The following is a 454127-nucleotide window of genomic DNA, read 5'->3' as shown; positions in this document are numbered from 1 at the left end:
AGATCCAAGGAGGTGACAAACAGCGAAATTCCGACGGTCGGTCCGGCTCCCCCGCCGTGCCGGCCGTCTCGCCCACGCCTCTTTACGAGGTGAGCCAGTCCCGCAGCCGCCTCTCGCAGTGCGTGATCCGCTCGACGGCCACGTGCTCGTCGCGCTTGTGGGCCAGCAGCGCGTCCCCCGGGCCGTAGTTCACCGCGGGCACCCCGAGCGCGCCGAAGCGCGAGACGTCCGTCCAGCCGAACTTGGGCTGCGCGGTGCCGCCCACGGCCGCCATGAACGCGGCTGCGGCGGGGTGCGAGAGGCCGGGCAGGGCCGCGCCCGAGTGATCGTCCACGACGAACTCCCGGATCCCGCAGTCGGCGAACACCTCACGCACGTGCGCCACCGCCTCCGCCTCGCTGCGGTCCGGCGCGTAGCGGTAGTTGACCACCACGGTGCACGCGTCGGGGATGACGTTGGTCGCCACGCCCCCTTCGATCGCCACCGCGTTCAGACCCTCCCGGTACTCCAGCCCGTCGATCACCGGGCGGCGCGGCTCGTACGCGGCGAGGCGGGCAAGGATCGGCGCCGCGGCGTGGATGGCGTTGGACCCCATCCAGCTGCGCGCCGAGTGCGCCCGCTCGCCCTCCGTACGGAGGTGGATCCGCAGCGTCCCCTGGCAGCCGCCCTCGACCTGCGCGTCGGAGGGTTCGAGCAGGACGGCGAAGTCCGCCTCCAGGAGGTCGGGGCGGGCGGCGGCCACGTGCCCCAGGCCGTTGAGGTCGGCGGCGACCTCCTCGTTGTCGTAGAAGACGAAGGTGAGGTCGCGGTTGGGGGCGGGGACGGTCGCGGCGATGCGCAGCTGGACGGCGACCCCCGACTTCATGTCGGTGGTGCCGCAGCCCCAGAGGATGCCGTTCTCGTCCAGCCTGGAGGGCACGTTGTCCGCGATGGGGACGGTGTCGATGTGTCCGGCCAGGATGACGCGCTCGGCCCGCCCGAGGTCCGTCCGCGCCACGACGTTGTTGCCGTAGCGCTCGACGGTGAGGTGCGGCAGTGCGCGCAGCGCCTCCTCGACGGCGTCGGCGAGGGGCTTCTCGGTGCCGCTGACGGACGGGATGTCGACGAGCCGGGCGGTGAGCTCGGCGGCGTCCAGCGTGAGGTCCAGCACGGTTCCAGGCTTCGTTTCGGGCATGACCAGACCCTACGACGTGGCCGGTGTCGGCCGAGCGGGGCAGAGGGCGGCCGGGCCGGTGCTGGCCGCCCGGTCGGGCCGGTACGGTGTGCGCGTGTCCGAGACCGCCTCCCCTCCCCGTCGCGGCCGATTCCTTCGCCTCACGGCCGCCTTCACCGTGCTCCTCGCGCTGGCCGGCTACCTCGTGGTGAGGTACGTCTCCGGCGACGGCGGCCCGCCGCGCTGCACGGCCCGCGCCGCCGGGCCGTCGGACGGCGACGTCCCCACGTACGAGATGAGCCCGGAGCAGGCGGCGAACGCCGCCACGATCTCCGCGGTGGGCACCACCCGCGGCATGCCCGAGCGGGCCGTCACGATCGCTCTGGCGACCGCTCTCCAGGAGTCGGCGCTGCGCAACATCGACTACGGCGACCGGGACTCCGTCGGCCTCTTCCAGCAGCGCCCGTCGAAGGGCTGGGGCACGGTCGAGCAGATCCTCGACCCCGTCTACTCGGCGGGGAAGTTCTACGAAGAGCTGGCCGAGGTGCCCGGCTACTCGCGGCTTCCTCTTACGGAGGCGGCGCAGCGCGTCCAGCGCAGCGCCTTCCCGCAGGCGTACGCGAAGCACGAGCCGGACGCGACGCTGCTGTCCGCCGCGCTCACCGGCAAGGCCGCCGCGACCCTCACCTGCACGGGCGGCGGCGGGAGCGACGGCGAACCGGGCGACCCGGCGAAGGTACGCGCGGCCCTGACCCGCGCCTTCGGCCCCGAGGTGCTGCCGAGCACCGCCGGCGCCGACGCGGCGGCGAACGGCGCGGCCGAGGGCGGGCAGGCGGGCGGCGAGAAAGCCGACTCCAAGGGGCCGGCCGAGGTCGCCGTGCCGGTCAACTCCTCCGAAGGGGCCCGCGGCTGGGAGCTGGCCCACTGGGCGGTGGCGCGCTCCGCCGATCTGCGGATCGACGAGGTCTCCGTAGGAGACCGGGTGTGGAGCGCGGAAAGGTCCGACGAGGGCTGGCGCAAGACCGACGGTGAATCCGGCCCTGCGGGTTCCGGCGTAAAAGACGTTCGAATGCGTATCGCGCAGTAGTCCGGCGGGGTCACCCGAACGGGCTAGTCATGGCATATCCGGTCGGCATTTCACCGCCGGACCGAGCCGTTCACTCGGTTGGCGCCAAATCCCCTGCCACGAAAGGGAAGTGACGGTTCGCCAGGTCTCCGCACCGAGGATCCTTTGACCGTTTTTATCCGCACCGGATAATGCGACGCATTACCAATTCTTTACTCTTGTGCACCGCAACCTCCGGTGCCCTTCGAGGGGTTGTCACAGCGTCTGATCGCTGGACACGACAATTTCCTCTCCCCGCCAAAGGAGCATCATGTCCCTCCCCCTGACCCGTCGGATCGCCCGTGCCGCGCTGCTTATCGCGGCGGGCGCAGCCCCCGTGGTCGGTGCGGCCGGCTCCGCCAACGCAGCAGCCCTGCCGCAGGCCACCGACCTCGGCAGCGTTTCCCAGCTGGACGGCGCCGCCCTCGGTGACACGCTCGACAGCGGCGCCCGGCAGGCGACCGGTCTGGCGGGCGAGGTCGGTGCCGAGACGGTCGCCACCTCCGTCCCGGCGGCCGGTGAGACCCTCGGCGACGTCGCCAAGGCCGCGACCCCCGTCGCGCAGCGGGCGGCCGGTGAAGCCGCCGGCGGCGCCGGTCAGACGCTCGGCGACGCGGCCACGTCCGTCACCGAGAACGGTCTGCCGACCGATTCCCTCGGAGAGGGCCTGCCCACCGACAAGCTCCCGGTCAACACCCTGCCGCTCGGCTGATCCGAGCCGGTCCACAGGGACGTTCACACGCAAAGGGGTCCGGGGAGTACACGCCCCCCGGACCCCTTCGCGCTGTTCCCACGGGTCTGACTCGATCAGCCGAGCCGCTTGACCGCGGCCTCCACGCGCTCGTCGGTCGCCGTGAGCGCCACCCGTACGAAGCTCCCGCCCGCGGGCCCGTAGAAGTCCCCCGGCGCCACCAGGATCCCCAGCTCCGCCAGATGCGCCACCGTCTGCCAGCACGGCTCGTCTCGCGTCGCCCAGAGGTACAGGCTCGCCTCGCTGTGCTCGATCCGGAAGCCGTGGCCCACCAGGGCCGCCCGAAGGGCGGTACGGCGGGCCCCGTACCGCGCGCGCTGCTCGGCCACATGGGTGTCGTCGCCCAGCGCCGCGACGGTCGCCGCCTGCACCGGCGCCGGCGTCATCATGCCGCCGTGCTTGCGGATCTGCAGCAGCTCGCCGAGGACGGCGGCGTCACCCGCGAGGAAGGCCGCGCGGTAGCCGGCCAGGTTGGAGCGCTTGGAGAGCGAGTGGACGGCCACCACGCCCTCGTACGAGCCGCCGCAGACGTCCGGGTGGAGTACGGAGACGGGCTCGGCCTCCCAGCCCAGCTCCAGGTAGCACTCGTCGCTGAAGAGCAGCACATCGTGCTCACGGGCCCAGGCGACGATCCGGGTCAGCTCGGCCTTGTCCAGGACCCGGCCGGTCGGGTTCGACGGCGAGTTCAGCCAGAGCAGCTTCAGGCCCGCCGGGTCGAGCTCGGCCGGGTCTTCGTAGGAGACGGGCTCCGCGCCGCACAGCCGGGCGCCCACCTCGTACGTCGGGTAGGCCAGCCGCGGATACGCGACCCGGTCACCGGCGCCGAGTCCGAGCTGGGTCGGCAGCCAGGCCACCAACTCCTTCGAGCCGACCACCGGAAGGACGTTGGTGTGCGCGACGTCGCGCGCGCCGAGCCGCCGTTCGACCCAGCCCGTCAGCGCGTCACGCAGCTCGGCCGTGCCCCACACCGTGGGATAGCCGGGCGAGTTCGCCGCGGCGATCAGGGCGCGCTGGATCAGGTCGGGAACCGGGTCGACCGGGGTCCCGACGGACAGGTCCACGATGCCGTCCGGATGGGCCGCCGCTGTCGCCTTGTAGGGCTCCAGCTTGTCCCAGGGGAAGACCGGAAGGCGCGAAGAGACTGCGGACACGGTGCTCACTTTCTCGACAGTGCTCACTTTTCGGCACAACGGGGGAAACACCTCGGTCCCGTACGGCGAGGTTGCCGTACGGGACCGGGTGCGCGCGCCTGTCAGTCGTTCTGAGGCTGCGGCGGCAGTGCGGCGATGAAGGGGTGGTCACGCTCGATCAGACCGAGCTTGGACGCACCACCGGGGGAACCGAGTTCGTCGAAGAACTCCACGTTCGCCTTGTAGTAGTCCTTCCACTCCTCCGGGGTGTCGTCCTCGTAGAAGATCGCCTCGACCGGGCAGACCGGCTCACAGGCGCCACAGTCGACGCATTCGTCCGGGTGGATGTACAAGGACCGGGAGCCCTCGTAGATGCAGTCGACCGGGCACTCTTCGATGCACGCCTTGTCCTTGAGATCCACACAAGGCTGCGCGATGACGTAGGTCACGCTGTCGTTCCTCCTCGATAGGGCGCGGCGGGCCATATGCGGCTCCGTCCACGGGCGCGCGGGAGCGCGGCGTCGTCGATGCCCGCACCTAGTATCTCCGTTCCCGGGCATGATCCGCACAGGAGGGGCGCGCAGAGCTGTGGAATTCACAACCGGAGGACGGCTGGAGGTCCGGATCACCCCCGCCGACGTGGGAAAACGCGTGTCTGTCCGGCGTCTGACCGGCGCCGTCGACGGCACGGAGAAGTTCACCGACACGGTCGGAACTCTCACATCTTGGGACGATGATGTGGTCCTCATCACACGTCGCACCGGTGAGACCGTCCGGATCGCGGCGTCCTCGCTCGTCGCGGGCAAGGTCGTTCCGGCCGCCCCCGCCCGGCGCCGGGGTCCTGCCGCCTCCTTCCGGGAGCTGGCCGGGGTGGCGGCGCGGGCGTGGCAGCCGGTGGAGCGGGAGGCGCTCGGCGAGTGGGAGCTGCGGGCGTCCGCCGGTTTCACCCGGCGCGCCAACTCGGTACTGCCGCTGGGCGATCCGGGAATGCCCCTGGACGAGGCGCTGGGGCGCGTACGGCGCTGGTACGACCTGCGGAGCCTGCCCGCGTACATCCAGACGGCCACGGGCGCCGAGGGGACGCAGGAACTGCTCTGTGCGGAGCTCGATGCGCGGGGCTGGCGGCGGGAGGTGACGGCGGAGCTGCGCGTGGGGGCGCTCGCGCCGCTGGCGGACGGCGGGCGGGACGCGGACGGGGACGCGGACGCGGATGTGGCACCGGTACGGCTCGACCGCGTCTGCGACGAGGCGTGGCTCCGCCGCTACCAGCGCTTCGCGGAGCCGGGTCCGCACGTGCTGAAGGTGCTCGGCAGCGGGCCGTCGGTGTGGTTCGCGTCGGTCGCCGGCGACGACGCCGGGGTGCCGGCCGCGATCGGACGGTGTGTGGTCGACGGGCGCTGGGCGGGCTTCATGGCCGTCGAGGTCGATCCGGCGCGGCGGCGGCAGGGCCTGGCGAGCGCCGTGATGCGCGCGCTCGCCCGCCGCGCGCTGGACGAGGGCGCGAGCGCCGGGTGGCTCCAGGTCGAGTCGGACAACGCGGCGGCGGGCGCGCTGTACGACGGCATGGGCTTCGCCACGCATCACCTGTACCACCACTTCCGAGCCGCGTGAGGAGCGACGGACCGGCCATGGAACCTCAACCGCCCTCGCCGGACCGGCGCAGCCGGTTCGCCGCCGAGGCCCGCGCCGAACGGCCCGATGTCGCACTGCTCTGCCTCCTCATCGGTATGGAGGCGGACTCCGCGCTGGACGAGGCCGGGCTCGACGCGGCCCAGATCGAACTCGACCGGCTGGCCGGGATGCTGCCCTTCGGCCTCACCGGCCCGCGCGCCTGGGCCACCGCGCTGGCGGACCTGCTGGGCACGCGCCTCGGCTTCCGCGGCACGCCGGGCGAGTACGGGCGTCTGGAGGCCTCCCTGCTGCACGAGGTCCTGCGGCGCAGGCGCGGATTGCCGATCCTGCTGTCCGTCCTGTGGACGGAGGTCGCGCGCCGTGCGGGGGCGCCGGTGTACGGCGTGGCCCTGCCCGGTCACTTCGTCGTCGGCCTCGGCGCGCCCGAGGAGCCCGAGGAGGGGGTCCTGGTCGACCCGTACGCGGGCGGCAGGCTCCTGACCCGCCAGGACACCGAGACGCTGGTGACGGGGGCTACAGGCGCCCCTCTGGAGCCGTCGATGCTGACCCCCGCCGAACCTCTCCACGTCGTGATCCGCATCCTGAACAACATCCGCGCATGGGCGTCGACCCGCCCGGAACGCGGCGATGTCGCCCTGTGGGCCGTCGACCTGAGCCTCCTGCTCCCGTCCCACCCGGCCCGCCTGCGGTACGAACGCGCCCAAGTGCTGGTGCGGCGCGGGGAGTTCCTGGCCGGGGCCGCGGAGATGGACGAGTACGCGGAGGTGGTGTCGGCGGTGGAACCGTCAACGGCGGACGCGATCCGCGACAAGGCGCGGGCGGCGCGGGCGATGCTGAACTGAGCGGGGCGGGGCGGGACCGGCTGGCGCGCCACCGGGCGACCGGTGGGGCGTGGCCCGGACCGGCCGCCGACCGCCCGTAGGGCGGGGCGGGGCGACTGGTGCGCGCGAGCACCCGCCGGACGCCGCCCTCGGCCGGCATGCACCCAGCAGCCCCGTGCCAGGGTCGAACCAGGTCCAGACGGCGCACACCATGTCGGTACATGCGAAAACGAGGCGGAGGACCGCCCTCGTGCCGGACGCGAAGCCGGGCCGCATCCGGCCACGCCACCCCACGCCGCCCGGTCACCTCACCCGCGAGCGGGGCTCACGGCGTCCGGCACGGGCTCGGGCAGCTCCGACGCCGAGCGCGCACCCGGCGGGCGCCGGCCTGCCCGGTCGTACCCACGCGCGCGCCGAAGTGCCCCGGGGGCACTTCGGCAACGCGGCGAGGAGCTAGCCCTGCGGGTTGAGGTCGATTTCCGCCGTGCGTTCCGACGGGGTTTTGCCCAGGAGGGGCTTCTGCATCGCCTGGGCCACGTCCGCCGCCGACAAGGGGTGTTCCTTGCCGTCGGCCTTGGTGATCGTCAGGCCGTCGAAGACGCCGTCCAGCAGCTCCTCGATCGCCGCCCTGTCGTAGACCTCGACCAGCTTTCCGTCGATCGCCTTCATGGAGAGGATCTGCGGCAGCGACCGGTCGGGGCCGAACTGGATCTGCCTGCCGCCCGCCTTTATCGTGATCAGGCCGGACATCGCGGGTTCCGCGAAGTCCTTCATCGCGCGGTCGAGTTCGGCCTGGTCGATCGTCGGTTCGCGGCTGCTGACGGGGAGTTCGACGATGTTCGGCTTGCCCGTCTCGACCTGGGCGCGGTAGGCGTCCTTCACCGAGATCATCGAGCGTTCGACGTCAAGTGCCTTGCCCGCCTTGCCCGGTACGGGAACGGCCTTGCCCGGCTCGAACTTGATCGTGCCGTCCGCCGCCGAGCCCGAGTCGCCCGCGAGGTCCGTGAGCGCGACCCGCAGTTTCTCCTCGTCGACCGGGAGCACCGGTTCGGTGACGCGTTCGCCGCCGAAGAGCGAGCCGATCACGGAGACCGGGTTGTAGTCGCTGCCCGCCGCGTTGCGGACCGTCGCCTGGCTGTCGAGGCTGAGTCCCGCCTTGTCCGGTCCCAGCTCCTCCTCCTTGCCGCCGACGGACAGTTGGAGCGGCGTGGTCGAGCGCTTGCCGAGCGTCGCGTCGAGCTTGTCCACCGCGTCGTCGCGGGTGCCGCCGCCGATGTCCACCCCGAGGACGGTGGTGCCTTTCGGTACGTCGGAGTGGTTCAGGAGCAGCCCTGCGCCGTAGGCGATCACGACCAGCGTGACGATGCCCGCACCGGCGCCCACCAGCTTGGAGCGGCCCTTCTTCTTAGGAGGCGGGCTCGTCGTCCGCGCGGGCGCGGGACCCGAGCCGGGGCCCGCGGGCGTGGCGGACGCCGGTCCCGGCGGGCCGGGGAAGTCCGGCGACGAGAAGTCGGGGTTGCCGCCGCCGTGGGACGAGGGCCCCGCCGACATGGCGCCGCCGGCCGACGGGCCGGGAGGCGCGGGCAGCTGGCCGTCCTGGAACCGGCCACCGGACAGGTCGGCGCGCGGCGCCGCGCCCGTCTGGGAACCGGCGGGCGGGTACGGCGAGCGGCTCTCGGAGGGCACCACCGGGATACCGCTGCTGAGCGTGTCGCCCGAGACATGGCTGCCGGGCCCGCCGGGGGGCTCGGGGGCGGGCTGCTGCGGGGTCAGTATCGCGGTGTCGTCCGACATGCGCGGCCGTCCGCCGCGGTCGTCCCGGTCGTCACGACCGGCCGGTCCCGTGGGGCCTCCCGGTTCCGTGGGGCCGCTCGTCGCTCCCAGGTCGGCGCCCGGCGGCAGGTCCAGGAAGGCGAGCGAGGACATACCGCTCGCGGGGCCCGAGGTCGGTCCGTCGGGCGCACCGACTCCGAACGCCGGTGTGCTGCCGCTGCCGGGCGGCACGCTACCCGGAGGCACGCTGCCGGGCGGCATGAAGGCGTTGCCCGCGGGTGCCTGCGGGCGCGGCACGCCCGCCCCGCCTCGGGTGTCCGGCCCGGTGTCGGAGCCGTACGGAAGGTCGGAACGGCCGCCGGTGCCGGGTCCGGCACCAGGACCGGGGACCGTCGGGCCGGGCGCCGTCGCGGCGGCGCCGGCGCCCATCGCACCGGTCGACGTGCCCCCGCTCGGGGGCTTGCGCGGCGCGAACCAGTCACTCGTCGCAGGCTTGTCCTCCGCCGGCGCGTCCTCGTCGGCCGCTGCCGAACCCGTGTCGGGTCCGGCGGCGGTACGCGGCGCGCCGCCCGTGTCGTCGGCGCCCCGGCCCGCCCCCGCGGGCGGACCCGCGGGTCCGCCGGGGGAGGACGGGCCACTGTCCCTGTCGCTCATGGGCGTACGCATGACGACCGGCGGAATCGGCCGCGAACCCGGAATATTGATCCGGATACGCGTGGTCAGCGTGGTCTCGGTCTTCGGCTCGCCCGGCTGGGCCGGGGCCTCGGCTGTCTCCTCCGGAGCGTCCTGCTCAGGGTGCAGCGACGGATACTGGCGGGATCCGTACGGCGGTGTCCCCGAGGGGTACGCGGCTCCGCCGCGCCCCTGGGGCCCGGAGGACGAACTGTCAGTTTCACGACTCAAAGCAGGTTCTCCCGGGTTGGCTCCGCCGCCCGTTCTTACTGGCTCACTGGTACTCAACTGTGTGGGTCCCCCAAGCCTGAGGCCAGGGGACGGCCCGGAGCGCGCACCACCATACTGTCCTGCGCCGGACCACACCCGACGACCGGGGGAAGCGTTTATTCCACCGACCGTACGGACGGGGTCAATTCGGGCCGACAGCTACGGACGGGTGGCGTCACTTTCCAAGTCGGCCGGACTCGGTGCCCGGTTGCGGTGACCGCGACATGGTGGCACACATCACAGCGACAAGCGCACCGCCGAGCAGATAGACGATCGGTCCCAGGCCCGCGGCGAAGACGCCGTCGCCCTCCGGGCGGCCGAGACTCAGCACGATGACGGCGATCAGCCAGCCCGCCGCGGGGGCCCCGACGCCGAACGAGGTCCCGGTGGCGGTCAGACCTCCGTAGAAGAGGCCCGCGGAGGCGACCAGCGCGAGGATCAGGCCGCCGGGGAACCAGCCGCCCTGGACGAGCGCGCCCGCCGTGCCGACCACCGCCCCGAGGACCAGAAGACCGAGGTACGCGGCGATGCGCCCGGGTCTCGGCGGGGACGCGAGCCACCCGCCGGGCTCACCACGCCCCCCGGCGCCCGCGCGGGCTCCCATGCCCGCGCCCGCACGCGCCCTTGACTCCGCGCGCTCGCGCCCGCTCACTCGCCCACCCCCGCGAAGAGATCCGTCTCGCGCACGCCGGCGTCCGCGCCGGAGGCGCCCCGTACCAACTGGTAGTACTCCGTGCTGAAAAGCGGCTGTCCGAGGCCGTTGGAGAGCGCGAAGAAGGGCCCGTCCACGACGATCTGGGTCTCGTGGGCGCGCATCGCCGCGGCCTTGTGCGCCGCGTACGCCGTCCCGTCGATCTCCGCCGTGATCTCGCCTTCCTCCACCACACCGGGTACGTCGGCGATGTCCGCCACGCCCGCGAAATCGGCCCCGGAGGCGCGCAGTCGGGCGAAACCCTCCTCGGCCGCCGAGCGCGGTACCCGGTTCCAGTAGATCTTCGCGATCGTGTGCGGGGCGCCGAGTCCGGGCCGGACGTCGCCGTCGGCGGCCAGTTCGGCGGCGCGCGTGGCAACGCGGTGGGTCTGGATGTGGTCGGGGTGGCCGTAGCCGCCGTGGGGGTCGTAGGTGACGAGCACCTGCGGCCGTACGGAGCGGATCACCTCCACGAGGTACGTGGCGGCGCCGTCCACGTCCGCGCCCCAGAAGGCGCCGTCACGGCCGTTCTGCGGGAAGCCCATCATTCCTGAGTCCCTGAACCGCCCCCGGCCGCCCAGCAGCCGGTGGTCGCCGACGCCCAGCTCTCTCATCGCGGCGGCCAGTTCGCCCTCGCGGTGGGCCCCGAGAGCGCTGAAGGCGCCCGTCGACTCGTCGCCGGGCGCCAGATGGGCGAGGGAAGGCGGAATGACCTCGCCCTCCTCACCGAGTGTGCAGGTCACCAAGGTGACCTGAGCGCCCTCGGCCGCGTACCTGGCCATCGTGGCGCCGTTGTTGATCGACTCGTCATCGGGATGGGCGTGGACCAGGAGCAGACGACGGCCGGGGAGATCGGTCATGCCCACAGCGTACGAGGCGGGTCCCCCGACGAGATGTCCGCACTAGAACTGGAGGTCGCCGATCATGCCCGCCACGTTCGTGGTGAGGTCACTGATCGTGGGAGCCACCGAGGAGCTGGCAAGGTAGAAACCGAGTAATACGCAGACCAACGCGTGTCCACCCTTGAGCCCGGATTTCCGGATCAGGAGGACGACAACGATCGCCAGCAGCACCACCGCCGAAATCGAGAGTGCCACGGCGGTTCACCTCCACAGATGGTCGGCGGATATTCGATCGGGACAGGCAACACGCATGTGCCGGCGGGTACATACCCACTTGGCGCTATGGATCATAACTATCCGCCGGAACGCATCGATCGGTGCACAGCAGCACATGGGGGCGCACGAACGAGCGGCACGGACGCTAGGTTCGGTCGTATGACCTCGAGGCAACAACTCTCCTTCCCTCGCCAGTACGCAAGGACCCAGCGCTTCACGCTCGGCGCTCCGCGGGCCTTCACCGTGTCCCCCGACGGTTCGCGGGTGACCTTCCTCCGATCCGCCTCAGGAACGGACCGGACGAACCGTCTCTGGGTGCTCGATCTCGACGACGGGGCGGGTACGGCGCGCGAGCGGATCGCCGCCGACCCGGAAGCCCTGCTGGCGGGCACACCGGAGGAGCTGTCGGCCGAGGAGCGCGCCCGCCGGGAGCGGAGCCGCGAGGGGTCGTCGGGCATCGTCGGCTACGCGGTCGACGGCGCCGCCGAGTTGGCGGCCTTCGCCCTGTCGGGGCGGCTGTTCACGGCCGAGCTGCGCGCCGGGACGGCACGCGAACTGCCCGTACCGGGGCCGGTGATCGACCCGCGCCCGTCGCCCGACGGGCAGCACATCGCATACGTGGCCGGGGGCGCGCTGCGGGTGACGGGGGCCGAGGGGGACGGCGACCGTGAACTGGCGGCGCCGGAGGACGGGCGGACCACCTACGGCCTGGCCGAATTCATCGCTGCCGAGGAGATGGGGCGCTCCCGCGGTTTCTGGTGGTCGCCGGAGTCGGACCGGCTGCTGGTCGCGCGGGCCGACGCGGCCGACGTACAGCGTTGGTGGATCGCCGACCCCGCGCACCCGGACCGCGAGCCGGCGACGATCTCCTATCCCGCGGCCGGCACCCCCAATGCTGACGTGCGGCTTTTTCTGATCGGCCTCGACGGCTCACGTACGGAGGTGGTCTGGGACCGGACCGAGTCGCCGTATCTCGGGGCCGTCCACTGGTCGTCGGCGGGTGAGCCGGTGCTGCTGGTGCAGGCGCGGAACCAGCGCTCTCAGCGCTACCTGACGGTCGACACGGCGAGCGGCGAGACACGGCGCGTGTGCGAGGAGACGGACCCCGCATGGCTTGAACTGTTCGCCGGTGTACCGGCCTTGACGCCCGGCGGCGAGCTGGTGCGGATAGTGGACATTCCTGGCGGCGAGCACGGTGCGGACGTGGTGGCGCCCGAGGACGGCGCGCGCGTGCTCTTCGTCGGTGACCGGGCGCTGACGGGGCCGGAGTTGCAGGTCCGCGGGGTGCTCGACATCGGCGAACGCGATGTGCTGGTGTCCGCTGCGGCGGGCGAGGCCGCCGAGACGCCAGAGATCGGTGAGATCCATGTCTACCGGGTGCCCTACGGGACTCCCGGCGATGTACCGGGCGTGCCGGAGCGCGTCTCGGAGGGCGTGGGCGTGCACAGCGCCGTACGCGCGGGCGGTGTCATGGTGCTCGCGTCGTCCCGGCCCGACGTGAGCGGAACCATGGTGCAGGTGGTGCGGGAGGGCAAACAGCTCGCCGTCGTCACGTCGTACGCGCAGCAGCCGAATCTCACCCCGCGCGTGCAGCTCACGGAGGGGGGCGCACACCGAATTCCGTGCGCCGTTCTGCTCCCCACGGACTACCAGGAGGCGGACGGCCCGCTTCCGGTGCTGCTGGATCCCTACGCGGGCCCGCACGCCCAGCGCGTGGTGGCGGCGCACAATCCGTACCTCACGTCCCAGTGGTTCGCCGACCAGGGTTTCGCCGTCGTCGTCGCGGACGGCCGGGGCAGTCCGGGCCGCTCTCCCGGCTGGGAGAAGGCGGTGAAGGACAATCTGCCGCTCACCCTGGACGACCAGATCGAAGCGCTCCAGGCGCTCGCCGAGCGGTTCCCGCTGGACCGGTCGCGGGTGGCCATCCGCGGCTGGTCGTACGGGGGTTACCTCGCCGGACTCGCGGCGCTGCGCCGTCCCGACGTGTTCCACGCGGCGATCGCGGGCGCCCCGGTGACCGACTGGCGGCTGTACGACACCCACTACACGGAGCGGTATCTGGGTGATCCGGCACAGGCGCCCGAGGTCTACGCGGTCAACTCGCTGGTCACCGACGACGGGCTCACGGAGCCCGCGACTCCGGTGCGGCCGATGATGATCATCCATGGTCTGGCCGACGACAACGTCGTGATGACGCACACGCTGCGGCTGTCGTCGGCGCTGCTGTCGGCGGGCCGGCCGCACGAGGTGCTGCCGCTCACCGGGGTGACGCACATGACGCCGCAGGAGCAGATCGCGGAGAACCTGCTGCTGCTCCAGGTGGACTTCCTGAAGCGTTCGCTCGGGATGCCGTAGTGCCGGTGGTGACCGCAGTGCCCGCAGTGCCGGTAGCGCCGTGGTGAAGCCCTCACCAGCCGGACGGTGGTGACGAAGGCGGTAGCGGCCCAGAGGGTGGCGGCGGCCCGGAGGGCGTGGGCGGCCATGTGGGCGGCGGCGGGGGGAACCCACCGCCGCCGCCCTGCCCGTCGTACACCGGCGCGTACGGCCCGGCCATCGTCATGTCCTCCTCGCCCTTGCGGGCGAGCGCCAACAGCGCCAGGCAGCCCGCGCCGAGCCCGAACAGCGAGCTGATGAGCAGAAGTTGCACGGGCGTCCGCGACTCCTCGAAGTGGGCGAACGCATCGCTGCGCAGAGCCGTCACCAGCGTCGGGCCGCCGACGCCCACGAGGAGCGCGGTGGCCACCATGCCGAACGGCCGTGAGAACGGCGTGCGGTAGAGCGCCCCGACGGCCGCCGTGAGGCAGAGCAGCGCGATCGACACGTTCAGCCAGCCGTAGGGCATGCCGAGAAGTGGCGTCACTCCCGCCTCCCCGGTGACGTGGTCGAGATAGGCGTCGAGGCCCAGCTCCTGCCCCCAATAGACCTCCCAGGCCGCCCAGATGCCCGCCACGGCGCCCAGCAGCAGGAAGGCGGTCACGGAGACGCCCTGCGTGGGCCGTGTCGGCGTCAGCCCGTACGCGGAGTCCGGCGCTCTGCGTCCGACAGCGGCCGTGACGAGCAGCGCGACGCCGACCTGCACAGCGACGAAGGCACAGAGCAGCGCACGGCCGCGCAGCTCGTCCGGGACACGTTCCCCCAGCCACGACGAGCTGAGCACCCAGAGCGCCGGCAGCCGGACGGCGAGTGTGAGGACGCCGGTGGCGACGAGCGCGGACGCGGCGACCGCCGAGCGCGCGACGGTGACGGCCACGACGACGTACACGACCAGCAGCACGGGATCCAGCACGGAGGTCGTGAGCGGGGCGAGGGTGCGAACGCCGTCACCGTCCACCCAGTGCCACCACAGATCGACGGGCCGGTCCGTCACCCGCAGATCCCGCACGATCCACCCGGCGGCGACGACGGCGAGCACGGCGCACAGCACCGCGCCGGTGATCCTGGCCCCGCGGGTGAATATCACACGGCGATGGTCCCGGCTGAACGCTCCGGGAACAAGGGCGCCGACCGTCCCCCGGCGCGTGGCTCCAGCCGCCTCGGGCGACCGGCCGGGACCTCAGGATCCCGGCCGGTCCAACGGCACCCGCACGGCCGTACGTCGACCAATGTGACGCGTCCGTATATCGGCGAGGCGTCGGCCAAGTTTCCTGCGTGTCAACGGACCTGACGTCTCAATCACGTCTCCTTGTCCGGATCCGGACCCTGCTCCCCGTACGCGCCACCCTCCCCGCGCGCCTCTTCGGCCCCGGCCCCGGCGGCCACCACCTGGCGTTCCTCGGCGAAGTGACACGCCGAGTCGTGCTCCGCGGGGCCCTGTGTTCCCCGGAAGACCGGGGGCACGGCGAGCAGCGGCACCTCAAGCCTGCACCGCTCCTGCGCCTTCCAGCAGCGGGTACGGAACCGGCAGCCGGACGGCGGATGCGCCGGTGAGGGCACCTCGCCGGTCAGGATGATCCGTTCGCGGCCGGCGCGGACCGCGGGGTCGGGCACCGGCACCGCGGAGAGCAGCGCCTGCGTGTAGGGATGGGTGGGGTGGTCGTAGATCTGGGTGTCCGTGCCGATCTCGATGATCCGCCCCAGATACATCACCCCGACCCGGTCGGAGATGTGCCGGACGATCGACAGGTCGTGCGCGATGAAGACGTAGCTCAGGTCGAACTCGTCCTGGAGCTTCTCCATCAGATTGATGACCTGCGCCTGCACGGACACGTCCAGCGCCGAGACCGGCTCGTCGGCGACGATGACCTCCGGCCGCAGCGCCAGCCCGCGCGCGATGCCGATGCGCTGGCGCTGGCCGCCGGAGAACTGGTGCGGATAGCGGTTGATGTACTCCGGGTTGAGCCCCACCACGTCGAGCAGGTCCTGCACCCTCCGCCGCCGGTCGCCCTTGGGGGCGACCTCGGGGTGGATGTCGAAGGGCTCACCGATGATGTCGCCGACGGTCATACGCGGGTTGAGCGAGGTGTACGGATCCTGGAAGACCATCTGGATGTTGCGCCGTACGGCCTTCAGCGCGCGGCCCGACAGCCGGGTGATGTCCTCGCCCTTGTAGCGGATCTCGCCCGCCGTGGGCCGTTCCAGATTGACCAGCATCCGCGCCACGGTCGACTTCCCGCAGCCGGACTCGCCCACGACGCCCAGCGTCTCGCCGGCCGCCAGGTCGAAGGAGACGCCGTCGACCGCCTTGACCGCGCCGATCTGCCTCTTGAAGAGGATGCCCCGGGTGAGCGGGAAGTGCTTGACCAGGTCGCGTACTTCCAGAATCGGTTCAGCAGGCGCGGCGGGCTCAGCAGGCTCGGCGCGCTCAGCCATCGACGTCATCGAGAGTCTCCCTCCAGAAGAAGCAGGCGCTTCGCCGGTTCTCGTCGACCTCGAAGAGCGGCGGCACATCCGTACGGCAGATGTCCTGCGCCCGCGGACAGCGCGGGTTGAAGGCGCAACCGGCCGGGATGCGCTGGAGGTTGGGCGGCAGGCCCTTGATCGCGTACAGGTCCCGGCCCTTCTGGTCGAGCCGGGGGATGGAGTCGAGCAGGCCGCGGGTGTAGGGGTGGGCGGGGGCCTTGTAGATGTCGTGGACGGGGGCGGACTCGACGATCCGGCCCGCGTACATGACCGCGATCTTGTCCGCGACGTCGGCGACGACACCGAGGTCGTGGGTGATCAGGATCAGCCCCATGTTCAGCTCGCGTTGCAGATCCGCCAGCAGCTCCATGACCTGGGCCTGCACGGTCACGTCGAGCGCGGTCGTCGGCTCGTCGGCGATAATCAGCGAGGGTTCGAGGGCCATCGCCATGGCGATCATGATGCGCTGGCGCATACCGCCGGAGAACTGGTGCGGGTAGTCGTTCACCCGCTCCTTGGCCGCCGGGATCCGTACCCGGTCCATGAGTTCGACGGCCTTCGCCCGCGCCTCCTTCCGGGACGTCCCCCGGTGCACGACGAACATCTCGCCGAGCTGGGCGCCCACGCTCAGCACGGGGTTGAGCGAGGAGAGGGCGTCCTGGAAGATCATCGCCATGTCGGCACCGCGGATCTTCCGCCGCCGGTCCTCCTTGGTCGTGAGCAGGTCCTGCCCCTTGAACAGCACCTCGCCACCGGTGATCCGGCCGGGCGGGACGTCCAGGATGCCCATGATCGCCTGGGCGGTGACGGACTTGCCGGAGCCCGACTCGCCGAGCACGGCGAGGGTTTCGCCCGCGTCGACCGAGTAGCTGACCCCGTTGACCGCCTTCGTGACGCCGTCGCGGGTGTGGAACTCCACCTGAAGATCGCGCACGTCGAGCAACATGGACCGGCTCCTCAGCGCAGCTTGGGGTCGAGGGCGTCGCGCACCGCGTCGCCGAGCATGATGAAGGCGAGCACGGTGATGGCGAGGGCGCCGGCCGGCCAAAGCAGCATGTGCGGGGCGTTGCGGATGAACTTCGACGCGTCGGAGATGTCGATGCCCCAGGACACGGAGGGCGGTTTGAGGCCCACGCCGAGGTAGGAGAGCGTCGCCTCCAGCGCGATGTACGTGCCGAGCGCGATGGTCGCCACCACGATGACCGGGGCGATCGCGTTGGGCAGGATATGGCGCAGCATCATCCGTGAGTTGGAGGCGCCGAGGGCGCGCGCCGCCTGGACGAAGTCGTTCTGCTTGATGGTGATGACGGAGCCGCGGGCGATCCGGGAGATCTGCGGCCAGCCGAGCAGCACCATGAAGCCGACCACGGGCCAGACGCTGGAGCTGGTGACCACGGAGAGCAGGACGAGCCCGCCGAGCACCACCGGGATACCGAAGAAGATGTCGGTGAGGCGGGAGAGGATCGCGTCCCCGGAGCCGCCGAAGAAGCCGGCCAGCCCGCCGAGCGCGGTCCCGACGAGCGCGACACCGAGGGTGGCGCAGACGCCGACGGTGACCGAGGCGCGGGCGCCGTAGACGGTACGGGTGTAGACGTCGCAGCCCTGCGAGGTGAAGCCGAAGGGGTGGCCGGGCTGGGAGCCCTCCTGGGCCTTGGAGAGGTTGCAGGAGAGCGGGTTGCCCGAGGCGATCAGCTGGGGCCAGATCGCGATGATCACCAGGAAGACGATGACGAGGCCGGAGATGATGAAGACCGGGTTGCGGCGCAGGTCGCGCCAGGCGTCCGACCAGAGGCTGCGGGGCTTCTCCTCGGGCCCCTCGCCGTCGCCCTGGTCGAGCCCTTCGAGCTCGGCGCCGTCGCCGGTGGCGAGGTCCATGGAGCCGCCGAAGCCGGTCGGGGCGATGGCTCCTTCGTCCTGCGGGTTCGGGGACTCTGGCTCAGGCATAGCGGATCCTCGGGTCGAGTACGGCGTAGAGCAGGTCGACCAGCAGATTCGCGAGCAGGAAGATGATGACGAGGATCGTCACGAAGCCGACGACGGTCTGGGTGTTCTGGCGCAGGATGCCCTGGTAGAGCTGGTAGCCGACGCCGTGGATGTTGAAGATCCGCTCGGTCACGATCGCGCCGCCCATCAGGGCGCCGATGTCGGTGCCGATGAAGGTGATCACCGAGATCAGCGAGTTGCGCAGCAGATGGCGGGTGATCACGCGGTGTCTGGGCAGGCCCTTGGCGATGGCGGTACGGACGTAGTCGGAGCGGTTGTTCTCGGCGATGGAGGTCCGGGTCAGCCGGGTGACGTACGCCAGGGACACCGAGGCCAGTACGAGGCCCGGCACGATCAGTTCGCCGAGCGGGGCCGCCGTCGAGACCGACGGGGAGATGATGTTCCACTTCACGCCGAGGAGCAGCTGCACGATCAGGCCGGTCACGAACGTCGGTACGGAGATGACGACCAGGGTCAGCAGCAGGACGCCGCTGTCCACCGGCCGGCCGCGGCGCAGTCCGGTGATCACGCCGAGCGTGATGCCGATGATGATCTCGAAGACGATGGCGACGATCGTCAGCCGGATGGTGATCGGGAAGGCCGTGCCCATCAGCTCGGTGACCTTCTGGCCGTTGAAGGCCGTACCGAAGTCACCGGTGAAGACGTGCCCCATGTAGGTGAGGTACTGCTGCCACACCGGCTTGTCGAGGCCGAACTGGCTGCGCAGTTGCGCGGCGGTCGCCGGGTCGCACTGCCGCTCGCCGCAGAGCCCCGCGATGGGGTCGCCCATCACGTTGACCATGAGGAAGATCAGCAGCGTGGCACCGATGAAGACGGGGATCATCTGGAGCAGACGCCGGATCACATAACGTCCCATGAAGGGCTCCGGGTGTCGTGGTCGGGTCCTGGGGCCTTCGGGGCCTCCAGGGCCTGAGGCGTCAGCTGACCTTGATCTCGTTGTAGACGGGGACGCTGAAGGGGTTCAGAGCGACGTTGCTCAGCCGCTCCGAGTAGCCGGCGCTGCCGTTCTGGTACCAGAGCGGGATGGCGGCCATGTTGTCCCGTACGACGCCCTCGGCCTGCTGGAACTTCTTGATCGCGGTCTGGGTGTCGGTCTCGGCGTTCGCCTGGTTGACGAGCTTGTCGAACTCGGCGTTGGTCCACTTGCCGTCGTTGGACGAGGCGTTGGTGAAGTAGAGCGGCTGGAGGAAGTTCTGGATCAGCGGGTAGTCCATCTGCCAGCCGGCCCGGAACGGACCGGGCATCTTCTGCTGGGTGATCTGGCTGCGGAAGTCCGCGAAGGTGCCGATCGGCCGGCCCACGCACGCCCGGTCGTTGCCGAGGGTGTTGTTGATGCTGTTACAGACGGCGTCGATCCAGTCCTTGTGGGAGCCGGTGTCCGCGTTGTACGTGAGCTGGATCCGGCCGCCGGGCAGCCCGCCCCCGTCGGTGATCATCTTCTTCGCGGCGGCGGGGTCGAAGTCACAGGCCTTGCCGCAGAGGCCGGCCTGGTAGCCGCCCGACGTGCCGAGCACCGGGGAGGTCCAGTCGGTGGCCGGGGTACGGGTCTTCTGGAAGATCGTCTCGGTGATCTGCTTGCGGTTGATCGCCATCGAGAGACCGGTGCGGACCTTCTGGGCGTCCGGGGTGTTCCACGCCTTGTCGTAGTACGGGAAGGCGAGGGTCTGGATGATGCCGGCGGGGGTGTTGATGTAGCGCGATCCGAGGTCGGCGGGCGCGTTCTTGAGCTGGGAGGCCGGGACGTCGTCGACGAGGTCCAGATTGCCGGCCGTCAGATCGGTGTAGGCGGTGTTGTTGTCGGTGTAGACCTTCAGGTCCACGCCGCCGTTCTGTGCCTTGTCCGAGCCGGGATACTTGTCCCACTTGCGCAGGGACATCTGCGAGCCCTTGGTGTACGAGTCGATGGAGTACGGCCCGTTGCCGACCGGCTTGGCGAGCCAGCCCGCGTGGTCGGTGAAGAACGAGGAGGGCAGGGGCGCGAACGCGGCGTACCCGAGGGTGTCCGGCCAGGTGGAGAACTTCTGGGAGAGCTTGACGGTGAAGGTCTGGGGGCCGGTGACCTTGAGGCCGGAGAGCGTGGCGGCGGTGGGCTTGCCGGAGTCGGGGTGGACGGCCGTATAGCCGTCGATCTGGCCGAAGAAGTAGGCGTTGCGCTGGTTGTTCTTCAGGTTCGCGCCGTAGTTCCAGGCGTCCACGAAGGACTTCGCGGTGACCTTCTCGCCGTTGCTGAACGTCCAGCCGCTCTTGACGGTGATGGTGAAGTTCGTGGAGTCCGTGGTGTCGATCTTCTCGGCGAGCATGTTCTCGGCCTTGGCGGTCTTCGGGTTGTACCGCTTCAGCCCCCGGAAGACCATGTCGAGGACCTTGCCGCCCTGGACCTCGTTGGTGTTGGCGGGCTCCAGCGGGTTCTGCGGGTCGCCCCAGGACGAGCTGAGCACTCCGTCGGTGCCACCACTGCCGCTCCCACCGCCGCCGCAGGCGGTCGCCGCGAGTGCGACGGCGAGCGCACCTGCGGCCCACTTGGCGTGCGTGGCTCGGCGCATGGAGTTCCTCCTGAGTCCCGAATGTCACTTAGGCCCAAATATCACTCCCTTTCAGATGTCCCGCACGTCTTGGGCACCCGTGCGGGGAAACAGGGCCGGGCGGTCACGGACCCGGACCGCCGGACATGACGAGGCCCGGACCGCGTACGGACACTGTCGGCGAATCCCCTCGGCCGGGACACGAGGGCGAGTTGGCTGAAAGCTTCCGGCGTGTTACATCTCCCGCAGCCCATTGATACCCCCTCCCCGTATCTATATGTTGATCGCACTCTGAAGCGGAGCACGTACCTCCAGGAGGTCGATCGTGCATATCACTGCTTGTCGCGCCACCAGAAAGACCATTACTTCCCGATCTGTGATCGTCACACTCACTCTCGCTGCGAGCCTGGCGCTCGGCGCCTGTTCCGGTTCCGGCGCACCCGGCGGGGCCGACGGCTCGTCAGGGCCCGAGCGGGCCAAGGAAATCACCATCGGAATCGCAAGCGACGAGGGAAGCCTCACCCCGTACACCCAGGTGACCGGTTATCCGGGTGCCAATCTCGTCGCACTCGTCTACGACAAGCTGCTGGAGCGGGACGCCAAGAACCAGCCACGTCCGCTGCTCGCGGAAAAGGTGACGGCGAACGCCGACAGCACCGTGTTCACCCTGCCGCTGCGCAGCGGCGTGAAGTGGCACGACGGCAAGCCGTTCACCGCCGACGACGTGGTGTTCAGCGTCGATTACTACAAGAAGTACAACATCAGCGACAGCGCCCCCCAGCTCGACGGGGTCAAGGGCGTCACCGCCCGCGGCAACAGCGTGGAGTTCCAACTCGCGGCCGCTGACCCGGAGTTCGCCCTCCGGGTGCTGGCGGACATGCGGATCCTGCCCCAGCACATCTGGTCGTCGGTGAGGAAGCCCGACGCCGTCGGCGCCGCACAGGCCATCGGCACCGGCCCGTACCGGCTCGTGTCCTACAAGAAGAACCAGGGCTACGTGCTCCGGGCGAACCCTGACTACGCCATGGGCACGCCGAAGGCCGACGAGATCAAGATATCCGTCATTCCCGAGCAGCAGACCGCCCTCGCGGGCCTGCGCACCGGTGAGGTGAGCGTCTCCACGCGTGCTGTCCCGGCGGAGCAGGCGAAGGGACTGGCCAGACAGCGGGGCGTGAAGATCACCGAGGGACCGGACTTCAGCAGCACGCTGCTCGCTTTCAACAACCGGCGAAAGCCGTTCGACGACCCCCGGGTCCGCACCGCGATCTCCCTCGCCATCGACACGGACAAGCTCGTCTCCACCGTGATGCAGGGCAAGGCAAAGCCCGGCAGTCCCGGCTGGCTGCACCCCGACGCCCCCGGGTCCAGCACCTCCCCCAAACACACCTACGACCCCGCGCAGGCCAAGACGCTCCTTGACCGGGCCGGGGCTGAACCGGCGGCGGGCGGCGTCCGGGCGATCGACGGCAAGCCGATGAAGTTCTCGCTGCTCGTGCAGTCCGTCACCCCGCAGCGCATCCGGGCCGCCGAGTTGATCCGGGACATGCTCAAGCCGGTCGGCATCGCCGTCACCGTGAACTCGATGGATCCCGACTCCCTCGACGCCAAGGTATGGCCGAACTACGACGTGAACCGCCGCCGCGACTACGACATGACCATGTGGGGCTGGTCGGCTCCCACCCAGCTCGACACCATCTCGTTCGGCAGGGTGGTGAGCTCCGACACCTCCCTCGGCAAGCTCAACATCACCGGCACCAAAGACGCCCAAATGGACCGTCTGGTCGGCCAGTTGGGCAAGGCCGAGACCCTCGACGAGCGGTACCGGATCCGCGCGGCGCTGCAGCGGCGCACTGTGGAGATCACCCCGTTCGTCACGCTGTACTACCCGACCGGCGTCTACGGCTACCGCAAGGACGTCTTCGACGGCTGGGTCTACCAAGCCGGCACCGGCATCCTTAACAAGGCGTCCTTCGTGGAGGCGAAGTCATGACCGCGGTGGCCGCTCCACCGGCTGCCGCGGCCGACCCGCCGCAGAAGGCGCCGCGCCGCCGCTCCCGGCGGGCCACCGCACGGTGGATCGCCGGCAGGTTCGCCGAGTACGGCATCGTTGTCGCGCTCGCCCTGGTCATCAACTTCGCGCTGCCCAGGGCCCTGCCCGGCGGACCGCTGCGCACCCTCGGCGGTGTGGGCCAGACGGGCGTCCTCAGTCCCGAGGACCGCAGGCGGGTGCTCTCCGAATACGGGCTCGACCAGCCGCTGTGGCAGCAGTTCCTCACCTATCTGCGCAATGTGGCCACGCTGGACCTGGGCACCTCGTTCGCCGACGGACAGCCGGTGAGCGACGCGATCGGGCAGGCTCTGCCCTGGACGCTGCTGCTGGTGGGCACCAGCCTCGTGCTCATCGCGCTCGCCGGGATCGCGCTCGGGGCGGTCGCGGCGGTTCGCCGCCGCCGCGGAAAGGGCAACGGGCTGCTCGCCATGTCCCTGCTGCTGGAGTCCATCCCGTCGTTCTGGCTGGGCATGCTCTTCATCGCGTTCTTCGGGGTGAACCTCGGCATCCTGCCGGTCTTCGGCGTCGGCGACGGCTGGGACGACCCGGCGGGCTTGGCCAAGTACCTGGTCCTGCCCGTGCTCGTCCTGACCCTGACCGGGCTCGGCCAACTCTTTCTGATCACGCGCTCGTCGATGCTGTCGGTGCTCGCCGCCGACCACATCGAGCACGCTCGGGCCCGCGGCGTCCCTCGCGCCCGGCTGATCCGCCGGCATGCGCTGCGGCCCGCGCTGCTGCCCGTGCACACCGCGCTGCTCATGGAGGTGGGCTTCCTGGTCGGCGGCGCATTGGTGGTGGAGACGGTGTTCGCCTATCCGGGACTCGGCCGGGTCACGTTCGACGCGATCCAGGCCAAGGACTTCCCCGTCATGCAGGGCACGTTCCTGGTCCTCACCTGCGCGGTGGTGGCGATGAACGCGCTCGCCGACGCCACCTATGCCTGGATCGACCCGCGAGTCCGCACGGGAGGCGCCGCATGACCGCCACGGAAATCGGTGCACAGCAGGCTGCCGCCGCGCCGGAGGCCCCCGGCAGGCGCCGGGCACGCGAACTCCTCGGCCTGCCGGGGCTGTTGGGCCTGTCCATCCTGACCACCCTGGTCGCGGTCGCGGCCATCGGCCCGCTGTTGATCTCCAACACCGGGCTGTCCCCCGTCGCCGAGCCGTGGGCCGCCCCGCGCTCCGGGCTGTGGCTCGGCGGCGACGACGTCGGCAAGGACATCTTCGCCCAGCTCGTCATGGGCACCGGTAACTCGCTGCTGCTCGCGGGCGCGGTCGCCTCCATGGTCACCGTGGTGGCCGCGGTGGTGGGAGGCACCGCCGCCGTCGCCCCGCGGTGGGTGTCGGCCGCCCTCATGCGGTTCGCCGACGTGATGCTCATCCTGCCGCTGCTGCCGCTGCTGATCGTCGCTGCGGCGTTCCTCGGGCGCGGGATGGACGTACGGATCGTGCTGATGGCCGCGCTGTACTGGGCTGGTCCCGCCCGGGTGGTACGGGCCGGGGTGCTCGGCGCCTGGTCGTCGGCGCACCTGGAGGTGGCGCGGGCCATGGGCGCGCCTCTGCGGCACCTGCTGCTGCGGCACGCGTCGTACGCCGTCGGCCCGCTCCTGATCCCGGTGTTCGTACGTGCCGCGATGTACGCGATCGTCGCCGACGCCAGCCTGTCCTTCCTCGGCCTCGGCGACCCGACCCGCGCCAGCTGGGGCACCGTCCTGTTCTGGGCCAACACAAACAGCGCGTTCCTCACCGACGCGTGGGCGCGCTGGCCGCTGCCCGCGGGCCTGGCGATCACCGTGACCGTCATCGCGCTCGGGCTGATCGGCACCGCGGTCGAGGAACGTATCAATCCCGTGCTGCGAAAGGCCTCGTGACATGCTGCGCATCGAGAACCTGAGCATCGGCTACCGGCCCGGTCTTCCGGCGGTACACGGTGTGGACCTGGACGTGGCGGCCGACGAGGTCCTTGGCCTGGTCGGCGAGAGCGGCTCGGGCAAGACCACACTCGGGCGGGTCCTCCTTGGCCTGCTGCCCGAGGACGCCTGGGCGACCGGTTCGGCCCGGTTCGACGGCCTCGAACTGGTCGGCCGGGCCGAGCGGGACTGGAGCGACCTGCGGGGGCGGCGCGTCGGCGTCGTCCCGCAGGGCGCGATGAGCGGCCTCGGCCCCGTCAACCGCGTCCAGACCCAGCTCGTCGAGGCGATCCGCCTGCACACCCGGGCGTCCCGGCAGGCGGCCCAGGCCCGCGCGGCCGAGCTGCTCGCCCTGGTGCGCCTCGACACGTCGATGCTGCGCGCCTACCCGCACCAGCTCTCCGGCGGCCAGCGACAGCGTGTCGCCGTCGCCCTGGCACTGGCCGGCGAGCCGGACCTGGTGGTCGCCGACGAACCCACCACCGGCCTCGACCTGATCACCCAGGAGCACGTGCTCGAACTCCTCGGCGAAGTACGCGACCGCGAGAACGTCGCGATGCTGATCATCTCCCACGACCTGCCGGGCATCCTGGCCGTCGCCGATCGGGTAGCCGTCATGTACGCGGGCCGCGTGGTGGAACTGCGCGACGGTGAGAAGCTCGGCAAGCACTGCGTCCACCCATACACCAAGGGGCTGCTGGCGGCGAGCGCCTCCGTGGTACCCGGGACGGTGTGGTCGGCGATCCCGGGCCAGGCCCGGCCGCCGGGCGCCGGGCAGAGCGGCTGTGGGTTCGCGGAGCGCTGCCCCGTAGCCGAGCCGCGCTGCCGGGAAAGCGAACCGGAGCTGGTGCGCCTCGGTGAGGCGGACGTCGCCTGCCACCGGGCAGGCGACACGACGGCCGTGGAATTCCCCGCGGTTCCCGGCGCCGGAGCCATCCCCGCTGAAACCGGCGCCGGAGCCGTTCCCCCCGAACCCGACACCGGACCCGTCGTCGTCGCCAACAGCCTTCGCCAGTCCTTCCCCGGCCGTCGGCGCACCGTGCACGCCCTGCGCGGAGTGGACCTGGAGATCTCCCGCGGGGAGATCCTCGGCCTGGTCGGCGAGAGCGGCTCGGGCAAGACCACGCTGGGCCGCATCCTCCTCGGCCTGCAGCAGCCCTCGGCGGGGAAGGTCTGGCTCGACGGGATACAGCTGACCGGCCTGAGCGGGCGGGCCCTGCGGGAACAGCAGCGCCGCACCGGCTTCGTACACCAGGACCCGTACGGCTCGCTGCACCCGGCGATGACCGTCCAGGCACTGGTCGCCGAACCGCTCGCGCTGGCGAAGGTGGCGGGCGTCGAACGACTGCCGAAGATCCGCGAAGCCCTTTCCGCCGCAGGCCTCCCGAAGGACGAGGAGTTTCTCGGCCGACTGCCCTCAAGCCTCTCCGGCGGGCAGCGGCAGCGCGTGGCCATCGCACGCGCCCTGGTCACCGATCCGGTGCTGCTGGTCGCCGACGAGGCGACCTCCATGCTGGACGTGTCCACCCGGGCGGGAATCGCGACGACATTGCGCGGACTGGCCGGGCAGCGCGGCTTGGCCGTGCTGTTCGTCACCCATGACCTTGGCGAGGCGATGCACGCCTGCGACCGCGTGCTGGTGCTGCGGGCCGGTGAACTCGTCGAAGCCGGACCGCCCCATCAACTCGCCGCGGCCCCGGCGCACGCGTACACGGCGGAGCTGGTCGCGGCCGGACGGCGCCGTTCGGTGTGACGGGGTGTCAGCAGGCGGCCGACCGCGGGGCGCCGCCTGGGCGTCATTGGACAGGGGGCAACAGTCATGCCGGGTCCGTGTGCGCGATGCGGGGTCCGTAGGCCGGCGGCCCACTCGCAGGACCGCGAAGAGCACAGTGGCGGAGTGAGTGTCAGGCCGCTGGTGCCTTGCGCCGGTCCCGGGCCGGGCTCAAGCGGTGCTCCCGCAACGACGCCGGCTGCTCGGCCAGGCCCGGCCCGCCCGCGTTCACCCAGTCCACCACGGCCTGGGTGAGCTCGGGCGTGAGGATGTGCCGCAACCAGCTGGGCCGGCCGCCGACGGCCCGACCGCGCTCGGAGGGCTGCACCACCATGGTGTTGGAGAAATCGCAGGAGCTCAGGCAGCCGGTCACCTTGAGTCGGCCGGCCGCTCCCATCCCGTCCGCCAACTGCGCCAACTGCGCCGGGCCGTCCGACTCCGGATGCTTGTCCGTGCCGCAGCAGCAGCCGCGGCACACCGTCACCGTGCAGATCTGAGCGTCGACCGTCTCGTTCGCCACGCGCATTCCTCTCGTAACATACCCTGCAGGGGTATATTTTACAGTCTTTGGGTATGCGCACAATGCCGGCTCCACCCCATGAGGCCGACGCCCCGATTCGCTGGTGCCGACACTCGAGGCGCGATGCGGACCGCGACGCCGGTCAGCCCAGTCCGCGCCCGAACACACAACAGCGGCCACCCGAGGATGACCCCTGTACTGCGACAACGCGGAATTCCGCTGTCGGGAGGACAGGACTTCGCAGCACTTCGCCCCGCCGAACAAGTCGACGGGGCGAAGCAACAGTGCCCGAATCAACCAACAGCGTCCGCGTACGGTCCGGGCCTCGCCGTCGGTTCACCGACACCTCATACGGCGTGGACGACGTCCTTCTCCTCGGCGAAGTGGCAGGCCGATTCGTGCGCCGCCGGGGTGGTCGAGGTGACGAAGCGCTCGGGGATCGCCAGCAGCGGGACCTCCTGGGCGCACCGGTCCTCGGCCTTCCAGCAGCGGGTACGGAAGCGGCAGCCGGACGGCGGGTTCGCCGGGGACGGCACGTCGCCGGAGAGGATGATCCGCTCGCGGCCGGTACGGGCCTCCGGGTCGGGGACCGGGACCGCGGAGAGCAGCGCCTGGGTGTAGGGGTGCGTCGGGTGGTCGTAGATCTGGGTGTCCGTACCGATCTCGGCCATCTTGCCGAGGTACATGACACCGACCCGGTCGGAGATGTGCCGGACGATCGACAGGTCGTGCGCGATGAAGATGTAGGAGAGGTTGAACTCCTCCTGGAGCTTCTCCATCAGGTTGATGACCTGCGCCTGCACGGACACGTCCAGCGCCGAGACCGGCTCGTCGCAGATGATGATCTCGGGGTTGAGCGCGAGACCGCGTGCGATGCCGATGCGCTGGCGCTGGCCGCCGGAGAACTGGTGCGGGTACCGGTTGATGTACTCCGGGTTCAGTCCCACCACGTCGAGCAGGTCCTGGACCTTGCCCCGGCGGTCCCCCTTCGGCGCCACCTCGGGGTGGATGTCGAAGGGCTCACCGATGATGTCACCGACGGTCATACGCGGGTTGAGCGAGGTGTACGGGTCCTGGAAGACCATCTGGATGTTCCGGCGGACCGCCTTGAGCGCCCGCCCGGACAGCCGGGTGATGTCCTGGCCCTTGTAGAAGACCTCGCCCGCGGTCGCCGTCTCCAGCGTCATCAGCAGCCGGGCGACCGTGGACTTGCCACAGCCCGACTCGCCGACGATGCCCAGCGTCTCGCCCTGGTAGAGGTCGAAGGAGACCCCGTCCACGGCCTTCACGGCGCCGACCTGGCGCTTGAAGAGGATGCCCTGGGTCAGCGGGAAGTGCTTGACCAGGTTCCGGACCTGGAGGATCGGCTCCCCGCGCTCGACCGGCGCCTCGATGGCGGCGACCGCCGCCGACTCGGTGGCGGCTTCGACCTCCTCCACCTCGGTGACGTTGGGGGTGACGTCCGCGGACGTGACGTCCGCGGATCCGGCCGGGTTCCCCTCCGTCTTCCTGGGCTCAGCCATGGATCGTCTCCTTCCAGAAGTGGCACGCGCTGCCGCGGCCGGGCAGCTCGGTGCCGTCCTGCTCGGTCACCGGGTCGAGGGTCGGGACATCCGTACGGCAGATGTCCTGCGCCTTCGGGCAGCGCGGGTTGAACGCGCAGCCGGCCGGGATCTTGAGCAGGTTGGGCGGCAGGCCCTTGATCGCGTAGAGCTCCTGCCCCTTCTGGTCGAGCCGCGGGATGGAGTCGAGCAGACCACGGGTGTACGGGTGCGCCGGGCGCTTGTACAGCTCGTGCACCGGCGCGGTCTCCACGATCCGACCCGCGTACATGACCGCGATCTTGTCCGCGACGTCGGCGACGACGCCGAGGTCGTGGGTGATCAGGATCAGACCCATGTTGAACTCGCGCTGAAGATCCGCGAGCAGGTCCATCACCTGGGCCTGCACGGTCACGTCGAGCGCGGTCGTCGGCTCGTCCGCGATGATCAGGTCGGGCTCCAGGGCGAGCGCCATGGCGATCATGATGCGCTGGCGCATACCGCCGGAGAACTGGTGCGGGTAGTCGTTGACCCGCGCCTTCGCCGCCGGGATCTTGACCCGTTCCATCAGCTCGATGGACTTGGCCTTGGCGGCCTTGCGGGACAGACCCTCGTGGACCCGGAACATCTCGCCGAGCTGGTAGCCCACGGAGAGCACGGGGTTGAGCGAGGAGAGCGCGTCCTGGAAGATCATCGCGATCTTCCGGCCGCGGATCTTCCGCCGCTCCTCGTAGCTCATGGTGAGCATGTCCTGCCCGCGGTACAGGATCTGGCCCTGCGGGATGGAGCCGGGCGGCATGTCGAGGATGCCCATGATCGCCTGCGCGGTCACGGACTTGCCGGAGCCGGACTCACCGAGCACGGCCAGGGTCTCGCCCGACGCGACGCTGTAGTTCACGCCGTTGACGGCCCTGGCGACACCGTCGCGGGTGTGGAACTCCACGTGGAGATCGCGTACTTCGAGCAGCGGGGTGCTGTCCGAGCCGCCCGATCGGGGCGTCGGGACACTTGAGGTTTCTTCGATGATGGTCACGTACGCCCTCCTCAGCGCAGCTTCGGGTCGAGGGCGTCGCGGACGGCGTCACCCAGCATGATGAACGCGAAGACCGTGAGGCTCAGCATTCCGGCCGGGAAGAACAGGGCGTGCGGGTTGTCCCTGATGTCCTTGCTGCCCTGGGCGATGTCGATGCCCCAGGAGATGGTCGGGTCGGCGAGGCCGAGACCCAGGAACGACAGGGTCGCCTCGGCCGAGATGTAGCCGCCGAGCGCGATCGTGGCGACGACGATCGTCGGTGCCATGGCGTTCGGCAGGACATGCCGGAAGAGGATCCGCCGGGTGCCCGCGCCGAGGGCGCGCGCCGCCGTCACGTAGTCCGCCTGCTTCGCGGTGATCACCGACGAGCGCATCACACGGCAGATCGACGTCCAGCCCAGGAAGGCCAGGGCGAAGATGACGACATAGACCTTGCGGTCGGTGAAGGCGTTCAGGACGACCATCGAGCCGAGCAGGAAGGGGATGCCGAAGAAGATGTCGGTGATACGGGAGATGATCGAGTCGATCCAGCCGCCGAAGTAGCCGGCCAGCATGCCGAGCAGACCACCGAGCAGGGTGACGGCCGCCGTGACGCCGACGCCCACCAGGATCGAGGCGCGGGTGCCGTAGATGACACGCGCGTAGATCGAACGCCCCTGGCCGTCGTAGCCGAACCATTCGGGCTGGAAGAACCTGCCCAGCTCCGGCTTGGTCAGGAAGTTGTTGACCAGGTCGCCGTCGCGCGGGTCCGCGCTGGTGAACAGGCCGGGGAACGCCGCGACTATCAGCAGCAGGAGCAGCAGGATCGAGGAGACCCAGAACATCGGGCGGTGCCGCAGGTCGTACCAGGCGTCGCCCCACAGGCTGCGCGGCTTGCCCTGCGACTTGTGGCCGTCGGCCGCGGTCCCGGGGGCTCCGGCGGCCGGCGGCGCGATGGCGTCGGTGGTCACGTCGGTCGTGGTCTTGTTCGTGGTCTTGGTCTTGGTCACGTCAGGCATACCGGATCCTCGGGTCCAGGACCGCGTACAGCAGGTCGACAAGAAGGTTGATCAGCAGGATGACGAGGACGAACACCGTCACCACACCGACGATCGTCGAACCTTCCCGCTGCTGGAGCCCGGTGAAGAGAAGGTTGCCGACACCTTGGACGTTGAAGATGCCCTCGGTGATGACGGCGCCGCCGATGAAGGCACCGACGTCCGTCCCGAGGAAGGTGACGACCGGAATGAGGGAGTTGCGCAGCAGATGGACGCCGACGATCCGGCGTCGGGGCAGGCCCTTGGCCATCGCGGTACGCATGTAGTCGGCGCGCAGGTTCTCGGCGAACGTCGTACGGGTCAGCCTGGCCACGTACGCCATGGAGAGCATCGCCAGGACGAAGCCTGGCAGGAATAGCTGCGAGAAGCTCGTGGAGTCCTGCACATTGGGCGCGACCCACCCCAGCTCGTCCGCGAGGATGAAGCGCGCGAGGTAGCCGAGCACGAACACCGGGATCGAGATGACGACCAGCGTGAAGATCAGTACGCCGGTGTCGACGGCCTTGCCGGCCTTCAGGCCCGCCCAGGCGCCGAGGCCGATACCGATGATGATCTCGATGACCAGCGCCACGGCCGTGAGCCGGAGGGTCACCGGGAATGCCTCGCCCATCACCTCGGCGACGGGACGGCGGCCGAAGGTCTCGCCGAAGTCACCCTGGAACAGGTTGAGCATGTAGTCGATGTACCGCTGCCACAGAGGCTTGTCGTACCCGAATTCGGCCCGCAGTGCGGCGAGCTGGGCGGGGTCGGCCGCCTTCTCGCCCCACATCGCCCGGATCGGGTCTCCGGGCAGGATGTTGACCATAAGGAAAATAATCAGAGTGGTCCCGATGAACACCGGGATCATCTGGAGCAGTCGCCTGGCGACGTAACGCCCCATCATGCCTCCATGCCGTGAGGGGTCGGCGATGGCCTACGTAGTTTTCTCCGCCACGGGGTATGGGGTGGAGTCTCCCGGGGCCTCGGCCTTGGCCGGGCCGATGCCGCCGCTCCTTGTGGAGCGGCGGCATCGGCTTACGGGTCCCGCTTGCCTACTTCTTCGCCTTCACCTGAACGTCGGTGAAGATGGGGTCGCCGTCCTGGCCGTAGACGATCTTGCCGAATACGTTCCGGGACTGACCTGAGTTGTTCTTGTAGAACCACAGCGGGATGCTGGGCATGTCAGCCTTCAGGATCTGCTCGGCGTCCTGGTACAGCTTCACCGTCTCCTCCAGCGTCGGCGCCTTGTCCGCCTTGGCGGACAGCTCGTCGAACTCCTTGTTGGAGTAGCCCGAGGTGTTACCGGCGGCGGTGGTGCCGTACAGGTCGCGCATGAAGTTCGAGTTGACCGGGTAGTCGAGCACCCAGCCACTGCGGTACATGGACTTGACCTGCTTGTTGTCACGCGCGTTCAGGTCCGCCTGGAAGTCCGGCTTCGAGTCGCCGGTGCACTCGACACCGACGCTCTTGCGGATGCTGTTGCAGACCGCGTCGACCCAGGGCTTGTGGTCCTGGTCGGCGTTGAACTGGATCGAGATCTTGTTGCCCGGGACGCCGCCGCCCTCTTCGATGAGCTTCTTGGCCGCGGCCGGGTCGAACTTCGTGATGTCACCGAGGGCGCCGGCCTTGTAGCCGAGCACACCGCGGGCGACGTACGAGTCGGCCGGGGTCCGGGTGCCGTGCAGCACGGTCTTGGTGATCGTGTCACGGTCGATCGCCATGGACAGGCCCTGGACGACCTTGGGGTCGATGTCCTTGAACTGGTCCGTGTAGAACGCCGGGTTGATCGCCTGGATCGCCGAGTACTCCTGGTCGATCGCGCGGTCGCCCAGGTCGTCCTTGTAGCTCGTGAGAGCCGTGGTCGGGACCTGCTCGATCCAGTCGAGGTTGTCCGACCGCAGGTCCGAGTAGGCGGCGTCGGCCGTGGTGTAGTTCTTGAAGTCGATGCCACCGTTCTTGGCCTTGTTCGGCCCGGTGTAGTCCTCGAACTTGCGGACCTTGATCAGCTTCTTGTGGTCCCAGGAGACGAACTTGTAGGGGCCGTTGCCGATCGGCTTCTCGCCGGCGGCCTTCGGGTCCTTGAAGAACGACTCGGGGAGCGGGGCCCACACGTCGTAACCCAGCTTGTACGCGAAGTACGAGACCGAGCTGGTCAGCGTGATCGTGAAGGTGTTCTCGTCGACCACCTTCAGGCCGGACATCTTGTCGGCCTTCGGGTCACCCTTCTCGGGGTGGACGTCCGTGTAGCCCTTGATGTCCTGGAACCAGCTGGAGTTGGTCTGGTTGTTCTTGACGTTGGCCGACCAGTTCCACGAGTCCACGTAGGACGCGGCGGTGACCGGGGTGCCGTCGTGGAACTTCCAGCCCGGCTTGAGCTTGACGGTCCAGACGGACGAGTCGTCGTTCGGGGTGACCGACTCCGCGTTGACGTTCGTGAGCTCGCCGGTGCCGGGCTCGTAGTCGACGAGACCGGAGAAGACCGCCCTCAGGACACGGCTGCCCTGGCTCTCCTTGGCGTTGGCCGGCTGCAGCGGGTTCTGCGGCTCGCCGAGCTGTGCGGTCAGAATGCCATTCGGGTCGGCCTTCCCCGCCTTCATGTCGTCGCCGCTGTCGCTGTCTCCGCCGCCACAGGCGGTCGCAGCCAGGGCGATAACTATCGCGCCCGCGACCCACTTGGCGCTCTTGGCACCGCGCATGGGTTCCTCCTCATGAGTCCGTTAGTCACAAACAAGAGGGGCTTGTCTACGCGCGCTGACACCCCTGACAGCGGGCTCGACAGATACCCCGAGTGCGCTCGTGAGTCGGCGCCCCCCATCGCGCATGACCCATTGACCCGAGCTCAATGGAGCCAACTATTAAGTACACCCGACCGGTTAACCACACTTACAGCGTCTCGTTTTGACAACATCGACCTGCCATCTACGCCCGAAATCCGGACAAAGTAAGCCCAGACAGACACCCGCGAAACGGACTGTTAACGCAACTTCCGGTGAGCGGTACCCGCTATCCGGACGTTTTGGCGTGGGAAACGGCTTGACAGGACAGCTCGCCTCGGGCAAAGACCCTACAGTCCGCTCAGACCTCCGGCCCGGACCTCACGGGCCGGGCCGGGGACACGTACCTCATGCCGGTGGTTCAGCGCTTGGCGCGGGATGCCGCGCGGCCACGCTCCTTCTGGTCCAGAACGACCTTGCGGATACGGACCGTCTCCGGGGTCACCTCGATGCACTCGTCGTCGCGGCAGAACTCCAGGGACTGCTCCAGCGAGAGCCTGCGCGGCGGCACCACGTTCTCCGTGGTGTCGGCGGACGCGGCGCGCATGTTGGTGAGCTTCTTCTCCTTGGTGATGTTCACGTCCATGTCGTCGGCGCGTGAGTTCTCGCCGATGATCATGCCCTCGTACACCTCGGTGCCCGGCTCGGTGAAGATGACACCGCGCTCCTGGAGGTTGACCATCGCGAACGGGGTCACCGAACCCGAACGGTCGGCGACCAGCGAGCCGTTGTTACGGGTCCGCAGCTCGCCGAACCACGGCTCGTGACCCTCGAAGATCGAGTGCGCGATGCCGGTGCCGCGGGTCTGGGTCAGGAACTCCGTACGGAAGCCGATGAGCCCGCGGGACGGCACGATCCACTCCATCCGGATCCAGCCGGACCCATGGTTGGTCATGGTCTCCATACGGCCCTTGCGGGTCGCCATCAGCTGCGTGATCGCGCCCAGGTGCTCCTCGGGGCTGTCGATCGTCATGCGCTCGATCGGCTCGTGCACCTTGCCGTCGACCTCCTTGGTGACGACCTCGGGCTTGCCGACCGTCAGCTCGAAGCCCTCGCGGCGCATCTGCTCGACCAGGATGGCCAGCGCCAGCTCACCGCGGCCCTGCACCTCCCAGGCGTCGGGGCGCTCGGTGTCCAGGACCCGCAGCGAGACGTTACCGATCAGCTCGCGGTCCAGGCGGTCCTTCACCTGCCGGGCGGTGACCTTGTGGCCCTTGCCGCCCTTGCCGACGAGCGGCGAGGTGTTCGTACCGATGGTCATCGAGATGGCCGGCTCGTCCACCGTGATCAGCGGCAGCGCGATCGGGTTCTCCAGGTCGGCCAGGGTCTCGCCGATCATGATGTCCGGGATACCGGCGATGGCGCAGATGTCTCCGGGGCCGGCCTTCTCGGCCGGCTTGCGCGTCAGCGCCTCGGTCATCAGCAGCTCGGTGATGCGGACGTTGGACATCGTGCCGTCACGCTTGATCCAGGTGACGGTCTGGCCCTTCTTCAGCTCACCCTGCTCAACGCGGCACAGCGCGATACGGCCGAGGAAGTTGTCGGCGTCCAGGTTGGTGACATGGGCCTGGAGCGGCGCCGCCTCGTCGTACACCGGAGCAGGGACGCTGCCCAGGATCGTGCTGAAGAACGGCTCCAGGTTGGTGCTGTCGGCCGGGACCGTGCCGTCCTCCGGCTTGGTCAGCGAGGCGACGCCGTCCCGTGCGCAGGCGTAGACGATCGGGAACTCGATCTGGTCCTCGTCCGCGTCCAGGTCGAGGAAGAGGTCGTACGTCTCGTCGACGACCTCGGCGATACGGGCGTCGGGCCGGTCCGTCTTGTTGATGCACAGGATCACCGGCAGCTTGGCCGACAGGGCCTTGCGCAGCACGAAGCGGGTCTGCGGCAGCGGGCCCTCGGAGGCGTCGACGAGGAGGACGACCGCGTCGACCATCGACAGGCCCCGCTCGACCTCGCCGCCGAAGTCGGCGTGGCCGGGGGTGTCGATGATGTTGATCGTGACCAGGTTGGGGATGTCACCCGTACCGCCCTCCTTGGGGTGGTACTTCACCGCCGTGTTCTTGGCGAGGATCGTGATGCCCTTCTCACGCTCCAGGTCGTTCGAGTCCATCATCCGGTCGTCGAGCTGCTCGGCGGCGTGCGCGGCGAAGGCACCGGCCTGCTTCAGCATGGCGTCGACCAGAGTGGTCTTGCCATGGTCGACGTGGGCGACGATGGCGACGTTACGGATGTCGTGGCGCGTGGGCATGCTGGCTGGCGCTTCTCTCGATCGTGGGATGCGGCGTTGTTTTCCTCGTACGCCTGCCGGGCGGACACGCCACGGCCGTACCCATCGTACGGGGCTGGCGCTGCCGGGGCTTCCGGGCCCGATCCGATAAGAGGCGGGGGCTACTGCGGGGGTGTGGAACCGCCCGGGTCAGGGGGTCGGCACGATCTTGCCCGCCGGTGGGCCCGGCGGGCAAGTGAATCGTCCGGCTTTTAGGGTCTGACCTGCTGGTTCTCTCCGTTTCTTCTTCTGTGCTGCCGCTGTCCTTCTACTCGTTGTCGCTTTCCTTGGCGGTTTCGTCGGCGCTTGCCTTGGCGCTTGCCTTGGCGCTTGGCGTTGCGCTCGGCGAGATGCCTGGCGTGGAGCCTTCCTTCGGGCCCTGGGACTCCTCCGGCTGCTCCGGGCCGCTCTTGGCGGGGTCCTTGAAGCCGATGTCCTCGTAGCGGGGGGCGGCGAAGGCGAAGGCACCGGCGTTCGCGACGGCCGGCTTGGCGGCCACGAGCTGCGGGCGCTGGTAGAGGGGGATGGACCCGGCCGCCGCCCAGATGCGGGCGTCGGCCTGCCGCAGCAGATCGCGGGCCGCCTTCTCGTCCAGTTCGGAGGCCGCCTGGTCGAACAGCTGGTTGATGTGGTCCGTACCGACGCGGGTGTAGTTCTGCTCCACCATCAGCGTGCCGTCGGAGGCGGGGACGGGCTTGGCGTAGATCGGCCGGCCGTCGGTCGCCGGGTAGGCGGTCGCGGGCCACGAGTACAGGGCGAGGTCGTAGTCGCCGGACGCGATGTGGTCCTTGAAGTAGCTGGCGTCGGCGACCTTGATGACCTCCGTACGGATGCCGATGCGGTCCAGCATGCGCGCGATCTTCTCGCCGACGGTCCGCAGCTGCTCGGAGCCGGCGCCGGAGGGCAGGACGAAGCGGAGGGTGAGGGGCTTGCCGTTCTTGGCGAGCGGGCCGGGCAGGGGCGAGGCGGCGGAGACCGACGCGGACGGGGAGGCGGAGACCGACGCGGAGGTGGAGGGGGAGACCGAGGGGGACGCGGAGTCGGAGGCGGGCGCCTCCGTGCCCTGCGGGGCGTACGCACCGGCCTTGCCGCCCGGCCGCCGGTCCTGGGCGTTGACGTCGGCGTCGTCCAGCGCCCCGGCCCGGCGGTCCGCGGCGGGGGCGGGGGCCATGACGTGGGTGCCGCTCTCGGCGCCGCGTCCGGGCTTGTTGTCACCACCGACGATGTACGAGCCCTCGTCGGACACGGAATCGGAGTCCGTCTTCTTCTTCTCCTCGCCGTCCTCGGCGTCCTGGCCGCTCTTCTTGGCCTTGTCGGTGCCCTTGGAGGTGGCGGAGGCGGTGGCGGTGGCCTCCTTCTCGCTGTCGTTGCTGTCCTTGCTGCTCTTGTCCTTCTTCTTGCCGGCGTCGGCCTCGCTCCCGGCCTTCGTACCGTCGTCCTTCTTCAGCACGCCACCGGGCTTCCAGCCCGCGTCGGCCAGCAGCGCCTGAGCCTCCTGCGTGTCCTGCTTCCCGAGCGCGTCGCTGCTGTCGGCGTACGCGTGCTGTCCGGCCAGCGCCAGATGGCTGCCGGGCGGGTGCGCCGGCAGGCCGAGCGGCTTCAGTACGGCCTCGGCCAGCTTCTTCCGGTCGAGCGCGCGGGCCACGGCACGCCGTACCCGCTCGTCGGCGAGCGGTCCCGTCTCCCCGTTGAGCGCCAGCTGGGTGAAGGCGGGCTCCAGGGACTTCCGTACGACATAGCCCCGCAGGCCCTGCTGCTCCTTGGAGTACTTCGCCATCGCCTTCGTCGTCTTCGCCTTCGTCGTCTTCGCGCGGGACTCCCGCGCGGCCTCGGCCTTCTCCTCGTCCGAGGCGTTCGCCAGGGCCCGGGAGGGCGTCGCCGACGCGGCGGTGGTCTCGGCGCCGGGCACGTGCACGCCGGAGTGCGGTCCCGCTCCGGCACCTCCCTTGCCTTCGCGCGCCTGCTCGATCCGCTCCGCCACCGGGCTGTCGATCTCGGCGAGATCGAGGGTGCCGGCGGCGAGTGCCGAGGCGCGCTTGCCGCGCGGCACGGCGCTCAGGACGATCGTGTCGAGCTTCGGCCGCGCACCCCACCAGCGGGGATTGCGTACGAGGGTGACCTCGCGGTCCGCGCGGTCCAGCTTCTTGATCTGGAAGGGCCCGGCCGTGGCGTTGAGCTTGGCGCGCGCGCCGTCGTTGAAGGAGTTCGGCGCCCCCATCACACCCTTCGGGTACAGCGGGCTGAAGAGCCCCTTCCAGTCGGCGTACGGCTTGTTGAAGGTGACCCGGACCTCAAGGTCGTTCGCGCCGCGCTCGATCTTCTGGATCCGCTCGTACCCGGCGTTGCGCGCGGTCCAGTACGCGGAGTCCTTGCCGCTCAGCGCCCGCCACTGGGCCACGAAGTCGGCGGCGCCCAGCTCGCGTCCATCGCTCCACACCGCCTGCTGGTTGAGCTTGTAGAGCACGACCTGCTTGGGCTCGCTCTCGACGATCTTCGCGGACTCCAGATAGTCGGGGTTGCGCTGCGGACGGCCGCTCTTGTCGAGCGTGAAGAGGGAGGGCAGTACGGCTCCGGCGATGCGCGACGTCGTGGCGTCGGCGTCCGCCTGGAAGGAGTTGAGGGTCGTGGGCACGGTGTCCACCGCCCAGCGCAGCCTCCCGCCGTCGGCGATCCGGTCCCGTGCCGCCGCCCCGACGTCCTGGGCGGCGGCCGGGACCTTGCTCCGCTCCTCGTCGTCCGAGCTGCACCCGGCGAGCGCGGGCAGGGCGAGCACACCGGTGGTGAGTAGCGCGACGGAGCGGATGGTCCGGGAGCATGTCCTCCCGCGTGGGGCGCCGACCTGGGACATGACTTCTACCTCTTCGTCCTGTTTGTGGAATTTAGAGATGATCACACCTATTGCCCTCCCACTGAAGAGGACCGATTCCCGCCAATCACGGCGACACGGCCGCCCGGTGCGCGAAACCCACCCGTACGGGCCAACGAGGAACGGGACACAGGCCCGTTGAAAGAGCGAAAATGGAGCTGCGCGACATCAACGACGCGGAGCGCACGGCTCTGGTATGCGCCGAAATCCCTGCACGTCCCTTCACAAGCGGGGATGTGAGGAGCGACACTCGCAGGCGCGTTACCGATGGCATCGCTCCCCTGCGGAAGTGAGGCACGTCATGTCCCAGCCGGAAGATCTGACAGCAGTCCACCGTCGTATCGATGAGCTCGTCCAACGCGTCACGGACCTGGAGCGGACGGTCGACCGGCTGAACGAAGCCGTACCGGCAGCTCCGTCCAGGCCCGCGCCCAAGAACCGCCCGGAGGTGGTGACCATCCCCGACGCGCCGTACAACGCGGCGCTGTGGACGGACTCCGACGACGAGGGCCTCGGCCTACGGGACCGGCGCGCCCCCTAGTGCACCCACCACCGTCCATCGCCCCGGCCCTACGACCCCCCACCTGATCCCACTCCATCTCCATACGGAGTTTTCGTTGGCAACAGGCACGGAACGACCCCAACTGAATACCGGCGTGCACGACGCATCGCGTGCCGCCATCTCCGCCCGCCATCTGCGGACCGACCGCTGGTGGCTGGCGCCCGCCGCCACCGCGGCCGGGCTGCTCGCCTTCATCGTCTACTCGACGTGGCGGGCTTTCGGGAACGCCCACTACTACGAGGCGCCCTACGTCTCACCGTTCTACTCGCCCTGTCTGGCAGAGAATTGCGTGCCCATGCGGGGCGGCCCCAATCTGGAGATCTTCGGCAGCTGGTGGGGCCTCTCCCCCGCGCTGCTCATCCTGATCTTCCCGCTGGGCTTCCGGATGACCTGCTACTACTACCGCAAGGCCTATTACCGGGGCTTCTGGGCGTCGCCGCCCGCCTGCGCCGTCGCCGAGCCGCACAAGAAGTACACCGGCGAGACGCGCTTCCCGCTGATCCTCCAGAACATCCACCGGTACTTCTTCTACGCGGCAGTCCCGGTGGCGGTCATCCTCACGTACGACACGGCGCTCGCCTTCCGGAACTCGGACTACGAGTGGGGCCACATGGGCCTCGGCACGATCATCATGGTCGTCAACATCGCGCTGATCTGGGCGTACACCCTCTCCTGCCACTCCTGCCGCCATGTCATCGGCGGCAAGCTGAAGCACTTCTCCAAGCATCCGGTGCGCTACCGGCTGTGGGGCTGGGTCGGGAAGCTGAATCACCGCCATATGCAGCTCGCCTGGGCCTCCTTGATCAGCGTCGCCCTCGCCGACTTCTATGTGTATCTGCTCGCCAGCGGGGTCTTCGACGATCCGCGCCTCTTTTAGTGCTAGGGAGAGCCTTCAGCAATGACGCAACTCGAACGCGAGCAGTGGGACGTCGTGGTGGTGGGCGCGGGCGGAGCGGGTCTGCGGGCCGCCATCGAGGCGCGTGAGCGTGGCGCCCGTACCGCTGTCATCTGCAAGTCACTCTTCGGCAAGGCCCATACGGTGATGGCCGAGGGCGGCATCGCCGCCTCCATGGGCAATGTGAACTCCGGAGACAACTGGCAGGTCCACTTCCGCGACACCATGCGCGGCGGGAAATTCCTCAACCAGTGGCGGATGGCGGAGCTGCACGCACAGGAAGCGCCCGACCGGGTCTGGGAACTGGAGACCTGGGGCGCGCTCTTCGACCGCACGGCGGACGGAAAGATCTCCCAGCGCAACTTCGGCGGGCACGAGTATCCACGTCTCGCGCACGTCGGCGACCGGACCGGCCTGGAGCTGATCCGTACGCTCCAGCAGAAGATCGTCGCCCTCCAGCAGGAGGACTTCCGTGAATTCGGTGACTACGAAGCCCGGTTGAAGGTCTTCCAGGAGTGCACCGTCACCTCCGTACTGAAGGAGGACGACCGGGTCTCGGGCACGTTCTGCTACGAGCGCGAGTCCGGCCGCTTCTTCGTCCTGGAGGCGCCCGCCGTCGTCCTCGCGACCGGCGGCATCGGCAAGTCCTTCAAGGTGACGTCGAACTCGTGGGAGTACACGGGTGACGGGCACGCGCTGGCGCTGCTCGCCGGTGCCCCGCTGCTCAACATGGAGTTCGTGCAGTTCCACCCGACCGGCATGGTCTGGCCGCCGTCGGTGAAGGGGATCCTTGTCACCGAGTCGGTGCGCGGCGACGGAGGGGTGCTGCGCAACTCCGACGGCAAGCGGTTCATGTTCGACTACGTACCGGACGTCTTCAAGGAGAAGTACGCGGAGTCCGAGGAAGAGGGCGACCGCTGGTACGAGGACCCGGACAACAACCGGCGCCCGCCCGAGCTGCTCCCTCGTGACGAGGTGGCCCGTGCCATCAACTCCGAGGTCAAGGCCGGCCGGGGCTCACCGCACGGCGGGGTGTACCTGGACGTGTCCACGCGGATGACGCCCGAGGTCATCCAGCGCCGGCTGCCGTCGATGTACCACCAGTTCAAGGAGCTGGCGGACGTCGACATCACGGCGGAGGCGATGGAGGTCGGCCCCACCTGTCACTACGTGATGGGCGGCATCGCCGTCGACTCGGACACCGCCGCCACGCCGGGGGTCCCCGGTCTGTACGCGGCCGGTGAGGTCGCGGGCGGGATGCACGGCTCCAACCGGCTGGGCGGCAACTCGCTCTCCGACCTGCTGGTCTTCGGCCGGCGGGCCGGGCTGCACGCGGCCGAGTACGCGGCTGGGCTCACGGAGCGACCGGTTCTCGACGAGGGCCAGATCGACGCGGCGGCCACCGAGGCGCTGCGGCCGTTCGGCGCCGAGGAAGCGGAGGGCGGCGGCGCGCCCGAGAACCCGTACAGCGTCCACCAGGAGCTCCAGCAGACGATGAACGACCTCGTCGGCATCATCAGGCGCGAGGGCGAGATGGAGCAGGCGCTGGAGAAGCTGGGCGAGTTGCGCGGGCGCGCGGCACGCGCCGGGGTGGAGGGCCACCGGCAGTTCAACCCCGGCTGGCACCTCGCGATCGACCTGCGGAACATGCTGCTGGTCAGCGAGTGCATCGCGCTGTCGGCGCTGGAGCGCACGGAGAGCCGTGGCGGTCACACCCGCGAGGACTGGCCCGGCATGGCTCTCGACTGGCGGCCGGTCAATCTGCACTGCCGGCTGAGCGATTCGGCGCGGGACCCGTCGGCGGATCCCAGCGCCGGCCGGATCAGCCTCTCCAGGAAGAAGACCGAGCCCATCCGTCCCGACCTGCTCGACCTGTTCGACAAGGAAGAGCTGGTCAAGTACCTCGCCGAAGAGGAGCTCCACGAGTGAGTGCCAGCACGACTCCGACCCAGAGCACATCTGACTCGTCCGCCGTGTCCGTCCCGTCCCCTTCGCCTGCCACGTCGGCCCCATCCCCCTCGTCGGCCTCGTACGAAGCGAAGTTCAGGGTCTGGCGGGGCGATGAGGAGGGCGGCGAGCTGAAGGACTTCGCCGTCGAGGTGAACGAGGGCGAGGTCGTCCTCGACATCATCCACCGCCTCCAGGCGACACAGGCGTCCGACCTGGCGGTGCGGTGGAACTGCAAGGCGGGCAAGTGCGGTTCGTGCAGTGCGGAGATCAACGGCCGGCCACGGCTGCTCTGCATGACGCGGATGTCCACCTTCACCCGCGAGGAGACGATCACCGTCACCCCGCTGCGCGCCTTCCCCGTCGTCCGGGACCTGGTGACGAACGTGTCCTTCAACTACCAGAAGGCACGTGAGGTACCGGCGTTCGTACCGCCGCCGGGCGTCGCGGCGGGTGAGTACCGGATGCAGCAGGTGGACGTGGAGCGCTCGCAGGAGTTCCGCAAGTGCATCGAGTGCTTCCTGTGCCAGGACACCTGCCATGTGGTGCGGGACCACGAGGAGAACAAGACCGCGTTCGCCGGGCCGCGCTTCCTGATGCGGGTCGCGGAGCTGGACATGCACCCGCTGGACGCGGCCGAGGAGACCGGCCTGGACCGGAAGCAGACGGCGCAGGACGAGCACGGGCTCGGCTACTGCAACATCACCAAGTGCTGCACCGAGGTCTGTCCCGAGAGCATCAAGATCACGGACAACGCCCTGATCCCGCTGAAGGAGCGGGTGGCGGACAAGAAGTACGACCCGCTGGTCTGGCTCGGCAACAAGATCAGGCGCCGTACGAGCAGTTGAGCGCCGGGCGCCGGACGGGCACTGCGTTCCGTCCGGCGCCTGCGTTCCGGCAGCCCCGTCCGGTCCTACCGCTGGGAGGACCGCTCGATCAGCGACTCGATGCCGTCCATCATGCGTTCCAGCCCGAACTCGAAGAGCGCGCCGAGTTCGAGGTCGAACTCCCCGTCCCCGAAAAGCGTCGACAGCACCGGGTACGCCCCGGTGAGCTGGATCGAATCCATGCGGTTCTCGTTGGCCGCCAGCCACTCGTCGGCCGTCATCCCCGTGTCCTGCCGGGCCTGCGACTCCAACTCGACCGCCATCGCGACGCCTTGGGTGTAGCCGAGCAGAGCGAGATGGGTGTGGATCATTCCGTACGGCGTGAGACCGAGACCGCGCAGAGTGCCCAGCGTCCGCTCCGTGTAACTCATCGCATGCGGTGAGGCCAGCGGCCGGGTAAGCCCCGCCATGGCTCGGGCCAGCCACGGATGACGCTCGTACTGGCTCCACAACCACCGGACCTCGCGCGTCAGTCGCGGACGCCAGCCGGCCGGTTCGGGGCCCGTGGGGCCGCCGCTGAATACCGCTTCGGACATCAGGCGCACCAGCTCGCCCTTGCTGGGGACATGGCGGTACAGCGCCATCGTGGACGTACCGAACTCCGCCGCCACGCGCCGCATCGAGAGCGCGGCCAGCCCCTCGGCGTCCGCGAGCGCGATGGCGGCGCGCACGACGCGCTCACGGCTCAGGCCCTCGCCGGGGGCCGCGCCCCGGCCGCGGGCGCGGTCGGGCTCGGCGACCACGGTGCCGACGCCGGGCACCGCCCGTACCAGACCTTCCTGGTTGAGCGTGGCGAGCGCCTTGGTCGCGGTCGCCATCGCGACGCCCCACTCCTGGGTGATACGGCGGGTGGAGGGCACGCGGTCGCCCGGCGCGAGGTCACCGGAGGAGATACGGCGGCGCAGCTCGGCGGCGATACGGAGGTAGGGCGGATCCACTGGCATACCCCTACCGTACTAGTGCACCAGGAGGGCCAAGTCCCCATACCAGCGGGGTTTTGGGGCCGGTGCACTAGGCAGCTGTTTGCCGCGTACGCGCGGAGTCGGTTACGTACCGGTCATGGAGAAATCACACACACCCGGTCTCGCGGGCCGCAAGGAATGGATCGCCCTCGGCGTCCTGATGCTGCCGCTGCTCCTTGTCTCGATGGACATCTCGATCCTCTACTTCGCGATCCCCTTCGTCAGCCAGGATCTGGAGCCCAGCGCCACCCAGCAGTTGTGGATCCTCGACATGTACGGCTTCGTACTCGCCGGGCTCCTCATCACCATGGGCGCGCTCGGCGACCGCATCGGCCGGCGCAAGCTGGTGCTCGTGGGCGCGGCGGTTTTCGGGGCGGCCTCGGTCGCCGCCGCGTACGCGCACTCGGCCGACACGCTCATCGGCGTGCGCGCGCTGCTCGGACTCGGCGGCGCCGCCCTCATGCCGTCGACGCTGGCGCTGATCCGCAACCTCTTCCACGACGCGCGACAGCGCGGCCGGGCCGTGACGATCTGGACCGGTGTGATGACCACCGGCATCTCGCTCGGGCCGGTGGTCAGCGGGCTGCTGCTGGAACACTTCTGGTGGGGTTCGGTCTTTCTGATCAACCTGCCGGCGATGGCGCTGCTGCTGGTGCTGGTGCCGTTCCTGGTACCGGAGTCGAGGTCGGGCGCCGACCCGGAGGGGACACGTGAGCCGTTCGACCTGGTGAGCGCGGCTCTCTCGCTGACCGCCCTGCTCACGTTCATCTACGGCGTCAAGGAGTGGGCCCGGCACGGGTTCGCGCCGGTGCCCGCCCTGGCCCTCGTCGTGGGACTGGTGCTCGGCTCTGTCTTCGTACGCCGCCAGAAGCGCCTCGCCCAGCCGATGATCGACCTCGAACTGCTGGGGCGGCGGGCCTTCGGGGGGCCGGTGTTCGCGAACGTGCTCGCGATGTTCGCGACGGTGGGCATGGCGGTCTTCCTCACCCAGTACCTCCAGTCCGTGTACGGGCTGCGCCCGTTCGAGGCCGCGCTGTGGAGCCTCGTACCGGCTTCGAGTGTGATCGTGGCGGCTCCGGCGGCGGCGCTCCTCACGCAGCGCACCGACCGCGCGTACGTCATGGGCGGCGGCTTCCTCTTCGCGGCGGCCGGCTTCTTCTGGATGACACGGATCGATACGGACTCGGCCCTCTGGTTCTGTCTGACGGCCGCCGCCATCTATGTGGGCGGTCTCGTCGCCGCCATGACCCTGGCCAATGAGCTCGCCCTCGGCGCCGCCCCGCCGGAGCGCGCGGGCTCGGCCGCCGCCGTGCTGGAATCCGGGCAGGAGCTGGGCGGGGCGCTGGGCATGGCCGTTCTCGGCTCGGTCGGGGCGGCGATCTACAGCCGGGAGATGGCCGACGAGCTGCCGGCTGATGTCACGGCGGCACTGCCGGGCGGCGTGGCCGACGCCGTGCGGGAGACCCTGGGCGGTGCGGCGGCTGCCGCGGCGCGGCTTCCGGAGGAGGACGGCGCCGGCGTGCTGGCGGTGGCGCGGGACGCCTTCACGCACGGGATGGGGCTGGCGTCGCTCGGCGCGGGGGTCGTCATGGTGGGGGCCGCGGTCTTCTCGTTCGTGGTGCTGAGGGGCACGGCGGGGCGCACGGCGAGCAGGGGCGACGCTGGCGGCGAGGGGGGTGGCGGTGCCGAGGGGGGCGACCTTGCTCCCGTACAGACCGGCGTCCTAGAGTGAATGCGCTTACACAGTGGGTTTCGTCCGGTGGACCGGGCGGCTCCACGGAAGCGTGGTCAGAAATCAGCGCGGCGAGAGCGGACGGTCGGATCGGTTGAGTGCCCCCACGGTGTACGACGTCGCCGAGCGGTCCGGCGTCTCCATTGCGACGGTTTCGCGGGTCTACCGGAATCCCGACTCCGTACGCGCCCAGACCCGTGACCGCGTGCTGGAGGCGGCCCGCGCCCTCGGGTACGTACCCAGCGGCAACGCCCGCGGTCTGGCCAGCCGGACCACCGGCGTCCTCGGCCTCTGCTTCCCCGACTACGCGGACCCGGACGCCGAGACCGACGCGGAGGCCGAGGCCGAGGCCGACGACTCCGCCGTCATGCTCTACTCCGACCAGATCATCCGCGGCATGGAGCGGGCGGCGCGGCGGCACGGGTACGCGCTGCTGATCGCCGCCTCGCTGGTGGGCGGCCCCGAGAGCCTGGTCGCCAAGGTGGCGGGACGGGTGGACGGGTTCGCCGTCCTGGCGAAGACCGTGCCCACCGAGGACCTTGAGGTCATCTCGCGTCGCCTGCCGGTGGTGATGCTCGCCGGGCCGCGCGAGATCGACCACCTCGACCACATCGAGGTGGCGAACTCCGACGGGGAACGGGAGCTGGCCCGCCATCTCATCCGTGACCACGGACTGCGCAGACTCGCCTTCGTGGGCGTCGCCGCCGAGTCGCCGGACGCGCAGGCGCGGTTCCGCGGCTATCGGGAAGCCTGCCGGGAGGCGGGGCTTCCGGTGGCCGACGAGCCGGATCTGCGCGCCGAGATGATGACGCAGGCGGAGGGCGAACGGACAACCGACGCGCTCATGGACCGTGCCACCGGGCGCGAACGGCCGCAGGCGATCCTCTTCGCCAACGACCAGATGGCGATCGGCGCGCTGCACGCGCTGGAACGGCGTGGGGTGCGGGTGCCCGACGACATCGCGGTGACCGGCTTCGACGGCATCCCGATGAGCCGTATGGTCCGGCCGTCCCTGACCACGGTCCGTCAGCCGATGCGGCGCCTGGGCGAGGAAGCGGTGGAACTCCTGATCCACCGCCTGGCCGACCCCGCGCGCGACCCGGTCTCCCTGATGCTTCCGGTCTCGGTGGCCCGCCGCGCGAGCTGCGGGTGCGGCTGACGGCTCGTCGGCGCGGGTCAGCCCAGCCGGGCGGCGAAGAAGCCCCGGCGGGCCTCCGTCAGCGCCTCCATGTCGGCGCTCCCAGCCGCGTACTCGAAATGCCCGGCCCCCAGAACATGCAGTTCGCGCGGCTCGGGCAGGGCGTTGTAGACGGCGAACTGTCCCGGCGGCGGCACCGCCGGATCGAACAGCGCGGGCGCGACCATCATCGGTACCTCGATGCGGCTCGCCGCGGTCGCGGCGTCGAAGTACGCGAGGACGTCCATGACTTCGGGATGCTCCTCGCGGTACTCCCGTACGGCTTCGCCGCTCCCCACGCTCGGCAGCGTCACCCGCAGCGGATGATTCCCGAACGTCGGGACCGTCAGCTGCCCGCAGGCGAACCGGTCGTCCCACGGCAGCGCCAGCGCCCCGAGCCCGCCGCCGAAGCTCTCACCGACATACCCGAGCCGCGCGCCGCCTCCCGGGGCGGGGGCGGGGGCCGCTCCTGGCCCAGGTCCGGGGCCTGGTCCGGGGCCGGGTCCGGGGCCGGGTCCGCGGCCGGGTCCGGGGCCCGTGCTCAACTCCGGCACCAGCTCCAGCAGTGCGGACGCCGCGCACCACAGGTCGGCCACGCAGTCGCCGATCACATACGTCTCGCGAGACTCGATGCCGTACAGCACGTGCCCATCGGCCTCACCGGGGATACCGGGGCGCCGGCTGCGCGAGCCCATCCCCCGCACACACGGCAGGACAGCGGCGCTACGGGGCAGCGGAAGCGGCACGTCGGCGCCCGGCTCCTGGCGCCCGCCGTAACCGTGTCCGATCACGAAACCGTGCTCGGCGGGCCCCTCTGCGGGCAGCACCAGCCAGCCGCCGAGGCGCAGTCCGCCGACCGAGGTGTAGGTCACCCCGAAGATCCGGCAGCCGTCCCGCTCGTCCTCCTGCGGCCCGACGGCCGGCGCGGTCGCGACCCCGGCCGCCGCCGCGAAACGGTCCTGCCAGTACGCGTCGAACCCGTCCGGAGGGGCAGGCGCCGGGATGTCGAGCAACTCGCCGAGGGTCCGGCCGTACGCCGGGTCGAAGGGATAGCCGTGCTCGTACTCAGACATGGGCGCGACATTAACCAGGCCCCACCCCGATAACTACAACCGACCACAACCGGAATCTCCTCAACCACTTCCACAACACAAACAGCCCACCTAGCCTGCGGAGGCAGGGCCTCCAGATGTCCCACATGTTGCACGAGTGTGACCAAAGCACCTCTTGCGGTTCCCGGAATGCCTGCACCAGAGTGATGTATGCGCTTACAGGCAGCGCATACATCGTGGAGCTCAAGGAGGAGCCGTCCATGCATCGCACCGCCAGAACCGCCTCTGCCGCCATCGCCCTCACGATGGCCGCCGGAATCACCGCATGCGGCAGCTCGGGAGGCGAAGGGGTCGCCGCCGACAAGAAGCAGACCCTCACCGTGTGGGCCATGGGCGCCGAGGGCGAGAAGCTCGCCGAAGTGGCCAAGGTGTACAAGGACGCCAACCCCAACGTCACCGTCAAGGTCACCCCCATCGGCTGGGACGTCGCCCACCAGAAGCTGGTCTCCGCCGCTGCCGCCGGCACCCTGCCGGACGTGACCCAGATGGGCAGCAGCTACATGGGAGAGTTCGCCGAACTCGGCGTCCTGGAACCGGTCGACACCAAGACCTTCAAGAAGGACACTTTCTTCCCCGCCGCCTGGGAACAGGGCGTGGCGGACGGCGAGGTCTACGGCCTCCCCTGGTACGTGGAGACCCGCGTCCTCTACTACCGCACGGACCTGGCGAAGAAGGCCGGCATCACCAAGCCCCCGGCCACCTGGCCGGAACTCAAGCAGGCGGCCACCGACTTCCAGGACAAGGCCGGCACGCAGTGGGGTCTCCACCTCCAGCCGAGCGGCCTGGACGCCGTGCAGAGCTGGTCCCCCTTCCTGTACTCGGCCGGCGGCTCGATCGTCGCCGACGGCAAGGCCACCATGGACAGCCCGGCGACCATCAAGGCGCTCAAGGAGTACGGCACGTACTTCGAGAAGGGTCTCTCCAAGAAGAGCTTCCAGCCCGGCTACGAGGTCCTGACGGACTTCAACTCGGGCGATGTCCCGATGTTCTACTCCGGCCCCTGGACCATGGCGGGCATCAACGACAACTACCCGGACCTCAAGGGCAAGTGGGCCATCGCCCCGGTCCCGGCCGACCAGGTCTCCGCCTCCATGGCCGGCGGCTCCAGCCTCGTCATCTCCAAGGACAGCAAGCACAAGGAAGCCGCCAAGAAGTTCCTCAGCTACCTCACGGACACCGAGGGGCAGAAGGACTGGTTCAAGCGCACGGGCGACCTGCCGGCCAACACCAGCGCCTGGGACTCCGGCGACCTCGCCGACGACGCCAACTTCAAGATATTCCGTCAGCAGATGGAGACCGCCCAGTCCTGGCCGGTCCTGCCGCAGTGGACGGAGATCTCCTCCAAGGCCGACGAGGCCATCTCGCAGGTGACCCAGGGCAAGGCCTCACCCGAGGACGCCGCCAAGAAGGCACAGTCCGAAATCGAAGGGCTCGTGGAGTAGTCGACATGGGCACCACGACCGAACCGGCCGCCGGAGCGGCCCCGGTGAAGACCGGGCCGGGGCCACACTCCCCGCCCGGTGGCCGGAACCGCCGCAACCGGCAGCCCGTCGCCGTCCAGCACATGGCCGGCTGGCTGTTCTCGACCCCCTTCCTGGTGCTCTTCGCTGTCTTCATGGCTCTGCCGATCCTCGCGACGCTCGCCATGAGCTTCACGGACTTCGGCCTGCGCAATGTCACCGATCCCTTCTCGGCGGAGTTCATCGGCCTTGCGAACTACACGAAGCTGTTCGAGGACGAGAAGTTCCTCAAGGCCCTGTTCAACACCGCCTATTTCGTGGTCGTGGGCGTACCGCTGACCGTCGGCCTCGGTCTCTTCGTCGCCGTCCTGCTCAACAACGGCATCGACCGGGCCCGCACCTTCTTCCGGGTCGGTTTCTACGCCCCGGTCGTGACCAGCATCGTCGCGATCGCCGTCGTCTGGCGCTTCGTCCTCGACCCGTCCGACGGACTGATCGCGGGTCTCGCCTCCGAAGTCGGCCTGACGTCACCGGACTTCCTCGGCTCCGAGGCGCTCGCCATGCCCTCGCTGATCGCGATGGCCGTGTGGCGCAACCTCGGCACGGTCATGGTGCTGTTCATCGCGGGCCTCCAGGCCATCCCGCCCGATGTACGGGAGGCGGCGCGGCTGGACGGCGCGAGCACCTGGCAGGAGTTCCGCCGTATCACCGTGCCGCTGCTGCGGCCCACGATGCTCTACACCTCGGTCATCACCACGATCGGCTATCTCAATGTCTTCGAGGAGCCGTTCGTGATGACCCAGGGCGGGCCCTCGAACAGCACGCTCACCGTGTCGCTGTCCATGTACCGCGAGGGATTCAACTTCTTCCACATGGGCTACGCGAGCGCGATGGCGTATGTGCTCTTCGTCGTGATCATGGCCATCACGGTGCTCCAGCTCCGTCTGCTGAAGGACAACACGAAATGAGCGCCGCGCGCACCACCACGCCACCACCGCCCCCGCCCTCCGTACCGGTCGGCCCGCAGGACCCCAAGGGCCCGGGACGGTCCGGCTCCCGGCCCCGCGACGGCGCCCCGAAGCCGGCCGGCGGACGGGCGAAGAAGGCCGGCGTCTACGTCCTGCTCTCGGTCGGCCTGCTCGCCATGGTGGCGCCGTTCCTGTGGATGGGTCTGTCGGCCTTCAAGACGGACCGTGACCTGACGGCCCGTCCACCGGTGTGGATTCCCACCGAATGGACTCTGGAGCACTTCGGGGAACTGCTCGACACCCTCGACGTACCGCTCTACTTCTTCAACTCCCTCACCGTGGCCGTCCTGGTGACCCTCTCCAATCTGGTGTTCTGCTCGATGCTGGGCTACGCCCTGGCCAAACTGCGGTTCGGCGGCCGGAACAAGATCTTCGCGCTGGTCCTCGGCGCCCTGATGGTGCCCGGCAATCTGATGCTGCTGCCGCTCTTCGTCCTGATGAGCAAGCTCCAGCTGATCGACTCCTACGCGGGGCTGATGCTGCCGTTCGCCGCCCAGGCCTTCGGGGTCTTCCTGATGCGGCAGTTCATGCAGTCGATCCCCGACGAACTGCTGGAAGCGGCCCGGATCGACGGCGCCCGCGAGTGGTACATCTTCTGGCGGATCGCGATGCCGCTCGTCAAACCGGCGCTGGCGACGCTCTCGATCCTTATCTTCCTGGGCTCGTGGAACAACTTCGTCTGGCCGCTGATCGCGACGAACGACCCGGAGAAGTACACGCTCCCGGTGGCCCTCGCCACCTTCGCCACCGACCCCAACCAATCGGACGGCTCCAACGGCATGTTGATGGTCGGCTCACTCCTGATCATCCTGCCGGTGCTGCTCGTCTTCATTGTCCTGCAACGGCACTTCACCCAGGGCCTCGCCACCACCGGCATGAAGTAGCCGCCGCCCACGGCCTTCCCGACGCGTACCGCGGCTCCGACGCCGCCGCTCTACCGCCGCGCACTCATCGACGAAAAGGTTTGCACCGACATGACCGAGAAGTCCACCGCTCGCTCCGACTGGGAGACCCGTATCGGGAAGCCCAGCGATCAGCGGCTCACCGGCATCGGGGAACTCCCCGCCCCCGGCGGCCTGTCCGCCGAGGACGGCACCGGCCATGTGCGGCTGACCTGGCAGCCGGTGGCGGGCGCGCTCGGATATCTCGTACACCGCGCCGACTCCGTCGACGGCCCCTATGAACCGCTCGACCACCTCGGCGGCGATGTGCTCGCCGTGCCCCATCCCCCGTACGCCGACACGCTCGCCGAGCCCGGCCGCGGCTACTTCTACAAGGTCGCCACCTGGTCCGACAGCGGGGCGGGCGCCCTCTCGGAAGCGGCCCGCGGCTGCGCCAGGGCCGCCGGCTCCAGCCCTGCCCCGGTCACCGTCACGGTGGACGCGGCGGCGACCGCCACTCCCCTGCCCGGGGTCTGGAACAGGATGATCGGCGCCGAGCACTTCTCCCTGCTGACCTGGGACAAGCCGGGTGCGGGCGGTTCGGACGTCGCGAAGGAGTACGCCCAGGCCCTGGGGATCGTCCGTGACGAGATCGGCGTCCGCTCCGTCCGGGCGCACGGCACCTTCCTCCCCGAGACACTGGCTGTCCGGCCGGACGGCTCCTTCGACTTCTCCGGACTGGACGAGGTCTACGACCGCTTCCTGGCCACCGGACTCCAGCCCGTCGTCGAACTCTCCTTCATGCCCAAGGAACTCGCCGCCGATCCGCACTACACGGTCTTCGACTACCGGGCCCTGGTCTCCAAGCCCGCCGTGTGGGAGCACTGGGGCGACCTCTGCCGCGAGTTGACCGTCCACCTCCAGGACCGCTACGGCAGGGACACCGTCGCCGGGTGGGAGTTCGAGGTCTGGAACGAGGCCAATCTGGAGGTCTTCTGGAACGGCACCCAGGACGACTATCACCGGCTCTACGAAGTCGCCGTCCGCGCCGTGAAGGCCGTCGACGAGCGGATCAAGGTCGGCGGCCCGTCCTCGGCCGCGGCCGGCTGGGTCGGCGCCCTCCTTGAGTACTGCCAGGAGCGCGACGTGCCGGTCGACTTCGTCTCCACCCACACCTACGGCAACGCCCCGCTGGACTTCCGTCCGATGACCCGCGCGTTCGCCGAGGCGACCGGCCGGCCCGAGCCGGAGATCCTGTGGACCGAGTGGGGTGTCACCCCCACCCACTTCCACCGGGTCAGCGACTCCGTCTTCGCCGCTCCGTTCGTCCTGCGCGGTATGAAGAGCGCCCTGTCCTCCACCGACGCGCTCGCCTACTGGGTCGCCTCCGACCAGTTCGAGGAGTTGGGCTGGCCGCCCCGTCTCTTCCACGGCGGATTCGGTCTGCTCACGGTCGGCAATCTGCGCAAGCCGCGCTTCTGGGCGCTGTATCTCCTCTCCCAGCTGGCCGGTGGGCGTATTCCCGCCGCCGTGAGCGGCGACGGCGCCGAGGCGCTCGTGGAATCCCTGGCCACCCGCGCCGACGACGGCTCCACCGTCGACGTCCTGGTCTGGAACGGCACGCTCGACCAGTCCAAGATCGACGGCTCCGCGGCGCTGAACCGCACGGCGACCGTGCGAATCACCGGACTTGAGCCGGGCGCCGACTACACCGCTCTCTCCCGCCAGGTCGACGAGCAGCACTCCAACATCCAGGCCGTCTGGAACGACCTCGGCGGCGGCGACTGGCCCGACGCGCTCCAGTGGGCGAAACTGCGCGCCGCCGACGAGCTGCCGGTGGAGCCCCTCGCGCCCGTGGTCGCCGACGACACGGGCACGGCGACGCTGACCGTCGCGCTGCCCAATCCGGGCATCCGCTTCCTGCGCCTCACCCGCGCCTGATCGCCCCCCACAGTCCCGGGGGCCGGCGGCACCTGACCGCCGTCGGCCCCCGCACCAGCACCGCCGCCATGGCCGGACCTCCGGTCAATCTTCCGGCCATGGCGGCGGGCCAAAGACCCGGCCCAGGCACCGGTCCTGGCCACAACTCCACATCTGCCAGCCGCCCAAGGGGAGCTGGACTCTCGTGACTCCGCTCCCCCACCTGAAGGAGGGGGGCTTCCAACCCGAGGGTTGCGGTCCAGCCCGAACCGATCCCTTATCGGGACGAACGGAAAATACCACAGGCCAGGGAAGCGATTCCCCCACCGGCTGAAGCCGGTGGTCCCCTCGCTAGGAGACCAATGGACCGTCGTACATTTCTCGCCGCCGCGGGAACAGGAGCCACCGCCCTGTCCCTCGGCGCCTTCGCCACACCCGCCGTGTCCGCGCCGGCCTCGGCCGCGTCGCGTGCTCGTGCCGCTCACGCCTCAGATACATCGGAGCTGCTCCGCTGGTTCCGGGACACGTATCACTCGATCGAGGCGATGACGACCGACATCGGTCTCGCCGCCGACAAGATCAACCTCGACGCACCGGGCGGGCCGGTCCCCTCCCAGAACACCTCGCCGACCAACATCGGCTGCGGGCTCTGGTCCACGGTCGCCGCCGCCGGACTCGGCGTCATCGACGAGGACACCATGCACCGCCGCCTCGACCGGGCCCTCACGGCCGTCGAGAAGCTCGAACGTCACCACGGCTTCTGGCTCAACTGGTACGACGCCCATGACGGCTCGGTGCTCACCAACTGGCCGGGCACCGGCGACCCGGTCCGTCCCTTCCTCTCCTCGGTCGACAACGCCTGGCTCGTGACCGGCCTGCTCATCGCCGCCGACGCCGACAGCCGACTGCGCCGCCGGGTCGACAAGCTGCTGGCCACGGCCGACTGGTCGTACTACTACACGCCGTACGACGCCGCCGACCCGGTCGCCAACCCCGGCCAGCTCCGGGGCGGTTTCTGGACCGACACCGGCGAGCCGACGGGCCACCACTACGGAGCGCTCAACACCGAGCCCCGCATGGCCAGTTACCTGGGGATCGCCGACGGCAGCCTTCCCTCGGACCACTACTGGCACATGTTCCGCACGCTGCTTCCCGAGCACGGTCAGGAGCAGCCGCCCGGCGGGGCGTACGACACCATCGACGGCGTCCGGCTCTTCCAGGGGCACTACACCTACCGGGGCCGCAAGCTGGTTCCGACCTGGGGCGGCTCGATGTTCGAAGCCCTGATGGTGCCGCTGTTCGTGCCCGAGCCGGAGTGGTCCCCCCGCTCGTGGGGCACCACGCACCGGCGCTTCGTCCGCTCCCAGATCGAGCACGGCCTGGAAGAGGCGGAGTACGGGTACTGGGGGTTCTCGCCCTCCGAGGTGCCCGAAGGCGGTTACCAGGAGTACGGCGTGGACGCGATCGGCATGAACCTCGACGGGTACGCCTCGAACACCGACCGCACCTTTGTCAAGCACGGTGAGTCGCTGCCGCCCGCGTCCGCGTACACCAACGGGGTCGTGACCCCGCACGCCTCGTTCCTCGCCCTTCCCTACGCACGGTCGGAAGCCCTCGCCAACCTCAAGGCGATCGCGGACGACTTCGGCGCGTACGACGACGGCTACGGGTTCCGGGACTCGGTCAATGTGGGGACCGGACACGTCAGCAGCTCCGCACTCGCCCTGGACCAGGGCATGATCGCCGCCGCTCTCGCACAGGAGCTGCGCCCCGGACTGCTCCAGAGCCCCTTCCGCACCGGCGGCTTCGCTTCGCGCATCCGTCCGATGCTGGCCAAGGAGCGGTTCAGCATCTGATTCCCGCCCCGGATCCCGAGGCTCGACCGGCGCCGCCCCGTGTGCGGCGCCGGTCGAAACGGGGCTGAGTCCGGCGCTTCACCCTGCGCTCCAGGCCGAGCTCCAGGTCGCGCGGGGTCCGGTCGCGGACGGCCGGGGCCGGACATAGCCTCCGAAATGTGACGCGGACCGTAAGCCGTAACCGGACTCGTGCGGGCCGGAGCCTCCTGGCCCTGCTGGTGACGGCTGGATGGCTGCTGATGTCCGCTCTCTCACCGGTCGCCGGCGCCGACGCCCGCGCCGAGGATCCCCTCACTCTTTCGCGTCAGGGGCAGATCACCGACAAGGTCGGTGCCCTCGAAGACCGGGAGAGCGCGGTGAACGCGTCCCCCGACCGGCTGTACGCGTACTCCGTCGCGTCCGCTGCTCCTCTTACCGAGGGCGGGCAGACCGAGGAGGCGCGGACGGCCGCCTCCTCCAACACGTCGGGCAGCGCCCTCGTCCTGCCTGTCGCCCTGGTGGGCTGTGCGGCAGCCCTCGCCGCGTACTCCTCCGTCAAACGCAAGCACCGTGCGTCGACGCGGACGACACCGAAAGACGGTCCGGAGGGCCGGCACGGGCCGGGGGAGTCGCCGCGTACTCCGCTGCCGGAACTCGACCGGCGGGCGGGACTGGCCCTCGTCGACACGGACGACGCCGTGCGTACCAGCCAGGAGGAACTCGGCTTCGCCACGGCACAGTTCGGTGAGGGCGCGACGCGACCGTTCCAGGACACCGTGACGTACGCGAAGGGCGAGCTGGCGACGGCCTTCCGGCTGCGCCGGCAGCTCGACGACGCGAACCCGGCGGACGACCGCACCCGGCGGCGCACGCTGGACGAGATCATCGCCCGATGTACGGACGCCAACAGCCGGTTGGACGCCGAGTCAGCGGCCTTCGGCCGGCTGCGCGCCGGGGGGCGCGACGCGCCGGAGGCGCTGGCCGCCGCCGAGGCCGCGTTCCGGGAGCTGACCGGCAGGAACGTCACGGCCGCCGCCACGCTCGCCGCGATGCGCGAGCGGTACGCGGGATCGGCTTCGGCCCCGGTCGGGAGTGCGGTCGAGCAGGCCGACGACCGGTTGGTGTTCGCGGCGAAGAACCTGGACGACGCGCGGCGGGCGATCGGGGCGGGCGACAACGGGCGCGCGGCGGTGCGTGTACGGGCGGTGGAGAGCGCCGTGGGTCAGGCGACGACACTGGTCGAGGGGGTGGAACGGCGCGCGCTCGAACTCGCGGAGGCCGCCGGCAGACTCCCCGGCGCGCTGATGGACACGGAGACCGACCTGGCGGACGCGCGCGGCCTGCTCGAAGACACGGCAGAAGGCACGGAGGAAGGCACGGAGGAGCGCACGGCGGAAAGTACGGCGGAAAGTACGGCGACGGCCGATCTGGAGGGGCGGATCGCGCGTGCCGAGGCCGTGGTCGCCGACGTGCGGCAGGAGCAGTCAGCCGGGCCGTACGACCCGATCGACGCCCTGCGCAGGGTCGAGGAAGCGGACGCGGTGCTGGACGAAGCTCTCGCGGGCGCGCGCGAGCGCGAGGTGAGGGAAGGCCGGGCGCGGGCGCTGCTGGACCACGCGCTGCTCGGCGCCCGCTCGGCGGTCGGGGCGGCGGCCGACTACATCTCGACTCGTCGCGGTGCGGTGGGCGGCGAGGCCCGCACCCGGCTGGCGGAGGGGCAACGGCGACTCGACCAGGCCGGGACGCTGACGGAGCTGGGTGATACGCGGGGTGCGCTGGCCGAGGCCCAGCACGCGGACGGGCTGGCCAGGCAGGCGCAGAGCCTCGCCGAGCAGGATGTCCGGTCGCTCGGGCACCGGTCCGGGCCCGGCGGCCTGTTCGGCGGCGGTGGCACGCGCGGTTGACCCAATCCGGCCGGCCCCTTCTGGTGAGCCGGCCGGAGAGGACGGTCCGGAGTCAGAACATGCTGAGGAGTTGTTCGACGGTGGGTTCCGCCGTCGAGTCCCCGTCGGGCAGGGCGAGTTCGAACCAGACCGTTTTGCCGCGCGGGGTGCGGCGCGATCCCCAGGCCGCGCTGAGCAGCCCGACCAGCTGGAGTCCGCGACCGCCCTCGTCCGTGTCGCGCGCCCGCCGTCTGCGGGGCTGTACGAGGCCCGCGTCCCACACCTCGCAGACCAGTGTGCGGTCACGGAGCAGCCGCAGCCTGATCTCGCCCTCGCCGTAGCGCATCGCGTTGGTGACCAACTCGCTGACGAGCAGTTCGACGGTGTCCACCAGCGGTTCGAGGCCCCAGGCGTGGAGCTGGGCACGGGCGACCTCCCGGGCGCGGCCGACGGAGCGCGGCTCGCGCGGCAGTTGCCAGTCCCCGACGGCGTCGAGGGGCAACCCCTGTATGCGGGCCATCAGCAGCGCGATGTCGTCCTCACCGTGCCGGGTGTCGAGCGTGTTGAGTACGTGGTCGCAGACGTCTTCCAGGGGCCGCACGGGATTGGTGAGCGCCCGGCGGAAGGCCGTCAGCCCTTCGTCGATCGGATGGTCGCGGGATTCGACGAGACCGTCCGTGTAGAGCGCGAGCAGTGCCTCTTCGGGAAGTTCGACCTCGACCTGCTCGAACGGCTCTCCGCCGACGCCCAGGGGCATTCCTGGCGGTACGTCGAGGAGCAGCGCCTCCTCGCCGGGTTCGACGAGCACCGGAGGAGGGTGTCCGGCGTTGGCAAAGGTGCAGCGCCGGGTGACCGGGTCGTAGACGGCGTAGACGCAGGTCGCGAGATACACCTCGGAGAGGTCGGCGTCCCGCGACTTGTGGGCGACGCGCGAGGCCTGCTGGGCGCCGCTCGGTGTGCCGAGGCCGCGGGCGATCTCGTCCAGCGCGGACAGGACCTCGGCCGGCTCCAGGTCGAGCAGTGCCAGGGTGCGTACGGCGGTGCGCAGTTCGCCCATGGCGACGGCGGCGCGCAGCCCCCGCCCCATGACGTCGCCGACGACCAGCGCGGTCCGGTGACCCGGCAGCTCGATGACGTCGAACCAGTCGCCGCCGACCTCGGTGGCGGTGTTCCCCGGCAGATAGCGGCAGGCGATGTCCAGCCCGGCCGCCTCGGGGTCGCCCGGTGGGAGCAGACTGCGCTGGAGTATCAGCGCGCGTTCGTGCTCCCTGCGATAGAGGCGGGCGTTGTCGATACAGACGGCGGCGCGTGCCGCGAGTTCCACGGCGAGGGCGCGGTCCCGTTCCCCGAAGGGCTCGCTGCCCTTGGTCCTGGAGAACTGGGCGAGTCCGACGACGGTGTCGTGCGCGACCATCGGCACGGCGAAGGTGGACTGGATGAGGCTGCCGGGTGCGCCGGGGACCGTCTGGACCCTGGCGGTGCGCAAGGCGTTCGCACAGGGCGAGTTGAAGGGGTATCGGTGGACGGCACCGGCCGCGGGCGGCTCGACCGCGCCTTCACCTGTCAGGTCGGATCCGAGGAGGGGCGCGTCGGCGACCGCGCTGGCGTAGGCGACGCGCCGCAGGGTGGCGCTGCCGCCGCCGGACTCGGAGCCGGAGGAGCCGCCGCGTCCGGGCGGGGCCTCGTCGCCGGTCAGCAGTCCCTGGTAGAGATCGACGGACGCGAGGTCGCAGAAGCCGGGGACGGCGACGTCGAGGAGTTCCTTGGCGGTGGTCTCCAGGTCGAGGGAGTTGCCTATTCGGGCGCTCGCCTCGTTGAGGATCGCGAGGTTGCGCTGGGCGCTCGCGGCCTCACGTGCGGCGATCTGACGTCGTGTGACATCGCTGCCGATCCCGGCGACCCCGATCGTGCGGCCGGCTCCGCCGAGCACGCGGTACAGGTTGATCGACCAGTGCCGGCGTTCGTTGCCGCCGGGGGCGACGCCGACTATCTGGATGTCGGTGGCGGATTCGCCGGTCTCCAGGACCCGCTTCAGAGAGGCGGTCAACCGATCTGCCTCGGGACGGGAGAGATAGTCGTGGATCGTGCGTCCGCGGTGGTCGTCCGCCGTGCCACCGAAGACCGCGGCGAAGCGCTGGTTGGCGCGCCGGACGGTGAGGTCGGTGCCGAACAGCACGAAGCCAAAGGGAGATTGGCCGAAAATGGCCTGCGACGAGGCGAGTTCCGTCTCGATCTGGCGCAGTGCGCGGACGTCCACGACGACGCAGAGCGCGGCCCGTTCGCCGTTCTCCGTCTCACTGGGCATCACATAGACCTCGGCGAGGCCGTTGATTCCACGTTCGCCGGGCACCTGGAACGGGACGAGCCCGGTCCACTCCTTGCCGTCAAGAATCTCGGCGACCTTGCTCTGCCCTCGCCTGCGCAGATCCGCAGGCATGAACACCTCGACCGGGTCCTTGCCCCTGACCTCGTCAGGGGTGATCCCGAACAGCTCAGCGGCTCGCAGACTCCACTGGTCGACCAGCCCGTCGGGGCCGATCGAGAAGGAAGCAACTTTTATGTAGTCATAGATCGAGCCGGGCGGACTGCTCTGCCACACGACGTCGTCCGCCGTTCCAGGTATCTCGCTCACGCGACCGTCCCCTCCAGCTCACGCACCGGACCGGTCATCTCCGCAGTATTCAGCACTACGGCCCTGACAGGCACGCCGTTCACGATCACAGCACAGTCTCGTTCTTTTTGAGCCGAGGCACACGTGATCGTCGTCCCTCCACACTCCTAACCAGGGAGCGGCAGCTCGAACCACACCGTCTTACCCGTCTTCCCCCGGCGTGTACCCCAGCGCCGAGCCGAGCAAGCGACGAGCTGGAGCCCACGCCCCCCTTCGTCGTCAAGGCCGGGGGATCGTGCGGTCGGCGGATCGGGGAGCGGATCGGACACCTCCACCAGCAGCGCGGTACCGGTGAGGTCCGCTTGGCTTACGGGCACTACAGCCAGCCTGACACCGATCGGCCCCGGCGCGTACTGCTGGGAATTGGTCACGAGTTCGCTGACCAACAGAACGGCCGTATCGCGAACGTGGTGGTCGAGACGCCAGACGCCGAGGGTGTCGCGTACCGCGTGGCGTGCGGCACGTACGGCATTGGGCTCGGCAGGGAAGGTCCACTCGGCGTAGGTGCTCTCCGCCTCGATCAAGCCGACCACTTCCCCGGACAGACAGCGGGCCCATGCCCTTTTTAGGGGGGTTGATCAGCACATACCCGTAATCCAAGAAGAACTATCTTGACGGAGGCTCATGTCAGCTCGCCCGATGCCCGGAGGTCGTCGAAGAGGAGTTGGTCGACGGGGGCCACACGGCCCCGGTCGTCGTAGGAGAGCCAGCGGATCTCCTCGATCTCGTTGCTGGCGGCCGGCGTGCCCCGATAGTCGCCGGAGTAACAACTCATCCGGACGAGCACGCCGTCGGGCTGACCGTGGGCCTGGGCCTCGTACGTACCCAGATGGGCCGTCGTGGCCGGAAGGACGGCCACAGCCAGTTCCTCCTCGACCTCGCGCAGCAGGGTCTCCAGATCGCTCTCCGCGCCTTCGCGCTTGCCGCCCGGGATGTAGAAGACATCCTTCCCGCGGGAGCGCGCGCAGAGGATCCGGCCCTGCTCCACGCGAACCCATGCGACTGTGTCGATCAAGACCGTTGCAGCTCCGCCGTCACTCATGCGCCGGAGCGTAACCCGGCCGAGGGCGCGCTCCACGAAGGGGGCACGGTCCGGAGCCGACGAGGCCCGGAGCCGGCGAGGTCAGCGGCTGGTCTGCTGCAGGCGCTCGACCCAGTAGAGCTGCTTGTGACCCTTGACGCCGAGGCTGTCGGCGGTCTTCTGCGCCTCGTCCTTCGTCGCGTACCTGCCCACGCGGTACCGGTTACCGTTGTCGTCCTGACGTATGACCAGCCAGGGCAGCACAGCACCACTGTCGGTCATCGCGCCCCTCCCACCAACGGCCCGCACCACTTGGACGATCTCCTGGAAACCCCGATCCGCATATGCCCGAGCCTACGCCTGACCTTCACTCAGCGGATGCGGGTTTACACAAAGAGGTACACATCTGGCCAAGAAGTTTCGGAGCCGCGAGGGCACACAGGTGCAAACACCCACCATCTCCCCACGCCCGAAGCCCTGTTGATGCGGCACGTGGCCGGCCCGTACGGATGACGGCGGCGCCTCGGTCAGCCGGTCCTCAACGGATCGTCATCTGACCGGAAGGTGATAGGCGATGCGGTAGCGGTCCGCCGGGACGACCATGTCCGCCGTTTCGACCGCGCGGCCGGACGCGTAGTACGTCCGCTCCAGAACCATCACGACATGGCCGGGCACACCGCCGAGCGACAGGAACTCCTCCGCCAGCCCCGGTCGCGCGCCGACCTCCTCGACCACGTTGTCCACGACGACGCCGATGGCCGCCATCCGCTCCACGACCCCGCACCCGCCAAGTGGCCCCTCCTCGGGGAGCATCACGGGGGTGCGCCCCGTGACCTCCAGGGGCTCCCAGGATGTCGACAGCATCATCGGCTCCCCCGCGTCCCGGAAGACGTAGCGCGTACGCATCGCGGGGTCGCCCGGCCGTATCCCGAGCCGCGTGGCGATCTCCGGCGCCACCTCGTCCCGCTCGCTGCTCGACTCCCACGTACCGTGCACCCCGTCCTCGGTCTGCTCCTGCCGGAAGGGGTTCGCACCGGACGGCGGCCGGTAGCCGGAACGGGCGATACGGCGCGGGACGGGCTTCTCCCGAACATAGGTCCCCGACCCGGAACGGCCCTCGACGAGCCCTTCCGCCATCAGCACCTTGCGGGCTTCGAGAGCGACCGTGTCCGAGACGCCGTACTCCTCTCGGATACGGGCCTGCGACGGCAGTCGGGTGTGCGGGGGCAGAGCACCATCGACGATCCTCCGCCGAAGATCACTCGCGACACGCAGGTAGGCCGGCTGCTCACCGAAAGCCACAGGGCCACTCCCAACAGGTTGACAGACAGCAACACCCTGGCAACCGTTGGTTGTTGACCGCAAGCATGGGCCATGGATTGACCTGTAGTAACAAAGGAGGGCGTACGCAGGGACTTTGCCGCGCACACGGCTTGCCGTCAGTCCACCCAGTAGGTGTCGTGCTTGAGGAAGAACGCCGTGCGCTCCTCGTCCGTCATCTGCCCGACCGTGGAGACCTTCTCGAAGTACTCCTCACGCGGTGCTCCAGGCGCGAACAGGATGAGCATCGACGCGGACGCGTCCGAGTCGTTGCGGAAACCGTGCAGCCCGCCGGGCGGCACGTACAGGAAGTCGCCCTTCTCCGCATCGATCCAGCGCTCACCGTCGTACAGCCGGACCGTGCCCTCCAGCACGTAGAACGACTCCGAGATCGTCTTGTGGAAATGAGTGCTCGGCCCACCGCCCCTGGCCACCATGTCCATCCGGTAGAGCCCGAACTCACCACCGGTCGAGACACTGGACGCCACGAAGTGCGTCTCGGTACCCGACGGGGACCGCACGTCGGCGGGGGTACCCACGGGCCGGAACACCGCGTTGACCTCGCCCTTGTCCCCGTGGTGGCGGGGCTCCGGATACGACATGTGCCGCACTCCCTCCGAATGACGCAGAACGCGCGGCCGACCGGTCACGCCATCGGCCATCATGCTCCGCGCGCGTCCTTCACGCTCGTTCACCAGGACTCACCACGCGTGAACCGATCGGTCCGCAACTCCAGCCACTCTCCGCACCCCCAGGCGACAACGGCCAGCGTCAGCAGCACGGCCACAGCCGCCATCCAGTCACGCCCCCGCAACACACCACCCACCAAGGCCCAGACCCCCAGCGCGAGAGCGGGCACCCCGAACACGATCACCGGACCGTCCAGATAGAGCAGACTCCAGTCCCGCTCCCCCTCGAACGCCCCACGCAGCCCGGGCGCCGCACCAACCCCCCATACGCCAACCCCGGTCGCAAACCCGACGACAACGGCCAGACACCCCGCCCACCCGCTCGCCTCCCGCGCCGTCCCTGTACGTGCCCTCACACCGACGACGGACGCGGAACACCGTCCTTCCGGTTCCAGGGGGGGCTGTCCGGCGACTACCGGGGCTGCCATGCCCGCACAAGATCCTCCGGCCCCCAGTGAGCGGAAAGGGGCAGGCCACTCGCCACCCCGCAGCGAGAGACCGCGACCAGTGGAGTATCCGGGGCGGCGCCGGGCACAGCCAGCAGGTCACGCACCAAGGCGTCGTACTCGTGACGGCCAAAGGGCTGGGTCTCCAGCCACTTGACCGACCCGACGAAGTGCACCTGCCGGGCCACCGGCTCGCGGTCCGCCCCAACGAGATCGATTTCGGGGTTGTTCTGTCGGTTCCACCAACCGCCGATGGCCTCGGTCTCGGGCCAATCGTCGTTGGGCATCAGACGCAGCAGGGACTCGCGGATCAGCGGCTCGACCGCTCGTCCTCGCCAAGTGGTCCACGACCGCTCGATACGTTCCATCGCCAAGTCACCGCGACCCCGCTCGATGAGCGGGATCGCACGCTCCAAGAACGCCAGCCAGAACCGCAGATACGGGTCGGCGATCCGGTAACGCTTGTTCTTGGTGTCCGGCTTGGCGGACAGCGGGAGATCAGCGGCCAGGACTCGCTTGGCCTGCAGCGTGGCCAGTAGCGGGGAGAGCGTGCCGGACGGTAGCGCGTTGGCGCCGCCGGCCTGGGCTGCGATCGCACTGAACGTACGCTCACCGCTGCCAACCGCTTCCAGTACGGCCCGTGAGTGCGAAGCCTCGGGAAACTCGCCCAGCAGGGACAGCTCACCAGCCACCAACAGAGGCGAGAGCGGGTTGGAGACCGAAGCCTGCAAGAAGTCCGAACGTCCCATGCCCGGCCGCCATGACTGCACGATCTCGGGGAATCCACCGGTGATCAACTGAGCGTCGACTGCCCCCGCGGCATCGAGCTGGGTCATGGCCTGCACATCTGCCGGATTCAGGGGGTGGACGGTCATTTTCGCCGCCCGGCCGAAGAAGGGGCGCCCGTAGGACTGCAGTGCTTCCATCACCGACGTGTCGCTGCCAACCAGCAGCAGAAGTACGGGCTTGGAAGACAGATGGCGATCCCAGACAGTTTGGAGTGCGCCCTCGAATTCCTGGTCCTGCTCGACCAGCCAGGGCACCTCGTCGATCACCGCGATACTGGGTGCGTCATCCGGTACCGCGAGCGCCAGTGAGCGCAGGGCCTGGTTCCAGTCCTGCGCCTGGAAGCCCGCGACAAGCTCGACCCCCGGCAGTAGCGACTGCTCGAGAGTCGCGGCGAAGTCTGCGCGCTCCGTCACGGGGTTACGCCCCCGGGTGGCCTGGAAGACCACGTACGGCGCTCCCGAGCGGTCACAGAACTCCTGGACCAGTCGCGACTTCCCCACTCGGCGCCGTCCGGTCATGATCACGGCCCGCCCACGAGTGGCTCCAGCGCCCTCGGCCACTGTCCGGTGCTGCTCGGCCAGCAGTTCAAGATCCCCGACCCGACCGTGAAATTCCACGTCACACCTCAAGACCATCAACGTAGATAGATTATTACGTAGATTGAATCTTACTTAATGCTGGCCGCTTGAGCGGGCCGAGCGCCATCCCAGCACGGGAAACAACAAGGGCCCTCGCAACCTCCACCGCGAGCAGCCTGGGAGCGTCCGTCCACTACACGGACGTCGATGGGAACGCCGTCAACAATCTCGTGTTCCGCACCAGCCCCGGCCAGCCCTACAGCACCACACACCCGTATACCCACGCCGTGATGGAGTTCGACCGCGCCCCGGCTCTGGAGGTGCATCTCGGAGTCCAGGTTCAGGGGAATTCCGGCGTCTGCACGAGTGTGACGTCCTGATCCTGCCCGCCGACGAGGCGGCGCTCTCACGGCAGATCCGTATGGCACCGCGGGGCAACAAGTGCCTGCCGGCCATCGAGTGCAAGTACTACACCGCCAGCCGGGTCGGCATCGGCCACGCACGCAACTTCGAAGGGCTGCACAGCGATCCGAGGACCGCCCGGAACCTGTTCGTCTTTCAACACGGGAGCGTCGAGCCTGGTCAAGTACCTTTCCGCCCGCAAGCGCGGATACGAGCGGGAGGTCGTGCCGGCCAACGTCAACACGGTCGACTACACGCGTGGCCAGATCCGCGAGGCGTTCAAGATCTACCTCGGCAAGACCGCTCCTTCCACGGTGATCTAATCCAGGCACGCACACTTGACTTGATGACACAATTATCATGTCATGGGGCCATGCTGTACGCGACTCCCTCTCTTGACGCCGACGACCGGCTGGCCCTCGACGAGATCGAGAGCATGCGCCGCCCCCTGCGCCACATGCTGCGGGCCACCCCCCGCTGGACCCGCCAGCTTCGCCGCAACCTCACCGCCCGCGCGATCGCCGGATCGAACACCATCGAGGGGTACGCCGCAACAGTCGACGACGTGGAAGCCCTCATGTCCGGTGAGGAACCGCTGGACACCGGAGAGAAGACGCGTGCCGAGCTGGAGGGCTACCAGCGCGGCATGGCCTACATCCAGGCCCTCGCCGACTCCGGTGACGACTTCCGGTACGACGCGGGCCTGCTCAACGGCCTGCACTTCATGCTGCAGGGCCACCACCTCGACAAACGCCCCGGCCGCTGGCGCGACGGGCCCGTCTACGTCACCAGCCCCGACGACCCCCTGATCCCCGCCTACACCGCTCCGGACCAGGCGGACGTTCCCGCTCTGATGTCGGAGTTCATCGACTGGCTCAACGAAGGCGACCTCGACGCGCCCGTCCACGTCCGCGCCTCCATGGCCCACCTCAACCTCGTCAAGATCCACCCGTGGAAAGACGGGAACGGGCGAATGTCCCGCGCCCTGTCCACCCTGGTGTTCTCCCGCGAGGCGCTGATGCCGCCCGAGTTCTCCTCCATCGAGGAGTGGCTCGGCCGGGGACAGAACACGTACGCCTACTACCAGGTCCTGGAGGACGTCGGTGGCCCGCGCTGGAGCCCGGAGCGGGACACCCGGCCCTGGATCCGGTTCTGTCTGACCGCACACCACCGCCAGGCTCAACAGGCCCAGCGCCGCTTCGATGTGATGTCGCGGGCTTGGACCCGCTTGGTCGAAGGCGTCGAGGCAGCCGGTCTGGACGAGCGGGTCGTCTATGCCCTGCTGCCCGCGTTTTCGGACGCGAAGGTCCGCCGCACCGTCTACCAGCAGGACGCCGACCTCAGCGACCAACAAGCAATCCGCGACATCCGGGAACTCGTCGCCCGCGGCTGGCTCGTCCCCCACGGCAAGGCCCGGGCCCGCTACTACGCACCGGGTCCCCTCATGGACCCGGTGCGGGAAGAGGTCCGCCAGTCCATGGAGCCGTACACGGATCCCTACCGGCGCAAGCGCTGACCCACCCGCACTTCCTGCCGCCGCCAGGCTCTGGACAGTGCTCGCCCCAGCATGTGCGCTCTCATCCAGCACGAATCCAGCACGGTACGGATAAGAGGGGTGATAACAGATGACGGGAGGTCAGAACATCCAGCACCTATCCAGCACCGTAAAGATCAAGGGCCTTGGCCCCGGAGAACCAGACCCCATCTCACCTGCATGTTTGCCAGATCGGCGAAGTGATGCTAGGTCAGCCGCTACACATTGAAGCGGAACTCCACCACGTCGCCGTCCTGCATCACGTAATCCTTGCCCTCCATGCGGGCCTTGCCCTTGGCGCGGGATTCCGTGACCGAGCCCGCCTCCACCAGGTCGGCGAAAGAGATGACCTCCGCCTTGATGAAGCCCTTCTGGAAGTCGGTGTGGATCACGCCGGCCGCCTCAGGGGCCGTGGCGCCCTTCTTGATCGTCCAGGCGCGGGTCTCCTTCGGGCCTGCCGTGAGGTACGTCTGGAGGCCCAGGGTCGCGAAGCCGACGCGGCCCAGGGTGGCGAGGCCCGGCTCGTCCTGGCCCATGGACTGGAGCAGTTCCAGTGCCTCGTCGTCGGCCAGTTCGATCAGTTCCGACTCGATCTTGGCGTTCAGGAAGATCGCCTCGGCCGGGGCGACGAGGGCGCGCTGTTCGTTCTTGAAGTCCTCGTCGACCAGTTCGTCCTCGTCGACGTTGAAGACGTACAGGAAGGGCTTCGTGGTGAGCAGGTGCAGCTCGTGGAGGAGTCTGCCCTTCTCCGTGCCCGCCGAGATGCCCGCGGCGAAGAGTGTCGTACCGGCTTCGAGGATCTTCCGGGCCTCCTCGACCGCCGCCAGGACGGCGACCTTCTCCTTCTGGAGGCGGGATTCCTTCGTCAGCCGCGGGACGGCCTTCTCGACCGACTGGAGGTCGGCGAGGATCAGCTCGGTGTTGATCGTCTCGATGTCGTCCTTCGGCGAGACCTTGCCGTCGACATGCACGACGTTCTCGTCCTTGAAGGCCCTGATGACCTGGCAGATCGCGTCGGACTCACGGATGCTCGCGAGGAACTTGTTGCCCAGGCCCTCACCCTCCGACGCGCCGCGCACGATACCCGCGATGTCGACGAAGTCGACCGTCGCGGGGAGGATCTTCTGCGAGTCGAAGATCTCGGCGAGGACGGCGAGGCGCGGGTCGGGGACGCCGACGACGCCGACGTTGGGCTCGATCGTGGCGAACGGGTAGTTGGCCGCCAGCACGTCGTTCTTGGTCAGGGCGTTGAAAAGGGTCGACTTGCCGACATTCGGCAGTCCGACGATTCCGATCGTGAGCGACACGTTGGCGACTTCCTGAAGTGAGGACCGGCTGAGCTGTACGGCCCGGATGCGGGCCGATCCCCCAGTTTACGGGCGGGCCGCCCCGGCGGCCGACGGCAGTCGGTACGGCAGATGGCGGCATCCCCCGGCGCGACACGCCCAGCGTCCGTCGAACGCAACGCCAAGGTCGCCCAAAGGGCGTGTCCATCGCCTGAATCCGACACCTATGCGACCTAGGTTGTTCCGGTGGAGCAGCACAGGACACGTCCCCTCCGGCGCCGGCCGCGGCCGGCGCAGAGCCCTCTCCGTCCGCGAGGCACCGTCGCCGGGGCCGCCGGCGTCTATCGGGTTCCCGCGCCGACCACGCGCCGGGTGCCGCCCGTCGTGCTCACCTTGCGCAGACTCCCGAATCCCCGGCTGACCGGGCTGGGCGCCGGGCTGTTCGCCGCCGCCACGATGTTTCTGATCGGATGCCTGGACGAGCTGCTGTTCGGCGGTGAGCCCCTGGTGTACGGGGTGCTGTTCCTGCCGGTCAGCGCGTTGACCGCGCTCTGGGTACGGAGCGCCGACCTGGTGACCGCCCCGATCAGCGTTCCCATCGCCTTCGCCCTCGGCACCCTCCCGATCTCCGGCGGGACGGGCAGCTTCGGCGGGCAGACGATGGCCGTCGTGACCGCGCTCGCCGTGCAGGCGGGCTGGCTGTACGGCGGCACGCTCGTCGCCGGGGTCATCGCCTCCGTACGGAAGGTGCGCCAGATGGGCCGCCGCCGGCGCGCACGCGACCTGGCGACACGCGGCGGCGGGGCGAAGGCGGGGACGAAAACGAAGGCGATGACCAAGACGACCAAGACGGGGGCAAAGGTCGGGAGCGGTGGGACCGTGGTCCGCCGCGGCTGACGCCGCGGTTCAGCCCTCCGCGGCCATCATGGCCGCTCCCACGATGCCCGCGTTGTTCTGCAGCTGGGCGGGGACGATCTCCGCCTTGATGTCCTCGATGAGCGGGATGAACTTGTCCGCCTTGCGGCTGACCCCGCCGCCGATGATGAACAGCTCCGGCGAGAACAGCATCTCCAGATGCGCCAGATACTTCTGCACCCGGTGCGCCCAGTGGTGCCAGCTCAGGTCGTGGTCGTCCTTGGCCTTCGTCGACGCGTGCTTCTCCGCGTCGTGGCCGTTCAGCTCCAGATGACCCAGCTCGGTGTTCGGGACGAGCCTGCCGTCGATGAAGAGCGCGCTGCCGATGCCCGTACCGAAGGTCAGCAGGAAGACGGTCCCCTGCCGCCCCTTGCCCGCGCCGAAGGTCATCTCCGCGACGCCCGCCGCGTCCCCGTCGTTGAGGATCGTGACGGGCAGACTCAGCCGGTCGCCGAGCAGTGCGCCGGCGTCCGTGTCGATCCAGCGCTTGTCGACATTCGCCGCTGTACGGACGACCGACCCCGTGACCACTCCCGGAAAGGTGATGCCGACGGGGCCGGACCAGTTGAAGTGCTCGACCACCTCGGCGACGCAGCCGGCCACCTCGTCAGGTGCGGCCGGCTGCGGTGTGAGCACTTTGTGGCGCGGCTCTGCCAGTTCGCCGCGCTCCAGGTCCACGGGCGCGCCCTTGATGCCCGAACCGCCGATGTCCACTCCGAAGACGTTCATGGACGCAACGTTACGGGGAGATGACCACGCCGCCCTACTTCTCGGCCAGGCTCGCGGCCTCCGCGCGCAGGTCACGGCGGAGTTCCTTGGGCAGCGAGAAGACGATCGACTCCTCGGCCGCCTTGACGATCTCGACATCCTCGAAGCCGTGGCCCGTGAGCCATTCCAGGACACCCTCGACCAGGATCTCGGGGACGGACGCGCCGGAGGTGACACCGACCGTGCTGACGCCCTCCAGCCAGGCCTCGTCGATCTCGTCGGCGGAGTCCACCAGGTGGGCGGCGCGGGAGCCCGCGCCGAGGGCGACCTCGACCAGCCGTACCGAGTTGGACGAGTTCCTCGACCCGACCACGATGACCAGGTCCGCTTCGGCGCCCATCTGCTTGACCGCGATCTGCCGGTTCTGTGTGGCGTAGCAGATGTCGTCGCTCGGCGGTGCGATGAGCAGCGGGAACTTCTCCTTGAGCTTGTCGACCGTCTCCATCGTCTCGTCGACCGAGAGGGTCGTCTGGGAGAGCCAGACGACCTTGGACTCGTCGCGCACCTCGACGTTGGCCACGTCGTCGGGTCCGTCGACCAGGGTGATGTGGTCGGGGGCCTCGCCGGAGGTGCCGATGACCTCTTCATGGCCGTCGTGGCCGATCAGCAGGATGTCGTAGTCCTCGTTGGCGAAGCGGACGGCTTCCTTGTGGACCTTGGTGACCAGGGGGCAGGTGGCGTCGATGGTCGCGAGCTTGCGGTCGGCGGCCTCTTCGTGGACGACGGGGGCCACGCCGTGTGCGGAGAACATGACGATCGACCCCTCGGGGACCTCCGCCGTCTCCTCGACGAAAATCGCCCCCTTTCGCTCAAGGGTCTGCACGACATACTTGTTGTGGACGATTTCGTGGCGGACATAGATGGGCGCCCCGTACTGCTCCAGGGCCTTCTCCACGGCGATCACGGCACGGTCGACTCCCGCGCAGTAACCACGAGGCGCGGCGAGCAGGACGCGTTTGCCGGCGCGGCGCGTGGCGTCTCCACTCGGGGTGGCGGCGGGCGGCGGGCTGGGCGTAGCAGTCATGCCCACCATCGTAAGGCCGCCCAGAAGAGGCGGGAGATCGGCTGTCGGGCCGAGACTGGGCCTACGTGATCGACGGAGGAACGCGATGGCCGACAGCAGTGCGGGCGATGCGGACGGTACGGAAGGTGTGAGCGGCGGGGATCCGCGTACGGGCGGTGCGGATCCGCGTTCGGGCGCATCCGCCGACGGGCATCCCGACGGGCTGCGGCGGACTCTCGGGTTCCGCGATCTCGTCGTCTACGGGCTCCTGTTCATCGCGCCCATGGCACCCGTCGGCGTGTACGGCACGCTCGACGCCAAGTCGCACGGGGCCGTGGCCCTCGTCTATGTCTTCGCCACCATCGCCATGGCGTTCACGGCCTTCAGTTACGCGCAGATGATCCGCGTCGCGCCGCAGGCCGGTTCGGTCTTCGCGTACGCCCGCAAGGGCCTCGGTGAGGGGCCGGGGTTCATCGCCGGGTGGATGGCGATGCTCGACTATCTGCTGATCCCGGCCGTCGCCTATCTCTTCGCCGGCATCGCGATGGAGGCGCTGGTGCCCTCCGTCGACCGGTGGATCTGGACCGGGATCGCCGTCGTGATCACCACGCTGCTCAATCTCTGGGGGGTACGGGCCGCCGCGCGTGTCGGCTTCTTCGTGCTCGCGTTGGAGATCGTGGTGCTGATGGTGTTCGTGGTGTCGGCGATCGTGGTGCTCGTACAGGACGGGGCGACACGCGGCTGGCTGTCACCGTTCACCGGGGACCTGAGTTTCTCGATGACGGCGGTGCTCAGCGCGGTGTCGGTCGCCGTGCTGTCGTATCTGGGCTTCGACGCGATCGCCTCGTTCGCCGAGGAGGTGACGGGCGGCTCGCGGAAGGTGGCGCGGGCCGTGCTCTTCTGTCTGGCGCTCGCCGGTGTCCTGTTCGTGGCGCAGACGTATCTCGTCGCGCTCCTCGAACCGCTCAGCTCGGCCGAACTGGCCGCCGACCCGGCCAAGCAGGGGACGGCCTTCTACGACGCCGTGGACGCCTCCGTAGGAACGTGGCTGCACGACCTGGTCGCGGTGAGCAAGGCGATCGGCGCCGCGTTCGCCGCGCTGGCGGGACAGGCCGCCGCCGGCCGGCTGCTCTTCGCGATGGGGCGCGAGCGGCGGTTGCCGCGGCTGCTGTCCCGTACGGACGGGGGGACGCCGCGCGTGGCGCTGCTGCTCGCGGCGGTGGTGACCCTGATCGCCGCCGTGTGGGCGGCCAGGAACGCCAACGGGCTGGACCATCTGGTGTCGGTGGTCGACATCGGGGCGCTGACGGCGTTCATCCTGCTGCACGCGTCGGTCGTCGGTTGGTTCGCGGTACGGCGCATGGAGGGCCCGCCGCGGATCATGGCGCATGTGGTGCTGCCGGTGATCGGTGCCGGGGTGCTGGTCGCGGTGATCGTGGAGGCGTCGGACACGGCGCAGGTGGTGGGCGCGATCTGGCTGGCGGTGGGACTGGTGGTGTACGCGATCCAGTGGCGGCTCCGCAGCTCGGCCACGCCGAAGGCGCCGTAGGGTCCGGACGTCCCCCGGAGTGGGCCGCGTTGTCGGAGGCGGCCGATACGCTCGACCGCATGGCTCTCCACACGTCTCCGGACACCCCGCTGCCCGTCGGCGAGGTGTCGCGCCTCATCGGCGGCTGGATCGACCGGCTCGGCGCCGTCTGGGTCGAGGGACAGATCACGCAGCTGTCGCGCAGGCCCGGTGCCGGGGTCGTGTTCCTGACGCTGCGCGACCCGTCGTACGACATCTCCGTGAGCGTCACCTGTTACCGGCAGGTGTTCGACGCGATCGCCGACGTCGTCTCCGAGGGCGCGCGGGTCGTGGTGCACGCGAAGCCGGAGTGGTACGCGCCGAGGGGGCAGCTGTCGCTGCGGGCCACCGAGATAAAGCCGGTGGGGATCGGCGAACTGCTCGTCAGGCTGGAGCAGTTGAAGAAGTCCCTGGGTGCCGAGGGGCTGTTCGCCGCCGACCGCAAGCGGCCACTGCCCTTTCTGCCGCAGCTGATCGGGCTCGTCTGCGGACGGGCGTCGGCGGCCGAGAGGGACGTGCTGGAGAACGCGCGGCGGCGCTGGCCCGCCGTCCGCTTCGACGTGCGCAACACCGCCGTGCAGGGCGTCAACGCGGTGAGTCAGGTCGTCCAGGCGGTCAAGGAGCTGGACGACCTGCCGGAGGTCGACGTGATCGTCGTGGCGCGCGGCGGAGGCAGCGTGGAGGATCTGCTGCCGTTCTCCGACGAGCAGTTGGTACGTGCGGTGGCCGCCTGCCGTACGCCCGTCGTGTCGGCGATCGGCCATGAGCCCGACTCCCCGCTGCTGGACCTGGTCGCCGACGTACGGGCGTCGACACCCACGGACGCGGCGAAGAGGGTCGTGCCGGACGTCGGTGAGGAGCTGGACCGGGTGCAGGCGCTGCGGGACCGGGCGCTGCGGACAGTACAGGGGCTGCTCGACCGGGAGGAGCGGGGGCTCGCCCACGCGCTGGCCCGGCCGGTGATGGAGCGGCCCCAGCGGATGGTGGACGAGCGCGAGAGCGAGATCGACGCGCTGGCGGACCGCAGCCGGCGGGTGCTGCGGCATCTGCTGGACCGCGCGGACTCGGAGCTGTCGCACACGCGGGCGCGGGTGGTCTCGCTGTCGCCGGCGGCGACGCTGGAGCGTGGATACGCCGTGCTCCAGCGGCCGGACGGGGCGGTCGTGCGGTCCGCGGCGGAGGTCTCGGCGGACCAGGAGCTGCGGGCCAGGGTGGCGGAGGGCGGGTTCACAGTGCGGGTCACCGAATGAGCCGCGGGCGCGGGGCAGTCGGGTTCGGACCGCGTTCGGGCACGCGTTTCTTCAGGTATTTCGTTGTCGTAGACCGCACATAGGGTGGATCACATGGCCAAGACGGACAGCGGGACAGCAACGGCCGCCGGCGCGGACGCGCCCGGCTACGAGGAGGCACGGGACGAGCTGATCGACGTCGTACGGCGCCTGGAGACCGGCGGTACGACGCTGGAGGAGTCGCTGGCCCTGTGGGAGCGCGGCGAGGAGCTGGCCAAGGTCTGCCGCCGCTGGCTGGACGGTGCGCGCGCCCGCCTGGACGCCTCGCTGGCGGACCCGGCGCCCGCACCCGGCCCCGAGGACTGAACTAGGTCCTGTCCGGCGGACAGGACCTAGTCGTGAGGCCCGAAGCCTGAGGCCTCGGGCCTGATCGGGCAGCGATCACCGGCGGCCGTCCGAGACCCCTTCTGTCAACATCATGTGAAGCGAGTCACGACAGCCCCGGTTTTAGTTGAAAGTTAATACATCCAGGCGTACGTTGGCGGCGTCGCTTGATCGCTCTGCCTGTTCGGAAGGTACGCCCAGATGTCCCTCGTTCTTGACCCCGCAGCCCAGGACCTCCTCTTCCGCGAGGCCCGTACCGCCAACACCTTCACCGACGAGCCGGTGACCGAAGAGCAGATCCAGGCCATCTACGACCTCGTGAAGTTCGGCCCCACCGCCTTCAACCAGACGCCGCTGCGCGTCGTCCTGGTCCGCTCCCCCGAGGCCCGCGGGCGACTCGTCCAGCACATGAGCGACGGCAACAAGCCCAAGACGTCCACCGCCCCGCTGGTCGCGATCTTCGCCGCCGACAACGAGTTCCACGAGGAGCTCCCCGAGCTCTTCCCGGCCTTCCCCGCGGCCAAGGACGCCTTCTTCTCCGAGCGTCCGGTGCGCGAGCAGAACGCCGGTATGAACGCGGCGCTCCAGGCCGCCTACTTCATCGTCGGCATCCGCGCCGCCGGTCTGGCCGCGGGCCCGATGACGGGCTTCGACCACGCCGGCGTCCAGAAGGAGTTCCTGGACGGCGACCACGTGCCCCTGATGGTCGTGAACATCGGCAAGCCCGGCGACAACGCCTGGCACGCCCGTTCCCCGCGCCGGTCCTACGACGAGGTCGTCACGACCGTCTGAGGAACCGGGTCCCTCCCACGCGCCACGACGGGGCCGCCGCCCCTCCCCGGGACGGCGGCCCCGTCGTGCTCTCAAAGACTGTCGTCGCTCTCGAACCGCTCAGGCCTCGCCGGAGCCGGAATCCTCCGCCGCCTTGTCGGCCTCCAGCGCCTCCGCCATCTCGACCAGCCGCTCGTACGGCGCCGTACCCGTCACGACCGTCGTCGCCCCGTCAGCCGTGCGTACCAGGGCGTCGTACTTGGGGCCCTCCCACCGCTGCCATGTCTCGCCGCCCACCCGCGCGCTCTTGCCGGTGTCCTCGGCGTCGTGCGTGACATCGGCGATGTACTTCACCGCCGGGGCCGTCGACTGCTCCACGGCCACGTACTCACGGTCGGGGTCCAGGAAGCCGAGGTGCCAGGCGTTGGCCTCCTGCCGGGCGTACGACACCGACGTCGGCTTCCAGGTCTTCGGGAGGCCCCGCGGCGCCATCACCGGATACGGCGCCACGCGCTGCGCCGTCGTCAACTCGACCCGGTAGTCGACCGCCTTGAGCGGATCCGCGTTCTCGTCGCGCGGGTTGGCCATGTAGATCACCCCGGCGACGGCGACGATGACCGCCATCGACAGGAACATGTCCCGCACCGGTTTCATACTTCCCTTACCTGCCACTTCCCCATAGTCGCATCAAGGGGTTCACGCTCATAAGTGGGCCCCTCTGCTCGTTTTGTCGACCTACCGATAGAGTCGCAGCACCCTCATTCCGGCCGTCGCCGTACAGAAAGGTGCGTTCCGATGACCGAGCATCAACTCCCGTCCCCGCTGGAGGTCTCTCCCGAGGCCCCCGACCGCAACCTCGCCCTCGAACTCGTACGGGTCACCGAGGCCGCCGCCATGGCGGCCGGACGCTGGGTCGGACGCGGCGACAAGATCGGCGCGGACGGCGCGGCCGTGAACGCCATGCGCACCCTCGTCTCGACCGTCTCGATGAACGGCGTCGTCGTCATCGGCGAGGGCGAGAAGGACGAAGCTCCGATGCTCTTCAACGGGGAGCGGGTCGGCGACGGCACCGGCGCCGAGGTCGACATCGCCGTGGACCCGATCGACGGCACCACGCTCAACGCCAAGGGCATGCCCAACGCCATCGCGGTGCTCGCGGCGGCCGACCGGGGCGCGATGTTCGACCCCTCGGCGGTCTTCTACATGGACAAGCTGGTCACGGGCCCCGAGGCCGCGGACTTCGTCGACATCAACGCCCCCGTCTCGGTCAACATCCGACGCGTCGCCAGGGCCAAGAGCTCGTCGCCCCAGGACGTCACGGTGGTCATCCTCGACCGCCCCCGCCACGAGGGCATCGTCAAGGAGATCCGCGAGACGGGCGCGCGGATCAAGTTCATCTCGGACGGCGACGTGGCCGGCTCGATCATGGCCGTACGCGAGGGCACGGGCGTCGACCTGCTGATGGGCATCGGCGGCACCCCCGAGGGCATCATCTCGGCGTGCGCGATCAAGTGCCTCGGCGGCACCATCCAGGGCAAGCTCTGGCCGAAGGACGCCGCCGAGCGGCAGCGGGCGCTCGACGCCGGGCACGATCTGGACCGTGTGCTGTCGACGGACGACCTGGTCAGTGGCGACAACGTGTTCTTCGCCGCTACAGGCATCACGGACGGCGAGTTGCTGCGCGGGGTGCGATACCGCTCCGAGACCGCGACCACCCAGTCGATGGTGACGCGCTCCAAGTCCGGCACGATCCGGCAGATCGACTCGACGCACCGGCTGTCGAAGCTGCGCGCCTACAGCACGATCGATTTCGACCGCGCGAAGTAGCGGCCACCCGGCACGCGGTAGGCCGGCACGCGGGCACGCGTGAGACCGGGGCGCCCCTCATGTACGGCAGGGGCGCCCCGGTCACCACCGATCGGGTGGGCGGGCCGTCAGCCCGCCGCGGCGATCCGGCCCGCGGCCGACGCCGCGTTCCGCAGCTCGACCTCGCGCCGCCTGCGGCGCGCGAGGGCCACACGGCGTTCGGCGGCGGTGAGACCGCCCCACACCCCGTACGGCTCGGGCTGGAGCAGTGCGTGTTCCCGGCAGTCGACCATCACCGGGCAGCGGGCGCAGACCCGCTTGGCGGCCTCCTCACGGGCCAGCCTCGCGGCCGTCGGCTCCTTGGAGGGGGCGAAGAACAATCCGGCTTCGTCCCGGCGGCACACCGCCTCCGAATGCCAGGGTCCGGCCTGATCCTCCCGAGCGGAACTCCGCTGGGGCGGTACGGCGGCGACCTGCAGGGGCTGATGCGGCAATGGCAGCACGGTCCACTCCTGACGACGGCTTCGCGAGCGAGAGGCGATGCAGCAGTCCCTACCCGCTGTACGCACGCCTAAGCACTGAGTGGCACTGGGATACGACCTCTGGAACCCCGTACGGAACGACAACCGCCCGCGCGCGAACGGGCCGGAAGGCCGTGCTGAACGCGGCCCCAACTCGCCCCGGCCGCAGTCCAATCGGAACCGGAAACGGAACGGATCGACCGGCCCGTTCAGTGGCCCAGGTGCTTGCGCAGCCGCCTGTTGAGGTCCGCGATGAACTTGCCGCGCTTCGGCTTGGCCTCGATGCTGGCGAAGACCGAGTAGCCGTTGACGACCACGACCGGGGCATCCGACTGCGCGCCCTCCAACGTCCGGACCTCGAAGTTGCCGAAGATGCCGGTGCCGCCGCCGCGCAGCGAGATGTTCTCCGGGACCCGTACCTCGATGGAGCCGAAGACGGCGGTCGCGTTGATCACGGTCGTCCGCTGGCCGAACAGCGCCTCGGTCAGATCGATCTCGATGTTGCCGAACAGCGCGAAGGCGTTCGTGCGACGGCCCACGCGCCAACGGCCCTTGCGGGTCGTGCTGCTGAAGATCGCGATCAGATTCTCGGCGGGCTCGGTCTCGTCGTCGGGGCCGTACGTGTGCGGCGAAGTGGCAGTGCGGTCGCCGGTGGGCGTCGCCGGCAAGTCCCTGACCAGCGGCTCCAGTTCGCCCATGGTTTTGGCGCGGTAGACGGCGTCGATCCGCTCGGAGTGCTCCTCGGCATCCAGCCGACCGAGCGCGAGGGCTTCCCTGAGGATGTCGGCGATCCGGTCTCGGTCGGCGTCGGAGGCCCGGATACCGCCGTCGGGCTCCGCCGGCGCGACCGGCTTCTGGGAGTGCTTTTCGAGGTCCACCGCACCAGAGTAGCGAAACGCGATAGATCGCGACTAGTGGCGACGCCGCCCGGCTTCGCCGCGCCCGAACCGCGCCCCGCCCTTCACCGCCGCCCCCACTCCGCCTCCTACTGAGTCTCACCTCACCCCGACCACCCCCGCGCCACGTCTTACGCTGAGAGGCGCGCTGCCCGACGAAGGTCAGCCGCCGCCTGTCGAGTGAGGAATGGCCGAAATGGCAGAGTTTGCGTACTCCGATCTGCTCCCTCTGGGAGAGGACACCACGCCGTACCGCCTGGTGACCGCCGACGGTGTCTCCACCGTCGAGGCCGACGGCCGTACGTTCCTCAAGGTCGCCCCGGAGGCGCTGCGCACGCTCGCCGCCGAGGCGATGCACGACATCTCGCACTATCTGCGCCCGGCCCACCTCGCCCAGCTGCGCAGGATCGTGGACGATCCGGACGCCTCGTCCAACGACAAGTTCGTGGCGCTCGACCTTCTCAAGAACGCGAACATCTCCGCCGCCGGCGTGCTCCCCATGTGCCAGGACACCGGCACGGCGATCGTGATGGGCAAGCGCGGACAGAACGTCCTTACGGAGGGCGGCGACGAGGCGGCCCTGTCGCACGGTATCTACGACGCGTACACCAAGCTCAACCTGCGCTACTCGCAGATGGCCCCGCTGACCATGTGGGAGGAGAAGAACACCGGCTCGAACCTGCCCGCGCAGATCGAGCTGTACGCGACCGACGGCGGCGCGTACAAGTTCCTCTTCATGGCCAAGGGCGGCGGCTCGGCCAACAAGTCGTTCCTCTACCAGGAGACGAAGGCCGTCCTCAACGAGGCGTCCATGATGAAGTTCCTGGAGGAGAAGATCCGTTCACTCGGTACGGCCGCCTGTCCGCCGTACCACCTGGCGATCGTAGTCGGCGGCACGTCCGCCGAGTTCGCGCTCAAGACCGCGAAGTACGCCTCCGCGCACTACCTGGACGAGCTGCCCGCCGAGGGCTCCCCCGCCGGCCACGGCTTCCGTGACAAGGAGCTGGAGGAGAAGGTCTTCGAGCTGACGCAGAAGATCGGCATCGGCGCGCAGTTCGGCGGCAAGTACTTCTGCCACGACGTGCGGGTCGTACGGCTCCCCCGGCACGGCGCCTCACTGCCGGTCGCGATCGCCGTGTCCTGCTCGGCGGACCGCCAGGCGGTCGCGAAGATCACCGCCGAGGGTGTCTTCCTGGAGCAGCTGGAGACCGACCCGGCGCGCTTCCTGCCCGACACCACCGACGAGCACCTGGAGCAGAGCGGTGAGGGCGGCGAGAGCGACGTCGTACGGATCGACCTCGGCCGGCCGATGGACGACATCCTGGCCGAGCTGACCCGGCACCCCGTCAAGACCCGCCTCTCGCTGACCGGAACGCTGGTCGTGGCGCGCGACATCGCGCACGCCAAGATCAAGGAGCGGCTGGACGCGGGCGAGGAGATGCCGCAGTACCTGAAGGACCACCCGGTGTACTACGCGGGGCCCGCCAAGACGCCCGAGGGGTACGCCTCCGGGTCGTTCGGCCCGACGACGGCGGGGCGGATGGACAGCTACGTGGAGCAGTTCCAGGCGGCGGGCGGCTCGAAGGTCATGCTCGCCAAGGGCAACCGCTCGAAGCAGGTGACCGACGCCTGCGGCGCGCACGGCGGCTTCTACCTGGGCTCGATCGGCGGCCCGGCCGCGCGGCTCGCGCAGGACTGCATCAGGAAGGTCGAGGTCCTGGAGTACGAGGAGCTGGGCATGGAGGCGGTCTGGAAGATCGAGGTCGAGGACTTCCCGGCGTTCATCGTCGTGGACGACAAGGGCAACGACTTCTTCACCGAGCCCGCGCCGGCGCCGACGTTCACCAGCATCCCGGTGCGGGGCCCCGGCCTCGGATAAGCGGCGGACGCGGTGAGGCCCCCCGCCGGGGACCTCACCGCGTATGGATCAGACGAACCGCTGGTTCGCCGACCCGTCGCAGTTCTGGAGCCGCAGCGGGTCCTGCGCCGAAGCCACCGTCAGGCAGAGCGTGGCGGCCGACGCCGGGCGGATGGTGCCCGCCTCGCGTACGAACTTCTGGTTCGCGCCACCGTGGCAGTCCCAGAGGGTGACCGCGGTGCCCGCGCTGTACGCGCCGGAGGGGACGTCGAGGCAGCGGTCGTGGCTCAGCTCGCTGTGCAGCGACCGGGCGCCCGCGCCCGTACCGGTGTCGTACCACCAGCCCTGGTTACGGCCGCCGTGGCAGCCGTAGCCGGTGACCTTGGAGCCGTTGCGGGTCTTCGACGCCGTCACGTCGACGCACGTGCCGGTCCCCTCGTTCTTCAATGGCCGAAAAGCGTCGTCCCAGCCACCCGGCTGGAGAACGGGCCGCCCGGTGCTCGCCGGGTCGGCACAACTCGCCTCGCGCAGCCCCGAGTCGTACAGCTGGGTCAGGCACGACGCGAACGCGACGTGTCCGGCGGCGTTCGGATGGAACGACTGCCGGACCGAATTCTCGCTCGGCGGGAAGGGGTTGGTGATGTCGATGAACAGTCCCCGCGCCCAGTCGTCGTCCGTGCACACCTCATGGCCGTGGAAGAGCCGTGAGTTGTCCAGATACACCGCGCCCGAGTTGGCGGCGGCCTTCCGCACCCCGCTCTGGAAGACGGGGACGGCGCCGTCACGGGCCCAGGCGGCGTCCTCGTCGTAACCGGTGCAGCCGCCGGGGATCTTGCCCGGGAAGTTCGGGTTGTCGCCGTAGTCGGGGGTGAGCGGGCCCGGATAGCCCATCACGACGAGCTTGTAGTCGCCGTCGGCGTAACCGGCGCCGCGCATGACACCCCTCAGGTCGGCCACGGTCGACTCGACCTTGGGTACGAGTCCGTCGACCCGCGCCTGCCAGCCGTCCTGGTACTTGTCGGCGCACGGCCCTTGAAAGGTGAACCAGCGCAGCACGCAGTCGGTGATCACCGGACCGAACTGGAGATCGTCGTTCGCGCCCGCCACCAGCACGACCATCTTGATCCTGGTGTTGCGCGCCTTGATGGCCAGGCTGTCGCTCTGCACGAGTTCGTCGGCGTACTGCGCGGTGCCGCCGACCCGGATGTTGACGGTCGAGGCGCCGGAGCAGGAGACGTTGTACGTGACGTCCGCCGCGATCCCGGTGCGGTGGATCGCCGAGTCGGGCGAACGGTGACACCAGTTGTCGGGCCCGTTGGTGCCCGGCTCGTAGGTGCCGACGCCCTCACCGGAGATCTCGCTGTCGCCGAGCGCGATCAGCCCGGTCTTGCGCTCGTCGAGCGGGCGCTCCGCGGCGTCGCCGTACAGGCGCGTGGCCTCGGCCGCGCGGATCTCCTCCAGGGCGGGCGGCAGCGGGGCGGACGCGCGGGCGGCGACGGGCGCGCCGGCGGGGGCCGCCGCCTGGGCCGTGGGCGTAAGGGCGAGGAGTCCGCCGACGACGGTCGCGAATGCGGCGAGCGTGGCGACGGTACTTCGGAACGTGGGTCTCGTACGTTGCATGGCCTCCCCGATCTCAGTGTTACCAGAGGTTTTTACTGGCGGGTAAGGAGCTTGGGAACACTCCGAACAAGACAATTGCTCACCTTCTGTAGGAGGTACGACCACGATGACGAGCGACGCGAACTACCGCACCGAGCACGACTCCATGGGCGAGATCCAGGTCCCGGCACACGCCAAATGGCGCGCCCAGACCCAGCGGGCCGTACAGAACTTCCCCATCTCCGGCCGGCCCATCGAGCGCGCCCATATCGAGGCCCTGGCCCGTATCAAGGCCGCAGCCGCCACCGTCAACGCCGAACTCGGCGTGCTGGACCGGGACATCGCGGACGCGGTACGGAGCGCGGCGGACGAGGTCGCCGACGGCGGCTGGGACGAGCACTTCCCGGTGGACGTCTTCCAGACCGGCTCGGGCACCTCGTCCAACATGAACGCCAACGAGGTCATCGCCACCCTCGCCACCGAGCGACTGGGCCGCGACGTGCACCCCAACGACCACGTCAACGCCTCGCAGAGCTCCAACGACGTGTTCCCCTCCAGCATCCACATCGCCGCGACGGCAGCCGTCACCGCCGACCTGATCCCGGCGCTCGGCCATCTCGCCGCCTCACTGGAGCGCAAGGCCGAGGAGTTCGCGGACGTCGTGAAGTCGGGCCGTACGCATCTGATGGACGCCACGCCCGTCACGCTGGGCCAGGAGTTCGGCGGCTACGCGGCGGCCGTCCGGTACGGCATCGAGCGGCTGGAGTCGGCCCTGCCCCGGCTGGCCGAACTGCCGCTGGGCGGTACGGCGGTCGGCACCGGCATCAACACCCCGCCCGGCTTCCCTGCCGCCGTCATCGCCGAGGTGGCCCGCACGACCGGGCTTCCGCTGACCGAGGCCCGGGACCACTTCGAGGCGCAGGGCGCGCGCGACGGGCTGGTGGAGACCTCGGGCCAGCTCCGTACCGTCGCCGTCTCGCTCACGAAGATCGCCAACGATCTGCGCTGGATGGCGTCGGGACCGCGCACGGGGCTGGCCGAGATCAATCTGCCCGATCTCCAGCCCGGCTCGTCGATCATGCCCGGCAAGGTCAACCCGGTGATCCCGGAGGCCGTCCTGATGGTCGCCGCGCAGGTGACGGGCAACGACGCGACCGTCGCCACGGCCGGCGCGGCCGGGAACTTCGAGCTGAACGTGATGCTGCCGGTGATCGCCAGGAACCTCCTGGAGTCCGTACGGCTGCTCGCGGCCGTCTCCCGGCTGCTGGCGGACCGGACCGTCGACGGCATCACGGCGAACGTGGAGCGCGCCCGGCGGTACGCGGAGTCGTCGCCGTCCGTCGTCACCCCGCTGAACAAGTACATCGGCTACGAGGAGGCGGCGAAGGTCGCCAAGAAGTCGCTGGCCGAGCAGCGCACGATCCGCGAGGTGGTGCTGGAGTCCGGCTATGTGGCGCGCGGGGATCTGACGCTGGAACAGTTGGACGAGGCGCTGGACGTCCTGCGGATGACACGTCCTTGATCGGGACCGACAAGATCGAGCCGTCCCGGCGCACCTCACGGCGCCTGCGGGGCCTCCGCTCTAAGATCTGCGCATGACAGGTGCGGACGGCATTCGACACTGGGACCGGGGCGAGCGGATTCTCTGGCGCTACCGGGACAACGGCTCCGCGCAGGTGCACATCTGCCGCCCGGTGACCGTCGTCCAGGACACCGACGACCTGCTCGCCGTGTGGATGGCGCCGGGCACCGAGTGCGTCAAGCCGGTGCTCGCCGACGGCACCCCCGTGCACAGTGAACCGCTCGCCACCCGGTACACGGCGCCGCGCACCACCGTCCGCGCCCACTGGGAGGGCACGGGCGTGCTGAAGCTGGCCAGGCCGCTGGAGCCGTGGTCGGTGTGGCTGTTCTGGGAGCAGGGCTGGGAGTTCCGCAGCTGGTACGTGAACCTGGAGGAACCGCGGCTGCGTTGGGCGGGCGGCATCGACTCCGAGGACCACTTCCTCGACATCTCGGTCTATCCGGACCGCAGCTGGCTCTGGCGGGACGAGGACGAGTTCGCCGAGGCCCAGCGGGTCGGGCTGCTGGACGCCGGTCAGGCGCTGCGCGTCCGGGAGGCGGGGCAGGCGGCGGTAGAGATGATCAGGGCGTGGGGCCCGCCGTTCTCCGCGGGCTGGGAGAACTGGCGGCCCGATCCGCAGTGGTCGGTGCCCCCATTGCCGGAGGGCTGGGACCGGGCACCCGAACCGGCAAAGGTCCGGACCAGGTGAGGAAAAAGGGCAGGTGGTGCTACGTACCTGGTGATCACCAGGACGGGTTCGCCGACGTCGTGAGACCCTTGATGCGCCCCTGGGGTTCAAACGTAGGATCGTCCTCCGCAAGGCTGCGCCGGATCAACGCGTGGTCGGGGCAACGGAGCTGACCTAGAGTCATATCGCTGGACCATCGAGCCGTACCACGTACCACGTAGGACGTACGCGAGAACGATTCGCAGGACGCACGCGCCGCAGACAGCCGTACATCAGCCGCTGGACATCGACACACCGACGAGGGGGGTAGAGCCGTGCAGGACACGTGCCGCCCCGTCATTCGCGCTCGTGGGGCCCTTGAGGGCCGTTTCCGGCGCAAGGTCCCGACGTCCGGCTGCGAGGGCCCCTGCGGCCACAGACGCGGGACGCCCTGGACCAGGGTGGCATCGCCAGTCGAATCGGTTGTCTCGCACCACCGGCCCGGACGGACGGAATCCCACGCGTGACGGAGCATCCCACCTCCCATGAAGGCCGGCAGCCCGTGGCTGCCCGGTCCCAGGAACGCACCCGGCCACGGCAGGAGGCGTCCGCCGCCGCCGTACCGCAGCCGTCGGTGCCTCAGGTACCCACGCCCGCGCCCGTGCCCGCGCAGGCCACCGTTCCGTCGGCCGCGCCGCCGCAGGACCCGGTCGGGGCCGCGCGGCGCGAGGGCGACCGGCTGCGCTTCGTGGGGGCCGCCACCCGTCGCATCGCGCGGGGCATCGACCTGGACGAGATCGTGCTCGGTCTGTGCCGGGCGACCGTGCCGACCTTCTCCGACGCCATACTCGTCTACCTCCGCGACCCGCTGCCCGTCGGCGACGAGCGCCCGGTCGCGCCCTTCGTACTGAGGCTGCGCCGTACGGACCGGCTGCGGCTCACCGACGAGGACGGCGACAGCACCGGCATGGCCGGTGCGGGCATCCAGCTGCCGGAGTCCGAGGCCGGCCGGGTGCCGGTCCTGGACCCGCAGACCGATGTGATGCCCGCCGCGCAACTGTGCGAGGTGCCACCCGGCGGCGCGCTCTCCGAGGTCCTGCGCGGCGTCCGGCCGGTCTTCGGCGACTCCGCCGCCGCCCGCGCGGCGCTGCCCGAACTCCTCGGCGACGAGATGGGCCTGCCCGGCGGCCGGCGCGCGATCCTGGCCCCGCTGCGCGGCAGACGGCGCGTCATCGGTGCCGCCGTCTTCCTACGGAGGCCGGACCGCCCCGCCTTCGAGCCCAACGACCTGCTGGTGGCGGCGCAACTCGCGACGCACACCGCACTCGGCCTCGACAAGGCGGTGCTGTACGGCCGCGAGGCGTACATCGCGGACGAGTTGCAGCGCACGATGCTCCCGGAGGGGCTGCCGCAGCCCACGGGCGTGCGGCTCGCCTCCCGGTATCTGCCCGCCGCCGAGACCGCCCGTGTCGGCGGCGACTGGTACGACGCGATCCCGCTGCCCGGCAGCCGCGTCGCCCTGGTCGTCGGTGATGTCATGGGGCACTCCATGACATCGGCGGCGATCATGGGCCAGCTGCGGACGACGGCGCAGACGCTCGCCGGTCTCGACCTGCCTCCCCAGGAGGTCCTGCACCACCTCGACGAGCAGGCGCAGCGGCTGGGCACCGACCGGATGGCCACCTGTCTGTACGCGGTGTACGACCCGGTCTCGCACCGCATCACCATCGCCAACGCCGGTCATCCGCCGCCCATACTGCTGCACCTGGGCGGCCGGGCCGAGGTGCTTCGGGTGCCGCCCGGCGCCCCGATCGGCGTCGGCGGGGTGGACTTCGAGGCCGTCGAGCTGGACGCGCCGGCCGGGGCCACGCTGCTCCTCTACACGGACGGGCTCGTGGAGTCGCGGCTGCGTGACGTGTGGACGGGGATCGAGCAGCTGCGGGAGCGCCTTGCCGCGACCGCCCAGCTCACCGGCCCCGACCACTCACCTCCTTTGGAGGCGCTGTGCGACGACGTGCTGGACGTGCTCGGCCCCGGTGACCGCGACGACGACATCGCGCTGCTGGCCGCCCGTTTCGACGGGATCGCGCCGAGCGATGTCGCGTACTGGTTCCTGGAGCCGGAGGACGCGGCGCCGGGGCGGGCCAGACGGCTCGCCAGGCGCGCGCTGTCCCGCTGGGGTCTTGAGGAGCTGAGTGATTCGGTCGAGCTGCTGATCAGCGAGGTCGTGACGAACGCCGTCCGGTACGCGGAGCGGCCCGTCACGCTGCGGCTGCTGCGGACCGACGTCCTGCGCTGCGAGGTCGGCGACGACTCGCCGCAGCTGCCGCGCCAGCGCCGGGCGCGCGACACGGACGAGGGCGGCCGGGGGCTGTTCCTGGTCAACCGGCTGGCCAGGCGCTGGGGCGCGACGCGGCTGTCCACCGGCAAGATCGTCTGGTTCGAGATCTCGACCCGCCCGTAGGCCGGCCCGGACCCGGCTTCGGACCGGGTCCGGGACTGGTTCCGGGCCGGGGTTCCGGGCACCGTACAAATGTTGCCGACCCTGTGTCGGCGGGTTTCACTGAGGCAGGCGGTCGATACGACCACTACGCCCCGTGGTGCCCGATTCCAGCCACGGGATCCCCCATCCACGGGAGGACTCGTGACCGGGTCGGCGCCCCACGTCCCTTACACGACCGACAACGCCGGTATCCCGGTGGAGAGCGACGAGAACTCGCTCTCCGTCGGGCGCGACGGTCCGATCCTCCTCCAGGACCACTACCTCATCGAGAAGATGGCCCAGTTCAACCGGGAACGGGTCCCCGAGCGGGTCGTCCACGCCAAGGGCTCGGGCGCGTACGGCGTCTTCGAAGTGACCAACGACGTCAGCCAGTTCACCAAGGCCCACCTCTTCCAGCCGGGCAGGCGCACCGAGATGCTGGCCCGCTTCTCGACGGTCGCCGGTGAGTTCGGCTCCCCCGACACCTGGCGCGACCCGCGTGGCTTCGCCCTGAAGTTCTATACGGAGCAGGGCAATTACGACCTGGTGGGCAACAACACGCCGGTCTTCTTCGTCCGCGACGCCATCAAGTTCCAGGACTTCATCCGCTCGCAGAAGCGCCACCCCGCCACGGGGCTGCGCAGCAACGACATGCAGTGGGACTTCTGGACCCTGTCCCCCGAGTCCGCGCACCAGGTGACCTGGCTGATGGGCGACCGGGGCATCCCGAAGTCCTTCCGCCATATGAACGGCTACGGCTCGCACACGTACATGTGGGTCAGCGCCGCCGGTGAACGCTTCTGGGTGAAATACCACTTCAAGACCGACCAGGGCATCGACTACCTCAGCCAGGCGGACGCCGACGAGCTGGCCGGCTCGGACGCGGACCACCACCGCCGGGACCTGCATGAGTCGATCGAGTCGGGGAACGCGCCGACCTGGAGCCTGAAGGTCCAGATCATGCCGTTCGAGGACGCGGCCGACTACCGCTTCAACCCGTTCGATCTGACGAAGGTGTGGCCGCACGGCGACTACCCGCTGATCGATGTCGGCCGGATGACGCTCAACAGGAATCCGGAGAATTTCTTCATCCATATCGAGCAGGCCGCCTTCGAACCGTCCAGCATGGTTCCGGGCATCGGCCCCTCGCCGGACAAGATGCTGCTCGGCCGGCTGTTCTCGTACCCGGACACCCACCGGTACCGGATCGGCCCCAACTACGCGCAGCTGCCGCCCAACCGGCCGCACTCGGCGGTGAACTCGTACGCCAAGGACGGCCCGATGCGGTACGAGACGTCGAGCACGGCGGCCCCGTACGCGCCGAACTCCTACGGCGGCCCCGCCGCCGACACCGAGCGCTACGGCGACCCGGCGGGCTGGGCGGCGGCGGGCGAGATGGTGCGCGAGGCGTACACGAAGCGGCGCGAGGACGACGACTGGGGCCAGCCGGGCACTCAGGTCCGCAACGTGCTGGACGACGCGCAGCGCGACCGGCTGGTGTCGAACGTCTCGGGTCATCTGCTCCAGGGCGTGAGCAGGCCGGTCCTCGACCGGGCGTGCCAGTACTGGCGCAACATCGACAAGCCGATCGGCGACCGGATCGCCGCGAAGGTCAACGGCGGCTGAACGCTCAGCCGGTGAAGCCGGGTGGCCGCAGGGCGCCGCCGCTCCCGCCATCGCTGCCACCGCCGGCGGTGGCCCCGCCCGAGGACCCCGTACCGCCGCTGTCGATGCCCCCGTCGGTGCCGGCGGTGTCTCCACCGCCGCCTCCGGAGTCGGCGCCCGGCTCCGTCGGCGGGGCGGGAGGCTCGCTGGTCGGCGGTGGCTCGGAGGGCGGCGGGTCGCTCCCGGTGTCGCTCGGGTCCGGCTCGGGCGGCGGCGTGTTCGACTCCTCGGGGGCCGACGGCTCCTCGGTGGGAGACGGCGGGGGCTCGGGCGGCCGGTAGGCGGGCTCGGCGAGATCGAGGTCGAAAGCGGCGTCGGAGCCGCCGTTCAGCGCGCCCAGCGTGTAGTCGGCCCAGATCTTGGCGGGGAAGCCGCCACCGTTGGCGCGGCCCGAGTTGGCCGTGCCGGTGAGGGTGACCTGGCCGCCGCCCTCCTTCGGCGACTCGCCGAACAGGGCGACCACCGTGCTCAGTTCGGGCGTGTAGCCGGCGAACCACGCCGACTTGTTGTTCTCCGACGTACCGGTCTTGCCCGCCGCCTCGTACGCGTCGGTGTTCGCCTCGTGCCCGGAGCCGTTCTTCACGACGCCGGTGAGGGCCGAGGTGACGGTGTCGGCGGACTCGCGGCTGATGGCCTGGTCGCCGATCGGCTCGGGCAGGTCGACGCTGCGGTCCTTGTGCTGGGCGGATTTCAGGATGGTCGGTGTGACCTTCTCGCCGTGGTTGTCGAGCGTCGCGTACACGCCGGCCATGTCCCAGGTGGAGGCCTGCATGGTGCCCAGCGTGATCGCGGGCCGCTCGGGGAAGTTCTTGTCCCGCATGCCCATATCGAGCGCGGTCTTCTTCACCTTGTCCGGGCCGACGTCGACGACCATCTGCGCGAAGACCGCGTTGACGGAGTCGTTGGCCGCCTCCTGGACGGTGATGTCCCCGTAGTCCCGGTCGTCCTCGTTCTGCGGCGCGAAGGGGGTGTCGCTGCCGACGACCGGGCGCTTGCTCGTGCCGTCGTAGACCGTCCTGAGGCCGATCGTCTCGCCGTCCTGCGTCTTCGACTCGTTCTCCAGCGCCGAGGCGAACACGATGGGCTTGAAGGTCGACGCGGGCTGGTAGTCGGTGCGCGTGGCGTTGTTGATCCAGTGCTCGGTGGCGCCGACCCCGCCGTAGAGCGCGACCACCGCGCCGGTCTTCGGGTCCACGGAGGTGGCGCCCGCCTGCACGGTCGCGTCGATCTTGTTCTTCTTCCGGTCGAGCTTGGACTCCAGTTGCTTGTCGACCGCGCCGACGAGTTCCTTCTGCCGCTTCTTGTCGATGCTGAGCGTGATCGTCCAGCCGCCCGCGGCGATGTCGGCCTTGTCGACGCCCTGCCGCTCCAGCTCGCTGTTGGCGGCCTCGATGAGATAGCCGGCCTGTCCCTCGGCGCCGGGGGCGGGCTTGGGCTTCTGCGGAACGGGGAACTTCAGGCCGCCGCGCTCGTCGGCGCCGAGCCAGTTCTGCTCGACCATGTTGTCGAGGACGTAGTTCCAGCGCTCGGTGACGCGCTTCCGGCCGGCCTCCGAGGCCTGGGTCCAGTCGTACTGGTTGGGGGCCTGGAGCAGCGCCGCCAGATACGCGCCCTGCGCGACGCTCAGCTTGGTCGCGTCCACGCCGTAGTAGGCCTGCGCCGCCGCCTGGATGCCGTACGCGCCCCGCCCGTAGTAGCTGGTGTTCATGTAACCGGCGAGGATGTCGTTCTTGCTCATCCGCTGGTCGACCTTGAGCGAGATCACCAGCTCCTTGAGCTTGCGGGTGACCGTCTGGTCCTGGTTGAGGTAGTAGTTCTTCACATACTGCTGGGTGATGGTCGAACCACCCTGCTTGCCCTTGCCCGAGAGGGTGTTCATCAGGCCGCGGGCCGTGCCCTTGATGTCGACGCCGGAGTCCTTGTAGAAGGACTTGTTCTCGGCGGCGACGAAGGCCCGCTGGACGTCCTTGGGGACCTTCTCCAGACCGACTATCTCCCGGTTGATCTCGCCGGTCCGCGCCAGGACCGTGCCGTCGCTGTACTTGTAGACGTTGCTCTGCATCTCGGCCTGCGCGTTGGCCGTCGGTACCGGGACCAGGAAATAGATCACGACGAACGCGCCCATGCCGAGCAGACACAGCCCGAAGAACGTACCGAGCAGCTTCCTCAGCGTGAAGAAGCCACGTATGCCGCCGGTCTTCCTTTTCGCCCGGCGCGCTGCACGCTGCCGGGCCTGTCGCGCTTCCGCTCGGCCCATCGCTCAGTCGCTCCGCTCTCGGGTCCGGTCCCTGTTCTCTGATCTCGGTTCTCGGCTCGCCGGGCTTCGTCCACTTGTCCCAGTTGCCGGAATCAGCTCAAAAAGCTAACACCGCCCCCTGTGACAAAGGGTCTCGATCCGGTCGTATCCGACGTGACAATCAGCACCTGTCTCAGAGAAACCGACTCACGAGAGGCGTCGAGGGTTGCGAAGGGCATTAATGTGTAATCACAATGCTAGCTACGCCGAGTGGCGTGACAGTACGAGAAACGGGGACCAGCCATGCCTGCGACCAGCACTCCAGTGGTGGACGACCTGCCCGAGATGCCCGCACCACGCGTCACCGAATTCCAGGCCACCAGCATCGGCGGAGGCCTCGCGCTGCTCCTCGGGCTGATCGGCCTGATCGGTGGGGTCGCACTGATCGTCGGTGGCGCCGCCCTCACTTCGACCGGTGCGAAGGCCGCCCTGATCGTGATCGGCATCCTGCTCGCGATCACCGCGTTCTTCGCGATGTGCGGACTGAACATGGTCGCGCCGGGCGAGGCCCGCGTCGTCCAGCTGTTCGGGCGCTACCGCGGCACGATCCGCGTCGACGGCCTGCGCTGGGTGAACCCGCTCACCTCGCGGACGAAGATCTCGACCCGCGTACGGAACCACGAGACCGCCGTCCTCAAGGTCAACGACGCCTACGGCAATCCGATCGAGCTGGCGGCGGTCGTCGTCTGGCGGGTCGAGGACACCGCGCAGGCCCTCTTCGAGGTGGACGACTTCCTGGAGTTCGTCTCCACCCAGACCGAGGCCGCCGTCCGGCACATCGCGATCGAGTACCCGTACGACGCCCACGACGAGGACGGTCTCTCGCTGCGCGGCAACGCCGAGGAGATCACCGAGAAGCTCGCCGTCGAGCTGCACGCACGGGTCGAGGCCGCCGGTGTGCACATCATCGAGTCCCGCTTCACCCATCTCGCGTACGCTCCGGAGATCGCCTCGGCGATGCTCCAGCGCCAGCAGGCCGGCGCGGTCGTGGCGGCACGCCGGCTGATCGTGGACGGCGCCGTCGGGATGGTCGAGGCGGCCCTCACACGGCTGACCGAGCAGGACATCGTCGAGCTGGACTCCGAGCGGAAAGCGGCGATGGTCAGCAATCTTCTGGTCGTGCTCTGCGGTGACCGGGCCGCGCAGCCGGTCGTGAACACGGGCACCCTCTACCAGTGACGGAACGCAAGCAGGTACTCCTGCGTCTGGACCCGGCGGTGTACGACGCCCTGGCACGATGGGCGTCCGACGAACTGCGCAGCGCCAACGCGCAGATCGAGTTCCTGCTCCGCCGGGCCCTGGCGGAGGGAGGCCGGCTGCCGGGCAACGCGAAGCCGATCCCCCGCCGGGGCAGACCGCCGAAGGTCCCGGAGCCTCCGGCACAGCCCGCGGACGGACCCGCCACCCCCAACGACCAGGACCAGGACCACGCCCCGTAAGCCCTGCCCAGGAGAGCCCGATGTCACTCGACGCGCTGAAGGCCGCCGTTCCCGACTACGCGAAGGACCTGCGCCGCAATCTCGACGCGGTGGTCGAGCACAGCGGACTCTCCCAACAGCGGCTCTGGGGCACGGTGCTGGCCTGCGCGATCGCCGCACGCTCGGCGCGCGTGCTGCGCGAACTGGCGCCCGAGGCCAGGGCCCGGCTCTCCGCCGACGCGTACACGGCGGCCAAGTCGGCCGCGGCCGTCATGGCGGTGAACAACGTCTTCCACCGCACCCGGCATCTGCTGTCCGACCCCGCGTACGGAGAGCTGCGCACGGGCCTGCGGATGACGGCCCTCGGTCATCCGGGGGTCCCGAAGGCCGACTTCGAGTTCTGGTCGTTCGCGGTCTCCGCGATCAACGCCTGCGGTCTCTGCCTCGACGCGCACGAACGCGCGCTCAGAGGGCTGGAGGAGGACCGAGAGACGATCCAGGAGGCCATCAGGATCGCGGCCGTGATCCAGTCCTTGGGGACGACGCTCGACGCCGAGGCCGTCATGGACGGTCTCGGCGACACCCCCTGAGGCCGGACGCCCCGGTCACTCCTTCCTGAGCCGGTCCATCAGCGCCAGCATGTCCTCGACCATGGCGGGTTCCAGCCCGCCCAGATGGAGCACTTCCTCCTGGTCGACGTCGAACTGGGGATCCAGCGGGTCGGAGTCGTCGTAGTCGACGACCTGGCCCACGGAGAGCGAGAGCACCGCCTGTCCGTCGAGGACTTCCAGCGCCGGATTGTCCCCGCCCGACTGGCTCAACAGATAGGCGCGCTCCCCCACTCCGGGGACGAGCTTCAAGGTCTCCGCCCCCGACCCCTGGTCGGCCGGGTGGATCAGGGACGCGTCGAACTGCGGCCCCGGATCGGTCTTCTTGTGCAGCGTGTACGTGATCTCGGCGTACGCCCGCACACTCGGCCCCGGATGGCCCTTGGCTCCCGGCGCCCGCTTCGGTGCGAGGCTGACCGTGCACACGGCCTGGTCGAGCGCCTTGTCCTCGCCCGTCGCGGCGAACGGCTCCCGCTTCTCGCCCACGGCGGCGCTGAGCGCCGACAGGTCGGCGTCCAGGCACAGGTTGCGGCTGACCCGGTAGCCCTGGAGGTCCGGTCCCGCCCGGTCGTACGCCCACAGGCCGCCCGCCCACACCGCGGACGTCACCAGCACACCGGTCAGTCCCCACACCCACGGGCGCTGCCGCAGCGGCGCGCCCCGGATCAGGGGACGGCCGTCGGCGCCCATCGTCTCCGGCTCCGACTCCGGATCCGGCTCCTGCTCGCGCTCCGGGACTCCGGGCTGCCCAGGAATTCTCGGTGCCGGCACCGGCGCCGGTGGCTCGCCCTCCAGTTCCGGTTCGGAGATCATTCCTTCCCGCTCCGGGTCTCAGCGGGCGGCGCGTCGGAGCCCGGTGCGGCCGGGCCGTCGGCGGGAGGCGCGGTCGGCGGCTTGGCGCCCGGCGCGGGCGTCGGGGCGATCGTGTGCGCCGTCGCGCCGTGCGGCCCCGGACCGCCGCGCGGCGTCCGCTCCTGGCTGTACGCGCGGAGGTAGCCGACGACGGTGTTCGTGACCGCGACCAGCGGCACCGCGACGACCGCTCCGGCGATACCGGCGACGAGTCCGCCCGTCGCGACCGCGAGGACGACGGCCAGCGGATGCACGCGCACCGCCCGGCCGAGGATGAACGGCTGGAGGATGTGGCCCTCGATCTGCTGCACGGCGAGGACGACGATCAGCACCATCAGCGCCGTGAACACGTCCTGGGTGACCAGCGCGACGACCACGGCGAGCGCTCCCGAGATCACCGCGCCGACGAGCGGGATGAACGCGCCGAGGAAGATGAAGACCGCCAGCGGCACCGCCAGCGGGACATCGAGGAAGTAGAGCCCGAGACCGATGAAGACCGCGTCGATCAGCGCGACTATCAACGTGCCGCGCACATACGCCGTGAGCGTGCGCCAGGCGCGCGGTCCGGCCCCGGCGAGTCCCGGACGCGCCGCCGCGGGCGCCAGTTTGAGCGACCACTGCCAGATCCGCTTCCCGTCGTACAGCAGGAAGAGGGTGGAGAACACGGCGAGCAGGATGCCCGTCAGCAGCTCGACCACCACGGTGACGCCCTGGATGCCGGCGGAGGTGATCTCCTCGGTGTTGGTGCCGATGGCGTTGCTGAGGCTCTTGGCGAGGTCGTTGATCTGCTGCTCGGTCACATGGAAGGGGCTGTTGAGCAGCCAGCGCTTCAGCTCCTCGATGCCGTCGGTGACCCGGTCGGAGAGCACGTCGATGTTCTCGACGACCTGCCACACGACGAACCAGCCTATGAGGCCCATGACGACGAAGCCCGCGATGGCCGTGACCGCGGTGGCCAGTCCGCGCGGCAGGCCCCACTTCTTGAGCCTGGCGACGGTGGGCTGAAGGAGCGCGGTGACGAGGAGCGCCGCGACGAAGGCCATCACCACGAGCTGTACGGCGCTGATGATCTTCATCAACACCCAGAGCATGCCCGCCAGTACGAGCAGCCGCCAGGCGGCCTCGGCGGCGACCCGCATGCCCCACGGAATGGCGGCGACGGGCTCCGGTTTGGCCGCGACGCTGGGCGCGTAGTCCGGCGGGGGCGGCACACTGTCCCGTCCCGAACCGTTCGCCGGCGTCTCGTCCGCCTTGGCCTCGGCCCGGCGTTCCCCCAACCGCTCCCCCAGCTCGGTCAGTTCGGCCCCGACCCGGCCGAGCCACCCCGGCAGTTTCGACATGCTTTGATCCTTCTTCCCCCAAGTCGTACTGCCTGACGGTACACGCGCAAAGCCCCTCACCGTAGGACGGTGAGGGGCTTCACAAGGTTGAGCGCAGGCGGAGGAAAAGACCGGCCTAGTACCAGTTGTTGGCCTGCCAGAACGACCAGGCGCCACACGGGCTTCCGTAGCGGTCGTTCATGTAGTTCAGGCCCCACTTGATCTGGGTGGCCGGGTTGGTCTGCCAGTCGGCTCCGGCGGACGCCATCTTGGAGCCGGGCAGCGCCTGGACCAGGCCGTACGCACCCGACGACGGGTTCTGCGCCTTGTAGTTCCAGGTGGACTCGTGGTCCACGATGTTGCTGAAGCACTGGTACTGGTCGCCAGGGATCATCTGGCGGGCCATCGCCTGGACTTCGGCGACGGAGTACGAACTCTGCACCTCGAAGTCGGAGGAGTCGCGGGCCTCGTCGCGGCTGGCGCGCTCCTCGGCCAGCTTGGCCTCGCGCTCCTGCTCGGCCTTGTCCTCGGCGGCTTCCTTCTTCGCCTTGGCGTCCTTGGCGGCCTGCATACGAGCCGATTCCTCGGCGGACTTCTTCGCTGCCACGTCGGCGGCATTGGCCTGCGCGTCGGCCTGCTGCGTCAACGACGCGGTCTGGACCTGGGCGTGCTGACCCGCGGGGATGTCTGCGAGGAGCGTCGTGTCAGCTGCGGTCGCCTCGAAATTGTCGTCCGAGGTCTGGGGAGTGCCCGAAGCGACTCCCACGACTGCGCCGACGGTGGTGACCGCTGTAGCTGATGCCACGGCGAATCCCCGGACCGAGATCCGGCTCACACGTTTTCCTTCCAGCAGCGTCCGTGTACGTGACCTCACGGATGCAATCGTGCCCCTGGCACTGGTCTCCGTACCGCACGTCACGGGAGACACGGGCCCGGTCGGCAACTCCCATGGTGGAAGCACCGGATGAAGCGCGGGCGGCATACGACGTCAAGTGTGGAGTTGTGGTGGTGCCGCATCCCTGAAGATGCACGTGTGTCGTATGCGGGGCCTGACGGAAGCAAGACTCTGCCGGACGCCGACACCGCAAGGCAATTCTTCGTTGCGTGGGATAGCTCACACCCCGTTTGCCATACCAGATTCACGGAAATGGCGGCGCGCCAAGGCGCCGCCCGGCTAGGCTCTTGCGGCCTTTCCGGGCGGCGCCAACTGCCGCATTCAGGCGGAGAACTAGCCTTCCTCCAGCATTTCGGTCACGAGCGCGGCGATCGGCGAGCGCTCGGAGCGGTTCAGGGTGACATGCGCGAAGAGCGGATGGCCCTTGAGCTTCTCGACGACGGCGACGACCCCGTCGTACCTGCCCACCCGCAAGTTGTCGCGCTGCGCCACGTCATGGGTCAGCACCACACGGGAGTTGGCACCGATACGGGAGAGAACGGTCAGCAGAACGTTCCGCTCCAGCGACTGGGCCTCGTCGACGATGACGAACGCGTCGTGCAGCGAACGTCCGCGGATGTGCGTGAGGGGCAGCACTTCGAGCATGCCGCGACCCAGCACCTCCTCGATCACCTCCCGGCCGGCGACGGCCGACAGGGTGTCGAAGACCGCCTGCGCCCACGGGCTCATCTTCTCGGCCTCGGTGCCCGGCAGATAGCCCAGCTCCTGCCCGCCGACCGCGTACAGCGGCCGGAAGACCATCACCTTCTTGTGCTGACGGCGCTCCAGGACCGCCTCCAGGCCCGCGCAGAGGGCCAGCGCCGACTTGCCCGTGCCCGCGCGCCCGCCCATCGAGACGATGCCGATGTCCGGGTCCTGGAGCAGTTCGAGCGCGATGCGCTGCTCGGCGCTGCGGCCGTGGATCCCGAAGGACTCCCGGTCGCCCCGGACGAGCTTCACGTTGCCCTCGGGCGTGATGCGGCCGAGCGCCTTGCCGCGGTCGGACTGGAGGACCAGTCCGGTGTGCACGGGCAGCTCGGTCAGCTCCGGCACGTACAGCGTCTCCTCGGAGAAGAGGAGATCCACCTGCTCGGCCGAGAGCGCCATCTCGCTCATCCCGGTCCAGCCCGAGTCGGTGATGGCCAGCTCGGCGCGGTACTCCTCGGCGAGCAGTCCGACCGACGACGCCTTGATGCGCAGCGGCAGGTCCTTGGAGACGACGGTGACGTCGTACCCCTCCGCCTGGAGATTGCGCGCCACCGCGAGAATCCGCGAGTCGTTGTCCCCCAATCGGAAGCCGGCGGGAAGCACGCCGGGATCGGAGTGGTTGAGCTCGACGCGCAGCGTGCCGCCCAGGTCGCCCAGCGGGATGGGGGCGTCGAGGCGGCCGTACCGGATTCGGTGGTCGTCGAGCAGGCGCAGGGCCTGCCGGGCGAAGTAGCCGAGTTCCGGATGGTGCCTCTTGGCCTCCAATTCCGTGATCACCACGATCGGCAGCACGACCTCGTGCTCGTCGAAGCGGGACATGGCGTTCGGATCGGCCAGCAGGACGCTGGTGTCGAGAACATAGGTGCGCCTGTCGGGCATGCGGCGCTTTGTGCTGGTCACCACGGAAGGACGTACCCCCTCGGACGAGGTCGGGATGCGACGGCGTCACGGGCTGTGGTCGCCCGGCCGGGCCGTGCTCTGGAAGTCCCGCCTGCCCCGCGCTGCGGGCGGACGGCGCTACTTCCGGAGCACGGCCTGGCGGCGGACGGCGGACCGGACTCGGGCCCAAGTGCGCGGGCCGAGGACCGGCCCTCCACGGCGCCCGTACGCGTCACCGTACGATCGTCCTGGTGCAAAGGGCCTCCCGGGCGGACGGCTGGGCCGACCGCTGAGATTCGACGTCCGCCGTCATCACTGACGGTTCTGCTCGGACGCCGACCTGTGGAGAGGTATTCCCTCGAACACGCGCCGCCATGCCACGGCATATGACGGACACCGCGTGAACCTCAGGTGACGGGACGGCCGGGCGGCCCGTGAAGGCGGCTCCGCGGGGTGTCCGGGGGGATTCCGGGGAGGGGTATCGGAAGGCTTACGGGGACGGGCTCAGGCGCCGTAGCGGCGGTGCCGTGCCGCGTAGTCGCGCAGTGCTCGCAGAAAGTCGACTTTGCGGAAAGCCGGCCAGAAGACTTCGCAGAAGTAATACTCCGAATGGGCGCTCTGCCAGAGCATGAAGCCCGACAGACGCGTCTCTCCGCTCGTCCTGATGACCAGGTCGGGGTCGGGCTGGCCGCGGGTGTAGAGGTGCGAGGCGATCAGGTCCGTGTCGACTATCTCGGCCAGCTCCTCGAACGAGGTGCCCTTGCTCGCGTGGTCCAGCAGCATGGAGCGGACGGCGTCGGCGATCTCCTGCCGGCCGCCGTAGCCGACGGCGACATTCACCAGTATTCCGGTGTTGCCGTCCGTGGCCTGCTCGGCCTCCTTGAGGACGGTCTGCATACGGGCGGGCAGCAGGTCCATCGTGCCGACGTGGTGGACGCGCCAGCGGCCGTCGGCGGCGAGGTCGCGCACGGCGTTCTCGATGATGCCGAGGAGGGGAAGCAGCTCGTTGTCCGCGCGCCCGAGGTTGTCCGTGGACAGCAGCCACAGGGTGACCACATCGACGTCCGTCTCGTCGCACCAGCCGAGCAGCTCCTGGATCTTGCTGGCGCCGGCCTTGTGGCCCTGTTCGCTGGTGCCGCCGGAGGCCTTGGCCCAGCGGCGGTTCCCGTCGAGAACGACGCCGATGTGCTTGGGCAGCACCTGGGTGTGATCGAGGCGCCTTTCCACCCGGCGTGCGTAGAGCCCGTACACCAGGTCGCGCAAGTTCACTGAGTTCACCTCTCGATTTCTGATGGGGACGGCCCGCCGGGCGGACCGCGGGGCCGCCCTTCCACCGCAGGGAGGGCCGTCCGCGACGAAAGAACAGGGGGACCGCCCATGGCACCCGAAGCGGCCACATTACTGCGCGGGCGGCACGACGGCCCAACCCGGTCTGTCACAAGTCCGTGATAGGCAAGGAGTCGTGACTGAATTCCCCTCTTTCCTCGCAGCCGGCGACCGGTACGACTCGATGGAGTACCGGCGCAGCGGACGCAGCGGTCTGAAGCTGCCCGCCCTTTCCCTCGGCCTCTGGCACAACTTCGGCGACGACCGGACCCTCGACTCGCAGCGCGCCATCCTGCGCCGCGCCTTCGACCTGGGCGTCACACACTTCGACCTGGCGAACAACTACGGTCCCCCGGCGGGGTCGGCCGAGTTGAATTTCGGCAAGATCTTCGCGCAGGACTTCCGGGCCTACCGTGACGAGTTGATCATTTCGACCAAGGCCGGATATCTGATGCATCCCGGCCCTTACGGGGAGTGGGGATCCCGCAAATACCTGACGTCGTCGCTGGACGCCTCCCTGAAGCGGATGGGCCTCGACTACGTCGACATCTTCTACTCGCACCGCTTCGACCCGCACACGCCTCTTGAGGAGACGATGGGCGCGCTGGCGTCCGCGGTGAAGCAGGGCAAGGCGCTGTACGTAGGTGTGTCGTCGTACAAGGCGGAGCAGACCGCCGAGGCGGCCCGGCTGTTGAAGGAGATGGGCGTTCCCGCTCTCATCCACCAGCCCTCGTACTCGATGATCAACCGCTGGATCGAGGACGACGGTCTGCTCGACACCCTGGAGTCGGCCGGCATGGGCTGCATCTCCTTCGTACCGCTGGCGCAGGGCCTGCTCACCAACAAGTACCTGAAGGGGATTCCGGAAGGGTCGCGGGCCACGCAGGGCAAGTCCCTGGACCCGGATCTGCTGTCGGACGAGGTCGTGCGGAGGCTGAACGGGCTCAACGACATCGCGCGGGGGCGCGGTCAGTCGCTGGCGCAGCTGGCGATCAACTGGGTGCTGCGCGACGAGCGGATGACGTCGGCGCTGATCGGCGCGTCGAGCGTGAAGCAGTTGGAGGAGAACGTCGCGGCGCTGTCCGGTGCGACGCTGTCGGCCGACGAGTTGAAGGAGATCGACACGTTCGCTGTGGACACCGAGGGCACCAACATCTGGGCCGGGCGGGGCTGAAAACGGAGCTGGACGTGATGCGGAGATAAAAACGGGCCGGTCCGTGGGGGGGATACGGACCGGCCCGAGGGGGGGTTTCCACCATAACCCTTCGTAAGTGGTGCTGGGTGCCACGTGTGACCGTCGCTACGCTCCGGAGTTGCTGGATTGGTGCGGCCAACACGTGAAAGGCCCTGAACAGCGGGGCTGAACGCGTTGTTGCCGTCCGTCGATTGGCGAGAAGTCGCCACCCGATGGGAGTACGTCGGCGGGGGTGTGGGGAGGGGCGCCGGCTTGACGGATCAGCGGGGCGGGCGGATCGCCGTTCAGGCGGCGGACGCCTTCTCCTTGTTCGCGACGATGACGTCCATATTGATGTGGCCCCACTCTCCGAGCGGAACCAGCGCCTCGTTCAGTGCCTTCCCCAGCTCGGTGAGGGAGTACTCGACGCGCGGCGGCACCTCCTTGTAGACCTCGCGCCGCACGACGCTGTCGGACTCCAGCTCGCGCAGCTGCTGGATGAGCACCTTCTCGCTCACCCCGTCGATGGACCGCCGCAGTTCACCGAAGCGCACCACGCCTCCGGCACCCAACGCCCACAGGATCATCGGCTTCCACTTGCCGCCGACGACGGCGACCGCCGCGTCGAGACCGCAGCTGAAGGGGTTTCCGGGCTGTCGCGTCACTGCCAACTCCTCGCCAGACAACGATACTTACCCCTGTGGCAGTACTCCGTCACGGGGCAGTGTACGAGAAGAGGCGGACCAAGCGGCCCCTCGCGGACGGGAACTGTCCTCAATGACTCCTAGGGTCGGCCGTATGACGACGAAGAACACCGAGTCCCGGTCCGAGACCAGGTCCGAGTCCGAGTCCCTGAGCGGCGGCGTGACCTGGGCGGCGGCCAACGCCCGCCGACTGGCCCGGCAGGGGCTCACCGCGCCCTCGGACGGCGGCCCCGCCGCCGTCGCCGGTGCCATGGTCGGCGCCCACGCGCAGGTCCTCTCGGCGGCCGAACTGTCGGTGGCGCTGCGGCTGGACGGCGGCGCGACGCGCGAGACCGTGCGGACCGCGCTGTGGGCGGACGGCAGCCTGGTCAAGACGTTCGGGCCGCGCGGCACCGTACATCTGCTGCCGTCGGCCGACCTGCCGCTGTGGACGGGCGCGCTCTCCGCACTGCCCGCCGGGCGCAACGCCATGCCCGACGGCGTACGGATGACCGAGGACGAGACGGACCAGGTCGTCGCCGCGATCGCCGACGCGCTGGCGGACGACGACCTCACCGTGGACGAACTGACCGAGGAGATCGTGGCGCGCACGGGTCCGTGGGCCGGGGACCGGGTGATGGACGCGTTCCAGACGAAGTGGCCGCGCTGGCGGCAGATGACCCACACGGCGGCGCACCGCGGCGCGCTCTGCTTCGGTCCCAACCGGGGGCGGAAGGTCACGTACACCAATCCGCACCGGCTGCTGCCGGGATTCACCCCGCTGGAGGGCCGGGCGGCGCTGGCCGGGCTCGTGGAGCGCTATCTGTACGCGTACGGCCCTGCCTCCCCGCAGCACTTCGCCAAGTGGGCCACCGCGCCGGTGAATTGGGCCAGGGAGCTGTTCGACACGCTCGCCGCCGAGGGGCGGACCGAGGAGGTCCGCTACGAGGGCGGTCCGGCGTGGGTGGTGGCGGGCGACACGGACTTCCCGACGGAGCCGGCGGCCCCGGGCGTACGGCTCCTCCCCTACTTCGACGCCTTCACCATCGCCTCCCAGCCCCGCGAACGGCTTTTCGCGGGCGCGGCGTACGAGCGGGCGCTCGGCGGCGGGCAGGCCGGGAACTTCCCCGTGCTGCTGATCGACGGGGTCGTCGCCGGGGTGTGGCACCAGCGCCGTTCCGGGAAGTGGCTCGACGTGACGGTGGAGCCGCTGGGCACGCTGACCGCCGCGCACCGCACGGCACTTGGCGAACAGGTGGAGCGGACGGGCGAGATCCTTCAGGGCACACCACGGCTGACGGTCGGGCCGGTGTCGGTCGGCCCGCACGCGTAGGACGCCGCCCCAGGGTTCAGGAGGGCTGCTTGGTCGCCTCGATCAGGAAGCGGGTCGTCGTGGCCACGAAGGGGCCGTCCGTCTCGATACGGCGGTGCAGGGCGGCGAGTTGGTCGCGGTACCGGTCCACGGTGAAACCGGGCACCATCCAGATCACCTTCCGCAGGAAGTAGACGACGGCGCCGATGTCGTGGAACTCGGTGCGCAGCGACGCCGTTCGCAGATCCACCACGTCGAGTCCGGCGGCTTCGGCCGCCGCCCTGGCCCGTTCGGGGTCGCGGGCGGCGCGGCTCTCGGGCGGCTGCGGGCCCAGGAAGTACTCGACCAGTTCGAAGACGCTGGCCGGGCCGACCTCCTGGGAGAAGTAGATGCCGCCCGGTCGCAGCACGCGGGCGATCTCGGACCACCACGCCCGCACCGGGTGGCGGCTGACGACCAGGTCGAACGCCGCGTCCGCGAAGGGCAGCGGCGGCTCGTCGCGGTCCGCCACGACGGCCACGCCGAGCGGGTGCAGGAGGGCGGTGGCGCGGGCGGCGTTCGGCGGCCAGCCTTCGGTGGCCACGGTGGGCGTCGGCAGCTTCCGTACGGAGGCGAGGACTTCACCCCCGCCGGTCTGGATGTCGAGGGCGGCGGTGGCGCGGCCCATCCGCTCGGCCATGGAACGGGCGTAGCCCCACGGGGGCCGCTCCTCCGTCGCCCGCCCGTCGAGCCAGGAGAAGTCCCAGCCGTCGACGGAGACGGCTTCGGCCTCGGCGATCAGGTCGTCAAAGGTGGACATGACCGGATGGTCGCAGGCGCGTCGCGGGAGCCGCGAACGTATTTCGCCGCCCGTCCGCCTCCCGGTCAGGCGGCGGCGAGCGCGCCGAGCAGCACGCCGAGCAGCGCCCCGGCGATCATGAAAGGACCGAAGGGGATCGCGGACTTGCGGTTCGCCCGGCGCAGGATCATCAGCCCCAGTCCGTACAGCGACCCGAGCAGGAACCCGGCGAACGCGCCGACGAACAGCACGAGCCAGCCGTACCAGCCGAGCACGACACCGAGCGAGAGCGCGAGCTTGACGTCACCGAAGCCCATGCCGTTCGGGTTGATCAGGAACAGGACGAAGTAGCAGGCGCCGAGCACGAGTCCGCCCAGGAGTGCGGTCGACCAGGAGCCGCCGTCGTGCGGGAGGAGCGCGGCGATCCCAAGCAGGGCGGCGGCGGCCAGCGCGAGCGGCAGGGTCAGCTGGTCGGGGAGGCGGTGCACGTTGCGGTCGATGAGCGCGAGCAGTACGGCGAAGGGGGCGAGCAGCAGCCAGACGGCGAGTTCGGGTCGGGGGCCGGTGGCGGCGGCGAGCGCGGCGCAGGCGAGGGCGGTGATGACGACGACGGGGACGGAGGGGGTGTAGCGCGCGCCGCGCAGGACGGGCTGAGGGGCGGCGGGGGCGTCAGGGGTGTCGGCTTCCGCATCCGGTGCCGTCGTGGCTTCGTCGGTACGGGGAAGCGCGGCCTCGCCGGCCTCGGCACGGCCCACGGACACGGTGGTGGCGGTGGAGGTCGTTGCCGCGGGGTCCGTGTGCCCTGCCGTCGCGTTGCCGGTGGGCGTCGCCGCGCCGCCCGCCGCCGCGCAGGTCGCACAACCGGCCCTCCCGAGCCAGCCCTTGGCGGGCCCGGTGATCGGGTGCCCGGCCTGGCAGCTGTCGCGGTACGGCTCCTCCGGCTCCACGGAGAGCCGGTACGCGGCGCGCGGCAGGAGAAATCCGGTGGCTGAGCCCCAGAGGACGGCGACAACGATCAGCGTGGCGTACACAGGACCGACCTTAGAGGGGACCGCCGCGCGGGTCATAGGTCCTGGGGCCCATATCCGGCTGCCCTGGACCCAGATCGAGCCTCCTCCGCCGCAAGGCGCGCGTGGGGGTCGTAAGGTCTGGCGCCATGGGGAAATGGCAGAACGGCAAGGGCAGGCTGACGGTCGAGGGCCGGGACGAGCCGGTGGAGCTGGAGGTCGCGGCGTCGTACGGCGCGCGGCGGCGCGGGCTGCTCGGGCGGACCGGGCTCGACGGGGCGCTGCTGATCACGCCGTGCAACAGTGTGCACACGTTCCGGATGGGCTTCACGATCGATGTGGCCTATCTGGACAAGGAGTTGAAGGTCGTCGACGTCCACACCCTGAAGCCCGGCCGACTCCCGCTGCCCCGGCTGCGAGCCCGGCATGTGCTGGAGGCGGAGGCGGGAGCGATGGAACGGTGGGGCCTGCGACCGGGTGTGCGGCTGAGCGTGGACGTGGACGCGTCGTCCCGGTAGGCCGCAGCGGTTGACCGCTACTTGAGCTTCGCCGCCTGCGTCGCGAGCAGGATCGGCGGGATCTCCGGGGTCTTGGCCCCCTCGAAGTTCGCGGTGTAGAAGGTCGCGACCGTGCCGCCCACGCGTACGACATGGAACACCAGCGGCACCGGATCGCCCTCGAAGTCGCCCGTCACCTGGTACGCCAGGGCGTCGTCGCCCGCCTTGGGGGCGTCGATCCGCTGCACGGCCGAGTACGTCGACGGGCTTCCCGCTCCGCTGCCCTTGAAGCCGTCCTCGCAGGACTTGACCGCGTCGTTCAGCCTGTTGAGCAACGTGGTGGCGCCCTGTGTCCCGTGGGTGGTGAGGAATTCGGAGATGGCGGGCCGGCCGGTCTTCGCGCCGACGAGCTGGCGGTAGACGGCCGCCGACGCCTCAGGCTCGGGCTTGCCGTTGATCATCGCGGTCAGCGGGGCGCACGCGGGGTCGTCGGCGGTCTCGCCCTGTGCGGGCGGCGCGTCCATCGGGCCGACCGTGAACGTCGACACGTCGCCGGTGGCCAGCACCGCCGTGTCCAGTTCGGCCTTGGTCAACTCCTTGCCGCCACCGGCGCCGACGCCCTTCACGTCGGGGTCGACCGTCTTCGGCTGCTCCTCCAGGGCCGGCGGCTCCGAGACCTGACCGGGGTCCTTCGGGTCCTTCAGATCCGTCGTGGCACTGGCGGCGGCGTCCGGCTTCTTCGGCTTGTCGGCGTCGTCGCCGCCGTCCCCGCCGCCGCAGGCGGTGGTGAGCCCCAGCACGAGCGCGGCCAGGGCGGCGACCGTGCCGGTCCGCCGTGACATACCCGCAGTACGCGTCCTCATCGGAATCCCCCGTCGCTCTCTGCGTCCACTGGCTGGTACCGAACGCTAACAGCGGCTCGCGCCGCCTCACATGGGTCCATGGACCTATCCCGCCGCGGCGACGCCGCGGCGCAGGCCGAGGGCCACGCCCGCCGCGTTCTCGCGGAAGAAGCCGACCTGCTCCATGAAGGCACGCTCCGAGGGGACCATGGCCAGGAGCGTCGTCAACAGCGCGTGTGCGGCACGCAGTTGGGCCTCCGTCGCGGGCAGGGACAGGGAGTGGTCCGGGTCGTGCTCGACGGTGAACAGCGCCGCCAGTCCCGTACCGCCCTCCCCCAGCACGAACCGCCGCTGCTCCGCGTCGGGAACCAGCGCGCCGAACGCCTCCGCTGCGCGGCGCAGCAGTTCGAGCTGTGAAGGGGTGAGGCGCACTTCCAGTCCGCTGCCGGTACGGCTGACCGGTACCCGGTTCCTCATACCGGCAGCCCCGAGCGCAGCAGACCCGAGCGCAGGACAAGCGCCATCCCGAGGACGCTCTCGCGGAAGTCCCCGACCCGCTCGACGAACTCCTCCTCGGCCCAGTTGACGGTCGGCAGCGACGTGAGGATCCCGTACACCGCGTGGAGCTGCGCGAACGTCAGCCGCACCGGTCCAGGCACCACGTCGTCGTACGACGCGTCCAGTTGGAGCGGCTCCGCCAGCGCGATGTCCTCACCGCCGGTGACCAGTGCCCGGACGGCCGCGGACTCCTCCTGGTACGAGAAGACGAGGACCGCCCGGCGCAGCAGATGGAACTGACGGTCGTCCACCATCAGGACATACTGTCCGTTCTCCCGGCCGCGCCGGATCTCCACCTCGGTGATCATCAGTTGCGCTTCGCTCCCTTGCTGTAAATACGGTCGAACTCCGCACGGGACATTTTGTAGCCGTGGATCATCGTGCCGTTCTTGAGGATCACGACGCCCTTCTCGTCATCGTAGAGAGCGTCCGACTGGGAATTCGGCCGCGACGGGTCCGGCGGCCGGGCGTCGTGGTGGGTGAATTCCTTGTCCTTGAACTTCGCGAAGTACTCGGCCATCTTCGTCGGATCGCCATTCGTGCCCGGAATGATGTGGTCGTCGGCGTTCTTCTTCCGCTTCGCGGCCTCCTCGGGAGTCTCGCCCTCCACCGGCTGGTCCTTGGACTTGATGCGCTTGACGTTGTAGTCCACACCGTCCGCGATGTCGGCGCCGTAGTCCTTGTCGATCTGCTCGTGCTTCTTGTCCGTGATGCCGTAGTCCGGATCCTCGTCGTAGTCCGGGTTGTCGCACGGGTCGTTGTTGTGGACGAGGGCTTCCTGGGCGCCGACACCCACGTAGTACGTGTGGATGCCCTCGACGGACAGGTCGTACGTGGTCTGCCGCTTGGTGTACCGGTCGGCGTCCAGGACCTGGAGCGCCCCGCCGGCGGGCGTACGGAACGTCGCGCCCGGCCGGATGTCACCGGCGTCCGCCCAGCGCCGCTGGTCGCTCAGCCAGAACGGGTGGGTGTCGGTGGCCGTGAGGACCGCGGTGCCCGAGCCGGAGCGGACCGTCAGCCGGGTGAAGTCCTTGTCGTCGTACGTGGTGATGGTGCGGACGACACGACGGGCGGTGGTCAGACCACTGGACGGCTCGGTGACGGTGACCCACTGGCCGGTCCGTACGGTCTCGATCGGGATGCGACGCCCGTCGGCGAGCAGCACCGGTGTACCGGGCAGGAAGCTGTGGTTGGCCGGGCAGGCGTCCGGCTTGTTGTCCTTGGGTTTGTCCTTGTTCTCCTGGTCGAGTTTCTTCTTCGCGTCGGCGAGTTTGTCCTCCGCGTCGTCGACACGTTTACGGTTCTTGATCAGGCCCTTGAGACCGTCATACAGGTCCCCGCCGTGCTTCTTGAGCTTCTTGACCAGCTCAACGGCCTTCTTCCACTTCCACGGAGCGCCGTACTTCGCCGCCAACTTCCCCACCGCACCACCGACGATGCTGAGCAGCACATTGATCAGAGTCTCCGTGCAGGCGCCCATGTCGCCCTTGGTGATGCAGTCCAGCGCATCCGTGATGCCCAGCTCATCGGCAAGGATCTTCGCAAGCTCCTTCGCCGCTTCCTTCGCCTTGTCGCTGTCACTCTTCTCAGCCGCCTGAGCGTCCTGCAACTCCTTCAGCGCGGCCTCGTAGTCCAACTCCGCCTGCGACTTCCCACCACCGTCATCGCCGGCGTCGGAAGCGGAGTCCTCGGTACCACCGGGCGGGAGTTCCTCACCACCCTCATCGCCCTCGTCATCGGCGACCGTGTCACTGCCCCCACCGCAGTTGCCACCACCGGTGATCTTGCAGACCTGCGTACTGATCCCATCAGCCAGCGCCGGCCCCACCCCCGTACCCACCAACGCACCCACGATCGCCGCCACCACGACAACCAGGCCCACATACTCGATCGCCCCCTGACCACGCTGCGACCAACGCAACGCACCCAACAACCGAACGTCGGTACGCGGCAGAATCCCCCTGCGCAACCTGTGCCGTAGAAGACGCACGACCCACTCCCCCCCCAGAACGTCGGCCTCTGTTCATAAGGGACTCGGGAATGGGCCGTGCAGTTCCCGTGGGAACGTAACGTCAGGCGTCGCTCGGAGTGCCCCCGTAATACGGTCTGACGGTCCGTCCGAGCTTCCGCTGGATCGACCGCAGCGATTTGATCGTCGCCTCGTCGCTGCGCCCGGTGGTCGTCGACCACTCGAAGCCGGTACCCACCAAGTCGCTCACGAACACGATCTCGACGGCGAGCAGAATCCGCGCCCAGTCGACCGGGGCGAGAGGCACGTCGTCGGCGAGCGCGCGCCGCAGCCGGGGGCACTGGTCGAGCAGGTCGCGCTCGCTCTCGAACCCCATGCCGACGGCGAGTTGGTCGCCGCAGCGGGCGGGGCCACCCCATTCCAGGAGGGCCCGCCGCAGCAGCGCGATCTCGTCCTCGGCGAGCAGTGCGCTCGCCGCCACTTCGCTTCCGGACATCAGTCGAGCCCCGCCCAGTAGTCTTCCAGCGATCCCGGGTCACGGCGGAAGATGGTCCCGCCGTCCGGGTGCATCGGGTCATGAATCACGATGGTCGTGCCGTCCTTGCCGAGGTATGCCTTCCGACCGCTGCCGAGGGGCTTGGTCCGCGACGGATTCTTCATGACGTCGGTGGCCAGCTCGCCGAGTTCCTTCGCCGAAACGCCGGGGAAATCCTTCGCGTGCTTGCTGTCCGCGTGCCCGTTGGCGATGTCGCCGGCGTCTTCGAGCCGCTCCTCGTCGGTGCACCAGTCGTTGTTGTGCACCAGGACCGGTGTGTCACCGGTGACGACATAGTACGTGTGGATGCCGTTGATGGTGAGGTCGTGCGTGGTCTGCCGCTTGGTGTACCGGTCAACGGCCGTGACCTGCACGGATGTTCCGGCGGGCGTACGCAGGTCGTCCCCGGCGGTGATGTCACCGGCGTCCGCCCAGCGGCCCTGGTCCGTCAGCCAGAAGGGGTGTGTGTCGGTCGCCGTCAGTACGTCGGTGCCGGAGTCCGTGAGGACTGTCAGGCGCGTGAAGTCCTTGTCGTCGTACGTGGTGATGGTCCGCTCGACGGCGCGGGCCTGCGTGCGACCGCTCTCCGGATCGGTGGCGACGACGCGCATGCCGACTCGGAGCTTGTCGATCGCCATACGCCGACCGTCGGCGAGCAGTACCGGCGTACCGGGCAGGAAGCTGTGCTTGACGGCGCAGGACTCCGGCTTGTCCTCCGGTTTGTCGCCGTCCTTGGGTTTGTCCTTGTTCTCCTGGTCGAGTCTCTTCTTCGCGTCGGCGAGTTTGTCCTCCGCGTCGTCGACACGTTTACGGTTCTTGATCAGGCCCTTGAGACCGTCATACAGGTCCCCGCCGTGCTTCTTGAGCTTCTTGACCAGCTCAACGGCCTTCTTCCACTTCCACGGAGCGCCGTACTTCGCCGCCAACTTCCCCACCGCACCACCGACGATGCTGAGCAGCACATTGATCAGAGTCTCCGTGCAGGCGCCCATGTCGCCCTTGGTGATGCAGTCCAGCGCATCCGTGATGCCCAGCTCATCGGCAAGGATCTTCGCAAGCTCCTTCGCCGCTTCCTTCGCCTTGTCGCTGTCACTCTTCTCAGCCGCCTGAGCGTCCTGCAACTCCTTCAGCGCGGCCTCGTAATCCAGCTCCGCCTGCGACTTCCCACCACCGTCGCCACCCTCGCGACCGTCCGAGGCTGGATCGTCCGCACCGCCCTGGTCGTCCGCGTCGTCCGCGTCGTCCTCGGCGACCGTGTCACTGCCACCACCGCAGTTGCCACCGCCAGTGATCTTGCAGACCTGCGTACTGATCCCATCAGCCAGCGCCGGCCCCACCCCCGTACCCACCAACGCACCCACGATCGCCGCCACCACGACAACCAGGCCCACATACTCGATCGCCCCCTGACCACGCTGCGACCAACGCAACGCACCCAACAACCGAACGTCGGTACGCGGCAGAACCCGCCTCGCTCGACGACGGATCTGACGAACCCGACGTACTACCCCCGATGACAACATACGCGCGACAGTACGACTCCGACTCGGCTCGGGTCATGGGCCCCAGGGCCCAACAAGGGCTCATAGCACAAGAGAAGACCCGCCGTCATGGGATCACCCATGTCGGCGGGCCTGCTCTGCGGAGATCGTGGGGGGTTACTCTCCGCCGCCAAGGATCTCGTCCACGGTGTTCGAAAGGCCCTCGGAGATCGACTCGTCGACGCCCGAGCCGACGATCGCGGCGATGATCAGCGCGACCAGGACGATGACGCCGACGTACTCGACCGCGCCCTGGCCCTTGTCGCTGCGGCGCTTCAGGGCGGTGACGGCGGTGTTGGCCCAGGTGCCGACGTAGAGCTTGGCGTTGGTGGCGGCCTTCAGCGTGATGTTCGACATGAGATTTCCCCCTGGTGTGACGGCCGGCCGACAACCGGCCGACTCGTACGAATCCTTGGTGTCACTCGCGCTTCCGGCTTCCTCCTGGCCGGACTCGCTGGCGACATGAGAAACATACGGCGCCACCGGACCCCCCGGCATGGGCCCCAAGGCCCAACTCCGGGCCCAACCGGCCGATTGGGCCCTGGCTTCCTGTACGGCGGCGGCCCGCGACAACAGCACGGCCGGTGTCGCAGGAGACTTCCCTGCGACACCGGCCGTGAGGTTGCGGCACGGGAGCGGTGGATCAGCTCTGGGAGCTGTCCGCCTCACCGCGCGGGAAGGAGATCTCCACGCGGCGGTTCTTCTTGCGGCCTTCTTCGTTGCTGTTGTCGGCGATCGGGTACTGCTCGCCGTAACCCCGGATCTCGTACGTGATGCCGGCGGCGGTCAGCTCCTTCTCCAGGACTCCGTGCACGGCTTCCGCGCGCTGCTTGGAGAGGACGTCGCCGTGGGCGGACGAACCCAGGTTGTCGGTGAAGCCGAAGACGCGGACCTTCTTGGCGCCCTGCTTCTCGATCTCATCGGCCACCGCGGCGATACGGGCGTTCGCGGCGCTGGAGAGCTTCGCGCTGTCCTTGCCGAAGAGAACCTCGGACTGGAGGGCGAACTTCACCGTCTCGCTGGTGTCCTCGCGGCGCTCCTCGCCTCCCTCCGACTCGACGACCGAGATGATGGGAAGCACCCTCGCCTCGGCGAGCGTCGCGCCGTCCCGGAGCTTGAGACCTGAGGACTCGCCGTTGACCTCGGGCGGCGGTGACGTCGCTTCGGTGCCGGGCGGGGTGCTCGGCGCCTCGTCGGCGGACGCGCCCGTGGCCATCGTGAACTGCACGCTGGTGAACAGGACAGCCGCGGCGATGGCGGTGGCCGCGGGCCGGGCGTACGCCCGGCTCCTGCGTGCGGTCGCAGCCATCACGAGATCTCAATCGTCGCGGCGGGCATGGCGGGCATCAGGAAATCGACCTGTGTGGTGCTCTCCGGCGGCGCCGGGAACTGAGCGAAGACGCCGATGCTCTCGTTGGCCTTCAGGGAGGAGATGCCCGTCGTGGTCAGCGGATAGCCTTCGGTGTCCCGCAGCACGAAGTAGCGCTTCTTCTCCTGCTTGTCCACCAGCGTCAGGCCCGCCAGCGACCTGCCGGTCCGCCGGACCTGACTCTCGTCGCCGTTCCAGGAGATCGGGGCGCCCACGCGATCGTCCGTGGTGTTCTTGAGCGTCCCGGTCACCGTCAGGAACCCGTCGTCGTCACGGACGGCGGTGTGCACGACCAGTTGGATGCCGTCGTTGCCGTTGATGGTGGCAAGGGTCTGGCTGGTGTCCGGCACCATGCTGCCGCCACCGCCGTCCTTGGGCTTGTCCCCGCTCGGGGCGGACGACGACGAGCCGTCGTCCTTCGCGCCGTCGTCGCCGCTGCCACAAGCTGTCAGAGACACGGTCAGCGCCAGTGCCGCGAGGGCGCAACCCGCGGCCCTCCGGGCCTTCGTTCCATGCCGCATATTCATCAGTGTTGATCCTTTGCGTTCACTCGCGGTCAGTCCTCGGCCAGTCGGACGGAGAACAGGACAGACATGTCCGGCAACACCAGATCCTCGGGGTCCAGGTCGAGGCCCCTGCCGTCACAGACGAGTTCACCAGGCAGCGTGGGCTTCTCCTCCTCGCCCTCATCGGGCTCGGAGTCCTCTCCCTGCTCACCGTCTTCCTCCGCCGGCTTGAACGTGCAACGAGGGACGACGACCGCCGTGGCCGTGGCCTCGGCGCGCTTGTCCTCGGTGCCGGGCAGGATGCTATCGCCCATGGGTTCCCGGGTCCTGACATCCACGGTGAAACCCCATCGGGCACCGCCCGCCGAATTGCATCCGTTCGGCTTCACCACCACGTCGTTCTTGTCGGCGAGGTTCCGGGCCGCCGCACAGCCGACGAAGGGGCCGGACGGACTGCCGTTGAAGACGTCGTCGAGATAGCCGGGGGTGAAGAAGTTGGCGAGCAGCTCGATCCCGAACTGCTCCCGGGATTCCTGGGCCGCCGCCAACGCTGCCGCGTCGGCCCCGGCCTGGGCGCCGTTACGTGTGGCGCCGGCCTGGCCGACCGCGAAGAACGCGAGCGCGAGAAAGAGCAGGCTCGCCACCATCGTGATGTAGATGGGAGCGGCCTGCCCTGTCTCACGGGTGCTGCGTCGGGTCACTCGCCCCCGCCAAGAATCTCGTCCACGGTGTTCGACAGGCCCTCGGAGATCGACTCGTCGACGCCCGAGCCCACGATCGCGGCGATGATCAGCGCCACCAGCACGATGACGCCCACGTACTCGACCGCGCCCTGGCCCTTGTCGCTCCGGCGCTTCATCGCCGTGACGGCCGTGTTCGCCCAGGTGCCGACGTAGAGCTTGGCGTTGGTGGCGGCCTTCAGCGTGATGTTCGACATGAGATTCCCCTTGTGTGTCGGCCGGCCGACAACCGGCCGACTCGTACGAATCCTTGGTGTCACTCGCGCTTCCGGCTTCCTCCCGGCCGGACTCGCTGGCGACATGAGAAACGTACGGGGGCAGGGCACCCCACGACATGGGCCTGGAGACCCAACCCCGGACCCAACCGGCCGGCTGGGCCCTCCCCTCCTCGTTACCACGGCCCCCAAGGGCCTCAGCACGCTCAGCCACGACCGGCCGACCCCCCTCGTGCCCCGTGCCAGAAGGCGATTGCCTCGCCCCGGCTCCCTGCGTTCAGTTTGGCGAAGATGCGATTGATGTGGTTCTTGACGGTCTTCTGGCTGATGAAGCAGGCGGAGGCGATCTGCTGATTCGTCATACCTGATGCGATCAGGTCCATGATCTCCACCTCCCGCTGGCTCAGCTCCGAGTAAAGGCCCTCCGGTGATCCGGTCGCCCCGGCCGTGCCGGGCATCCCCGGCGCCGCCTGTCCATGAGATGAATGTGCCACATTCGCTTGCGAAAGCGAAGACCCTGGAGCAAATTGTTGCGACTGCAACTCCCGATCGCCGGGTGCTACTTGCCGATTTGTCGGAGAAACGTAGGGCGGATGCCCATGACCGGCGTGTGCGTTCGCAGACGAATGACCGGGCTGCGCGGGCTGGTAGCCGGGGCCGGTGAACGCCGTACCGAGTCCCTCGGGCAACGCCCCGGAGCCCGGATCCGCTCCCCCGCCGTCCCGCACGCTCGCCAGCAGGGCGCTGGAGGCGGAGTGCGTGAAGTGGGCCCGGCCCTGCTTGATGTCCCGTACGGCGGCGACCAGTTGGTCGGCCGTGAACTCACCGTGGACGAGATATCCGCCCGCGCCGAGCCGCAACGCCTCGTGGACGATCTCGCTCTCGCGGCTGTACGTCATCATCAGGACCGGCGCGAGCCGGACCAGGTGCGGCAGCGCGGAGATCCCGTCGACACCCGGCATTCGGACGTCCAACAGGACGACGTCCGGGCGGTGTTGAACGGTCTGCTCGTACGCCTGGCGGCCGTCCGCCGCCTCCGCGGCGACCTCGATGTCGTCGCGGCCCGACAGCAGGACGGTCAGACCTGCCCGTACGACCGGGTTGTCGTCGGCGACCACGACACGCAGCGCCGGCGCCGTGGGCATCGGTCCTGGCAGGGCGGGGAATCCTCCGGATGCCGCCGGCGGTGCTGGCGCGGGGACTCCTGCGGTGTGCTCCGAGCTGAGCGGTGTGGCGTGCGAGGACGAGTGCTGCGATACGTGCGACTGCTGCGTCCAGTGCTGCCCGGAACTGCGTGAGACGTCGTCCGGCATGGCTGCGGCCTCCTCTCCATGGGTGGGAACGGTGGGTGAGTGGGTGTGTTCCGGGTCAGTTGAGCATGGGTGCGGGCTGCTGCGGCTGTCCGTCGCGCGACAGGCCCAGTGCGTTGAGCGAGAGTTCCAGCCGTACTTCCGTGCCCTTCGCCGCCCGGCCTCTGCCGATACGGATCCGGGCCCCGATCGACGCCGCGCGCTCCACCATGCCGACGAGCCCGAAGTGGCCCGCCCGTCTGAGGTCTTCGAGCGAGGTGCCCTCGGGCAGGCCCTTCCCGTCGTCGTACACGCTGATGCGCAGCACGTCGCGTACCACTCCCGCCGACACGTCGACGTACGTCGGGTGCGCGTGCCGCTGCGCGTTCTCCATGGCCTCCGTGGCGATGGTCAGGGCGTGTCTGGCGACGGCGTGCGGGACGGGCGGCATCGCCGTCTCGCCGAGCTGGCGGAAGGACGCCTGGACGCCATGGCGCCGGGTGAAGTCCTCGGTGCGTGCCCGGAGTTCGGCGACGACGTCGACTCCGCCGTCCAGGCCGGACTCCCGGCGCAGGTCGGAGAGGAGTTCGCGGGACTCGGCGGCGGCGCGGCGGGCCGAGCGCGCGACGAGTTCCGCCTGGTGCTTGACCGTGAGCGGGTCCATGCGGTCGGCCGTGCTGGCGAGTCCGTCGGCGGCCATCGCCAGACCGTGCAGGGTCTTGGCCACCGAGTCGTGCATCTCGCGGGCGAGCCTGGCCCGTTCCTCCTCGACCGCGCCGGTGACGGCGAGCCGGGCGCGGGCCTCGGTGAGCGCCTGGCTGGCGGTGCCGAAGCCCATCATGAGATTGCGCAGCGTGCTGCCCACGGAACCGGCGATGACGCACAGACCGGGGAGCAGAAGGGCGCTGAATCCCGCCTCCACCTCGGAGTTGACGGCGTAGGCACCCGCCACGATCAGGCCCTGGAGGACCGCGAACAGCGCGGCGCCGCCCCAGCCGTAGACCAGCCCTGCCAGCAGCGGGGTGCAGATGGTGACGTACGCGAGTGTCGAGTCCGGGGAAGCGGTGATGAGCAGCAGCGCGCCGACCATCGTGTCCGCCGCAAGCAGTACCGGATGCCGCAGAAGGATGGGCCCGAACCGCTCCCAGTCGCGGAACAGCAGGTACGACACCATGAAGGTGGCTATCACGGCGGAGGCGACGAGCCAGGTGGCGAGACCGGGTGCGGTCCGTTGCAGCGCGAACGGGGACGCGAGCGCGATCATCGCCAGCCGGAAGCCGAAGACCTGACGGCACAGCGCCTGGAGGGCGTTGATCTGAATCGGCAGTGACGGCATACGAGAGGGCGCCGCAGCGGCGGAACCTATGGGTTCGTTGCTGATGCCGCCTTTGAGGATGGCGATTCTCGGGGTCATGGGGACTCACCTCCCGCTCGATTGTCGGTGAACTGCGCTCGGTCCGGCATGGGTCTGGTCAGCCGAGGATGTTTCCGAAGTCGACTCCGGAACCGTAGTAGAAACTGAGAACGATGAGGATCATCGTCGCCGGGAGCATGACCATCGTGACGACGAGTGTGGTCTTCGGAACGGCCTTCGCGGCGTTGCGGCGGGCGTTCTGCGAGTCGGTGCGCCGCATGTCGTTGGCGATCTGGATCAGGGTGTCGACGATGGGCGCACCGAGTTCCTCGCCCTGCTGGAGAGCGGTGACGAACATCGAGACCTGGTCGGAGTCGTTGCGCCGGCGCAGGTGCTCGAAGGCTTCCCGGCGGCTGACACCCATGTCCATCTGGCGCAGGGTGATGCGCAGTTCGTCCGACCAGGGCCCCTTGTACCTCTCCGCGACACGCTCCAGGGCCTGGCGGAATCCGAGGCCCGCGGAGACGACGACGGCGAGGACGTCCAGGAAGTCCGGCAGCGTGCGCTCGATGTCGTCGCGGCGCTTGCGGATCGCGGCCCGGATGATGACGTCGGTCCAGAAGAAGCCGTAGACCAGGGCGAAGACCCCCAGCGGCAGCTGGCCGCGGATCACCAGCGCGAAGCAGGCGAAGCCGCCGAGGAAGCCGTACACCGCGCGCCGCGCGGCATAGCGGTCGACCGTCATGCCGCCGGGGTTGCCGGCCATGTCGAGGCGGCGGCGAATGGCGTCGACGCGCTTGGGCCCCATCATGCGCAGGACCGAGGGGGCGTAGCGCATGCCCATCCGGTCGATGCCGGAGCCGACGGCGGTGGTCCGGGTGGAGCCGACCTCCAGGGCGATGGCGAGGTCACCGGGGAGTTTGGCGTCGGCCCGGTAGAGGCGGACGCCGTGGAAAACACCGTAGATGGCGAGTCCCATGAGGGCGGAAAGCAGAAGTCCCATGATGTGCGTGCCCTCCCTTTCTCAGACCTGGATCCGGGACATGCGCCGGATGAGGAAGAGACCGACGGCGTAGAGCGCGAAGGAGACGATCGTGCCGACCTGCCCCAGCGTCGAACCGGTCATCTTGTCCAGCGCGCCGGGTGTCATGTTGTTGATGAGCAGCAGAAAGCCCAGACCGATCAGGGGCACCGCGAGGGCGGTGACCTGGATCTGGGAGAGCACGGTCTTGACCTCGCGCCGGGTCTCCTTGCGCTCTTCGAGCGTCTCCGTGAGGTTCCGCAGGGAGGTCACGATCTGGCCGCCCGCACGGCTGGAGAGCACCAGTGTGGTGACGAGCACGACGAGTTCACGGGACGGCAGCCGTTCGGCGAGCTCGTCCAGGGCGTCGTCCAGCGTATGACCGACCGCCAGTTGGTCGGCGACCCTGCGCAGCTCCTCACCCGCGGGATTCTCCAGCTCCTCCGACGCCATCACCAGCGCCGTACGCATCGCGAGACCCGCCTGTGTGGCGTTGGCGAGCACGCGCGTCAGTTCGGGCAGCTGGTTGATGAAGGCTTCGGTGCGCTTGACCCGCTGCCAGTTGAGGAACGCGTTTCCGCCCCAGAGGCCCACCAGCGCGGCCAGTACCCCGAAGAACGAGGCGAAGATGGCGCCGATGATGAAGTAGAGGCCCAGCAGACCGGCCGCCATGTAGACCAGGTATTCGCCCGGTGTCAGATCGAGGCCGGTCACCGTGATCTTGCGTTCGACGCGCTTGCCGAGGGCCGTCTTGCGCAGGCGGCGGTCGAAGGCCCCGAAGCGGCGCTGTCGACCGGCCGTCATTATCTGCCCCGTGTGGGACATTCGCTCGACGAGCGCCTCGCGCTGGGCCTTGCCCGACGCGTAGACGTGCACGCCGATGACGCCGAGCACACACGTGAGCAGTGTGATGCCGATCGTCAGGAGCGGGAGATTATCCATGTCGTGCGGGGACCTTCTCGGTGAGCGGTGGGCAGGGGCTGTGGTCGGGGACCGGCATCAGGTGATCGCCTTGCGGAGGGCCAGGTCTTCCTCGGACTCGGCGACGCCGAAGGCGGGTGGAATGGCTTCCCCCCGCATGTAGAGGCGTTCCGCGATCCGGCGGGGCAGGGGGTAGTACTCGAAGTGACCCTTGACCTGCCCGTCCGTGGTCATGGGCTGGGCGAGGTAGCGGCAGACCGACACGATCCGGTACTCCTCACGGCCGTGCGAGTCGACGATGGCGATCTCGGTGAGCCGGCGGGAGCCGTCGGCGTGCCTGGTCAGCTGCACGATCACATCGACGGCGCTGTTGATCTGGTCCTTGATCGCCACGAACGGGATCTCGACCTCCGACATGGAGGCCAGGGTCTGGAGTCGCATCAGCGCGTCCTCGGCGCTGTTGGCGTGGACGGTCGCGAGCGAACCGTCGTGACCGGTGGACATCGCCTGGAGCATGTCGAGCGTCTCACCGCCACGGACCTCACCGACGATGATGCGGTCGGGGCGCATACGCAGGGAGTTGCGGACGAGGTCGCGGATGGTGACCTGACCCTTGCCCTCCACGTTGGCGGGGCGGGTCTCCAGCGTGATCACGTGCGGCTGCTGAAGCTGGAGTTCGGCGGAGTCCTCGATGGTGACGATGCGTTCACCGGCCGGGATGAGGCCGGACAGGGCGTTGAGGAGGGTCGTCTTTCCGGTGCCGGTGGCCCCGGAGACGATCACGTTGAACTTCGCGCGGACCAGACCGGAGAGGAGGATCATCATCTGCTCGTCGAGCGAGCCGAGTCCGATCATCTCCTGGAGGGTGAACGCGCGCGGGAAGCGCCGGATCGTGAGAATGGGCCCGCTCAGGGAGAGCGGCGGGATGATGACATTGACACGCTCGCCGGACGGCAGTCGCGCGTCCACCATCGGATTCGCCTCGTCCACGCGGCGGTTGACGGTGGAGACGATGCGCTCGATGGTCTGCATCAGCTGTTCGTTGGAGGTGAACCGCATCGGCAGCATCTCCAGCCGGCCGCTGCGCTCCACGAAGACCTGCTCATGGCCGTTCACCATGATCTCGCTGATGGAGGCGTCTTCGAGCAGGGGTTCCAGGATGCCGAGGCCAAGGGCTTCGTCGACGACGCGGCGGATGAGCTGGGAGCGCTCGCCGGAGGACAGGACGGGACCCTCGCGGCTGATGATGTGGCCGAGGACGCGTTCGAGCCTGGCGCGGCGCTCGGCCGCGGCCAGCGCGGACATCTCCGCGAGGTCGATCTCCTCAAGGAGCTTGGCCCGGTAGACGCCGACGAGCAGGCTCTCCTCGCTGCGTCCGTTCGCCGGCTCGGGGCTGCTGATGCGCGCCCTCAGGCTCATGTCCTCAACTCCCAGATGGTGCTGGTGTGATGCTCGGGTGGTGCGTGCTGGCTCCGGTCAGGACGCGCGCCGGGCCGGTGGGGTGTCAGTCCATCGGCATGGTGGTGCTCCTCTTGGCCGGGTCGAACGTGAAGAGCGGCAGTATCGACGGGACTTCGACGACGGCCGTGATCTTGACGTCGTCGGTGCCGTAGTCGGGCGTTTCGAACGACGTGCCGTCGCCGTCGGCCAGCCAGTCGCTCACCGCGGACTTTCCGACGTCCCGCCAGTCGTTGTCGTACTGCGAGGCGGCGCGGGCCGCCGTTCGGGACGCCGTACCGGCCTGCTGCACCGCGTAGGCGGCGAGGCCGAGTTGGATGGCGGCGAGGGCGGCGATGAGCAGGATGAAGATGATGCCTGCGAACTCGATGGCCGCCTGGCCCTTGTCGGGCCGCTTTCGCCTGTCGGGCCTGTCGCGCCTGTCGCCCCGTACGGGGCGCGTGCCACGGAGTATTCGATTCATCATGGTCAGCTCTCCCTCACCGCGGCGGCGTCACCGGTGACGTCGACGTCGACGTTGAAGCCGGGGAAGAGGATCGGAATGTTGAGCTTGACCTCCGCCTTGACCACGTCGCCGTCGGCCCAGCAGTCGATCTCGCCGATGTCCCACGCGTCCGGAAGATCCTCGTTCACGGCGTCCTTGCACTCCTGGAGCCGCGTGCTGACGGGGTCGGCCACCGTCGCGGCCCGTACCGCCTCGTCGGCCGCGTTGCCCGCGAGGGAGAAGGTGTACCCGACGAGCGCGCCCTGCCAGAGCAGGATCAGCGTGGCCAGGATGAGCGGGACCAGGCCGGTGAACTCGACGGCGGTCTGACCGCGGTCGTCGTACGTGCGCCCCCGGCGCGGGCCTGCTCGGTGCCGCGACCGGTCAGCGTATGTCCCGGTCACCGCTGTGCCCTCGGCAGTTCGGTCTGTCGCTGGATGGTTCATGGTTCAACGTGCCCCCTCAGCTCGTCGGCCGTGTCGGCCTGCGGTCTTCCCTACGGCTCTACGGCCTACGACTTCGTCCGTCCACGGCGCACCCCGACCGAGCCCCGGTCCCCCTTGAACTTCCCCTGCTTCTCCCCGCCCTCGGGAACCTTCACCAGTCCAAGCTCCCCCGCGAGCCCCCACAGAGCCTGCTTCACCGTCGACTTGGACTCCAGGTCCTGCATCCTGCCCGCGTCGACCGCCGCGTGCAGCTCCTTGAAGTTCGCCGGGATGACCACCCGCGACACCTTCGTGCTGGTGATCTTCTCGATCAGCGGCGGCTGGATCTCGGTGTTCCGCATGTAGCGGTTCACCACGATCGTCGTCTCCTCCGCCTTGCGGATCTGCAGCCGGTCCCAGAGCTTGACCATGCGCTTGGCCGCCCGTACCGCCACCACGTCCGGCGTGGTCACCAGCAGGGTGGTGTCTGCCATCTCGATCGCCGCCGCGTTCGCGCTCGTCGTCTGCGTACCGCAGTCGATGATCACGACCTCGTAGCGGTTGCGCAGGGCGCTGACGATCTGTCGTACGGACCGGTCGTTGATCTCCTCGCCCCGCTCCCCCTCGCCCGGCGCGAGCAGCAGCGCGATGCCGGTGTGGTGGGTGAAGACCGCGTCCTGGAGTACGCGGGGCGAGATGTCCTGGATGGTGGCGAGGTCCACGATCGAGCGGCGGAACTGCACGTCCAGGTAGGAGGCGATGTCGCCGGCCTGGAGGTCCAGGTCGGCGAGCGCCACCGTCATGCCCGACGCCTTGGCGGCGAGGGCGAGTTGGACGGCGGCCACCGTCGTACCGACGCCGCCCTTCGCCCCGCTCACCGTGACGACGGTGCCACCGGGACCGGTGAACACGTCGCCGCCGTGGCCGAGGTGCCGCCGTACACCCACGGACCAGGCCGCGGCGGCCTGGACGCGCTGGGCGAGTTCCTCGTACGAGAGGGGGAGTCCGACCAGTCCGCGCGCGCCCGAATCCATCGCGGCCGAGAAGAGGCCGGGGCTCGCGTCGGCGGTGACCAGAATGACCCCGACCGCCGGGAAGCGCAGGGCCACCTCCCGGATCAGCTCAAGGGCTGGGACGGGACCGATCCGCTCATGTACCAGAACGACTTCCGGCAGCTCGTCGATCGACTCCGCGGCCAGCCTGGCCAGGGTGTCGATCAGCGAGGTCGAGTCACCAACCGGCCCGGCCGGCTCCGCGTCGGGGAGCTGGCTGAGCAGGGTGGTGATGGATCTGGCGGCGTCGGCGTCACCGACGACCGGAAGGATTCTGGTCGTCATTCGTCCCTCACTTGTCCCCTTCAAGGGTGTAGGTGCCCTCGCCGGGACGCAGCGTGGTGGGGCTGTCGTCGGGGAGCAGAGCGAGGCGTACGTGCTGCGCGAAGGACTCGGCGTAGGCGACGCGCTGGGCGTCCTTGGTCTTGAGGGCGAAGGTGATCGGGACGGCCGAACGCGGTCCGGTGCTGCTGCCCCGGTCGTCCTCCTTCGGCTCCAGCGGCGTCAGCGAACCGACGTCGATGACCTTGGCGTTGGGCACGATGATCCGGGACTGCGCGTCCTGGCCCTCGTTCTCGGCGGCGAAGGTGGCGAAGATGTTGACCAGGTCGCCCGCGTTGATCTTGCCCGCGACGCCGGTCGCGGCGTCGATCATGATCGCGATCTCCTGCTCGTCGTTGGCGAGCGCGGGGCGCTTGACGATCATGTCGTCCTGGAGCAGCGACCCCTTCTTGAGCTGGGTGACCGCGATCTTGCCGTTGACGACCGCGAGGTCGGTGACCGCGTTGTCGGACAGCCAGCGCTTGGGCATCTCTATCTTCTCGAACTGCCCCTCTTCGAGCGCGGTGTACGGAGCGACGTCCGCCTTCAGCCGGTACGCGGGCACCTCGGGTCCGACCTTCGAATTCACGTCACTGATGACCGAGAGCACACCGGCGAAGGCGCCGAAGGCGCAGAGGACGGAGAGGAGCAGAAGGATGATGCCGCGGCGTTGCCGTGAATTCATGAGCGGGACAACCTCGTTCGAAGACGTGTGGGGCGGGGACTGACTGGGCGGGCACGGGAGCTGGGGCGGACCGCCGCCGCCGGGCCGTGGGGACCGCCTGGCAGGCGGGTTACGACCCGTGGCGCGTTGAAGTTCCTTGGTTCAAGACACCTGAACCGTGTGTTTGGTTCTCAGCCGGGGGCAGCGGTGCGGAACAGAACCCGCACCGATCACCGATGAGTTCGAGACCGCACCAGGAACACACCTCTCGCCGTACGGATGAGACCAGCTGGTAGAGAACGGAGATGTCCGGCAGATACGCGGCGAATTCAATCATCTTGGACGTACCCCACCAGCGCGGTGAATCCGTGAGAAGCGGAATCTCCTGCACCCCCTGCACCCGCCATGCGGGAGCGAGGGTCGCGGTCACCCAGTCCGACTGCAATTGCCCCTTTCCGACCAGAAGTTGCGTGCCGAATTCGGGTCCGGTCAGCTCACCGTTGCCGATCTTGATCAACTGGGGGTCGGGGTTGGCGAGGACGCCGAACTGCGAGCCCGGCACCCAGGACTTGGCGTGCGACTTGAGGCTGACCGGGACACGGTCGAGCTTGGTGACCGAGTTCAGCAGGCCACCGGCGTGGATGTAGTGGGAGAGCAGCCGGGCGGCCGACGCGACGACGCCGGCGCTGAAGTCGCAGATGGACAACTGCCGTAGCTGCCGGACGAGTACGGCGAGTCCCAGCGGCGGAAGATCCATCTTGAGCAGGGCGATGCGGTCGCTCTCCAGGACGGAACGGACTGTGTGCAGCCGCTGTTCGTGCGCCACCGGGATGGAGGCGGGGTAGACAGCGACGACATAACCGTGCTGCTCCACCAGGACCTGCATGTCCGCGAGCGCAGCCTCCAGAGGCTGGGCACCGGGCGCCTGCAGCAGGGCCGCCGGGGGCGTCTGCTGGTCGGTGGGAGGCAGCACCAGGTCATGACTGGTGACAGCTATGGCGGTTGACACCTGGATCCCCGTTCAGCTCGGCCGCCGGACATCCGACGGCCGCGGTTCTCTCTTCTGCTGGGTCCTGCTGCTCGGTGTTCCACAGTCCTGGGTCGTGGTCCTGTGCATATCCCGTAGTCCTTCTAGTCCTTCGACTACCGCTAAGCACTTTATCCACGACTCAGGGCGCAGAGAACACCTCACCGATGTCAGTGATACGGCGCGAACATCATAGGCACCACCAAAATCGGGCGAAGCAGTCAGGCGTTAACCCATGTTTCATTTGAGCTTGAAACTAGCCGACCCGGGAAGCGCCCACCAGCAAACCGGCCCTCTTTGGGTCCGGGTTGGGTCCACGGACCCACGCCACCGGGTCCGGACGTCCGTACGCTCCGTTTCGATTCCGCATACGAACAGAGTGGTGCGGTCACCGAGGGGGACGGTCGGATGGGACAGGCACCGGTACGAGGAAGACCACGGGACGACCGCGGCACCTCCGCCACCGAGTACGTGGGCGTGATCGTGGTCGTCGCGGCCATCGCGGGGGCGCTGGTGGGCACCGGCGTGGACGGCACCATCGCCGACCAGTTGAAGTGCCTGGTCACGTTCGGCCCGTGCGACCCCGGCAACGGCAAGCAGAACGAGTCCGCGCCGAAGACCGACGCCGACTACGAGCCGCCGCTCTGCCAGATCTCCTCGATCAGCGACAAGGCGGGCGCCAAGGGCAAGTTGTTGTTCATCGAGTGGGGCGAGGAGTACGGCTTCCAGCAGCAGACCTTCCAGGCCAAGACCGACGTGAACAAGGACGGCAAGGTCGACGAGAACGACCAGCAGGTGATGATGACCTTCACCGACGCCGCGTCCATCGCCGCCAAGAAGGACTGGAAGCCGGGCGCCAAGGTCGGCAAGTTCGGCTCGGACAAGGTCGAACTCGGTGCCGGGATCAAGGTGACCAACGGTGACACCTGGGTCTTCGACAGCGAGGAGGACGCGGCCAAGTTCCGCGAGGACATCGAGGACCTCAAGACGTACGAGCTGGCCAACCGGCACGCCAACTCACGTGGCGGCGGGCTCGGCAACAGCATCGCCTACCTCTTCAACAGCGGTCCGATGTACGAGGAGGAGCAGCTCCGCAAGCGCATCGACGAGAAGCTCGGCAACCGGCACATCAGCTACGGCAAGGTGGGCCTGGAGGCCAGCGTCGCCGGTGGCATGAAGCTCTCCGCGGGCGACGAGAAGAAGCTCAGCGCGACGCTGGGCGGCAGCTTCAAGTTCTCGCCCGAGGTGACGTGGACCGACAACAGCTACCGGAACCTCAAGTCGTACACGTACAGCGCCGCCATCGAGTACTCGGGCAAGGTCGGCTACGAGGGCGGGCCCATCAGCGGCGAGTCGAGCGCGACCACGACGCAGACCGGCACCATCACGGTGAGCCACGACAAGACGACCGGTGAGCTGCTGCGTATCGACATGACGCGAACCGTCGAGAAGGGCGCCACGAAGGACGGCGTCTCGGTCGGCGGCGACAACGGCAAGAAGGACGACGAGAAGCGTGGCGGCAGCGGCAGCGGGAAGGGAACGGACAACGAGACGGGTATCGAGGTCGTCACCAACTCCGTCGTCCTCAAGCCGGGCGCCGAGGGTGACAAGCAGCGCGCGATAGCCCAGGAATGGCTCGACGGCAGCGGCGACAACGGAGCGCCGTTCGCCTATATGTTCGATGACAACGCACCGACGAAGCGGCCGGGCGCGGACGACCCGTTCGGTCAGCTTCTCTTCGACGAAGGCCTGTCCAGCAAGACCACGTACACCGGCCAGACCGAGGCCGCGGAGTACGGATTCGAGCTGAACCTGGGCCTGAGCTTCGGCTTCTCGGTCTCCACCGAGAAGAAGGAGGAGACCCTCAACGACGCGCAGTTCCTGGGTGCGCCGCAGGGGAACAACCGCAGCTACGTCCCGTACAGCTACTGTGCGAACTGATCCCGGGTACAGGAGCACACACGCCATGACCAGCAAGAAGACGATATTCGGACAGACGGGGCGGACGCCTGCGGTGTACGCGACCGCTGCCCTGGCGACGCTCCTGCTCGCGACAGGGTGCGGCTCGGGGACGGAGACCGGGACGGTGCCGGAGGGCTGGGGCACGCTCAAGACCCCGGCGGTCACGGTGGCACACCCGGCGGCGTTCGAGGCGCAGAGCGCCGCTGAGCGCAGCAAGTACAACGCGGCTGCGGCGACACTCTCGGACGAGAGCGGCACCATCGGCATGATCACCGTGCAGCTCGACTTCACGGACGCCGACTCGGTGGAGGAGGCGGCGATCGGCGCCGAGGCGGGGGTCGCGCTCGGCTCGACGCTGGGCAAGCAGGAGGAGATCACGGTCTCCGGCCCGGACGGCGACGAAGAGGCCCGGCGGGTCAACTTCGAATTCACCCAGAAGGATTCAGGCGCGGGCGCCGGGGCGGGGACCCCGGGCGGGGCACTCGACCCGAAGGCCGGCACCCGGATCGACGGCGTGATCATCGCGGGCCTCGACGCCGACGACAAGACGTACGCCGTACGGATCGACGCGGTCAAAGGCAAACTCAGCAAAGGCGACCTGAAGAAAATCATCGACTCGATCACGGTCAATTAGGCGGTCCACAATGGAAGTTCCGGGCGGCGATTACCTATTCCTCGGCGGCATGGTTCTGCTTTTCGGCTGGTTGGCAACGCACTACGCGCGTCGCCTTTCGGGCGTGAATCGGGCTCTGCGAGCGGGTAATCGGGCGGAGGGCACCTGCGTACGGATCGAGCAGGAGCCGTACAACCGCTCGGACGCACGGCAGTACTTCTTTGCGTTCCGTACGCCGGACGGCCGCCAGATCGAGTTCGAGGATCTGGCGAGCCGGTCGATACGGATCGGCGACCCGGTCACGGTCGCGTACGACCCGGCGGCCCCGGAGCGCACGGCAACGGTCGCGGGCCGCGGCAACTGGTCGCCGGTCCTCCAGTACGGAGTGCTGGTGGTCGGCTGCGGGCTGGCGGCGGCCGGATTCGCGGCGGTTCTTCTTTTCACGGTGGTCTGAGAGCGCGGGATTCAGGTTCCCGCCTCCGGGCCGACAAGCACGAGTTCTAACGGAGGCGGTTGGCGATGACGAGGTACGGCTACCCGGGGGAGCCCGTACAACGGGAGGAGGGACCAGGAGCGGCGGTGTTCGCGCTCGCGCGCGCCTGGGCGGCCGGCATCGTCGTCCTGCTCCTGACGGAGTACCTCCAGACCACCCTGGTCAACGATCACCTGGCCACCTCGGAGAACCTGGAGACCTTCAACGGCAGACTGATGCTGATCCACATCCCCAACGCGGTCTGCATAGCCCTGGCCACCTGGGCGGCGGGCCGCTTCCACCGCGAACCTTTCCGCGACTCGATGCCCCAGCACCTGCTGGCGGTCTTCACGGTCGGGGTGGCGGCTCAGGCGTGGAACCTGACGATGCAGTGGCAGGACCTGGAGGCCGAGGGCATCCTGATGTCGAACGCCGTGCTGGTGGTGGGTGTGGTGTCGGGGTACGCGGGGGAACGGCTGCAGGACGACTGACGGCGACTCCGTCGCCCTCTCGCCGGAGGCCGACGGCGTCGGCCACTCGTCGCGGAGGGCGTTGAGCCAGGCGTCGCCGGGTGGGGTGTGAAGAAGTAGCCGCCGGCGGTGAGCACGTACTTCGCCTCCGGATTCCCGAACCCCTCGGTGAAGGCGCCCGCGTCGCAAGCTGCACACAATTGGTCACCAGCACATGCGGATTGATCGCGCGGATACGACCGGCCGCGACCAGAGGCGGAATCTCGCGCCGGAAGTATTGACAACTTTAATGGTCTGGACCATTTTTAACGGCCAGCGGTGGCCACCGTTCCCAACTCGCACCTCCATCCCGACACCCCCAGCGGAGGCACCAAGTGGAACGCGTACCCGACGGCAGACGCAGACCTCGCAGGACGGACAACCTTCGACGACGTGGCGGCCGGCTGCGGAGTCGGCTGGGCGGGGTGGTGGCCGTCATGGCAGCCGGGGCCCTGAGTGTGGGCGGGATGAGCGGCGTCGCGCAGGCCGCCGACATCAATGTCGCCAAGAACGCCGGCTTCGAGTCCGGGCTCGCCAACTGGACCTGTTCCGGCGGGAGCGGGGTCGTCGTGGGCTCTCCCGTGCGGACCGGGGCCGCCGCGCTGAAGGGAACGCCCGCCGGGCAGGACAACGCCAAGTGCACGCAGTCCGTGGCCGTGCAGCCCGACTCGACGTACACGCTGAGCGCGTGGGTGCAGGGCGGGTACGCGTACCTCGGCGCCTCCGGCACCGGGACGACCGACGTGTCGACCTGGACGCCCGGCGAGAGCGGCTGGAAGCAGCTCACCACCACCTTCAGGACCGGTGCGTCGACGCGTGCGGTGACCGTGTACACGCACGGCTGGTACGGGCAGAGCGCGTACGTCGTCGACGACGTCTCCGTCTTCGGGCCGGACGGCGGCGGGGGCGGCGATCCCGACCCGCAGGTTCCGGGCACGCCCGCCGGGCTCGCGGTCGGGGCCGTGACCGCGTCCTCGGTGGCGCTGAGCTGGACCGCGGTCAGCGGTGCGACCGGGTACAACATCTACCGCGACGGTATGAAGGTCCAGACGGCGACCGGGACTTCGGCGACCGTGACCGGGCTCGCGGCAGCCACCTCGTACCAGTTCCAGGTGTCGGCGACCAACGTGGCCGGTGAGTCCGCGAAGTCGGCGGCCGTCAGCGGCAGGACCTCACCGGGCGGTGGCGATCCGGGCGGGCCCGGTGTGCCCAGGCATGCGCTGACCGGCTACTGGCAGAACTTCAACAACGGCGCGGCCGTCCAGAAACTCAGGGACGTACAGGCGCAGTTCGACATCATCGCCGTCGCGTTCGCCGACTCGACCGCCACGCCCGGACAGATCGTCTTCAACCTCAGCTCGGCGCTCGGCTACTCCGGGGTCGCCGAGTTCAAGTCCGACATCGCCGCGAAGAAGGCCGCCGGCAAGTCCGTGATCATCTCGGTGGGGGGCGAGTTGGGCAACGTCTCCATCAACAGCGACGCCTCGGCGACGGCGTTCGCGGACAGCACCTACGCCCTGATGCAGGAGTACGGCTTCAACGGGGTCGACATCGACCTCGAACACGGCATCAACTCCACCTATCTCACCAAGGCGTTGCGGCAGCTGTCGGCGAAGGCCGGCAACGGGCTCGTACTCACCATGGCGCCGCAGACCATCGACATGCAGAACACCGGCACCGAGTACTTCAAGACGGCTCTCGCCGTGAAGGACATCCTCACCGTCGTCAACATGCAGTACTACAACAGCGGTTCGATGCTCGGCTGCAACGGCCAGGTCTACTCACAGGGCTCCGTCGACTTCCTCACCGCCCTCGCCTGCATCCAGCTCGAAGGCGGCCTCGACCCCTCCCAGGTCGGCCTCGGCGTCCCGGCCTCCACCCGTGGCGCGGGCAGCGGTTACGTCTCCCCCACCATCGTCAACAACGCGCTCAACTGTCTGACGCGCGGCACCAACTGCGGCAGCTTCAAGCCGTCGAAGACCTATCCGGGCCTGCGCGGCGCGATGACCTGGTCCACCAACTGGGACGCGACGGCCGGCAACGCCTGGTCGAACGCGGTAGGCCCGCACGTCCACGCCCTGCCCTGACCCCACGTCCCCCGCACACGGACCAGCAGCGCCGCCGCTCCCCCGGCGGCGCTGCTGCGGGTGCTTCCAGCCGTCCGGCCGGAAACGGCCCCATCTCGTCCAGGCCCTTGACAAGACCAATGGTCTGGACCAGTTTGTACGTTCAAACGGTGGCCACCGTTCGATAGCCCCCCACAGGCGCGCCCCCACAACTCCCCCCACGGAGGCCATGCAGTGCACAGGAAACCGCGATCCCGCACGCTCAAAGTCCTCGCCGCAGCGGGCGTTCTCGCCGTCGCCGGACTTCTCGTACCCGCGGCCAACGCCGCGAACGAGCCCACGAAAGACCCCGCCCCCGCCGCCGTACCCGCGCACGCCGTGACCGGGTACTGGCAGAACTTCAACAACGGGGCGGCCGTCCAGACGCTGGCCCAGGTCCAGGACGACTACGACATCATCGCCGTCGCGTTCGCGGACGCGACCGGCACGCCGGGCCAGGTCGACTTCACGCTCGACTCGGCCGGTCTCGGCGGTTACACCGACGAGCAGTTCAAGGCCGACGTCGCCGCCAAGCAGGCCGCGGGCAAGTCGGTCATCATCTCCATCGGCGGCGAGAAGGGCACCGTCTCGATCAACGACGAGGCGTCGGCGAACGCCTTCGCCACGTCCGTGTCCTCGCTGATGGACGAGTACGGCTTCGACGGCGTCGACATCGACCTGGAGAACGGTCTCAACTCCACCTATATGACCCAGGCGTTGAAGTCGATCGCCGGTCAGGCCGGCCCCGACTTCGTCCTGACGATGGCGCCCCAGACCATCGACATGCAGTCGACGTCCAACGAGTACTTCAAGACGGCACTCGCCGTGAAGGACATCCTCACCGTCGTCAACATGCAGTACTACAACAGCGGTTCGATGCTCGGCTGCGACGGCCAGGTCTACTCACAGGGCACGGTCGACTTCCTCACCGCCCTCGCCTGCATCCAGCTCGAAGGCGGCCTCGACCCCTCCCAGGTCGGCCTCGGTCTGCCGGCCTCGCCGCGCGCGGCGGGCGGCGGCTACACCGACCCCGGCGTCGTCAACAACGCGCTGGACTGTCTCACCAAGGGCACCAACTGCGGCAACTTCAAGCCGACGAAGACCTATCCGGGCCTGCGCGGCGCGATGACCTGGTCCACCAACTGGGACGCGACGGCCGGCAACGCCTGGTCCAAGACGGTCGGCCCGCACGTGCACGGCCTCCCGTAACAAGAACGCACCTACCACCCCCCACAGACCGGTGGCGCCGTCGGACTCCGACGGCGCCACCGTGTTTTCGCAGTGCGCGGGCCCAGTTACCAGGGCAGGTCCCGCACCTGCTGCACGCACAGGACGACGAACAGCAGCCCGCCCGCCGCCAGCATCGTGTTGCTCAGCTTGCCGTTACGCCATTCCGTCGGCGTACGCGAGGAGTTGAGCAGCCACAACAGCGTGAGCGCCAGGAACGGCATGAAGAACGCGCCCAGCACCCCGTACGCCACGACCAGGCCGAACGGCTGGTCCAGGAAGAGCAGCGTGATCGGCGGGAAGGTCAGCCAGAGCAGATACGCGCGGAACGGCAGCGACCGCTCCCGCTTGCCCGCCGCGACCTCTCCCACCGTCCCCTCGTCGGCCGGGACGCCTTTGCGGTCCAGCTGCCAGCGCTCCACGAAGTCCGCGAACATCAGGCTGACGCCGTGCCACACACCGATCAGTGACGAGAAGGACGTGGCGAAGAAGCCGATCAGGAAGAGCTTCGCCGTCGTGGCGCCGAAGCGCTCCTCCAGGATGGCCCCGAGATCCACGAGGCCCTGGTCGCCCTTGGTGAGGGCGACCTGGGAGGCGTGCAACAGCTCGGCGCCGATGATCAGCATCGCGACGACGAAGATGCCGGTGGTGATGTACGCGACGCGGTTGTCCAGCCGCATCACCTTCATCCAGCCGGTGTTGGTCCAGCCCTTGGCGTTGACCCAGTACCCGTACGCGGCCATGGTGATCGTGCCTCCCACACCGCCGATCAGGCCCAGCGTGTAGAGCAGCGAGCCGTCCGGCAGCACGGGCAGCAGACCGGCGAAGCTCGCGCCGATGTCGGGCGTGACGCGTATCGCGACGTACACCACCACGACGAACATGATGCCGATCAGGACCGTCATGACCTTCTCGAAGACGGCGTACTGGTTGAACCAGACGAAGACCAGGCCGATCAGGCCCGTGATCACCGCCCAGGTCTTGAGGCCCGGGCCGTCGGGGAAGAGCGCGACGATCGGCAGGGCGCTGGACGACATGGCGGTCGCGCCGTAGACGAAGCCCCAGACCACGACGTAGACCGCGAAGTAGCCGGTGGTCCACCGGCCGAGGCTGCGCCAGCCCTCGAACAGGGTGCGCCCGGTGGCGAGATGCCAGCGGCCGGCCGCCTCGGCGAGCGAGATCTTGACGACGCATCCGATGACGGCCGCCCAGAGCAGCGTGTAGCCGAATTTGCTGCCCGCGATGAGGGTGGCGACCAGGTCGCCGGCGCCCACACCTGTCGCGGCCACGACGATGCCGGGGCCGATGTACCTCCAACTCGACTTGCGTGGAACGGATTTACTCTCGGATGTACCTATGTTGGTGCTGTCTGCCATGCGTCGACCTCCACACTCGTCCCCGTAAGTGACTCGGGTCACCAAATCGGGACGGCGAAGATCGCGCAAGAGGGTCGGAGGTTTCGGTTCCGTCTCCGTGATCCACCGTTCACTCCACGCTTGGAATATATTGGTGGTATGGACGACACACCGGACACCTCGGGGCCGCGTTGGCTCGACACCGACGAGCAGCAGCAGTGGTACGCGTTCGCCTACATGCTGACCCAGCTGCCGGCCGCACTGGAGGCGCGGATGCAACGGGACACGGGCATCGCGCACTTCGAGTACGTGGTGCTGTCCGCGCTGTCGACGGCGCCGGAGCGCACGCTGCGGATGAGCGAGGTGGCCCAGTACGCCGGGAGCACCCTCTCCCGGCTGTCCAACGTGGTCATCCGGCTGGAGAAGCGCGGCTGGGTGCGGCGCCGTCCCGACCCCTCCGACGGGCGCGCCACCCTGGCCTCCCTCACCGACGACGGGGTGGACAAGGTGACCGCCGCGGCCCCGAGCCATGTCGACGCCGTACGCCAACTGGTCTTCGACCCACTGACCAAGGCGCAGCAGCGGCAGCTCGGCGCCGCCTCCCAGCGCATCCTCGGCGCCCTCGACGCGCCGTTTTCCGACGAATGGACGCCGGGCTCCAAATAACCAGGCTGAGCAGCGCGGCGACCGCGAATCCGGCCACCGACAGGACTGTCTGTGGAGGCCGAGTTGAGCGCCGTGCCGCGCTGCGCGGTTCAGCCGAGTACGGCCAGCGCGTCGATCTCGATGAGCAGTCCGGCGGGCAGCCCGACGTACACCGTCGTACGGGCGGCCGGCGCCTCCTTGAGGCTCTGCTCCTCGAAGTAGGCGTTGTAGATCTCGTTCATCTCGGCGAAGTGCGCCACGTCCGTGAGGTAGACGCGCACCATCATCACGTCGTCCCAGCTCGCGCCGCCCGCCTCCAGGACCGACTTGACGTTGGCGAGGGTCTGGAGCGTCTGCTCGCGCAGCGTCGGTCCCGCCACGGTCGGGGCCTCGCCCGCGACGGCAGGGAGGAAGCCGACCTGCCCGGCCACCTGGAGGATGTTGCCCTTGCGGACGCCGTGGGAGAACTTGGCCGGCGGCGCGGCGTGCGTGGCGGGGACGACGGCGGTCTTCGCGGTCTGGTCGCTCATGAGGTCTCTTTCCGAAGAGCAGGGGGTGCGGGTGCCGGATGGTGGGCGTTGCCCGAGTACTCCCGGCTGATCGCGTCGGCGGTGCGGCGCAACAGCGGGAGCAGGGCGAGGAGTTCGTCGGCGGTGACGACGACATTCGGCGCGGACACCGACATGGCGGCGACGACCCGGCCGTCCGCACCGCGGATCGGGGCCCCGATGCAGTTGATGGACTCCTCATGGCCACCGAGGTCGGTGGCCCACCCCTGTTCGCGTACGGTCGCCAGCTCCTTGAGGAACGCGGCGGCGTTCGGGATCGAACGGGGGGTGTACATGGGGAAGTCGAGCCGCTCGGCGAGTGCGCGGCGCTCGGCTTCGGACAGGTCGGCGATGAGCAGCTTGGCGACGGCCGCGACGGTGACGGCGACCGGCTTGCCGATCCGGGAGTACATCCGCACCGGATAGCGGCTCTCGACCTTGTCGATGTAGAGGACTTCGTTGTCCTCCCTGACGGCGAGATGGACTGTGTGGCCGCACTGTTCGCCCAGCGCCGCGAGGTGCGGGTGGGCGATCTCGCGTACGTCCAGGTTCTCGACGGCCTCCTGGGCGAGCGCGAAGAGGCGGGCGCCGAGGCGGTAGCGCTGGTCCTGCTGGCGGTAGACGAGCCCGTGCTCGTGCAGCGTGCGCAGCAGCCGCAGCGCCGTGGACTTGTGCACGTCGAGCCGCGCGGCGACCTGTCCGAGGTCGGCCGGGCCCTGGGCGAGCAGCGGCAGGATGCTCAGCGCGCGGTCGACGGTCTGGCTCATGAGGCGGGTACCGCTTCCTGCCGCTGTCCGGGCCCGGCGGCCCCGGACGTCCAGCCGGGGCCGAGCCGCAGGGAGCGCCAGGCCTGGTCGTCCAGTGCGGCGAGCCGGTCCGCGTGGGCGCGGGCGGGCGGGACGCAGACGTCGCCCGCGTCGGTGAGTACGGCGGCGGCCATCAGATGGCCGTGGCGCAGCCGGGCCTCGGTCGGCAGGCCCCGGAGGGTCGCGGACAGGAAGCCGGCGGCGAACGCGTCGCCCGCGCCGACGGCTGCCACGACATCGACGGCCAGCGCGGGTACGGTCACGACCGCGTCGCCGCCCGTCTCCGGGTCCCGTACGAACGCGGTCGCGCCGTCCGCGCCCGCCTTCACCACCAGCACCGCCGGCTCGGGCAGCGCCTCGCGGATCGTCTCCGGGCTGTGCAGGTCCCAGACCTGGGCGGCCTCGTCGTCGCCGACGAAGACGAGGTCGGCGCCGCGCGCGATGCCCCTCAGCACGTCCGGCCCCGAGTCGTCCCGCCAGAGCGCGGGCCGGTGGTTGACGTCGAAGGAGAGCAGCGGGCGGCCGGGTGCGGGCTCGGCCAGCTCGCGGGTCAGGGCGAGGCAGTCGTCCGAGAGGGCGGGTGTGATGCCGGACAGGTGCAGGACGCGGCCGGAGAACAGGTCGGCGCGGTCCATCGTCGCGGGGGACATCGCGGAGGCGGCCGATCCCGCCCGGTAGTAGGCGACCTCGTGGGCGGTGCTGGAGCGGTCGGTGGCCGTACGGAAGTAGATGCCGGTCGGGCGGCCGTCCGCGTCGCGGCGTACGGCGGAGGTGTCGACGCCGTACGCGCCGATCGCCTCCACCAGATGGTCGCCGAAGCCGTCCGCGCCGACACGGCTGATCCATTTCACCGTGTGCCCCGCGGCGGCGAGCGCGCAGGCGACATTCGACTCGGCGCCGCCGATGGTGCGCGTGAAGGCGGGGACGTCGGCGAGGCGGCCGGGGCGCGAGGGCAGGAAGGTGACCATCGACTCGCCGAGGCAGACGACCTCGCAGACGACCTCGGCGGGCTCGGGCCCGCCGGGGCTGGTCGGGTCCGCTTCTACCGTTGCGGGCACTTTGGGCTCCTCGATCGTCTGTCGTCCGGGGCCGCCGGGGCTCATCATTGACCCGGCGACGGCTCGGATGTTAGACAGCGTAAAGCGATATACGCAATGGGCGTTGCATATGTTGCAACGAAATGAATCCCTGGCACATGGAGGAAGCCCTATGACGGTCGGTGGACGGCTCAGCGAGGAACACCTGAGGGACGAGCGTCTGGACCACCGATTCAAGGGGCTGCCGCCCGACGCCGACGGCCGCACGGTCGCCGAGCTGGCCGCCGAGCGCCGCAATCTCTTCACCGGCGGCTTCACCACCCCGCTGCTCGCCCTCTCCGCCGAGTCCCTGACCCACAACCTCGCGCTTCTTCAGACGTACTCGGAGCACCACGGCCTCGCGTTCGCCCCGCACGGCAAGACGTCGATGTCCCCGCAGCTCTTCGCGCGCCAACTCGACTACGGCGCCTGGGGGATCACCGCCGCGCTCCCCCACCAGGTGCGCGTCTACCGGGCGTTCGGCATCCAGCGGATCTTCCTCGCCAACGAGGTCGTCGACGCGGTCGCGCTGCGCTGGCTCTCCGCCGAGCTGGACGGCGATCCGGGCTTCCGCTTCATCTGCTACGTCGACTCCGTGCGCGGCGTCGAGTTGATGGACGAGGCGCTGCGCGCTGCGGGCGGCTCACGCCCCGTGGACGTCGTCGTGGAGCTGGGCGCGGGCGAGGGCGCGCGGACCGGCGTCCGCAAGGAGGCGGAGTGCGCGCTGGTCGCGGACGCGGTGGCCGCTACCGACACGCTGCGGCTGGTGGGCGTCGCCGGTTACGAGGGCGAGGTGCCGCACGCCGACAACGACACCGTCCGCGCCTGGCTGCGCCGGCTGACGGCGCTGGCGGCCGACTTCGACGCGGCGGGCCGGTTCTCCGGGACCGTGGACGAGATCGTGGTGAGCGCGGGCGGCAGTGCGTGGTTCGACGCGGTCGCGGACGTCTTCGCCGACATCCCGGTGCTGTCCCGCCCCGTGTGCAAGCTGCTGCGCTCCGGTGCGTACGTCTCCCACGACGACGGCCACTACAAGCGGCTGACCCCCTTCAAGCGGATCCCGGCCGAGGGCGCGCTCCAGCCGGCCTTCCGGCTCTGGGCCCAGGTGGTCTCACGCCCCTCGCCGGAGCAGGCGTTCACCAACGCGGGCAAGCGGGACGCGGCGTACGACCTCGACCTGCCGGAGGCGCAGCTGGTGCGCGACGCGCGCACCGGCGAGATCCGACCGGCGCGCGGCATCACGGTCACCGGCCTGTCCGACCAGCACGGCAAGCTGCACACGTCGCCCGACGCGGTGATCGAGGTCGGCGACTGGGTGGGCTTCGGGCTGTCGCATCCGTGCACGTCGTTCGACAAGTGGCAGCTGATCCCGCTGGCCGACGCGGACGGCACGGTCACCGATTTCATCCGTACGTTCTTCTAGGAGCTCGGGAGCTGCTGGGCCATGGATCTCGTCATACGGGACGTGCGTGTCGTCGACGGCACGGGGCAGGACTCCTACCGGGCGGACGTCGGCGTCACCGGCGGCCGTATCGCCGAGATCCGGCGGCACACGCCGGGCGGCGCCGCACCCCGGCTGTCCGGCGCGCGGGTCCTCGACGCGGCGGGCCTCGCCCTCGCCCCCGGCTTCATCGACATGCACGCGCACAGCGACCTCGCACTGCTGCGCGACCCGGACCACTCGGCGAAGGCGGCGCAGGGCGTCACCCTTGAGGTGATCGGTCAGGACGGGCTGTCGTACGCGCCGGTGGACGACGGCACGCTCGCCGAGGTCCGCAGGGCGATCACCGGCTGGAACGGCGGCGCGCCCGGCGACACGTCGGTCGACTTCGACTGGCGGACGGTCGGCGAGTATCTGGACCGGCTCGACCACGGCTTCGACGGCCGGGGCATCGCCGTCAACGCGGCGTATCTCGTGCCGCAGGGCACGGTCCGGATGTACGCGGTGGGCCAGGACGACCGCCCGGCGACCGCCGCCGAACTCGACCTGATGCGCCGGCTGGTCGCCGACTCGCTGGAGCAGGGCGCCGTCGGCATGTCGTCGGGGCTGACGTACACGCCGGGCATGTACGCGGACGACGCCGAACTCACCGAGCTGTGCCGGGTGGTGGCCCGTTACGACGGCTACTACTGCCCGCACCACCGCAGTTACGGGGCGGGCGCCCTGCGCGCGTACGAGGAGATGGCCGACCTCACGCGCAGCGCGGGCTGCGCGCTCCATCTCGCCCACGCCACCATGAACTTCGGTGTGAACAAGGGCAAGGCCCCCGAGCTGATCGCCCTGCTGGACAAGGCGCTGGACGGCGGCGCCGACATCTCGCTCGACACCTATCCCTACACGCCCGGCTGCACAACGCTGGTGGCGATGCTGCCCAGTTGGGCGAGCGCGGGCGGCCAGGACGCGATCCTTGAGCGGCTGCGGGACGCGTCGACGGCGGAGAAGATCCGGCACCACATGGAGGTGATCGGCGCGGACGGCTGCCACGGTGTGCCGATCGAGTGGGACACCATCGAGATCTCCGGTGTCTCCGACCCGGCCCTCACGGCGCATGTCGGCCGGACGATCGCCGAGACGGCGCGGCTGCGCGGCGAGAGCGGCTGGCTGACCGCCCGCAAGCTGCTGATCGACGACCGGCTGGGCTCCACGATCCTCCAGCACGTCGGGCACGAGGAGAACGTGCGGGAGATCATGCGCCACCGCGTCCACACCGGCGGCAGCGACGGGATCCTCCAGGGCGCTAAGCCGCACCCGCGCGCGTACGGCACGTTCCCGCGGTATCTGGGCCGGTACGTGCGCGAGTTGGGCGTCCTGTCGCTGGAGGAGTGCGTGGCCCATCTGACCTCGCGCCCGGCGGCCCGCCTGCGTCTCGCGGACCGCGGCCTGGTCCGCGAGGGCTACCGGGCGGACCTGGTGCTGTTCGACCCGGACACGGTGGCCGCGGGTTCGACCTACGCGGCGCCGCGCACGCTGCCGGTGGGTGTGCCGCACGTGCTGATCGACGGCCGCTTCGTGATCGAGGACGGGCGGCGCACGGACGTGCTGGCGGGGCGGTCGGTACGGCGTACCGACCGCCCCTGATGCCTCAGCCGATCCGGTAGACCGACGTCGTACCGCTGACCTCGTTGCCGACGACCAACAACGGGTCACCGGTCGGGCTGTCCTTCGCGGAGACGAACAGCACACCCTCCGGCCCCAGGTCCCCCGCCGTACCGGCCTCCGGGTCGCCCGCGAAATCACGCGAGTTGACGTATCCGGCGGCCTTCGGGCTGCGCGGGTCGCTCAGGTCGTACGCCGCGATGCCGCCGACCCGCTCCAGACCGACGAAGGCGTACGTCGTGCCGCGCACCGATCCGGTGGTGATGCCCTCCGGCTCGGGGCCCTTGTTGTCGCTGCGGCTGTCGGGGGCGTTCTCGGCGTGGTCGGTGTTGAAGTTCTCCGGGAACGCCTTCGCCGTCAGCTGCTCCAGGTCGTCCCCGGAGTCCCAGACGAGCCGGCCGAGCGCGTCGCGTACGGAGATCGAGCGACCGCCCAGCGAGTTCAGCTCGGTGACCCGGCCCTCGCTGTCGCGCGGCGAGGTGCTGGTGATGTTGAGACGGCCGAGCGCGTCGTCCTTCTGGAGAGCGGCGGCGTCCGGGAACGCCTCCGGGTTCAGCTCGACGTCCTTGACCCGTACCTCCTCGGAGAAGCAGTCCCAGTCGCGGGCGTCGCCCTCGTTGGCGCTGACGGTGTACTCGCCGCCGCGCGAGGTGAACGCGTGGATCCCGTCGGGCTTGTAGAGGCCCTTGACCGGCCAGGTGCGGATGTTGACGCCGCCGTCCTTGTCGGAGGCGTCCAGGCCGTTACCGGGCTTGGAGTGGTCCTTCTCGCCGAGCGGGACGATCTTCTCGACCTCGGCGCGGCGCAGGTCGACGAGCGCGAGCGCGTTGTTCTCCTGGAGTGTGACCCAGGCGGTGCGGCCGTCCTTCGACACCGCCACGTACTCGGGCTCGATGTCCTGGCTGACGGAGGCGTTCGGGCCGTAGATCAGTACGCCGTCGCGGGTCAGCTCCTTCTTCTCGCTGTCCCACTTCTCGAAGCCGGCGGTGCGCGCGGTGGCGCGGCGCAGGTCACCGCCGCGGCCCCGGTCCAGGTCGATGACGCTGATCGAGCCGACGGGGTCGATCCCGGCGGGCTCCTCGCCGCCGGGCGGGCAGTACGAGTCGGGCTCGCCCTCGTTCGCGACGACGACGCGGTCACCCTCGGGGGTGAACGTCACCATGTCGGGCAGGGCGCCGACCCGTACCTCTGTCAGCTTGTGGCCGTCGGAGGCGCGGAAGAACGCGACCGTGCCGCGGTCGGTCTTGGCCTCGGCCTGCTGGGCGACGGCGACGAGGCCGTCGTGGACGCTGACGCTGTTGGCGCCGGGCGTGGCCAGCTGGCCGGTCTTGCGGGGCTTGGCGGGGTTCCGGATGTCGAGGATGTCGACGGTGCCGGCCTGCGCGTTGATCGTGAAGACCTGGCGGGTCCGGGAGTCGTACGCGGTGATCTCCGCGCCGCCCTCGTCGTACTTGCCGCTCTCGTAGCGGCCGAGGAACGTGAGGCCGAGCTTGCCGTCGTGGGAGCCGGTGGCTGTCGCCGACGGCAGGAGTGCGGTGGTGGCGGCGAGGACCGTGACGGTGGCCAGGCCGAGCAGTGGGATGCGCTTCTTCATGAGCGCCCAGCGTTGTGCGCACCCCCGCTGCGCGGGTGAACTGACCGCACCTCTTCGGTGAACACTGACTCAACAAAATGCGGGCCCCGCCACGGGTTCTCGTATCCGCCCGTCTCACGATCCGGACCGACGTGGTCAAAAACACCAGGCGCCTCGCGAAACCCGGTCGTAAGCTCGCCGTCATGCAGGTCATCCAGTCAACGAAGCTCGCCAATGTCTGTTACGAGATCCGGGGCCCCGTCCTAGACGAGGCGATGCGGCTGGAGGCAGCAGGCCACCGCATCCTCAAGCTCAACACCGGGAACCCGGCGGCCTTCGGCTTCGAGTGCCCGCCGGAGATCCTGGAGGACGTCCTCCGCAACCTCGGCGACGCGCACGGCTACGGCGACGCGAAGGGGCTGCTCTCGGCACGGCGCGCGGTGATGCAGCACTACCAGACCAAGAACATCGACCTGGACGTCGAGGACGTGTACCTCGGCAACGGCGTCTCCGAGCTGATCCAGATGTCGATGCAGGCACTGCTCGACGACGGCGACGAGGTCCTCGTACCGGCGCCGGACTATCCGCTGTGGACCGCGTCCGTCTCCCTGGCCGGCGGCACGGCCGTGCACTACCGCTGCGACGAGCAGGCGGAGTGGATGCCGGACCTGGCCGACGTCGAGCGCAAGATCACCGACCGCACCAAGGCGATCGTGATCATCAACCCGAACAATCCGACCGGCGCGGTCTACAGCGACGAGATGCTGCGCGGCCTCACGGAGATCGCCCGCAGGCACAGCCTGATCGTCTGCTCGGACGAGATCTACGACCGGATCCTGTACGACGGCGCGACCCACACCCCGACCGCCGCCATCGCGCCGGATCTGCTGACGCTCACGTTCAACGGCCTGTCGAAGAACTACCGCGTCGCGGGCTTCCGCTCCGGCTGGCTGGCGGTCTGCGGACCGAAGACGCACGCGTCCTCGTACATCGAGGGCCTGACGATCCTGGCCAATATGCGGCTGTGCGCCAACATGCCCTCCCAGCACGCGGTGGCGACGGCGCTGGGCGGCCGGCAGTCGATCCAGGACCTGGTCCTGCCGGGCGGGCGCATCCTGGAGCAGCGGAACACGGCGTACGACCTGCTGACACGGATTCCGGGCGTCACATGTGTGAAGCCGAAGGGCGCCCTGTATCTCTTCCCGCGGCTGGATCCGAAGGTCTACAAGATCAAGGACGACCGGCAGATGGTCCTTGACCTGCTGCAACGCGAGAAGATCATGGTCGTGCACGGGACGGGCTTCAACTGGCCGGAGCCCGACCACTTCCGCATCGTGACGCTCCCGGCGGCCCCGGAACTGGCGGACGCGGTGACGCGGATCGGGAACTTCCTGGACGGGTACTCGCAGCCGTGACTCATGGTTCGACCAGACTCAACTTTAGACTGATTCCAATGTAGGATGGCCTCCTGACGACGCCAGGAGACCATCCCATGTACGAGCCGATCCGCACCAAGTCGGTCCACTCGATGGCCGACGCCCACACCGACACCGACTTCCCGCACCGCACCCGCGAGGAGGAGCTGGACATCCAGCTCGCCGGCCATCTCGCGGCGCTGCTGGCCGTCACCGACGACCTCGGGCTCGACCGCGAGGCGGACCGGATCGCCCACGAGGTGACGCGGCTGCGCGGCAGCGCGCCGGTCCGCGCCGCTGGTGCTGCCTCCGGTGCGGACGCTACCGAGTTGCACCGGCGTGCGCTCGCCCTGGCGGGCCGGGCGCTGGTCGTCGCGGCCTCCCGCGCGGACACGGCGGCGGCGATCCTGGCCGCGGAACGAATGGACGCCCACACGGCGGCGCTCCGGACCTCGGAGGAACACCCTTTGGCCACCGCCCACTGACGGCCCGCGTGGCCGTTGCCGTCCGGGCGCTCACGCGGCTTGGCCGCTCGAAGCGTTTCGCTGTCTGGCCAACAGTGCGCGGGCGGCAACAGCGCCCGCGCCCCCTGGGCGGGATCGCTGTGCGTCAGATCGGCAGGTTCCAGCCGGGCCCGTCCTCGGTGCCGAGCCACACCCGCTGACCGGCGGCCGAGACCGTGATGCCGAATCCCTCCTGGTGGGGTTCGCCGGCAGCCTGCCAGCGCCGCACCGCCCGCTCGACCCGATCCCACAGGTGGACGGGCCCGCGCTGCACGACGGTCCACCCGCCGTTGGGGTTGGGTGTCGTTCGGGCCTGCGAACCGATGGACACGTCCCAGAGGATCTGTTTCATGTGGGGGCACACGGACACGGTGTCGGTGATCTCGGCCCCGTGCACCTCCCGGACCCACACGCTGTGCGGCTGGTCGTCCACGCGGTAGGGCGTGTTCCACAACGGCTTGTAGACCACTCCGCCGTGTTGGAACGTAACGAACTCCCGTGCTTCTTTCGGGTCGTTGGTGATCACCGTGTTGGGCACCAGGAATTCGCAGCGTTGTGCGGTGGAAAGCTGCGACGGCTTGAACTCGGCGGCACGGTTGTTCCACTGGTGGTTGACGTAGTGCGCTCCGGGCAGGGACGCGAGGATGCCCCCAACGCCCCACAGCGCTTGTTCTGCGGCGAACCGACGGTCCTGGTCGCTCAACCCGGGTGGCCCCTCGTAGGGCGAGGGCCTGCGCACCCAGACGGACCGAATCGCGGTGGTGTCGAGTTCCCGGCTTGCCGTGCGCAGGGTGCCCCGCTGCTCGCTCGACGGTACGTGGCGGTAAGCGAGGCACCCGCGTGCAGGTCGGCGCCGGGGTCGAGACGGACCACGGGAACGCGGCGTTCGGCGAGGAGCCTCAACACCATGTCCGCCGTCACGTCGTAGGGGTTGGTCAGCACCAGTACCGACCTGCGGTCATCCATCAGCCAGAACTCTGGTCCTGGTCGTAGGACTCGGTGCTGTCCGCGTCGGTCGCACCGCCCGGACCGGACCCGTCACCGCGGGTGGTCGTGGTGGGCGTCAGGCCGCTTGTGCTGGTGCCATGACTGCCCAGCTCGACCGTCCGACCGTACTCGTCCACGATCACCGCAATCTGCGTCTCGGAGTCCATCACGGGCGTGTACTGCGGGACCGTGGTGGTGGCCGCGTACGGCCCCATTCGCTGCGTGCCCCACGGTGCGGGTGTCTGCGTCATCTGTTCCGTGCCTCCGTTTCCTGGTGGTGCGGACAGTGCAACAGCTCGGCCACGTGGCCGAGTTGCGCATTCCCACCCCGGCCGACTCGCCCTGTTCAGAGTTGGAACGGTCGGGGCCGCTGTGCCCCGCCCCGGGCACGGGGTAGGTGTGTGCCCGGAGCGGGAGTTGGGCCCTGGCCCGTCTCGCCCTGACGGACGCGACCCACACGCGCGCGGCGTCAATTTTCCTCCTTGGTCTGTTCGGCAGTCCCACGGGATTCTGCGGGGACTTCGCTCACGGAGCCCTGCGCCAGCCGCTTCAGCCCGGCCTCCAATTCCCGTAGGACAGCGGGGCTCGGCGTCGCGTATCCGTCGCGCGGGACCCATTCGGGTGCCAGGCGCCAGAAGGCGCCCGCGTCAATGAGGGCATGCATTTCGGCGACGCTGTCCGATCCTCCTTTCTCGGGTGTACGCCGCGGCAGAATCGCCGGCGCGATGAAGCGGAGCCGTGCGGGATCCTCGGCGATCCACTCACCGGGACCCTGCACCGGCCGCAGTACGTAGTCGCCTCGGCGGATATCGGTGAGGATCGCCAGCCGACCCGAGACTTCGTCGCGTACGTGGTCGCCCACCCAGGGCTTCGCCTCCGTCATGTGTCGGCCTCGCACCTCAGATCGCCCCAGACCCGTTTCCCCCCAAGGAGAAGGTCCGTGCCCCACCGCCAGGTCAGCGCGTCGATGATCGCGAGCCCCCGCCCGGTCTCCTCGTGATCGTCGGTCGTCGTCCGAAGCGTCGGGATCGTCTTCGAGTCGTCCGCCACCGCAATACGCACGAATGTCTCGCCGGGCCGGGAAACGGTCACGCGAATCGAGTAAGTACGCGTGTGTGTAACGGAGTTCGACAGCAGCTCCGTCACGACCAGAGCGCCGGTGTCGCCGAGGTGTTCCAGGCCCCAGGCCTCCAGCGCGGTGCGCACGAGCGATCGGGCCGGGAGGGCGCTCCGTGCTGTGCACGGCAGGGTCTGGGTGTAGCCGGGATGCCCGGTGCGCATGGGTCGAGCGGTACCAGTCACGGTCATCAGGACCTCGGTTCGGTGAGGGGTGCGGCCGGTTCTCCGGGGGCGCCAAGCGGCACAAGAGGAATACTGGACCGGTGGACCGGTCCAGTCAACTCCTGTGGGTTCCACCCGGAGTGGGGCCATTGCATTCACCCAGCCAGAGAGCCACTTTGCGGGCAAAAAAAATCTGGACCGGTCCACCGGCCCAGCGCTCATGCTTGATGCGTCTACATCGCATATACCTCCGCGTGTTCGTAGAGCGCACTCGGCGTGACACCTTCCTCGCAGACGAGCGGGCGCTGTTCCTGGTCGTAGGCCGTGTGCAGCACCACAGCCACTGCCGTCGGCTCCGAGAGCGCGAGGTGTGAGACCTCCTCCTCCGTCGCCAGGCGCACCGTGGTCACATCCACACCCTCCACGGGAAATCGGCCGGTCTGCCGACGCACGTACCGCGTCGTTCCTTCCGCGATCGGAGCCGTCTGGGTCAGTCGCGGCGACGGCTCGGCCACGTCGGGCGGGAACCACGCCTGCACATAGCTGTGAGGGCTGCCGTCGGGCAGTTGCAGCACGCGCACCCGGCGCAGAGCCTTCACCCCGGCGTCCGTTCCGAGCACAGTAGCCACATGTGCTGGCGGCGCGGCCCAGTCGGGCTCACCCACGCGCAGGAACGGCATGCCGCCGGTCACGCGCGTCGAACCGGCCCTGCGTGCGCCCGCCGGTCGCGCAACGGGAGTCTCGGCGACGACGAATCCCGTCCCCTGCCTGGCCTCCACCACGCCATCGCTCCGCAGAACGTCCATAGCCTTGACGGCGGTGGCCCGTGAAACCGACCACTGCTCCGCCAGATCACGCCCGGACGGCAGGGTCTCACCATCGAACTCCCCCGCCGCGATCCGGGTGCGCAGGGATTCCGCGATTTCCTCGTACTTCAAGAGCGCCACGGGTCCCCTTGTTGATAGCTGTTCTGGACTGGTCCACCGGTACACATGATACTGAAAAACATGCCGAACCCAGAACTTGCAACAGAGATCGAGCACTTCTACTCGCAGGTCATCGACGAGGGCGCCCGGCTGAGTGTGTCGGCGGACGGGCGGCTCGAACTGCTGCGAACGCGGGAACTCCTACGGCGCTTCCTCCCGCCGGCGCCCGCCCGCGTGCTGGATGTAGGAGGTGGCACGGGCGTCCATGCTCGGTGGCTGGTCGATGACGGGTATCACGTCGACCTGGTTGATCCCGTCGCCCGGCATGTCGAACAGGCGGCCAGAGTCTGCCCCGCGTCGCTGGGGGATGCTCGCGCACTGGAGGCTTCGGATGCCAGCTATGACGTGGTGCAGGTGCTGGGGCCGCTCTATCACCTCCCCGAGCCAGCCGACCGGTGGCAGGCACTGTCCGAAGCGCGGCGTGTGGTGCGGCCCGGCGGGCTCGTGGCTGCCGGGGCGATCAACAGGTACTCCTCGCTCTTCGAGCACACCGCCTACGCACACCTGCATGCCGAGCGGATGAAGACGGCGATCTCCGCGATCCTCCGCACGGCTGTCCACGACGGCAAGCGCGGCTTCACTCTGGCCTACTTCCACCGCGCCGAAGAACTCGCCGATGAATTGCGCGATGCCGGCCTTGTGGACGTGAGGGTGTTCGGGATCGAGGGGCCGGCCTGGTCCATCCTCAAGGCGGTGGAGCAGCACGCCGGTCGGGACCCAAGTGAAGATCTCTTCGAGTCCGTTCTGACGGCGGCGCGGATGGCCGAGCCCTACCCCGAACTTCTCGCGGCCAGCTCCCACTTGCTGGCAGTCGGGAAGGCACCCGCGTAACCCGGCGGAAGCCGCACACGCTGAGGGCCCCGGAGCCGTGAGGGGCCGGGCTCCGGAGGCCGGTTGTGGCAGGTGGTCGGGGGTTCGGACCCAGGGTGGGGTCAGGCCACCGCTTCAGGGCGCTCCACGAAAGTGGAGATACGAGCAGGTCAGCCAGGAGCAACCTTCGTGGGATCGGCCCTGTCCTCGCTGCGATGCTGCGTGCCGCGCACCCGCCTGCGGCGGAGTGACTCAGGGCGGCCCGCCCAGGCCTTCACGCAACGTCCGGACCCGCCGTTGTCCGTGCGAGTCACCGCCAGATACCCGTCAGGGACGCGGCGCCTTCTCGCCGTGCACCGCCGTGTACTCCGCTGCGAGCCAAGGACCCAGGTCGTCGATGAGCATTCCGAGTACCGCCCGGTCGGCCGAAGGCGCGCGGCCGACGGAGGCCGCGGTGCGCATCTGGGCGGCGCGCTCGGGGTAGTAGCGGCCGAAGAGTTCGGCGGACTCGTCCAGGTCGCTGGTCCAGCCGCCCCAGCGGGGCATGATCAGGGTGAATCCAGTGCGGACGGTGCGGCGCGCGACGAGGCGGCCGAGACTTCTGCGGTCGGCGTCCGTAGCGGCCTCGGCGAATTCGGTACGCCAGCGCGGCAGCACGCGGGCCAGGTCGCCGTTCGTTTCGCGGGCGAGCAGGGTTGTGGGGCGATAGCGGGGCAGTTGCTCCGCGAGGTCGTCGCCGAGCAGCGGGGTGCACAGGCAGGCGATGAAGAACCCGGCATCATGACGTTCGCGGTCACTGATGAGAGCGCGTGCGCCGGTCAGCAGGATTCCGGCGCCGTCGATCTGGGTGAACGCGCGGTCGAGAGAGGTCTCGATCGCTTCGGCGTCGGTGCGGTCGGCTTCGGTGGGCTCCTCGTGAAGGGCGAGCTGAACGTCGAGGTCGGAGAGTCCGGGGGTGGCGGTGCCGCGCGGGACACTCCCGTAGAGATAGGCGCTGTGCAGGCGGGCGCTGCCGAACGTCTCGGCGATGCGGGCGCGGGCCGCGTCGACGACGGGGACGAAGGCCGGCCGTACTCGGCCCAAGGCGCCCTCGCGTGAAATCGTCCCGTCGGGTTCCAGTCCTCGTCCGTTCATGGGTTCACTGTGCCGTGAACCCATGAACGGACGGGAAAATGCCATGGCCTCGCGTGCCTCATCGACCAGGATGCGGTAAATGAGCGCTGAAGAGAGTCCCGTCGAACACAAGGACCGGTGGGTCCTGCACCTTTGTGGCATGAGGCACCAAGATCAGTGTGGACTTCCGGCTCGTGCTGGTCCTCGACCCGGACTGGGAAGTCGCGTTGGAAACGCCCGTCAGGCTCTCGGTCGGGACTGTCCGGGCCGGCCACCCGTCCGTACTCCTGACGCCGGAATCGCAGGACGTGGCAGGGGCACTCGCTCTCTTCGGGGCGACCGTCCTGTCGGTCGTCGCGTTCAAGTCCGGGACCCTGCGGGTCGTCTTCGACACGGGCCACCACCTGACGTGCTCACCCGACCCGTCCTTCGAGGCGTGGCAGATCACGGGCCCAGCGGTTGGCACTTCGTGTCGTTACCCGGAGGCAACCTCGCCGTCTGGCCCGGCTCCGGAACGAACGAGTCCAGTGCGGGTTCAGCGGCAGAACCTCATCATGATGCCGACTCACGAGCGCCCTCAGGTCGTACCCCGTCAGCGACAGCCGCATCGTGCACTTGTCCTCCGCCTCGACCGTGACCGGGATGCCCCCGTACGCGCTCAGCATGTGGCCCACATCGACCTTCTGGTGGACGGTCGGCATCCTGCTGCTCGCGGCCCTGGTCGCCGGCCTGATGAGGGTGCGCAATCTTGAAAGTCGCTGTGCGGCGGAGCTTCCGTGATGTCCGTCCGGGGTGCCCGTGCTGGTCGTGAGCGGCAGTCCGAGCTGTAGATCGTCTGGCAGGGCGGCTTCGCCCGTTCCCGCAAGCGGCTGCTGGTACGGCTCCTACGATCCGGTCCATGATGGATCCCGAGACGCCGGAGCGGATCGCCGCGCGCCGCGCGGAGCTTGACGGGCTCGAAGAACAGCTGGTCAAGCGGCTGGAGGAGCGACACCGACGGCGGCACCTCGTCGCCGTCGAGGGCCGCCGTGAACTCCAGGCGGTGGTCGGTCCGGCGCCTGGGTTCTGTCCAGTCGATCTTCGCGGATCAGACCGCGGCGTCTGGTGCCGTACATCGCAAGGGCGGAGGATCGTGCTCGTACTGGATGTACTTGGACGACTCCGACAACGCGGCGAGGTGCGGTGCCAGGCGTCGCGGGCCCGCGAAGATCGACCGGACAGGCCTAGCGCTTCTTGTACGTCGCGGTCACCTCGACCTCGACGAGCCACCCCCGCACGGCCAGCGAGGCGACCTCCATCGTCGCCCGCGCCGGGCGGGCCTCGTTCGCCAGCAGCGGCGGTTTGGGGGCCGAGGTTCCCATGGGCACCGGAACGACCTGCTGCGACTTCAGGTCGACGTTGGCGAAGAACTGCCGGTACGCGCGGTTCCAGCCCGCGTAGTCGGCGATCTCGGCGCCCGGCGGCTTCGCCAGGTAGGCCTTCATCGTGATGACGTCGGCCGGTTTGACGCCCGCAGCCTCCAGGTTGGTCCTGATGTTGCGCAGTACGACGAGCGCCTGCGCCTCGGTGATCGTGACACCCTCGGCCCCCTCGGTGAGAGAGGGGTCGGTGTAACGCTCGGGCGTGCCGTCCGGCGCACTCGGGTTGAGCGCGGACGGACCGAGGCCGCTGCTCTGGTAGACGGCCACCTCCCCGCCCAGCGCCACGCCGTTCGCGATGGCCGGGTTGGACTGCCCCTCGGGCAGCATCACGCGTACCGTCTTCGGGCCGGGCCACCAGCCCCGGGCGTCGGCCAGCGCGGTGCCGCCGGTGAGGAGAATTCCGGCCAGGGTCGTGGCGGTGAGGATCTTCGTACGCCGTTTCATGCGGCCATCACCCTTTCGTGGATGTCAGTGACGACCTTGCGGGCCGAGGTGAACGCGCCGTGCTGCCAGGCGATGACATGGCTGAGCCAGTCGCCGGCGAAGTAGACATGGCCTGCGGGCTTGTTGAGCAGCTTGTACTCCGGGCCGGTCTGTGAGGGCCAGGACACCCAGCCGGCCTCGATGTGGGGCGTGCGGTGCCAGGCCACACTGAAGGCGCGGTCGAGCTCGGTGCGGTACTTGTCTCCGTGGATCTTCACACCCTGGCTCACCGCCCGCTCCACCCGCTTGGCGTGTGGCAGGTCGCTGTAGGCGACGGCGTTGGCGCCGAAGTTGTAGTAGCCGATGAGAGTGCCGCGGCGGCCCTGGTAGCCGTACGAGGGATACCAGATGCTCGCCAGGTCCATGTCGGTCGGCGTGATGCCGCCGTAGATGTGCTCGTCCGTCTCCCACCAGCGGCTGCGGTATTCGAGCCCCACCTTGCCGACCGGGGTCGCGACGGGGTACTTCAGCGCGGCTGTGATGTCCGCGCCGAGGTTGTGCTTGATCCGGGCCATGACCATGGGCGGAATCGCCGCCACGACGAAGTCGGCGTGCCGGCTGCGGGTTCGGCCCTGTGCGTCCTTGTAGACGACCTCGGCACCGTCAGGGAGATCCTTGACCTCCATCGCCTTGGCGCCGTAGGTGATCCGGTTCTCGCCGACAGCCTTCGCCAGCGCGTACGGGATGGCGTCCATCCCGCCCACCGGCTGGAACATCTGCATGGCCTGGTCGTAGCCGAACTCGAAGGAGAAGCGCTGCCCGACGCCGCTCCCGATGACGTCCGACAGGGACGGCACCGGGGCAAGCACCGTGCCCTTCTCGAAGGCCGCACCAGGCTCGACCGAGTACCCGCGCCGGTCGGAGCCCGTGTAGCCGAAGCCGTCGGCTTTGCCCTTGATGGCACCGAAGTTCTGCAGGAACGCGATCAGCCGCTCCTTGTCGCCGGCGGTGAGCTCTCCGTCCAGGGCGCCCTGGTCGGTGGCCTTGGCGAGCAGCTCGGAGACATATCCGTAGGCGTCGGCCTTCGCGGTGCGCCAGCGGATCGCCTTGCCCGCCTGGGCGGCGCTGTTCTCGTGGTAGATGTACGCGTTGGCGTTCTGGTTGGTGAACACCTCCAGTGGAACGCCGAGTTCACGGCAGTACTCGAGCGTGACGTGGGACTGCGGCAGCCGGGCCGGGCCCGCGTTCATGTACTGGCCCTTGGAGAAGGAGGCCGTCTGGCTGCGCCCGTCCAGGTCGGTGAGCGTGGTACCGCCGCGGACCGTCCAGTTGCGGCCGCCGGGGCGGTCCTTCGCCTCCAGGATCCGGCAGTCGTAGCCCGCCTTGCCCAGCTCGTACGCCGTCGCCAGGCCGGCTATGCCGCCGCCAAGTATCAGGACCTTCTTGCCGCTCTGTCCGGTGAGCGAGAAGTCGCTGCTTCGGGGCGGCCGGTACTCCTCCGCCCGTGCGTCGGGGACCGGTGCCACACCGAGCGCACCCATGGCCGAATACAGCATGCCGGCACCGCCCGCGACGCCGACGGATCTCAGGAAGTTGCGGCGGGATGCCTGTTGGTTCATCAATAACTCCTCACACGGGGTGACGCGTCGTCCGACCGAACTTCGCCAGGTGGGGGTGGGTTTGACCGGTGAGCCGGAAGGCGTGCCGCGAGCTTCCAACATGTGTGTTACATCGCCATGCCAATGACGTCTCCATGACATAAGCCAGGGGAGATTTTGAGCCAGTCGAATGTGGATGGGACGGCCCGGACCCTCAGTTCTCCGGGTGCTTGATCACCGGGAGGCGGCGAGGTACCACCAACAGCAGGACCAGGAAGGCGAGTCCGGCCGCGCCGCTCTTCGAGCACACCGCCTACGCACACCTGCACGCCCAGCGGATGAAGACGGCGATCTCCGCGATCCTCCGCACGGCTGTCCACGACGGAAAGCGCGGCTTCACCCTGGCCAACTTCCACCGCGCCGAAGAACTCGCCGATGAATTGCGCGATGCCGGCCTGGTGGACGTGGCGGTGTTCGGGATCGAGGGACCGGCGTGGTCCGTCCTCAAGGCGGTGGAGCAGCACGCCGGTCCAGACCCGAGTGGAGATCTCTTCGAGTCCGTTCTGACGGCAGCGCGGGTGGCCGAGCCCTACCCCGAACTTCTCGCGGCCAGCTCCCACTTGCTGGCAGTCACCGCCAGGTACCCGTCAGGGACGCGGCGCCTTCTCGCCGTGCACCGCTGTGTACTCCGCTGCGAGCCAAGGACCCAGGTCGTCGATGAGCATTCCGAGTACCGCCCGGTCGGCCGAAGGCGCGCGGCCGGTGGTGGCCGCCGTGCTCATCTGGGCGGCGCGCTCGGGATAGTAGCGACCGAAGAGTTCGGCGGACTCGTCCAGGCCGCTGGTCCAGCCGCCCCAGCGGGGCATGATCAGGGTGAATCCGGTCCGGACGGTACGGCGCGCGACAAGGCGGCTGAGCCTTCTGCGGTCGGCGTCCGTAGCGGCCTCGGCGAATTCGGTACGCCAGCGCGGCAGCACGCGGGCCAGGTCGCCGTTCGTTTCGCGGGCAAGCAGGGTTGTGGGCCGGTAGCGGGGCAGCTGCTCCGCGAGGTCGTCGCCGAGCAGCGGGGTGCACAGGCAGGCGATGAAGAACCCGGCATCGTGACGTTCGCGGTCACTGATGAGAGCGCGTGCGCTGGTCAGCAGGATTCCGGCGCCGTCGATCTGGGTGAACGCGCGGTCGAGAGCGGCCTCGATCCCTTCGGCGTCGGTGCGGTCGGCTTCGGTGGGCTCGTCGTGAAGGGCGAGTTGAATGTCCAGGTCGGAGAGTCCGGGGGTGGCGGTGCCGCGCGGGACACTCCCGTAGAGGTAGGCGCTGTGCAGGCGGGCGCTGCCGAACGTCTCGGCGATGCGGGCGCGGGCCGCGTCGACGACGGGGACGAACGCCGGCCGCACTCGGCCCAGGGCGCCTTCGCGTGAAATCGTCCCGTCGGGTTCCAGTCCTCGTCCGTTCATGGGTTCACTGTGCCGTGAACACTGGCCGGACGGGGAAATTGCCATGGCCCTCGCGTGCCTCATCGACCAGGGTGCGGTAGGTGAGCGCGTGGTGCGCCCGCCGGGGACGACGGGGCAGCCCTTGGCGACGGATGGGCGCCGCTCATCGGCGCAACGGCTACGCGGCAGAGGCTGTGGTGATGCTGCTGCGCTTCGTGTTCGCCGAGCGGCGTTTTCATAGGTGCGGCGCGCGGGCCGAACGGGCTGCGGAGCGAATCCGCAGCCCGTTCAAGGCAGTTGCCGTTGCCCGTTACCGTTGCCGACTACCCGCGGATGCCGAGGGCGACGATCTGCGTGACCTCGTCATCGGCGAAGTTGTCGTCGCTGACCAGGAGCAGGGTCCGTTCGCCGCCCCGCAGGGTCGGGCCCCAGGTCATGCCCTCGGTGTTGTCCACCGTGGACAGGCCCAAGTCGTCGAAGTCCGCGACCAGTTTCTTGCGCATCGGGACGACCTTCTGGCCGACCAGGGAGTCCATGTTCCGCACCTCGGTCGCGCCGCGCGTGGTGGCGTCGTAGACGCGGATCTTGAATCCCGCGCCCGCCACCCAGGTGCGTTCGAGTACGAGGTAGCGGCTGGGATCCTCGGGGAAGGCGAGGATCGAGGGCACGCCGGTGTCCGGGGGCCACGGGCTGGACGGGTCGGATGCGGTGAAGATCTTCTCCAGGGGATAGGCGAACTGCCCGAGCACGTCGCCCTTCCGGCTCTGCTCGGTGACGCGGATCAGCGCGCCGCGTTCCAGATCGGGCTCCGGGCCGTCCTGGAGCAGCGGACCCTCGACAGCGCTGGTCAGCACGCGGCCCTTGTCCCCGAACGTGATCGCTTCGATCGCCTTGTTCCGACGGGGGCCCCGATCGCCCATGGTGATTGCGTAGTTGGGCGGCAGCGGCAGTTGGCCACTGTAAGCACCGGAGCGGTTGGCGAACTGGATCGACGGCTGGATCACCGGGCTGCTCGCAGAGTTCGGCCGGTCGCCCTCCTGTGCCCACCAGTACCGGCAGTTCCGCGGGTCCACCCGTACCTCTTCCGGGTCCACGGCCTTGCCGTCGCCGGCACTTGCCGGTGGGTAGACCGAGCCGTCCGGCTGGAGGAACGGGTGGGTGCCGGTGAGGTCGACGGAGTGCACCCCGGCGCCGTCCACCTTGATCCTGGCGGTGTAGAAGCGGGCGGGCTGGAGAACCGAGCGGTCGTCGCTGATCATGACGTACTCGCCCGTGCACGGATTCCGGTCGATGCCGGACAGCCCGCCAACTGTCGTGTTCTGGAAGGAGAGTTTGTGCGGAACGATCTTCTCGCCCAGCAACCGGGCTTTCGCCCCGATGGCGGACTTCGGGGCGGTGTCGGACCGTACGGCGGTGTCGTCCGACTGTGCCGCCACCGCGGGCGCCATCGTCGCTGCCAGCACCACCGCCACAGCACACGCGCGGCGGATCAAGGAGGATTTCATGTATTCGATCTTGGCCCGGCACACCTACCGAGCACAGTCACCCATCCGTGTGATTGGGGCGTGAAGTGGGTGACAGAGCGATGTGACCTGGCGGAGTTCCGTCAAAACCGCCGACAACCGTGTCCAGCTGTGGTCGGCGACGGCGTTCCCCGAGTTCGGTGAACAGCCTTGCCCGCGCGCGGTGACGGGAACACACCGAGGCCCCCGGAGCCGTGAGGGATGGGCTCCGGGGGCCGTTCTCGGAGGGTGGTCAGGGGTGCATCAGGACAGGCGGTTCACCAACGCGTTGTACTCGTCCCACAGTTCCGGCGGCGTGTGCGTGCCGAAGGTGTTCAGGTGGGCCGGGATCAGGGACGCCTCGTCGCGCCAGACCTCCTTGTCGACCGTGAGCAGGAAGTCCAGGTCCGCCTCGGAGAGGTTGAGGCCGGCCGTGTCCAGGGCGCCCTTCGCCGGGAGGATGCCGATCGGGGACTCGACGCCCTCGCCCTTGCCTTCCAGGCGCTCCACGATCCACTTCAGTACGCGGCCGTTCTCGCCGAAGCCGGGCCAGACGAACTTGCCCGCGTCGTTCTTGCGGAACCAGTTGACGTAGTAGATCTTCGGGAGCTTGGACTCGTCGCCCTTCGCCGTCGCCGTGGCGCCGATCTTGACCCAGTGGGCCATGTAGTCGCCCATGTTGTAGCCGCAGAACGGCAGCATCGCGAACGGGTCGCGGCGCAGCTCGCCCACCTTGCCCTCGGCCGCGGCGGTCTTCTCGGAGGCGACGTTCGCGCCGAGGAAGACGCCGTGCTGCCAGTTGAACGACTCCGTCACCAGCGGTACGGCGGAGGCGCGCCGGCCGCCGAAGAGGATCGCCGAGATCGGGACGCCCTTGGGGTCCTCCCACTCGGGCGCGATGATCGGGCACTGGCCCGCCGGCACGGTGAAGCGGGCGTTGGGGTGGGCGGCCGGGGTCCCGGACTCCGGGGTCCAGTCGTTGCCCTTCCAGTCGGTGAGGTGCGCGGGCGGCTCCTCGGTCATGCCCTCCCACCACACGTCGCCGTCGTCGGTGAGCGCGACGTTCGTGAAGACGGAATTGCCCCACATCGTCTTCATGGCATTGGCGTTGGTGTGCTCACCGGTGCCGGGCGCGACGCCGAAGAAGCCCGCCTCCGGGTTGATCGCGTACAGCCTGCCGTCCTCGCCGAACCGCATCCACGCGATGTCGTCGCCGATCGTCTCGACGGTCCAGCCGGAGATGGTGGGCTCCAGCATGGCGAGGTTGGTCTTGCCGCAGGCCGAAGGGAAGGCGGCGGCAACATACTTCGCGTCCCCGCGCGGCGGCGTGAGCTTGAGGATCAGCATGTGCTCGGCGAGCCAGCCCTCGTCGCGTGCCATGACGGAGGCGATGCGCAGCGCGTAACACTTCTTGCCCAGCAGCGCGTTGCCGCCGTAGCCGGAGCCGTACGACCAGATCTCGCGGCCCTCGGGGAAGTGCGAGATGTACTTGGTGGTGTTGCACGGCCACGGCACATCTGCCTGGCCCTCTTCGAGAGGCGCGCCCAGCGTGTGGACGGCCTTGACGAAGAAGCCGTCGTCGCCGAGTTCGTCGAGGACGTGCTGTCCCATGCGCGTCATCGTGCGCATGGAGACCGCGACATACGCGGAGTCGGTGATCTCGACGCCGATCGCGGAGAGCGGCGAGCCGACCGGTCCCATGCAGAACGGGACGACGTACATGGTCCGGCCGCGCATCGAGCCGCGGAAGACGCCCTGTTCGCCGGTGAAGATGTCGCGCATCTCCGCCGGGGCCTTCCACTTGTTGGTGGGGCCCGCGTCCTCCTCCTCCTCGGAGCAGATGAAGGTGCGGTCCTCGACGCGCGCCACGTCGGTGGGGTCGGAGGCCGCGTAGTACGAGTTGGGCCGCTTGATCGGGTCGAGCTTCGTGAACGTGCCCTTCGCCACAAGCTCGTCGCACAGGCGCTCGTACTCGGCTTCGGAGCCGTCGCACCAGACCACCCGGTCCGGCTGGGTCAGAGCCGCGATCTCGTCGACCCAGGAGATCAGCTCCTGGTGCCCGGTCGGGGCGTCGGGAGCCACGGGATTGAGGGGGTCTCCGGTGGAAAGCCCTGCGTCGCGCGCCACGGTTACTCCTTGATGAGGGTTTGTAGGTGTATGCCCCGTGGGGGCTGCGACCCGGACGCTTCGTTACCGCTCATCCGGTGCCGACCGCACTCATTTGATCATCCGACTCTCGCGCCCATCTGTCCAGAGGGCCGCCCACGTGAGCATCACCACTCCGCCCGCCCTGCCCACCGCCCCCACTGCGCGCGGTGCGTGCGGTGCATGCGGTGCGCGCGATGAGCGAGCAGCCGCCGCACCCATCCAGAACCTACGGTCCCGTAGGTAGCATGAGCGCATGACTTCTCCCGCGTCCGACTCGCTCGCGAACCCTCGACAACCCGAAGGGGGACCGGCCGAGATCCAGCTGCCGACCCCGGCCAAACCGCTGATGCGCGGCTGGCTGCACATGGGGATGTTCCCGGCCGTCGTGGTAGCGGGTCTCACGCTGATCGTCATGGCCGACTCGACCAAGGCACGGGTAGCCTGCGCGATCTACGTCGTCACCGCCTGCCTGCTGTTCGGCGTCAGCGGCGTCTACCACCGCGGCAATTGGGGCCCGCGGGGCGAAGCCGTACTGCGCCGGCTCGACCACGCCAACATCTTCCTGATCATCGCGGGCACCTACACCCCGCTGACCATGCTGCTGCTGCCCGACTCGACCGGCCGGACGCTGCTCTGGGCGGTCTGGGGCGCCGCCGTGGCGGGCATCGCGTTCCGGGTCTTCTGGGTCGGCGCCCCGCGCTGGCTCTACACGCCCTGCTACATCGCCATGGGCTGGGCGGCCGTCTTCTTCCTGCCCGACTTCATGCGCACCGGCGGGATCGTCGTCCTCGTCCTGATCATCGTCGGCGGACTGCTCTACAGCGTGGGCGGTGTCATCTACGGGCTCAAACGCCCCAATCCGTCACCACGCTGGTTCGGCTTCCACGAGGTCTTCCACTCGCTCACCCTCGCGGCGTTCGTCGTGCACTACGTCGGGATCTCACTGGTGGCGTACCAGCACTCCTGACGCGGGGCGCGACACCTCACCGGCGACCACCGACACCCCACAACTTCACATTGACACCCAACCCCTTTTGAGAGTTACTGTCATTTGATGGAAGCACTCACTAGGGGGCGGTCATGGCACGGCGCTGGTGGGCACTGGGAGCACTCGTCGCGAGCATGCTCGTGCTCGCGTTCGATCTGACGATCCTCAACGTGGCGCTGCCGACGATGGCCGGGCAACTCGGCGCCACCACCGGGCAGCAGCAGTGGATGGCGGACGCCTACATCGTCGCGTGCGCGGCGCTGATGCTCCCCGCCGGACTGCTCGGCGACCGCTTCGGCCGGCGCCGGATGCTGGTCGCCGGCCTCACCGTCTTCCTGGCCGGGTCGGTCCTCGGCGCACTCGCCGACAGCGTCCAACTCGTCGTCGGCGCCCGCACCTTGATGGGGATCGGCGCCGCGCTCGTCATGCCGCTCGCCCTCGCCGTACTGCCGTCGGTCTTCGAGCCGGACGAGCGGCCCAAGGCCGTCGCCGCCGTCGCCACCGCGGGCGCGGCGGGACTGCCGCTCGGCCCGATCGTCGGTGGCTGGCTGCTCGACCACTTCTGGTGGGGATCGATCTTCGTACTCAACATCCCCATGGTCGCGACCGGGATCACCGCCTGTCTCCTCCTCGTCCCCGAGTCCAAGGACCCGGCCGCCCCCAGGTTCGATGTGCGCTCGACCGCGCTGAGCACCGTCGGCCTCGCCGCGCTGATCTTCGGGATCATCGAGGTCCCGGTACGGGGCTGGGGCGACCCCTTCGTCGTCGGGGCCTTCGCCGCCGCGCTCGTCCTGCTCACCGCGCTCGTCCTGCGTGAACGCACCGCGCCCCGGCCGATGCTGGACATGGCGCTGCTGGGCGACCGCGGCTTCCTGCTGAACACCCTGACCGCGACGCTGGCGATGTTCACGCTGGCGGGCCTGATGTTCATCCTGCCGCCGTACCTCCAGGCCGTCCTCGGCAACGACGCCTTCGGCACGGGCCTGCGCATGCTGCCGCTGATGGGCGGTCTGATGGTGGCGGCGAAGTTCAGCACACCGCTCGTACGGCGCTTCGGCCCGCGCGCGGTGATCAGCGCGGGCCTCGTCGTCCTCGCGTTCGCCACGATCCTCGGCAGCCGTACGTCCGTGGACAGCGGCTACACCTTCACCGCCGTATGGCTGGCCGTCGCGGGACTCGGGTTCGGCTGCACCGTCGTGCCCGCCATGGACACCGCGCTCGCGGCGCTGCCCGTCGACCGTGCGGGCAGCGGGTCGGGACTGCTGCTGACGGTACGTCAAGTGGGCAGCGCCATCGGGATCGCGCTGCTGGGCAGCCTGCTGGCGGCCGTGTACGCCGACCGGCTCGACACCTCGGGCCTGTCCGGCGCGGCGGCCGACTCGGCGGGCGACTCGGTCGTGGCCGCGCATCTGATCGCGGACCGGACCGACGACGAGGGGCTGACGGCCGCGGCGAACTCCGCCTTCCTGCACGGGATGTCCACCGCCCTGGTGGTCAGCGGCGTCGCCGCGCTGATGGCCGCACTGCTCGTCGCGGCGCTGCTGCCGAATAGGTCGGGCGCGGCCGGCACGGAAGCCGAGCAGCCCGAGGGGGACGACGCGGGCGACGCGGGCGACGCGGGCGCGGACGTGGTGAGCGCACCGACGGATGCCCGACAATAAACGGCATGGCCGCCTCCGCACCTCCCCCCTCCGACGACGCCCAGCCGCCCCGACCGGGCCTGCGCGAACGCAAGAAGCTCAAGACGCGCGTCGCGATCCGCGAAGCGACGTACCGGCTGATCGCCGAACAGGGCTACGAGGCGACCACGGTCGAACAGATCGCGGCGGCGGCCGAGGTGTCTCCGTCCACCGTCTTCCGCTACTTCCCGACGAAGGAAGACATCGTCCTCACCGACGAGTTCGACCCCGTCATGGAGACGGCCATCCGCGCCCGCCCCGCCGACGAACCGCCGCTGGAGTCGCTGCGGTCCGTGCTGCGTCAGGCCATCACCGCCGTTCTCGCCGACCAGCCGGACGAGTTGTTCCAGCGCAGCAAGCTGATGCTGGAGATCCCCGCCGTACGGGCCAGGATGACCGAGACGATGGCCGAGACCTCGCTCCTGCTGAGCCGGGCGGTCGCGGACCGGACGGGGCGCGACGCGGGCGACCTGGAGGTCCGGGTCTTCACCGCGGCCGTGATGGCGGCGCTGCGCGAGGTGACGATCTACTGGGCCGAGCACGACCGGAAGGACGATCTGGCCGTGCTCATCGACAACGCGCTCGACACCCTCAAGGGCGGCGGACTCACCCTGTGAGGTGTGCCCCGGGCCGGAACGTCAGCCGCACGCCCTCCCGTTCCCGTCCGGGTCCAGCCGCAGCGGATCGTCCTTCCCGTTGACCTTCAGTGCCCCGTAACCGTTCGCGGCGAGCCAGTCGCAGCGCGCCCGCGTCACCGACTTCTTCGCCGTCGCCCGCACCGTCTCCGGGAAGACCGTGGGCACGCACACGTTGGCCGATCCGTAGTGCCGGTCACAGCCCGAGATCTGCGGGCTCACCGGCGCCGAAGTCCGCTTCTTCGCGGGCTTCTTGACCGGCTTCTCCAACTCGCCCGCGAAGTCGTGCTGTTGGCCGTGCGCGGACGTGTCCGCCAACGCCGCCGGACCGCCCAGCTTCACCCACTCCGCCACCGACGGCACCCCGTTCGCGTCGACCGCGAAGAGCATGTACCAGCCCGGCGGCGCCAGATTCGGATTGCCCGTCACATTCAGATCGACCGTGTTGCCGTCGACCGTCAACGGCAGGTCCACGAAACGCTGGTTGGGGTCCGACGAGTGCGTCACCGCCGCCGGCCGGATCAACTCGGCCTTGGCGATGGGCCGGTCGACCGTGATCCGCTGGGTGTCGCCGTAGTTCCACTCCGGGTCGATCAGCGAAGTGATCTCCGGTCGCGGCCCCTTGAAGAGATACGACGGGGTGTAGAGCGACACCTGGTGGTTCCAGGAGCCGTTGCCCGGATTGTCGCCCGTCGTCATCACCCGGCCGTCGGGCAGCAGGAACGCCGACGAGTGGTAGCCCCGCGCCTCCGGGTCCGTGGCCACCTTGTCGTACGTCTCCGTCACCGGATCGAAGACCGACGTCGAGAACACCGGGTTGGCCCGGTTGTGCAACCCGCCGCCCGTCTCCAGCACCGTGCCGTCCGGCAGCAGCACCGCGGAGCCGTACATCTTGCCCTGCCCGCCGGTCTGCGGCTGCGGCCCGCCGGGGGCGCCCAGGTCGACGGTGCCCTGCGGCAGCGGCGGGCCCGCCCGGTACTGAGGGTTCGGCTCCTTGAGGTCGATGATGTCGGTGAGCCGGTTCGCATCCGGGTTGGAGTCGATGTTCCCGCCGCCGATCGTCAGCACCTTCTGGTCCTGCGCCGGGGGCAGCAGCACGCTCGCCGACTGGTCGCGCTCGTCCTTGTTCCGCAGACCGGGCACGTCCGTGATCGTGTTGGCGTCGTAGTCGTAGACCGAGGCGCCGGTGCCTGGCGTGCCGTTGCCGAAGGTGTGGCTGCCCGTGTAGAACAGCCGGCCGTCCTGCATCAGCACCATCGCCGGGTACAGACCCCAGTACGACCAGGTCTGGTTGACTTCTCCGAGCGGCAGCCACTTCTCCTCGGCCGCCGACCAGCGATCGGCGGTCACCGAGCCCGACGAGTCCTCGCGCAGCCCGCCGAAGGACAGCACGTCGCCGTTGCCCATGATCGTGGCGGACGGGTACCAGTGCCCGTCGTTCATGTCATTGGTCCTGCTGTACGTCTCGGTGGCCGGGTCGAAGACGTACGAGTCCTTGTAACCCTGGTAGCCGATCGTGCCGTCCGCCGACGGGTAACCCTTGTTGCCGCTCATCACCAGCACGCGGCCGTCGGACAGTTGGACGTGTCCGGAGCAGAACATGTCGTCGGGCGTGGGGACCGTCTTGTACGTCCCGTTCTCGGGGTCGTACACCGCCGAGGTGAACGTCCCGGCCTCGAACCGCTCCGGGTCGTTGCCGGACCCGGCGATCAGCAGCACCTTGCCGTTGTTGAGGACCACCGAGTGCATCGAACGCACCGGGTTCTCCGTCTCCAGCACCTCCCAGCGGCCGTCGGCGCAGTCGGTGGCCGTGCCCGTGCAGTCCGGGTCGGGCGCGGGGACGGTGACCTCCTCCATGCCGTAGTCGTCGGTGGTGGCGCTGCCGGTACCGAAGACGGAGACGCCCCAGCTGATCCGGTCGGTGCCGGGCGGTACGACGGGGGTGCGGACCTCCGCACGCTGGTAACCGGCGCTCAGATCAAGGGTCTTGAGGTCGGTCCAGTACTGCCAGCCGGCCGTCGTGTCGTGGCGGAAGAGCGTGATCGCCGTGTCCGGTGTCGTCGACTTGTACCAGAGGGAGAGGTCGTACTGCTTCGCCGGCTGTACGGCGGGCGCGCACGCCGCCGACTCGGTGACCAGCGCCTTGCGGTCGCCGTCGACACGCCGGGTCAGCTCGACGCGGAGCGCCCTGGTGCCGCTGTGCGCGTCGGGGACGGTGGCGAAGGTGAAGTCGTTGTCGCCCCAGCCGGACTGCGACCAGCAGTCGGGCATGGCGGCGCCGCCACCGGCGCCGGGGGTCTCGAAGCCGGGGTTCTTGACGAGGTTGGGACCGGCGGTGGCGGGCTGCTGGACGCTGAGGAGCAGTCCGGCGGTCATGGCCGTGACGGCGAGCAGCGCGGTACGGCGACTGGTGCTGCGGCTGCGCCGGGCCGGTGGTCTGCGGAAGGGGGTCATCGGCTGCTCCTCCCGGTCGGTACGGGGTTGGCGGACCGGGGCGCCCCGGCCCGCCTTCTCCGCCGCCGTCTCCGCTTCGGCAGATACACCAGCGTCTCGGTCCCCGCGAACCGCAGCACGAACGTCGCGAGCATCGCCAGCGCCGTCGCCGGCACGGCCTCCATCCCGAACTCCCCCACCAGCAGCGCGATCAGCGGAATCCGCAGCAGCAGATCGGCGTTGGCGAGCAGCGCGAAGCGCCCCACCCGGTCCGCCCAGTGCCGGTGCGCCCGCCGCCCCCGGAAGAGCAGCAGCTCGATGAGGACGAAGTTCCAGGCCACACCGAACTGGTTGGCGACAATCTCGGCCGGCAGATAGTGCATCCCGGCGCCCGTCAGCCCGTACAGCGCGAGCAGATTCGGTACGAAGCCGGTCAGCCCGATCAGCCCGAAGGCCACCATCCGGGCGAGCGGCGACGCCGTACGCAGCTCGACGAGATGCCGCAGGAACCGCATCCCTTCCCTGGCGGTCGACTTGGACTCGCCCGCGAACCGGTCGCGGAAGACGAACGGCACCTCCGCGACCCGCTGCGGCCGGCACCGTACGGCCAGCTCCAGCAGGATCTTGTAGCCCAGCGGGCGCAGTGTGTCCGTGTCCGCCATGACCGCGCCGCGCCGGATCGCGAAGAAGCCGCTCATCGGGTCGCTGATGCCGCGCAGTCCGCGCGGGAAGAGGCCCTTGGTCAGCCACGTGGCGGCGCGCGAGACGGCGACGCGGTAACCGCCGGCGAGTCCGGCCCGGCTGCCGCCGTCGACGTACCGGCTGGCGACCACCAGATCCGCCGTCGTCCGATCGCCCTCGGCCACCAACTCCGGTACCAGGGAGGGCGGATGCTGGAGGTCGGCGTCCATGACGACGATCCATTCGGACCCGGCGGTGCGCAGTCCTTCGACGACCGCGCCGCCGAGGCCGCCGACCGGTTCGTCCCGGTGGATGACGGCGACGGGGAACGGGCAGTCCTGCGCCGCCTCCGCGATCGCCTCCGGGGTGCCGTCCGTGGAGTCGTCGACGAACAGCACCTCGCACGGCAGCCTGGACGGTACGGACTCGGTCAGCTGGCGCAGTAACTCACGGACGTTCGCCGCCTCGTTGAAGGTCGGGATGATGACGGTCACGGCGCCGGGCTCGGCCACCGCCGTGGACTCCAGTTCGGTGTCCCGCAGTTCACCGGTCCCCCGGGGAGGGACAGGAAGGATGCTCATCGGTCGCCTCCCGCGACATGCGTGATCCGGCGGATCTCGATCCGGTCCGCGCCGTCCCCGAAGACGGCCACGGCGGTGGAGTGGTTGAGTGCGTCGCGCACTCGTGGCAGGTCACGGGCGTCGCGCCGGACGGTCGGGGACGCCACGACATAGTCGATGTCGCGCCAGCCGCCGGGCAGTGTCTTCGTCACGGCGGGGTCGAGGTCGGCCTTGTAGAACCAGATCGCGCCGAGCCCCGGCCGGTATCCGGCGTGCACCAGGTCCAGCCACATCGCGTCGTCCACGAGGACCCGCGTGCCCGCCGGGTCGGGCACCTCGGCCGCCATCCACGAAACGGCCGCCCGGTAGGGGGCGTTGGCGTCGGTGGTCAGGGCGGTGCGGTTGCCGTCGTACCAGCGCGGTGCGACGTACGCGGCGGAGGCCGCCACCAGCGCGACGACAGCCGTCCACCGTACGGCGGTCAGCCCCCGGCGCTCGTCCGGCCGGCGTCCTCTGCGCAGCAGCGCGTGCGTGACGCTCGCCGCGCCTCCGGCCAGCATCAGGGCCAGGAACGGCAGCCCCTGGATGACGTACATCGCCGGGAGATAGCCGGAGGGCCGCAGCGCGACGGCCGTGAGGATCGCGACGGCCAGCGCGGGTCCGGCGAGCGCCCGCGCGGTGACGGACCAGCGGACGGTGAGCAGCAGCAGGAGCGCGCCCGCCATGCCGCCGAACAGCAGCACATGGTCGTAGTAGAGCCACGAGCGGAACACACCGTGCGACCCGGATCCCGGATCGAGGACGGAGCCGGAACCGGGCCTGCTCATCTGGTACGTGATGCCGTCCCACAGCGACACATGGCCCTCGCCGGGCAGCAACTCGCCCTTGAGCAGGGCGAAGAGAGGATACGAGAGGCCGATCAGCGCACAGGCGGTGATGGCGCCGGTGACCGCGAACTTGCGGGTGGCGGGGTGCCCGTGGCGCCACATCGTGACCAGCACGGCGGGCAGCACGATGAGCATCGTCTCCTTGGTGAGCACCCCGACGGCGGCGGCGATTCCGGCGGCGAAGTGGTGCCACAGATGCCGGTTGGGGGACGCGGCGAGGCAGAAGGCGAGGAGCATCCACATCACGGCGATGTTGTCGAGGAAGATCTCCCGTTGCAGGACGACCGAGAGCGGGGAGAGCCCGAACAGCGCCATCGCGAGTCCGGCGGCCCAGCGCGGCAGCCACAGACGCCGGGCCAGTACGTAGAGCAGTACGGCACTGGCGGCGCCGACCAGCAGCATCGCGAAGCGCATCGTGCCGACGGTCATCGATTCGGGCGCGATCAGCGAGGGCAGCCAGGTGAGCGCGGCTATCTGCATCCAGCCGAGCGGCGGGTGGTCGTACCAGTAGGTGTAGTGGGCGAGTCCTTCGCCCTGCTGGACGGCCCACGCCTGGGCGAGATAGGTCCCCTCGTCGTCGCTGAGGGTCGGGTAGTGCTGGATGTTCCAGCCCTGGACGGCCATGATCACCAGGAGCAGTGCGGCGCAGAGGAGCAGATCGGCGCGCGAGGTGCGGAAGCGGACGACGGGCCGTAACAGCAACTGCCGTTTGTCGGGGCGGTGTTGACCGTGCCCGGCCGCGTGTCTCGGAGCAGGCCTGATCGTCGCGGGGGCGATGTCGGTGGTCCGGCCGGTGGCCGGTTCCGTCGCCTCCACGGGGAGGGTGGAGGTCACGCGTGAATGTCCTCTCGGGTGAGATGCGCGCCGACATGACTGGTCAGCTCCCAGTCACGGCGGCCACGCTGCTCGCGCCACACGGCTCGGACGGCCGCGCCGGCGAGGAGCACCTGGTAGAAGGGGCCGCCGACGACGAGCTTGAGATAGTGCGTGAGCCGGACCCTGAGTCCGTACTGCCTGCCGAAGTCGTGCAGCCCGACCAGCTCGAACACGAACGTGACCAGTGCGGTGACGGCGGGCAGGAAGGTGATGAACGCGATCCCGACGGGCACGTCGAGGAAGAGCGCGACGGCCACGTTGAGCGGGATGACGACGCCGGTGACGGCCTGGAAGAACGGGGTCATCAGCGTGTAGCGGGCGAGCAACCGCTGTCCGCGCGTGGCCAGTTGGCGCCAGTCGTTCTTCCGGTAGACCTGGAGGAAGCCCTGGTTCCAGCGGGTCCGCTGTTTCAGCAGCGACATCAGGGAGCCGGGCGTCTCCTCGCGGGTGACCATGTCGGAGTCGTAGGCGACGACGACCTTCTTGCCGACGCTGGAGAGCCGTACGCCCAGGTCGCAGTCCTCGGCGAGGCAGTCCGGGTCCCAGCCGCCGGCCGCGCGCAGCACGTCGGTGCGGACGAAGACGGTGTTGCCGCCCAGCGGGATGAAGCCTTTCTGCGCGTGCAGATGCAGCCGGCTGCGGAACCAGAAGAAGTACTCCAGGCAGTTGCGCAGGCTGTACCAGCTGGAGTGGAAGTTGATCAGCTGGACGCCGCCCTGGACGACGTCGGCGCCGGTGGAGCGGAAGGCGTGGTCGACATGGGTGAGCAGTTCGGGGTGGACCTGGTCCTCGGCGTCGAAGACACCGACCACCTCGCCGGTGCAGTACGGCAGCGCCGTGTTCAGCGCCTTGGGCTTGTTCTTCGACAGATGGGTGTCGACGACGACACGGACCCGTGCGGGGTCGCGGGCGGCGGCCCGCTCGGCGACCTCCGCGGTCTCGGGGTCGTCGTGCCCGACGATCACGACGATCTCGAAACGGGTGTGGCTGGACCGCAGCAGCCGCTCGATCGTGTGCTCAAGGACCGCCTGTTCATGACGGGCGGGCAGGAGCAGCGAGAACGAGCGCGCGGGCCCCCCGTCGGGCCGGTCGAAGCGTGTCGCCGCCAGCGTCTCCGGCGTACGCCAGGCGTGCATCTGCCACCACAGCGTGAACGCCGCCATCCAGAACAGCGCCAGCGAAATGGCAGCGATGAATACGGACGTGACCACATGGCCCCCCTCGGCCAAGGGTGAACCGCGGCAAGGCCCCCCTGGCCGCCGGTCCCCCCGGTATCACCCGGTACGCATGCCCCCCATGCGCACTTGTTGCGTCCTTCGTGAAGAAGATAGGGGGGAAGTGTGACGACAGAGGGCCGGATTCGATGAACTCTGCGATTACGTCCGATTTTGCATGCTTCACAACCGGCCCGAACTATGCCTGCGCGAAGGCATGTTGCTACACGCGTACCGCCAACTGCCGCTTCAGGACGTCCACTTCGTTGGTGGGCGCGGAACAGACGAAGCCGCGGCAGACGTACGCGGCGGCCTGTCCGCCGACGAGCGGCCGACCGGCGAGCAGCGGGAACTCCGCGCCGTCGGACGCCTCTTGACCGACCGGCTCACCGACCGGCTCACCGACCGCGACGACGGCACCCGGCGCCGTCCCCAGCAGCGCCGTACGGTGCAGCTCGGCGGTCGCCGCGTCGCCACCTGGTCCCACCACGGCGACCTCGCGCGGCCCGTCGAGCAGCGCCTCCGCGACGGCCAGCCCCCAGCCGATGAAGCGCGGCGCCCGCGGCCCGAGCGCCTTGACGACACCCAGAGCGCCCTCGGCGGCCGTGCGGTGGGCCTCGGAGCCGGTGTGAGCGGCGTACGAGAGCAGGGCCCCGGCGGCCGAGGTCCAGCCGGAGGGCGTCGCGTTGTCCGTCGGGTCCTGGGGCCTGCGGATCAGCGGCTCGGCGTCGTGCGCGGTGTCGTACAGCGACCCGCCCTCGCCGACGAACTGGTCCAGGACGGTGTCGAGCAGGAACCCGGCGAAGTCCAGCCAGACCCCCTCGCCGGTCACCGAGGCCAGCGCCAGGAAGCCCTCGGCGACGTCGCCGTAGTCTTCCAGCACACCGGCGTTGGCGCCGGCCCGGCCGTCCTTGGACGTACGGGTCAGGCGCGTCCTCTCATCGAGGTGCACCCGCACGAGCAGGTCCGCGGCCTCGGTCGCACGTTCGACGAGATCCGGCCGCTCGAAGTACGCGCCGGTCTCGGCGAGCGCGGCGATCGCGAGCCCGTTCCACGCGGCGACGACCTTGTCGTCCCGCTCCGGGCGCGGCCGGGTGTCACGTGCGGCGAGGAGCCGCTCCCTTACGGACTCCGCCCGTACCGCATCCACCACTCCCTCACCCTGCGGAAGTTGGAGGACGGATGCACCTTCCTCGAAGGTGCCTTCCTCGGTCACGCCGTAGTACCGCGCGGCGAACTCCGCGTCCACCGGGCCGAGTACGTCGGTCAGCTGCGCGGGCGTCCAGACGTAATACGCGCCCTCGACGTGCTTGCCCGCACCGTCATCACTGTCGGCATCCAGCGCGGAGGCGAACCCGCCCTCGGCGGTGCGCAGTTCACGCACCATGAAGTCGGCGGTCTCCAGCGCCACCCGCCGCGCCAGATCGGATCCGGTGGCACGCCACAGGTGCGCGTAGGTGCGGCAGAGCAGCGCGTTGTCATAGAGCATCTTCTCGAAGTGCGGCACGACCCACTGCCGGTCCACCGAGTAGCGCGCGAATCCACCCCCGAGCTGGTCGTAGATCCCGCCGCGCGCCATTGCCTCGCAGGTGTCGGACGCCATCTGGAGCGCGCCCTCGGCCCCCGTACGAGCGTGGTGGCGCAGCAGGAACTCCACGACCATGCTCGCCGGGAACTTGGGCGCGCCGCCGAACCCGCCGTACTTCTCGTCGTAGTCCCGCGTCAGCCCGAGCAGCGCCTGGGCCGACTCCGCCTCACCGGGCGTGCCCTCGCCCCCGAGTGCGAGGGACCGCCCCGCGAGCTCTCCCACGATCCGTCCGGCGACCTCGCCGACCTCCTCACGCCGGTCGGTCCAGGCGGAGCTGACGCCTTCGAGGACCTGCCGGAAGGACGGCATACCGTGCCGGGGCGCGGGCGGGAAGTACGTCCCGAAGTAGAACGGCTCACCCTCCGCGTTGAGGAAGACCGTCATCGGCCACCCGCCCTGCCCCGTCGCCGCCTGCACGGCTTCCATGTAGACGGCGTCGACGTCGGGCCGCTCCTCGCGGTCCACCTTGACCGGCACGAAGTGCTCGTTGAGGTACGCCGCGGTCGCCTCGTCCTCGAAGGACTCGTGGGCCATCACATGGCACCAGTGACAAGCGGAGTAGCCGACCGACAACAGAACGGGAACATCACGCCGTCGGGCTTCCTCGAATGCTTCCGGCGTCCAGGGCCACCAGTCGACCGGATTGTCAGCGTGCTGAAGCAGATAAGGCGAGGTCACACCAGCCAACCGGTTCATGCGCCCCAGCCTCTCACAATGCCCACCTCCCTCAGTCGGGCCGGCAGGAGACAGCGAGGGACAGAGAGGGAAGGCGATCGCGCTCTTCCCAAATCGGGCGTCCCGACATCGCAGGACAATAAGCTGAGGCCGGAAGCGCTGGAACTGTCGAGGTTCCTCGAAGGAGGCACACCATGACCGCCGAGATGGTGGCGCCCGCATGGATGCACACCCAGATCAGCGCGGAGCAGTACGACTCCTGGTCCGAGGAGCGGTGTGCCGGCATTGAGATCGTGGACGGGATGGTCGTTGTGAGCCCGAGCGCCTCAAAGCGGCACCACCGCCTGGCCCGGATCCTGGCCAATGCCTTGGACGACGCCGCAGGCGCGGACTGGAACGCCGATACGGACTTCGACGTCCGCCTTCAGGACGTTCCACTCACCAACCGCCGTCCGGACGTCGTCGTCTACCGGGCGGAAACGATCGACCTCACGCCCACCCGCCCCGAACACGTACTTCTGGTCGTCGAGGTCGTGTCGCCCGGCTCGGAAACCACCGACAGGATCGTGAAGGTGGACCAGTACGCCAAGGCCGGCATCCCTTTCTACTGGCGGGTCGAACAGGCCGCCACCGGTGTCCCGATCATCTACACCTACGTTCTCGACCGTTCCTGATCAGTGAGCGGGAGTGGGTCTTGGACCCGCTGCCCGGCACTGCGCGCATCCCGAACGGTTTTGGATGTACTGGTCTCCCGCGTTCCTTGTTGCTCCCTCGCTCGGCGATGTGCATCGTGTGCACGATCCGTGACGGGTGGGCGGTTTCCGTCACGTCCTCGAGAACGCCGGTCGGCCTGGACGGTCCGATGCCCCGCACGATCGCTCTGGTCGTGCGGGGGCGGTGTCGTCCGTCGCCGGATCGGGTGCCCGAGGGCGCGTCTCCCGATCGCGATGCCGGCGGCATCGTGACGGGACATCTCGCGTCGCGGGGTGACCAGCGGCTTACGCCAGTGCTGGTCGCCCCACTGGGAGGTGTAGGCCGGGTCCACAGCCACGATGGACAGGCCGGTCTCAGCGGCCATCGACACCAGGCGGGCTTTGAGTTTGGCGGTGGGGATGCCAGAGATGAGCTGCCGGAACCGCTTCCTGCGGCCGTGTTTCTCGCGGGTCTTTTCGGCGGTGAAGTCGAGGTCCTCGATGCCGATGGCGGCCACGCCGCAGGACTTGGCCCAGTGCAGGACCTGGGTGATGGCGTGCCGGATCTGCGCGTCACGGTGATCGGCGCTCCCCGACAGGTCGTAGGGGAAGCGGTGCGGTTCGCCGATCGGGTTGCCGTGCTGGTCGAGGCGGTAGGCGGCGAAGTGGTCGGCGTTGGTGTCCACGCCGATCATGCCCTTGGCCCGTGCGGCATCGAGCGGGATGGTCTGGACGACGGGGCGTTGCCAGGACGCGGTCAGGTACCAGCGGCCCCGGCCGACGTCCAGGTGGATGCGGTAGGCCACGGCCCGGTTGCCGGTGATGCGGTCCCGCCATTCCCCGGCCCGGTGCGCGAACGCGATATTCGCGGCGAGCGTGTACCGGCCGTGCTTGGCGTTCGCCAGGTGCGCGAGCGGAGCGGGCAGCTTGATACTGACCTCGCCGGAGGCCGTGACGCGGATTGTCTCGTTTCCGAACCTCTTCCCGGACTCGCCGTCTGCGGCGAGGAACCAGCGCGAGGCTTCCCAGCGTTCCCGCCACTTGGGCTCGGTGAGCTGCGCGGCGGCCAGGTTGTGGCGAGTGTTGAGGAGTCGTCGGCCGCCGCGCACGATGTGCACGACTCCGGCCTCACGCTCGGCACGAGCCGTGTCGAGCCGGTGTTCCAGCGTCGTCAGACGCCGGGTTTTCCGGAACCACTCACTCTTCGACCGGTAGCCGCCCGCAGCCCGCTTGCCGCCCTTCTCCCCGAGCGGGAGGGACAGACGGTGCGTCAGCGTGCGGATACCGGCTTCGAGGTTCTGGCTATGCGCGAGTTGGCAGCGGCGCGAGAGCGCCCACTGATCATGCGTGGCCTTCGTGATCGACCCGGCCCAGCGGGACGACGAGGCGGCCGTCAGGCCCTGCTTACGGGCTGCCCACGCGTCCGTGGAGTGGCCGCTGCCGTCGCGGCAGCGGGCCGCCAGATCACGGGATGCCAGAGAGCCCAGGTGCTCGCCGATCCGGCGCAACACCTTGTCGTCCTCGGACGTGAGGTACTTGAGACGGTCGCGTATCGCCACACCGGAAGGGCCGAGCGCAACGAATGGCGCGTCGATGGTGCGGAGCTGCTTCTTCTTCGGCTCACTCATCGGCGGCAGCCGCTTCAAGAGCCTTACGCGCCCGGTTCTTCGCCGACCGGCGCCCGTACAGGCGGGCACAGAACGAGGTCAGCACTTCGACTACATCCCGCACCAGGTCATCTTCGACTTCTCCGTCATCCAGGACAACCAGGCGTCGGCCCGTCGCGGACAGTGCGGCCTCGACCAGCTCGACGTTCATCCGGCCGAGACGGTCCTTGTGCTCCACCACCACGGTGGTCACCTTCGGGTCGGCCAGCAGACGACGCGCCTTCATCCGGGCCCCGTTCACGCCTGAGGCGATCTCGGATTCGATCCGCACCACCCCGTGCCCGGCCTGCGCCGCCCACTCCGACAGCCGGGCCGTCTGACGGGCAAGGTCGTCTTTCTGATCGCGGGAGGAGACGCGGGCGTACAGGCCCACACCGCCAGTCACAGCCGGTGACGAGTTCGCCTCGACATTCACCAGAATCGTGCGCGGCCCGACCCGCTCAGCGGGGACCGGCAACGTGCCCTCGCGGAACCAGCGATATGCGGTATGCGGGTGCACACCGTTCGCTTTCGCCCATTCCTTAAGGTTCACACAGTGACCCTAACACCCACACAAAGGCACCAATACACACTAAAGTTGACCTAACTCAGCAGTTTCCCACCCCGCCACAAAGGCCTACAGGGACGGCGAGATGTTCACCGGCGTGATCAAGGCTGCCGCGCCCTTCTCCGTCACCGTGGACCTGGGAACCATCTGACGACCACTTTCGCCTGGGCGGCGTCATCAACAGCCGGCACCGGGCGACGGACATCGGTCACGCACACACGGCAGGCGAGCACAACAACGTCCCGCCGCTGAGATGTGCCTCGCGTCGTCAGCGGTGCCGACCGTCGCAACGGGGGCGCTGTGATCGTCGCGGACATGCACGGCTTCTCGGTCAACCGCCAACAACTGGCTCGCGCCAGCACCGCCTACGCTCCCTTGTTGTCCGCACTCGGGGTCCCCGCCGTCGGGGTACCACAGAACATCGAGAGTCAGGCTGCCCTCTATCACCAATCCGGGAGATCGGGTTCGGACCAGTCTGCTCTGACGCGTCCTGGACGAAGTTCAGGTTGTTGCCAGGAAGTCAACAGCGCGTGCGTCGAGTTCGGTCGCGCAGCGCACCCCGCGCGTGCGGAAGCGGGCCAGGTCCGTACGCATCGCGGTGACCGCCTTGCGGGTGCGTACGGAGCGCACGCCGTCCATGTGATCCATCGCTCGGCCCCAAATCGTGCATGCCTGCTCGATGTTGCCGCGTTTGAGGTGCATCTCTGCACCGGCGACTAGGTCGAGCGCCACGATCCGCGCGTAGGTTCCCGCAGGGCGGCTGGAGGCGGCGCGGGCGTACTGTTCCGCTGCTGCCCGGTGGTCGCCGAGCGTCTCGAACACCTTCGCGGTGCGCGAGAGAACCGATGCCGCCGGTGGCCCCCAAGCCAGGGCCCAGAACGGCACTTCGTCGCCGGGGTCGGCATCCAGCAGGACTCGCGCCTGGCGCGCCTCCGCGAGTGCAGCCTGCCGCAAGCCGGATTTGGCGAGAGTGTGGGCGTGGACGACCCGGAAGAGGGATTCGGTCTGGGTGTCGACTCGACCCTTGGCCCGGTTCAGACCGGTCTCGGCGAGGCCCTGGCAGTGTTCGGGACGGTGCAGTTTGAGCCCTTGCATGGCCATCGTCCGCATGACGAAACCGTCGTGCCCTGTGACGCCTGATTCGACGGCGAGCGCGTAGGACTGGAGGTAGTAACGCTGTGCGAGTCCCTGCTGACCTGCGTCGTAGCTCTTCCACCCCAGCAGGTGAACGCCACGGCTGGCGGCGGAGAGCATGTGTGCGCGGATCTCTTCCGTACGGAAGCGGCCACGGCACAGCGGGGCGACATCGTCGCGCAGATACTGCACCAGCGCGCTGCGGCCGTGCTGCCCGCCGTGTCGTTCGTCCATCTCGGAGAAGACCCGCACCATGTCACGCACGGCGGCGACCTCGGCCATCCCGACGGTGTGCCCGGTGCGGGTGGCGGCTGACGTGCGGTCGGAGATCTCCCGTACGTAGGCGAGCGGCAAGGCTGCGGCGGCCACCGAATACGCGGACCCGGACAGGAATCGACGCCGGTCCAACTCATACCTCCACATGGGCAGTAGCGCGTCGATCGGATCCGCGTCCAAGGACAGCCCAATGCTGTCGTCCTCGTCTGTCTCGGCCAGCCCCAAGTCGCTCGGGGTGAACAGGCGGCCCAGCCGTCTGGATAGCGCCACAGCAAGGAAGCGGCCGGTATGGGCGGCTGGCTTCACCCCTGCGATCCAGTGCTCGACAGCCGACTTGTTGGTCCGTAATTCGACTCCGCACTCGGCGGCCACCGCACGGACCGCCCTGGCCGCAGCCTCGTACGTCCAGCCGGATTCGGCGACGAGATCGCGGAGCTTCTCGTTCGGAGTGCGCGTGGCCATGAACACCTGCCCATATACCGGATATACCCGTTGCCCTACCCGTCACCGTACCGCCGTACCCAGCAGCTGAGTTCACTGTTCATGGAGGTACGGAACATGAAACAGGCTGACAATCCCGGATACGCCCCGGACACCCCGCACTCCTCGGTGCGCCACAACTGCCAAGGGGAGGTGGGGTGATGGACACCAACGAGAGTGATGCCGTCGTGCTGCGGTGGAGTAGGCATTCGCGTTGTGTGGGCCTGGCGCGATGGGAGTTACGGAAGGCACTGGAACGGTGGGGGCTCACAAGGCTGGAGGAGTCCGCCGTGCTGGTTCTCTCCGAGTTGCTGACGAATGCCGGGCGGCACGCCCGTGTGTCGCCGGGGCGGGAGATCGAGACCCGGTATGTGCGGCTGGCGGACACTCTACGGATCGAGGTTCACGACGCGGCGCCGGAGCGGCCGGAGAAGCGGGAGCCTGCGGCGGAGGATTGCGGGGGCCGGGGGCTCGTACTCGTCGAGGCACTGGCCGACAGCTGGGGCGTTAAAGACCGGCACGGGCCCGGCAAGGCTGTCTGGGCGGAGCTTTCACTCTCATCAGAGTGACCCCTCGCTCGTCGCCAGCACCGCACGTGAGTCTCGCAGGGCGCTCCCTCGCCCCCGTGTACGAGGGAGCCCCCTGTCAACGCGCGTACCTCTGGGGCGGGAGCTGTCAGCAGCCGCCGCAGTTGTAGAAGGTCACGTCCCAGTGGTTGACCTCGTTGTAGTAGATGTTCCCGGCGCCGGACTGCCACTTGCTGCCGCCGATGGAGGTGAAGTTGCGGGTGACATAGCCGGTCAGGCAGCTCGACATGGAGAAGTCGAGCTTGTAGCCGTTCCAGTGGCTGTAGGTGCCCGACGCGTGGCCGGTCTCGGTGCCGCCCGTGACCGTCAGGCCGCAGCCGCTGGCGTTCTTGAGGGTGATCGCGCCCTGGATGGTCGCGGAGTTGACCTGCTCAAGGGACGTACAGGTCGGGTTGTTGCGGTCCGAGCAGCCGCCGCTGGAGCTGATGCCGATGCCGGCGTTGCGAAGCTGGGCGGACGCGGTGGCGTGGCTGAGCTTGGCCAGCACGCCGGCGGGCGCCTTCGTGTCGGCCGGGGCGGCCTGGGCCGCGGCGGGGAACGAGAAGAACGCGAGAGCGAGGGCGGAGACGCCGATGGCAGTGCTTCTGATGACCTTGTTCACTGTTTGTTTCCTCTGTGGTGGGGACGGGGAGGAGTGCAAGCTACGCGCGTAGTGTTCCCGGTCGCGCCGACCCGCACAGGATTCCCAACTGTCCCTGATAGGGCGTCAGTTGAGCCTTGCGCTTACGGTGCTTCCGGTCACGCAGACAAGATTGCACATCTACGCGCGATGCGTAAGACGCCCCAGCAAGTACAGATGGCTCTCCCTACACTCGCGATCATGACGACGATCGACGATTTGGTCCGCCTGGTACCGCCGCCGGCCGAGCCGGTGGACGCGGCCGGGGACTGGGGGCGGGTCGAGGCCGCGCTGGAGTGTGAACTGCCCGGAGACTTCAAGGCTCTTGTGGGGCACTACGGCCGTGGCCAGTTCACCGACTTCATCACTCCCCTGCACCCGTTCGGCACGCACGACCTGCTGATACCCATGGCGCGGCAACTGCTGGAGCAGGAGGGCCCGTTCCGCGACTCGTACCCCGAGCAGTGCCCGTACCCCTTCTACCCTGAGCCCGGCGGACTGCTGCCGTGGGCCGGGACGGACAACGGGGACAGGCTGTGCTGGCTGACCGCCGGGGAACCGGACAGCTGGACGGTGGTCGCGTGGAATCCCCGTGGCTCGTACTACTCCGCCCACGAGCAGGGCGCGGTGGCCTTCCTGCACGGGTGGCTGACCGGCCGGATCCACACCCCGGTCTTCGGCGGGCCGGTGGAGCCCACGCCCTGGTTCGATCCGTTCCGTGTGCGCGTCCATGTCTATGTCCAGCTGTCCGAGGGCGAGTTGCCGTACGCCGAGAGGCTGCGCATCCTGCGCGACGCGCTCGCGCCCACGGCCGACCGCGGCTCGTACAACGCCGCCGAGGAGGAGGGGGAGGAGGACGGTGATGACGGTGATGACGCGCGGCAGGACCACTTCGCCGTGACGGACCTCGACTGGCGGCTGACCTACGAGACCGCGTACGGGCACCAGATCCGGATCGCCTACCCGCCCGGCGACGGGCAGCGCGCACGGGCGGCGCTGTTCGACGCGGCGCGGCGCATGGGGTGCGAGGTCCTGTCGACGACGGCGGACCGCGGCGGTCCGGTGCCGGACGGCTGGGCGTAGCGGCGCTCTTCTGTGAGCAGATCTCCGCACGGCAGAATGCCTCGCTTCCGCCGCCGCCGGGTCCACAGGGTGGAGTGGACCGGCCGGGGCGGGTGAGCACCCGCCGTCGGGGGCCGGGTCATGGAGGAAAAGATGCTCTCGACCGTTCCACGGCTCGCGAAGACGGCGCAGGCGGAGGCCGGCGCCGTGCCGTTCGACGACCAGATCGCCGGACGGCTCCAGCACGGCAGGATCGTGGTCCTCGGTGAACAGGTGGACGACGGAATCGCCAACCGGATCTGCGCCCAGCTGCTGCTCCTTTCGCAGGAGGACCCCAGGCGCGACATCGTGCTGTTCGTGAACAGTCCGGGTGGCTCCGTCCACGCCGGGATGGCCATCTACGACACCATGCGGTTCATCCCGAACGACGTCGCCACCCTGGCGATGGGATTCGCGGCCAGCATGGGCCAGTTCCTGCTCTGCGCGGGGACACCGGGCAAGCGCTACGCCCTGCCGAACGCGCGGATCATGATGCACCAGCCGTCCGGCGGGCTCGGCGGGACGGCGGCCGACATCGCCGTGCAGGCCGAGAACCTGGCGTACACCAAGCTGACCATGCAGAAGCTGATCGCCGAGCACTGCGGCCAGAGTCTGGAGACGGTCGCGGCCGACCAGCGCCGGGACCGGTGGTTCACGGCGGAGGAGGCGAGGGAGTACGGCTTCGTGGACCGCGTCGTGCGCAGCGTGGCCGAGCTGGGCGGGGACGCGGCGAGCGGCTTCGGCTTCGGCACCGCGGGCAGCACGCCGGGCAAGGGGGCGACGGCATGAGCGGGCAGTACACCGTCCCCGTGGTCGTCGAGCGGACACCGAACGGCGAACGCTCCTACGACGTCTTCAGCCGGCTGCTCTCCGAGCGGATCGTCTTCCTCGGCACGTCGATCGACGACGGCGTCGCGAATGTGATCATGGCGCAGATGCTCCATCTCGACCACGAGAGCAGCGAGTTGGACATCCACCTCTACATCAACTCCCCCGGCGGCTCGGCCACCGGGCTCACCGCGATCTACGACACGATGCAGTTCGTCCGCGCGGACGTCGCGACCGTCTGTCTCGGCCAGGCGGGCTCGGGCGCCGCCGTACTGCTGGCGGCCGGCGCGCCCGGCAAGCGGACGGCGCTCCAGCACTCGCGGGTGCTGCTGCACCAGCCGTCCACCCAGGGGCAGGGCGAGGCGGCGGACCTGGAGATCCAGGCGGCGGAGGTGCTGCGGACCAGGGCGGAGATCGAGGACATCCTGGCGCACCACACGGGTCAGAGTGTGGAGCGGCTGCGGGAGGACACCGACCGGGACAAGTACTTCACCGCCGTGCAGGCGAAGGAGTACGGGCTGGTGGACGGTGTGATCACGACCCGTGAGCTGGCGGAACGCGGGCGCTGAGCCGGGGCGCTGAGCGTGTGTGGGCCCGGCACGGGGGGCCGGGCCCGCACCGTTCAGGCCGCGAGCAGCGCGACCATGGCCTGTCCGTCCCGGCGGGACGTACCCGAGCGCGGGCGGCCCCACCGCGTGGTGACGGAGACCGTCACCGTCGTCGCCGACGTGAGGTCGGTGTGCAGGGCGCCCACCAGGTCCACGAGGCGCACGCCGAGCGCGCGGCAGACGGCCGCCAGCACCTCGGACGACGGCTCCTTGCGCCCGCGCTCGATCTCGGAGAGATACGGCAGCGAGACCTGCGCCTGGTCGGCGACGTCCCGCAGCGTCCGCCCCTGCCGCAGCCGGGCCCGGCGCAGCGCGGCCCCCACGAGGTCCCGCAGCAGCGGTTCGTCGGCCGTGTTCCCGGACGTGTCCCGGCCCGGACCGGGAACGGCACGCAGGACGCCTTCACTCATCGTTTCCTCCGTCAGCAGTGGACCGGCACCGCCCCGAGCGTAAGCCGGGGCCCCTCCCCCGTGCCATGCACCGGCCCGCCGACCTGCTGCTTTCCGCCGCGGGCGTAACACCGCCGCCGCGCGGGCAAGACGTACGGGCAAGACGTACGAACACAGTACGCAGCAGTTACGCGCGTAGGCACCCGGCGCGGAGCGGCGACATCGGCCGCCGCGGGCCCGGCAGGCCGCCTCGCGCTCGCGTGCCGCACGCAGGAGACTGGCGCAGGGCACGCCGAAGGACCGGATGCTCTCGGAGGGGGATGCATATGCGGGACAGCCATCGGGGCGAGGCCGAGAGGCTGTTGGTTCGCGCCGTCGAGGAAGAGGTACGGCGCTCCGGCGGGCGGATCGACGGCAATGTGCTTCTGGCGCGTGTGCGGGGCGCGTTGGAGTCCATCGCGGAGTCCGCCGCGGACGAGTACGCGCTGTACGAGGCGGCGCAGGACCAGGCCGATGCCGAACGGCAGACGCTGGGCGACCGGCTGGGCGGGGGCGCACTGCGAACGCCCTTGCTGGTGGCGGGCGTTGCCGCCGCCTCCGCCGTCGCCGCCGATGTCGGGCTCGGCACCGGTGCCGGTACGGCCGTCGGCACAGGGGTGATCGTGGCGGTCGTCGGTACGGCGACGGGCGTCGCCAAGGTGGCGTCCGCCGGCCGTCCGGCGGGCCGGGCCGGCCGTGCGGGGGCCGCCGGACGGGCGGGCGACGTCGAGCAGTTGAGGCTTCAGTGGCTCACCGCGCTGGAGGTACGGGGCATCCGCCCCTATCTGGACCAGCAGCGCGTCCTGACGCAGGCGACCCGGCGTACGACCAAGAAGACCTCCGTCGTACCGCGGTTGCGCGGATCCGACCGCAGTGCCGCCGCGCGCAGGCGCAGCGTGCTTGAGCAGTCGTTCGGTCATCTCCCGCAGTCCGACGGCCCGTTCGCCGGCCGGCGCGAGGAGATCGGGCAGATCGCGCGCTGGGTGCACGCGGCCCGCGCGTCGACGGAGACCAGACCGACGGTCGTCGTGCTGTACGGCGCGCCGGGATCCGGCCGGACCACGCTCGCCGTGCGGGCGGCGCACCAGCTCAGGGACCAGTTCCGGGGTGCGTGCGTGGTGGACCTGCGGGGCGGTGGCGCGGGGGAGGCGCCGCTGTCGACGAGGGACGCGCTGCTGCATCTGCTGAACCGGCTCGGCGCGCCCCGCGAGCAACTGCTGTTCCGTGAGCGGTCGTCGGCCGAACAGCAGGTACGGCGGCTGAGCGAGCTGTACCACCAGCATCTGACCGGGCTGCCGGTGACGATCGTGCTGGACGACGCCTCCGACGCGGAGCAGATCCGCACCCTGGTCCCCGAACGCTCCGACAGCCTGGTGCTGGTGACGTCCCGTCAGCCCGTCGAGCTGGCGCCGGACACCCCGGCGTGGGTGCACCAGCTGCCGGTGGAGGCGCTGGACGGCGCGGGCTGCGAGGAACTGCTGCGGGCCGTCGGCGAGGAACCGGTGGGCGGCCCGTACGACGCCCAGGCCATCGACAGGATCGGCGAGTTGTGCGGCGGACTGCCGCTGGCGCTGCGTATCGCCGGCTCGTCGCTCGGTTCGCGGACGTCGCACCAACTGGCCACGGATCTTGAGGCGTACGGCCCGGTGGACCCCGCCGAGCGCGCCATGTGGCTGCGCTACACCGACCAGAGCGACCAGGCACGCAGACTGCTGCGGCGACTGGCGCTGGCCGGGCGGGCCTCGCTCGGGGCCGCTGCCGCCGCCGCGCTGCTGGCCACCGACGAACAGGAGGCCGAGCGGCTGCTGACGGTGCTGGCCCGCGCGGGCCTGATCGACCACGTACGGGCCAGCCGCTACCGGCTCCACGACGTCGTACGGAACTTCGCGCTCGCCCGGCTGCTGGACGAGGAGGAGGCCGCCGACCGTACGGCCGCGCAGGAACGGCTGATCCAGAACTACTCGGAGCTGGCCGACTCCGTGATCCGCCTGGTCGACGGCAAGACGTCCACGCGCGCGGACCAGTTCGGGGGCCACGGCTTCTCCTCGCTCGACGCCGCGCTGCGCTGGCTGGACGACGAGTCGAGCTTCATCACGGCCGCGCTGCGGCACGCGGAGGGTGTCGACCAGGCGGCCGTACTGGCGCTGCTGGGCGCGCTCTGCGACTACTGCCTGCTGCGCGGGGACCTCTACCGGCTCGGTGAGATCAGCGAGTTGACGCAGGCCGTCGACCAGGGGCTGCTGGCCCGTTCCGTGCAGTGGCGTACGGGTATCGCGGCCCGGCAGCTCGGCGAGCTGGACAAGGCCAAGACGACATTGACGTCGGTGGTCGACCTCTACCGCGAGGCGCACCACGACGCGGGCGTCGCCCGCGCGCTCTGCTCGCTGGGCATCACGCTGCACCACCAGGGCAATCTCACCGAGGCGTCGGCGAAGCTGCGCGAGGCGCTGGACCTCCAGGCGCCGGCCCAGCTCGCCGCCGACCGCGCCTGGACGCTGCACGCGCTGGCGGCCGTCGAGCGGGACCGCGCGAATCTCACCGAGGCGATCGCGCTGCTGTCGACGGCGCTCGTCCTGCACCGCGAGGGCGAGTCGCTGCACGGCGAGGCGTGGACGCACTTCCAGCTCGGGCAGGTCTGTCTGCGGATGGGTGATGTGCCGCGCGCGGAAGGGGAGTTGAGCCAGGCGCTGGACCTGTACGGCCGCACCCGCGACGGCCGCGGCGAGGCCTGGGCGCTGACGCAGCTGGCCCGCGCCCGGCTGGTGGACGGTGAGGCGGAGGCGGCGGCCGACCAGTTCCGCCAGGCCCTGGCCCGGCACCGGGACAACGAGGACGCGCGCGGCGAGGCGTGGACGCTGTACTACCTGGGCCAGGCGCTGGAGGAGTGCGGCAACGCCGCGCAGGCCGTACGCGAACTGGAGCGCTCCCGCTCGATGTTCTCCCGGATGCGCGACGTGTACGGGCTGGCCTGCGCCCGGCACCACTCGGGCCGGGTCACCCGCGACCAGCGGGCCGCCCAGACCGGCAATCTCCGCAACTCCGGCTTCGCCCGGCAGCTGCTGGTCGACGCGCGCGCGGACTTCCGCCGGATCGGCGTCGCGCACGGCGAGGCGTGGACCTGTCTGGAGCTGGCGATCATCGACGCGGGCAACAGCAAGGCGGCGCAGGCGCTGGCGCTGTGCGACGAGGCGACGGCACTGTTCACCTCGTACGCCGACCACCGCGGCGCCGACTGGGCCCGCTTCCTGCGCTGCACGCTGCTGCCGTACGGCTCGGCGGGCGGCGTCGAGGTCGGGTCCGTGGTGGCTGAGCAGGAACTCACCGAACTGGTGGCGTCACGGCACCCGTCGCGCGACGGCAAGCTGGAGGAGTGCGCGGAGACGTTCGCGGTGATGCTGGAGCGCGGCGTCACCCTGGAGGACGGCTGGCAGGCCTGGCGCCTCGGCATGGTCCCGAGCCGCCAGGCACGCGAGGTGATGGGGGTCCCGGTAAAGCCGGTGGGAGCCTGAGCCCCCAACTGACGGAAACGGGCACGGGCGCCGCACGAGGGCCCGTGCCCGCGAGGGCGGGCAGGGCCTTACGTCATCGGCGAGGCCCGAGCCTCCCGCCGGCGGTGCGCCCGAGGGTCGGCAAACGCCTTACGTCGCCTGCCGCTCGCCCACCGACGACGCCGTCGGCTTCGTCTCCGTCTCCCCCGCCGGATTCTCCGGGAAGTCGACCTTGCCCATGTGGCGGTTCATCGACTTCATCAGGAGCCACACGGCGCACGCCATCACCGCGAAGACGATGAAGCCGAGGACGCCGGGCGTCACCTTGTTCTCGTCCAGTTCCTTCGCGAGCGGGACGAGCTGCGTCACTGCCTGGGTCGCATACATATCAGGCATTGTCGCGGATGCCCGCGAAGAGGTCGCTCTCGGGGAGGGACGTATCGACGAGCGACTTCACCAGTTCGTACTCCTCCGTCGGCCAGACCTCCCGCTGGATGTCCATCGGGACGCGGAACCAGCCGCCGTCGGGGTCGATCTGGGTCGCGTGCGCGATGAGCGCCTTGTCGCGGATCTCGTAGAAGTCGTCGCACGGCACATGTGTGGTCAGCGTCCGCTCGTCGCGGCCGAACTCGGCCCAGCGCTCCAGCCACTCCCCGTACGGGGACTCAAGTCCGCGCGCCAGCAGGGCCTCGTGCAGCGCGACCGTGCGGGGGCGGTTGAAGCCCTGATTGAAGTAGAGCTTCTGCGGCTGCCACACCGGACCGAACTCGGCCTCGGGGTACTTCTCGGCGTCGGCCGCCGCATCGAAGGCCACCATCGAGATCTTGTGGGTCATGATGTGGTCGGGGTGCGGGTAGCCGCCGTTCTCGTCGTACGTCGTGATGACCTGCGGTCGCTGCTCGCGGATCATCCGCACCAGCCGGCCGGCCGCCTCGTCGACGTCCTCCAGGGCGAAGCAGCCCTCGGGGAGCGGCGGCAGCGGGTCGCCCTCGGGCAGGCCCGAGTCCACGTAACCCAGCCAGGCCTGTCGGATGCCGAGGATCTCCCGAGCCTCGTCCATCTCCTTCTTGCGTACCTCGTGGATGTGCTCCTCGATATAGGTGTCCCCCTGGAGCTTGGGGTTGAGGATGGAGCCGCGCTCGCCTCCTGTGCAGGTCACGACCAGCACGTCCACCCCCTCGGATACGTACTTCGCCATGGTGGCGGCGCCCTTGCTCGACTCGTCGTCGGGGTGGGCGTGCACGGCCATCAATCGCAGCTGGTCAGTCAAGACTCGGTCCTCAGTGATATGTCGCATCGGGCGGCTTCTATAGTGACGGAATCGAGGGTCGGATAATTCCGGAGGGGAAAGATCATGACGGCGGTACGTCCACCGGTTCTTCCCGAGGGCCGCTACGGCCGCCCGTCGGACGAGCGTGCGGACCGCAAGCTCAAGATCGTCGGCTCGGTGCTCGGCGTCGGCCTGCTCGCGCTCATCGGCTGGTTCGGTTACGACTACGTGGCAGGCCAGAGTGTCTCGGCCGAGCTCATCAAATTCAAGCGGGTATCGGCCTCGGCGGTCGAGGTGCATCTTGAGGTCCGCAAGGACGAGGGTGCGGCCGGCACATGCACTCTTCGTTCCCGCGCCGAGGACGGCGCCGAGGTGGGCCGCAAGGACGTCCGCGTCGAGGGTCCCGAGACACGGATCGACCGGGTCGTCACCGTCCGTACGACCGCGAGCGCGACGAGCGCGGAGCTGGTCGGCTGTACGGCCGACGGCAGCTGACGACAGCCGGCAGGCACGATCCAGGTCCGGTCCACGCCCGATCCGGGGCTGACCCTCCCCGGCCGCCGTCCCGGTTCACGTCGCTGATCTGCGACGATGTAATTCTGATGCCTTTCGTCCTGCCCTGAAGCCATGGGAATTGTTAGGCTCGTGGTTTCGCCCACCCGAGAAGGCACATCCTTCTGGGTAGGGCGTTGCTTTGTATTCCCAGCACCTACGAGGAGCACCTGTGACCCAGACCAGCGAGAACGTCACCTGGCTCACCCAGGCGGCGTACAACCAGCTCAGGGCCGAGCTGGATCACCTGTCTGGTCCCGCGCGCGTCGAGATCGCCCAGAAGATCGAGGCTGCCCGCGAGGAGGGGGACCTGAAGGAGAACGGCGGGTACCACGCGGCCAAGGAGGAGCAGGGCAAGCAGGAGCTGCGGGTGCGCCAGCTGACCCAGCTCCTGCAGAACGCCAAGGTGGGCGAGGCTCCGGCCGACAACGGGATCGTCGAGCCGGGCATGGTCGTGACCATCGCGTTCGACGGCGACGAGGACGACACCCTGACGTTCCTCATGGCCTCGCGTGAATACGCGAGCACCGACATCGAGACGTACTCACCGCAGTCGCCGCTCGGCACGGGTGTGAACGGCAAGAAGGTCGGCGACGACGCGGAGTACGAACTGCCGAACGGCAAGAAGGCCTCGGTCAAGATCCTGGCCGCGAAGCCCTACCAGGACTGAGCCTGTTCCGTACGAAAGCTGATCCACCGACCCCCCGTGGGTCGGTGGATCAGCCTCAGAAGCACTGCCGGACGTACTAGGCGGTGGCCGAGCGGTAGCGCCGGACCGCCAGTGTGCGGAAGACCACGATGATCAGGACGGACCAGATCAGCGAGGCCCAGACGGGGTGCTCCATCGGCCACGCCCCCGTCACCGAGGCCTCCCGGCCCGGAATCGTGTTGCCGAACAGCTCACGGGCCGCCTGCACGGTCGCGCTGAACGGATTCCACTCCGCGACGTGCTGGAGGAACGTGGGCATGCCGTTGACCGGCACGAAGGCGTTGGAGATGAAGGTCAGCGGGAACAGCCAGATCAGCCCGCCGGACGTGGCGGCCTCCGGCGTACGGACGACGAGCCCGATCAGCGCGCCGATCCAGGAGAACGCGTACCCGAGGAAGAGCAGCAGCGCGAAGCCGGCGAGGACGCTGCCGATGTTCTCGTGCGTGCGCCAGCCGATGAGCAGGGCGACGGCCGCGAGTACGACGAGTGTCAGCGCGGTCTGTACGAGGTCGGCGAGGGTACGTCCGGTGAGGACCGCGCCGCGTGCCATGGGCAGTGAGCGGAACCGGTCGATGAGCCCCTTGTGCATATCGTCGGCGATGCCGGCGCCCGCGCCCGCCGTGGCGAAGGTGACGGTCTGCGCGAAGATGCCCGCCATCAGGAACTCGCGGTAGGCCTGGGCGCTGCCGGAGGGGGCTCCGGGGATGTTGATGGAGCCGCCGAAGACGTAGGTGAACAGCACCACGAACATGATGGGCTGGATCAGCCCGAAGATGATCATCTCCGGGATGCGCAGCATCCGGATCAGATTGCGCTTGGCCACGACGAGCGAGTCGCGGACGGACTGGACGATGCCGCCGCGCGGGCTCGGGGCGAGGGCCTTCGGCGAGGCCTCGGTTACGGCGCTCACTTGGCGCTCTCCTTCTGGTTCCGGTCTGTGGTCGTGGCTGGGTCCGCGGTCGTGACCGCCGGTGCGCCGGCGGCCGGACGGGCGCCGTTCTCCTGGCCCTCCTCGGCCGCGTGGCCGGTGAGCGAGATGAACACGTCGTCGAGGGTCGGTCGGCGCAGGCCGATGTCGTCGATCTCGACGCCGCGCGCGTCGAGTTCCCTGATGATCTCGGCGAGCAGTTTCGCTCCGCCGGTGACCGGGACGGTGAGCTTGCGGGTGTGGTCGGCGACCATCACGTCGCCCTTGCCGAAGCCGGCCAGGACGTCGTGGGTCGGGGCGATCTGCTCGCGCTCGTGGACGACGACCTCGACGCGCTCGCCGCCGGTGCGGGCCTTCAGCTCGTCGGCGGTGCCGCGCGCGATGACCTGGCCGTGGTCGATGACGCAGATGTCGTGGGCGAGGTGGTCGGCCTCTTCCAGATACTGGGTGGTGAGCAGCAACGTCGTACCGCCCGCGACCAGTTCCTCGATGATTCCCCACAACTGCTGGCGGTTGCGCGGGTCGAGGCCGGTCGTCGGCTCGTCCATGAACATCACCGGCGGGGAGACGACGAGGGCCGCCGCGAGGTCCAGACGCCTGCGCATGCCGCCGGAGTACGTCTTGGCGGTGCGGTCGGCGGCCTCGGTGAGGTTGAAGCGCTCCAGCAGTTCGGTGGCCCTGGCCTTCGCGGCGCGGGCGCTCTGCTGGTAGAGCTGGCCGACCATCTGAAGGTTCTCGCGGCCGGTCAGATACTCGTCGACCGCGGCGAACTGGCCGGAGAGGCCGATGTTCCTGCGGACCTCGTTGGGGTGCTTGAGCACGTCGATGCCCGCGACGACGGCCTTGCCGCTGTCGGGCTGGAGCAGGGTGGTCAGCACACGGACCGCGGTGGTCTTGCCCGCGCCGTTGGGGCCGAGCAGCCCCAGGACCGTTCCCTCGGGGACATCGAGATCGACGCCGTCCAGTGCTCGTACGTCGCCGAACGTCTTGACCAGGCCTTCGGCGTAAATGGCGCCTGGCATAGGGGTACTCCCGGTTGTGTGTCAGATGCGATCAAATGGTGCGATCCGCGCTGCTGGAAAGCCTAAGCCGACGGAAGCAGGACCTGACGCTAACGCGATACATCGCGACAGGCAAGGGATTTAAGTAAGCTCTACGTAAAGGTGCCTGAGCTGCTGATCGGGCAGGTGACCGGCAGATGACCAGCAGGATCGCGGCACCATCGAACTCAGCCGAGAATCGTGTAGCCCGCCTCGCGCAGCGCCGTCGCCACGTCCACGCAGTGCTCCGGCCCCTTGGTCTCCAGATGCAGCTCCACGTCCGCCTCGGTCAGCCCGAGCCGCGGATCGGTCCGTACATGACTGACGTCCAGCACGTTCGCGTCGGCCACCGACAGCACCCCGAGCAGCGTCGCGAGCGCCCCCGGCCGGTCGGTGATCCGCAGCCGCAGCCCCAGATAGCGCCCGGCCGCCGCCATCCCGTGGCGCAGAATCCGCTGCATCAGCAGGGGATCCACGTTACCGCCCGACAGCACGGCGACCACCGGCCCGCGGAACTCCCTGGGGCGGCTCAGCAGCGCGGCGACCGGGCTCGCCCCGGCCGGCTCCACGACCAGCTTCGCCCGCTCCAGACAGAGCAGCAGCGCGCTGGACAGCTCGTCCTCGGAGACCGTACGCACCTCGTCGACCAGGTCCCTGACCATCGGGAACGTGATATCGCCCGGCCGGCCCACCTTGATGCCGTCCGCCATGGTCTGCTGCTCGGCGATCGACATCGGCCGCCCGGCGCGCAGCGAGGGCGGATACGCGGCGGCGCCCTCCGCCTGTACGCCGATCACCTGGATGTCCTGGCGCACCGCCTTCACCGCGAGGGCGATGCCCGCGGCGAGGCCGCCGCCGCCGACGCCGACGAGGATCGTCCGTACCTCGGGGCACTGCTCCACGATCTCCAGGCCGACCGTGCCCTGTCCGGCGATGATGTCCGGATGGTCGAAGGGGTGGATGAAGACCGCGCCGGTCTCCCGCGCGTACTCCTGCGCGGCGGCCAGGGTCTCGTCGACGACCTGGCCGTGCAGCCGCACCTCGGCGCCGTACTCGCGGGTCGCGGCGACCTTGGGCAGCGGCGCCGCGACCGGCATGAACACGGTGCAGCGCACCCCGAGCAGGGTCGAGGCGAGCGCGACGCCCTGCGCGTGGTTGCCCGCGCTGGCGGCGACGACCCCGGCCGCGCGCTCCTCCGGGGAGAGCCCGGCGATCCGCACGTACGCGCCGCGCAGTTTGAACGAGCCCGTCCGCTGAAGGTTCTCGCACTTGAGGTGCACCGGGGCGCCGACCAGGTGCGTCAGATGCCTGCTGCCCTCCATCGCGGTCATCCGGGCCACCCCGTTGAGCATCTTCTGCGCCCCGCGGATGTCGTCGAGGATCAGCGCGGGCGCGGAGCCGCGCGGGGAAGTGGAAGAGAATGATCCGGAAGGCCGAGACGTACCGAAGGTCATGACCGCCAGTCTCGCAGCTCACCGGCGGGTCGGCCGCCCGAGGAAAGGGCAGTCCACCGGTTTACGCGGGGCAGGTACGGGCAGGGTCGGGGCCGCGTACTGTGTCCCCCACCAACCGACCACCGCACGAGAGAGCCCCAGCCATGCCCCCCACTCAGGACATGACTTCCGCTGTGTCGGCCTCCCCGGGCTCCGGCTCCGAACCCGCGGGTTCCGACCCCTCCGGCTCCGCACCTTTACAGTCCGCACCGGCGTCTTCCGCCGGAACCGAATCCGTCGCCACGGCTGACGCAACGGCCGACGCCACGCACGAAGACGCCGCGCTTCTCGACGCACTCCAGCACCAGGTGGCCGTCTTCGCCCGCCGGGCCGAACAGACCCGCCTCGGCGGCGTCGGCCAGGTGCGCAACTCCATGGACCGCGCCGCTTATCTGCTGCTCAACCGCCTTGATCTGGAAGGCCCGATGGGCGTCAAGGCGCTGGCCGCGGGGATGGGGATCGACTCCTCCACCGTCACCCGCCAGGTCGCGCCGCTGGTCGACACCGGCCTGGTCAAGCGCACCTCGCACCCGGAGGACGGCCGCGCCGTCGTCCTGGAACTCTCGGTGCGCGGGCTGAGCCGCCTCGAAGAGGTCCGCTCCTCCCGACGCGAGCTGATGTCGCAGGTCACGGACGGCTGGACGGAGGAGGAACGGGAATCGTTCTGCACCCTCCTCACCCGGTTCAACTCCGCCCTGTCCGCACGGCAGTCGGGCCCCGCGTCCGCCGAACCGCCCGCGCACCGGGCCCCGGTGGACGAGCCCTCCGGCACGGGGCCACCGTCGGCCTCTTGACCTGGGCCCCGCTCTGTCCTCAGATGAGGTGTGCGAGAGCGACGGCAAGCGATGACGGATCGCCGTCGTGCCCGTGAGTTCGAGGCATTCGTCGCGGGCGCGGCAGGCCGACTGCTGCATGCCGCCACCCTGCTGACGGGTGAGCCCGCCGATGCCCAACCGCACGCGGAGCGACTGCTCACGGACGCCCTGGCCCGCACGTACGCGGACTGGGACCGGCTGCGCGACGAGGACCCGTACGACCGCGCGCGCCAGGAGATCGCCACCCGCTACGCGCGCGGCGCCTGGCGGCACCCCCGAACGGGTGAGGGCGTGCTCGGCCGGCTCAGCCCGCAGGAGCGGATCGTCCTGGTGCTGCGGCTGTACGAGGGCGTCGCCGAGGAGCAGACGGCGGCGCTGCTGGGGCTGCCGGCCGAGCGGGTCCGCGCGATCTGCGCGCGGGCGGTCGTCGCGATGCGGCAGCCCGCGCCGGTCCGCCGCCCGGCACCGCACTGGCCGCTGTCGCTGCTCTCCCGGCTGGCGGCGCGATGAGCGGCCACAGCCGTAAGGAGGACGAGGTCCGCCGGATGCTCGATCTGCCGCATCCGCCGGTCCCCGTCGATCTCACGGCCCGCGCGACCGCCCGTGGCACCCGCGTCCTGAACCGCAGGCGCACCGGGCGGCTGCTGCTGTGGCTGCTCGCCGCGGTGGCCGTGACCGCCTTCGCGGTGTGGGCGTCGGTCGCCGAACCGTGGCTGGTCCCGCCGTCCGAGAAGACCCCACCGCTGGAGGGCTGGTGAGGCCGTGAGGCCCCCCAACTTCCGTCAGGCGAGCGCCTGCTGAAGGTCCGTCAGCAGATCGTCGGCGGACTCGATGCCGACCGACAGCCGGATCAGGTCGTCCGGCACCTCCAGCGGGGAGCCCGCCGCCGACGCGTGCGTCATCCGCCCCGGATGCTCGATCAGCGACTCGACACCGCCGAGGGACTCCCCGAGCGTGAAGACCTTCGCCCGGCCGCAGACCTCGATCGCCGCCTGCTCACCGCCGGCGACCTGGAAGGACACCATGCCGCCGAAGGACTTCATCTGCTTGGCCGCGATCTCGTGGCCGGGGTGGTCGGGCAGGCCCGGATAGTAGACCTTGGCGACCTTCGGGTGCCGGGCCAGCATCTCCGCGACGCGCGTCGCGTTCTCGCTGTGCCGGTCCATCCGGACGGCGAGCGTCTTCACGCCGCGCAGCACCAGCCAGGCGTCGAACGGACCGGAGATCGCGCCCATCGCGTTCTGGTGGAAGGCGAGTTCGTCGCCGAGCGTGTCGTCCGCGGTGATCAGCGCACCGCCGACGACGTCCGAGTGACCGCCCATGTACTTGGTCGTCGAGTGCACGACGACATCGGCGCCCAGGGCGAGCGGCTGCTGGAGATAGGGGCTCGCGAAGGTGTTGTCCACGACGAGCTTCGCGCCGGCGGTCCGGGCGACCTCGGCGAGCGCCACGATGTCGCTGATGCCGAGGAGGGGGTTCGACGGGGTCTCGACCCAGATCGCCTTCGTACGGGGGCGCAGAGCCGCCCGTACCGACGCCGGATCCGAGGTGTCGGCCACCGACCACTCGACGCCCCAGCGCGAGACGACCTTCGCGAAGAGCCGGAAGGTGCCGCCGTACGCGTCGTTGGGGATCACGACGTGATCGCCCGGCGACAGCAGCGTACGGAGCAGGCAGTCCTCGGCGGCGAGGCCGGACGCGAAGGCGAGCCCGCGCCGGCCGCCCTCCAGGGCCGCCAGATTCTCCTCCAGCGCGGAACGCGTGGGGTTGGCGCTGCGGCTGTACTCGTAGCCGCCGCGCAGTCCGCCGACACCGTCCTGCTTGTACGTGGACACCTGATAGATAGGGGGCACGACCGCGCCGGTGAGGGAATCAGGTGTGTTCCCCGCGTGGATGGCGATGGTCTCGAAACTGTGCTCGTCGCTCATGAGCCCCGAGGGTAGCGGGCCGGGGCGGGGGTGCTGCTCGCATCCGGGACAATGGAGCGCATGGAGATTCTCTGGTTCCTGATCGCGATGGGTCTGGTCGCGGCCGTCGTCGGCCCGGTCGTGCGGCGCCGCGGCGGTGGCATCCGCCAGGTCGCGCCCGGCTCGCCCGACGCCGCCGACCCGGACACCTACGAGTTCGTGCGGCAGGAGGACCTGGACCTCCGGCTGCCGGGGCCCGACCAGGACCTTCTCGACGTACTCGATGTCGTCCAGCGCACCCAGGACTGGCGGGCGGCGGCGCAGCTGCTCGCCGGGACGGCCAAGGAGGGCGAGGTGCGCTGGCAGCGCGTGCAGGCCTTCGCGGGTGCCGCGTCGCTGGAGCTCCAGCGGAAGCCGGGGGTCGGCGGCGCGTGGCTGAGGGCCTGGCGCGCGGACTCGCCGAAGGACGCGGGCGGCGCGCAGGTTCACGCGGAATTCCTGGTGCAGCAGGCCTGGCGTTCGTCGGCGGCGGGGACGGACGAGTTCCGGATCATCCTGGAGGAGGCCCGCTCGGTCTGCGGCGACGCGGCTCTGCTGGCGCCCGGCGACCCCGTGCCGTACATCATCGAGCTGGCCGTGGCCCGTGGGCTCGGCTATCCGCACGAGCGGTTCGACCAGCTGTGGGCGAAGATCATCGACCGCGCGCCGGACCACATGGGCGCGCATCTCGCGGCGCTGCACTACTGGTGCGAGAAGTGGCACGGCTCGCGCCAGGAGGCGGACCGGTTCGCGACGGCGTCGGCGGCGCGGGCCCCGCAGGGCTCACTGCTGGCCGCCCTGCCGCTGTTCGCGGTGTACGAGCATCTGCCGGAGGTCGCGCTGGTGCGGGACTTCTACGGCAGCGCGGTGGTGTCGAAGGCGATGGAGGGGGCGCTCTTCGCGGTGCACGCGGCCCGCCCCGACGACCCGATGCTCGCGCACGTACGGCATCTGCTGATCCTCTTCCTGGTGCGGGGCGAGCGCTGGTCGGAGGCGATGCACGAGTTCGTACGGGTGGACGGCTACATCGGCGCGCTGCCGTGGACGGTGAGCGAGGACCCGGCGGCGGAGTACGCGGTGTACCGGGCGCTGGCGGTGGCGGGGTACGAGGCGAACGGCGGGACTCCGGCGACGCTGCCGCGGTAGCGACCGGCCCGTCCCCGCGGTGCCGTGTCCGAGAAGGCACCATTGCCCGGCTGACCTGCGGTGGTGCATACTCCGGAGATCCCCCCACACCATGTCTTCACCTGTTCTCCGTATCCCTGGGGGCCATCCGATGGCACGCGTTCTGCCCTTCGTCCTCTTCGCGTTCGGTATCTGGTTCTGGCTGAAGGCCCGCCGGAGCGTGTCGTCACTCGTCGGTACGGAAGCGGAGCTGGGGCTGCTGTCCAGGGACCGGCAGAACAGGGAGCTGGCAGGACCGGACGCCGCCCTGGAGTACGCCCTGACCGAGGCGCGCGCGGGGCGCTGGGAGTCGGCGGCGGAGCTGCTGGGGCGGACGGGCAAGGAACGGGACTGGGAGCGGCGGGCGCTGTACGCGCGGGTGCTGGGCGAGGCGGCGGCGCGGGACGACTCCTGGCTGCGGGCGTGGCGCGCGTCCTGCCCCGACCCCGACGTGGACGCGGAGCTGGTCCAGGCGTCGGCGACGGTCTCGCGCGCGTGGCTGCTGCGGGGCTCGCCGTACGCCAGGCACATCACGCCCGAGCGGGCGGACAGCTTCCACGAGCTGCTGCCGGCGGTCCGTGCCGACACCGCCCGCGCGGCGGCGCTGGGCCCGGAGGACCCGTCGCCGTACATCGTCGAGATCCGTACGGCGCTGGGCGTCGGCCACGGCCCGGAGCAGATGCGTGAACTGTGGGCGGAGATCACGGCCCGCACCCCGCATCCCACGTCGGCGCCCCTCTACGGGGCACACGAGGCCGCGATGCAGTACTGGAGCGCGCGGTGGCACGGCTCGGCGGAGCTGGCCGAGGAGTTCGCCGCCCAGGCGACCGCCGACGCACCGCTGGGCACGCTGATGACGGCGTTCCCGCTGATCGCCTGGTTCGACCACCACGACGCCTCGGCGGCTCCGCGCGACTACACGACGCCGCGGCTGACGGCGCTGGTCGACGCGGCCCTGGCGGACACGACGACGGCGCCGCCGGACCACCCCCGCCTCCCGGAGGCGCGGCACCTGCTGGCGTACTTCCTGACGCGGCAGGGCCGCCACGAGGAGGCGCTGGAGCAGTTCCGTCTGGTCGACGGCTATGTGAACGCCCTGCCCTGGCGCACCCGACGCGACCCGGTGGAGTTCTTCACGGCGACGCGCACGACGGCGATACGCGGCGCCGAGGCGCGTGCGCGGATCCGCAAGGGCGTCTGAACCGGCGCTGCTCGTCTCCGTGCCGCCGGACCCTGGCATCGTGGGAGGTATGGACGAGACTCCTCTGCCCGGCGGGTTCATCAATCAGGTCGTACGTGTCGAGGACACCGTGCGGCGCTCACGCACGGTGTCGGACCAACGCGCGGCGTACGTCGGCGAGTTGCTGACGCTGTTCGAGGAGCGCGGCTGGGGCGGGGCGCCGCGGTTCCGGGGCGTGGACGCGCAGGGGCGTGAGGTGCTGGACCACATCGAGGGGCAGGTGGACCTGCCGGTGTCGGACGCGCGGCTGGTGCGGGTCGCGGAGCTGGTGCGGGAGTTCCACGATCTGACGGCCGGGTCGTCGCTCGCCGGCGCGCACGAGGTGGTGTGCCACAACGACCTGTCGCCGAGGAACACGGTCTACGCCGACGGGGTGCCCGTGGCCCTGATCGACTGGGACCTGGCGGCTCCCGGCGAGCGCATCCATGACGTCGCGCACCTGTGCTGGCAGTACCTGGACCTCGGCCCGCGCGTACCGGACGTGGCCGACGCGGCCCGCCGCATCACGCTGGTCTGCGACGCGTACGGCCTGGACGACCGGGACGGCATCGTCCGGACGATCCTCTGGTGGCAGGACCGCTGCTGGCGCGGCATCGACGAGTCCGCCGACCGCGGCGATCCGGCGATGACGGCGCTGCGCGAGCGGGGTGTGGTGGACGAGGTGCGGGCGGCGTACACATGGGTGTCGGCCCATGCCTTCGAGCTGGCGGCGCAGCTGTAGGGGGCGTTCCCGCGGCGCCGGAAATAATGCCGGGCGCCCTCCGGCGTCCCTCGTTTACACTCGACCGCATGGGTGTGTACTCGTACTACTTCTTCCGCTGATTCCGGGCGCGGACGCCCCGGCCCAGGTCCTGTTCAGGACCGCCGACGTCCCCTCTCTCCGCCCCTTCGACATCACCCAGCTCCGCCGTGCGCCGACGCGCGCACCTTCGCGGGCATGTCACTTTCAGGGAAGAACTCATGCGCGAACGCGCCCAATTGTCGATGAAGGACGTCTCCAAGTCGTACGGCGACCGGACCGTCCTCGATCAGGTGTCACTGTCCGTACGGCCCGGTGAGAAGGCCGGTGTCATCGGGGAGAACGGCTCCGGGAAGTCCACCCTGCTCCGGCTGCTGGCCGGGGCCGAGGCGCCCGACGGCGGCGAGGTCACCGTCCGCTTCCCCGGCGGGGTCGGGCATCTCACCCAGACCCTCGAACTCGATCCCCGGCTGACCGTCCAGGCGGCCGTCGACGCCGCCCTCGCGGACCTGCGGGAGCTGGAACGCCGTATCCGCGCCGCCGAAGCAGGGCTCGCCGACGCGACGGACGCCGAACTCGCGGCGTACGGGGAGCTGTTGACCGCCTATCAGGACCGGGGCGGCTACGAGGCGGACGCCCGCGTCGACGCCGCCCTGCACGGACTCGGGCTCGCCCACATCGGGCGGGACCGGCCGCTCGGCTCGCTCTCCGGCGGTGAGCAGTCCCGCGTGGCGCTGGCCTGCGTCCTCGCGGCGGCGCCCGAACTGCTGCTGCTCGACGAGCCGACCAACCATCTCGATCTCCGGGCCACCACCTACCTGGAGGACCAACTCCGCGCGCACCGCGGCACGGTGGTCGCCGTCACCCACGACCGCGCGTTCCTGGAGCGTGTGGCGACGACGATCCTGGAGGTGGACCGGGACACCAGGGCGGTGACGCGGTACGGCGACGGCTGGGGCGGCTACCGCACGGCCAAGGCCGCCGCCCGCCGCCGCTGGGAGCAGGACCACCAGGAGTGGCTGGCCGACCTCGCCCGTACGAAGGAGCTGGTCGGCGCCGCGGGGCAGCGGCTCGCGGCGACCGGGAAGGACCCGCGGCAGGGCTTCGGCAAGCACCGCCGCTCGCACGAGGCGAAGCTGTCCGGGCAGGTCAGGGCGGCGCGGGTACGGCTGGAGCGGCTGGAGCGGGAGCCGGTTCCCGCCCCGCCGCAGCCGCTGAGGTTCGCCGGCGCCCCGGCCACGACCGGGGCCGGTGGTGTGCCGGCCGAGCTGGCCGGCGTCGTGGTCGGCGACCGGCTGCGGCTGGACTCGCTCCAGGTGAAGGCGGGCACCCGCCTGCTGGTCGACGGGCCCAACGGCGCGGGCAAGACCACGCTGCTGCGCGTACTGGCCGGGGATCTCGCACCGGACGCGGGCAGCGCGCGCCGTACGGCTCACGTCGGTTATCTGGCACAGGAGTTGGCCGCCGCACCGACCGCGTCGCGGCTCTCGTTGCTGGGGGCGTTCGCGGCGGGCCGCCGGGGGCTGCCCGAGGAGCACACCGAGGAGCTGCTGGCTCTCGGGCTCTTTCGCGAGGAGGATCTGGCGGTGCCGGTGGCGGGGCTCTCGGTGGGGCAGCGGCGCCGGCTCGAACTGGCGCGGCTGCTGACGCGGCCCGCCGATCTGCTGATCCTGGACGAGCCGACGAACCATGTGGCGCTGAGCCTGGTGGAGGAGCTGGAGCGGGCGCTCGTCGGCTACGGGGGCGCCGTGGTCGTGGTCTCGCACGACCGCCGCTTCCGGAGCGAATTCGCGGGCGAGCGGCTGGAGTTGCGGGCGGGCCGGGTGATGTCAGCCAGGGCCTGTCCGGCGGATCTTCGTGGATAAGCCCAGGGCGTCTGGTGCGGTGCATCGCAAGGCGGAGGATCGTGCTCGTACTGGACGTACTTGAACGAGTCCGACAACGCGGCGAGGCGCCGTGCCAGGCGTCCTGGGCCCGCGAAGATCCGCCGGACAGGCCCTGGCTGACGCCGTACGCGCATCGCGGCGGCACCCGGACCGGGTGCCGCCGCGATGACGAACATGACGAGAGGAACGGATCAGGCGGCGGAGCCGGCCTTCCAGTCGGCCCAGTTCAGGTTCCAGCCGTTGAGGCCGTTGTCCGGCTGGATCGTCTTGTCCGGGGAGTTCTTGACGATGACGACGTCACCGACCATCGAGTTGTCGAAGAACCAGGCGCCCGGCTGGTTGGGGTCGTTCGCGCCCTTCACGTCGTTCAGACCGACGCAGCCGTGGCTGGTGTTGGACGAGCCGAAGATCGAGTCGTCACCCCAGTAGTTGCCGTGGATGAAGGTGCCCGACGTGGACAGCCGCATGGCGTGCGGCACGTCCTTGATGTCGTACTCACCCTTGCCGTCGTCGTCCGTGAAGCCGACCGTCGCACCGTTCATCCGGGTCTCCTTGAACTTCTCGGAGATCACCATCTGACCGTTGTACGTCGGGTTCTCCGGCGATCCCGCGGAGATCGGGATCGTCTTGATCGTCTTGCCGTCCTGCTGGATGGTCATGGTCTTGGCCTTGGTGTCGACCGTGGAGACCTGGTTGCGGCCGATCTTGAAGGTGACCGTCTTCTGCTGGACACCGAAGACCCCGTTCGCGCCCTCGACGCCGTCGAGCGCCAGCTTCAGGGTGACGGTGGAGCCGCCCTGCCAGTACTGCTCGGGGCGGAAGTCCAGGCGCTGCGAGTTGAACCAGTGGCCGACGACTTCCTGGCCGCTGCTCGACGTGACGGTGATCCCGCCCTGGACGGCGGCCTTGTTGGTGATCCCCTTGTCGAAGTTGAGCGAGACCGGCATGCCGACGCCGACGGTCGAGCCGTCCTCGGGCGTGAAGTTGCCGATGAAGCTGTTGTTGGGGGAGACGGTGGTGAAGGACGAGTTCTCGTGGGCCTCGCGGTCCTTGGAGTCCTTCGCCGTGGCGGTGATCTTGTAAGTCGTCGAGCGCTCCAGCTGGCCGTCCGGCTTCCAGCTCTTCCCGTCGGCGGCCAGCGTGCCATTGACGGCGGCCCCCTCGGCGGTGGCCATCTCGACCTTCGTGAGCGTGCCCTTGGTGACGGTGACCTTCGCGTCGCTGTTGATGCCCGCGTTGTCGGAGCCGTTCTTGGGCGAGATGGCTATCTGGGCCTCGGAGGTGTCCTTCGCCGCGGCCTCGTCCACCTGCGCCTGCGAATCCTTCGAACGCTCGGCTCCGGGCTTGTTGTCACCGTCGCCACCGCTGCAGGCCGAGAGCACGAGCACCCCGCCGAGCAGTGCGGACGCGGCCGCGAGGCCCTTGCGCCGCTTGCCGTTCGTCATCACACGCTTCTCCATCGTCGCCGATTCCCTGCCTATGACCTTTAAGAACACCCGTACCGGTTCGTCCGGTTCCACATCGGACGAAGATGTGTGCAACGCCACTCGCGCACCGGGATATACATCTGCGGCTCGTCTGTAAGCCCCGGTCCGCTTCGAGGACGTTCCGGAGACAAGGGTGTCACGCCTGTGAGCAAAACCACGCCCCCGCCCTCATTATCGCCGTCCGCACCGTCCTCCTCGACCAGGTCCTGACCCGCGCGACTTTCCCGCGACCCGCTGCCTTCACTAGCATCAGCGCACCCAGCCAATTCGGCGTTTTCCCAAGGGAGATCGATTACGTGTACGTGTCCGTACGCCGACCGCTGCTGACGGCGACAGCCGCCGGAATACTGCTCTGCCTCATGTGGTTCGTCCCCTCGGCGAACGCCACGAACGAGCAGAGCACCGGTCATCAGCACCCAGCCGCATCCGCCGACGAGGACGCGGCCGGGTCCCCGTAAAGGCGGCAGCAGTACGGAGGGGGCCGCCCGGCAGTCGGCAGTCGGGCGGCCCCCTCCGCGTATCCACGGCCCTGAGCCTCAGGCCAGCGGACCGGTCACCGGCTCCACCGCGGCCACCAGCCGCCCCGCACGTACGAAATCGTCGGCCGCCGCGAGATCCGGCGCCAGGAACCGGTCCGGACCCGGCCCCTCGATCCCCGCCGCACGCACGGCCTCGATGGCGGCCCGCGATGCGGGCGCGGGCACCAGGCCCGTACGCAGCTCGATCGCGCGGGTCGCCGCGTACATCTCGACGGCGACGACGCTCGTCAGGTGCCCGACGGCCGTACGGAGCTTGCGCGCCGCCGACCAGCCCATCGACACATGGTCCTCCTGCATCGCCGACGACGGGATGGAGTCGACGGACGCCGGAACGGCCAGCCGCTTCATCTCGCTGACCAGCGCGGCCTGCGTGTACTGGGCGATCATCAGACCCGAGTCGACGCCGGGGTCGTCCGCGAGGAAGGCGGGCAGGCCGTGCGAGCGGTTCTTGTCGAGCAGCCGGTCCGTGCGGCGCTCGGCGATGGAGCCGAGGTCGGCGGCGACGATGGCGAGGAAGTCCAGGACGTACGCGACGGGGGCACCGTGGAAGTTGCCGTTGGACTCCACGCGCCCGTCCGGCAGCACCACCGGATTGTCGACGGCGGACGCCAGTTCGCGGTCGGCCACGATCCGGGCGTACGCCAGGGTGTCCCGGCCCGCGCCGGCGACCTGCGGGGCGCAGCGCACCGAGTACGCGTCCTGCACACGGGGCGCCGCGTCCTCCTGGAAGTGCCCGGTCAGCCCGGACCCGGCGAGCACCCGCAGCATGTTGTCGGCGCTGACGCCCTGGCCGGGGTGCGGGCGGATGGCGTGCAGCTCGGGGGTGAGGACCTTGTCCGTACCGAGCAGGGCCTCCAGGGTGAGCGCGGCGGTGATGTCGGCGGTGGTGTAGAGCCGCTGGAGGTCGGCGAGCGCCATGACGAGCATGCCGAGCATCCCGTCGGTGCCGTTGAGGAGCGCGAGCCCTTCCTTCTCCCGCAGCTGGACGGGCGTGATGCCGTGCGCGGCGAGCAGTTCGCCCGCCGGCGCCGTTGTGCCGTCCGGGCCCTCGGCGTCGCCCTCGCCCATCAGCGTCAGCGCGCAGTGCGAGAGCGGCGCGAGGTCGCCGGAGCAGCCGAGGGAACCGTACTCGTGGACGACGGGCGTGATGCCCGCGTTCAGCACGTCCGCCATGGTCTGCGCGACCTCGGGGCGTACGCCGGTGCGCCCGGAGGCGACGGTCTTGAGCCGCAGGAACATCAGCGCCCGCACGACCTCCCGCTCGACCCGCGGTCCCATGCCGGCGGCGTGCGACCGCACGATGTTCCGCTGGAGCCGCCCGCGCAGGTCGGGGCCGATGTGCCGGCTGGCGAGCGCCCCGAAGCCGGTGGAGACGCCGTACACGGGCTCGGGCTTGGCGGCGAGCGCGTCGACGATCGCGCGGGCGGCGGCGAGCGCGGAGAGGGCGGCGGCGGAGAGCTCGACACGGGCGTTGCCGCGGGCGACGGCGACGACGTCTTCGGCGGTGGTGCCGGACGTCCCCACGACGACTGTGTGCATATCCATATTCAGGAGCGTACGTATTGAAACTCAACGTGTCACTAGTCGGCCGGGGCCCGCGGGTGCGCCTGCGGCGCGCTGGGTGGGTTGCGGTGGTTGCCGGGCCTGCCCGGTGGGCCGGGGTGCGCCTGCGGCGCTGGGTGGGTTGCGGTGGTGGCCGGGTGCCGCTCCGGGGTCATGCCCGGACGGCATGATTTACGGCGCGTGCACGGCTCGTTGGCCCCGAGGGAACCGGCATTCCCACGCGCCACAAATCAGCCTGAGTGTCCGACCACGACCCCTGCGCGTCCCCGTTCAGCCCGCAGGACGGAAACAACGCCAGACTGCCCGGCTGGTGAGGGTCCCGCGCGGCCGGGTCCCCGCGCGGGGCGACGGCAGTACACCACCGGACCGGCCGCCCACGCGGCTTGAACAGCGTCACGTGGCGGCATGAGGGGGGCGGGGTCGCAGGAGGGGTGTGTTCGGACACTCAGGCTGATTTGTGGCGCGTGACCAAGAAGGCCTCAGCGGATCCAACGAACCCTGCACGCGCCGTAAATCACGCCGTCCGGACATACCCCTCCGGAGACCCCGAACCCCGCCCCCGGGCCAACGAACCCGCACCCCGGAGGACCCGCCACCCCGCCCCGGCCAACGAACCCGCAACACCCTCACCCCGAACCCCCGGGGGGAACCCGCATCCCACGGAACCGTCTCCGCTCCCCCGGTACCGGCGGCCGGGGTGGCTCGTCCGCCAGGCGCAGCACGTCCCCGTCCCGCCCCGCCACCACCGGCCCCACCGACCGCGCCGCCTTCGCGCGGTACTGCGCCGCGTCCGCCAGCCGGAACAGCCGGCGCGCCGACTTCAGCGGCCCGATCGCGTCCCCCGTCGAGGCGACCCCGCACGCCACCCCCTCGCCCAGCTCCAACTCCGCGGCCCGGCGGCAGAGTTCATCGGCGACCGCCACCACGTCGTCCGCGCCTGGACCCACCGTCAGCAGACAGAACTCGTCGCCGCCCAGCCGCGCGGCCAGCGCCCCCGGCAGCCGGGCTCCGCACACCGAGAGCAGCGAGCCGAATCGTTCCAGCAGTCGGTCGCCGACGGCATGCCCAAGCGTGTCGTTGACCCGCTTGAGGCCGTTGAGGTCGCAGACCACGAGGCTGACGACCGTCCCGTCCGTACGGTGCAGCGCGACCGCCTCGTCGAGGCGCATGTCGACCGCGCGGCGGTTCGCGAGCCCCGTCAGCGGGTCCGTGAAGGCCAGCCGCCGGGCCTCTTCGAGCCGCTCCGTCTGCGCGATCCCCGACGCCACGACCGACGCGATGACGGTCGCGAAGTCCGCGTCCGCGCGCCCGAAGACCGGCTCCCCGAGCGGCCTCGCCACATACAGCTCCCCCCACGCCCGCCCGTGCAGCACGATCGGCGCGACGACGCAGCTCCCCCGGCCGCGCCTGCGCAGCGCGGCGACCCGCTGGTGGCAGTAGCCCGGCTCACCGCCCGTGGCGGCAGGGCCGTCGACCGTCTCGACCCATGCGTTGGGTTCGCCGCCGCCCGCCCACCGCTCGTGCAGGAACTCCGCGATCTCGGGGAACCGGTGCACGGGATACGACTCGTCCTCGGGGAACTCCTCCTCCCCCTCGGCCAGCTCCCCCGCGTTCACCAGGATCTTGAGCTGCCCGAGGTCCCGCTCCCACACGGACAGCGCGGCGAAGCTGCCGGCCAGCGCGTCACGTGCGCCGAGCGCGGCGGCCCGCCAGGACTCGTGCGGGGTCTGCGCCAAGGCCATGGCCTGGGCAAGCTCCACGACGGCCCGTAGCCGTACGTCCTCTCCCATCACTCCACCTTAGGGCGCTTTGGGATGATTTGATCACTCAGGGCAAGGGGTCGTCACTCTCCGTCCGCAACCTGATGAAAAGGCACACGCGCTACTCGCCGGGCCACTCCGGCTTCCGCTTCTCGTTGAACGCCGCGACGCCCTCCGCACGGTCCCCGGAGAAGGCCACCGACCGCCATGCCGCGTCCTCGACCTCCAGACCGGCCCGCAGATCGAGCCCGTGCCCGAGCCGCAGGGCCCGCTTCGCCGCCCGGAGCCCGACCGGCGAGTTCGCAGCGATACGGGAGGCCAGCGCCAGCGCCTCCGTGCGGTCGGCCGCCTCGTCCACCAGCTGGTCGACCAGGCCCAGCTCGCGCGCCTCGGACGCCTCCAACCGCCGTGCGGTGAAGATCAGTTCGGCGGCGCGGGCGGCCCCGACGCGGCGCGGCAGCAGTTGCGTACCGCCGCCGCCGGGGATCACGCCGACCGACACCTCGGGCAGCCCGACGACCGCCGTCGGGTCGGCGACGATCAGGTCGCAGGAGAGCGCCAGCTCGAACCCGCCGCCGAGGGCGAAGCCGTGCACGGCGGCGATGGTGGGCATCGGGAGTTCCAGGACGCCGGTGTACGCGGCGCGGGCGGTCGGCCGCTGCCGTACCAGCTCGGCGTCGCTCAGCGAGTTCCGCTCCTTGAGGTCCGCGCCGACGCAGAACGCGCGCGCGTGGGTCGAGGTGAGGACGGTGACGCGTACGTCCCGGTCCGCGCCGAGCGCCGCGCAGGCGGCGCCGATGGAGCGTGCCATCTCCGTCGAGACCGCGTTCATGGCCTTGGGCCGGTCGAGCACCAGCTCGGCGACATGACCGTGCCGACGTACCGCGACGAACTCCCCGAACCGCCGGTCCTCCGTACCCACCGCACCCACCCGCTTCCCGGTTAACGATCGTTGACCGGGATCATAGGGGGCGCCCGTCAGGCCTCCGGCTTGGGGCGTCGCGTCAGGAGCCACGGCTCCACGACACCCAGGCCACGCACCGGCCGCTGCCACATCGGCTGTATGGCGAAGCGGTACGAGGGCGGCTCCTCGCCGGCCTTCTCGGCCGCCGCGGCCTGCTCCGCCGCCTCGGCCTCCGACGCGGGGGTGTCACCGGTCCGGATCAGTTCCTCCGCGAGCGCGCCGTCGACCAGGACGGCGTCCTTGGGAGCTATCGAGGTGAGCCGGCTCGCGAGATTGACCGTGTTGCCGAAGACGTCGCCCATCCGGGTGGTGACGGTGCCGAACGCGATGCCCACGCGCAGCGCCGGCATGGAGTCGTCGTGCGTCATGCTCTCGATGAGCCGCAGCGCGATCTCCGTGGCCGTGCCCGCGTCGTCGGCGGCGTACAGGACCTCGTCACCGAGCGTCTTGATGAGCCGGCCGCCGTGCGCGGCGACGAGATCGGCGCAGGTCGTCTCGAACGCCTCCACCAGCTCGCCCAGCTCCTCCTCCTCCAGGCGGCGGGTCAGCCGGGTGAAGCCGACGAGGTCGGCGAAGCCGACGGCGAGACGGCGGTCGACCATCTCCTCGTCGTCGGCGGCCTGGACGACACGTCCTGTGGCGGCGGCGAGCTGGCGCCGCCACACGTACACCAGGAACTCCTCCAGCTCCGGGAGCAACAGCTCGACCAGGGGATATGTGACCTCGGTCCGCGTCATTCCGGGCTCGGGCGGTTCCGTGAGCCCGGCGAGGAAGGAATCGATCTGCCATTCAGCCAGCCGGGCAGTGGTCTGCCCGGTCGACCGGGCGACCTGGATCGCCATCGGCTCGCTCAGCAGCCCGGCCTCGACGAGACCGGCGAGCCGCCGCAGCGCGAGGACGTCGGCCTCGGTGAGGGCCCGTGCCTGACCGATGTCGGCGAAGCCCATGGCCCGCCAGAAGCGGGACGCGAGGTCCATCGAGACACCGGCGGTGCGGGCGGCCTGGAAGGGGGTGTAACGGCGCTCGGCGCCGATGATCAGCTGTTCGATCCGGATGGCGAGGGGGTCGTCGCTGGGCTCGGCCGTGTGGTCGACGGCGTGGTGCGGAGTGGGGTGACCGGAGGAGTCCGACGGCGGCTTTTCGTCCCCACCACCGGAGGTCGTGTCGTCGACCGTCACCAGCCGCCTCCTGCCCGTTCCCTGCGCACTGCCCTGCCGATCTGTCGTGGGTCGCCTCAACGATACGGCAGGTCGGGGCTGTCGGGGTCGCCGTTGCCGCCATGCCGTGTCTGACAAATCCCGCCTGGCGCGCGACGCCCGTTCCCACACCCCGACGACCGCCGGCCGCCCCACCCGAAACCGGCCCCGGCCACCCGGCCGGGCACCGTGTACCGGGCCCTCCCTACGCCGCGCGCAGGTGCACCACGTCGCCCGCGGCCACCGGCTCACGGCCGCCGCCCTCCGTCGCGACCACCAGGCGGCCGTCGCCGTCGATCGCCACCGCGTCGCCCACCAGTTGCCGCTCTCCCGGCAGTTCCGCCCGCACCGCGCGGCCCAGCGTCGCGCAGCCCGCTACATACGCCTCCTGGATGCCCGACGCCGCCGGGTCGCCCGCGGCGTCCCGCCATGCGCCGTACCAGCGCTCAAGGCCGCGCAGCACCGCTCGCAGCAGCGGGTCGCGGTCGACGGACACCGCGTTCGCCAGCGCGAGTGAGCCCGCGCCGGGAACCGGCAGTTCCGCCTCGGTGAGGCTGACGTTCAGGCCGATGCCGACGACCACCGCGTCCGCTCCCGCGCGCTCCGCGAGGATGCCGCCCGCCTTGCGTTCCTCCTTGGCCGCCGCTGTTCCCTCGTCGCCCGCCTTCCCTCCGACCGTCACCAGCAGGTCGTTCGGCCACTTCAGCGCCGTGTCCACGCCCGCCGCACGCGCGACCGCCGTCGCCACCGCGACGCCCGTGAGCAGCGGCAGCCATCCCCACCGCTCCACGGGGACGTCCGGACCCGGCCGCAGGAGTACGGAGAGGAACAGCCCCGACCGCGCGGGCGCCGTCCATACGCGGTCCAGCCGCCCGCGGCCCCGCGTCTGCTCCTCGGCGACGAGCACCGCGCCTTCCGGGAGGCTGTCCGCGCGGGCGGCGAGGTCGGAGTTGGTGGAGCCCGTCGCCGGCACGATGTCGAGCGACGTCCACAGGCTGCCCGGCACGATCAGCCCCCGCCGCAGGGCGGTGGTGTTCAGCGGAGGTCGTTCGAGGTCGGTCCAGCGGCTGCCCGCGGCATTCTGCTCGGTCATGCGGGCAAGCGTAGGTGTGGTCAACGACGCACTGCCGAACGCCGGGCCCGCCGATACGCTACGGATCAGTAGCCGCACGCCGAGCCGCAGTAGTCAGATCCGCAGACCCGCAGGGAGCCGCATCCCCATGTCCGAGCCGGAAACCGCCCGCGGAACAGAGCCCAGCCACACCACCGCGGGCAAGCTCGCGGACCTCCAGCGCCGTATCGAGGAGGCCACGCACGCGGGCTCCGCGCGGGCGGTGGAGAAGCAGCACGCCAAGGGGAAACTGACCGCCCGTGAGCGGATCGACCTCCTTCTGGACGAGGGGTCGTTCGTCGAGCTGGACGAGTTCGCCCGGCACCGCTCCACCAATTTCGGCATCGAGAAGAACCGTCCGTACGGAGACGGCGTCGTGACCGGTTACGGCACGGTCGACGGCCGTCCGGTCTGCGTCTACTCGCAGGACTTCACGATCTTCGGCGGTTCGCTCGGCGAGGTCTACGGCGAGAAGATCGTCAAGGTCATGGACTTCGCGCTGAAGACCGGCTGCCCGATCGTCGGCATCAACGACGGCGGCGGCGCCCGTATCCAGGAGGGAGTCGTCGCGCTCGGCCTGTTCGCCGAGATCTTCCGCCGCAACGTGCACGCGTCGGGTGTCGTCCCCCAGATCAGCCTCATCGTCGGGCCGTGCGCGGGCGGCGCGGTCTACTCCCCCGCGATCACCGACTTCACGGTGATGGTCGACCAGACGTCGCACATGTTCATCACGGGACCGGACGTCATCAAGACGGTCACCGGTGAGGACGTCGGCTTCGAGGAGCTGGGCGGGGCGCGCACGCACAACACGACGTCGGGCGTCGCGCACCACATGGCGGGTGAGGAGAAGGACGCCGTCGAGTACGTGAAGTCGCTCCTGTCGTACCTGCCGTCGAACAACCTCTCCGAGCCGCCCGCCTTCCCGGAGGTCGCCGAACTCGCGCCCACGGCGGAGGACTTGGAGCTGGACACCCTCATCCCGGACTCGGCGAACCAGCCGTACGACATGCACTCCGCCATCGAGCATGTGCTGGACGACGCCGAATTCCTGGAGACGCAGGCGATGTTCGCGCCGAACATCATCACCGGCTTCGGCCGGGTCGAGGGCTATCCGGTCGGCATCGTCGCCAACCAGCCGATGCAGTTCGCGGGTTGTCTGGACATCAACGCCTCCGAAAAGGCCGCGCGGTTCGTGCGGACCTGCGACGCGTTCAACATCCCGGTCATCACCTTCGTCGACGTGCCGGGCTTCCTGCCGGGCGTCGACCAGGAGTACGGCGGCATCATCCGGCGCGGCGCCAAGCTCATCTACGCCTACGCGGAGGCGACCGTCCCGCTGATCACCGTGATCACCCGGAAGGCGTTCGGCGGCGCCTACGACGTCATGGGCTCGAAGCATCTGGGCGCCGACCTCAATCTGGCCTGGCCGACGGCGCAGATCGCGGTGATGGGGGCTCAGGGCGCGGTCAACATCCTGCACCGGCGTACGATCGCCGCGGCCGGCGACGAGACGGCCCAGGAGGCGACGCGCGCCGGCCTCATCGCGGAGTACGAGGACGCGCTGCTCAACCCGTACGTCGCGGCCGAACGCGGCTACGTCGACGCGATCATCATGCCGTCCGACACGCGGGCGCATCTGGTGAAGGGTCTGCGGCAGCTGCGTACGAAGCGGGAGAGCCTGCCCCCGAAGAAGCACGGCAACATCCCTCTTTAGGAGGGCGGAGCAGGAGACGGACCAGGAGGACGGAATGATCAAGGTCGTACGGGGCAACCCGACCCCGGAGGAGCTGGCCGCCGCACTCACGGTGGTCCGGGCCCGCGCGGCGGCCCACGCCGAGCCCGCGCCGGGCGCCGCGCCGCCCCCGCCGGGCTGGTCGGACCCGGCCCGTATCGCGCGCCGCGAGAGCCACCGCGCGGGCCCGCGGGCGTGGGCGCGCACGTACTGGCCGGGGTAGCTCGCACGGGCGGACGAGCGGACGCCTGAGTACGGGTACTCAGGCGTCCGGGCCGCCGCGCCCGCAGGATCGATGCCATGCTCTGGTCGGATCCGAGGAACGAACCTCCCAAGGACATGCGGGACGTGCAGGCGATGATGCGCCGCGCCGGCGTCGTCCTCGCGCTCGCGATGGTTCTCTGGATGATCGTCTCCGGCATCCGCTGATGCCTTCGGCCGCGTGCCCGGTCGGGCGTCGCGTCGTTGAGCGGGGCGTACGGGCCCGGTACCGCTCCGGGTGTGAGCCGCCCTCCCCGGAGAGTCCATGACTGTGTCCCAGGTGATCGTCGTCTCCCCGCCCGGCAGCGGCGCCCCGCTGCTGGCCGACCTCACGTCCGCGCTCGGCCACCTCTCGTACGGCACGATGAGCGCCACCCCCGCCTCCGGCGCCCGGCCGGCCCGCACCCCCGAACTCGTGGCGATGCGCCCGCTGCTGACGGCCGCTCACGGCGAGGAGGAGGCCGAACTGCTGCTCAAGCGCGGCGCCGAGGACCGGGCGGCACTCGACCGGGCCTTCCGGGAGGCGGCCGGCGCCCTGTGGCGGGTGTGGTGGATGCGGCTGGGCCAGCCGGTCGCCGTCGCCTCGCCCGTCGATCCCGGACTCGAAGGCCGGCTGGCGAGGCTGCCACAGGGCGAACTGCCCGGCCTGCTGCCGGGACGCGGCTGCTGGTACGTCGACAGCCTCGACCTGCGGCGGGCCGACACGGGCTTCCTGCGCGCCTGGCACCACGGCGGGCAGCCGCCGGTCGTCTTCCACCACCGGGACGTACGGGACCGGATCGTCAGTCAGATCCTGTCGCTGTCCCGGCCGGGCGACCCGGCCGGAGCCATGCCGGAGCAGCTCATCTACCGCGACATCGTCGGGGCGCTCCCGACGATGGAAGCGAAGATCACCTTCGCGCTGACGGATCCGGGCTTTCCGGGGATGGAGGAGGCCCGGCGCTGCCTGTGGCTGCTGCACCACCCGGCGGTGACGGTGATCACCCACGAGGACCTGGCCGGCCCCGCCAACGGGGGCACGGCGGCGGGCCGCGAGCGGGCCGTGACCCGGCTCCTGGAGGTCACCGGGCTGACCCCGTCCGCCGACGGCCCTGCCGACTCCGCCGAAGCCGCCAGTCAACCCGCCCGCGAGGACGCCGACTTGACGGTCGGTCAGTGGCGGGGGCTCTTCACGCCCGCCCATGAGCGGCTGCTCGACCGCCGCCACGGCGATCTGCTGACCACACCGGCCGCGGTGCGCCCGTCCGGCGGTTGAGCCGACGATCGACAAGACAGACTCCCGAGAACCGGCGCGAACCCGCGAATCACGCACCCCGGCCGGTGACTACCCTTCTCGTCATGACAGCTCAGCGCCGCCTCGTCCTCGCCTCCGCATCGCCCGCCCGTCTCGGACTGCTCAGGCAGGCCGGCCTCGCGCCCGAAGTGATCGTCAGCGGCGTCGACGAGGACGCGCTGTCGGCCGCCACACCCGCCGCCCTGGCGCGGGTGCTGGCCGAGGCCAAGGCCGCCGCCGTGGCCGCCCGTCCGGAGGCCTCCGGGGCGATGATCGTCGGCTGCGACTCGGTGCTCGAGCTGGACGGCGAGGCCCACGGCAAGCCCGGCGACGCCGAGGCCGCCACCGCGCGCTGGAAGGCGATGCGCGGCCGGTCGGGCGTACTCCAGAGCGGTCACTGCGTGATCGACACCGTGACGGGGCGCAGCGTGTCCGAGACCGCCTCGACCACGGTCCGGTTCGGCGAGCCGACGGACGCGGAGATCGCGGCGTACGTCGCGACGGGTGAACCTCTGCATGTGGCGGGGGCGTTCACGCTGGACGGGCTCTCGGCGCCGTTCGTCGACTCGATCGACGGCAACCACGGGAACGTACTGGGACTGTCGATGCCGCTGCTGCGCAAGCTCCTGGCAGCGCACGGCGTCGCGATCACCGATCTCTGGGCGTGAACGACCCCGCGTTCAGGCAGCCGACGGGCCGGTCCCGACCGGCGGCGACCCGGCCTCGGCAGCGGCTTCCTTCCGCTCGCCGTACCCGACCAGCGTCAGCACTATCAGACCCAGCACGACCATCATGAACAAGAACGCCGTCCAGCCCACGAGGCCGACCGCCAGCGCGCCGAGCACCCCGTGCAGGATCGCGGAGCTGATCAGCACGGGCCGTGCGACCCGGCCGAACCCGCGCCCGGTGATCGCCGCGCGCACCAACAGAGCGGCGCACACGACCAGATAGAGACCGAGCGCACCGCCCGCCGCCCAGGCCCCGGTGGACATGGCGGCCGGGTCGAGTCCGGCGAGTGACATCTGCTGGTTGTCGACGACGGTGGCCATCAGCCCGTTGACGAAAACGAAGCCGACCGCCTCCGCGAGCAGGACGATCGCGGCCACCCATGCCACCGGTCTGCGCACCATGGCACCCACCTCTTCCCCTGTTACCCCAAGTACGGACGGCATCGGGAAGGCTACTCACCGGTAAACCCCCGGACAAGGGCCTGGACAGAGGCAAAGAATCCGGCACGCGTTAGTGGGAACTCAACAAAGAATCACGAGACGCGCCGGGGCTCCCTGACAGAGACCTTGACCACATACGGCGATTACTGTGCGGTTTGTAGTCCCGGCGTACCCTGGCGTCACAAGGGATTTCGCGACTTGGGCGAGCCTCGGATCACACTCCGTGTGGGCAAGCTCACCATTGGGGACGGGTCGATCGGTCGTGTCGGTAGTCCCTAAACTCAGCTTGTTTCCAGGAGGGAGCCATCGTGCGCAAGGTGCTCATCGCCAATCGTGGCGAAATCGCTGTCCGTGTTGCTCGTGCGTGCCGGGACGCCGGGATCGGCTCGGTGGCTGTGTACGCGGACCCGGACCGGGACGCGTCGCATGTGCGGGCGGCCGACGAGGCGTTCGCGCTGGGTGGTGACACCCCCGCCGCCAGCTATCTGGACATGGCGAAGGTCCTCCACGCCGCCAAGGACTCCGGCGCGGACGCGATCCATCCGGGCTACGGATTCCTGTCGGAGAACGCGGAGTTCGCGCAGGCGGTCCTCGACGCGGGCCTGATCTGGATCGGCCCGCCGCCGCAGGCGATCCGCGATCTCGGCGACAAGGTCGCCGCCCGGCACATCGCCCAGCGCGCCGGTGCCCCGCTCGTCGCGGGCACCCCCGACCCCGTCTCGGGCGCCGACGAGGTCGTCGCGTTCGCCCGCGAGCACGGTCTGCCGATCGCCATCAAGGCGGCCTTCGGCGGCGGGGGACGCGGCCTGAAGGTCGCCCGCACCCTCGAAGAGGTCCCCGAGCTGTACGACTCCGCCGTCCGCGAGGCCGTGGCGGCGTTCGGGCGCGGCGAGTGCTTCGTCGAGCGCTACCTCGACAAGCCCCGCCATGTGGAGACCCAGTGCCTGGCCGACACCCACGGGAACGTGGTCGTCGTCTCCACCCGCGACTGCTCGCTCCAGCGCCGCCACCAGAAGCTGGTGGAGGAGGCCCCGGCGCCGTTCCTCACCCCGGCGCAGAACGAGAAGCTGTACGCGGCGTCGAAGGCGATCCTGAAAGAAGCCGGCTACGTCGGCGCCGGCACCGTCGAATTCCTCGTCGGCACCGACGGCACGATCTCCTTCCTGGAGGTCAACACCCGCCTCCAGGTGGAGCACCCGGTCACCGAGGAAGTCACCGGCATCGACCTCGTACGGGAGATGTTCCGTATCGCCGACGGCGAGAAGCTGGGCTACGACGACCCGCCGGTCCGCGGCCACTCGATCGAGTTCCGTATCAACGGCGAGGATCCGGGCCGCGGCTTCCTCCCCGCCCCCGGCACCGTCACGCTGTTCAGCCCGCCCACGGGTCCCGGTGTGCGCCTGGACGCGGGCGTGGAGACCGGCTCGGTCATCGGCCCGGCCTGGGACTCCCTGCTCGCGAAGCTGATCATCACCGGCTCCACCCGCGAGCAGGCGTTGCAGCGCGCCGCGCGTGCGCTGGGCGAGTTCCAGGTCGAGGGCATGGCCACCGCGATCCCCTTCCACCGGGCGGTCGTCACCGACCCGGCGTTCACCGCCGACCCGTTCACGATCCACACCCGCTGGATCGAGACCGAGTTCGTGAACACGATCCCCCCCTTCGCCACCCCCGCCGACGGCGACACCGACGACGAGCCCGGCCGCGAGACGGTCGTGGTCGAGGTCGGCGGCAAGCGCCTGGAGGTCTCGCTGCCCTCCAGCCTCGGCATGAGCCTGGCCCGCACGGGCCTGGCCGCCGGCGCCCGTCCCAAGCGCCGTGCCACGAAGAAGGCGGGCTCGGCGGCGTCCGGCGACACCCTCGCCTCGCCGATGCAGGGCACGATCGTGAAGGTGGCGGTCGAGGAAGGCCAGCAGGTCGAGGAGGGCGACCTGGTCGTCGTCCTGGAAGCGATGAAGATGGAACAGCCCCTGAACGCCCACCGGGCCGGCACGATCAAGGGCCTCACCGCCGAGATCGGCGCGTCGCTGACCTCGGGCGCCACGATCTGCGAGATCAAGGACTGATCACCCGCCGTACGCTCGTCGCAACACGGCCCCGCCGGGCACGACCGGCGGGGCCGTCGGCGTATACGAACCGCACCCCGTGAGTCGCGGTGGCATCCTTGAGGACCACCCCCCGTAACGACAGGAAGGACCGCGATGGCGAGCAGCGGTGTCGCGCCGCCCCGGCCCATGCGTGCCGACGCGCGGCGCAACTACGAGCGGGTGCTCCATGAGGCCCGTTCCGCCTTCGCCGAGCACGGCACGGACGCCTCACTGGAGGATGTCGCCCGCCGCGCCGGAGTCGGCATCGGCACGCTGTACCGGCACTTCCCCACCCGCCACGCCCTGCTGAACGCGGTCTTCCAGGAAGCGCTCGCCGATCTGCTCGACCGCTCGCGCGAACTCGCCGGCGCCGACCGCCCCTGCCATGCGCTGGTGGCCTGGCTGCGCGCGCTCATCACGCACGCGGGTGAGTACCGCGGTCTCTCCCGCGCGCTCATGTCGGCCTCGCACGACGCGAGTTCGGCCCTGACGCAGTGCAGCGCGGAGCTGCGTACGGCGGGCGAGCTGCTGCTCGTACGGGCGCAGGTGAGCGGGGCCGTACGGGCCGGCACATCCATCGACGACCTGATGCAGCTGACGAACGCCATCGCGCTCGCCGCCGAACAGGCGCCGGACGACCCGGAGTTGGCCGACCGGCTGCTCACGCTGACGCTGACCGGTCTGAAAGGCCCCCAGCAGAGCGGCAATGGCGAACACGCCGGGTGACCGGCCCGCCGCCGTACGGACGACCGCCGGGCCGCTGACGGCCCGCCGCCGTACGGTCAGCGGCGGCGCAGGTCCGCGACCCGCGCCCGCTCCCCCGGCTGCTCGGCGAGCGCCCCGGCGGACGCCGCCGCGCTGCGCAGCGGCTGCGGTCCCGGCCCGCCGCCGCCGTGCGTACGGCGCTGGCCCGGCAGCGACGTCTCCCGGCGGGGCTGGCGCCCCGGCGGGGCCGCCTCGCCGCCGCTGCCGGGACCGCCGGACCCCGATCCGGCGGCGCCCGCCACCGTGATCTGTACGCCCTGATCGGCGAGCGCCTGTAGTTCGGTTGCCGCACGGTCGTCGTGCGCCGGTGGGTCGTCGGTCACCAGCCGGGTGATCACGTCGGTCGGCACCGTCTGGAACATCGTGTCGGTGCCGAGCTTGGTGTGGTCGGCGAGCACCACGACCTCGGCCGCCGCCTGCACCAGCGCGCGGTCGACGCTGGCCGAGAGCATGTTGGAGGTGGACAGCCCGCGCTCCGCGGTGAGCCCGCTCCCGGACAGGAACGCGCGGGAGACCCGCAGCCCTTGGAGCGACTGCTCGGCACCACTGCCGACCAGCGCGTAGTTGGAGCCGCGCAGGGTGCCGCCGGTCATGACGACCTCGACCCGGTTGGCATGGGCCAACGCCTGTGCGACCAGCAGGGAGTTGGTGACGACGGTCAGTCCGGGGATCCGCGCGAGCCGGCGGGCCAGCTCCTGCGTGGTCGTACCGGCACCGACCACCACGGCCTCGCCTTCTTCGACGAGGCTCGCGGCGAGATCGGCGATGGCGGTCTTCTCCGCCGTGGCGAGATGGGATTTTTGCGGAAAGCCGGATTCTCGCGTGAATCCGCCCGGCAGTACCGCACCGCCGTGCCGGCGGTCGAGGAGTCCTTCGGCCTCCAACGCCCGCACGTCCCGCCGTACGGTCACTTCGGAGGTCTGGACGACGCGGGCGAGCTCACGGAGCGACACGGCTCCGTTGGCGCGCACCATTTCGAGGATTAACTGGCGACGTTCTGCAGCGAACACGAAACTGACAGTAACCCCAACAGGCGCCCGCTTTCAGCGGTTCACGCCGAAAAACGGAAGGTGTACGTGCGGGGCGCCGCCAAGTGGTATGGGAGCGCGTCCCCGTGGCCCGCGCACGCCCATGACCTGGGCCAACAGCCGTATCAGCCCTCGTCGTCGCTCTTGCGGCTGTGCAACTGCCGTGCCACTTCGGCGATCGAGCCCGACAGAGAGGGGTACACAGTGAAAGCGTTTGCGATCTGTTCGACGGTCATATTGTTGTCGACCGCGATCGAGATGGGGTGAATCAGCTCGCTGGCGCGCGGTGCCACGACCACGCCGCCGACGACGATCCCGGTTCCTGGCCGACAGAGAATTTTGACGAAACCGTCCCTGATGCCCTGCATCTTGGCGCGCGGGTTGCGCAGCAGCGGCAGCTTGACGACCCGCGCGTCGATCTTCCCGCTGTCCACGTCCGACTGGCTGTAGCCGACGGTCGCGATCTCCGGGTCGGTGAAGACATTGGACGAGACGGTCTTGAGGTTCAGCGGGGCGACCGCGTCGCCGAGGAAGTGGTACATCGCGATCCGGCCCTGCATCGCGGCGACCGAGGCGAGCGCGAAGATTCCGTTCACGTCGCCCGCCGCGTAGACGCCGGGAGCGGACGTACGCGACACCCGGTCGGTCCAGATGTGGCCCGAGTCCTTGACCCGGACCCCGGCCTCCTCCAGGCCCATGCCCTCGGCGTTCGGGATCGCGCCGACCGCCATCAGGCAGTGCGTGCCGGAGATGACCCGGCCGTCGGCGAGGGTCACCTCGACGCGGTCGCCGACGCGCTTGGCGGACGAGGCGCGGGAGCGCGACATCACGTTCATGCCGCGGCGCCGGAAGACGTCCTCCAGCACGGCGGCGGCGTCCGGGTCCTCGCCGGGCAGCACCCGGTCGCGGGAGGAGACGAGCGTGACGCGCGAGCCGAGCGCCTGGTAGGCACCGGCGAACTCGGCGCCGGTGACACCGGAGCCGACCACGATCAGCTCTTCGGGCAGCTCCGTGAGGTCGTACACCTGCGTCCAGTTGAGGATGCGCTCACCGTCCGGGAGCGCGTCGGGGATCTCGCGCGGGTGCGCGCCCGTCGCGATCAGCACGGCGTCGGCGGTCAGAGACTCCTCCGAGCCGTCCGCCGAGGTCACTATCACCTGACGGGAACCGTCGGTGGCCTGCCGGCCGTCGAGCCGGCCCCGGCCGCGCAGCACGCGGGCGCCGGCGCGGGTGACGGACGCGGTGATGTCGTGGGACTGGGCGAGCGCGAGGCGCTTGACCCGCCGGTTGACCTTGCCGAGGTCCACACCGACGACGCGGGCGGCCTGTTCGAGCGGCGGGGTGTCGTCGGCGACGATGATGCCCAGCTCCTCGTAGGAGGAGTCGAAGGTGGTCATCACCTCGGCCGTGGCGATGAGGGTCTTGGACGGTACGCAGTCGGTGAGCACCGAGGCCCCGCCGAGGCCGTCGCAGTCCACGACGCTCACCTCGGCGCCGAGCTGTGCGGCCACCAGGGCCGCCTCGTAGCCGCCGGGTCCGCCGCCGATGATCACGATCCGGGTCACGAAAAAGTCCGCCTCGCGTTGTCGACCCGACCCGTCTGCCGTCCCGGCCGGGAGTCCGGGGAGCCCCCGGAGGATGCAGTACGTACGCCATTGTCCCGCACTCTTCAAGCTGCTTCGCCCCAGGGTCCCTCCGCGCGGGCCCCGAACGGCGCGCGGACGGGCCGCGCCAGGCGGGGAGGGGCCGCGAACGGGCCGCGCCCACGGGATTCACCGGGCACGCGCGTCCCTCCCGTACTCTCGTCCCCATGTCGCTCTACGCCGCGTACGCCGGCAACCTCGACGCGCGGCTGATGTCCCGCCGCGCCCCGCACTCCCCGCTGCGCGGCACCGGCTGGCTCAACGGCTGGCGGCTCACCTTCGGCGGGGAGCAGATGGGCTGGGAGGGTGCGCTGGTCACCCTCGTGGAGGCACCCCGTTCGCAGGTCTTCGTCGCGCTGTACGACATCGCGCCGATGGACGAGGACTCGATGGACCGGTGGGAGGGCGTCGGTCTCGACATATACCGGCGGATGCGGGTGCGCGTGGACACCCTGGACGGCAAGGAACCGGCCTGGCTGTACGTCCTGAACGGGTACGAGGGCGGACTGCCTTCCGCGCGCTACCTCGGCGAGCTGGCCGAGGCGGCGGAGTCGGCCGGGGCACCGCACGACTATGTGATGGAACTGCGAAAGCGCGCGTGCTGAACCGGCACCCCACGCGCACGGTGACGGCCGTGAGAGCTGTCACACGCGGCTGACCGGCACATTTACCGGAAACGACAACACAACGATCCGAAGACCGTGCGGTCGATCATCTACGCGCGTAGGGCAGGAACGGTTACCCTCTTCCGCGTGAACGCATCTGTTATCCCGGCCACGGCCGACGGATCCGCCGACCCCTTCGCCGCCGCCACCGCCGCCGCGGTGCGCCTGCGCGAGCTCACCGGCGCCGAGACCCATGACGTGGCCCTGGTGATGGGCTCCGGCTGGGCACCCGCCGTCGCCGCGCTGGGAGCACCCGAGGCCGAATTCCCGGTGACCGAGCTGCCGGGCTTCCCCCCGCCGGTCGTCGCCGGCCACGGCGGGACGCTCCGCTCCTACGCGATCGCCGACAAGCGCGCGCTGGTCTTCCTGGGCCGTACGCACTACTACGAGGGCCGCGGCGTCGCGGCCGTCGCGCACGGTGTCCGTACGGCGGTCGCGGCCGGCTGCAAGACCGTCGTCCTGACGAACGGCTGCGGCGGGCTGCGCGAGGGCATGCGGCCCGGACAGCCGGTGCTGATCAGCGACCACATCAATCTGACGGCCGCGTCGCCGATCGTCGGCCCGAACTTCGTGGACCTCACCGACCTGTACTCGCCACGGCTGCGCGCGCTGTGCAAGGAGGTCGACCCCGGCCTCGAAGAGGGCGTGTACGTCCAGTTCACCGGCCCGCACTACGAGACGCCCGCCGAGATCAACATGGTCCGGGTGCTGGGCGGCGACCTGGTCGGCATGTCGACCGTGCTGGAGGCCATCGCCGCGCGTGAGGCGGGTGCGGAGGTGCTGGGCATCTCCCTGGTGACGAATCTGGCGGCGGGCCTGTCGGGCGAGCCGCTGAACCACGAGGAAGTCCTCCAGGCGGGCCGTGACTCGGCCACGCAGATGGGTGCCCTGCTGGCGCGGGTGCTTGAGCGCATCTGAGAGCTTGTCGCGTGAACTCCGAGCGGGCCCAGGAAGGAAAACCCACAGTGCAGCAAGACCTCATCGCGCGGGCCGAGGCGTGGCTGGCCGAGGACCCGGACAGCGACACGCGGGACGAGTTGCGGGCACTCATCGACGCCGCCGCCGGTGACCTGGACGCGCTCGCCGAACGGTTCAGCGGCACGCTCCAGTTCGGCACGGCCGGGCTCCGCGGCGAGCTGGGCGCCGGACCGATGCGGATGAACCGGTCGGTGGTCATCCGTGCCGCCGCCGGGCTGGCGGCGTACCTCAAGGCCACGGGCCAGGGCGGCGGCCTCGTCGTCATCGGCTACGACGCCCGCCACAAATCGGCCGACTTCGCGCGCGACACCGCCGCCGTGATGACCGGGGCGGGGCTGCGCGCCGCCGTACTGCCGCGTCCGCTGCCGACGCCGCTGCTGGCCTTCGCCATACGGCAGCTCGGCGCCGTGGCCGGGGTGGAGGTCACCGCCAGCCACAACCCGCCGCGCGACAACGGCTACAAGGTCTACCTCGGCGACGGCTCCCAGATCGTGCCTCCCATGGACGGCGACATCGCGGCCGAGATCGACGCGGTCGGTCCGCTGGACTCGGTGGCGCGCCCGGAGGGTGGCTGGCAGGTCCTCGGGGACGAGGTGCTGACGGCGTATCTGGAGCGCACGGACGCCGTTCTGAGCGCCGGTTCGCCCCGTACGGCGCGCGTCGTCCATACGGCGCTGCACGGCGTCGGTACCGAGACGCTGAACGCCGCGTTCGCGCGGGCCGGCTTCCCCGCGCCCGTGCCGGTGGCCGAACAGGCCGAGCCCGACCCGGACTTCCCCACGGTCGCGTTCCCGAACCCGGAGGAGCCGGGCGCGATGGACCTGGCGTTCGCGACGGCCCGCCGCGCGGCGCCCGACATCATCATCGCGAACGACCCGGACGCGGACCGCTGCGCGGTGGCCGTCCCCGACGCGGACGCCGAGAGCGGCTGGCGGATGCTGCGCGGCGACGAGGTGGGCGCGCTGCTGGCGGCGCATCTGGTGAACAAGGGCGCGACGGGTACGACGGGTGTCTTCGCCGAGTCGATCGTGTCGTCGTCGCTGCTCGGGCGGATCGCGGAGGCGGCGGGAATCGGATACGAGGAGACGCTCACCGGCTTCAAGTGGATCGCCCGCGTGGAGGGCCTGCGGTACGGCTACGAGGAAGCCCTCGGGTACTGCGTCGACCCTGACGGCGTACGCGACAAGGACGGCATCACGGCGGCGCTGCTCGTCGCGGAGCTGGCGTCGGAGCTGAAGGAGCAGGGCCGGGGTCTGCCGGACCTCCTGGACGACCTGGCGCTCGCGCACGGCCTGCACGCCACGGACCAGCTCTCGGCGCGCGTACAGGACCTGTCCCTGATCACGCGGGCGATGGGCCGCCTGCGCGACCACCCGCCGGTGGCCCTGGCGGGCCTGTCGGTCGTCTCGGCCGAGGACCTGTCGGAGGGCGCGACGGGCCTCCCGCCGACGGACGGCCTGCGCTACCACCTGGACGGCACGTACCGCGCCCGCGTGATCGTCCGCCCGAGCGGCACGGAACCGAAGCTCAAGTGCTACCTGGAGGCGGTGATCCCGGTCGCCGACGCGAGCGACCTGCCGTCGGCGCGAACGCGGGGTGCGGAGCTGCTGACGTCCCTGAAGCGGGATCTGGCGGAGGCGGCGGGTATCTGAGGGGCGGGCCGGTCGGGCCGCCCGTGTCCCTGGCGGGCGTCCGCCCTTCGGCCCGTTCACCGGAGGGCCGTGGCCGTGTCCACGAAGTGGCGTCGTCCGCCCGATCGCACCGGAGACCCGGCCCGGCGTTCACGGACCGCGGCTCCGACAACGCGGGGGCCTCCCGTGCCCGGAGGGGCTACGAGAGCGTGCGTGCCCGGGACCGCGAGCCCGGCAAGATCAGCGAGACGCCCCCCTACAGCCACCCGGCACCTCGGGACGCGAGACCCGCCCGCGAGGCGGGCCCGGTGCCCGGCACGCTCCCTGCCGCCGGGCCGCCCAGACGTCCAGCCGGGCATCGGACGGTTGAACCCCTCGGGCCCTTGACGGCAGGACATGGCGCCGCCCTTGCGGCGCGGGCTCGCGACCCCGAGTCCGGCGACCCCCGCCGGGCGCCGGCCCGGCCGCGCGTCAGCCCGTCGCGAGCAGCACGATCAGGACCACCAGGCCCGCCAAGGCCGGGCCCATCACCTCGTACGCCCAGCGCACCTGGGGCTCCCCCTGGGCCGTGGGACGTGACGCGCAGCGTTCCGCCTGGTCGCGCAGGCCAGCGACCGTGTGGTCCGCGTCGGCCGTCCGGGCGTGCGAGTCCGTCACATCGGCGTTCACCGACGTCCGGCTGTGCGGGTCGTCGTGCGCGTTCTGCGCCTGCCGCCGCGCCGCGCGCTTGCGCTTGCGCAGCGAGACCGGCACCGCCCAGAGCTGGTACTTCGCGCCGTCCTTGGTGAGCACCTCGCTCGAATACCCGGCCCTTACGTCGTCCACGGACGCCCACGGCACGACGATGCTGCGGAACGGGTTCCTGACCCGCAGCCGGTCGTCGTCGGCGAACACCGCCGGCCGGATGGTGAAGGCCACCACGAGCGGCACGGCGAGCAGCAGGCCCGCGAGCGCGAGCCACGGCGTCCTGCCCTCGCCCCGGACCACCGCGTCGATCCCGATCCACGCGCCGAGCGCGAGCAGCAGCGCACCGCCCGCGATACCGGCGGGCGACCGGAAGACGCGCTCTGCGTAGGCCGGCTCGGAGGACTGATCGGGACTCTTCATGCTTTCGATTCTGCCGTACGCCGCCGACAGTCCGGAGCCGACCACCGAGCTGGGCCCCGTACGGCACGGCCCGGACCGGCCTGCTCGCCGCTTCCCCACCGCCTGCTCGCCGCGGAACCGGCGCTGAGAGACAATTGCGGTACGGGCTCGTGGCAGGATCCCGGTCGATTGGCAGGCGAGTGCATGACCGTGAACGGACGACGTGACACACAAGGTCCGCTGCCGACGGGAGCACGATCGCCGACGGATCGTCTGCGGCTGCTCGCGACGGTGGGGGACGAGGCGTCCGAGACGGATGCGCTGCGCTGCGCGCTGCACCACGCGGTCGCCGGCCTCGGCGGACCGGGCGGGATGGTGCACCTGCGGAGCCCGTGGCAGGGCGCCGGGCTGCGCCTGGTCCTCACCGACGGCCTGCCCCCGGCCGGTACGAAGGGGTGGCAGGACCTGTCCGGCAAGGAGACGACGGTCCCGGCCAGTGCCGCGCTGGGCAGGGCGTATGTATGGCGGCCCGCGCCCGCTTTCGCCGAACAGCCGCCCTCCGGTCGCGGCCCGGCCGCCGCGGGGACACCGGACGGCTCCAGGCCTTCCGCGAGCCATGAAGACGCCGCTCTGGGCGTGCTCGCCACCTGCGGTATGGCCTCCGTACCACTGCTCGCGCCGACCGCACCGCACGGCCCGATCGGCGTGCTCTCGGTGCTGACGCCCACCGGCGAGGCGCCGACCGCCGAGCAGCGCGCCTTCCTTGAGGAGGTGGCCCGCTGGGCCGCCGGGCGTCTGGCGCGCTCTCTCGCGGCCCCGCGCGGCGCGAACCCCGAGTTGCGGCCGGAGCGGCCGGGCGGCTCCCATCTGCGGCAGGCCCTCAAGGCTGTCAGGGTGGGCGCCTGGGACTGGAACATCCAGACGGGTGAGCTGAACTGGGACGAGTCGGCTATGACGGTGCTCGGCGTCGACCCGGCCACCTTCGATCACCGTATCGAGACATGGCTCGATCTGGTCCATCCCGAGGATCTGCCCTGGGTGATGGTCGACACCGACGAAGCGATCCGCACCCGGAGCGTGTACGGCGTCGAGTACCGCGTGCGCCGCCCGGACGGGACGTCCGGCTGGGCCCAGGCACGCGGCCGGGTGATCCTCGACGAGGACGGGGAGCCGTTCCACATGGTCGGCACGGTGTGGGACACGACGCAGACCCATGCCGCCCGCGAATCCGTGGACCACGCTCTGCGGCACATGAGCGACGGGTTCCTCGCGGTCGACGCCGACTGGCGGATCACTTACATCAACATCGAGGCCACGCGCGCGCTCGGCTACTCGGGCGAAGTGCTCGGCCGGGTGCTCTGGGACATCCCCTTCGCCCGCGCGCCCGCTCTTGCGGACCGTTGCAGGCAGGCCGTCGCGGATCACCGGCCGGTCGGGCTCGACGTCCAGTCACCGGCCAACCAGCGCTGGTACCACCTGCGTCTTGTCCCTGTACCCGGAGGCCTCACCGTCTACCTCACCGACGTCACCGAGAAGCGGGAGCGGGAGGCGGAGCGTACGACCACGGATCGGGCCACCGCCGAACGGGCCACCCGCATCGCCGAGTTGACCACGGCACTCGCGGAAGCGCTCACCACCGAGGACGTGGTGGAGGCCGTCGCCCAGCATGTCATCCAGCCGTTCCGCGCCACCGGCATGGTCGTCGTGGCCGTTGAGGGCGATCACAAGCGGCTGGTCGGCTCGGTCGGATACACGGCCGAGGACCTCGAAAGGATTCTCTCCTTCCCGCTCACCACGACCACGCCCATGTCGGACGTGCTCACCAGCCGCGCCCCCATGTTCATCGCCTCCGTGGCGGAGCTGAAGATGCGCTACCCCTCACTGGCCGATGTCCCCACCCCCGGGCGTCAGGCATGGGCCTTCCTGCCGCTGATCGCCTCGGGCCGGTCCACCGGCTGCTGCGTCATCTCCTTCGACAAGCCGCGGCTGCTCACCGAGGAGGAGCGCACCCTGCTCGTCGCACTGAGCGGGCTCTTCGCGCAGGCCCTGGAGCGGGCCCGGCTGTACGACTCCGAGCATCTGCGGGCCAAGGAACTTCAGCGCGGTCTGCTCCCCCGGCACCTGCCCTCGCCGCCCGCCGCCAGCGCCGCCGCCCGCTATCTGCCTTCCGACCGGCGCCTGGACGTGGGCGGTGACTGGTACGACCTGATACCGCTGTCGGCCGAGCGGGTCGCCCTGGTCATCGGTGACGTGATGGGGCACGGGCTGTCCGAGGCGGCGACCATGGGACGGCTGCGGACGGCCGTACGCACGCTCGCTGATCTCGAACTGCCGCCCGACGAGATCCTCGGCCACCTCAACGATCTCGTCAGTGACCTCGGCGACGACTTCTACGCGACCTGCCTCTACGCGGTGTACGACCCCACCACTCACGTCTGCGTCTTCGCGAGCGCCGGCCATATTCCGCCGGTCGTCGTCCACCCCGACCACACGGTGCACGTTCCGGAGATCCCCACCAACTCGCCTCTCGGCGCCGCTTCGCCGCCCTTCGACACCGTCGAGCTGGCGATGCCCGAGGGCAGCCTGCTGGCCCTGTTCACCGACGGGCTGGTGGAAGGCGCCGAGCGGGACATCGATCGCGGTCGGGACGAGTTGGCCCGTGTGCTCGCCGCCGCCGTACGCGCGGACGGCGACCTGAGCCTGGACCAGCTGTGCGACACCGTCGTCTCCGCGATGCTGCCCACCGGTGCGCAGACCGGGCAGACCGCGGACGACGCCGTCCTGTTCATCGCCCGGCTGCGCCGGCTGGCCGCCCAGGACATCGCCACCTGGCAGCTGCCGCAGGATCCGCTCGCCGCGGGCCAGGCGCGGGAGCACATCCGTACCCAGCTCGACGCCTGGCACCTCGACAATCTCGTCATGACCACGGAACTGCTCGCCAGCGAGCTGGTCAGCAATGTCATAAGGCACGCGCAGGGCCCGGTGGGGCTGCGGCTGCTGCGCGGCCGGACCCTGGTGTGCGAGGTCTCGGACGGCAGCCTCACCACACCGCACGTCCGCCGCGCCTCCGCCACCGACGAGAACGGGCGCGGTCTGCAGCTCGTGTCCGCCCTCGCACAGCGCTGGGGCGCCCGTTACACCGCGGCGGGCAAGTCCATCTGGACCGAGCAGCCGCTGCCTGCCGACCCGCCTGACACCCCTCCCGTCGCCGACTGACCGCCCGCGCCTCCTTGAGGAGGCGATGCGGAAGGCCGACCCCCTGTACATGCCGCTACGCGCGTAGATATGCTCATGTGGTGACCATGCCCACGACTGCACCCTCGCCCACAGGCTCCGCCGTGGGCGGTGCCCCCCTCGCCGACGTGACCGCGTCCGACCGCTCGCTGCGCCGGTTCCTCCACGGACTGCCCGGCGTCGACGCCGTCGGCCTGGAGGCGCGCGCCGCCTCGCTCGGTACGCGCTCGATCAAGACGACGGCCAAGGCGTACGCCATCGACCTGGCCATCTCGATGATCGACCTGACGACCCTCGAAGGCGCCGACACCGCCGGCAAGGTCCGGTCGCTCGCCGCCAAGGCCCTGCACCCGGACCCGACCGACCGCACCGTCCCGAGGCCGGCCGCGCTCTGCGTCTACCCGGACATGGTGGAGACCGCCGTCGCCGCGCTGGCCGGGAGCGAGGTGAAGGTCGCCTCCGTCGCGACCGCCTTCCCGGCCGGCCGTACCGCCCTGGCCGTGAAGCTCGCGGACGTACGGGACGCCGTCGCCGCCGGCGCCGACGAGGTCGACATGGTGATCGACCGCGGCGCGTTCCTCGCGGGCCACTATCTGAAGGTCTACGAGGAGATCGTGGCCGTGAAGGCCGAGTGCGGCGCCGCCCGTCTCAAGGTGATCTTCGAGACCGGCGAGCTGTCCACGTACGACAACATCCGCCGCGCCTCCTGGCTCGGCATGGTCGCCGGCGCGGACTTCATCAAGACGTCGACCGGCAAGGTCGCCGTCAACGCCACCCCCGCCAACACGCTGCTGATGCTGGAGGCCGTACGCGACTTCCGTGCCCAGACCGGCGTCCAGGTCGGTGTGAAGCCCGCCGGCGGCATCCGTACCAGCAAGGACGCGATCAAGTTCCTCGTGCTGGTCAACGAGACCGCGGGCGATGACTGGCTGGACAACCACTGGTTCCGGTTCGGCGCCTCCAGCCTCCTCAACGATCTGCTGATGCAGCGCCAGAAGCTGGCCACCGGCCGCTACTCCGGCCCCGACTACGTCACGGTGGACTGATACACGATGGCTTTCGAATACGCACCGGCCCCCGAGTCCCGCTCGGTCGTCGACATCGCACCGAGCTACGGCCTGTTCATCGACGGCGAGTTCACCGACGCCGCCGACGGCAAGGTCTTCAAGACGGTCAGCCCTTCTACGGAGGAGGTGCTGTCCGAGGTCGCGCAGGCGGGCGCCGAGGACGTCGACCGGGCCGTGAAGGCGGCCCGTAAGGCATTCACGAAGTGGTCGGCGCTGCCGGGCGCCGAGCGCGCCAAGTACCTCTTCCGGATCGCCCGGATCATCCAGGAGCGCTCGCGCGAACTGGCCGTCCTGGAGACCCTGGACAACGGCAAGCCGATCCGCGAGACCCGCGACGCCGACCTCCCGCTGGTCGCGGCGCACTTCTTCTACTACGCCGGCTGGGCCGACAAGCTCGACCACGCCGGGTTCGGCCGGAGGACGACAGAAGGGCACAGCGGCACGGCCCCGCGCCCCCTCGGCGTCGCCGGCCAGGTCATCCCGTGGAACTTCCCACTGCTGATGCTCGCGTGGAAGATCGCCCCGGCGCTCGCCACCGGCAACACGGTGGTCCTGAAGCCCGCCGAGACCACCCCGCTCAGTGCCCTGTTCTTCGCGGACATCTGCCGCCAGGCCGGTCTCCCGCGCGGCGTCGTCAACATCCTTCCCGGATACGGCGACACGGGCGCCGCCCTCGTCGCGCACGAGGACATCGACAAGGTCGCCTTCACCGGTTCGACCGCCGTCGGCAAGGCCATCGCCCGGCAGGTCGCGGGCACGGACAAGAAGGTCACGCTCGAACTCGGCGGCAAGGGCGCCAACATCGTCTTCGACGACGCCCCGATCGACCAGGCCGTCGAAGGCATCGTCACCGGCATCTTCTTCAACCAGGGCCAGGTCTGCTGCGCCGGATCGCGCCTGCTGGTCCAGGAGTCGGTCCAGGAGGAGCTGCTGGACTCGCTCAAGCGCCGGCTGTCCACCTTGCGTATCGGCGACCCGCTGGACAAGAACACCGATCTCGGCGCGATCAACTCCGCCGAGCAGCTGGCCCGGATCAGGACGCTCGCCGACGCGGGTGAGGCCGAGGGCGCCGAGCGCTGGTCGCCGGAGTGCGAACTCCCCTCGTCCGGCTACTGGTTCGCGCCGACCCTCTTCACCAACGTCACGCAGGCGCACACCGTCGCGCGCGACGAGATCTTCGGCCCGGTGCTCTCCGTGCTGACCTTCCGCACGCCGGACGAGGCGGTCGCCAAGGCCAACAACACGCAGTACGGCCTCTCCGCCGGCATCTGGACGGAGAAGGGCTCCCGCATCCTGGCCGTCGCGAACAAGCTGCGCGCGGGCGTGGTGTGGGCCAACACGTTCAACAAGTTCGACCCGACCTCGCCCTTCGGCGGCTACAAGGAGTCGGGCTACGGCCGCGAGGGCGGTCGCCACGGCCTGGAGGCGTATCTCGATGTCTGAGTCCGAGCGACTGTCAGTCTTCAAGACCTACAAGCTGTACGTCGGGGGCAAGTTCCCCCGCTCCGAGAGCGGCCGGGTGTACGAGGTGACGGACTCCAAGGGCCGGTGGCTCGCCAACGCGCCGCGGTCCTCCCGCAAGGACGCCCGTGACGCGGTCGTGGCCGCCCGCAAGGCGTTCGGCGGCTGGTCGGGCGCCACCGCGTACAACAGGGGCCAGGTGCTCTACCGCGTCGCCGAGATGCTGGAGGGCCGCCGGGACCAGTTCACGGCCGAGGTGGCCGCATCCGAGGGCATCTCGAAGACCAAGGCGGCGGCCGTCGTGGCCGCGACCGTCGACCGGTGGGTCTGGTACGCGGGCTGGACGGACAAGATCGGCCAGGTGACCGGCGGCGCCAACCCGGTGGCGGGACCGTTCTTCAACCTGTCGACGCCCGAGCCCGCCGGCGTCGTGACGGTCCTCGCCCCGCAGGACTCCTCGTTCCTCGGCCTGGTCTCGGTCGTCGCCCCGGTGATCGCCACCGGCAACACGGCGGTCGTCGTGGCGAGCGAACGCTCCCCGCTGCCCGCCCTGTCGCTCGGTGAGGTGCTGGCCACCTCCGACCTGCCGGGCGGCGTCGTCAACGTCCTCTCGGGCCGTACGGCGGAGCTGGCCACGCCCCTCGCGTCGCACCAGGACGTCAACGGCATCGACCTGTACGGCGCCGACGAGACGCTGGCCAAGGAGCTGGAGATCGCGGCGGCGGACAACCTCAAGCGGGTGCTTCGCCCGCACCCGGTGGACTTCTCCGCCGACCCCGGCACGAGCCGCCTGACGGCTTTCCTGGAGACGAAGACCGTCTGGCACCCTACGGGCAGCCTGGGCGCGTCCGGCTCCGGCTACTGAGCCGTCCCCGCGCTCGCCTCTGTAAGGAGGAGGCCCGGCCGTCATCGTGACGGCCGGGCCTCCTTACGTATACGTACGCGGACACGCGCCCGCGCTCAGCCGGGCAGCAGCCCCACCACCGGTCCGACCAGCGGCAGGTCCTCCAGCCCGCCGCCCTGGGTGACGGAGTCCGTCACAGCGGCCGTGGACAGCGGCTTGAAGTCGGCGATCTGTGTGCCGACCGCGTTGTCCAGCGGGTCGACGCCCGTCTTGGCCAGCGGGTTCAGCTGAAGGCTCTTGACCGGCCCGATGCCACCGGCCAGGGTGTGGCCGAGCGCGCCCGTGAGACCCGCACCGGCCGCCGCACCGGCTTCGGCGAGCGCGCTGTCCTGGTCCGACGCGGGCACGGGCGCGGCGGGCGCCGCCTGCGCCGCCGTGCCGCCGAGCCCGATCGCCGCACCCGCCGCGGTGAGCGTCAGCCCGGCGCGCAGCAGTGCGCGGTGCCGGGCGGTGGGAGCTGTATGACGTGCCATGGGATTCCTGCCTGGGCGAGGGTTCGAGTAATCGGGATGACACGCACAGTAGTTGACATGTGACGCTCGATACCAACACCGCAGGCGGGGGTCCCCTGCGCGGGTGCATGCCTCACACTGGTGTCCCGTGAGTCCCCACCGAACCGCCTCCGCGCGTGTCGTCCTGCTCGCGGGCCCCTCCGGCTCCGGCAAGTCGTCGCTCGCCGCCCGCGCGGGCCTGCCCGTGCTCCGTCTCGACGACTTCTACAAGGAGGGCGACGACCCGACGCTGCCTCTGGTGGCGGGCAGTTCGGACATCGACTGGGACTCCGCCCTGTCCTGGGACGCCGACGCGGCGGTGGCCGCGATCCTGGAGCTGTGCCGTACGGGCCGTACGACCGTCCCGGTCTACTCGATCGCCACCAGCTCCCGCGTCGACACGGAGACGCTCGACATCGGCCGCACGCAACTGTTCATCGCCGAGGGCATCTTCGCGGCGGACGTCGTGGCGCGCTGTGAGGAGTTGGGGGTGCTGGCCGACGCGCTGTGTCTGCGGGGCCGCCCGTCGACGACGTTCCGCCGGCGGCTGCTGCGGGATCTGCGCGAGGGCCGGAAGTCGGTGGCGTTCCTGCTGCGGCGCGGCTGGCGGCTGATGCGCGCGGAGCGCGGCATCGTCGGCCGGCAGACGGCGCTGGGGGCGTATCCGTGCGCCAAGGCGGAGGCGCTGGGCCGGATCGCCAACGCCGCGGCGGGCAGCACCCGTCCCCGTACGGCTCCTGCCGACCGCTCCACGCCGGTCCGCCCGCGCACGGAGGCCGCCGAGCGCCGGGCGGATCCCCGGGTCGGCTGAGAAGCCCCGGAAAGCGCGAAGACCGGACAGGCCCCCCAGCCTGTCCGGTCCTGCTTGTGGTGCACCCCCGTGCCCCCGGTGTTGCTCCTGCCGTCTCCCCCGAAACGGCAGCCCCTCCCCCGGTCCCCCCACTCTCCCCCGGTGTTTCCCCCGGTGTTGCTCCCCCTCGGGTGTTGCTCCCCCCGCTGCCTTCAGGCCACCAGCTCGCCGAAGGACTCTTCCTCGTCACGTCCGAAGCTGAGGACCTCGTCCTCGCGCAGCCGGCGGAGCGACCGCCAGATGCTCGACTTCACCGTGCCGACACTGATGTCGAGGATGTCCGCGATCTCGGGATCGGTGCGGCCCTCGTAGTAGCGCAGCACCAGCATCGTGCGCTGCGTCTCGGGAAGGCGCGAGAGCGCCTGCCAGAGCACCGTGCGCAGCTCCGTGCCGCGCATCGCGTCGGTGTCGCCGACCGTCTCCGGCAGCTCCTCCGTCGGGTACTCGTTGAGCTTGCGCCTGCGCCACGCGCTGATGTGCAGGTTGGTCATCGTGCGGCGGAGATAGCCGCCGACGGCCGCCTTGTCGCTGATCCGGTCCCAGGCGCGGTAGGTGGAGAAGAGCGCGCTCTGGAGCAGGTCCTCGGCCTCGAAGCGGTCGCCGGTCAGGTGGTAGGCGGTGGCGTACAGAGAGGCCCGGCGCTCCTGGACGTAGGCGGTGAACGCCGTCTCGGCGTCCATGGCCTCCGTCACGGTGGTGCGCTCCCCCGTGGCCTCTCCGTACGCCGCGCCCTCGCTCCCCCGAGCCTTGGCGTCGTCCGCCGTGGGCTGCTGCGCCGCGTCGACCACCGCGATGTACGGCGGCCTGTGCTGGCGCCCGGCGCCGCGAACGCACCCCCGCCCGTTCACGGCGCCGGACTTCTCGATGCTCCGTGCGACGTCGTGGAGTCGCGTGATTACTGCGCTTGAGGTCGTGCTGTGCAGTGAGTTCATCTCGCGCCCCCCGTCGGCTGGAGTCTGTGACTTTTCCGTCTGCCCAAGAGACTGCCGGGCCAGTTTCATGGGCCTGTCCGCCGACTGTCACAGGCCTGTCACAGGGGTTCCGGACCTTGGCGGGAGATGTGGTGGAACTGTGGGAGCGCTCCGACTGTCGAACTGTGGTCCCCCAATGGGCCAGAATGACCTCTGTGCCTTTCCTGTTGCTGATCGAGGACGACGACGCCATCCGCACGGCCCTCGAACTCTCGTTGTCACGCCAGGGCCACCGAGTGGCCACTGCGGCGACGGGAGAGGACGGCCTGAATCTGCTGCGAGAACAGCGGCCAGACCTGATCGTTCTGGATGTGATGCTGCCTGGTATTGACGGTTTCGAGGTGTGCCGCCGGATCCGGCGGACCGACCAGTTGCCGATCATTCTGCTCACCGCGCGCAGTGACGACATCGACGTGGTCGTCGGGCTTGAGTCCGGCGCGGACGACTATGTGGTCAAGCCCGTGCAGGGCCGGGTGCTCGACGCCCGTATCCGGGCCGTCCTGCGGCGCGGGGAGCGGGAGTCGACCGATTCGGCGACCTTCGGCAGCCTGGTCATCGACCGTTCGGCGATGACGGTGACGAAGAACGGTGGGGACCTCCAGCTCACGCCGACCGAGCTGCGGCTGCTCCTGGAGCTGAGCCGGCGGCCCGGACAGGCGCTGTCCCGGCAGCAGTTGCTGCGGCTGGTGTGGGAGCACGACTATCTCGGCGATTCGCGGCTGGTCGACGCCTGTGTGCAGCGGCTGCGCGCGAAGGTGGAGGACGTGCCGTCGTCGCCGACGCTGATCCGTACGGTGCGGGGCGTGGGCTACCGGCTGGACGCGCCTTCGTGAGCAGCGAGGAACCCACAGCCGGCGGTTCCACGGACGCGCAGGAGGCGGCGGAAGGCGCCGAGGGCTCGGGCGCGGATGGGGCGGGTGCCACGGACGGAGCGGCCCGGCGGCGTTCGCGGAAGAGGGCCTTCCTCGCCGGGCTGCGCTGGACGAGCCTGCGGCTGCGGCTCGTCGTCGTCTTCGGGGCCGTCGCGCTGACCGCCGCCGTCTCGGCGTCCGGCATCGCGTACTGGCTCAACCGCGAGTCGGTGCTCTCCCGTACGCAGACTGCCGCGCTCAAGGAGTTCAAGCAGGAGATGCGGGACAAGGCCGCGCAGTTGCCGCTGCGGCCGACCCAGCCCGAACTGGAGTACGCGGCGCAGCGGATGGCCAAGAGCAGCGGCACGGGCTTCAGCGTGGTGCTGATAGGTGAGCGCGCCGAGGACAAGCCGGTGGCCGGGGTCTCCGACCAGGACGAGTTCACGCTGGACGACGTGCCCCAGTCGCTGCGTACGGCGGTGAACGAACGGCAGAAGGTCACCTCGGGCAACACCTCGCCGTACCACGTCTTCTGGCAGCGCACCCAGCGTGGCCAGACCCCCTATCTGGTCGGCGGCACGCGGATCGTCGGCGGCGGGCCGACGGGTTACGTCTTCCTCTCCCTCGAACAGGAGAGGGAGGACCTGAACGCCCTCGCGTGGTCGCTGGCGATCGCGACCGGCCTCGCGCTCATCGGATCCGCGCTTCTCGCGCAGGCGGCGGCCTCGACCGTGCTGAAGCCGGTGCAGCGGCTCGGAGACGCGGCGCGGCAGCTCGGCGAGGGCAAGCTCGACACCCGGCTGCGGGTGTCGGGGACGGACGAACTGGCCGATCTGTCGCGGACGTTCAACAACACCGCCGCCTCGCTCCAGAAGAAGATCGACGACATGAGCGCGCGTGAGGAGTCCAGCCGCCGCTTCGTCGCCGACATGTCGCACGAGCTGCGCACCCCGCTGACCGCCCTGACGGCGGTGACCGAGGTCCTGGAGGACGAGGCGGACACGCTCGATCCGATGATCGCGCCCGCCGTGACGCTGGTCGTGAGCGAGACCCGCAGGCTCAACGACCTGGTGGAGAACCTGATGGAGGTGACCCGCTTCGACGCGGGCACCGCGCGGCTCGTCCTCGACGACGTCGACGTCGCCGACCAGGTCACCGCCTGTATCGACGCGCGGGCCTGGCTGGACGCGGTGGAGCTGGACGCCGAGCGCGGCATGATGGCCCGCCTCGATCCGCGCCGGCTCGATGTGATCCTGGCGAATCTGATCGGCAACGCGCTCAAGCACGGCGGTTCGCCGGTGCGGGTCTCGGTGCGCTCGGTCGGCGGGGAGCTGGTCATCGAGGTACGGGACAACGGGCCGGGCATTCCGCAGGACGTACTGCCGCACGTCTTCGACCGCTTCTACAAGGCGAGCGCGTCACGGCCGCGGTCCGAGGGCAGCGGGCTGGGTCTGTCCATCGCGATGGAGAACGCGCACATCCACGGAGGCGACATCACCGCGGCCAACGCCCCCGACGGCGGCGCGGTGTTCGTCCTGAGGCTGCCGCACGACGTCTCGCGGGAACCGGAGCACGGCGACATACGGGAAGAGGGGGGCGGGACGCAGTGAGGTCGAGGACACCGGCCGGCCGGTCTCTCGCCGTACTCGCGGGCGCGCTGGCGCTCGCGGGCGCCGTGGGCGGCTGCGGCATCAGGACGACCACGGTGCCGGTGGACGCGGGCGCGGCGCCCTCACGGGTGCCGTGCGAGGTGGCCGAGGGGAATCTGACCACCCAGGCGCAGCCGGGGGCCCCGGTGCGGGTCTATCTGGTGTGCGGGTCGGAGCTGGTGCCGGTGGAGCGCGCGGCGTCCATACCCGGCGAGAAGGCGCTCGGTGACCGGCTGCGGGTGGCACGGGCGCTCGTGGAGGAGCTGCTGGAGCAGCCGTCGTCCACGGAACGGGAGGCGGGCTTCACGACGTACGTACGCGGGCCGCTCCAGGTCTCCGGGGCGCGCGCGGGCGATCCGCCGGGCACGCTGCGGCTGAGCCGCCAGCCGGAGGATCTGCCGACGGCCGCGCTGGCGCAGATCGTGTGCACGCTGACCGAGGGCGCGGCGACGGACGGTTCGGTGGTGCTGGGCGGGCCGGGGGCGTACGGCGCGCGCGGGTACCGGTGCGACGACGAGACCAAGCGCCGCCCGGAGGCGGCCGTACCGACGACGGGTCCGCAGCCGTCCGCTTCCTGAGGAGGCGGGCACCTCAGGGGCCGGGTGTGCACCTTCCACGGAGGCCGGCAGACCCTCCGCGTGACACCCGTCTCACGTGGACCTCCATTTGGAACTCCCCGGAACCGATTCCGGCGGTGGCGGCGTCTTGGGGATCGTGCAGCGCCAAGGTCTGGGCGGCAGTGCCGCTTTCCGCTTCCGCGTGGCGGGGGTCATCCTCCTCCTCGTGCATCTGCTGCTCGTCGCGTGGCTGACGTTGCGCCCGCTGGACGTGGTGTGGATGACCGCGGCGAACTTCCAGCCGCTGGCGGGCATCAAGGCCGATCTCGCCCTCGGGCCGCTCCAGGCGGCCCGGCGGATCGGTGAGGGACTTCTGCTGCTGGCCCCTCTCGGGGTTCTCCTGCCCATGGCGGGCGGCAAGCTGACCGTCTCACCGCTGGGCTCGCTGGCCCGCACGATGGCCGCCGGGGCGTTCATCTCGCTGGCGATCGAACTTCTCCAGACCGGCATCCCCGGTCAGGTCGTCGACGTGGACTCGCTGCTGCTCAACACGGTCGGGGTCGGGATCGCGCATCTGCTGGTGGTCCCCGCGGGACGGGCCAGGCTGCGGCGCGTACGGACCCGCAGGCGCGGGGTGTCAAGGGCGCCGGCCCGGCGGAAGGCGGGGGGCGTGGACGAGGGCACCCTGCGGGAGGAGTCTCCCCAGGGGACGACCCCGACGATTACCAGGGTCGGTATCGCCCCGTAGAGCGACGCTTTGTCCGGCGCCTCCGGGTCACCATTGAGTCATCGGGAGCACAACGAGAGGCTCCCTCCACGGACTCATTGAGGAGCCCATCATGTCCGCGATTGCCCGTCCCCGTGAGGGTCGCATGATCGGTGGAGTGTGCGCGGCGCTGGCACGGCGCTTCGGCACCTCCGCGAACACGATGCGTGTGATCTTCCTGGCCTCGTGCCTGCTGCCCGGCCCGCAGTTCCTGCTCTACCTCGCGCTGTGGGTGTTCCTGCCGAGCCAGAAGAGCGCGACGCACACGGCTTGGTAAAACGGTTGTACACACAACGGCGGGACTTCACCCGGTGAACCGGGTGAAGTCCCGCCGTTGTGTGTACGGACGTCCTACTGGCCCAGTGTGCCGACCGGGAGGCCGCCCAGCAGGCCGGTGAGGGGGTTGGCGGCCGTGATGGCCGAGAGGGCCACGGGGGCGGTCTGCTGGACCGTACCGACGGCGCTGCCGAGCGCGGCACGGGTGGCGGTCACGCCCTCGGCGGTGCCGTCGGGGAGGCCGCCGGTCAGGGACTCCGTCGGCAGGCTCTTGGTGATGCTGTCCAGAGGGCCGCCGGCGTCCGGAACAGCGGGCGCGGGGGCGGCGGACGCGCTACCGGCTGCGGTGGCGGCGAATGCGGCACCGAGGGCGGCGACGCCGAGAGTCTTGGCAGCGGTCTGCTTCATGACAGTTTTCGTCCCTTGGGGAATCGGGAATGCGAGCGGCTCCGCAAGTTAGCCATCGCCGCCCACCGTCCGCAAACACCTTGAGGCGGACCGGAGATCGTGTCCCGGCCCGCCTCAGTGGAACGGTGGTTGACCTGCTCAGACCGAAGACTCGCTGGTCGCAGCGGTCTGCTTGAACAGCCATTCGGATTTCAACTCGGCATATCCGGGCTTGATCACGTCGTTGATCATGGCCAGTCGTTCATCGAAAGGAATGAATGCTGATTTCATCGCATTGACCGAGAACCACTGCATGTCGTCGAGCGTGTAACCGAACGCCTCGGTCAGCAGCTCGAATTCACGGCTCATGCTCGTACCGCTCATGAGCCGGTTGTCCGTGTTCACGGTCGCCCGGAAATGCAGTTTGCGCAGCAGGCCGATGGGGTGTTCGGCGATGGAGGCGGCGGCGCCGGTCTGGAGGTTGGAGCTGGGGCACAGCTCCAGCGGGATGCGCTTGTCGCGTACGTAGGAGGCGAGCCTGCCCAGTGTCACCGAGCCGTCGTCGGCGACCTCGATGTCGTCGATGATGCGCACGCCGTGGCCGAGCCGGTCGGCGCCGCACCACTGGAGGGCCTGCCAGATCGACGGGAGGCCGAAGGCCTCGCCCGCGTGGATGGTGAAGTGGTTGTTCTCGCGCTTCAGGAACTCGAACGCGTCGAGGTGGCGGGTGGGCGGGAAGCCCGCCTCCGCGCCGGCGATGTCGAAGCCGACGACGCCCGAGTCCCGGTAGCGGTTGGCCAGTTCGGCGATCTCCAGGGCGCGGGCCGCGTGCCGCATCGCGGTCAGCAGGGCGCCCACGCGGATCCGCCGGCCTGCCTGGCGGGCGCGGGCCTCGCCCTCCTTGAAGCCCTCGTTGACCGCCTCCACGACCTCTTCGAGGCTGAGACCGCCCTCCAGGTGCTGCTCGGGGGCGTACCGCACCTCCGCGTAGACGACGCCGTCCGCCGCCAGGTCCTCGGCGCACTCGGCGGCGACCCTGACGAGCGCGTCGCGGCTCTGCATGACGGCACAGGTGTGCGCGAAGGTCTCCAGATACCGCTCCAGCGAGCCCGAGTCGGCCGCTTCGCGGAACCAGAGGCCGAGCTTGTCGGGCTCGGTCTCGGGCAGGCCCTCGTAGCCCGCCACGCGGGCGAGTTCGACGATCGTGCCGGGGCGCAGGCCCCCGTCGAGATGGTCGTGGAGGAGCACCTTGGGGGCGCGGCGGATCTGGTCGGCGGTCGGCGGTCGGTAGGTCTGGCTCGTCATCTCAGCACCTTAACGCCTACGCGCGTAGATCACCTCTCGCCGATACGTAACAGTGACCGTGCGTACGGGTGGTGTACACCTCACCTTCTGAGACTGTTCTGCCATGGGACAGCGGGCAGTTCCCGACCCCGGCGGACGCACGCCGTGGCGGGGCGCGGGGGTTCTCGGGCGTCGTACGGAGCCGCGCGCACGGCTGGGGCGGGCCTTCTCCGCGCCGACCTCGCCACCGGAGGTGGGCGGGGTCGTTCTCGTACTGCCACCGGGCGAGCCCGTATCGGCACGCGGGCCCTCCACCGTCGCCTACGCGTCGATGCTGCCGCTTGCACGGACGCTGGCGCGCGCCGGTGCGCGCGAGGGGCTGCTGGTGCACATGGTGCGCTACCGCTCGCGCGGCTGGAACGGCGCCGACGCGCAGCTCTCGGCCGACGCCGGGTGGGCGGCGGAGGAGGTCGTACGGCGCTACGGCGATGTGCCGGTCTGTCTGGCCGGGCACGGCATGGGCGCACGCGCCGCGCTGCGTGCCGCCGGGCACCCGGCCGTCAACTCGGTGCTGGCGATGGCGCCCTGGCTGCCGGAGGGGGCGGCGGGCGGCGAGCCGGAGCCGGTCACGCAGCTCGCGGGGCGGCAGGTGCTGATCGTGCACGGCACCGACGACGAGCGCAGCGACCCCGAACTGTCCTACCGGCTGGCGGAACGCGCCAGGAAGGCCAACCGGTGCACCTGCCGCTTCGAGGTGCACTCCGACGGGCACGCGCTGCGCCAGCACCACGGTGAAGTCCTGGCGCTGGCGGTGGACTTCGTCCTGGGGGCGCTGCTCTCGCACGCGTACTCGCGGCCCGTCACCGACGCGCTGGCCGCGCCGCCGCCGCTGGGGCTGCGAATGCCGCTCGCGGCGGGGTTCGGGCGGTCGCTGCGGCCGTAGGTACGGATGTCTCCGCGGCCGGAGTGACGCCAACTCGCCTCAGTCGGGCAGCAGATGGCCCCGGCGGGAGAGCAGGAAGCGCTTGAAGGCGGCCACCGGCGGGGTGTCCGGGTGGCCGTCGAGCCAGGCGACGCCGACCTCGCGTACGGCGCGTGGCGCGGTGACCGTCAGCTCCACGACGCCGGGGCGGGCCACCGCCGGGGGCGGCAGCAGCGCGACGCCGAGGCCCGCCGCGACCAGGCCGCGCAGGGTCTCGGCCTCCTCGCCCTCGAAGGCGACGCGGGGCCGGAACCCGGCGGCCTCGCAGAGGTCGTCGGTGATACGGCGCAGCCCGTAACCCGGCTCCAGGGTCACGAACGTCTCGTCGGCCGCCTCGGCGAGGCGGATGCGTCTGCGGCCCGCCAGGCGGTGGTCGTCGGGGACGACGAGGCGCAGCCGCTGTTCGTCCAGCCGGCGGGCCACCAGGTCGGGGGCCTCGGGGATCGGGGAGGTGAGGCAGAGGTCCAGCTCGCCCGCCCGGAGGCGTTCGAGCATCGCCTCGCCGTAGTTCTGGACGAGTTGGAAGCGGACGCGCGGATGGTCGGCGCGGAAGGCACGGATCAGTTCGGGGACGGTCTCGGAGCCCATCGTGTGCAGAAAGCCGAAGGCGACCTTGCCGGAGGCGGGGTCGGCGTCGGCCCGTACGGATTCGGCCGCCCTCTCGACCTCGGCGAGCGCGCCTTCTACTGAGGTGAGGAAGGTGCGTCCGGCGGGGGTGAGCGAGACGGTACGGCCCTTGCGGGCGAACAGGGCGATGCCCAGGTCCTGTTCGAGCCGGACCATCGCGCGCGAGAGCGTGGACTGGGGGACGTTCATGTCGTGCGCGGCGCGGGTGACGTGCTCGTGGCGCGCGACACCCGCGAACTGGGCGAGGCGGGGCGCCAGCAGGGCGGACCAGGACTCGGGGTCGAGGTCGGCGGCGGGTGCCGGGGGCGGTGCCGGTGCCGGGGACGACGGTGCGATGTCTTGTGCGTAACTGCTTGATGACAGCCGGGGCCGGGGCCTGCGTTGATGCGTCATGGGAACGATTATGACGATTCCATGCATTGGACGCATGAGGTCGGGCTCCGTACGTTCGTCGTATGGCCCACGTCAGTACAGAGGCACCCGTCACCACGGGTGCCCTCGCCTCCGCGTCCGCAGAACCTCCGACGACCGAACCCCTGACGCCCGGCCGCCCCGGCTACCGCCGGATGAGCTTCGCTCTCTTCGCCGCCGGGGTCGCCGCCTTCGCGCTGCTCTACTCCACCCAGGCACTGCTGCCCGCCATCACCGCCGACTTCGGTGTGACGGCGGGCGCGGCCAGCTGGACGGTGTCGGCGGCCACGGGCGCGCTGGCGCTGTTCGTCCTGCCGCTCAGCGCGCTGTCCGAGCGCTTCGGCCGGCGGACGCTGATGACGGTGTCCCTGACGGTCGCGGTGGTCGTCGGGCTGCTCGTGCCGTTCGCGCCGAACCTTGAGTGGCTGATCGCGCTGCGCGCGGTCCAGGGCGCCGCGCTGGCCGGGCTGCCCGCCTCCGCGATGGCGTATCTCGCGGAGGAGGTACGGCCCAAGGCGCTGGTCGGCGCGATCGGGCTGTTCGTCGCGGGCAACAGCATCGGCGGCATGAGCGGGCGCATCGTGGCGGGCTGGATCAGCCAGCTGTGGGGCTGGCGGGCCGGGCTCGCGGCGGTCGGGCTGATCGCCCTGGTGTGCGTGGTGGTCTTCCGCGTACTGCTGCCCAGGGCCCGCAACTTCCGTCCGGGGACGCTGAATCCGCGCGCGCTGGCCAGGACCGTCGGCGGTCATCTGGCCGATCCGCTGCTGCGCAGGCTGTACGCGATCGGCGCGCTGTTCATGACCGTGTTCGGCGCGGTCTACACGGCGATCGGATTCCGGCTCGTGGAGGCGCCGTTCAACCTCCCGCAGGGCGTGATCGGTTCGATCTTCCTGGTCTATCTGGTCGGTACGGCCTCCTCGGCGGCGGCCGGGCAGCTGGTGGCCCGGCTGGGACGGCGCGGCGCGCTGTATCTGGCGGTCGGGACGACGGCGGCGGGGCTGCTGCTGTCGCTGGCGGATTCGCTCGGCGCCGTACTGCTGGGCCTGGTCCTGATCACGGCGGGCTTCTTCGCGGGCCACGCGGTGGCCTCGTCGGCGGTGAGCCGTACGGCGAAGACGGCCCGCGCGCAGGCGTCGGCGCTCTACCAGAGCGCGTACTACGTGGGCAGCAGCGCGGGCGGCACCCTGGGCGCCGTGGCGTTCCACGCGGGCGGCTGGGGCGCGACGGCGGCGCTCGGACTGCTCGCGGTGCTCGGTGTGGTCTCGGTGACGCTGTACGGGACGCACGCGGCCCGCGCCGAACGGCGCGCCCTCGCGGTGGCGGCGGGCCGGTAGGGGCTGCCGGGCACGGGGGCCGGCGGGCGTTGGGCTGCCGGGCACCCTCGAACGGGGTGGCACATCCTGCGCGGGACCAGGCAGTTTTCCCTGGGGCGCACCGATTGTCAGTGGGCTGCGGTAGCTTCCGGTGGACTGGTTCCAAGGGGGCGACTGGGGTGACCCGATGAGTGATCTGGCTACAACACAGGATCTTGATTCCCGGCTGGAGAAGCACAGGACGGAGCTGACCGGTTACTGCTACCGGATGCTGGGCTCCGCCTTCGAGGCCGAGGACGCGGTGCAGGACACGATGGTGCGCGCCTGGCGGAGCTTCGACCGGTTCGAGGGCCGGTCGTCGCTGCGCTCGTGGCTCTACCGCATCGCGACGAACGTGTGCCTCGACATGCTGAACGCGGGCAATCGCCGCGCCCGGCCGATGGATCTCACGGAGGCGACCCCGGTGTCCCAGGCGAAGCTGAACTCACGTCCGGAGGTCACCTGGCTGGAGCCGGTGCCCGACGGCCGGGTGCTGCCCTCGGTGGTCGACCCCGCGGAGACGGCCGTGGAGCGGGAGACGATCCGGCTCGCCTTCGTCGCAGCGCTCCAGCACCTGCCGCCGAAGCAGCGCGCCGTGCTGATCCTGCGCGAGGTGCTGGCGTGGAAGGCGAGCGAGGTGGCCGAGCTGCTGGAGACGACGGTCGCTTCGGTCAACAGCGCGCTCCAGCGGGCCCGCGCGACGATCGCCGAGTCCGAGCCGGCCTCGACCGACGCCTCGGACCCCCTGGACGAGGAGCAGAAGGAGCTGCTGGAGCGGTATGTGGCCGCGTTCGAGGGCTATGACATGAAGGCGCTGACCGCTCTCCTCCACGAGGACGCGACGCTCTCCATGCCCCCGTACGACCTGTGGCTGCGCGGGCACGACGACATCGTGGGCTGGATGCTCGGTGTCGGCGAGGTCTGCCGCGGTTCCCGGCTGGTGCCGACGGTCGCCAACGGCACGCCCGCGTTCGCGCACTACCACCCGAGCCCGGACGGCGACGGGTATGTGCCGTGGGCGCTCATGGTCATCGAGATCGAGGAGGGCAAGGTCACGGGGATCACCTCGTTCCTGGACACCGAGCGGTGGTTCCCGCTGTTCGACCTCCCCGCGCGGTTGGAGAAGGACGCGAGCTGAGGCCCGTCCGGCGCCCTTCCCGGCCGCCCTTCCCCGCAGGATCCGCAGCGGTCGGCGCCCCCGCCGTTTGCCCCTGGCCGAACCGCGGACCATGGTGGAAGGGTCAGGTCAAGGGGACGGGAAGGGGCCGATGACACGAATCGAACCCGAGGGTGACGGCCAGGTGCCGTGGCCGGAGGACCCCGCCGCTGACGCGGCCACGGACGGAACCGCCGCCGTGGCCGGTTGCGCGTCGCCCGCCATGGACGACGCACTGGTGAAGTGGGCGTTCACCCAGTCCCCGGCCACGGCCGCGCTGTACGACATCCATTTGCGGCTGCGCCTGGCGACCACCCGCATGGAACGTGTGATGGGCCTGTCCGAGGGGGCCATGCGGGGGCAGCGGGTGACGGAGATCCTGGTCGACCCCCAGAGCGAGCGGACCGAAGAGCACATGCGCCGGGTGCTGGAGACCGGCGAGGAGGGGCAGCTTCAGGTGTCCCTGCGGCTGCCGGGCCACAAGCGCGAGAGCGTCTGGACGATTTCCCTCGCCCCCGTACGGGACACCGGGGGGACGGTGCGAGGAGTGATCCTCTCCGCGCAGGACGTGACCGAAGAAGTCCAGGCGCGGGACATGCTGGCACTGATCAACGAGGCCAGCGTCCGCATCGGCTCCACCCTGGATCTCACGCGCACGGCGCAGGAGCTGGCCGATGTGTCCGTCCCCCGGCTGGCCGACTTCGTCACCGTCGACCTGCTCCCCTCCATCGAAGGCGGCGAGGACCCCCGTGCCGAGCCGCCGAGGTCTGTGAAGCTGCGCCGGGTCGCCTGCCAGTCCGTTCTGGAGGGCTGCCCCGAGGCCGTGGTCCAGCGCGGCTCGATCGCTCCCTACCCGGACGCCTCACCCGCCGCCGAGTGCCTGGCCACGGGCCGGCCGCTGATACGGCAAGTGAACCCCGCCGCCCTGGGCGCATGGGAGCGCGATGCCCCGGACCGGGCCGACCGGGTGCGGAAGTACGGCTTCCACTCGGTGCTGGCGGTCCCCATGCGGGCCCGCGGTATCACCCTCGGCGTGGTCGCCTTCTCCCGCCACCGGCGCCCAGAGCCCTTCGAACAGGACGACCTGCTGCTGGCCGAGGAGATCACCGCCAGGGCCGCGGTCTGCATCGACAACGCCCGCCGTTACGGACGCGAGCGCCGCACCTCCCTCACCCTGCAACAGAGTCTCCTGCCAAGACGGCTGCCCAAGCAGGCGGCCGTCGAGCTGGCCTCCCGCTATCTGCCCGCGAGCGCACAGGCCGGCGTCGGCGGTGACTGGTTCGACGTGATCCCGCTCTCCGGCGCCCGCGTCGCCCTGGTCGTCGGCGACGTGGTCGGCCACGGCATCCAGGCGTCGGCCGCCATGGGGCGGCTGCGCACCGCCGTCCGTACCCTGGCCGACGTCGATCTGCGGCCCGACGAACTGCTGACCCATCTGGACGATCTCGTCATCCACCTGGCCGCCGAGACCAACAGCGCGGACCCCCCTTCCGGCGACATCGGCGCCACCTGCCTGTACGCGGTCTACGACCCGGTCTCCCGGCTCTGCACCCTGGCCCGGGCCGGGCATCCGGAACCGGCGCTGATCACCCCGGACGGCGCCGTGGAATTCCTCGACGTCCCGGCGGGCCCGCCCCTGGGCCTCGGCGGGATGCCCTTCGAGGCCACCGAGCTGACGCTGCCCGAGGGAAGCGTCCTCGCGCTCTACACCGACGGACTCGTCCGCTCCCGTGACCGGGGCATCGACGAGAGTCTCGCCATGCTGCGAGAGGTGCTGGGGCAGCCGGCCGAGTCCTTGGAGAGCAGGTGCGACGCCGTCCTCCAAGCGCTCATCCCGGACCGCCCGGCGGACGACGTGGCGCTGCTGATGGCCCGTACGCGCGCCCTGGACACGGCCCATGTGGCCACCTGGGAGGTGCCGCGCGAGGCCAGCGCCGTCGCCAGGACCCGTAAGGACGCCTGCCAGCAGCTGGACGCCTGGGGCCTGGACGAGGCGGCTTTCATCACCGAGCTGGTCGTCAGCGAACTCGTCACCAACGCGATCCGGTACGGCGAGACGCCTATCCGGCTGCGCCTGATCCGCGACCGGAACCTCCTCATCGAGGTCTCCGACGGCAGCAGCACCGCCCCGCACCTGCGCCGGGCCCGCAGCTCCGACGAGGGCGGCCGTGGGCTGCTCCTGGTCGCCCAGCTCACACAGGGCTGGGGGACCCGCCAGACGTACACGGGCAAGACGATCTGGGCGGAGCAGGATCTCACCCCCGACTGACGCACACGGCGTTCGCCGCGTGCGGGCCGAGAGCCCCGCGACCGGGCGGATCGGGGCCCGTGTCGACCGAGCCACCGCAGGCGTCGACGGGCCGGACGATGTCCGTCAGCCCCACCAGCTCCAGCAGCAGAAGCAGCTCGGGGCCCGCGCCCCGCAGCCGGATCCGGCAGCCGTGCCTGCGGGCGACGAGCTGGAGTCTGGCCAGGGCGTTCACGGTGGCCACGGTCGGCCGCCCGAGCGCGCCGACGTCGCAGATCGCGTCGGTGGCGTCGCTGTCTCTCAGCCGTGCGGCCAGCTGGTCGCAGAGCTGAGGGACATCGGCCGCGGTGATCGGTCCGCGCAGGGCGAGGAGGATCGTCTGGGTGGCTTCCACACCCAATGAGACCGGCGCGCGGGCCGTAACTCATCGCGGTGCGACGGCAGTCGGGCGACTGCGACGGCTGTCAGGCGATCCGGTCGAGGACGATCGGGGCGGCGGTGTACGCCGTCCCGGCCGGTGCGATGTCGTAGGCCGCCGTCAGCGATTCGACCGCGTAGTCGAACTTCTCGGGGGTGTCGGTGTGCAGCGTGAGCAGCGGCTGCCCCGCCGTCACCGGATCGCCCGGCTTGGCGTGCAGCTCGACGCCGGCGCCCGCCTGCACCACGTCCTCCTTGCGGGCGCGGCCCGCGCCCAGGCGCCAGGCGGCGACACCGATGTCGTAGGCGTCGAGCCGGGTCAGCACACCGGAGGACGGCGCGGTGATCACCTGGCGCTCGCGCGCCACCGGGAGCGCGGCGTCCGGGTCGCCGCCCTGGGCCGTGATCATCCGGCGCCAGACGTCCATCGCCGAGCCGTCGGCCAGGGCCTTGGCCGGGTCGGCGTCCGGCAGACCGGCGGCGGCCAGCATCTCGCGGGCCAGGGCCAGCGTCAGCTCGACCACGTCGGCCGGGCCACCGCCCGCCAGGACCTCGACCGACTCGCGTACCTCCAGGGCGTTGCCCGCGGTGAGGCCGAGCGGGGTGGCCATGTCGGTGAGGAGCGCGACGGTGCGCACCCCGTGGTCGGTGCCGAGGCCGACCATGGTGGAGGCCAGTTCGCGGGCGTCCTCGACGGTCTTCATGAAGGCCCCGGAGCCGACCTTGACGTCCAGGACGAGTGAGCCGGTGCCCTCGGCGATCTTCTTGGACATGATCGAGGAGGCGATGAGCGGGATCGCCTCGACGGTGCCGGTGACGTCGCGGAGCGCGTACAGCTTCTTGTCGGCCGGGGCCAGACCGTCACCGGCGGCGCAGATCACGGCGCCGGCGGACGCCAGCACGTCCAGCATCTCGGCGTTGGAGATACGGGCGCGCCAGCCGGGGATGGCCTCCAGCTTGTCGAGGGTGCCGCCGGTGTGGCCGAGTCCGCGTCCGCTGAGCTGCGGTACGGCCGCGCCGCAGGCGGCCACCAGCGGGGCGAGCGGCAGCGTGATCTTGTCGCCGACGCCGCCCGTGGAGTGCTTGTCGGCGGTGGGACGGGAGAGCGAGGAGAAGTCCATGCGCTCGCCGGAGGCGATCATGGCGGCGGTCCAGCGGGCGATCTCCGTGCGGTTCATGCCGTTCAGCAGGATCGCCATGGCGAGGGCCGACATCTGCTCGTCGGCGACGTCACCGCGCGTGTAGGCGTCGATGACCCAATCGATCTGCTCGGGGCTCAGCTCACCGCGGTCCCGCTTGGTGCGGATGACGGAGATGACGTCCATGGTGATCCTTACGTTCTAGGAAAGGTGCTGCGGGCCGAAGGCCTGCGGCAGCATCCCGGAGAGCGGGAGGACCCCCTCCGGGGTGTCGAGCAGCAGGCCGGGGCCGCCGAATTCGTACAGCAGCTGGCGGCACCGGCCGCACGGCACCAGCAGCGCGCCCGCGCCGTCCACGCAGGTGAAGTGCGTGAGCCTGCCGCCGCCCGTCGTGTGCAGCGCCGAGACGAGTCCGCACTCGGCGCACAGGCCGAGGCCGTACGAGGCGTTCTCGACGTTGCAGCCGGTGACGGTCCGGCCGTCGTCCACCAGGGCGGCGGCGCCGACCGGGAATCCCGAATACGGCGCGTAGGCGCGGGACATGGCGTCACGGGCCGCCGCGCGAAGGGTCCCCCAGTCGAAGCCGGAACCCTCGGCGGCGAAGTCCGTAACCGTCATGTGCCCTGCCCTCTTCGATAGGTCATGCCGTTGGCCTTGGGCATCCTCAGCCGTTGCGCGGACAGCGCGAGGACGAGCAGCGTCGTCACATACGGGGCGGCGTCGACGAACTGGCTGGGCACCTGGTCCGTCAAGGCGTACCAGATGAACAGCAGCGCGGACACGACCGCCGATATCGCGGCGGAGACGAACTTGCGCTTGTAGAGCTGCCAGCCCACGACGAGCACCAGCAGGATCGCCAGCAGAAGCAGCATCGCGTGCACGTTCTCGGCGCCGCCGCGCAGCTTGAGGCTGTCGGTGAAGCCGAACAGACCGGCGCCCAGCGCCATTCCGCCCGGCATCCAGTTGCCGAAGATCATCGCGGCGAGACCGATGTAGCCGCGTCCGCCGGTCTGGTTCTCCTGGTAGATGCCGGTGGCGACGATGGCCAGGAACGCGCCACCGAGGCCGGCGAGTCCGCCGGAGACGGTGACGGCGATGTACTTGTACTTGTAGACGTTGACGCCCAGCGTCTCGGCCGCGATCGGGTTCTCACCGCAGGAGCGCAGGCGCAGTCCGAAGGACGTTCGCCACAGCACCCACCAGGTGCCCGGAATCAGCAGCAGGGCGACGATCGTCAGCAGGGACAGGCCCGTCACCAGACCGCCGAGCACTCCGGCGATGTCGGAGATCAGGAACCAGTGTTTCTGTTGGAGATCGGCCAACGCGTCGGCCAGTCCTGGAATGGTGATCTCGGTGATCGAATCGATGCGTGGGGACTGCTTGGAGGAGCCGCCCGGCTCGTTGGCGAAGGTGAAGTTGGAGAGGTAGCGGGTCACGCCGACGGCGAGGATGTTGATGGCCACACCGGAGACGATGTGGTTCACACCGAAGGTGACGGTGACGATCGCGTGCAGGAGGCCGCCGAGTGCCCCGCCGAGTATCCCGAACAGCACGCCGACCCAGGGGCCCCACTGGAATCCGGCCCAGGCGCCGAACCAGGTGCCGAGGACCATCATCCCTTCGAGCCCGATGTTGATGACGCCCGCGCGCTCGGCCCACAGACCGCCGAGTCCGGCGAGGCCGATGGGTACGGCGAGTTCGAGCGCGCCGGCCACCTGTCCTACGGAGGTGATGTCCTCGGCGCCGCTGATGAGCCGGACCAGGGAGATCAGGGCCAGTGCGCCGGAGATGATCAGCAGGATGACGGGCAGGGTGAGCTTGCGCCTCCCGCCGCCCTTCTTGGGAGCCGCGCTCGCTGCGGTAACGGTGCTGGTACTCACAGGGCAGCCCCCTTGTCACTCTTGGCGCTCGTGTCGCTCATGTCACTCGTGTCGCTCGTGGAACCGGCATCGGCCTCGGTCTTGATGGCGCCGCCCGCCGCGAGTTCCTCGCCGACCTTCTGCTGCTGGCGGCGGAGCCCGTAACGGCGGACCAGTTCGTAACTGACCACGACCGAGATCACGATCAGGCCCTGCATGATCGTCGCGATCTCCTTCTCGTACCCGAACTGGTCGAGAGAGGCGGACGACTTGTCGAGGAACGCGATCAGCAGCGCGCTGAACGCGATGCCCAGCGGGTGGTTGCGGCCCAGCAGCGCGATCGTGATGCCGGTGAAGCCGATACCGGTCGGGAAGTCGAGGCTGTACGTGTGGGTGTCGCCCAGCAGCGTCGGCATGCCGACCAGGCCCGCGACCGCGCCGGAGATCAGCATCGAGGTGAGGATCATCTTCTTGGCGTCGACGCCGGACGCCTGCGCGGCACTCTCGCTGGCGCCGGTGGCGCGCAGGTCGAAGCCGAAGCGGGTGCGGCCGAGGACGAACCAGTAGATGACACCGCAGAGCGCGGCGACGAAGGTGAAGCCGTAGATCTCACCGGCCTCGGCGCCCATGGACAGTCCGGGGAACCAGCCGGCCTCCGGGATCTCGCCGGTCGTCAGGTTGTTGGAGCCGGGGGGCTGCTCGCCGAAGTTCTTCGGCAGGATCAGCCAGGCGACGAGGCTGGTCGCGATCGAGTTGAGCATGATCGTGGAGACGACTTCGCTCACCCCGCGCGTGGTCTTGAGGATGCCCGCGATGCCGGACCAGAAGGCGCCGACGAGCATCGCGGTGATGACGATGAGCGCGATCTGGAGCGGTCCCGGCAGACTGACGCTGGCGCCGACGAGCGCCGCCATCATCGCGGCGAGGCGGTACTGGCCGTCGACCCCGATGTTGAAGAGGTTCATCCGGAAGCCGATGGCGACGGCGAGGGCGGCGAGATAGTACGTACCGGCCTGGTTGACGATCAGGACCTGCACGTCGACGTAGCTCGCCGACTCGAACATGATCCGGTACGGCTCCCACGGGTCGGTGCCCGAGGCGAGCAGCACCACCGTGGTCAGCGCGATGGCGACGACCAGGGCGAGCACCGGGCCGGCCAGGCCCAGTATCAGCCGGTCCTTGTCGAACTTCTTCATCAGGCCTCGTCCTCCGGGGCTGCCTCGAGATGGCCGGTCGCGGCGCCGGTCATGGCGGTGCCCAGCTCCTCCGGGGTGATGGTGGCGGGATCCGCGTCGGCGACGAGCCTGCCGCGGTACATCACGCGCAGGGTGTCGGAGAGTCCGATCAGCTCGTCCAGGTCGGCGGAGATCAGCAGCACCGCGAGCCCGTCGCGCCGGGCGGCCTTGATCTGGTCCCAGATCTGGGCCTGCGCGCCGACGTCGACGCCGCGCGTGGGGTGGGCGGCGATCAGCAGCTTCGGGAGGTGGCTCATCTCGCGGCCGACGATCAGCTTCTGCTGGTTGCCGCCGGAGAGGGAGGAGGCCGTGACGTCGATGCCGGGGGTGCGGACGTCGTACTCGACCACGATGCGCCGGGTGTCGGCACGGGCGGCCTTGGGGTCGAGGAGTCCGCGCCGGCTGTTGGGGCGCTCGGTGACATGGCCGAGGATGCGGTTCTCCCACAGGGGCGACTCCAGCAGCAGTCCGTGCCGGTGCCGGTCCTCGGGGATGTAGCCGATGCCGCTCTCGCGGCGTTCGCGGGTGGGCGCGTGCGAGATGTCGGCGGTGTCGAGGGTGATCACGCCGCCGTCCGGGTCGCGCAGGCCCATCAGCGTCTCGATCAGTTCGGTCTGGCCGTTGCCCTCGACGCCGGCTATGCCGAGGACTTCGCCCCGGTGGATGGTGAAGCCGATCTCGGAAAGCACCTCGCGTACGACGCCGTCGGGGTCGGTGACGGTGAGCCGCAGGTCCGCGACGTTGAGCACCGGCACGTCCGTGACGGTCGACTCGCGGGTCTCGGGCGAGGGGAGTTCGCTGCCGACCATCAGCTCGGCGAGCTGCTTGGTGGTGGTGTTCGCGGGGTCGGCCGTGCCCACGGTCGTACCGCGCCGGATGACGGTGATGTCGTCGGCGACGGACAGCACTTCGCCCAGCTTGTGCGAGATGAAGATGACGGTGAGGCCCTCGGCCTTGAGTTCGCGCAGGTTGTCGAAGAGGGCGTCGACCTCCTGCGGGACGAGCACCGCGGTGGGCTCGTCGAGGATGAGTATGCGGGCGCCGCGGTAGAGGACCTTGAGGATCTCCACGCGCTGGCGGTCGGCGACGCCGAGGTCTTCGACGTAGGCGTCGGGGCGGACCCCGAGGCCGTACGCGTCGGAGATCTCGGTGATCTTGTTCCGCGCACCCTGCCCGATGCCGTGCAGCTTCTCGGCCCCGAGAACGACGTTCTCCAGGACGGTGAGGTTGTCGGCCAGCATGAAGTGCTGGTGCACCATGCCGATGCCGCGCGTGATGGCGTCGGCCGGGCTGTTGAAGGTGACCTGGTCGCCGTCGACGGTGATGGTTCCCTCGTCCGGCTTCTGCATGCCGTAAAGGATCTTCATCAGGGTCGACTTGCCGGCACCGTTCTCACCGACGAGGGCGTGCACGGTGCCCTTGTTGATGGTGATGCCGATGTCGTGGTTGGCGACGACGCCGGGGAACCGCTTGGTGATGCCGTGCAGTTCTACGGCGGGCGGGCTGCTGGACGCGTTGATGACGCACTCTCCTTGGCCGGAAAGGACCGGAGGCGGGGCGGAGGGCAGGGCGGGGGTGAAGCTATCGCGCCGGAGGGGCGTCTACACGCGTAGCGCTGCCGAATCGTGAGCGTAGATCTTGCGGAGAAGGGGTCCGGCTCCGGTGACCCGGGCCCGCGACCGGAGCCCGGAGCGGCGGCGGCTCGCGCCGTCGCTCCGGGCCGGCGGTGTTACGGAGCGGTCTTGACGGTGATCTTGCCGTCGATGATCTCCTGCTTGGCCTTGTCCACCGCGGCGGTGACCTCGGTCATCTTGACGTAGGCCGGGTTGGTGTCGGTGAGGCCGACGCCGTCCTTGTCCAGGCCGTAGCGGATCTCACCGTTCTCCGGCTTGCCGTCCGCGACCGACTTGATCAGGTTGTACACCGCGTCGGCGACGTCCTTGGTGGCGGAGGTCAGGATGCTGTCCTTGTACTGGGCGAGACCGGCCTGCTGGTACTGGTCGGAGTCGACGCCGATGCTCCACTTGCCCGCGGCCGAGACCGCCTCGATCGAGCCGGAGCCGGCCAGACCGGCCGCCGCGTAGATCACGTCGGCCTTCTTGTCGAGCTGGCCCTGGGCGGCGGCCTTGCCGAGGTCGGGCTTGGAGAAGCCGTCGAAGTTCGGCGGCTGGGTCAGGTACTGCGAGAGCACCTTCACCGACGGGTCGGTGTCCTTGACGCCCTGCGCGTAGCCCGCCTCGAACTTCTTGATCAGCGGGGTCTCGACGCCGCCGATGAAACCGACCGTCTTGGACTTGGTGGCCTTGGCCGCCGCGACACCGGCGAGGTAGGAGCCCTGCTCCTCGTTGAAGACCATGTTGGCGATGTTGTCGCCGGTCACCGACGAGTCGTCGATGATGCCGAAGGTCGTCTTCGGGAACTTCGGAGCGACCTTCTTGATGGCCGGCGCGTAGGCGAAGCCCACGCCGATCACCGGGTTGTTGCCGGAACGGGCCAGCTCGGTCAGCCGCTGTATCTTGTCGGCGTCGGCCTCACCGTCGGACGGCTCGGCGTCGTTGCCCTTGAGCTTGAGGTCCTTCTCGGCCTTCGCCAGACCCGCGTACGCGGCGTCGTTGAAGGACTGGTCACCGCGGCCACCGATGTCGTACGCGATGGCGGCGCTTTTCTCCTTCGAATCGGACGCGGCGTCCGACGAGGAGGTGTTGCCACACGCGGTGGCGCTGAGCGCGAGCGCCGCGGACGCGACGCCCACGGTGGCTATCCTGGTGATCCGGCGCAAGGGAGGCTCCTTCAAAGCGACCTAAGCGCCTCTTCACGGCGCTGGTTTCGCCGCGATCGTAACGCGCGTAGATGTCAGTTAAAGCCCTGTACGGAAGCCGTTATCGGATCGTCGCGAACAGGCGGTGCGACGTCCGATTACGGGAAGGGGCACGGCCGGTTACGAACGGTCGCCGTCGAGGAGCGCGGCGGCGGTGAAAAGCTCCACACCGACCTGAATCGCCCGTTCGTCCACGTCGAAATCCCCCCGGTGAAGATCGCGCCGGGCACTGTCGCCCGGGGTCCGTACGCCCAGCCGTGCCATCGCTCCGGGGACCTGCTCCAGATACCAGGAGAAGTCCTCGCCGCCGAGGCTCTGCTCGGTGTCCTCGATCGACTGCGGGCCCCGGCGCGCGATCTGGGCGTCGCGCAGCAGCTCGGCCGCCAGCAGGTCGTTGACGACGGGCGGCACCCCGCGTACGTAGTTGATCTGCGACTTGGCGTGGTACAGCGCGGAGATCTCGTCGATCGCGGCGTGCACCAGGTCCGGCGCCTCGCGCCAGGACTTCAGGTCCAGGCAGCGGACGGTGCCGGACAGCTCGGCGTGCTGCGGGATCACGTTGCAGGCGTGGCCGGCGGCGATACGACCCCAGGTGAGCGCGAGCCCGGACCGGGCGTCGACGCGGCGGGCCAGCAGCGCGGGCACCTCGGTGGCGACCTTCGCGGCGGCGGTGACCAGGTCGGTGGTCAAATGCGGGCGCGCGGTGTGGCCGCCGGGACCGTCGAGGGCGACTTCCAGCCGGTCGCAGGCAGAGGTGATCGGGCCGGTGCGCAGGCCGATGGTGCCGACGTCCACGCGCGGGTCGCAGTGCACCGCGATGATCCTGCCGACGCCCTCCAGGACGCCGGACTCGATCGCGTCGAGCGCGCCGCCGGGCAGGACCTCCTCGGCGGGCTGGAAGATCAGCCGCACCGGGTGGGGCAGCAAACCCTCCCGGTCGAGTTCGGCCAGGACCAGACCCGCGCCGAGAACGGCGGTGGTGTGCACGTCGTGCCCGCAGGCGTGGGCGCGGTCGGGCACGGTGGAGCGGTAGGCCACACCGGTCTTGGTGTCCGGGATGGGGAGAGCGTCGATGTCCGCGCGGAGGGCGAGCATGGGGCGTACGCCGGTCGCGCCGTCGCGTGTGCCGATGTCGCAGAAGAGCCCGGTGCCGGTATTCAGCACCTGCGGCGCGAGCCCGGCCCGCTCCAGCCGGTGCCGCAGCGCGGCGGTGGTACGGAACTCCTGGTTGCCCAGCTCCGGGTGCATGTGCATGTCGCGGCGGAAGGCGATCAGCTCGGTACGCAGCGTTTCGGACAACGTGCCGGGCAGCGCCGCCGCGCTGGACTCACCGGAGAGGGCGGCTTCGGACTCGCGGGACATCAACTGGTTCACCTGTTGAAGGGTAGGCCCCCCGAGGGGGCAACTGCCCGACGATCAACAAAACTTAGGCCCGAAAGGCGTAAGAAAGCGGGCCGGAAGGCGAGTGACACATCGCCGTGGCGGGTAAACTCGCCCATCCGTCGCGGAGCGGTGACGGAGAGTGTCGAATCCGTCCAGAATCCGGACGCCTGTCGCAGCCCGTCCGTTTCCCGGCCGGTCCGTGTCGCGTACGGGCCCGGCTGCCCCGAGGCCGTACGGAGCGGGCTCCCCCGCTCCGGTGGAACCGCCGCACCGCGCCTCGCGGCATCGGCAACGACCTGTCCGCGCACGGACCGCGTGCCGGCCCTCCCACACGTGGAGCACCGAACACCCGTCGACCGGACGCCGATGCCAACTGCCGCCCGGTCACGGGCACTTGTCGGTGACGGCGCCGATACGCGTCGTGGCGCGGCGGCCCAGCGTCACTCGATGCGGCTCAACAGCCTTCCGGCCGAGGGCGGCGGCGGAAATCTTGTCGTCAACCGGGACGATCTCGGCCGTATCGGGAACGACGCGTACGACCTGCGGGTCCGGCTCTCCAGGGACGGCGACCACGCGCGTCCCGCCACCCACGACGCGGCGATCGCGCTGACCAACGGGCAGTTCACGAGCGGTTCCGCGCTGCTCAAGGTGAACGACCGGTGGCAGACCCATCTCAAGACGCTGCTGGACGCCTGCGCGCGGATCTCGAACCATCTGGACTTCACCAAGGCGCAGCATGCCAAGGACAACGTGAAGATCGAGGGTGACATCACCCCGATCTCGGCACTGCCGGATTACATGAAGTAACGCACCACGCGCGGGGAACGACGGGGGAAGTTCGGCATGCTGACGTACAAGGACATCATCAACGCCCCGGTGGCGAAGCTGAAGGCCGCCGCCGACGGCTGGACGGAGATGACGGCCAGGGCGGACAAGGCCGCTTGGGAGGGCGTGAACGCGGGCGTCACCAAGGAGTTCATCGCCAAGACGGCCAAGGAGTTCAAGGACGCGGCGGCCGAGGCCAGGGGCGTGACGCAGATCCTTGACGACGGCTACGCGGCCATCAAGACCGCCAGGGACCAGTTGCTGAACATCCGGGACCACGAGGGGCCGGCGGCCGGGATCCACGTGGACGCCAAGGGCAAGGTCACCGCCCGGGACTCGGTCCAGGAACTCACGCCGTACCAGCGCGCCCATGACCCGGACTACCAGGAGACCCTCCAGCGGGAGAAGCAGAACATCGCCGCCTGGCAGGCGAAGATCGACCGCATCGTCGACAACTGCGACGACACCGACGTTGCGTTCAAGAACGCCCTTGAGGCCAACGTCACCGACCGCAAGGACTTCAGCGGGCCGACGTACAGGAAGCTGGACCAAGAAGAGGCCGCACGAGCCGCCGCCCTGGCCGGCAAGGGCCGTGACCTCACCCACACCGAACTCCAGGCTCTCAACGAACTACTGGCGGACAACAGCAAGTCCGTCGAGTTCTCGAAGAACTTCTACGAGAAGCTCGGCCCGGAGAAGTCCCTCGCGTTCTTCGGCGCGCTCGCCACCGACACGACCGCAAGGCGAACGTAGAAGTCCCTGGAGAAAGTTCATCACCCCTTACAGCAAGGCCCTGGCCAAAAGGACACATCGGGTAAGAACGCCCGCTTCTCACACCCACGCGTCCTCGCGGACCTATACTGATTCGTATAGATCAACTTATACGGATGGGGTGACAGGGTGCTGGAGAAGCCATCATGGGTCGTCGCCCGGGAGCCGGAGTGGCGCGTCCTGAACCAATTCCTGCTGGCCGACGACCCGCATCTGAGGCTGGGGCTGCTGTCCGGCCGCAGACGCCACGGCAAGTCGTTCCTCCTGCGCGCCCTCACCGAACAGGCCGGTGGGTTGTATCTGACCGCCGTCCGGGAAGAGGGCCGCATCGCGGCGCTGCGCCGGGCCACCGCCGCCATCGCCGCCTACGCCGGGCTCCCGGACGCGACCGTCGAGATCGGGGACTGGGAACGGATACTGTCCACGGCGCTCGACCAGGCCGCCGCGCGAACGGCCGTGCCTCTCCTCGTCATCGACGAACTGCCCTATCTGCTGGAGCACTCCCCCGAGATCCCCGGCATCCTGCAGAAGCTCTACGACGATTCCCGGACCGGCACGGGCAGCTCCGCCCGGGGGCGGATCATTCTGTGCGGTTCGGCGATGAGCGTCATGCACGAACTCCTCTCCGGCACACAGCCGCTGCGTGGGCGAGCCGCCCTGGACATGCGATTGTCCGCGTTCGACTACCGGGCAGCCCGGCGGTTGTGGTCCGTCGACGATCCGGCTGTCGCCCTGCGTCTGCACGCCGTCCTCGGCGGGGCACCCGGCTACCGGCAACTGGTCGCCACTGGCACACCCACCTCCGAGAGCACCTTCGACACCTGGGTGGTGGACAACCTTCTCAGCCCCGGCATCGGGGTCTTCACACGCACCGAGACCGAGTACTTGCTGCGCGAGGATCCCCGCATCACACGCCGCACCCTCTATTACGACGTACTGACGGCGATCGCCCGCGGAGCGTCCTCACCGACGAAGATCGGCGGCCTGATCGGCAGGGAACGGACAGCGCTGGCCCACCCGCTGGACGTCCTGCAAAGCTCTGGATACGTCGTCAAGGAACAAGACCTTCTGCGGGGCCGGAACACAAGCATCAGACTCGTGGACCCGGTGATCCGGTTCAACCAGCTCATCGCGGTCCCCCGGGCCGACCTGATCGACCGCGGTCGCGCCGACCAGGCATGGCGGGCCTCGTCTTCGACATTCCAGTCGAAGATCCTGGGACCGCACTTCGAAGAACTCGCACGCCAGTGGACCGGGAACTACGCCCATGAACTCCTGCCCGGCTTCGAATTGGGGTCGATCGGCACGACCGTAGTGCCCGATCCCAGAGCAAGGACCGCGCACGAGGTCGATGTCGTCGCGCTCGATCTGAACAGCCGCCCGCAGCAGCCCGGGGCGGAGATCCGACTGCTCGGTGAAGCCAAGGCGACCATCGAGCAGCGCGGCACACACGATCTCGCCCGGCTGGAGCACATCCGCGGTCTCCTGTCCGGACAGGGCTACGGCACGGAAGGGACGGTCCTGACCCTGTTCTCGCTCAACGGCTTCTACCCGGACCTGCGGCGCGCGGCCGAGCGTCGTTCGGATGTGGCGCTGGTGGATCTGGCTGCCTTGTACTGAGCGCGGGTCGGGTGGGGCGCGCGGGCCTGCCCACCGAGCCCGAGGGCGACGAGCGCCCGCAGAAGAACGCCTACGCCACCCTCGCCCACTCCTTCGCCCTGGCCCAGGCGAAAGAACTCGGCTGCGATAACAACGGCGGACTGAAAACCAAGCCGTCCCTCATCCCGGCGTCGTAGCCGCGACGCAGCGGGCCGCGACGCCGAAGTGGTCGACGTCGCGGTGGTCCGGCGGGACGGCTGCCCGCCCCCTTACGCGGAGGCAGGCAGCCTCGGCAGCCTGTGTACGTCCCTGGCCGTACCCGTGACGCCCGACAGGAAGCCGTGGGCGCGCGGTGAGGCGTTGGACTTCAGCCACTCCGGGGCGATGTCCCAGACCGCCACCCGTACGCCCGTACCGGCGAGTGCGAGCGGCAGTGTGTGGACGACCGTCGACGGGAAGCTGAGCACGGTCGACCCGATCGGGCCGCGCCGGGCGATCAGTTCCAGCGGCAGGTCGGGGCGGACGATCTCCAGGCCCGTCTCCGTGGCGAGCCGGTGCAGCTTCTCCACGCTCTCCCTCCGGTGCGCGAAGTAGCGCGTCGCACCGTGGGTACGGGCGAGCGAGCCGACCGCCGTCACGTACTGCTCCAGGTCGACCACGCCCGTCTCGACCAGTGAGGTGCCGACCATGTCGGCGCCCTTGGCGATCCGGGGCGGCCCGAAGGTGGCCTTGGTCCACTCGAAGGTGTTGGCCGTGACCGTGATGCCGGGCGCCGCCTCCACCGGCATCGAGGTGAAGACCTCGACGCTGCGGGTGCGCGACGGTGTGAGCCGGCGCCGCGCGACGGCGGAGACCGGCGCGAGCACCAGCTCGCGCGGTCCGCGCCGGCCGCCCCGCCGGTGCCAGCGCACCAGTGGTTCACCGTGCACGAGTTGCGCGATGAACTCCATCGTCGCCGTCCCGTCGTCCACGACGGTCAGCTCCTTGCTGCTGACCAGGGTCAGCAGCAGCTGTACGTAGCGGGAGAACGGGTCGCCGATGACGATCCGCTCCGCCTTGCGCAGCAGCGGAGCCAGCTCCCGTATCGTCCGCAGCGGCGCGCTCGCGCCGCCGCGGGCCTCCTGCCAGCGCACGGTGAAGCCCGCGTCGCGGGCCAGCTCGGCCATCCGCCGGAGCTGGCCGCGCGACATGGGGTCGGTGGGCGACAGGACGACCACGGTGAGTTCCGCGCCGGTCGCGCTCGCCCGCGCCCACTCCAGCACGTTCAGGAGCTGGACCGGGCTCTCCACGAATGCGATGGCGCTGGGCGAGGGGCTGCGCACCCCGGAGGGACGGCTCATGGCTGTCAGACCGCCACGGGCTGTGCGCCGTCCGTGGCCTCGGCGACGACACCGGTGACCCGGCGGAGCTTCTTCATCGGGCCCAGCTCCGACTCGTAGACCTTCTTGACACCGTCACCGAGGGACGCCTCGATGGTGCGGATGTCGCGGACGAGGCGGGTGAGGCCCTGCGGCTCGACGGAGGCGGCCTGGTCGGAGCCCCACATGGCGCGGTCGAGCGTGATGTGGCGCTCGACGAAGGCGGCACCGAGGGCGACGGCGGCGAGGGTGGTCTGGAGACCGGTCTCGTGGCCGCTGTAGCCGATCGGCACGTTCGGGAACTCGGCCTGGAGGGTGTTGATGACCCGCAGGTTCAGCTCCTCGGCCTTGGCCGGGTACGTCGAAGTGGCGTGGCAGAGAAGGATGTTCTCGCTGCCCAGCACCTCGACCGCGTGGCGGATCTGCTTCGGCGTCGACATGCCCGTGGAGAGGATGACGGTGCGGCCGGTGGCGCGCAGGGCGCGCAGCAGCTCGTCGTCGGTGAGGGACGCGGAGGCCACCTTGTGGGCCGGTACGTCGAACTTCTCCAGGAACGCGACGGCCTCGGTGTCCCACGGGGACGCGAACCAGTCGATGCCGCGCTTCTTGCAGTGCTCGTCGATGGTGCGGTACTCGTCCTCGCCGAACTCGACGCGGTGGCGGTAGTCGATGTACGTCATCCGGCCCCAGGGGGTGTCGCGCTCGATGTCCCACTGGTCGCGCGGGGTGCAGATCTCCGGGGTGCGCTTCTGGAACTTGACGGCGTCGCAGCCGGCGTCGGCGGCGGCGTCGATCAGCGCGAGCGCGTTGTCGATGTCGCCGTTGTGGTTGATGCCGATCTCACCCGTCACGTAGACGGGGCGGCCGGGGCCCGCGGTGCGGGTGCCGAGGGTACGCAGACGGGAGTTGGTGCTCAGCAGGGTCATCTGAGTGTTTCCTTAACTGGTCGAGATGTCGGCGGTTGCGCCATGGGGGGTCGCGGGGGTGTTGACGTCCAGACCGGGACCGAGGAGCCAGGTGGCGATCTCGCGGATCGCGCCGGCGCCGCCGGGGGTCGTCGTGACGGCACGCGCCGCCGCGCGTACCGCGTCGTGAGCGCTCGCGACGGCCACCGGCCAGCCCGCGAGCGCGAAGCACGGAAGGTCGTTGACGTCGTTGCCGACGTACAGCACCCGCTCGGGTGTGACTCCGTGCTCGTCGCACCACTGCTTCAGTGCGAGGTCCTTGCGGTCGATGCCGTGGAGCACCGGCACGCGCAGCTTGCGGGCGCGTGCGGCGACGACCGGGTTCTGCTCGGTGGAGAGGATGAGCAGTTCCAGGCCGGCGCGGCGGAGGGCGGCGATACCGAGGCCGTCACCGCGGTGTACGGCGACGGTCTCGCGGCCCTCCGAGTCGACGAGCACCCGGTCGTCCGTCTGGGTGCCGTCGAAGTCCAGGACGACCGCGTCGATGTCGGTGCGGCCGGGGAGCGCGGGGGTGTCGAGGAGCGGCGCGAGGGCGCGGGCCCGCTCCAGATCGTGCGGGTCGTCGATCTCCAGCACACGCTCGGGGTCGGTGCTCACCAGTTCGGTACGCCCGAAGAACCGGTGTCCGGCCTCCCGGAAGCCCTCGGCGCGCATCGCGTAGGCGGCGCCGGTCTCCAGGAACTCCTGGGGGCGGTCCTGCCTGCGGGGCCGGTTCGACTTGTCGTGGTTGACGCCGAAGCCGTCGCTCTCGGAGCGCCAGATGAAGCCGTGGGTCGGTGCGACGGTCAGCGCGCTGTCGGCGCCGCCCTCGGTGACGGCGGACACGACACCGTCGAGGTCGCCGGGGGTGATGAAGGGGCTGGTGCACTGCACGAGCAGGACCACGTCGGTCCGGTACGCGGCGCCGCGCATCGCGCCGTAGGCGTCCATGGCGTGCAGGACGGCGGCCTCGCTGGTCGCGGTGTCGCCCGCGATGGCGGCCGGGCGCAGCACGACCTCGGCGCCGGCGGCGCGGGCGGCGTCGGCGATGGCCGCGTCGTCCGTGGAGACGACGACGTCGGTCACCTTCCGGGCGGCCAGGCAGGCGCGGACGGCGCGCACGACGAGCGGGATGCCGCCGACCTGGGCGAGGTTCTTGGCGGGGACGCCCTTGGATCCACCGCGGGCGGGGATCACGGCGAGGACGGTCATGGACGGTTCTCCTTGGTTCACTGCGTGCTCTTGCCGCGCGGGGTGCTCGCCCGCCGCGCCGTGTGTCGCGCCGTCGGCCGCGCCGTGCGGCGCCTGCTCGGCCCAGCCGGACCACCCGTAGTCGGCGAGTACGTCGGCCGGCAGGGGCCGGCGGCGTACGCGGGGTGCGGAGGCGGCGCTCGCGCCCGGCGGGCCGGGGGTCACAGCTCGCCCATCCGGCGGATCACCGGGGCCACGCGCTGGACCCCGTGGCGGTAGGCGCCGCGGGCCGCCGCGCGGACCGTGTCGCGGACGACGCGGCGCACGCCGGTCGCGCCGGCCGCCGTGCCGCGGTTGGCCGCCGTCAGCGGGGTGCCGTCGGGCGCCAGGTGGTAGCGGGCGAGGAGGCCCGGCAGATAGCCGGGCGCGGTGGTCGCCGTGTAGTACGGGGTGATCGGCGGCAGTTCAGGGTCGGCCAGCAGCTTCGCGACGCGCTGTCGGGCGATGTCGAACGCGGAGGCGTAACTGCCGTCGGCGGCGACGCCCTGCCGGTCCGCCCAGACGGGGTCGGCCTTCGGCCGCTGCCCGCCGTCGAGCTGGTCCCAGGAGGCGAGGCAGCCGGAGCCGATGAAGTGGTGGTTGCCGAGGGGTTCGCGGATCCCGAGGTCGGTGAGGATCGCGGTGGGGATACGGCGGTGCAGGGACTCCAGCGCCGCCGTGGAGGAGACGGTGACCAGCAGGTCGGTGCCGTCCAGGACCTCGCCCATGTTCCCGTACACCAGGCGGAAGTTGGGCGGCAGGCCGCCGGGCACCTTCTCGGCGAGCCGCTGGTACGGGTACTCCTCGACGTGGGTGGTCTGCTCCCCCACGCGGCTGCGCAGTTTGAGCAGGACCTCGCGGCGCGGGTGCAGCCTCGCGTGCTCGACGAGCCGTCGCAGCAGGTACGCGCGGTCGGCGCGGGTCAGCGGGACGGACGGCTGGGCGGCGAAGACGACCGTGTCCCGGTCTTCTTCGGGGGCGTACCGCGCGCCGCCGAGGAAGGGCAGCGCAGCCTCGGTCACCGAGTCGGACGAGGCGCCCACTCCCTCGTACACGGCGCGGAAACGCTGCGCGTCGTGGCGGGAGTTGGCGAGGACGATGTCCGCGCCGTGGCGCAGCAGCAGTCCGTCGGACAGCTTCTCGTAGACGACACCGACGTAGCCGGTGACGAGCGCCGGCCGGTCGGGCAGGTCCAGCGCGGATATGCCGTGCAGCATCGCCTGGACGGCGCCGCCGACCAGGGCGAGGACGACGACGTCGTACGTCTCCTCGCGCAGGACGTCCAGGAACTCCGTCCCCGTCATCTCGCGCAGCGCGTCGGCCTCGGCTCCCACCTCCTCAAGCTGACGGGCGGTGGGTGTCGCCCGTCCGCGCAGCAGGAAGCCACTGAGCTCGATGTCACGGTCGTCGGGTGTGATGCGGCGCGCGGTGAGCGCGCCCCACTTCCACCGTGTGTCGGAGTCGGCGAGCACAGCGACCCGGACCGCTTGGCTGTTACGTGATGGCACGTGTTGGACGTTAGGAAGGCATTCCGATTGGCGGCCCAACGCAACAGCAATAAAGGGTTAACAGAGGGTCGACAGCGAGCGAAATGGCCCGGGAACGGACTGGGTTAACCGTTCCGCCATCCGTCGTTCACCTTGCATCCTCGCGAATGTCGGAACGAATGACGGGCCGCCGCCTAGCGTCACCGAGGTGGTGAAGCTCTCTGTCGTCGTGCCGTTCTACAACGTGCAGACATACGTCCCCGAAACCCTTCGAAGCCTTTTCGCGAACAGCCGGGAGGATTTCGAGTTCCTGCTCGTCGACGACTGTTCGACCGACGGCACCCCGGACCTGCTACGGAGGGCGGAGCGCGAACTGCCCGGCGCGGTCCTACTGACGCACGAGAAGAACGGCGGACTGGCCACCGCGCGCAACACCGGTCTCGACGCCTCCCGCGGTGAATACATCACCTACCTCGACGGCGACGACTGGGTGGTGCCGGGCTATTTCGAGCAGTTGCTGGCCACCATCGAGGCGCTGGGCTGCGACTTCGTCCGTACGGACCATGTCCAGTTCACCGGCCGCGCCCGGACGGTGCACCGTGTCCCGGTGGGCCCGCGCGGCACGGTCCTGAAGCCGCGCGAGACGATCCTGCCGGCCGACAAGACGACGTCCGTGGACTACGCGTACGCCTGGGCCGGCATGTACCACCGGCGGCTCGCCGACCAGGGGCTGCTGCACTTCACCGACGGACTGCGGACCGCCGAGGACCGGCCGTGGATCTGGCGGCTGCACCGCGAGGCCGAGTCCTTCGCCGCCGTGGGGATGCTCGGGATCTTCTACCGGCGCGGTGTCGCCTCGTCGCTCACCCAGATCGGCGACGTACGCCAGCTGGACTTCATCCGCGCATTCGACCAGGTGATCGAGGAAACAGCGGCGGACCCCGAGGGCGAGCGGTTTCTCCTCAAGGCCGTACGGACATATCTGGCCATCATTTCGCACCACTTGGGGGCGAAGGACCGCTTCGAACCAGCGGTGGCACGGAAATTGCGCACGATGAGCGCCGCCGCCATGAAACGGCTGCCGCAGGACGTACTGAAAGAAGCACTGAACTCGATGGACCTCGACCGCTCCACCCAATTGCGCAGGCTGCGCAGGCGCCAGGGCGCGACCGGGACGGCGGCGGCCTGATGACGAACTCCCTCTCCCCCCGCCGCACGACGCGCGTCTTCTACGCCTCCACCCTGTACGGCGCCGCCACGCTGGTCGCCGCGATCGACGCCGGGCTGTACCCGGCCGTCGACCGGAGCGTCCTGGTCGTGAGCAACAACGCCGGTACGCCCGAACTGACCCCGGCCGTCCATGAGATGCCCGGCTTCGCGCGACTGCGCGACCGCTTCGACTCCGTCCTGTCGTGGAACGAGACCATCGCGCCGTTCCACCCCGGCGGCTGGGTCCCGCGCGAGGACGACCTGCCGATCTGGGAGCGCCATCTGCGGCTCGCGTGGGGCCTGGGCGACGACGCGGTGGAGCTGATCCTCGAATCGATCCAGGTCAGCCCCGCGCTCACGCTCGCGGAGATCTTCACGGCGGCCCCGATCGAGGTGTACGCGGACGGGCTGATGAGCTACGGCCCCACCCGCAACCGGCTCGACCTCCAGGTCGGGGCGCGCATCCGCCGGCTGCTGCACCTCGATCTCGTACCGGGCCTCGTGCCGCTGCTGCTCACCGAGTTCGGCGTCCCCTCCGAGACGGTGCCGACGCCGGCGTTCCTCCGGGTGCTGGACCAACTCGCGGAGAGCGCACAGGACTTCGAGACCCCCGACGTGGCCCCCGCGCTGCTGCTCGGGCAGTACCTCTCCATGCTCGGCCTCATCACCGAGCGCGAGGAGGAGGAACTGCACCTCACGATGGTGCGGGGCGTCGTCGCACTCGGCCATACGCGTGTGGTGTTCAAGCCGCACCCCACCGCTCCGGCCATCTGGTCGCGGCGGCTCGAGGAGGAGGCGGCGAAGCTGGGCGCCGAACTGACCGTGCTGGACAGCCCGGTGCTCGCCGAGGTGCTGTACCGCCGGCTGAAGCCGGCCCTGGTCGTCGGCTGCTTCTCGACGGCGCTGTTCACGGCGTCGGCGTTCTTCGGCATCCCGGTGGCCCGCGCGGGCACGGACCTGCTGCTCGATCAGCTCTCGCCGTACCAGAACAGCAACCGGGTGCCCCTCACGCTCGTGGACGCGCTGGTCCCGCCGCTGGACGACGACGGTACGCACCGTCCCGAGGCGCACCCCGCCGAGCTGGTCACGGCCGTCGGTTTCGTGATGCAGCCGCAGATGCACCCGCGGCTGCGGGCGGCGGCGGAGAGCTTCCTGGCCGGACGGCTGGACCCGCACACCCTGCGCTACTTCAAGCGGCGCAGGCTGACCACGCTCGGGCTGCCGGGCGCGGTTGGCCCGCAGCTCGTCCGGATCCCGCAGAACGCGGCGGCGCAGCGCGTGGTGCGCCGGGCGCGACGGCTGCGCCGCGCGGTACTGCGGTTTCGCGCGTAGAACCCCCCCTTGTCACTCTTTTGGAGGGTGGTAAACCTTTGCTGCATTTGGCGTAATTTTACTGAAGATTACGTTCTCATCCGCTTCTGCCGCGTTGATAGCCACGTGGAACCACGTGAACTCTGGGATCGGAACAGCGTCCTCGCCGAGGCCTTCTGCGCCAGCGACGAGCATGTGCGGCAGGCCCAGGCCGTACTGGACGAGGCGCAGGCGGAGCGGAGCCGGACGCTCGCCGCGTTCGCCGTCACCGTCGGCAACGACGGTGCGGTCGCGGATCTGATGGGTCTGCCGGAGCGCGAGGTGCGGCTCGCGCGGCGGACGGTCGGCAAGAGCGACGCGCGCAACGTCGCGGAGGAGCTGCTGGACCGCTACCCGCAGGCCCACACCCAGCCGATCCCGCAGGCGCAGCCGGCCGCCGCGCCGACGACCGCGCCGGCCGCGCAGCAGCCCGCGCAGCCGGCGGAGGAACCGTACGCCGAGCAGCAGATGTATCAGCAGCAGGCGCAGGTGCCGCCGGGCACCCAGGCGGAGGTGAATCTGCCGCATCCGCGCGACGGGGCGGCCCCGCTCCCGGAGATGGCCCACCACCAGGACTCCGCGTCCCCGGTGCTCCACACGGCCGAGACGGAGAACAACCCGGTGGTCTGGTCGTCGAGCATGGACTCGGTGCTGCTCTGGAGCTGGCAGTCGGGCCTGGACCTCCAGACGGTGGCGGGCGAACTGGGCCTGGACATCCGGGCGTTGCTGATGCGCGTGCAGGCCCTGGCCGACAACGGGATGCTGAATCCGTCGTCCACCCAGAGCGCCGAGGCGAACCGGGCGGGGCGGCACCGCAGGCACCACGAAGAGGCGACGTACGCCGGGCTGTTCACCCCGACGGCCACGTTCCCGACGCAGGTGCACTACTGACGGAACGCCGTCCCGCGTCGTACGGGCCGAGAAGCCCGTACGACGCCGGATGACGCCGGATGACGAAGCGGCCTCAGCCGCCCAGGATCGCCCGCAGGTCCGCCGCGTTCGACTGCGTCACCTTCCACAGCTCCTGCTGCCTGCCGTGCACATCGGCCACCGAAGCGGCGTGGTCGTCCAGCAGCCCCAGCGCCCGCTCCGTGAGCAGCGCCCCGAGGTTCCTGTCGTGGACCGAGACACCCCACTCGGGCCGGTCGATGTCCGACAGGAAGTACGCCATCTTCGGGTGCGAGATCAGCGAGATGATCGGCGTGCCGCAGCCGAACGGGATCATCCCCGCGTGGCCGCGCATCCCGATGACCAGCTTCGTACGGGCGTAGGTGTCCCTGATCGCGTCGTTGTCGAAGTCGTACATCGGGATGACCGGCAGCGAGACGTCGTGCTCGCGCCGCAGGTCGAACGCGATCTTCTCGTCGTCCAGCGAGTGCGCCACGCACTGGACCTCGGTGTGCTCGCCCAGCGCCCGTACCGCCTTCGCCATCTCGGCGAGGAAGTGCGCGTAGTCGTGGCCGAAACGCAGCCCCGCCCGGTCGTACGCGGCGTTGATCATGACGGTGTTCTCGCGCTGACCGGGGGCCGGGTCGCTCCAGCCGTCGACCAGTTGCCGGGTGACCGTGGTCGGGCAGGGCTGGAAGCGCACCTTGTCCTGGAGCGAGGCCGGCAGCAGGGCGCGGACCTTCTCGATCGAGCCGTGGTTGCGGAGCGCGAAGAAGGCGCTGCGCTCGACGAGTTGGCGCAGGGAGGAGTTGAAGCGCCCGGCGCGGTAGGACTGGCCGTCGAAGGCGTTGAAGCCGACCGCGTACACCACGACGGGGACGTCGATGCCGTTCAGGTGCTCGTCGGGGACGTTCCACTGCCAGGCGCTGTTGCCGTTCGGCGCGGTGTCCGGGATGAAGAGCCCGCCGCCGCCGATGACCAGGCCGCGCCGCTCGTTGACGCGCTCCAGCGCCTCCTTGTCGAACAGCCGGTGGGCGTGGATCGAGTGCCAGCGGGCCGGGCCCGTCTCGGTGTCGGCGCCGCCGTTCGCGCCGGTGCTGGTGCCGACCGCGAGCCGTACGGACTCGGGCAGCAGCTTGTCGCCCGCGTTGCCCTGCTGCGGCATGTAGAAGGCCACATGGGCGAGTTGGTCCTCGGGCGAGCCCTCGCGCGGGGCCGGCAGGTCATGGCCCCGGGTGCGCAGCCGCATCAGCCGGTTGGGCCGGTGCGTGGGGTCGACGGCCAGGCCCTGCATGGCGTACGCGTGCGCCGCCGCGTCGTCGCCGTGGATCCAGGCGATCTGCGCGAGCCGCCCGAAGGACGTCGCGGCGCGGACGGGTGAGCCCGCCGCGAGGTGCAGCTGGACCTTGGCCTCCTCGTAGCGCGACACGCTCATCAGGGCGTGTCCCAGCACCTCGTGCGGCCATGTGTCGTCGACCGGGATGTGCACGCTGCCGAGGATGTCGGCGGCCTCCTGGAAGCCGCCCGTGTTGATGTGCGCGTGCGCGACCTTGCGGGCGCTCTCGACGTCCCCGGTGCGCTTGACGTGCTCGGTGCCGTACTTGATGACCAGCTCGTGGTGCATGGTGCCGGACACGGCCATGTACGCGGCGTAGAACTCCGCGTCGCTCAGCTGGAATTCGCGCCAGCGGTCCTCGGCCTGGGTGTATCCGGCCTCGCCGCCCTGCCACGGCTTGTGGCGTCCGGTGAAGTGCAGGATCGCGGTGTCGTCGGGGACGGGCTTGTCGCCGGAGAGCCGCCGCTTGACGAAGTTGTAGCGCGAGTCGAGCTGTAGGAAGTCCCCGTCGAGCACGGAGTTGAGGATGCCCTGGTCGTGCTTGTCCAGCTCGTAGTCGCCGCTGCGGCCGGTGGCGTCGATCCGCGCGCAGAACTCGTCGCTCAGGTATTCGCGCTGGATGACCAGCAGTCCGCTGTTGAGCTTGTGCTGCCCGTAGAAGAACTGCGGTACGGCGGCGAGTCCTTCGCGCAGCTGGAGCAATTCGGAGAGATCACCGAGGACGACCATGTCGGTGTCGAGCGTGATGATCGTGTCGTAGTCGCGCAGCCGGAAGACGTCGAGGATGAAGTACGCCTTGCGGACCAGGTAGTTGTCCTGGTCGCCCTTCTCGTAGCTGTCGTAGCGCGCGGCGTCGACACGGTGGAACCGTACCCGCGGGTGCAGTGCCCGGATCGAGGCGACCGACTGGGGCCGCAGGTCGTCGTGGAGGACGACGAAGTCCTCGCACACACCGGGGTTGGACAGCGCGAGGCTGCGCAGCAGCGCCAGGAAGCCGGGCAGATAGTTCTCGTCGACGAAGGACGCGAAGGCCAGACGCCGTTTGCCGGTCAGGGCGTTGGCGGACAGCGGCGCGTCGGCGGCGGCAGCTGGGGCGAGGGGGGTGGCGGTCATCGCAGGGAGATCCTCGTGTCGGTCACGCTCTGGGCGCGTTCCATGACCCACGCCTTTTCGCTGGTGTACTCGTGCACGGACGTGATGGGCATCCGCATCGCTTCCTTGAGGCGGTAGGCGCCGCTCTCGTAGAAGTCGAAGCCGATCAGGTCGAGCTTCGGGCTGGCGTCCAGGAAGTCCAGCAGCCAGAGCATGTTGAAGCCGCTGGTCGGGATGGCGGGCCACTGTTCGTTGCTGACACGGCCGATGTTGCGCAGCGGCCAGCGCAGCGACTCGTCGTTGACGTAGGTCTGGGCGCCGGGCACGAGCCGGTTGCGCAGCGAGTTCTTCCAGTCGCCGCTGAGGCCGCCGAAGATCAGCCGGGTGGTGACCTTCTGGTCCCAGTTGAAGCCGTGCTTGTGGATGGAGGCGTGGATGTCGGTGCGCCTGCCGGTGGCCGGCGCGTCGATCTTGTACGAGTTGAAGCGGACGACCAGGTCGTACGCGTCGATCTCGGCGCCCATCGAACTACGCCCGACGTTCTGCGAGTTGGCGATCAGACAGATGGACTTGCCCGCGATCTGGTTGCGGAACTCGCCGAGGGTGAGCCACTGGACGTCGCCGAAGGTGGGGTCGGGGACCGGGCCGCGCTGCCGGCCCCGGCGCATCTCGCCGTAGAGCGCGGCGAGTTGGCGGGTCTCCTCGATCGGCCCGCCGTGGGCGAGGCGCAGGTCGAGATACTGCCCGATGGACACCTGAAGGTCCGTCACCGGGCTGTCGTCGCCGCGCATCGCGAGCAGCGCGCCGATCAGCCGCGCCTCGGCGCCGGCGCGGTCGCCCGCGTCGTGCAGTGCGACGCCCTCGGCCCAGACGTCGGTGGCGGGGCCGTCCGCGTACACCGACGCCTGCGGGCAGCCGCGTTCGAGCAGCCGCAGGATCTCGTCCTGCTGCTCGCCCGCGGCGCGCAGACCGGCGATCCGGGGGGCGACACCGAAGCCGTCCTCGGAGGTCAGGTCGAGATAGCGCTCGTACGCGGCGATGGTCGCCGGCTCGTCGCCCAGGGCCTCCAGCGTGCGGGCGCGCAGCCGCCAGCCGGCCCGCGAGTTCTTGCGCTGGGTCAGCACGGCGTCGCTGATGAGCAGCGAGAGCTTCAGCTCGTCGGCGTAACCGGACTCCAGAGCCTTGGTGCCGGCGGCCAGCAGCGCGTCCAGCAGCTCACCGCTGAGCGAGCCGGTCGGCCCGGCGACCACTTTCTTGGCCAGACCCCGGATGAGCGGCGTGCCGGCGGGCGTGGCCGGGGCGCTCTCGTCGGAGCCGGAGGCGTGGGCGGCGAGCACGAGGCGCAGCTTCTCCGCGAGTTCGGAGCGCTTGCGGTCGAGGCTGCCGACCATCTTCCCGCTGTGTACGGCGCAGGCGCGCAGACACACGTCCAGCTCGGTCGGCGTGATCCGGTCCCCCCGACCCGGCACTTGTCCGGCCCCTTCGGGCGGCCCGGTCGGGCTGTCCCCGTCGCGCGGCCTGAGCCATCGGTTGCGGACCTTCGTCATGGTGCTCCCAAGCGTCTGTCTGCCCGCGATCAGGTTGCGGGTCGGGCGACAGGCTAGGAAACCCGCGCGACGGGAAGGTGAACTGACCGCGTCGACAGAAGGAACGAGTGGAGCCCGAACAATGGTCGCGGCGGCTGCTGCGGGGGGCGTACGGCTAGCTCTTGACGTACGGCGGCTCCGCCGCCTTTTCCGGCTGGGACACAGCCGACGTCGTGAGCGCGGGGCCGCCCTCTCGGCGCGTTCGCCCAGGTCCCAGACCTCGACCCGGCCCTCGTCGGTCAGGCAGGCGGCCCGGCCGCCGTCGGGCGACCAGGCCCACGCGGTGTGGTCGGGCGTGTAACTGCCGGCCGGGCGGAGCGCCGGCTCCAGGTCGTAGTGGTGCTCACCGGTCGCCCCGACCACACTCACGCCCGGACGCGCCCCCTCGTCGTTGCCCGCGGGCACAACGACGGCCGGCCGTCCGGCCGGACCCCAGGACAACAGCGCGGTGCCCGGACGGGCTGCGCGCGTGGCGAGCGGTTCCCCGGTCACCGCGTCGCTGAGCACCAGCTGACCTTCGCGCTGGTGGGCCAGGTGCCGTTCGTCGGGACTCCAGGCCGGGAACGGGCCGCCCATGTCAGAGGCGTCGGCCGACCACTGGATCATGTGCCGGTCGGTCTCCCAGCCCACGCCGCCGGGCACGCCGTCGATGACGTTGACGCAGCGGCCGGTGGCGACCTCCCAGATCTGCAGCACCCCACCGTCGTCGAAGTCCTCCCCGACCCCGCTCCCGAGCGCCAGATACCGGCCAGGGGCTGAGTACGTGAGTCAGCACCCGACCACGGTGCGTGTCGGCATGGCACGGCCCCGCGCCGTACGCCTTGATCTTTGCGGTCGCGTGGTGATGCACCTCCGTCACGCCGTGCGCCCGCTCCAAGTCGGCCCATCCGAAGCCGGAGAAGCGGGCGGAGCAGCGTCACTTGAGGATTTCCAGCATCCGGTCGCCCAGGACCGCTGCCGAGGCCGGGTTCTGCCCGGTGACCAGGTTGCGGTCCTCGACCTTGTACGGCTCCCAGGTGGGGCCGCGGCTGTAGTTGACCCCGACCTTCTGCTTCAACTCGGTCTCCAGCAGCCACGGGGCCCTGGGGGCCAGCCCGACGCCCTCCTCCTCCTCGTTGGCGAAGCAGGTGACGTTGAAGCCCTGGAACGGCGACTCGCCGTGGATCCTCGTCGCCAGCATCGAGGCGGGTGCGTGGCAGACGATGAACAGCGGGTTGCCCGAGGTCAGTTGCTGCGTCAGCAGTCGTCCGCAATCGGCGTCGAACGCCAGGTCCGACATCGGGCCATGACCGCCCGGCAGGTACACGGCGTCGTAGTCCTCCAGACGGACGTCCGACAGTTGCAGCGGCCGGCGCATCACCTCCGCGGAACGGATGATGGCCTCCAGCTCAAGCGCGCTGTCGTTGCCGCCGACCATCTCGGGCCGCAGGCTCATCATGTCGACGTTCGGGGTCACGCCGTTGGGCGTCGCGACGACGACCTCGTGGCCGGCGTCGGTCAGAATCTTGTACGGGTTCGCGAACTCCTCGGCCCAGTAGCCCGTCGCATACCTGGTGCCGTCCGTCAGCACCCAGTAGGTGGCTCCGCTCACGATGAAAAGTACCTTGGCCATGGCGAAGGTCCCCTCTCGGACGCGTATGTCACGGTCCTGCGGGACGACCCGTGAAACGGGCTCGCCGCAGCCGTTTTTCCCCTTCCACCAATTTAGTCCCACTGGTTAACACGCGCGCGCCGAGTCGCAGCCCGTTCTGGGCCGTGCTCACCGCGACGGTCGGTCCGTCATGGTCTGCGCTGGTCACGCAGCAGCATGCGGAAGGTCACCGACACCCGTCGTCCGCGCGGGACACGGCCCGCGGCGCCGGGGTCGCTCTTGCGCGCGGCGATGGCGTGGCGCCAGGTGAAGCGCGCCGGGCCGGTCATGACCAGGAGGCTGCCCGGCGCGAGCGGCACCGCCAGCTTCGTACCGTCCTCAGGGTTGCTGAAGTCCATGAGACAACTGGAGCCCAGCGAGATCGCGGCGATGACCGGGCCGAAGCACGGCAGGCAGTCGACGTGGGCGCTGATCCCCTGGCCGGGTTCGTACTCGTTGACGATCACCTGCTCCGCGTCCCCGTCCATCAGCCCCTCACCCACCAGCCGGGCGGCCAACTCCCCTGCCCACACGGGGATCGGCGGCGCCGGCTCCTGGCGGTCTGCGCGCACGCTGCGGCGACCGTAGTCGTACCGATGGCCGTAATGCTGCACGCGCCGTTTCAACTGCGCCGACCACGGTGCCGCGTCAATGTGCGAGAGCAGAGCCTCGCCGGTACCGGGGCTGAGCCAGTCGGCGACGTAGCGCAGTCCTGGCACGGCGACGGTACTCGGGCTGGGGCTGGGGCTCGGGCTGGGGAAGAGAGTTGGCTGGGGGGTCTCAGACATGGCTGCACACTAACCAGACGACACATCGCGTCTCACCGTTTGATGATCGGCCGGAAGGCGTCCGACACACCGGACTTGGAGGTGGAGACGAATTCGTCGCCCGGCCCGACATCGATCCCGTAGTACTCGTAGCGCAGAACGCTCGGGCAGCTTCCGCCGCTGATCTGCACCTGGCGCGGGTTGACGCGCTTTCCGGCGCGCAGCTCGTAGACCTTCAGCGGGATCTTGACCTTGAAGAAGGTCACTTGGTACTGCGCGGACTTGTCGTCTTCGTACAAGCACGTCTCGACCGCGGCCCCGTTCTTCGCCGCGCCCGCGCAGACCACGAGCGCCGCCTTCGCCGGGTTCTCGGTACGCCAGGAGCCGGGGAGTTGGTCGGTGTAGTCGGTGTCGCCGAGGAACAGCGCGCGGTTGGAACCCTTGCGGTACGGCGGGGTGCCGCTGTACTTGGCGGGTGCGTCGCAGTATCCGGACGTCGTGCTGGACGTGTCCGTGATCAGTGCGCGTACCTGGTTCAGTTCGATGGCGAGGCCCGCCTTCTTCACACCGCCACGGGCCTCGTCCGAGCGGGCGTCGTCGGGGTACGCGTCAAGGAGTTGCTGGTAACGCGCCCGTGCCTGCTGCCAGCTGTCCTCCCCGATCAGGTCGTCGCCGCATCCCACCAACGCGGCGGGTTCCGTACGTATCGCGGCGTCGGCGGACCGGTCGAGTACGTCACGGGTGGGCTCGCGGTCGCGGAGCCAGCCGGTGAGGTCAGCGGTGTCGTGCGCGTCGACGCGTACCAGCACGGTGGTCAGGAGACCCGGACCGCGCGGCGACCGACGTCTGCGCCCGCACCGGCGGCATCCTCACCCGCGCCGCCTGGGAGGAGCAGTTGCCGGAGGTCGGGTACCAGGAGGTGTGCGAGGGGCATTAGGGACTGGCCGCACGCCGGCGGCACCCATGCAGCGACGCTGAGACTCGCCGTTCAGCAGCGTGTCAGATGGCCAGTGCCGCGGATGTAGCCGGTTGCGCCCCCGTACTCCGAACACTGGACATCGAACGTCACGACTTCGGCTTCTCGTAGGTGAGCTGGAACTTGGTGAAGCCGAAGCCGGACCGCACCGGGATCTCGGCGGCGCCGCGCAGCAGGATCCCGCAGTCCGCGTCCCGGCACGCATTGACGTCGGAGCCGTCAACCGCGCGCAGCGGGGTGGGCGAGGGCTTCTCAGGGGTCGGAGATCCAGCACTGGCCCTCCTCGTCCCAGACCACTTGGGGATATTTGATCGGTGTCCAGGCGTCCTCGTCGATGCGGGCGATGGTGGCTTTGACGGAGGCGTTCATCCGCATGGTGATGGAGAAGCGGGCACCCAGGGCCCGGCAGGCGTTGATGACGTCGGCGCCGTAGAACGCGGAGTCCGCCCGCAGCACCAGCATGCCGCTGGCGCCGCAGGCGCGTGGGGTGCGGATGGTCTCAGCGACGAACGCTGCCGCCCCGCGCGCGGAGTTTCGAGGGTCCCTGTATCCGTATCCGGCGCCCTGTTTGGCGTAGCCGTGGGTGCGGCGGATGGTGTCGTCGATGTCCACGTAGGCGGCCTGGTCCGCGCCGGGCAGCAGCGGGGTGTGACGGGCCAGTTCGTGCAGGAACCGGCGGGCCACGGCGTGCAGTTGCTTCACATGCCCGTGGGTGAAGGAGCGCAGGAACGACCCCAGCGTGGACGGGGCCCTCACTCCGGAGAACAGGCGGCCCATCGCGCCGTGCCGCAGCCGGTCCATGTCGTCGATGCTGTCGGCGCCCGCGGCCATGCCGTCCTTCGAGGCGGGCAGCCGGACGTGCTCGCCGGCCAGCTTGAGCAGACCGCACCACTCTGCCAGCCGCACCACCGGCTCCAGCCCGCCGTACGCGATCAGGTTCGGATCATCGAACGCGGATGAGACCGCCGCCGCGGCATGGGAAGACTGCATCTCGGTAGTGCCTTGTCGATCGTGCCTGATGTGGTCCTAGAAAAACCCCATCATCGCAGGTCGCAAGGCACTTCTTCGTTTCTGGGTGAACCATCCACCGGCATCAAGCCGGGGCGATCCGGACTCAGCGCACCAGGGAAGGGGGGTTCTGACAGTACCTGTATCACCAGGGTCTCCCCGACGTTCCAAACGCCTGTCAACCTGGTTGAGTCGAAAGCGCCGACAACACTCCATGGAAACGCACTGCAGCTTTACCATCATCATTCAATTCAGCTGCCCCGAATACGCGACCGTGTCGGCGCATTCTTTTACGACAGAAGGGACGGAGACCAATGGCGGACAACCAGTTCACCACTCACACAGAACTTTTCGATCTGAGGGGAAAGTACGCCCTTGTCACTGGCGGCACCAGAGGCATTGGGATGATGATAGCGCGCGGCCTTCTCCAGGCGGGCGCCCGCGTCGTCATCAGCTCACGCAACGCAGACACGTGCGCGGAGGCACAGCGTCTACTGTCCGAATTCGGCGACGTGCGAGCAATCCCCGCCGACCTGTCCAGGCACGACGAGTGTCAGCGCCTCGCTGATCTTGTCCAGGCCGATTCGGAACGCCTGGACATCCTTGTCAACAACGCGGGAGCGATGCGGCGCGAGCCGCTGGAGACGTTCCCGGACGAGGCCTGGGATGCAGTGCTCGACCTCAACCTCAAGTCGCCGTTCTGGCTGGTGCAGGCACTGCTCCCGGCACTTCGTAAGGCGGGCACCGCCGATGATCCCGCGCGGATCATCAACATCGGCAGCATCGCCGCCATCCACGTCGCCGAGTCGCCCAACTACTCGTACGCCAGCAGCAAAGCGGCACTCCATCAACTCACCAGGGTACTTGCCAGGGAGCTGGGCCCACAGCACGTCACGGTGAACGCGGTAGCACCGGGAGTGTTCCCGTCGCAGATGATGGACTCCACGCTCGATGCCATCGGTGACACGATCGCGGCGGCGGCCCCTCTGCGCCGGCTCGGCCGCGACGACGACATGGCGGGTGCCGCCGTGTTTCTCGCCAGCCGGGCTGGGTCCTACCTCACGGGCGCCATCATCCCGGTGGACGGCGGCACCGCAACGACCGCAACGGGTATCCATTAGAGTGCGGGACGGGCTTACGGTGAGGAGATAACCGCGATGGATCTACGCACCGAGATCCGGGAGTTTCTCAGCTCACGTCGCGCCCGCATCGCACCCGAGCAGGCGGGCCTGCCCGCTTACGGCGGCAACCGCCGGGTCAAAGGTCTGCGCCGCGAGGAGGTAGCGCTCCTGGCGGGGGTATCCGTCGACTACTACGTGCGCATGGAGCGCGGCAGCCTCGCCGGTGCCTCCGACGGCGTGCTCGACGCGTTGGCCTCTGCCTTGCAGCTCGACGAAGCCGAGCGCGACCACCTGTTCCACCTCGCGCGCCAATCGAGGGCGCCCCGCAGCCCACGCCGGCGCAGGCCTGCCGTGGCGGTGCGCTCGACGCTGCAGCAGGTGCTCGACGCCATCTCCGATGCGCCGGCCTGGATCGGTAACGGCCGTTATGACGTGCTCGCCATGAATCAACTCGCTCGCGCGCTGTATTCACCGGTGCTGGCCGACCCGCGACGGCCCGCGAACACAGCGCGGTTCGTCTATCTGAACCCCGAGGCGGCCAGAGATTTCTTTGTCGACTACGACCAGGTTGCCGGTGACGCGGCCGCGAAGCTGCGCATGGCAGCCGGCCGCAATCCGCACGACGAGGAACTGATCGCCCTAGTCGGCGAACTGTCAACGTGCAGTGAGCTATTCCGGCAGCGGTGGGCATCTCAGGACGTGCGGCTGCACCGGTCCGGCCGCAAGCGGGTGCACCATCCGATCGTGGGCCAGCTCGACTTGGACGTCGAATCCATGGAGCTGCCCGCCGAACCCGGCCTGCACCTCAACGTCTACACCGCACCCGCGGGCACACCGACCGCTGACAATTTGGCGCTCCTGGCGTCGTGGGCGGCCACCCAACAGACGCTGGCGACCGAGTTCGAAGCACGCAACGGATAGTCCAACCCCTTCAGCCGTACTAGGGTCCGTCTCCCCGACCAGCGCGGGCAGACCGCACCGCTCGGCCAGCCGCACCACCGGCTCCAGCCCGCCGTACGCGATCAGGTTCGGATCATCGAACGCGGATGAGACCGCCGCCGCGGCATGGGAAGACTGCATTTCGGAAGTGCCTTGTCGATCGTGCCTGATGTGGTCCTAGAAAAACCCCATCATCGCAGGTCGCAAGGCACTTCTTCGTTTCTGGGTGAACCATCCACCGGCATCAAGCCGGGGCGATCCGGGATCAGTCACCCGGTCCGCTGCCGTGAAAAACTCGTTGTCAGACCCGGCCGGTAACTTGTGCCGCGTCCAGGGAAGTTCACGGCAGAAGGACGCACATCGATGCCCGGTTATCAGCGCACCAAGGAGTTCCACGGCCTACCCCTGGTGGATTTCGATCCGGACAGAGCCGGCGCCCGTAAGGCCCCCCAGGCGTCGGCCTGGCATCTCAGTGCGCCGTTCTCGGGGGCGCCGGAGTTCCCCGAGCTGTTCGAGCACTTCGTACAGACCGTCGACACGACCCAAGTGGCCGCCCTGGTGATGGGTTTCACGGGTTTCGACGGCCCGCCCGCCGCGACGCCCCTGATCGAGGCCGCCGAGCGATTCCCCCGGCTGCGGGCGCTGTACCTCGGCGACGTGGGGGACTTCTACAACATCTGGCAGACGGACCTCACACCTGTTCTCGAACTCTTCCCGCTGTTGGAGCGTCTGGAGGTCCGGGGAAAGCAGGAGTGGGAGCTGAGCCCTTTCCGGCATGACACGCTCAGGACCCTGCGGTTCGAATCCTGCGGCCTGCCGTCCGACGTCGCGCGGGCGGTGGCGGCCAGCGACCTGCCTGCGCTGGAACACCTGGATGTGTGGCTCGGCGTCGACGACGGAGAGAACGACACAGCCAACGCGTTCGATCTCGCGCCGATGCTCAGCGGCGAGCGACTGCCCGCGCTGCGGCACCTGGGCGTGGAGAACAGCGCGATCCAGGACGAGATCGCCGAGTCGATCGCGACGGCTCCCGTGGTGGCCCGCCTGCGCTCACTGAGCCTGGCCCTGGGAACGCTCACCGACGAGGGCGCCGAAAGTCTGCTCTCGGGCCAGCCGCTGACCCACCTGGAGCGCCTGTACCTGCGTCACCACTACCTGTCCGACGGCATGATGGGGCGGTTGCGGACGGCGTACGCGAACACCGAGGTCGACCTGAGCGATGCCATGGGCGAGTTCCACGGCTCCTTCGAGGACGAGGTCTACAACTTCGTCGCGGACGGACGAGACTTCTAACCTCGCGCTACGCCCCGCACCGCCGATCAGCGGCGGAGCGTCCCCGTCTTGACCGCCGTAACGAACGAGGACCAGCCGGCGGTCGGGAAGACAAGTGCGGGGCCGTGCGGGGACTTGGAGTCGCGGACGGGAACGACGGGGTGGCCGTCGGCTACCTCAAGGCACTCGCCGTTGCCGCCGCCGCTATAGCTCGACTTACGCCACCCCGTGAAGCGCTCACTGCTCACCATTTTCGTGTTCCTCCGCTACGACCCGCACCAGGGCCAGTGATTTCCCGTGCGACAACGCATCGCCCAACGCCAGATCGTAGGCCGTTCGGCAGTTGCTCACCAGGGCCGGATCGTCCATCAAGTTCCCGGTGTACAGACCCTCGACGTACGCCACGGGTGCAGCATCCTTGAAGCTCATCAGGGTGAGCAGGCTCTCCATCAGAGCGTGCTCCCCAGCCCCAAAGGGCAGTACATGCAACCGCAGACGCCCCGCCTCTGCCATGTCCGCGATCTTGCGCAACTGCGCAGCCATGGCTAGCGCTCCTCCGACTCGGCGTCGGAGCACCGCTTCGTCCAGCAGCGTCCACAGTACGGGGCCTGACGGCCCTTCAAGGATCTGAGCCCGTTCCATGCGGTTGACCACCCGCCGGTCAATGTCGTCTGTCCGGTAGTTCGGGTCGTACGCGCGGAACAACGCCCGCGCGTAGTCGTCGGTCTGCAAGAGACCGGGCACGAGTGTCAGCCCGTACTGACGGATCTCGGCCGCCTGCTTCTCCAACTCCGCCGCAGCGGCGAAGTGATGGGCGAACTTCGAGTCCAAGTCTTCCAGCCACCGCTCGAAGAACCCGTCCGTCCCCAGTACCTTGTCCAGCCGCTTCGCGTCCGACGGGCTCGGCAGCCGACGCCCCGCCTCGTAGTGGCTGATCAGCGTCGGCGAGCACATCATCTCCCGCCCCACCGCCTCCTGCGTCATCCCCGCCGCGATACGGCGCAGCTTCAGCTCCTCCCCGTACTTCTCCCGAGGACTGCGAGGCACCCGTTGCTCCATCACGCGATCAACTCCTGTCCTTGAACTGCGCGTTGTCAAGATCGAACCCCTTCCACCGTAGCGCCCACCACCCCACTCTGTAAGCGAAACGTCACAGAGAGCAACTTGGAGGAGGCTTTCCCATGCTGATGAACTCCGGCCACGGAGATTCGGTGGTACTCCGTTGGAGCCGGCACCCGCGCTGCGTCGGGCTCGCGCGTTGGGAGTTGCGGAAGGCGCTTGCCGGGTGGGGGCTCGCTCCGCTCGAAGAGGCCGCCGTGCTCGTGCTGTCCGAGCTGCTGACCAACGCAGGGCGGCACGCCCGCGTTTCGCCGGGGCGGGAGATCGAGACCTGGTACGTGCGGATGTCCGACACGCTCCGGATCGAGGTGCACGACGCCTCGCCCGACTGGCCCGAGGCCCGCGAACCGGACCTGGACGCGCCCGACGGCAGAGGGCTCGCGCTCGTCGCCGCGCTCGCGGACAGCTGGGGGGTCAAGGACCGTAACGGGCCCGGAAAATCCGTCTGGGCGGAGCTGTCACTTCCCGAGTGAGCACCGGCCACCCGCCACCGTTCGATCCGGACCGTCGTCAATACCCCCGAGCAGACTTCGCCGTGTTCCCCTCCGGGGGCAGGGGCGCCTTCGTCATGCTCTGTTGTGTTTCTCGATCGTCCGGCTACCGTCACGGCACGGTCAACGAGATCGACCCGTCACCGAGAGGGGAAGCCCATGACCCGCGAACTGCGGATGCTCGGCACCAACAGCAAATCCGGTGAGTGCCCGACGCTGTACGAAGACGTAGAGACGGGCGAAATTCTTGTCCAGGGATACACGGTCACGGATCCCGGGGTCTTGGCGCGGATGGCGAACCCGCTGAAGGGGGAGTCATTGGTGGTCGTGGACCGCGCCTTGCTCGTGAACTTCGCGCCGAAGGAGTGACGTTGGACGCGGTCCCCGCACACCAGATCCTCGACTTCTTCCGCGACGGCTTCGAGCACACGGCGTGGCGCCTGGAGACTCGCCGCTCGTACGCCGCCGACGAGGCCACGGAGGAGTACCAGCGGTTCCTCGCGGGGATCAACCCGCCGCGAGATGACGGCCCGTGGTTCATGAACGCGCGCGAGCAGACGGCCGCGGGTAAACGGATCGAGCGCGTACGCCTGGTCGACGAGCCCGCCACCGACGGGCAGCGGTACCTCCTGGCCACGACACCCGACAACCTGGCCGCAGGCGAGGACATCCGGTACATACCCAGGAGTGAGGCCGAATCGCTCAGCCTGCCGACCGTCGACTTCTGGCTGTTCGACTCCCGAGTCCTGGCTCGCTTCAACTGGGAAGACGCCGAACGTCGCATGGAGTTGAGCACCGACCCCGAGGACGTCGTACGGGCCTGCCAGGCCCGAGACGCCGCATGGCATCACGCCACCAGGTACGAGGAGTTCGCCGCGCGGGTACGTTCCCCTATGTGAGCACTGACTACCAGCAGGCCAGGGTCGCCCTCGGTGCGCGGCTGCGCGAGCTGCGCACCGAGGCAGGGCTCACGGTACGCGGGCTCGCCGCAACGTGCGGTTGGGCGCCGTCGAAGGTAAGCAAGCTGGAGAATGGCAAGCAGACCGCGGCGGTGGCAGACCTGGACGCATGGGCGATCGGCGTCGGTCGGCCGGAGACAGCCGTCGAGCTGAAGGGCCGCCTCGCCGGTCTCGAATCGACGTACCGTTCCTGGCGTCGGCAACTCGCCGGCGGACACCGCGCGGTCCAGGACGCACTCGGCGCCCAGCACGAACGGACCACGGTGCTCCGAGGCATCTCCGCATCCGTCGTCCCCGGGATCTTCCAGACTCCGGAGTACGCGCGCGCCGTGCTGTCCAACTACGCCGAGCTGCACGGCGCCGTACGGGACGTAGAAGACGGTGTGGCGTCCAGGATGAGGCGTCAGGAGGGCCTGTACGCCCGTGAGAAGCGGTACAAGGTGCTGCTGTGGGAGTCCGCGCTGCACGTTCGTATCTGCCCGCCCATGGTCCTTGCCGACCAGTTGGACCGGCTTATGTCCGTCAACGGGCTGTCCACCGTGGAACTCGGCGTCATCCCGCTCGGTGCGGACGTGCGGATCGCGGCAGGCGATGACTTCTGGATCCACGATGACCGACTGGTCATCGCCGAGTCGTGGCACGCCGAGATGTGGCTCGACTCCCCGGAAGACATCGTTTTGTACCGGAAGGTCTGGGACGCACTCGCCGTCGGCGCCGTCACCGGGCGGGACGCGCACCGGATAATCGCCCGCGCACGGGCCACTTTGACTCCCGTTTGAGCAACACCCGGCAACACCGACCATCGCGTGAGAAACATCGAGAAACACGCGAGTTTCTGAGAAACAGTCGGCCGTACCGTCCGGTGCATGACTACCGCGACCAGCCCCACCACCACTGCTGAGCCTGCCTCCGTGCCCTACCGCCGGGGCGAGGGCTGGCCCGTGTCCCTTCTGGAGCCCCTGGCTCTGACCGCCGACGAGGAGCGCGTCCTGTCCGCCGGCCTGGTCGCGCACGGCGTCAAGGCCCGCTGGTTCCCACGTGCCTGCAAGCCGGGGTGTGCGTAGTGACCCTGCTGACGGCGGGCTGGACGGAGTCCCGGTCGGTGTTCACCCCCGTTCGCCGGCCGGGCTCTACGCGCTCCCACTGATCCCCGCCCCGCTCGCTCATTCCCTGGCAGGACAGCGCCCGGGACGGGGCCATGCACCACCCATCGAGAGAAGGGCACGGCACATGACCCCGACGGTACAGCGCTGGGCAATCGTCCGAGGCGGCGAGGACAACACCGACATCGAGGACGGCGACGGCGGCGGCTCCAACCCGAGCAGTGGCTGCGGCGACAACCACAGGTAACGGCACACGGATGGTCCGCCCTGCCAGACCGGGGCGGACCGTCCGTCACGAAGGGATACAGAGACCTTGCCGAGAATCGTGACCGGATCCGGACGGGTCACCGTGCTGCCGCTGCTGCATACCTGGCCAGACCGGTACGGCGTCCTCACCTACACCACCAGCGGCGCATTCGGAGACACCGCGATCGTCGCCTACGTCCCGATCCCCGACATCCCCGACATGCCCCTGATGGACATCGCCGCACGACACCAGCCCACGCGCCAGTACGGCTCCGCCGGCGGAGCCGGCTTCGCCGAGGCCTGCTGGCTCATGTGCGTCGGCTGGAGCGGTCGCCTCATCCGCAAGCCCGGCGCCGTCGAACTGGCCGACGCCGCATGGTCGCTGGAAGCCGACGCCCACATCCAGCTGTTCAAGACGATGTACGGACACGACCAACTGCACATCGGCCGGATCACCTTGACCAACCCCGAACTGATGGCACAGGCCCGCGCCGTGCTGCCGGTCCCCGCCCGGTCGCTCGTGTGAGTGGTTGAGGACGGTCGATGAGGACGCGACCGGGCGGCGCGAAGGGCGGCGAAACTCCGCCACTGGACACGCCGTTCGGCGCGCCTGGGAAAGGACTGGTGCGCTCCCGTGCCGAGGCCCAGGATGATCCCCATGCCTGAATCCACTGCCTTCCACGACCTGGCGGCGTTCGTCGCGCTGCCCCGCGTCTCCTCGTTGGCCCTGTCGCCGGACGGAACACGTCTGGTGACAGTTGTTCAGGAACTCTCCAGCGACGGCACCCGGTTCGTCGGCGCCCTGTGGGACGTCGACCCGTCCGGGGAACGTCCCGCGCGGCGTCTCACCCGCTCCGCCCGCGGTGAGTCCGCCCTCGCGTTCCAGCCCGACGGGACCCTCCTCTTCCTCTCCTCCCGCCCGGTCGCCGATCCCGGTGAGTCCGAGGACGACAAGCGGGAAGCGGCACTCTGGAGCCTGCCCGCGGGCGGCGGCGAGGCGGCGCAGGTGCTGGCCCGGCCCGGCGGGATCGACGAGTACGCGACCGCCGCCGAGGCGTCGCGGATCGCCCTGGCGGCCTCCCGGCTGCCCGGAGCATCGGACGCCGAGCAGGACGCGCGGCTCCGCGAGGCCCGGCAGAAGGCCAAGGTGTCGGCGATCCTTCATGAGTCGACGCCGGTACGGAGGTGGGACCACGACCTCGGTCCCGGCATCCCGCGGGTGTTCACCGTCCCGGACCCCACCGCGGAGCAGCCCGCGGTGGTGGACTGCGGGGAGCGCCGGATCGACGCCTATCGGGGGATCGCGCTCTCCCCCGACGGCTCGCTGATCGCGTACGGAGCGGCGGTCGGTACGCTCCCCGACGAGATCCGCTCCGCCATCGTGGTGGCGGACGCCGCCACGGGCGAGCGGCTGCGCGTACTGGAGTCCCCCGACGCCGAGTTCGCCGCTCCCGCCTTCACCCCGGACGGCCGGTCTCTGGTCTGCACCCGCGAGCGGCGGATCACTTGGGAGTCTCCCGGAGACGTCACGCTGTGGCTGGTGGGCGCCACCGACGACCAGGACCCCGGACGCGATCTGCTGCCCGATTTCGACCTGTGGCCGGGCGCCCCGGTCGTCTCCCCGGTGCCCGGCGAGGACGGCTCGCCGGTGGTCTACTTCACCGCCGACCAAGGCGGGCACGCGCCGGTCTTCCGGCTCTCCACCGGCAGCGGCGAGTTGGTCGGGCTCACCGCATCCGGCGCGTACTCCGACGTGGTCGTGGGCCGGGACGGCCGGGCCCTGTACGCGTTGCGCTCGGCCGTGGACAGCCCGCCGACTCCCGTACGCCTGGACGCCGGGGCACCCGACCAGCGGCCGGTGCCGCTGCCGTGCCCCGGACAGGTGGCCGCGTTGCCCGGCAGCCTCACCGAGGTGCACACCACCGCCGAGGACGGGACCGCGCTGCGCGCCTGGCTGGTGATGCCGCGCGGCGCCGAAGCCACCGCCCCCGCGCCCCTGTTGCTGTGGGTGCACGGCGGCCCGCAGACCAGCTGGAACGCCTGGCACTGGCGGTGGAACCCGTGGGTGGCCGCGGCGGCCGGTTACGCGGTTCTGCTGCCGGACCCGGCGCTGTCCACCGGATACGGGCAACGGATGCACGAGCGCGGCTGGGCGCACTGGGGCGGCGCGCCGTACCAGGACCTGATGGCACTGACCGACACCGCGCTGCTGCGGGACGACCTGGACGATGAGCGTACGGCGATGATGGGCGGCTCGTACGGCGGTTACATGGCCAACTGGATCGCCACCCACACCGACCGTTTCAAGGCCGTCGTCGCTCACGCGAGCCTGTGGAACATGTACAGCTTCGCGGGGGTCACCGACTTCCCCGCCTACTGGATGCGGCGGCAGGGCGACCCGCTGGTGCGCACCGAGCGGTACGAGCGCGAGTCCCCGCATCTGGGGGCCGCGGAGATCACCACGCCGATGCTGGTGATCCACGGCGACAAGGACTACCGGGTACCGATCGGCGAGGCCTTGGCGCTCTGGAACGCCTTGGCGCGGTTCGAGGTCCCTGCGAAGTTCCTGTACTTCCCCGACGAGGGGCACTGGGTCGTCAAACCGAACAACATCCGCCTGTGGTACGGCACGGTGCTGAGCTTCCTGGCACACCACGTGCTCGGCGAGCCGTGGCAGCGTCCCGAGCTGGTCTGATCCCGCACTGCCGCAGTGCCGCAGTGCCGACCGCAGCCGCGGCGGCTACGCCCCGCTCAGCGACAGCTTCGCCGCGAAGCCCAGGAACAGCGCGCCGATCGCCGAAGTCGCCGCGGCCGAGAGCCGCTTGCGGCGGCGGAAGGCGGTGGAGAGCCACGTGCCGCCGAATATCAGCGTCGTGAGGTAGAGGAGGCTGACCGCCTGCGCTATCACGCCGAGCACCAGGAACGACAGCGCGGGATAGGCGTAGGCAGGGTCCACGAACTGCACGAAGAAGGAGATGAAGAAGAGGATCGCCTTCGGGTTGAAGAGGCAGATCACGAAGGCGCGGCGGAACGGCCGCTCGTCCTCGGCCGGGCCGGCGGAGGCGGGGGCGGAGGCGGAGGCGGAGGCGGGCGCTGTCACCGGCTCGTCGTCCGGCGCGCTCTCGTGCCGCGTACGCCACATCGCCCAGGCCGCGCGCAGCATGCCGACGGCCAGATACGTCAGATAGCCGGCGCCCGCGTACTTCACGACGGAGAAGGCCAGTTCGTTGGCCTTGAGCAGCGAGGCGACACCCGCCGCCGACAGCACCATCAGCACCGTGTCACCGCAGAAGACACCGGCGGCGCCCCGGTAGCCCGCGCGTACGCCGCGTCGGGCGGCCAGCGAGAGCACGTAGATCGAGTTCGAGCCCGGCAGCAGAATGATCATTATGACGCCGACGAGGTAGGTCGGCAGATCCGTGGCACCCAGCATGCGGCGGAGTATGGCACGCGCCGGAGAGGGGCAACCAGGCCATTTCGCCCCTCGGACAGAGCCATGAGCCGGCGGGCGCGGCGGGCCCGAGACGCCTCAGAACGTCTCGTGGGGCACATACGCACCCCACACCTCCCGTAGCGCGTCGCACACCTCCCCCACCGTCGCCCGCGCCTTGAGCGCCCGCTTCATCGGATACAGCACGTTGCTCGTGCTCCCCGTCGCCGCCACCCGCAACTCCTCCAGCGCCGCGTCCACCTCGCCCTGGTCGCGCTCCGCGCGCAACGTCGCCAGCCGCGCCGCCTGTTCGGCCTCGATCGCCGGATCGACACGCAGCGGCTCGTACGGCTCCTCCTCGTCCAGCCGGTAGCGGTTGACGCCGACGACCACCCGCTCCCCGCCGTCCGTCTCGCGCGCCACGGCGTACGCGCTGCGCTCGATCTCGCCCTTCTGGAAGCCGCGTTCGATGGCCTCGACCGCGCCGCCCAGGTCCTCGACGCGGGTCATCAGCGCCCGCGCCGCCTCCTCCAGGTCGTCCGTCATCTTCTCGACGGCGTACGAACCGGCGAACGGGTCGACGGTCGCGGTGACATCGGTCTCGTACGCGAGTACCTGCTGCGTACGCAGCGCCAGGCGCGCCGACTTGTCCGTCGGGAGTGCGATCGCCTCGTCGAAGGAGTTCGTGTGCAGCGACTGCGTACCGCCGAGGACCGCGGCCAGCCCCTGCACCGCGACCCGGACCAGGTTCACCTCGGGCTGCTGCGCGGTGAGTTGCACACCCGCCGTCTGGGTGTGGAAGCGCAGCATCAGGGACTTGGGATTCCGCGCGCCGAATTCCTCGCGCATGACGGTGGCCCAAATGCGGCGCGCGGCACGGAATTTGGCCACTTCTTCGAGAATCGTCGTACGCGCGACGAAGAAGAAGGAGAGCCGAGGCGCGAAGTCGTCCACGTCCATTCCCGCGGAGATCGCCGTACGGACGTATTCGATGCCGTCCGCCAGCGTGAACGCGATCTCCTGCGCGGGCGTCGCTCCCGCCTCCGCCATGTGATAGCCGGAGATCGAGATCGTGTTCCACCGGGGAATCTCCGTCCGGCAGTACTCGAAAATGTCCGCGATCAGCCGCAGTGATGGTTTGGGCGGGAAAATGTAGGTACCGCGGGCGATGTACTCCTTCAGTACGTCGTTCTGCACCGTGCCCGTGAGCGCGGTGGCCGGTACGCCCTGCTCCTCGGCGACCAGTTGATAGAGCAGCAGCAGGAGCGCGGCGGGTGCATTGATGGTCATCGACGTGGAGACCTGGTCCAGCGGGATCCCGTCGAAGAGGATCCGCATGTCGTCGATCGAGTCGATGGCGACCCCGACCTTGCCGACCTCGCCGCTCGCGATCGGCGCGTCGCTGTCGTGGCCCATCTGGGTCGGCAGGTCGAACGCGACGGAGAGCCCGGTCGTGCCATGGTCGATCAGCTGCCGGTAGCGGGCGTTGGACTCGACGGCCGTGCCGAAGCCCGCGTACTGGCGCACGGTCCACGGCCGGCCGGTGTACATCGACGGGTAGACCCCTCGGGTGTACGGGTACGAGCCCGGCTCGCCGAGCCGCTGGGCCGGGTCCCAGCCGGCCAGCGCGTCGGGGCCGTAGACCGGCTCGATGGGGACACCGCTCTCCGTCCGCCGGTTCGTCGTTCCCTGGTCAACGGGCTCGTGCGCCATCCGCTCCGCCTCCGTCGCTCGCGCGGGTTTGTGGTGTGCGTTGTGTTGTGTTGTCTGTTCCTCCATCATGCGGGCGCTGGTGTCGTGGCGATATGAGCGTTCGAGGGTGTCGGGCCGGCTTCCCCACGGTTTCCGGTTTCCGGTTTTGCGTGGTTGCGCGCGACGGTGTCCGTCGGGAAGGCTCTCCGGTCGAGACGCGCTTTCCTTTCGCGGAGCCTCCGGGTGGAATTCGGCCTCGGCCAAGGTTTTACGCTAAGAGGGGGTCGTCCGGGCAACCGGAACGGGTCCTCAGCTGTCTCAGGAGATACATGCCGGTACCAACGGCTCACCAATGCTCGCCATCGGATACTCGCCATCGGACAGCTCAGTGGCAGACAGGGGGACGAAGTTGCCCAGATCATCAACGCGGCCCGGTACCCGGACGCGGACGGGAACGCGACAGCCGCGTACGGCCACGCTCACACTCCGCGTCGCGCTCGCCGCCGGTGTCGTGCTCGCCGTCACCGCCGGCTGTTCGGCGCAGGTGGCGACCGATCCGGAGGGTGCCGACAAGCCGGGCAGCGGCAGCGGCTCACGGATCGATCCGGCGGGGCCCGCGTCGAGCAGCCCCTCGGCGAAACCGGCCGCCGCCGCGTCGAAGCCGCCGGCCAAGCCGTCGGAGAAGCCGTCGAAGAGCGCGAGCGAGAAGCCCGCACCGCCGAAGCCGAAACCGAAGACGGTGCTGGCGAGCGGCGACCAGGGCGACCAGGTACGTGAACTCCAGGCCAGGCTGCGGCAGATCGCCCACTTCAACCGCGCGCCCACCGGCTACTACGGCTCGGTCACGGCCGCGGCCGTCTCGTCGTTCCAGGCCAAGCGCGGGCTGCCGCAGACCGGCACGACCGACGTCATCACCTGGCAGAGGCTGCTGGGGATGACGAAGAAGCCGACCGCCGCCCAACTGCGCCCGCCGGCGGTCGAGAAGCCGGCGCCGAAGCCGGATCCGCGCTGTATGACGGGCCGGGTGATGTGCATCAGCAAGACCAGCCGGTCGCTGTCCTGGATGATCGACGGCAAGGTGATGTCGACTATGGACGTCCGGTTCGGCTCGCAGTACACCCCCACCCGCGAGGGCACGTTCAAGGTGGGCTGGAAGTCCCGGAACCATGTCTCGACGCTTTACGACACCCCGATGCCGTACGCGATGTTCTTCAGCGGCGGCCAGGCGGTGCACTACTCGGCGGACTTCGCGGCGAATGGCTACAGCGGCGCGTCGCACGGCTGCGTCAACGTACGGGACAAGAAGAAGATCGCGTCGCTGTTCGACCAGGTGCGGACGGGCGACAAGGTCGTCGTCTACTGGTAGCGCTGACGCGCGCGGGGAGTCGCTAGGCACGGGAGTTGAGAGGCGCGGGCGGAACCGGGGGAACGTATCCCGCCCGCGCCAATGTTGCGTCGAGCCGAAGGTACGGGGGGAACCCCGGCTCAAACGCGGCCGATGACCAGTCGGCTCACTCTTAACTGCGCCACAGCGCGAAAAAACGTCACACGTGGATCCTGGACGCCGATCCTGGCCGAAAATCGCCTGTCGGCGCGGGCGCCTATGACGCGGAGGGGCTGGGGGCCGGGGTGGCGCTGGGCGTGGGAGTGGGGCTCGGGCTGGAGTCCGGCGTCGCCGGGAGTGGGGGCGGCGTGGACGCCTCGTCGGTGTCCGGCGGGGTCATCTCGATCGTGTCGCCGTCGCCCGGCCACTCGCTCGGCGGCCCTGCGGACCCGCCACCCGTGCCGCCGCCGGATCCACCGTCCGTACCGCCGTCCGTACCGCCCTCGGCGGGACCGCCGTGCTGCGGACCTTCGCCACCGGCGCCGCCAGTGCCGTCGTCATCGCCACCACCGTCACCACCCTCACCGTGGCCGCCCTCGTAATGACCGTCCCCGCCCCGGTCCTCGTTCAGCAACTGGCCACAGAAGCGGCTCACGCCCTCCGGCCCCTTGGCCGCGTCCTCCAGCAGCTTCTTCTTGCTGTCGGCGATCGTGCCGTTCCGGTATTCGTGGCAGGCCTGGACGAGCTTGGCGTACCACTTCTCGCCGTCGCCGTCCTTCCAGCCGTCGCCCGCGGACTGGTCCTTGCCACCCTTCCCCTTGTCCGTCGCACCGCCGGACGCGCCCGCGTCGGAACCGGAGGCACCGGGCGAGACCAAGTCCGTACCGTCGTCGCCCGCCGTGTCGGAGGGGAGGGGCGGAGAGTTGAGGCTGTTGCTCGGCGTTTCGGACACCAGCGGCTCCGGTGTCACGGCGTCCGAGACCGAGTTGGCGGGCCGTGGCGGGCTCTCCCCCGCCGACGGCGCGTACAGGTAGCCGGCTCCGGCCGCCACACCGCTCAGCGCACATCCGGCCATGGCGGCGGCCAGGCCCAGCCGCAGCGGGCGTCCGAAGCTCGGCAGTCGTGCCCCACCGGACTCAGGATCGAGGCGTACGGTCCCGATCCCGGCGGCTCGCGCGTCCGTGCGGGCAGGTCGTCCCACCGTCCCGACGGCCTGCCGGAACGCGGCGAGGGCGGCGGCCTCGCCGGGCAGTTCGGCCGAAGGCTCTGCCGTACGCGCACCCGCTTCCGCGTCCGCGCCCGCGACGCGCGACGCGTCCTCAAGAACCCTGGCGAGCCGGTCGGCCTGCGCCTGGGCGTGTGCGTCGGCGGTCTCGACCGGCCGTCCGCGCAGCAGAAGCTCCGCGACACCGTGGTCGAGCCACGTCTCACGCTCGTGCGCCATCACATGTCCTTCTGCGTCCCCGGCGGCGAATGCGTCACACCGGCCGGCTCGGGAGCGCCCTGGTGACGGGCGCGCTGTGGCGGTACGGATCCCAGGCCGTTCACCGGGCCACCGCGCGCGGCGAGGCCGGCGCCGTCCCGGTCCTCCCGGCCCTCCGGGCGTTCCTGGTCTTCGGCACCGAGCAGCTCGGCCAGCCGCTTGAGCCCCCGGTGCGCCGCCGTCCGCACGGCGCCGGGCCGCTTGCCCAGAGTCCGCGCCGCGCTCTTCGCATCGAGCCCTACCACGACGCGCAGCACGACGGCCTCCGCCTGGTCCTGGGGCAGTTGCGCGATCAACGCCATCGTCGTGCTGGTGGACAGGGCCTCCATCGCCTCGTCGGCGGTGTCCGAATCGGCGGCCTTCCCGGCCAGCTCCGTCTCGTCACTGCCGGTGGCCGGGCGCCTGCCGCGCATCCGTATGTGGTCCAGGGCGCGGTTACGGGCTATCCGCGCGGTCCAGCCACGGAAGCGGTCGGCGTCGCCGCTGAAGCGTTCGAGGTCGCGGGCAATCTGGAGCCAGGCCTCAGAAGCCACGTCCTCGGCATCAGGCTCGCCGACGAGCGTTCGTATATACGCCAACAACCGCGGGTGCACGGCGCGGTACACAGTCCGGAACGCAGCCTCGTTCCCGTCCTGTGCCGCGAGCACCGCGGCGGTGAGCTCCGCGTCGTCCCCCAGCACTCCACTCAACCTGTCCTGAATCGCAGCTGGTCACTGCCGCACGCCCCCACGCGCTCCTGCACGCTACGGCCTCTCGGATGTCCAAGTCCATAATTTGTCCAGCCGACAACAACCGGTCGCCCCACCCCGGTGTGACAGAAAACGCTCTCCCGACGCTGACATGAGTATGGGGCCGCAGAGCGTCCCCACCGGACGGCGACCGGGGCCTCTCCTGTGGGGGGTGGCGGCCCCGGTCGTCCTCTCCTTGCCCTTCTGACCAGGCAAGACGCGGACTACGGGCCGCTTCCGTGGCCAACGCGTCGCCGGGGTCCTGCGGCCCGCCGGGTGTGATCCCGTCCTCGCTCGCAGTATGTATCCGTCCCGCGTGAAAACGAGACCGTGCTCGCCCCGGAGCGAGCCGAGCCACTCCTTCCACAACTCCTGGCGCTCTCACTGTGCCTTAGCCTCGCGCTTTCACGGAGCGGGCTGTTCCGACCGTCTCCCGCCTGGTCGGGGTCCTTGGCCGCGATCCGGGCGGCACGGGCCGAAGTGCGGGAACGGGTCCGCGAGTTGGCCGGTGCGAGCCGTCCGGCCGTCGACGGCTCGGTGATCGTGGACATCGACGGGGTGCTCGTCCTCGCGCACTCCGAGAAGCAGGACGACCACGGCCCGGACGGGTCCGGGGGAACCGGTTGCGCGCTGCCGGGCCATCCGCCTGCCCGAAACCCGAAACCCCCGCCAGACAAACCACAAAGGGTCCGCCACCCAAACCGACGGACCCTCATGAACGATCGAGGTTAGTCGCGCCATGCGCTGGCTGAAAAGGGCATCCAATACTGGCGAGTGATACACATCACATATCCGCCCCCTCGTTGAACCCATTCCCCGGCACGTCCGTCAGGTCTACCGGCGATGACCGAGACACCCCCTCGGAGGGTAGATATGTCTGCAGTACATGGCCTGCAGTTCAATCCACAGGAGGTCGAACTCCTTGATGCGACATTGCGCGATGGTTCCTATGCCGTTGATTTTCAACTCGATGAGAATTTCGTCATCGAACTCCTCGGCCGACTTAACGAGACGCCGATCAGTATGGTTGAAATCGGGCACGGTCTAGGTTTCGAGGCTGAGCGCACCGGCATCAAGCCCAGCAATATTGATCTTGGACGTTGGTGCGAGATCGCACAGTCGGAGCTGTCGGCCACTTCTTGGGGTATGTTCGCGCAACCACAATTTAGTCGGCTCTCTACCCTCGCCAGACTCAGCGACGAAGGCATGTCGTTCATACGTATCGGCATGGAGCCCGAGCGGGTGCCGGAATACGTTAACTACATTGAAACTGCCACCGGAACGTGTGGTGCGGTTTACCTCAACCTCATGAAAACGAGTGACACGCCAGCTGAGGAGCTACCGGGTCTGCTGGCAGACGTCACCTCGGAGATCGCCGGCCTGTACGTGGTGGACTCGTACGGATCCATGCTTCCCAGTGACGTCTATCGCTATGTGACCGTCGCAAGGGAATCCTTTCCGGTCGTTGGTTTCCATGGCCACGACAATCTTGGGTTGGCGAATGCGAACAGCCTCGCGGCCTTCGAGGCAGGCGCAAGAATCGCTGATGGAACGCTCGACGGCATCGGCCGCGGCGCAGGTAACGCTGAGACTGAGTCCCTGGCCGGGATAATCAGTTCCCTCGGTGAGGACAAGTTCGACTACAAAGCGCTGGCGAAGCATGCAGACTTTTGCCGGACCAATTTGAAACTCCTTCCTGAGGACCGAAACATGCAGGTCCTCGGTGGGGTCATCGGGATACATTCCGGATTCTTTCCACTTGTCGAGCAACTATGCGACGAGTTCGCCGTGGACCCGGCTTCACTGATGGAAGCTGCGGTCAATCAGACCGCAGGGAACACGAACCAGGACGATATCCGCGCTGCGGCACGCGATCTCTCTCGAAAGATTGCAGCTGCCTAACATCCTCCGACCAAGCGAAAAATGGGAGAATCAATGCGGTTGGCGAGATTCAAAACTGGTAACGGCTATGAGATTTTCGCGAGCCACGGCGACAGCTGGATCTCGCTGTCCGGAATCGAAGGTTATGCAACTCCGACGCGTTTGGGTGACCTGCTGGATCCGACCCGCCTCAGTGAGCTGTCAGCATTACTCGGCTCGCTACAGGACGTTGAATACGCCGACATCCACCTGGACCAAGCCGCGACCGTTGTCGATACTGGAGACGTCTGGGGCGCCGGCTTGAACTACAAAGGTCACTCCGAGGACTTGAATACTCGGCAGCCATCCTCTGGGCCCGGTTCATACCTGCGGCCGAGTAGCTGTCTCATCGGCAACGGTCAGGAGATCGAGCTGCCGACCCAAAGTAAGAGGGTGACCGCGGAAGCGGAACTTGGCCTAGTCATCGGTACGGAATGTAAAAACGTACCGCGTGACGAGTGGCGGTCTGTTGTGGCGGGCGTCACCTCGGTCCTCGATCTGACCGCCGAAGACGTCATACGCGAGAACCCTCGATATATTCCTTGGGCCAAGGGCTTCGATACGTTCTGCAGCGTCGGCCCTCAGATCGTCAGCCTTGGCGAGTTCGATGATGCGAAACTCCAGTCGATTCAGGTCTCAACCATTCTTAATGGCGAAACCGTGGCCTCCGCCCCTTTGGCTGACATGAAGTACGATCTCGGATTCCTGGTCGAGTATTTTACGGCAGGGCGCACATTTTCACCTGGCACAGTCATCTGTACCGGAACCCCAGGGGCCGCAGTGATCAATCCCGGCGACTCCATCGTCTCAGTCGTCGAGGGCATTGGCGTCCTCTCACACACAGTGAAGGGCTGAGAAACTGTGCATCAGGTGCCGGTTACCGAGGCGATCGAACGCGTCTGCCAAGAAAATCCGGAATGTAGCGCGATCGAGACAGTACATGGAGTGTTGTCCTACCAAGAATTTGGTGCAAACGTTCGCGAGTTCGCGGAGGAGCTTAAAAGACGGACCGAACCCGGGGAGTTCATCGGAATTGAGGCGAACCGTGCCGCGAGCTCAATTGTGGCCTTGGCCGGTGCCCTACGGGCCAGACGTCCCTTCGTGTTCATGGATACCCGCGACAGCGCGTCTTCGAATTCGGACAAGGTGTCGTTGCTCGGAGTCAAGAGGATTGCCAAGACTGCCGCATCGTCACCCCTTCCTGTGCTGGCCGGTCCACCGGTCGACTGGTGCGACGATGCGAAGCGTCGCCGAGACATTGCAGCAGACCTCGCGCCGTACCAGGGCAGTATTGGGTATGCCATCCACACCTCGGGTTCGACGGGTGAGCCTAAATGTGTGCTGGTCAGGGCGGAACCGCTGGCACGCATGGTGGGAGACCATGTGCGCTCCCTGGAACTGGTCACACAGAGTCGCACGCTGCAATTCGCCCGTCTAACCTTCGACGGATGTATTACGGAAATCCTCTGGACTCTGACCGCGGGCGCGTGCCTGGTGATCACCGGTGAGGAACAGCTCATTCCGGGAACCGTGCTGCAATCTACGCTGGAGAAATTTGGCATTACCCACCTGAAAACGACGCCGTTCGCACTTACGACCACCGATCCGACGAATGCGATGAGCCTCCAGCACGTCATCAACGGTGGCGGGGCATGTAGACCCGCAGTGGTTCAGAAGTGGTCGCCCATAGCGGCTTTCCACAATGCATACGGAACCACGGAAAGCACCGTTTGCAACTTCCTCAGCCCCCCGTTGACTCCAGATGACTTCACCGATTACGTACCGCTCGGTGCAGTGGTGGGAGACTGCGAATACAAGATCCTCCCGTTGTCCACAACGGCGGGGGAAGATACCAACGAAGCACCGTCCTCACGCGGTGAGCTGGCTATCACCGGCGAAAGTGTCGCCATTGGTTATCTGACACCGCAGGGTTTGCATCCTTTCGAGGACGACGAATCACACCGATTTTATCGAACCGGCGACATAGTCGAGCAGCGCGACGGACAGCTGTTCTTCGTCGAACGGTTGGACCGGCAGCTGAAGGTCCGCGGTTTTCGCCTCGATCCAGGCGAGATCGAGAGTGCAGCCTGTCGACTCGAAGGCGTCATGGAAGCGGTGGTAACCGCCGAGACGTATGCGGACACCGACGACTCTGTTGCTGATGCCCTGGTCTGCTACTACCAGGGTGCAGTCACCGCTCGTGCCCTGCGGACACATCTCGAGACGGCCCTCGACTCCTACAAGATCCCCTCCCTGATCCACCAGGTCGAGGCGATGCCCTATACGCGAAACGGCAAGGTCGATCGAGACGCCCTCAGGGCGAGGCGCCAACCCGAAGAGGACTCAAGTGAGAACGTCACACCGGAGGAGCAGATCCTTGCCCTGGTGCGTCGGCTCACCGGGGTCGGCGATGCCGACGTCGACGACAACTTCTTCGACCTGGGCGGCGATTCGGCATCCACTGTGATCTTGGTCAACAAGCTGAAGGAACTCGGCTGGGTGGGCGCCGGCGTCCGAGACGTACTTCGGGCTGAGAGTTTGAAGGCCCTTGTCGATGATCTACGTGGCCGGGGTGTGTGAGGACGATGTGTGGAGTGTGCGGGACCTTTTCCCTGAACGGTGGGATTGATCGCAGCGTTCCCGCTGCCATGCATTCCCGGCTTGTCCACCGCGGTCCCGACGAGACCTACTCTCTGAATACGGAGACGGTCTCCATCAAGCTTGGCCGACTGGGCTTCACTGGACTGGTCGATGGTTGGCAGCCTGCGGAGGATCGTAGCGGTCGCTATGTAGCGATGACCAATGGCGAGGTGTTCAATGCCCGAGATCTTCGCGAAAAAGTAGGCTCTGCCCGTTATGGGAACGGCGTTGACGTATCCGTAGTTCCGGAACTCATCGCGCAGTACGGCATAGAAGGTCTCCGTCTAGTCGACGGGCAGTTTGCCACTGTGGTCCTCGACCGTGCCGAGAAGTCACTCTTCCTGGCCAGAGACCGGTTCGGTATCTGTCCGATGTACTACACCGTGACCAATTCTGGCGTTCACTTCAGCTCTGAGATCAAGCCTCTGGTGCAGTGCGTCGATCGCCCCTGGAAGGTGGATATTGGTGCGGTTGACCAGTACCTTGCGATGGGTAACATCGTCGCGCCACGTACTCTCGTGAAGGAGGTCCAGGCCGTTCCCCCCGGGTGCGCCGTCAAGTTCACTGCCAACAACCAGGAAACATTGCGCTACTGGCGGTACGGAGAATTCTCGTCACCGGCAGAACTCGTGTCTGCTGAGACGATTCGAGAAAATCTCCGAAAGTCGGTCCGCGACCGCCTGGAGGCCGAGGTTGAGATTGGCGCCTACCTGAGTGGTGGGTTCGATTCCACTGCAATTCTGATGGAAGCAGCAGATCTCACCGATCAGCCCGTTCGTACTTTCTCAATCGTCTTCGACGATCCAGGACTGGACGAGGGGCATTTTCAGCGTGAAGTGGCACAGACCGTCGCGAGCAAACACGAACAGATCCTCTGCCGTCGGACCGACATTGCGTCGCGGTTCGAGGATATGGTCCGACACTGCTGCTATCCACAGCGAGAAACATACAACGTTGCTGCCATGATGCTAGCGGGTGCTGCCCGCTCCTCCGGGATCAAAGGAGTTGTATCCGGTGAGGGTGCGGATGAACTGTTCTTCGGTTACGACTCCTATGCCTTCGACAGTGCGACCCGCTCCAATCGCAGTTCACGAGCGGAGAACGAGCAGGCATGGGGCAGGGCAGACTTCAGCTGGGAGGTTAACTGGCGGAAGCTGAGTCATCGGCGTGACACGTATCTTACGCCGAGAGCCCAGGAGGCGCTCAATGGGAATGAGTTCTGGCGATCCAGGCTCATCCCATTCACGGAGGACGAGGTGAAGCGACTCTCTCCGATGCAGCTACGCTCCATCGCGGACGTATACGTTCAATTGTCGGGCCATCTGCTCGGCGATCACGGTGACTCGATGCTCATGAAAAATTCTATTGAAGGGCGCTATCCGTTTCTTAGCAACTCCTTGGTCTCCCTGGCCCTGAAAATGGATGACGATGTGAAGCAGGTTGACTTCGAAGGAAAGGCATGCCTCAAGTCAGCCTACAAGGGAATTGTTCCGGACTCAGTTCTACGTCGTGGCAAGCACGGATTCACTGCGTACGATCTCCGCTCGGTCACGGACTCCCGCACCTGGGGTGACTGGTACAGCCTGGTTGAAGCCAGTGGGATCTTCAGACCCGATTGCCTTGACAGGCCCGCCGACTTGAGCGTTCCGGACAAGTGGGATTTCAGGCTTTCCGCAATCAGCATCGCCATGGTAATCGACGAGCTTGGACTCGAACTTTAGGTCAGAATCACCCCGCCTGTTCAAAAATTGGAGAAGAACGGTGAGTTCCGGAACCTCTGACGTCTTCCTGTTCCCGGGCGCCGGCTCATTCGGAAGTGAACTACAGCCATTGCTACGCGCGTTGGGGCCGTCGGCGCGAAGCGCCCGATATCCAGGTCGCTTCGGTCGGGACTTCGGTAGAGCAGCCACATCATTCGCAGCGGTCGTGAAGTCGTGCGTCGACCTAATAACCACTCTACAGCCGCTTGGCGCGGTACTCGTCGGACATAGTTACGGCGCATACGTCGCCTATGTCACGGCAACCGAACTGGAGGCAATCGGGGCGCGCGCTTCCGCATTGGTGGTCACGGGTGCTACAGCACCCGCACTGCTGACGATACCCGAGTCAATAACTCAGAGTTCTTCGGACGCCGCCGCTTACCTGGACCATATCGATCCCGGGCTTTTTTCTGACGAGTCAGGCGACTGGCGGGACATTGTTATCGAAACAGCCATGCAAGACCTCACGCTACTGAGAGAATTTACACAAGCAGCTTATCCAAGAGTGCGGTGTCCGGTCTTTGCGGCACGCGGCGAAGAGGATTTGCTGGCCCCCAGCGATGGGATCCAGGCTTGGGTTCGTGCAACCACCGAGAAGTGCACGCACCGGTCTTTTCCCGGTGGTCACTCGGACCTTCTGCGTTCTTCCGAGTTTGCTGCCTGGCTGGACGAGATCAGAGCCTGACCATCAAGTGGGCGCCGCCATGTTTCCCACAATCCGGAAGGTCGTTGCCCAGCGGCCGACCGGTTCCTACGCTCACCAATGAAAAGACACCATGAGCTCCGACATTCTCTCGGCGAGTATCGCGTTCATCGCGACCGCCACCTTGCTCACCGTCACCCCGGGGCCGGACAGTGCCCTCGTCCTGCGGACCGCAGTGCGTTGGGGCGGACGTATGGCCTTCATGACAGGGCTAGGGGTGTCGGTAGGGCTCACAGTATGGGGAATTACCTCAGCGGTGGGCGTGGCAGCACTCTTGGCGGCTTCCCCCATAGGATTCCGGATTCTGCAGATTGCTGGGGCTCTCTGGCTCATCTGGCTCGGTGTGCATGCTTTGGCCGCCTCACGCTCCAAGGCAGTTTCGCCAGCCACGAAACATACCCAGACGGCAGAAGCGGCACCCCGCCGAAGCTTTGCCACGGGTCTCTCGACGAACCTTCTCAATCCTAAGGCACTTATTTTCTACGTCAGTCTGCTGCCTCAGTTCATCCCACCGAATGCCCCTGCCTTCTCCATGACATTGCTGTACGCGCTGACACATGCCCTGCTGAACATCGTGTGGTTCGGCTTGCTGTCGTGGTGTGTTCCTGCCACGCGACGGCTGATTAACCGCCGTCGCCGGAACCAGCGGCGGCACGCACGCCCGCAGCAGCGAGCTCAGACATGGGTCGAGCGCCTGACGGGCCTGGCCCTGATATTTTTCGGCCTGACATTGGCCTCGATTGCCATATGACCAGCCGCGGATATCGGCCCCCGGGCTGACGGGCCACCCTATTTCGACGACCGGCAGCATGGCGCGGTCCAGCAGCGGCTCGTCGGCCACCGCGGAGCCGAGCGGGGCCGCGCTCACCACCAGCAGCCGGCGCACGACGGCCGGCGGCCTCCAGCCGCAAGACTTGCTGATCCACCCAAGCGGAATCTCCGGTACGAGGAGGACCCCAACCTCGCCGGCCGACGGACACCCCGCTCGCGAAACACGGTCAGTTCGGCTGAGCTTTGAACCTCTGCGATCCGCAGACCGTCTTAGAGAGCGAACGGGAAGTAGAGAGCGCCTATCCGAGTTGCAATTCGTGAATCCAATCCGATACAGCAGTGAAGAGAAGATCCGCCACCTACTGCAGTGGGCCGCTGCATGGAATGGTGATTCGAGAGGTGAAAGCGCATGGTCATACTCTCTTAACCTGGGCGGCTCGCACGCCCTGCTCAACGGATGGATGAAAAACGCCGAACTGATGTCCTCCCTCACCTGGGAGGAAAGGGATCTGATTAGTCAGGCTCGCAAAAAATCCAGCCACAGCAGAAAGCGCGACAACGTATCCAAAAGGAAAGGTTGACAGTACGTAAGGGGTGGTGCCCCCTGGCGCGAAACCGCCGTGGCGGCAAAACGGACCGGACCGGCGGGCCGGGGCGGTCCCGAGAAGGACGGACCGTCAGATGTCGCGAGCGGCGTCCGTGAGTGCTTCGCCGAGGCCGGCGACGCCGCGGGCGATCTCGTCGTCGCCCGCGGTCAATGCGGCGCGGGGCGGAATCGGATCGCCGTGCCTCCACCGGCGACCAGTCGCAGTTCGAGCACGGTGGAGGCCCGTACCGTCCGGGTCCGGACGTCGATCGGCAGTGGGTTGTCGTGCCAACTGGTGTCCGCGGCGTCGCTGTAGATCTCGGCCGTGTACGGGCCCCGTCCCAGGAAGCGCAGCGGCACTCTCAGCGTCCGGTCGTGTTCGTCGGTGATGGCGCCGAGATACCAGGTGTCGCCCTTGCGGCGGGCGGCCACTGTGTAGTCGCCGATCACGCAGTCCAGGAAGCGGGTTTCGTCCCAGCTGGCCGGAATGTCCCTGAGGTAGGCGAATCCCGGGTGGGCGTCGTAGTTCTCGGGGGTGTCGGCCAGCATCTGCAGCGGGCTGAAGAACACCGAGTACAGCGCGAGTTGCGCGGCCGAGGTCGTCTGCACACGGGTGCCGAGCCCGGCCGGGTCCCAGGTCACGTTGAGGACGCCCGGGGTGTAGTCGGCGGGCCCGCCCATGAACCTGGTGAACGGGAGGATCGTGGCCTGCTCGGGAGGGTTGCCGAGCGGGCCCTTGTAGTTGTGCTGCTCCATGCCGGCCACGCCCTCGCCGGTCATCATGTTCGGGTAGGTCCGGGCCAGCCCGGTCGGCTTGATGGCCTCGTGAGCGTTGATCATGATCTTGTGGCGGGCCGCCGTCTCCACGACGCGCTGGTAGTGACGCACCGCCTCCTGGTCGAAGTGGCTGCGATTCACGCCGCCCAGTACGAATTTCGTGGCATAGCCGGTCTTGACCGCGTGGATGCCCAGTTCCGCGTACCGCGCGAAGATCGTGTCGAGGTGCTGCTCGTAGTAGTCGACGAAGCCGCGGGTCTCGTTGTGCGCGATGAATCCGACGCCGTTGGCCCGTGCGTAGCGCAGTACCTCGGGCAGGTCGAAGTCGTCCCGCGGGGTAAGGAAGTCCTGGCCGGTCCAGCTGCCGCCGGCGTTGGTGTTCCATCCCTCGGCGAGTACGGAACGCGCGCCCGCCTCTCTGGCGAGGTCGATGTAGCGCTTGGCCCGCTCCGTCGTCGCACCGTGCCGGGGTCCTTCGGTCCAGGTCGTGTGCCGCCGCTGGAGTTCCCACCAGACACCGACGTAAGTACCGGGCGAGATCCACGACGTGTCCGTGAGTGCGCACGGCTCGTTCAGGTTCTCGATCAGATGCGACTCGGCGAGGTCGCCGGGCCGTCCGCCGATGACCAGCGCGCGCCACGGGGTGGAGAATTCGCCTTCGAGGTGGGCCTTCGCGCCGTCGGGAAGGCTGATCAGCTCGCTGGTGAAGGTTCCGGGCCGGTCGGCGTCGGCGGCGAGGGTCATGCTCGGATAGTCGATGAGCGCCGCCTCGTGCACCACGATGTACTCATCGTTCTGCGTGGCCAACGACAGGGGGGTCTGGGCGGTTTCCACGTCCGCCAGGCGGGCCTGCCGATAGTGCCGCTCGTCGGCGTTCCAGTCGGTGCCCGCAGCCAGCGACCAACTCCGGGCGGTCGGTTGCAGGGAGAACTCGGTCCTCTCGGCGGTCACGGTGTAAGTGTCGAGGCCGGCCTGGGCCGGCAGGCGGTAGCGGAAGCCGATGCCGTCGTCGAAGACCCGGACGATGAGGTCCAGCCGTATCCCGGTCGCCGGCTGCACGGTCCGCAACACGCATTCCCGGGCCTGGTTGCGGACGAGCGCGTCAGCCCCCCACACCGGCCGCCACGTCTCGTCGATCGTCCTGCGCCGAGCGGATTCCAGCACCAGCCCGCCGGTGAGCGAGGGGCGGCCGGCGAGGTCGAGCCCCAGCCCGGAGAGGGCCACCAGGTTCCGTCCGTTCCGTGCGACCTGATAGCACAGCCGCCCGTCCACCACCCGCACGGTCACCAGCAGCCGGCCGTTCGGCGAGGCGATCGTGACACGGTCGCGCGGTACGGCGGACGCGCCGGCGGGTGCGGCGAGCGCCCCGGCGAGTACCGCACCGGCGGTGGCGCCGAGGACGGCGCGGCGGTTGGGGGCCTCTGCCATGTCACGCTCCATCACGGATGGTTGGTCGCAGAACCGGGCGCGGCCCTCTGCCAGGCGGTCGAACGTGCGGCGAGCCATGGGCGGCCCCTTCCGCAGACTCACAGGCAGGAAGTACGACCTGCCGCCTTTCGTGAACTTACATCGTTGTAACAACTACTTTCCGGGGGCGTCAACCCTTCGGTGATCAGAAGTGACGCGCTGGGGCGCCGAAACCCCGGCGCCGGTCGATGCCCGGCACGCCGCCTCCTCGCGACAAGCGCTTCGAGGCCGCGGGGTGCGGGGCGAGCGGGTGGCCGTTGGGTCCTTCGGCAGCCCAACAGCCCCGGAACGAAAGCGTTTTGCCGGGTCGGTTCGAGTGGCCCGCGGTCCTCTCCCGCGGCCGGTGGGCAAACCGGCGGATCCGGACCCGGATCCGTGTCGGGGGCGCCACGGATTGCCGCAGGGGCCGTTGGGCACCTGGCCGGTCCGCCGTGAAGGTTGCCGCCGGTAAGCGTTGCGACAACGACGCAGAAGGCTCGCCGCCATGACGCGGCATCAACTCGGACGCGGACGTTCGCCGCAGGCACAGGCATCGGCCCACGCCTTCCACCACCCCGGCCGCGTAGTCCGCCGGTGATCCGGTGACGCTGATGGCGCAGCCGACAACCTTCACCGCCAGGTGGTACCACTCCCCGGTGGCGAGGCCATCCGGGACATCCTCGTCCGCGAGTTCGGTCCAGCCGGATGAGCCCCAGTTCCCGTGCGGGCGGCGCCCACTGCGGCGAAAACGATTGAACCGTCGGTGCTTCGGCACCGTTGTCGCTCACCGAGTGCTCTCTCGCGCGAGCGCAGGCCGCCGGCGCCGGCGCCGTCCCCGATCCAGCCCGGCTCCGACGTTGGCGGCCTGCCGGTCCCGGAGGCCGGGGAGCCTTTGCAGTCCATGAAAGGCAAAGGAGATCGCGATGGCCGGACCGCATTGTGCGTACTCTCCGGTCGCTCCTGGCACTTGACGCCTTCGGTACCGAAATTTCCACGAACCTCCTACAGATGCGGAATGTTTTATGGCTGCCATGACTCTTTCCCTGCGCAAGGCCGTCATCGGCGGAGCCGTGCTCAGTGGGGTGGTCCCGTTCGTCGCCTGGGCCGGCACGTCTCAGTCCCCTCCGCCGGAAGTCGCCGCCACGAGTGCGGTGTTGGTGGATGACAAGGGCAATGAGCTGTACGGCAAGAACGAGAGCACCGACAGCTTCACGGCCAGCACGGTGAAGATCATGGTGGCCGCCGTGGTCCTCGACAAGACCGGCCTCGACCTGAACCGCCAGGTGACCGTCCAACAGGCATACCGCGACTACGTCACCGAACACCACGCCAGCACCGCCGACCTCCAGACAGGCGACAAGCTGTCCGTGCGGCAACTCCTCTACGCGGCTCTCCTGCCCTCCGGCGCTGATGCCGCCTACGCCCTCGCCGACACCTTCGGTCAGGGAGCGACCAGGGCGCAGCGCGTGCAGTCGTTCGTCGTGGACATGAATGCCGAGGCCCACGAACTCAAGCTCGGCAAGACGAAGTTCGACACCTTCGACGGTACGGGCGACGACTCCAGCTCAGCGACGGACATGACGAAGCTGGCCCGTCACGCCATGCGGAGCGATACGTTCCGCCGGGTCGCCAAGACCAAGGAGTACGAGACAGAGGCCCCGGCTGCCAACGGCAACACCCGTTATTACACCTGGCACAACACGAATTTGTTGCTCGACTCCTACAAGGGCGTCATCGGCATCAAGACCGGTACCACGTCCAAGGCGGGCGAATGTCTGGTATTCGCGGCCGAGCGGGACGGAAAGGTCCTCACCGGTACCGTGCTGAACAGCACGGACAGGTACAGCGACGCGGCGAAACTGCTGGACTACGGTTTCGGGACCGACGAGGCGCAGGACATGAAAATCCGTAAGCTGCCTTCAGGGGTCGTACGCGATTGATCAGGGAACGGCCGTCGGCGTCCGGCCTTCGCCGTGGTGCCCGTAGCCGGCGATCCCGCACGGACAGCGGGTGCCCGCAGCAGGGTGAACACCCCCGGCTACGGCTGCCGGCGTAGGGCGTGGGCGCCCGCCGGCGTGGCCCAGGCAGTCCGGGAAGCGGAGCCGCTGTCCCAAGGTTTTGAACCGGACGGGCGGCTGACGCGTTGTGGGGGGGCGATGGAGTCGACGACAGCTGCCAACGTCATGAAACGGCCACCGTGCTGGTGGGCGCCCCGGGTGAGGAACACCACCTCCGAGCCAGGCTTGCATTTTGTGGTCACTGATTGACAGCACTGGATGCCGACCCTGCCGCCGGTGCCGACTCGGTCCACCACCGATGTCGGCGGCGGCCGAAGGCACACCGGAGAAGCTTCCCATCCGCATCGACTCGCGGATGCCGGCCACCAGGGCCTGGGAGCCCAGACCGGCGGGCGCGTGGTGACGCCGCCGCACCGCAAGTTCAAGAAGAACGCCCCGAATTGGTACGAGGAGATGCACGAGCGACAGCGCAAGGCGCACTCCTCGCGGCGCATCCGCGGCGAGCACGGCATCGCGCACCTCAAGAACTGGCGGGCGCTGGCCAGTCAACTCGGCCGCCGCGAGCAAATCAGCGACACCGTGCAAGGCGTCGCTGCCCTGCTGTCCCACCAGCAGACCGCCTACCGTGCACGCACGCGTTAGGCGTGCGCCTCGCGGTATGTGGCCGGTCAGGACCCCGTCGGCTCGCCTGCTTGGCTGACAAGTGTCGGCGGCGCCGCTGCCGCGACCGGGTCAATCAGTGAGCTGCCAGGTCATACCGCCGGGGTCCACACCGTTGGTGACGGTACGGCCGGTGGCCGGCACGAACTGCTTGCTCTTGGTGAAGGACACACCCGCGCTGACGAGCGTGTCGACAGTGTCGAGGTCGGTGAGGGCGAAGGCGACGTGGTGGATGTAGGCACTCTCGGCGCCGGCTTCAGGTCGGATCTCCAAGACCACCTGCCCGTCCCCCGGCAGTGCCATCTCGACCGAGCCCCGCGCGGCATCGAGCCGGCGAACCTCGCGCAGACCCAGCGATGTCAGGTAGGCGACGGTGCCCTCGAAATCGGGGGTGCGGACGTCGATGTGGTCGACCGCGATGAGCATGGCTACTCCGATGGGCGTAAGGCGTGGGCGGGTGCGTGGTGGGTGGCGTAAAGCGTTGGGGGCTCCCATTCGACCCGGTCGACAAATGAATTCGACCGTGGTGCCGGCAGGGAGCGGGCTCGTGTCTGGTTGCGCGGCTCGGTGGTCGAAATTTGTTCGTTCATGCGGGGGGGGCGGGAGCCGGGCCGGCAAGGCTTGCATAGCTCGTCGGCCCGGCAATGCCCCTCCGGGTCCGGGCCGGGTCCGGCTCGGAGTCCAGATGTGCGGGAGGTCAGCTGCCGCCGTTCTCGATGATGGGTTCAGCCGCGTTGGCCCGCGCGTCCCAGGACTTGCCGAACTCGGTGGCCGAGACGAAGTTGGCGTCGAAGCCAAGTGCTTCGACCGCGTCGGCGAACTCGGGGTCTTCGTCTACGTCAGAAAGGGCGCCGCTGTAGGCCTGGACTATCGCGTCAGGGGTGCCAGCGGGTAGCACGAAGCCGTTGGTGGTGTCTTGGACGATGTCGTAGCCCTGTTCGGTGGCGGTGGGGACGTCGGGGAAGGAGGTGCCACGTTCGGTGCCCAGGTTGGCGACGATGTGCAGCTCTCCGGTCTCCACGTTGGCTTCGACCGCGCTGGGCGCGGCGACGATGAGGTCGACCTTGCCGCCGAGGAGGGCGGTGAGCTTGTCGGCGCTGCCGCCGGCGAAGGGGATCAGGTTGTACTCGGCTCCGGTGGCCTTCTCGAGCGCAGTGACGGGGAGGAGGTCGTCAACGGCACCGGCACCCATGTTGATCTTCGTGGGGGCGGCGGTGGCCTTCTCGGTGAGGTCGTCGAGGTCTTTGATGCCGCTGTCGGTGCGCACGACGAGCACCGAGCCGAAGGTAGTCACTCCCCCGGCGGGGGCGAAGCTGTCGCGGTCGTAGTCGACGTCCGTGTTGGGGTCGAGGTAGGTGGTGAAAATGGAGGGGAGGTTGGCGCTTCCGATGACCGAGCCGTCGGCGCGCGAGTTGGCAATCTCCTGCAGACCGGTTTGGCCGTTCCCTTCGGGCTTGTTGATGACCTGGACCGGGACGCCGAAACTAGCCTCGAGACGTGGGGCGACAAGTCGCGCGACGGTGTCCGTGGATCCGCCGGCGCTGAACGGCACGATCATCTCGATGCTGTCCAGTCCCTTGGGGAAGTCGGCAGGGTCCGCCGCGCTGTTGCCGCCGGTGCTGGCGCAACCGACGACGGCCAACGGTGCGAGAAGCAGTCCGAGAAGCAGCACAACGTTGCGGGGTGGGGTCATGGTGGATCCTGCTTTCGTGTCAATGTTGCGGGCTTGGTTGCCCGAGAGGAGGCGTAGGTCGCGGGGCCGGGTACGACCTGGCGCGCGCACCGAGGGCGGCGGTCAGGTTGAGGCCGGCGAGAACAACTCGTCGACGCTCAGGTCACGGGCCAGGAGGTCTTGTTGTCGGGCGTAGGTGAGCAACCGGTCGCAGCTGGCGCGATTAGCGGCGACGCCCATCGGGTTGGGGTCGCCGCCGACGATGTCGCGCAGGGCTCGCATCCGGTCGTCGGCCGCACTCTCGCAACCGGGGATGGATAGCTGCGCGTCGTAGTGGGCCTTGCTGCGCTCGAACAGTGCGTAGAGCTCGTCGTTGACCCCGGGGAGCTCCGCAGCGGTGGCGGTGTCGATCGCCAGCACGTGGTTGACCGGGAGGATCGCGTCGCGGCTGAAGGCTTCCATTGAAAGCCGGTCGGCGTCGGGGAACAACGGCCTGGCCAGCTCCGGATCGAGATGGGGATCCATGACGATCGCGGCGTCCAGAGACCCGTCGGCCAGCATGGATGCGATCGAGGCACCGGCGGGGGCCCGCTCGACGTGAGCAGGGTCGGTGTATTCCGCGACGTGGGCTGCCTCGAAGCTTATCCACGTCACCGCGGTGAGATCGACACCAAACTGGTTCTGCAGCAAGCCGCGAACCCACACGCCGGTTGTCTGGGAGTACGCGCGCACACCGACGCGCCGCCCCTCAAGGTCACCCGGCTCGGTGATGGTCGAGCCGGTGCGAACCACGATCGAGCGGTAGTGGAAGTCACGATTCAGCACGACTGGGACGCCAGTGATCGGTCTGTCGCGTTCAATGGCCATCGCCAGGGTGGTCAGTGCCATCTCGGCGACGTGGAACGCACGCTGGTTCACCATCGCTCGGAATGCCTGCGGCAGCGGCTTGACGGCGTGGATGTCGAGTGTCTTACCCGGTAGCCCAATGGTGTGGTCGAGGATGGCGCGGACGATGCCGCGCTCGCCCAGGGCCGTCTTCAATACGATGTTTCCGCAAGGGCCGATCGCGGACTCATACGGCGCGACGAGCGCCGACGCCGACGGCTTCGTGGTCATGTCGCCCACCCCCCTCACACCCCGACCGGGGGGTGCGGAGCGATCTGATCGTGCTGGCGCCTTTCACGGTTGGCGCGCAGGGCTCGGCCGAGGGGGATGCTGGCCAACGCGACCGCGGTGATGATGTAGATGACCACAGCGGTCGTGCTCGACACGAACCCTGTGACGCTGCCTTGGGAAAGCGCCAAGGTCTGTCGGAACGAGTTCTCCATCAGATCGCCCAGCACCAATGTGAGCGCGATCGGCGAGGCCGGAACATCGATCTTCGCCAGCAGGTAACCGAACAGGCCCGAGCCAAGAAGAACGATGATGTCAAAGGTGTTGTTGCGCAAGCTGTAGGCGCCAATGACCAAGAACACGACCACTACTGCGTAAAGCACAGGGTAGGGGGTCTTGAGGACCAGCACCCAGATCCGCACCAGTGGCACGTTGAGGATCAGCAAGATGACGTTACCGACGACGATGCTGGCCAGGATCGTCCACGGGACGTCTGGGTGGTCGGTGAACAGCTTGGGCCCGGGGATGAGCCCGTTCGAGGTGAAGACACCGAACATGATGGCCATGGTCGCCGAGGACGGAATGCCCAGGGTGAACAGTGGGATCATCCCAGCTACGCTGAGGGCGTTGTTGGCCGACTCGGGGCCTGCGACACCTTGGATCGCGCCTTTGCCGAACTGCTCGGGATGCTTGGCGAGTTTGCGTTCGAGAGCGTAGGAGGCGAACGACGTCGTCGCTCCGGGTGAGCCGGGCACCAGACCGAGGAAGAACCCGATGACCGACCCGCGAGCAATTGGTCCGACCGAGTCGACGACGTCTCGCCGCGACGGCATGATGCGGCCAACCGTGATCGCCTTCTGCTCGCGGTAGCGACGCTCGATAGTGGTGAAGAGCTCGGTAAGGCCAAACAAGCCCATAATGACGGGGATGATGTCGAGGCCGTCGATGAGCCCGTCGGCGCCGACGGTGAACCGCTCAATGCCGGTTAGCGGGTCACGCCCGACCGTTGCCAGCAGCAGGCCCAGAGCAACCGCGATCAGTCCCTTGGTGATTGAGCGTCCGACAAGCCCCGCGGCGATGAGGAGGGCGAGAATAGTGAGAGCGAACATCTCGACTGGGCCCAGGGTGATCGCAAATCTGGTCAGCGGGGTGGCGGCGACGAAACCGACGGTAGCCACCAGACACGCAACGAACCCGCCGACGGCAGCGATGACCAGCGCCGGGCCCGCACGGCCGGCCTTCGCCATCGCGTGGCCGTCCAGGGTGGTGGCGACCGAGCTCGCCTCACCAGGAACCTTGAGCAGCACCGCGGTGATGGAGCCGCCGTAGGTCGCGCCGTAGAGGACCGCGGCCATCATGACCAGCGACTCGGTGGCACTGAGCGAGAACGTCAGCGGAAAGAGCAGGGCAGTGGCGGCCGCTGGGCCGAAGCCGGGCAAAATGCCGACCACCATGCCAACCAGACACCCAATCAGGGCATAAAGCAGCATGCCGGGGGTGAGGACGTTCTGCATCCCACCCACGAAGTGGTGAAGAGAATCCACGAGGGTGTCCTCTCAATCGGAGTCAAAATCGGCAGCGGTCGGTCAATCTGAAGCGGGCCGACGCCGTGGTGAGTAGACGGCTTAGTCAGAAACTGAGCGGCAGGACCATGCCGAGCCCGACGGACAGTCCGAAGTAGCAGACTGCGGACAGTCCGGCTGAGACGAGGCAGGTCATGACAATCGGTGCACCGAAAACGAAGCGCAGCACGACGAACGCGATGGCGAAGATGGTGAGACGGAAGTCGATCTGGTCGAAGACCAGCGCGGGTACCAGCATCGCGGCGACGGTGATCGCGATGCGCAGCACGCCTCCTCGGTCTGGCAACTCGATGGGTTCCTCCGGTTGCGGAACCGTTCGACGCCATGTCTGCAGCGCCCAGACAATGCCCAGAACCAACAGCACGGCCGAGACCATGCCCGGGAACAGGCCCGGCCCGACGACCTGGGTGTCGCCGCCCAACCCGTAGGAGGAGGAGCGCTGCAGCGCGAGGGCCGACACGACGACGGTGACTGCACTGCCCCACATATCTCGACCGTGGCGTGGGTCAGTCTGCGGCGCCAACCCCGCATCGGAGCCCGCACGAAAGTCCGCGTCGGCATGAGGGCCGCTGACTGAGGCCGACGCACTGGCCTTGTCGTTGCGCGGGTAGATGTTCGTGGTCACGACCGGGTTGTCCCGTCCGTCGGCTCCGGCTTGTAACCCTGGGCCTGGAGCCGGCGGTCGATCCAGGAGTAGTCGCGTTCGTTGGTGTCAACTTGGCGCAGCCGGCCGGTCTCGTCGGCCAATTTACGGCGCGCGGCGTCGTAGATGTCGTCGAGGTGGTCGAATGGGACGGAGACGACCCCGTCGGCGTCACCCAGGACCAGGTCGCCGGGGTGGACGATCATTCCGCCGAGGTTGACGGGCGCATTGATCTCCCCGGGCCCGTCCTTATAGGGGCCGCGATGCGTCACCCCACAGGCGAAGACCGGCAGGCTGCTGGTACGCAGCGTCTCGGCGTCCCGAATCGCGCCGTGAACAACGAGCCCGCCGAGACCGCGCGAGACGGCGGCCTTGACCATGATTTCGCCGATGATCGCGTTACTGAGGTCACCGCCGGCGTCGATAACCAGCACGTCTCCGGGCTCGAGCATCATGATGGCCTTATGGACCATCAGGTTGTCGCCAGGCCTGGTGCGCACGGTCAGCGCAGCTCCGCTCATCTTGGTGGTGAGGTCGGTGTTCATGAGGGTCAAGTTCGCGCCGGCCGCTGACAACCGACTCATGCTGTCGCTGACGTTGGCGACTGGAAGGTCAAGCCAACGCTTCGCGTTGGCTTCGGTCACGGCACGAGAACGCTGAAAGATCTGGAAGCCGAGGGTCATGTCAATCTCCGGGGTATGTCGGGTGGTCGAGATGTGGGGCGCACGCGCGGGGTGAGGCCGATCCGTATGTCTCGCGCCCGCCCGATGCGGGCGTGCCGGCCTTTTGCGAGGGAGGCGCACGGTGTGAGAGAGGGGAGCACCTACACCGTCGCGGTCGCCGCGGTCGCCCCAACAGGCAGCGCGGCGCGGGGGTAGAGCTTGCGCACGTTGCCGATGAAGATCTTGGTTCTTTCCTCGGCGCTGAGCCACTGGATGTCGTTGACGAATGAGACGGTGTCGTCGAACGGCCTGTTTGTGTCCGGGTCGACGGCCTTTGCAGTTCCGAACGGCTCGGATGCGTAGAGGATGTTGTCGGCGCCGACCTTCCGGATCAGCATCTCCATCGAGTCGCGGTCATAGATCGCAGTGTCGAAGTAGACGTTCTTCACCCGTTCCTCAAACGCCGGCTTGGCCTTCTGAATGTGCAGCGCCCGATGACGGTTCCAATTGAAGGGCAGTGACCCGCCACCGTGCGGCACGATCAGCTTCAGGTCGGGGTGTCGGTCGTACACGTCGCTCCAGCACAACTCGAAGGTCACCGCCGCGTCGGCGTTGGTGTAGTGCGACCCGTTGAGGTGCAACGCCGGGTTGACGGTGCTGGAGGCGTGGATCAACCCGGGGACTTCGAGGCCCTCCATCGCCTCCCACAGCGGATACCACCACTCGTCGCTGATCGCCGGTGTGAAGGGCTGGCCTCCCCCGGCAACATCAGGGTTGATGTTGCACCCAACGAAGCCCAGTTCGTTGACGCACCGGGTCAGCTCGTCAACGCAACTCGCCGGACTCACCCCCGGCGACTGGGGCAACTGAGCAGCGGGGATGAATCGATCAGAGACGAGATCACACACCCGCTTGATGAGGTCGTTGTTGACGCGCGTCCAGTACAAACTCACACGCGCGTCGCCGATCTCGTGGCCCATTCCAGACGCGCGCGGCGAAAAGATCATCCGGTCGATACCGAACTTGTCCATCCGCCGCAGATGCCCCTGCAGCGACTCCAGCAGCTCATCGTCACTGAACTTGGGGGCGGCTCCGGCGGTGGGGCGATTGAGCGAGCCCAGCTGTCGCGCTCGGTAGGCGTCGAGCTGCGGGGGCGCAGTGGTGTAGTGCGCATGACTGTCAACGATCAAGGTGACCCTCACAAATGTCTCGAGTATTCGTCGCTCGCGTCCTACTCCCGTGTCGAGGGCCACATAACGGGCGTCACTCCCACGGCGATGCACGACACTAGAAGGAAACTTGCGCGTAGCCAAGAGCTGTGCAAGTTTTTTGCATGGTTCGACGAAACTCGTCAGCGCGTCCCTCAGCCTCGATCCTTAGAGTCCAGGGCCAGTGACCGGTAAGGCGGAGGAGGCGGCGGCCGGTGGTGACGAGCTGGGCGGCTGCGGAGAACAGGCGGAACCGCAGACGCCGCGGTTCCCAGAGCCTCGCCTGGCCTGTCAGGGCAGCTTGGTATCCAGGCCAGCAGGTCGAGCGCGCTGGACGGTCTCCAGCGAGACCTGGTTCTGGGCGGTGTCGTGCAGGGGCAGGTTCCGAAGCCCGATCGAACGCGCGGCCGGATCCGGTCCTGGCGCGGGCCCGCAGCCGGTGACGGAAGGTCTTTTCCAGGTAGGGGCGGCATCCTGCTTGTCGGAGTGGGCGACGACCAGGACTCCGTCCAGGTCCACGGTCACCCGCCCACCAGCGTCCGGGGCCTGGCGATCGGCCAACTTCCAGACGTGTCTGCGGACTTCGGACCGGGCGTTGCGGATAGCGGTCAGTGCTTTCCCGCCGGAGGTGGCGAGGATGTCGATCAGACGGGAGACCGCCGGGTCGGAGGCCACCGGCCCGAACACGGCCGGATCGGCCCGCAGCAGTGCAATGTCGGCGAGGCAGTCCCCGCCGAGCGCGACCGCCAACGCAAGATCCACGAGTATCCTGCCCGGGTCGTGAACGGCCCGCGGTTTCCGCCAGGAGGCGAATGCTGCGGATATGGCTTGGTCCAGGCCGGTCTTGCGGACCGTTTCGACCAGCAGGACCGAACCGGCCTCCGGGACCACGGCCCGGCCGTCGTCCCGGACAAGGACATGGGGAGAGGACCCGATAGGCTGCGTCACCTGGAAAGTGCCTCCGACAGGGGCGGGAACAAGGACCTCGGCAATCCTCATTCTCGCTGGTCAGAGGCACTTTCTGCTTCCCTGATCACCTGCCGGACAGCACGCTTCATGAAAGCGCGAGGTTTAGGATGAGCCCGATGAGCTTCTACCAGTCACTCGAGGAGTCGACGCGCAGCCTCACCGCCGCCGAGCAGAAGATTGGCAGCCTCTTGCTGGCCGACCCGCGCAACGCACCTTTCCTGCGTATAGCCCAGATCGCCAAGCGCGCCGGTGTGCACGACTCCACGGTCGTAAGGTTCGCGCAGAAGCTGGGCTACGCCGGCTTCATCGAGATGCGCGAAGCCCTCGTGGCAGATAGCCTCAGTAGCCAGGACCGGACCATCGCCATGCGTGAAGAGGGGGAGGCCTTCTCCCTCGCCATGGTCGTTAGCTCGCAGGTCGAGGTCTTGCAGAGCCTCCCGGAGAAAATCCCCCAGGAACGCATTGATTCTACGGTCGAGGCCCTGCTCGCCGCCGACCGCATCCACGTCATGGGCAGCGGGCTCATGCTCCCTCTGGTCGAGTTCATGCGCGCCAAGCTCAGCTCAGCCGGACTGCACGTCGACACCATCCCCTACACCGGCCGGGAAGCGGCACAACGCCTCGCCCACGTGAGCCCGACCGACGCTCTACTCGTGTTCGCCTTTGCCGAGGACTACGAGAAAGTGGCCCACCCGATACGCATACTGGAGGCCGAACAGACCAGCATCATCCTGCTCACCGACGAGAGCAGCCTCATGCGCCCAGAGCTACCCGCACATGTCATCGCCATCCCCCGGGACCAAGTCCGCCACGGCGTCATTGTGCCCATGACCGCTCTGTGCTATGCCATCCACTACGATCTTCTGCAATACCGGACCGAAGAACGACGAGCGACCCGCCAGCGAACCGATCTCCTTGACGGCGGCTCTCCGCCAGCAGCCAGCCGAACTCAGTAAGCCACTCGGCTGCTGGGCGCACGTGCTGAAGTAAGGACCTGAGGCGTCCGATCTCCTTCGTCCGTCGGAGATGGCACACGTGACCCCGGGTGATAAGGACGCACGAGAATGCTGGTCGCACCTCGGCCCGGCGTTTGCGCTGCTCGCGGCAGGGATCGAGCAGGCTGGCACGGTACTTGGGGACGCATGAGCATGCGTTCGGGCCGGTCGGCGCGGGCATAGCGTTTGACGGTGTTCAGGGCCAGTTGCAGGCGGCGGGCGTATTCGAGCAGGCCATGGACCTGGTGCCAGCGTTCGAGGGTGGTCTGGGCGCGGGGCCCGTCGTAGATAGGCGCGTCCAGTACGGCGGCCCAGCATGTTCTGTGCGCCTTCGCCTCGCTCAGACGGTGTCCTGTGGTGAGGTGGTCGTTGGGTCAGTTATGCGGCGGGGTAAGTGGAGTTGGATTGTTCCGGACGGGTTGTGGGAGATCGCGGAACCGCTGATCCCGCCGTCGAAGGTGCGGCCGCAGGGCGGCGGGACCCAGGACACGCCTGATGAGCCGCTGTTCGCGGCGATCATCTACGTGTTGGTCAGCGGATGCGCCTGGCGGGCCTTGCCTCCGTGCTGACTTCGGCGCCATGGACCTCGGCCAGATGAGCCTGGACTTCACCGGTCGTCAGGCCCCCTTCGCGGACAGAGAGATCACCATCTCGTCCACGCCGGACAGACGCTTCTGCCGCATCTTGACGATCTTCGGTTCGCACGAGCCTTCACGGTCGCGGGGCACGGCCATCTCGACCGGGCCGACGTCCGTCAGCCCGGTCTTGGCCCGCGTCCCGTTGCGGCTGTTGCCGCCGTTCTTCCCGGCCGGATCGTGCTTGTCATGGCCGAGGCGGTCGGTGATCTCGCCTTCGAGGGCGGACTCCAGCAGCCGCTTGGTCAGATGGCTCCGCCGAAGTACGACAGCGTCTCCATCGCCCGGTCGCCCGCTCCGCCGAGAAGACGCCCCGGCAGGGCGATGAACGGCAACCTTGCCAACTTCGCGGCAACTATTGACAAGTTTGCGCAACGGTGACGACCATGCAACATGCCGTTCATCCCCACTCGCTCCGTCGAAACCGTAACGGAGTAGCCATGGCCCCCACGTTGACTGACGTAGCCAAGCGCGCCAACGTCGCGCTCTCCACCGCATCCCGCGCGTTCAGCGATCCGGATCGGCTGGGACCACAGACCTTGCGCAAGGTTCTCGCTGTTGCGCAAGACCTGGGCTATGCGCCGCCCTCGCCGCGTGCGACCGAGTCGCCCGCCGATGGGGAGACCGCCACCGTGGCGGTGGTCGTGCCCGACATCGCCAATCCCGTGTTCGGAGCCTTCGTGAAGGCCGCGCAGGGCGAGGGCTGGCACCGCAGACAGACCGTCGTGCTGGCCGACACCGACCTCAGCCAGGACCGCGAGCGCGAGGTGATCACACACCTGCGCGACCAGGCGGATGGGCTGATCGTGTGCTCGCCCCGGCTGGAGGCGGAGGAGATCCTCGCCATCTGTGGCCGTACGCCCTGTGTACTGGTCAACCGCGAGACGACCGGTTCGGACTGTGTGATCGCCGATTCCGCGCACGGGATGCGCCAGGCCGTCGAGTACCTGGCCGCCCTCGGCCACCGTCGGATCGCCTACGTCCAGGGCATGCAGCGCTCCTGGTCCAACGCCCACCGCGTCGAGTTGATCCGTACGGAGACCGAACGGGCCGGACTGGAGCTGGAGTTGCTGGGGTGGCAGTCCGAGACGGTAGCGGGCGGGACCGCCGCGGCGGCGAGCGTCATGGCCTCGGGCGCGTCCGCGGTGATCACGCACAACGACCTGATGGCGCTCGGTGTGATCGTCGGCGCCCGCGCGCTGGGGCTGAGCATCCCGGAGGACCTCAGCGTCATAGGGGTCGACGACATCCCGTTCGCCGAGGTGTCACAGCCCTCCCTGACCAGCATCGCCGTGCCGATGGCGAAGGCCGGCACGCTCAGCCTCGATCTGCTGGGACAGGTCCTCGCGGGTGAGCGGCAGACCCCCCGCACGCTCCGGTTGCCGACCCAGCTCATCGTGCGCGGGTCGAGCGGACCAGCCGCCGCCCCCGCTGTCCGGCAAGGAACCACGGCGGGCCGAGCAATGAAGGATGCGTCATGACAGCCACCGATCCGGCCCCGGCACTGACCGTGGTGGTCGCCGACTCCAACCTCACGCCCCTGCACGCCGAGTTCGAGGCAGCTCTCCCGGCGGGTACGGCCGTCAGCTGGCCCGATGTCCGGGACTCCGGGGCGGTCGCGGACGCGCTCACGGACGCGGACGTCCTGGTGTCCGGAGTGTGTTCCGCCACCATGGCGGCCGGCGCCCCCCGGCTCAGGCTCGTCCACGCGGCGGGCGCGGGAACCGAGAAGATCGAGATCGACTCGCTGGCACCCGGCACCCAGGTCGCCAATACGTTCCACCACGAGGACTCGATGGCCGAGTACGCCGTCTCCTCCGCCATCCTGCTGCGCCGCGGCTTCCTGCGGCAGCACCGGGCGCTGCGTCACGGGGAGTGGGACTCCCCCGCGCACGACCCGCGGGCGCCCTGGGTGGACACCCTCTCCACGGCGACGATCGGCTTTGTCGGTTTCGGGCACATCGGAGCGCGCTGCTGGGAGCTGTTCCGGGCGTTCGGCGCGCAGGGCGTGGCCGTCACCAGGCGCGGTGATGTCGACGCGGCGGCCCAGCGGCTGGCCTGGTCGGGGACCGTCGACGACCTCGGCACACTGCTGGAGACCTCCGACGTGGTGGTGGTGTCCGCTCCGCTCACCGAGGCGACCGCGGGGCTGATCGGTGCGGCCGAACTGGCCCGGATGCGCCCGTCGTCGGTGCTGATCAATGTCGGCCGCGGCCCGGTCGTGGACGAGGACGCGCTCTACCACGCGCTGAGCGAGCGCACGATCGACGCCGCCGCGCTCGACGTCTGGTACCAGTACCCGGCCGGCGGGCACACCGGCGCCCCCAGCAAGCACCCCTTCGAGAAGCTGGACAACGTACTGATGACTCCCCACTCCTCTGGTCTCACCCGCGAGACCTTCGCCCGCCGGGCGGCGGACATCGCCGCCAATATCGGCCGACTGGCCGCGGGCGAGAAGCTGAGCAATGTCGTGGCGGTGGCCCGATGAGCAAGACCGACACGATCGTCTCCGCCGATGTGATCGTCACGAGCCCGGGACGCAACTTCGTCGCGCTCAAGATCACCACGGCGGAAGGGCTCGTCGGCTGGGGCGACGCCACGCTCAACGGGCGCGAACTCGCCGTCGCCTCGTATCTGCGTGACCACGTCGCGCCGCTCCTCATAGGCCGCGACCCGGCGAGGATCGAGGACACCTGGCAGTACCTGTACCGCGGGGTCTACTGGCGACGCGGTCCGGTGACGATGACGTCCATCGGCGCGGTGGACATCGCGCTGTGGGACATCAAGGGGAAGGCCACCGGCCAACCCGTGTACCAGCTCCTCGGTGGCGCGGTCCGCGACCGGATCCTGACATACACGCACGCCACCGGCTGGGACGTCCCTCAACTGCTGGACTCGATCGACGCCCAGCGCGAGCGGGGCTTCCTCGCGGTACGCGCGCAGAGCGGGGTCCCCGGTCACGACATGGTGTACGGGGTGACCAAGGGCGGCCCGGGTTACGAGCCCGCCGGCCGCGGCGCCGCTCCGGTGGAGGAGATCTGGGACACCGAGTCGTATCTCCGGCACGCTCCGAAGGTGCTCGCGGCGGCCCGCGAGCACGTCGGCCCCGAGCTGAAGCTGCTCCACGATGTCCACCACCGGCTTACGCCCGGCCAGGCCGCGCAACTCGGCCGCGCGCTGGAGGGGGTGGACCTCTTCTGGCTGGAGGACGTGACCCCTGCGGAGAACCAGCAGGTGCTGCGCCATGTCCGGCAGCACACCACTGTCCCGCTGGCGATCGGTGAGGTGTTCAACACCGTCTGGGAGTGCCAGTCGCTGATCACCGAGCAGCTGATCGACTTCGTACGGACCTGCGTCACCCACGCCGGCGGGATCAGCCACCTGCGGCGCATCGCCGCCCTGGCCGAGATCTGGCAGGTCAGGCTCGGCCCACACGGCCCGTCGGACGTCTCGCCGGTGGCGCTGGGCGCGTCGCTGCACGTCGGTCTGTCGACCCCGAACTTCGCGATCCAGGAGTACATGGGGTACGAGCCGGTCGTCCATGACGTGTTCCGGCACGCGTGGACCTACGCGGACGGCTATCTGCACCCCGGTGACCAGCCCGGTCTCGGGATCGAGGTCGACGAGGAACTGGCCGCCCGGTTCCCGTACGAGCCCGCCTACTTGCCGGTGGCGCGTCGGCGCGACGGCTCGCTGACGGACTGGTGACGACGATGACGGCAGTCCTTCCCCGCCTTGGTTCCACGACCGTTCCCGCATCCGCGTCGTCGCTCCCGCGCCCGCCCGCCGAAACCGGCATCGTGCACCTCGGTCTCGGCAACTTCCACCGCGCTCATCAGGCCGTTCACACCGCAGCGGCGCTGGCCCACACCGATGGCCCGTGGGGCATTCTCGGGGTGGCCAGCCGCTCGGCCACCGTGGCGCAGGCGCTGCGTGAGCAGGAGATGCGCTACGCGGTCGTGGAGATCTCCCCCGACCGCACCCATGTCACGGTGCCCTCCGTGCACACCGGCGCACTGGTGGCGACCGAGCAGCCCGAAGAGGTGCTGGACGCCATCTCGGCGCCCGGCACGGCCATCGTCACGATGACGGTCACCGAGCACGGATACACGTACTCGCCGCGCACCCACGGTCTCGACCTGGACTCGGCCGCGGTGCAGGCGGATCTGCGCGGTGAGGCGCCGCCGCGTACCACCATCGGGCAGATCGTCCGCGGCCTCCAGCGCCGTCGGCGGTCGCACGCGCAGCCGTTGACCGTGCTCAGCTGCGACAACCTGGTGGGCAACGGCGCCCAGACGAGACGGCTGGTCAGGGAGTTCACCGAGGCCCTGCCCGCCGCCGAGCGCGACGATCTGGTGGAGTGGCTGGAGAGCGCGGTGGCGTTCCCCAGCTCCATGGTCGACCGGATCGTGCCCGCCACCACCGATGTCTACCGCGACGCGGTCGCCGCCCATCTGGGCGTGCGGGACGCCGTACCGGTGCCGGCCGAGCCATTCAGCATGTGGGTGATGGAGGACCGCTTCGCGGCGGGGCGCCCGCGCTGGGAGCACGGCGGCGCGCTGTTCACCGACGACGTCGAACCGTACGAGCTGCTCAAACTGCGGCTGCTCAACGGCACCCATTCGCTCATCGCCTACCTGGGCGCGCTGGACGGGCACCGGACAATTCCGGAGTCGATCGCCCGGCCGTTCATCGCCGACGCGGCACGGAGCGTCCTGCACGGCGACTATCTGCCGAGTCTCACCGTGCCCGCCGATATCGAACTCGACGCGTACGTGCGACAGCTCTTCGAGCGCTGGGCCAATACCGCCCTGGGCCACCGCACGCAGCAGGTCGGCTCCGACGGCTCCGTCAAGCTCCGCCAGCGGGTCCCCGGGCCCGCGCTGCTGCACCTGCGCGCAGGTCGGATGCCGCATCATCTGACGCTGACCGTCGCCGCCTACCTGTGCTGCATGGCACCGCCGCCCGGTTTCTCGCCGGGCCCGCACGCCGCCGCCATGGTGGATCCGGCCCGCGCCACGCTGGCCGGGATCGCGCTGCGCGTCGGCACGGCCTCCGGAGCCTCCTATGTCGAAGCCGTCCTGGAGAGCGGACTGCTCGGCGACGGTCTGACGCAGTACCCGGCCTTCGCCGACCGGGTCGCCGAACTCATCGACGTCATCGTCCGGCACGGACCAGCCGCCGCGGCGGCGGACGCCGCCCGAGCGATGGATCACGAACCGCAGCCCGTCCGCTGACACTCCCCCGTAAGAGGCCCACAGCCCCCTCCCCCTCGCCCCCAGCCCCGCTCGCAAGGACGTGAGAACGTGTCCACTCCCGATTCGACCCGCGCCGCCGTTCTGTACGGCCCGGGTGACCTGCGTGTCGAAGACCGCCCGCTTCGTCCCCTCGGCCCCGATGACGTGCTCGTCACCGTCGACGCCGTCGGTGTGTGCGGCTCGGACATGCACTACTTCGCCAACGGCAGCAATGGTCAGAACGTGCTTCGGCAGCCGACCGTGCTCGGCCATGAGGCCTCGGGGGTCATCAGCGCGAAGGGCTCCGGCGTGGAACTGGAGATCGGCACCCGCGTGGCGGTGGAGCCGGCCGTGGGCTGCGGCACCTGCGAGACCTGCCGCTCCGGGCGCTACAACCTCTGCCCGGTCGGCACCTGCTTCGGCTCGCCCCCAACCGACGGGGCGTTCGCCGAGCACATCGTCGCTGCCCGTCGCGCCGTACACCCGCTGCCCGACACCGTCCCGCTGGAGGTCGGCGCTCTGGTCGAACCGCTGGCCGTCGCGGTGTGGGCGGTGCGGCGGGCCGGCGTGCAGTTCGGCGACCGCGTTCTGGTCACCGGGGCCGGCCCGATCGGCATCCTGGTCATGCAGGTGGCGCGCGCGGCCGGTGCGACCGAGGTGATCGTCACCGATGTCAATGACGCGCGACTGGCCCAGGCACTCAAGCTCGGCGCGAGCGTCGTCATCAACGCGGCCGGCCAGGAGCTGGATCTGACCGGTGTCGACCGGCTGCTGGAGTGCTCGGCCCACCCGGCGGCGCTCTGGCAGGGGCTGAAGACGCTCCGTCCCGCCGGCCGGGCGATCGTCGTCGGCCAGGCCCCGCCCAGTGTCGACGGTCTGCCGCTGGCGCATCTCCAGCGCTGGGAGATCGAACTGTCCACGGCGTTCCGCTACGCGCACGCCTTCCCCACCGCCATCGCCATGGCGGCCGACGGCCGGGTGGACCTCGCGGGTGTGCTCACCGGACGGTTCCCGCTCGACCGGGCGGCCGAAGCCCTGAGGGCCCCGGGGAACGACCCGACGCAGCTCAAGGTCGTCGTCCGCCCCGGTGACAGTTCCGCCTGACCCACTGGCGGTACGCCCGCCCCTTGATCCGCCAGGCCGGCCGGTCGGCCCGACTCACCGGTCGGTCTGGCTCCAACAAACCCAACAAGCCCCGACACGTGTAACCCGCTCCACCCAACCCTGCCCCATTTATCCCGCTTGCTCCATCGTTTCCGGACCGCTCCGGAATCCGATCCGTTCAAGGAGGCATGGATCATGGACAGCAACACCAGTCCCCGCACCGCACCTCAGTCCCCACCGCCCTCGACCACGTCCGCCGAACCAACTGCCGACCCGGCCGCGGTACGACGCGCCGCCTGGGCCGGTTTCATCGGCACCTCGCTCGAACAGTACGACTTCGTCATCTACGGCACCGCCTCGGCGCTGATCTTCAGCGACCTGTTCTTCCCCAACGTCTCGCCGTCGGTCGGCATCCTCGCCAGCTTCAGTACGTACGCGGTCGGCTTCGCCGCCCGGCCGCTCGGCGGGCTCTTCTTCTCCCGCTACGGGGACCGCCTCGGCCGCAAGTGGGTGCTGGTCGCCACACTGCTGCTGATGGGCGGTTCCACGCTCGCGATCGGTCTGCTGCCCACGTACGGACAGGTCGGCCTGCTCGCCCCGATCCTGCTGCTGATCTGCCGTATGGGCCAGGGCTTCGGCGCCGGAGCCGAGCAGTCGGGAGGCGCCACTCTCCTCACCGAGACAGCGGCCAGAGGGCGGCGAGGAAGGCTGGCCTCCCTGGTCATGGCGGGTGCGGCGCTGGGCACAGCGCTCGGCGCCGTCGCCTGGATCCTCGCCCAGCGCCTGTCCGACGAGGCCCTGATGAGCTGGGGCTGGCGGCTGGTCTTCTGCAGCAGCCTCGTCGTGACCGTGGTCGCCATGATCATCCGGCGCAAGCTGAACGAGAGCCCGGTCTTCCAGGAGCTCAAGCAGCAAGCGGAGCGGCCCAAGTCCCCGGTGAAGGAGGTCTTCAAGAACGGCCGGAGGCCGATGCTCCTGGTGCTCTTCATGAACTTCGGGATCAGCACACAGTCGTACACGTACCAGGTCTTCATGGCCTCGTATCTCGTGACGACGGTGGGCGTCGACAAGGACTTCGTGCCGGAGGTACTGCTGCTGGGAGCCATCTGCGGCGGTATCGCGGCGATCGGCTTCGGCACCCTCTCGGACCGCCTCGGCCGCAAGCCGGTGTACACGCTGATCCTCAGCGCGCTGGTGCTGCTGCCCGCACCCACGTTCGTCGCGCTGAACTCCGGGTCCAAGATCGCGATCACGGTGGCGATCGCCGTCGGCTTCATCCTGGCCTGTCAGGGCGCGGTTGGCGTACAGATGAGTTACTTCCCGGAGCTGTTCGGCAACCGGTACCGCTACGCCGGGGTCACTCTGGGCCGCGAGTTCTCGTCCGTGATCGGCGGCGGGGTCGCACCGCTGATCTGCACCGCGCTGGTCACCGCCTTCTCCGGCTCGTGGATACCGGTCGCGGTCTACATGATGCTGGTCACGACGGTCAGCCTCATCGCCACCCGCATGGCACCGGAGACCCTCGACCGCGAGCTGAACGTGGCGGCGGACAGCACTGACCCGGCCGGGGCACGCGCCCGGCAGGAATGGCCGCTGCCGGCGGACGGGCTGGCGAAGGCGCGCGACTGACTGTCCATCGGCGGGCGCCACCGGGAAGCCGACCGTCGGCGGCTCGGTCCGCGTCGCATCGGCGGGCGACCGGGGCTCCGGTCGCCCGCCGATGCGGCTTCCAGGCCCCGCGGGCGGTTCGCCACGAACACCGTGCTCACACCTCACCATGCGCGCCCACCGGTCGACGCCGGGTTCGCGCTTCCGCCGGGTTTCGCGTTTCCGGAACCATGGCCGTGCTTCTCAAGTCCACCGTTCTACAGAGAAGATGCATCCGGCTACTTGTGAGACGGCAGGAGGGGCGCGGTGGCGGCGTTCGCACCGTTGACTTCGGGGGACCCTGAACAGATCGGCCGATACCGGCTGGCGGCACGGCTCGGCCAGGGCGGCATGGGTCGCGTGTACCTGGCCCGGTCGCCGAGCGGGCGCATGGTCGCGGTGAAGGTGGTGCGCGCCTCCTTGGCGGACGACGCCGGCTTTCGGCAGCGGTTCGTGCGGGAGGTGGCAGCGGCGAGCCAGGTGGCCGGGTTCTTCACCGCCGCGGTCGTCGACGCCGACGCGGAGGGCCGCCCGGCATGGCTGGCCACCGAGTACATCCCCGGGCTTTCCCTGGGGGACGCGGTGGCCGAGCACGGGGCCTGGCCGGAGCGTGCGGTGCGACAGCTGGGGGCCGCACTGGCCGAGGCGCTCGGAGCCGTCCACCGAGCGGGCGTGGTGCACCGCGACCTCAAACCGTCGAACGTGCTGCTCGCGGCGGACGGCCCCCGATTGATCGACTTCGGAATTTCGCTGGCGGCCGAGGACACCGTGCTCACGGAGACGGGCGTGGCCATCGGCACCCCCGGGTTCATCCCGCCCGAGCAGCTGCGGGGCGAGAAGGCCGGCCCGGCCGCTGACGTGTTCGCCCTGGGAGCGGTCCTGGCGTACACGGCGGCAGGCACCAGGCCGTTCGGGAACGGCGCGGGGCATGCGGTCAACTACCGGGTCGTGCACGAGGAACCCGACCTCGGCGGACTGTCGTCCGCGCTGGCCGAGGTGACGGCCCGGTGTCTGGCGAAGGACCCGGAACAGCGGCCCGCGATACCGGAGTTGCTGCAAGAGCTGGGGCATGTGCCGGACGGCCCGCTCACGGAGGATCACTGGCTGCCCGGACCGGTCGCCGCCGCGATCGCCCGTGTCCGAGCCACCCCGCTGCCGGGGGCCTCCGGTCCCGCCGCAGAAGGCGGGGCGACCCCCGAGGCCGCCTCGGAGCCTTCCCCGGTCACGGCCTCACCGGAGGTGGAGATCGTTGACAAGTCCGCCGCCGAATCCGCTGCCTCCGGCGGCCGGAACCGCTCCCTGACCCGGCGGCGTCTGCTGACGGGGCTCTCCGCCACCGCGGTCCTCGGCCTCGGCACCACGGCAGCGCTCCTGAACGGCTTCGGTCGTCCCGAAGAGCCGGAGAAGCCCGGAAGCGCGCCGAAGCTGAAACAGCTGTGGTCCCGCTCCCTGAGCGGCGGGCTGTCGCTGGACGTGGTGGCGAACAGCGCGGTCTATCTGAGCAGCGACGACCAAGGCACCCTGCTGGCCCTGGACGCCAGGAACGGCGGACGGCGGTGGCAGCGTCGAGCAACAGGGAGCGGTACGGTCATCACCTCCGTCTCCGGCGGAACGCTCTACTACGGCAGTGGCGACTATCTGTACGCCGCGGATCCGGACAGCGGCGAGACCCGCTGGAAGGACAAGGACTATACCCTCCACATGGCGCCGATCACGGTCGGCGATGCCGCGTACGCCCGCTTCCAGACGTTCTTCTTCGTGCGGGACGCCAACACCGGCGAGCCACTGTGGAAGTACGAGGTCGGCGCCGGGGAAGACATCGTCGTTGCCGACGGCACGGTCTACGCTCACGGCGGCCAGGTGCTGCACGCGGTGGATACCGGTACCGGCAAGGAGAGATGGACTCACGAGGCCGACAGCACCGCGGTCACCCGCCCGGTCGTGGCGCGCGGGATGGTCCATTTCGGCAGCCGTGACGGCACTCTGTACGCCGTCGACGCCCGGACCGGCACGGAGAGCTGGCGGCGCGGCTTCACCGGCAAGCTGTGGGACCCGCGGATCGCGGACGGCGCGGTCGACCCGGTCGTGGCCGGCGAGGTCGTCTACTTTGCGAACAACGCCTATGTGTCGGCCTTCGACGCCGGCACCGGCGAGCCGCTGTGGCGCCACAGCCCGACTGCGGAAGAGGTCGACACACTGTCGGTGACCGCCGGCACCGTCCACTTCACCGACAGTACCGGGACGCTGTACGCCCTCGACGCCCGCACCGGCCGTCCGAAGTGGACGGAGGACCTGATGTCCGTGGGTGATGGGCGCCCGCACATCGTCGACGGCACCTTCTACTTCGAGGACGGCGACCGGCTGCGCGCCGTGTCAGTGGTGGCTTAGGGCGGAGCACGCGGGCACGAGGCCGACGTGTAATCGTGGGCGTGCCAAGGTAGTTGGACTGGCCGGACCGTGCCGGGCACGGGGCAGTGAGGGGAGCGACGGGTGGCGGGGTACGCACCTCTGGAAGCTGAGGACCCCGGCCAGGCCGGGCCGTATCGGATCGTGGGCCGGCTCGGCTCGGGCGGCATGGGCCGGGTGTACCTGGCCCGGTCGCCCGGCGGCCGGACGGTCGCGGTGAAAATCGTCCGGGAAGAGCTGGCGGAAGACCCCACGTTCCGGCGGCGGTTCGTCCGAGAGGTCAGAGCCGCCCGGCGCGTCACGGGCTTCTTCACCGCCGCCGTTCTCGACGCCGCCCCGGAGGCCGACCCTCCGTGGCTGGCCACCGCCTACGTGCCCGGCCTCTCCCTGACCGAAGCGGTCACCACACATGGCCCCTGGCCGGAGAAACCCGTACTGGAGCTGGGCACCGCACTGGCCGAGGCGCTGGAGGGCATCCACAGAGCCGAGGTGGTGCACCGCGACCTGAAACCCTCGAACGTGCTGCTCGCCGACGACGGCCCCAGAGTGATCGACTTCGGGATCTCGGTGGCCGCCGAGGACACCAGACTCACCCTGACCGGTACCACCCTCGGCACCCCCGGCTACATGCCGCCGGAGCAGCTCGTCGGCGAGGACGTCGGCCCCGCCGGCGACGTGTTCGCCCTCGGCGCGGTCCTGGCGTACACGGCGACCGGGACCAGGCCCTTTGCGGGAGGCTCCGCGCACGGGGTGAACTACCGGGTCGTCCACGAGGAACCCGACCTCCGCCGCGTGCCGGCCCGACTCGCGACGGTGGTGGCCCGCTGCCTCGCCAAGGAGGCCAGGCATCGCCCGTCAGTACCGGAACTGATCGAAGAGCTGGGCCAGTTCTCGGAGGCCGGCCGCACCGCGGGCGGGTTCACCGGGGACGGCTGGCTGCCCGCACCGGTGGCCACCGAGATCACCCGCATCCAGAACACACCGCTGCCGGACACGGCCCAGCCCGCCACCGTAGCCGCCGCATCCGAGCGGACCACGGCTGGTGCCGTGCCCCCGACCGCCGTTGCCACCAAGGCACTCGGGGTCGCACCGGGCGCCGGCCTTCCCACACCACCCCAACTGCGGGGCTTCTCCCGGCGCCACGCCCTGATCGGCCTCGCCGGCGCCGCGACCCTGGTGGTCCCCGCGGTCACGCTGCTTGTGCGCGACGGCCTGGCCGACAGCGGCCGGAGCGACGCCCAGGACGACAAACCCGACGCTCCGGCACGGAAGTTGGCCTTCGAAGAGTTGTGGTCCTACGAGAAGGACCCCGTCGACCCACCAGTGGCGTCCGAAGGGAAGGTCTACTTCGCCGACCACGACGGCAGTCTGCGCGCCCTCGACGCCGACAGCGGTGCCCTGGTGTGGAGTTACGACGAGTTGAAAGGGGCGCGGAATTCAGTGGATCTCTCTGATGGAGCACGGCACCCCCTCGTTGTCGACAGGGCGGTCTACGTGTCCACCGCGGATTCGGGCGCGCTGCACTCGGTTGACATAGGCACCGGGAAGAAGCGGTGGAGTTTCGGGATCGGCCGTGAGCGGGCGAAGGCAGGCTTCGTCGCCTTCTCGCCCGTCGCCGTCTCCAAGGGAACCGCCTACGTGGTCAGCATGTACTTCCGGTCGGAAGCGGTCCTGCACGCGCTGGACGCCGAGACCGGCGAAGGGCGGTGGCACCGCTCTGTCGGCCGCGGCCTGACGCAGGCGCTGACCGTGGCGGACGGCGTGGTCTACTGCGGTCTGGGACAGGACTACAAGTCCTACTTCTACGCCCTGGACGCGGACACCGGCGCCCCACGGTGGCGGATCAAGACCGCCGATGACATCTGGGGCAAGGTGTCCTCGATCACGGTCGACGGCAGCACCGTCTACTTCGGCACGGAGAAGGGCGCCTTTTACGCCGCGACCACCACCACGGGCAAACTGCGCTGGAGGTACCGAACGAAGTCCGACGACGAGGAATGGACCAACCCGCCCCTCGTCGCCGACGGCGTCGTCCACGCCAGCATCAAGAACCGCTGGTCCAGCACCAACGACGGCCCCGGCCGCGCGTACGCCTTCGATGCCGACTCCGGCGAACGGCTGTGGACCTACGACACGACGTACTCGGCCTCGCCGGTCTTCCTCACCGGCGGCGCGCTCCACTTCAGCGACACCAAAGGTTCCCTGCACGCTCTGGACCCCCGCACCGGCAAGTCCCTGGGAGAGGCCCGACTTGCCGACGACACGGACCCGAGCCTTACCGTCTCCGGTGACCGCGCCTACTTCGACGGCGGGGACGGCCGCCTGCACGCGGGGAGGATCTCTCTGACCGACGGCTGAACGCCCCTGTTCGCCGTGACCGTTGGGCGACAACCACTGGGCCTCCCACCCGTCCCGAAGTGCGGGACGGAAGACGGGGTCGGCTGGAGCGCCCGCCAGACTTGCCAGAAACGCCCCGCGCGTTCAGCCCTGCGCCCTGGCCCGTCGTGAGACGACCGCTCGCAGTACCCGCCGACCCTCGGTCGAGACGTCCAGTGCCTGGCGCAGGCCCGCCGTGCCCGCCGTGTCGGAGAGGATCTGGAGGATCTGGATCTGGCGGCGCAGTTCGCCGGAGACCAGGGGGCCGGCGACGAACGGGCCGATGCCGGGGTTCGCCTCGGCGTCGCCGGCCGCCCCCGCGCGGCAGCGTTCCACCCAGGCGCCGTACGGGCCGCCCGAGTCGGGTGTGTCGATGGGCCTGTCTCCGACCACGTCGAACTGCTGGTGGATCTCCAGCGCCACGACCGAGCAGCTGTCGGACCAGGCGCGCAGTGGCTCCGCCGCCCAGTCGGACGGTGCGGCGGCGAGCATCTTCCGTACGAGGGTGGCCGTTTCGTCGGTGATGACCGCCGACTCCATGGCCTCCCTGGCCGCCGCGAGCCGCGAGGCCCAGGTCTGTTCGCCGTCGGCGAGGCCCGACCAGAGCGGGCGCAGCACCTCGCCCTCGTCGGCGAGCAGGGGTACGCAGCGGTCGAGGCAGGCGACGCCGCTCGCGGCGAGGCCCCGTTCATCCGCCCGAACGATCAGTTCCAGCAGGCTCATTCGCGTCTCCCGTCGCGGGCAGAATACTGCTCATTAAAGCGCCTGGCGGCTGGAAAACGTCACTTGTGGCTCAGAAAGCTGGTGCGGTATGGGAGGAGAGACCACCCACAACCCGATATGTTCTTAATCGCCGGACAGGTCAAAACCAGCCCGCCCGGCGATTGAGGGGGCGGCTAACCGGTCACCTTGTTCGCCAGTGCCCTGAACTGGGGCCAGGTGAGATCTGGTTTGACCGGGTTCCATACCTTCTGCGAAAGCGCGGCCAGCGGCAGCCGGATCCCGTCCGCCACCTGGGCCGGGGTCTGGGCGTTCGCGATGTCGCCCCACACCGCGAACCGTGCGCCGAGGATCTGCTTCGAGTACTTCTGCGGCACCGGCTTCGTGCCGCGCAGCACGAACGGGGTCCACTGCTCGTAGATCCGCTGGCCGGTCGGGTAGACGAAGTCGTTCGGCTGGCCGAGCACGTAGTACAGGAACTCGTCGTTGAGGTTCACCACCGGCCGGCCCTCGCGCAGATAGTCCAGCGGCGGACGCGCGCCGGTCTCCTTGCCGGTCCAGTAGTCGACCTGGAGGTTCTGGTCGGCCTTGACGACACCGCCGGCGAAGAAGCCGTCGTTCCAGGCGGAGATGGCCTTCTTCTTGGGGCGGACGACGGCCGCGCGGTCGTTCATCCAACCGGTCGCGAGATCCTGGACCTTGGCGTCGGCGCCGTACTTCTTCCGTGCGGCGGCGGCCAGTTGCGGGAACGACGCCTGCGGGTCGCTGACCACCAGCGCCTGGTACTCGTCGGCACCGATGTGCCAGTACGGGCCGGGGAACAACGTGTCGTACTCGCGGAGCAGTTCGTCCACGATCTTCGCGGCGGCGGGCTTCGAGATGTCGATGGCCCCGCGGACGGGAGCCCCGTTCACGTTCCGGAGCTGGAGGTCGGGGTGGGGCGCCATCACGGCGCCCAGATGTCCCGGTGAGTCGATCTCGGGGACGATCTGGATGTGCAGCCGGCCGGCGAGGGAGATGATCCCCCGGACCTCGGCCTTGGTGAGGTGCTGCTGGGAGACGACCTCGGGATGGGTGTCCGACTCGATGCGGAAGCCCTGGTCGTCGGAGAAGTGCAGGCCCAGCTGGTTGAGTTTGAGGTCGGCCATCTCGCGCAGCCGGTCCTCTATCCAGCCGGCGGTGTAATGCTTGCGCGCGATGTCCAGATTGAGTCCGCGCTGCGGGCGGTCGGGCTGATCCCGTACGACGCCCTCGGGTATCGCCCCGTCCGCGCGCACCGACTGCTTGAGCGTGCGCGTGCCGTAGAAGACCCCGGCCTCGTCGGGTCCGGCGATCCGGACGCGCCCGTCGCTCGCGGTGAGCGTGTACGACTCCGGGCCCGCCCGCTTGCCCGACTCCAGGGCCAGCTCGACGTCACCGGCCTTCGCTCCGGTCTCACCCCGGTAGCCGATCTTCAACTCCTGGGCGAGGAGCTTCCCCTCGTCGGCCAGTTCCCCGCAGTTCTTCGCGAGGACGACGGCGCTGCCGCCGGACGGACGCCAGCCGGGACCGCCCGCAGCGTCGAACTGCCGTACGGAGGGAACGGTGCGCGGCGCCTGGGAGAGCCCGGCACTGTCCGAAGGCGTGGGTGCGGCCGGTCGGGTGTCGGACCGTGCCGACGACGCCTCGGACGTTCCGGACCGTGTGCCGCGGTCGGGCGGGCCCTCGTCGGGCCAGGCCACCACCGTGAGGGTGACGGCGGCGGCCACGACAGCGGCGCCGCCCACCAGAGTCCCTGGGGAGTTCCACCTCATCCGTGATCATCCCTTGCGTGGAGAAAGAGGAAGGAAGTAGGGCGAACGTCCCATGTCCCCGCCCATCGCGCGAGCCGGGGGCGTCACGTCCGGGTGAAATTCGCGCATCTGTCGGGCATCGGACACCGGCCCTCGATAGCGTTACGAAACATCCGTCTCGCCCATATCTGCCTTCACTTCTGCCACTACTGGCGCTGTGTCCGAGGAGCCCACGCTGTCCAGCGATTCCCACGCCGGTCTGACGCGCTTCAACACCGCACCGGCAGACACCGTCGAGCACCAGCTGCTGGCCTGCTGCGCGAACCGCCGCTGGGCCCGCCGGCTCACCGACCACCGCCCGTACCCGACGGTCGACGCGCTCCTCGCCGCCGCCGACGAGGCGAGCTACGACCTGTCCGCGGCCGACCTCTCCGAAGCGCTCGCCGGCGAGGCGTCCGCCGACCCGCAGCACGGGGCGCCGCCCGCCGCCCGGACCGCGTTGCGGGCCGCGCATGCCGCGTACGAGAGCAGTTTCGGCCACGCGTTCGTCATCAGCCTCGACCGCTGCCGGCCCGAGGAGCGGCTCGACCAGGTGCTGACCGGCATCCGCGAGAGGCTCGCCCACGACCCCGACGACGAGCGCGCCGTCGCCGCCGACGAGCTGCGCCGGCTGGCCCGCTCACGGGTCGCGCGCCTGGTCGGCCACCCCGCGGGCGGCCAACCGACAGGCCGAGCGAGCCGCAAAGCGGAACCGCCCGTACCCCGCGTTTCGCAGGAATCCAGCGACTTCGGCCGTCCGGATAGCCCGTCCGTGGCTGTTTGACCGTCTGTTTGATCACCCCGATGGCCCCCGGCGCAATCGAGCCGACAAAGCGTCGCTACGATGGCCAGGGCCGGTGGACCGTACCCGGCCGGGCGCGACCGACACCACTGTGCTTCTTCGAGTAGAAGATGGCGGCCGGCCCCTATCACCGCTCCCGGAGGGCTTTTCCGTGCCGGCTGGAACGCTGTATCGCGGCCGGGAAGGAATGTGGTCATGGGTGGCTCATCGAGTCACCGGCGTCACCATCTTCTTCTTCCTGTTCGTCCATGTGCTGGACACCGCACTCGTCCGCGTCTCCCCCGAGGCCTACGACGACGTCGTGGCCACCTACAAGACGCCCCTCGTCGGAGTCATGGAGTACGGCCTCGTGGCCGCCGTCCTCTTCCACGCGCTCAACGGACTGCGTGTGATCGCCGTGGACTTCTGGTCCAAGGGCGCCCGCTACCAGAAGCAGATGCTGTGGAGCGTCGTGGGTGTCTGGCTCGTCCTGATGCTGGGCGCCATCTACCCCGTGCTCGGCCACGCCGCACGCGAACTCTGGGGGAGCTGACCCGATGTCCGCAGACACCACCGCGACCGGTTCCACCGCGATCAGTCCCGTCGAGAGCGTGACCGTCTTCGACGCCGACAACCCGGCCCCGCTCATCGAGCCGCCGCGCAAGCGCACCGCGAAGACTCCCAAGGCGACACGCGGCAACTTCGAGATGGCCGCCTGGCTGTTCATGCGCCTGTCCGGCGTCGTCCTCGTCGTCCTGGTCATCGGCCATCTGCTCATCCAGCTGGTGCTGGACGGCGGCGTCAGCAAGATCGGCTTCGCCTTCGTGGCTGGCCGCTGGGCGTCCCCGTGGTGGCAGGCCTGGGATCTGCTGATGCTGTGGCTGGCGATGCTGCACGGCGCCAACGGCATGCGCACGATCATCAACGACTACGCGGAGCGTGCCAACACGCGCCTGTGGCTCAAGGGCCTGCTGTACACCGCGACGGTGTTCACCATCCTCCTGGGCACGCTGGTGATCTTCACCTTCGACCCGAACATCCGCTGAAGCCGGGGCTGACGAGAGCAATGAAGATCCATAAGTACGACACCGTCATCGTCGGCGCCGGTGGTGCCGGTATGCGCGCGGCCATCGAGTCGACCAAGCGCAGCCGTACCGCCGTGCTGACGAAGCTGTATCCCACCAGGTCCCACACGGGCGCCGCGCAGGGCGGCATGGCCGCCGCGCTCGCCAACGTGGAGGAGGACAACTGGGAGTGGCACACCTTCGACACGATCAAGGGCGGCGACTACCTGGTCGACCAGGACGCCGCCGAGATCCTGGCGAAGGAGGCCATCGACGCCGTCCTGGACCTGGAGAAGATGGGTCTGCCGTTCAACAGGACGCCGAACGGCACCATCGACCAGCGCCGGTTCGGCGGCCACTCCCGTAACCACGGCGAGGCCCCGGTCCGCCGGTCCTGCTACGCGGCGGACCGCACCGGCCACATGATCCTCCAGACGCTCTACCAGAACTGCGTCAAGGAGGGCGTGGAGTTCTTCAACGAGTTCTACGTCCTGGACCAGTTGATCGTGGACATCGACGGCGTCAAGACGTCGGCGGGCGTGGTCGCGTACGAGCTGGCGACCGGCGAGATCCATGTCTTCCAGGCCAAGTCGGTCATCTACGCGTCCGGCGGCACCGGCAAGTTCTTCAAGGTCACGTCCAACGCGCACACGCTCACCGGTGACGGTCAGGCGGCCTGCTACCGGCGCGGACTGCCGCTGGAGGACATGGAGTTCTTCCAGTTCCACCCCACGGGCATCTGGCGCATGGGCATCCTCCTTACGGAGGGCGCCCGCGGTGAGGGCGGCATCCTCCGTAACAAGGACGGCGAGCGCTTCATGGAGAAGTACGCGCCCGTCATGAAGGACCTCGCCTCGCGTGACGTCGTCTCACGGTCGATCTACACCGAGATCCGCGAGGGCCGCGGCTGCGGTCCCGAGGGCGACCACGTCTATCTCGACCTGACGCACCTGCCGCCGGAGCAGCTGGACGCCAAGCTCCCGGACATCACCGAGTTCGCGCGTACGTATCTGGGCATCGAGCCGTACACGGACCCGATCCCGATCCAGCCCACCGCGCACTACGCGATGGGCGGCATCCCGACCAACGTCCAGGGCGAGGTCCTGCGCGACAACACGACCGTCGTGCCCGGTCTGTACGCGGCCGGCGAGGTCGCGTGCGTGTCGGTGCACGGCGCCAACCGGCTGGGCACCAACTCGCTGCTGGACATCAACGTCTTCGGCAGGCGCTCCGGGATCGCCGCCGCCGAGTACGCGGCCAAGCACGACCATGTCGACCTGCCGGACAACCCGGCCGAGCTGGTCCAGGCACAGGTCGAGCGGCTGCGGGCCTCGACGGGCGACGAGCGGGTGGCGGTCATCCGCCGCGAGCTCCAGGAGACCATGGACGCGAACGTCATGGTGTTCCGTACCGAGCAGACGATCAAGACGGCCGTCGAGAAGATCGGCGAGCTGCGCGACCGCTATCTGCGTGTGTCCATCCAGGACAAGGGGCGCCGCTTCAACACGGATCTGCTGGAGGCCGTCGAGCTGGGCAACCTGCTCGACCTGGCCGAGGTGATGGCCGTGTCGGCGCTCGCCCGCAAGGAGTCGCGCGGCGGTCACTACCGCGAGGACTTCCCCAACCGGGACGACGTGAACTTCATGCGCCACACCATGGCGTACCGCGAGGTCGGCGACGACGGCACGGAGTCCATCCGTCTCGACTACAAGCCGGTCGTCCAGACCCGCTACCAGCCGATGGAGCGTAAGTACTGATGGCAACTCCCGTACTGGACAAGGTCGAGGCCGATTCGGTGGCCTCGCCGTACATCACGGTCACGATGCGGATCCGCCGCTTCAACCCGGAGATCTCCGACGAGTCCCGCTGGGAGGACTTCGCGATCGAGATCGACCCGAAGGAGCGGGTGCTCGACGCCCTGCACAAGATCAAGTGGGACGTCGACGGCTCGCTGACCTTCCGGCGCTCGTGCGCGCACGGGATCTGCGGCTCGGACGCGATGCGGATCAACGGCACCAACCGGCTCGCGTGCAAGACGCTGATCAAGGACATCACGTCGTTCGACAAGAAGACGGGTGCCCCGAAGCCGATCACGGTCGAGCCCATAAAGGGGCTGACGGTCCTCAAGGACCTGGTCGTCGACATGGAGCCGTTCTTCCAGGCGTTCCGCGACGTGATGCCCTTCCTGGTCACCACCGGGAACGAACCGACGCGTGAGCGGCTTCAGTCGGCGGAGGACCGCGAGCGGTTCGACGACACCACGAAGTGCATCCTGTGCGCGGCGTGCACGTCGTCGTGCCCGGTGTTCTGGAACGACGGGCAGTACTTCGGCCCGGCGGCGATCGTCAACGCGCACCGGTTCATCTTCGACTCGCGTGACGAGGCGGGCGAGCAGCGCCTGGAGATCCTCAACGACAAGGACGGTGTGTGGCGTTGCCGCACGACGTTCAACTGCACGGACGCCTGTCCGCGCGGGATCGAGGTCACCAAGGCCATCCAGGAAGTCAAGCGCGCGCTGATCACGCGGCGCTTCTGAGCGTCCGTCGCTTGCGAGTGCCCGTCGCTTGCGAGTGCCCGGCGCTCACCGGCCCGGTGAGGGCCCGTTCCGTACAAAGCCGTAACGGCCCGTACGGTGCGGGCCCTTTCTGTGCCAGGATTCATTGAGACCAAAAAAGCAGCAGGGGAAGCGGGGAGACATGAGCCAGGCGAATCCGAACCCGAATCCGGACAGCGGTGACGGGGCCTACGGATGGGGCCCCACCCAGCCGGGCTACGGGTATCCGAACCCGGCGCCGGGATACGGCTATCCCGGTGCGGGCAGTCCGGGCTACGAGCCGACGCAGGCGGCCGGCATGCCCGTTCCCGCGGCCTCCGGCGGTGGCACGCCGCTGGTGTCGATCGGGGACATCACCGTCATGAACCACGGGATCGTGACACCGTCCGGCACGCTGCCGCTCCAGGGCGCGGTGTGGAACGCGACGGACATGTCGCGCACGGAGGAGAAGATCCCGGCGCACGCCATCGTCCTGGCGGTCATCTTCTTCATCTTCTGTCTGCTGGGTCTGCTCTTCCTCCTGATGAAGGAGAAGAAGACCACCGGCTTCATCCAGGTGATGGTGACCAGCGGCGGCAAGCACCACTCGACCATGATCCCGGCCACCAGCCCGGACACCTTCAACATGGTCATGGGGCAGGTCAGTTACGCCCGTTCGCTCAGCAGCATGTGACCGGGGAGGCCGGGGCGTCGGGCCAGACCGTCACCGCGCGTCGGCGGTATCCGTCCCGCTCCGCCTCCTCGACGGAGAACGTGACGGCCTGGCCCACCCGCGGTTCGACGTACTCCGCACCGGCGACGGCCGAGAAGTGCGCCCACACGTCCTCCCGGAGGTTGTCGGCGTCCAGCACGCCCCACCCGTCCTCCTCGTGCCACGCGCGCACCCGGCCGGCCAGCGGTACGCCGAAGCGCCCGTGCAGGGCCAGGACGTCGCGTTCGTCGTCCTCGTCGATCGCGTATCCGGTGTGCGAGGCGACCTGGAACTCCGCCGTGCCGCAGCCGACCCGCCGGCCCCGGACCCGTCCGCTGCCGGCCAGCGAGCCCACCGGATAGGGCAGACCGCCGGGGCCGTACACCGCGACGCCCCGCTCGTCCGTACGGGTGGCGCCGGCCAGGTCCACCGCGTGGACGTCGACCAGCCGGCCGCCGTCGTCCACCAGAACATGGTTGTACGGCCCGTCGTCGCGCAGCAGCCGGAAGCCGTGGTCGCGCATCGTCCGCCCGTACGCGGCCAGGCTCTCCGCGCGTACGACGACGTCCAGGTCCTCATGGGGCCGGGTCTGCTCGCACAGGAGGGCGTCGACGCCCCAGCCGCCGTCGAGCCAGATCTCGATCCCGGCCCGGTCGAGCAGGTCCAGGACGGCCAGCACATCCTCCGCACGCATCATGAGCCCGACTCTTCCCGATGGGGCGGTTGACGGCATCATGACTGCGTGGCCCGGACCGAGCAGACCCGCACCCTGATCCTGGAAACCGCCCTGCGCCTCTTCCAGGAGAACGGCTACGACCGGACGACCATGCGGGCCATCGCCAAGGAGGCCGGGGTCTCCGTCGGAAACGCGTATTACTACTTCTCCTCCAAAGAACATCTCGTCCAGGGCTTCTACGACCGGATAGCCGCCGAGCACGGGGCGGCAGTCCGGAGCGTGCTGGCGGACGAACGGGATCTGACGGCCCGTCTCCGGGGCGTCCTGCTGGCGTGGTTGGACACGGCGGAGCCCTACCACCGGTTCGCCGCGCAGTTCTTCAAGAACGCCGCCGACCCGGACAGTCCGCTCAGCCCCTTCTCGCCGGAGTCCGGCCCGGCGCGCGAGGCGGCCGTCGGCGTCCACGAGCGGGTGCTCGCGGGATCGTCGGCCCGGATGGACCCCGAACTGGCCGAGCAGCTGCCGCACTTGCTGTGGCTGTTGCAGATGGGGCTCGTCCTGTACTGGGTGTACGACCGGACGCAGGACACCGAGCGCAGCCGCCGGCTCGTGGTGCGTGCGACACCGGTCGTCGCCCGCGTGATCGCACTCTCCCGCTACCGACTGCTGCGTCCCGTCGTACGTCAACTTCACGATCTGCTGGTGGAGTTCATGCCGGGTGCGATGGTGACGCGGCCTCGGACACCTGCGTCGCCTCCGACGGCTCCGACGGCTCCGACGACGACGGGCTGAGCGCCAGATCGTGCACGAGCGGATCGCCGCCGACCGCGATGTGCCGGGTCCACGGCTCGTACGCGCCGGACGTCACGGCCAGCAGGTACGAGCCGGCGGACGGGGCGCTGAGGATGTACGCGCCGTCGGCGAGCGTCGCGACCCGGTCGAGCTGCTTGCCCGCGGGTGAGACCAGGGTCAGTACGGCGTCGGCGACGGGCTCGCCCTCCTCCGTACGGACGAAGCCGTGGACGACGGTGGCGCCGGAAGGTTGGGAATGGCGATCGTCCAGGCGGTGGTCCACTCCCACGGCGGCGAGGTAACGGCGAAAACGGCACCGGGAGCGGGCTTGACGGTGACGGTCACGCTGCCGAGCTGAGGTGGGAGGAGGGGCCGGGCGCGGGGGCGCGCCCGGCTCCGAGTGGGCGCGCCCCTCGCCCCTTCCCGTGGCTCAGGCCTGGCGGGAGGCCAGTTGTACCACCGTGATGTCCGCCGGTGCGCCGACCCGGACCGGTGGGCCCCACGCGCCCGCCCCGCGCGTCACGTAGAGCGCCGTGTCGCCGTACTGCTCAAGGCCGGCCAGGGTCGGGTTCGCCGCCTGTGCGATGTAGTTCACCGGCCACATCTGGCCGCCGTGGGTGTGGCCCGACAGCTGGAGGTCGATGCCGTGCTTCACCGCGTCGTGGATGACGACCGGCTGGTGGGCGAGGAGTACGGACGCCCTCGCCGGGTCGCGCCCGCCGAGTGCCTTGGCGAAGTCGGGGCCTTGGCCCTCCTCCTCCCCCGCGATGTCGTTGACGCCCGCCAGATCGAACCCCCCGGCGATCTCCACGCGGGCGTTCTCCAGCGGATGCAGGCCCAACTCACGTACGTGGTCGACCCATTCGCCCGCGTCGCCGAAGTACTCGTGGTTTCCGGTGACGAAGTACGAGCCGTGCCGCGACCTCAGTCCGGCCAGCGGTTCGGCCGCCGACCCCAGGTCGGCGACGGTTCCGTCGACCATGTCGCCGACGACGGCGACAAGATCCGGGTTCGTGGAGTTGATGGTGTCCACGACGCGCTGCGCGTGGGCACGGCCGAGCAGCGGGCCGAGGTGGATGTCGCTGACGACGGCGATCCGGTAGCCGTGCGTGGCGCGCGGCAGCTTCGCGAGGGGCACCGTGACGCGCTTGACGCTGGGGCCGCGGAGCACGTTCGACGTGCCGTATCCGACGGTGGCCAGCGCGGCGGCGGCAGCGGCGCCTCCGACGACGCGGGAGACGAAGAGCCGCCGGGAGGGATCGGGGGCGGGGGCCGCCGGGGCGGCCGGGGCGGTCGCGGGAACGTCGGGCGGCCCGGCGGCGGGCGCGCCGACAGTCGCCGGTTCCTCGGCGGGTGCCGTCTCCGTACCGCCCGCCGCAGCACGGCGTTCGAGCACCCGGCGCAGCACCGGCCGTACGGCCTCACCGACCAGCAGCGCCAGCAGCAGATAGAGCAGCGTCGCCAGCCACATGTACGCGGGCCAGCCGAGGACCTGCTTCAGCACGAACGGTGTGTCGGCGCGGCCCACCGAGACGCCCGCGAAGGTCAGGACCGGCAGCAGGATGACCACGGCGGTGCCCGCCTTGCGGGCCGTACCCCCCGCCGCGGTGGTGTCGCGGACCAGGCGCCGCCATATGTAGTAGTGCGCGCCCGCCACCAGCGCGACGGCGGCGAGCGCCACCAGAACAACCACGACGATCACGAGCCGATCCCCTTTATTTATCCCTGACGCTGTCTCTGTACTACGTGCTCGTCACCGGCTTCGTTCCGCGTCTCGCTTCGCAAGGCGCGGACTCCTCGGAACCCCACCGCCCCGACTCCCGTCCCCAGAAGAAAGGACGTGATGGCGAGCAGCAGATGAACCCAGAAGTACCCCGTGGGGTCACCGGCGTCGTCGAAGGCGAGTCCGCTGCCGTCCTGCCACAGGTTCTTGACGAAAGTGATCCAGATGAACCAGCTCCACACCCCGAAGGCGAGCAGGAACCAGGACACGGGGCGGCTGAGCTTCATGGATCCAGTATCGCCGGAGCCCGTGCCGCCGCTTCGCCGGGGGCTGCCCGCCCCGGACGGCGGAGCGCCCCGATGGCCGGAAAGTGGTCTGTCCCAGCGGTGGAAGCGGCGGGTCCGCCCGCCGGTGTTCGGATCCCCCGTCAGGCCATGTACGTTCTCGACCGTGTCCGCATTGAAAAAGACCGCGTTGACGGTCCTCGCCGCCGCGTTGCTGCCCGTTCTGACCGCCGCCCCCGTCCTGGCGGACGACGCCAAGGTGGACAGCTCCGAGGACAAGCAGCCGAAGCCGCCGGCGGCGATGTCGACGGTCGGCGGCTCCCTCCTCGGCAAACCCGGCACCCAGGTGAATCTCGCCCCAGGAGTACCGGTCCTGCCGAAGAAGGTGACCGGCAGGTCCTGGATCGTCGCGGACGCCGAGAGCGGCGAGGTCCTGGCCTCTCACAACGCGCACTGGCGGCTGCCGCCCGCGTCCACGCTGAAGATGCTCTTCGCCGACACGGTCCTGCCCGTGCTGCCGAAGACCCAGTCCCACAAGGTGACGAACGCGGATCTGACCGGCGTCGGTGAAGGCAGCAGCCTGGTGGGGGTGAAGGAGGAGAGCACGTACACGGTCCACGACCTGTGGATGGGTGTCTTCCTGCGCTCCGGCAACGACGCCGTGCACGTGCTGTCCAAGATGAACGGCGGCATCGACAAGACGGTCGCCGACATGAACAAGCACGCGACCGAACTGAGGGCGCTGGACACGCATGTCGTCTCGCCGGACGGTTACGACGAGAAGGGCCAGGTCTCCAGCGCGTACGACCTCACCCTGATCGCCCGCTCCGGACTGCAGAAGAAGGACTTCCGGGAGTATTCGTCGACCGTCAGGGTGCAGTTCCCCGGCGAGGAGAAGAAGCCGGAGAAGGGCAAGAAGGCCCCGAAGCGGGAGACCTTCGAGATCCAGAACACCAACCGGCTGCTGACCGGGGACTCGGGCCTGGAGCCGTACAAGGGCATCGCCGGAGTCAAGAACGGCAACACCACCAACGCCGGGTCGACCTTCACCGGAGTCGCCGAACGCGACGGCAAGGTCCTGCTGGTGACGGTCATGAACCCGTCCGGAGAGGAGAGCCTGGCGGTCTATCAGGAAACGGGCCGACTGCTGGACTGGGGCTTCAGCGCCGCGGGGAAGGTCAAGCCGGTCGGCGAACTGGTGAAGCCCGGATCCGTCGGCGACTCCGACAAGGAGGCTGTCGGGCAGAAGGACTCGGGCGGCAAGAGCGAGGGCGGCAGCGCCGGGACGGATCAGGCGTCGCTGGGGGACAAGGACTCCGCGTCGTCGGGGTCGAGCGGCATGGAGATCGCGGTGGCCATCACGGGCGGCGCGCTGCTGCTGCTGGCGGCGGCCGTGTTCCTGGTGAACCGCCGGTGGCCGCTGCCGGACCTGGTCAAGCGCCTGCCGGGCCGTTAGCCACCGGCGGCGGGGACGGGGGCGGGGACCCGCGCCCCGCACGGGTCGCACCGGCGGTCGTGTCCCTGGCCGTGTCCCTGGCCGTGTCGCCGCCCCCGTTCTCGTCGGCCGTCCCCCGCGGCTCCGCCCTCCCCCGCGTCGCCGTCCAGGCGGCGCAGAACAGCAACAGCTTCGCCGTGAAGTTGATCCACAGCAGCAGCGCGACAGGCACCCCGAACGCGCCGTACATGCTCTTGCCCGCGACGTCCCTCACATAGCCGCCGAGCAGGAGCTTGAGCAGTTCGAAGCCGACCGCGCCGATGATCGCGGCGACGATCAGCCGGCGCCGGGGCGGCTGCACGCCGGGCAGCAGCGTCAGCACGTACAGCAGGATGAGGAAGCCCGCGACGGCCGCCACGACGATCGCCGCGATCTGGAGCAGCACACCGCCGGCGCCGCCCTGCCGGATGCCGAGCCGGTCGGCGGTCCAGCCGATGGCCGTGGAGCCGAGGGCGGACGCGCCGATCGAGGCGAGAGCGGTGGCGCCGAGGCCGACGAGGACGATCGCGTCCTTGCCCTTCCGTAGGAAGGGGTTGCCCTCCTCCGCGTCGTCCAGCCCCCAGACGGCGCGCAGGCAGTCCCGCATCGAGCCGACCCAGCCGATGCCCATGAACAGCAGCACCGCGCCCGCCACCAGTCCCACGGTGGTCGCGTTGGCGACCAGCGAGTGGAGATCGAGCTGGTCGGAGATGCCGGGGACCTGGTCGGTGAGGGTGCGCTGGAGGCGGTCGAGCCGGTCCTGGGTGAGCAGCGCGGCCCCGATCGCCGCGGCGACCGTGATCAGCGGGAAGACGGCCAGGAAGCTGATGAAGGTGATCGCCGCCGCCAGCCGCGTCCAGTGGGCCCGGTCAAGGGTCTCGTAGGAGCGCCAGGCGTGCGTCAGCATCAGCCGGGCCACGAGGGGGCCGACGACGGGGAGTTTTTTCAGCCAGTCCATGACGGAGACCTGCCCTCGGATCGGAGAACCAAAGGTCAGGTACCCCGGAAGGCGATGCGCACGTCATCATTCACCGACACTCACCGAACCACCCATTCATACGAGTACGGCAGCAAATAAGGCTTACAGCGCAAAGAATTACGTTTAGGGCGATACCGTCTCGACCATGTCGTCTGCCGAGATCGCCGACCCTGTCACCGGCTGGGGCCGCACCGCCCCCACGGCCGCCGCCCGTCTCGTACGGCCGCGTTCTTACGAGGAGACGGCCCGCGCCGTACGCGGCTGCGGTACGCGCGGCGGCATCCCTCGCGGCCTCGGCCGTGCGTACGGCGACGCGGCTCAGAACGCGGGCGGTTCCCTCATCGACATGACCGCCCTGGACCGCGTCGTCTCCGTCGACGCCGAGGCCGGGATCGTGGAGTGCGAGGCGGGGATCAGCCTGCACCGGCTGATGGAGGTGCTGCTGCCGCTGGGCTGGTTCCTGCCGGTGACGCCCGGGACCCGCCATGTGACGGTCGGCGGGGCGATCGGCTCCGACATCCACGGCGGGAACCACCAGGTGTCGGGGGCGTTCTCCCGCCACGTACTCTCCCTGGACCTGCTCACCGCCGACGGCGACGTCCGTACGGTCGTCCCCGGCACGCCGCTGTTCGAGGCGACGGCGGGCGGCATGGGGCTGACGGGGGTCATCCTCGCGGCGACCTTCCGGCTGCACCCCGTCGAGACCTCCCTGATGTCCGTCGACACCGAACGCGCCACGGACCTCGACGATCTGATGGCCCGTCTTACGGCGTCCGACGACGGCCGGGGTCAGGGTCTGGGGCAGGGGCAGGGGCACGGCTACTCGGTCGCCTGGGTCGATCTGCTCGCCCGCGGCTCCTCCTTGGGACGCGGGGTCCTCACCCATGGCGAACACATGCCACTTGCGGCACTGTCCGCGCGAGCGGGGCGTACGGGACGTGCCGGGCGTGCGGGACGCGCCTACAGGCAGCCGCTCGCCTTCCGGCCCGGTCAACTGCCCGGCGTGCCCTCCTTCGTACCCGAAGGACTGCTGGGCCGGACCACGGTCGGACTCTTCAACGAGCTGTGGTACCACGCCGCACCGCGTCGGCGGACCGGTGAACTCCAGCGCATCTCGGCGTTCTTCCATCCGCTGGACGGCGTGGCGCACTGGAACCGCCTGTACGGGCGCGGGGGCTTCGTCCGGTACCAGTTCGTCGTCGGAGACGGCCAGGAGGAGGCGCTGATCCGGATCGTGCGGCGCATCGTCCGGCGCGGCTGTCCTTCCCTCCTCGCCGTGCTCAAGCGTTTCGGCGTGGGCGATCCGGGCTGGCTGTCGTTCCCGATGGCCGGCTGGGCGCTCTCGCTGGACATCCCCACCGGCGGCACCGGCCTGGGCCCCTTCCTCGACGAGCTGGACGAGGACGTCGCCGCCGCCGGAGGCCGGGTCTGTCTGGCGAAGGACTCGCGGCTACGGCCCGAACTCCTGGCCGCGATGTATCCGCGACTGGACGATTTCCGGGCGCTGCGGGCCGAACTCGACCCGGGCGCCGTCTTCGTCTCCGATCTCTCCCGCCGTCTCTCGATCTGACGCCTCGGTCGATCCGACGCCTCAGCCACTCACCCCCCTCGCTGCAAGGAGCACCGCACCATGAAGGACGCCTTCGGCATCCCGCAGTCCCTGCTCGTCCTCGGTGGGACGTCCGAGATCGCGCTGGCCACGGCGCGTCGGCTGATCGCTCGCCGTACGCGTACGGTCTGGCTGGCCGGCCGCGCGTCGCCCGCGCTCGACACCGCCGCCGAGCATCTGCGGGCCCAGGGCGCGGACGTCCGTACCGTCGACTTCGACGCGCTCGACCCGTCCTCGCACGCGGAGGTCCTCGGCAAGGTCTTCGCGGAGGGCGACATCGACATGACGCTGCTCGCCTTCGGCGTCCTCGGCGACCAGGCGCACGACGAGGCCGATCCGCTCGCCGCCGTCAGGGTCGCGCAGACCAACTACACGGGCGCGGTCTCGGCCGGTCTGGTGTGCGCGGCGGCGATGCAGACGCAGGGGCACGGTTCGCTGGTGGTGCTGTCGTCGGCAGCCGGCGAGCGGGCGCGGCGCGCCAATTTCATCTACGGGTCGAGCAAGGCGGGCCTGGACGCGTTCGCGCAGGGGCTCGGGGACGCGATGTACGGCACGGGGGTGCATGTGATGGTCGTGCGGCCCGGCTTCGTACGGACGAAGATGACGGCCGGGCTGGAGGAGACACCGCTGGCGACGACTCCGGAGGCGGTGGCCGCGGCCGTGGAGCTGGGGCTGCGGCGCCGGTCGGAGACGGTGTGGGTGCCGGGGGCGCTGCGCGTGGCGATGTCGCTGCTGCGGCATCTGCCGCGGCCGGTCTTCCGGCGGCTGCCGGTCTGACGTGCGGCTTCCGGGGGGCGGCTAGGCCGTGTCTGACAAATTGCGCCGTCCACCCGTAGGGCGGGGCGCGCGGCGCCCGGTGCGTGCGATCGGAAGGCGGAGGATCACTCTCGTACTGGGCGTACTCGGATGCCTTCGAGAGCGCTGCCAACGCACCGAGCGTGCGTGCCGGGCGTCGCGCGCCAGGCGGGATTTGTCAGACACGGCCTACGGGCGCAGCGACGAGGCCGCGGGCAGATCGGCGGGGGTGCTCTGCGAGGGCACTCCCGTGATCTCCGTACCGCCGCCGAAGGCGTACTCGTGCAGCATCCGCCACACGCCGTCCGGGCCCTGCTCGTAGAGGCCGAAGGAGGCGCAGCTCCAGCGGGCCGTGTAGTCGGCCAGCTCGTCGTATGCCCGGTCCATCGCCTCCTCGGAGATGCCGTGCGCGACGGTCACATGGGGGTGGTACGGGAACTGGAGCTCCCGCACCAGCGGTCCGGTCGCGTCCCTGACGCGCTTCTGGAGCCAGGTGCAGGCCGCCGCGCCTTCGACCACCTGGATGAAGACCACCGGCGACAGCGGGCGGAAGGTGCCCGTGCCGTAGAGCCGCATCGGGAAGGGGCGGCCCGCCGTGGCGACCGAGGTGAGGTGGGCCTCGATGGTGGGCAGTGCCGCGGCGTCGACCTCGGTGGGCGGCAGGAGGGTGACGTGCGTGGGGATGCCGTGCGCGGCGGGATCACCGAAGCCCGCACGGCACTCCTGGAGCAGGCTGCCGTAAGGCTCCGGGACCGCGATCGAAACGCCGAGCGTTACGGTCCCCACGTCGTTCTCCTCAGTCCTTGTGTGTGGCGGGTGTGGCGGTCATGCGGGTGTGGCGGTCATGCGGGTGGCCGTCGTGGTCCCCGCGCCAGTGTGACGCTCGCACCGCCCGGCTGGCCAGGGTCCTTGGTCAGCAGTGCGCGGGCGGCGCGTATGCGCTATAAGGCCGGGCGGTCGGCCGGGACGGGCGGGCCGGGTCCGGCGCGCCCGTCCCGGCGCCGCTCAGTGCTTCGCGGGGAGGAAGCCGATCCGGTCGTACGCCTGGGCAAGCGTCTCCGCGGCGACCGCGCGGGCCTTCTCGGCGCCCTCGGCGAGGATCGAGTCCAGCGTCTCCGGATCGTCCAGATATTCCTGGGTGCGGCTGCGGAACGGTGTGACGAAGTCGACCATGGCGTCGGCCAGATCCACCTTCAGGGCGCCGTACCCCTTGCCCTCGTACCGCTGCTCGAGATCCGCGATGCTCGTGCCCGTGAGCGTCGAGTAGATCGTGAGGAGATTGCTGATTCCGGGCTTGGCCCCGGTGTCGAAGCGGATCTCGGTGCCGGTGTCGGTGACGGCGCTCTTGATCTTCTTCGCCGTGGCCTTGGGGTCGTCGAGCAGATTGACCAGGCCCTTCGGCGTGGACGCCGACTTGCTCATCTTGATCGACGGGTCCTGGAGGTCGTAGATCTTCGCGACCTCCTTGACGATGTGCGGCTTGGGGATCGTGAACGTGCTCCCGAAGCGGGTGTTGAACCGCTCGGCGAGGTCACGTGTCAGCTCGACGTGCTGGCGCTGGTCCTCGCCGACCGGGACCGAGTCCGCCTGGTAGAGCAGGATGTCGGCGACCTGGAGGATCGGGTACGTGAAGAGTCCGACGGTGGCGCGGTCGGCGCCCTGTCTGGCCGACTTGTCCTTGAACTGCGTCATGCGGGAGGCCTCGCCGAAGCCCGTCAGACAGTTCATCACCCAGCCGAGCTGGGCGTGTTCGGGCACATGGCTCTGGATGAACAGCGTGCAGCGCTGCGGGTCGAGACCGGCGGCGAGGAGCTGCGCCGCCGCGAGCCTGGTGTTGGCGCGCAGGTCGGCGGGCTCCTGCGGAATGGTGATCGCGTGCAGGTCCACGACCATGTAGAACGCGTCGTGGGTTTCTTGCAGCGCCACATACTGCCGGATCGCACCGAGGTAGTTCCCGAGATGGAACGAGCCTGCGGTGGGCTGGATACCGGAGAGCGCGCGAGGACGAGTGGCCATGGGAGACATTCTCTCAGGTGGCACCGACAAGTCGGGAACGGATCTCCGGTGACCCGTGTATCAAAGGCGGGGCGACCGGGGGACGCGTCCCCGCCGGCCGCCGCCGGACAGGTGATCCAACCGGACCTGCCTGCGGGGTTGTCTCCCGGGGCACGCCGGAGGCAAGGTTTCTTCGTCCACTCTGGCGAGTGACGATAGAAACAGGGGCATCACCCCGCCCCGACCGGATGGCTTGTCTCGACCGAACGGAGAACCCGTGGCGACAACGGAGCGTGCCATCGCCTCTGCGGAGGCGCACAGCGCGCACAACTACCACCCCCTGCCCGTCGTCGTCGCTTCGGCGGACGGTGCGTGGATGACCGACGTCGAGGGGCGCCGCTTCCTCGACATGCTCGCCGGCTACTCGGCACTCAACTTCGGCCATGGCAATCGGCGTCTCATCGACGCCGCCAAGGCTCAGTTGGAGCGGGTGACGCTCACCTCGCGGGCGTTCCACCACGACCGGTTCGCCGACTTCTGCACCCAGCTCGCCGAGTTGTGCGGCATGGAGATGGTGCTGCCGATGAACACGGGCGCGGAGGCGGTGGAGACCGCCGTGAAGACGGCCCGCAAGTGGGGCTACCGGACGAAGGGGGTGCCGGACGGCACCGCCAAGATCATCGTCGCGGCGGACAACTTCCACGGCCGTACGACCACGATCATCAGCTTCTCCACCGACGAGGAGGCCCGAGCGGACTACGGGCCCTACACGCCGGGCTTCGAGATCGTTCCGTACGGGGATCTCGCCGCGCTCGACGCCGCGATGACGGACAACACCGTCGCCGTCCTGCTGGAGCCGATCCAGGGCGAGGCGGGGGTGCTCGTGCCGCCGCCGGGCTATCTCGCGGGGGTGCGTGAGCTGACCCGGGCACGGAATGTGCTGTTCATCGCCGACGAGATCCAGTCCGGTCTGGGCCGGACCGGAAAGACCTTCGCCTCTGAGCACGAGGGTGTCGTGCCCGACATGTACGTGCTGGGCAAGGCGCTCGGCGGCGGGGTGGTGCCGGTGTCGGCCGTGGTGTCGTCGGCCGAGATCCTCGGGGTGTTCCGGCCCGGGGAGCACGGCTCGACGTTCGGCGGGAATCCGCTGGCGTGTGCGGTGGCCCTTGAGGTGATCGCGATGCTGCGCACCGGTGAGTACCAGCAGCGGGCGGCGGAGCTGGGTGATCATCTGCATCACGAGCTGGGGCTGATGACGACCGGCGGCGCCGTGGAGGCGGTGCGCGGCCGGGGGCTGTGGGCGGGGGTGGACATCGCTCCGTCGTACGGCACGGGCCGGGAGATCTCCAGGAAGCTGATGGACCGCGGTGTGCTCGTGAAGGACACCCACGGGTCGACGATCCGGATCGCCCCGCCGCTGGTGATCAGCAAGGAGGACCTGGACTGGGGCCTGGAGCAGCTGCGGGCGGTCCTGACGCGGTAGGAGCGGTGGCGGTGGCCGGTGGCGCGCCACCGGCCACCGGCCCCTGGTTCCTGACGCCTACAGGATGACGTGCGGGAGGAAGCGGGCGTACTCGTCCGTGATCAGGCCCGACGATTCGCGGATGCCGAGGCCCGCCGCCTCGTTCTCGACGACCCAGGCGCCGAGTACGACACGGTTGCCGTCGAAGTCGGGCAGGGGCGCCAACGCCTGGTAGCAGCAGGCCTCTTGGCGTACGACCGGGGCGTGGCCCGGCTCGTGGACGGTGACTCCGGCTCCCTCGCGGCCGAGCAGGGGCTTGGAGACGTAACCGCCGGTGAGGGCGAGTTCACGGGGCCCGTCGAGATAGGCGGGCAGCAGATTCGGGTGGTCCGGGTTGAGTTCCCAGAGGATCGCCAGGAGCGCCTTGTTGGAGAGCAGCATCTTCCAGGCGGGCTCTATCCAGCAGGTGCTGCCGGTGCCGCCGCCGTTGTCGAGCGTGTCGAGCACCTGCGGGCCGAAGCGGTCCGTGGTCAGCCACTCCCACGGATAGAGCTTGAAGCAGCTGCGGATGAAGCGCAGCCGGTCGTCCACGAAACGGCCGGTCAGCTTGTCCCAGCCGATCTGCTCGACGGACAGGGCCTCGGTGTCGAGGCCCGCCTGCTGGGCCGTCTCGCGCAGATAGGCGACGGTCATCAGGTCCTCGCCCAGCTCGTCGCCGTCGGAGTGCGCGAAGTGCAGGGGGCCCGGGGGAAGGAGGGGGGCCTGGCGGCGCCAGGCCTCTATGAGCCGTTCGTGGAGGGAGTTCCACTGGTCGGCGCCGGGGAAGCGCTCCTCCATCCAGAACCACTGCGGGCTGGCGGCCTCGACCAGGGAGGTGGGGGTGTCGGCGTTGTACTCCAGCATCTTGGCCGGGCCCGTGCCGTCGTAGCGGAGGTCGAACCGGCCGTAGATGGACGGCAGTTCGGCCCGGCGGTGCCAGGACTCGGCGATCAGCGCGGCCAGTCGGCCGTCGGTGATGCCGAGGTCGCGGAAGCGGTCGTTCTTGACGATGTGCTCGGCGGCGGCGAGGCACATCGCGTGCAGTTCCTCGACGACGCCTTCGAGGGCCTCGACCTCGGGGAGGGAGAAGACGTAGTAGGCGCTCTCGTCCCAGTACGGACGCAGGGAGTCGTCCGGGTAGCGGGTGAGCGGATAGACGAGGCCCTGTTCCTCGACCGTCCGCTGCCAGCCGGGGCGTGGCTCGATGGTCCGGCGCTCCATCATGCGCGCTGACGCCCGCTCAGCCGCCGCCGGTGCCCGAGCAGCCGAAGCCGCCCCGGTCGACCGCCGACTTGTCGAAACTGCCGTCGTGGACACGGCCGTTGCTGCTCTTGCCGCCGTAGTAGTACGAGCCGCTTCCGGTGCTGTCGCAGTCGGACTTGGACAGTTCCTCATAGGTGTTCCGGTCGGCGCAGCGCCGGTCCGGTTCCGAACCGCAGGAGGTGATCGTGAGTGCGAGTATGCCCATGCCGCCGAGCACGACCGTGCTCGACCGCAACCTGCGTTGTTTTACGGCGGCCATGGCCCCGTCCTCCCCCGTCCGCGGGCCGATCCTTCGACCCGTCGATCCCTTGCTCGCCGCACACCTTAGATGCCTGGCCGCCGCCCCCTCAACGTGCGGCACCCCGGCGCCGGGTGAGGTGCGATCGGGCGGGGATTAATCGCTGTCGTCGCGATCACCCGTCGGGCAGGATGCGATGACTCGCCGTATACGAGGAGAACGATTCACGATGCCGGCCATCCCCTCCCGCCCCGCCGATCCGACCGTGATCCACCCGATGCCCGGTCAGCCTCGCGTGGTGCTGCTGAAACCACTGGTCACCTCGGAGTTGATCGAGGTCGGTGACTTCTCCTACTACGACGACCCGGACGACCCGACGGCGTTCGAGACGCGGAACGTTCTCTACCACTACGGGCCGGAGAAGCTGGTCATCGGGAAGTACTGCGCGCTGGGTGAGGGGGTGCGGTTCATCATGAACGGCGCCAACCACCGGATGGACGGCCCGTCGACGTTCCCCTTCCCGATCATGGGCGGTTCGTGGAGCGAGCACTTCGATCTCATCAGCGGGCTGCCCGGCCGCGGTGACACGGTGGTCGGCAACGACGTCTGGTTCGGCTACCGCAGCATGATCATGCCCGGCGTCCGGATCGGTCATGGAGCGGTGATCGCCTCGGGCGCGGTCGTCGTCGACGACGTACCGGACTACGGCATCGTCGGGGGCAACCCGGCCAGGCTCATCCGCCGCCGCTACGACGACGGGGACGTCGAGCGGCTGCTGGCGATCGCCTGGTGGGACTGGCCCCTCGACCACCTCACCACGCACCTGCGCACGATCATGTCGGGCAGCGTCGAAGCACTGGAGGCGGCGGCCCCGCGGCCCGGCAATGCCTGATCGACGGTGACGACGGTGACCTGCCGCCCGTCGTCACCGCCCGCCGCATCGGCCCATGAATCGGTCATGTAAATGGACCGTACAGCTGCGCCACCTGGCGCGTAACGTCGTACGTATGACGACGAACCACAGCGACCACGACCACACCTCCGACCGCGTCCCCGAGGACGAGCCCCGTCTGGCGTGGGCGAAGCTCGCGCCCGAGGTCTCCAGGGCGATGTCCGGTCTGGACAAGGCGGTCCGGCAGGGTGTCGACCCGGTGCTGTACGAACTGGTGAAGATCCGCGCCTCGCAGATCAACCACTGCGCGTACTGCCTGGACATGCACACGAAGGACGCGCTGGCCGCCGGGGAGTCGGTGGAGCGGATCGTCCAGCTCAGCGCCTGGCAGGAGTCGCGCCACTTCTACTCCGCGAAGGAGATCGCGGCGATCGAACTGACCGAGGCGGTCACCGTGCTGACGGACGGCTTCGTGCCGGACGAGGTGTACGAGCGGGCGGCGGCGCACTTCGAGGAGCGCGAACTCGCGTATCTGATCGGCGCGATCACGGTCATCAACGCCTGGAACCGCTTCGCCGTGACGTCGCGGATGGCCCCCGGCCACTACACGCCGGGAATGTACAAGTAACGGCGTCCGACGGGGTGTCGGCATCCTGCGCGCTCTCGGAGCCGGGCAGGCCCGGTGGCCGAGTACCGACCGGTATAAAGGCTGCATGACTGCCGACGCCGTCCCGCCCGCGCGCCCGACCCTGGAGGACGTGGCCGCCGTGGCGGGTGTCTCGCGTGCCACGGTGTCACGCGTGATCAACGGGGCGACGACGGTGGATCCGGCGCTGCGCACGGTCGTCGAGGAGGCCATCGCGACCACGCACTACGTGCCGAACCGCGCCGCGCGGTCCCTGGTGACCCGGCGCACCGACTCGGTCGCGCTGGTCGTCTCCGAGCGGGAACGGCGTTCGGTGGCCGAGCCGTTCGTGGGCCGGATGTTCTCGGACCCGTACTTCGGCCGGGTCGTGGGCGGGCTGCTCGACGTGCTGCGGCCGGCCGGTGTGCAGATGGTGCTGATGCTGGCGGACGACGCCGCCTCGCGCGACCAGTTGCTCTCGTATCTGCGCCAGGGCCATGTCGACGGCATCGTCCTGATCTCCTCGCACGCCGGTGATCCGCTGCCCCGGCTGGTCCATGAGACACGGCTGCCGGCCGTGCTGGCCGGCCGGCCCGGACAGCCGTCGCCGCTCACGTACGTGGAGGCGGACCAGGCGGCGGGCGCGCGGCTGGCCGCCGGGCATCTGGCGGGGCTGGGGCGGCGCAGGATCGGTACGGTCGCGGGGCCGCAGGACATGCCGGCGGGGCAGGAACGGCTCGAAGGGTTCCGGGCGGCGATGGCCGCGTACGGGATCGAGGACGTGGCGGTCGCGGAGGGCGACTTCACGCACACCGGCGGCGCGGCGGCGATGCGGCGGCTGCTGGCCGAACACCCGGACCTGGACGGGGTGTTCATCGCCTCCGACCTGATGGCGCTGGGCGCGCTGCCGGTGCTGCTGCGGGCGGGCAGGCAGGTGCCTCACGAGGTGGCGGTGGTGGGCTTCGACGACAGCAGCGCCGCGCTGACCTGTGACCCGGCGCTGACGACGGTACGTCAGCCGGTCGAGGAGATGTCCTCGGAGATGGCCAGGCTGCTGCTGCGGCAGATCGCCGCGCCGGCAAGCGCTCCACCACCGTCGATGATCTTCACGCCGACTCTGGTGGTGCGGGCGTCCGCGTAACGCCCCCGGTCAGGCGGTCCGGCCGTGGCGCTCCTCGTCCTCCAGCGCGGCGGCCTCCTGCGACAGCCGTACGGCCTGGAGCAGGCTCAGGCCCGGCTCGGCCTCCCGGAGCGCCTTCACCGCCCGTACCGAGTCGGCGCGTCCCTTCACGCCCGCCTCGGCTATCTTCCGGCGCGCCCAATTCCCGCGCAGCTCACCGTCGGTGGCCTCCCTGGCGGCGGCGAGCAGTGCGGCGGCCCGCTCCAGCCCCGGCCGCTCCTCGGGACCGGCGGTCTTCAGCGCCTGGTCCACGGCCTCGGCGACCTCGTCGGCCTCGCGCACGACGAGAACCGTGAACTCCTCTTTGTCCTGCCCGAACAGCTTCATCTTCGGATACTCTCCGCCGCGGACGCGCGGCCTCAAGAGAGTTGAGCGAGTTCTGAGGTACACACACGCCGGACGGCCCGGAGCCGGTGAGCGCTCCGGGCCGTCCGTGTGGGATCGGCGCGTTACTTCTTCGGGAGCCAGGCCTCCCACGTCGCCTTGTTCTCCTTGACCCACTTCTCGGCCGCGTCCGGGCCGCTCATCTTGTCCTTTGCGATCGCCTTCGCGACCTCGTTCTGCTCCTCAGTGCTCCACTTGAAGTTCTTGATGAACTCGGCGGCGTCACCGCCGTCCTTCGCGAAGTCCGCGTTGAGGTACTTCTGGAGCGGGGTGTTGGCGTACGCGCAGTCTGTCGCCGTCTCCGGCTCGTTGCAGCCCTCCTCGTACGGGGGCAGCTTCACCTCGACGAGGTCGATGTCCGCGTTGAGCCACTGCGGGTCCCACCAGTAGGTGATGAAGGGCTCCTTGTCGCGGTACTTCTGCTGGATCTCCTTGATCTGGGCGGCCTCGTTGCCCGTTTCCTTGATCTTGAGGTTCAGCTTGAGGTTCTTGACCAGGTGCTCGTCGTACGTCGTGTACGAGGGTGCCGCGCCCAGGAACTCCCCCATCTCGCCACTGTTGGCGGAGCGGAAGTCCTTGGTGAATTTGTTGAGCTTCGTCGCGTCCAGGACCTCGGGGTTGGCGTCCGCGTAGTACTTCGGGACGAACCAGCCGATGTGTCCGACGACGCCGAGGTCGCCGCCCTTGACGATGGTCTTCTTGTCCTCGATGTAGAGCTGTTCCTTCTTCGGCGAGCCGCCCCAGTCCTCCAGGATCGCGTCCGCCTTGCCGTTGTTGAGCGCGTCGAAGGCGACCGGCTCGTCGAGCTGCTGGAGCTCGACCTTGACGTCCAGCTCCTGCTCCATGATCACCTTGGCGACCTCGGCGTTGGCGCGCGCGCCGACCCAGGAGGGGACGGTCAGGGTGATCTCGTCCGACGCCGACTTCGACTCGGTCTCGGCGGCGCACGCGCTGAGCGCGAGCATGCCGAACACGCCGACTCCGGCGATCAGGCTGGTGCTTATCCGCTTGCTGTGGGTCACGTCGTCGTCTCTCTGTCGCGGTTTCAGTTGTGGATCGCGTGGTGGATCACGTCGTGGATTCAGTTGTGGTGCCGGTGGCCGGCCGTCCCGTCACATCAGGGCCCGCTCCTTCGCCGCCGCGCTCGGCTGCGAGATCCGGTCGAGCAGCAGCCCCAGGCACACGATCGCGATACCGGCCGTCATACCGAGGCCGAGGTCGCCCTTGGCCAGGCCTCTCACCACGTCGACACCGAGCGCGCCGCCGCCGATCATGCCGCCGATGACGACGATGGCCAGGACCAGCACCACGCCCTGGTTGACGGCGAGTTGGAGCGCGGGCCGGGCCAACGGCAGCTGCACCTGGCGCAGTTGCTGCGCCGTACCGGCGCCGAGTGAGCGCGCCGCCTCCAGGGCGGAGGGGTCGATCTGCCGGATGCCCTGGGTGGTGATGCGTACGACGGCGGGCAGCGCGTACACGACGGCCGCGGCGACAGCCGCCGTACGGCCGCCGCTGAACAGCGCGATCACCGGGATCAGATAGATGAACTGCGGCATCGTCTGCATGATGTCGAGCACCGGCCTGATCACCCGCTCGACCCTCCCGACGCGCGCCGCGAGGATGCCGATGGCGAAACCGAGCAGCAGGGTCACCGCGAGGGCGGCGAGCACCTGCGAGAGCGTGTCGAGCGAGCGGTCCCAGAGTCCCATCGCCCCGATCGCGGCCAGCGACAGCACCACCGTGATCACGGCCCGCCAGCCGGTCCGCAGCGCCAGCACACCGGCGACGAGGAGCAGCGCCCACCAGGGGGTGGCCAGCAGCGCGTCGCGCACCGGGTTGATCACCCAGTTCGCGAAGCCCTCGGACCAGGTGAGGGTGCCGCCCAACACCGGTACGCCGGAGCCGAGTTCGCGCTCGATCCAGTCGACCGCGGTGTTGACGGGCTCGCTGATGGAGACGGTCCAGGCCTCGGGCCACTCCTTGCGGCCGATGACGGCTCCGAGCACCGCTCCGCCGGCGACGGCCGCGACGATGCCGGGCCAGAGCGCCCACCACTTGGCACGGCGCCCGGCGGCGGGGTCTTCGAGCTGTTCGCCGGCCGCCGCCGTCGTACGGTCCAGCCAGATCGCCAGCAGGACGACGGCGATTCCGGCGGGCAGCGCGAGGCCGACGTCGACGGTGGAGAGCGCCGTGAAGATCTCGTCGCCGAGTCCGCCGGCGCCGATCATCGAGGCGAGGACGACCATCGACAGACACATCATGATCGTCTGGTTGAGGCCGAGGAGCATCTGCTTGCGGGCCAGCGGCAGCCGCGCGGTCACGAGCCGCTGCCAGGAGCTGGCGCCGAGCGAGGCGGACGCCTCCAGCGCTGCGGCGTCGGCGCCGCGCAGCCCGAGCGAGGTGAGCCGGGCCATCGGCGGCGCCGCGTAGATCACGGTCGCGACGAAGACCGACGGGATGCCGATGTCGAAGAGCAGCACGAACGGCAGCAGATACGAGAAGGCGGGCAGCACCTGCATGGTGTCGAAGACCGGCCGCAGCACGCGCTGGCAGCGGTCGGACAGCCCGGCGGCGAGCCCCAGCAACGCGCCGACGACGGCCGAGACGGCGACGGCGACGATCATCAGCGCCAGCGTCTCCATCGCCGGTTCCCACATGCCGAGCAGCCCGATGACGGCGAAGGTGGCGAGCGCGGTGGCGGCGGTGCGCAGCGCGCGGCGGCGCAGGCCGGCGCCGCCGGCGTACCAGGCGATCAGTACGGCGGCGACCGTCACACCGATGAAGCCCAGGCTCTCCAGCACGCTGAACACCCCGTCGACCGAGCTTTCGGCGGAGTTGCTGATGTGCAGGAGGAAGTAGAGGAAGAGGGGGTGGGTGGTGCGGTTGTCGACGAGCCAGCGGTTGAGATCGTCGAGCGGCGAGCGTACGTCGACGGTCAGGTCGGCCGGCCAGGCTCCGCTGCCGGTGACGGCGGCGCTGACGATCGCCACGAGGACGGCGGCGACCAGCAGCATCGCGCGCGGGTTGCCCGCGAGGCGTGCCCACGGGCCGGGGGTGCCGTCGTCGGCCGTGTCGATCTTGCTCACGCGTACGTCGTCCGGGGCGTCCGCGTCCCGCCGGGCACTGTCGGTCTTCTCGAACACCGGATTGGGCGGCGCGGCGCTCATACCGCCGCCACCTCCTTGGGTTCCGCTTCGCCGTCCAGCCCCGCGACGACGGCCAGCAGTTCCTCGTAACCGACGACGCCGAGCGTCCGGCCGTTCTCCACGACCCGGCAGTACGCGCCGCTGCGTGCGACGGCCTCGATCGCGTCGGAGACCAGCGTGTCCGGCTTCAGGGCGACGCCCGACTCGCCCTCGCCGTCGCGCGCGGGGCGCATGGCCCGGCGTACGGAGATGACCTGCTCGCGCGGAACGTCGCGGACGAAGTCGCGTACGTAGTCGTCGGCCGGGTTGGCGACGATCTCCTCCGGGGTGCCGAGCTGCACGATGCCGCCGTCGCGCATCAGCGCGATGCGGTCACCGAGTCGCAGCGCCTCGTTCAGGTCGTGCGTGATGAAGACCATGGTGCGGCCCTCCTCGTGGTGCAGCCGGATGACCTCTTCCTGCATGTCGCGCCGGATCAGCGGGTCGAGCGCGCTGAACGGCTCGTCGAACAGCAGGACTTGGGGGTCCACGGCCAGCGCGCGGGCGAGACCGACGCGCTGCTGCTGGCCGCCGGAGAGCTGGCCGGGGCGGCGGTCCTCCAGCCCCGCGAGGCCGACCAGAGCGGCGACTTCGGCCGCCTTGGCGCGCCGCTCGGTGCGGCTCATGCCCTGGATCTCCAGGCCGTAGGCGACGTTGTCGAGCACGGAGCGGTGCGGCAGCAGACCGAAGTGCTGGAAGACCATCGCGGCGCGGTGCCTGCGCAGTTCGCGCAGCCGGTTCTTGTCCATGGCGAGGACGTCCTCGCCGTCCATGGCCAGCTGTCCGCTCGTCGGCTCGATGAGCCGGGTCAGACAGCGTACGAGGGTCGACTTGCCCGAGCCGGAGAGGCCCATGACGACGAAGACCTCGCCCTTGCGCACGTCGAAGGAGACGTCGCGGACGGCGGCCGTGCAGCCGGTGCGTACCCTCAACTCCTCGGCGGACAGCGCCGCGTACTCCTTGTTGCCCGGTATTCGGTCGGCCTTCGGTCCGAAGACCTTCCACAGATCGCGTACGGAGAAGACCGGTTCGGTGGCGGTCATCACGCATCACCTCCCGGTGCGGTTGTGTTGGTCGCCGAGGTGAGCAGTTCGGCGCACTTCTCGCCGACCATCAGGACCCCGATCATGGGATTCACGGCCGGCATGGTGGGGAAGACGGAAGCGTCGGCGATTCGGATGCCTGTCAGTCCACGGATCGTCAGATCCGGCCCCACCACGGCCTGTTCGTCGTCCGCGGCGCCCATCCGGCAGGTGCCGGCGGGGTGGTAGACCGTGTGGGCGCACCTGCGGGCGTACTCGCTCAGCTCCTCGTCGGAGGTGATGCCGGGGCCCGGACACACCTCGCGGGTCAGCCAGTTGGCGAGCGGATCGGCGGCGGCGATCCGCCGGGCGATCCTGATGCCGTCCACGAGGGTGCGGCCGTCGTAGTCGTCCTCGTCGGTGAAGTAGCGGAAATCCAGGGCCGGTTTGACCTCCGGGTCGGCGCTCGTGAGATAGAGCCGCCCACGGCTGCGGGGCTTGGGGATGTTCGGCGTCATCGACACGCCGTGCGCGGGGCGTTCGTACCCCAGGCGCTCGGGGTTGTCCGTGAACGGGATCTGGTAGAAGTGGAACATCAGGTCCGGGCCATCACCGTCGGGGTCGCGCCGGACGAAGAGGCCCGCGTCGGAGTCCATCGCCGAGTTCTCCGGGATCGGCCCGTCGGTCTCCCAGACGATGACCGACTCGGGGTGGTCGAGCAGGTTCTCGCCGACACCCGGCAGATCGTGCGTGACGGGGATGCCGAGCGCCGCGAGGTCCTCTCGCGGCCCGATGCCGGAGTGCAGGAGCAGCCGGGGTGTGTCGACGGCGCCGGCGCAGACGAGGACTTCACGCCGGGCGCGTACGTACGACTCCGTGCCGTCCGCGGCCCGGACGCGTACGCCGGTGGCGCGGGTGCCTTCGAACTCCAGCCGGTACGCCCAGGTCTCCAGCAGCAGACGGAGGTTGGGCCGGTCCAGGAAGGGGTGCAGATACGCCACCGAGGCGGACGACCGCTTGTTGTCCTCCGGGTGGTAGGCGAGGTCGAAGAAACCGGCGCCTTCGTGGAAGGGCTTCTTGTTGAAGCCCTCCACGCGCGGGACACCGAGCGCCGACTGCGCCGCGTCGACGAAGTCGCGGGCGATGGGGTTACGGTCCCGCTCGTCCACCGGCACGATGTTGTTGCGCAGCCGCCCGAAGTACGGCTCCATCGACTCCGCGTCCCACCCGTCGGCCCCGGCCGCCGCCCACTCGTCCCAGTCGGACGGCAGCGGCTTGAAGGCGATCAGGGTGTTGTGCGAGGAGCAGCCGCCGAGCACCCGCGCCCGGCTGTGCCGGATGTGGGAGTTGCCGCGCGGCTGCTCGGTCGTCGGGTAGTCGTAGTCCAGCTCGCCGCCCAGCAGCCCCATCCAGCGCCGGAGCGTCAGCACGTCGGGCCGGTCGACGTCGGACGGCCCTCCCTCGATGACGGCGACGGTGACGGTGGGGTCCTCGGTGAGCCGGGAGGCGATCACCGATCCCGCGGTGCCGCCTCCGACGACGACGTAGTCGTATGCGGCGTCGGATGCGGTCTCGGGTGCGACGTCGTGTTCGGCCATGGGTGTCGCCATGGGTGTCGTCTACTCCACTTCCCTAGGGTGATTCAAGGTTCTTGCGCGTAATGAGGCGTAATGAGACGGAGCCGTAAGGCAGTTGGCGGCTGTCGCGCCTGACAGTTCGTCAGCCGGCGAACCAGCGCACGGGTCGCGGCGCGAGGTTCTGGTAGATGTGCTTCGCCTCGCGGTACTCGGCGAGACCGGCCGGCCCCAGCTCGCGCCCGATGCCGGACTTGCCGAAGCCGCCCCACTCGGCCTGCGGCAGATACGGGTGGAAGTCGTTGATCCACACGGTGCCGTGCCGCAGCCGCCCGGCGACGCGCCGGGCACGTCCGGGGTCCGCCGTCCAGACGCCGCCGGCCAGCCCGTACTCGGTGTCGTTGGCGAGCGCGACGGCCTCGTCCTCCGTACGGAAGGTCTCGACGGTCAGGACCGGGCCGAAGACCTCCTCACGGACGACCCGCATCCCGCGGTGGCACTGGTCCAGGACGGTCGGCTCGTAGAAGTACCCGGCTGCGGGGCGGTGTTCACCCGGTTCGGGCCGCTTGCCGCCGGACCGCAGCACGGCGCCGTCGGCGAGCGCGGACGCGACGTACTCCTCGGTCTTCGCCAACTGCCGCTCCGAGACGAGCGGTCCGCACTCGACGCCCTCGCCGGTGCCCCGGCCGAGCCGGATCTTCGTGGCACGGCGGGCGAGTTCGGCGACGAAGCGCTCGCGCAGCGACTCCTCGACGATGAGGCGTGAACCGGCGGAGCAGACCTGGCCGCTGTGGATGAACGCGGCGTTCAGGGCCTGGTCGACGGCGGTGTCGAAACCCTCGTCGGTGGCGCAGGAGTCGGCGAAGACGACGTTCGGGTTCTTCCCGCCCAGCTCCAGGGCGACCTTCTTCACACCGGGCGCGGCGGCTTGCATCACCTTCGTTCCGCTGGCGAGTCCGCCGGTGAACGACACGAGGTCCACATCGGGGTGCTCGGCCATCCGGGCGCCCACGGGGTCACCGGCGCCGGTCACCAGATTGGCGACGCCCGGCGGCAGCCCGGCCTCGGTGAGCAGGTCGATCAGCGCGACGGTGGTCAGCGGGGTGATCTCGCTCGGCTTGAGCACAAAAGTGTTGCCCGCGGCGAGCGCCGGGGCAATCTTCCAACTCGCCTGGAGAAGCGGATAGTTCCAGGGTGTGATGAGCGCGCAGACACCGACGGGCTCGTGCACGACGACGCTGTGCACGTCGGGAGAGCCGGCGTCCACGACCCGGCCGCCGCTTTCATTGGTCACGAGGTCGGCGAAGTAGGCGAAGGCGTCGGCGACACAGTCGACATCGACGCGGCCCTCCTCGACGGTCTTGCCCGCGTCGCGGCTCTCCAGCCCCCCGAGCGCTTCCCGGTCGCGCCGCAACAGCACGGCGACCCGCCGCAGCAGCGCGGCCCGCTCCCCGACGGACGTCCGGGGCCAGTCCCCCGCGCCCTCGTCGAAGGCCCTGCGCGCGGCGTCAACGGCGGCGTCGACATCCTCGGCCCCGCCCTCGGACACCACCGCGAACGGTGTGGCGTCGGCGGGGTCGATGATCTCGCGTGTGGCGCCGGAGGTGGCTTTGCGCCACTCCCCGTCCACAAAGATGGTCTGTTGTGCCGACACGTCGCGTTTGGCCTTCCGTTCCTGATATGCGCCACCACCAGCAACAACTGGCGATCTGGGCGCCTGCCCCGGAACGGGGGAAGCATGCGCGTTCGTCGGCCGAAAGTGTTCAGGGTCACTCACCGCCGGACCTGGGACCTTGGGCCCCGGACCACGGCTCGGACCTCGGACCCCGGACAGCACGAGGGCCCCTCGCTGGGGGGATGAGGGGCCCTCGCGTATCGGGTGACGAGGTGACGGTGGCTCAGCCTCAGGCAGGCCGGCCCGCCGCCGTGTCGTCGGTCGGTCAGGCGACCGACTTGTTGCCGTCGACCAGCGCGGAGCGGCCGAAGATGCTGACCGCCTGGTAGTACGTCCACGCCGTGCCGTCGCACGCGGTCTTCGTGGCGCCCGAGTAGCCGGCGCAGACGCGCTTCAGGTCCTCGTAGAACGCGCTGTCCAGCCGCGCCTTGTTGGCACTGAAGGTGCCCATCGCCTTGTAGTTGCGGTAGCCGAAGTCGTGGCGCGCGCAGGAGGTCTGGAACGGGAAGCCGAAGGGGTTGTCCGGCGACGACGAGCAGTAGTCCGTGGACCAGTCGAAGCCGTACGCGGACCAGGCACCCTGGTTGTTACGCGCGGAGACCCACGAGTTGTAGCTGCTGGCGCTGGTCTGCGTCCAGCTGCTCAGGACCTGCGGCTTGTCGGCCGGCGCGGCGGCGGCGGAGCTCGCCGACATCAGGGTGGCGGGGAGAGCGAGAGCAAGAGCGGCGACGGCCATGGCCATACGACGGCGCATTTCAAAACCTCCGGTGGGGAGACAGGTTGACGCTCCGTGTCGGGCGACACGGAGCTTCCCTCAGAGCGAGCGGGCCGGTCGCCGCACGGGTCTACGCGCGATGACCGACGCGGGAATGGTCCCCCAGAAAGAGCGCGATGTAACCATGCTCATGACGAAACAAGTGGGAAACAGGGGGCCAACTCAGCGACATATGCGGCAACTTGGTGTTCGACGGGCACACCCCTAGAGCGGCCCCTATCGCAGCGGCGGCCAACTAACCGCCGGTCGGCCCCGGTTCCTGTCTCCTCGTACCGTCCGCCGCTTTCGAGTTCCTCTGTGCGGCCTTCTCCCGCTTCCATGCGGCGCGCCTCGCCTCCTCCTTGTCCAGCAGCCGCTTCATCTCCTTCATGTCCTCGTTCAGTTCGGCGGACGCTTCGTCGTCGTCGCTGTCAGTGCCGTTGCCGTTCGCGTCCAGTAGTCCCTCCTCGCGCAGCTGCCGTGTCTGCACCTCGATCGGCGGATCCGGGTCGAAGTCCGAAGGCCGGGGCCCCTCGGGCCCGTCGGGCCCGATCCGTACCAACTGCTCCACCCGCGCCACCCGGTACCGTCGCCCGCCCACCGCGACGCCCGCCCCGCGCTTCTCGTCCAGCCGGTCCGCCGCCGCCGCGTACTCCTCGCGCTCCGCCTCACTCAGCCTCTGCTGAACGGGCGTGAGGACCCGGAAGTCCACCGCCAGCCTGTCCCGCGCCGCCTGCGGACTCGGCGCCGTGCCCGAATGCGGCTTCCACTGCCCGTCCTTGCCGCACTCTGCGATCGCGAACTCCGCCGGCAGCAGCACCCCGCCCGGATGCGTCTCGACCGCCCGCAGCGAATCCCCGCGCATCTCGGGCGGCGCCCCCGCCTTCAGCACGAACTGCATCAGGTCGAACTTGAGCAGCCCCTCCGCCATCCCCGTGCCGGTGTACGGATCGACGACGAACCCCTTGATCCGGCTGGGCAGCCCGTGCGCCTCCCCCACCTCGCCGGGATCCGGGTCCGACGGCCTCGGCGGCTCGGGCCCGTCCGGACCCAGCCGGATGAACTGCTCCACCCGCACCACGCGGTACCGCGTGCCGAGCACCGCCAACTCGTCGACCGCGACCCAGTCGAGCTTCTCGTACGCCGCGCGGTACTTCTTCCGGTCGCCCGCGCGTCCGGCGTCCTCCGCCTCCTTGGCCAGCTGCCGGAAGTGCGAGCCGAGGGAGTCGCGAGCCCCCTGCGGTGTGTCCCCGGCGGAACCGAGGATCTCCCAACCACCCTGCTCCGACTCCCTAGCCGCGGCGAAGCCCGGCAGCCCCATGCCCACGATCGTGGGGTAGCGCTCCCGCGCCCGCCATGCCTCCTGCTCGGCGAACGCCGCGATCGGACCCTCCTGCGCGGTCATGCGGATCGTCCGGTACGCCGGCAGCCCCTCTCCGTATCCGTTCATGCACTCAGTGTGCGCGAATCGCCGCTCCGTGTACGGCGGTTGGCACGACAAAGCTCCCGGCGGCCGGAAGAGCGGCTGCCGGGAGCTTTCTCTGTCGTACGGCGTGCGAGTGCGGTCAGAGAAGACCGAGTTCGCGCACCGCGTCGCGCTCCTCGGTCAGCTCCTTCACCGAGGCGTCGATGCGCGCACGGGAGAAGTCGTTGATGTCCAGGCCCTGGACGATCTCGTACGCACCGTTCTTCGTGGTCACGGGGAAGGACGAGATGATGCCCTCCGGGACGCCGTACGAGCCGTCCGACGGGATGCCCATGGAGGTCCAGTCGCCCTCGGGGGTGCCGTTGATCCACGTGTGGACGTGGTCGATGGCGGCGTTGGCTGCGGAGGCCGCCGAGGACGCGCCGCGGGCCTCGATGATCGCCGCGCCGCGCTTGGCGACGGTCGGGATGAAGGTGTCGGCGAGCCACTGCTCGTCGTTGACCGTCTCGGCGGCGTTCTTGCCCGCGATCTCCGCGTGGAAGATGTCCGGGTACTGGGTGGCCGAGTGGTTGCCCCAGATCGTCAGCCGCTTGATGTCCGTGACCTGCGCGCCGGTCTTCGCGGCGAGCTGCGAGATCGCGCGGTTGTGGTCGAGGCGGGTCATCGCGGTGAAACGCTCGGCCGGCACGTCGGGGGCCGCGGCCTGCGCGATGAGGGCGTTGGTGTTGGCCGGGTTGCCGACGACGAGGACCTTGATGTCGTCCGCGGCGTTGTCGTTGATGGCCTTGCCCTGCGGCTTGAAGATGCCGCCGTTGGCGGAGAGCAGATCGCCGCGCTCCATGCCCTTCGTACGGGGGCGGGCGCCGACGAGCAGCGCGACGTTGGCACCGGAGAAGGCGGCGTTGGCGTCGTCGGTGATGTCGATGCCGCGAAGCAGCGGGAAGGCGCAGTCGTCCAGCTCCATGGCGGTGCCCTCGGCGGCCTTCAGGCCCTGCGGGATCTCCAGGAGACGCAGGCTGACCGGCACGTCCGCGCCGAGCAGTTGACCGGAGGCGATGCGGAAGAGCAGCGCGTAGCCGATCTGTCCGGCTGCGCCGGTGACGGTGACATTCACGGGAGTGCGGGTCATGGCGGTCTCCGTTAGACAGCGGTGGAACGGCGGGCGGCAGGGGCCGTGCCCCTGGTGCGGGCCATCTCTCCGACGGCGGGTGAATCTTGTCTTGACGTGAAGAGACAACCGCCGGTCAGGCTATCCGACGGTGAGGGGGCGGGGCGCGACGGGGCGCGACAGGGCGGGGGCCGGCGGGCCGCGAACGCGGCCGGGCAGGTGCCGCGCGTACGTCAGGTACCGCGTACGTCAAGGTGCCTGCGGGCGCAGATCACGACCACGACCGGCCAGGTGCCACGACGTGTGCCGCGCACCGCGTACGTCAACGTGCATACGGACGCAGACGACAGCCGACGCCGCCCGGCAAAGGCCGCCCACGTGCCACGACGCACACCGCGCACGACGTACGTCAACGAGCATGCCGACGTGGACCATGACCGGCCAGGTGCCACGGGCACGTCACGTACCGCGTACATGGACGCGCACCGCGGGCCTGGCCGTCGTCGGCGGCGGTCACCGCTTGCCCGGCCCTTGGCCGGGCGCCTGCCGCGAACGACGGCCGCCCCACACGAGAACCGCTTCAGCTGCCCGCCGCCGTGCAGCCCTCTACGCCCGTCACCAGCGTCGCGCACGCCTCCGCCTCGGCCGGCGTGGCCACCGCGACCATCGGGGTGTACGCGTCCTTGTCGGCGTTGACCGTGCCCGTCTGGGGTTTGCCCTCGCCCTGGTCCGCCGCGATCTCGACCGTGTCGCCCGGCGCCGCCATGGTGATGCGTGCCCACGCCACCCCGCACGTCTCGCTGTAGCGGACCTCGACGACCGCCGTACCGACCGTCGCGGTCGTCACCGTCTCGGCGAACTCGCCGCCGCAGCCCATGAGTTCGGGGTCCTCGCCCGTACAGTCGTCGTCGACGCACTTGACCCCGGCCGGCAGTTCGGGCGCGCTGGTGGTCGGCTTCGCCGACGGGGACTGGGTGGCCTTCTCGTTCTCGGTGTCGGTACCGCCCAGGTCGGTCAGCAGCACGGCCCCGGCTATCACCAGCAGCACGCCGACCAGGGCCGTCACCAGAATCGCCGTCCGCCGCCCACCACGCCCACCGCCCTGACCGGAGGAGCCGGGCGGCCCCGGAGGCGCCGACGGCGGGAAGCCCTGCGGGGGGCCGAGGGGGGCGCCCGGACGGGGCGGTGTCGCCGTACGACCGCCAGGGCGGCTGCCGCCGGCCCCGCCGGGGCCGCCGACCGGGTCGCCGCCGAAGTCGCCGAGCGCGTCCCGCGCCTGGGATATCCGGATCGCTTCCATCGTCATGTCGTGGCGCATCTCGGAACGGCTCCACGCCCGCTCCGACAGCTCCCACATCGTCGTCAGATGCAGCGGATTCGTGCCGGTCACCTCGGCGAGCGCCACGATCGCGCCCTTGGGTGCGAGGAGCCGGCCGTTGAGATACCGCTCCCACGACGTCTTGCTGTATCCGGTGCGGTCCGCAACGGCGGCGATGCTCAGACCGCTCTTGTCCACGAGCCTGCGGAGCTGCGTGGCGAACTCCCTGACCTGTGGGTCGAGCTCCTCCGGTAGTGCCTTCCAACGAGGCATTACTTCCCCCTGTCCCCCCGCACGCTGCTGTCATCTGCTCCGCCGTGCCGCGCCCCCACGCCGGCCGCCGACTACCCCAAGGGATGCGTGGAGCCGGGGTGTCAGTTCCGTGAACGGGAGTGCTCCGGAGCACTCGGGACAGTCCCCGCGCCCCCTCGCGCGCCGCCTCCGATTGCGTCTCACAGTCTCGCATCCGTTGCCCGACGATCGCACCATGGCGGAATGGTCACTTCCGTGCCACAGGCATCTGCCGAGCCTTGATCCCCTTTGGCCGGTCCATGACGCTTATCTCATGCCGACGGCGCCCGTCCCGACTCGGGGGAGGGGATGGGCGCCGTCTTGGTCCGGCGAAGTGGAAGACGCAGAAGTCGTGGAAGACGTGCGGACGGACTACGGGACCGTGGAGTGGACCACGTCCTCCAGGAACGGGATCTCCAGCCAGGGCTTCGGCTGGGTCATCAGCGACAGCAGCACGATCGCCACGCCGAGCAGGCCGTACGTCACCATGTCCGTGAAGCGTGACCGTACGGCCAGCATGCCGACCGACGGCATGATCCGCCGCAGGATCGCGCCGGTGATCAATGCCACACCGATCAGGATCGTGCCGTAGCGGAACGACTCCTTGAACGGCGCCAGCCCCACGATCAGCAGCCCCAGCCCGGTCGCGCCCAGCACGGTCAGCAGCGGCCACTGGCGGGCGGGCGCGGGAGCGTCGCCGGGCGCGGCACGGCCGCCGCCCTCGGGGCGCGCGGTGTCATGGGTGACGGTCGGAAAGCGTCGCGAGGTGCTGTGCGCCGTCTGGGCGTCCCCCGCCGGCTCTCCCTCTCCGGCCGCCTTCTTCTCGTCCGCAGCGTCGGCGGTGTCGGCGGCGTCGGCGGCAGCAGCGCCGTCACCCGCGACGCCGTCACCCGCGACGCCGTCGCCGTCGCCGTCGGGCTCCGCAGCCTCGGCCGCGCCGGCACCCGCACTCGTACCAGCACCCATGGGTGCCCCTTTCACGTTCCGCTTCCGCTTCCGGCGCGCTCCGCCGCCTCGACGACGTTGACCAGCAGCTGGGCACGGGTCATCGGGCCGACCCCACCGGGGTTCGGGGAGATCCAGCCTGCCACTCCCGCCACGTCCGGGTGGACGTCCCCCGCGATCTTGCCCTGCTCGTCGCGGCTGACGCCGACATCGAGCACCGCCGCGCCCGGCTTGACGTCCTCCGCCTTGATGATGTGGCGGACCCCGGCCGCCGACACGATGATGTCGGCCTGCCGCAGATGCGCGGCGAGATCACGCGTGCCGGTGTGGCACTGCGTCACCGTCGCGTTCTCGGACTTGCGCGTGAGCAGCAGCGGGATCGACCGGCCCACAGTGATCCCGCGCCCGACGACCACGACATGCGCGCCCTTGATCTCGACACCGTGGGCGCGCAGCAGCTGGATGATGCCGTACGGGGTGCACGGCAGCGGCCCCGTCTCGTTCAGCACCAGCCGGCCGAGGCTCATCGGGTGCAGCCCGTCGGCGTCCTTCTCCGGGTCCATCAGCTCCAGGACACGGTTGGTGTCGATGCCCTTGGGGAGCGGGAGTTGGACGATGTAGCCCGTGCAGTCGGAATTCGCGTTGAGTTCGCGTACGACCGCCTCGATCTCCTCCTGCGAGGCGGTGTCGGGAAGCTCACGCTGGATCGAGGCGATGCCGACCTCGGCACAGTCGCGGTGCTTGCCGTTGACGTACCAGCGGCTGCCCGGATCGTCCCCGACGAGCAGGGTCCCGAGTCCGGGGGTGATGCCCTGCGCCCTGAGGGCCGCCACGCGGGCGGTCAGGTCGGACTTGATCGCTGCTGCCGTGGCCTTGCCATCGAGAATTTGGGCGGTCATGCGCCCATCTTCGCGGATGACCCCGCCGCTGTTCCAATCCAGGGTCTGGGCGGAGATCAACGCGTTGCCCCAGGTTGCACTTGCACAACACATACGGATACCGACTGGACAAAAAGTCGATGAGAACAGGACGATGAGCCGCGCAGTGCGCGGCCAGTGTGGGGGGCAAACCGCTCGGTTTTACGACGTTTTATGACGTTCCTCCTGCGGATCCGCGATATCCCCGCATTACCAACGGAGGAATCCCGCCATGAGCTTTGGCGACCCGAACAACCCTTACGGACAGCAGGGCCAGCCCCAGGGCGGCCAGCCCGGATACGGCTACCCGCAGCAGGGCCAGCCCCAGCAGCCGCAGGCCAACTACGGCTACCCGCAGGCTCCCCCGGTCCAGCCCGGCTACGGCGGCTACCCCGGTGGCCCCACGGGCGGCGTCCCGCAGCAGATGCCGGGCGGCGTGACGGCGTCCCGCGTGTTCCTCTGGATACTCTCCGGTCTGAGCCTCATCGGCGGCGTGATCTTCCTGCTGGGCGCGCTGGCGCTCAACGCGGCGAAGGACAGCGACGAGCTGGCCAACGACTCGCAGTTCCAGGGCCTGGTGGACCAGTCCAGCGGCCTGCTCTGGTTCATGACCTTCATCGCGTTCGTGTGGACCGTCGCGTCGATCGTCCTGGCGATCAAGTTCAGCACCGGTGGCAGCGGCCTGCGCACCGCGCTGATCGTCTACGGCGCCCTGACCATCGTCCTGGGCATCTACCCGTTCGGCGGCATCGTGGGCATCGTGCACATCGTTCTCAGCATCCTGCTGATCGTCTTCGTGTCGAAGTCGGACGGCGCGGCGTGGTTCAAGCGCCCGCGCTACTGACACGCACCGCTTACTGGCACGCACCGCGCGGGCTCGCACCGCGCACTCGCGCGCGTACGCCGGAAGGCCGTAACACCCGTCGGGCCGACGGGGTTTACGGCCTTCCGGCGTTTGTCGCCCCATACGGTGACCGATCCTCGCCAAGGAACCGACTTCGCCCCACGGGCTTCCTACTCCTGGCAAAGAGTCCGTCGGGCGAGAGGATCACCGTCGGCAAGGCACACGACATCGCGTACGACAGCGGCGGCAACAGCGGTAGCGGCAGCACCATGTACAGCGTCATCGTCGTGCCGATCGCGCAGCTCGGACCCCACCGAGCAGGTGCGGCTCACTCCGGGCCTGAACGCCCCCTCCGGGCTGGTCAGCGCTCAGTGGAAGAAGTGCCGCGTCCCGGTGAAGTACATCGTCGCGCCCGCCTTCTTCGCCGCCTCGACCACCAGCTCGTCCCGTACCGAACCACCCGGCTGCACCACGGCCTTGACGCCCGCGTCCAGCAGGATCTCCAGGCCGTCGGGGAAGGGGAAGAACGCGTCCGAGGCCGCGTACGACCCACGGGCCCGCTCCTCGCCCGCGCGCTCCACGGCGAGCTTCGCCGAGTCCACCCGGTTGACCTGGCCCATGCCGACGCCGACGCTCGCACCGTCCTTGGCGAGCAGGATCGCGTTGGACTTGACCGCGCGGCAGGCCTTCCACGCGAAGGCCAGCTCGCGCAGCTCGGCCTCCGACAGGGCGTCGCCGGTCGCGAGCGTCCAGGTCGAGGGGTCGTCGCCGTCGGCCTGGAGCCGGTCGGTGACCTGGAGCAGCGCGCCGCCGTCGATGGGCTTCACCTCTACGGGGGCCGAGGGACCGCCCTCGCAGCGCAGCACGCGGATGTTCTTCTTGCGCGACAGCACCTCGACGGCGCCGTCCTCATAGCCGGGCGCGACGATGACCTCGGTGAAGATCTCGGCGACCTGCTCTGCCATCGCGACGGACACCGGCCGGTTGACGGCGATGACGCCGCCGAACGCGGACAGCGGGTCGCAGGCGTGCGCCTTGCGGTGCGCCTCGGCGACATCGTCGGCGATCGCGATGCCGCACGGGTTGGCGTGCTTGATGATCGCCACGCACGGCTCGGTGTGGTCGTACGCGGCACGGCGCGCGGCATCGGTGTCCGTGTAGTTGTTGTAGCTCATCTCCTTGCCGTGCAACTGCTCCGCCTCGGCGAGCCCGCCGCCCGAGCCGCCGGTGTAGAGCGCGGCGGCCTGGTGCGGGTTCTCGCCGTAGCGCAGGACGTTCTTGCGCTCGTACGTCGCGCCCAGGAAGTCCGGGAGACCTGTGGTGTCGGCGGCGGCGTAGTCGGCCGCGAACCAGGAGGCCACGGCCACGTCGTACGCGGCGGTGTGCTGGAACGCCTCGGCGGCGAGCCGCTTGCGGGCCGGCAGGTCGAACCCGCCGTCCTGTACGGCCGCGAGGACGTCGCCGTACCGCGCGGGGCTGGTGACGATGGCGACCGAGGGGTGGTTCTTGGCGGCGGCACGGACCATGGACGGGCCGCCGATGTCGATCTGCTCGACGCACTCGTCGGGGGTGGCGCCGGACTCGACGGTCTCGCGGAACGGATAGAGGTTGGAGACGACCAACTCGAAGGGCTCGATGTCCAGTTCGGCGAGCTGTTCGCGGTGCGAGGCGAGCCGCTGGTCGGCGAGAATGCCGGCGTGGACGCGCGGGTGCAGCGTCTTGACGCGGCCGTCGAGGGTCTCCGGGAAGCCGGTCAGCTCCTCGACCTTGGTGACGGGCACACCGGCGGCGGCGATACGCGAGGCGGTGGAACCGGTGGAGACGAGCGTGACGCCGGCCGCGTGCAGTCCACGGGCGAGCTCCTCCAGGCCTGTCTTGTCGTAGACGCTGACCAGCGCGCGGCGGATGGGCCGCTTCGTACCTTCGACGGCTGCTGCTTCGGCGGTCTTCTCGACGCTCACTGGATTGTTACCTTTCGTCCCTCAATGCGGTAGCCGTGCCGGGCGAGACGCCCCACGACATCGACGAGCAGCCGTCGCTCGACGTCCTTGATGCGCTCATGGAGAGCGACGCCACCGTCCTGGTGGTCCTCGTCCCGCACCTCGACCACGCCTTGCGCGATGACCGGGCCGGTGTCGACACCGTCGTCGACGAAGTGGACGGTGCAACCGGTGACCTTCGCCCCGTACGCGAGCGCGTCACGCACCCCGTGGGCACCGGGAAAACTGGGCAGCAGGGCGGGGTGGGTGTTGATGAACCGTCCGCCGAAGCGGGCGAGGAACCGCTTCCCGACGATCTTCATAAAGCCGGCCGAGACGACGAGATCGGGCTCGTACGCCGCGGTGGCCTCGGTGAGCGCGGCATCCCACTCGTCGCGCGTCGTGTGGTCCTTGACGCGGCAGACGAACGTCGGCAGCCCGGCGCGCTCCGCACGCTCCAGACCGGCGATGGAGCCGCGGTCGGCGCCGACGGCGACGACACGGGCGCCGTACCCCTGCGGGTCGGCGGCGACGGCGTCGAGCAGGGCTTGGAGGTTCGTACCGGAGCCGGAGACGAGGACCACGAGCCGGGCCGGGGAGCCGAATTCGACCGGAGAGCCGGGGTCCGTCGGGTCGTCGGGGGCGGGCGGGGACGGCGGGGAGGCCACGGCGGAACGCCTTTCTGGACGCGAGCAGAGCCTCGCGGGTCGTGCGGGTGGTGCGGCTTTGTGTGGTCGTACGAACGAGTCGTATCTCCCCTGTCGGGGAACTCTACGAATGGGCCGACCGTCAGCAACGATACCGGCACTCCTCACAGCCCACGGGGGACGGGGGCGCAGCCGGGAGGTAGCGTCTGGGGACACGGATCTGTCTCCAGGACGGGCCATACGACACGAGACCCCTTGCGCCAAGGGTCTGAGGGGAAGACGTTCACCAGATGCAGGACCGACGACACCGCACGGCACTCCCTGTCCCGCAGCCCACCGGGCCGGTGCTGCTGCTGCGGGAACGCCAGTCCTCCTCCACCGGGTCCTCCGGGCCGGAGGACTCTTCGGGGCCGGGGGGCGCTTCGGGGTCCTCGGGTTCATCCGGGTCCTCGGGATCCTCGGGTTCTTCAGGGGCCGGGTCCTCGGGGTCCTCCGGGTCCTCCGACGACAATCCCTTCGCGCCGCCGCCGGAGGACAGGCCCGACCAGCCGTGGCAGCCGCGCCACCCCCAGCACGGGGGCGGGACGCCGGACGACCAGTCGTCGGGCGGTGACCGTTCGTCCTGGGGCAGCCAGTGGAGCAGCCGTCAGCCCGGCCGTTCGTCGGGCGGTTTCGGCGGCAGGCCCGGCGGCCAGAACGGACCGGGCGGCGGGCAGAACGGCCCCGGTCGCCACCAGGACGGTCCGGACGGCAGGCCGGGCCGGGGCCTGCGCTGGGACCCGACCGACCCGTTCCAGCGCCGCGCCCGCTACTCACTGCTCTCCGGCATGTGGGCGTTCTTCTTCGCCCTGTTCGACTTCCCGGAGGTCGCGCTGCTCCTCGGGGCGCTCGCGCTCTACTGGGGCGTCAGCTCGCTGCGGGCCAAGGCGCCGCTACCGCGTACGACGGTCGACCGCACAGGGGCGAGCCGTTCGGACGTGGGTACGACTTCGGGCCGCACGGAATCCGGCTCGGACTCGGGCTCCGGCTTCGGCTCCGGTACGACGTCTCCCGCCCCGACCGCCCCCGCGGGCGCACCACCGGTACCGGGTACGCCGCCCGGTGCCCCGGCCCAGGGCACGCCGCAGCACAAGCCGCAGACGACGGCCGCGGTGAGCGGGATCGTGACGGCGGCGATCGCTCTGCTGGTCGTGGCGGCGACGTTCACCGTGCAGCTCGTCTACCGCGATTACTACACGTGCGTGAACGACGCGCTGACCAAGACGGGTCAACTGGCCTGCAACGACAAGCTTCCCGACTCGCTGGTCCCGATCTTCGGCGTCCAGAAGTAGCCGGAAAGCACACCACCCGAACGAGCGGCGGCCCCACCACTCCCGGAACCGGGAAGGGTGGGGCCGCAGCTCGTTCGGGTGGTGTGGGTCAGTCGGCCGCCTTCGGTTCCGGTCCAGGTCCGGGCCTGGATTCGGGCTTGGACTGGGGCTCGGGCTCGGGTTTGGTCTCGGCCGGCGGGAAGTCGGTCATGAGGCCGCCGGACGCCTGCTTGATCGCCGCCCAGCGCGCCTCCTGGGCGTCCCGGTCGTGCCAGGCCGCCGTCGGCAGGACGTCGTACGGTTCGTCCGCCGGGTCCACCCCGTCCAGCGTGGGCCGACCGTCCCCGGCCGTACCGTCCTCGTCCCTGCGCTCGGGCTGGGACAGGGACTGCGGCTGGGACAGGGACTGGGGCTCCACCGGGCCGTCGTCCGCTTCGTTCTCCGCCGCCGCCTCTCCGCGCCGCCACGGCACCCGTCGCCACCAGGCGGCCTTCGACGCCGTACTCTCGCGCACCTCTTGCACCTCTTCCGCCGCGTCCATCTCGTCCATCTCGTCCGTCGCCCCACCCCAATCACGCAGCCGCCAGGCTCGTACCAGCAGCGCACCCGGTACGCCGATGCCCACCGTCCAGGCCAGCGCCGCCGCCCCGGTCAGCCACCACACCGGCCCGAACTCCACCAGCCGCCCCGTCCCCATCGGCCCGCCCGCGGCGGCGGCCAGACCCGCCGTCAGCACCGCGCACCCGACCCCCGCGAGCGCCGCCGCGAGCGCGGTGTCGCCGGCGCTCCACGCCTCGTCCCGCTCGGCGTAGGGCGGGGCCGCGACTCGTACCGTGAACCAGGCGATCACCAGCCCCGCCACCAGAGGCACAACACCCGCCGCCCAGGTCACAGCCATGCCGGGCCCCTCGGCGGGCACGGCGGCCAGCAGTGGGAACGGCGGCAGTGCGGGGCTGCCCGTGACGGCGAGCGGGGTGACCGTCGCCGACGTACCGAGTGCGAAGCCGGGGCCGAGGGCGTACGACGCGCCCCAGACCGCGGCGTTCGGGAGCAGCGCGAGCGACAGCACCAGTACGGCGATCCGCCCGGACCAGGCCGCCGCCAGTTGCAGGAACGATTCCTGTGCGGCGCCCGCGTGCCACATCAGCGAGCAGACGACCAGGAGAAGGCCGCCGCCCAGCAGCACCGCCGTCCCGGCGGTCGTCGACCGCATCACGACGACGGCCCGGCGGCGCCTCCCGGCGGCCACCGCCGCCGCGGTCGCGGCCGTGCCGGAGGCGTCCGACGAGTCCGACGAGTCGGCCGTGTCTGCCGCCACACCGGGGCTCGCCCACCTGAGGCGGCCGGGCAGCCGGTCGAGCAGCGGGCTCACCGGTCGGCCGCTCGCCACCCACACCCCGGCGCCGGCCGAAAGCACCGGCACCAGGGGCAGCTTGAGCGCCGTACCGAGCGTGTCCGTGGAGAGCGGTCCGCCGCGCGCGTAGACCACGACTGCGGCGCCGACCAGCAGATAACCGCCCGCGACAGTGCACAGCGCGCCGAGCGCGGTGAGTTGCGGCCGGCCCTCCTCCGGTTCCAGCGCGTCGCGCGACGACCGGTAGACGAGCCACACCGGCAGCGCCGCGATCAGCAGGGGTACGACTCCGATGGGCGCGGGCACCCCGGACAGCGTCTCGGGCCGTACCAGCTCCGCGCCGTGGGCCAGCAGCCAGAGCCCCGCCGCGATGTGCAGGGCTCCGCCGGCGCCGCTGTCCGGGTACGGCGAGCTGATCCAGGCCACGATGACCAGGACGGCGAGGCTCCAGAGGCCGATGCCCGCGGCGATCCCTCCCCGGAGGAACGCGGCGGTCAACGCGGCGGCCCGGCCCCGTTCGGCGGCCGAGGCCGAGGACAACGTGGTGCTGCGCTCGCTCACTTGGGTCACGCGGCCATGCTCCCAACGACACGCGCTTAAACCGCGTAACAGGCGGATAGCCGCTGTGTCGCTCAATATACGTTTATGCACTTTTCCGGCCAGTACAGTGCTGCGGGGAGTTCCTGATGACGCAGAGCACCACGCGTAGCTCATTGGTGCCCCCGCTCCCCTCCCCCGAGGAGTGCCGCAGGCTGCGCGAGACGAAGGCCATGACCGAGCGTCAGGTCGCGGTCGCGCTGGGGGTCGCCCCGACGACGGTCAAGTCCTGGGAGACGGGGCGTACGACACCGCGGGGACGTCGGCGTGAGGCGTACGCACGGCTGCTGGAGTCGTACGCGGCAGAACTCGAGGAGACGAAGCGCGCGAAGCAGCAGCAGCCGGCGACCTCCACGACGGATGAGCAGCAGGAGCCGGAAGATCCGCCGAAGCCGGAGTCGCCGGACAAGACCGCGAGAGCCGACGGCCCCACCCTCCGGAAGAACCTCCCCGGCGAGCCTTCCCGCAAGAAGCCGCTCAACCGCCGCCCGGTCCGCACGGTCGAGGCCGACAACCGGTCCCGGCAGAACGCCCAGCGCCGCAAGGAGAAAGCCGCGGCCCTGGCCGGGGTCGCCGCCGCCGAGGCCGCACGGCTCACGCCCGCCCAGGCCTTCGACGAGCTGTACGCGTACGCCTCCCCCGCCCTCGTACGGCAGACGTATCTGCTCACCGGGCGCCGCACTCTCGCCCAGGAGTCCGTCGAGCGCGCCTTCCAGCAGGCCTGGCACCGCTGGCCCGAGGTCGCCGTCGACCGTGACCCCGCGGGCTGGGTGCGGGGCGCGGCGTACGACTACGCGACATCACCCTGGCACCGGTTCCGTCGCGGCCACCGGCATCCGGACCCGCCCAACGGGGAGCGCGAGGGGCGCACGCTGCGCCGGGCCTTGCTCGATCTGCCGCCGGTGTACCGGCGCACACTGCTGCTCTACGACGGTCTCGGGCTCGACCTGCCCGAGACGGCCGCCGAGACCGAGGCCACCACCCCGGCCACCGCGAACCGGCTTCTGCACGCGCGCGAGGCGGTCGCCGAGCGGTTGCCCGGCCTCGAAGACTCGGCGGTGCTGCACGAGCAGGTGCGCGAGCTGGCGCAGACGGTGTCCGCACCGGCCGTCGCGAGCGCGTCCACCGTGCGGTTGGGCAGCGAGCGCCGCGCCAAGCTCTGGACACGGGTCGCGATCGCCATCACCGTGCTGATCATCGGGGCGACGGCATTCACGGTCATCACTGCGCCGAGGAAATACGAGCCGACGCCCGCGCCCGGTCAGCGGGTCGGCGGCGTACCGGCGCCGCATGGGCCGCAGAAGCTCGACAAGCAGGACCTGAAGCTGCGCGACAAGCTCCGCACCGTGCCCCTGAACGGGCCGGGGCGAGTGCTGCCCCGGGTCCCCTGACGCCCGCCCCGACGCCGACCCCGGCGCGGAACAGCGACGCGCGTGGGCCCGCACCACCTGAAAGGTGCGGGCCCACGCGCGTTGTGCAGCAGTACAACTGCCGTACTCAGTACGACCGTACCGCCAAGAGTCAGCCCGCGAGAATGGCTCGGGCAAGACCGGCCGTCTCGGTCGGCGTCTTGCCGACCTTGACGCCCGCGGCCTCAAGGGCCTCCTTCTTGGCCGCGGCAGTGCCCGACGAGCCGGAGACGATGGCGCCGGCGTGGCCCATCGTCTTGCCCTCGGGAGCCGTGAAGCCCGCGACGTAGCCGACGACCGGCTTGGTCACGTGCTTGGCGATGAAGTCGGCCGCGCGCTCCTCGGCGTCGCCGCCGATCTCGCCGATCATCACGATGAGGTCGGTGTCGGGGTCGGCCTCGAACGCCTCAAGGGCGTCGATGTGCGTCGTACCGATGACCGGGTCGCCACCGATGCCGACGGCGGACGAGAAGCCGATGTCACGCAGCTCGTACATCATCTGGTAGGTCAGCGTGCCGGACTTGGACACGAGACCGATACGGCCGGGCTTGGTGATGTCGCCCGGAATGATGCCGGCGTTGGACTGGCCGGGCGTGATGAGACCGGGGCAGTTCGGGCCGATGATGCGGGTCTTGTTGCCCTTGCTGGACGCGTACGCCCAGAAGGCGGCCGAGTCGTGCACCGCGATGCCCTCGGTGATGACGACGGCGAGACCGATCCCCGCGTCGACGGCCTCGACGACCGCGGCCTTGGCGTGGGCCGGCGGCACGAAGAGGACGGAGACGTCGGCGTCGGTCTTCTCCATCGCTTCCTTGACGGAGCCGAAGACCGGGACCTCGGTGCCGTCGAAGTCGACGGTCGTACCGGCCTTGCGCGGGTTGACCCCGCCGACGATGTTGGTGCCGTCAGCGAGCATGAGCTTGGTGTGCTTCATGCCGGTGGCACCGGTCATCCCCTGGACGATGACCTTGCTTTCCTTGGTCAGGAAAATAGCCATGGTGTTGGTGACCTTTACCTTTACTTCGCAGCCGCGAGCTCGGCGGCCTTGTCGGCCGCGCCGTCCATGGTGTCCACGCGCTGTACGAGCGGGTGGTTGGCGTCGACAAGGATCTTGCGACCCAGATCCGCGTTGTTGCCGTCGAGACGGACGACCAGAGGCTTGGTGACCGCCTCGCCCTTGGACTTGAGAAGCTCCAGGGCCTGCACGATGCCGTTGGCGACCTCGTCGCACGCGGTGATGCCGCCGAAGACGTTGACGAAGACGGACTTGACGTCCGGGTCGCCGAGGATGATCTCCAGGCCGTTCGCCATGACCTCGGCCGACGCGCCGCCGCCGATGTCGAGGAAGTTGGCGGGCTTGACCCCGCCGTGGGCCTCGCCCGCGTACGCGACGACGTCGAGGGTGCTCATGACGAGCCCCGCGCCGTTGCCGATGATGCCGACCTCGCCGTCGAGCTTGACGTAGTTGAGGTTCTTGGCCTTGGCGGCGGCTTCGAGGGGGTTGGCCGCGGCCTTGTCCTCAAGAGCCTCGTGGTCGGGCTGGCGGAAGTCGGCGTTCTCGTCGAGCGAGACCTTGCCGTCCAGCGCGATGATCTTGCCGTCACCGGACTTGATCAGCGGGTTGACCTCGACGAGCAGGGCGTCTTCCTTGATGAAGACGGTCCACAGCTGCTGGAGGACGTCGGCGACCTGACCGGCGATCTCGGCCGGGAACTTCGCGGCGGCGACGATCTCGGCGGCCTTCTCCGGGGTGCAGCCCTCGTTGGCGTCGACCGGGATCTTGGCCAGCGCGTCGGGGTTCTGCTCGGCGACGACCTCGATCTCGACGCCGCCCTCGACGGAGGCCATGGCCAGGAAGGTGCGGTTGGTGCGGTCGAGGAGGAAGGAGACGTAGTACTCCTCCGCGATGTCCGCCGTCTGGGCCAGCATCACCTTGTGGACCGTGTGGCCCTTGATGTCCATGCCCAGAATGTCGTTGGCCTTGGCGACCGCGTCGGCCGGGTCGGAGGCGAGCTTCACGCCGCCGGCCTTGCCTCGGCCGCCGACCTTGACCTGCGCCTTGACGACAGCCTTGCCGCCGAGACGCCCGGTCACCTCGCGCGCCGCCTCAGGCGTTTCGATGACTTCACCGGCCAGCACCGGTACACCGTGCTTGGCGAAGAGGTCCCTCGCCTGGTACTCGAACAGGTCCACGCGCGTCCGTCCCTTGTCTGTCTTCTAAGATTCGCAGTGATCGCGGTTCGTAATCTGCGTGGGCGTGCCGCGATGGGCAACGTGACTGCACTTGTCACAAGGAAGGCGCAGGCGGAGTCCCGGAGCGCGGCATGTCCGTCTCGCAGGTTATCCCCGAGGGCCGTGGACCCCTAAATCGCAGATCACACCTGAGCGGTGATACCTGTCACAGCCACCGGTCCGCCGGTCGGACATAGGGGGCCTACGGCTGGGTGGCCGTGTCCGGTATCGGCAGGGGGCGCTTCTCGATCGCCGCCGCCATCACCTCCGGGAACAGGTCCGGGGTGCATGCGAAGGCGGGCGCGCCGAGAGCCGCCAGAGCCGCCGCGTGGTCGCGGTCGTAGGCGGGCGCGCCCTCGTCGGACAGCGCGAGCAGCGCCACGAACTGCACGCCGGACGCCTTCATCGCGGCGACCCGCTTCAGCATCTCGTCGCGGATGCCGCCCTCGTAGAGGTCGCTGATCAGGACGACGACGGTGTCGGCGGGGCGGGTGATCTGCGACTGGCAGTAGGCGAGCGCGCGGTTGATGTCCGTGCCGCCGCCGAGCTGGGTGCCGAACAGGACGTCGACCGGGTCGTCCAGTTGGTCGGTGAGGTCGACGACCGCAGTGTCGAAGACGACGAGGCGGGTGGAGATGGAACGCATCGAGGCGAGGACCGCGCCGAAGACGGAGGCGTAGACGACGGAGGCCGCCATCGATCCGGACTGGTCGATGCAGAGGACGACCTCCTTCTTCACCGACTGCGAGGCGCGGCCGTATCCGATGAGGCGTTCGGGGACGACCGTGCCGTACTCCGGGAGGTAGTTCTTGAGGTTCGCGCGGATCGTGCGGTCCCAGTCGATGTCCCGGTGGCGCGGCCGGTTGATCCGGGCGGAACGGTCGAGCGCGCCGGTGAGCGTCGCCCGCGTGCGGGTGGCGAGCCGCTTCTCGATGTCGGCGACGACTTTCCGTACGACGGCGCGTGCCGTCTCCTTCGTCGTCTCCGGCATGGCCTTGTTGAGCGAGAGGAGCGTGCCGACGAGATGGACGTCCGCCTCGACGGCCTCCAGCATCTCCGGTTCGAGCAGGAGCGCGGAGAGTCCGAGCCGCTGGATCGCGTCGCGCTGCATGACCTGGACGACGGAGCTGGGGAAGTACGTACGGATGTCGCCGAGCCAGCGGGCGACCGAGGGGGCGGAGGCGCCGAGGCCCGCGGAGCGGCTGCCGCCGCCCCTCCTGGCCGAGCCGGTGCCCGTACCGGTGCCGCCGGCTCCGCCTCCGTACAGGGCGGTCAACGCGCCGTCCATCGCCGCGTCCTGGCCGGTGAGCGCGCGTCCGGTGCCGTCGGCGGAGTCGCCGCCGAGGACCAGGCGCCAGCGCCTCAGCCGCTCGTCGGCCGCGTCGGCCGCGTCGGCCGGCGTGTCGGTCGTGGTCATCGGGCCACCCCCGCAAGGTCGTTGTCGTGTTTCTTGTCGTGGTTGTCGCCGTTGTCGCCGTTGTCGCGGTTGCCGTCGTTGTCGCCGAGGAGCAGGCGCAGGACCGGGAGGATCGCGTCCGCGCGGGTCTCGTCGATGCCGGCTCCGAAGCCGGGGATCCCCGCCTCGGTCCCTGCGGGCCGCGCGCCGGAGCCCGCCGGTCCGCGCCGGACCAACTCACCGAGCGTGCGGCGCACTCCGGGCTCGTACGCGGAGAACGTACGGCGCAGCAGGGGCAGCACGTCGGTGAACGAGCCGTCCGGCACCCCGGTCAGCCAGGTGTCCACGAGGGCGAGCAGCCGTTCGTCGTGGACCAGCAGCATGCCGCCACCGGACGCTCCTCCGACGAATCCCTCGATCCAGGCCGCCGCGTCGGCCGGCGGGGTGCCGGGCGACAGGGCGAGGCCCATGAGGCGCGCTGCCTCGTCCTCGGGGAGGCGCCCGTCGTCCAGGAGCAGCCGGGCGGCCCTGCCCCGGATGACACCGGGGACGGTGTCCCGCGCGGCCAGTTTGCGCAGCACGGCGCCCCAGCGCCCGGACAGGTCCCCGGCGGGGCGGCCGGGACCGGCCGGCAGGAGGCCGATCGCGGTGTGGACGCTGTCGAGGTGGCCTCGCATCTCGGCCGCGCCGTCCGCGTCGAGCCCGGCGCAGGCGGGCGGCAGTCCGACGCAGATCCGCTCGGCGAGCCCGGCGGCGACCTCGCCGAGCGCGGCCGTGTCGGTGGACCGTACGTCTCCGTAGCGCAGCGAGCGGGCGAGTGCGGGCAGGGCCTGGGCGAGGTGACCGACGTCGGCGTCCAGCGCGGCGCGGTCCGCGAGGGCCTTCATCACCACGGGCAGCGCGTCCGTCAGTTCGGCCAGGAGGCACTGCTCGGCCAGGGCCGTGACCTCGGAGAGCGCGGTCGCGGACACCGCCTGCGACTCGGCTTTCGCCGTGGCCGCCGAGAGGACCGTGGTGCCCCAGACCCCGGCCTCGGCGACCCGTACGTACAGCTCGGGCTCCCAGCGCAGCCGCCAGCTCTCGCGGAAGGTGCCTGTGCTGCCGCGACCCGCGGCAGGTTCGCCCCAGCCGACGCCGAGCAGCCGCAGCCGGTGCAGCATCCTGCTCCGGCCCGCGTCGATCTCCTTACGGAGGTCGAGTTCCAGCTCGCGCTCCAGCGCCTCCGGCTTCAGCCGCAACGAGCGCTGGAGCCGGGTCAGATCGCGCTGGAGCGGCACGGCCGGAGCGGAGTCGGGGACCTCACCCAGGACGTCCCCGACGATGAGCCGGTCCCTGATGAGCGCGAGCGGCACGTCGGACCCGTCGCACATGACGGCGCGGATCGCGTCGGTCGTCTCGGTGAGTCCGGCGAGCGGCCGGCCGCGCATGGTGGCCAGCGTCTCGGCCAGCCGGACGGCCTCGATGACATGGGCGGAGGAGACGGGCTGGTCCTCCTCGCGCAGCAGACCGGCGACCTTGGTCATCCAGCGCTCCACGGGGCGGTCGGGGGCGCCGAAGAGGTGTCCGTACCAGCCGGGAGAGTCGATGCCGGCCCCGTACCCGCTGTGTCTGGCCAGCCGGTGGTGGGTCCACGGCACCCAGGTCATCTCGGTCTTGACCTTGGGCAGTCCCTTGAGGAGCGCACGGTCGGCGGTGGCCGTGCTCCTCGCGCCGAGCGCGGGCACGTGCCAGGCACCGCAGACGACGGCGACCCGGTCGTCACCGAACTCCTTGCGGGCGGCCCGGAGTTGGATCCGCATATACGCCTCACGAACCAGGTCGCGCCGGACCCCGCCGTCCCCGTACTCCTCGCGCAGCGCTCCCATCGCCTCGCCGACGGCGGCGAACGGCGCGAACGGGTCGTCGGCGGCCGTCCCCCCGCGATGCTCCACGACGTCTTCCCACCACCGCTCGGCGTCGTCGTACCCGGCGGCTTCGGCAAGCACGGCGAGCGGATCGACACGCAACGCACGGGCACGGGCTTCGGGGCCGGGGTCGGCGCCCGCCCCAGGGCCGGCCTCCGGGCCCGGCGGCTCGTCGGTCGGCGGCTCGTCGGCGTCCGTGAGGGCCAGTGAGTGTGTCGCCGGGAGGTCGATGAAGCGGACCGGGACGTCGTGGGCCAGTGCCCAGCGGATCGCGACCCACTCCGGGGAGAACTCGGCCAGCGGCCAGAACGCCGCGCGACCCGGATCGTCCACGGCGTGGGCCAGCAGCGCGACGGGCGGGCGCATCTGGGAGTCGCCCGCCAGGGACACCAACGCGTCCCCCTCCGGCGGGCCTTCGATCAGAACCGCCAGCGGCGACGCCGCGTCGAGCGCGGCCCGTACGGCGCGGGCGGAGCCGGGCCCGTGGTGCCGGACGCCGAGCAGCAGCGGCCCGCTCCCGGCCGGCCGCGCCGGGAGCATGGGGTCCGCGCCCCGGTCCGGCGCCGTCACGCGCTGACCTCTCGGCAGGCGCGGTAGAAGTCCTTCCAGCCGTCCCGCTCGCGCACGACCGTTTCCACGTACTCCTGCCAGATCACCCGGTCGGCCGCCGGGTCGCGGACGACGGCGCCGAGGATGCCGGACGCGACGTCGCCGGGGCGCAGCACGCCGTCGCCGAAGTGCGCGGCGAGCGCGAGTCCGTTGGTGACGACGGAGATCGCCTCGGCCGTGGACAGCGTCCCGGACGGGGACTTGAGCTTCGTACGCCCGTCGGCGGTGACGCCGTCACGCAGTTCGCGGAAGACCGTGACGACCCGGCGGATCTCGGCGATGCCTTCGAGACCGCCCGGCAGATCGAGCGAGCGCCCGATCTGGTCGACGCGTCGAGAGACGATGTCGACCTCCGCCTCGGCGGTGGCGGGCAGCGGCAGCACGACGGTGTTGAAGCGGCGCCGCAGCGCGCTCGACAGGTCGTTGATCCCCCGGTCCCGGTCGTTGGCCGTGGCGATCACGTTGAATCCGCGGACGGCCTGGATCTCCTGCCCCAACTCCGGGACCGGCAGGGTCTTCTCGGACAGGATCGTGATGAGCGAGTCCTGCACGTCGGCCGGGATACGGGTCAGCTCCTCGACGCGGGCGGTCATGCCTTCCGCCATGGCCCGCATCACGGGGCTGGACACGAGCGCGCCGCGGCTGGGGCCGTGGGCGAGCAGCTGCGCGTAATTCCACCCGTACCGGATCGCTTCCTCGGGCGTGCCCGCCGTCCCCTGCACCAGCAGGGTCGAGTCACCGCTGACGGCGGCGGCCAGATGCTCGGACACCCACGTCTTGGCGGTGCCGGGAACGCCGAGGAGCAGCAGTGCGCGGTCGGTGGCGAGAGTGGTGACGGCGACCTCGATGATCCTGCGCGGGCCCACGTACTTCGGTGTGATGACCGTGCCGTCGGGGAGCGTGCCGCCGAGGAGATACGTCGCGACAGCCCAGGGCGACAGCCGCCACCTGGCCGGCCGGGGCCGGTCGTCGGCGGCGGCGAGCGCGGCCAGTTCGTCGGCGAAGGCGTCCTCGGCGTGCGGTCGCAGGACCTCGGCGCCGGCGCTCCCGCCGACCGTCTCAACGGTCGTCTCACTCGTTTCGGGCATGGTCATGGATCCCCCTCCAGATCGTTCGACCGGGTCTGGGATCCACCGTGCACCATGCCACTGACAATCGACCGTTTCCGCAGGTGGGAGCCGATTGTCAGTGGTGGCGCCTAACGTCTTGGGCATGGATAACACGGGGGTGCGCTGGACCACGGAACAGGTGCTTGCCCTGGCTCCTGACGATGCGTCACGCAAGGCGGGGGCCAGGCTGAGCGCGGCCGGGCCGTGGTCGGACGCGGGCAGCAGCGACGAGGGGGCCGTGTGGGGTCTGTGCAAGGGGAGCGGCAAGAAGCCGTATCAGACGGTGATAGATACGAAGGGCCCGGCGTACAAATGCAGTTGCCCGAGCCGGAAGTTCCCGTGCAAGCACGCACTGGGGCTGCTGCTGCTCTGGGCGGCGGAGGGGACTTCCGCCGTCAGGACGGTCACGGACGTGGGGGACGGGGCCGCGCCCGACTGGGCGGAGGAGTGGCTGGCGGGCCGCAGGAAGCGGGGCGAGGAGCAGCGGGAGAAGACGAAGGACGAGGCCGGCGGGGCGGCCGGACAGGCCGACCCGGAGGCGGCGAGGCGCCGGGCGGAGCGCAGGGCGGCCCGGATCACGGGCGGGGCGCAGGAGCTTGAACAGCGGCTGACGGATCTGCTGCGCGGCGGGCTGGCGGCGGCCGAGCAGTCGGGATACGGGCTGTGGGAGGAGACGGCCGCGCGCATGGTGGACGCGCAGGCGCCCGGACTGGCGGCGCGGGTACGGGAGTTGGGCGCGATCCCCGGCTCGGGGGCGGGCTGGCCGGTGCGGCTGCTCGAAGAGTCGGCGCTGCTGCATCTGCTGGATCAGGGCTGGTTGGGGATCGACCGGCTGCCGGCGCCCCTGGCGACGACGGTCCGCACCAGGGTCGGGCTCCCTTCCCCGGCCGACGGTCCGCCGGTCAAGGACCACTGGCTGGTCCTCGCGCAGTACGACCTGTCGGACGGCAAGATCACCACGCGCCGGATCTGGCTGTACGGGCGGGAGTCGGGGCGTACGGCACTGGTGCTGGGGTTCGGCGCGGCGGGCCGCTCGCCGCAACCGGCGCTGCCGGTGGGCCTGGTGATCGAGGCGGAGCTGACACCGCACGCGGGGGCGGGGCAGTTGCGCGCGGATCTGAGCGAGGAGGTGGGGATTCCCGAGCCGACCGGGACGCCTCCGCCGGGCGGGACGACCACGGTGGCGTTGGAGGCGTACGGCTCGGCGCTGCGGGAGGATCCGTGGCTGGACGCCTGGCCGGTGACGCTGACCGATGTCATACCTGTCCCGGACGGCGGAAACGGGGACGGGGACGGGTGGCAACTGGCTGACGCCGAAGGGGAGTCGGCCCTGCCGATCGCGCCTACCGCGCTCGCGCGGCCGGGTCTGTGGAAGCTGGTGGCGCTGTCCGGCGGCGGCCCGGTCAGGGTCTTCGGCGAGTGCGGGCATCGCGGGTTCACCCCGCTGGCCGCCTGGTCGCCGGACTCGTCGGAGACGGTCCGCCTGACATGACCCGCCCAGGACACCCGCACGGCTCGGAGGGTACGTCCAGTACGAGCACGACCCTCCGCCGTGCGAGGCACCGCACCGGACGCCCGGCGACGATCCACGAAGATCAGCGGGACAAGATCTGCCCCTTCCGGCACGGGAGATACCCCCTCCGTCGCCGGATCGGCCACGTACAGCCGGACAACGACAACGCCGCTCCGCGGCGCGCGTGAGCCCCGCCTCCTGGCGGGCGACGCCACTTCGCGGACACGACCCGGCACTTCGGGCCACGAGCCGTCAGGGCCTGCCCGAATGAGCCCCCACCCCTTCCTCTCATCCACGTACGGAGGCACCCGATGACCAGCAGCACCCTCCCCGGCGGCGCGACCGCCGGGGACACGAACTGGGAAGAAATCGTCACATCGGCCCTGCTCGGTACCGACCGCCGCACTCCGCCCGCGGGTGTCATGGCTCCCGGTCAGGACGCGCCCGTCGCGCTGCTGGACGCCGCCGCGCTCCACACGCTGCGGCGGCGCGCGGGGCTGCTTCCGGCGCGCGCCGCCGCGCGGCCAGAGCTCGCACCGCCCGACGACCGACGCGAGCTGCCGGAGCCCGCGCGGCGGCGCCTGGCCCAGTTGTTGGCCGACCGCTCGGCCCCCGCCGGTACGGGCGGCAGACGCGGTACGACCCCTGATCTCACCGAACTGCTCCCCCAGTGGCTCATCGCCGCCAACGACCACGGCTACCGCGCCCCCGCCGCCGCCCTGCCTGCGCTGCTCGACGCCGCGCGCGGGCGCAACGACCTCCGGCCGCACGCCCTCGCGTTCGCCGGACCGCGCGGCCTCTGGCTCGCGCGCTTCAACCCGGACTGGAAGTTCGCGCTGCGCGGCGCGTCCGGCGGAGCCGTCCTGCCGGGGGTGCAGGACACCGAAGCGGTACGGCAGTTGTGGGAGCAGGGGCTGTTCGCGGAGCGGGTCGCACTGCTGGCGGCCGTACGCGCGCAGGACCCGGACGCGGCGCGGGCGCTGCTGGCCACGACGTGGGCGACGGAGCGCGCCGAGGACCGGCTGATGTTCCTCGACTCGCTGCGCGCCGGACTGTCCGACCTGGACGAGCCCTTCCTTGAGGACGCGCTCTCGGACCGCAGCCGCAATGTCCGCGCGACGGCTGCGGAGTTGCTGTCCGCGCTGCCGAATTCGGCACTGGCCGCGCGGATGGCGGCGCGAGCGGCGACGTGCGTGAGCCTGGACCGTACCGGCGGCCCCACGGGCCCGACCGTCATCGTCGAGGCGCCGCACGAGTGCGACGCGGACATGCAGCGTGACGGGGTGAGCCCGACACCGCCCAGCGGCCGGGGCGAACGGTCGTGGTGGCTGGGCCAGTTGGTGGAGTCGACACCCCTGTCGCTCTGGTCGGACCGGCTCGGGGACCGTACGCCCGAGGACATCGTCACGCTGCCGGTCCTGGACGACTGGACGGACGAACTGCACGCGGCGTGGTGCCGTGCCGCCGTCCGCCAGCGCGACGCCCGCTGGGCGCGCGCCCTGCTGGGCCCGCCGTCCGCGTCCCCGGCGACCGGTCCGGGGGCGTCGTCCCTCGCGGAGCGGGCGAAGCTGCTGGCCACCCTGCCTGTTGCCGAACGGGCCTCCTGGGTGGCCGAGTTCATAGCGGCGCACGGTCTGTCGGAGGCGTTCCAGCTCCTCGGTGTCTGCGCGGTGCCGTGGTCGGAGCCGCTGGGCCGCGCGGTGGTCGACGCGCTCGACATCGCGCGGGACGGCGGGAGTTACCCGTGGAGCTTCAGCGGCGTGATGGGCCTCGCCGAGCGCTGCCTGGACCCCTCGGAGGCTCCCCAGCTGGACATCCTCACCGCCACCCCGGACGAGCCCGAGGGCGCGTCACCGGGAGCGGGCGGCTACTGGTCGGAGGCGTTCCAGCGACTGGTCTCCACGCTGCGTCTGCGCGCCGCGATGCTGTCGGAGCTGGAGGCTGCCACTCCCTCGCCGGACGGGACGAGCGGCCCGTCCGGCGCTTGACGACCGGACGGCCGGAGCAACCGGACCGCCGGACAACCGGGCAAGGGGGCGACCGGGCAGGACCTACGCGCCGGCCGGCTGTCGGACGTTGGCGTTCACCCAGTCCACGATCGACGTCGTCGTCGCGCCCGGCGTGAAGATCTCCGCCACGCCCTTCTCCTTCAGCGGCGCGATGTCCGCCTCCGGGATGATGCCGCCGCCGAAGACCTTGATGTCCAGCGCGTCGTGCTGCTCCAGGAGGTCGATGACCTTCGCGAACAGCGTGTTGTGCGCGCCGGACAGGATCGACAGGCCGATCGCGTCGGCGTCCTCCTGGAGGGCGGTGTCCACGATCTGCTCGGGCGTCTGGTGCAGCCCGGTGTAGATGACCTCCATACCCGCGTCCCGCAACGCCCGCGCGATGACCTTCGCCCCGCGATCGTGGCCGTCGAGACCCGGCTTCGCCACCACCACGCGGATCGGACCGGTCACACCCATCACTGCCTCCACATACCGACTTCGTCGTCATTGGCACAGGTCCCCGCGCCGACGAGGGGCGGAGAGGTGAACGAACGTTATCCCCAGCATCTCTCACGCCGCTGTTTCACGGTGGCCGGGGAGGGGGAAATCACACATTGGGACATGTTCACTCTGCGTCGTGTCGGCCCCACCCGGCACGGGAGCCGCAAGGGGATTCGCTTCCCGTGCGGCGTAGGGAGGTAGGTCAATGAAGATCCCGCCTTTCTCTGAGCTTTTCTCGCCCTTTCCGTCCCTCGTGAGGCGCCCCGCCCCCTGGGAGCTGCCCGTCACCCTCCTGCGGGCCTCGGTCCTTGAGATGGCGATCCTGGCCGGGCACCTGGTCCTCTATCCGGGTGGAATCACCAAGGAGCGCCCCGCATCCGAGCTGCCTCCCGAGGCCGCCGCACTGCCCACCGAGGGCCGCTCCCGCCGGCCGGTCCTGCTCCTGCACGGATTCGTGGACAACCGCTCTGTCTTCGTCCTGCTGCGCCGCTCACTGGCCCGGCACGGCTGGCGCCATCTCGAATCGCTCAATTTCTCGCCTCTGACCAGCGACATCCGGCTCGCCGCCGAGGAGCTGGGCCGGCACATCCAGGAGGTCTGCGCCCGCACCGGGCACCGTGAGGTCGACATCGTCGGCCACAGCCTCGGCGGCCTGATTGCCCGGTATTACGTACAGCGACTGGGCGGCGACGTACGGGTACGAACCCTGATCACCATGGGTACGCCCCACGCGGGCACCGCGGCCATCCCGCTGGCGAGCGCACACCCCGTCGTACGGCAGATGCGACCCGGCTCGGACCTCATCGAGGAGCTGCGGGAGCCGGCCGCCGGCTGCCGGACCCGGTTCGTCAGCTTCTGGAGCGATCTCGACCAGGTCATGTCACCCGCCGAGGGGGCCCGCGTCGAGCATCCCGACCTCATCGCGCAGAACGTGGGCGTGACCGGTATCGGCCATCTCGCGCTGCCGGTCCATCCGGCCGTCGCCGCCGGCATCCGATATGTCCTGGAACACGACGGACTGGCGGAGTTCACGGAGACGGAGCTGGCCGAGGCCGCCGAGTGGGCGGGAAGCGGCGCGGACGACGCGGAGGACGAGGCCGACGGCGCGATATCCGTGGCGTGAGGCCGGAGGACCGAGGCCTGAGGGCCCGACGACGGCCCAGGCCGGGGCCACCGTCAGCCGCTCAAACCAGCGCAGCGGAAATCGGTTGCGCCCACCCCCGATTCGATGTCGGTTCGACACCTCACCGACACCCTTGAAATCGAACGCCTCTCGAACGTAGGGCCAAAGGTGTGCCCGCCGTCCGCCGAAAGACGGCCGAATGCCCGTTTCCAGAGCGCCCGGAAGCCGCCGAAGATTGTCGCCGTCGCATACCGCCGGGTACAGTCGCGGCCACTGCTTTCCCCTTCTGGGGCCCCGTTCGACAAGGCGGCCCCAGGAGCCTGGTCCTGCTGCCGAGGCGAGAGAGAAGTTGGTGAACGACCAGCACCCCCACGCCGGATACGCCGCCCACGACGGCTACTCCACAGGCAGCTTCGACAGTGACCCCCTTTTCGGCGCGCTTCCGGGCACGAGCCCGGCGGGCACGGTCACTTACGAGGCGGACCACAGCGGTCAGTACGACTCGGCGCAGTGGAACGCGGGTTACGACCCCTATGCGACACAGGCGCCGCAAGCACCCCAGGGTCAGTACGAGGCGTACGACGCCTACGCGGCACAGTCCCAGCAGTCCCAGCAGCCCCACCCGTCATACGACACCACGGGTCAGTGGGACGCGAACGCCTGGAACGAGGCCAACCAGGCGGCCAGTTACGGATACGACGCGACCGGCCTGAGCACCCCGGCCGACCAGTGGGCGGCCCCGGCTGCCGACACCGGCGCGTACGACGCCACCGCCTGGAACCCGGGCACACCGGCCGCGCAGCCGGACGTACCGTTCCAGACCGACGCTCCGTACTACGGCGATACCACGACGTACGAGTCCTACGAGCCGGCGGCGGCATACGAGCCCGCCGGCTACGAACCGGCCGCGTACGAGCCCGAGATCGAGCACCGGACCGAGCACCCGCACGAACCCGGCTACGAGCAGCCGGAGTTCACGCAACCGGAGTACGCGCCCACCGAGTTCACGCAGGCCGAGTACCCGCAGGGCGAGTACGAACCGGCCGCGTACGAGCAGTCCGCGTACGAGACCGAGCACGAGTACGACACGCCCGGTCCGGAGCCTGAACAAGCATCGGAACCGGGACCGGCCCCCGAGTCGGAACATTCCGAACACGCGGACCAACTCGTCGGCGCCGGCGCCACCGTCACCGCCGCGAGCATCACCCCCCGCCCCGTCCGCCGGGCGGCCGGAGGCAGCCGCAGCCGGCGCCGTACACCGGCGAAGCGTTCGGCGCTGCTCACCGTCGCGGTGCCCTCCGCCTGCGTGATGGGCGTCGCCGGTATCGCCGCCGCGTCGGTCGGCGGACTCGGCGCCGAGGAGAGCAAGGACGACGCGACCGCGGTCACCGCCTCGGACGCGACAGCGGTCAAACCCGCCGCCGTGAACAACAAGCTCGACACCCAACTCGCCGCTCTCGACGCCGACGCGCGTGACTTCGGGGACCGCGCCAGCCGCACCCAGGAGCGCATCGACCTCAAGGAGCGTCAGGCGGCGGAGAAGAAGAAGCGCGAGGAGGAGGCCGCGGCCCGAGAGGCCGCCCGCCCCAAGTTCGCGCTCCCGGTCGAGATGCGGGGCCTCAGCGCCTCCTACGGCCAGGCCGGCATCAACTGGATGTCCATGCACACGGGCATCGACTTCCCGGTCTCGTACGGCACGCCGGTGATGGCGGCGGCGGACAGCACCGTCCGTACGCAGTGGAACGGCTCCTACGGCAACATGGTGATCCTGACCACCGCTGACGGCACCGAGATCTGGTACTGCCACCTCTCCAGCGCCAAGATCCGTTCCGGCCCCGTCAAAGCCGGTGACGTCGTCGCGTATTCCGGCAACTCGGGCAACTCCACCGGGCCGCACCTGCACATGGAGGTACGTCCCGGAGGGGGCGCCGCGACCGACCCGGTGGCCTGGTTCCGCAGCCACGGCCTCGACCCGACGTAAGCGACGTAAGCGGCCCGTTCAACTCAGCACCCGGTATCGATGCGGCGGGCCTCCTCGGCCCGCCGCACCCGTGTGTACTCGTGTCCGCGCGTCCCCTACAGCTTGTCGACCGGCGCGTACCGCAGCAGCAGCCTCTTCGGCTTGGAGTCGCCGAAGTCGATCGTTGCCTGCGCGTCGGCGCCCGACCCCGTCACCGTGACGACCGTCCCGAGCCCGAACTGGTCGTGCGTGACCCGGTCTCCCACCGCGAGCGAGATGACCGGTTTCTCCGTCGCGCGCCGGGTGGCGAAGCCCGCGGGGCCCGACCGGGTGCGGGAGGTGGACAGCGCGGACGCGACACCGGACGTCGGTCCTGCCGGGGCGGCCATCGGGCCGGTGCGCTTCCACTCCAGATGCTCGCCCGGAATCTCCTCCAGGAAGCGCGACGGCGGGTTGTACGAGGGCTGGCCCCACGCGCTGCGCATCGAGGAGCGGGTCAGATAGAGCCGTTCGCGGGCGCGGGTGATGCCCACGTACGCCAGCCTGCGCTCCTCCTCCAACTCCTTCGCCTGGCCGAGCGCGCGCATGTGCGGGAAGACGCCGTCCTCCATGCCGGTCAGGAAGACGACGGGGAACTCCAGCCCTTTCGCGGTGTGCAGCGTCATCAGCGTGATGACACCGGAGCCGTCCTCGTCCTCGTCGGGGATCTGGTCGGAGTCGGCGACGAGCGCGACCCGCTCCAGGAACTCGGCGAGGGTGCCGGACGTCGTCGCGGCGGTCGCGGCGGCGTCAGCCCCCGCGTCCGTGGCCGGCGCCGTGTCCGTGGCCGGCGTCGCGTCCGCACCCGCCGCCTGAGCCCGCTCCTGCTCGAACTCCAGTGCCACGGCGGCCAGTTCCTGCAAGTTCTCGATCCGCGTCTCGTCCTGCGGGTCGGTCGACGCCTGCAACTCCGCCAGATAGCCGGTCCGTTCCAGCACGGCCTCCAGGACGGTCGCCGGACCGGCGCCGGACTCGACGATCGTACGCAGCTCCTCCATCAGCGTGTTGAAGCGCTTCACCGCGTTCGACGAGCGGGCCGCCATGCCGTACGCCTCGTCCACCCGGCGCAGCGCCTGCGCGAAGGAGATCTTCTCCCGCCCCGAGAGCGCGTCGATCATCGCCTCGGCACGGTCGCCGATCCCGCGCTTGGGCACGTTCAGGATCCGGCGCAGCGGGACGCTGTCCTCCGGATTGGCGAGGACGCGCAGATAGGCCAGCACATCGCGGACCTCCTTGCGTTCGTAGAAGCGCACGCCGCCGACGACCTTGTAGGGCAGGCCGACGCGGATGAAGATCTCTTCGAAGACACGCGACTGCGCGTTCGTCCGGTAGAAGACGGCGACATCGCCCGCCTTGGCCTCCGACGCGTCGGTCATACGGTCGATCTCGTCGGCGACGAACTGCGCCTCGTCGTGCTCGGTGTCCGCCACATACCCGGTGATCCGCGCGCCCGCGCCCGCGTTCGTCCAGAGATTCTTCGGGCGCCGGCTCTCGTTGCGCTCGATGACCGCGTTGGCGGCGCTGAGGATCGTCTGTGTGGAGCGGTAGTTCTGCTCCAGCAGGATCGTCGTCGCGTCCGGGTAGTCCTCCTCGAACTGGAGGATGTTACGGATCGTGGCGCCCCGGAAGGCGTAGATGGACTGGTCCGCGTCACCGACGACGCACAGCTCGGCCGGGTCGGATCCCTCGCCCGAGGGGCCGACCAGCTCACGCACCAGGGTGTACTGCGCGTGGTTGGTGTCCTGGTACTCGTCCACCAGCACATGGCGGAAGCGGCGGCGGTAGTGCTCGGCGACGTCCCCGAACGCCTGGAGCAGATGGACCGTCGTCATGATGATGTCGTCGAAGTCCAGGGCGTTGGCCTCGCGCAGCCTCGCCTGATACATCCGGTACGCCTCGGCCAGCGTCTTCTCGAAGGGGTCCGTGGCCTGACCGGCGAAGGTCTCCTCGTCGATCAGCTCGTTCTTCAGATTCGAGATCTTCGCGCTGAACGACTTCGGGGGGTGCCGCTTGGGGTCGAGGTCCAGATCGCGGCAGACCAGGGCCATGAGCCGCTTGGAGTCGGCCGCGTCGTAGATCGAGAACGAGGACGTGAAGCCGAGCCGCTTCGACTCGCGGCGCAGGATCCGCACACAGGCGCTGTGGAACGTCATCACCCACATGGCGTTCGCGCGCGGTCCGACGAGCTGCTCGACGCGCTCCTTCATCTCGCCCGCGGCCTTGTTGGTGAACGTGATCGCCAGTATTTCGCCCGGATGCACGCTGCGGGTCGCCAGCAGATGGGCGATCCGGTGGGTCAGCACGCGAGTCTTGCCCGAACCGGCGCCGGCCACGATGAGCAGCGGCGATCCGGTGTGCACGACGGCGGCGCGCTGCTCCTCGTTCAGCCCCTCCAGCAGCGCCGCCGGGTCCACGACCGTGCGCGGGGCACCGTCGCGGTGATACGGATCCCTGGGCGGGGGCACGTCGAACTTCCCTCCGAAGAGATCGTCGGGCACCTGTTCCGGAGCGGTGTCGTCGGGGTCCGGAGCGGTGTCCTCGGGTGGCGGCGGGGGCTCCTCGGCCGAGGGCTGGAGGTCCGCCAGGAAGCTGTCGTCAAAGAGGCTGCTCATCGCTTCCTGAGTCTAGGGTGCCGCACTGACAGCCCGCCGCCACATGGCCTCGCGGGGGGTGCGCGCGACCGTTCGCGAGAAAGGTCACGAAAATGTATCGGGCATATCGGCCATCATCCTTCACAGCAGCACCACAGATTGGCTAGCGTGCCTGCCGAGGCGGTCCGTACTCCATCGGCGATCAGCGCCGGGCGGGCGGCCTGCGCCGAATCCGGGCTTCCGTGAAGGGAGTTCGGAACCGGGGACCCACCACGTTCGACCGGGGTGAATCGGGCCGTAGTCCCAGGCCCGTAGGGCAGCCTTCCGTTCCGCCCGAACCCGACAGCTAACCCGGTAGGCGGTCCACGGAAGGAGATGTCGGCCTTGGCGTCGCATCGCAAAACGCGCACCCGCACCGGGGTGCGCGCGCACACACCGGCCGTCGGTTTCACGACGGCCGCGCTCGCGTCCGTCACGCTGCTCTCGACGCAGAGCGCCACCGCCGCGCCGGCCGAGCCCAAGCCCTCGGTGGAAGAGGTGCAGAAGAAGGTCGACGACCTGTACCGGCAGGCCGGTACGGCGACGCAGCAGTACAACAAGGCGAAGGAAGCGACCGAAAAGCAGCGCAAGTCGGTCGAGCAGGTCCTGGACGACGTCGCCAAGAGCGCCGACAAGGTGAACGAGGCGCGGCGCTCCCTCGGTACGTATGCGGCGGCGCAGTACCGCGCGGGCGCGGTCGGTCCCACGGCCGCCCTGATGTTCGCCGACAGCCCGGAGTCGTACTTCGAGCAGACCCAGCTGATGAGCCGGCTGACCGAGCGCCAGCAGGAGGCGGTCGAGGACTTCCAGAGGGAGCAGCGGTCGGCGGCCAAGCAGCGCGCCAAGGCGACGAAGAGCCTGGAGACGCTCACGGAGTCGCAGGCCTCGCTCAAGCTGGGCAAGCAGAAGGTCCAGAACAAGCTCGCGGAGGCGCGCTCGCTGCTGGCGGAGCTGACGGCCGAGGAGAAGGCGCGACTCGCCGAGCTGGAGCGGAAGAAGGAGGAGGAGGCGCGCCGCAAGGCGGCGGCGAAGGCCAAGGAAGAGGCCGAGGCGGCGGCGGAGCGCAAGCGCCAGGAGGAGGCGGCGCGGCAGGAAGAGCAGCAGCAGCCCTCCACCGGCGGTGGCTCGGACCCGGGCACCGGTTCGGGCGACACGGACGGTACGTACGCGGCCAAGGCCGAGAAGGTCCTCGCCTTCGCCCGCGCCCAGATCGGCAAGCCGTACGTGTGGGGCGCCACCGGCCCCAGCTCGTACGACTGCTCGGGGCTGACGGCCGCCGCCTGGAAGGAGGCGGGCGTGCAGCTGCCGCGTACGACCTGGGACCAGGTGAAGGTCGGCACGCGCGTCGCCACCGCGGACCTGCTCCCCGGCGACCTGGTGTTCTTCTACGACGACATCAGCCACGTCGGCATCTACATCGGCGACGGCAAGATGATCCACGCGCCGAAGCCGGGCACGAACGTGCGCGAGGAGTCGATCTACTACATGCCGATCTACGGGAGCGTGCGCCCGGCCTGATCAGCGGCCGGGTCCATGGCGTCGAGGAACCAGACGTCGATCGGGTCCATCTCGTCCTGTTCGGCGCCCCCGACGGTGATCAGGGCGCGGCCGTCGGGGGTGAAGGCGGCGATGCTCGGTCCGGACGACAACCGCAGGACGCGGCCGTCGTCGCCGAACAGGACATCCCCGTCGTCCGACGACATGAACGCGAGCGGCCCCTTCGCGGTCCACACCGCCCGCGCGGTGATGACCGACATCGGGTCGGTGGCGATCATGCCGTCGGGCGCCCGGTCCGCACGTATCAGCTCACCCGCCGTGAGGGTCGGTGCCGATGCCGCCTGTCGCAACAGGGACAGGGAGCACACCGCCGGGTCGTCCTTGCCGTCCGCCCCGACGGCGAGGAGCCCGGTGCCGTCCGGTGCCATGGTCAGCGCGTGGATCGCGGCCAGCCCGGTGTCCGCGTCGGCGAGCACCGCGCCGCTGTCCACGTCGCGTACCACCAGCCGGCTGCCGTGGGCGTGCGCCAGCAGCCGCCCGGCCGCGTCCAGGGCGACAGGGCCCTCGCCCTCCCACCGCGCGCCGCCCGGGTCGGGCGCCAGGACCTTCCCGGTCCGCGCGTCCAGAACGGCCACGGGGCCGCCGCGCAGCCGCCCCACGGCTACCCTCCGGCCGTCCGCGTCGAACGCGAACCGCACCGGGACGTCGATACCCACGAGGTCGTCCTCTTCCCCTTCACCCTCGTCGTCGCCGTCTCCGCCGTCGTCGGCCTCCCCGTCCGGCCATATCTCCGCGGGGTCGAGCGACCACAGCGGCTCCCCGGCGGACGACCAGGCGTGCCAGCGGCACTCCACCGAGGCGGCCACGGTCGCGCCGTCCGGGGAGAGCTGGATGTCGAGCGGGTTGTCGTGATAGTCGGCGCCGCTGAGAAGCATGGTCAGCGGCGCGCTCGCGACCGTGCTCCAGCCGACGACGTCTCCTCCGTTGTGATGCCACTCGGCCACGGCGCCGAACACCACCCGGCGCAGGTCGGACGGGGCCGCCACCGCGATGGCGCCGTAGGGGAAGGCCGCGCCGTCGGCCGGCTCATCGCCGTCCGCCGCCTCATCCGCCGCCTCGTTCGCTTCCTCATACTCGTCCCGGTCCGCGTCGGGCTCCGCCGGCACCCGCGCCCACTCCACGTCGACCAGCCGGCCGAGCCTGCGCGTCCCCGCCAGCGCGTGATACGGCCGGGTCCCACCCGCCAGCAACTCGTCCCACCAGCGGTCCGGCATCGGCCGCCGCTCCGGCGGCCAGCTCCGCAGAGCCGTCGCGGCGGCGGCCAGCTCCGTCTCGTCCAGCGCTTCGAGCAGCGGGCAGAGCTGCTCCCAAAGCGAGGTGGAACAGGGCCCCTTCAGCATTTCCCCCAGAGTGGTCATGAGAGAGAACCTACTCGGGACCACTGACAATCCGGCCTGCCCCGGACCTCCCCGTACCACCGCTTCCCCGCCCCGTGTGCCGGTGTCGCCGGATCGGTCAAGTCCTTCCGAAACCGGCGAAGTTGCCGCGCCCCCGTCGGCCACAATCCGTCACCGAGCCATCGGCTCCGGGCAATAGCGGGCAGGCCGACGCGCCTCTGTGACCTCCGCGCCTACCGTCCTCCACGACAGCCGGAACGAAGAAGAACGCAGAAGAACGAAGAAGGATGTGGACGCCCTCGTGGCAGCGCACCGTCGAACCCGATCCAAGTACCGCCCGTTCAGCGGCCCCTACAGCCGTACGGCGGCCACTCTCGCCCTCGCCGGGGCCGCGTCGGCGACCGGCGTCGAAGGGCCGGCACACGCCGAACCGCAACTCACCGCGGCCCAGGTGAAGGCGAAGGTCGACAGGCTCTACCACGAGGCGGAGGCCGCCACCGAGAAGTACAACGGCGCCAAGGAGAAGGCGGCCGACGCACGCGCCAAGCTGGACACACTGCGCGACGAGGCCGCCCGCCGGACCGCACGGCTCAACGTCTCGCGCAACGCCCTCGGCTCCATCGCCACCGCCCAGTACCGCGCGGGCGGCCTCTCCCCCGCCGTACAGCTCGCCCTCAGCTCCGACCCCGACGCCTACCTGCGCGGGGCGGCCCTCGCCGAACGGGCCGGCTTCCAGCAGGCGCGGGCCGTCGACAGGATGCGCGCGCAGCTCGGCGAACTCGGCCGCTTACGTACGAAGGCCGACGCCGAGCTCGCCGAACTGAAAAGCCGTCAGGCCGACCTGGCGAAGCACAAGTCGACCGTCAGGAAGAAACTCGCGGACGCCGAGAGGCTGCTCGACCGGCTCACCGCCGCGGAACGCGCGGCGTACGCGGAGAGCACCGGCGCGGCCGACCCGCGCGCCGCCCGCGCCGGAGGCGCACAGAGCCGCGCGGTGACAGGGGCCGTACCGGCGCCCACCGCCCGCGCCGCCGCCGCGGTCGCCTACGCGCGCGTGGCGATCGGCAAGCCGTACGTGTGGGGTGCGACCGGCCCCGACGGATTCGACTGCTCCGGTCTGACGCAGGCCGCCTGGCGCGCCGCCGGGGTCTCCCTCCCGCGCACCACGTACACGCAGATCAACGCGGGCCAACGGGTCTCCCGCGCCCAGCTCGCTCCGGGCGACCTGGTGTTCTTCTACTCCGGCATCTCGCACGTCGGGCTCTATGTCGGCAACGGCCAGATGATCCACGCCCCCCGGCCCGGCGCCCAGGTGCGGACGGCCCCGATCGACCAGATGCCGTTCGCGGGCGCCACCCGCCCCGCGTAGCGCACAGCCGCCGTCCGGCCCAAGCCCGGATGCCGTGCCGCATCCGCCGCACGACGATGATCGCCATGAGAAACAGCCGGGTCCTCGCGACCACGCTCGCTGCCGGCGCGCTGCTCGTCCTCGCCCCGGTCGGCGTCACCCCCGAGGGCTGCGGCGACCTCACGGGCGGCCGGCTCTGCGTCGAGGGCCCGGTGGGCGGCAGGGGGACGTTCACGACGCGCTACGTACGGCACGACACCGCCGGCGGCCCCGCACCCGCCCTCCAACTCGGCTACCAGCGCAAGGACGCACGCATCACGGCGTTCCCCGGCTGGTTCGGCGTCCTCCGTACGGAGGACGGCTCGGCCGCGCTGTCAGGCAGGCTGAACACGGCACCCGGCGAGTGCGTCCGCGGCCTGCTGCACCACAACGGACGGGACTACGTCACCGAATGGCTCTGCTCACACTGACTCACACCAGCCTGCGCGCCGTCGCCCACCGGGTCAGTTCGTGCCGGTTGGAGAGCTGGAGCTTGCGCAGCACCGCCGAGACGTGCGACTCGACCGTCTTCACCGAGATGAAGAGCTGCTTCGCGATCTCCTTGTACGCGTAACCGCGCGCGATCAGCCGCAGCACCTCGCGCTCGCGCTGGGTGAGGCGGTCCATGTCCTCGTCCACCGGCGGCGCGTCCGTCGAGGCGAACGCGTCGAGCACGAAGCCCGCCAGACGCGGCGAGAAGACCGCGTCGCCGTCCTGGACGCGGAAGATCGAGTCCACCAGGTCCGTGCCGGTGATCGTCTTGGTGACATAGCCGCGCGCACCGCCGCGGATCACGCCGATGACATCCTCGGCCGCGTCGGAGACCGACAACGCGAGGAAGCGCACCGGGACCAAGTCGTCGGACGCCGCCATCAGAGGGGCGCAGCGGCGCAGCACCTCCACGCCGCCACCGCCGGGGAGGTGGACGTCGAGCAGGACGACCTCGGGGCGGGTCGCCGTGATGACCGTGACGGCCTGGTCGACGTCGGCGGCCTCGCCGACGACCTCCACGCCCGTGGTCGCGGTCTGCCCGATCTCGGCCTGTACGCCGGTGCGGAACATCCGGTGGTCGTCGACCAGCACCACGCGCACGCGCCTGGCCTCAGCCTCTCCCCCGTCGCCGCCCGTGCCGGTCGTCCCGCTGGTGCCGGTCATGCGTCCGCCGCCCTCTCCATCTCAAGCTCCACTTCCGTACCCCCGTCGGGCGCCGAACGCACCCTCGCCGTACCGCCGTTGCGTTCCATCCGGCCGAAGATCGATTCCCGTACGCCCATCCGGTCGTCCGGCACCGAGTCCAGATCGAATCCGGGCCCCCGGTCTCTTACGGAGACGAAGACCGTCCGGCCCTCGACCTCCGCGTAGACCTGAACGGCGCCTCCCTCGCCACCGTACTTGGCGGCGTTGACCATCGCCTCGCGTGCCGCCTGCATCTGTGCGGTCAGTTTCTCGTCGAGCGGGCAGTCGCCGACCACCACGACCTCGATCGGTACGCCGTGGTAGTCCTCCACCTCGGCGGCGGTCGCCTTGACCGCCTCGGCGAGGGTGTCGGGTTCGTTCTCCTCGTCCTTGCCGGTGCCCTCCGGCTTGTAGAGCCAGGCGCGCAGTTCGCGCTCCTGCGCGCGGGCCAGCCGCCGGACCTCGCCGCCGTCGTCCGCGTTGCGCTGTATCAGCGTGAGCGTGTGCAGGACGGAGTCGTGGACGTGCGCGGCGACTTCGGCGCGTTCCTGGGCGCGGATGCGCATCAGGCGTTCGTCGGACAGGTCCTGGGTCATCCGTACGAGCCAGGGCCCGGCGAGCAGCGCGACGCCGGCGACGACCGCGATGGCCGCCGTCAGGACGTTGCCGAGCTGGGCGGCCGAGCCCCGTACGACCATGAAGACGGTCAGGCCCAGACCGACGAGGGCGACACCGGCCAGTCCGCGCGCCAGTTGGAAGGCCCGGTGGCGCCTGCTGTCCGTCGAGAGCGACGCCCACTGCGCACGGCGGGCGTTGTCCGCCTGGCGCCAGACCAGGACGACACCGGCGCCGATCAGCAGCGTCGGCCAGATGTAGCGCCCCGCGCCGCCGCGGCCGAGGTCCGCGCCGGCGACGAAGATCGTCCCGACGACGAACAGCGCGATGATCGCGAAGGTCTGTCCCTTGTCGGGTTTACGGAGCCGGCGCCGCCCGTCGTCCGTCGTCTCGAACAGCGGACGTGACACGGTGGGCGTGCCGCCGACGCCGAGCGGGACCACGATCCAGAAGATGGCGTACACCAGCGCGCCGAGCCCCTGGGTCAGGAACAGGGCGAGGAAGACCAGCCGCACCCAGCCGACCGGCAGCCCCAGATGGCCCGCGAGCCCGCGTGCGACGCCGCCCAGCATCCTGCCGTCGGCGCTGCGGTAGAGCTTGCGCAGCGGCTGCTCGTCGGCCCCCGGTGCCGTCCCCGACGCGCGACTGCGGATCCGGGACGCGCCCGACGGTCCCTGGGCCGGTCCCGAGGCGGACGACGACGAGGACGACGGGGGCGGAGTCGGGGGCGGGGTGGGCGTGGCGACCGGCATGCCCCCGATGGTCACACGACCGGGCGGGCCCTGGCATCAGGGCTGCGCCCTGAGAGCGGCCCCGAGAACGACCCTGACACCCCCCGCCCGGCCGCCGCGGAATATCAGGGACCGGCCAGGGTCGGGACGGGTGGAGACCGGACGGGCGGGCCGTCACCATGGGTGTATGACTCAGTCAGTGCCGCACACTTCGACACCGCCACCCTCGCCGCCGGCTCCTCATCTGGTGCGCGCGCCGCGGCAGAAGGTCGTCGCGGGCGTGTGCGGCGGGCTGGGGCGATACTGCGACCTCGATCCGGTCATCTTCCGGATCGTCGTCGTCGTACTCACGCTGACCGGTGGTATCGGCCTGATCTTCTACGGCTTCGCCTGGCTGCTGGTCCCGGTCGACGGCGAGGACGAGAACGAGCTGCGCCGGCTGCTGTCGGGCCGCGTCGACGGCGCGTCCCTGATCGCGGTGCTGCTCGCGCTCGTGGGCTGCGGCCTGTTCCTGTCGATGCTCAACAACGGCGGCACGCTCGGCTTCGCCACGATGCTGTCGATCGCCGCCATCGGTGCGGCGGTCTGGTCGCGGCGGCGGCGCGCCAGCCTTGAGGAGGGCGCCCCGCTCGACCCCGGAACGGCGGCGGCGGTGGCCGAGGCTCCGCCGGAGACGAAGGCGCCGCCGACGCCCGGCAGCCCGTCGTGGTGGCGCGACCCGATCGTCAAGGACGGGACGACGGGGCCGCCGGACCCGTCCGGCTACCTCTGGGGTCCCGACGACGAGGCGGCGGGCGCGAAGGGTCGCGGGGCCGGTCGGAAGTCGTCCGGTGCGTCGTGCCGCGGGCACGGCCCGCGCGGGATCGGCGGCAGCGTCTTCGTGCTGGCGATGCTCGCGGGCGGCCTCGGACTGGGCCTGTCGTGGGACTCCCAGCCGCTCGGTACGAGCCTGCAGATCGGCTTCGCCGCCGCGCTCGGCGTGTTCGGCCTGGGCCTCGCGGTGAGCGCCTTCCTGGGGCGTACGGGCTTCGGCACGATCTTCCTCACGGTCCTCACCGCCGGACTCCTCGGGGCGTCGGCGGCCATCCCGAAGGACATCGGCACGGACTGGGTACGTACGACCTGGCGCCCGGCGGCCGTCGCATCGGTGGCGCCGTCGTACGAACTCGGCACCGGCGTCGCGACGCTCGACCTGGCCCGTGTCGACGTGCCCGAAGGCACCACCCTCCGTACGAGGGCGGAGGTCGGCGCCGGACAGCTGAAGGTCGTCGTACCGCGCGACGTGACGCTGAAGGTCCGCGCGGAGGCGGGGCTCGGCGACCTCCAGCTCCCCGGCGAGCCGCCGAACGACATCGACCTGTCACCGGCGCAGGACCGGACGCGTACCGTGGCCCCGCCCAAGGACGTGAAGCCCGCGGGCACACTGGACCTTCGGCTCGAAGTCGGTGTCGGACAGGTGGAGGTGACCCGTGCTGCGGCATGAGTTCAAGCCGGGCAAGCTGGTGGCCGGCCTGGCCGTGATGGGCGCGGCCACCGTGTTCGCCGGCGACGCGGGGGGCTGGTGGGACGCCCCCTGGTTCGTGGTCGTCCCGATCATCTGCGGCGGCCTCTTCCTGGCCTCCGCCGTGTCGCTGGCGGACTACCGCATCCGGCGCCGCCTGTCGGCCAGAGCCGCGTCCAGGGAGAACACCGAAGCGCCGGCGAGCACGAGCGGCAGCCAGGCCATGAGGTAGGCGAGGTCGTTGCCGTAGTAGTACGGCTCCGCCTGCCAGCTCACCGTCAGCCACAGGCTCAGCGAGATCAGCGCGCCGCCGAACGCGGCGAGCCTGGCCAGCAGCCCGACGAGTGTGCCGATGCCGACGGCCAATTCGCCGAAGGCGATGGCGTAGCCGAAGCCCTCGGGGCTCTTGAGGGACAGGTCGACGAGCGCGGGTATCGCCGAGCTGTCCCGCACGCTGCGCATCAGGTCGCCGACCGAACCGGCCCCGCTCGCCGACATGAAGGCGCTGTCGGTGAGTTTGTCGAGTCCGGCGTAGATGAAGGTCACTCCGAGGAAGATCCTCAGCGGCACCAGGGCGTAGGTCGTCGCCGTGTCCTTCCAGCCCCGCTCACCGCCGACCGTTCCATAGCTGTCTGTCCGGTATCCGTGCGCCATCGCGCGCCCTGCCTTTCCGCCGCCCACGTCGCTCGCAGGGCTCGATTGTCCCCGCGCGCCTCACGGATGCATACGGATGGGACGGAGAATGCGCTCAGCGGTCGTGCCGGGGCGCCGACGGTCAGTCCAGGACGTCGATCGGCACACGGTTGGTCTCGACACCGGCCGCCGTCACCACCTGCACCTCAAGTCGCCCCGGCTCCACGTCGACCGGCACGGGCACGGTGAGCACCGTGTCGGACGGGTTCTGGAAGCCGCCGGGGACGGGGACCAGCGGTACATGGATATGGACGGGCCCGATCCGTACGACCATCCCCGCCAGCCGGTCCGGCGTGCCCGCACCCGGCGGTACGAAACCCGTCCCCCGGATCTCGATGTCGTCACCGGTGCGGATCGGCGCGTCCAGGTCCCCGGCCTCCCTGGCCCGGACGACCGACAGCACCACCGGACGCCCGCCCTCCGCCCACTTGGCAGCGAAGTACGTGGCGGCCGAGACCGTCACCAGCAGGGCGAGCGCCCACGGCAGATCGGGCAGCTGCTCGGGGCGGCGGGCCAGCCGTACCGCCGAGAAGATCACGGCGGCGGTCGTCACCAGCGCGTACTGGACGTCGGCGAAGCTGCCGCGCCCCGCGTCGTCACAGAGCAGGTCGGCCAGGCGGGGACGCTCGGCCCGTACCTTCTGCAGCCGCCGGTCCGCCACCCGTACGCCCACCACGCGGCGTACGACGACGGCGATCGCGCACACCACGGCCAGGACCGTCAACATGCCCGCGCCACGGGCGAGTTCGAGTCCCGCGATCAGCTCGTCACGGGCGTCCTCGTCGGACGCCCCGGCGAGCTGGAGCGCGAGCACCAGCACGGAGAAGACGAGGAGCAGCACCCACGCGGAGGCGACGGTGCGGGAGGTCGACAGCCGGTTGTCCTCGCCGATGAGCGGGGCGAGGAGGCCGCCGCGCGTACGGTGCAGCCTGGCCGCGCCGGTGAGCAGCCCGGCCACGACGAGGGCGGCGACGAGCCCCGCCGTACGGGCGACGCTCCAGCCCGCGCCGATCGCGGTCGCGGCCTGCCCCAGCACGAGCACCGCGACGGCCCCCCACACCACGAGCAGCGTGTGCCGCCAGACGGCGTGCAGCCAGGCGTCGCCCGCCTCACGGCTGCGGTCGGCGACAGCGCGCGCGGACTGGGTGAGTTCGTCGGAGACCCACTGCCGTGACGCGCCCGGCGAGTGCGCGAGCGCGGCGGGCAGGCCCTGACCGGCCGCGAACTCCTCCCGCTTCGCGAGGAAGGCCGCGACGGCCCGACGATGCCCCTCGGGAGCCCCGACCGGACAGTTCCCGCAGGTACAGCCCCCACCGTGGGTGCCCTGTCCCGCCACTTGCACCGCCACGCCGAATGCCGCCTTCCCCGCCACGAACTTCCCTGCTGTGACTGGGAATTGTGCCGTATCCGGGAGGGTGTCAGACGCCGAGGACGAGATAGGCGAAGCCGAGATACCCCCGGTAGCCGCCGTGGTAGCCCTCGCGGTGCCCGGCGGCAGTGGCGCGCACGGCGTCGTGCAGGGGGTGGTCGGGGTGGTCGAGCGCCCAGCGCTCGCCCCAGCCGGCCCGGCCGTTGGACTCGAAGACGTCCCATTCGCGCTGGTCGGCGACGGTGGTACGGAGCGGGGCGAAGCCCGCGTCGACGGTGGCGCGGACCAAGTCGTCGAGCGAACCGCAGAGTTCGTCCTCCTCGGCGCCAAGTCCCTTGAGGGCGGCGGCGGTCGGCTTGGTGGTCCAGAATCCGTCCGCGAAGAGCACATGCCCGCCGGGCTTCACGATCGTGCGCAGGGCGCGCAGCGCCTCACGGGTCGAGCCGGGCCAGGCGTGCACGGCACCGATACAGACGGCGAGGTCGTAGCCGGTGCCCGACCATACGTCGGCGGAACTCTCGTGGAAGGTGACCCGCCCGTCGAGCCCTCGCTCCTGCGCGAGCCGGCGCCCTCGCGCGACGGCGGCGGGGTCCTTCTCCACGCCGTCGCCGGTGCTGCCGGGGGCGGCGTCGACCATCCGCAGCAGCAACTCCCCCCACCCACAGCCAAGATCGACCACCCGCCCACCGTCGGGCACCGGGCAGGCGCCGATAAAAGAGCGGGCGTGATCTTCGGAGAGGGGAGCGTTCCAGGTCAGGAGGGGGTTGTTGGGGGCGGCGAGGATGGCGTGGAGTTCGTCGTGGTCGGACATGGTGGCAGAGACTCGCACAGGTGGTCGGCCAGGTGCGAGCGAGTTACTCGGCGGAGTTGCCAGAGCCGACTGAACTGCCGGAGCGACGACGGCGATCGATCGAGGTCAGATCGATGTCGATCGGGAAGGGGACTTTCAGCTCCAGACGTTCGCGATGGACAGTAGGGGTGCTGTACACCTTCGTGGCGGGGTCCAGCTCGTAGCTGTAAACGAGCGGAAGACCGCGCTCCTCCTCGACACGCCAGAAGTGGGGCACGCCCGCCGCCGCGTACTTGGCCGGCTTGACCTCGCGGTCCCGCTCGACCGAATCTGCGGAAACGACCTCGATGGCGAGAACAACGTCCTCGGGTTCATACCAGGTCTGGTCCGGTCCGGTATTCGCGTCTTCCTGAAATACCAGGATGTCTGGCTCCGGGCGATTCTTGGCGTCGAGTCTGATCGTCATCTCCCGCATGACATCAAGCTCTGGCGGCGCCAGATCCAGCAGCGCGTTCTCCAGCAACCGCATGGTGCGGGCGTGGAATGCAGTCTGCGGACTCATCAGGACAAGGCTCCCGTCGATCAGCTCACTGTGCGGCGGGAGGCCCGGAATCCGGTCGAGATCGTCCGCCGTCCAACCCCCGGCGGGCGGAATCGGCCACTGGTAGCGCGGTTCGAGACCGTGTTCAGGCGCGGCGCTCATGATTACTCCCATGCGACGGAGTCTGACCTCTACCAGCAGCCTACCCAGGGCATATGCCAATGCCGCCACCCAAACGAATGAGCGACGGCATCGGCATTGACCTACCAGGAACGGTCACTCCCACTCGATCGTCCCCGGCGGCTTGCTCGTCACGTCCAGGACCACGCGGTTCACGTCCGAGACCTCGTTGGTGATGCGGGTGGAGATCTTCGCCAGTACGTCGTACGGCATCCGCGTCCAGTCCGCCGTCATCGCGTCCTCCGACGAGACGGGGCGCAGCACGATCGGGTGGCCGTACGTGCGGCCGTCGCCCTGGACGCCCACGGAGCGGACGTCCGCGAGCAGGACCACCGGGCACTGCCAGATGTCCCGGTCGAGGCCGGCCGCCGTCAGCTCCTCGCGGGCGATGGCGTCCGCCTCACGCAGCAGGTCCAGCCGCCCGCGCGTGATCTCGCCGACGATACGGATGCCGAGCCCCGGTCCCGGGAAGGGCTGCCGCTGGACGATCTCGTCGGGCAGGCCCAGCTCCTGGCCGACCATCCGGACCTCGTCCTTGAACAGCTGGCGCAGCGGCTCGATGAGGGAGAACTCCAGGTCCTCGGGGAGCCCGCCCACGTTGTGGTGGGACTTGATGTTGGCGGTGCCGGTGCCGCCGCCCGACTCGACCACGTCCGGGTAGAGCGTGCCCTGGACGAGGAATTCGACCGGCTCACCGGGCTCGGCCTCGGCGATGATCTCCGCCTGGGCCTGCTCGAAGACCCGGATGAACTCGCGGCCGATGATCTTCCGCTTCTGCTCGGGGTCGGAGACCCCGGCCAGCGCGGCCAGGAAGCGCTCCTGCGCGTCGACGACCTTCAGCTGCACGCCCGTCGCGGCGACGAAGTCCTTCTCGACCTGCTCGGTCTCGCCCTTGCGCATCAGCCCGTGGTCGACGTACACGCAGGTCAGCTGCGAGCCGATCGCCTTCTGCACGAGGGCGGCGGCGACGGCAGAGTCCACGCCGCCGGAGAGACCGCAGATCGCGCGGCTGGAGCCGACCTGCTCGCGGATCGCGGCGACCTGCTCCTCGATGACGTTGCCGGTGGTCCAGGTCGGCTCGATGCCGGCGCCTCGGTAGAGGAAGTGCTCAAGGACCTGCTGGCCGTGCGTGGAGTGCAGCACCTCGGGGTGGTGCTGGACGCCGTACAGCTTCTTCTCGTCGTTCTCGAAGGCGGCGACCGGCACGACGTCCGTGGAGCCTGTGACGGTGAAGCCCTCGGGGGCGGCGGAGCAGGCGTCGCCGTGGGACATCCAGACCTGCTGCTCGGCCGGGGTGCCCTCGAAGAGGGTGGAGTTGGTCTTGGAGACGTGCAGTTCCGTACGGCCGTACTCGCGCGAGCCCGTGTTGTCGACCGTCCCCCCGAGCACCGTCGCCATCAGCTGGAAGCCGTAGCACATGCCGAAGACCGGGACCCCGGCCTCGAAGAGCGCGCGGTCGACGGTCGGGGCGCCCTCCGCGTACACGGAGGAGGGGCCGCCGGAGAGGATGATCGCCTTGGGGTTCTTGGCCAGCATCTCGGCCACCGGCATCGTCGAGGGGACGATCTCGCTGTAGACCCGTGCCTCACGGACGCGGCGGGCGATGAGCTGGGCGTACTGCGCGCCGAAGTCGACGACGAGTACGGCGTCGGGGGCGGCGGGGGGTACTGCTGGCACGGGCGCGGCCTTCCGGCGGTGAAGGGGTTCGGTACTCCCGATTCTAACGGGGGCCGAAGACAGCTTTTCGTCTCAGCATCCGAACCCTCGCGCGGACCTCGCCGATCCCTCCGGCATACTGGCCGCCATGCGCGAGCACTCGACCTTCGTCTTTACCTATGGCACCGGCCCGTCCGGCTGCCATGGTCGTGCCGCTTGAGCTGACAAGCGACTTCCCAGGCGCCCCGGGCCGACAAGGCTCGGGGCGTTCTGCGTTGTCCGGGCCGGATGTTCGCCGCTCGGGGCCTCCCCTTCGTACAGAGGAGCCCTTCATGACCGTCACCGACCGCACCGGCGCCCGTACCGACGAGGCAGCCACGGTGATCGACGGTGCGCGCGAGCGCATCGACGCGCTCGACGACCGGATCATCGGTCTCGTACAGGAACGGATGGCCGTCTCGGCCGTCATCCAGGACGCCCGTATCGCCTCCGGCGGTCGCCGGGTCAATCTCTCCCGCGAGAACGAGATCCTGGGCCGCTTCAGGGACGCGCTGGGCACGCCGGGCACCTCGCTCGCGATGACGCTGCTGGAGCTGTCGCGGGGCCGGATCTGAAGCGGGTACGGGCGGTGTGCACGGGGACCGTACGGACATGGGTTCGGGCGCGTCCTCACCCGTACGGCGCGTGACCGTAGCCGCCGGGGCTTCGTTGGTCCCGATGTCCGTGTCAGCCAGGGGCGGGCCCGAAAAACCACGCGTGGCTTCGCTGGGGCGTGTGACGTACCGCTGGTGCGTCGTGGGACCTCGCCCCAGCGCGAGTGACCGGTCGGCAGGGGACAGCATGCCCGGTCACCCCAAGAGCGGTCGGCACCGGGGACGCCCGGCGCCGACCGCATACGGATACGGATCCCCCCGTGTCCGAACCGTCCGCCCGACATTCCTCCAGGACACCCGCCCTCACCCGCCCCCCGTCCACCGTCCCGAACTCGCGGCCCTCACCCCCCAGGCGCCGCGAGCCGGCACCGGAGCGCCGCCCTGACGCCACGGTGCCGACGGCAAGGGCCCCGCAGGCGCCCGTCCGACTCGCTTCGGACCGGGCCCGCGGGGCCCTTGTCGTGCGTGGTGCGCAGGCACGGGCAGCCGGGCGCAGCGAGTGTGACGCGCACCACATAAAGATCCTGTGAGGAAAAGGGCAACCATCTGCCCAGGTCACAGGTCCTCCATGCGACACAACGGTCTCCTTTGGCCCCACGTCGGAGGACCCCAAGACTCCGCACCGCCTGTCCGCGGTGCGCCGGACTTCACTGAGGTCTTCATGAAGCTTCGCCGTGCTGTGGCCGTCGCCGCAGCGACCGCCGTCATAGCCCCTGCCGCCTTCCTGGCGGCGCCGGCCGCGTACGCGGCCGATGGTGACACCGACACCACCGGCACCACCCAGACGACGCCCGAGGACGAGAACCCGCCGCCGCCGGTCGACGACGAGGTCGTACCTCCGCCCACCGACGACGAGGTGGACCCGCCGGTTGACGACGACGAAGTCGTACCGCCTCCGGTTGACGACGAGGTCGTGTCTCCGCCCGCCGACGACGAGGTGAAGCCGCCGCCCGCCGACGAGGAGGCCGAAGAAGCCCCGCCCGCGGACGACGAGGAAGCGACCGGCCCCGGTGAGGACGACGGCGAAGAGGAAGAGGAGGAGCCCACGCCTCCCGACGAGGAGTGCGCCGACGCCGACTTCACGACCACGCTCTCGGGTCTCCCGAGCAAGGTCGTCGCCGGTTCGGGCTGGAAGAAGTTCAACCTGGACCTCGACAACACGAACGGCAAGAAGGCCGTGGGGGTCGATCTCGGCGCCGTCGTGCTGTACAAGAAGGACGCCCACGACTCCTTCGAGTCCGACCTGACCTCCAAGTACGCGCAGTTCGAGTACTTCGACGGCACGGGGTGGGACAACACGCTCTCCGACGGCGGCTCGATCGTCGGGAGCCTCAACGTCGATGCCGGTGAGACGTACTCGCTCCAGCTCCGCCTCAAGCTCGCGGCGAAGGCCCCGGCCGGTTCGGCCGTCGCCATCGCCTTCGGGGGGTACATGGAGGAGGACGAGAACGGGGTGCGCTGCTACCTGGACGAGAAGTGGTACAGCTTCGAGGTGCTGGCCGCCGACTCCAATCCGGGACAGGTCCCGCCCGCCAAGCCCGAGGATGGCAAGAGCCCCGCGGACGTCAAGCCGCAGGGCGGCGCCAAGCCACTGCCCGCCGCCGCGAACGGCAACCTCGCCGAGACCGGCGCCAACTCGATGCTGCCGACCATCGGCATGGCGGCCGGCATCGCGATCGTCGCGGGTGGCGGTGTGGTGTTCGCGCTCCGTCGCCGTGGCGGTGACGCCGTCGCGTAACGGGACCGCATGACCGGAGGCGCTGCACTCGGAGGGGGGTGCAGCGCCTCCTTGTTGTACGCCGGAGCCGGCCACGCAGCCGTGGCTACGGCTTCTTCTTCGGCGGCACCGCCGGTATCCCGAGGAACGGCAGCTTCAGCGCCCCGAAGGCCGACGCCGGGACCGCCGGTGCTTTCGGCGCGACCGGCTCCTGCCGTACGTACGCCGTCCCCGCCGACTGCTCCGGACGCGGGTCCCGCTCCCCCTTGTTGGGCCAGAAGGACATCGCGCGCTCCGCCTGCGCGGTGATGGTCAGCGAAGGATTGACGCCGAGGTTCGCCGAGACCGCCGAACCGTCGACCACCGAGATGCCTGGATGGCCGTACAGCCGGTGGTACGGGTCGATGACGCCGTGCTCGGCGTCGGCGCCGATCGGGCAGCCGCCGAGGAAGTGCGCGGTGAGCGGAGTGCCCATCAGCTCACCGACGTTCGACCCGGCGAAGCCGTTGATCTCGTCGGCGAGCAGGGTCGCCGTCCGCGTACCCTCCTCGATCTGCTTGGGGTTGGGGGCGCCGTGACCCTGACGCGCCGTCAGAAGGCCTTTTCCGAAACCGGCTTGCTTGCGGTAGGTCGTCAGCGAGTTGTCGACGGACTGCATCACCAGACCGATGATGGTCCGCTCCGACCAGCGCCGGTAGGACAGTGAACGGGCGGCCTGGAGCGGGTGCTTGGCCATGTTGCCGAACCAGCCGGCGATCCGGCGGCCGTTCTCGCTGTAGGGGACCTGGAGGATCGAGAGCGAGCCCATCGCGTTGGAGCCCTTGCCGTAACGGACCGGCTCCACATGGGTGTCGGCGTCCGGGTGGAAGGAGGAGGTGATGGCGACACCACGGGTGAAGTCCGGCCCGCCCGGAACTCCCGCGCCGTGCCTCTTCCGGTAGCGCCGGTCGGTGGTCTGGGCGCCCACCAGGGCCTCGGAGTTGGTACGGGTCAGCTCACCGAGCCGGTCGGAGAGGCGGGGCAGCCGGCCCCGGTCCTTCATCGTGTGCAGCAGGGTCTGTGTCCCGTACGTCCCCGCCGCGACGACGACTTGGCGGGCGCGCAGCACCCGGGGCACCGACTTGCGGCGGTGGGTGGGGACGGTCGCGACACGATGGCCGCCGTCCGGGTCCTCGGTGATGTCTACGACGGTCGTCATGGGACGGATGACGGCCCCGGCCTGTTCGGCGAGGTGGAGATAGTTCTCGTTGAGGGTGTTCTTGGCGCCGTGGCGGCAGCCGGTCATGCATTCGCCGCACTGGGAGCAGGCCTTGCGGGAGGGGCCCGCGCCGCCGAAGTACGGGTCGCCGACCGACGCGCCGGGCTCGGCGAGCGCCGTACCGTCGGCGTCCTCGCCGTCGCCGAAGAAGACCCCGACCGGCGCCAGATGAAAGGTGTCGCCCACGCCCATCGCCTGTGCGATCGCCTTGAGATGGACGTCCGAGGGGGTCATGGCCGGGTTGAGCCGGACGCCGAGCATGCGCTTGGCCTGGTCGTAGTACGGGGCGAGTTCGGCCTGCCAGTCGGTGATGCCGACCCACTGCCTGTCCTCGAAGAACGCCTTCGGCGGCACGTACAGCGTGTTCGCGTAGTTGAGCGAGCCGCCGCCGACACCGGCGCCCGCGAGGACCATGACGTTGCCGAGGAGATGGACCCGCTGGATGCCGAAGAGGCCGAGGGCCGGGGCCCAGAGATAGTTCTTGATGTCCCAGGAGTTCTTCGGGAGGGTGCCCGGCGTGAAGCGGCGGCCGGCTTCGAGCACCCCGACGCGGTACCCCTTCTCGGTCAGCCGCAGCGCGGAGACCGCGCCGCCGAAGCCGGACCCGACGACTATGACGTCGTAGTCGTAGCCGTGGTCATCGTCCTCCGGGCTCCGGGCATGGGTGTCCCGTGACATCGACTCTCCTTCTTCGAGTCCTTTGAATTCTTCAAACTCTTCGAATCAGCGCAGCCGGAAGGCCTTGAGCGCACGCAGGCTCCTGGTCATGAACGCCGCGTACTTCTCGTCGTCCATGCCCATCGACGGAGCCATCGGCAGCACCCGCTGCTGCGCGACGGTCTGCACCTCGGTGTATTTGAGAATGCCCTCGGAGCCGTGCCTGCGCCCGAGGCCGGATTCCTTCATGCCGCCCATCGGTGCCTGGACACTGCCGTACGCCGGGGCGTACCCCTCGTTGATGTTGACGGTGCCGGTACGCAGCCGGGCGGCGACCTCGTGCCCGCGCCTGCCGTCGCGCGTCCATACGCTCGAATTGAGGCCGTACGGCGTGGAGTTGGCCAGCTCGACGGCCTCGTCCTCGTCGCTGAACCGGTAGACGGAGACAAGCGGCCCGAAGGTCTCCTCGGCGCAGACCGCCATCGGCGCCTCGACGCCCTCCAGGATGGTGGGCTCGTAGAAGTACGGCCCGATGTCGGGCCGCGCCACGCCGCCCGCGAGGACCGTGGCACCCTTGGCGACGGCCTCCTCGACATGACTGGTCACGGTCGCCAGCTGGCGCTCGCCGGCGAGCGAGCCCATGTCCGCCCCGTACGCGAGCGCGCTGCCCAGCCGCATCGCCTTCGTACGGGCCGCGAATCGCTCCACGAACGCGTCGGCGACGGACTCGTGGACGTACAACCGCTCGACGGAGATGCAGAGTTGGCCCGCGGTGGAGAAACAGGCCCGCACCGCCCCGGCCGCCGCCTTCTCGATGTCGGCGTCGTGCAGGACCAACATGGCGTTCTTGCCGCCGAGTTCGAGCGACGCACCCACCAGCCTGCTCGCCGCGCGCTGCGCGACATCGCGGCCGGTGCGGGTGGAGCCGGTGAAGGAGACGTAGTCGCCGCGCTCGACGACCTCGGGCCCGACGACCGGTCCGTCGCCGAGCACCACCTGGAACACCCCGGCCGGCAGTCCGGCCTCGACCAGCAGGTCACGGGCCCACAGCGCGGTGAGCGCGGTCTCGGTGTCGGGCTTCATGACCACGGCGTTGCCCGCGACGAAGGCGGGCAGGGCGTCGCCGACGGACAGCTCCAGCGGGTAGTTCCAGGGCGCGATCTGCCCCACGACACCGCGCGGCTGACGCTGCTCGGTGACCTTGGTCAGCAGGGGTACGGCGCCGGTGTGCCGCCTGGGCCGGAGATACGCGGGGGCCTTGCGCCCGTAGTGGCGGGCGGCGACGGCCACGGCCTGGACCTCTTCGTGGGCGTGCAGCCTCGCCTTGCCGGTCTCCAGCTGGATGAGGTCGAGGATCTCGGCCTGGCGCTCCAGCAGGAGGTCGTGGAAGCGGAGCAGGACGGCGGACCGCTTCCGTACGGAGGTCGCCGCCCAGACGGGCTGCGCGGCGCGGGCACGCGAGAAGGCCTCGGCGACGTCCTCGGGGGTGGACTCGGGCAGGTCGGCCAGCTTCTCACCGGTGGACGGCGTGTGATTCGCGGTGCGCCCGGAACCCACGACGCCCCTGACGAGCTGGGCGAGCACTTCGGGAGTGACCACGTCGGCGGCGGTGCGTACACCGGCGGGGGCCGGAGCCACGGGGTTGGTCGTGGGGGCCTGTGAGTCCGTCATGAGGGCGAGAGTATGCCGCGTACGGAACTTTGGGTACCCGCGGGTAACACCTTTTCCCGGGTCGGCGGCCGGCCGCAAACCGGCCGCCGGTCCATGGCCTCAGGGCAGGTAGCTGCTCTCGATCACCAGATGCTTGACGATGTTCTCGTACAGCTCCTCGCCGTCCACCACGGCGTCCCCCTTGGCGGGCATCGCCACCCGCAGCCGCCAGTGCACGTCGTCGCTGCCGGGGACGATCAGCTCGTGGTAGCGGTACCGGATCGGGTCCTCGGACGAGTCGCTGTACGGCGTGAAGTCGACGATGTTCTCGAACGCCTTGTCCGAGCCCTTGAACGACGCGTCCGCGCTCTTGTAGTCCGCGTCCTGGATCTCCGTGCCGTTGTCGCCGCCGTCCTCGTAATACATCTTCCAGGCCGCTTCGTCAGCCGACAGGACCTCGTTGTCCGGCTTCTTCTGGACCTGGTCCATCGAGACGGTGAAGACACCGCTCGGGTCCCGGAAGCTGACCCGAGTGTCCTCGGTGGAGCTCTCCTGGGAACGCCGGTAGTCCTCCGGGACAGCGATCTTGGCGTCCAGGATCTCCACCTCGGAGCGGACCTCCCAGCCCTCCGGCAGTTCGTCACCGGCGAACGGGTCGAAGAAGATCAGCCCGAGCACGAGGACCACCGCGAGCAGACCGCCGCCGAGCCCGAACTGCGCCGGGCGGTTGCGGTGCAGGACCGGCGGGACCCACTTGCTGCCGGTCGTGGCGCCGGAGGCGCCCGCGCCCTGGTAGAGCCGCGTCGCCTCCGGCGAGAGCTGCGGCGGGCGCGCCACCGACTCCAGCACCGCGCGCACCTCCGCGGCCGTGGGCCGCGCCGCGGGGTCCTTGCGCAGCAGCTGCATCACGATCGTGCCGAAGGCGCCCGATCCGCGGGCCGGCATCTGCGGCTCGGCGGAGAGCACGGCCTGGAGCGTGGCGGGGATGTTCGAGCGGCGGTACGGGGACATCCCCTCGACCGCCGCGTACAGCACGACGCCCAGCGACCACAGGTCCGACTCGGGGCCGGGGCGCTGGCCGAGCACCCGCTCCGGCGAGATGAACTCCGGTGAGCCGACGAAGGCGCCGGTCTCGGTGAGTCCCTGCTGGCCCTCGACCTGGGCGATGCCGAAGTCGCTCAGCACGACGCGGTCGCCGCGGCCGAGCAGCACGTTGTCCGGCTTCACGTCGCGGTGCAGCACACCGGCCTCGTGGGCGGCGTTGAGCGCGTTCAGTACAGCGAGCCCGATCCTGGCCGCCTCGCGCGGGTCGAGCGTGCCCTCCTGAAGACGGTCGGCGAGCGACTGGCCGCGGACCAGCTCCATGACGATCCACGGCTTGTCGTCCTCGACGACCACGTCGTGCATGGTGACGACCGCGGGGTGGTCGATCCTGGCCGCCGAGCTGGCCTCGCGCCGCATCCGCCGGTGGACGGTGTCGCGTTCGCCCGCGCCCAGGTGTTCGGGAACGCGGGGCTCCTTGACCGCGACGTCGCGGTCCACGATCTCGTCGTGCGCCAGCCAGACCGTTCCCATGCCGCCGTGTCCGAGCCGCGAGACGAGGCGGTAGCGGCCACCCAGCAGGCGTCCGACCGACGGGTCGGGCTCCATCGGGGTGTGGGCGCCGGGGGCGTGCGCGGCGGGGTTGTGCGCGCCGGGGGTGTGCGGTGTCGACTGCGTCGGCTGGTACGGGGAGCCCTGCGGCGGCACCTGCGGGAGTTGCGACTGCTGCCCCTGGTACGGCGGATACGGCTGCTGCGGATGTTGCTGCGGCGGCTGAAGTCCGTAGCTGGTGGGCTCGTTCGCCCGTCCCCCGTCGTTCGTCATGACCACATCTTTACGGAAAGCGTGTCGCGATGGCCACCGGGGGGCGGGAGCGGGTGCAGAGCCGTGACATGACGGCCCGGTTCAGCCTTCCTCGCCGTCCGGCTGCCAGCCGTCGAGTATGACGTCGAACTGCGCGCGGGTGGTGGTCCAGTTCTCGGCGGGACCCGACATGTAGAGCGCGTACTCGGTCGACTCGTCCTCGGAGAAGTAAATCTGGTCGATCGCGCGGCGCTCCCCCTCCTGCCCCTGTTGCTCGGTCCAGGTGAACTCCCAGACCGCGGCCTTCGTCTGGCCGCGGAAGTTGATGGGGCGCATCTTGACCCGGTCGTAGTTGGGAAACTTGCCGACCTGCTTCTCCATGTCCTGCATGTGGAGGTAGGGATTCGGGAAGTCCGGTGTGGTGTCGATGGCGATACGCAGGAAGTGGCGGCCGTTGTCGGGCGTGTAGTCGATCTGGTCGCCCTCCATCTGGCGCTGCCAGCCTTCGGGAACGACGAGGCTGAAGCCCGCCGGATCCTCCACCCGCTGCCAGCCCGCCGGGACGTCCCCGTCGGGTCTGGCCTCACCGCCCTCGCCGCCGGTCCCGCCGTTCGCGTCCTGGCCCTTGCCGTCGTCCGAGGACGTCGCGCCCGGGGCCGGTGCCGGTGCCGCGTCCCCTCCGGCGCTCGTGCCCGGATCGTCCTTGTTCCCGGCCTGGAGCGCGAAGTAGCCCGCGCCGCCGCCGATCAGCCCGGCGGCGACGACGGCGGCGAGCACGACACGCCAGCGTCCCTTCTTCCCGCCGGCCGGGACGGAAGAGGTCACCTGCGGGTACGCGTGCGGCGGCGTGTTCCCGTACGGCGCGGGCTGCGGCGTCGCCGAGTGCGGGGGCGGAGTCTGCCCGTGCTGGGGGTGCGGCTGTTGGTCCTGCCGGTACGGGGCCCGGACGGCCGTGACGGACTCCTCCTGGGCCCCGGGCACCACGGGCTCCCGCCCCTCCACGACCGCCCGCAGCATCCGCTCCGCCTCGGCGGCGTCCGGGCGTGCGTCGGGGTCCTTGTGGAGCAGCGCGGTGATCACGGGCCCGAGCGCCCCGGCGCGTACGGGAGCGGGCGGCTCGTCGGTGACCACCGCCTGCATGGTGGCCACCGCCGACGTACGGCGGAACGGGGAGGTGCCTTCCACCGCCGTGTACAGCGTCGCGCCCAGCGCCCACAGGTCGGAGGCGGGTCCCGGATCGTGGCCGCGTACCCGCTCGGGTGCCAAGTAGTCGATGGAGCCGACGATTTCGCCGGTGCGGGTGATGGCCGAGTCGCCCTCGATGGCGGCTATCCCGAAGTCCGTGAGCAGCACCTGGCCGTCCCGCGCGAGCAGGACGTTGCCGGGCTTGACGTCCCGGTGCAGCACCCCGGCCGCGTGCGCGGCGCGCAGCGCCCCGAGCACCTGGAGGCCGATCCGGGCCGCCTCACGCGGGTCGGCGGGGTCGGAGGTGAGGGCTTCGGAGAGCGAGGGGCCGTCCACGTACTGCATGACGATCCACGGCCGGCCGCCGTGGTCGAGCACATCATGGACCGTCACCACGGAGGGGTGGCTGATCCGGGCCGCGGCTCTGGCCTCTTTCTGCGTACGAGCGTGCAACACGGCGCTGTCGGCGGCCGATACGAACAGGGCGGCCGTCAACTCCTTGATGGCCACTGTTCTGTTGAGCAGTTGGTCGTAGGCCCGCCAGACCTTGCCCATGCCGCCGCTGCCGATGGCCTCGCCCAGCGTGTAACGGCCGGCAAGGACCAGCCCCTCACGCGTTTTCGCTGAATCTTCCACGTGCCCCTGCCTGTTCACTCGTGATGACAGGTTACGGAGCGGACGCGCGAACCCGGAACTGGGACCCGTGCTTGAAACCTCACCGTGACCCGCACGAGGGGACGGTCAGCCCCTCGTGCGGGGAAGCGGTCAGCGCGTGATCCGGTAGGAACCGGTGGCCTGTTGGTAGATCTCGGACACCTTGTCACGCTGGTCGGCCGGGCCGATGACCTGCACGATGTGGTAGCTGCCCTTGACGATCATGGCGAGGTTGCGGACGTAGACCTCCTGGCCGCTGCTGCTCTGCCAGGTGAACTGGCCCTCGGCCATGCGCTGTTGGCCGACGTCGATCCGGCGCAGACCGGAGGCGGTGGCCCAGGAGGAGTCCCGGAAGGGCTGCAACTCCCGCTCCTTCTCCCGCTGGTAGACCAGCGGGTCGTCGCCGTTGTCGTCCACCGTGTCCCGTCCCGGCACCACGATGAGGGTGAAGTCGCCGCGCCCGTAACGGACTTGGCCGCTGTCGTTGATCGGGCTGCGCTGCCAGCTCTTGTCCACGCCGATCTCGAAGCCCTCGGTGTCCTTGCGCAGGACATAGCCGTCCGCGAGATCGGCCGGGGGCCCGGAGCTCTGCGGCGTCGAGGAGTTGGGGTCCTGCGGCTGCGGTGTCGCCGGCGCGCTCGGGTCCGACCCCGCACCCTTCTGCGACTGCGCCTGTTCGTCGGCCTTCGGCAGGAACATCACCGCGAAGGCGATGGCCGCGACCATCAGCACGAGGATGACGGCGAGCAGGATGCGCCCGAGCGAGCGCGGCTCGCGGGAACCGCCGCCACCCGACCTCTGCCGCGGCTCGCGGTACTCCCTCTCGCCGAAGTCGTCGTCGCGGTGGTCCCGTTCGCCGTACGCGCGGTCCCTCTGCTCGCGGCGCGGCTCGACGTACGCCTCACCGTGCGACGCCCGAGCGGCGCCGCGCCGCTCGGACGACCTGCCGCCGCTCTTGTCCTTGCGCTCCTTGACCTTCTTGTGGCGGTGCCGTCCGGCGTCGCCGCCGCGGCCCCAGCCACGGCGCTTGCGGACCAGCTCGCCCCGGCGGCGCACGATCGGCAGCCGCTCGTCCACGGAGGGCACGGCGACGACGTCGAGACCGGCGTCGGGCTCGGGCGCCGAGCGCACCAGCGAACGCAGCCAGCCGCGCAGCTCCTCGAAGTCGGGCCGTTCCGTGGGGTCCTGACGGAGCAGCGACTCGACGACGGGGCGCAGCGGGCCGCACTCCTCGGCGAAGGCGGGCGGTTCGGCGCAGACGAGCTGGACCAGCTCGGCCGCGCTCTCCTCCGGATACGGGGCGTGGCCCTGGACGGCGCGGTAGAGGAGCGCGCCCAGCGCCCACAGGTCGGTGGACGGGCCGATGGGCGGGGCGAGTTGCCAGTTCTCGTGGACCGGCCCAGCCTGCTCCGGTGCCCACCGCTCCGTGACCGCGCCGACGACGGCTATCCGTGCCTGGCGGGCGCGTTCGGCGGCGAGCGGGGTGGCGGGGCCCCGGTACGCGGGGGTCGTGCCGCCCGCGACGACATCGTCCCAGCGGCCGGCGGGGGCGGTGGGTCCGGGGACGGCGGGCAGGTTCGACGACTGCCGCTGGGCGTCGGCACGCATGGCGTCGCTGGTGCCCGAGGGGTGCCAGCCGCTGCCGGAGCCGGAGGCGTCACCGGCCGCGTTCTCCTGGCGGAGGTACGGGGAGGTGCCGCCGCCCGCGGGCAGCGGGCGGGAGCCGTCACCGGCGCCCGAGGGGCCGTCGTGCCAGGTGCCGGCCAGTTGGACGCGACGGGGCGGCCGGGGGTCGTCGTCGTCCGGGTCGAAGCCGGGGCCGTCGTCGGCGTCATCAGCGTCGTCGGCGTCACCGGCGTATTGGCCGTCCGTCCCGCGCCCCTGCGGGTCGATCTCGCGGGGCGGCATCGCCCACCAGTCGGGGTCGCGGTTGTCGTCCTGCGTGGGTCCGGCCGGTCCGGCCCCGCCCGACGGGCCGTCCGGGGAACCGCTCCGGCCGGCGGGGGCCGAGGGGTCCGACAGATGCACGGGGCGCTGAACGGGCAGGGTGCCGCTGTCGCGCTGCTGGTCCTCGGTGACGCGGGCGGCGGCGCGCGCTCCGGCGCGGTAGGCGGCGATGGCTCCGGCGCGCGCGGCGCGGGTGTCCGCGGGGCCGCTGCGGGAGGGGTTGGCCGGCAGGGCGGGCGGGCCGGTGTACGGGACGACGGGGGCCGCTCCCGTAGCGCCTGACGCGTCCCGGTCGTCCGGGCCGGCCTCCGTGCCGGCACCACCGGTGTCCGGGCCACGGTCCAGGACGGGTCGGCCGAACGCGTCTGTCCCGTAGGGGACTTCGCCGTACGACCGGTCGCCGTGCGGACCGTCGCCGTAGGTCCCGTCCCCGCGCCGACCGTCCCTGTACGCGCCGTCGCCGTAGGTCCCGTCCCCGTACGTGCCGTCGGCCGAGCGGGCCGTCTCCAGCGCGGCGCGCCCCGGCGACGCGGGCCCGACCGGCACGCCCAGCGCGCCGGTCCCCGGCGGCAGGGCCTCGGAGCCGCCCGTACGGCCCGCGGGGATGCCCGCGGCACCCGAGCCGCCGGCCGGCACGCCCGACGTCCGCGCGCCCCCGCCGATGCCCGGTCCCGAGCCCGGAACGGGGCCGGGGATCTCACCGGTCGGCCGGTAACCGGCATCGGTGCCGCCGCCTTCTCCGGGCGCCGGCGGCACCGGCATATAGCCGCAGAGCGCTTCCTCGGCCGCGCCCGCCGCGAGGCCGGTGAGCACCACGCGCCCGTCGTCGCAGACGAGCACCGTGCGGACGGTGATGTTCCGGTGGGTCCAGCCGTGGGCGTGCAGCACCCGGACGGCGGTGAGCACGTCCGAGGCGATCTCCGCCGCGCGGTAGGGGTTGAGCGGCCTCTCGGCGAGCAGGGCGGCCAGCGGCCTGGCGGCGACCAGCTCACTCACTATCCACAGCGACCCGCCCTCGGCGAAGACGTCGAAGACCTGGTCGAGCCGCGGATGGTCGGGGATCTGGGCGGCGCTCTGGGCGGCCTCGATCGCGCGCCGCACGGCCGGGTCGGTGGGCCTGCGAGTCGTACGGCCCGTGACGCGCCGCGTCGCCGCCGCGCCCTCCGGGTCGACCATCTCGGCGTCCACGACCTCGGGCAACGGCACCTGCCTGACGAGGACTTCCTGCGCGCTGTAGGTGTCGAACGCTCGCGTCTCGACGAGGTCGAACTCGTCGGACGGAGGCAGGGGCAGGCGGTAGCGGTCGGCGAGTACCCGTCCCGCGTAGTCGTCCACGACGCCTCCCACACGCGCACTGTCCATGGGCCTCCGGATCCTCGGAGACCTCGCGAAACCGCCAATTCCGGTCGTTTACCGGCCCATTGTGACTGCGTACGGTCCGCGACTTCTCACGATACGTGGCCGCACACAAATATGCCGCCGGGTCACCGCAACACAGGCCTTAACCTTCCCGGCAACCTGCGCCCCTACGCCCCGGTACCCCGCGCCCGTACCGGCGTGACCCATTCCGGTCATGAGACGGACCGCTTCACACACAGTCGCGTCAATCACCGGAACGGGTTGCGCCGCCCGCCAGTTCGCGCCATCGCGACACGTTCACGACACGTCCGCGGCGCGCCCCGCCGTCAGTCAGTCGGCTTGAAAGTGCTGTACGCCGTCTCCCGGAGTGTCCGGCACTCGTCGTCATTCCACTCGTCCGCCTTGCAGGTGATCATGATCGCGTACCCGTGGGTGGCGTCGACCTTGAATCCCCGGTTCATCACCCGCACCCGCTCGCCGGCCTGGTCGCGCACGAATCCCCAGTCGGCGACGGTCGGATAGCCGTTGAACTCCACCGACTTGATACCCAGGCGCTTGTAATTGCCGAGGCTGCCCTTTATCTGGGCTTCGAGCTGAATCCAGGCGCGCTTGGCGTCGTTGGTCGGCCCGGCGTTGAAGTCGACTTGGATACGGGGGAATTCACCGTTCTCGCTGTAGATGCCGCCGGAACTCCGGCCTGCCGTACCGGTGCGCTTGAAGTCGTCGGGCATCGCCATGGAGAAGCGGAACTGCTTGTCGGTGATCATCTTGTAGTCGTCAGGCAGACCCTTGCCGTCCGAACCGGAGTCGGAGTCGGATTCGCCGGAACCCGGTCCCGAGTTGTTCGTGCCGGACTCGCCGGACGACGAGCCGTCCGACGCGTTGCCGTTACCGCTGTCCTTGGCCGAATCCCGCTGCTTGCCCTGACCCGCCGTGTCGTCTCCGCCGCCCTTGGCGTCGTCACCCGCGGTGGCCCCGGCCGACGTGGCGGTGCCGTCCTTGGCCGCGCCACCCTTGCCGGACCCGTCCGAGTCGCCGTTGAGCGCGACGATCAGGACGACGGAGAGGATCGCCAGCACGACGACCGCCGCGATGATCATCAGCGTGCGGCGCGGGACGACATCGGTGAGCGACGCCCGCGTGGCCGTGGTCCGTGCGGCGCCCCCGCCGGGTGTGCCCGCAGGTGCGGACGGCGACGTGGCCGCGGCGGCGGTGCCCGCAGCCACGGCCCCGGCTCCCGCCGTCTTGCCGCCCTTCGACCCGGGCTCGGGCTCCGGAGGAAGCAGCGGCAGCGGTACGACGCGGGTCGCGTCGGCCGCCGGTTCGGGCAGATCCGAGTCGGGGCTGTCGATGACGCCCTGGAGCAGCGCCCGCGCGCCCGCGTCGTCGAGCCGCAGATCCGGGTCCTTGGCCAGCAGGCCGTAGATGACCTCTTCCAACGGGCCCGCGTTCTTGGGGGGTTCGAGCGGTTCGGTCATGACGGCGGTGAGGGTCGCGATGGCCGACCCCTTGTCGTACGGCGGGCAGCCCTCCACCGACGCGTAGATCAGCCCGCCCAGCGACCACAGGTCGGCGGCGGGGCCGGGCTTCTTGCCGCGGGCGCGCTCGGGAGAGATGTACGAGGGGGCGCCGACGAGCATCCCGGTGGAGGTGACCGAGGGGTCGCCCTCCACCTGTGCGATGCCGAAGTCGGTGAGGACGACGCGGCCGTCCTCGGAGATCAGCACGTTGGACGGCTTCACGTCGCGGTGCAGGATGCCCTCGCGGTGCGCCGAGCGCAGCACGTCGAGGATCGCGAGCGCGACCTCGGCGGCGCGCCTCGGGGTCAGGATCCCGTCCTCGCGTACGACCTCGGCGAGGGACTTGCCCTCGATCAACTCCATGACGATCCACGGCCGGTCGTCCTCGTCCACGACGTCGTAGACGGTGACCGCTCCGTTGTTGCGGATGCGGGCGATCGCCTTGGCCTCGCGCAGGGTGCGCGTGATCAGACGGCGCTTCTCGTCCTCGTCGATGCTGGTGGGGAAGCGCAGCTCCTTGACAGCGACCGTACGGCCCAGGGTCTCGTCGACGGCCCGCCAGACCGTGCCCATTCCGCCGCGGCCGAGCACCTCACCGAGCCGGTACCGTCCGGCGAGAAGGCGCCCCTCGGGGGTCGCGTCGGCCCCGCGCTCCGCGTCGTCCGTGTCGTTCCCGGGGTCCCGCGCCGTGTCCCGCGACTGCTCAGCCTCCGCCATGCGTCCCCTCTGCGATCCCTGGTGTCCGCCCGCGCCTGGTGTCCGCCCGCGCGCCTGGCACACCTGCCCGCGCGCGGCGCGGTAACGCGCCCTGACAGAGCCTCCATTGTCCCTCATTCCGGCGCGTGCGATGCTCGCGGGTCCGCCATCCGGCCGGGCGACGGCCCAAGCGGAGCCCGTCGCCGGTCCGTTGGACGGGGTACGGCGGCTTCCGCCGCTGGTCATGCCCCTGTTCATGACTCGAACAGGAGTGCCCGGCACAATCCCGCAAAGGACCGCACCAGGCACCCCATCCGTCTCAACTCACCGCAGAATCCCCTAGAGAGGCACGATGTCCGGCGCGCCGAGCCGTGCCGCGTCCGCCGTCAGGTCGTCCGGCTGGCGCTGCGACTCGCGCTCCGCCTCCACCCGCTTCCGGTAGTGCTCGACCTCTTTCTCGATCTGGCCCTTGTCCCAGCCGAGCACCGGCGCCATCAGCTCCGCGCACTCGCGGGCGCTGCGCGTCCCCCGGTCGAACGTCTCGATCGAGATGCGGGTGCGCCTCGTCAGGACGTCGTCGAGATGACGCGCCCCCTCGTGCGACGCCGCGTACACGATCTCGGCCCGCAGATAGTCCTCGGCGGCGCCCAGCGGCTCACCGAGACCGGGGTCGGCCGCGATCAGCTCCAGCAACTCCTCCACCAGCGCCCCGTACCGGTTGAGCAGATGCTCCACGCGCACCACATGGAGCCCGGTCCGCGCGGCGATCCCCGCGCGCGCGTTCCACAGGGCGCGGTAGCCCTCGGCTCCGAGCAGCGGGGTGTCCTCCGTCACGCAGGCCGCCACCCGCTGGTCGAGGCCGTGCACCGCCTCGTCCACCGCGTCCTTGGCCATGACCCGGTACGTCGTGTACTTGCCGCCGGCCACCACGACCATGCCCGGCACCGGGTGCGCCACCGTGTGCTCGCGCGACAGCTTGCTGGTCGCGTCGGACTCGCCGGCCAGCAGGGGGCGCAGCCCCGCGTACACCCCCTCCACGTCGTCACGCGTCAGCGGTACGGCGAGGACCGAGTTGACGTGTTCAAGGAGATAGTCGATGTCCGCGCTGGAGGCCGCCGGGTGGGCCTTGTCGAGGTCCCAGTCGGTGTCGGTGGTGCCCACGATCCAGTGCCTGCCCCACGGGATGACGAAGAGCACCGACTTCTCGGTCCGCAGGATCAGCCCGGTCGACGAGTGGATGCGGTCCTTGGGGACCACCAGGTGGATGCCCTTCGACGCCCGGACATGGAACTGGCCGCGCTCGCCGATCAGCGCCTGGGTGTCGTCCGTCCACACCCCGGTCGAGTTGACGATCTGCTTCGCCCGGATCTCGTACTCCCCGGCGCCGTCCACGTCCCGCACGCGGGCTCCGACGACCCGCTCGCCCTCACGCAGGAACCCCACCACGCGGGCCCTGCTGGCGACATGCGCGCCGTAGCTCGCGGCCGTACGCACCAGGGTCGCCACATACCGCGCGTCGTCCATCTGGGCGTCGTAGTACTGCAAGGCGCCGACCAGCGCGTCCTTCTTGAGCGCCGGGGCCACGCGCAGCGCGTGGCGGCGGGAGAGATGGCGGTGCGTCGGCAGGCCCCGGCCGTGGCCGGACGAGAACGACATCGCGTCGTACAGCGCGACGCCCGATCCGGCGTAGAGCCGCTCCCAGCCCTTGTGCTGCAACGGGTAGAGGAACGGCACCGGCTTCACCAGATGCGGGGCCAGCCGCTCCAGCAGCAGTCCGCGCTCCTTCAGCGCCTCCCTGACGAGCCCGAAGTCGAGCATCTCCAGATAGCGCAGCCCTCCGTGGATCAGCTTGCTCGACCGGCTCGATGTGCCCGAGGCCCAGTCGCGCGCCTCCACGAGCCCGGTCGACAGTCCCCGTGTCACGGCGTCGAGCGCCGTCCCGGCGCCGACCACGCCCGCGCCCACGACCAACACGTCCAGTTCACGCTCGGCCATCTCCGCCAGAGCCGTGGCGCGCTCCTCCGGTCCCAGTGTCGCTGTCCTCACCGCTGCCTCCCGTCGCCCCCGTGTTGTTCGGGCTCTTCGATTCTGTCCGCACTCGCCGACTTCAGCCACCGGCTGTGGACAACACCGGCCGACGATCGGGTCAGGCCAGTGAAATCCGCAGACATGTACCGCCATGTCCGGCCATGTAATGACGCATATCGGTCATATTTACGCCTAGTCTGACATTGCCCTCGCTCGTTCTGTCCACAGGGGTTGCGCCCTCTGTCTCCTCCGGTTATGGGAAAGGACGGCCCACATGCCCGCAGACCTCGCCGTCATCGGACTCGGCCATCTCGGCCTGCCCCTCGCCCAGGCCGCCGTGGCCGCCGGCATCGAGACCGTCGGCTACGACCTCGATCCACGGCCCGTCGCCGAACTGGCGGCGGGCCGCACCCCCGTCGACGGGCCCCTCACCGCGTCCGACGTCCGCCGCATGCTCTCCGGCGGCTTCCGGCCCACCACCAACCCGACCGAGCTGGGCCGGGTCCGTACCGCCGTCATCTGTGCGCCCACCCCGCTGGGCCCCGACCGCACCCTCGACCTCACCGCCGTCGGCGAGGCCGCGCGCGCCCTGGCCGCCCGGCTGCGCCCGCACACCACCGTGCTGCTCGAATCACCGGCGGGCCCCGGCACCACCGAGGGGTTCCTGCGCACCATCCTGGAAGAGGGCTCGGGCCTGCGCGCCGGGCGCGACTTCCACCTCGCCTACTCCCCCAGCCGCGTCGACCCCGGCCGCCGCACCCACGGCCACATCAACACCCCCAAGGTCATCGGCGGGCTCACCCCGGCCTGCACCGAATCGGCGGCGGCCTTCTACGGACGCCTCACCGACAAGGTCGTCCGCGCGCGCGGACCGCGCGAGGCCGAGACCGTCAAGCTCCTGGAAACCAACTTCCGGCACGTCAACATCGCCCTCGTCAACGAGATGGCCGTGCTCTGCCACGACCTCGGCGTCGACCTCTGGGACGTCATCCGGTGCGCCGAGACCAAACCGTTCGGCTTCCAGGCCTTCCGGCCCGGCCCCGGCGTCGGCGGCCACGGCGTCCCCATGGACCCCAGCTACCTCCCGCACGCCGGCCGCACCCCCGGCCATCCGCTGCGGATGGTCGGCCTCGCCCAGGAGATCAACACCCGCATGCCGCAGTACGTCATCCAGCGCTGCGCCACGCTCCTCAACGAGCACGGCAAGTCCGCGCGCGGCGCCCGCGTCCTGCTGCTCGGCGTCACCTACAAGCAGGACCACGCCGACCAGGAGAGTTCACCGGCCACCGAGATCGCCCGCCGGCTGATGGACCTGGGGGCGACCGTCAGCTACCACGATCCGTACGTCCCCGACTGGCGCGTACGCGAACTGCCGGTCCCGCGCGCCGACTCTCTTTACGAGGCCGCGGCGCACGCGGATCTGACGGTGCTGCTCCAGCACCACCGTACGTACGACCTCCAAGGCCTCGCCGTGAAGGCGCAGTTGCTGCTCGACACCCGAGGCGCGAGCCCCGCGGGAGCGGCGTACCGGCTCTGACGCGGCGGCCCACCCGCCTCCGGCCTCCGGCCCACCAGCCTTCCACAGCCGGGCAATTGCCTACTGCGGTGTCGTAGCGGACTGCTATGGTCCAGGGCGCTCGCACAACGGTGCGGGCATTCCTTGGGGGATCTTTCACATGAGTCAGTCTTTCCCGCCGCCCGGCAACCCGTACGCCGGAGGCCCCGTCCCGCCCGGCCACGTCCCGCCCGGCCCCGGCAACCCGTTCGCGCCGGCCCCGCCGGTCCGGGACAACGTGGGGCTCGGCCTGGCGGCAGCGGCCGGCACGGCGATCGCCGCCGGCGCCATCTACGGCGGCATCGCCGGTGCCATCGAGAGCGAGATCGGTTACGCCGCCATCGCTGTCGGCTTCGTGATCGGCTTCGTCGCGGGCAAGGTCGGCGGACGCAACCCGATCCTGGCCGTGGTCAGCGCCGTGTTCGCGCTGGCCGCCGTCTACCTGGGCCAGATCTTCGGCATCGCGATCATCGGTGCCGAGGAACTGGGCCTGTCGACGACGGAGATGCTGTTCGACCACTTCAGCCTGCTGACCGAGGCGTGGAACGCGGGCAAGGAGGCGATGACCTTCCTGTTCTTCGCCCTCGCCGCGGTCGCCGCGTTCTCGGGCGCCAAGAAGGCCGCCTCCTAAAGAGGCCGCACACACACGAAGGTGCCCCGGACCGCTTACGGTCCGGGGCACCTTCCGTGCGTTCAGCGGCTGTGCTGCGAGTCCGCGACCGTCACCTCGACGCGCTGGAACTCCTTGAGTTCGCTGTAACCGGTCGTCGCCATCGCCCTCTTGAGCGCGCCGAAGAAGTTCATCGAGCCGTCCGGGCTGTGCGAGGGCCCGGTCAGGATCTCCTCGGTCGTCCCGACGATGCCCAGATCCACCAACTTGCCACGCGGCACGTCCTCGTGGACGGCCTCCATGCCCCAGTGGTGCCCCTTGCCCGGCGCGTCGGTCGCCCGCGCCAGCGGGGAGCCCATCATCACCGCGTCGGCCCCGCACGCCACGGCCTTGGGCAGGTCGCCGGACCAGCCCACGCCACCATCGGCGATCACATGCACGTACCGCCCGCCGGACTCGTCCATGTAGTCGCGCCGGGCGGCGGCCACGTCCGCGACCGCCGTCGCCATCGGCACCTGGATGCCCAGCACGTTACGGGTGGTGTGCGCGGCCCCGCCGCCGAAGCCCACCAGCACGCCGGCCGCACCGGTGCGCATCAGATGCAGCGAGGCGGTGTACGTGGCGCAGCCGCCGACGATGACCGGGACGTCCAGTTCGTAGATGAACTGCTTCAGGTTCAGCGGCTCGGCCGCGCCCGAGACGTGCTCGGCGGAGACCGTCGTCCCCCGGATGACGAAGATGTCCACCCCGGCGTCCACGACGGCCTTGGAGAACTGCGCGGTGCGCTGCGGCGAGAGTGCGGCGGCCGTGACCACACCCGAGTCGCGCACCTCCTTGATGCGCCGCCCGATCAACTCCTCCTGGATCGGCGCGGCGTAGATCTCCTGGAGCCTGCGGTTGGCGGTCGCCTCGTCCAGATCGGCGATCTCGGCCAGCAGCGGCTGCGGTTCCTCGTAACGGGTCCACAGGCCTTCGAGGTTGAGCACGCCGAGACCGCCCAGCTCGCCGATGCGGATCGCCGTGCTCGGCGAGACCACGGAGTCCATGGGGGCGGCCAGGAACGGCAGCTCGAACCGGTAGGCGTCGATCTGCCAGGCGATCGAGACCTCCTTCGGGTCGCGGGTGCGCCGGCTGGGGACGACCGCGATGTCGTCGAAGGCGTACGCCCGGCGTCCGCGCTTGCCGCGGCCGATCTCGATCTCAGTCACGATGTATGGCCTTTCCTCTGCGTCTGCGGCTTCAGTATCCCCGACCCGGCCCGGCACACCGGTGAGGGGCGGCCCCGAGATGAACGGGACCGCCCCTCACCTTGGTCCTGTCCGGCGGACAGGACCACGAGCGGGTCGTCAGCGACCGGTGTAGTTCGGCGCCTCGACCGTCATCTGGATGTCGTGCGGGTGGCTCTCCTTGAGCCCGGCCGCGGTGATCCGGACGAACCGGCCCTTGCGCTCCATCTCGTCGATGGAGGCCGCGCCCACATAGCCCATGGTCTGCCGCAGGCCGCCGATGAGCTGGTGCAGGACGGCGCTCAGCGGCCCGCGGTAGGGCACCTGGCCCTCGATGCCCTCGGGGACCAGCTTGTCGTCCGAGGACACCTCGCCCTGGAAGTAACGGTCCTTCGAGTACGAACGGCCCTGGCCGCGCGACTGCATCGCACCGAGCGAGCCCATCCCGCGGTACGACTTGAACTGCTTGCCGTTGATGAACTGGAGCTCACCCGGCGACTCCTCACAGCCCGCGAGCAGGCTGCCGAGCATCACCGTGGACGCGCCGGCCGCCAGAGCCTTGCCGATGTCGCCCGAGTACTGGAGGCCGCCGTCGCCGATGACCGGGACGCCCGCCGCCTGGCAGACCACCGCGGCCTCGTAGATCGCCGTGACCTGGGGGACGCCGATGCCGGCGACGACTCGCGTCGTACAGATCGAGCCCGGCCCGACGCCGACCTTCACGCCGTCCACGCCCGCGTCGATCAGCGCCTGGGCGCCGTCACGGGTGGCCACGTTCCCGCCGATGACATCCACCGGAACGCTCGACTTGATCTTGGACATCCAGCTCAGCGCGTTGCTGTTGTGACCGTGGGAGGTGTCCACGACCAGGAAGTCCACCCCGGCCGCGACCAGCGCCTGGGACCGCTCCAGCGCCTCGGGGCTGGCACCGACGGCAGCGCCGACGAGCAGCCGGCCCTCGCTGTCCTTGGCGGCGTTCGGGTACTTCTCCGCCTTGACGAAGTCCTTGACCGTGATGAGGCCCTTGAGGACGCCCTTGTCGTCGACGAGCGGAAGCTTCTCGATCTTGTGGCGGCGCAGCAGCTCCATGGCGTCCACGCCGGAGATGCCGACGTTGCCGGTGACGAGCGGCATCGGGGTCATGACCTCACGCACCTGGCGCGCGCGGTCCGACTCGAAGGCCATGTCGCGGTTGGTGACGATGCCGAGGAGCTTGCCCGCGGCGTCGGTGACCGGGACGCCGCTGATCCGGAACTTGGCGCAGAGTTCGTCCGCCTCACCGAGCGTCGCGTCGGGGCGGACCGTGATCGGGTCGGTGACCATGCCGGACTCGGAGCGCTTCACGAGGTCGACCTGGTTGGCCTGGTCGGCAATGGAGAGATTGCGGTGCAGCACGCCGACGCCACCCTGCCGTGCCATGGCGATCGCCATACGGGCCTCGGTGACCTTGTCCATCGCGGCGGAGAGCAGGGGGAGGTTCACCCTGACGTTCCGGGAGACCAGGGACGTGGTGTCCACCTGGTTCGGCAGGACCTCCGAAGCGCCGGGCAGCAGCAGCACGTCGTCGTATGTCAGCCCGAGCGTCGCGAACTTCTCGGGCACTCCGTCGACGTTTGCAGTCATGACACCTTCCCCAAATGGCCTTGATCGGTGCGGATGCCCATGCTAACGGGAAGCGGAGGCGTCTGATTCCCCGCTCCCCCGCCGCTCCCCGCCCCGCCCCGTGCCCGGCCGGGCGGGACCGCTACTGCTCGGCCAGCGCGCGCAGCCTGCTGAGCGCGCGGTGCTGCGCCACCCGTACGGCGCCCGGCGACATTCCCAGCATCTGGCCGGTCTCCTCGGCGGTCAGCCCCACGGCGACCCGCAGCACCAGCAGCTCGCGCTGGTTGTCGGGGAGGTTGGCGAGGAGCTTCTTGGCCCACTCGGCGTCGCTGCTGAGCAGCGCGCGCTCCTCCGGGCCGAGGGAGTCGTCGGGCCGCTCGGGCATCTCGTCCGAAGGCACGGCCGTCGATCCGGGGTGCCGCATGGCGGCCCGCTGGAGATCGGCGACCTTGTGCGCGGCGATGGCGAAGACGAAGGCCTCGAAGGGCCTGCCGGTGTCCTTGTAGCGCGGCAGCGCCATCAGGACCGCGACGCAGACCTCCTGCGCCAGGTCCTCCACGAAGTGGCGGGCATCACCGGGCAGTCGGTTCAGCCGGGTGCGGCAGTAGCGCAGCGCGAGGGGATGCACATGGGCCAGGAGATCGTGCGTGGCCTGCCCGTCCCCCTCGACGGCACGATGAACGAGCGCACCGATCACCGTGGTCTCGTCATCGCGCATCGGACCATGGTGCCTTGGCGGCTGCTGATCCGTGGCACCGCGTTCATAGTTGTGCACCGAAGCGTTATGAGCAGGTGCGCTGGAACTCATCTCCCGCGCCCTCCCCTTCCGCTCGCCCGACTCGTCCCCGAGGAACTCCACACCTCAAGGATGCGGCATCGGGCGGGAAACTGTGGCGTACGGGCACGGTTGACCCTCTTCGCCGCCCCGTCCGCCGCACGGCAGACGGGGTTCCACGACTGTCCGGAAAAGCTGCTCCAGGGCTCCGACCAGCGCATCGACCGGCCGGCACCGGACTGGACCTAGCGGACCAGGCCCCAGCGGAATCCGAGGGCAACGGCGTGCGCCCGGTCCGATGCGCCGAGCTTTTTGAACAGACGGCGGGCATGCGTCTTGACCGTGTCCTCCGAGAGGAACAGCTCGCGCCCGATCTCCGCGTTCGACCGCCCGTGGCTCATGCCTTCGAGCACCTGGATCTCACGCGCGGTGAGCGTGGGCGCCGCGCCCATCTCGGCCGACCTGAGCCGGCGCGGGGCGAGCCGCCATGTCGGGTCGGCCAGCGCCTGGGTGACCGTCGCGCGCAACTCCGCGCGGGACGCGTCCTTGTGCAGATAGCCGCGGGCACCGGCGGCGACCGCGAGCGCGACACCGTCCAGGTCCTCGGCGACCGTGAGCATGATGATCCGGGCGCCCGGATCGGCGGACAGCAGCCGCCGGACGGTCTCGACGCCGCCCAGACCGGGCATGCGTACGTCCATCAGAATCAGGTCCGAGCGGTCGGCGCCCCAGCGGCGGAGGACTTCCTCTCCGTTGGCCGCGGTCGTCACGCGCTCGACGCCGGGCACGGTCGCAACCGCGCGGCGCAGCGCCTCTCGGGCAAGCGGGGAGTCGTCGCAGACGAGGACGGATGTCATGGCCGCCCTCCGCAGCTGATGCGCGTCACCTTGAGCCTCCAGGCTGAGTACATGTGGTCACCTGTGCGATTGACGCCACCGGGCATGTGCCCGATCGCTTGTTCCTTCAACCGCCTCGACCACTCAACGACGGTCACTCGAAAGAGTTACGGGTCCGGAATCGCTCTCGGCACTCTACGTGAGGAAGCGCACACAGAGCAGAGCCTCGCAGGTCACCTTCGATCACTCTGAGCTATGCCCCATTTAGCCCTTTTTCTTCGCTTTTGCTGGTGTCTGTGGCTAGATTCGCAATGAGTCATATTTACATCTACTTACACAGGAGATGTACCGTCGTCAGCATGATGTGGTCAGCACGTCGGGCTCGGCCCCGGCGTTCCAGGGCGCATCTCACGCCCTAGCGGCCCCCGCTTCCACGGATTCAAGGGGACATGAGCAATGGCAGATTTCTCCCGCCTTCCCGGACCGAACGCAGATCTGTGGGACTGGCAGCTCCTCGCGGCCTGCCGCGGCGTCGACAGTTCACTGTTCTTTCACCCGGAGGGGGAGAGGGGCGCGGCACGCAGCGCCCGCGAAACCTCGGCGAAAGAGGTCTGCATGAGATGCCCGGTCCGCGCGCAGTGCGCGGCGCACGCGCTGGCGGTACGGGAGCCGTACGGCGTGTGGGGCGGGCTGACGGAGGACGAACGCGAAGAGCTGATGGGGCGCGCCCGCACCCGCCTGATCACGACCTCGGGCACGAACGGACCGGGCCGCGCCTGATCTGCGACAGATATTCGCAGAAACGTTCCTGCATGCCGCGCCCTCCCCGCCGGGGCGGCTACGACACACGGTCTTCGGCGGGAGAGCGGTCGCGCGCCCGTCAGCGCGACGCGGCCCGCTCCAGTTGGTCCAGCGTCGCCGCCACCGTGGGGACCCGCGCCAGATCGGGCAGGGTGAGCGCGACGATCTCGCGGCGTACGGAGGGCTCGACGGTGACCGTGCGAGCCGCCTTCGGCAGCACCGACTCCATGGCCAGCTCCGGCAGCACCGCGACCCCGAGCCCGGCCCCGACCAGGCCGATCACCGCCGGGTAGTCGTCCGTCGCAAAGTCGATACGGGGGGTGAAACCCGCCTTCTCACACGCGTCCACCAGTTGGTGACGGCAGCGCGGGCAGCCCGCGATCCAGGACTCGTCGGCGAGGTCGGCGATGGAGACGGCGGCGGCCCCGGCCAGCCGGTGCCCCTCGGGGAGCAGCCCCACCAGCCGGTCGGTGAGCAGCGGCCGTACGACCAGGTCGTCCCACTCCTCGGCGCCGCCGCCGGAGTCGTCACGGGTGGAGTCGTAGCGGAACGCCAGGGCCACGTCGCAGTCGCCGTCGCGCAGCATCTCGACGGAGCGCGGCGGTTCGGCGTCGACCAGTGAGACACGGGTGCCCGGATGCGCGGCGCGCAGGGCGGCCAGGGCGGCGGGTACCAGCGTGGAGCTGCCGCTGGGGAACGAGACGAGCCGCACCCGCCCGGCGCGCAGGCCCGCGATGGCGGCGACCTCCTCCTCGGCTGCTGTGAGCCCCGACAGGATGCCCGTCGCGTGCCGTACGAGCGCTTCGCCGGCCTGGGTGAGCCGCATCGCGCGGCTGGTTCTGATCAGCAGGGTCGTACCGACCGACGCTTCGAGGACCTTCATCTGCTGGCTGACGGCCGGCTGGGTGCACCCCAGCTCGCGCGCGGCGGCGGAGAACGAGCCGGTGGCGGCGACGGCGCGCAGGACACGGAGATGGCGGGCTTCGATCACCCCTCAAACATAAGGGACGCTTGGGGGCAGCGGAAAATGAGGAGAAGAGCGTTTGAGAGGCGTGTGCGCCGGTGGGCGGGTTAGCGTGCCCGGCATGAAGCTTCTGACCGTGAATGCGGGGCGGGCCAAGACCGTCGAGTACACCGACGCGCCGGGCGGCGCCACCGGCATCGACAAGCAGCCGGTGGACGGTGCCGTCGCGGTGCGCGATCCCGGACCGAAGGGGGTCGGCGCCAGCGGTCTGGCCGGGGACACGGTGTGCGACCTGCGCCATCACGGCGGCAGCGACCAGGCGGTGTATGTGTACGCGCGCGAGGATCTGGACTTCTGGGAGCGGGAGTTGGGCCGTCCGCTGGGCAACGGCAGCTTCGGCGAGAATCTGACGACGTCGGGTCTCGACCTGAACGGGACGAAGATCGGCGAGCGTTGGCGGGTTGGTCCGGATCTGGTGCTGGAGGCGACCAGCGGCCGGATTCCGTGTCGTACGTTCGGCGGCTGGCTCGGTGAGAAGGGCTGGGTCAGACGGTTCACGCGCGAGGGCGTCACCGGTGCGTACTTCCGGGTCGTCGTGCCCGGCGAGATCCGCGCGGGCGACCCGATCGAGATCGTGCACCGGCCCGACCACGAGGTGACGGTGGCTCTCGCCTTCCGGGCCGCGACGACCGAGCGCGATCTGCTCCCGCGGGTGCTGGCGGCCGGAGAGGCCCTGCACGCCGAGGAGTTGAGGACCGCGCGGGAGTACGTGGCCAAGTACGGCGCCGGCGCCGCGTAGACGAACTGAACCCGCGGGCGTCCGGCGGGGGCGCTTTCCGGTGGCCGGACGGGCGCTCACGCCGGGCGCGCGACCGTCTAACGTGCCGCCTATGACGACTGCTTTGATTACGGGCGCGACGGCGGGGATCGGCGCCGCCTTCGCGCGGCGGCTGGCGGCGAGCGGGACCTCCCAGTCGGGCGGTGTGGGAAGCGGCCACAACCTGGTGCTGGTCGCCCGCGACACCGAGCGCCTTCAGCGACAGGCCACCGAACTCCACGACCTGCACGGCATCGAGGCGGAGGTGCTGACCGCCGACCTCGCCACGGAGGACGGGATCACCGCGGTCGAGCGCCGCCTCGCCGACCTCAAGCACCCCGTCGATCTGCTCGTCAACAACGCGGGGTTCGGGAACAAGGGCCGGTTCCTCGACGTCTCGATGGCCGACGAGCTGACGATGCTGAAGGTGCACTGCGAGGCGGTGCTGCGGCTGACGTCGGCGGCCGTCACCGGGATGAAGGCGCGCGGGCGCGGCGGGGTGGTGAACGTGGCGTCGGTGGCGGCGTTCCTGCCGCGTGGGACGTACGGCGCGTCGAAGGCGTGGGTCGTGCAGTTCACCCAGGGGGTGTCGCGGGACCTGGAAGGGACGGGGGTACGGCTGATGGCGCTCTGCCCCGGTTTCACGCGGACGGAGTTCCACGAGCGGGCGGGCATGGGGACGGACAACATCCCCAACTGGATGTGGCTGGACGCCGACAAGCTGGTGACGGCGGCGCTGGCGGACCTGGCGCGCGGCAAGACGGTGTCGGTGCCGGACCCCCGGTACAAGGCCCTGATGGGCGCGGTGAAGCTGACGCCGCGCGGGCTGCTGGGCGGGATCACGTCGAAGACGGGCCGGAAGTACGGCCCGCGGTAGGGCCGGTTCGATCACGCCGCACTAAAGTCCTCGTACCGGGCCGTCCCTTCCGCACCCTCGGAGGAATCCATCGTGCACGACGCCACCGACAACCGGCCGTCCGCGCTGCTCTCGATGAGTCCGGACGTAGCGGAGCGGCTGTTCTCCCCCGCTCGTCTCGCCCGACTGACCGGCCTCGTACGCGTCGATCCGAGTCTGGTCGCGCACACCCTGACCGGTCCCGGCCTCGACCCCGCCGTCGCCGCCGCCCTCGCGGACGCCGAACTGCTGATCACCGGCTGGGGCGCGCCCCCGCTCACGGCCGAGGTCCTGGAGGCCGCGCCCCGGCTGCGGGCGGTCGTGCACGCGGCGGGCACCGTCAAGCACCATGTCACGGACGCCTGTTGGGAGCGGGGCATCGTGGTCGCTTCGGCGGCGGGGGCCAACGCCCTTCCCGTCGCGGAGTACACGCTGGCCGCGATCCTCTTCTCCGGCAAGCGGGTCCTCGGCTCGGCGCACCGCTTCCGGGAGGTACGCGGCTCCCTCGACCGGCACCAGGAGCTGGGCCCGGCGGGCAACTACCGCCGTACGGTCGGCATCGTCGGCGCGTCCCGGATCGGCCGACGCGTGATCGAGCTGCTGCGGCCGTTCGACCTCGACGTCCTGCTGTACGACCCATACATCGACGCTGCCGCCGACGAGGCCGCCACGCTGGGTGTCGAGCAGATGCCGCTGGACGAACTGTGCGCGCGTGGCGATGTGGTGTCGGTTCACGCGCCGCAGGTCCCGGCCACCCGCCATATGATCGGCGCCGCCCAGCTGGCGGCGATGCCGGACGGGGCGACGCTGATCAACACCGCGCGCGGCTCGCTGATCGACGAGGACGCGCTGCTGCCGCATCTGGTCGCCGGGCGGCTGAACGCGGTGCTGGACGTGACGGATCCCGAACCGCCGCCGCCCCACTCGCCGTTGTACGACCTGCCGAACGTGCTGCTGACCCCGCATGTCGCGGGCTCGCTGGGCGGTGAGATCCACCGGATGACGGATCACGCGCTGGACGAGGTGGAGCGGTACGTGAAGGGGCTGCCGTTCGAGGATCCCGTACACGCCTCGACGCTGCCGCACTCGGCCTGAGAGCGACAGGAACGCGCCGAGGCCCGGCTCCCCCGAAGGGGCGCCGGGCCTCGGCGCGTGAGAGCGACCGACCTGCGTCAGTGGCTGTGACCGTGGCCGCCGTGACCGGCGTCGGCCTCTTCCTCGGCCGGCTTCTCGACGACCAGGGTCTCGGTCGTGAGGAGCAGCGCGGCGATGGAAGCGGCGTTCTCCAGCGCGGAGCGGGTGACCTTGACCGGGTCGATGACTCCGGCCTTCACCAGGTCGACGTAGTCGCCGGTCGAGGCGTTGAAGCCGCTGCCCTTGTCCAGCTCGGCGACCTTCGCGGTGATGACGTAGCCCTCAAGGCCGGCGTTCTCGGCGATCCAGCGCAGCGGCTCGACCACGGCGCGGCGGACGACCGCGACACCGGTGGCCTCGTCGCCGGTCTTGCCCAGGCCGTCCTCCAGCACCTTGGCGGCGTGCACCAGGGCGGAGCCACCACCGGAGACGATGCCCTCCTCGACCGCGGCGCGGGTCGCGGAGATGGCGTCCTCCAGACGGTGCTTCTTCTCCTTCAGCTCCACCTCGGTGGCGGCGCCGACCTTGATCACGCACACGCCGCCGGCCAGCTTCGCGAGGCGCTCCTGGAGCTTCTCGCGGTCCCAGTCGGAGTCCGTGGACTCGATCTCGGCCTTGATCTGGTTGACGCGACCGGTGACCTCGGTGCTGTCGCCGCCGCCGTCGACGATCGTCGTGTCGTCCTTGGAGACGGTGACGCGGCGGGCGGTGCCCAGCACGTCGAGACCGGCCTGGTCGAGCTTGAGGCCGACCTCCTCGGCGATGACGGTCGCGCCCGTGAGGGTGGCGATGTCGCCGAGCATGGCCTTGCGGCGGTCACCGAAGCCGGGGGCCTTCACCGCGACGGCGTTGAAGGTGCCACGGATCTTGTTGACGACGAGGGTGGACAGCGCCTCGCCCTCGACGTCCTCGGCGATGATCAGCAGCGGCCGGGAGCCGCCCGCCTGGATGACCTTCTCCAGCAGCGGGAGCAGGTCCTGGATGGAGCCGATCTTGCCCTGGTTGATCAGGATGTACGGGTCGTCGAGGACGGCCTCCATACGCTCCTGGTCGGTCACCATGTACGGCGAGAGGTAGCCCTTGTCGAAGGCCATGCCCTCGGTGAACTCCAGCTCCAGACCGAAGGTGTTGGACTCCTCGACGGTGATGACGCCGTCCTTGCCGACCTTGTCCATCGCCTCGGCGATCAGCTCGCCGACCTGCGAGTCCTGGGCGGAGAGCCCGGCGACGGCCGCGATGTCGGACTTGTCCTCGATCGGGCGCGCCGTGTCGAGCAGTTCCTTGGAGACGGCGGCGACGGCGGCGTCGATGCCCTTCTTCAGGGCGGCCGGGGAGGCGCCGGCGGCGACGTTGCGCAGGCCCTCGCGGACCAGCGCCTGCGCCAGCACGGTGGCGGTGGTGGTGCCGTCACCCGCGATGTCGTTGGTCTTGGTCGCCACCTCCTTGACGAGCTGGGCGCCAAGGTTCTCGTACGGGTCGTCCAGCTCGACCTCGCGGGCGATCGTGACACCGTCGTTGGTGATGGTCGGGGCGCCGAACTTCTTGTCGATGACGACGTTGCGGCCCTTGGGGCCGATCGTCACCTTCACCGTGTCGGCAAGCTTGTTGACGCCGCGCTCAAGGGCGCGACGGGCGTCCTCGTCGAACTTCAGGATCTTCGCCATGGGAGCTTTCTCTTGTCCTCTCGAACGAACAACGAACTACGCCCCGGACCACCCGGCGATGCGGGGGCCAGGGGCGCAGTTTCACAGCGTGACTGAGATGATTACTTCTCGATGATCGCGAGCACGTCGCGGGCCGAGAGGACGAGGTACTCCTCGCCGCTGTACTTCACTTCAGTGCCGCCGTACTTGCTGTACAGAACGACGTCGCCGACGGAAACGTCGAGCGGAAGCCGCTCGCCGTTCTCGAAGCGACCCGGACCGACGGCCAGGACGACGCCCTCCTGGGGCTTCTCCTTGGCAGTGTCCGGAATAACCAGGCCAGAGGCCGTGGTCTGCTCTGCGTCGAGCGGCTGGACCACAATGCGGTCCTCAAGCGGCTTGATGGCAACCTTGGTGCTGGCGGTCGTCACGATCCGACCTCCCCCTTCGGAGATCTCACGGGGTTAACTGTCCGGGTGGCGCGACCTGGCTGATCCGTCGTCGCGGGTGCCGGACCTGTCCTGTCGCGCATTTGGCACTCTCCATTGGGGAGTGCCAGAGCCGACACTATGACCGCGATTAGCACTCGGTCAAGCTGAGTGCCAATTCAGCCCCTGCGCCGCGGCGATCCCGGCGCGCCGATGAGTTTCCACGCCGTCCGCGGTCAGTCAGTGAGAGTGGCCGGGACATGTAACACGAGACAGCCAGGAGACCTTCCATGCGCACACTGATCAGCACCGCCTTCGTCTCGCTCGACGGCGTCGTGGAGGCGCCGGGCGGCGAGCCGGGCTACCGGAACTCCGGCTGGACCTTCAAGGACGTGGAGTTCCTTCCGGAGGCGTACGAGATCAAGGGCCGCGAGCAGGAGGAGGCCACCGCGATGCTGCTGGGGCGGACCAGCTACGAGGCGTTCAGCCCGGTCTGGCCGGGCATGGAGGACTTCGCCCGCTACAAGATGCTGCCGAAGTACGTGGTCTCCACGACCCTCACCGACGACGACCTGGTCTCGGACTGGGGTCCGACCGCGATCCTGCGGTCACTGGAGGAGGTCGCCGCGCTGAAGGAGACCGAGGGCGGCCCGATCATCGTCCACGGCAGCGCGACCCTCAACAGGAGCCTCTCGGACGCCGGTCTGATCGACCGTTACCACCTGCTCGTCTTCCCGCTCCTGCTCGGCGCGGGCAAGCGGCTGTTCAGCGAGACGGACAAGGACGCCCAGAAGCTGCGGCTGGTCGAGTACGAGACGTACGCCAACGGCCTCCAGAAGAACGTCTTCGACGTCGTCCGCTGAGAACGCGTAACGCCCCTGCGGCGCAGGGGCGTTACGGCGCGGGAGCACGTACGGGGTCACGCCTCAGACGTAGTCCTCCAGCTTCGCCACCGCATAGCCCTTGTCGGTGATCTTCTTCATGACGTACCGGATCATGTCGGGCATCGAGCCCTTCCATTCCTCGTCCCCGCGGAAGTGCGTGAGGACGATGTCGCCGGGGTGCAGGTCCCGGTCCCACTCGCGCCACTCCATGTGGTCGGGGAACGCCTCGGACGACCAGAGCGGCACCGCCTTGACGCCGCAGGTCTTCGCGGCGCGCAGAGTGTCGGCGTTGTAGTTGCCGTACGGCGGCCGGAACAGCTCGGGCCGCTTGCCGTACCGCTTCTTGATCTTGTCCTGCTGGCCGCAGATCTCCTTCTTCTGCTTCTCGTAGGAGAGTCCGGGGAGATAGGGGTGGGTGAGGGTGTGGTTTTGCAGGGAGACACCGCGGGCCTGCATCTTCTTGAAGTAGGCGTAGTCGTCCCTGATGACGTAGTCACTGAGGAAGGCGCTGTACGGGATCTTCAACTCGGCCATCATGCGCAGCAGTTCGGGGTCCTTCTCGGAGCCGTCGTCGATCGTCAGGAAGACGACCTTCTCCTTGGTCGGGACATTGGTGATGACCGGCGGCAGGGTCGCGCCGCCGGTGACCTCGAAGCCCTTGCGGGTGGTGATCTTCGGCTTCACGGCAGGCGGCGGGGGCGCGGCGAGCGGGGTCTTGGCGAGCTTCCACTTCTTGGCGGCGACGGCGCGCAGCGCCTGGGACTTGGTGACAGCGGCGGCGGCCTTCTTTGCGGCGTCGGCCTTCCTGGCGGCCTCGACCCCCGGTCCGGGGCCGCCACGGTCCGGCTTCTCGGTGGCGGACTCCACCGGTCCACCGCCGCCACCACCGCCGTCCCCGCTGCGGCCGGCGCCGCCGCCCCGGTCGTCGGGCTCCGCCGCGCAGGCGGAACCGAGCGCGGCGATCAGGAGTACGGCGACGATCGCGCGCGCCCGTACGCCGGAGTGCCTTTTCCATGTCTTTGCGGCCTTTTCTTCGTTTTGTCTTACTAGTTGCATGGCGCCGCATCCTGTCAGCGCCGGGCCCACGCACCCGGCCGACACCGCCGGTAAGCGCCGACGGTCCCCCGGCTGGCCCACAATGGCCCGGTGACCGACCGCACCCCCGCCGCCCCCTCCGCCCTCACCCTCCTCCTCTCCGAGGAGGGACAGACCCTGCTCGCCGCCCTCCGCGACCACGACCCGGCGCAGGAGCTGGCACTGGCGACCCGGCTGCGCCGCGACCACCCCGCCGAGCTGGTCTCGGCCGCCCTCGCGCAGGCCCGGCTGCGGCAGCGCGCGGTCGCGAAGTTCGGCGAACGGGACGCGTACCGCATGTACTTCACGGCGCACGGCGTCGAGCAGGCCACCCGCACGTCGGTCGCCGCCCACCGGGCGGGCCGGTTCCGGGACATCGGCGGCACCGGCGCCGGCCCGGCGCGGATCACGGACCTGTGCTGCGGCATCGGCGGCGACGCGATCGAGCTGGCCCGCGCGGGATTCGCCGTGACCGCCGTGGACCGTGACCCGGCGACGTGCGAGATCGCCGCGCACAACGTCCGTACGCTGGCGCCTGACGCCCCGCCACCGGCGGTCGTGTGCGCGGACGTCATGACGTACGACCTTCGCGCCGCACCCGCCCCCGACGCCCTGTTCATCGACCCTGCCAGACGTGGCGGCCGGGGGCGGATCTTCGACCCGGAGGCGTACTCGCCGCCGCTGTCCTGGGCCATCGAGGCAGTGCGTACGGTCGGCGCCGGCGGCATCAAGATCGCGCCCGGCATCCCGCACGAGCTGGTCCCCGACGACTTCGAGGCCGAGTGGATCTCCGACGGCGGCGACGTCAAGGAGGCGGTGCTCTGGCACGGTGCGAGCGGGGCGGCCGGCGCGATCACGCCCGGCGCGCGGCGTGCCACCCTGCTCCCCGCCGGCATCACGCTCACCGGTCGCGGCCTGCCGAACCCCGAGGTCAGAAAGGTCGGCCGCTACCTGTACGAGCCGGACGGCGCCGTCATCCGCGCCCATCTGGTCGCCGAGGCCGCCGACGAACTGGACGGCGGGCTGATCGACGAGACGATCGCGTACATCACGGCGGACGAGCGCCGCCCCACGCCGTACGCGACGGCGTACGAGATCACCGACGAGCTGCCGTTCAACCTCAAGCGGCTCAAGGCCCTGCTCCGCGAGCGCGAGGTCGGCGTCCTGACGGTGAAGAAGCGCGGCTCGCCGGTCGAACCGGAGGAGCTGCGGCGGAAGATGAAGCTCCAGGGTCGGGGTTCGGCCACGGTCTTCCTCACACGGGTCGCGGGCGCGCCGACGATGCTGCTCGGCCGACCGGCCTGACGCGTGCCGCCGACATCGCCGCGCCACGCCTGGGGCGGGGCCGGGCGGAGTCGTAACTGCTCAGTCTTGATCCTTGGGTTCTTTGGGCTCTTTGGGCTCCTTGGCCTCTGGCTTCGCCAGTGGGTCCTTGGCCTCCGGCTTCGCCGGGGGCTCCTCCGGGGGCTCCGAGGGCTCCTCCGGCCGGGTGGCCTTGAGCTGGGCGTCCAGGATCCGGGCGTCCAGGTCGGTGATGTCGTCCGCGTAGATCTGCGAGAGCGGCTGGGGCCCGACGTACTGCTGGCAGTTGCACTGCGCCAGCTCGTACCGCTTCGGTTTCTTGTTCTCGTCCCAGGCCGTCGCCACTTCCACGTTCTCGTGGCACTTGCCCTGCTTGTCATGCTTGGCGAGATGGTGCGAGCACCCGCAGACGGGCTCCGGCGGCTTGTGTGACTCCTCCAGGGCGAGCCGGCCGCCCTCGACGAGCTTGATGCGCTCCACTCTTCGCTCGTGCCGGGTGCGCAGCGCGCTCCGGCCCGTATCGGCGACCCAGCTGAAGCCGCCGACCATGAAGAAGACGAAAATCCACCACAGCCAGTTCATCCGCCGCCCCTTCACCCCATGAAATGGCGCATGCGTTCCATCCAGGATAGAACGGGTGGCGTCGGAACGACCTCAGGGAGCGGCAGACGGGGGTCGCGCGGTGACCAGCCGGACCGCCCACCGGTAGTGCGTGACGGCCTTCACGACGCCGATCAGCCCGGCGATCCACAGGAGCGCGCCCGCGCCCATGACGTACGCGACCTCCACGTACGTGTCCTCGCCGCGCCGCGCCGTCGCGGGCGTCTCCAGCGACAGCCACAGACCGAGCGCCCCGACCAGGAACGAGACCAGCAGCCAGCACAGGCTCAGGCCCGGCAGCCGTAGCCGCGCGTCGCCCGCCGGGTCGCTCGCCAGCGCCCCCCACTGACGCGTCAGCCGGTGCATCGCTGCGTCCCGGCGGAGCAGCAGGCCGAGGACGATCCCGGCGGCCGTCATGACGCCGACGCCGAGCGCCCCGATGACCGCGCCGATGATCAGGCCGAACGGGTCCACGACCTCCTGGACCACCGCCCGCACCGCCCCGCCCACCATCAGCCAGCCGATCTGCACCCCGGCCACGAGCAGCAGGAACTGCGCGAGCCGCACGGCCCCCATGCCCCGCCCGACGAGCCAGGCGAGGATCCCGGCGCGGTCGGCGAGCAGCGCCTGCTCGTCGGGCCAGGTGCGTATGCGTACGGGGGGCGGAGGCGGCGGCAGCTCTGTACGGCGGGACATGCGGCGACAGTATCGCCGCCGGTGGTCCGCCTCGGACCACCCCGTTTGACATGCAGCCGTCCAGCTGCCTAAATTATAGGCAGCTGAATGGCTGCATATCGAAGATGACGCGGGGACGTGTGATGGACGAGGTCTTCAAAGCGCTGGCCGACCCCGGCCGGCGGCGGCTGCTGGACAGTCTCGACGCCCGTAACGGGCAGAGCCTGCGGGAGCTGTGCGCCGAGCTGGACATGGCCAGGCAGTCCGTCAGCAAGCATCTGGCGGTTCTCGAAGCGGCGAATCTCGTCACCACGGTGCGGCGCGGCAGGGAGAAGCTTCACTACCTCAACGCCGTGCCGATCAACGCCATCGCCGACCGCTGGATGAACAAGTACGACCGCGGCCGGGCGAGCGCCCTCGCGGACCTCAAAACGGCACTGGAGGACAGCACCATGACCACAACCGACACAAGCGGCGACACCGCGTTCGTCTACCGCACCTACATCAGGACCACCGCCGAGAAGCTCTGGCAGGCGCTGACCGACCCGGCGTTCACCACGCGCTACTGGGGTGTGACCTTCGATTCGGACTGGCGCGCAGGATCCGAGATGTCCTGGGAGCAGTTCGGTGTGAGGATCACCGACCCCGAGCAGGTCGTGCTGGAGTCGGAGCCGTACCGCCGGCTCTCCTACACCTGGCACACGATGACGCCGGAGTTCGCCGAGGCGGCCGGACTCGGCGAGGAGTACCGCGGCAAGGCCGCCGCCGAGGAGCGCTCGAAGGTGACCTTCGAGATCGAGCCCATGGGGCCGACGGTCAAGCTGACCGTGATCCATGACGGCTTCCGGCCCGGCTCCACCATCCTGTCGAGCGTCAGCGAGGGCTGGCCCGCGCTGCTGTCGAGCCTCAAGACGATGCTGGAGACGGGCGAGACGCTGCCCGAGGCGTGAGGAAGCTGTCCGGGGACATTCGGGGTCAGAGCCCGGCCGCCCGCTCCTCCAGCAGCCTGCGCTCGCGTTCGTTGCGGGTCAGCCCGGCCGCCCGTACGAACTCGGCCCGCGCCTCCTCCGTACGCCCCAGCCTGGCCAGCAGATCCCCGCGCACGCTCGGCAGCAGGTGGTAGCCCCTGAGCGCGGGCTCCGCCGCCAGCGCGTCGACCAGCGCCAAGCCCGCCTCGGGCCCGTCGGCCATCGAGACGGCGACCGCGCGGTTCAGCTCCACGACGGGCGAGGGGGTGAGCGCGGCGAGACGGCCGTACAGCCCGGCGATCGTGGCCCAGTCCGTGTCCTCGTACGTCACCGCCCCCGCGTGACAGGCGGCGATCGCCGCCTGGAGGGCGTACGGGCCGGGGGCGCCGCCCAGCGCGCTCGCCCGCGTCAGGGCCTCGACGCCGCGCCGGATGAGCAGCCGGTCCCAGCGGGAGCGGTTCTGGTCGGCGAGCAGGACGGGCGCGCCGTCGGGTCCGGTACGGGTGGCCGTACGGGACGCCTGTAGCTCCAACAGGGCCGCCAGCGCGTGCACTTCCGGCTCCATGGGCATCAGCCCGCTCAGTACGCGCGCGAGCCGCAGCGCGTCCTCGCAGAGGCCGGGGCGCAGCAGGTCGTCCCCGGCGGTCGCGGAGTAACCCTCGTTGAAGACGAGGTAGATGACCTCCAGCACGGAGCTGAGGCGCGCGCCGCGCTCCGCGCCGTACGGCACCTCGAAGGGGACACCCGCCTTGGCGAGACCGCGCTTGGCGCGCACGATGCGCTGGGCCACGGTCGGCTCCGGCACCAGAAAGGCGCGCGCGATCTCCTCGGTGGTCAGTCCGCCGAGCAGCCGCAGGGTGAGGGCGACCCGCGCCTCGGTGGACAGGACCGGGTGGCAGGAGACGAAGACGAGCCGCAGCAGGTCGTCGGCAATCTCATCGGCATCGGCATCGGCACCGGCGGGCTCGGGCGGTGGCGGCGCCGTGTCCTCAAGGGTGCGGCCGACCTCGGCGAGCTTGCGCGCATACGTCTCCCGGCGGCGTACGAGATCGATGGCGCGGCGTCTGGCGGTGGCCATGAGCCAGGCTCCCGGATTGTCCGGGACGCCCGACTCCGGCCACTGTTCCAGCGCGGCGACCAGCGCGTCCTGCGCCAGCTCCTCGGCGATGCCGACGTCGCGTACGACGCGGGCGACGGCGGCGATGATCCGCGCCTGCTCTATGCGGAACACCGCTTCCACCGCGCTCGCGCTGCCGCTGGCGCCACCTCTGCCGTCGCCGTCCGCCGTCACGGCCACCCATCAGAGCACCGGGGTGGACGGACGGCAAACCGGGCTACTCGGCGATCTGGCGGGTCTCGGCGGTCAGCGTCCAGTAGTCCTCGTGGATCTGGAGAAACCGCTTGGCCCACTCGACGGCCTCGGCCTGGGTCTTGGCCTGGACGATCGAGTACCCGCCGATGACCTCCTTGGACTCGGTGAACGGCCCGTCGGTGACCGACAGCTTCCCGCCCGACCAGGTCACCCGCGTGCCCTCGGCGGACGGGTGCAGCCCGCCGGTCTCCAGCATGGCGCCGGCCTTGTTCATCTCCTCGGCGAGCTGTCCCATCCGTTCGCCGAGTTCGGCGCTGTGGCCCTCGGCGGGCAGGTTGGACTCGTCGATGTGGATCAGGGTCATGAAGCGCGGCATGGTGACTCCTCGATGTGCGGCGGGACTGTTTCCCGCCTCTCACCCTTGCGTCGAACGGGCGTGGCCCGGATCGACACACGCCACGACTTTTCTCGGAAGTTTTTCGTGTGTGCCGGCGACCGGCCCGAGTTTCGAGGTCAGTCGGCCGTCTCGAACCGCCAGCGGTGCACGGCGCGCGCCACCAGATCATCCGCCGGCTCCGGGATCTCGGGCAGTTCCGCGTCGTACGGGGCGTCCCACCAGGTCATCACCAGCACCCGGCCGCCCGGCGCGGTGAGCGTCTCGCGGCGGGGCGGGGCCGGGGCGAGCGTCCGCGACCGGGCCCACGCGAGCAGGTCGGCGCCCCGGCCGGGCGCGGCCTTGGCCTCCCACATCAGGGCGACCGTCATGAGCGGACCGTCATGAGTAGAGGTTCTCCTTGCTGACCTCGTGCACATGGTCGTGATCGTGGCTGTGCCCATGACCCGGTACGTGGGTCTCGGTCACCGGCAGCGAGGAGTCCGCCGACAGGTCCCAGTCCGACGCGGGCCGGTTCCGCGCCACCATCTCGGCGCCGAGCGACGCGACCATCGCACCGTTGTCGGTGCACAGACCCGGCCGGGGCACCCGCAGCCGGATGCCCGCCCGCTCGCACCGGTCGGCGGCCAGCGCGCGCAGCCGGGAGTTGGCCGCGACGCCGCCGCCGATCATCAGGTGGTCCACGCCCTCGTCCTTGCAGGCGCGCACCGCCTTTCGCGTCAGCACGTCCACCACGGCCTCCTGGAAGGACGCGGCCACGTCCCGTACGGGCACCTCCTCGCCCGCCGCGCGCTTCGCCTCGATCCAGCGGGCGACGGACGTCTTGAGCCCGGAGAAGGAGAAGTCGTACGGCGCGTCGCGCGGACCGGTCAGTCCGCGCGGGAAGGCGATCGCCGCCGGGTCGCCCTCGCGCGCCAGCCGGTCGATCACCGGGCCGCCGGGGAAGCCCAGTTGGAGCACGCGCGCGATCTTGTCGAAGGCCTCGCCCGCCGCGTCGTCGATGGTCGCGCCCACCGGCCGTACGTCGGCGGTGATGTCCGGCGCGAGCAGCAGCGACGAGTGCCCGCCGCTGACCAGCAGCGCCATCGTCGGCTCGGGCAGCGGCCCGTGCTCCAGCTGGTCGACGCAGATGTGCGAGGCGAGGTGGTTCACGCCGTACAGCGGCTTGCCGAGCGCGTACGCGTACGCCTTGGCGGCCGACACACCGACCAGCAGCGCACCGGCCAGCCCCGGACCGGCCGTGACCGCGATCCCGTCCAGGTCACGGGCGCTCACCCCCGCCTCCTTCAGGGCGCGCTCGACCGTCGGCACCATGGCCTCCAGGTGCGCGCGGGAGGCGACCTCGGGGACGACGCCGCCGAAGCGGGCGTGCTCGTCGACGCTGGACGCGATGGCGTCGGCGAGCAGGGTCGTACCGCGGACGATGCCCACGCCCGTCTCGTCGCACGAGGTCTCGATGCCGAGGACGAGAGGTTCGTCAGCCATGGATCCCTGTTCCTTGTGTCGGTGGGCGCCGCTCGTCCCGCATGGACAGGCGCATGACGAGGGCGTCGACGTTGCCCGGCTGGTAGTAGCCCCGGCGGAAGCCGATGCGCTCGAAGCCGAACCGCTCGTACAGCTTCTGCGCGCGGGAGTTGTCCACCCGTACCTCCAGCAGCACCTCCTCGCACTCGAAGGCGGTGGCGTGCTGGAGGAGATCGGTGAGCAGCCGCGAGCCGAGCCCGGTCCCCCACTGGTCGCGCGCGGCGGCGATGGTCTGTACGTCGCCGAGGCCACCGGCGGCGGCGAGTCCCGCGTACCCGGCGATCCGGCCGTCGTCGGTCTCGGCGACCACGTAGCGGCGGGTGGCGGCGGGGCCGCGGGCGTGCGCCAGCTCGGACCAGAACATGCCCGGTGACCAGGCGTCCTCGGGGAACAGCTCGTACTCCAGCGCGAGCACGGGCTCGATGTCCCACCAGCGCATCTCGCGCAGCGTCGTGTCGGTCACGTCGGGGTGACCACCTTGTAGTTCTTCGGCACCTGCGCGTCGGGGCGGCGCAGATAGAGCGGCAGCGCGGGCAGGAACCCGTCGTGGTCGCCCGCCGCGAGTCTCCCGGCGGCGAGGGAGGCGAGCGCGGCGGCCGACTGGTGCTCGGGCCCGCGGGCGTCGGGGAACGCGTCCGGGTAGAGCGCGCCGCCCGCTCCGACGACGGGCAGCCCGGCCAGCCCGGCCGCGATGTCGGCGGGCCGGTCGACGGCGGGCTCCGTCAGCCGCGTACGGGAGTCCGCGTACCGCGCCCAGTACACCTCCTTGCGGCGGGCGTCCGTCGCGACCGCGAAGGGCTCGTCGAGCCCGGCGGCGTACGCGAGTCCGTCCAGCGTGCAGAGCCCGTGGACGGGCACCCCGAGCGTCGAGCCGAATGCCGCGGCCGTGACGAGACCGACGCGCAGCCCCGTGTACGGGCCGGGGCCCACGCCGACGACCAGGTCCGTGACGGCGTCGAGCGTGAGCGAGGCCTCGGCGAGGACGCGGTCGACGGCGGGCAGCAGCAGCTCGCCGTGTCGGCGCGCGTCGACCTGGCTCTCGGCGGCGAGGACGGAGACACCGTCGTGGAGGGCGACGGTGACGGCGGGCGTGGCGGTATCAACGGCGAGCAGGAGCACACGAACAGCCTACGGCTCCCCGGAGGGCCCCCGGAGCCGCGCGGGGCGCCCCGTCCGGCTCCGCGCCTGCTGCTACCGTCACCACGCAGACGTACGTACGAGAGGTGGATCAAGGTGTCCAGGAGCAGCTCGGGATTCGTGGCCGGGCTCACCGCGCTGGCTGTGGCGGCCGTCGGTTTCCTCGCGTACCAGGCGTCGGCGAACGTGCCGGACCAGCTCTCGAAGCCCAGGCCCGGCTCGTCGGCCTCCCCCTCTCCTTCGCCCAAGGAGGAGAAGGAGGACGCGCACGCGGTCCCCGCGAAGTCGGGCGACGGGCCGCGCGTCGTCTACGCGCTGAAGGCCAAGCGCGTGTGGCTGGTGGGCACGGCGGCGCAGAAGCCGGTGACCTTCGGGGTCATGCCGAGCACGGTGAGCCCGGAGCCGGGCACGTACGAGGTCATGTCGCGGTCCGGGCAGGGCACGGGGTCGGACGGGGTCGACATCGAGCACGTGGTGCGGTTCGCCAGCGTGGACCAGGTCGCGATCGGGTTCAGCGCGGCGGTGGACGGGACGATGCCGAGCCCGGACCCGAATCTGAAGACGGGCGGGGTCAGGATGACGCCGAAGGACGGCGACGCGATGTGGACGTTCGCGACGATCGGCTCGAAGGTCGTCGTCGTCCCGTAGGCGTACGGCGGTTACGCGGCCTCGTTGTCCCTGTCGGCCGTGTCCTCCACGTCGGCTCGGGTCTCGGCCGGCGGCGGGGTCGATACGGCACTGGCCGCCGCGCACGAGGCCAGCAGATCGCTCATCGACACGGACGAGGGGTCCGGGGTCGAGGTCTGGGTCGGGGTCGTCGGCTCGGCCGGGGGCGTTTCGGTGCTCTCTGATGCCGACATGGATGCCTCCTGAGGCTCCGGGGGCAGGCTAAGTTAGGTAGACCTAACCAAATCTCTTCACCATGTGACCACGCGCCGCACGGCATGAGCAAGAGTTTACCGACATCGCGTCGGAATCGACGCGGGCCACGTGACGCGGGTCACAGGGAACTCCGGGCGTGTGACTGACGACGCAGATATCGGACGCCCGCAACGAAAATGCCGAGCATCGGGCCGCCCCGAGAACCACTGGCACCCGAAGCCGGAAGGGGCCTGAACGGACTGAACGAACCGACGGATCAGACCCGGCCGTCGCCGTCCGCCTCCCGGACGACGGCGGCCGAGGCCGGGTCCACGCCCAGGTCCAGGTCCACGTCCGCCCAGCGCCCGCCGATGCCGATGAGGGTGACCTCGCGCCGGTCGTCCTCGGGCGTGGCGAGCGGGTCCACCGCACCCACGACGCGGTCGATCACCACGTGCAGCCGGTCGTCCGACAGCTCCTCGACCTTCCCGTCGCCCCACTCCACGACCACCACCGAGTCCGGCAGCGACACGTCGAGGTCCAGGTCCTCCATCTCGTCGAGACCGCCGCCGAGCCGGTACGCGTCCACGTGCACGAGGGGCGGGCCGGAGCCGAGCGAGGGGTGCACCCGTGCGATGACGAAGGTCGGCGACGTGACCGCGCCCCGTACGCCGAGCCCGGCGCCCAGGCCTCGGGTCAACGTCGTCTTGCCCGCGCCGAGTTCGCCGGTGAGCATCACCAGGTCTCCGGGGCGCAGCAGACCGGCGAGCCGTCGGCCCAGCTCGCCCATGTGCTCGGGTGAGTGGACGGTGATGACGGTGCTACGGGTACGGCTCTCAGCCGCCGGGCTGTGCGGTGCTTCCATACGTACCCACGTTAGTGGCTGCCGGCACGGCCCCGACCCGTACCAGCAGGTCGGCCAGCCGGTCGGTGACCACCTCCGGGTGCTCCAGCATCACCAGGTGGCCCGCGTCCGGCACGATCACCAGCTCGGAGTCCGGCAGCAGGTCCGCGATGGCCTCGCTGTGCGAGCTGGGGGTGACGAGATCGCGGTCCCCGGCCAGCACCAGCACCGGGACGTCCGTGAAGACCGGCAGCGCGGCCGACTCGTCGTGCTCGGTGAAGGCCGGGTAGAACTCCGCCACGACGTCGATCGGCGTCCCCTCGATCAGCCGCTCGGCGAATCGCGCGACGGCCGGGTCCACGTCCTTCGAGCTGAACGAGTAGCGCTTGATCAGCCCGGCGAAGAGATCCGCGGTGGCCCGCCGCCCCCGCTCGACCAGCTCGGTCTGCGAGCCGAGCGCCTTCAGGACACCGGGCAGGACGCGGCGTACGGCGTTCACGCCCACCACCGGCAGCCCGAAGCTGACCTCGCCGAGCTTGCCGCTGGAGGAGCCGACGAACGCGGCGCCGACGACCCGGTCCCGTACGAGTTCGGGGCAGTGGCCCGCCAGGGCCATCATCGTCATGCCGCCCATGGAGTGGCCGACGAGGACCAGCGGGCCCTCCGGCGCCGCCTCCTCGATGACCGCCCTGAGGTCGCGGCCGAGCTGGTCGATCGAGACGGGAACACCGTCGGGGCCCTGCTGCGCGGCGCCGCGCCCGGAGCGGCCATGGCTGCGCTGGTCCCAGAAGACGGTCCGCACCAGACCGCGCAGCGCGGCGCGCTGGAAGTGCCAGGAGTCCTGGTTGAGGCAGTAGCCGTGGCTGAAGACGACGGTGACGGGCGCCGGGGCCTTGCGGCCGAACAGCCGGCGGCGGCGCGGGGTGCCCGCGCCGGTCTCCGGGTCGACGTCGTCCACCTCGAAGTACAGCTCGGTCCCGTCGTCGGCGACGGCCGTGCCGGGGGTGCCGCGCAGGGAGCCGTACGGCCCGGTCGAGTCGAGCGCGAGCCGCGCCTTCTTGCGCATGCCGCGGCCGACGGTCAGCCGCTCGATGGCGACACCCGCCGCGGCGCCCGCGGCGATCACGCCTATCGCGGTGCCGGCGATACCGGCGATCCGCCAGTTGCCCCCGGCGCCGGCGGCCTTGCCGGCGGCTGACGCCATGTCCCCCGCGCTGCTCTCGCTCAACGTCCCGCTCCTCGTCGTCCCGTGTCGTCCTGGTCGTCGGCGCCCACATAGACGCGGGGCACACGCGGGCCGATACGGGTCACGATCTCGTACGCGATGGTGTCGGCCGCCTCCGCCCAGTCGGCGGCGGTCGGCTCGCCCCCGCCCCCCGGCCCGAACAGCACGGCCGGCGCGCCCTCCTGCACGGCGTCGGCGTCCGGCCCGGTCCCGAGATCCACGACGAACTGATCCATCGCGACCCGCCCCGCCACCCGCCGCACCGCCCCGCCGACGAGCACGGGGCCCCGGCCGGACGCGTGGCGCGGGATGCCGTCCGCGTACCCGAGGGGGATCAGGCCGAGGGTCGTCTCGGCGGGGGTCAGGTACTGGTGCCCGTAACTGACGCCGTGCCCCTCCGGCACCCGCTTCACCAGCGCCACGGACGCGGCGAGGGTCATCACGGGCCGCAGCCCGAAATCGCGCGAGGTGCCGAGTTCGGGGCTGGGGCAGATGCCGTACACGGCGATACCGGCCCGGACGAGGTCGAAGTGCGCCTCGGGGAGCGTGAGGGTGGCCGGGGAGTTCGCGATGTGCCGGACCTCGGGCTCGATGCCGGCCTTCTCGGCGTACACCAGCAGCTCCCGGAACAGGTCGAGCTGCCCGGTGATCGACGGGTGGCCGGGCTCGTCCGCGCACGCGAAGTGCGACCACAGGCCGGTGACGCGGACGGTGCCCGCGACCTCGGCGGCGCGGGCGGCGGCGACGAGTTCGGGCCAGTCGTCGGGCTGGCAGCCGTTGCGGCCGAGCCCGGTGTCGGCCTTGAGCTGAATCCGCGCGGGCCGCCCGGCCTCACGCGCGGCCTCGGTGACCTCGCGCAGCGCCCACATGCCGGACACGGACATGTCGAGACCGGCCTCGATGGCCTCGCGCCAGGGGTCGCCGGGGGTCCACAGCCAGCACAGGATCGGCGCCCGGATCCCGGCGGCCCGCAGCGCGAGCGCCTCGTGCGGCGTCGCGGTCCCGAGCCACGCCGCTCCGGCGTCCAGGGCGGCCCGCGCGCACGGTACGGCGCCGTGTCCGTACGCGTCGGACTTCACGACGGCCATCAGCTCGGCACCGGGCGCGAGCCGCGCCCGCAGGGCACGGACGTTGCCACGGAGCGCGCCGAGATCGATCTCGGCACGGGCACGAAGGGGCGAGGTGGGTACGGTTCCGGTCATCCCCCACAGTCTCTCAGAGCCCCCCGACCTGCTTGGCAGGGTTCACCGGGGGTGGCGGGGGCCGGACCTTGGAAGAGCACCGGGCGTACCGCGGGGCCGGAGCCCCGTGGCACGCCCGGCTGTCAGGCTGTCCGGCTGTCCGGCTGTCCGGCTGTCCGGCTGTCCGGTTACGGGATGACGCGCAGCAGCCGGTTGGGCGTGCCGGTGCCGGGGTTGGTGACAACACCGGGCGTGGCAGCGGCTACCAGGGCACTCGACACCTGCGAGGGCGTGGAGGAGGTGTGGGTGCCGAGGTAAATGGCGGCGGCGCCGGCGACGTGCGGGCTCGCCATCGACGTTCCGGAGATGGAGCTGGAGGCGGTGTCGCTCGTCCGCCAGGCAGAGGTGATGGCCGAGCCGGGGGCGAACAGGTCCACCAGCGTGCCGGTGTTGGAGTAGCTGGCGCGGGCGTCGGTGCTGGTGGTGGCGCCTACGGTGATGGCCTCGGAGACGCGCGCGGGCGAGTAGTTGGCCGCAGGAAGACCGTTGTTGCCTGCGGCGACCGCGTAGGTGATGCCGGAGGCGATCGAGTTGCGGACGGCGGTGTCCATGGCGGTGTTGGCGCCGCCGCCGAGGCTCATGTTGGCGACGGCGGGCTTCACCGCGTTGGCGGTCACCCAGTCGACGCCCGCGACGACCTGGGCGGTGGTGCCGGATCCGGCGTTGTTCAGGACGCGTACGCCGACGATCTTGGCCTTCTTGGCGACGCCGTAGTTGGTGCCCGCGACGGTGCCGGCGACGTGCGTGCCGTGGCCGTGGCCGTCGTCGGCGATGAAGTCGTTGTCGATCGCGTCGTAACCGTAGGAGGCACGTCCGCCGAAGTCGACGTGCGTGATGCGTACGCCGGTGTCGATGACGTAGGCGGTGACGCCCTCGCCGGCCGTGTCCGGGTAGGTGTAGCTGCCGTTGAGGGGGAGGTTCGCCTGGTCGATGCGGTCAAGGCCCCAGGACGGCGGGTTGACCTGGGTGGCGGAGGCCTTGACGGTGGTGTCCTGGACGACCTGGGCCACCGCGGGGTCGGCGGCGAGCCGCTTGGCCTCGGTCTCGCTCAGGTTGGCGGCGTAACCGTTGAGCGCGGCGCGGTAGGTGTGCGAGACCTCACCGCCGTAGCGGGTCATGAGGCGTCTGCCCTCGCTGGACGAGGACTTCGTACCGGAACGCTCGCTGAGGATGACGATGTAGCTGTCCTTCACGGCATTCGGCGCACCTGCGCCGATGATGCGGCCTTCGGCGGGGGCGGCCTGGGCCGGGCCGACTGTCAGAGCGAGGCTGGCCGCCGTTACTGCGGCCGAGAGCACTGCGACGATCCGCAGCCGGGTTCCGTGCGTCACTGCCATGGTCAGGTCCTCCTGCTTAGGTGGTGCGCTGCTCGGACAAGCGGAAGGATCAGGTTTCTGACGCGTTCATTACAAGAGGGCCTTGCTGGCCAACTGGCCGCTCTTGGCGCTTAGTTGCTGGTCGACGCCCGGTCGGAACGGTTCAAAAAGTTTTCGTTGCCCAGTCCACGAGCGGGAAGCTTTCAACCGCGGTGTCACGTCCGCCGGTTTTTTCCCGGCCAGCCGGGCGAGGCTCCGGACGGTGGTCCGGGGCGGCGGTCCGGGGCGGACGGCACGAAGCCCCACCATGCGGGGCATGATGGGGCGACCTGTCGATCCGGTGCTTGACGAGAAGTCAGACCGCGCCGAACGCAGCGGCCTTGACGCCCGCGACGAAGGAAGCGAACGAGTTGGCGGAGAAGCCGAGAACCGGGCCAGGGCGAGGCGGCATGATGGCCGGTGGAGCGATCACCGTAGGGTGATCAACGGGATATCGTTCCGGGTGCGAACAGGCATACCGTGGCGTACTCGGACGGTCCCTGGGGCGGCCTGGACCACCTCGGCGGCGACAAGGCATACAGCTCACGCCGCAACCGCAGGCACCTGCGAAGACAGGTCATGCACACCATCCCCGAACCGAAGGACCAGCGGGCCAGCGGGCCAGCGCCCAAGGCATGACGACACTTACATCCTTCACCTTCGTGCGCCACATCGACGGTCTCCGCTACACCTTCGAACGCGACGGCCAACGCAACGGCCGCCCCGCCTACCGCCGAACGGACGGGAACGTGTGGTGTGTCTGGTCGCCGGCCGACGGCTGGCACTGCGAGATCGCCGACGGCCTCGTCACTGCCCATCCACTCAACAGCCACACTGACGAACCCGACCCCCCGGCCACCGTCTGGCGCAGCTTCAAAAATGACCCCTCCCTCCGCCACACCGAACACGCCGTACTCCGCGTACGCAAACCCCACCTCTACGGAACCTCAGGCACCCTCTACCGCCTCACCGACCACGGCTGGCACGCCTCCGAAACCGACACATAACTCCAGTTCGCCGCGTACGCACGAGCGCTCGCAGCATCGCGACACCCGCCCCCAGCGCCGCAGTGTGCAGGACTGCCGCGAGCGCGAGGTTCTCCGGCAGGGCCGCGTCGGGTGGTTGCGCGAACGCCAGGTACAGGGTGAACGGAAGCTTCCAGCCGCTCCAGGCGAACAACGAGCCCGAGCCGAGCCAGCCGAGCACCATCGGGCCCCACCGCGGGACTTGTGCGGGCAAGCCTCGGACGGCCGCCCAGGTGGCGACGGACGCCACGAACGCCCAGAACCCGAAGACACCGGACAGCGCATACCAAGCGAGGTCCCGCTCGCCGCGGTGGTCGACACCCGCGGTGCCGCCCGCCGCCCAGTACAGCCAGATGAGACCGACCAGGGCGCCGACCACGGCCATCCATGGCAGCGCCCTCGGCGAGCCCTCGCCACCGTCCCCGAGCCGGCCCGCGAACGCGTCCGGCCAGCGCCGCCGCATGTACGTGGGCAGCGCGACGGCCAGACCCAGCCCCATACCTACGAACCCGATCTGCACCAGGGCGGCCTCCCAGGCCGGCATCGACGGGCCGGCGTCACCACCGCCCTTCGGATTGCCGTCCGCCGAGCCCAGCAGCGAACTGAGAACGGCGTACGGCAACACCGGGACGAGGAACCCGGTCCCGACCCAGGCGCAGAAAGCCAACGGCGCCCCGGGTATGCGCATCCCCCACGGCCGCACCAGCGCGAGCGCCACCGCGATCCCGATCCCTGCCATGGCGATCGTCGCGCTGTTGAGCACCACCCACTCCACCATGCCGAACCCGGTCCCGACCGGCAGCAGCCCCAAGACCGAACCGACCACCCACGACACCTTGATCAGCAGGTAGGGCGTCAGCGCCAGCGCCGCCCCGTACGCCGCGACCCGCCCGACTCGATCCCACCGATCCCAGCGATCCACCCGAACCCCCAATTCAAGCAACGGAGTTCGAGTCTCATTCGCCGCTGCCCCCATGGACGTCAACCGCAGGACGTATCCATGTCCTCACTCCGGCGGAGTGGGAATCATCCAGTCGGCCATCTCCTCGTCGATGCAGTCGGCGAGCCGTATCTCGTAGTCGTCGTCCTCGAAGCGGCGACGCACCGCCTCCAGTGCCGGTCCGATCTCGCGGGAGGCCACCAGAGCCGCAGCCGGCATACCGACCAGCACGTCGAGCAGCAGGCTCAAGCCCTCTGCCTCGTCGTCTTCGTCTGCCTCATCTGCCTCGCCGACGACGACGAGTTCGGCCCGCCGCCGGACCTCGGCGGCGATGGTGTCGACCGTCTCCGGGAGGCCGATCGACTGGAGGGTCACCTTCGCCTGGTGCCGGGTGTCCCGGTAGATCTCCTCGTCCTCCAGCACAGCCAGCAGGGTCGGCGTCGTGGGCGCGGCGGCGGGACCGACCCGTATGAGGACGTACATCAACCGGTACTTGGTCGACTCGTCACCGAACCAGTCGTCCACGTCCTGGCGGGTCGGGAAGGGGAACGCGCGGAGCGCCGCGTGCACTGCCGGGACCACGGCGGCGCCCCGTTCACCCAAGGTGGCCGAGGTGAGCACGCCGAAGAAGTTACCGATTTCGGGCAGGCTCTCGATCAGTTGGTCCGTCGCGGGCTCCTCCTCACCGGTGAAGTACGCCAGCAACCGCCCGGCGGAACCGTGGCCGTCGTGACGGGCGAACATCCTGTAGAGCGCGGTCGTGGCCTTGTCCCTGTCGATCTCCGCCAGCGCGATCACCGCGGCCTCTCGGGCCGCCGGGTCCGCACCGTTCACGATCAGATCCTCCAGCGCGTCCGCCGCCAGTCCGTGCCACGCGGCGTCGAGATCACCCGACGCCAGCTCACGTACCGCCGCCAGACTCGCCGGACCGTCGTCCCAGTGGTGACGGATGTTGTCGAGCTGGGTCTCCACGTCGCCACCGTCCATCACCCAGGAGGGGCGGCCGACGCGTCGCGGCACGAGCCCGGCATGGCCCGACCAGTGCAGGACATGGACCTGGCCGCCGCGCCCGCCGATCAGCCAGCGCCGCCCGTCGGGCGTACCGGCCACTCGGGTCAGCTCCCGGGGGCCGACGGGCGTGCGGGGCGCGAAGCGGCCGACGGGCTTGCGGCCGTGCAGCCGCCAGAGCGCGGCCGTTCCGTCCTGGGAGACCGACATCACCAGGTCGGTGCCGGTGGCGAGCGCCAACGCCCGGACGCGCCCGTCGTGCGCCTGGACACGCCCCAGGCAGTGCCCCGAACTGGCATCCCACCACGACAGCGAACCGTCCCGCCCGCCAAGCACCACCAGCGGCCTGTCCGGATGCGCCGCGATCGCCGTCGGCCGGGCGGGCGGGGCGAACGCGGTCACGGTCGCCCCGGTCTCCGCGTCGAGGACGACGACCTGGCCGCGCCGCGAGGAAACGACGAGCCGCCCCCGGTCGCAACAGCGCGTCAGCCGCTGATCCGCCGCGTCGGGTCCGCCGCCGAAGGCCCACACCAGATCGGCGTCGCCGTAGGTCTCCCCGGAGGGCCGTCGCCAGGCCCCGATCCGGCCGCCGTCATCGCTCACGACGATCAGCCCGGAGCCGGTGCGCCCCAATGCCTGCGGGGCGTCCAGTTTGATCCTGCCGTACAGGGTGCCGAAGAAGCCCAGCCAACGGAGGTCTCCACACTGCCTGAGCACCGCCTCCCGGTCCGCGGGCGTGAGGAGCCGCCCGCCGTCCCAGGGGAGTCTCCGCCACTCCAAGGACTCGGCGGTCACGGTCCACAGCGACGCCGACGGCCCCGCGGTCAGCAACGTGGGCCGCTTGGCGTCCCCGATGAACGCGGCGCTCTCCACCGGCCCGTCCTGGAGCCCGCCCACATAGGAGTTCAGCCAGCCGTGGCGCAGCTCCCACATCCGAATCTCCCCGGAGCGCGCGCAGGTCGCCCCGAACTGTCCGTCCGGGGAAACCGCGACCGCGGTGACGGCATCGTGGTGGTCCTCCGACGCCCCGCCGAGAGGATCATCTTCGTCAGTCATCCCCAACGGGTAGCACGTTGCCGGTGGTTCGGACGACCCTAATTCCGGAGCAGTCGCAGGTCGGGGATCTTCGGGTGCCGCAGGTGCTGCCCTGCGTTGTACACGTGCAGCGTGAACGTCTCCGGCCCCGGCCGGCCTGCCGCGTCGTACGCGTCCAAGACGTGCTCGACGCACGTCCAGAGCTTCACCGGGCCGCCCTCGCGCACCTGCCATACGCCGTCGTCGGGGGTGAGGGTGGCGGCGGATCCGGTGACGACGTCGATCAGGTGCACCACGTCGCCGACGGTGGTCATCTGGGCGTCGGGCACGGCGCTTTGGGCCAGGAATCGCAGGTGGAAGGCTTCGTCGGTCGCTGCGCTGATCCGTTCCGGGCTGTGCCGCGAGGTGCGGGCCTTCGCGTCCGGTCCTACGGCCCAGTGGGCGGGGTTGCCGAAGGCCGGCGGCGCGTGTGTGCGGGCCGGCATGAAGGACACGGTGCCGCCCAGCAGACGGCCATCGGCGGTGCCGTCCTCGGCGACGGTGAGCAGGACGCGGGCGTAGCCGTAGAGCCAGCCCGACAGGGTGAGCAGGATCTTCCCGCCCGGCCGGGCCTGCGCGAGCAGGGCGGGGGGCACGGCGCGGAAGGAGCAGGCGGCGACGATCCGGTCGAACTTCGCCTCGGGCCAGTACCCGTACAGTCCGTCGGCCACGGCGAGGGTCGGGGTGTAGCCACACCCGTGCAGCGCGTTCGCGGCTGTCTCCAGCCGGTGCGGGTCCACCTCGACGCTCGTGATGCTGGCGGAGCCGAGCCGTTCGCAGGCGAGCGCGGTCGAGTAGCCGGTCCCGGTGCCGATCTCCAACACCGTCTGTCCCTCGGCGACTTCGGCGTCCGCCCACATCCGCACGACCAGGGACGGCAACGTGGACGAGGAGGTCGGTGCGCCGCCGTGGCGTACGGCAGGCTGCGTCCAGTCGGGTTCGTCGCCGCCGAATTGCGTGATGAGCGTGGTGTCGGAGTACGCGGCGGCCAGCCACCGGTCGTAGTCGAGCTGGGCGGTGACCGGCTCCCACACCGTCAGCCCATGCCGGTCCCGCTCGACGGCGGGCAGGTAGAAACCCGGCACGAACCGGTGTCGGGGCACCGTCTCCACGGCCAGCCGCCAGGCCGGATCGTCAAGGACGCCGTCCTCGGCGAGAGCGTTCGCCATCGCCTTCCGCAGACCTAGGGCGTCTGTCTCCAAGGCGGCGGGCATCGTCATGGCCTGCTGCCCCCTCTCGTACTCAGGATGTCTGCGAACGCGTTTGTAATGTCCTGCGCGTCCGGGAGCCAGCCCCACTGGCCGTTCGGATTGCACTCGATCGCGGTCCAGTGCGCCGGATCGTCCCCGTCGCCGGTCAGGGCGAAGTCCAGCAGATCCGCGACCTGTCCAGCAGGTTCTCGGCGTACGGCTCCGAAGACGGAGTCGAACTCCTACGGCACAACGTCGCCATGGCGAACTGAGCCCCAGGCGCCCTTCCCGGCCCGGCCCGCCTCACCCCTCCGCCACCACGTCCCGCCACGCCCCCCGCACCGCCCCCGCCACGTCCTCCGCGCTCACCGGGGCGCCCTTCGCCGTGTGGCGGGCCGCCAGGCCGTGGAGGTAGGCGCCCGCCGAGGCCGCGTCCCGCGCCTCCAGGCCCGCCGCAAGCAGCGAGCCCGTCAGGCCCGAGAGCACGTCGCCGCTGCCCGCCGTGGCCAGCCAGGGGGTGCCGGTGGAGTTGACGCGGACCGGGGCCGAGGGGTCCGGGGAGGCCACCAGGGTTGTCGAGCCCTTGAGCAGGACCGTCGCGCCGTAGCGGGACGTCAGTTCGCGGACCGTCGCGAGGCGGGACGACTCGACCTCCTCGCGGGGGACCCCCAGCAGCGCCGCCGCCTCCCCGGCGTGCGGGGTGAGCAGCGTCGGGGCCGTACGGGCGCGTACGGCGGCGGCGTCCAGGCCGCGCAGGCCGTCCGCGTCGATCAGGACCGGTACGTCGGAGGCCAGCGCGTCCGAGACGCCCGGCTCGTCGCCCAGGCCGGGGCCGACCACCCAGGCCTGGACGCGGCCCGCCTTGGCCGGTGGGCCGGTGTGGACCAGGGTCTCGGGGAAGCGGGCGATCACCGCGTCACCGGCGGGCCCCACGTACCGCACCGCCCCCGCGCCGCCGTGCAGCGCGCCCGACACCGCCAGTACCGCCGCGCCCGGATAGCGCGCCGAACCGGCGACCACCCCGACGACACCCCGCCGGTACTTGTCGCTCTCGCCCGTCGGCACCGGCAACAGCCGTGCCACGTCCGCGTGTTGGAGTGCCTCAAGCTCCGGCACCGACGGCAGCACCGCGCCGAGGCCGATGTCGACGAGCCGTACCGCCCCCGCGTACTCCCGCGCCGGGTCGATCAGATGGGCCGGTTTGTACGTACCGAACGTCACCGTCGCGTCCGCCCGCAGCGCCTCCCCCACCACCTCCCCGCTGCCCGCCTCGACGCCGCTCGGCAGGTCGACGGCCACCACCACCGCGCCCGAACCGCGCGCCGCCCGTGCCACCGGCACCGCGTCGGGGCGCAGCCCGCCGCGCCCGCCGATGCCGGTGATGCCGTCCACGACGAGATCGGCGGCGGCCAGTACGGCGAACGGGTCGTCCGCGACCCGACCGCGTGCGGCCAGCAGAGCCGTAAGCCCCCGGGCATGCGCCCGGTCGGGGTTCAGCAGCACCGCCGACACCCCGGCCCCGCGCCGCGCCAGCCGGGCCCCGGCGTACAGCGCGTCGCCGCCGTTGTCGCCGCTGCCGACGAGCAGGACGACCCGCGCCCCGTACACCCGCCCCGGGCCCCGCCGCAGCAGATCGGCGCAGACGGCGGCGAGTCCCGCCGCCGCGCGCTGCATCAGTACGCCGTCGGGGAGCCGGTCCATCAGCTCCCGCTCGGCGGTCCGTACGGTCTCGACGCTGTAGGCGGTACGCATGACTCCGAGTCTGCCGCAAACCGTGGGGCGTCACCCCTCGCGATCGCCCCACCAGAGCAGCCGTCACCCCTCCGCGATCACCACCGCCGACGCGATCCCCGCGTCATGGCTGAGCGACACATGCCAGGACCGCACGCCCAGTTCCGCCGCGCGCGCCGCCACCGTGCCCCGTACCCGCAGCCTCGGCTGCCCGCTCTCCTCGACGTACACCTCGGCGTCCGTCCAGTGCAGCCCGGCCGGCGCGCCCAGCGCCTTCGCCAGCGCCTCCTTGGCCGCGAAGCGCGCCGCCAGCGAGGCGATACCGCGCCGCTCCCCGCTGGGCAGCAGCAACTCCCGTTCCGCGAAGAGCCGTTCGGCCATGGCCGGTGTGCGCTCCAGCGACGCCGCGAAGCGTTCGATCTCCGCCACGTCGATCCCCACCCCGATGATCACCGCACTGTCCTGCCTCTCACTCCACTGTCACGGACTTCGCCAGATTCCTCGGCTGGTCCACCTCGTTGCCGCGCGCCGTCGCCAGCTCGCACGCGAAGACCTGCAACGGCACCGTCGAGACCAGCGGCTGAAGGAGCGTCGGTGTCACCGGGACACGGATGAGATGGTCCGCGTACGGCACCACCGCCTCGTCCCCCTCCTCCGCGATCACGATCGTCCGCGCTCCCCGCGCCCGGATCTCCTGGATGTTCGACACGATCTTGTCGTGCAGCACCGAACGCCCACGCGGCGACGGTACGACGACCACCACCGGCATGTCCTCCTCGATCAGCGCGATCGGGCCGTGCTTCAGCTCGCCGGCCGCGAAGCCCTCGGCGTGCATGTACGCCAGTTCCTTCAGCTTCAACGCGCCCTCCAGGGCCACCGGGTGGCCCACGTGCCGCCCCAGGAAGAGCACCGTCCGCTTGTCCGCGAGCGAGCGCGCCAGCTCCCGTACCGGCTCCATCGTCTCCAGCACGCGCTCGACCTCGCGGGAGATCCGAGACAGTTCGCGGATGACGGCGCGGATCTCGTCGCCGTACTTCGTGCCGCGCAGCTGCCCCAGATACAGCGCGACCAGGTAGCACGCCACGAGCTGCGTCAGGAACGCCTTCGTCGACGCGACCGCGATCTCGGGGCCCGCGTGGGTGTACAGGACGGCGTCCGACTCCCTCGGGATCGTCGAGCCGTTGGTGTTGCAGATGGCGAGGACGGTGGCGCCCTGGTCGCGCGCGTGCCGCAGCGCCATCAGCGTGTCCATCGTCTCGCCGGACTGGGAGATCGCGACGACGAGGGTACGGGTGTTCAGGATCGGGTCCCGGTAGCGGAACTCGCTCGCCAGCTCCACCTCGCACGGGATACGCGTCCAGTGCTCGATGGCGTACTTCGCGATCAGCCCGGCGTGGAACGCCGTCCCGCACGCCACGATGACGACCTTGTCGGCAGCCCGCAGCACCCGCGAGGGGATGCGCAGGTCGTCCAGGGTCAGCGAGCCCTCGGCGTTGACGCGTCCGAGGAGGGTGTCGGCGACGGCCTTCGGCTGCTCGGCGATCTCCTTGAGCATGAAGTAGTCGTAGCCGCCCTTCTCGGCGGCGGAGGCGTCCCAGTCGATGTGGTACTCGCGTACGTTGTCCTGCGCGTCAGCGCCGTCGAAGTCGGTCACGGTCACACCGTCGCGGCGCAGCTCCACCACCTGGTCCTGGCCCAGCTCGATCGCGGAGCGCGTATGGGCGATGAAGGCGGCGACGTCCGAGGCGAGGAAGGCCTCCCCGTCGCCCACGCCCACCACGAGCGGCGAGTTGCGGCGCGCGCCCACGACCACGTCCGGCTCGTCCGCGTGCACGGCGACCAGCGTGAACGCGCCCTCCAGCCGCCCGCACACCTGCCGCATCGACTCGGCCAGCTCGCCGCAGGACGAGAACGCCTCGGCGAGCAGATGTGCCACGACCTCCGTGTCGGTCTCGGAGGACAGGTCGTGGCCGCGGTCGGACAGCTCGGTGCGCAGGGCGGCGAAGTTCTCGATGATCCCGTTGTGTACGACGGCGACACGGCCCGCGTTGTCGGCGTGCGGATGGGCGTTGGCGTCGGTCGGGCCGCCGTGGGTGGCCCATCTGGTGTGGCCGATGCCGGTGTTGCCGCTCGGCAACGGCACCTCCACCAGCGCCTTCTCCAGATTGACGAGCTTGCCCGCCTTCTTGGCCGAGGCCAGTCCGCCGTCGGCGAGGACCGCGACACCGGCCGAGTCGTAGCCGCGGTATTCGAGCCGCTTGAGACCGGCGATGACCACATCGAGCGCCGACTGTCCGCCGACGTAACCCACGATTCCGCACATGGTCGGCAGCCTACGGCGGCCGGTCCCGCGGGTTCGGGAGCGCTCGCGGACGACTTTCCGGCCCAGGCCTGCTGAGGCGAGGAGCTTGCTGGCGAATCCTCTCTCGTGACAGACAGCGTCTCGACTATGCGTGACAACGGGGACGACATAGTGCGGCCTGGCCGCCCGTCGAGACTGACCGAATTGGTTGACTGGCCCGAGGCGGAGCGACCGACCGCGCGTCAGGAAGCCCGAGCCGACGCCCGAGCCGGCAGCTGTGGATGAATTGACCACCGCGAAGCGTCAGTTCGCGATGTTGCTGGGTGAGTTTCGGCGTGCGGCGATGTTGGTGCCGTTGGATGCGGCCGGGGATTTGTGGTCGGCGGATCAGGGTGGTGTGCGGTGGATCTGTGCGTTCTCGGATGAGGGGGCGTTGGCGCGGTTTGCGTGGGCGCGTGGTGAGGCCGGACGGGAATGGGTGTACCGAACCGTTCCGGGTGCGCGGTTGCTGGATGTGATGGTGCCGTTGTTGCCGGGTCCTGCGGGGGTGGCTTTGGACGCGGGCAGTGAGGACGGCGGGATGTTGTTTCCGCCGGTGGTGGGGATCGTGCCGGATGGGGTCGCGGTGGATGTCGGGGGGTTACGGTGAGCGGGGAGGGTACGGAACGGCACCCCATCCATGGATACCTTCAACTCGCTTTCGTTGGGTGGCGGTTCGCGGAGCCTCGCGACGAATTGAAGGCGGTGTTCGAGTCGGCTCTGCGGGAGACGCCTGAGCAGACCGAGTGGATGCTCAGGTCGGCGAGAAATTGGATGATGGTGCCCGCCCGTCTGATTCGGGAATCCGAACCAGAGGCTCGCGACTTCAATGACACGATGGCCGACATCACCATGGGTGATCAAGACTTCTGTGCAGCAACAGCCGAAGATTTCGAGAGGATTCTTCAGGCGCTGGCATCGCCCACTCGGCGTCCGTCAGGTTTCCCCCGCTCGGCATGTGCGACCGAGTTGGTGGATGTGCTGCACCCGTCCGTCTTCGGCGATTTCGCCGACCAGGATCCACTCGATCACCATGTGCCCAAGCTTGCGGTGTTCGGTGTTGAGGCGGCAGCGTGCGGCAAAGCGGTGGTCGTCGGCGAGGAGGTCATCGATCTGCATCTGACTCGCGGTGACGTTCTTGCGGGCCGGGGCCGCGTGTGCAATCAACTGGTCGCGAGAGAGATCGGTGCCGTCGGTCACCCAGACCGCATCCTCGGTGAAGGTGCGGTCCACGATTTGGGCGGGATCCTCGTCGGAGAGAGCCATGTCGCGGGTGTAGTCGATCAGCAGGCGGTGCGCCGCCCGCACAGTTATCTCTGACATGCCTGTCATGGTTAGCGTTCCTGTTATCGTTGTCAACCATGTCAGAGATAAGGCGTCGCCGTCAGCGAGTGGAGGTCCCGCGCAACCGTGCCGCTTTGGTGTCGGCGGCGATCCAGGTGCTTGCCGAGCGTCCCGAGGCGAGCATGTCCGACATCGCGGGCGAGGCCGGCGTGACACGACAGACTGCTTACGCGCACTTCGGCACCCGCGAAGCCCTGGTCACAGCGGTGCGCGACGAGTTGAGCCATCGAGCGTTCACCGCGCTTGATGCCGCAGACCTCGAGGCCGGCCACGCCACCGAAGCCCTCTCCCGATTCCTTACCGCAGTCGAAATGCTGCTGGCCGAGCAGACAGCATTCGATCACTCAAGCAGCGACGCAGAGGCAGACGCCTCACGCCACATGCCGATCGAGCAGCGCCTGGCGGCCCTGATCCGCCGCGGGCGCGACAGCGGCGAGTTCACGACCGAACTGGAGACGGACTGGCTGGTCGCCGCGACGATCGCACTCGGGCATGCCGCCGACCAACAGATCCGAACCGGGCGACTGGACGCGCGGGCCGCATCGAGACAGCTCCGGTCGACGGTGATCCGCTTGTACGGCGCCAATGAATCCGACCGATCTCCATGATCGATACGTACTGGCCCTGGCTTAGCTCGTGATCGAAGAGGCAGGCTCCCAGGGGTGGGATCAGGCCCGAGAGCGCCTGAGGGCGACAGCGTTCCGACCGGCCCTCGTAGCCGGGGCATGCGATACGGCTTTGTCATCGAAAGCCTCTGGTGGCGGCCACCACCGACCGCCTTCAATGGATGACCGTGACGATCACCGCGACGCTTCGCACCTTGTTCACCCTGCCGCGGATGCTCCGCCACGGGGCCGCCGTCGGCGCGCATCTGCCCCCCGACGCGTCCGTCGTCCTCGACCCGCCCACGCCCGAGCTGCGCGCCGCGCTCACCGCCGCGTACGCGGGTGACCACGTCCCGGCCAGGGACCTGCTGGCGGCGACCCGCGTCGGCGCCGAGTGGGAGCGGCGCGGCGGATACGTGCCACGGCTGGCCGAGAGCGCGCTGCACAGCCCCGGCTGGCTGGACGCGTGGCTCGCCGAGTCGCCGCGGGATCCGGACGCCGTACTGGTGAAGGCGGAGCACTGCGTCCAGCAGGCGTGGGAGATACGGACGGGCGCCCGCGCGAGCAGCGTCTCGCGCGACCAGTTCCAGGCGTTCTTCGCGCTGCTCGACGACGCGGTGCCGGTGATCGGCGCGGCGGCCGAGCTGAACCCCACAGACCCCGTTCCGTGGCAGGTCGCGCTCACGCACGCGCGCGGCAGCCAGGCGCCGCGCGAGGTGTTCGACGCGTACTGGGCGGAGGCGACCGCCCGCGCGCCGCACCACTACGGCTGCCATGTCTCGGCGCTCCAGTACCTGTGCGACAAGTGGTACGGCACGCACGAGGAGATGTTCGACTTCGCCGAACGCGCGGCGGCGGAGGCCCTGCCGGGCTCGAAGCTGCACGCGCTGCCGCTGCTGGCGGCCGTCGAGTACGACGTGGTGGCCGACGGCCCGCCGGCGGAGGGCGACCGGATAGAGCCGTCCCGGATCCATGCGGCGCTGGAGCGGGCGCGGGAGCTGTCGGACGCGTACCCGCACGGCGATCCGGAGGTGGCCGGGGTCCGCAACCACCTGGCGCTGATGCTGCTGCTGGCGGACCGGCACGGGGAGGCGCTGGAGCAGTTCCGGGCGGTGGGGGTGCACGCGACGGAGTTCCCGTGGGGGTATCTGGGGGACGCGCGGGGCGAGTTCCTGGAGTTCCGGGCGGGTGTACGGATGCATGTGGCGGCGCGGACGCCGTTCTTCTCGCGGCCGAAGCCGCCGGGGGACCCTGCCGGGGCCGAGACCGCGTCCGCCTCCGCCTCCTCCCCCGTCTCCCCGCACTGCCTCGCCCTCGTCGCGGCCCCGCCGCACACCGTCGCCGACGCCGCGCTGATGTGCGGTGTCCCGCTGCGGATAGCCCCGGCGCCGGGGCGGTCCTCGTACGTCGAACTCGCCGCCGACCCGGAGCCCGGCATCCGCGCCACGCTCCTCGGCGAGGACCGGCTCACGGCCGCCGCCGACAACTTCACCACCGGCGAGCCGTGGCCCGCGCTCGTCCTGCGCCGGACCGGCGACCGGTACGGCTTCACGCTTCTCCAGCAGGGCAAGAAGGTCGCCGACCACGACTGGGACCCGGCGGCGCCGGTCCCCGACCACGCTGCCGTCGCGGCCACGGCCGGGACGCTGGCGACGGCGTACGGCCTCGCCGACACCCGCCCGGTCACCAACCTCCTGCGCGGCTCGGACGACCCGGCCCGCCGCCAGTCCGCCCTGGTGGCCGCGCTCGGCCTGCCGCCGATACCGGCCGGTTTCGGCACCCGCGACGAAGTCCTCACCACCCTCGCCGGCGCCCGGGTGCTGGCCCGCCGCGGCTTCTTCGCGGGCATCGTGGACACCCTCTCCGGCGACCCGTCCGGCGGCCCGACGGTGCCGCGCCGCCCGCGCTGGTGGGTGCTGCGGGTCGCGGCGCTGCTGCTGTTCGTGCCGGTCACGGCGTACGCCTGGTGGGACCCGGACATCGGCTGGCTCCGCGCGTCCCTCTCGACGATCGCGACGTGCTACATCACGGGCCGACTGACGGGCGCGTGGCGGCGACGCGGTCGGGTGCGCAAGGGCTGACGCCGCTGCCCGGCCCAACGCCCCTGGCAGTACGAGCTGTACCTCGGATACGTTTGCGTGCGCTCAGCCCTTGCCCGGCTGACGTGCCGCGGCGTCCCGGAGTTCGCCCTCGTCGGGCAGGAGGCCGGTGATCCGCGTCCAGATCGTCTTGGCCTCCACGCGGACGAGCCTGAAGGTGCTCGCCGGGGTGATCCGCTCCTCGGCCACCGGCTCGGCGGGCAGCTCCCGCAGCCAGTAGCCGAGAGGGCCGCAGTCCCAGACGGCGAAGCCGCGCGTCTCCGCAGCGTCCTGGCCCTCGTGATGAGTCTGCCAGGCCGAGGTCAGACGCCAGCTCGACCGGAGCTCGGAGATCAGGTCGGCGACGAGCGTCAGCGCCTGCTCGCCGAGGTCGCCGCCCGTCGCAAGGGCCTGGCGGATCGCCGCGCGCTCGTCGTGGGCGGATTGTACGATTCCCTCGCCCTCCAGGGCGGCGAGACCCGCCTCGACGGTGCCGATCGTCGTCTCCACGACGGAAGGAAGCGTGTCCGGTCCTGCCGAGGAGCGCTGTGAGCGCTGGAGGTTCACCATGTCGGAGAGCTTCCACACCAGCGTCTTCGGCTCGACGCAGGAGTACTCGGCCTCGGGCACGCCCGGCCACGCCTCGTGCGCGACGACGTGGTCCGCGCCGATGAGCATGCCGTGGTGCAGCTTGCCCTGCCGGCCGGCGGCCTCCAGCGAGATGACCACCCCGGGGGAGAGGACCGTCTCCATCAGCGGCAGCAGCAGAGGGGACAGTTTCCCGTCCTCATCGATCAGACCGCAGTCCAGCAACTCCTTCTGGGCCGCCGCGAACTCGTCGGGCACCTCGTCCCCTGTCGCCAGCTCGGAGAGCACGATCACGTGCTCGTCCGCCAGCCGGAAGCGGGACCGGGAAATATCGAACGAAGGCATACACACTCACTTGATAGACATTCAGGAATAGATTCCGGCCCAGAAGGCGAACATCCTTGCGAACGCCGCCCGTACGACGCCGCGCCGTGTGAGCACGGAGCGGTCGACTCCGGAGAAGAGAGCCGCGAGGGCGACATCGGCGGGCAGGACCCGGCCTGCCGCCTGCACGGTTGCCTTCCTGCCGCTTCCGCGCCCCGACTGCCGCACCGTGACGACGACGCCGGGGTCTTCGGCGTCGGGCCGCCGGGACAGCGTGTATGCCCGGCGGTTGATCGCCGTGAGCGTGTACGCGTCGCCCAGATACGTCATACGCAGGGAGCGCCCCCGGTGCGTCTGCGCCCACCGGTTCCGGCTCATCCGCACGACCGCGTCGCCCACCCGGAGCGTCGCGCCATTGAGGGTCGGCATCGACAGGTCATCCGCGTGCAAGCCACGCGTCTCGAACGTGGCCGTGGGAATCAGACCACCCTGCACAGCCGTGGTGATCTTTTCCCGCGCATAAGGGCCCGCCGGGTGCACCACCTGGATGTCGCCGAACTCCGGAGAAGTGCCCTGCCAGCCGAACTGCTTGCCCCCGGCCGGAGATTTCCCCTTCCAGGACGCGAGCGTGAACGGGCTGATAGCCGTGTGCATGACTTTCCCTCGCTAGTCGAACGGGTTGAGGGCGCCGCCCAGCTTCTTCGCCCCGTCGGCGATACCGCCCCCGATGTCCGAGGCCTTGTCGCCCACCCAGTCGCCGGCCGTGTCGAGTCCCTTGCCGATGGCCTCGTGGTTGTCCCAGATCAGAGCGCCGGCGTACGCCACGCCTGTGCCGATCGCCAGGCCCGCCGTGACCGGGTTGGGCGCCACGGTCAGCGCGGTCAGCGACGCGTTGAACGCCGTTCCCGTGAGGTCGGTGGCGAACTTCGAAGGATCGGCCTTGATCATATCGACGTCGTACGTGGCCAAGTTGGCCACGCCGTAGGCCGTTGCCGCGACGCCGCCGACGACACCCGCGCCCCGGAGCCATCCGGCGGCCGACGCGGCGTTCGCGAGGCCCCCGGTCTGCGCGACCCTGACGAGATTGGCCTCGGCGGCCGACGGCACGATCCAGGAACCGTTCCGCAGGTACGTGCCGAACTGGGCCGCTTCGTCGGACCCGGTGACGGCGTTGACCAGGCCTGGAGGAACCTTGCTCAACAGGCTTCCGGGCGCGGCCCCG

396 protein-coding genes, 12 pseudogenes and 1 riboswitch (1 of these 409 cut by a window edge) are annotated in these 454127 nt (G+C 69.9%); of the genes and pseudogenes, 179 read left to right on the top strand and 229 right to left on the bottom strand.

Annotated elements, in window-relative coordinates; translation table 11 throughout:
• Positions 1–82: 82 nt before the first annotated feature.
• The gene (dapE, locus tag ACIBLA_RS02640; RefSeq protein ID WP_363241665.1) at positions 83–1174 is read right to left on the bottom strand and encodes a succinyl-diaminopimelate desuccinylase; all 1092 of its coding nucleotides are present in this window, start codon (positions 1172–1174) and stop codon (positions 83–85) included.
• Between the two features lie 94 nt (positions 1175–1268).
• Here dapE and ACIBLA_RS02635 point away from each other — a divergent pair, with 94 nt between their 5' ends.
• Complete coding sequence (locus tag ACIBLA_RS02635) at positions 1269–2240, top strand: hypothetical protein (protein WP_363241758.1); 972 nt, start codon at positions 1269–1271, stop codon at positions 2238–2240.
• A 289-nt stretch (positions 2241–2529) separates the two neighbouring features.
• Positions 2530–2970: an ATP-binding protein gene (locus tag ACIBLA_RS02630; RefSeq protein ID WP_363241666.1), complete on the top strand. Its 441-nt coding sequence runs from the start codon at positions 2530–2532 to the stop codon at positions 2968–2970.
• 95 nt (positions 2971–3065) lie between these two features.
• Here ACIBLA_RS02630 and ACIBLA_RS02625 read toward each other — a convergent pair whose 3' ends face one another.
• Complete coding sequence (locus tag ACIBLA_RS02625; protein WP_399197567.1) at positions 3066–4160, bottom strand: bifunctional succinyldiaminopimelate transaminase/glutamate-prephenate aminotransferase; 1095 nt, start codon at positions 4158–4160, stop codon at positions 3066–3068.
• 101 nt (positions 4161–4261) lie between these two features.
• Positions 4262–4588, bottom strand: coding sequence for a ferredoxin (fdxA, locus tag ACIBLA_RS02620; RefSeq protein ID WP_189111520.1), 327 nt, complete (start codon positions 4586–4588; stop codon positions 4262–4264).
• Positions 4589–4727: 139 nt separating this feature from the next.
• Between fdxA and ACIBLA_RS02615 the strand changes: the two genes are divergently transcribed.
• Positions 4728–5750 (top strand): GNAT family N-acetyltransferase, encoded by a 1023-nt coding sequence (locus ACIBLA_RS02615; protein WP_363241668.1) that lies wholly within the window; start codon positions 4728–4730, stop codon positions 5748–5750.
• Between the two features lie 17 nt (positions 5751–5767).
• On the top strand, positions 5768–6613 hold the full coding sequence (locus ACIBLA_RS02610) for a transglutaminase-like domain-containing protein (protein WP_363241669.1): 846 nt from the start codon (positions 5768–5770) through the stop codon (positions 6611–6613).
• A gap of 432 nt (positions 6614–7045) precedes the next feature.
• On the opposite strand, the gene ACIBLA_RS02605 is transcribed toward ACIBLA_RS02610, so the two are convergent.
• The 4 genes from ACIBLA_RS02605 to ACIBLA_RS02590 form a co-directional block, all read right to left on the bottom strand.
• Positions 7046–9268 (bottom strand): hypothetical protein, encoded by a 2223-nt coding sequence (locus ACIBLA_RS02605; protein ID WP_399197566.1) that lies wholly within the window; start codon positions 9266–9268, stop codon positions 7046–7048.
• Positions 9269–9482: 214 nt separating this feature from the next.
• A complete protein-coding gene (locus ACIBLA_RS02600; RefSeq protein WP_363241759.1) occupies positions 9483–9911 on the bottom strand; it encodes a DUF6113 family protein in 429 nt (142 codons plus the stop codon).
• Positions 9912–9955: 44 nt separating this feature from the next.
• Positions 9956–10858, bottom strand: coding sequence for an N-acetyl-1-D-myo-inositol-2-amino-2-deoxy-alpha-D-glucopyranoside deacetylase (gene mshB, locus ACIBLA_RS02595; protein ID WP_363241671.1), 903 nt, complete (start codon positions 10856–10858; stop codon positions 9956–9958).
• Between the two features lie 42 nt (positions 10859–10900).
• Complete coding sequence (locus ACIBLA_RS02590; protein WP_363241672.1) at positions 10901–11095, bottom strand: hypothetical protein; 195 nt, start codon at positions 11093–11095, stop codon at positions 10901–10903.
• A gap of 180 nt (positions 11096–11275) precedes the next feature.
• Here ACIBLA_RS02590 and ACIBLA_RS02585 point away from each other — a divergent pair, with 180 nt between their 5' ends.
• On the top strand, positions 11276–13471 hold the full coding sequence (locus ACIBLA_RS02585) for a prolyl oligopeptidase family serine peptidase (RefSeq protein ID WP_399197565.1): 2196 nt from the start codon (positions 11276–11278) through the stop codon (positions 13469–13471).
• Positions 13472–13523: 52 nt separating this feature from the next.
• On the opposite strand, the gene ACIBLA_RS02580 is transcribed toward ACIBLA_RS02585, so the two are convergent.
• From ACIBLA_RS02580 to ACIBLA_RS02555, 6 genes are all read right to left on the bottom strand, one after another.
• Positions 13524–14576: a hypothetical protein gene (locus tag ACIBLA_RS02580; protein ID WP_399197564.1), complete on the bottom strand. Its 1053-nt coding sequence runs from the start codon at positions 14574–14576 to the stop codon at positions 13524–13526.
• A 212-nt stretch (positions 14577–14788) separates the two neighbouring features.
• Entirely contained in the window at positions 14789–15934 is a 1146-nt protein-coding gene (locus tag ACIBLA_RS02575; protein WP_399197563.1) for an ABC transporter ATP-binding protein, read from the bottom strand.
• A complete protein-coding gene (locus ACIBLA_RS02570; protein WP_363241676.1) occupies positions 15918–16901 on the bottom strand; it encodes an ABC transporter ATP-binding protein in 984 nt (327 codons plus the stop codon). Before ACIBLA_RS02570 ends, ACIBLA_RS02575 begins: the two co-directional genes overlap by 17 nt.
• A gap of 11 nt (positions 16902–16912) precedes the next feature.
• Positions 16913–17899 carry an ABC transporter permease gene (locus ACIBLA_RS02565; protein WP_363241677.1) on the bottom strand — a complete coding sequence of 329 codons (987 nt, stop codon included), beginning with the start codon at positions 17897–17899 and terminating at the stop codon, positions 16913–16915.
• A complete protein-coding gene (locus tag ACIBLA_RS02560; RefSeq protein WP_363241678.1) occupies positions 17892–18815 on the bottom strand; it encodes an ABC transporter permease in 924 nt (307 codons plus the stop codon). The genes ACIBLA_RS02565 and ACIBLA_RS02560 overlap by 8 nt, the downstream gene beginning before the upstream one ends.
• Positions 18816–18876: 61 nt before the next feature.
• A complete protein-coding gene (locus tag ACIBLA_RS02555; RefSeq protein ID WP_399197562.1) occupies positions 18877–20502 on the bottom strand; it encodes an ABC transporter substrate-binding protein in 1626 nt (541 codons plus the stop codon).
• Positions 20503–20857: 355 nt separating this feature from the next.
• On the opposite strand from ACIBLA_RS02555, the gene ACIBLA_RS02550 reads away from it, so the two are divergent.
• Genes ACIBLA_RS02550 through ACIBLA_RS02535 form a run of 4 tightly spaced genes read left to right on the top strand, consistent with a single transcriptional unit; the run spans position 20858 to position 26193 of the window.
• Complete coding sequence (locus tag ACIBLA_RS02550) at positions 20858–22471, top strand: ABC transporter substrate-binding protein (RefSeq protein WP_399197561.1); 1614 nt, start codon at positions 20858–20860, stop codon at positions 22469–22471.
• Positions 22468–23511, top strand: a complete 1044-nt coding sequence (locus ACIBLA_RS02545; protein WP_399197560.1) for an ABC transporter permease — start codon at positions 22468–22470, stop codon at positions 23509–23511. The genes ACIBLA_RS02550 and ACIBLA_RS02545 overlap by 4 nt, the downstream gene beginning before the upstream one ends.
• Positions 23508–24401, top strand: coding sequence for an ABC transporter permease (locus tag ACIBLA_RS02540; RefSeq protein ID WP_399197559.1), 894 nt, complete (start codon positions 23508–23510; stop codon positions 24399–24401). The genes ACIBLA_RS02545 and ACIBLA_RS02540 overlap by 4 nt, the downstream gene beginning before the upstream one ends.
• 1 nt (position 24402) lies before the next feature.
• A complete protein-coding gene (locus ACIBLA_RS02535) occupies positions 24403–26193 on the top strand; it encodes an ABC transporter ATP-binding protein (protein ID WP_399197558.1) in 1791 nt (596 codons plus the stop codon).
• Positions 26194–26344: 151 nt separating this feature from the next.
• Here the strand turns inward: ACIBLA_RS02535 and ACIBLA_RS02530 are convergent, their stop codons facing one another.
• From ACIBLA_RS02530 to ACIBLA_RS02495, 8 genes are all read right to left on the bottom strand, one after another.
• Positions 26345–26731, bottom strand: coding sequence for a (2Fe-2S) ferredoxin domain-containing protein (locus tag ACIBLA_RS02530; protein ID WP_399197557.1), 387 nt, complete (start codon positions 26729–26731; stop codon positions 26345–26347).
• Positions 26732–27078: 347 nt separating this feature from the next.
• Positions 27079–28254: an ABC transporter ATP-binding protein gene (locus ACIBLA_RS02525; protein ID WP_399197556.1), complete on the bottom strand. Its 1176-nt coding sequence runs from the start codon at positions 28252–28254 to the stop codon at positions 27079–27081.
• Positions 28247–29305, bottom strand: a complete 1059-nt coding sequence (locus ACIBLA_RS02520; RefSeq protein ID WP_363241681.1) for an ABC transporter ATP-binding protein — start codon at positions 29303–29305, stop codon at positions 28247–28249. Before ACIBLA_RS02520 ends, ACIBLA_RS02525 begins: the two co-directional genes overlap by 8 nt.
• A gap of 11 nt (positions 29306–29316) precedes the next feature.
• Complete coding sequence (locus ACIBLA_RS02515) at positions 29317–30303, bottom strand: ABC transporter permease (RefSeq protein WP_363241683.1); 987 nt, start codon at positions 30301–30303, stop codon at positions 29317–29319.
• On the bottom strand, positions 30296–31222 hold the full coding sequence (locus ACIBLA_RS02510) for an ABC transporter permease (RefSeq protein WP_363241684.1): 927 nt from the start codon (positions 31220–31222) through the stop codon (positions 30296–30298). The genes ACIBLA_RS02515 and ACIBLA_RS02510 overlap by 8 nt, the downstream gene beginning before the upstream one ends.
• A gap of 151 nt (positions 31223–31373) precedes the next feature.
• Positions 31374–33017, bottom strand: coding sequence for an ABC transporter substrate-binding protein (locus ACIBLA_RS02505; RefSeq protein WP_363241685.1), 1644 nt, complete (start codon positions 33015–33017; stop codon positions 31374–31376).
• 439 nt (positions 33018–33456) lie between these two features.
• Positions 33457–35343, bottom strand: coding sequence for a translational GTPase TypA (gene typA / locus ACIBLA_RS02500; RefSeq protein ID WP_363241686.1), 1887 nt, complete (start codon positions 35341–35343; stop codon positions 33457–33459).
• A gap of 286 nt (positions 35344–35629) precedes the next feature.
• Positions 35630–38209 carry an ABC transporter family substrate-binding protein gene (locus ACIBLA_RS02495; RefSeq protein ID WP_399197555.1) on the bottom strand — a complete coding sequence of 860 codons (2580 nt, stop codon included), beginning with the start codon at positions 38207–38209 and terminating at the stop codon, positions 35630–35632.
• A 319-nt stretch (positions 38210–38528) separates the two neighbouring features.
• Here ACIBLA_RS02495 and ACIBLA_RS02490 point away from each other — a divergent pair, with 319 nt between their 5' ends.
• The 4 genes from ACIBLA_RS02490 to ACIBLA_RS02475 all read left to right on the top strand — a co-directional run bounded on the left by ACIBLA_RS02490 (position 38529) and on the right by ACIBLA_RS02475 (position 42479).
• A complete protein-coding gene (locus ACIBLA_RS02490; protein ID WP_363241688.1) occupies positions 38529–38768 on the top strand; it encodes a hypothetical protein in 240 nt (79 codons plus the stop codon).
• 76 nt (positions 38769–38844) lie between these two features.
• On the top strand, positions 38845–39666 hold the full coding sequence (locus ACIBLA_RS02485) for a hypothetical protein (protein ID WP_363241689.1): 822 nt from the start codon (positions 38845–38847) through the stop codon (positions 39664–39666).
• A 21-nt stretch (positions 39667–39687) separates the two neighbouring features.
• Positions 39688–41613, top strand: coding sequence for a fumarate reductase/succinate dehydrogenase flavoprotein subunit (locus tag ACIBLA_RS02480; RefSeq protein WP_363241690.1), 1926 nt, complete (start codon positions 39688–39690; stop codon positions 41611–41613).
• Between the two features lie 44 nt (positions 41614–41657).
• Positions 41658–42479 carry a succinate dehydrogenase/fumarate reductase iron-sulfur subunit gene (locus ACIBLA_RS02475; protein WP_363241760.1) on the top strand — a complete coding sequence of 274 codons (822 nt, stop codon included), beginning with the start codon at positions 41658–41660 and terminating at the stop codon, positions 42477–42479.
• A gap of 65 nt (positions 42480–42544) precedes the next feature.
• On the opposite strand, the gene ACIBLA_RS02470 is transcribed toward ACIBLA_RS02475, so the two are convergent.
• Positions 42545–43462 (bottom strand): TetR/AcrR family transcriptional regulator C-terminal domain-containing protein, encoded by a 918-nt coding sequence (locus tag ACIBLA_RS02470; protein ID WP_399197554.1) that lies wholly within the window; start codon positions 43460–43462, stop codon positions 42545–42547.
• Between the two features lie 115 nt (positions 43463–43577).
• Here ACIBLA_RS02470 and ACIBLA_RS02465 point away from each other — a divergent pair, with 115 nt between their 5' ends.
• On the top strand, positions 43578–45212 hold the full coding sequence (locus ACIBLA_RS02465) for an MFS transporter (protein WP_399197553.1): 1635 nt from the start codon (positions 43578–43580) through the stop codon (positions 45210–45212).
• Positions 45213–45306: 94 nt separating this feature from the next.
• A complete protein-coding gene (locus ACIBLA_RS02460; RefSeq protein WP_399197552.1) occupies positions 45307–46371 on the top strand; it encodes a LacI family DNA-binding transcriptional regulator in 1065 nt (354 codons plus the stop codon).
• Positions 46372–46388: 17 nt separating this feature from the next.
• Here the strand turns inward: ACIBLA_RS02460 and ACIBLA_RS02455 are convergent, their stop codons facing one another.
• The gene (locus ACIBLA_RS02455; RefSeq protein WP_399197551.1) at positions 46389–47462 is read right to left on the bottom strand and encodes an acetylxylan esterase; all 1074 of its coding nucleotides are present in this window, start codon (positions 47460–47462) and stop codon (positions 46389–46391) included.
• Between the two features lie 239 nt (positions 47463–47701).
• On the opposite strand from ACIBLA_RS02455, the gene ACIBLA_RS02450 reads away from it, so the two are divergent.
• From ACIBLA_RS02450 to ACIBLA_RS02425, 6 genes are all read left to right on the top strand, one after another.
• On the top strand, positions 47702–48943 hold the full coding sequence (locus ACIBLA_RS02450) for a sugar ABC transporter substrate-binding protein (RefSeq protein ID WP_363241697.1): 1242 nt from the start codon (positions 47702–47704) through the stop codon (positions 48941–48943).
• A 5-nt stretch (positions 48944–48948) separates the two neighbouring features.
• Positions 48949–49929 (top strand): sugar ABC transporter permease, encoded by a 981-nt coding sequence (locus ACIBLA_RS02445; RefSeq protein WP_363241698.1) that lies wholly within the window; start codon positions 48949–48951, stop codon positions 49927–49929.
• Positions 49926–50873: a carbohydrate ABC transporter permease gene (locus ACIBLA_RS02440; RefSeq protein ID WP_363241699.1), complete on the top strand. Its 948-nt coding sequence runs from the start codon at positions 49926–49928 to the stop codon at positions 50871–50873. Before ACIBLA_RS02445 ends, ACIBLA_RS02440 begins: the two co-directional genes overlap by 4 nt.
• Before the next feature lie 90 nt (positions 50874–50963).
• Positions 50964–52811, top strand: a complete 1848-nt coding sequence (locus tag ACIBLA_RS02435) for a glycoside hydrolase (protein ID WP_363241700.1) — start codon at positions 50964–50966, stop codon at positions 52809–52811.
• A gap of 341 nt (positions 52812–53152) precedes the next feature.
• Positions 53153–54646: a glucoamylase family protein gene (locus ACIBLA_RS02430; RefSeq protein ID WP_363241701.1), complete on the top strand. Its 1494-nt coding sequence runs from the start codon at positions 53153–53155 to the stop codon at positions 54644–54646.
• Between the two features lie 239 nt (positions 54647–54885).
• Positions 54886–56529, top strand: a complete 1644-nt coding sequence (locus ACIBLA_RS02425; RefSeq protein WP_399197587.1) for a TPM domain-containing protein — start codon at positions 54886–54888, stop codon at positions 56527–56529.
• A 52-nt stretch (positions 56530–56581) separates the two neighbouring features.
• Here ACIBLA_RS02425 and ACIBLA_RS02420 read toward each other — a convergent pair whose 3' ends face one another.
• The 8 genes from ACIBLA_RS02420 to ACIBLA_RS02385 form a co-directional block, all read right to left on the bottom strand.
• Positions 56582–59140, bottom strand: coding sequence for a SpoIIE family protein phosphatase (locus ACIBLA_RS02420; RefSeq protein WP_363241702.1), 2559 nt, complete (start codon positions 59138–59140; stop codon positions 56582–56584).
• Positions 59141–59286: 146 nt separating this feature from the next.
• Positions 59287–59712, bottom strand: a complete 426-nt coding sequence (locus ACIBLA_RS02415) for an ATP-binding protein (protein WP_399197550.1) — start codon at positions 59710–59712, stop codon at positions 59287–59289.
• An 89-nt stretch (positions 59713–59801) separates the two neighbouring features.
• On the bottom strand, positions 59802–60221 hold the full coding sequence (locus ACIBLA_RS02410; protein ID WP_363241703.1) for an NUDIX domain-containing protein: 420 nt from the start codon (positions 60219–60221) through the stop codon (positions 59802–59804).
• An 81-nt stretch (positions 60222–60302) separates the two neighbouring features.
• Complete coding sequence (locus ACIBLA_RS02405) at positions 60303–60482, bottom strand: SPOR domain-containing protein (protein ID WP_363241704.1); 180 nt, start codon at positions 60480–60482, stop codon at positions 60303–60305.
• Positions 60483–60749: 267 nt separating this feature from the next.
• Positions 60750–61502, bottom strand: coding sequence for a GntR family transcriptional regulator (locus ACIBLA_RS02400; protein WP_363241705.1), 753 nt, complete (start codon positions 61500–61502; stop codon positions 60750–60752).
• A gap of 137 nt (positions 61503–61639) precedes the next feature.
• Positions 61640–62122, bottom strand: coding sequence for a cupin domain-containing protein (locus ACIBLA_RS02395; protein WP_363241706.1), 483 nt, complete (start codon positions 62120–62122; stop codon positions 61640–61642).
• Between the two features lie 89 nt (positions 62123–62211).
• A complete protein-coding gene (locus ACIBLA_RS02390; RefSeq protein ID WP_363241707.1) occupies positions 62212–62565 on the bottom strand; it encodes a hypothetical protein in 354 nt (117 codons plus the stop codon).
• 56 nt (positions 62566–62621) lie between these two features.
• Complete coding sequence (locus ACIBLA_RS02385; RefSeq protein ID WP_399197549.1) at positions 62622–64061, bottom strand: ATP-binding protein; 1440 nt, start codon at positions 64059–64061, stop codon at positions 62622–62624.
• A 736-nt stretch (positions 64062–64797) separates the two neighbouring features.
• Between ACIBLA_RS02385 and ACIBLA_RS02380 the strand changes: the two genes are divergently transcribed.
• The gene (locus tag ACIBLA_RS02380; protein WP_399197548.1) at positions 64798–65940 is read left to right on the top strand and encodes a Fic family protein; all 1143 of its coding nucleotides are present in this window, start codon (positions 64798–64800) and stop codon (positions 65938–65940) included.
• A gap of 236 nt (positions 65941–66176) precedes the next feature.
• Here the strand turns inward: ACIBLA_RS02380 and ychF are convergent, their stop codons facing one another.
• Positions 66177–67265, bottom strand: a complete 1089-nt coding sequence (ychF, locus tag ACIBLA_RS02375; protein WP_399197547.1) for a redox-regulated ATPase YchF — start codon at positions 67263–67265, stop codon at positions 66177–66179.
• A gap of 225 nt (positions 67266–67490) precedes the next feature.
• On the opposite strand from ychF, the gene ACIBLA_RS02370 reads away from it, so the two are divergent.
• Positions 67491–68141, top strand: a complete 651-nt coding sequence (locus ACIBLA_RS02370; protein WP_399197546.1) for a DUF6542 domain-containing protein — start codon at positions 67491–67493, stop codon at positions 68139–68141.
• A 9-nt stretch (positions 68142–68150) separates the two neighbouring features.
• On the opposite strand, the gene ppgK is transcribed toward ACIBLA_RS02370, so the two are convergent.
• Both ppgK and ACIBLA_RS02360 read right to left on the bottom strand, forming a co-directional pair.
• Positions 68151–68888, bottom strand: a complete 738-nt coding sequence (gene ppgK, locus ACIBLA_RS02365) for a polyphosphate--glucose phosphotransferase (RefSeq protein WP_363241719.1) — start codon at positions 68886–68888, stop codon at positions 68151–68153.
• A gap of 34 nt (positions 68889–68922) precedes the next feature.
• Positions 68923–69951 carry a 4-hydroxy-3-methylbut-2-enyl diphosphate reductase gene (locus tag ACIBLA_RS02360; protein ID WP_363241720.1) on the bottom strand — a complete coding sequence of 343 codons (1029 nt, stop codon included), beginning with the start codon at positions 69949–69951 and terminating at the stop codon, positions 68923–68925.
• Between the two features lie 85 nt (positions 69952–70036).
• On the opposite strand from ACIBLA_RS02360, the gene ACIBLA_RS02355 reads away from it, so the two are divergent.
• From ACIBLA_RS02355 to ACIBLA_RS02340, 4 genes are all read left to right on the top strand, one after another.
• On the top strand, positions 70037–71479 hold the full coding sequence (locus ACIBLA_RS02355; RefSeq protein ID WP_363241721.1) for an APC family permease: 1443 nt from the start codon (positions 70037–70039) through the stop codon (positions 71477–71479).
• A 59-nt stretch (positions 71480–71538) separates the two neighbouring features.
• Positions 71539–72747: an exodeoxyribonuclease VII large subunit gene (gene xseA, locus ACIBLA_RS02350; protein ID WP_399197545.1), complete on the top strand. Its 1209-nt coding sequence runs from the start codon at positions 71539–71541 to the stop codon at positions 72745–72747.
• A 93-nt stretch (positions 72748–72840) separates the two neighbouring features.
• On the top strand, positions 72841–73092 hold the full coding sequence (locus ACIBLA_RS02345; protein WP_363241723.1) for an exodeoxyribonuclease VII small subunit: 252 nt from the start codon (positions 72841–72843) through the stop codon (positions 73090–73092).
• A gap of 219 nt (positions 73093–73311) precedes the next feature.
• Positions 73312–73902: a malonic semialdehyde reductase gene (locus ACIBLA_RS02340; RefSeq protein ID WP_399197544.1), complete on the top strand. Its 591-nt coding sequence runs from the start codon at positions 73312–73314 to the stop codon at positions 73900–73902.
• Between the two features lie 99 nt (positions 73903–74001).
• On the opposite strand, the gene ACIBLA_RS02335 is transcribed toward ACIBLA_RS02340, so the two are convergent.
• Positions 74002–74535: a DUF4245 domain-containing protein gene (locus ACIBLA_RS02335; RefSeq protein WP_363241725.1), complete on the bottom strand. Its 534-nt coding sequence runs from the start codon at positions 74533–74535 to the stop codon at positions 74002–74004.
• 141 nt (positions 74536–74676) lie between these two features.
• On the opposite strand from ACIBLA_RS02335, the gene glpX reads away from it, so the two are divergent.
• Positions 74677–75708, top strand: a complete 1032-nt coding sequence (gene glpX / locus ACIBLA_RS02330; RefSeq protein ID WP_363241726.1) for a class II fructose-bisphosphatase — start codon at positions 74677–74679, stop codon at positions 75706–75708.
• A 107-nt stretch (positions 75709–75815) separates the two neighbouring features.
• Here glpX and ACIBLA_RS02325 read toward each other — a convergent pair whose 3' ends face one another.
• A complete protein-coding gene (locus tag ACIBLA_RS02325; protein WP_363241727.1) occupies positions 75816–76190 on the bottom strand; it encodes a WhiB family transcriptional regulator in 375 nt (124 codons plus the stop codon).
• Between the two features lie 227 nt (positions 76191–76417).
• A complete protein-coding gene (locus ACIBLA_RS02320; protein WP_363241728.1) occupies positions 76418–77086 on the bottom strand; it encodes a DUF1707 domain-containing protein in 669 nt (222 codons plus the stop codon).
• Positions 77087–77291: 205 nt separating this feature from the next.
• On the opposite strand from ACIBLA_RS02320, the gene ACIBLA_RS02315 reads away from it, so the two are divergent.
• Complete coding sequence (locus tag ACIBLA_RS02315; RefSeq protein WP_363241729.1) at positions 77292–78983, top strand: fumarate hydratase; 1692 nt, start codon at positions 77292–77294, stop codon at positions 78981–78983.
• A 48-nt stretch (positions 78984–79031) separates the two neighbouring features.
• Here the strand turns inward: ACIBLA_RS02315 and ACIBLA_RS02310 are convergent, their stop codons facing one another.
• On the bottom strand, positions 79032–80582 hold the full coding sequence (locus ACIBLA_RS02310) for a ricin-type beta-trefoil lectin domain protein (RefSeq protein WP_399197543.1): 1551 nt from the start codon (positions 80580–80582) through the stop codon (positions 79032–79034).
• Between the two features lie 106 nt (positions 80583–80688).
• Between ACIBLA_RS02310 and ACIBLA_RS02305 the strand changes: the two genes are divergently transcribed.
• From ACIBLA_RS02305 to ACIBLA_RS02290, 4 genes are all read left to right on the top strand, one after another.
• A complete protein-coding gene (locus ACIBLA_RS02305) occupies positions 80689–82083 on the top strand; it encodes a class II fumarate hydratase (protein WP_363241731.1) in 1395 nt (464 codons plus the stop codon).
• Between the two features lie 73 nt (positions 82084–82156).
• Entirely contained in the window at positions 82157–82831 is a 675-nt protein-coding gene (locus ACIBLA_RS02300) for a DUF402 domain-containing protein (protein ID WP_363241732.1), read from the top strand.
• 481 nt (positions 82832–83312) lie between these two features.
• A complete protein-coding gene (locus ACIBLA_RS02295) occupies positions 83313–85253 on the top strand; it encodes a SpoIIE family protein phosphatase (RefSeq protein ID WP_363241733.1) in 1941 nt (646 codons plus the stop codon).
• Between the two features lie 180 nt (positions 85254–85433).
• Positions 85434–86897 (top strand): catalase, encoded by a 1464-nt coding sequence (locus tag ACIBLA_RS02290; protein ID WP_399197542.1) that lies wholly within the window; start codon positions 85434–85436, stop codon positions 86895–86897.
• 4 nt (positions 86898–86901) lie between these two features.
• Here ACIBLA_RS02290 and ACIBLA_RS02285 read toward each other — a convergent pair whose 3' ends face one another.
• On the bottom strand, positions 86902–89193 hold the full coding sequence (locus ACIBLA_RS02285) for a transglycosylase domain-containing protein (RefSeq protein WP_399197541.1): 2292 nt from the start codon (positions 89191–89193) through the stop codon (positions 86902–86904).
• Between the two features lie 282 nt (positions 89194–89475).
• Between ACIBLA_RS02285 and ACIBLA_RS02280 the strand changes: the two genes are divergently transcribed.
• The 3 genes from ACIBLA_RS02280 to ACIBLA_RS02270 are packed head-to-tail and all read left to right on the top strand — an operon-like array spanning position 89476 to position 91240.
• Positions 89476–90411: an SPFH domain-containing protein gene (locus ACIBLA_RS02280; protein WP_363241736.1), complete on the top strand. Its 936-nt coding sequence runs from the start codon at positions 89476–89478 to the stop codon at positions 90409–90411.
• Entirely contained in the window at positions 90408–90671 is a 264-nt protein-coding gene (locus ACIBLA_RS02275) for a hypothetical protein (RefSeq protein WP_399197540.1), read from the top strand. Before ACIBLA_RS02280 ends, ACIBLA_RS02275 begins: the two co-directional genes overlap by 4 nt.
• A 20-nt stretch (positions 90672–90691) precedes the next feature.
• Positions 90692–91240, top strand: a complete 549-nt coding sequence (locus tag ACIBLA_RS02270) for a carboxymuconolactone decarboxylase family protein (protein WP_399197539.1) — start codon at positions 90692–90694, stop codon at positions 91238–91240.
• Between the two features lie 15 nt (positions 91241–91255).
• Here the strand turns inward: ACIBLA_RS02270 and ACIBLA_RS02265 are convergent, their stop codons facing one another.
• The 5 genes from ACIBLA_RS02265 to ACIBLA_RS02245 form a co-directional block, all read right to left on the bottom strand.
• Positions 91256–92071 carry a hypothetical protein gene (locus tag ACIBLA_RS02265; protein ID WP_399197538.1) on the bottom strand — a complete coding sequence of 272 codons (816 nt, stop codon included), beginning with the start codon at positions 92069–92071 and terminating at the stop codon, positions 91256–91258.
• Entirely contained in the window at positions 92068–93450 is a 1383-nt protein-coding gene (locus ACIBLA_RS02260; protein ID WP_399197537.1) for an AI-2E family transporter, read from the bottom strand. Before ACIBLA_RS02260 ends, ACIBLA_RS02265 begins: the two co-directional genes overlap by 4 nt.
• 115 nt (positions 93451–93565) lie before the next feature.
• Positions 93566–94264: a transglycosylase SLT domain-containing protein gene (locus ACIBLA_RS02255; protein WP_363241742.1), complete on the bottom strand. Its 699-nt coding sequence runs from the start codon at positions 94262–94264 to the stop codon at positions 93566–93568.
• A gap of 393 nt (positions 94265–94657) precedes the next feature.
• Entirely contained in the window at positions 94658–95974 is a 1317-nt protein-coding gene (locus ACIBLA_RS02250) for a PhoH family protein (RefSeq protein WP_363241743.1), read from the bottom strand.
• 480 nt (positions 95975–96454) lie between these two features.
• Positions 96455–97219: an isoprenyl transferase gene (locus ACIBLA_RS02245; protein ID WP_363241744.1), complete on the bottom strand. Its 765-nt coding sequence runs from the start codon at positions 97217–97219 to the stop codon at positions 96455–96457.
• A 193-nt stretch (positions 97220–97412) separates the two neighbouring features.
• On the opposite strand from ACIBLA_RS02245, the gene mgrA reads away from it, so the two are divergent.
• Positions 97413–98450, top strand: a complete 1038-nt coding sequence (gene mgrA, locus ACIBLA_RS02240) for an L-glyceraldehyde 3-phosphate reductase (protein WP_363241746.1) — start codon at positions 97413–97415, stop codon at positions 98448–98450.
• Between the two features lie 305 nt (positions 98451–98755).
• Here the strand turns inward: mgrA and ACIBLA_RS02235 are convergent, their stop codons facing one another.
• Positions 98756–99115, bottom strand: coding sequence for a winged helix-turn-helix transcriptional regulator (locus ACIBLA_RS02235; protein WP_399197536.1), 360 nt, complete (start codon positions 99113–99115; stop codon positions 98756–98758).
• Positions 99116–99248: 133 nt separating this feature from the next.
• On the opposite strand from ACIBLA_RS02235, the gene ACIBLA_RS02230 reads away from it, so the two are divergent.
• Positions 99249–100466 (top strand): winged helix DNA-binding domain-containing protein, encoded by a 1218-nt coding sequence (locus ACIBLA_RS02230; RefSeq protein WP_399197535.1) that lies wholly within the window; start codon positions 99249–99251, stop codon positions 100464–100466.
• A 16-nt stretch (positions 100467–100482) separates the two neighbouring features.
• Here the strand turns inward: ACIBLA_RS02230 and ACIBLA_RS02225 are convergent, their stop codons facing one another.
• Both ACIBLA_RS02225 and ACIBLA_RS02220 read right to left on the bottom strand, forming a co-directional pair.
• Complete coding sequence (locus tag ACIBLA_RS02225) at positions 100483–101244, bottom strand: class I SAM-dependent methyltransferase (protein ID WP_363241750.1); 762 nt, start codon at positions 101242–101244, stop codon at positions 100483–100485.
• Between the two features lie 65 nt (positions 101245–101309).
• Positions 101310–102254, bottom strand: coding sequence for a prepilin peptidase (locus tag ACIBLA_RS02220; protein ID WP_399197534.1), 945 nt, complete (start codon positions 102252–102254; stop codon positions 101310–101312).
• 125 nt (positions 102255–102379) lie between these two features.
• On the opposite strand from ACIBLA_RS02220, the gene ACIBLA_RS02215 reads away from it, so the two are divergent.
• Positions 102380–102748, top strand: coding sequence for a DUF192 domain-containing protein (locus ACIBLA_RS02215; RefSeq protein ID WP_399197533.1), 369 nt, complete (start codon positions 102380–102382; stop codon positions 102746–102748).
• 17 nt (positions 102749–102765) lie between these two features.
• Here the strand turns inward: ACIBLA_RS02215 and ACIBLA_RS02210 are convergent, their stop codons facing one another.
• From ACIBLA_RS02210 to ACIBLA_RS02110, 21 genes are all read right to left on the bottom strand, one after another.
• Entirely contained in the window at positions 102766–103569 is an 804-nt protein-coding gene (locus ACIBLA_RS02210; RefSeq protein ID WP_363241753.1) for a hypothetical protein, read from the bottom strand.
• Between the two features lie 105 nt (positions 103570–103674).
• On the bottom strand, positions 103675–104046 hold the full coding sequence (locus ACIBLA_RS02205) for a hypothetical protein (protein WP_399197532.1): 372 nt from the start codon (positions 104044–104046) through the stop codon (positions 103675–103677).
• Entirely contained in the window at positions 104043–104435 is a 393-nt protein-coding gene (locus ACIBLA_RS02200) for a hypothetical protein (protein WP_363241755.1), read from the bottom strand. The genes ACIBLA_RS02205 and ACIBLA_RS02200 overlap by 4 nt, the downstream gene beginning before the upstream one ends.
• Positions 104435–106057, bottom strand: a complete 1623-nt coding sequence (locus ACIBLA_RS02195; RefSeq protein ID WP_399197531.1) for a Hint domain-containing protein — start codon at positions 106055–106057, stop codon at positions 104435–104437. Before ACIBLA_RS02195 ends, ACIBLA_RS02200 begins: the two co-directional genes overlap by 1 nt.
• Before the next feature lie 142 nt (positions 106058–106199).
• Entirely contained in the window at positions 106200–106592 is a 393-nt protein-coding gene (locus ACIBLA_RS02190) for a hypothetical protein (protein WP_363246926.1), read from the bottom strand.
• The gene (locus tag ACIBLA_RS02185) at positions 106592–108070 is read right to left on the bottom strand and encodes a polymorphic toxin-type HINT domain-containing protein (RefSeq protein WP_399197530.1); all 1479 of its coding nucleotides are present in this window, start codon (positions 108068–108070) and stop codon (positions 106592–106594) included. Before ACIBLA_RS02185 ends, ACIBLA_RS02190 begins: the two co-directional genes overlap by 1 nt.
• A gap of 219 nt (positions 108071–108289) precedes the next feature.
• On the bottom strand, positions 108290–108529 hold the full coding sequence (locus ACIBLA_RS02180; RefSeq protein WP_363244607.1) for a hypothetical protein: 240 nt from the start codon (positions 108527–108529) through the stop codon (positions 108290–108292).
• A gap of 286 nt (positions 108530–108815) precedes the next feature.
• Positions 108816–109481, bottom strand: a complete 666-nt coding sequence (locus tag ACIBLA_RS02175) for an OmpA family protein (protein WP_363244606.1) — start codon at positions 109479–109481, stop codon at positions 108816–108818.
• The gene (locus tag ACIBLA_RS02170) at positions 109481–110062 is read right to left on the bottom strand and encodes a hypothetical protein (protein WP_399197529.1); all 582 of its coding nucleotides are present in this window, start codon (positions 110060–110062) and stop codon (positions 109481–109483) included. The genes ACIBLA_RS02175 and ACIBLA_RS02170 overlap by 1 nt, the downstream gene beginning before the upstream one ends.
• 35 nt (positions 110063–110097) lie before the next feature.
• Positions 110098–110748, bottom strand: a complete 651-nt coding sequence (locus ACIBLA_RS02165) for a pilus assembly protein TadG-related protein (protein WP_363244604.1) — start codon at positions 110746–110748, stop codon at positions 110098–110100.
• On the bottom strand, positions 110745–110984 hold the full coding sequence (locus ACIBLA_RS02160; RefSeq protein WP_363244603.1) for a hypothetical protein: 240 nt from the start codon (positions 110982–110984) through the stop codon (positions 110745–110747). Before ACIBLA_RS02160 ends, ACIBLA_RS02165 begins: the two co-directional genes overlap by 4 nt.
• A gap of 224 nt (positions 110985–111208) precedes the next feature.
• Complete coding sequence (locus ACIBLA_RS02155) at positions 111209–112315, bottom strand: response regulator transcription factor (RefSeq protein WP_363244602.1); 1107 nt, start codon at positions 112313–112315, stop codon at positions 111209–111211.
• 55 nt (positions 112316–112370) lie between these two features.
• Entirely contained in the window at positions 112371–113705 is a 1335-nt protein-coding gene (locus ACIBLA_RS02150; protein ID WP_363244601.1) for a histidine kinase, read from the bottom strand.
• A gap of 58 nt (positions 113706–113763) precedes the next feature.
• The gene (locus ACIBLA_RS02145; protein ID WP_363244600.1) at positions 113764–114648 is read right to left on the bottom strand and encodes a DUF5936 domain-containing protein; all 885 of its coding nucleotides are present in this window, start codon (positions 114646–114648) and stop codon (positions 113764–113766) included.
• A gap of 21 nt (positions 114649–114669) precedes the next feature.
• Positions 114670–115608 carry a type II secretion system F family protein gene (locus ACIBLA_RS02140; RefSeq protein WP_363244599.1) on the bottom strand — a complete coding sequence of 313 codons (939 nt, stop codon included), beginning with the start codon at positions 115606–115608 and terminating at the stop codon, positions 114670–114672.
• Between the two features lie 57 nt (positions 115609–115665).
• Complete coding sequence (locus tag ACIBLA_RS02135) at positions 115666–117006, bottom strand: CpaF family protein (protein ID WP_363244598.1); 1341 nt, start codon at positions 117004–117006, stop codon at positions 115666–115668.
• 85 nt (positions 117007–117091) lie between these two features.
• Positions 117092–117511: a TadE/TadG family type IV pilus assembly protein gene (locus tag ACIBLA_RS02130; protein WP_363244597.1), complete on the bottom strand. Its 420-nt coding sequence runs from the start codon at positions 117509–117511 to the stop codon at positions 117092–117094.
• Between the two features lie 2 nt (positions 117512–117513).
• Positions 117514–117933 carry a TadE family protein gene (locus tag ACIBLA_RS02125; protein WP_363244596.1) on the bottom strand — a complete coding sequence of 140 codons (420 nt, stop codon included), beginning with the start codon at positions 117931–117933 and terminating at the stop codon, positions 117514–117516.
• A 107-nt stretch (positions 117934–118040) separates the two neighbouring features.
• Positions 118041–119291 carry an AAA family ATPase gene (locus ACIBLA_RS02120; RefSeq protein WP_363244595.1) on the bottom strand — a complete coding sequence of 417 codons (1251 nt, stop codon included), beginning with the start codon at positions 119289–119291 and terminating at the stop codon, positions 118041–118043.
• A gap of 7 nt (positions 119292–119298) precedes the next feature.
• Positions 119299–120012 (bottom strand): Flp pilus assembly protein CpaB, encoded by a 714-nt coding sequence (gene cpaB, locus ACIBLA_RS02115; RefSeq protein ID WP_363244594.1) that lies wholly within the window; start codon positions 120010–120012, stop codon positions 119299–119301.
• A 109-nt stretch (positions 120013–120121) separates the two neighbouring features.
• Entirely contained in the window at positions 120122–121000 is an 879-nt protein-coding gene (locus ACIBLA_RS02110) for a hypothetical protein (RefSeq protein ID WP_363244593.1), read from the bottom strand.
• A 426-nt stretch (positions 121001–121426) separates the two neighbouring features.
• Here ACIBLA_RS02110 and ACIBLA_RS02105 point away from each other — a divergent pair, with 426 nt between their 5' ends.
• The 6 genes from ACIBLA_RS02105 to ACIBLA_RS02080 all read left to right on the top strand — a co-directional run bounded on the left by ACIBLA_RS02105 (position 121427) and on the right by ACIBLA_RS02080 (position 127888).
• Entirely contained in the window at positions 121427–122959 is a 1533-nt protein-coding gene (locus tag ACIBLA_RS02105) for a hypothetical protein (protein ID WP_363244592.1), read from the top strand.
• A gap of 25 nt (positions 122960–122984) precedes the next feature.
• On the top strand, positions 122985–123614 hold the full coding sequence (locus tag ACIBLA_RS02100; RefSeq protein WP_363244591.1) for a hypothetical protein: 630 nt from the start codon (positions 122985–122987) through the stop codon (positions 123612–123614).
• Between the two features lie 10 nt (positions 123615–123624).
• Positions 123625–124047, top strand: a complete 423-nt coding sequence (locus ACIBLA_RS02095) for a DUF3592 domain-containing protein (RefSeq protein WP_363244590.1) — start codon at positions 123625–123627, stop codon at positions 124045–124047.
• Positions 124048–124112: 65 nt separating this feature from the next.
• A complete protein-coding gene (locus ACIBLA_RS02090; protein ID WP_363244589.1) occupies positions 124113–124556 on the top strand; it encodes a hypothetical protein in 444 nt (147 codons plus the stop codon).
• Between the two features lie 455 nt (positions 124557–125011).
• Positions 125012–126661: a glycosyl hydrolase family 18 protein gene (locus ACIBLA_RS02085; RefSeq protein WP_363244588.1), complete on the top strand. Its 1650-nt coding sequence runs from the start codon at positions 125012–125014 to the stop codon at positions 126659–126661.
• A gap of 213 nt (positions 126662–126874) precedes the next feature.
• Positions 126875–127888 carry a chitinase gene (locus ACIBLA_RS02080; protein ID WP_363244587.1) on the top strand — a complete coding sequence of 338 codons (1014 nt, stop codon included), beginning with the start codon at positions 126875–126877 and terminating at the stop codon, positions 127886–127888.
• Between the two features lie 86 nt (positions 127889–127974).
• On the opposite strand, the gene ACIBLA_RS02075 is transcribed toward ACIBLA_RS02080, so the two are convergent.
• Positions 127975–129282, bottom strand: coding sequence for an Nramp family divalent metal transporter (locus tag ACIBLA_RS02075; protein WP_363244586.1), 1308 nt, complete (start codon positions 129280–129282; stop codon positions 127975–127977).
• Positions 129283–129420: 138 nt separating this feature from the next.
• Here ACIBLA_RS02075 and ACIBLA_RS02070 point away from each other — a divergent pair, with 138 nt between their 5' ends.
• Positions 129421–129927 carry a MarR family transcriptional regulator gene (locus ACIBLA_RS02070; protein WP_363244585.1) on the top strand — a complete coding sequence of 169 codons (507 nt, stop codon included), beginning with the start codon at positions 129421–129423 and terminating at the stop codon, positions 129925–129927.
• Between the two features lie 89 nt (positions 129928–130016).
• Here the strand turns inward: ACIBLA_RS02070 and ACIBLA_RS02065 are convergent, their stop codons facing one another.
• The 3 genes from ACIBLA_RS02065 to ACIBLA_RS02055 are packed head-to-tail and all read right to left on the bottom strand — an operon-like array spanning position 130017 to position 132318.
• Complete coding sequence (locus ACIBLA_RS02065) at positions 130017–130436, bottom strand: RidA family protein (protein ID WP_363244584.1); 420 nt, start codon at positions 130434–130436, stop codon at positions 130017–130019.
• Positions 130433–131221, bottom strand: coding sequence for an IclR family transcriptional regulator (locus tag ACIBLA_RS02060; protein ID WP_363244583.1), 789 nt, complete (start codon positions 131219–131221; stop codon positions 130433–130435). The genes ACIBLA_RS02065 and ACIBLA_RS02060 overlap by 4 nt, the downstream gene beginning before the upstream one ends.
• On the bottom strand, positions 131218–132318 hold the full coding sequence (locus tag ACIBLA_RS02055; RefSeq protein ID WP_363244582.1) for a sugar kinase: 1101 nt from the start codon (positions 132316–132318) through the stop codon (positions 131218–131220). The genes ACIBLA_RS02060 and ACIBLA_RS02055 overlap by 4 nt, the downstream gene beginning before the upstream one ends.
• Before the next feature lie 151 nt (positions 132319–132469).
• Here ACIBLA_RS02055 and ACIBLA_RS02050 point away from each other — a divergent pair, with 151 nt between their 5' ends.
• Both ACIBLA_RS02050 and ACIBLA_RS02045 read left to right on the top strand, forming a co-directional pair.
• Positions 132470–133759: an amino acid deaminase gene (locus tag ACIBLA_RS02050; protein ID WP_363244581.1), complete on the top strand. Its 1290-nt coding sequence runs from the start codon at positions 132470–132472 to the stop codon at positions 133757–133759.
• Positions 133760–133780: 21 nt separating this feature from the next.
• Positions 133781–135415, top strand: a complete 1635-nt coding sequence (locus ACIBLA_RS02045; protein ID WP_363244580.1) for a D-aminoacylase — start codon at positions 133781–133783, stop codon at positions 135413–135415.
• A gap of 4 nt (positions 135416–135419) precedes the next feature.
• On the opposite strand, the gene ACIBLA_RS02040 is transcribed toward ACIBLA_RS02045, so the two are convergent.
• Positions 135420–137027, bottom strand: coding sequence for a choice-of-anchor I family protein (locus tag ACIBLA_RS02040; RefSeq protein WP_363244579.1), 1608 nt, complete (start codon positions 137025–137027; stop codon positions 135420–135422).
• A gap of 182 nt (positions 137028–137209) precedes the next feature.
• Here ACIBLA_RS02040 and ACIBLA_RS02035 point away from each other — a divergent pair, with 182 nt between their 5' ends.
• Both ACIBLA_RS02035 and ACIBLA_RS02030 read left to right on the top strand, forming a co-directional pair.
• Entirely contained in the window at positions 137210–138421 is a 1212-nt protein-coding gene (locus ACIBLA_RS02035) for a pyridoxal phosphate-dependent aminotransferase (RefSeq protein WP_363244578.1), read from the top strand.
• A 77-nt stretch (positions 138422–138498) separates the two neighbouring features.
• On the top strand, positions 138499–138906 hold the full coding sequence (locus tag ACIBLA_RS02030) for a hypothetical protein (protein ID WP_363244577.1): 408 nt from the start codon (positions 138499–138501) through the stop codon (positions 138904–138906).
• Between the two features lie 124 nt (positions 138907–139030).
• On the opposite strand, the pseudogene ACIBLA_RS02025 reads toward ACIBLA_RS02030, so the two are convergent.
• The 5 genes and pseudogenes from ACIBLA_RS02025 to ACIBLA_RS02005 form a co-directional block, all read right to left on the bottom strand.
• Positions 139031–139890: pseudogene (locus tag ACIBLA_RS02025) on the bottom strand (MvdC/MvdD family ATP grasp protein).
• Positions 139890–140162 (bottom strand): putative ATP-grasp-modified RiPP, encoded by a 273-nt coding sequence (gene tgmA, locus ACIBLA_RS02020; protein WP_399197528.1) that lies wholly within the window; start codon positions 140160–140162, stop codon positions 139890–139892. Before tgmA ends, ACIBLA_RS02025 begins: the two are co-directional and overlap by 1 nt.
• 218 nt (positions 140163–140380) lie before the next feature.
• Positions 140381–140794, bottom strand: a complete 414-nt coding sequence (locus ACIBLA_RS02015) for a hypothetical protein (protein WP_399197527.1) — start codon at positions 140792–140794, stop codon at positions 140381–140383.
• On the bottom strand, positions 140791–141192 hold the full coding sequence (locus ACIBLA_RS02010) for an ATP-binding protein (protein ID WP_399197526.1): 402 nt from the start codon (positions 141190–141192) through the stop codon (positions 140791–140793). Before ACIBLA_RS02010 ends, ACIBLA_RS02015 begins: the two co-directional genes overlap by 4 nt.
• Before the next feature lie 233 nt (positions 141193–141425).
• A complete protein-coding gene (locus ACIBLA_RS02005; RefSeq protein ID WP_399197525.1) occupies positions 141426–142139 on the bottom strand; it encodes a GntR family transcriptional regulator in 714 nt (237 codons plus the stop codon).
• A gap of 60 nt (positions 142140–142199) precedes the next feature.
• On the opposite strand from ACIBLA_RS02005, the gene ACIBLA_RS02000 reads away from it, so the two are divergent.
• Positions 142200–143009: a class I SAM-dependent methyltransferase gene (locus ACIBLA_RS02000; protein ID WP_399197586.1), complete on the top strand. Its 810-nt coding sequence runs from the start codon at positions 142200–142202 to the stop codon at positions 143007–143009.
• A 306-nt stretch (positions 143010–143315) separates the two neighbouring features.
• On the opposite strand, the gene ACIBLA_RS01995 is transcribed toward ACIBLA_RS02000, so the two are convergent.
• The gene (locus tag ACIBLA_RS01995; protein WP_399197524.1) at positions 143316–144122 is read right to left on the bottom strand and encodes a nucleotidyltransferase domain-containing protein; all 807 of its coding nucleotides are present in this window, start codon (positions 144120–144122) and stop codon (positions 143316–143318) included.
• Between the two features lie 158 nt (positions 144123–144280).
• On the opposite strand from ACIBLA_RS01995, the pseudogene ACIBLA_RS01990 reads away from it, so the two are divergent.
• Together ACIBLA_RS01990 and ACIBLA_RS01985 are read left to right on the top strand one after the other, a co-directional pair.
• A pseudogene (locus ACIBLA_RS01990) lies at positions 144281–144553 on the top strand (DUF6188 family protein); the annotation flags it as partial.
• Positions 144554–144710: 157 nt separating this feature from the next.
• Positions 144711–144881 carry a hypothetical protein gene (locus ACIBLA_RS01985; RefSeq protein WP_399197590.1) on the top strand — a complete coding sequence of 57 codons (171 nt, stop codon included), beginning with the start codon at positions 144711–144713 and terminating at the stop codon, positions 144879–144881.
• A gap of 443 nt (positions 144882–145324) precedes the next feature.
• Here ACIBLA_RS01985 and ACIBLA_RS01980 read toward each other — a convergent pair whose 3' ends face one another.
• The 5 genes from ACIBLA_RS01980 to ACIBLA_RS01960 form a co-directional block, all read right to left on the bottom strand.
• Entirely contained in the window at positions 145325–145966 is a 642-nt protein-coding gene (locus tag ACIBLA_RS01980) for a Rid family hydrolase (protein WP_399197523.1), read from the bottom strand.
• A complete protein-coding gene (locus tag ACIBLA_RS01975) occupies positions 145963–147564 on the bottom strand; it encodes a flavin monoamine oxidase family protein (RefSeq protein ID WP_363244568.1) in 1602 nt (533 codons plus the stop codon). Before ACIBLA_RS01975 ends, ACIBLA_RS01980 begins: the two co-directional genes overlap by 4 nt.
• Before the next feature lie 626 nt (positions 147565–148190).
• Entirely contained in the window at positions 148191–148997 is an 807-nt protein-coding gene (locus tag ACIBLA_RS01970) for a nucleotidyltransferase domain-containing protein (RefSeq protein WP_363244567.1), read from the bottom strand.
• Between the two features lie 302 nt (positions 148998–149299).
• Positions 149300–150481, bottom strand: a complete 1182-nt coding sequence (locus ACIBLA_RS01965) for an esterase-like activity of phytase family protein (protein WP_363244566.1) — start codon at positions 150479–150481, stop codon at positions 149300–149302.
• A gap of 261 nt (positions 150482–150742) precedes the next feature.
• Positions 150743–152560, bottom strand: a complete 1818-nt coding sequence (locus tag ACIBLA_RS01960) for a phosphoenolpyruvate carboxykinase (GTP) (protein ID WP_399197585.1) — start codon at positions 152558–152560, stop codon at positions 150743–150745.
• Positions 152561–152972: 412 nt separating this feature from the next.
• Here ACIBLA_RS01960 and ACIBLA_RS01955 point away from each other — a divergent pair, with 412 nt between their 5' ends.
• The 3 genes from ACIBLA_RS01955 to ACIBLA_RS01945 all read left to right on the top strand — a co-directional run bounded on the left by ACIBLA_RS01955 (position 152973) and on the right by ACIBLA_RS01945 (position 155910).
• Positions 152973–153593: a hemolysin III family protein gene (locus tag ACIBLA_RS01955; protein ID WP_363244612.1), complete on the top strand. Its 621-nt coding sequence runs from the start codon at positions 152973–152975 to the stop codon at positions 153591–153593.
• Positions 153594–153706: 113 nt separating this feature from the next.
• The gene (locus ACIBLA_RS01950) at positions 153707–155275 is read left to right on the top strand and encodes an MFS transporter (protein ID WP_399197522.1); all 1569 of its coding nucleotides are present in this window, start codon (positions 153707–153709) and stop codon (positions 155273–155275) included.
• 5 nt (positions 155276–155280) lie between these two features.
• Positions 155281–155910 (top strand): TetR family transcriptional regulator, encoded by a 630-nt coding sequence (locus ACIBLA_RS01945; RefSeq protein ID WP_363244558.1) that lies wholly within the window; start codon positions 155281–155283, stop codon positions 155908–155910.
• Positions 155911–155931: 21 nt separating this feature from the next.
• On the opposite strand, the gene ACIBLA_RS01940 is transcribed toward ACIBLA_RS01945, so the two are convergent.
• The 5 genes from ACIBLA_RS01940 to ACIBLA_RS01920 form a co-directional block, all read right to left on the bottom strand.
• Entirely contained in the window at positions 155932–158304 is a 2373-nt protein-coding gene (locus tag ACIBLA_RS01940; RefSeq protein WP_399197584.1) for a galactose oxidase-like domain-containing protein, read from the bottom strand.
• Between the two features lie 74 nt (positions 158305–158378).
• Positions 158379–159623, bottom strand: a complete 1245-nt coding sequence (locus ACIBLA_RS01935; RefSeq protein WP_363244557.1) for a glycosyltransferase family 2 protein — start codon at positions 159621–159623, stop codon at positions 158379–158381.
• Positions 159620–161323: an ArnT family glycosyltransferase gene (locus tag ACIBLA_RS01930; protein WP_399197521.1), complete on the bottom strand. Its 1704-nt coding sequence runs from the start codon at positions 161321–161323 to the stop codon at positions 159620–159622. The genes ACIBLA_RS01935 and ACIBLA_RS01930 overlap by 4 nt, the downstream gene beginning before the upstream one ends.
• Positions 161320–162576, bottom strand: a complete 1257-nt coding sequence (locus tag ACIBLA_RS01925) for a glycosyltransferase (RefSeq protein WP_363244556.1) — start codon at positions 162574–162576, stop codon at positions 161320–161322. Before ACIBLA_RS01925 ends, ACIBLA_RS01930 begins: the two co-directional genes overlap by 4 nt.
• 226 nt (positions 162577–162802) lie before the next feature.
• Positions 162803–164863: a thioredoxin domain-containing protein gene (locus ACIBLA_RS01920; RefSeq protein ID WP_399197520.1), complete on the bottom strand. Its 2061-nt coding sequence runs from the start codon at positions 164861–164863 to the stop codon at positions 162803–162805.
• A 173-nt stretch (positions 164864–165036) separates the two neighbouring features.
• Here ACIBLA_RS01920 and ACIBLA_RS01915 point away from each other — a divergent pair.
• A pseudogene (locus tag ACIBLA_RS01915) lies at positions 165037–165507 on the top strand (Uma2 family endonuclease); the annotation flags it as partial.
• Here ACIBLA_RS01915 and ACIBLA_RS01910 read toward each other — a convergent pair.
• Together ACIBLA_RS01910 and ACIBLA_RS01905 are read right to left on the bottom strand one after the other, a co-directional pair.
• Complete coding sequence (locus tag ACIBLA_RS01910; protein ID WP_399197519.1) at positions 165495–167162, bottom strand: IS200/IS605 family accessory protein TnpB-related protein; 1668 nt, start codon at positions 167160–167162, stop codon at positions 165495–165497. The pseudogene ACIBLA_RS01915 and the gene ACIBLA_RS01910 sit on opposite strands and share 13 nt — an antisense overlap.
• Positions 167155–167733: an IS607 family transposase gene (locus ACIBLA_RS01905; RefSeq protein ID WP_399197518.1), complete on the bottom strand. Its 579-nt coding sequence runs from the start codon at positions 167731–167733 to the stop codon at positions 167155–167157. The genes ACIBLA_RS01910 and ACIBLA_RS01905 overlap by 8 nt, the downstream gene beginning before the upstream one ends.
• A 61-nt stretch (positions 167734–167794) precedes the next feature.
• Between ACIBLA_RS01905 and ACIBLA_RS01900 the strand changes: the two are divergent.
• Positions 167795–167899: pseudogene (locus ACIBLA_RS01900) on the top strand (Uma2 family endonuclease); the annotation flags it as partial.
• A 350-nt stretch (positions 167900–168249) separates the two neighbouring features.
• On the opposite strand, the gene ACIBLA_RS01895 reads toward ACIBLA_RS01900, so the two are convergent.
• Entirely contained in the window at positions 168250–169620 is a 1371-nt protein-coding gene (locus tag ACIBLA_RS01895; protein WP_399197517.1) for a hypothetical protein, read from the bottom strand.
• A 179-nt stretch (positions 169621–169799) separates the two neighbouring features.
• On the opposite strand from ACIBLA_RS01895, the gene ACIBLA_RS01890 reads away from it, so the two are divergent.
• A complete protein-coding gene (locus ACIBLA_RS01890) occupies positions 169800–170207 on the top strand; it encodes an ATP-binding protein (protein WP_399197516.1) in 408 nt (135 codons plus the stop codon).
• Between the two features lie 106 nt (positions 170208–170313).
• Here the strand turns inward: ACIBLA_RS01890 and ACIBLA_RS01885 are convergent, their stop codons facing one another.
• Complete coding sequence (locus tag ACIBLA_RS01885) at positions 170314–170826, bottom strand: hypothetical protein (protein WP_399197515.1); 513 nt, start codon at positions 170824–170826, stop codon at positions 170314–170316.
• 219 nt (positions 170827–171045) lie between these two features.
• Here ACIBLA_RS01885 and ACIBLA_RS01880 point away from each other — a divergent pair, with 219 nt between their 5' ends.
• From ACIBLA_RS01880 to ACIBLA_RS01870, 3 genes are all read left to right on the top strand, one after another.
• Positions 171046–171927, top strand: a complete 882-nt coding sequence (locus ACIBLA_RS01880; RefSeq protein WP_363244553.1) for an SMI1/KNR4 family protein — start codon at positions 171046–171048, stop codon at positions 171925–171927.
• A gap of 132 nt (positions 171928–172059) precedes the next feature.
• Entirely contained in the window at positions 172060–172734 is a 675-nt protein-coding gene (locus tag ACIBLA_RS01875; protein ID WP_363244552.1) for an ATP-dependent Clp protease proteolytic subunit, read from the top strand.
• Complete coding sequence (locus ACIBLA_RS01870) at positions 172731–173342, top strand: ATP-dependent Clp protease proteolytic subunit (RefSeq protein ID WP_363244551.1); 612 nt, start codon at positions 172731–172733, stop codon at positions 173340–173342. Before ACIBLA_RS01875 ends, ACIBLA_RS01870 begins: the two co-directional genes overlap by 4 nt.
• A gap of 53 nt (positions 173343–173395) precedes the next feature.
• Here the strand turns inward: ACIBLA_RS01870 and ACIBLA_RS01865 are convergent, their stop codons facing one another.
• Positions 173396–173791, bottom strand: coding sequence for a helix-turn-helix domain-containing protein (locus ACIBLA_RS01865; RefSeq protein ID WP_399197514.1), 396 nt, complete (start codon positions 173789–173791; stop codon positions 173396–173398).
• 305 nt (positions 173792–174096) lie between these two features.
• On the opposite strand from ACIBLA_RS01865, the gene ACIBLA_RS01860 reads away from it, so the two are divergent.
• On the top strand, positions 174097–177318 hold the full coding sequence (locus ACIBLA_RS01860; protein WP_363244549.1) for a tetratricopeptide repeat protein: 3222 nt from the start codon (positions 174097–174099) through the stop codon (positions 177316–177318).
• Positions 177319–177447: 129 nt separating this feature from the next.
• On the opposite strand, the gene ACIBLA_RS01855 is transcribed toward ACIBLA_RS01860, so the two are convergent.
• Entirely contained in the window at positions 177448–177693 is a 246-nt protein-coding gene (locus ACIBLA_RS01855) for a hypothetical protein (RefSeq protein WP_399197513.1), read from the bottom strand.
• Positions 177686–178567, bottom strand: coding sequence for a mycothiol conjugate amidase Mca (mca, locus tag ACIBLA_RS01850; RefSeq protein WP_363244547.1), 882 nt, complete (start codon positions 178565–178567; stop codon positions 177686–177688). Before mca ends, ACIBLA_RS01855 begins: the two co-directional genes overlap by 8 nt.
• 84 nt (positions 178568–178651) lie before the next feature.
• Between mca and ACIBLA_RS01845 the strand changes: the two genes are divergently transcribed.
• Together ACIBLA_RS01845 and greA are read left to right on the top strand one after the other, a co-directional pair.
• Entirely contained in the window at positions 178652–179062 is a 411-nt protein-coding gene (locus ACIBLA_RS01845) for a DUF4307 domain-containing protein (RefSeq protein ID WP_363244546.1), read from the top strand.
• Between the two features lie 229 nt (positions 179063–179291).
• Positions 179292–179789 carry a transcription elongation factor GreA gene (gene greA / locus ACIBLA_RS01840; RefSeq protein ID WP_363244545.1) on the top strand — a complete coding sequence of 166 codons (498 nt, stop codon included), beginning with the start codon at positions 179292–179294 and terminating at the stop codon, positions 179787–179789.
• 76 nt (positions 179790–179865) lie between these two features.
• Here greA and ACIBLA_RS01835 read toward each other — a convergent pair whose 3' ends face one another.
• From ACIBLA_RS01835 to ilvA, 3 genes are all read right to left on the bottom strand, one after another.
• A complete protein-coding gene (locus tag ACIBLA_RS01835) occupies positions 179866–180738 on the bottom strand; it encodes an ABC transporter permease (protein ID WP_363244544.1) in 873 nt (290 codons plus the stop codon).
• A complete protein-coding gene (locus ACIBLA_RS01830) occupies positions 180735–181778 on the bottom strand; it encodes an ATP-binding cassette domain-containing protein (protein WP_363244543.1) in 1044 nt (347 codons plus the stop codon). The genes ACIBLA_RS01835 and ACIBLA_RS01830 overlap by 4 nt, the downstream gene beginning before the upstream one ends.
• A 206-nt stretch (positions 181779–181984) precedes the next feature.
• Positions 181985–183148: a threonine ammonia-lyase gene (gene ilvA, locus ACIBLA_RS01825; protein WP_363244608.1), complete on the bottom strand. Its 1164-nt coding sequence runs from the start codon at positions 183146–183148 to the stop codon at positions 181985–181987.
• Between the two features lie 449 nt (positions 183149–183597).
• Between ilvA and ACIBLA_RS01820 the strand changes: the two genes are divergently transcribed.
• The 3 genes from ACIBLA_RS01820 to ACIBLA_RS01810 are packed head-to-tail and all read left to right on the top strand — an operon-like array spanning position 183598 to position 184862.
• A complete protein-coding gene (locus ACIBLA_RS01820) occupies positions 183598–184083 on the top strand; it encodes a MarR family winged helix-turn-helix transcriptional regulator (protein WP_399197583.1) in 486 nt (161 codons plus the stop codon).
• Positions 184084–184134: 51 nt separating this feature from the next.
• Positions 184135–184614 (top strand): sigma factor-like helix-turn-helix DNA-binding protein, encoded by a 480-nt coding sequence (locus tag ACIBLA_RS01815; RefSeq protein ID WP_399197512.1) that lies wholly within the window; start codon positions 184135–184137, stop codon positions 184612–184614.
• On the top strand, positions 184611–184862 hold the full coding sequence (locus ACIBLA_RS01810; RefSeq protein WP_363244540.1) for a hypothetical protein: 252 nt from the start codon (positions 184611–184613) through the stop codon (positions 184860–184862). The genes ACIBLA_RS01815 and ACIBLA_RS01810 overlap by 4 nt, the downstream gene beginning before the upstream one ends.
• Before the next feature lie 24 nt (positions 184863–184886).
• Here ACIBLA_RS01810 and ACIBLA_RS01805 read toward each other — a convergent pair whose 3' ends face one another.
• Positions 184887–186032: a cystathionine gamma-synthase gene (locus tag ACIBLA_RS01805; RefSeq protein ID WP_363244539.1), complete on the bottom strand. Its 1146-nt coding sequence runs from the start codon at positions 186030–186032 to the stop codon at positions 184887–184889.
• 60 nt (positions 186033–186092) lie between these two features.
• On the opposite strand from ACIBLA_RS01805, the gene ACIBLA_RS01800 reads away from it, so the two are divergent.
• The 4 genes from ACIBLA_RS01800 (at position 186093) to abc-f (ending at position 191058) form a co-directional block, all read left to right on the top strand.
• Positions 186093–187196 (top strand): hypothetical protein, encoded by a 1104-nt coding sequence (locus ACIBLA_RS01800; protein ID WP_363244538.1) that lies wholly within the window; start codon positions 186093–186095, stop codon positions 187194–187196.
• Positions 187197–187326: 130 nt separating this feature from the next.
• Positions 187327–188415, top strand: a complete 1089-nt coding sequence (locus tag ACIBLA_RS01795) for a hypothetical protein (RefSeq protein WP_399197511.1) — start codon at positions 187327–187329, stop codon at positions 188413–188415.
• Between the two features lie 49 nt (positions 188416–188464).
• Positions 188465–189175 (top strand): phosphotransferase, encoded by a 711-nt coding sequence (locus ACIBLA_RS01790; RefSeq protein WP_363244535.1) that lies wholly within the window; start codon positions 188465–188467, stop codon positions 189173–189175.
• Positions 189176–189414: 239 nt separating this feature from the next.
• Positions 189415–191058: a ribosomal protection-like ABC-F family protein gene (abc-f, locus tag ACIBLA_RS01785; RefSeq protein WP_363244534.1), complete on the top strand. Its 1644-nt coding sequence runs from the start codon at positions 189415–189417 to the stop codon at positions 191056–191058.
• Between the two features lie 212 nt (positions 191059–191270).
• Here abc-f and ACIBLA_RS01780 read toward each other — a convergent pair whose 3' ends face one another.
• Positions 191271–192539 (bottom strand): Ig-like domain-containing protein, encoded by a 1269-nt coding sequence (locus tag ACIBLA_RS01780; protein ID WP_363244533.1) that lies wholly within the window; start codon positions 192537–192539, stop codon positions 191271–191273.
• Between the two features lie 323 nt (positions 192540–192862).
• On the opposite strand from ACIBLA_RS01780, the gene ACIBLA_RS01775 reads away from it, so the two are divergent.
• Positions 192863–193024 carry a hypothetical protein gene (locus ACIBLA_RS01775; protein ID WP_399197589.1) on the top strand — a complete coding sequence of 54 codons (162 nt, stop codon included), beginning with the start codon at positions 192863–192865 and terminating at the stop codon, positions 193022–193024.
• A gap of 78 nt (positions 193025–193102) precedes the next feature.
• Here the strand turns inward: ACIBLA_RS01775 and hutH are convergent, their stop codons facing one another.
• The 5 genes from hutH to ACIBLA_RS01750 all read right to left on the bottom strand — a co-directional run bounded on the left by hutH (position 193103) and on the right by ACIBLA_RS01750 (position 199681).
• Positions 193103–194650, bottom strand: a complete 1548-nt coding sequence (hutH, locus tag ACIBLA_RS01770) for a histidine ammonia-lyase (RefSeq protein ID WP_399197510.1) — start codon at positions 194648–194650, stop codon at positions 193103–193105.
• Between the two features lie 644 nt (positions 194651–195294).
• Entirely contained in the window at positions 195295–196458 is a 1164-nt protein-coding gene (locus ACIBLA_RS01765; RefSeq protein WP_363246302.1) for a sensor domain-containing diguanylate cyclase, read from the bottom strand.
• Positions 196459–196549: 91 nt separating this feature from the next.
• Positions 196550–197350, bottom strand: coding sequence for an enoyl-CoA hydratase/isomerase family protein (locus ACIBLA_RS01760; RefSeq protein ID WP_399197509.1), 801 nt, complete (start codon positions 197348–197350; stop codon positions 196550–196552).
• Between the two features lie 56 nt (positions 197351–197406).
• Positions 197407–198570 carry an adenylate/guanylate cyclase domain-containing protein gene (locus ACIBLA_RS01755; RefSeq protein ID WP_363246300.1) on the bottom strand — a complete coding sequence of 388 codons (1164 nt, stop codon included), beginning with the start codon at positions 198568–198570 and terminating at the stop codon, positions 197407–197409.
• A gap of 223 nt (positions 198571–198793) precedes the next feature.
• Positions 198794–199681, bottom strand: a complete 888-nt coding sequence (locus ACIBLA_RS01750) for a biotin--[acetyl-CoA-carboxylase] ligase (RefSeq protein WP_363246299.1) — start codon at positions 199679–199681, stop codon at positions 198794–198796.
• 127 nt (positions 199682–199808) lie between these two features.
• On the opposite strand from ACIBLA_RS01750, the gene ACIBLA_RS01745 reads away from it, so the two are divergent.
• The 5 genes from ACIBLA_RS01745 to ACIBLA_RS01725 all read left to right on the top strand — a co-directional run bounded on the left by ACIBLA_RS01745 (position 199809) and on the right by ACIBLA_RS01725 (position 203633).
• Positions 199809–201413: an acyl-CoA carboxylase subunit beta gene (locus ACIBLA_RS01745; RefSeq protein WP_399197508.1), complete on the top strand. Its 1605-nt coding sequence runs from the start codon at positions 199809–199811 to the stop codon at positions 201411–201413.
• A gap of 34 nt (positions 201414–201447) precedes the next feature.
• Positions 201448–201654 (top strand): acyl-CoA carboxylase subunit epsilon, encoded by a 207-nt coding sequence (locus ACIBLA_RS01740; RefSeq protein ID WP_399197507.1) that lies wholly within the window; start codon positions 201448–201450, stop codon positions 201652–201654.
• Between the two features lie 77 nt (positions 201655–201731).
• Entirely contained in the window at positions 201732–201860 is a 129-nt protein-coding gene (gene mmpB / locus ACIBLA_RS01735) for a morphogenic membrane protein MmpB (RefSeq protein ID WP_363246296.1), read from the top strand.
• Positions 201861–201957: 97 nt separating this feature from the next.
• Positions 201958–202947, top strand: a complete 990-nt coding sequence (locus ACIBLA_RS01730) for a hypothetical protein (RefSeq protein ID WP_363246295.1) — start codon at positions 201958–201960, stop codon at positions 202945–202947.
• Between the two features lie 83 nt (positions 202948–203030).
• Positions 203031–203633: a nucleoside triphosphate pyrophosphatase gene (locus ACIBLA_RS01725; protein ID WP_363246294.1), complete on the top strand. Its 603-nt coding sequence runs from the start codon at positions 203031–203033 to the stop codon at positions 203631–203633.
• Between the two features lie 12 nt (positions 203634–203645).
• Here ACIBLA_RS01725 and ACIBLA_RS01720 read toward each other — a convergent pair whose 3' ends face one another.
• A complete protein-coding gene (locus ACIBLA_RS01720) occupies positions 203646–204095 on the bottom strand; it encodes a hypothetical protein (protein ID WP_363246293.1) in 450 nt (149 codons plus the stop codon).
• A 347-nt stretch (positions 204096–204442) separates the two neighbouring features.
• On the opposite strand from ACIBLA_RS01720, the gene ACIBLA_RS01715 reads away from it, so the two are divergent.
• Together ACIBLA_RS01715 and ACIBLA_RS01710 are read left to right on the top strand one after the other, a co-directional pair.
• A complete protein-coding gene (locus ACIBLA_RS01715; protein WP_363246292.1) occupies positions 204443–206197 on the top strand; it encodes an acetyl/propionyl/methylcrotonyl-CoA carboxylase subunit alpha in 1755 nt (584 codons plus the stop codon).
• Between the two features lie 135 nt (positions 206198–206332).
• On the top strand, positions 206333–206944 hold the full coding sequence (locus ACIBLA_RS01710) for a helix-turn-helix domain-containing protein (protein ID WP_363246291.1): 612 nt from the start codon (positions 206333–206335) through the stop codon (positions 206942–206944).
• A gap of 56 nt (positions 206945–207000) precedes the next feature.
• On the opposite strand, the gene ACIBLA_RS01705 is transcribed toward ACIBLA_RS01710, so the two are convergent.
• Positions 207001–207993, bottom strand: a complete 993-nt coding sequence (locus ACIBLA_RS01705) for a DeoR/GlpR family DNA-binding transcription regulator (protein WP_363246290.1) — start codon at positions 207991–207993, stop codon at positions 207001–207003.
• Positions 207994–208136: 143 nt separating this feature from the next.
• A complete protein-coding gene (locus tag ACIBLA_RS01700) occupies positions 208137–209576 on the bottom strand; it encodes an NAD(P)H-quinone dehydrogenase (RefSeq protein ID WP_399197506.1) in 1440 nt (479 codons plus the stop codon).
• Positions 209577–209821: 245 nt separating this feature from the next.
• Between ACIBLA_RS01700 and ACIBLA_RS01695 the strand changes: the two genes are divergently transcribed.
• The 3 genes from ACIBLA_RS01695 (at position 209822) to ACIBLA_RS01685 (ending at position 212949) form a co-directional block, all read left to right on the top strand.
• The gene (locus ACIBLA_RS01695; protein ID WP_031229841.1) at positions 209822–210259 is read left to right on the top strand and encodes a gamma-glutamylcyclotransferase; all 438 of its coding nucleotides are present in this window, start codon (positions 209822–209824) and stop codon (positions 210257–210259) included.
• A gap of 147 nt (positions 210260–210406) precedes the next feature.
• Complete coding sequence (locus ACIBLA_RS01690; protein WP_363246289.1) at positions 210407–211237, top strand: purine-nucleoside phosphorylase; 831 nt, start codon at positions 210407–210409, stop codon at positions 211235–211237.
• 47 nt (positions 211238–211284) lie between these two features.
• Positions 211285–212949 carry a phospho-sugar mutase gene (locus ACIBLA_RS01685; protein ID WP_399197505.1) on the top strand — a complete coding sequence of 555 codons (1665 nt, stop codon included), beginning with the start codon at positions 211285–211287 and terminating at the stop codon, positions 212947–212949.
• Positions 212950–213399: 450 nt separating this feature from the next.
• Here ACIBLA_RS01685 and ACIBLA_RS01680 read toward each other — a convergent pair whose 3' ends face one another.
• A complete protein-coding gene (locus ACIBLA_RS01680; RefSeq protein ID WP_399197504.1) occupies positions 213400–214035 on the bottom strand; it encodes a PH domain-containing protein in 636 nt (211 codons plus the stop codon).
• Between ACIBLA_RS01680 and ACIBLA_RS01675 the strand changes: the two genes are divergently transcribed.
• From ACIBLA_RS01675 to ACIBLA_RS01655, 5 genes are all read left to right on the top strand, one after another.
• Positions 214034–214162 (top strand): hypothetical protein, encoded by a 129-nt coding sequence (locus tag ACIBLA_RS01675; RefSeq protein WP_363246286.1) that lies wholly within the window; start codon positions 214034–214036, stop codon positions 214160–214162. The two genes, ACIBLA_RS01680 and ACIBLA_RS01675, sit on opposite strands and share 2 nt — an antisense overlap.
• 56 nt (positions 214163–214218) lie before the next feature.
• Positions 214219–217230, top strand: a complete 3012-nt coding sequence (locus ACIBLA_RS01670; protein WP_399197503.1) for a SpoIIE family protein phosphatase — start codon at positions 214219–214221, stop codon at positions 217228–217230.
• 86 nt (positions 217231–217316) lie between these two features.
• The gene (deoC, locus tag ACIBLA_RS01665; protein ID WP_399197502.1) at positions 217317–218294 is read left to right on the top strand and encodes a deoxyribose-phosphate aldolase; all 978 of its coding nucleotides are present in this window, start codon (positions 217317–217319) and stop codon (positions 218292–218294) included.
• Positions 218295–218300: 6 nt separating this feature from the next.
• Entirely contained in the window at positions 218301–219758 is a 1458-nt protein-coding gene (locus tag ACIBLA_RS01660; RefSeq protein ID WP_363246283.1) for an aldehyde dehydrogenase family protein, read from the top strand.
• The gene (locus ACIBLA_RS01655) at positions 219751–220641 is read left to right on the top strand and encodes an aldehyde dehydrogenase family protein (RefSeq protein WP_399197501.1); all 891 of its coding nucleotides are present in this window, start codon (positions 219751–219753) and stop codon (positions 220639–220641) included. The genes ACIBLA_RS01660 and ACIBLA_RS01655 overlap by 8 nt, the downstream gene beginning before the upstream one ends.
• 95 nt (positions 220642–220736) lie before the next feature.
• Here the strand turns inward: ACIBLA_RS01655 and ACIBLA_RS01650 are convergent, their stop codons facing one another.
• A complete protein-coding gene (locus tag ACIBLA_RS01650) occupies positions 220737–221153 on the bottom strand; it encodes a hypothetical protein (protein ID WP_363246281.1) in 417 nt (138 codons plus the stop codon).
• A 59-nt stretch (positions 221154–221212) separates the two neighbouring features.
• Between ACIBLA_RS01650 and ACIBLA_RS01645 the strand changes: the two are divergent.
• Positions 221213–221982, top strand: a pseudogene (locus ACIBLA_RS01645) (uridine kinase).
• Between the two features lie 191 nt (positions 221983–222173).
• On the opposite strand, the gene ACIBLA_RS01640 reads toward ACIBLA_RS01645, so the two are convergent.
• Positions 222174–222953, bottom strand: coding sequence for a SigE family RNA polymerase sigma factor (locus ACIBLA_RS01640; protein ID WP_363246279.1), 780 nt, complete (start codon positions 222951–222953; stop codon positions 222174–222176).
• 194 nt (positions 222954–223147) lie between these two features.
• Between ACIBLA_RS01640 and afsQ1 the strand changes: the two genes are divergently transcribed.
• From afsQ1 to ACIBLA_RS01615, 5 genes are all read left to right on the top strand, one after another.
• Entirely contained in the window at positions 223148–223825 is a 678-nt protein-coding gene (afsQ1, locus tag ACIBLA_RS01635) for a two-component system response regulator AfsQ1 (protein ID WP_363246305.1), read from the top strand.
• A complete protein-coding gene (locus tag ACIBLA_RS01630) occupies positions 223822–225453 on the top strand; it encodes an ATP-binding protein (protein ID WP_399197500.1) in 1632 nt (543 codons plus the stop codon). Before afsQ1 ends, ACIBLA_RS01630 begins: the two co-directional genes overlap by 4 nt.
• Positions 225450–226070: a hypothetical protein gene (locus ACIBLA_RS01625; RefSeq protein ID WP_363246278.1), complete on the top strand. Its 621-nt coding sequence runs from the start codon at positions 225450–225452 to the stop codon at positions 226068–226070. Before ACIBLA_RS01630 ends, ACIBLA_RS01625 begins: the two co-directional genes overlap by 4 nt.
• A 136-nt stretch (positions 226071–226206) precedes the next feature.
• Positions 226207–226797 (top strand): VanZ family protein, encoded by a 591-nt coding sequence (locus ACIBLA_RS01620; RefSeq protein ID WP_363246303.1) that lies wholly within the window; start codon positions 226207–226209, stop codon positions 226795–226797.
• A 91-nt stretch (positions 226798–226888) separates the two neighbouring features.
• On the top strand, positions 226889–227092 hold the full coding sequence (locus tag ACIBLA_RS01615; protein WP_363246277.1) for a PspC domain-containing protein: 204 nt from the start codon (positions 226889–226891) through the stop codon (positions 227090–227092).
• Between the two features lie 74 nt (positions 227093–227166).
• Here ACIBLA_RS01615 and ACIBLA_RS01610 read toward each other — a convergent pair whose 3' ends face one another.
• Both ACIBLA_RS01610 and ACIBLA_RS01605 read right to left on the bottom strand, forming a co-directional pair.
• On the bottom strand, positions 227167–227499 hold the full coding sequence (locus tag ACIBLA_RS01610; RefSeq protein WP_363243723.1) for an ATP-binding protein: 333 nt from the start codon (positions 227497–227499) through the stop codon (positions 227167–227169).
• A 138-nt stretch (positions 227500–227637) separates the two neighbouring features.
• Positions 227638–228783 carry an adenosine deaminase gene (locus ACIBLA_RS01605; RefSeq protein WP_363243722.1) on the bottom strand — a complete coding sequence of 382 codons (1146 nt, stop codon included), beginning with the start codon at positions 228781–228783 and terminating at the stop codon, positions 227638–227640.
• Positions 228784–228886: 103 nt separating this feature from the next.
• Between ACIBLA_RS01605 and ACIBLA_RS01600 the strand changes: the two genes are divergently transcribed.
• A complete protein-coding gene (locus ACIBLA_RS01600) occupies positions 228887–229705 on the top strand; it encodes an alpha/beta hydrolase (RefSeq protein WP_363243721.1) in 819 nt (272 codons plus the stop codon).
• Between the two features lie 39 nt (positions 229706–229744).
• On the opposite strand, the gene ACIBLA_RS01595 is transcribed toward ACIBLA_RS01600, so the two are convergent.
• Positions 229745–230764 (bottom strand): LysR family transcriptional regulator, encoded by a 1020-nt coding sequence (locus ACIBLA_RS01595; RefSeq protein WP_363243719.1) that lies wholly within the window; start codon positions 230762–230764, stop codon positions 229745–229747.
• Between the two features lie 62 nt (positions 230765–230826).
• Here ACIBLA_RS01595 and ACIBLA_RS01590 point away from each other — a divergent pair, with 62 nt between their 5' ends.
• The 3 genes from ACIBLA_RS01590 (at position 230827) to ACIBLA_RS01580 (ending at position 235559) form a co-directional block, all read left to right on the top strand.
• Complete coding sequence (locus tag ACIBLA_RS01590; protein ID WP_363243718.1) at positions 230827–232116, top strand: MFS transporter; 1290 nt, start codon at positions 230827–230829, stop codon at positions 232114–232116.
• A gap of 166 nt (positions 232117–232282) precedes the next feature.
• The gene (locus ACIBLA_RS01585) at positions 232283–233272 is read left to right on the top strand and encodes a sigma-70 family RNA polymerase sigma factor (protein WP_363243717.1); all 990 of its coding nucleotides are present in this window, start codon (positions 232283–232285) and stop codon (positions 233270–233272) included.
• A gap of 130 nt (positions 233273–233402) precedes the next feature.
• On the top strand, positions 233403–235559 hold the full coding sequence (locus ACIBLA_RS01580) for a SpoIIE family protein phosphatase (RefSeq protein WP_363243716.1): 2157 nt from the start codon (positions 233403–233405) through the stop codon (positions 235557–235559).
• Here ACIBLA_RS01580 and ACIBLA_RS01575 read toward each other — a convergent pair.
• The 8 genes from ACIBLA_RS01575 to ACIBLA_RS01540 all read right to left on the bottom strand — a co-directional run bounded on the left by ACIBLA_RS01575 (position 235546) and on the right by ACIBLA_RS01540 (position 244368).
• Positions 235546–235932 (bottom strand): STAS domain-containing protein, encoded by a 387-nt coding sequence (locus ACIBLA_RS01575; RefSeq protein WP_399197499.1) that lies wholly within the window; start codon positions 235930–235932, stop codon positions 235546–235548. The two genes, ACIBLA_RS01580 and ACIBLA_RS01575, sit on opposite strands and share 14 nt — an antisense overlap.
• 70 nt (positions 235933–236002) lie before the next feature.
• Entirely contained in the window at positions 236003–237280 is a 1278-nt protein-coding gene (locus ACIBLA_RS01570) for a thymidine phosphorylase (protein WP_363243714.1), read from the bottom strand.
• Between the two features lie 15 nt (positions 237281–237295).
• Positions 237296–237712 (bottom strand): cytidine deaminase, encoded by a 417-nt coding sequence (locus tag ACIBLA_RS01565; RefSeq protein ID WP_363243713.1) that lies wholly within the window; start codon positions 237710–237712, stop codon positions 237296–237298.
• Positions 237709–238974, bottom strand: coding sequence for an ABC transporter permease (locus ACIBLA_RS01560; protein ID WP_363243712.1), 1266 nt, complete (start codon positions 238972–238974; stop codon positions 237709–237711). Before ACIBLA_RS01560 ends, ACIBLA_RS01565 begins: the two co-directional genes overlap by 4 nt.
• A complete protein-coding gene (locus ACIBLA_RS01555) occupies positions 238971–240149 on the bottom strand; it encodes an ABC transporter permease (RefSeq protein ID WP_363243711.1) in 1179 nt (392 codons plus the stop codon). The genes ACIBLA_RS01560 and ACIBLA_RS01555 overlap by 4 nt, the downstream gene beginning before the upstream one ends.
• Positions 240149–241675: an ABC transporter ATP-binding protein gene (locus tag ACIBLA_RS01550; RefSeq protein WP_399197582.1), complete on the bottom strand. Its 1527-nt coding sequence runs from the start codon at positions 241673–241675 to the stop codon at positions 240149–240151. Before ACIBLA_RS01550 ends, ACIBLA_RS01555 begins: the two co-directional genes overlap by 1 nt.
• 242 nt (positions 241676–241917) lie before the next feature.
• Positions 241918–242967 (bottom strand): BMP family ABC transporter substrate-binding protein, encoded by a 1050-nt coding sequence (locus ACIBLA_RS01545; RefSeq protein ID WP_363243710.1) that lies wholly within the window; start codon positions 242965–242967, stop codon positions 241918–241920.
• A gap of 159 nt (positions 242968–243126) precedes the next feature.
• The gene (locus ACIBLA_RS01540) at positions 243127–244368 is read right to left on the bottom strand and encodes an amidohydrolase (RefSeq protein WP_399197581.1); all 1242 of its coding nucleotides are present in this window, start codon (positions 244366–244368) and stop codon (positions 243127–243129) included.
• Positions 244369–244836: 468 nt separating this feature from the next.
• Between ACIBLA_RS01540 and ACIBLA_RS01535 the strand changes: the two genes are divergently transcribed.
• From ACIBLA_RS01535 to ACIBLA_RS01520, 4 genes and pseudogenes are all read left to right on the top strand, one after another.
• Complete coding sequence (locus ACIBLA_RS01535) at positions 244837–245196, top strand: hypothetical protein (protein WP_399197498.1); 360 nt, start codon at positions 244837–244839, stop codon at positions 245194–245196.
• 36 nt (positions 245197–245232) lie between these two features.
• Positions 245233–245949: pseudogene (locus ACIBLA_RS01530) on the top strand (hypothetical protein); the annotation flags it as partial.
• A 165-nt stretch (positions 245950–246114) separates the two neighbouring features.
• Positions 246115–247605 carry an ATP-binding protein gene (locus ACIBLA_RS01525; RefSeq protein ID WP_363243708.1) on the top strand — a complete coding sequence of 497 codons (1491 nt, stop codon included), beginning with the start codon at positions 246115–246117 and terminating at the stop codon, positions 247603–247605.
• An 11-nt stretch (positions 247606–247616) separates the two neighbouring features.
• Positions 247617–247781, top strand: coding sequence for a hypothetical protein (locus ACIBLA_RS01520; RefSeq protein ID WP_363243707.1), 165 nt, complete (start codon positions 247617–247619; stop codon positions 247779–247781).
• 72 nt (positions 247782–247853) lie between these two features.
• On the opposite strand, the gene ACIBLA_RS01515 is transcribed toward ACIBLA_RS01520, so the two are convergent.
• From ACIBLA_RS01515 to ACIBLA_RS01500, 4 genes are all read right to left on the bottom strand, one after another.
• Positions 247854–248924: a hypothetical protein gene (locus ACIBLA_RS01515; protein WP_363243706.1), complete on the bottom strand. Its 1071-nt coding sequence runs from the start codon at positions 248922–248924 to the stop codon at positions 247854–247856.
• 5 nt (positions 248925–248929) lie between these two features.
• A complete protein-coding gene (locus ACIBLA_RS01510; protein ID WP_363243705.1) occupies positions 248930–249868 on the bottom strand; it encodes an N-acetylneuraminate synthase family protein in 939 nt (312 codons plus the stop codon).
• Positions 249869–249880: 12 nt separating this feature from the next.
• Complete coding sequence (locus tag ACIBLA_RS01505; RefSeq protein WP_363243726.1) at positions 249881–251098, bottom strand: acylneuraminate cytidylyltransferase; 1218 nt, start codon at positions 251096–251098, stop codon at positions 249881–249883.
• A gap of 200 nt (positions 251099–251298) precedes the next feature.
• Entirely contained in the window at positions 251299–252624 is a 1326-nt protein-coding gene (locus ACIBLA_RS01500) for a DUF6716 putative glycosyltransferase (RefSeq protein WP_363243704.1), read from the bottom strand.
• Positions 252625–252811: 187 nt separating this feature from the next.
• Between ACIBLA_RS01500 and ACIBLA_RS01495 the strand changes: the two genes are divergently transcribed.
• The 3 genes from ACIBLA_RS01495 (at position 252812) to ACIBLA_RS01485 (ending at position 256053) form a co-directional block, all read left to right on the top strand.
• A complete protein-coding gene (locus tag ACIBLA_RS01495; RefSeq protein WP_363243703.1) occupies positions 252812–253792 on the top strand; it encodes a glycosyltransferase family 2 protein in 981 nt (326 codons plus the stop codon).
• The gene (locus ACIBLA_RS01490) at positions 253792–255144 is read left to right on the top strand and encodes a polysialyltransferase family glycosyltransferase (RefSeq protein ID WP_363243702.1); all 1353 of its coding nucleotides are present in this window, start codon (positions 253792–253794) and stop codon (positions 255142–255144) included. The genes ACIBLA_RS01495 and ACIBLA_RS01490 overlap by 1 nt, the downstream gene beginning before the upstream one ends.
• A 105-nt stretch (positions 255145–255249) precedes the next feature.
• Entirely contained in the window at positions 255250–256053 is an 804-nt protein-coding gene (locus ACIBLA_RS01485; RefSeq protein ID WP_363243701.1) for a hypothetical protein, read from the top strand.
• 73 nt (positions 256054–256126) lie between these two features.
• Here ACIBLA_RS01485 and ACIBLA_RS01480 read toward each other — a convergent pair whose 3' ends face one another.
• The 6 genes from ACIBLA_RS01480 to ACIBLA_RS01455 form a co-directional block, all read right to left on the bottom strand.
• On the bottom strand, positions 256127–258499 hold the full coding sequence (locus ACIBLA_RS01480; protein WP_363243700.1) for a glycosyltransferase: 2373 nt from the start codon (positions 258497–258499) through the stop codon (positions 256127–256129).
• Positions 258496–260760 (bottom strand): hypothetical protein, encoded by a 2265-nt coding sequence (locus ACIBLA_RS01475; RefSeq protein WP_363243699.1) that lies wholly within the window; start codon positions 260758–260760, stop codon positions 258496–258498. The genes ACIBLA_RS01480 and ACIBLA_RS01475 overlap by 4 nt, the downstream gene beginning before the upstream one ends.
• Before the next feature lie 220 nt (positions 260761–260980).
• Positions 260981–261676, bottom strand: a complete 696-nt coding sequence (locus tag ACIBLA_RS01470; RefSeq protein WP_363243698.1) for a type 1 glutamine amidotransferase domain-containing protein — start codon at positions 261674–261676, stop codon at positions 260981–260983.
• Between the two features lie 167 nt (positions 261677–261843).
• Positions 261844–262482 carry an alpha-ketoglutarate-dependent dioxygenase AlkB gene (locus ACIBLA_RS01465; protein WP_363243697.1) on the bottom strand — a complete coding sequence of 213 codons (639 nt, stop codon included), beginning with the start codon at positions 262480–262482 and terminating at the stop codon, positions 261844–261846.
• Positions 262483–262514: 32 nt separating this feature from the next.
• On the bottom strand, positions 262515–263270 hold the full coding sequence (locus tag ACIBLA_RS01460; RefSeq protein ID WP_363243696.1) for a hypothetical protein: 756 nt from the start codon (positions 263268–263270) through the stop codon (positions 262515–262517).
• A 419-nt stretch (positions 263271–263689) separates the two neighbouring features.
• Entirely contained in the window at positions 263690–264427 is a 738-nt protein-coding gene (locus ACIBLA_RS01455) for a hypothetical protein (protein WP_363243695.1), read from the bottom strand.
• Positions 264428–264759: 332 nt separating this feature from the next.
• Here ACIBLA_RS01455 and ACIBLA_RS01450 point away from each other — a divergent pair, with 332 nt between their 5' ends.
• From ACIBLA_RS01450 to ACIBLA_RS01440, 3 genes are all read left to right on the top strand, one after another.
• On the top strand, positions 264760–265566 hold the full coding sequence (locus ACIBLA_RS01450) for an SDR family oxidoreductase (RefSeq protein ID WP_363243694.1): 807 nt from the start codon (positions 264760–264762) through the stop codon (positions 265564–265566).
• Positions 265567–265602: 36 nt separating this feature from the next.
• Positions 265603–266487: a helix-turn-helix transcriptional regulator gene (locus ACIBLA_RS01445; protein ID WP_363243693.1), complete on the top strand. Its 885-nt coding sequence runs from the start codon at positions 265603–265605 to the stop codon at positions 266485–266487.
• A 381-nt stretch (positions 266488–266868) separates the two neighbouring features.
• A complete protein-coding gene (locus ACIBLA_RS01440; RefSeq protein WP_363243692.1) occupies positions 266869–267798 on the top strand; it encodes an STM4015 family protein in 930 nt (309 codons plus the stop codon).
• Between the two features lie 26 nt (positions 267799–267824).
• Here the strand turns inward: ACIBLA_RS01440 and ACIBLA_RS01435 are convergent, their stop codons facing one another.
• Together ACIBLA_RS01435 and ACIBLA_RS01430 are read right to left on the bottom strand one after the other, a co-directional pair.
• Positions 267825–268028 carry a DUF397 domain-containing protein gene (locus tag ACIBLA_RS01435; protein ID WP_399197497.1) on the bottom strand — a complete coding sequence of 68 codons (204 nt, stop codon included), beginning with the start codon at positions 268026–268028 and terminating at the stop codon, positions 267825–267827.
• Positions 268015–268836, bottom strand: coding sequence for a Scr1 family TA system antitoxin-like transcriptional regulator (locus ACIBLA_RS01430; protein WP_399197580.1), 822 nt, complete (start codon positions 268834–268836; stop codon positions 268015–268017). Before ACIBLA_RS01430 ends, ACIBLA_RS01435 begins: the two co-directional genes overlap by 14 nt.
• Positions 268837–268958: 122 nt before the next feature.
• Between ACIBLA_RS01430 and ACIBLA_RS01425 the strand changes: the two genes are divergently transcribed.
• The 7 genes from ACIBLA_RS01425 to ACIBLA_RS01395 all read left to right on the top strand — a co-directional run bounded on the left by ACIBLA_RS01425 (position 268959) and on the right by ACIBLA_RS01395 (position 274390).
• The gene (locus ACIBLA_RS01425; protein WP_363243689.1) at positions 268959–269369 is read left to right on the top strand and encodes an ATP-binding protein; all 411 of its coding nucleotides are present in this window, start codon (positions 268959–268961) and stop codon (positions 269367–269369) included.
• Positions 269370–269546: 177 nt separating this feature from the next.
• A complete protein-coding gene (locus tag ACIBLA_RS01420) occupies positions 269547–269756 on the top strand; it encodes a hypothetical protein (protein ID WP_399197496.1) in 210 nt (69 codons plus the stop codon).
• A 2-nt stretch (positions 269757–269758) separates the two neighbouring features.
• A complete protein-coding gene (locus ACIBLA_RS01415; protein ID WP_363243687.1) occupies positions 269759–270286 on the top strand; it encodes a DUF6879 family protein in 528 nt (175 codons plus the stop codon).
• Complete coding sequence (locus ACIBLA_RS01410) at positions 270283–271125, top strand: helix-turn-helix domain-containing protein (RefSeq protein ID WP_399197495.1); 843 nt, start codon at positions 270283–270285, stop codon at positions 271123–271125. The genes ACIBLA_RS01415 and ACIBLA_RS01410 overlap by 4 nt, the downstream gene beginning before the upstream one ends.
• A gap of 87 nt (positions 271126–271212) precedes the next feature.
• Complete coding sequence (locus ACIBLA_RS01405; RefSeq protein WP_399197494.1) at positions 271213–271410, top strand: hypothetical protein; 198 nt, start codon at positions 271213–271215, stop codon at positions 271408–271410.
• Positions 271411–271762: 352 nt separating this feature from the next.
• Positions 271763–272221, top strand: a complete 459-nt coding sequence (locus tag ACIBLA_RS01400; RefSeq protein WP_399197493.1) for a hypothetical protein — start codon at positions 271763–271765, stop codon at positions 272219–272221.
• A 132-nt stretch (positions 272222–272353) separates the two neighbouring features.
• Positions 272354–274390, top strand: coding sequence for an alpha/beta fold hydrolase (locus tag ACIBLA_RS01395; protein ID WP_399197492.1), 2037 nt, complete (start codon positions 272354–272356; stop codon positions 274388–274390).
• Positions 274391–274435: 45 nt separating this feature from the next.
• Here ACIBLA_RS01395 and leuE read toward each other — a convergent pair whose 3' ends face one another.
• Together leuE and ACIBLA_RS01385 are read right to left on the bottom strand one after the other, a co-directional pair.
• Positions 274436–275128, bottom strand: a complete 693-nt coding sequence (gene leuE, locus ACIBLA_RS01390) for a leucine efflux protein LeuE (RefSeq protein WP_399197491.1) — start codon at positions 275126–275128, stop codon at positions 274436–274438.
• Positions 275129–275224: 96 nt separating this feature from the next.
• A complete protein-coding gene (locus ACIBLA_RS01385) occupies positions 275225–276838 on the bottom strand; it encodes a methylmalonyl-CoA mutase family protein (protein ID WP_363243681.1) in 1614 nt (537 codons plus the stop codon).
• A gap of 388 nt (positions 276839–277226) precedes the next feature.
• On the opposite strand from ACIBLA_RS01385, the gene ACIBLA_RS01380 reads away from it, so the two are divergent.
• The gene (locus tag ACIBLA_RS01380) at positions 277227–278183 is read left to right on the top strand and encodes a L,D-transpeptidase family protein (RefSeq protein WP_399197490.1); all 957 of its coding nucleotides are present in this window, start codon (positions 277227–277229) and stop codon (positions 278181–278183) included.
• A 235-nt stretch (positions 278184–278418) separates the two neighbouring features.
• Here ACIBLA_RS01380 and ACIBLA_RS01375 read toward each other — a convergent pair whose 3' ends face one another.
• Both ACIBLA_RS01375 and ACIBLA_RS01370 read right to left on the bottom strand, forming a co-directional pair.
• Complete coding sequence (locus ACIBLA_RS01375) at positions 278419–279585, bottom strand: hypothetical protein (protein ID WP_399197489.1); 1167 nt, start codon at positions 279583–279585, stop codon at positions 278419–278421.
• The gene (locus ACIBLA_RS01370) at positions 279585–280304 is read right to left on the bottom strand and encodes an RNA polymerase sigma factor (RefSeq protein ID WP_363243678.1); all 720 of its coding nucleotides are present in this window, start codon (positions 280302–280304) and stop codon (positions 279585–279587) included. The genes ACIBLA_RS01375 and ACIBLA_RS01370 overlap by 1 nt, the downstream gene beginning before the upstream one ends.
• A 921-nt stretch (positions 280305–281225) precedes the next feature.
• Between ACIBLA_RS01370 and ACIBLA_RS01365 the strand changes: the two genes are divergently transcribed.
• From ACIBLA_RS01365 to ACIBLA_RS01340, 6 genes are all read left to right on the top strand, one after another.
• The gene (locus ACIBLA_RS01365) at positions 281226–282254 is read left to right on the top strand and encodes a hypothetical protein (protein ID WP_399197488.1); all 1029 of its coding nucleotides are present in this window, start codon (positions 281226–281228) and stop codon (positions 282252–282254) included.
• Positions 282255–282287: 33 nt separating this feature from the next.
• Positions 282288–283127 (top strand): fumarylacetoacetate hydrolase family protein, encoded by an 840-nt coding sequence (locus tag ACIBLA_RS01360; RefSeq protein ID WP_399197487.1) that lies wholly within the window; start codon positions 282288–282290, stop codon positions 283125–283127.
• A gap of 15 nt (positions 283128–283142) precedes the next feature.
• On the top strand, positions 283143–284852 hold the full coding sequence (locus tag ACIBLA_RS01355; protein WP_363243675.1) for a non-ribosomal peptide synthetase: 1710 nt from the start codon (positions 283143–283145) through the stop codon (positions 284850–284852).
• A 5-nt stretch (positions 284853–284857) separates the two neighbouring features.
• On the top strand, positions 284858–286633 hold the full coding sequence (gene asnB, locus ACIBLA_RS01350; RefSeq protein ID WP_399197486.1) for an asparagine synthase (glutamine-hydrolyzing): 1776 nt from the start codon (positions 284858–284860) through the stop codon (positions 286631–286633).
• A gap of 40 nt (positions 286634–286673) precedes the next feature.
• Positions 286674–287357: a thioesterase II family protein gene (locus ACIBLA_RS01345; RefSeq protein WP_399197485.1), complete on the top strand. Its 684-nt coding sequence runs from the start codon at positions 286674–286676 to the stop codon at positions 287355–287357.
• 91 nt (positions 287358–287448) lie between these two features.
• A complete protein-coding gene (locus ACIBLA_RS01340) occupies positions 287449–288126 on the top strand; it encodes a LysE family translocator (RefSeq protein WP_399197484.1) in 678 nt (225 codons plus the stop codon).
• A 774-nt stretch (positions 288127–288900) separates the two neighbouring features.
• Here the strand turns inward: ACIBLA_RS01340 and ACIBLA_RS01335 are convergent.
• Positions 288901–290937 carry a glycoside hydrolase family 97 protein gene (locus tag ACIBLA_RS01335; RefSeq protein WP_399197483.1) on the bottom strand — a complete coding sequence of 679 codons (2037 nt, stop codon included), beginning with the start codon at positions 290935–290937 and terminating at the stop codon, positions 288901–288903.
• Between the two features lie 1040 nt (positions 290938–291977).
• On the opposite strand from ACIBLA_RS01335, the gene ACIBLA_RS01330 reads away from it, so the two are divergent.
• Positions 291978–292895, top strand: a complete 918-nt coding sequence (locus ACIBLA_RS01330) for a serine hydrolase (protein WP_363243670.1) — start codon at positions 291978–291980, stop codon at positions 292893–292895.
• A gap of 336 nt (positions 292896–293231) precedes the next feature.
• The gene (locus ACIBLA_RS01325) at positions 293232–293615 is read left to right on the top strand and encodes a transposase (protein WP_399197482.1); all 384 of its coding nucleotides are present in this window, start codon (positions 293232–293234) and stop codon (positions 293613–293615) included.
• Positions 293616–293705: 90 nt separating this feature from the next.
• Here the strand turns inward: ACIBLA_RS01325 and ACIBLA_RS01320 are convergent, their stop codons facing one another.
• From ACIBLA_RS01320 to ACIBLA_RS01285, 8 genes and pseudogenes are all read right to left on the bottom strand, one after another.
• Complete coding sequence (locus tag ACIBLA_RS01320; RefSeq protein ID WP_399197481.1) at positions 293706–294059, bottom strand: VOC family protein; 354 nt, start codon at positions 294057–294059, stop codon at positions 293706–293708.
• A gap of 271 nt (positions 294060–294330) precedes the next feature.
• Positions 294331–295275, bottom strand: a complete 945-nt coding sequence (locus tag ACIBLA_RS01315) for a Bug family tripartite tricarboxylate transporter substrate binding protein (protein ID WP_399197480.1) — start codon at positions 295273–295275, stop codon at positions 294331–294333.
• A gap of 153 nt (positions 295276–295428) precedes the next feature.
• Entirely contained in the window at positions 295429–296421 is a 993-nt protein-coding gene (locus tag ACIBLA_RS01310) for an ABC transporter substrate-binding protein (RefSeq protein ID WP_399197479.1), read from the bottom strand.
• Positions 296422–296435: 14 nt separating this feature from the next.
• Complete coding sequence (locus ACIBLA_RS01305) at positions 296436–297962, bottom strand: tripartite tricarboxylate transporter permease (RefSeq protein ID WP_399197478.1); 1527 nt, start codon at positions 297960–297962, stop codon at positions 296436–296438.
• Positions 297963–298047: 85 nt separating this feature from the next.
• Positions 298048–298626 (bottom strand): tripartite tricarboxylate transporter TctB family protein, encoded by a 579-nt coding sequence (locus ACIBLA_RS01300; RefSeq protein ID WP_399197477.1) that lies wholly within the window; start codon positions 298624–298626, stop codon positions 298048–298050.
• On the bottom strand, positions 298623–299327 hold the full coding sequence (locus tag ACIBLA_RS01295) for an RraA family protein (protein WP_399197476.1): 705 nt from the start codon (positions 299325–299327) through the stop codon (positions 298623–298625). The genes ACIBLA_RS01300 and ACIBLA_RS01295 overlap by 4 nt, the downstream gene beginning before the upstream one ends.
• 140 nt (positions 299328–299467) lie before the next feature.
• Entirely contained in the window at positions 299468–300496 is a 1029-nt protein-coding gene (locus tag ACIBLA_RS01290; protein WP_399197475.1) for an amidohydrolase family protein, read from the bottom strand.
• A 97-nt stretch (positions 300497–300593) separates the two neighbouring features.
• Positions 300594–301462 (bottom strand): annotated as a pseudogene (locus tag ACIBLA_RS01285) (transposase).
• Between the two features lie 137 nt (positions 301463–301599).
• Here ACIBLA_RS01285 and ACIBLA_RS01280 point away from each other — a divergent pair.
• The gene (locus ACIBLA_RS01280; protein ID WP_399197474.1) at positions 301600–302439 is read left to right on the top strand and encodes a MurR/RpiR family transcriptional regulator; all 840 of its coding nucleotides are present in this window, start codon (positions 301600–301602) and stop codon (positions 302437–302439) included.
• A gap of 109 nt (positions 302440–302548) precedes the next feature.
• Here the strand turns inward: ACIBLA_RS01280 and ACIBLA_RS01275 are convergent.
• Positions 302549–302822 (bottom strand): annotated as a pseudogene (locus tag ACIBLA_RS01275) (ISL3 family transposase); the annotation flags it as partial.
• Positions 302823–302858: 36 nt separating this feature from the next.
• Between ACIBLA_RS01275 and ACIBLA_RS01270 the strand changes: the two are divergent.
• Positions 302859–303044 (top strand): annotated as a pseudogene (locus ACIBLA_RS01270) (transposase); the annotation flags it as partial.
• Here ACIBLA_RS01270 and ACIBLA_RS01265 read toward each other — a convergent pair.
• Positions 303037–303362: pseudogene (locus ACIBLA_RS01265) on the bottom strand (transposase); the annotation flags it as partial. The pseudogenes ACIBLA_RS01270 and ACIBLA_RS01265 overlap by 8 nt on opposite strands.
• A gap of 191 nt (positions 303363–303553) precedes the next feature.
• Here ACIBLA_RS01265 and ACIBLA_RS01260 point away from each other — a divergent pair.
• The 8 genes from ACIBLA_RS01260 (at position 303554) to ACIBLA_RS01225 (ending at position 315865) form a co-directional block, all read left to right on the top strand.
• Positions 303554–304594: a LacI family DNA-binding transcriptional regulator gene (locus ACIBLA_RS01260; protein ID WP_363243669.1), complete on the top strand. Its 1041-nt coding sequence runs from the start codon at positions 303554–303556 to the stop codon at positions 304592–304594.
• Positions 304591–305601, top strand: coding sequence for a 2-hydroxyacid dehydrogenase (locus ACIBLA_RS01255; RefSeq protein ID WP_363243668.1), 1011 nt, complete (start codon positions 304591–304593; stop codon positions 305599–305601). Before ACIBLA_RS01260 ends, ACIBLA_RS01255 begins: the two co-directional genes overlap by 4 nt.
• Entirely contained in the window at positions 305598–306821 is a 1224-nt protein-coding gene (gene manD / locus ACIBLA_RS01250) for a D-mannonate dehydratase ManD (protein ID WP_363243666.1), read from the top strand. Before ACIBLA_RS01255 ends, manD begins: the two co-directional genes overlap by 4 nt.
• A 5-nt stretch (positions 306822–306826) precedes the next feature.
• Positions 306827–308350: a mannitol dehydrogenase family protein gene (locus ACIBLA_RS01245; protein ID WP_399197473.1), complete on the top strand. Its 1524-nt coding sequence runs from the start codon at positions 306827–306829 to the stop codon at positions 308348–308350.
• Between the two features lie 69 nt (positions 308351–308419).
• Complete coding sequence (locus ACIBLA_RS01240; RefSeq protein ID WP_399197472.1) at positions 308420–309454, top strand: NAD(P)-dependent alcohol dehydrogenase; 1035 nt, start codon at positions 308420–308422, stop codon at positions 309452–309454.
• A gap of 195 nt (positions 309455–309649) precedes the next feature.
• The gene (locus ACIBLA_RS01235; protein ID WP_363243663.1) at positions 309650–311083 is read left to right on the top strand and encodes an MFS transporter; all 1434 of its coding nucleotides are present in this window, start codon (positions 309650–309652) and stop codon (positions 311081–311083) included.
• A gap of 285 nt (positions 311084–311368) precedes the next feature.
• Positions 311369–313489 (top strand): PQQ-binding-like beta-propeller repeat protein, encoded by a 2121-nt coding sequence (locus tag ACIBLA_RS01230; protein WP_399197471.1) that lies wholly within the window; start codon positions 311369–311371, stop codon positions 313487–313489.
• Positions 313490–313591: 102 nt separating this feature from the next.
• Positions 313592–315865, top strand: a complete 2274-nt coding sequence (locus ACIBLA_RS01225) for a PQQ-binding-like beta-propeller repeat protein (RefSeq protein ID WP_399197470.1) — start codon at positions 313592–313594, stop codon at positions 315863–315865.
• A 123-nt stretch (positions 315866–315988) separates the two neighbouring features.
• Here the strand turns inward: ACIBLA_RS01225 and ACIBLA_RS01220 are convergent, their stop codons facing one another.
• Both ACIBLA_RS01220 and ACIBLA_RS01215 read right to left on the bottom strand, forming a co-directional pair.
• The gene (locus ACIBLA_RS01220; protein WP_399197469.1) at positions 315989–316606 is read right to left on the bottom strand and encodes a hypothetical protein; all 618 of its coding nucleotides are present in this window, start codon (positions 316604–316606) and stop codon (positions 315989–315991) included.
• 173 nt (positions 316607–316779) lie between these two features.
• Complete coding sequence (locus tag ACIBLA_RS01215) at positions 316780–318396, bottom strand: glycoside hydrolase family 20 protein (RefSeq protein ID WP_399197468.1); 1617 nt, start codon at positions 318394–318396, stop codon at positions 316780–316782.
• 196 nt (positions 318397–318592) lie between these two features.
• On the opposite strand from ACIBLA_RS01215, the gene ACIBLA_RS01210 reads away from it, so the two are divergent.
• From ACIBLA_RS01210 to ACIBLA_RS01185, 6 genes are all read left to right on the top strand, one after another.
• On the top strand, positions 318593–319198 hold the full coding sequence (locus tag ACIBLA_RS01210) for a 2-oxo-4-hydroxy-4-carboxy-5-ureidoimidazoline decarboxylase (RefSeq protein ID WP_399197467.1): 606 nt from the start codon (positions 318593–318595) through the stop codon (positions 319196–319198).
• Positions 319199–319367: 169 nt separating this feature from the next.
• The gene (sdhC, locus tag ACIBLA_RS01205) at positions 319368–319748 is read left to right on the top strand and encodes a succinate dehydrogenase, cytochrome b556 subunit (protein ID WP_363243657.1); all 381 of its coding nucleotides are present in this window, start codon (positions 319368–319370) and stop codon (positions 319746–319748) included.
• A gap of 4 nt (positions 319749–319752) precedes the next feature.
• Positions 319753–320241 carry a succinate dehydrogenase hydrophobic membrane anchor subunit gene (locus ACIBLA_RS01200; protein ID WP_363243656.1) on the top strand — a complete coding sequence of 163 codons (489 nt, stop codon included), beginning with the start codon at positions 319753–319755 and terminating at the stop codon, positions 320239–320241.
• Positions 320242–320261: 20 nt separating this feature from the next.
• On the top strand, positions 320262–322016 hold the full coding sequence (gene sdhA, locus ACIBLA_RS01195) for a succinate dehydrogenase flavoprotein subunit (RefSeq protein ID WP_363243655.1): 1755 nt from the start codon (positions 320262–320264) through the stop codon (positions 322014–322016).
• Complete coding sequence (locus tag ACIBLA_RS01190; RefSeq protein WP_363243654.1) at positions 322016–322795, top strand: succinate dehydrogenase iron-sulfur subunit; 780 nt, start codon at positions 322016–322018, stop codon at positions 322793–322795. The genes sdhA and ACIBLA_RS01190 overlap by 1 nt, the downstream gene beginning before the upstream one ends.
• Positions 322796–322955: 160 nt before the next feature.
• The gene (locus tag ACIBLA_RS01185) at positions 322956–323486 is read left to right on the top strand and encodes a hypothetical protein (RefSeq protein WP_363243653.1); all 531 of its coding nucleotides are present in this window, start codon (positions 322956–322958) and stop codon (positions 323484–323486) included.
• On the opposite strand, the gene ACIBLA_RS01180 is transcribed toward ACIBLA_RS01185, so the two are convergent.
• Entirely contained in the window at positions 323473–324201 is a 729-nt protein-coding gene (locus ACIBLA_RS01180; protein ID WP_399197466.1) for a nucleotidyltransferase domain-containing protein, read from the bottom strand. The two genes, ACIBLA_RS01185 and ACIBLA_RS01180, sit on opposite strands and share 14 nt — an antisense overlap.
• 45 nt (positions 324202–324246) lie before the next feature.
• Here ACIBLA_RS01180 and ACIBLA_RS01175 point away from each other — a divergent pair, with 45 nt between their 5' ends.
• Complete coding sequence (locus ACIBLA_RS01175; RefSeq protein WP_399197465.1) at positions 324247–324972, top strand: TetR/AcrR family transcriptional regulator; 726 nt, start codon at positions 324247–324249, stop codon at positions 324970–324972.
• Here ACIBLA_RS01175 and ACIBLA_RS01170 read toward each other — a convergent pair.
• Positions 324890–325261 carry a carboxypeptidase-like regulatory domain-containing protein gene (locus tag ACIBLA_RS01170; protein ID WP_399197464.1) on the bottom strand — a complete coding sequence of 124 codons (372 nt, stop codon included), beginning with the start codon at positions 325259–325261 and terminating at the stop codon, positions 324890–324892. The genes ACIBLA_RS01175 and ACIBLA_RS01170 overlap by 83 nt on opposite strands.
• Between ACIBLA_RS01170 and ACIBLA_RS01165 the strand changes: the two genes are divergently transcribed.
• Positions 325229–325330 (top strand): hypothetical protein, encoded by a 102-nt coding sequence (locus ACIBLA_RS01165; RefSeq protein ID WP_399197463.1) that lies wholly within the window; start codon positions 325229–325231, stop codon positions 325328–325330. The genes ACIBLA_RS01170 and ACIBLA_RS01165 overlap by 33 nt on opposite strands.
• A 72-nt stretch (positions 325331–325402) precedes the next feature.
• Here ACIBLA_RS01165 and ACIBLA_RS01160 read toward each other — a convergent pair whose 3' ends face one another.
• Together ACIBLA_RS01160 and ACIBLA_RS01155 are read right to left on the bottom strand one after the other, a co-directional pair.
• Positions 325403–326674 carry a metallophosphoesterase gene (locus ACIBLA_RS01160; RefSeq protein WP_399197462.1) on the bottom strand — a complete coding sequence of 424 codons (1272 nt, stop codon included), beginning with the start codon at positions 326672–326674 and terminating at the stop codon, positions 325403–325405.
• A 17-nt stretch (positions 326675–326691) separates the two neighbouring features.
• Positions 326692–326982, bottom strand: a complete 291-nt coding sequence (locus tag ACIBLA_RS01155) for an SCO4848 family membrane protein (RefSeq protein ID WP_399197461.1) — start codon at positions 326980–326982, stop codon at positions 326692–326694.
• A 163-nt stretch (positions 326983–327145) separates the two neighbouring features.
• Between ACIBLA_RS01155 and ACIBLA_RS01150 the strand changes: the two genes are divergently transcribed.
• The gene (locus ACIBLA_RS01150) at positions 327146–328435 is read left to right on the top strand and encodes a D-alanyl-D-alanine carboxypeptidase (RefSeq protein ID WP_363243647.1); all 1290 of its coding nucleotides are present in this window, start codon (positions 327146–327148) and stop codon (positions 328433–328435) included.
• On the opposite strand, the gene ACIBLA_RS01145 is transcribed toward ACIBLA_RS01150, so the two are convergent.
• Positions 328413–329411 carry a YihY/virulence factor BrkB family protein gene (locus tag ACIBLA_RS01145; RefSeq protein ID WP_399197460.1) on the bottom strand — a complete coding sequence of 333 codons (999 nt, stop codon included), beginning with the start codon at positions 329409–329411 and terminating at the stop codon, positions 328413–328415. The two genes, ACIBLA_RS01150 and ACIBLA_RS01145, sit on opposite strands and share 23 nt — an antisense overlap.
• Before the next feature lie 166 nt (positions 329412–329577).
• Here ACIBLA_RS01145 and ACIBLA_RS01140 point away from each other — a divergent pair, with 166 nt between their 5' ends.
• Both ACIBLA_RS01140 and ACIBLA_RS01135 read left to right on the top strand, forming a co-directional pair.
• The gene (locus tag ACIBLA_RS01140; protein WP_399197459.1) at positions 329578–331002 is read left to right on the top strand and encodes an FAD-binding protein; all 1425 of its coding nucleotides are present in this window, start codon (positions 329578–329580) and stop codon (positions 331000–331002) included.
• A gap of 60 nt (positions 331003–331062) precedes the next feature.
• Entirely contained in the window at positions 331063–331818 is a 756-nt protein-coding gene (locus ACIBLA_RS01135; protein WP_363243644.1) for a decaprenylphospho-beta-D-erythro-pentofuranosid-2-ulose 2-reductase, read from the top strand.
• Positions 331819–332025: 207 nt separating this feature from the next.
• On the opposite strand, the gene ACIBLA_RS01130 is transcribed toward ACIBLA_RS01135, so the two are convergent.
• Positions 332026–332622: a 2'-5' RNA ligase family protein gene (locus tag ACIBLA_RS01130; RefSeq protein ID WP_363243643.1), complete on the bottom strand. Its 597-nt coding sequence runs from the start codon at positions 332620–332622 to the stop codon at positions 332026–332028.
• Between the two features lie 219 nt (positions 332623–332841).
• Positions 332842–333852: a tryptophan--tRNA ligase gene (gene trpS / locus ACIBLA_RS01125; protein ID WP_399197458.1), complete on the bottom strand. Its 1011-nt coding sequence runs from the start codon at positions 333850–333852 to the stop codon at positions 332842–332844.
• 256 nt (positions 333853–334108) lie between these two features.
• On the opposite strand from trpS, the gene rocD reads away from it, so the two are divergent.
• Complete coding sequence (gene rocD, locus ACIBLA_RS01120; RefSeq protein ID WP_399197457.1) at positions 334109–335314, top strand: ornithine--oxo-acid transaminase; 1206 nt, start codon at positions 334109–334111, stop codon at positions 335312–335314.
• A gap of 57 nt (positions 335315–335371) precedes the next feature.
• Here rocD and ACIBLA_RS01115 read toward each other — a convergent pair whose 3' ends face one another.
• Together ACIBLA_RS01115 and ACIBLA_RS01110 are read right to left on the bottom strand one after the other, a co-directional pair.
• Entirely contained in the window at positions 335372–336553 is a 1182-nt protein-coding gene (locus ACIBLA_RS01115; protein WP_363240278.1) for a glutathionylspermidine synthase family protein, read from the bottom strand.
• 19 nt (positions 336554–336572) lie between these two features.
• Positions 336573–336854, bottom strand: a complete 282-nt coding sequence (locus ACIBLA_RS01110; RefSeq protein WP_363240106.1) for a hypothetical protein — start codon at positions 336852–336854, stop codon at positions 336573–336575.
• 208 nt (positions 336855–337062) lie between these two features.
• On the opposite strand from ACIBLA_RS01110, the gene ACIBLA_RS01105 reads away from it, so the two are divergent.
• The 3 genes from ACIBLA_RS01105 (at position 337063) to ACIBLA_RS01095 (ending at position 339491) form a co-directional block, all read left to right on the top strand.
• Positions 337063–337725, top strand: coding sequence for a CatB-related O-acetyltransferase (locus ACIBLA_RS01105; protein WP_399197456.1), 663 nt, complete (start codon positions 337063–337065; stop codon positions 337723–337725).
• 115 nt (positions 337726–337840) lie between these two features.
• A complete protein-coding gene (locus ACIBLA_RS01100) occupies positions 337841–338353 on the top strand; it encodes a carboxymuconolactone decarboxylase family protein (RefSeq protein WP_363240108.1) in 513 nt (170 codons plus the stop codon).
• 85 nt (positions 338354–338438) lie between these two features.
• Positions 338439–339491, top strand: coding sequence for a LacI family DNA-binding transcriptional regulator (locus tag ACIBLA_RS01095; RefSeq protein WP_363240109.1), 1053 nt, complete (start codon positions 338439–338441; stop codon positions 339489–339491).
• Positions 339492–339500: 9 nt separating this feature from the next.
• On the opposite strand, the gene ACIBLA_RS01090 is transcribed toward ACIBLA_RS01095, so the two are convergent.
• The 12 genes from ACIBLA_RS01090 to ACIBLA_RS01035 form a co-directional block, all read right to left on the bottom strand.
• Positions 339501–339857 (bottom strand): hypothetical protein, encoded by a 357-nt coding sequence (locus ACIBLA_RS01090; protein WP_363240110.1) that lies wholly within the window; start codon positions 339855–339857, stop codon positions 339501–339503.
• A gap of 122 nt (positions 339858–339979) precedes the next feature.
• A complete protein-coding gene (locus tag ACIBLA_RS01085) occupies positions 339980–340936 on the bottom strand; it encodes a glycine betaine ABC transporter substrate-binding protein (protein ID WP_363240111.1) in 957 nt (318 codons plus the stop codon).
• A 90-nt stretch (positions 340937–341026) separates the two neighbouring features.
• A complete protein-coding gene (locus ACIBLA_RS01080; RefSeq protein WP_363240112.1) occupies positions 341027–343081 on the bottom strand; it encodes an ABC transporter permease subunit in 2055 nt (684 codons plus the stop codon).
• Positions 343078–344142 carry a glycine betaine/L-proline ABC transporter ATP-binding protein gene (locus ACIBLA_RS01075; protein WP_399197455.1) on the bottom strand — a complete coding sequence of 355 codons (1065 nt, stop codon included), beginning with the start codon at positions 344140–344142 and terminating at the stop codon, positions 343078–343080. Before ACIBLA_RS01075 ends, ACIBLA_RS01080 begins: the two co-directional genes overlap by 4 nt.
• Entirely contained in the window at positions 344142–345719 is a 1578-nt protein-coding gene (locus ACIBLA_RS01070) for a GMC family oxidoreductase (protein ID WP_399197579.1), read from the bottom strand. The genes ACIBLA_RS01075 and ACIBLA_RS01070 overlap by 1 nt, the downstream gene beginning before the upstream one ends.
• A gap of 121 nt (positions 345720–345840) precedes the next feature.
• The gene (locus tag ACIBLA_RS01065) at positions 345841–347349 is read right to left on the bottom strand and encodes an aldehyde dehydrogenase family protein (protein ID WP_399197454.1); all 1509 of its coding nucleotides are present in this window, start codon (positions 347347–347349) and stop codon (positions 345841–345843) included.
• A gap of 286 nt (positions 347350–347635) precedes the next feature.
• A complete protein-coding gene (locus ACIBLA_RS01060) occupies positions 347636–348124 on the bottom strand; it encodes a phospholipase (protein ID WP_399197453.1) in 489 nt (162 codons plus the stop codon).
• 256 nt (positions 348125–348380) lie between these two features.
• Positions 348381–349574: a DUF5954 family protein gene (locus ACIBLA_RS01055; protein WP_363240116.1), complete on the bottom strand. Its 1194-nt coding sequence runs from the start codon at positions 349572–349574 to the stop codon at positions 348381–348383.
• Between the two features lie 115 nt (positions 349575–349689).
• Positions 349690–350679: a malate dehydrogenase gene (locus tag ACIBLA_RS01050; RefSeq protein WP_363240117.1), complete on the bottom strand. Its 990-nt coding sequence runs from the start codon at positions 350677–350679 to the stop codon at positions 349690–349692.
• A 559-nt stretch (positions 350680–351238) separates the two neighbouring features.
• A complete protein-coding gene (locus ACIBLA_RS01045) occupies positions 351239–352249 on the bottom strand; it encodes an XRE family transcriptional regulator (RefSeq protein WP_399197452.1) in 1011 nt (336 codons plus the stop codon).
• A gap of 390 nt (positions 352250–352639) precedes the next feature.
• A complete protein-coding gene (locus ACIBLA_RS01040) occupies positions 352640–353233 on the bottom strand; it encodes a DUF3017 domain-containing protein (protein WP_399197451.1) in 594 nt (197 codons plus the stop codon).
• An 11-nt stretch (positions 353234–353244) separates the two neighbouring features.
• Positions 353245–354111 (bottom strand): bifunctional methylenetetrahydrofolate dehydrogenase/methenyltetrahydrofolate cyclohydrolase, encoded by an 867-nt coding sequence (locus tag ACIBLA_RS01035; protein ID WP_363240120.1) that lies wholly within the window; start codon positions 354109–354111, stop codon positions 353245–353247.
• 250 nt (positions 354112–354361) lie between these two features.
• Between ACIBLA_RS01035 and ACIBLA_RS01030 the strand changes: the two genes are divergently transcribed.
• Positions 354362–354973: a hypothetical protein gene (locus ACIBLA_RS01030; RefSeq protein ID WP_363240121.1), complete on the top strand. Its 612-nt coding sequence runs from the start codon at positions 354362–354364 to the stop codon at positions 354971–354973.
• A gap of 368 nt (positions 354974–355341) precedes the next feature.
• Here the strand turns inward: ACIBLA_RS01030 and purH are convergent, their stop codons facing one another.
• Complete coding sequence (gene purH / locus ACIBLA_RS01025; RefSeq protein WP_363240122.1) at positions 355342–356934, bottom strand: bifunctional phosphoribosylaminoimidazolecarboxamide formyltransferase/IMP cyclohydrolase; 1593 nt, start codon at positions 356932–356934, stop codon at positions 355342–355344.
• Positions 356931–357620 (bottom strand): phosphoribosylglycinamide formyltransferase, encoded by a 690-nt coding sequence (gene purN / locus ACIBLA_RS01020; protein ID WP_399197450.1) that lies wholly within the window; start codon positions 357618–357620, stop codon positions 356931–356933. The genes purH and purN overlap by 4 nt, the downstream gene beginning before the upstream one ends.
• A 269-nt stretch (positions 357621–357889) precedes the next feature.
• Here purN and ACIBLA_RS01015 point away from each other — a divergent pair, with 269 nt between their 5' ends.
• Positions 357890–358930, top strand: coding sequence for a hypothetical protein (locus tag ACIBLA_RS01015; RefSeq protein ID WP_399197449.1), 1041 nt, complete (start codon positions 357890–357892; stop codon positions 358928–358930).
• Between the two features lie 88 nt (positions 358931–359018).
• Here the strand turns inward: ACIBLA_RS01015 and ACIBLA_RS01010 are convergent, their stop codons facing one another.
• Entirely contained in the window at positions 359019–360833 is a 1815-nt protein-coding gene (locus ACIBLA_RS01010; protein WP_399197448.1) for a DUF6350 family protein, read from the bottom strand.
• Between the two features lie 116 nt (positions 360834–360949).
• Here ACIBLA_RS01010 and ACIBLA_RS01005 point away from each other — a divergent pair, with 116 nt between their 5' ends.
• Entirely contained in the window at positions 360950–362251 is a 1302-nt protein-coding gene (locus ACIBLA_RS01005) for a helix-turn-helix domain-containing protein (RefSeq protein ID WP_399197447.1), read from the top strand.
• A 130-nt stretch (positions 362252–362381) separates the two neighbouring features.
• On the opposite strand, the gene sucD is transcribed toward ACIBLA_RS01005, so the two are convergent.
• The 5 genes from sucD to ACIBLA_RS00980 all read right to left on the bottom strand — a co-directional run bounded on the left by sucD (position 362382) and on the right by ACIBLA_RS00980 (position 369504).
• Entirely contained in the window at positions 362382–363266 is an 885-nt protein-coding gene (sucD, locus tag ACIBLA_RS01000) for a succinate--CoA ligase subunit alpha (protein WP_363240127.1), read from the bottom strand.
• 20 nt (positions 363267–363286) lie between these two features.
• Positions 363287–364462, bottom strand: a complete 1176-nt coding sequence (gene sucC, locus ACIBLA_RS00995; protein ID WP_399197446.1) for an ADP-forming succinate--CoA ligase subunit beta — start codon at positions 364460–364462, stop codon at positions 363287–363289.
• Positions 364463–364703: 241 nt separating this feature from the next.
• Entirely contained in the window at positions 364704–365918 is a 1215-nt protein-coding gene (locus ACIBLA_RS00990) for a VWA domain-containing protein (protein WP_363240129.1), read from the bottom strand.
• Positions 365915–368341, bottom strand: a complete 2427-nt coding sequence (locus ACIBLA_RS00985) for a DUF5682 family protein (RefSeq protein WP_399197578.1) — start codon at positions 368339–368341, stop codon at positions 365915–365917. The genes ACIBLA_RS00990 and ACIBLA_RS00985 overlap by 4 nt, the downstream gene beginning before the upstream one ends.
• Before the next feature lie 26 nt (positions 368342–368367).
• On the bottom strand, positions 368368–369504 hold the full coding sequence (locus tag ACIBLA_RS00980) for an AAA family ATPase (protein ID WP_399197445.1): 1137 nt from the start codon (positions 369502–369504) through the stop codon (positions 368368–368370).
• Positions 369505–369622: 118 nt separating this feature from the next.
• Between ACIBLA_RS00980 and ACIBLA_RS00975 the strand changes: the two genes are divergently transcribed.
• Both ACIBLA_RS00975 and ACIBLA_RS00970 read left to right on the top strand, forming a co-directional pair.
• A complete protein-coding gene (locus ACIBLA_RS00975) occupies positions 369623–371011 on the top strand; it encodes an SWIM zinc finger family protein (RefSeq protein WP_363240130.1) in 1389 nt (462 codons plus the stop codon).
• Between the two features lie 332 nt (positions 371012–371343).
• Positions 371344–373020, top strand: coding sequence for a DUF5691 domain-containing protein (locus ACIBLA_RS00970; protein WP_363240131.1), 1677 nt, complete (start codon positions 371344–371346; stop codon positions 373018–373020).
• Between the two features lie 63 nt (positions 373021–373083).
• Here ACIBLA_RS00970 and ACIBLA_RS00965 read toward each other — a convergent pair whose 3' ends face one another.
• Complete coding sequence (locus ACIBLA_RS00965) at positions 373084–373497, bottom strand: cobalamin B12-binding domain-containing protein (RefSeq protein WP_363240132.1); 414 nt, start codon at positions 373495–373497, stop codon at positions 373084–373086.
• 229 nt (positions 373498–373726) lie between these two features.
• On the opposite strand from ACIBLA_RS00965, the gene ACIBLA_RS00960 reads away from it, so the two are divergent.
• Positions 373727–374644, top strand: a complete 918-nt coding sequence (locus ACIBLA_RS00960; protein ID WP_399197444.1) for an esterase/lipase family protein — start codon at positions 373727–373729, stop codon at positions 374642–374644.
• Between the two features lie 352 nt (positions 374645–374996).
• Positions 374997–376625, top strand: coding sequence for a peptidoglycan DD-metalloendopeptidase family protein (locus tag ACIBLA_RS00955; RefSeq protein ID WP_399197443.1), 1629 nt, complete (start codon positions 374997–374999; stop codon positions 376623–376625).
• 95 nt (positions 376626–376720) lie between these two features.
• Here ACIBLA_RS00955 and pcrA read toward each other — a convergent pair whose 3' ends face one another.
• Positions 376721–379255, bottom strand: coding sequence for a DNA helicase PcrA (gene pcrA, locus ACIBLA_RS00950; RefSeq protein ID WP_399197442.1), 2535 nt, complete (start codon positions 379253–379255; stop codon positions 376721–376723).
• A 193-nt stretch (positions 379256–379448) separates the two neighbouring features.
• A riboswitch (cyclic di-AMP (ydaO/yuaA leader) is annotated at positions 379449–379611 on the top strand.
• Between pcrA and ACIBLA_RS00945 the strand changes: the two genes are divergently transcribed.
• Complete coding sequence (locus ACIBLA_RS00945; protein ID WP_363240135.1) at positions 379610–380791, top strand: NlpC/P60 family protein; 1182 nt, start codon at positions 379610–379612, stop codon at positions 380789–380791. (Overlaps the previous riboswitch by 2 nt.)
• Here ACIBLA_RS00945 and ACIBLA_RS00940 read toward each other — a convergent pair.
• Positions 380767–382188: a WD40 repeat domain-containing protein gene (locus tag ACIBLA_RS00940; protein WP_399197441.1), complete on the bottom strand. Its 1422-nt coding sequence runs from the start codon at positions 382186–382188 to the stop codon at positions 380767–380769. The two genes, ACIBLA_RS00945 and ACIBLA_RS00940, sit on opposite strands and share 25 nt — an antisense overlap.
• Before the next feature lie 280 nt (positions 382189–382468).
• Between ACIBLA_RS00940 and ACIBLA_RS00935 the strand changes: the two genes are divergently transcribed.
• Positions 382469–383536: an NlpC/P60 family protein gene (locus tag ACIBLA_RS00935; RefSeq protein WP_363240137.1), complete on the top strand. Its 1068-nt coding sequence runs from the start codon at positions 382469–382471 to the stop codon at positions 383534–383536.
• A gap of 65 nt (positions 383537–383601) precedes the next feature.
• Complete coding sequence (locus ACIBLA_RS00930; RefSeq protein ID WP_363240139.1) at positions 383602–383985, top strand: hypothetical protein; 384 nt, start codon at positions 383602–383604, stop codon at positions 383983–383985.
• A 1-nt stretch (position 383986) separates the two neighbouring features.
• Here ACIBLA_RS00930 and ACIBLA_RS00925 read toward each other — a convergent pair whose 3' ends face one another.
• Both ACIBLA_RS00925 and ACIBLA_RS00920 read right to left on the bottom strand, forming a co-directional pair.
• Positions 383987–384709 (bottom strand): response regulator transcription factor, encoded by a 723-nt coding sequence (locus ACIBLA_RS00925; protein ID WP_363240140.1) that lies wholly within the window; start codon positions 384707–384709, stop codon positions 383987–383989.
• Entirely contained in the window at positions 384706–386097 is a 1392-nt protein-coding gene (locus ACIBLA_RS00920; protein WP_399197440.1) for a PspC domain-containing protein, read from the bottom strand. The genes ACIBLA_RS00925 and ACIBLA_RS00920 overlap by 4 nt, the downstream gene beginning before the upstream one ends.
• Before the next feature lie 166 nt (positions 386098–386263).
• Here ACIBLA_RS00920 and ACIBLA_RS00915 point away from each other — a divergent pair, with 166 nt between their 5' ends.
• Entirely contained in the window at positions 386264–387559 is a 1296-nt protein-coding gene (locus ACIBLA_RS00915) for a PspC domain-containing protein (protein ID WP_399197439.1), read from the top strand.
• Entirely contained in the window at positions 387546–387809 is a 264-nt protein-coding gene (locus ACIBLA_RS00910) for a hypothetical protein (protein ID WP_363240143.1), read from the top strand. Before ACIBLA_RS00915 ends, ACIBLA_RS00910 begins: the two co-directional genes overlap by 14 nt.
• Here ACIBLA_RS00910 and ACIBLA_RS00905 read toward each other — a convergent pair.
• From ACIBLA_RS00905 to guaA, 5 genes are all read right to left on the bottom strand, one after another.
• Positions 387716–388231, bottom strand: a complete 516-nt coding sequence (locus ACIBLA_RS00905) for a DoxX family protein (protein WP_363240145.1) — start codon at positions 388229–388231, stop codon at positions 387716–387718. The two genes, ACIBLA_RS00910 and ACIBLA_RS00905, sit on opposite strands and share 94 nt — an antisense overlap.
• A gap of 121 nt (positions 388232–388352) precedes the next feature.
• A complete protein-coding gene (locus ACIBLA_RS00900) occupies positions 388353–389618 on the bottom strand; it encodes a hypothetical protein (RefSeq protein WP_399197438.1) in 1266 nt (421 codons plus the stop codon).
• A 70-nt stretch (positions 389619–389688) separates the two neighbouring features.
• Positions 389689–390450 carry a class I SAM-dependent methyltransferase gene (locus ACIBLA_RS00895; protein WP_363240147.1) on the bottom strand — a complete coding sequence of 254 codons (762 nt, stop codon included), beginning with the start codon at positions 390448–390450 and terminating at the stop codon, positions 389689–389691.
• Between the two features lie 43 nt (positions 390451–390493).
• Entirely contained in the window at positions 390494–391132 is a 639-nt protein-coding gene (locus ACIBLA_RS00890) for a Uma2 family endonuclease (protein WP_363240148.1), read from the bottom strand.
• Positions 391133–391246: 114 nt separating this feature from the next.
• On the bottom strand, positions 391247–392827 hold the full coding sequence (gene guaA / locus ACIBLA_RS00885; RefSeq protein ID WP_363240149.1) for a glutamine-hydrolyzing GMP synthase: 1581 nt from the start codon (positions 392825–392827) through the stop codon (positions 391247–391249).
• Positions 392828–393138: 311 nt separating this feature from the next.
• On the opposite strand from guaA, the gene ACIBLA_RS00880 reads away from it, so the two are divergent.
• Both ACIBLA_RS00880 and ACIBLA_RS00875 read left to right on the top strand, forming a co-directional pair.
• Positions 393139–393420 carry a chorismate mutase gene (locus ACIBLA_RS00880; protein WP_355180917.1) on the top strand — a complete coding sequence of 94 codons (282 nt, stop codon included), beginning with the start codon at positions 393139–393141 and terminating at the stop codon, positions 393418–393420.
• A 700-nt stretch (positions 393421–394120) separates the two neighbouring features.
• Positions 394121–395197 carry an LAETG motif-containing sortase-dependent surface protein gene (locus tag ACIBLA_RS00875; RefSeq protein WP_399197437.1) on the top strand — a complete coding sequence of 359 codons (1077 nt, stop codon included), beginning with the start codon at positions 394121–394123 and terminating at the stop codon, positions 395195–395197.
• Positions 395198–395282: 85 nt separating this feature from the next.
• On the opposite strand, the gene ACIBLA_RS00870 is transcribed toward ACIBLA_RS00875, so the two are convergent.
• From ACIBLA_RS00870 to ACIBLA_RS00840, 7 genes are all read right to left on the bottom strand, one after another.
• Entirely contained in the window at positions 395283–397112 is a 1830-nt protein-coding gene (locus tag ACIBLA_RS00870) for a GMC oxidoreductase (RefSeq protein ID WP_399197436.1), read from the bottom strand.
• Between the two features lie 45 nt (positions 397113–397157).
• Positions 397158–398762 carry a succinic semialdehyde dehydrogenase gene (locus ACIBLA_RS00865; RefSeq protein ID WP_399197435.1) on the bottom strand — a complete coding sequence of 535 codons (1605 nt, stop codon included), beginning with the start codon at positions 398760–398762 and terminating at the stop codon, positions 397158–397160.
• Between the two features lie 99 nt (positions 398763–398861).
• Positions 398862–400607, bottom strand: a complete 1746-nt coding sequence (locus ACIBLA_RS00860) for a serine/threonine-protein kinase (protein WP_399197434.1) — start codon at positions 400605–400607, stop codon at positions 398862–398864.
• Between the two features lie 81 nt (positions 400608–400688).
• Positions 400689–402407, bottom strand: coding sequence for a serine/threonine-protein kinase (locus ACIBLA_RS00855; protein ID WP_399197433.1), 1719 nt, complete (start codon positions 402405–402407; stop codon positions 400689–400691).
• 129 nt (positions 402408–402536) lie between these two features.
• Entirely contained in the window at positions 402537–405734 is a 3198-nt protein-coding gene (locus ACIBLA_RS00850; protein WP_399197432.1) for a protein kinase, read from the bottom strand.
• 323 nt (positions 405735–406057) lie between these two features.
• Positions 406058–407968 (bottom strand): serine/threonine-protein kinase, encoded by a 1911-nt coding sequence (locus ACIBLA_RS00845; RefSeq protein ID WP_399197431.1) that lies wholly within the window; start codon positions 407966–407968, stop codon positions 406058–406060.
• A gap of 318 nt (positions 407969–408286) precedes the next feature.
• Positions 408287–409993 (bottom strand): glycerol-3-phosphate dehydrogenase/oxidase, encoded by a 1707-nt coding sequence (locus tag ACIBLA_RS00840; protein WP_363240156.1) that lies wholly within the window; start codon positions 409991–409993, stop codon positions 408287–408289.
• Positions 409994–410249: 256 nt separating this feature from the next.
• Between ACIBLA_RS00840 and ACIBLA_RS00835 the strand changes: the two genes are divergently transcribed.
• Both ACIBLA_RS00835 and ACIBLA_RS00830 read left to right on the top strand, forming a co-directional pair.
• Complete coding sequence (locus ACIBLA_RS00835) at positions 410250–411512, top strand: nucleotide sugar dehydrogenase (protein ID WP_363240157.1); 1263 nt, start codon at positions 410250–410252, stop codon at positions 411510–411512.
• Between the two features lie 139 nt (positions 411513–411651).
• Positions 411652–412161 (top strand): hypothetical protein, encoded by a 510-nt coding sequence (locus ACIBLA_RS00830; RefSeq protein ID WP_399197430.1) that lies wholly within the window; start codon positions 411652–411654, stop codon positions 412159–412161.
• Between the two features lie 62 nt (positions 412162–412223).
• Here ACIBLA_RS00830 and ACIBLA_RS00825 read toward each other — a convergent pair whose 3' ends face one another.
• The 4 genes from ACIBLA_RS00825 to ACIBLA_RS00810 all read right to left on the bottom strand — a co-directional run bounded on the left by ACIBLA_RS00825 (position 412224) and on the right by ACIBLA_RS00810 (position 416600).
• Positions 412224–413348 carry a GuaB3 family IMP dehydrogenase-related protein gene (locus ACIBLA_RS00825; protein ID WP_399197429.1) on the bottom strand — a complete coding sequence of 375 codons (1125 nt, stop codon included), beginning with the start codon at positions 413346–413348 and terminating at the stop codon, positions 412224–412226.
• A gap of 138 nt (positions 413349–413486) precedes the next feature.
• Positions 413487–414989, bottom strand: coding sequence for an IMP dehydrogenase (guaB, locus tag ACIBLA_RS00820; RefSeq protein ID WP_363240160.1), 1503 nt, complete (start codon positions 414987–414989; stop codon positions 413487–413489).
• Positions 414990–415110: 121 nt separating this feature from the next.
• Entirely contained in the window at positions 415111–415686 is a 576-nt protein-coding gene (locus ACIBLA_RS00815; RefSeq protein ID WP_363240161.1) for a sigma-70 family RNA polymerase sigma factor, read from the bottom strand.
• Positions 415687–415988: 302 nt separating this feature from the next.
• Positions 415989–416600, bottom strand: coding sequence for a response regulator transcription factor (locus tag ACIBLA_RS00810; protein ID WP_003948568.1), 612 nt, complete (start codon positions 416598–416600; stop codon positions 415989–415991).
• Between the two features lie 435 nt (positions 416601–417035).
• Between ACIBLA_RS00810 and ACIBLA_RS00805 the strand changes: the two genes are divergently transcribed.
• Positions 417036–417359 (top strand): WhiB family transcriptional regulator, encoded by a 324-nt coding sequence (locus ACIBLA_RS00805; RefSeq protein WP_363240162.1) that lies wholly within the window; start codon positions 417036–417038, stop codon positions 417357–417359.
• 100 nt (positions 417360–417459) lie between these two features.
• Here the strand turns inward: ACIBLA_RS00805 and ACIBLA_RS00800 are convergent, their stop codons facing one another.
• Positions 417460–418371, bottom strand: a complete 912-nt coding sequence (locus tag ACIBLA_RS00800) for a LysR family transcriptional regulator (protein WP_363240163.1) — start codon at positions 418369–418371, stop codon at positions 417460–417462.
• 94 nt (positions 418372–418465) lie between these two features.
• On the opposite strand from ACIBLA_RS00800, the gene ACIBLA_RS00795 reads away from it, so the two are divergent.
• The 3 genes from ACIBLA_RS00795 to ACIBLA_RS00785 all read left to right on the top strand — a co-directional run bounded on the left by ACIBLA_RS00795 (position 418466) and on the right by ACIBLA_RS00785 (position 421151).
• A complete protein-coding gene (locus ACIBLA_RS00795; RefSeq protein ID WP_399197428.1) occupies positions 418466–419143 on the top strand; it encodes an MOSC domain-containing protein in 678 nt (225 codons plus the stop codon).
• 91 nt (positions 419144–419234) lie between these two features.
• On the top strand, positions 419235–420038 hold the full coding sequence (locus ACIBLA_RS00790) for an SDR family NAD(P)-dependent oxidoreductase (protein WP_399197427.1): 804 nt from the start codon (positions 419235–419237) through the stop codon (positions 420036–420038).
• 114 nt (positions 420039–420152) lie between these two features.
• Positions 420153–421151 (top strand): hydroxyacid dehydrogenase, encoded by a 999-nt coding sequence (locus tag ACIBLA_RS00785; RefSeq protein WP_399197577.1) that lies wholly within the window; start codon positions 420153–420155, stop codon positions 421149–421151.
• A 77-nt stretch (positions 421152–421228) separates the two neighbouring features.
• On the opposite strand, the gene groL is transcribed toward ACIBLA_RS00785, so the two are convergent.
• Positions 421229–422854: a chaperonin GroEL gene (gene groL, locus ACIBLA_RS00780; RefSeq protein WP_363240166.1), complete on the bottom strand. Its 1626-nt coding sequence runs from the start codon at positions 422852–422854 to the stop codon at positions 421229–421231.
• Between the two features lie 101 nt (positions 422855–422955).
• Positions 422956–423264, bottom strand: a complete 309-nt coding sequence (gene groES / locus ACIBLA_RS00775) for a co-chaperone GroES (protein WP_023539274.1) — start codon at positions 423262–423264, stop codon at positions 422956–422958.
• 287 nt (positions 423265–423551) lie between these two features.
• Between groES and ACIBLA_RS00770 the strand changes: the two genes are divergently transcribed.
• Entirely contained in the window at positions 423552–424124 is a 573-nt protein-coding gene (locus tag ACIBLA_RS00770) for a dihydrofolate reductase family protein (RefSeq protein WP_399197426.1), read from the top strand.
• Positions 424125–424187: 63 nt separating this feature from the next.
• Here the strand turns inward: ACIBLA_RS00770 and ACIBLA_RS00765 are convergent, their stop codons facing one another.
• Entirely contained in the window at positions 424188–425201 is a 1014-nt protein-coding gene (locus ACIBLA_RS00765) for a polysaccharide deacetylase family protein (protein ID WP_399197425.1), read from the bottom strand.
• Positions 425202–425273: 72 nt separating this feature from the next.
• Between ACIBLA_RS00765 and ACIBLA_RS00760 the strand changes: the two genes are divergently transcribed.
• Positions 425274–426524, top strand: a complete 1251-nt coding sequence (locus ACIBLA_RS00760; protein WP_399197576.1) for an SAM-dependent methyltransferase — start codon at positions 425274–425276, stop codon at positions 426522–426524.
• Positions 426525–426746: 222 nt separating this feature from the next.
• Here the strand turns inward: ACIBLA_RS00760 and ACIBLA_RS00755 are convergent.
• Together ACIBLA_RS00755 and ACIBLA_RS00750 are read right to left on the bottom strand one after the other, a co-directional pair.
• Positions 426747–427103, bottom strand: a pseudogene (locus ACIBLA_RS00755) (hypothetical protein); the annotation flags it as partial.
• 72 nt (positions 427104–427175) lie between these two features.
• Positions 427176–427817, bottom strand: coding sequence for a hypothetical protein (locus ACIBLA_RS00750; RefSeq protein ID WP_399197424.1), 642 nt, complete (start codon positions 427815–427817; stop codon positions 427176–427178).
• Between the two features lie 122 nt (positions 427818–427939).
• Between ACIBLA_RS00750 and ACIBLA_RS00745 the strand changes: the two genes are divergently transcribed.
• Positions 427940–428746, top strand: a complete 807-nt coding sequence (locus ACIBLA_RS00745; RefSeq protein ID WP_363240286.1) for a metalloregulator ArsR/SmtB family transcription factor — start codon at positions 427940–427942, stop codon at positions 428744–428746.
• 25 nt (positions 428747–428771) lie between these two features.
• Here ACIBLA_RS00745 and ACIBLA_RS00740 read toward each other — a convergent pair whose 3' ends face one another.
• From ACIBLA_RS00740 to tsaB, 6 genes are all read right to left on the bottom strand, one after another.
• Complete coding sequence (locus ACIBLA_RS00740) at positions 428772–430061, bottom strand: RNA polymerase sigma factor (protein WP_399197423.1); 1290 nt, start codon at positions 430059–430061, stop codon at positions 428772–428774.
• A 37-nt stretch (positions 430062–430098) separates the two neighbouring features.
• A complete protein-coding gene (locus tag ACIBLA_RS00735; protein ID WP_363240173.1) occupies positions 430099–430452 on the bottom strand; it encodes a YciI family protein in 354 nt (117 codons plus the stop codon).
• Positions 430453–430589: 137 nt separating this feature from the next.
• A complete protein-coding gene (locus tag ACIBLA_RS00730) occupies positions 430590–430841 on the bottom strand; it encodes a hypothetical protein (RefSeq protein ID WP_363240174.1) in 252 nt (83 codons plus the stop codon).
• A 10-nt stretch (positions 430842–430851) separates the two neighbouring features.
• Complete coding sequence (gene tsaD / locus ACIBLA_RS00725; protein ID WP_399197422.1) at positions 430852–431955, bottom strand: tRNA (adenosine(37)-N6)-threonylcarbamoyltransferase complex transferase subunit TsaD; 1104 nt, start codon at positions 431953–431955, stop codon at positions 430852–430854.
• The gene (rimI, locus tag ACIBLA_RS00720; RefSeq protein WP_399197575.1) at positions 431948–432433 is read right to left on the bottom strand and encodes a ribosomal protein S18-alanine N-acetyltransferase; all 486 of its coding nucleotides are present in this window, start codon (positions 432431–432433) and stop codon (positions 431948–431950) included. Before rimI ends, tsaD begins: the two co-directional genes overlap by 8 nt.
• A gap of 20 nt (positions 432434–432453) precedes the next feature.
• On the bottom strand, positions 432454–433113 hold the full coding sequence (gene tsaB / locus ACIBLA_RS00715) for a tRNA (adenosine(37)-N6)-threonylcarbamoyltransferase complex dimerization subunit type 1 TsaB (protein ID WP_399197421.1): 660 nt from the start codon (positions 433111–433113) through the stop codon (positions 432454–432456).
• A gap of 114 nt (positions 433114–433227) precedes the next feature.
• Here tsaB and ACIBLA_RS00710 point away from each other — a divergent pair, with 114 nt between their 5' ends.
• Positions 433228–433779 carry a hypothetical protein gene (locus tag ACIBLA_RS00710; protein ID WP_363240177.1) on the top strand — a complete coding sequence of 184 codons (552 nt, stop codon included), beginning with the start codon at positions 433228–433230 and terminating at the stop codon, positions 433777–433779.
• Positions 433780–433790: 11 nt separating this feature from the next.
• Here the strand turns inward: ACIBLA_RS00710 and ACIBLA_RS00705 are convergent, their stop codons facing one another.
• The 5 genes from ACIBLA_RS00705 to ACIBLA_RS00685 all read right to left on the bottom strand — a co-directional run bounded on the left by ACIBLA_RS00705 (position 433791) and on the right by ACIBLA_RS00685 (position 438639).
• Entirely contained in the window at positions 433791–433991 is a 201-nt protein-coding gene (locus tag ACIBLA_RS00705; RefSeq protein WP_363240178.1) for a hypothetical protein, read from the bottom strand.
• Positions 433992–434269: 278 nt separating this feature from the next.
• Positions 434270–434857: a tRNA (adenosine(37)-N6)-threonylcarbamoyltransferase complex ATPase subunit type 1 TsaE gene (gene tsaE / locus ACIBLA_RS00700; protein WP_399197420.1), complete on the bottom strand. Its 588-nt coding sequence runs from the start codon at positions 434855–434857 to the stop codon at positions 434270–434272.
• On the bottom strand, positions 434829–436064 hold the full coding sequence (locus tag ACIBLA_RS00695) for an alpha/beta hydrolase (protein WP_363240180.1): 1236 nt from the start codon (positions 436062–436064) through the stop codon (positions 434829–434831). The genes tsaE and ACIBLA_RS00695 overlap by 29 nt, the downstream gene beginning before the upstream one ends.
• A complete protein-coding gene (gene alr, locus ACIBLA_RS00690; protein ID WP_399197419.1) occupies positions 436061–437263 on the bottom strand; it encodes an alanine racemase in 1203 nt (400 codons plus the stop codon). Before alr ends, ACIBLA_RS00695 begins: the two co-directional genes overlap by 4 nt.
• Positions 437264–437430: 167 nt before the next feature.
• Positions 437431–438639: a S8 family peptidase gene (locus ACIBLA_RS00685; RefSeq protein ID WP_363240182.1), complete on the bottom strand. Its 1209-nt coding sequence runs from the start codon at positions 438637–438639 to the stop codon at positions 437431–437433.
• A gap of 531 nt (positions 438640–439170) precedes the next feature.
• On the opposite strand from ACIBLA_RS00685, the pseudogene ACIBLA_RS00680 reads away from it, so the two are divergent.
• Together ACIBLA_RS00680 and ACIBLA_RS00675 are read left to right on the top strand one after the other, a co-directional pair.
• Positions 439171–439275 (top strand): annotated as a pseudogene (locus ACIBLA_RS00680) (IS5/IS1182 family transposase); the annotation flags it as partial.
• Between the two features lie 17 nt (positions 439276–439292).
• Complete coding sequence (locus ACIBLA_RS00675) at positions 439293–439664, top strand: hypothetical protein (RefSeq protein WP_399197418.1); 372 nt, start codon at positions 439293–439295, stop codon at positions 439662–439664.
• Here the strand turns inward: ACIBLA_RS00675 and ACIBLA_RS00670 are convergent.
• The 3 genes from ACIBLA_RS00670 to tgmC form a co-directional block, all read right to left on the bottom strand.
• Positions 439624–440604: a hypothetical protein gene (locus ACIBLA_RS00670; RefSeq protein WP_399197417.1), complete on the bottom strand. Its 981-nt coding sequence runs from the start codon at positions 440602–440604 to the stop codon at positions 439624–439626. The genes ACIBLA_RS00675 and ACIBLA_RS00670 overlap by 41 nt on opposite strands.
• An 84-nt stretch (positions 440605–440688) precedes the next feature.
• A complete protein-coding gene (locus ACIBLA_RS00665; protein ID WP_399197416.1) occupies positions 440689–442686 on the bottom strand; it encodes a WD40 repeat domain-containing protein in 1998 nt (665 codons plus the stop codon).
• A 38-nt stretch (positions 442687–442724) separates the two neighbouring features.
• The gene (gene tgmC / locus ACIBLA_RS00660) at positions 442725–443924 is read right to left on the bottom strand and encodes an ATP-grasp peptide maturase system methyltransferase (protein WP_399197415.1); all 1200 of its coding nucleotides are present in this window, start codon (positions 443922–443924) and stop codon (positions 442725–442727) included.
• Positions 443925–444034: 110 nt separating this feature from the next.
• On the opposite strand from tgmC, the gene ACIBLA_RS00655 reads away from it, so the two are divergent.
• Positions 444035–444166 (top strand): hypothetical protein, encoded by a 132-nt coding sequence (locus tag ACIBLA_RS00655; RefSeq protein ID WP_399197414.1) that lies wholly within the window; start codon positions 444035–444037, stop codon positions 444164–444166.
• 31 nt (positions 444167–444197) lie between these two features.
• On the opposite strand, the gene ACIBLA_RS00650 is transcribed toward ACIBLA_RS00655, so the two are convergent.
• The 3 genes from ACIBLA_RS00650 to glmS form a co-directional block, all read right to left on the bottom strand.
• On the bottom strand, positions 444198–445646 hold the full coding sequence (locus tag ACIBLA_RS00650) for an NAD(P)H-hydrate dehydratase (RefSeq protein WP_363240189.1): 1449 nt from the start codon (positions 445644–445646) through the stop codon (positions 444198–444200).
• 63 nt (positions 445647–445709) lie between these two features.
• Positions 445710–446078: a holo-ACP synthase gene (locus ACIBLA_RS00645; RefSeq protein ID WP_363240190.1), complete on the bottom strand. Its 369-nt coding sequence runs from the start codon at positions 446076–446078 to the stop codon at positions 445710–445712.
• A gap of 16 nt (positions 446079–446094) precedes the next feature.
• Entirely contained in the window at positions 446095–447948 is a 1854-nt protein-coding gene (glmS, locus tag ACIBLA_RS00640; RefSeq protein ID WP_399197413.1) for a glutamine--fructose-6-phosphate transaminase (isomerizing), read from the bottom strand.
• 256 nt (positions 447949–448204) lie between these two features.
• Between glmS and ACIBLA_RS00635 the strand changes: the two genes are divergently transcribed.
• Positions 448205–448576, top strand: a complete 372-nt coding sequence (locus tag ACIBLA_RS00635; protein ID WP_363240192.1) for an SseB family protein — start codon at positions 448205–448207, stop codon at positions 448574–448576.
• A 326-nt stretch (positions 448577–448902) separates the two neighbouring features.
• Here ACIBLA_RS00635 and ACIBLA_RS00630 read toward each other — a convergent pair whose 3' ends face one another.
• On the bottom strand, positions 448903–449298 hold the full coding sequence (locus ACIBLA_RS00630; protein ID WP_399197412.1) for a hypothetical protein: 396 nt from the start codon (positions 449296–449298) through the stop codon (positions 448903–448905).
• 29 nt (positions 449299–449327) lie between these two features.
• On the opposite strand from ACIBLA_RS00630, the gene ACIBLA_RS00625 reads away from it, so the two are divergent.
• Together ACIBLA_RS00625 and ACIBLA_RS00620 are read left to right on the top strand one after the other, a co-directional pair.
• Positions 449328–449918 (top strand): TetR/AcrR family transcriptional regulator, encoded by a 591-nt coding sequence (locus ACIBLA_RS00625; RefSeq protein WP_399197411.1) that lies wholly within the window; start codon positions 449328–449330, stop codon positions 449916–449918.
• A gap of 179 nt (positions 449919–450097) precedes the next feature.
• Positions 450098–451996 carry a hypothetical protein gene (locus ACIBLA_RS00620; RefSeq protein WP_399197410.1) on the top strand — a complete coding sequence of 633 codons (1899 nt, stop codon included), beginning with the start codon at positions 450098–450100 and terminating at the stop codon, positions 451994–451996.
• Positions 451997–452059: 63 nt separating this feature from the next.
• Here ACIBLA_RS00620 and ACIBLA_RS00615 read toward each other — a convergent pair whose 3' ends face one another.
• The 3 genes in view from ACIBLA_RS00615 to ACIBLA_RS00605 are tightly spaced (at most 21 nt apart) and all read right to left on the bottom strand, a layout consistent with a single transcriptional unit that may run on beyond the window.
• Entirely contained in the window at positions 452060–452926 is an 867-nt protein-coding gene (locus ACIBLA_RS00615; protein WP_399197409.1) for a histidine kinase, read from the bottom strand.
• A gap of 21 nt (positions 452927–452947) precedes the next feature.
• Positions 452948–453559 (bottom strand): hypothetical protein, encoded by a 612-nt coding sequence (locus ACIBLA_RS00610; protein WP_399197408.1) that lies wholly within the window; start codon positions 453557–453559, stop codon positions 452948–452950.
• A gap of 12 nt (positions 453560–453571) precedes the next feature.
• On the bottom strand, positions 453572–454127 hold the 3' portion of the coding sequence (locus ACIBLA_RS00605; protein ID WP_363240199.1) for a hypothetical protein. It continues 896 nt past the right edge of the window; 556 of the gene's 1452 nt are visible here — the last part of the coding sequence; its start codon lies beyond the right edge, outside the window; it ends in the stop codon at positions 453572–453574.

The organism is Streptomyces sp. NPDC050433 (assembly GCF_044458565.1).
Taxonomy (GTDB): Bacteria; Actinomycetota; Actinomycetes; order Streptomycetales; family Streptomycetaceae; genus Streptomyces.
The sequence above is the reverse complement of the archived record's forward strand: the minus strand, read 5'-3'. Positions and strand labels throughout refer to the sequence as shown.

Bases quoted from the DNA above. Each gene is read 5' to 3' on its own strand.
- ACIBLA_RS01455 (WP_363243695.1), bottom strand. From the start codon at position 264,427: ATGCAGTCTTCCCATGCCGCGGCGGCGGTCTCATCCGCGTTCGATGAT.
- ACIBLA_RS02540 (WP_399197559.1), top strand. From the start codon at position 23,508: ATGACCGCCACGGAAATCGGTGCACAGCAGGCTGCCGCCGCGCCGGAG.
- ACIBLA_RS00685 (WP_363240182.1), bottom strand. From the start codon at position 438,639: ATGGCAGTGACGCACGGAACCCGGCTGCGGATCGTCGCAGTGCTCTCG.
- ACIBLA_RS01995 (WP_399197524.1), bottom strand. From the start codon at position 144,122: ATGAACGGACGAGGACTGGAACCCGACGGGACGATTTCACGCGAGGGC.
- ACIBLA_RS02065 (WP_363244584.1), bottom strand. From the start codon at position 130,436: ATGAGCGACCAGACCGCGAAGACCGCCGTCGTCCCCGCCACGCACGCC.
- ACIBLA_RS01385 (WP_363243681.1), bottom strand. From the start codon at position 276,838: ATGGCGCACGAGCCCGTTGACCAGGGAACGACGAACCGGCGGACGGAG.
- ACIBLA_RS01790 (WP_363244535.1), top strand. From the start codon at position 188,465: ATGGACGAGACTCCTCTGCCCGGCGGGTTCATCAATCAGGTCGTACGT.
- asnB (WP_399197486.1), top strand. From the start codon at position 284,858: ATGTGTGGAGTGTGCGGGACCTTTTCCCTGAACGGTGGGATTGATCGC.
- ACIBLA_RS02175 (WP_363244606.1), bottom strand. From the start codon at position 109,481: ATGGCTGCGACCGCACGCAGGAGCCGGGCGTACGCCCGGCCCGCGGCC.
- ACIBLA_RS01570 (WP_363243714.1), bottom strand. From the start codon at position 237,280: ATGGACGTCATCTCCGTCATCCGCACCAAGCGGGACCGCGGTGAGCTG.
- ACIBLA_RS01585 (WP_363243717.1), top strand. From the start codon at position 232,283: ATGAGTGATCTGGCTACAACACAGGATCTTGATTCCCGGCTGGAGAAG.
- ACIBLA_RS02075 (WP_363244586.1), bottom strand. From the start codon at position 129,282: ATGGCAGACAGCACCAACATAGGTACATCCGAGAGTAAATCCGTTCCA.
- ACIBLA_RS01680 (WP_399197504.1), bottom strand. From the start codon at position 214,035: ATGAAGAGTCCCGATCAGTCCTCCGAGCCGGCCTACGCAGAGCGCGTC.
- alr (WP_399197419.1), bottom strand. From the start codon at position 437,263: ATGACCGGAACCGTACCCACCTCGCCCCTTCGTGCCCGTGCCGAGATC.
- ACIBLA_RS01185 (WP_363243653.1), top strand. From the start codon at position 322,956: ATGAGCCAGGCGAATCCGAACCCGAATCCGGACAGCGGTGACGGGGCC.
- ACIBLA_RS00865 (WP_399197435.1), bottom strand. From the start codon at position 398,762: ATGACGGACTCACAGGCCCCCACGACCAACCCCGTGGCTCCGGCCCCC.
- ACIBLA_RS01440 (WP_363243692.1), top strand. From the start codon at position 266,869: ATGCCCGGTTATCAGCGCACCAAGGAGTTCCACGGCCTACCCCTGGTG.
- ACIBLA_RS01865 (WP_399197514.1), bottom strand. From the start codon at position 173,791: ATGAGTGAAGGCGTCCTGCGTGCCGTTCCCGGTCCGGGCCGGGACACG.
- ACIBLA_RS00665 (WP_399197416.1), bottom strand. From the start codon at position 442,686: ATGACTGACGAAGATGATCCTCTCGGCGGGGCGTCGGAGGACCACCAC.
- rimI (WP_399197575.1), bottom strand. From the start codon at position 432,433: ATGCGCTGGTGGGACATCGAGCCCGTGCTCGCGCTGGAGTACGAGCTG.
- ACIBLA_RS00675 (WP_399197418.1), top strand. From the start codon at position 439,293: ATGACGACACTTACATCCTTCACCTTCGTGCGCCACATCGACGGTCTC.
- ACIBLA_RS01660 (WP_363246283.1), top strand. From the start codon at position 218,301: ATGGCTTTCGAATACGCACCGGCCCCCGAGTCCCGCTCGGTCGTCGAC.
- ACIBLA_RS02150 (WP_363244601.1), bottom strand. From the start codon at position 113,705: ATGACCCCGAGAATCGCCATCCTCAAAGGCGGCATCAGCAACGAACCC.
- ACIBLA_RS01235 (WP_363243663.1), top strand. From the start codon at position 309,650: ATGGACAGCAACACCAGTCCCCGCACCGCACCTCAGTCCCCACCGCCC.
- ACIBLA_RS01375 (WP_399197489.1), bottom strand. From the start codon at position 279,585: ATGGCGCACGAGCGTGAGACGTGGCTCGACCACGGTGTCGCGGAGCTT.
- ACIBLA_RS00735 (WP_363240173.1), bottom strand. From the start codon at position 430,452: ATGCCGCGCTTCATGACCCTGATCCACATCGACGAGTCCAACCTGCCC.
- ACIBLA_RS01295 (WP_399197476.1), bottom strand. From the start codon at position 299,327: ATGACCCTCGGCTTCCAGATCTTTCAGCGTTCTCGTGCCGTGACCGAA.
- ACIBLA_RS02000 (WP_399197586.1), top strand. From the start codon at position 142,200: ATGCCGAACCCAGAACTTGCAACAGAGATCGAGCACTTCTACTCGCAG.
- ACIBLA_RS01405 (WP_399197494.1), top strand. From the start codon at position 271,213: ATGACTACCGCGACCAGCCCCACCACCACTGCTGAGCCTGCCTCCGTG.
- ACIBLA_RS01280 (WP_399197474.1), top strand. From the start codon at position 301,600: ATGAGCTTCTACCAGTCACTCGAGGAGTCGACGCGCAGCCTCACCGCC.
- ACIBLA_RS01640 (WP_363246279.1), bottom strand. From the start codon at position 222,953: ATGAACTCACTGCACAGCACGACCTCAAGCGCAGTAATCACGCGACTC.
- ACIBLA_RS01030 (WP_363240121.1), top strand. From the start codon at position 354,362: ATGAGCTTTGGCGACCCGAACAACCCTTACGGACAGCAGGGCCAGCCC.
- ACIBLA_RS01220 (WP_399197469.1), bottom strand. From the start codon at position 316,606: ATGAGCCTGCTGGAACTGATCGTTCGGGCGGATGAACGGGGCCTCGCC.
- ACIBLA_RS01360 (WP_399197487.1), top strand. From the start codon at position 282,288: ATGCGGTTGGCGAGATTCAAAACTGGTAACGGCTATGAGATTTTCGCG.
- ACIBLA_RS01215 (WP_399197468.1), bottom strand. From the start codon at position 318,396: ATGAGGTGGAACTCCCCAGGGACTCTGGTGGGCGGCGCCGCTGTCGTG.
- ACIBLA_RS02410 (WP_363241703.1), bottom strand. From the start codon at position 60,221: ATGAGTGACGGCGGAGCTGCAACGGTCTTGATCGACACAGTCGCATGG.
- ACIBLA_RS01810 (WP_363244540.1), top strand. From the start codon at position 184,611: ATGAGCGGCCACAGCCGTAAGGAGGACGAGGTCCGCCGGATGCTCGAT.
- ACIBLA_RS02565 (WP_363241677.1), bottom strand. From the start codon at position 17,899: ATGCCTGAGCCAGAGTCCCCGAACCCGCAGGACGAAGGAGCCATCGCC.
- ACIBLA_RS02135 (WP_363244598.1), bottom strand. From the start codon at position 117,006: ATGAGCCTGAGGGCGCGCATCAGCAGCCCCGAGCCGGCGAACGGACGC.
- ACIBLA_RS01855 (WP_399197513.1), bottom strand. From the start codon at position 177,693: ATGCCTGATATGTATGCGACCCAGGCAGTGACGCAGCTCGTCCCGCTC.
- ACIBLA_RS01435 (WP_399197497.1), bottom strand. From the start codon at position 268,028: ATGGTGAGCAGTGAGCGCTTCACGGGGTGGCGTAAGTCGAGCTATAGC.
- ACIBLA_RS01970 (WP_363244567.1), bottom strand. From the start codon at position 148,997: ATGAACGGACGAGGACTGGAACCCGACGGGACGATTTCACGCGAAGGC.
- ACIBLA_RS02355 (WP_363241721.1), top strand. From the start codon at position 70,037: ATGGCCGACAGCAGTGCGGGCGATGCGGACGGTACGGAAGGTGTGAGC.
- mshB (WP_363241671.1), bottom strand. From the start codon at position 10,858: ATGACCGATCTCCCCGGCCGTCGTCTGCTCCTGGTCCACGCCCATCCC.
- ACIBLA_RS02340 (WP_399197544.1), top strand. From the start codon at position 73,312: ATGTCCCTCGTTCTTGACCCCGCAGCCCAGGACCTCCTCTTCCGCGAG.
- cpaB (WP_363244594.1), bottom strand. From the start codon at position 120,012: ATGAATTCACGGCAACGCCGCGGCATCATCCTTCTGCTCCTCTCCGTC.
- ACIBLA_RS00985 (WP_399197578.1), bottom strand. From the start codon at position 368,341: ATGCTCCCGGCGCGGCCGGCCGGGAGCGGGCCGCTGCTGCTCGGCGTC.
- ACIBLA_RS02405 (WP_363241704.1), bottom strand. From the start codon at position 60,482: ATGACCGACAGTGGTGCTGTGCTGCCCTGGCTGGTCATACGTCAGGAC.
- hutH (WP_399197510.1), bottom strand. From the start codon at position 194,650: ATGGATATGCACACAGTCGTCGTGGGGACGTCCGGCACCACCGCCGAA.
- ACIBLA_RS02395 (WP_363241706.1), bottom strand. From the start codon at position 62,122: ATGTCGTATCCGGAGCCCCGCCACCACGGGGACAAGGGCGAGGTCAAC.
- tgmA (WP_399197528.1), bottom strand. From the start codon at position 140,162: ATGACGCAGACACCCGCACCGTGGGGCACGCAGCGAATGGGGCCGTAC.
- ACIBLA_RS01015 (WP_399197449.1), top strand. From the start codon at position 357,890: ATGCAGGACCGACGACACCGCACGGCACTCCCTGTCCCGCAGCCCACC.
- ACIBLA_RS02045 (WP_363244580.1), top strand. From the start codon at position 133,781: ATGGATCTCGTCATACGGGACGTGCGTGTCGTCGACGGCACGGGGCAG.
- ACIBLA_RS01110 (WP_363240106.1), bottom strand. From the start codon at position 336,854: ATGGCCGCCGTAAAACAACGCAGGTTGCGGTCGAGCACGGTCGTGCTC.
- ACIBLA_RS01255 (WP_363243668.1), top strand. From the start codon at position 304,591: ATGACAGCCACCGATCCGGCCCCGGCACTGACCGTGGTGGTCGCCGAC.
- ppgK (WP_363241719.1), bottom strand. From the start codon at position 68,888: ATGAACGTCTTCGGAGTGGACATCGGCGGTTCGGGCATCAAGGGCGCG.
- ACIBLA_RS00860 (WP_399197434.1), bottom strand. From the start codon at position 400,607: ATGACGAACGACGGGGGACGGGCGAACGAGCCCACCAGCTACGGACTT.
- ACIBLA_RS01955 (WP_363244612.1), top strand. From the start codon at position 152,973: ATGCGCGGCTGGCTGCACATGGGGATGTTCCCGGCCGTCGTGGTAGCG.
- ACIBLA_RS02230 (WP_399197535.1), top strand. From the start codon at position 99,249: ATGACGACGAAGAACACCGAGTCCCGGTCCGAGACCAGGTCCGAGTCC.
- ACIBLA_RS01920 (WP_399197520.1), bottom strand. From the start codon at position 164,863: ATGAACCGGTTGGCTGGTGTGACCTCGCCTTATCTGCTTCAGCACGCT.
- ACIBLA_RS01535 (WP_399197498.1), top strand. From the start codon at position 244,837: ATGCGGCTCAACAGCCTTCCGGCCGAGGGCGGCGGCGGAAATCTTGTC.
- ACIBLA_RS01325 (WP_399197482.1), top strand. From the start codon at position 293,232: ATGCCGACCCTGCCGCCGGTGCCGACTCGGTCCACCACCGATGTCGGC.
- ACIBLA_RS02430 (WP_363241701.1), top strand. From the start codon at position 53,153: ATGGACCGTCGTACATTTCTCGCCGCCGCGGGAACAGGAGCCACCGCC.
- ACIBLA_RS01740 (WP_399197507.1), top strand. From the start codon at position 201,448: ATGATCAAGGTCGTACGGGGCAACCCGACCCCGGAGGAGCTGGCCGCC.
- glmS (WP_399197413.1), bottom strand. From the start codon at position 447,948: ATGTGCGGAATCGTGGGTTACGTCGGCGGACAGTCGGCGCTCGATGTG.
- ACIBLA_RS02345 (WP_363241723.1), top strand. From the start codon at position 72,841: ATGGCCAAGACGGACAGCGGGACAGCAACGGCCGCCGGCGCGGACGCG.
- ACIBLA_RS02525 (WP_399197556.1), bottom strand. From the start codon at position 28,254: ATGGCTGAGCCCAGGAAGACGGAGGGGAACCCGGCCGGATCCGCGGAC.
- tgmC (WP_399197415.1), bottom strand. From the start codon at position 443,924: ATGACGATGCCCGCCGCCTTGGAGACAGACGCCCTAGGTCTGCGGAAG.
- ACIBLA_RS01055 (WP_363240116.1), bottom strand. From the start codon at position 349,574: ATGAACGGATACGGAGAGGGGCTGCCGGCGTACCGGACGATCCGCATG.
- ACIBLA_RS02180 (WP_363244607.1), bottom strand. From the start codon at position 108,529: ATGTCGAACATCACGCTGAAGGCCGCCACCAACGCCAAGCTCTACGTC.
- tsaE (WP_399197420.1), bottom strand. From the start codon at position 434,857: ATGGAAGCACCGCACAGCCCGGCGGCTGAGAGCCGTACCCGTAGCACC.
- ACIBLA_RS01060 (WP_399197453.1), bottom strand. From the start codon at position 348,124: ATGCGCCGTCGTATGGCCATGGCCGTCGCCGCTCTTGCTCTCGCTCTC.
- ACIBLA_RS01710 (WP_363246291.1), top strand. From the start codon at position 206,333: ATGGCGAGCAGCGGTGTCGCGCCGCCCCGGCCCATGCGTGCCGACGCG.
- ACIBLA_RS00705 (WP_363240178.1), bottom strand. From the start codon at position 433,991: ATGTCGGCATCAGAGAGCACCGAAACGCCCCCGGCCGAGCCGACGACC.
- ACIBLA_RS01320 (WP_399197481.1), bottom strand. From the start codon at position 294,059: ATGCTCATCGCGGTCGACCACATCGACGTCCGCACCCCCGATTTCGAG.
- leuE (WP_399197491.1), bottom strand. From the start codon at position 275,128: ATGCTGGGTGCCACGGATCTGCCGACCTACCTCGTCGGCGTCATAATG.
- ACIBLA_RS01490 (WP_363243702.1), top strand. From the start codon at position 253,792: ATGACGAACTCCCTCTCCCCCCGCCGCACGACGCGCGTCTTCTACGCC.
- ACIBLA_RS00925 (WP_363240140.1), bottom strand. From the start codon at position 384,709: ATGACCGGCACCAGCGGGACGACCGGCACGGGCGGCGACGGGGGAGAG.
- ACIBLA_RS01555 (WP_363243711.1), bottom strand. From the start codon at position 240,149: ATGAAGAAGTTCGACAAGGACCGGCTGATACTGGGCCTGGCCGGCCCG.
- ACIBLA_RS01780 (WP_363244533.1), bottom strand. From the start codon at position 192,539: ATGGAGAAGCGTGTGATGACGAACGGCAAGCGGCGCAAGGGCCTCGCG.
- ACIBLA_RS00650 (WP_363240189.1), bottom strand. From the start codon at position 445,646: ATGCGTACCGCCTACAGCGTCGAGACCGTACGGACCGCCGAGCGGGAG.
- ACIBLA_RS01190 (WP_363243654.1), top strand. From the start codon at position 322,016: ATGGCAACTCCCGTACTGGACAAGGTCGAGGCCGATTCGGTGGCCTCG.
- ACIBLA_RS02270 (WP_399197539.1), top strand. From the start codon at position 90,692: ATGTCACTCGACGCGCTGAAGGCCGCCGTTCCCGACTACGCGAAGGAC.
- typA (WP_363241686.1), bottom strand. From the start codon at position 35,343: ATGCCCACGCGCCACGACATCCGTAACGTCGCCATCGTCGCCCACGTC.
- ACIBLA_RS01330 (WP_363243670.1), top strand. From the start codon at position 291,978: ATGGCTGCCATGACTCTTTCCCTGCGCAAGGCCGTCATCGGCGGAGCC.
- ACIBLA_RS01730 (WP_363246295.1), top strand. From the start codon at position 201,958: ATGACTGTGTCCCAGGTGATCGTCGTCTCCCCGCCCGGCAGCGGCGCC.
- ACIBLA_RS00960 (WP_399197444.1), top strand. From the start codon at position 373,727: ATGAAGATCCCGCCTTTCTCTGAGCTTTTCTCGCCCTTTCCGTCCCTC.
- ACIBLA_RS01340 (WP_399197484.1), top strand. From the start codon at position 287,449: ATGAGCTCCGACATTCTCTCGGCGAGTATCGCGTTCATCGCGACCGCC.
- ACIBLA_RS02450 (WP_363241697.1), top strand. From the start codon at position 47,702: ATGCATCGCACCGCCAGAACCGCCTCTGCCGCCATCGCCCTCACGATG.
- ACIBLA_RS00805 (WP_363240162.1), top strand. From the start codon at position 417,036: ATGGCAGATTTCTCCCGCCTTCCCGGACCGAACGCAGATCTGTGGGAC.
- ACIBLA_RS01765 (WP_363246302.1), bottom strand. From the start codon at position 196,458: ATGGGAGAGGACGTACGGCTACGGGCCGTCGTGGAGCTTGCCCAGGCC.
- ACIBLA_RS01965 (WP_363244566.1), bottom strand. From the start codon at position 150,481: ATGAAATCCTCCTTGATCCGCCGCGCGTGTGCTGTGGCGGTGGTGCTG.
- ACIBLA_RS00835 (WP_363240157.1), top strand. From the start codon at position 410,250: ATGCCCGCAGACCTCGCCGTCATCGGACTCGGCCATCTCGGCCTGCCC.
- ACIBLA_RS01075 (WP_399197455.1), bottom strand. From the start codon at position 344,142: ATGACCGCCACCGAACCGGTCTTCTCCGTACGCGATCTGTGGAAGGTC.
- ACIBLA_RS00945 (WP_363240135.1), top strand. From the start codon at position 379,610: ATGTCGGCCTTGGCGTCGCATCGCAAAACGCGCACCCGCACCGGGGTG.
- ACIBLA_RS01675 (WP_363246286.1), top strand. From the start codon at position 214,034: ATGCTTTCGATTCTGCCGTACGCCGCCGACAGTCCGGAGCCGACCACC.
- ACIBLA_RS02225 (WP_363241750.1), bottom strand. From the start codon at position 101,244: ATGTCCACCTTTGACGACCTGATCGCCGAGGCCGAAGCCGTCTCCGTC.
- ACIBLA_RS01805 (WP_363244539.1), bottom strand. From the start codon at position 186,032: ATGAGCGACGAGCACAGTTTCGAGACCATCGCCATCCACGCGGGGAAC.
- ACIBLA_RS02145 (WP_363244600.1), bottom strand. From the start codon at position 114,648: ATGGGACTTCTGCTTTCCGCCCTCATGGGACTCGCCATCTACGGTGTT.
- ACIBLA_RS00625 (WP_399197411.1), top strand. From the start codon at position 449,328: ATGTCAGAGATAAGGCGTCGCCGTCAGCGAGTGGAGGTCCCGCGCAAC.
- ACIBLA_RS01425 (WP_363243689.1), top strand. From the start codon at position 268,959: ATGCTGATGAACTCCGGCCACGGAGATTCGGTGGTACTCCGTTGGAGC.
- ACIBLA_RS00630 (WP_399197412.1), bottom strand. From the start codon at position 449,298: ATGACAGGCATGTCAGAGATAACTGTGCGGGCGGCGCACCGCCTGCTG.
- ACIBLA_RS00845 (WP_399197431.1), bottom strand. From the start codon at position 407,968: ATGGCGGAGGCTGAGCAGTCGCGGGACACGGCGCGGGACCCCGGGAAC.
- ACIBLA_RS00915 (WP_399197439.1), top strand. From the start codon at position 386,264: ATGACTCAGTCAGTGCCGCACACTTCGACACCGCCACCCTCGCCGCCG.
- ACIBLA_RS00930 (WP_363240139.1), top strand. From the start codon at position 383,602: ATGAGAAACAGCCGGGTCCTCGCGACCACGCTCGCTGCCGGCGCGCTG.
- ACIBLA_RS01260 (WP_363243669.1), top strand. From the start codon at position 303,554: ATGGCCCCCACGTTGACTGACGTAGCCAAGCGCGCCAACGTCGCGCTC.
- ACIBLA_RS02035 (WP_363244578.1), top strand. From the start codon at position 137,210: ATGCAGGTCATCCAGTCAACGAAGCTCGCCAATGTCTGTTACGAGATC.
- ACIBLA_RS02155 (WP_363244602.1), bottom strand. From the start codon at position 112,315: ATGCCGGACGACGTCTCACGCAGTTCCGGGCAGCACTGGACGCAGCAG.
- ACIBLA_RS01945 (WP_363244558.1), top strand. From the start codon at position 155,281: ATGGCCGCCTCCGCACCTCCCCCCTCCGACGACGCCCAGCCGCCCCGA.
- ACIBLA_RS02455 (WP_399197551.1), bottom strand. From the start codon at position 47,462: ATGTCTGAGTACGAGCACGGCTATCCCTTCGACCCGGCGTACGGCCGG.
- ACIBLA_RS00615 (WP_399197409.1), bottom strand. From the start codon at position 452,926: ATGCCTTCGTTCGATATTTCCCGGTCCCGCTTCCGGCTGGCGGACGAG.
- ACIBLA_RS01650 (WP_363246281.1), bottom strand. From the start codon at position 221,153: ATGGCACGTCATACAGCTCCCACCGCCCGGCACCGCGCACTGCTGCGC.
- ACIBLA_RS01880 (WP_363244553.1), top strand. From the start codon at position 171,046: ATGACGACGATCGACGATTTGGTCCGCCTGGTACCGCCGCCGGCCGAG.
- ACIBLA_RS00795 (WP_399197428.1), top strand. From the start codon at position 418,466: ATGAAGCTTCTGACCGTGAATGCGGGGCGGGCCAAGACCGTCGAGTAC.
- ACIBLA_RS02435 (WP_363241700.1), top strand. From the start codon at position 50,964: ATGACCGAGAAGTCCACCGCTCGCTCCGACTGGGAGACCCGTATCGGG.
- ACIBLA_RS02490 (WP_363241688.1), top strand. From the start codon at position 38,529: ATGTCCCAGCCGGAAGATCTGACAGCAGTCCACCGTCGTATCGATGAG.
- ACIBLA_RS02200 (WP_363241755.1), bottom strand. From the start codon at position 104,435: ATGATCACCGAGGTGGAGATCCGGCGCGGCCGGGAGAACGGACAGTAT.
- ACIBLA_RS01480 (WP_363243700.1), bottom strand. From the start codon at position 258,499: ATGACCGCCACCCCCCTCGCCCCAGCTGCCGCCGCCGACGCGCCGCTG.
- ACIBLA_RS01540 (WP_399197581.1), bottom strand. From the start codon at position 244,368: ATGTCCCGCGAGTCCGAAGCCGCCCTCTCCGGTGAGTCCAGCGCGGCG.
- ACIBLA_RS01140 (WP_399197459.1), top strand. From the start codon at position 329,578: ATGTCGTCTGCCGAGATCGCCGACCCTGTCACCGGCTGGGGCCGCACC.
- ACIBLA_RS00730 (WP_363240174.1), bottom strand. From the start codon at position 430,841: ATGACGGTCGCCCTGATGTGGGAGGCCAAGGCCGCGCCCGGCCGGGGC.
- ACIBLA_RS02360 (WP_363241720.1), bottom strand. From the start codon at position 69,951: ATGACTGCTACGCCCAGCCCGCCGCCCGCCGCCACCCCGAGTGGAGAC.
- ACIBLA_RS01395 (WP_399197492.1), top strand. From the start codon at position 272,354: ATGCCTGAATCCACTGCCTTCCACGACCTGGCGGCGTTCGTCGCGCTG.
- ACIBLA_RS00965 (WP_363240132.1), bottom strand. From the start codon at position 373,497: ATGGGTGTGACCGGTCCGATCCGCGTGGTGGTGGCGAAGCCGGGTCTC.
- ACIBLA_RS01115 (WP_363240278.1), bottom strand. From the start codon at position 336,553: ATGGAGCGCCGGACCATCGAGCCACGCCCCGGCTGGCAGCGGACGGTC.
- ACIBLA_RS01365 (WP_399197488.1), top strand. From the start codon at position 281,226: ATGTCTGCAGTACATGGCCTGCAGTTCAATCCACAGGAGGTCGAACTC.
- ACIBLA_RS02105 (WP_363244592.1), top strand. From the start codon at position 121,427: ATGGGACAGGCACCGGTACGAGGAAGACCACGGGACGACCGCGGCACC.
- ACIBLA_RS01445 (WP_363243693.1), top strand. From the start codon at position 265,603: ATGGATCTACGCACCGAGATCCGGGAGTTTCTCAGCTCACGTCGCGCC.
- ACIBLA_RS02310 (WP_399197543.1), bottom strand. From the start codon at position 80,582: ATGCAACGTACGAGACCCACGTTCCGAAGTACCGTCGCCACGCTCGCC.
- groL (WP_363240166.1), bottom strand. From the start codon at position 422,854: ATGGCGAAGATCCTGAAGTTCGACGAGGACGCCCGTCGCGCCCTTGAG.
- ACIBLA_RS02085 (WP_363244588.1), top strand. From the start codon at position 125,012: ATGGCAGCCGGGGCCCTGAGTGTGGGCGGGATGAGCGGCGTCGCGCAG.
- sucD (WP_363240127.1), bottom strand. From the start codon at position 363,266: ATGGCTATTTTCCTGACCAAGGAAAGCAAGGTCATCGTCCAGGGGATG.
- trpS (WP_399197458.1), bottom strand. From the start codon at position 333,852: ATGGCCACTCGTCCTCGCGCGCTCTCCGGTATCCAGCCCACCGCAGGC.
- ACIBLA_RS01515 (WP_363243706.1), bottom strand. From the start codon at position 248,924: ATGAGCCGTCCCTCCGGGGTGCGCAGCCCCTCGCCCAGCGCCATCGCA.
- ACIBLA_RS01940 (WP_399197584.1), bottom strand. From the start codon at position 158,304: ATGACCGCCGGACTGCTCCTCAGCGTCCAGCAGCCCGCCACCGCCGGT.
- ACIBLA_RS02630 (WP_363241666.1), top strand. From the start codon at position 2,530: ATGTCCCTCCCCCTGACCCGTCGGATCGCCCGTGCCGCGCTGCTTATC.
- ACIBLA_RS02285 (WP_399197541.1), bottom strand. From the start codon at position 89,193: ATGGGCCGAGCGGAAGCGCGACAGGCCCGGCAGCGTGCAGCGCGCCGG.
- ilvA (WP_363244608.1), bottom strand. From the start codon at position 183,148: ATGCTCAACGGGGTGGCCCGGATGACCGCGATGGAGGGCAGCAGGCAT.
- ACIBLA_RS01800 (WP_363244538.1), top strand. From the start codon at position 186,093: ATGGAGATTCTCTGGTTCCTGATCGCGATGGGTCTGGTCGCGGCCGTC.
- mmpB (WP_363246296.1), top strand. From the start codon at position 201,732: ATGCTCTGGTCGGATCCGAGGAACGAACCTCCCAAGGACATGCGGGAC.
- ACIBLA_RS00810 (WP_003948568.1), bottom strand. From the start codon at position 416,600: ATGACATCCGTCCTCGTCTGCGACGACTCCCCGCTTGCCCGAGAGGCG.
- ACIBLA_RS01610 (WP_363243723.1), bottom strand. From the start codon at position 227,499: ATGAAGCAGACCGCTGCCAAGACTCTCGGCGTCGCCGCCCTCGGTGCC.
- ACIBLA_RS02095 (WP_363244590.1), top strand. From the start codon at position 123,625: ATGGAAGTTCCGGGCGGCGATTACCTATTCCTCGGCGGCATGGTTCTG.
- ACIBLA_RS01750 (WP_363246299.1), bottom strand. From the start codon at position 199,681: ATGACCGAGCAGAATGCCGCGGGCAGCCGCTGGACCGACCTCGAACGA.
- ACIBLA_RS01725 (WP_363246294.1), top strand. From the start codon at position 203,031: ATGACAGCTCAGCGCCGCCTCGTCCTCGCCTCCGCATCGCCCGCCCGT.
- ACIBLA_RS00770 (WP_399197426.1), top strand. From the start codon at position 423,552: ATGCGCACACTGATCAGCACCGCCTTCGTCTCGCTCGACGGCGTCGTG.
- ACIBLA_RS01795 (WP_399197511.1), top strand. From the start codon at position 187,327: ATGGCACGCGTTCTGCCCTTCGTCCTCTTCGCGTTCGGTATCTGGTTC.
- ACIBLA_RS00890 (WP_363240148.1), bottom strand. From the start codon at position 391,132: ATGAGCGCCGCGCCTGAACACGGTCTCGAACCGCGCTACCAGTGGCCG.
- ACIBLA_RS00620 (WP_399197410.1), top strand. From the start codon at position 450,098: ATGACCGTGACGATCACCGCGACGCTTCGCACCTTGTTCACCCTGCCG.
- pcrA (WP_399197442.1), bottom strand. From the start codon at position 379,255: ATGAGCAGCCTCTTTGACGACAGCTTCCTGGCGGACCTCCAGCCCTCG.
- ACIBLA_RS02015 (WP_399197527.1), bottom strand. From the start codon at position 140,794: ATGACGGAGGCGAAGCCCTGGGTGGGCGACCACGTACGCGACGAAGTC.
- ACIBLA_RS02190 (WP_363246926.1), bottom strand. From the start codon at position 106,592: ATGTCCGGAAGCGAAGTGGCGGCGAGCGCACTGCTCGCCGAGGACGAG.
- ACIBLA_RS00815 (WP_363240161.1), bottom strand. From the start codon at position 415,686: ATGCGCGATGACGAGACCACGGTGATCGGTGCGCTCGTTCATCGTGCC.
- ACIBLA_RS01135 (WP_363243644.1), top strand. From the start codon at position 331,063: ATGAAGGACGCCTTCGGCATCCCGCAGTCCCTGCTCGTCCTCGGTGGG.
- ACIBLA_RS02440 (WP_363241699.1), top strand. From the start codon at position 49,926: ATGAGCGCCGCGCGCACCACCACGCCACCACCGCCCCCGCCCTCCGTA.
- ACIBLA_RS02305 (WP_363241731.1), top strand. From the start codon at position 80,689: ATGACGAGCGACGCGAACTACCGCACCGAGCACGACTCCATGGGCGAG.
- ACIBLA_RS01040 (WP_399197451.1), bottom strand. From the start codon at position 353,233: ATGGGTGCTGGTACGAGTGCGGGTGCCGGCGCGGCCGAGGCTGCGGAG.
- guaB (WP_363240160.1), bottom strand. From the start codon at position 414,989: ATGACTGCAAACGTCGACGGAGTGCCCGAGAAGTTCGCGACGCTCGGG.
- ACIBLA_RS01860 (WP_363244549.1), top strand. From the start codon at position 174,097: ATGCGGGACAGCCATCGGGGCGAGGCCGAGAGGCTGTTGGTTCGCGCC.
- ACIBLA_RS01080 (WP_363240112.1), bottom strand. From the start codon at position 343,081: ATGAGCGCCGCGCCGCCCAATCCGGTGTTCGAGAAGACCGACAGTGCC.
- ACIBLA_RS00970 (WP_363240131.1), top strand. From the start codon at position 371,344: ATGACCAGCAGCACCCTCCCCGGCGGCGCGACCGCCGGGGACACGAAC.
- ACIBLA_RS00790 (WP_399197427.1), top strand. From the start codon at position 419,235: ATGACGACTGCTTTGATTACGGGCGCGACGGCGGGGATCGGCGCCGCC.
- ACIBLA_RS02215 (WP_399197533.1), top strand. From the start codon at position 102,380: ATGGGGAAATGGCAGAACGGCAAGGGCAGGCTGACGGTCGAGGGCCGG.
- ACIBLA_RS01580 (WP_363243716.1), top strand. From the start codon at position 233,403: ATGACACGAATCGAACCCGAGGGTGACGGCCAGGTGCCGTGGCCGGAG.
- ACIBLA_RS01845 (WP_363244546.1), top strand. From the start codon at position 178,652: ATGACGGCGGTACGTCCACCGGTTCTTCCCGAGGGCCGCTACGGCCGC.
- ACIBLA_RS01600 (WP_363243721.1), top strand. From the start codon at position 228,887: ATGGGACAGCGGGCAGTTCCCGACCCCGGCGGACGCACGCCGTGGCGG.
- ACIBLA_RS00765 (WP_399197425.1), bottom strand. From the start codon at position 425,201: ATGCAACTAGTAAGACAAAACGAAGAAAAGGCCGCAAAGACATGGAAA.
- ACIBLA_RS00905 (WP_363240145.1), bottom strand. From the start codon at position 388,231: ATGGCGCACGGATACCGGACAGACAGCTATGGAACGGTCGGCGGTGAG.
- ACIBLA_RS02560 (WP_363241678.1), bottom strand. From the start codon at position 18,815: ATGGGACGTTATGTGATCCGGCGTCTGCTCCAGATGATCCCCGTCTTC.
- ACIBLA_RS02160 (WP_363244603.1), bottom strand. From the start codon at position 110,984: ATGTCGAACATCACGCTGAAGGCCGCCACCAACGCCAAGCTCTACGTC.
- ACIBLA_RS00610 (WP_399197408.1), bottom strand. From the start codon at position 453,559: ATGCACACGGCTATCAGCCCGTTCACGCTCGCGTCCTGGAAGGGGAAA.
- ACIBLA_RS01910 (WP_399197519.1), bottom strand. From the start codon at position 167,162: ATGAGTGAGCCGAAGAAGAAGCAGCTCCGCACCATCGACGCGCCATTC.
- ACIBLA_RS02140 (WP_363244599.1), bottom strand. From the start codon at position 115,608: ATGGATAATCTCCCGCTCCTGACGATCGGCATCACACTGCTCACGTGT.
- ACIBLA_RS02535 (WP_399197558.1), top strand. From the start codon at position 24,403: ATGCTGCGCATCGAGAACCTGAGCATCGGCTACCGGCCCGGTCTTCCG.
- ACIBLA_RS00875 (WP_399197437.1), top strand. From the start codon at position 394,121: ATGAAGCTTCGCCGTGCTGTGGCCGTCGCCGCAGCGACCGCCGTCATA.
- ACIBLA_RS02210 (WP_363241753.1), bottom strand. From the start codon at position 103,569: ATGTCACGGCGGACCGGCACGGTCGCCGCCCTGGCCGCGCTCGTGCTG.
- ACIBLA_RS01095 (WP_363240109.1), top strand. From the start codon at position 338,439: ATGACTGCCGACGCCGTCCCGCCCGCGCGCCCGACCCTGGAGGACGTG.
- ACIBLA_RS00920 (WP_399197440.1), bottom strand. From the start codon at position 386,097: ATGCCGGTCGCCACGCCCACCCCGCCCCCGACTCCGCCCCCGTCGTCC.
- ACIBLA_RS01895 (WP_399197517.1), bottom strand. From the start codon at position 169,620: ATGGCCACGCGCACTCCGAACGAGAAGCTCCGCGATCTCGTCGCCGAA.
- ACIBLA_RS00785 (WP_399197577.1), top strand. From the start codon at position 420,153: ATGAGTCCGGACGTAGCGGAGCGGCTGTTCTCCCCCGCTCGTCTCGCC.
- ACIBLA_RS01830 (WP_363244543.1), bottom strand. From the start codon at position 181,778: ATGCCAGGCGCCATTTACGCCGAAGGCCTGGTCAAGACGTTCGGCGAC.
- ACIBLA_RS00880 (WP_355180917.1), top strand. From the start codon at position 393,139: ATGACCGTCACCGACCGCACCGGCGCCCGTACCGACGAGGCAGCCACG.
- ACIBLA_RS02265 (WP_399197538.1), bottom strand. From the start codon at position 92,071: ATGATCTCCGAACCGGAACTGGAGGGCGAGCCACCGGCGCCGGTGCCG.
- ACIBLA_RS02260 (WP_399197537.1), bottom strand. From the start codon at position 93,450: ATGTCGAAACTGCCGGGGTGGCTCGGCCGGGTCGGGGCCGAACTGACC.
- ACIBLA_RS02510 (WP_363241684.1), bottom strand. From the start codon at position 31,222: ATGGGGCGTTACGTCGCCAGGCGACTGCTCCAGATGATCCCGGTGTTC.
- ACIBLA_RS02575 (WP_399197563.1), bottom strand. From the start codon at position 15,934: ATGACGTCGATGGCTGAGCGCGCCGAGCCTGCTGAGCCCGCCGCGCCT.
- ACIBLA_RS01870 (WP_363244551.1), top strand. From the start codon at position 172,731: ATGAGCGGGCAGTACACCGTCCCCGTGGTCGTCGAGCGGACACCGAAC.
- ACIBLA_RS02030 (WP_363244577.1), top strand. From the start codon at position 138,499: ATGTACGAGCCGATCCGCACCAAGTCGGTCCACTCGATGGCCGACGCC.
- ACIBLA_RS01980 (WP_399197523.1), bottom strand. From the start codon at position 145,966: ATGAAACGGCGTACGAAGATCCTCACCGCCACGACCCTGGCCGGAATT.
- ACIBLA_RS02170 (WP_399197529.1), bottom strand. From the start codon at position 110,062: ATGCGGCATGGAACGAAGGCCCGGAGGGCCGCGGGTTGCGCCCTCGCG.
- ACIBLA_RS01310 (WP_399197479.1), bottom strand. From the start codon at position 296,421: ATGACCACGAAGCCGTCGGCGTCGGCGCTCGTCGCGCCGTATGAGTCC.
- ACIBLA_RS01590 (WP_363243718.1), top strand. From the start codon at position 230,827: ATGGCCCACGTCAGTACAGAGGCACCCGTCACCACGGGTGCCCTCGCC.
- ACIBLA_RS01005 (WP_399197447.1), top strand. From the start codon at position 360,950: ATGACGCAGAGCACCACGCGTAGCTCATTGGTGCCCCCGCTCCCCTCC.
- ACIBLA_RS01090 (WP_363240110.1), bottom strand. From the start codon at position 339,857: ATGAAGCTGTTCGGGCAGGACAAAGAGGAGTTCACGGTTCTCGTCGTG.
- ACIBLA_RS01615 (WP_363246277.1), top strand. From the start codon at position 226,889: ATGTCCGCGATTGCCCGTCCCCGTGAGGGTCGCATGATCGGTGGAGTG.
- ACIBLA_RS00830 (WP_399197430.1), top strand. From the start codon at position 411,652: ATGAGTCAGTCTTTCCCGCCGCCCGGCAACCCGTACGCCGGAGGCCCC.
- ACIBLA_RS02445 (WP_363241698.1), top strand. From the start codon at position 48,949: ATGGGCACCACGACCGAACCGGCCGCCGGAGCGGCCCCGGTGAAGACC.
- ACIBLA_RS01695 (WP_031229841.1), top strand. From the start codon at position 209,822: ATGTCGCTCTACGCCGCGTACGCCGGCAACCTCGACGCGCGGCTGATG.
- ACIBLA_RS02555 (WP_399197562.1), bottom strand. From the start codon at position 20,502: ATGCGCCGAGCCACGCACGCCAAGTGGGCCGCAGGTGCGCTCGCCGTC.
- ACIBLA_RS02010 (WP_399197526.1), bottom strand. From the start codon at position 141,192: ATGCGCACCGGGCATCCCGGCTACACCCAGACCCTGCCGTGCACAGCA.
- ACIBLA_RS01890 (WP_399197516.1), top strand. From the start codon at position 169,800: ATGGACACCAACGAGAGTGATGCCGTCGTGCTGCGGTGGAGTAGGCAT.
- tsaD (WP_399197422.1), bottom strand. From the start codon at position 431,955: ATGGCTGACGAACCTCTCGTCCTCGGCATCGAGACCTCGTGCGACGAG.
- ACIBLA_RS00990 (WP_363240129.1), bottom strand. From the start codon at position 365,918: ATGACCACGACCGACACGCCGGCCGACGCGGCCGACGCGGCCGACGAG.
- ACIBLA_RS01565 (WP_363243713.1), bottom strand. From the start codon at position 237,712: ATGACGGTTACGGACTTCGCCGCCGAGGGTTCCGGCTTCGACTGGGGG.
- ACIBLA_RS01450 (WP_363243694.1), top strand. From the start codon at position 264,760: ATGGCGGACAACCAGTTCACCACTCACACAGAACTTTTCGATCTGAGG.
- ACIBLA_RS01510 (WP_363243705.1), bottom strand. From the start codon at position 249,868: ATGACCCTGCTGAGCACCAACTCCCGTCTGCGTACCCTCGGCACCCGC.
- ACIBLA_RS02515 (WP_363241683.1), bottom strand. From the start codon at position 30,303: ATGCCTGACGTGACCAAGACCAAGACCACGAACAAGACCACGACCGAC.
- ACIBLA_RS02130 (WP_363244597.1), bottom strand. From the start codon at position 117,511: ATGATGAATCGAATACTCCGTGGCACGCGCCCCGTACGGGGCGACAGG.
- ACIBLA_RS01815 (WP_399197512.1), top strand. From the start codon at position 184,135: ATGACGGATCGCCGTCGTGCCCGTGAGTTCGAGGCATTCGTCGCGGGC.
- abc-f (WP_363244534.1), top strand. From the start codon at position 189,415: ATGCGCGAACGCGCCCAATTGTCGATGAAGGACGTCTCCAAGTCGTAC.
- ACIBLA_RS02465 (WP_399197553.1), top strand. From the start codon at position 43,578: ATGGAGAAATCACACACACCCGGTCTCGCGGGCCGCAAGGAATGGATC.
- ACIBLA_RS00980 (WP_399197445.1), bottom strand. From the start codon at position 369,504: ATGACCATGCCCGAAACGAGTGAGACGACCGTTGAGACGGTCGGCGGG.
- ACIBLA_RS01200 (WP_363243656.1), top strand. From the start codon at position 319,753: ATGTCCGCAGACACCACCGCGACCGGTTCCACCGCGATCAGTCCCGTC.
- ACIBLA_RS01605 (WP_363243722.1), bottom strand. From the start codon at position 228,783: ATGACGAGCCAGACCTACCGACCGCCGACCGCCGACCAGATCCGCCGC.
- ACIBLA_RS02090 (WP_363244589.1), top strand. From the start codon at position 124,113: ATGACGAGGTACGGCTACCCGGGGGAGCCCGTACAACGGGAGGAGGGA.
- ACIBLA_RS02470 (WP_399197554.1), bottom strand. From the start codon at position 43,462: ATGCCAGTGGATCCGCCCTACCTCCGTATCGCCGCCGAGCTGCGCCGC.
- ACIBLA_RS01505 (WP_363243726.1), bottom strand. From the start codon at position 251,098: ATGACCGTCCTCGCCGTGATCCCCGCCCGCGGTGGATCCAAGGGCGTC.
- ACIBLA_RS01875 (WP_363244552.1), top strand. From the start codon at position 172,060: ATGCTCTCGACCGTTCCACGGCTCGCGAAGACGGCGCAGGCGGAGGCC.
- ACIBLA_RS00745 (WP_363240286.1), top strand. From the start codon at position 427,940: ATGGACGAGGTCTTCAAAGCGCTGGCCGACCCCGGCCGGCGGCGGCTG.
- ACIBLA_RS02505 (WP_363241685.1), bottom strand. From the start codon at position 33,017: ATGCGCGGTGCCAAGAGCGCCAAGTGGGTCGCGGGCGCGATAGTTATC.
- ACIBLA_RS01430 (WP_399197580.1), bottom strand. From the start codon at position 268,836: ATGGAGCAACGGGTGCCTCGCAGTCCTCGGGAGAAGTACGGGGAGGAG.
- ACIBLA_RS02040 (WP_363244579.1), bottom strand. From the start codon at position 137,027: ATGAAGAAGCGCATCCCACTGCTCGGCCTGGCCACCGTCACGGTCCTC.
- ACIBLA_RS01465 (WP_363243697.1), bottom strand. From the start codon at position 262,482: ATGTCTGAGACCCCCCAGCCAACTCTCTTCCCCAGCCCGAGCCCCAGC.
- deoC (WP_399197502.1), top strand. From the start codon at position 217,317: ATGCCCACGACTGCACCCTCGCCCACAGGCTCCGCCGTGGGCGGTGCC.
- ACIBLA_RS01950 (WP_399197522.1), top strand. From the start codon at position 153,707: ATGGCACGGCGCTGGTGGGCACTGGGAGCACTCGTCGCGAGCATGCTC.
- ACIBLA_RS01165 (WP_399197463.1), top strand. From the start codon at position 325,229: ATGGCGATCGTCCAGGCGGTGGTCCACTCCCACGGCGGCGAGGTAACG.
- ACIBLA_RS01745 (WP_399197508.1), top strand. From the start codon at position 199,809: ATGTCCGAGCCGGAAACCGCCCGCGGAACAGAGCCCAGCCACACCACC.
- ACIBLA_RS01045 (WP_399197452.1), bottom strand. From the start codon at position 352,249: ATGCCTCGTTGGAAGGCACTACCGGAGGAGCTCGACCCACAGGTCAGG.
- ACIBLA_RS01335 (WP_399197483.1), bottom strand. From the start codon at position 290,937: ATGGCAGAGGCCCCCAACCGCCGCGCCGTCCTCGGCGCCACCGCCGGT.
- ACIBLA_RS02570 (WP_363241676.1), bottom strand. From the start codon at position 16,901: ATGTTGCTCGACGTGCGCGATCTTCAGGTGGAGTTCCACACCCGCGAC.
- ACIBLA_RS01655 (WP_399197501.1), top strand. From the start codon at position 219,751: ATGTCTGAGTCCGAGCGACTGTCAGTCTTCAAGACCTACAAGCTGTAC.
- ACIBLA_RS02205 (WP_399197532.1), bottom strand. From the start codon at position 104,046: ATGAGGAACCGGGTACCGGTCAGCCGTACCGGCAGCGGACTGGAAGTG.
- ACIBLA_RS02600 (WP_363241759.1), bottom strand. From the start codon at position 9,911: ATGGGAGCCCGCGCGGGCGCCGGGGGGCGTGGTGAGCCCGGCGGGTGG.
- ACIBLA_RS02300 (WP_363241732.1), top strand. From the start codon at position 82,157: ATGACAGGTGCGGACGGCATTCGACACTGGGACCGGGGCGAGCGGATT.
- ACIBLA_RS02585 (WP_399197565.1), top strand. From the start codon at position 11,276: ATGACCTCGAGGCAACAACTCTCCTTCCCTCGCCAGTACGCAAGGACC.
- ACIBLA_RS00850 (WP_399197432.1), bottom strand. From the start codon at position 405,734: ATGGACAGTGCGCGTGTGGGAGGCGTCGTGGACGACTACGCGGGACGG.
- ACIBLA_RS02545 (WP_399197560.1), top strand. From the start codon at position 22,468: ATGACCGCGGTGGCCGCTCCACCGGCTGCCGCGGCCGACCCGCCGCAG.
- ACIBLA_RS01100 (WP_363240108.1), top strand. From the start codon at position 337,841: ATGACGACGAACCACAGCGACCACGACCACACCTCCGACCGCGTCCCC.
- ACIBLA_RS01975 (WP_363244568.1), bottom strand. From the start codon at position 147,564: ATGAACCAACAGGCATCCCGCCGCAACTTCCTGAGATCCGTCGGCGTC.
- ACIBLA_RS00750 (WP_399197424.1), bottom strand. From the start codon at position 427,817: ATGTCCCGCCGTACAGAGCTGCCGCCGCCTCCGCCCCCCGTACGCATA.
- ACIBLA_RS00870 (WP_399197436.1), bottom strand. From the start codon at position 397,112: ATGTCACGGGACACCCATGCCCGGAGCCCGGAGGACGATGACCACGGC.
- ACIBLA_RS02610 (WP_363241669.1), top strand. From the start codon at position 5,768: ATGGAACCTCAACCGCCCTCGCCGGACCGGCGCAGCCGGTTCGCCGCC.
- ACIBLA_RS01595 (WP_363243719.1), bottom strand. From the start codon at position 230,764: ATGACGCATCAACGCAGGCCCCGGCCCCGGCTGTCATCAAGCAGTTAC.
- ACIBLA_RS00940 (WP_399197441.1), bottom strand. From the start codon at position 382,188: ATGACCACTCTGGGGGAAATGCTGAAGGGGCCCTGTTCCACCTCGCTT.
- glpX (WP_363241726.1), top strand. From the start codon at position 74,677: ATGACCGAGCATCAACTCCCGTCCCCGCTGGAGGTCTCTCCCGAGGCC.
- ACIBLA_RS02380 (WP_399197548.1), top strand. From the start codon at position 64,798: ATGCTGTACGCGACTCCCTCTCTTGACGCCGACGACCGGCTGGCCCTC.
- ACIBLA_RS01070 (WP_399197579.1), bottom strand. From the start codon at position 345,719: ATGGCCGAACACGACGTCGCACCCGAGACCGCATCCGACGCCGCATAC.
- ACIBLA_RS01470 (WP_363243698.1), bottom strand. From the start codon at position 261,676: ATGGCCAAGGTACTTTTCATCGTGAGCGGAGCCACCTACTGGGTGCTG.
- ACIBLA_RS02425 (WP_399197587.1), top strand. From the start codon at position 54,886: ATGTCCGCTCTCTCACCGGTCGCCGGCGCCGACGCCCGCGCCGAGGAT.
- ACIBLA_RS01105 (WP_399197456.1), top strand. From the start codon at position 337,063: ATGCCGGCCATCCCCTCCCGCCCCGCCGATCCGACCGTGATCCACCCG.
- ACIBLA_RS01245 (WP_399197473.1), top strand. From the start codon at position 306,827: ATGACGGCAGTCCTTCCCCGCCTTGGTTCCACGACCGTTCCCGCATCC.
- ACIBLA_RS02280 (WP_363241736.1), top strand. From the start codon at position 89,476: ATGCCTGCGACCAGCACTCCAGTGGTGGACGACCTGCCCGAGATGCCC.
- ACIBLA_RS02120 (WP_363244595.1), bottom strand. From the start codon at position 119,291: ATGACGACCAGAATCCTTCCGGTCGTCGGTGACGCCGACGCCGCCAGA.
- ACIBLA_RS02070 (WP_363244585.1), top strand. From the start codon at position 129,421: ATGGACGACACACCGGACACCTCGGGGCCGCGTTGGCTCGACACCGAC.
- manD (WP_363243666.1), top strand. From the start codon at position 305,598: ATGAGCAAGACCGACACGATCGTCTCCGCCGATGTGATCGTCACGAGC.
- ACIBLA_RS02060 (WP_363244583.1), bottom strand. From the start codon at position 131,221: ATGAGCCAGACCGTCGACCGCGCGCTGAGCATCCTGCCGCTGCTCGCC.
- ACIBLA_RS01035 (WP_363240120.1), bottom strand. From the start codon at position 354,111: ATGACCGCCCAAATTCTCGATGGCAAGGCCACGGCAGCAGCGATCAAG.
- ACIBLA_RS01050 (WP_363240117.1), bottom strand. From the start codon at position 350,679: ATGACCCGCACTCCCGTGAATGTCACCGTCACCGGCGCAGCCGGACAG.
- ACIBLA_RS02050 (WP_363244581.1), top strand. From the start codon at position 132,470: ATGACGGTCGGTGGACGGCTCAGCGAGGAACACCTGAGGGACGAGCGT.
- ACIBLA_RS01670 (WP_399197503.1), top strand. From the start codon at position 214,219: ATGACCGTGAACGGACGACGTGACACACAAGGTCCGCTGCCGACGGGA.
- dapE (WP_363241665.1), bottom strand. From the start codon at position 1,174: ATGCCCGAAACGAAGCCTGGAACCGTGCTGGACCTCACGCTGGACGCC.
- ACIBLA_RS02495 (WP_399197555.1), bottom strand. From the start codon at position 38,209: ATGTCCCAGGTCGGCGCCCCACGCGGGAGGACATGCTCCCGGACCATC.
- xseA (WP_399197545.1), top strand. From the start codon at position 71,539: ATGGCTCTCCACACGTCTCCGGACACCCCGCTGCCCGTCGGCGAGGTG.
- ACIBLA_RS02315 (WP_363241729.1), top strand. From the start codon at position 77,292: ATGGCCGAAATGGCAGAGTTTGCGTACTCCGATCTGCTCCCTCTGGGA.
- sdhA (WP_363243655.1), top strand. From the start codon at position 320,262: ATGAAGATCCATAAGTACGACACCGTCATCGTCGGCGCCGGTGGTGCC.
- ACIBLA_RS00895 (WP_363240147.1), bottom strand. From the start codon at position 390,450: ATGTCCGACCACGACGAACTCCACGCCATCCTCGCCGCCCCCAACAAC.
- ACIBLA_RS01720 (WP_363246293.1), bottom strand. From the start codon at position 204,095: ATGGTGCGCAGACCGGTGGCATGGGTGGCCGCGATCGTCCTGCTCGCG.
- ACIBLA_RS00975 (WP_363240130.1), top strand. From the start codon at position 369,623: ATGGATAACACGGGGGTGCGCTGGACCACGGAACAGGTGCTTGCCCTG.
- ACIBLA_RS01180 (WP_399197466.1), bottom strand. From the start codon at position 324,201: ATGATGCGTGCGGAGGATGTGCTGGCCGTCCTGGACCTGCTCGACCGG.
- ACIBLA_RS02335 (WP_363241725.1), bottom strand. From the start codon at position 74,535: ATGAAACCGGTGCGGGACATGTTCCTGTCGATGGCGGTCATCGTCGCC.
- ACIBLA_RS01935 (WP_363244557.1), bottom strand. From the start codon at position 159,623: ATGAGCATCCTTCCTGTCCCTCCCCGGGGGACCGGTGAACTGCGGGAC.
- ACIBLA_RS02480 (WP_363241690.1), top strand. From the start codon at position 39,688: ATGACGCAACTCGAACGCGAGCAGTGGGACGTCGTGGTGGTGGGCGCG.
- ACIBLA_RS02100 (WP_363244591.1), top strand. From the start codon at position 122,985: ATGACCAGCAAGAAGACGATATTCGGACAGACGGGGCGGACGCCTGCG.
- ACIBLA_RS01155 (WP_399197461.1), bottom strand. From the start codon at position 326,982: ATGAAGCTCAGCCGCCCCGTGTCCTGGTTCCTGCTCGCCTTCGGGGTG.
- ACIBLA_RS01420 (WP_399197496.1), top strand. From the start codon at position 269,547: ATGACCCGCGAACTGCGGATGCTCGGCACCAACAGCAAATCCGGTGAG.
- ACIBLA_RS01145 (WP_399197460.1), bottom strand. From the start codon at position 329,411: ATGGACTGGCTGAAAAAACTCCCCGTCGTCGGCCCCCTCGTGGCCCGG.